The organism is Streptomyces liliifuscus (genome assembly GCF_016598615.1).
Classification (GTDB): Bacteria; Actinomycetota; Actinomycetes; order Streptomycetales; family Streptomycetaceae; genus Streptomyces; species Streptomyces liliifuscus.
Map to the genome: position 1 here is coordinate 5,505,875 of NZ_CP066831.1, position 455,868 is coordinate 5,961,742.

General features: G+C 70.6%; 411 protein-coding genes, 3 tRNA genes and 2 pseudogenes (1 of these 416 running past the window's edge). 234 read left to right on the top strand and 182 right to left on the bottom strand.

Annotated features, from left to right (window positions below):
- Positions 1-163: 163 nt before the first annotated feature.
- From JEQ17_RS23565 to JEQ17_RS23575, 3 genes are read left to right on the top strand one after another with little or no spacing between them, the layout of a single operon-like run.
- A complete protein-coding gene (locus JEQ17_RS23565) occupies positions 164-322 on the top strand; it encodes a hypothetical protein (RefSeq protein WP_200397072.1) in 159 nt (52 codons plus the stop codon).
- Positions 319-969 carry a sigma-70 family RNA polymerase sigma factor gene (locus JEQ17_RS23570; protein WP_325176277.1) on the top strand — a complete coding sequence of 217 codons (651 nt, stop codon included), beginning with the start codon at positions 319-321 and terminating at the stop codon, positions 967-969. The genes JEQ17_RS23565 and JEQ17_RS23570 overlap by 4 nt, the downstream gene beginning before the upstream one ends.
- The gene (locus tag JEQ17_RS23575; protein WP_200397073.1) at positions 953-1,897 is read left to right on the top strand and encodes a hypothetical protein; all 945 of its coding nucleotides are present in this window, start codon (positions 953-955) and stop codon (positions 1,895-1,897) included. Before JEQ17_RS23570 ends, JEQ17_RS23575 begins: the two co-directional genes overlap by 17 nt.
- 137 nt (positions 1,898-2,034) lie before the next feature.
- On the opposite strand, the gene JEQ17_RS23580 is transcribed toward JEQ17_RS23575, so the two are convergent.
- A complete protein-coding gene (locus JEQ17_RS23580; RefSeq protein ID WP_200397074.1) occupies positions 2,035-2,748 on the bottom strand; it encodes a DUF5324 family protein in 714 nt (237 codons plus the stop codon).
- 338 nt (positions 2,749-3,086) lie between these two features.
- Here JEQ17_RS23580 and JEQ17_RS23585 point away from each other — a divergent pair, with 338 nt between their 5' ends.
- A complete protein-coding gene (locus tag JEQ17_RS23585; RefSeq protein ID WP_143641373.1) occupies positions 3,087-3,614 on the top strand; it encodes a peptidylprolyl isomerase in 528 nt (175 codons plus the stop codon).
- 143 nt (positions 3,615-3,757) lie between these two features.
- Entirely contained in the window at positions 3,758-4,654 is an 897-nt protein-coding gene (locus tag JEQ17_RS23590) for a rhomboid family intramembrane serine protease (protein WP_200397075.1), read from the top strand.
- Between the two features lie 370 nt (positions 4,655-5,024).
- Here JEQ17_RS23590 and crgA read toward each other — a convergent pair whose 3' ends face one another.
- On the bottom strand, positions 5,025-5,279 hold the full coding sequence (crgA, locus tag JEQ17_RS23595; protein WP_189841500.1) for a cell division protein CrgA: 255 nt from the start codon (positions 5,277-5,279) through the stop codon (positions 5,025-5,027).
- Positions 5,280-5,421: 142 nt separating this feature from the next.
- On the opposite strand from crgA, the gene JEQ17_RS23600 reads away from it, so the two are divergent.
- The 6 genes from JEQ17_RS23600 to JEQ17_RS23625 all read left to right on the top strand — a co-directional run bounded on the left by JEQ17_RS23600 (position 5,422) and on the right by JEQ17_RS23625 (position 10,310).
- A complete protein-coding gene (locus JEQ17_RS23600) occupies positions 5,422-6,201 on the top strand; it encodes a DUF881 domain-containing protein (RefSeq protein WP_200397076.1) in 780 nt (259 codons plus the stop codon).
- 62 nt (positions 6,202-6,263) lie between these two features.
- Positions 6,264-6,995, top strand: coding sequence for a class E sortase (locus JEQ17_RS23605; RefSeq protein WP_200397077.1), 732 nt, complete (start codon positions 6,264-6,266; stop codon positions 6,993-6,995).
- Between the two features lie 16 nt (positions 6,996-7,011).
- Entirely contained in the window at positions 7,012-7,209 is a 198-nt protein-coding gene (locus JEQ17_RS23610) for a hypothetical protein (protein WP_186001365.1), read from the top strand.
- Positions 7,206-7,844, top strand: a complete 639-nt coding sequence (locus JEQ17_RS23615; RefSeq protein WP_200397078.1) for an aminodeoxychorismate/anthranilate synthase component II — start codon at positions 7,206-7,208, stop codon at positions 7,842-7,844. Before JEQ17_RS23610 ends, JEQ17_RS23615 begins: the two co-directional genes overlap by 4 nt.
- Before the next feature lie 299 nt (positions 7,845-8,143).
- Positions 8,144-9,430, top strand: coding sequence for a class E sortase (locus JEQ17_RS23620; protein ID WP_234048764.1), 1,287 nt, complete (start codon positions 8,144-8,146; stop codon positions 9,428-9,430).
- A 139-nt stretch (positions 9,431-9,569) separates the two neighbouring features.
- Positions 9,570-10,310: a class E sortase gene (locus JEQ17_RS23625; RefSeq protein ID WP_200397079.1), complete on the top strand. Its 741-nt coding sequence runs from the start codon at positions 9,570-9,572 to the stop codon at positions 10,308-10,310.
- A 224-nt stretch (positions 10,311-10,534) separates the two neighbouring features.
- Here JEQ17_RS23625 and pknB read toward each other — a convergent pair whose 3' ends face one another.
- From pknB to JEQ17_RS23655, 6 genes are all read right to left on the bottom strand, one after another.
- On the bottom strand, positions 10,535-12,553 hold the full coding sequence (pknB, locus tag JEQ17_RS23630; protein ID WP_200397080.1) for a Stk1 family PASTA domain-containing Ser/Thr kinase: 2,019 nt from the start codon (positions 12,551-12,553) through the stop codon (positions 10,535-10,537).
- 169 nt (positions 12,554-12,722) lie between these two features.
- On the bottom strand, positions 12,723-14,213 hold the full coding sequence (locus tag JEQ17_RS23635; protein ID WP_200397081.1) for a peptidoglycan D,D-transpeptidase FtsI family protein: 1,491 nt from the start codon (positions 14,211-14,213) through the stop codon (positions 12,723-12,725).
- Positions 14,210-15,649 carry an FtsW/RodA/SpoVE family cell cycle protein gene (locus tag JEQ17_RS23640; RefSeq protein ID WP_200397082.1) on the bottom strand — a complete coding sequence of 480 codons (1,440 nt, stop codon included), beginning with the start codon at positions 15,647-15,649 and terminating at the stop codon, positions 14,210-14,212. Before JEQ17_RS23640 ends, JEQ17_RS23635 begins: the two co-directional genes overlap by 4 nt.
- 26 nt (positions 15,650-15,675) lie before the next feature.
- Complete coding sequence (locus JEQ17_RS23645) at positions 15,676-17,250, bottom strand: Stp1/IreP family PP2C-type Ser/Thr phosphatase (RefSeq protein ID WP_200401670.1); 1,575 nt, start codon at positions 17,248-17,250, stop codon at positions 15,676-15,678.
- 98 nt (positions 17,251-17,348) lie between these two features.
- A complete protein-coding gene (locus tag JEQ17_RS23650) occupies positions 17,349-17,873 on the bottom strand; it encodes an FHA domain-containing protein FhaB/FipA (RefSeq protein ID WP_055613061.1) in 525 nt (174 codons plus the stop codon).
- Positions 17,874-17,883: 10 nt separating this feature from the next.
- Positions 17,884-18,729: an FhaA domain-containing protein gene (locus JEQ17_RS23655; RefSeq protein ID WP_190230799.1), complete on the bottom strand. Its 846-nt coding sequence runs from the start codon at positions 18,727-18,729 to the stop codon at positions 17,884-17,886.
- A gap of 502 nt (positions 18,730-19,231) precedes the next feature.
- On the opposite strand from JEQ17_RS23655, the gene JEQ17_RS23660 reads away from it, so the two are divergent.
- Both JEQ17_RS23660 and JEQ17_RS23665 read left to right on the top strand, forming a co-directional pair.
- Positions 19,232-19,318 (top strand) — tRNA-Leu (locus JEQ17_RS23660).
- A gap of 586 nt (positions 19,319-19,904) precedes the next feature.
- Positions 19,905-20,492, top strand: coding sequence for a Rossmann-fold NAD(P)-binding domain-containing protein (locus JEQ17_RS23665; protein WP_234048330.1), 588 nt, complete (start codon positions 19,905-19,907; stop codon positions 20,490-20,492).
- A 258-nt stretch (positions 20,493-20,750) separates the two neighbouring features.
- Here the strand turns inward: JEQ17_RS23665 and JEQ17_RS23670 are convergent, their stop codons facing one another.
- On the bottom strand, positions 20,751-21,410 hold the full coding sequence (locus JEQ17_RS23670) for an FMN-dependent NADH-azoreductase (protein WP_200397084.1): 660 nt from the start codon (positions 21,408-21,410) through the stop codon (positions 20,751-20,753).
- Between the two features lie 198 nt (positions 21,411-21,608).
- Here JEQ17_RS23670 and JEQ17_RS23675 point away from each other — a divergent pair, with 198 nt between their 5' ends.
- The 4 genes from JEQ17_RS23675 (at position 21,609) to JEQ17_RS23690 (ending at position 25,381) form a co-directional block, all read left to right on the top strand.
- On the top strand, positions 21,609-21,980 hold the full coding sequence (locus tag JEQ17_RS23675) for a winged helix-turn-helix transcriptional regulator (RefSeq protein ID WP_200397085.1): 372 nt from the start codon (positions 21,609-21,611) through the stop codon (positions 21,978-21,980).
- A 156-nt stretch (positions 21,981-22,136) separates the two neighbouring features.
- Complete coding sequence (locus JEQ17_RS23680) at positions 22,137-23,570, top strand: DUF2252 domain-containing protein (RefSeq protein WP_200397086.1); 1,434 nt, start codon at positions 22,137-22,139, stop codon at positions 23,568-23,570.
- Positions 23,571-23,819: 249 nt separating this feature from the next.
- A complete protein-coding gene (locus JEQ17_RS23685) occupies positions 23,820-24,926 on the top strand; it encodes a J domain-containing protein (protein ID WP_407700077.1) in 1,107 nt (368 codons plus the stop codon).
- Between the two features lie 125 nt (positions 24,927-25,051).
- Positions 25,052-25,381 carry a rhodanese-like domain-containing protein gene (locus JEQ17_RS23690; protein ID WP_200401672.1) on the top strand — a complete coding sequence of 110 codons (330 nt, stop codon included), beginning with the start codon at positions 25,052-25,054 and terminating at the stop codon, positions 25,379-25,381.
- 127 nt (positions 25,382-25,508) lie between these two features.
- Here the strand turns inward: JEQ17_RS23690 and JEQ17_RS23695 are convergent, their stop codons facing one another.
- Positions 25,509-26,645 carry an acyl-CoA dehydrogenase family protein gene (locus tag JEQ17_RS23695; protein WP_200397087.1) on the bottom strand — a complete coding sequence of 379 codons (1,137 nt, stop codon included), beginning with the start codon at positions 26,643-26,645 and terminating at the stop codon, positions 25,509-25,511.
- A gap of 304 nt (positions 26,646-26,949) precedes the next feature.
- On the opposite strand from JEQ17_RS23695, the gene JEQ17_RS23700 reads away from it, so the two are divergent.
- The 3 genes from JEQ17_RS23700 to JEQ17_RS23710 all read left to right on the top strand — a co-directional run bounded on the left by JEQ17_RS23700 (position 26,950) and on the right by JEQ17_RS23710 (position 30,271).
- Positions 26,950-27,921: a DUF5819 family protein gene (locus tag JEQ17_RS23700; protein WP_200397088.1), complete on the top strand. Its 972-nt coding sequence runs from the start codon at positions 26,950-26,952 to the stop codon at positions 27,919-27,921.
- A gap of 326 nt (positions 27,922-28,247) precedes the next feature.
- Positions 28,248-29,468 (top strand): HTTM domain-containing protein, encoded by a 1,221-nt coding sequence (locus JEQ17_RS23705; protein WP_200401673.1) that lies wholly within the window; start codon positions 28,248-28,250, stop codon positions 29,466-29,468.
- On the top strand, positions 29,465-30,271 hold the full coding sequence (locus JEQ17_RS23710; protein ID WP_200397089.1) for a TrmH family RNA methyltransferase: 807 nt from the start codon (positions 29,465-29,467) through the stop codon (positions 30,269-30,271). The genes JEQ17_RS23705 and JEQ17_RS23710 overlap by 4 nt, the downstream gene beginning before the upstream one ends.
- Before the next feature lie 90 nt (positions 30,272-30,361).
- Here JEQ17_RS23710 and paaN read toward each other — a convergent pair whose 3' ends face one another.
- A complete protein-coding gene (gene paaN, locus JEQ17_RS23715; protein ID WP_200397090.1) occupies positions 30,362-32,053 on the bottom strand; it encodes a phenylacetic acid degradation protein PaaN in 1,692 nt (563 codons plus the stop codon).
- 148 nt (positions 32,054-32,201) lie between these two features.
- Between paaN and JEQ17_RS23720 the strand changes: the two genes are divergently transcribed.
- Complete coding sequence (locus JEQ17_RS23720; RefSeq protein WP_200397091.1) at positions 32,202-33,716, top strand: 3-hydroxyacyl-CoA dehydrogenase; 1,515 nt, start codon at positions 32,202-32,204, stop codon at positions 33,714-33,716.
- Positions 33,713-34,303: a TetR/AcrR family transcriptional regulator gene (locus JEQ17_RS23725; RefSeq protein WP_055613049.1), complete on the top strand. Its 591-nt coding sequence runs from the start codon at positions 33,713-33,715 to the stop codon at positions 34,301-34,303. The genes JEQ17_RS23720 and JEQ17_RS23725 overlap by 4 nt, the downstream gene beginning before the upstream one ends.
- A gap of 36 nt (positions 34,304-34,339) precedes the next feature.
- On the opposite strand, the gene JEQ17_RS23730 is transcribed toward JEQ17_RS23725, so the two are convergent.
- The gene (locus tag JEQ17_RS23730; protein ID WP_383393764.1) at positions 34,340-34,840 is read right to left on the bottom strand and encodes an Lrp/AsnC family transcriptional regulator; all 501 of its coding nucleotides are present in this window, start codon (positions 34,838-34,840) and stop codon (positions 34,340-34,342) included.
- 173 nt (positions 34,841-35,013) lie between these two features.
- Here JEQ17_RS23730 and pdhA (JEQ17_RS23735) point away from each other — a divergent pair, with 173 nt between their 5' ends.
- The 7 genes from pdhA (JEQ17_RS23735) to JEQ17_RS23765 all read left to right on the top strand — a co-directional run bounded on the left by pdhA (JEQ17_RS23735) (position 35,014) and on the right by JEQ17_RS23765 (position 43,414).
- A complete protein-coding gene (gene pdhA / locus JEQ17_RS23735; RefSeq protein ID WP_200397092.1) occupies positions 35,014-36,177 on the top strand; it encodes a pyruvate dehydrogenase (acetyl-transferring) E1 component subunit alpha in 1,164 nt (387 codons plus the stop codon).
- A complete protein-coding gene (locus tag JEQ17_RS23740) occupies positions 36,174-37,178 on the top strand; it encodes an alpha-ketoacid dehydrogenase subunit beta (RefSeq protein WP_200397093.1) in 1,005 nt (334 codons plus the stop codon). Before pdhA (JEQ17_RS23735) ends, JEQ17_RS23740 begins: the two co-directional genes overlap by 4 nt.
- On the top strand, positions 37,178-38,722 hold the full coding sequence (locus tag JEQ17_RS23745) for a dihydrolipoamide acetyltransferase family protein (RefSeq protein WP_200397094.1): 1,545 nt from the start codon (positions 37,178-37,180) through the stop codon (positions 38,720-38,722). The genes JEQ17_RS23740 and JEQ17_RS23745 overlap by 1 nt, the downstream gene beginning before the upstream one ends.
- 90 nt (positions 38,723-38,812) lie before the next feature.
- Positions 38,813-39,877 (top strand): NTP transferase domain-containing protein, encoded by a 1,065-nt coding sequence (locus JEQ17_RS23750; RefSeq protein WP_407700078.1) that lies wholly within the window; start codon positions 38,813-38,815, stop codon positions 39,875-39,877.
- Positions 39,874-41,292: a molybdopterin molybdotransferase MoeA gene (locus JEQ17_RS23755; protein WP_200397095.1), complete on the top strand. Its 1,419-nt coding sequence runs from the start codon at positions 39,874-39,876 to the stop codon at positions 41,290-41,292. The genes JEQ17_RS23750 and JEQ17_RS23755 overlap by 4 nt, the downstream gene beginning before the upstream one ends.
- On the top strand, positions 41,289-42,386 hold the full coding sequence (locus JEQ17_RS23760) for a potassium channel family protein (RefSeq protein WP_200397096.1): 1,098 nt from the start codon (positions 41,289-41,291) through the stop codon (positions 42,384-42,386). Before JEQ17_RS23755 ends, JEQ17_RS23760 begins: the two co-directional genes overlap by 4 nt.
- 47 nt (positions 42,387-42,433) lie before the next feature.
- A complete protein-coding gene (locus JEQ17_RS23765; RefSeq protein WP_200397097.1) occupies positions 42,434-43,414 on the top strand; it encodes an NAD(P)H-quinone oxidoreductase in 981 nt (326 codons plus the stop codon).
- A gap of 39 nt (positions 43,415-43,453) precedes the next feature.
- Here the strand turns inward: JEQ17_RS23765 and JEQ17_RS23770 are convergent, their stop codons facing one another.
- Entirely contained in the window at positions 43,454-43,987 is a 534-nt protein-coding gene (locus JEQ17_RS23770; RefSeq protein ID WP_200397098.1) for a hypothetical protein, read from the bottom strand.
- A gap of 154 nt (positions 43,988-44,141) precedes the next feature.
- Here JEQ17_RS23770 and JEQ17_RS23775 point away from each other — a divergent pair, with 154 nt between their 5' ends.
- Both JEQ17_RS23775 and JEQ17_RS23780 read left to right on the top strand, forming a co-directional pair.
- Positions 44,142-44,717, top strand: a complete 576-nt coding sequence (locus JEQ17_RS23775) for a PadR family transcriptional regulator (RefSeq protein WP_200397099.1) — start codon at positions 44,142-44,144, stop codon at positions 44,715-44,717.
- 86 nt (positions 44,718-44,803) lie between these two features.
- On the top strand, positions 44,804-45,346 hold the full coding sequence (locus tag JEQ17_RS23780; protein WP_200397100.1) for a bacterial proteasome activator family protein: 543 nt from the start codon (positions 44,804-44,806) through the stop codon (positions 45,344-45,346).
- A 116-nt stretch (positions 45,347-45,462) separates the two neighbouring features.
- On the opposite strand, the gene JEQ17_RS23785 is transcribed toward JEQ17_RS23780, so the two are convergent.
- Positions 45,463-47,103: a protein kinase domain-containing protein gene (locus JEQ17_RS23785; protein ID WP_200397101.1), complete on the bottom strand. Its 1,641-nt coding sequence runs from the start codon at positions 47,101-47,103 to the stop codon at positions 45,463-45,465.
- A 347-nt stretch (positions 47,104-47,450) separates the two neighbouring features.
- On the opposite strand from JEQ17_RS23785, the gene JEQ17_RS23790 reads away from it, so the two are divergent.
- Positions 47,451-49,001 carry a protein kinase domain-containing protein gene (locus tag JEQ17_RS23790; RefSeq protein WP_200397102.1) on the top strand — a complete coding sequence of 517 codons (1,551 nt, stop codon included), beginning with the start codon at positions 47,451-47,453 and terminating at the stop codon, positions 48,999-49,001.
- A 137-nt stretch (positions 49,002-49,138) separates the two neighbouring features.
- Here JEQ17_RS23790 and JEQ17_RS23795 read toward each other — a convergent pair whose 3' ends face one another.
- From JEQ17_RS23795 to JEQ17_RS23805, 3 genes are all read right to left on the bottom strand, one after another.
- The gene (locus tag JEQ17_RS23795; protein ID WP_200397103.1) at positions 49,139-50,164 is read right to left on the bottom strand and encodes a phosphotransferase; all 1,026 of its coding nucleotides are present in this window, start codon (positions 50,162-50,164) and stop codon (positions 49,139-49,141) included.
- 45 nt (positions 50,165-50,209) lie between these two features.
- Positions 50,210-50,632, bottom strand: coding sequence for a pyridoxamine 5'-phosphate oxidase family protein (locus tag JEQ17_RS23800; protein ID WP_200397104.1), 423 nt, complete (start codon positions 50,630-50,632; stop codon positions 50,210-50,212).
- Positions 50,633-50,811: 179 nt separating this feature from the next.
- Positions 50,812-51,474: a response regulator gene (locus JEQ17_RS23805; RefSeq protein WP_200397105.1), complete on the bottom strand. Its 663-nt coding sequence runs from the start codon at positions 51,472-51,474 to the stop codon at positions 50,812-50,814.
- A 378-nt stretch (positions 51,475-51,852) separates the two neighbouring features.
- Between JEQ17_RS23805 and pdhA (JEQ17_RS23810) the strand changes: the two genes are divergently transcribed.
- The 3 genes from pdhA (JEQ17_RS23810) to JEQ17_RS23820 are packed head-to-tail and all read left to right on the top strand — an operon-like array spanning position 51,853 to position 55,500.
- Complete coding sequence (gene pdhA, locus JEQ17_RS23810; protein ID WP_200397106.1) at positions 51,853-53,019, top strand: pyruvate dehydrogenase (acetyl-transferring) E1 component subunit alpha; 1,167 nt, start codon at positions 51,853-51,855, stop codon at positions 53,017-53,019.
- Positions 53,020-53,021: 2 nt separating this feature from the next.
- Positions 53,022-54,002 carry an alpha-ketoacid dehydrogenase subunit beta gene (locus JEQ17_RS23815; protein ID WP_143641408.1) on the top strand — a complete coding sequence of 327 codons (981 nt, stop codon included), beginning with the start codon at positions 53,022-53,024 and terminating at the stop codon, positions 54,000-54,002.
- A gap of 10 nt (positions 54,003-54,012) precedes the next feature.
- Positions 54,013-55,500, top strand: coding sequence for a dihydrolipoamide acetyltransferase family protein (locus JEQ17_RS23820; protein WP_200397107.1), 1,488 nt, complete (start codon positions 54,013-54,015; stop codon positions 55,498-55,500).
- A gap of 180 nt (positions 55,501-55,680) precedes the next feature.
- On the opposite strand, the gene JEQ17_RS23825 is transcribed toward JEQ17_RS23820, so the two are convergent.
- Positions 55,681-56,577: a D-alanyl-D-alanine carboxypeptidase family protein gene (locus JEQ17_RS23825; protein WP_200397108.1), complete on the bottom strand. Its 897-nt coding sequence runs from the start codon at positions 56,575-56,577 to the stop codon at positions 55,681-55,683.
- A gap of 227 nt (positions 56,578-56,804) precedes the next feature.
- Here JEQ17_RS23825 and JEQ17_RS23830 point away from each other — a divergent pair, with 227 nt between their 5' ends.
- On the top strand, positions 56,805-57,455 hold the full coding sequence (locus tag JEQ17_RS23830) for a GntR family transcriptional regulator (RefSeq protein WP_200397109.1): 651 nt from the start codon (positions 56,805-56,807) through the stop codon (positions 57,453-57,455).
- The gene (locus JEQ17_RS23835) at positions 57,452-58,762 is read left to right on the top strand and encodes an MFS transporter (protein WP_200397110.1); all 1,311 of its coding nucleotides are present in this window, start codon (positions 57,452-57,454) and stop codon (positions 58,760-58,762) included. The genes JEQ17_RS23830 and JEQ17_RS23835 overlap by 4 nt, the downstream gene beginning before the upstream one ends.
- A 149-nt stretch (positions 58,763-58,911) precedes the next feature.
- Here the strand turns inward: JEQ17_RS23835 and JEQ17_RS23840 are convergent, their stop codons facing one another.
- Entirely contained in the window at positions 58,912-59,736 is an 825-nt protein-coding gene (locus tag JEQ17_RS23840) for a maleylpyruvate isomerase family mycothiol-dependent enzyme (RefSeq protein WP_200397111.1), read from the bottom strand.
- Between the two features lie 154 nt (positions 59,737-59,890).
- Here JEQ17_RS23840 and JEQ17_RS23845 point away from each other — a divergent pair, with 154 nt between their 5' ends.
- Positions 59,891-60,685, top strand: coding sequence for a carbon-nitrogen family hydrolase (locus tag JEQ17_RS23845; RefSeq protein ID WP_200397112.1), 795 nt, complete (start codon positions 59,891-59,893; stop codon positions 60,683-60,685).
- A 196-nt stretch (positions 60,686-60,881) separates the two neighbouring features.
- On the opposite strand, the gene JEQ17_RS23850 is transcribed toward JEQ17_RS23845, so the two are convergent.
- Positions 60,882-61,376, bottom strand: coding sequence for an LURP-one-related/scramblase family protein (locus JEQ17_RS23850; protein ID WP_200397113.1), 495 nt, complete (start codon positions 61,374-61,376; stop codon positions 60,882-60,884).
- Positions 61,373-62,425, bottom strand: coding sequence for a GlxA family transcriptional regulator (locus JEQ17_RS23855; protein ID WP_200397114.1), 1,053 nt, complete (start codon positions 62,423-62,425; stop codon positions 61,373-61,375). Before JEQ17_RS23855 ends, JEQ17_RS23850 begins: the two co-directional genes overlap by 4 nt.
- Before the next feature lie 52 nt (positions 62,426-62,477).
- Here JEQ17_RS23855 and JEQ17_RS23860 point away from each other — a divergent pair, with 52 nt between their 5' ends.
- Positions 62,478-62,879 (top strand): cupin domain-containing protein, encoded by a 402-nt coding sequence (locus JEQ17_RS23860; RefSeq protein ID WP_200397115.1) that lies wholly within the window; start codon positions 62,478-62,480, stop codon positions 62,877-62,879.
- A gap of 81 nt (positions 62,880-62,960) precedes the next feature.
- Here the strand turns inward: JEQ17_RS23860 and JEQ17_RS23865 are convergent, their stop codons facing one another.
- The 3 genes from JEQ17_RS23865 to JEQ17_RS23875 all read right to left on the bottom strand — a co-directional run bounded on the left by JEQ17_RS23865 (position 62,961) and on the right by JEQ17_RS23875 (position 66,714).
- A complete protein-coding gene (locus JEQ17_RS23865; RefSeq protein ID WP_200397116.1) occupies positions 62,961-63,206 on the bottom strand; it encodes a hypothetical protein in 246 nt (81 codons plus the stop codon).
- Between the two features lie 134 nt (positions 63,207-63,340).
- A complete protein-coding gene (locus tag JEQ17_RS23870) occupies positions 63,341-64,639 on the bottom strand; it encodes a M18 family aminopeptidase (protein WP_200397117.1) in 1,299 nt (432 codons plus the stop codon).
- Positions 64,640-64,887: 248 nt separating this feature from the next.
- Positions 64,888-66,714 (bottom strand): acyl-CoA dehydrogenase, encoded by a 1,827-nt coding sequence (locus JEQ17_RS23875; RefSeq protein WP_200397118.1) that lies wholly within the window; start codon positions 66,712-66,714, stop codon positions 64,888-64,890.
- 276 nt (positions 66,715-66,990) lie between these two features.
- On the opposite strand from JEQ17_RS23875, the gene JEQ17_RS23880 reads away from it, so the two are divergent.
- Positions 66,991-67,488, top strand: coding sequence for an SseB family protein (locus tag JEQ17_RS23880; protein WP_200397119.1), 498 nt, complete (start codon positions 66,991-66,993; stop codon positions 67,486-67,488).
- A gap of 230 nt (positions 67,489-67,718) precedes the next feature.
- On the top strand, positions 67,719-68,690 hold the full coding sequence (locus tag JEQ17_RS23885; RefSeq protein ID WP_200397120.1) for a pirin family protein: 972 nt from the start codon (positions 67,719-67,721) through the stop codon (positions 68,688-68,690).
- A 135-nt stretch (positions 68,691-68,825) separates the two neighbouring features.
- Here JEQ17_RS23885 and JEQ17_RS23890 read toward each other — a convergent pair whose 3' ends face one another.
- Positions 68,826-70,217, bottom strand: a complete 1,392-nt coding sequence (locus tag JEQ17_RS23890; RefSeq protein ID WP_200397121.1) for a cytochrome P450 — start codon at positions 70,215-70,217, stop codon at positions 68,826-68,828.
- A 91-nt stretch (positions 70,218-70,308) separates the two neighbouring features.
- Between JEQ17_RS23890 and JEQ17_RS23895 the strand changes: the two genes are divergently transcribed.
- Entirely contained in the window at positions 70,309-71,415 is a 1,107-nt protein-coding gene (locus tag JEQ17_RS23895) for an AI-2E family transporter (RefSeq protein WP_234048331.1), read from the top strand.
- On the opposite strand, the gene JEQ17_RS23900 is transcribed toward JEQ17_RS23895, so the two are convergent.
- Positions 71,412-73,637, bottom strand: a complete 2,226-nt coding sequence (locus JEQ17_RS23900) for a SpoIIE family protein phosphatase (protein WP_200397122.1) — start codon at positions 73,635-73,637, stop codon at positions 71,412-71,414. The two genes, JEQ17_RS23895 and JEQ17_RS23900, sit on opposite strands and share 4 nt — an antisense overlap.
- A 178-nt stretch (positions 73,638-73,815) precedes the next feature.
- Here JEQ17_RS23900 and aspS point away from each other — a divergent pair, with 178 nt between their 5' ends.
- Positions 73,816-75,579, top strand: coding sequence for an aspartate--tRNA ligase (gene aspS / locus JEQ17_RS23905; RefSeq protein ID WP_200397123.1), 1,764 nt, complete (start codon positions 73,816-73,818; stop codon positions 75,577-75,579).
- 138 nt (positions 75,580-75,717) lie between these two features.
- Here aspS and JEQ17_RS23910 read toward each other — a convergent pair whose 3' ends face one another.
- Positions 75,718-76,014: a hypothetical protein gene (locus JEQ17_RS23910; RefSeq protein WP_200397124.1), complete on the bottom strand. Its 297-nt coding sequence runs from the start codon at positions 76,012-76,014 to the stop codon at positions 75,718-75,720.
- A 369-nt stretch (positions 76,015-76,383) separates the two neighbouring features.
- Between JEQ17_RS23910 and JEQ17_RS23915 the strand changes: the two genes are divergently transcribed.
- From JEQ17_RS23915 to JEQ17_RS23960, 10 genes are all read left to right on the top strand, one after another.
- A complete protein-coding gene (locus tag JEQ17_RS23915; protein WP_160147698.1) occupies positions 76,384-76,554 on the top strand; it encodes a hypothetical protein in 171 nt (56 codons plus the stop codon).
- 79 nt (positions 76,555-76,633) lie between these two features.
- Positions 76,634-76,924, top strand: coding sequence for a hypothetical protein (locus JEQ17_RS23920; protein ID WP_200397125.1), 291 nt, complete (start codon positions 76,634-76,636; stop codon positions 76,922-76,924).
- Between the two features lies 1 nt (position 76,925).
- Positions 76,926-78,713 carry a B12-binding domain-containing radical SAM protein gene (locus tag JEQ17_RS23925; protein WP_200397126.1) on the top strand — a complete coding sequence of 596 codons (1,788 nt, stop codon included), beginning with the start codon at positions 76,926-76,928 and terminating at the stop codon, positions 78,711-78,713.
- A 3-nt stretch (positions 78,714-78,716) separates the two neighbouring features.
- On the top strand, positions 78,717-79,628 hold the full coding sequence (locus JEQ17_RS23930) for a multinuclear nonheme iron-dependent oxidase (protein WP_200397127.1): 912 nt from the start codon (positions 78,717-78,719) through the stop codon (positions 79,626-79,628).
- A complete protein-coding gene (locus JEQ17_RS23935; protein ID WP_200397128.1) occupies positions 79,625-80,476 on the top strand; it encodes a hypothetical protein in 852 nt (283 codons plus the stop codon). The genes JEQ17_RS23930 and JEQ17_RS23935 overlap by 4 nt, the downstream gene beginning before the upstream one ends.
- Complete coding sequence (locus tag JEQ17_RS23940; protein WP_200397129.1) at positions 80,473-81,942, top strand: MFS transporter; 1,470 nt, start codon at positions 80,473-80,475, stop codon at positions 81,940-81,942. Before JEQ17_RS23935 ends, JEQ17_RS23940 begins: the two co-directional genes overlap by 4 nt.
- Complete coding sequence (locus tag JEQ17_RS23945) at positions 81,939-83,348, top strand: hypothetical protein (protein WP_200397130.1); 1,410 nt, start codon at positions 81,939-81,941, stop codon at positions 83,346-83,348. The genes JEQ17_RS23940 and JEQ17_RS23945 overlap by 4 nt, the downstream gene beginning before the upstream one ends.
- A gap of 9 nt (positions 83,349-83,357) precedes the next feature.
- Positions 83,358-84,317, top strand: coding sequence for a JmjC domain-containing protein (locus JEQ17_RS23950; protein WP_200397131.1), 960 nt, complete (start codon positions 83,358-83,360; stop codon positions 84,315-84,317).
- A 101-nt stretch (positions 84,318-84,418) separates the two neighbouring features.
- Positions 84,419-85,402, top strand: coding sequence for an intradiol ring-cleavage dioxygenase (locus tag JEQ17_RS23955; protein ID WP_200397132.1), 984 nt, complete (start codon positions 84,419-84,421; stop codon positions 85,400-85,402).
- A 243-nt stretch (positions 85,403-85,645) separates the two neighbouring features.
- A complete protein-coding gene (locus JEQ17_RS23960) occupies positions 85,646-86,071 on the top strand; it encodes a hypothetical protein (RefSeq protein ID WP_200397133.1) in 426 nt (141 codons plus the stop codon).
- A 58-nt stretch (positions 86,072-86,129) separates the two neighbouring features.
- On the opposite strand, the gene JEQ17_RS23965 is transcribed toward JEQ17_RS23960, so the two are convergent.
- The gene (locus JEQ17_RS23965) at positions 86,130-86,570 is read right to left on the bottom strand and encodes an ATP-binding protein (RefSeq protein WP_200397134.1); all 441 of its coding nucleotides are present in this window, start codon (positions 86,568-86,570) and stop codon (positions 86,130-86,132) included.
- A 237-nt stretch (positions 86,571-86,807) separates the two neighbouring features.
- Between JEQ17_RS23965 and JEQ17_RS23970 the strand changes: the two genes are divergently transcribed.
- The 3 genes from JEQ17_RS23970 to JEQ17_RS23980 are packed head-to-tail and all read left to right on the top strand — an operon-like array spanning position 86,808 to position 88,306.
- Entirely contained in the window at positions 86,808-87,650 is an 843-nt protein-coding gene (locus JEQ17_RS23970) for a helix-turn-helix domain-containing protein (RefSeq protein WP_200397135.1), read from the top strand.
- 3 nt (positions 87,651-87,653) lie between these two features.
- A complete protein-coding gene (locus JEQ17_RS23975; RefSeq protein WP_200397136.1) occupies positions 87,654-87,833 on the top strand; it encodes a DUF397 domain-containing protein in 180 nt (59 codons plus the stop codon).
- 2 nt (positions 87,834-87,835) lie between these two features.
- Entirely contained in the window at positions 87,836-88,306 is a 471-nt protein-coding gene (locus tag JEQ17_RS23980) for a hypothetical protein (protein WP_234048332.1), read from the top strand.
- Here JEQ17_RS23980 and JEQ17_RS23985 read toward each other — a convergent pair whose 3' ends face one another.
- Entirely contained in the window at positions 88,307-88,684 is a 378-nt protein-coding gene (locus JEQ17_RS23985; protein ID WP_200397137.1) for a hypothetical protein, read from the bottom strand.
- Between the two features lie 19 nt (positions 88,685-88,703).
- Positions 88,704-92,498, bottom strand: a complete 3,795-nt coding sequence (locus tag JEQ17_RS23990; RefSeq protein WP_200397138.1) for a tetratricopeptide repeat protein — start codon at positions 92,496-92,498, stop codon at positions 88,704-88,706.
- Positions 92,499-92,822: 324 nt separating this feature from the next.
- Here JEQ17_RS23990 and JEQ17_RS23995 point away from each other — a divergent pair, with 324 nt between their 5' ends.
- The 4 genes from JEQ17_RS23995 (at position 92,823) to JEQ17_RS24010 (ending at position 96,608) form a co-directional block, all read left to right on the top strand.
- Positions 92,823-93,452 (top strand): DUF4956 domain-containing protein, encoded by a 630-nt coding sequence (locus JEQ17_RS23995; protein WP_200397139.1) that lies wholly within the window; start codon positions 92,823-92,825, stop codon positions 93,450-93,452.
- Entirely contained in the window at positions 93,449-94,237 is a 789-nt protein-coding gene (locus JEQ17_RS24000; protein WP_200397140.1) for a polyphosphate polymerase domain-containing protein, read from the top strand. Before JEQ17_RS23995 ends, JEQ17_RS24000 begins: the two co-directional genes overlap by 4 nt.
- Positions 94,234-96,105 (top strand): carbohydrate-binding domain-containing protein, encoded by a 1,872-nt coding sequence (locus JEQ17_RS24005; protein WP_200397141.1) that lies wholly within the window; start codon positions 94,234-94,236, stop codon positions 96,103-96,105. The genes JEQ17_RS24000 and JEQ17_RS24005 overlap by 4 nt, the downstream gene beginning before the upstream one ends.
- Before the next feature lie 137 nt (positions 96,106-96,242).
- A complete protein-coding gene (locus JEQ17_RS24010) occupies positions 96,243-96,608 on the top strand; it encodes a cupin domain-containing protein (protein WP_200397142.1) in 366 nt (121 codons plus the stop codon).
- Between the two features lie 39 nt (positions 96,609-96,647).
- On the opposite strand, the gene JEQ17_RS24015 is transcribed toward JEQ17_RS24010, so the two are convergent.
- On the bottom strand, positions 96,648-97,124 hold the full coding sequence (locus JEQ17_RS24015) for a hypothetical protein (protein ID WP_200397143.1): 477 nt from the start codon (positions 97,122-97,124) through the stop codon (positions 96,648-96,650).
- Between the two features lie 421 nt (positions 97,125-97,545).
- Between JEQ17_RS24015 and JEQ17_RS24020 the strand changes: the two genes are divergently transcribed.
- Complete coding sequence (locus JEQ17_RS24020; RefSeq protein WP_200397144.1) at positions 97,546-98,211, top strand: hypothetical protein; 666 nt, start codon at positions 97,546-97,548, stop codon at positions 98,209-98,211.
- A 57-nt stretch (positions 98,212-98,268) separates the two neighbouring features.
- Here JEQ17_RS24020 and JEQ17_RS24025 read toward each other — a convergent pair whose 3' ends face one another.
- Genes JEQ17_RS24025 through JEQ17_RS24035 form a run of 3 tightly spaced genes read right to left on the bottom strand, consistent with a single transcriptional unit; the run spans position 98,269 to position 101,106 of the window.
- A complete protein-coding gene (locus tag JEQ17_RS24025) occupies positions 98,269-98,838 on the bottom strand; it encodes a hypothetical protein (RefSeq protein WP_200397145.1) in 570 nt (189 codons plus the stop codon).
- On the bottom strand, positions 98,835-100,361 hold the full coding sequence (locus JEQ17_RS24030; RefSeq protein ID WP_200397146.1) for a sensor histidine kinase: 1,527 nt from the start codon (positions 100,359-100,361) through the stop codon (positions 98,835-98,837). The genes JEQ17_RS24025 and JEQ17_RS24030 overlap by 4 nt, the downstream gene beginning before the upstream one ends.
- Positions 100,362-100,407: 46 nt before the next feature.
- Positions 100,408-101,106: a response regulator transcription factor gene (locus tag JEQ17_RS24035; protein ID WP_200397147.1), complete on the bottom strand. Its 699-nt coding sequence runs from the start codon at positions 101,104-101,106 to the stop codon at positions 100,408-100,410.
- A 372-nt stretch (positions 101,107-101,478) separates the two neighbouring features.
- On the opposite strand from JEQ17_RS24035, the gene JEQ17_RS24040 reads away from it, so the two are divergent.
- Together JEQ17_RS24040 and JEQ17_RS24045 are read left to right on the top strand one after the other, a co-directional pair.
- Positions 101,479-102,276, top strand: a complete 798-nt coding sequence (locus JEQ17_RS24040; protein ID WP_234048333.1) for a DUF3152 domain-containing protein — start codon at positions 101,479-101,481, stop codon at positions 102,274-102,276.
- Positions 102,277-102,398: 122 nt separating this feature from the next.
- Positions 102,399-103,742 carry a pectate lyase family protein gene (locus JEQ17_RS24045; RefSeq protein ID WP_200397148.1) on the top strand — a complete coding sequence of 448 codons (1,344 nt, stop codon included), beginning with the start codon at positions 102,399-102,401 and terminating at the stop codon, positions 103,740-103,742.
- A gap of 55 nt (positions 103,743-103,797) precedes the next feature.
- Here the strand turns inward: JEQ17_RS24045 and JEQ17_RS24050 are convergent, their stop codons facing one another.
- Positions 103,798-103,983, bottom strand: a complete 186-nt coding sequence (locus tag JEQ17_RS24050) for a DUF397 domain-containing protein (protein ID WP_200397149.1) — start codon at positions 103,981-103,983, stop codon at positions 103,798-103,800.
- Between the two features lie 158 nt (positions 103,984-104,141).
- Between JEQ17_RS24050 and JEQ17_RS24055 the strand changes: the two genes are divergently transcribed.
- Both JEQ17_RS24055 and JEQ17_RS24060 read left to right on the top strand, forming a co-directional pair.
- Positions 104,142-105,299: an RNA-guided endonuclease InsQ/TnpB family protein gene (locus JEQ17_RS24055; RefSeq protein ID WP_234048334.1), complete on the top strand. Its 1,158-nt coding sequence runs from the start codon at positions 104,142-104,144 to the stop codon at positions 105,297-105,299.
- Between the two features lie 122 nt (positions 105,300-105,421).
- A pseudogene (locus JEQ17_RS24060) lies at positions 105,422-105,739 on the top strand (hypothetical protein); the annotation flags it as partial.
- A gap of 40 nt (positions 105,740-105,779) precedes the next feature.
- Here the strand turns inward: JEQ17_RS24060 and map are convergent.
- Positions 105,780-106,547, bottom strand: coding sequence for a type I methionyl aminopeptidase (map, locus tag JEQ17_RS24065; protein WP_200397150.1), 768 nt, complete (start codon positions 106,545-106,547; stop codon positions 105,780-105,782).
- Between the two features lie 72 nt (positions 106,548-106,619).
- On the opposite strand from map, the gene JEQ17_RS24070 reads away from it, so the two are divergent.
- On the top strand, positions 106,620-106,895 hold the full coding sequence (locus JEQ17_RS24070) for a helix-turn-helix domain-containing protein (protein ID WP_200397151.1): 276 nt from the start codon (positions 106,620-106,622) through the stop codon (positions 106,893-106,895).
- 19 nt (positions 106,896-106,914) lie between these two features.
- Here JEQ17_RS24070 and JEQ17_RS24075 read toward each other — a convergent pair whose 3' ends face one another.
- On the bottom strand, positions 106,915-107,937 hold the full coding sequence (locus tag JEQ17_RS24075; RefSeq protein ID WP_200397152.1) for a helix-turn-helix domain-containing protein: 1,023 nt from the start codon (positions 107,935-107,937) through the stop codon (positions 106,915-106,917).
- A gap of 71 nt (positions 107,938-108,008) precedes the next feature.
- On the opposite strand from JEQ17_RS24075, the gene JEQ17_RS24080 reads away from it, so the two are divergent.
- Together JEQ17_RS24080 and JEQ17_RS24085 are read left to right on the top strand one after the other, a co-directional pair.
- Positions 108,009-109,061: a saccharopine dehydrogenase family protein gene (locus tag JEQ17_RS24080; protein ID WP_200397153.1), complete on the top strand. Its 1,053-nt coding sequence runs from the start codon at positions 108,009-108,011 to the stop codon at positions 109,059-109,061.
- 143 nt (positions 109,062-109,204) lie between these two features.
- Positions 109,205-109,936 carry a class E sortase gene (locus tag JEQ17_RS24085; RefSeq protein WP_200397154.1) on the top strand — a complete coding sequence of 244 codons (732 nt, stop codon included), beginning with the start codon at positions 109,205-109,207 and terminating at the stop codon, positions 109,934-109,936.
- 55 nt (positions 109,937-109,991) lie between these two features.
- Here JEQ17_RS24085 and metG read toward each other — a convergent pair whose 3' ends face one another.
- Together metG and JEQ17_RS24095 are read right to left on the bottom strand one after the other, a co-directional pair.
- On the bottom strand, positions 109,992-111,716 hold the full coding sequence (gene metG / locus JEQ17_RS24090; RefSeq protein ID WP_200397155.1) for a methionine--tRNA ligase: 1,725 nt from the start codon (positions 111,714-111,716) through the stop codon (positions 109,992-109,994).
- Positions 111,717-111,889: 173 nt separating this feature from the next.
- A complete protein-coding gene (locus tag JEQ17_RS24095; RefSeq protein WP_200397156.1) occupies positions 111,890-113,683 on the bottom strand; it encodes a VWA domain-containing protein in 1,794 nt (597 codons plus the stop codon).
- Positions 113,684-113,929: 246 nt separating this feature from the next.
- On the opposite strand from JEQ17_RS24095, the gene JEQ17_RS24100 reads away from it, so the two are divergent.
- Positions 113,930-116,002 carry a PhoX family protein gene (locus JEQ17_RS24100; protein ID WP_200397157.1) on the top strand — a complete coding sequence of 691 codons (2,073 nt, stop codon included), beginning with the start codon at positions 113,930-113,932 and terminating at the stop codon, positions 116,000-116,002.
- Positions 116,003-116,155: 153 nt separating this feature from the next.
- On the opposite strand, the gene JEQ17_RS24105 is transcribed toward JEQ17_RS24100, so the two are convergent.
- Positions 116,156-117,079 carry a LysR family transcriptional regulator gene (locus JEQ17_RS24105; protein WP_200397158.1) on the bottom strand — a complete coding sequence of 308 codons (924 nt, stop codon included), beginning with the start codon at positions 117,077-117,079 and terminating at the stop codon, positions 116,156-116,158.
- A gap of 227 nt (positions 117,080-117,306) precedes the next feature.
- Between JEQ17_RS24105 and snpA the strand changes: the two genes are divergently transcribed.
- Positions 117,307-117,981, top strand: a complete 675-nt coding sequence (gene snpA / locus JEQ17_RS24110) for a snapalysin (RefSeq protein WP_200397159.1) — start codon at positions 117,307-117,309, stop codon at positions 117,979-117,981.
- 112 nt (positions 117,982-118,093) lie between these two features.
- Here snpA and JEQ17_RS24115 read toward each other — a convergent pair whose 3' ends face one another.
- Positions 118,094-119,182, bottom strand: a complete 1,089-nt coding sequence (locus tag JEQ17_RS24115) for an endonuclease/exonuclease/phosphatase family protein (RefSeq protein WP_200397160.1) — start codon at positions 119,180-119,182, stop codon at positions 118,094-118,096.
- 198 nt (positions 119,183-119,380) lie between these two features.
- Entirely contained in the window at positions 119,381-120,157 is a 777-nt protein-coding gene (locus tag JEQ17_RS24120; RefSeq protein WP_200397161.1) for an alpha/beta fold hydrolase, read from the bottom strand.
- A gap of 76 nt (positions 120,158-120,233) precedes the next feature.
- Between JEQ17_RS24120 and JEQ17_RS24125 the strand changes: the two genes are divergently transcribed.
- Positions 120,234-121,556 (top strand): aminotransferase-like domain-containing protein, encoded by a 1,323-nt coding sequence (locus JEQ17_RS24125; RefSeq protein ID WP_200397162.1) that lies wholly within the window; start codon positions 120,234-120,236, stop codon positions 121,554-121,556.
- Here JEQ17_RS24125 and JEQ17_RS24130 read toward each other — a convergent pair.
- The 3 genes from JEQ17_RS24130 to JEQ17_RS24140 form a co-directional block, all read right to left on the bottom strand.
- Positions 121,471-122,355 carry a hypothetical protein gene (locus JEQ17_RS24130; RefSeq protein WP_234048335.1) on the bottom strand — a complete coding sequence of 295 codons (885 nt, stop codon included), beginning with the start codon at positions 122,353-122,355 and terminating at the stop codon, positions 121,471-121,473. The two genes, JEQ17_RS24125 and JEQ17_RS24130, sit on opposite strands and share 86 nt — an antisense overlap.
- A 140-nt stretch (positions 122,356-122,495) precedes the next feature.
- On the bottom strand, positions 122,496-123,347 hold the full coding sequence (locus JEQ17_RS24135; RefSeq protein WP_200397163.1) for an ABC transporter permease: 852 nt from the start codon (positions 123,345-123,347) through the stop codon (positions 122,496-122,498).
- The gene (locus JEQ17_RS24140) at positions 123,344-124,411 is read right to left on the bottom strand and encodes an ATP-binding cassette domain-containing protein (RefSeq protein ID WP_200397164.1); all 1,068 of its coding nucleotides are present in this window, start codon (positions 124,409-124,411) and stop codon (positions 123,344-123,346) included. The genes JEQ17_RS24135 and JEQ17_RS24140 overlap by 4 nt, the downstream gene beginning before the upstream one ends.
- 301 nt (positions 124,412-124,712) lie before the next feature.
- Between JEQ17_RS24140 and JEQ17_RS24145 the strand changes: the two genes are divergently transcribed.
- Positions 124,713-125,321, top strand: coding sequence for an SH3 domain-containing protein (locus JEQ17_RS24145; RefSeq protein WP_200397165.1), 609 nt, complete (start codon positions 124,713-124,715; stop codon positions 125,319-125,321).
- Between the two features lie 123 nt (positions 125,322-125,444).
- Here the strand turns inward: JEQ17_RS24145 and JEQ17_RS24150 are convergent, their stop codons facing one another.
- Positions 125,445-125,843, bottom strand: a complete 399-nt coding sequence (locus tag JEQ17_RS24150) for a hypothetical protein (RefSeq protein ID WP_234048336.1) — start codon at positions 125,841-125,843, stop codon at positions 125,445-125,447.
- Positions 125,844-126,112: 269 nt separating this feature from the next.
- Here JEQ17_RS24150 and JEQ17_RS24155 point away from each other — a divergent pair, with 269 nt between their 5' ends.
- Together JEQ17_RS24155 and JEQ17_RS24160 are read left to right on the top strand one after the other, a co-directional pair.
- On the top strand, positions 126,113-127,333 hold the full coding sequence (locus JEQ17_RS24155; protein ID WP_200397166.1) for a PP2C family protein-serine/threonine phosphatase: 1,221 nt from the start codon (positions 126,113-126,115) through the stop codon (positions 127,331-127,333).
- Positions 127,334-127,438: 105 nt separating this feature from the next.
- Positions 127,439-128,632 (top strand): hypothetical protein, encoded by a 1,194-nt coding sequence (locus JEQ17_RS24160; RefSeq protein WP_200397167.1) that lies wholly within the window; start codon positions 127,439-127,441, stop codon positions 128,630-128,632.
- A 71-nt stretch (positions 128,633-128,703) separates the two neighbouring features.
- Here the strand turns inward: JEQ17_RS24160 and JEQ17_RS24165 are convergent, their stop codons facing one another.
- Entirely contained in the window at positions 128,704-129,951 is a 1,248-nt protein-coding gene (locus tag JEQ17_RS24165; RefSeq protein ID WP_200397168.1) for an amidohydrolase, read from the bottom strand.
- A 107-nt stretch (positions 129,952-130,058) separates the two neighbouring features.
- On the bottom strand, positions 130,059-130,892 hold the full coding sequence (locus tag JEQ17_RS24170; RefSeq protein ID WP_200397169.1) for an NPP1 family protein: 834 nt from the start codon (positions 130,890-130,892) through the stop codon (positions 130,059-130,061).
- Between the two features lie 285 nt (positions 130,893-131,177).
- On the opposite strand from JEQ17_RS24170, the gene JEQ17_RS50140 reads away from it, so the two are divergent.
- The gene (locus JEQ17_RS50140; RefSeq protein WP_234048337.1) at positions 131,178-135,329 is read left to right on the top strand and encodes an nSTAND1 domain-containing NTPase; all 4,152 of its coding nucleotides are present in this window, start codon (positions 131,178-131,180) and stop codon (positions 135,327-135,329) included.
- Positions 135,330-135,417: 88 nt separating this feature from the next.
- Positions 135,418-135,987: a TIGR03086 family metal-binding protein gene (locus tag JEQ17_RS24180; protein ID WP_200397170.1), complete on the top strand. Its 570-nt coding sequence runs from the start codon at positions 135,418-135,420 to the stop codon at positions 135,985-135,987.
- A 78-nt stretch (positions 135,988-136,065) separates the two neighbouring features.
- Here JEQ17_RS24180 and JEQ17_RS24185 read toward each other — a convergent pair whose 3' ends face one another.
- Together JEQ17_RS24185 and JEQ17_RS50520 are read right to left on the bottom strand one after the other, a co-directional pair.
- The gene (locus JEQ17_RS24185; RefSeq protein WP_200397171.1) at positions 136,066-137,409 is read right to left on the bottom strand and encodes a helix-turn-helix domain-containing protein; all 1,344 of its coding nucleotides are present in this window, start codon (positions 137,407-137,409) and stop codon (positions 136,066-136,068) included.
- Positions 137,410-137,848: 439 nt separating this feature from the next.
- Entirely contained in the window at positions 137,849-137,977 is a 129-nt protein-coding gene (locus JEQ17_RS50520; protein WP_267924795.1) for a hypothetical protein, read from the bottom strand.
- Between the two features lie 6 nt (positions 137,978-137,983).
- Here JEQ17_RS50520 and JEQ17_RS24190 point away from each other — a divergent pair, with 6 nt between their 5' ends.
- The gene (locus JEQ17_RS24190) at positions 137,984-138,613 is read left to right on the top strand and encodes a winged helix-turn-helix domain-containing protein (RefSeq protein ID WP_234048338.1); all 630 of its coding nucleotides are present in this window, start codon (positions 137,984-137,986) and stop codon (positions 138,611-138,613) included.
- An 89-nt stretch (positions 138,614-138,702) separates the two neighbouring features.
- Here the strand turns inward: JEQ17_RS24190 and JEQ17_RS24195 are convergent, their stop codons facing one another.
- On the bottom strand, positions 138,703-139,803 hold the full coding sequence (locus JEQ17_RS24195) for a DNA polymerase III subunit beta family protein (protein WP_200397172.1): 1,101 nt from the start codon (positions 139,801-139,803) through the stop codon (positions 138,703-138,705).
- A gap of 188 nt (positions 139,804-139,991) precedes the next feature.
- Between JEQ17_RS24195 and JEQ17_RS24200 the strand changes: the two genes are divergently transcribed.
- On the top strand, positions 139,992-141,101 hold the full coding sequence (locus tag JEQ17_RS24200) for a permease (protein ID WP_407700161.1): 1,110 nt from the start codon (positions 139,992-139,994) through the stop codon (positions 141,099-141,101).
- A gap of 20 nt (positions 141,102-141,121) precedes the next feature.
- Complete coding sequence (locus tag JEQ17_RS24205) at positions 141,122-141,907, top strand: TIGR03943 family putative permease subunit (protein WP_200401682.1); 786 nt, start codon at positions 141,122-141,124, stop codon at positions 141,905-141,907.
- 55 nt (positions 141,908-141,962) lie between these two features.
- On the opposite strand, the gene JEQ17_RS24210 is transcribed toward JEQ17_RS24205, so the two are convergent.
- The 3 genes from JEQ17_RS24210 to JEQ17_RS24220 are packed head-to-tail and all read right to left on the bottom strand — an operon-like array spanning position 141,963 to position 146,852.
- A complete protein-coding gene (locus tag JEQ17_RS24210; protein ID WP_200397173.1) occupies positions 141,963-143,813 on the bottom strand; it encodes a SpoIIE family protein phosphatase in 1,851 nt (616 codons plus the stop codon).
- The gene (locus JEQ17_RS24215) at positions 143,803-145,773 is read right to left on the bottom strand and encodes a transglycosylase domain-containing protein (RefSeq protein ID WP_200397174.1); all 1,971 of its coding nucleotides are present in this window, start codon (positions 145,771-145,773) and stop codon (positions 143,803-143,805) included. The genes JEQ17_RS24210 and JEQ17_RS24215 overlap by 11 nt, the downstream gene beginning before the upstream one ends.
- Complete coding sequence (locus tag JEQ17_RS24220) at positions 145,770-146,852, bottom strand: sigma factor-like helix-turn-helix DNA-binding protein (RefSeq protein ID WP_200397175.1); 1,083 nt, start codon at positions 146,850-146,852, stop codon at positions 145,770-145,772. The genes JEQ17_RS24215 and JEQ17_RS24220 overlap by 4 nt, the downstream gene beginning before the upstream one ends.
- Before the next feature lie 218 nt (positions 146,853-147,070).
- On the opposite strand from JEQ17_RS24220, the gene JEQ17_RS24225 reads away from it, so the two are divergent.
- The 3 genes from JEQ17_RS24225 to nicT all read left to right on the top strand — a co-directional run bounded on the left by JEQ17_RS24225 (position 147,071) and on the right by nicT (position 149,631).
- A complete protein-coding gene (locus tag JEQ17_RS24225; RefSeq protein WP_189841394.1) occupies positions 147,071-147,580 on the top strand; it encodes a SigE family RNA polymerase sigma factor in 510 nt (169 codons plus the stop codon).
- Positions 147,570-148,385 carry a L,D-transpeptidase gene (locus JEQ17_RS24230; RefSeq protein ID WP_200397176.1) on the top strand — a complete coding sequence of 272 codons (816 nt, stop codon included), beginning with the start codon at positions 147,570-147,572 and terminating at the stop codon, positions 148,383-148,385. Before JEQ17_RS24225 ends, JEQ17_RS24230 begins: the two co-directional genes overlap by 11 nt.
- Positions 148,386-148,524: 139 nt before the next feature.
- Complete coding sequence (gene nicT, locus JEQ17_RS24235) at positions 148,525-149,631, top strand: Nickel transporter NicT (protein WP_200397177.1); 1,107 nt, start codon at positions 148,525-148,527, stop codon at positions 149,629-149,631.
- Between the two features lie 8 nt (positions 149,632-149,639).
- Here the strand turns inward: nicT and JEQ17_RS24240 are convergent, their stop codons facing one another.
- A complete protein-coding gene (locus tag JEQ17_RS24240; protein ID WP_200397178.1) occupies positions 149,640-150,065 on the bottom strand; it encodes a luciferase domain-containing protein in 426 nt (141 codons plus the stop codon).
- A gap of 207 nt (positions 150,066-150,272) precedes the next feature.
- Between JEQ17_RS24240 and JEQ17_RS24245 the strand changes: the two genes are divergently transcribed.
- Both JEQ17_RS24245 and JEQ17_RS24250 read left to right on the top strand, forming a co-directional pair.
- A complete protein-coding gene (locus JEQ17_RS24245; RefSeq protein ID WP_200397179.1) occupies positions 150,273-150,677 on the top strand; it encodes a nuclear transport factor 2 family protein in 405 nt (134 codons plus the stop codon).
- 145 nt (positions 150,678-150,822) lie between these two features.
- Positions 150,823-152,052, top strand: coding sequence for a PP2C family protein-serine/threonine phosphatase (locus JEQ17_RS24250; protein ID WP_200397180.1), 1,230 nt, complete (start codon positions 150,823-150,825; stop codon positions 152,050-152,052).
- Between the two features lie 6 nt (positions 152,053-152,058).
- Here the strand turns inward: JEQ17_RS24250 and JEQ17_RS24255 are convergent, their stop codons facing one another.
- From JEQ17_RS24255 to JEQ17_RS24265, 3 genes are all read right to left on the bottom strand, one after another.
- On the bottom strand, positions 152,059-152,892 hold the full coding sequence (locus JEQ17_RS24255) for a class I SAM-dependent methyltransferase (protein WP_200397181.1): 834 nt from the start codon (positions 152,890-152,892) through the stop codon (positions 152,059-152,061).
- An 88-nt stretch (positions 152,893-152,980) separates the two neighbouring features.
- The gene (locus JEQ17_RS24260) at positions 152,981-154,033 is read right to left on the bottom strand and encodes an ABC transporter substrate-binding protein (RefSeq protein ID WP_200397182.1); all 1,053 of its coding nucleotides are present in this window, start codon (positions 154,031-154,033) and stop codon (positions 152,981-152,983) included.
- Between the two features lie 80 nt (positions 154,034-154,113).
- Positions 154,114-155,001 carry an alpha/beta fold hydrolase gene (locus JEQ17_RS24265; protein ID WP_200397183.1) on the bottom strand — a complete coding sequence of 296 codons (888 nt, stop codon included), beginning with the start codon at positions 154,999-155,001 and terminating at the stop codon, positions 154,114-154,116.
- A 203-nt stretch (positions 155,002-155,204) separates the two neighbouring features.
- Here JEQ17_RS24265 and JEQ17_RS24270 point away from each other — a divergent pair, with 203 nt between their 5' ends.
- Complete coding sequence (locus JEQ17_RS24270) at positions 155,205-157,325, top strand: AfsR/SARP family transcriptional regulator (protein WP_200397184.1); 2,121 nt, start codon at positions 155,205-155,207, stop codon at positions 157,323-157,325.
- A 55-nt stretch (positions 157,326-157,380) separates the two neighbouring features.
- On the opposite strand, the gene JEQ17_RS24275 is transcribed toward JEQ17_RS24270, so the two are convergent.
- Complete coding sequence (locus tag JEQ17_RS24275) at positions 157,381-158,244, bottom strand: hypothetical protein (protein ID WP_234048340.1); 864 nt, start codon at positions 158,242-158,244, stop codon at positions 157,381-157,383.
- 151 nt (positions 158,245-158,395) lie between these two features.
- Between JEQ17_RS24275 and JEQ17_RS24280 the strand changes: the two genes are divergently transcribed.
- The 3 genes from JEQ17_RS24280 to JEQ17_RS24290 all read left to right on the top strand — a co-directional run bounded on the left by JEQ17_RS24280 (position 158,396) and on the right by JEQ17_RS24290 (position 163,014).
- Complete coding sequence (locus JEQ17_RS24280) at positions 158,396-160,231, top strand: glycoside hydrolase family 15 protein (protein WP_200397185.1); 1,836 nt, start codon at positions 158,396-158,398, stop codon at positions 160,229-160,231.
- 41 nt (positions 160,232-160,272) lie between these two features.
- Positions 160,273-161,268, top strand: coding sequence for an FkbM family methyltransferase (locus tag JEQ17_RS24285; RefSeq protein ID WP_200397186.1), 996 nt, complete (start codon positions 160,273-160,275; stop codon positions 161,266-161,268).
- 222 nt (positions 161,269-161,490) lie between these two features.
- Positions 161,491-163,014 (top strand): serine/threonine-protein kinase, encoded by a 1,524-nt coding sequence (locus JEQ17_RS24290; RefSeq protein ID WP_234048768.1) that lies wholly within the window; start codon positions 161,491-161,493, stop codon positions 163,012-163,014.
- Positions 163,015-163,032: 18 nt separating this feature from the next.
- On the opposite strand, the gene JEQ17_RS24295 is transcribed toward JEQ17_RS24290, so the two are convergent.
- Entirely contained in the window at positions 163,033-164,088 is a 1,056-nt protein-coding gene (locus JEQ17_RS24295) for a PucR family transcriptional regulator (protein ID WP_200401684.1), read from the bottom strand.
- 536 nt (positions 164,089-164,624) lie between these two features.
- Here JEQ17_RS24295 and JEQ17_RS24300 point away from each other — a divergent pair.
- From JEQ17_RS24300 to JEQ17_RS24315, 4 genes are all read left to right on the top strand, one after another.
- Positions 164,625-165,140: a hypothetical protein gene (locus JEQ17_RS24300; protein WP_200397188.1), complete on the top strand. Its 516-nt coding sequence runs from the start codon at positions 164,625-164,627 to the stop codon at positions 165,138-165,140.
- A gap of 109 nt (positions 165,141-165,249) precedes the next feature.
- Complete coding sequence (locus JEQ17_RS24305) at positions 165,250-166,668, top strand: flotillin family protein (protein ID WP_200397189.1); 1,419 nt, start codon at positions 165,250-165,252, stop codon at positions 166,666-166,668.
- Positions 166,669-166,889: 221 nt separating this feature from the next.
- Positions 166,890-167,375, top strand: coding sequence for a cation:proton antiporter regulatory subunit (locus JEQ17_RS24310; RefSeq protein WP_200397190.1), 486 nt, complete (start codon positions 166,890-166,892; stop codon positions 167,373-167,375).
- Between the two features lie 5 nt (positions 167,376-167,380).
- Entirely contained in the window at positions 167,381-168,619 is a 1,239-nt protein-coding gene (locus JEQ17_RS24315; protein WP_200401685.1) for a cation:proton antiporter, read from the top strand.
- 196 nt (positions 168,620-168,815) lie between these two features.
- Here JEQ17_RS24315 and JEQ17_RS50145 read toward each other — a convergent pair whose 3' ends face one another.
- Complete coding sequence (locus tag JEQ17_RS50145) at positions 168,816-169,241, bottom strand: HflX-like GTP-binding protein (RefSeq protein ID WP_234048341.1); 426 nt, start codon at positions 169,239-169,241, stop codon at positions 168,816-168,818.
- 244 nt (positions 169,242-169,485) lie between these two features.
- Between JEQ17_RS50145 and JEQ17_RS24325 the strand changes: the two genes are divergently transcribed.
- The 4 genes from JEQ17_RS24325 to JEQ17_RS24340 all read left to right on the top strand — a co-directional run bounded on the left by JEQ17_RS24325 (position 169,486) and on the right by JEQ17_RS24340 (position 174,404).
- Positions 169,486-170,883 carry a hemolysin family protein gene (locus JEQ17_RS24325; protein ID WP_200397191.1) on the top strand — a complete coding sequence of 466 codons (1,398 nt, stop codon included), beginning with the start codon at positions 169,486-169,488 and terminating at the stop codon, positions 170,881-170,883.
- Between the two features lie 5 nt (positions 170,884-170,888).
- Positions 170,889-171,911 carry a hemolysin family protein gene (locus tag JEQ17_RS24330; RefSeq protein ID WP_200401687.1) on the top strand — a complete coding sequence of 341 codons (1,023 nt, stop codon included), beginning with the start codon at positions 170,889-170,891 and terminating at the stop codon, positions 171,909-171,911.
- Between the two features lie 166 nt (positions 171,912-172,077).
- The gene (locus JEQ17_RS24335; protein WP_234048342.1) at positions 172,078-173,775 is read left to right on the top strand and encodes a serine/threonine-protein kinase; all 1,698 of its coding nucleotides are present in this window, start codon (positions 172,078-172,080) and stop codon (positions 173,773-173,775) included.
- 218 nt (positions 173,776-173,993) lie between these two features.
- Positions 173,994-174,404: a DUF5994 family protein gene (locus JEQ17_RS24340; protein WP_200397193.1), complete on the top strand. Its 411-nt coding sequence runs from the start codon at positions 173,994-173,996 to the stop codon at positions 174,402-174,404.
- Positions 174,405-174,429: 25 nt separating this feature from the next.
- Here the strand turns inward: JEQ17_RS24340 and JEQ17_RS24345 are convergent, their stop codons facing one another.
- The 3 genes from JEQ17_RS24345 to JEQ17_RS24355 all read right to left on the bottom strand — a co-directional run bounded on the left by JEQ17_RS24345 (position 174,430) and on the right by JEQ17_RS24355 (position 179,004).
- Positions 174,430-175,020: a hypothetical protein gene (locus JEQ17_RS24345; RefSeq protein WP_234048343.1), complete on the bottom strand. Its 591-nt coding sequence runs from the start codon at positions 175,018-175,020 to the stop codon at positions 174,430-174,432.
- Between the two features lie 180 nt (positions 175,021-175,200).
- Positions 175,201-178,374, bottom strand: coding sequence for a beta-N-acetylglucosaminidase domain-containing protein (locus tag JEQ17_RS24350; protein ID WP_325176279.1), 3,174 nt, complete (start codon positions 178,372-178,374; stop codon positions 175,201-175,203).
- 60 nt (positions 178,375-178,434) lie between these two features.
- Positions 178,435-179,004, bottom strand: a complete 570-nt coding sequence (locus JEQ17_RS24355) for a GNAT family N-acetyltransferase (protein ID WP_200397195.1) — start codon at positions 179,002-179,004, stop codon at positions 178,435-178,437.
- 120 nt (positions 179,005-179,124) lie between these two features.
- On the opposite strand from JEQ17_RS24355, the gene JEQ17_RS24360 reads away from it, so the two are divergent.
- Entirely contained in the window at positions 179,125-179,565 is a 441-nt protein-coding gene (locus tag JEQ17_RS24360; RefSeq protein ID WP_200397196.1) for a VOC family protein, read from the top strand.
- Between the two features lie 15 nt (positions 179,566-179,580).
- Here the strand turns inward: JEQ17_RS24360 and JEQ17_RS24365 are convergent, their stop codons facing one another.
- The 3 genes from JEQ17_RS24365 to JEQ17_RS50525 form a co-directional block, all read right to left on the bottom strand.
- A complete protein-coding gene (locus JEQ17_RS24365; protein WP_200397197.1) occupies positions 179,581-181,050 on the bottom strand; it encodes a PP2C family protein-serine/threonine phosphatase in 1,470 nt (489 codons plus the stop codon).
- Between the two features lie 134 nt (positions 181,051-181,184).
- On the bottom strand, positions 181,185-181,892 hold the full coding sequence (locus JEQ17_RS24370; protein ID WP_200397198.1) for a response regulator transcription factor: 708 nt from the start codon (positions 181,890-181,892) through the stop codon (positions 181,185-181,187).
- Positions 181,880-183,256: a sensor histidine kinase gene (locus JEQ17_RS50525; RefSeq protein ID WP_267924796.1), complete on the bottom strand. Its 1,377-nt coding sequence runs from the start codon at positions 183,254-183,256 to the stop codon at positions 181,880-181,882. Before JEQ17_RS50525 ends, JEQ17_RS24370 begins: the two co-directional genes overlap by 13 nt.
- 170 nt (positions 183,257-183,426) lie before the next feature.
- Here JEQ17_RS50525 and JEQ17_RS24385 point away from each other — a divergent pair, with 170 nt between their 5' ends.
- The 3 genes from JEQ17_RS24385 (at position 183,427) to JEQ17_RS24395 (ending at position 186,580) form a co-directional block, all read left to right on the top strand.
- Entirely contained in the window at positions 183,427-183,705 is a 279-nt protein-coding gene (locus JEQ17_RS24385) for a hypothetical protein (RefSeq protein WP_200397199.1), read from the top strand.
- Positions 183,702-184,526 carry a polysaccharide deacetylase family protein gene (locus JEQ17_RS24390; RefSeq protein ID WP_407700079.1) on the top strand — a complete coding sequence of 275 codons (825 nt, stop codon included), beginning with the start codon at positions 183,702-183,704 and terminating at the stop codon, positions 184,524-184,526. The genes JEQ17_RS24385 and JEQ17_RS24390 overlap by 4 nt, the downstream gene beginning before the upstream one ends.
- Positions 184,527-184,822: 296 nt before the next feature.
- Positions 184,823-186,580, top strand: a complete 1,758-nt coding sequence (locus tag JEQ17_RS24395) for a lysyl oxidase family protein (protein ID WP_234048344.1) — start codon at positions 184,823-184,825, stop codon at positions 186,578-186,580.
- A gap of 90 nt (positions 186,581-186,670) precedes the next feature.
- On the opposite strand, the gene fabG is transcribed toward JEQ17_RS24395, so the two are convergent.
- The 14 genes from fabG to JEQ17_RS24465 all read right to left on the bottom strand — a co-directional run bounded on the left by fabG (position 186,671) and on the right by JEQ17_RS24465 (position 202,019).
- Complete coding sequence (gene fabG / locus JEQ17_RS24400) at positions 186,671-187,390, bottom strand: 3-oxoacyl-ACP reductase FabG (protein WP_200397201.1); 720 nt, start codon at positions 187,388-187,390, stop codon at positions 186,671-186,673.
- Positions 187,272-189,002, bottom strand: a complete 1,731-nt coding sequence (locus JEQ17_RS24405) for an MFS transporter (protein WP_234048345.1) — start codon at positions 189,000-189,002, stop codon at positions 187,272-187,274. The genes fabG and JEQ17_RS24405 overlap by 119 nt, the downstream gene beginning before the upstream one ends.
- Positions 188,999-190,453, bottom strand: a complete 1,455-nt coding sequence (locus JEQ17_RS24410; protein ID WP_200401690.1) for a class-II fumarase/aspartase family protein — start codon at positions 190,451-190,453, stop codon at positions 188,999-189,001. The genes JEQ17_RS24405 and JEQ17_RS24410 overlap by 4 nt, the downstream gene beginning before the upstream one ends.
- Positions 190,454-190,458: 5 nt before the next feature.
- Positions 190,459-192,357 (bottom strand): FAD/NAD(P)-binding protein, encoded by a 1,899-nt coding sequence (locus tag JEQ17_RS24415; protein ID WP_200397202.1) that lies wholly within the window; start codon positions 192,355-192,357, stop codon positions 190,459-190,461.
- Positions 192,354-193,274 (bottom strand): NAD-dependent epimerase/dehydratase family protein, encoded by a 921-nt coding sequence (locus JEQ17_RS24420; RefSeq protein ID WP_200397203.1) that lies wholly within the window; start codon positions 193,272-193,274, stop codon positions 192,354-192,356. Before JEQ17_RS24420 ends, JEQ17_RS24415 begins: the two co-directional genes overlap by 4 nt.
- A gap of 3 nt (positions 193,275-193,277) precedes the next feature.
- The gene (locus tag JEQ17_RS24425) at positions 193,278-193,877 is read right to left on the bottom strand and encodes a hypothetical protein (RefSeq protein ID WP_200397204.1); all 600 of its coding nucleotides are present in this window, start codon (positions 193,875-193,877) and stop codon (positions 193,278-193,280) included.
- On the bottom strand, positions 193,874-195,565 hold the full coding sequence (locus JEQ17_RS24430; RefSeq protein WP_200397205.1) for a class I adenylate-forming enzyme family protein: 1,692 nt from the start codon (positions 195,563-195,565) through the stop codon (positions 193,874-193,876). Before JEQ17_RS24430 ends, JEQ17_RS24425 begins: the two co-directional genes overlap by 4 nt.
- On the bottom strand, positions 195,552-196,439 hold the full coding sequence (locus JEQ17_RS24435; protein WP_234048346.1) for a beta-ketoacyl-[acyl-carrier-protein] synthase family protein: 888 nt from the start codon (positions 196,437-196,439) through the stop codon (positions 195,552-195,554). The genes JEQ17_RS24430 and JEQ17_RS24435 overlap by 14 nt, the downstream gene beginning before the upstream one ends.
- Positions 196,436-197,680 carry a beta-ketoacyl-[acyl-carrier-protein] synthase family protein gene (locus tag JEQ17_RS24440; protein ID WP_200397206.1) on the bottom strand — a complete coding sequence of 415 codons (1,245 nt, stop codon included), beginning with the start codon at positions 197,678-197,680 and terminating at the stop codon, positions 196,436-196,438. The genes JEQ17_RS24435 and JEQ17_RS24440 overlap by 4 nt, the downstream gene beginning before the upstream one ends.
- Positions 197,670-197,999: an acyl carrier protein gene (locus tag JEQ17_RS24445; RefSeq protein ID WP_200397207.1), complete on the bottom strand. Its 330-nt coding sequence runs from the start codon at positions 197,997-197,999 to the stop codon at positions 197,670-197,672. The genes JEQ17_RS24440 and JEQ17_RS24445 overlap by 11 nt, the downstream gene beginning before the upstream one ends.
- Positions 197,996-198,271, bottom strand: a complete 276-nt coding sequence (locus JEQ17_RS24450) for an acyl carrier protein (protein ID WP_234048347.1) — start codon at positions 198,269-198,271, stop codon at positions 197,996-197,998. Before JEQ17_RS24450 ends, JEQ17_RS24445 begins: the two co-directional genes overlap by 4 nt.
- Positions 198,272-198,403: 132 nt before the next feature.
- The gene (locus JEQ17_RS24455; RefSeq protein ID WP_325176336.1) at positions 198,404-199,792 is read right to left on the bottom strand and encodes a class I adenylate-forming enzyme family protein; all 1,389 of its coding nucleotides are present in this window, start codon (positions 199,790-199,792) and stop codon (positions 198,404-198,406) included.
- An 80-nt stretch (positions 199,793-199,872) separates the two neighbouring features.
- The gene (locus JEQ17_RS24460; RefSeq protein WP_200397210.1) at positions 199,873-201,204 is read right to left on the bottom strand and encodes a 3-dehydroquinate synthase II family protein; all 1,332 of its coding nucleotides are present in this window, start codon (positions 201,202-201,204) and stop codon (positions 199,873-199,875) included.
- On the bottom strand, positions 201,201-202,019 hold the full coding sequence (locus JEQ17_RS24465; RefSeq protein ID WP_200397211.1) for a 2-amino-3,7-dideoxy-D-threo-hept-6-ulosonate synthase: 819 nt from the start codon (positions 202,017-202,019) through the stop codon (positions 201,201-201,203). Before JEQ17_RS24465 ends, JEQ17_RS24460 begins: the two co-directional genes overlap by 4 nt.
- A gap of 525 nt (positions 202,020-202,544) precedes the next feature.
- Here JEQ17_RS24465 and JEQ17_RS24470 point away from each other — a divergent pair.
- Positions 202,545-203,990, top strand: a complete 1,446-nt coding sequence (locus JEQ17_RS24470; RefSeq protein WP_200397212.1) for an MFS transporter — start codon at positions 202,545-202,547, stop codon at positions 203,988-203,990.
- Between the two features lie 70 nt (positions 203,991-204,060).
- Here JEQ17_RS24470 and JEQ17_RS24475 read toward each other — a convergent pair whose 3' ends face one another.
- Positions 204,061-205,458, bottom strand: a complete 1,398-nt coding sequence (locus JEQ17_RS24475) for a S41 family peptidase (protein WP_200397213.1) — start codon at positions 205,456-205,458, stop codon at positions 204,061-204,063.
- Positions 205,459-205,743: 285 nt separating this feature from the next.
- On the opposite strand from JEQ17_RS24475, the gene JEQ17_RS24480 reads away from it, so the two are divergent.
- Positions 205,744-207,336 carry a PH domain-containing protein gene (locus tag JEQ17_RS24480; RefSeq protein ID WP_200397214.1) on the top strand — a complete coding sequence of 531 codons (1,593 nt, stop codon included), beginning with the start codon at positions 205,744-205,746 and terminating at the stop codon, positions 207,334-207,336.
- 15 nt (positions 207,337-207,351) lie between these two features.
- Here the strand turns inward: JEQ17_RS24480 and JEQ17_RS24485 are convergent, their stop codons facing one another.
- Positions 207,352-207,690: a MerR family transcriptional regulator gene (locus JEQ17_RS24485; protein ID WP_055618087.1), complete on the bottom strand. Its 339-nt coding sequence runs from the start codon at positions 207,688-207,690 to the stop codon at positions 207,352-207,354.
- A gap of 449 nt (positions 207,691-208,139) precedes the next feature.
- Here JEQ17_RS24485 and JEQ17_RS24490 point away from each other — a divergent pair, with 449 nt between their 5' ends.
- Positions 208,140-208,535 (top strand): hypothetical protein, encoded by a 396-nt coding sequence (locus tag JEQ17_RS24490; RefSeq protein ID WP_200397215.1) that lies wholly within the window; start codon positions 208,140-208,142, stop codon positions 208,533-208,535.
- Between the two features lie 138 nt (positions 208,536-208,673).
- On the opposite strand, the gene JEQ17_RS24495 is transcribed toward JEQ17_RS24490, so the two are convergent.
- The 4 genes from JEQ17_RS24495 to JEQ17_RS24510 all read right to left on the bottom strand — a co-directional run bounded on the left by JEQ17_RS24495 (position 208,674) and on the right by JEQ17_RS24510 (position 213,136).
- The gene (locus JEQ17_RS24495; protein ID WP_200397216.1) at positions 208,674-209,009 is read right to left on the bottom strand and encodes an SCO5918 family protein; all 336 of its coding nucleotides are present in this window, start codon (positions 209,007-209,009) and stop codon (positions 208,674-208,676) included.
- A gap of 206 nt (positions 209,010-209,215) precedes the next feature.
- A complete protein-coding gene (locus tag JEQ17_RS24500) occupies positions 209,216-210,748 on the bottom strand; it encodes a DEAD/DEAH box helicase (RefSeq protein WP_200397217.1) in 1,533 nt (510 codons plus the stop codon).
- Positions 210,749-211,067: 319 nt separating this feature from the next.
- Positions 211,068-211,271 carry a cold-shock protein gene (locus tag JEQ17_RS24505; protein WP_055611897.1) on the bottom strand — a complete coding sequence of 68 codons (204 nt, stop codon included), beginning with the start codon at positions 211,269-211,271 and terminating at the stop codon, positions 211,068-211,070.
- A gap of 305 nt (positions 211,272-211,576) precedes the next feature.
- Positions 211,577-213,136: an alpha/beta hydrolase gene (locus JEQ17_RS24510; protein WP_234048771.1), complete on the bottom strand. Its 1,560-nt coding sequence runs from the start codon at positions 213,134-213,136 to the stop codon at positions 211,577-211,579.
- 379 nt (positions 213,137-213,515) lie between these two features.
- On the opposite strand from JEQ17_RS24510, the gene JEQ17_RS24515 reads away from it, so the two are divergent.
- A complete protein-coding gene (locus tag JEQ17_RS24515) occupies positions 213,516-214,127 on the top strand; it encodes a phosphoribosylanthranilate isomerase (RefSeq protein WP_200397218.1) in 612 nt (203 codons plus the stop codon).
- A 46-nt stretch (positions 214,128-214,173) separates the two neighbouring features.
- On the opposite strand, the gene JEQ17_RS24520 is transcribed toward JEQ17_RS24515, so the two are convergent.
- Positions 214,174-214,503, bottom strand: coding sequence for an antibiotic biosynthesis monooxygenase family protein (locus JEQ17_RS24520; RefSeq protein WP_200397219.1), 330 nt, complete (start codon positions 214,501-214,503; stop codon positions 214,174-214,176).
- Between the two features lie 303 nt (positions 214,504-214,806).
- Between JEQ17_RS24520 and JEQ17_RS24525 the strand changes: the two genes are divergently transcribed.
- The 3 genes from JEQ17_RS24525 to JEQ17_RS24535 all read left to right on the top strand — a co-directional run bounded on the left by JEQ17_RS24525 (position 214,807) and on the right by JEQ17_RS24535 (position 222,987).
- The gene (locus JEQ17_RS24525) at positions 214,807-218,205 is read left to right on the top strand and encodes a S8 family serine peptidase (RefSeq protein ID WP_325176280.1); all 3,399 of its coding nucleotides are present in this window, start codon (positions 214,807-214,809) and stop codon (positions 218,203-218,205) included.
- 224 nt (positions 218,206-218,429) lie between these two features.
- The gene (locus JEQ17_RS24530; RefSeq protein ID WP_200397221.1) at positions 218,430-220,916 is read left to right on the top strand and encodes a SpoIIE family protein phosphatase; all 2,487 of its coding nucleotides are present in this window, start codon (positions 218,430-218,432) and stop codon (positions 220,914-220,916) included.
- A 118-nt stretch (positions 220,917-221,034) separates the two neighbouring features.
- The gene (locus JEQ17_RS24535) at positions 221,035-222,987 is read left to right on the top strand and encodes a glycoside hydrolase family 5 protein (protein WP_200401693.1); all 1,953 of its coding nucleotides are present in this window, start codon (positions 221,035-221,037) and stop codon (positions 222,985-222,987) included.
- An 11-nt stretch (positions 222,988-222,998) separates the two neighbouring features.
- Here JEQ17_RS24535 and JEQ17_RS24540 read toward each other — a convergent pair whose 3' ends face one another.
- The 3 genes from JEQ17_RS24540 to JEQ17_RS24550 are packed head-to-tail and all read right to left on the bottom strand — an operon-like array spanning position 222,999 to position 226,358.
- Entirely contained in the window at positions 222,999-224,369 is a 1,371-nt protein-coding gene (locus JEQ17_RS24540; RefSeq protein ID WP_200397222.1) for an MFS transporter, read from the bottom strand.
- A gap of 1 nt (position 224,370) precedes the next feature.
- Entirely contained in the window at positions 224,371-225,327 is a 957-nt protein-coding gene (locus tag JEQ17_RS24545; protein ID WP_234048348.1) for an amidohydrolase family protein, read from the bottom strand.
- A gap of 5 nt (positions 225,328-225,332) precedes the next feature.
- A complete protein-coding gene (locus JEQ17_RS24550) occupies positions 225,333-226,358 on the bottom strand; it encodes an amidohydrolase family protein (RefSeq protein WP_200397223.1) in 1,026 nt (341 codons plus the stop codon).
- Between the two features lie 183 nt (positions 226,359-226,541).
- On the opposite strand from JEQ17_RS24550, the gene JEQ17_RS24555 reads away from it, so the two are divergent.
- Genes JEQ17_RS24555 through JEQ17_RS24565 form a run of 3 tightly spaced genes read left to right on the top strand, consistent with a single transcriptional unit; the run spans position 226,542 to position 229,653 of the window.
- Positions 226,542-227,264: a response regulator transcription factor gene (locus JEQ17_RS24555; protein ID WP_200397224.1), complete on the top strand. Its 723-nt coding sequence runs from the start codon at positions 226,542-226,544 to the stop codon at positions 227,262-227,264.
- An 11-nt stretch (positions 227,265-227,275) separates the two neighbouring features.
- Entirely contained in the window at positions 227,276-228,664 is a 1,389-nt protein-coding gene (locus JEQ17_RS24560) for a sensor histidine kinase (protein WP_234048349.1), read from the top strand.
- Positions 228,661-229,653 carry a TAXI family TRAP transporter solute-binding subunit gene (locus JEQ17_RS24565; protein ID WP_200397225.1) on the top strand — a complete coding sequence of 331 codons (993 nt, stop codon included), beginning with the start codon at positions 228,661-228,663 and terminating at the stop codon, positions 229,651-229,653. The genes JEQ17_RS24560 and JEQ17_RS24565 overlap by 4 nt, the downstream gene beginning before the upstream one ends.
- Positions 229,654-229,810: 157 nt before the next feature.
- Here JEQ17_RS24565 and JEQ17_RS24570 read toward each other — a convergent pair whose 3' ends face one another.
- The gene (locus JEQ17_RS24570; protein ID WP_200397226.1) at positions 229,811-230,191 is read right to left on the bottom strand and encodes a winged helix-turn-helix transcriptional regulator; all 381 of its coding nucleotides are present in this window, start codon (positions 230,189-230,191) and stop codon (positions 229,811-229,813) included.
- A gap of 63 nt (positions 230,192-230,254) precedes the next feature.
- Here JEQ17_RS24570 and JEQ17_RS24575 point away from each other — a divergent pair, with 63 nt between their 5' ends.
- The gene (locus tag JEQ17_RS24575) at positions 230,255-231,067 is read left to right on the top strand and encodes an SDR family NAD(P)-dependent oxidoreductase (RefSeq protein WP_200397227.1); all 813 of its coding nucleotides are present in this window, start codon (positions 230,255-230,257) and stop codon (positions 231,065-231,067) included.
- Positions 231,068-231,121: 54 nt separating this feature from the next.
- Here JEQ17_RS24575 and JEQ17_RS24580 read toward each other — a convergent pair whose 3' ends face one another.
- On the bottom strand, positions 231,122-231,388 hold the full coding sequence (locus tag JEQ17_RS24580; protein WP_200397228.1) for a hypothetical protein: 267 nt from the start codon (positions 231,386-231,388) through the stop codon (positions 231,122-231,124).
- A gap of 574 nt (positions 231,389-231,962) precedes the next feature.
- Here JEQ17_RS24580 and JEQ17_RS24585 point away from each other — a divergent pair.
- Both JEQ17_RS24585 and JEQ17_RS24590 read left to right on the top strand, forming a co-directional pair.
- Positions 231,963-232,334 (top strand): hypothetical protein, encoded by a 372-nt coding sequence (locus JEQ17_RS24585; protein WP_200397229.1) that lies wholly within the window; start codon positions 231,963-231,965, stop codon positions 232,332-232,334.
- A 146-nt stretch (positions 232,335-232,480) separates the two neighbouring features.
- Positions 232,481-232,717 (top strand): hypothetical protein, encoded by a 237-nt coding sequence (locus JEQ17_RS24590; RefSeq protein ID WP_200397230.1) that lies wholly within the window; start codon positions 232,481-232,483, stop codon positions 232,715-232,717.
- A gap of 90 nt (positions 232,718-232,807) precedes the next feature.
- On the opposite strand, the gene JEQ17_RS24595 is transcribed toward JEQ17_RS24590, so the two are convergent.
- The 3 genes from JEQ17_RS24595 to JEQ17_RS24605 all read right to left on the bottom strand — a co-directional run bounded on the left by JEQ17_RS24595 (position 232,808) and on the right by JEQ17_RS24605 (position 235,336).
- Positions 232,808-233,728 (bottom strand): helix-turn-helix domain-containing protein, encoded by a 921-nt coding sequence (locus JEQ17_RS24595; RefSeq protein ID WP_200397231.1) that lies wholly within the window; start codon positions 233,726-233,728, stop codon positions 232,808-232,810.
- A gap of 217 nt (positions 233,729-233,945) precedes the next feature.
- Complete coding sequence (locus tag JEQ17_RS24600) at positions 233,946-234,284, bottom strand: hypothetical protein (protein WP_200397232.1); 339 nt, start codon at positions 234,282-234,284, stop codon at positions 233,946-233,948.
- A 278-nt stretch (positions 234,285-234,562) separates the two neighbouring features.
- Positions 234,563-235,336 (bottom strand): polysaccharide deacetylase family protein, encoded by a 774-nt coding sequence (locus JEQ17_RS24605; protein WP_200401695.1) that lies wholly within the window; start codon positions 235,334-235,336, stop codon positions 234,563-234,565.
- Between the two features lie 278 nt (positions 235,337-235,614).
- Here JEQ17_RS24605 and JEQ17_RS24610 point away from each other — a divergent pair, with 278 nt between their 5' ends.
- Entirely contained in the window at positions 235,615-236,061 is a 447-nt protein-coding gene (locus tag JEQ17_RS24610; RefSeq protein ID WP_200397233.1) for a hypothetical protein, read from the top strand.
- Positions 236,062-236,096: 35 nt separating this feature from the next.
- Complete coding sequence (locus JEQ17_RS24615) at positions 236,097-236,654, top strand: hypothetical protein (RefSeq protein WP_200397234.1); 558 nt, start codon at positions 236,097-236,099, stop codon at positions 236,652-236,654.
- 89 nt (positions 236,655-236,743) lie between these two features.
- On the opposite strand, the gene JEQ17_RS24620 is transcribed toward JEQ17_RS24615, so the two are convergent.
- A complete protein-coding gene (locus tag JEQ17_RS24620; RefSeq protein ID WP_200397235.1) occupies positions 236,744-237,964 on the bottom strand; it encodes a L,D-transpeptidase in 1,221 nt (406 codons plus the stop codon).
- A gap of 254 nt (positions 237,965-238,218) precedes the next feature.
- Between JEQ17_RS24620 and JEQ17_RS24625 the strand changes: the two genes are divergently transcribed.
- The 5 genes from JEQ17_RS24625 (at position 238,219) to JEQ17_RS24645 (ending at position 244,082) form a co-directional block, all read left to right on the top strand.
- Positions 238,219-239,430: a lipid II:glycine glycyltransferase FemX gene (locus JEQ17_RS24625; RefSeq protein WP_200397236.1), complete on the top strand. Its 1,212-nt coding sequence runs from the start codon at positions 238,219-238,221 to the stop codon at positions 239,428-239,430.
- Positions 239,427-241,097, top strand: a complete 1,671-nt coding sequence (murJ, locus tag JEQ17_RS24630) for a murein biosynthesis integral membrane protein MurJ (RefSeq protein WP_267924797.1) — start codon at positions 239,427-239,429, stop codon at positions 241,095-241,097. The genes JEQ17_RS24625 and murJ overlap by 4 nt, the downstream gene beginning before the upstream one ends.
- A 107-nt stretch (positions 241,098-241,204) precedes the next feature.
- Positions 241,205-241,885 (top strand): response regulator transcription factor, encoded by a 681-nt coding sequence (locus JEQ17_RS24635; protein ID WP_200397238.1) that lies wholly within the window; start codon positions 241,205-241,207, stop codon positions 241,883-241,885.
- Positions 241,786-243,360, top strand: coding sequence for an ATP-binding protein (locus JEQ17_RS24640; protein ID WP_407700080.1), 1,575 nt, complete (start codon positions 241,786-241,788; stop codon positions 243,358-243,360). The genes JEQ17_RS24635 and JEQ17_RS24640 overlap by 100 nt, the downstream gene beginning before the upstream one ends.
- Positions 243,361-243,383: 23 nt before the next feature.
- Entirely contained in the window at positions 243,384-244,082 is a 699-nt protein-coding gene (locus JEQ17_RS24645) for a hypothetical protein (protein ID WP_325176281.1), read from the top strand.
- A 47-nt stretch (positions 244,083-244,129) separates the two neighbouring features.
- On the opposite strand, the gene JEQ17_RS24650 is transcribed toward JEQ17_RS24645, so the two are convergent.
- The gene (locus JEQ17_RS24650; protein WP_200397240.1) at positions 244,130-244,963 is read right to left on the bottom strand and encodes a hypothetical protein; all 834 of its coding nucleotides are present in this window, start codon (positions 244,961-244,963) and stop codon (positions 244,130-244,132) included.
- 425 nt (positions 244,964-245,388) lie between these two features.
- Between JEQ17_RS24650 and JEQ17_RS24655 the strand changes: the two genes are divergently transcribed.
- Both JEQ17_RS24655 and JEQ17_RS24660 read left to right on the top strand, forming a co-directional pair.
- Positions 245,389-247,383, top strand: a complete 1,995-nt coding sequence (locus JEQ17_RS24655; protein WP_200397241.1) for a serine/threonine-protein kinase — start codon at positions 245,389-245,391, stop codon at positions 247,381-247,383.
- A gap of 91 nt (positions 247,384-247,474) precedes the next feature.
- Positions 247,475-248,257, top strand: coding sequence for an FHA domain-containing protein (locus tag JEQ17_RS24660; protein ID WP_200397242.1), 783 nt, complete (start codon positions 247,475-247,477; stop codon positions 248,255-248,257).
- A gap of 29 nt (positions 248,258-248,286) precedes the next feature.
- Here JEQ17_RS24660 and JEQ17_RS24665 read toward each other — a convergent pair whose 3' ends face one another.
- Together JEQ17_RS24665 and JEQ17_RS24670 are read right to left on the bottom strand one after the other, a co-directional pair.
- Positions 248,287-248,961, bottom strand: coding sequence for an HAD-IA family hydrolase (locus JEQ17_RS24665; RefSeq protein WP_200397243.1), 675 nt, complete (start codon positions 248,959-248,961; stop codon positions 248,287-248,289).
- 82 nt (positions 248,962-249,043) lie between these two features.
- Positions 249,044-250,381 carry an MFS transporter gene (locus tag JEQ17_RS24670; protein WP_200397244.1) on the bottom strand — a complete coding sequence of 446 codons (1,338 nt, stop codon included), beginning with the start codon at positions 250,379-250,381 and terminating at the stop codon, positions 249,044-249,046.
- Between the two features lie 89 nt (positions 250,382-250,470).
- Here JEQ17_RS24670 and JEQ17_RS24675 point away from each other — a divergent pair, with 89 nt between their 5' ends.
- On the top strand, positions 250,471-251,232 hold the full coding sequence (locus JEQ17_RS24675; RefSeq protein ID WP_200397245.1) for a DeoR/GlpR family DNA-binding transcription regulator: 762 nt from the start codon (positions 250,471-250,473) through the stop codon (positions 251,230-251,232).
- Between the two features lie 412 nt (positions 251,233-251,644).
- Here JEQ17_RS24675 and JEQ17_RS24680 read toward each other — a convergent pair whose 3' ends face one another.
- On the bottom strand, positions 251,645-252,343 hold the full coding sequence (locus JEQ17_RS24680) for a TetR/AcrR family transcriptional regulator (RefSeq protein WP_200397246.1): 699 nt from the start codon (positions 252,341-252,343) through the stop codon (positions 251,645-251,647).
- A gap of 164 nt (positions 252,344-252,507) precedes the next feature.
- Between JEQ17_RS24680 and JEQ17_RS24685 the strand changes: the two genes are divergently transcribed.
- A complete protein-coding gene (locus JEQ17_RS24685; RefSeq protein ID WP_200397247.1) occupies positions 252,508-253,215 on the top strand; it encodes an SDR family NAD(P)-dependent oxidoreductase in 708 nt (235 codons plus the stop codon).
- Positions 253,216-253,245: 30 nt separating this feature from the next.
- Here JEQ17_RS24685 and JEQ17_RS24690 read toward each other — a convergent pair whose 3' ends face one another.
- Together JEQ17_RS24690 and JEQ17_RS24695 are read right to left on the bottom strand one after the other, a co-directional pair.
- A complete protein-coding gene (locus JEQ17_RS24690; protein WP_234048351.1) occupies positions 253,246-254,781 on the bottom strand; it encodes a fused MFS/spermidine synthase in 1,536 nt (511 codons plus the stop codon).
- Positions 254,782-254,871: 90 nt separating this feature from the next.
- Complete coding sequence (locus tag JEQ17_RS24695) at positions 254,872-255,705, bottom strand: PIG-L family deacetylase (protein ID WP_200397249.1); 834 nt, start codon at positions 255,703-255,705, stop codon at positions 254,872-254,874.
- 324 nt (positions 255,706-256,029) lie between these two features.
- Here JEQ17_RS24695 and JEQ17_RS50885 point away from each other — a divergent pair, with 324 nt between their 5' ends.
- The 5 genes from JEQ17_RS50885 to JEQ17_RS24715 all read left to right on the top strand — a co-directional run bounded on the left by JEQ17_RS50885 (position 256,030) and on the right by JEQ17_RS24715 (position 259,944).
- Positions 256,030-256,242 (top strand): lipoprotein, encoded by a 213-nt coding sequence (locus JEQ17_RS50885; protein WP_407700081.1) that lies wholly within the window; start codon positions 256,030-256,032, stop codon positions 256,240-256,242.
- A gap of 204 nt (positions 256,243-256,446) precedes the next feature.
- Positions 256,447-258,693: an N-6 DNA methylase gene (locus JEQ17_RS24700; RefSeq protein WP_200397250.1), complete on the top strand. Its 2,247-nt coding sequence runs from the start codon at positions 256,447-256,449 to the stop codon at positions 258,691-258,693.
- A 74-nt stretch (positions 258,694-258,767) separates the two neighbouring features.
- The gene (locus JEQ17_RS24705; protein ID WP_200397251.1) at positions 258,768-258,989 is read left to right on the top strand and encodes a hypothetical protein; all 222 of its coding nucleotides are present in this window, start codon (positions 258,768-258,770) and stop codon (positions 258,987-258,989) included.
- A 254-nt stretch (positions 258,990-259,243) separates the two neighbouring features.
- Positions 259,244-259,504: a ribbon-helix-helix domain-containing protein gene (locus JEQ17_RS24710; RefSeq protein WP_200397252.1), complete on the top strand. Its 261-nt coding sequence runs from the start codon at positions 259,244-259,246 to the stop codon at positions 259,502-259,504.
- Complete coding sequence (locus JEQ17_RS24715) at positions 259,501-259,944, top strand: PIN domain-containing protein (protein WP_200397253.1); 444 nt, start codon at positions 259,501-259,503, stop codon at positions 259,942-259,944. The genes JEQ17_RS24710 and JEQ17_RS24715 overlap by 4 nt, the downstream gene beginning before the upstream one ends.
- Positions 259,945-260,092: 148 nt before the next feature.
- On the opposite strand, the gene JEQ17_RS24720 is transcribed toward JEQ17_RS24715, so the two are convergent.
- Positions 260,093-260,163 (bottom strand) — tRNA-Gly (locus JEQ17_RS24720).
- Between the two features lie 556 nt (positions 260,164-260,719).
- Here JEQ17_RS24720 and dcd point away from each other — a divergent pair.
- From dcd to JEQ17_RS24740, 4 genes are all read left to right on the top strand, one after another.
- Positions 260,720-261,295, top strand: a complete 576-nt coding sequence (gene dcd / locus JEQ17_RS24725; protein ID WP_143640041.1) for a dCTP deaminase — start codon at positions 260,720-260,722, stop codon at positions 261,293-261,295.
- Positions 261,296-261,318: 23 nt separating this feature from the next.
- Positions 261,319-261,816, top strand: coding sequence for a phosphoribosyltransferase (locus tag JEQ17_RS24730; RefSeq protein WP_200397254.1), 498 nt, complete (start codon positions 261,319-261,321; stop codon positions 261,814-261,816).
- Positions 261,817-261,998: 182 nt separating this feature from the next.
- Entirely contained in the window at positions 261,999-263,015 is a 1,017-nt protein-coding gene (locus tag JEQ17_RS24735) for a DMT family protein (RefSeq protein WP_200397255.1), read from the top strand.
- A 17-nt stretch (positions 263,016-263,032) separates the two neighbouring features.
- Positions 263,033-263,785 (top strand): hypothetical protein, encoded by a 753-nt coding sequence (locus JEQ17_RS24740; RefSeq protein ID WP_200397256.1) that lies wholly within the window; start codon positions 263,033-263,035, stop codon positions 263,783-263,785.
- Here JEQ17_RS24740 and JEQ17_RS24745 read toward each other — a convergent pair.
- On the bottom strand, positions 263,676-264,962 hold the full coding sequence (locus JEQ17_RS24745) for a sulfite oxidase (protein WP_200397257.1): 1,287 nt from the start codon (positions 264,960-264,962) through the stop codon (positions 263,676-263,678). The genes JEQ17_RS24740 and JEQ17_RS24745 overlap by 110 nt on opposite strands.
- Positions 264,963-265,191: 229 nt before the next feature.
- Here JEQ17_RS24745 and JEQ17_RS24750 point away from each other — a divergent pair, with 229 nt between their 5' ends.
- Positions 265,192-266,589 carry an FAD-binding oxidoreductase gene (locus JEQ17_RS24750; protein WP_200401696.1) on the top strand — a complete coding sequence of 466 codons (1,398 nt, stop codon included), beginning with the start codon at positions 265,192-265,194 and terminating at the stop codon, positions 266,587-266,589.
- A gap of 71 nt (positions 266,590-266,660) precedes the next feature.
- On the opposite strand, the gene JEQ17_RS24755 is transcribed toward JEQ17_RS24750, so the two are convergent.
- The 4 genes from JEQ17_RS24755 to JEQ17_RS24770 form a co-directional block, all read right to left on the bottom strand.
- Positions 266,661-267,671, bottom strand: coding sequence for a Yip1 family protein (locus JEQ17_RS24755; protein ID WP_200397258.1), 1,011 nt, complete (start codon positions 267,669-267,671; stop codon positions 266,661-266,663).
- A gap of 60 nt (positions 267,672-267,731) precedes the next feature.
- Entirely contained in the window at positions 267,732-269,186 is a 1,455-nt protein-coding gene (locus JEQ17_RS24760) for an FG-GAP repeat protein (protein ID WP_200397259.1), read from the bottom strand.
- A 130-nt stretch (positions 269,187-269,316) separates the two neighbouring features.
- Entirely contained in the window at positions 269,317-269,712 is a 396-nt protein-coding gene (locus JEQ17_RS24765; RefSeq protein ID WP_200397260.1) for a nuclear transport factor 2 family protein, read from the bottom strand.
- 59 nt (positions 269,713-269,771) lie between these two features.
- Positions 269,772-270,164: an ATP-binding protein gene (locus tag JEQ17_RS24770; RefSeq protein ID WP_200401697.1), complete on the bottom strand. Its 393-nt coding sequence runs from the start codon at positions 270,162-270,164 to the stop codon at positions 269,772-269,774.
- A 208-nt stretch (positions 270,165-270,372) separates the two neighbouring features.
- Between JEQ17_RS24770 and JEQ17_RS24775 the strand changes: the two genes are divergently transcribed.
- A complete protein-coding gene (locus tag JEQ17_RS24775) occupies positions 270,373-271,215 on the top strand; it encodes a helix-turn-helix domain-containing protein (protein ID WP_200397261.1) in 843 nt (280 codons plus the stop codon).
- A gap of 11 nt (positions 271,216-271,226) precedes the next feature.
- Positions 271,227-271,406 (top strand): DUF397 domain-containing protein, encoded by a 180-nt coding sequence (locus tag JEQ17_RS24780; RefSeq protein ID WP_200397262.1) that lies wholly within the window; start codon positions 271,227-271,229, stop codon positions 271,404-271,406.
- On the opposite strand, the gene JEQ17_RS24785 is transcribed toward JEQ17_RS24780, so the two are convergent.
- The 6 genes from JEQ17_RS24785 to JEQ17_RS24810 form a co-directional block, all read right to left on the bottom strand.
- Positions 271,384-272,127, bottom strand: coding sequence for a VOC family protein (locus JEQ17_RS24785; RefSeq protein ID WP_200397263.1), 744 nt, complete (start codon positions 272,125-272,127; stop codon positions 271,384-271,386). The genes JEQ17_RS24780 and JEQ17_RS24785 overlap by 23 nt on opposite strands.
- 110 nt (positions 272,128-272,237) lie before the next feature.
- Positions 272,238-273,698: an FG-GAP-like repeat-containing protein gene (locus JEQ17_RS24790; protein WP_234048352.1), complete on the bottom strand. Its 1,461-nt coding sequence runs from the start codon at positions 273,696-273,698 to the stop codon at positions 272,238-272,240.
- A gap of 185 nt (positions 273,699-273,883) precedes the next feature.
- On the bottom strand, positions 273,884-275,341 hold the full coding sequence (locus tag JEQ17_RS24795; protein ID WP_200397264.1) for an FG-GAP-like repeat-containing protein: 1,458 nt from the start codon (positions 275,339-275,341) through the stop codon (positions 273,884-273,886).
- An 85-nt stretch (positions 275,342-275,426) separates the two neighbouring features.
- On the bottom strand, positions 275,427-276,905 hold the full coding sequence (locus tag JEQ17_RS24800; protein WP_200397265.1) for a VCBS repeat-containing protein: 1,479 nt from the start codon (positions 276,903-276,905) through the stop codon (positions 275,427-275,429).
- Between the two features lie 325 nt (positions 276,906-277,230).
- Complete coding sequence (locus JEQ17_RS24805) at positions 277,231-278,709, bottom strand: FG-GAP and VCBS repeat-containing protein (RefSeq protein WP_200397266.1); 1,479 nt, start codon at positions 278,707-278,709, stop codon at positions 277,231-277,233.
- Positions 278,709-280,013 carry an FG-GAP repeat domain-containing protein gene (locus JEQ17_RS24810; protein WP_200401699.1) on the bottom strand — a complete coding sequence of 435 codons (1,305 nt, stop codon included), beginning with the start codon at positions 280,011-280,013 and terminating at the stop codon, positions 278,709-278,711. Before JEQ17_RS24810 ends, JEQ17_RS24805 begins: the two co-directional genes overlap by 1 nt.
- Before the next feature lie 479 nt (positions 280,014-280,492).
- Between JEQ17_RS24810 and JEQ17_RS24815 the strand changes: the two genes are divergently transcribed.
- From JEQ17_RS24815 to JEQ17_RS24825, 3 genes are read left to right on the top strand one after another with little or no spacing between them, the layout of a single operon-like run.
- On the top strand, positions 280,493-282,691 hold the full coding sequence (locus tag JEQ17_RS24815) for a glycoside hydrolase domain-containing protein (RefSeq protein ID WP_200397267.1): 2,199 nt from the start codon (positions 280,493-280,495) through the stop codon (positions 282,689-282,691).
- Between the two features lie 29 nt (positions 282,692-282,720).
- Positions 282,721-283,041, top strand: a complete 321-nt coding sequence (locus JEQ17_RS24820) for a hypothetical protein (RefSeq protein WP_234048354.1) — start codon at positions 282,721-282,723, stop codon at positions 283,039-283,041.
- Between the two features lie 7 nt (positions 283,042-283,048).
- Positions 283,049-283,762, top strand: coding sequence for a hypothetical protein (locus JEQ17_RS24825; protein WP_234048355.1), 714 nt, complete (start codon positions 283,049-283,051; stop codon positions 283,760-283,762).
- 125 nt (positions 283,763-283,887) lie between these two features.
- On the opposite strand, the gene JEQ17_RS24830 is transcribed toward JEQ17_RS24825, so the two are convergent.
- The 8 genes from JEQ17_RS24830 to JEQ17_RS50160 all read right to left on the bottom strand — a co-directional run bounded on the left by JEQ17_RS24830 (position 283,888) and on the right by JEQ17_RS50160 (position 292,575).
- Positions 283,888-285,924, bottom strand: coding sequence for an NADase-type glycan-binding domain-containing protein (locus tag JEQ17_RS24830; RefSeq protein ID WP_200402117.1), 2,037 nt, complete (start codon positions 285,922-285,924; stop codon positions 283,888-283,890).
- Positions 285,921-286,478, bottom strand: coding sequence for a phage tail protein (locus JEQ17_RS24835; RefSeq protein WP_055618562.1), 558 nt, complete (start codon positions 286,476-286,478; stop codon positions 285,921-285,923). Before JEQ17_RS24835 ends, JEQ17_RS24830 begins: the two co-directional genes overlap by 4 nt.
- Positions 286,475-288,433, bottom strand: a complete 1,959-nt coding sequence (locus tag JEQ17_RS24840; protein WP_200397269.1) for a putative baseplate assembly protein — start codon at positions 288,431-288,433, stop codon at positions 286,475-286,477. Before JEQ17_RS24840 ends, JEQ17_RS24835 begins: the two co-directional genes overlap by 4 nt.
- Positions 288,433-288,864, bottom strand: a complete 432-nt coding sequence (locus JEQ17_RS24845) for a GPW/gp25 family protein (RefSeq protein ID WP_200397270.1) — start codon at positions 288,862-288,864, stop codon at positions 288,433-288,435. Before JEQ17_RS24845 ends, JEQ17_RS24840 begins: the two co-directional genes overlap by 1 nt.
- A 103-nt stretch (positions 288,865-288,967) precedes the next feature.
- The gene (locus tag JEQ17_RS24850) at positions 288,968-290,845 is read right to left on the bottom strand and encodes a VgrG-related protein (protein ID WP_200397271.1); all 1,878 of its coding nucleotides are present in this window, start codon (positions 290,843-290,845) and stop codon (positions 288,968-288,970) included.
- On the bottom strand, positions 290,845-291,567 hold the full coding sequence (locus JEQ17_RS24855) for a CIS tube protein (RefSeq protein WP_200397272.1): 723 nt from the start codon (positions 291,565-291,567) through the stop codon (positions 290,845-290,847). Before JEQ17_RS24855 ends, JEQ17_RS24850 begins: the two co-directional genes overlap by 1 nt.
- A 14-nt stretch (positions 291,568-291,581) precedes the next feature.
- Positions 291,582-292,007: a phage tail protein gene (locus tag JEQ17_RS24860; protein ID WP_143640083.1), complete on the bottom strand. Its 426-nt coding sequence runs from the start codon at positions 292,005-292,007 to the stop codon at positions 291,582-291,584.
- 103 nt (positions 292,008-292,110) lie between these two features.
- On the bottom strand, positions 292,111-292,575 hold the full coding sequence (locus JEQ17_RS50160; protein ID WP_234048356.1) for an extensin: 465 nt from the start codon (positions 292,573-292,575) through the stop codon (positions 292,111-292,113).
- 1,150 nt (positions 292,576-293,725) lie between these two features.
- On the opposite strand from JEQ17_RS50160, the gene JEQ17_RS24870 reads away from it, so the two are divergent.
- From JEQ17_RS24870 to JEQ17_RS24885, 4 genes are all read left to right on the top strand, one after another.
- Positions 293,726-293,935: a hypothetical protein gene (locus tag JEQ17_RS24870; protein WP_200397274.1), complete on the top strand. Its 210-nt coding sequence runs from the start codon at positions 293,726-293,728 to the stop codon at positions 293,933-293,935.
- A 96-nt stretch (positions 293,936-294,031) separates the two neighbouring features.
- Entirely contained in the window at positions 294,032-294,694 is a 663-nt protein-coding gene (locus JEQ17_RS24875; RefSeq protein WP_200397275.1) for a hypothetical protein, read from the top strand.
- A 75-nt stretch (positions 294,695-294,769) separates the two neighbouring features.
- On the top strand, positions 294,770-294,946 hold the full coding sequence (locus JEQ17_RS24880) for a hypothetical protein (protein WP_200397276.1): 177 nt from the start codon (positions 294,770-294,772) through the stop codon (positions 294,944-294,946).
- A gap of 543 nt (positions 294,947-295,489) precedes the next feature.
- The gene (locus JEQ17_RS24885) at positions 295,490-295,783 is read left to right on the top strand and encodes a hypothetical protein (protein WP_200397277.1); all 294 of its coding nucleotides are present in this window, start codon (positions 295,490-295,492) and stop codon (positions 295,781-295,783) included.
- A gap of 83 nt (positions 295,784-295,866) precedes the next feature.
- Here the strand turns inward: JEQ17_RS24885 and JEQ17_RS24890 are convergent, their stop codons facing one another.
- The 4 genes from JEQ17_RS24890 to JEQ17_RS24905 form a co-directional block, all read right to left on the bottom strand.
- A complete protein-coding gene (locus JEQ17_RS24890) occupies positions 295,867-296,025 on the bottom strand; it encodes a DUF6760 family protein (protein WP_186001281.1) in 159 nt (52 codons plus the stop codon).
- The gene (locus JEQ17_RS24895; RefSeq protein WP_200397278.1) at positions 296,022-296,543 is read right to left on the bottom strand and encodes a hypothetical protein; all 522 of its coding nucleotides are present in this window, start codon (positions 296,541-296,543) and stop codon (positions 296,022-296,024) included. Before JEQ17_RS24895 ends, JEQ17_RS24890 begins: the two co-directional genes overlap by 4 nt.
- Complete coding sequence (locus JEQ17_RS24900; RefSeq protein ID WP_143640089.1) at positions 296,543-296,986, bottom strand: phage tail protein; 444 nt, start codon at positions 296,984-296,986, stop codon at positions 296,543-296,545. The genes JEQ17_RS24895 and JEQ17_RS24900 overlap by 1 nt, the downstream gene beginning before the upstream one ends.
- Positions 296,987-297,089: 103 nt before the next feature.
- Positions 297,090-298,667 carry a phage tail sheath subtilisin-like domain-containing protein gene (locus JEQ17_RS24905; RefSeq protein WP_200397279.1) on the bottom strand — a complete coding sequence of 526 codons (1,578 nt, stop codon included), beginning with the start codon at positions 298,665-298,667 and terminating at the stop codon, positions 297,090-297,092.
- A gap of 235 nt (positions 298,668-298,902) precedes the next feature.
- Between JEQ17_RS24905 and JEQ17_RS24910 the strand changes: the two genes are divergently transcribed.
- The 3 genes from JEQ17_RS24910 to JEQ17_RS24920 are packed head-to-tail and all read left to right on the top strand — an operon-like array spanning position 298,903 to position 302,899.
- A complete protein-coding gene (locus JEQ17_RS24910; protein WP_325176283.1) occupies positions 298,903-300,045 on the top strand; it encodes an eCIS core domain-containing protein in 1,143 nt (380 codons plus the stop codon).
- A gap of 8 nt (positions 300,046-300,053) precedes the next feature.
- Positions 300,054-301,460: an RICIN domain-containing protein gene (locus tag JEQ17_RS24915; protein ID WP_200397281.1), complete on the top strand. Its 1,407-nt coding sequence runs from the start codon at positions 300,054-300,056 to the stop codon at positions 301,458-301,460.
- A gap of 2 nt (positions 301,461-301,462) precedes the next feature.
- Positions 301,463-302,899, top strand: a complete 1,437-nt coding sequence (locus JEQ17_RS24920; RefSeq protein WP_200397282.1) for a hydrolase — start codon at positions 301,463-301,465, stop codon at positions 302,897-302,899.
- 114 nt (positions 302,900-303,013) lie between these two features.
- On the opposite strand, the gene JEQ17_RS24925 is transcribed toward JEQ17_RS24920, so the two are convergent.
- The 3 genes from JEQ17_RS24925 to JEQ17_RS24935 form a co-directional block, all read right to left on the bottom strand.
- A complete protein-coding gene (locus JEQ17_RS24925) occupies positions 303,014-305,131 on the bottom strand; it encodes an ATP-binding protein (protein WP_200397283.1) in 2,118 nt (705 codons plus the stop codon).
- On the bottom strand, positions 305,128-305,799 hold the full coding sequence (locus tag JEQ17_RS24930; RefSeq protein ID WP_200397284.1) for a DUF4255 domain-containing protein: 672 nt from the start codon (positions 305,797-305,799) through the stop codon (positions 305,128-305,130). Before JEQ17_RS24930 ends, JEQ17_RS24925 begins: the two co-directional genes overlap by 4 nt.
- Before the next feature lie 186 nt (positions 305,800-305,985).
- Complete coding sequence (locus tag JEQ17_RS24935) at positions 305,986-306,654, bottom strand: helix-turn-helix transcriptional regulator (protein WP_200397285.1); 669 nt, start codon at positions 306,652-306,654, stop codon at positions 305,986-305,988.
- A gap of 228 nt (positions 306,655-306,882) precedes the next feature.
- Here JEQ17_RS24935 and JEQ17_RS24940 point away from each other — a divergent pair, with 228 nt between their 5' ends.
- Positions 306,883-309,900 carry an AAA family ATPase gene (locus JEQ17_RS24940; RefSeq protein ID WP_200397286.1) on the top strand — a complete coding sequence of 1,006 codons (3,018 nt, stop codon included), beginning with the start codon at positions 306,883-306,885 and terminating at the stop codon, positions 309,898-309,900.
- 12 nt (positions 309,901-309,912) lie between these two features.
- Here the strand turns inward: JEQ17_RS24940 and JEQ17_RS24945 are convergent, their stop codons facing one another.
- The 4 genes from JEQ17_RS24945 to JEQ17_RS24960 all read right to left on the bottom strand — a co-directional run bounded on the left by JEQ17_RS24945 (position 309,913) and on the right by JEQ17_RS24960 (position 315,832).
- Positions 309,913-313,266, bottom strand: coding sequence for a S8 family serine peptidase (locus tag JEQ17_RS24945; protein WP_200397287.1), 3,354 nt, complete (start codon positions 313,264-313,266; stop codon positions 309,913-309,915).
- 189 nt (positions 313,267-313,455) lie between these two features.
- Positions 313,456-314,469 carry an ABC-2 transporter permease gene (locus JEQ17_RS24950; RefSeq protein WP_200397288.1) on the bottom strand — a complete coding sequence of 338 codons (1,014 nt, stop codon included), beginning with the start codon at positions 314,467-314,469 and terminating at the stop codon, positions 313,456-313,458.
- The gene (locus JEQ17_RS24955) at positions 314,466-315,419 is read right to left on the bottom strand and encodes an ABC transporter ATP-binding protein (RefSeq protein ID WP_200397289.1); all 954 of its coding nucleotides are present in this window, start codon (positions 315,417-315,419) and stop codon (positions 314,466-314,468) included. The genes JEQ17_RS24950 and JEQ17_RS24955 overlap by 4 nt, the downstream gene beginning before the upstream one ends.
- The gene (locus JEQ17_RS24960; protein ID WP_200397290.1) at positions 315,416-315,832 is read right to left on the bottom strand and encodes a GntR family transcriptional regulator; all 417 of its coding nucleotides are present in this window, start codon (positions 315,830-315,832) and stop codon (positions 315,416-315,418) included. The genes JEQ17_RS24955 and JEQ17_RS24960 overlap by 4 nt, the downstream gene beginning before the upstream one ends.
- Before the next feature lie 165 nt (positions 315,833-315,997).
- Between JEQ17_RS24960 and JEQ17_RS24965 the strand changes: the two genes are divergently transcribed.
- Positions 315,998-316,432 (top strand): SgcJ/EcaC family oxidoreductase, encoded by a 435-nt coding sequence (locus JEQ17_RS24965; RefSeq protein ID WP_200397291.1) that lies wholly within the window; start codon positions 315,998-316,000, stop codon positions 316,430-316,432.
- Positions 316,433-316,540: 108 nt separating this feature from the next.
- Here JEQ17_RS24965 and JEQ17_RS24970 read toward each other — a convergent pair whose 3' ends face one another.
- A complete protein-coding gene (locus JEQ17_RS24970) occupies positions 316,541-318,832 on the bottom strand; it encodes a (Fe-S)-binding protein (RefSeq protein ID WP_200397292.1) in 2,292 nt (763 codons plus the stop codon).
- A gap of 369 nt (positions 318,833-319,201) precedes the next feature.
- Between JEQ17_RS24970 and dnaK the strand changes: the two genes are divergently transcribed.
- The 5 genes from dnaK (at position 319,202) to JEQ17_RS24995 (ending at position 324,178) form a co-directional block, all read left to right on the top strand.
- On the top strand, positions 319,202-321,067 hold the full coding sequence (gene dnaK, locus JEQ17_RS24975) for a molecular chaperone DnaK (protein WP_200397293.1): 1,866 nt from the start codon (positions 319,202-319,204) through the stop codon (positions 321,065-321,067).
- Complete coding sequence (gene grpE, locus JEQ17_RS24980; RefSeq protein WP_200397294.1) at positions 321,064-321,732, top strand: nucleotide exchange factor GrpE; 669 nt, start codon at positions 321,064-321,066, stop codon at positions 321,730-321,732. The genes dnaK and grpE overlap by 4 nt, the downstream gene beginning before the upstream one ends.
- A gap of 87 nt (positions 321,733-321,819) precedes the next feature.
- Positions 321,820-323,016: a molecular chaperone DnaJ gene (gene dnaJ / locus JEQ17_RS24985; protein ID WP_200397295.1), complete on the top strand. Its 1,197-nt coding sequence runs from the start codon at positions 321,820-321,822 to the stop codon at positions 323,014-323,016.
- Positions 323,017-323,023: 7 nt separating this feature from the next.
- Positions 323,024-323,491, top strand: a complete 468-nt coding sequence (locus JEQ17_RS24990) for a heat shock protein transcriptional repressor HspR (RefSeq protein ID WP_055615521.1) — start codon at positions 323,024-323,026, stop codon at positions 323,489-323,491.
- Between the two features lie 171 nt (positions 323,492-323,662).
- The gene (locus JEQ17_RS24995; RefSeq protein WP_200397296.1) at positions 323,663-324,178 is read left to right on the top strand and encodes a hypothetical protein; all 516 of its coding nucleotides are present in this window, start codon (positions 323,663-323,665) and stop codon (positions 324,176-324,178) included.
- A gap of 43 nt (positions 324,179-324,221) precedes the next feature.
- Here the strand turns inward: JEQ17_RS24995 and JEQ17_RS25000 are convergent, their stop codons facing one another.
- Positions 324,222-324,947, bottom strand: coding sequence for a class I SAM-dependent methyltransferase (locus JEQ17_RS25000; RefSeq protein WP_200397297.1), 726 nt, complete (start codon positions 324,945-324,947; stop codon positions 324,222-324,224).
- Positions 324,948-325,639: 692 nt separating this feature from the next.
- Entirely contained in the window at positions 325,640-325,894 is a 255-nt protein-coding gene (locus tag JEQ17_RS25005; protein WP_200397298.1) for a hypothetical protein, read from the bottom strand.
- 317 nt (positions 325,895-326,211) lie between these two features.
- Between JEQ17_RS25005 and JEQ17_RS25010 the strand changes: the two genes are divergently transcribed.
- Complete coding sequence (locus JEQ17_RS25010) at positions 326,212-326,349, top strand: hypothetical protein (RefSeq protein WP_200397299.1); 138 nt, start codon at positions 326,212-326,214, stop codon at positions 326,347-326,349.
- A 132-nt stretch (positions 326,350-326,481) separates the two neighbouring features.
- Here JEQ17_RS25010 and JEQ17_RS25015 read toward each other — a convergent pair whose 3' ends face one another.
- Positions 326,482-326,703, bottom strand: coding sequence for a helix-turn-helix domain-containing protein (locus tag JEQ17_RS25015; RefSeq protein ID WP_200397300.1), 222 nt, complete (start codon positions 326,701-326,703; stop codon positions 326,482-326,484).
- Positions 326,703-327,212, bottom strand: a complete 510-nt coding sequence (locus JEQ17_RS25020; protein ID WP_200397301.1) for a hypothetical protein — start codon at positions 327,210-327,212, stop codon at positions 326,703-326,705. The genes JEQ17_RS25015 and JEQ17_RS25020 overlap by 1 nt, the downstream gene beginning before the upstream one ends.
- Positions 327,213-327,522: 310 nt before the next feature.
- Between JEQ17_RS25020 and JEQ17_RS25025 the strand changes: the two genes are divergently transcribed.
- Both JEQ17_RS25025 and JEQ17_RS25030 read left to right on the top strand, forming a co-directional pair.
- Positions 327,523-327,972, top strand: coding sequence for a helix-turn-helix domain-containing protein (locus JEQ17_RS25025; RefSeq protein ID WP_200397302.1), 450 nt, complete (start codon positions 327,523-327,525; stop codon positions 327,970-327,972).
- 88 nt (positions 327,973-328,060) lie between these two features.
- On the top strand, positions 328,061-328,420 hold the full coding sequence (locus JEQ17_RS25030; RefSeq protein WP_200397303.1) for a hypothetical protein: 360 nt from the start codon (positions 328,061-328,063) through the stop codon (positions 328,418-328,420).
- A 26-nt stretch (positions 328,421-328,446) separates the two neighbouring features.
- Here JEQ17_RS25030 and JEQ17_RS25035 read toward each other — a convergent pair whose 3' ends face one another.
- The 3 genes from JEQ17_RS25035 to JEQ17_RS25045 form a co-directional block, all read right to left on the bottom strand.
- Positions 328,447-329,019 carry a dihydrofolate reductase family protein gene (locus JEQ17_RS25035; RefSeq protein WP_200397304.1) on the bottom strand — a complete coding sequence of 191 codons (573 nt, stop codon included), beginning with the start codon at positions 329,017-329,019 and terminating at the stop codon, positions 328,447-328,449.
- A 348-nt stretch (positions 329,020-329,367) separates the two neighbouring features.
- Complete coding sequence (locus tag JEQ17_RS25040; protein ID WP_200397305.1) at positions 329,368-330,912, bottom strand: MFS transporter; 1,545 nt, start codon at positions 330,910-330,912, stop codon at positions 329,368-329,370.
- A gap of 402 nt (positions 330,913-331,314) precedes the next feature.
- Positions 331,315-331,743: a hypothetical protein gene (locus JEQ17_RS25045; protein WP_200397306.1), complete on the bottom strand. Its 429-nt coding sequence runs from the start codon at positions 331,741-331,743 to the stop codon at positions 331,315-331,317.
- 418 nt (positions 331,744-332,161) lie between these two features.
- Here JEQ17_RS25045 and JEQ17_RS25050 point away from each other — a divergent pair, with 418 nt between their 5' ends.
- Positions 332,162-333,226: a sugar ABC transporter substrate-binding protein gene (locus JEQ17_RS25050; RefSeq protein WP_200401701.1), complete on the top strand. Its 1,065-nt coding sequence runs from the start codon at positions 332,162-332,164 to the stop codon at positions 333,224-333,226.
- 132 nt (positions 333,227-333,358) lie between these two features.
- Here JEQ17_RS25050 and JEQ17_RS25055 read toward each other — a convergent pair whose 3' ends face one another.
- From JEQ17_RS25055 to JEQ17_RS25065, 3 genes are all read right to left on the bottom strand, one after another.
- On the bottom strand, positions 333,359-334,201 hold the full coding sequence (locus tag JEQ17_RS25055) for a transglutaminase family protein (RefSeq protein WP_200401702.1): 843 nt from the start codon (positions 334,199-334,201) through the stop codon (positions 333,359-333,361).
- A gap of 86 nt (positions 334,202-334,287) precedes the next feature.
- A complete protein-coding gene (locus JEQ17_RS25060) occupies positions 334,288-335,220 on the bottom strand; it encodes an alpha-E domain-containing protein (protein ID WP_200397307.1) in 933 nt (310 codons plus the stop codon).
- Between the two features lie 71 nt (positions 335,221-335,291).
- Positions 335,292-336,836 carry a circularly permuted type 2 ATP-grasp protein gene (locus JEQ17_RS25065; protein ID WP_200397308.1) on the bottom strand — a complete coding sequence of 515 codons (1,545 nt, stop codon included), beginning with the start codon at positions 336,834-336,836 and terminating at the stop codon, positions 335,292-335,294.
- Positions 336,837-337,118: 282 nt separating this feature from the next.
- On the opposite strand from JEQ17_RS25065, the gene JEQ17_RS25070 reads away from it, so the two are divergent.
- Complete coding sequence (locus JEQ17_RS25070) at positions 337,119-338,162, top strand: helix-turn-helix transcriptional regulator (protein ID WP_200397309.1); 1,044 nt, start codon at positions 337,119-337,121, stop codon at positions 338,160-338,162.
- Here JEQ17_RS25070 and JEQ17_RS25075 read toward each other — a convergent pair.
- Together JEQ17_RS25075 and JEQ17_RS25080 are read right to left on the bottom strand one after the other, a co-directional pair.
- Entirely contained in the window at positions 338,116-339,111 is a 996-nt protein-coding gene (locus JEQ17_RS25075; protein WP_200397310.1) for a helix-turn-helix transcriptional regulator, read from the bottom strand. The genes JEQ17_RS25070 and JEQ17_RS25075 overlap by 47 nt on opposite strands.
- Complete coding sequence (locus JEQ17_RS25080; protein WP_200397311.1) at positions 339,112-340,122, bottom strand: helix-turn-helix transcriptional regulator; 1,011 nt, start codon at positions 340,120-340,122, stop codon at positions 339,112-339,114.
- A 343-nt stretch (positions 340,123-340,465) separates the two neighbouring features.
- Here JEQ17_RS25080 and JEQ17_RS25085 point away from each other — a divergent pair, with 343 nt between their 5' ends.
- Entirely contained in the window at positions 340,466-340,801 is a 336-nt protein-coding gene (locus JEQ17_RS25085; RefSeq protein ID WP_200397312.1) for a Rieske (2Fe-2S) protein, read from the top strand.
- 188 nt (positions 340,802-340,989) lie between these two features.
- Here the strand turns inward: JEQ17_RS25085 and JEQ17_RS25090 are convergent, their stop codons facing one another.
- The gene (locus tag JEQ17_RS25090) at positions 340,990-341,403 is read right to left on the bottom strand and encodes a pyridoxamine 5'-phosphate oxidase family protein (protein WP_200397313.1); all 414 of its coding nucleotides are present in this window, start codon (positions 341,401-341,403) and stop codon (positions 340,990-340,992) included.
- A gap of 113 nt (positions 341,404-341,516) precedes the next feature.
- Here JEQ17_RS25090 and clpB point away from each other — a divergent pair, with 113 nt between their 5' ends.
- Positions 341,517-344,120: an ATP-dependent chaperone ClpB gene (gene clpB, locus JEQ17_RS25095; RefSeq protein ID WP_200401703.1), complete on the top strand. Its 2,604-nt coding sequence runs from the start codon at positions 341,517-341,519 to the stop codon at positions 344,118-344,120.
- 191 nt (positions 344,121-344,311) lie between these two features.
- Here the strand turns inward: clpB and JEQ17_RS25100 are convergent, their stop codons facing one another.
- Positions 344,312-344,830, bottom strand: a complete 519-nt coding sequence (locus tag JEQ17_RS25100) for a DUF2617 family protein (protein WP_189843293.1) — start codon at positions 344,828-344,830, stop codon at positions 344,312-344,314.
- 482 nt (positions 344,831-345,312) lie between these two features.
- Positions 345,313-345,468: a hypothetical protein gene (locus JEQ17_RS25105; RefSeq protein ID WP_200397314.1), complete on the bottom strand. Its 156-nt coding sequence runs from the start codon at positions 345,466-345,468 to the stop codon at positions 345,313-345,315.
- 297 nt (positions 345,469-345,765) lie between these two features.
- Here JEQ17_RS25105 and JEQ17_RS25110 point away from each other — a divergent pair, with 297 nt between their 5' ends.
- On the top strand, positions 345,766-346,983 hold the full coding sequence (locus tag JEQ17_RS25110) for a pyridoxal phosphate-dependent aminotransferase (RefSeq protein ID WP_200397315.1): 1,218 nt from the start codon (positions 345,766-345,768) through the stop codon (positions 346,981-346,983).
- A 128-nt stretch (positions 346,984-347,111) separates the two neighbouring features.
- On the top strand, positions 347,112-348,311 hold the full coding sequence (locus JEQ17_RS25115) for a glycosyltransferase family protein (RefSeq protein ID WP_200397316.1): 1,200 nt from the start codon (positions 347,112-347,114) through the stop codon (positions 348,309-348,311).
- A gap of 45 nt (positions 348,312-348,356) precedes the next feature.
- On the opposite strand, the gene JEQ17_RS25120 is transcribed toward JEQ17_RS25115, so the two are convergent.
- The gene (locus JEQ17_RS25120; RefSeq protein ID WP_200397317.1) at positions 348,357-348,884 is read right to left on the bottom strand and encodes a YbjN domain-containing protein; all 528 of its coding nucleotides are present in this window, start codon (positions 348,882-348,884) and stop codon (positions 348,357-348,359) included.
- Between the two features lie 286 nt (positions 348,885-349,170).
- On the opposite strand from JEQ17_RS25120, the gene JEQ17_RS25125 reads away from it, so the two are divergent.
- From JEQ17_RS25125 to kynU, 9 genes are all read left to right on the top strand, one after another.
- Positions 349,171-350,811 (top strand): polyamine aminopropyltransferase, encoded by a 1,641-nt coding sequence (locus JEQ17_RS25125; protein WP_200397318.1) that lies wholly within the window; start codon positions 349,171-349,173, stop codon positions 350,809-350,811.
- 88 nt (positions 350,812-350,899) lie between these two features.
- A complete protein-coding gene (locus JEQ17_RS25130) occupies positions 350,900-351,769 on the top strand; it encodes an SRPBCC domain-containing protein (protein WP_200397319.1) in 870 nt (289 codons plus the stop codon).
- A gap of 132 nt (positions 351,770-351,901) precedes the next feature.
- On the top strand, positions 351,902-352,702 hold the full coding sequence (locus tag JEQ17_RS25135; protein WP_200397320.1) for an aldose epimerase family protein: 801 nt from the start codon (positions 351,902-351,904) through the stop codon (positions 352,700-352,702).
- A gap of 45 nt (positions 352,703-352,747) precedes the next feature.
- On the top strand, positions 352,748-353,296 hold the full coding sequence (gene pyrE, locus JEQ17_RS25140) for an orotate phosphoribosyltransferase (RefSeq protein WP_200397321.1): 549 nt from the start codon (positions 352,748-352,750) through the stop codon (positions 353,294-353,296).
- A 146-nt stretch (positions 353,297-353,442) separates the two neighbouring features.
- Positions 353,443-354,465 (top strand): class II fructose-bisphosphate aldolase, encoded by a 1,023-nt coding sequence (fbaA, locus tag JEQ17_RS25145; protein ID WP_055618173.1) that lies wholly within the window; start codon positions 353,443-353,445, stop codon positions 354,463-354,465.
- 76 nt (positions 354,466-354,541) lie between these two features.
- Positions 354,542-356,035, top strand: a complete 1,494-nt coding sequence (locus JEQ17_RS25150) for an MFS transporter (RefSeq protein WP_200397322.1) — start codon at positions 354,542-354,544, stop codon at positions 356,033-356,035.
- Between the two features lie 232 nt (positions 356,036-356,267).
- Entirely contained in the window at positions 356,268-356,681 is a 414-nt protein-coding gene (locus JEQ17_RS25155) for a DUF3151 domain-containing protein (RefSeq protein ID WP_055618172.1), read from the top strand.
- Between the two features lie 178 nt (positions 356,682-356,859).
- A complete protein-coding gene (locus JEQ17_RS25160; protein ID WP_200397323.1) occupies positions 356,860-357,705 on the top strand; it encodes a tryptophan 2,3-dioxygenase family protein in 846 nt (281 codons plus the stop codon).
- Positions 357,698-358,894 carry a kynureninase gene (kynU, locus tag JEQ17_RS25165; protein ID WP_200397324.1) on the top strand — a complete coding sequence of 399 codons (1,197 nt, stop codon included), beginning with the start codon at positions 357,698-357,700 and terminating at the stop codon, positions 358,892-358,894. The genes JEQ17_RS25160 and kynU overlap by 8 nt, the downstream gene beginning before the upstream one ends.
- Before the next feature lie 115 nt (positions 358,895-359,009).
- Here kynU and JEQ17_RS25170 read toward each other — a convergent pair whose 3' ends face one another.
- Entirely contained in the window at positions 359,010-359,618 is a 609-nt protein-coding gene (locus tag JEQ17_RS25170) for a TetR/AcrR family transcriptional regulator (protein WP_200397325.1), read from the bottom strand.
- 246 nt (positions 359,619-359,864) lie between these two features.
- Between JEQ17_RS25170 and JEQ17_RS25175 the strand changes: the two genes are divergently transcribed.
- The 8 genes from JEQ17_RS25175 to JEQ17_RS25210 all read left to right on the top strand — a co-directional run bounded on the left by JEQ17_RS25175 (position 359,865) and on the right by JEQ17_RS25210 (position 369,175).
- Positions 359,865-360,731, top strand: a complete 867-nt coding sequence (locus JEQ17_RS25175; RefSeq protein WP_200397326.1) for an alpha/beta hydrolase — start codon at positions 359,865-359,867, stop codon at positions 360,729-360,731.
- A 590-nt stretch (positions 360,732-361,321) separates the two neighbouring features.
- The gene (locus JEQ17_RS25180; RefSeq protein WP_234048775.1) at positions 361,322-362,224 is read left to right on the top strand and encodes an alpha/beta hydrolase; all 903 of its coding nucleotides are present in this window, start codon (positions 361,322-361,324) and stop codon (positions 362,222-362,224) included.
- A complete protein-coding gene (locus tag JEQ17_RS25185) occupies positions 362,217-363,416 on the top strand; it encodes an acyltransferase family protein (protein WP_200397328.1) in 1,200 nt (399 codons plus the stop codon). The genes JEQ17_RS25180 and JEQ17_RS25185 overlap by 8 nt, the downstream gene beginning before the upstream one ends.
- A gap of 199 nt (positions 363,417-363,615) precedes the next feature.
- Positions 363,616-364,974, top strand: coding sequence for a sensor histidine kinase (locus tag JEQ17_RS25190; protein WP_200401704.1), 1,359 nt, complete (start codon positions 363,616-363,618; stop codon positions 364,972-364,974).
- Positions 364,971-365,645 (top strand): response regulator, encoded by a 675-nt coding sequence (locus tag JEQ17_RS25195; RefSeq protein ID WP_200397329.1) that lies wholly within the window; start codon positions 364,971-364,973, stop codon positions 365,643-365,645. Before JEQ17_RS25190 ends, JEQ17_RS25195 begins: the two co-directional genes overlap by 4 nt.
- Before the next feature lie 132 nt (positions 365,646-365,777).
- Positions 365,778-367,124 carry a sensor histidine kinase gene (locus JEQ17_RS25200; RefSeq protein ID WP_234048358.1) on the top strand — a complete coding sequence of 449 codons (1,347 nt, stop codon included), beginning with the start codon at positions 365,778-365,780 and terminating at the stop codon, positions 367,122-367,124.
- Positions 367,121-367,786 carry a response regulator gene (locus JEQ17_RS25205; protein WP_200397330.1) on the top strand — a complete coding sequence of 222 codons (666 nt, stop codon included), beginning with the start codon at positions 367,121-367,123 and terminating at the stop codon, positions 367,784-367,786. The genes JEQ17_RS25200 and JEQ17_RS25205 overlap by 4 nt, the downstream gene beginning before the upstream one ends.
- Before the next feature lie 168 nt (positions 367,787-367,954).
- The gene (locus JEQ17_RS25210; RefSeq protein WP_200397331.1) at positions 367,955-369,175 is read left to right on the top strand and encodes a cytochrome P450; all 1,221 of its coding nucleotides are present in this window, start codon (positions 367,955-367,957) and stop codon (positions 369,173-369,175) included.
- A 122-nt stretch (positions 369,176-369,297) separates the two neighbouring features.
- On the opposite strand, the gene JEQ17_RS25215 is transcribed toward JEQ17_RS25210, so the two are convergent.
- Positions 369,298-370,953: an ABC transporter permease gene (locus tag JEQ17_RS25215; RefSeq protein ID WP_234048359.1), complete on the bottom strand. Its 1,656-nt coding sequence runs from the start codon at positions 370,951-370,953 to the stop codon at positions 369,298-369,300.
- Positions 370,950-371,858 carry an ABC transporter ATP-binding protein gene (locus tag JEQ17_RS25220; RefSeq protein ID WP_200397332.1) on the bottom strand — a complete coding sequence of 303 codons (909 nt, stop codon included), beginning with the start codon at positions 371,856-371,858 and terminating at the stop codon, positions 370,950-370,952. Before JEQ17_RS25220 ends, JEQ17_RS25215 begins: the two co-directional genes overlap by 4 nt.
- 104 nt (positions 371,859-371,962) lie before the next feature.
- On the opposite strand from JEQ17_RS25220, the gene JEQ17_RS25225 reads away from it, so the two are divergent.
- Positions 371,963-372,460: a GbsR/MarR family transcriptional regulator gene (locus JEQ17_RS25225; protein ID WP_200397333.1), complete on the top strand. Its 498-nt coding sequence runs from the start codon at positions 371,963-371,965 to the stop codon at positions 372,458-372,460.
- Between the two features lie 123 nt (positions 372,461-372,583).
- On the opposite strand, the gene JEQ17_RS25230 is transcribed toward JEQ17_RS25225, so the two are convergent.
- Complete coding sequence (locus JEQ17_RS25230) at positions 372,584-374,104, bottom strand: APC family permease (protein ID WP_200397334.1); 1,521 nt, start codon at positions 374,102-374,104, stop codon at positions 372,584-372,586.
- A 227-nt stretch (positions 374,105-374,331) separates the two neighbouring features.
- Here JEQ17_RS25230 and JEQ17_RS25235 point away from each other — a divergent pair, with 227 nt between their 5' ends.
- From JEQ17_RS25235 to JEQ17_RS25245, 3 genes are all read left to right on the top strand, one after another.
- Positions 374,332-375,726, top strand: a complete 1,395-nt coding sequence (locus tag JEQ17_RS25235) for an ethanolamine ammonia-lyase subunit EutB (protein WP_200397335.1) — start codon at positions 374,332-374,334, stop codon at positions 375,724-375,726.
- Positions 375,727-375,761: 35 nt separating this feature from the next.
- Positions 375,762-376,562 carry an ethanolamine ammonia-lyase subunit EutC gene (gene eutC / locus JEQ17_RS25240; RefSeq protein ID WP_200401707.1) on the top strand — a complete coding sequence of 267 codons (801 nt, stop codon included), beginning with the start codon at positions 375,762-375,764 and terminating at the stop codon, positions 376,560-376,562.
- A 168-nt stretch (positions 376,563-376,730) separates the two neighbouring features.
- Positions 376,731-377,363 carry a hypothetical protein gene (locus JEQ17_RS25245; protein ID WP_200397336.1) on the top strand — a complete coding sequence of 211 codons (633 nt, stop codon included), beginning with the start codon at positions 376,731-376,733 and terminating at the stop codon, positions 377,361-377,363.
- Between the two features lie 104 nt (positions 377,364-377,467).
- Here JEQ17_RS25245 and JEQ17_RS51050 read toward each other — a convergent pair whose 3' ends face one another.
- A complete protein-coding gene (locus tag JEQ17_RS51050) occupies positions 377,468-377,776 on the bottom strand; it encodes a hypothetical protein (RefSeq protein ID WP_325176284.1) in 309 nt (102 codons plus the stop codon).
- 1,027 nt (positions 377,777-378,803) lie between these two features.
- Between JEQ17_RS51050 and JEQ17_RS25255 the strand changes: the two genes are divergently transcribed.
- From JEQ17_RS25255 to JEQ17_RS25265, 3 genes are all read left to right on the top strand, one after another.
- On the top strand, positions 378,804-380,087 hold the full coding sequence (locus JEQ17_RS25255; protein WP_143640206.1) for an adenylosuccinate synthase: 1,284 nt from the start codon (positions 378,804-378,806) through the stop codon (positions 380,085-380,087).
- 256 nt (positions 380,088-380,343) lie between these two features.
- Complete coding sequence (locus tag JEQ17_RS25260; RefSeq protein WP_234048360.1) at positions 380,344-383,358, top strand: helix-turn-helix transcriptional regulator; 3,015 nt, start codon at positions 380,344-380,346, stop codon at positions 383,356-383,358.
- Between the two features lie 93 nt (positions 383,359-383,451).
- Positions 383,452-384,501: a hypothetical protein gene (locus JEQ17_RS25265; protein WP_200397338.1), complete on the top strand. Its 1,050-nt coding sequence runs from the start codon at positions 383,452-383,454 to the stop codon at positions 384,499-384,501.
- Here the strand turns inward: JEQ17_RS25265 and JEQ17_RS25270 are convergent.
- Both JEQ17_RS25270 and JEQ17_RS25275 read right to left on the bottom strand, forming a co-directional pair.
- The gene (locus JEQ17_RS25270; RefSeq protein ID WP_200397339.1) at positions 384,477-384,668 is read right to left on the bottom strand and encodes a DUF397 domain-containing protein; all 192 of its coding nucleotides are present in this window, start codon (positions 384,666-384,668) and stop codon (positions 384,477-384,479) included. The genes JEQ17_RS25265 and JEQ17_RS25270 overlap by 25 nt on opposite strands.
- On the bottom strand, positions 384,665-385,501 hold the full coding sequence (locus JEQ17_RS25275) for a DUF5753 domain-containing protein (RefSeq protein ID WP_200397340.1): 837 nt from the start codon (positions 385,499-385,501) through the stop codon (positions 384,665-384,667). The genes JEQ17_RS25270 and JEQ17_RS25275 overlap by 4 nt, the downstream gene beginning before the upstream one ends.
- Before the next feature lie 128 nt (positions 385,502-385,629).
- On the opposite strand from JEQ17_RS25275, the gene JEQ17_RS25280 reads away from it, so the two are divergent.
- From JEQ17_RS25280 to JEQ17_RS25290, 3 genes are all read left to right on the top strand, one after another.
- Complete coding sequence (locus tag JEQ17_RS25280) at positions 385,630-386,070, top strand: hypothetical protein (RefSeq protein WP_200397341.1); 441 nt, start codon at positions 385,630-385,632, stop codon at positions 386,068-386,070.
- A gap of 56 nt (positions 386,071-386,126) precedes the next feature.
- Positions 386,127-386,417: a hypothetical protein gene (locus JEQ17_RS25285; protein ID WP_200397342.1), complete on the top strand. Its 291-nt coding sequence runs from the start codon at positions 386,127-386,129 to the stop codon at positions 386,415-386,417.
- Positions 386,418-386,540: 123 nt separating this feature from the next.
- Entirely contained in the window at positions 386,541-386,966 is a 426-nt protein-coding gene (locus tag JEQ17_RS25290; RefSeq protein WP_200397343.1) for a hypothetical protein, read from the top strand.
- 16 nt (positions 386,967-386,982) lie between these two features.
- Here the strand turns inward: JEQ17_RS25290 and JEQ17_RS25295 are convergent, their stop codons facing one another.
- The 3 genes from JEQ17_RS25295 to JEQ17_RS25305 all read right to left on the bottom strand — a co-directional run bounded on the left by JEQ17_RS25295 (position 386,983) and on the right by JEQ17_RS25305 (position 389,996).
- On the bottom strand, positions 386,983-387,633 hold the full coding sequence (locus JEQ17_RS25295) for a hypothetical protein (RefSeq protein WP_200397344.1): 651 nt from the start codon (positions 387,631-387,633) through the stop codon (positions 386,983-386,985).
- A gap of 174 nt (positions 387,634-387,807) precedes the next feature.
- Positions 387,808-388,539: a GntR family transcriptional regulator gene (locus tag JEQ17_RS25300; protein ID WP_200397345.1), complete on the bottom strand. Its 732-nt coding sequence runs from the start codon at positions 388,537-388,539 to the stop codon at positions 387,808-387,810.
- A gap of 101 nt (positions 388,540-388,640) precedes the next feature.
- Positions 388,641-389,996: an aspartate aminotransferase family protein gene (locus JEQ17_RS25305; protein ID WP_200397346.1), complete on the bottom strand. Its 1,356-nt coding sequence runs from the start codon at positions 389,994-389,996 to the stop codon at positions 388,641-388,643.
- A gap of 230 nt (positions 389,997-390,226) precedes the next feature.
- Between JEQ17_RS25305 and JEQ17_RS25310 the strand changes: the two genes are divergently transcribed.
- The 5 genes from JEQ17_RS25310 (at position 390,227) to JEQ17_RS25330 (ending at position 396,738) form a co-directional block, all read left to right on the top strand.
- On the top strand, positions 390,227-390,835 hold the full coding sequence (locus JEQ17_RS25310) for a type 1 glutamine amidotransferase family protein (protein WP_200397347.1): 609 nt from the start codon (positions 390,227-390,229) through the stop codon (positions 390,833-390,835).
- Positions 390,832-391,386 (top strand): MarR family winged helix-turn-helix transcriptional regulator, encoded by a 555-nt coding sequence (locus tag JEQ17_RS25315; RefSeq protein ID WP_234048361.1) that lies wholly within the window; start codon positions 390,832-390,834, stop codon positions 391,384-391,386. Before JEQ17_RS25310 ends, JEQ17_RS25315 begins: the two co-directional genes overlap by 4 nt.
- Before the next feature lie 78 nt (positions 391,387-391,464).
- The gene (locus JEQ17_RS25320) at positions 391,465-393,483 is read left to right on the top strand and encodes a serine/threonine-protein kinase (RefSeq protein WP_200401710.1); all 2,019 of its coding nucleotides are present in this window, start codon (positions 391,465-391,467) and stop codon (positions 393,481-393,483) included.
- A gap of 158 nt (positions 393,484-393,641) precedes the next feature.
- Positions 393,642-395,174, top strand: a complete 1,533-nt coding sequence (locus JEQ17_RS25325) for a substrate-binding domain-containing protein (protein ID WP_200397348.1) — start codon at positions 393,642-393,644, stop codon at positions 395,172-395,174.
- A gap of 46 nt (positions 395,175-395,220) precedes the next feature.
- Positions 395,221-396,738 (top strand): M20/M25/M40 family metallo-hydrolase, encoded by a 1,518-nt coding sequence (locus tag JEQ17_RS25330; protein WP_200397349.1) that lies wholly within the window; start codon positions 395,221-395,223, stop codon positions 396,736-396,738.
- 170 nt (positions 396,739-396,908) lie between these two features.
- Here JEQ17_RS25330 and JEQ17_RS25335 read toward each other — a convergent pair whose 3' ends face one another.
- Positions 396,909-397,757, bottom strand: a complete 849-nt coding sequence (locus tag JEQ17_RS25335; RefSeq protein WP_383391008.1) for an SLATT domain-containing protein — start codon at positions 397,755-397,757, stop codon at positions 396,909-396,911.
- A gap of 266 nt (positions 397,758-398,023) precedes the next feature.
- Here JEQ17_RS25335 and JEQ17_RS25340 point away from each other — a divergent pair, with 266 nt between their 5' ends.
- The 3 genes from JEQ17_RS25340 (at position 398,024) to JEQ17_RS25350 (ending at position 399,842) form a co-directional block, all read left to right on the top strand.
- Positions 398,024-398,365 carry a YbaB/EbfC family nucleoid-associated protein gene (locus tag JEQ17_RS25340; RefSeq protein WP_079053092.1) on the top strand — a complete coding sequence of 114 codons (342 nt, stop codon included), beginning with the start codon at positions 398,024-398,026 and terminating at the stop codon, positions 398,363-398,365.
- Between the two features lie 134 nt (positions 398,366-398,499).
- Positions 398,500-399,099: a recombination mediator RecR gene (gene recR, locus JEQ17_RS25345; protein ID WP_055613476.1), complete on the top strand. Its 600-nt coding sequence runs from the start codon at positions 398,500-398,502 to the stop codon at positions 399,097-399,099.
- A gap of 83 nt (positions 399,100-399,182) precedes the next feature.
- Positions 399,183-399,842 carry a DUF5063 domain-containing protein gene (locus JEQ17_RS25350; RefSeq protein ID WP_200397350.1) on the top strand — a complete coding sequence of 220 codons (660 nt, stop codon included), beginning with the start codon at positions 399,183-399,185 and terminating at the stop codon, positions 399,840-399,842.
- 44 nt (positions 399,843-399,886) lie between these two features.
- On the opposite strand, the gene JEQ17_RS25355 is transcribed toward JEQ17_RS25350, so the two are convergent.
- Positions 399,887-400,057 (bottom strand): hypothetical protein, encoded by a 171-nt coding sequence (locus tag JEQ17_RS25355; protein ID WP_234048362.1) that lies wholly within the window; start codon positions 400,055-400,057, stop codon positions 399,887-399,889.
- Positions 400,058-400,184: 127 nt separating this feature from the next.
- On the opposite strand from JEQ17_RS25355, the gene JEQ17_RS25360 reads away from it, so the two are divergent.
- The 3 genes from JEQ17_RS25360 (at position 400,185) to JEQ17_RS25370 (ending at position 401,806) form a co-directional block, all read left to right on the top strand.
- On the top strand, positions 400,185-400,997 hold the full coding sequence (locus JEQ17_RS25360; RefSeq protein ID WP_234048363.1) for a helix-turn-helix domain-containing protein: 813 nt from the start codon (positions 400,185-400,187) through the stop codon (positions 400,995-400,997).
- Positions 400,994-401,212 (top strand): DUF397 domain-containing protein, encoded by a 219-nt coding sequence (locus JEQ17_RS25365; RefSeq protein ID WP_200397351.1) that lies wholly within the window; start codon positions 400,994-400,996, stop codon positions 401,210-401,212. Before JEQ17_RS25360 ends, JEQ17_RS25365 begins: the two co-directional genes overlap by 4 nt.
- A gap of 69 nt (positions 401,213-401,281) precedes the next feature.
- The gene (locus tag JEQ17_RS25370; RefSeq protein WP_200397352.1) at positions 401,282-401,806 is read left to right on the top strand and encodes an SgcJ/EcaC family oxidoreductase; all 525 of its coding nucleotides are present in this window, start codon (positions 401,282-401,284) and stop codon (positions 401,804-401,806) included.
- Here the strand turns inward: JEQ17_RS25370 and JEQ17_RS25375 are convergent.
- Together JEQ17_RS25375 and JEQ17_RS25380 are read right to left on the bottom strand one after the other, a co-directional pair.
- The gene (locus JEQ17_RS25375; RefSeq protein ID WP_200397353.1) at positions 401,769-403,148 is read right to left on the bottom strand and encodes a sensor histidine kinase; all 1,380 of its coding nucleotides are present in this window, start codon (positions 403,146-403,148) and stop codon (positions 401,769-401,771) included. The two genes, JEQ17_RS25370 and JEQ17_RS25375, sit on opposite strands and share 38 nt — an antisense overlap.
- The gene (locus JEQ17_RS25380) at positions 403,145-403,897 is read right to left on the bottom strand and encodes a response regulator transcription factor (RefSeq protein ID WP_200397354.1); all 753 of its coding nucleotides are present in this window, start codon (positions 403,895-403,897) and stop codon (positions 403,145-403,147) included. Before JEQ17_RS25380 ends, JEQ17_RS25375 begins: the two co-directional genes overlap by 4 nt.
- Positions 403,898-404,183: 286 nt before the next feature.
- Here JEQ17_RS25380 and JEQ17_RS25385 point away from each other — a divergent pair, with 286 nt between their 5' ends.
- The 4 genes from JEQ17_RS25385 to JEQ17_RS25400 all read left to right on the top strand — a co-directional run bounded on the left by JEQ17_RS25385 (position 404,184) and on the right by JEQ17_RS25400 (position 409,024).
- Positions 404,184-405,458, top strand: a complete 1,275-nt coding sequence (locus tag JEQ17_RS25385) for an aspartate kinase (protein WP_200397355.1) — start codon at positions 404,184-404,186, stop codon at positions 405,456-405,458.
- Positions 405,458-406,552, top strand: a complete 1,095-nt coding sequence (locus tag JEQ17_RS25390) for an aspartate-semialdehyde dehydrogenase (protein ID WP_200397356.1) — start codon at positions 405,458-405,460, stop codon at positions 406,550-406,552. The genes JEQ17_RS25385 and JEQ17_RS25390 overlap by 1 nt, the downstream gene beginning before the upstream one ends.
- A 409-nt stretch (positions 406,553-406,961) precedes the next feature.
- Complete coding sequence (locus JEQ17_RS25395) at positions 406,962-407,630, top strand: SigE family RNA polymerase sigma factor (protein WP_200397357.1); 669 nt, start codon at positions 406,962-406,964, stop codon at positions 407,628-407,630.
- Complete coding sequence (locus tag JEQ17_RS25400; protein ID WP_234048364.1) at positions 407,627-409,024, top strand: hypothetical protein; 1,398 nt, start codon at positions 407,627-407,629, stop codon at positions 409,022-409,024. The genes JEQ17_RS25395 and JEQ17_RS25400 overlap by 4 nt, the downstream gene beginning before the upstream one ends.
- A 165-nt stretch (positions 409,025-409,189) precedes the next feature.
- Here the strand turns inward: JEQ17_RS25400 and JEQ17_RS25405 are convergent, their stop codons facing one another.
- Positions 409,190-410,032, bottom strand: a complete 843-nt coding sequence (locus JEQ17_RS25405; RefSeq protein ID WP_200397358.1) for an SURF1 family protein — start codon at positions 410,030-410,032, stop codon at positions 409,190-409,192.
- Positions 410,033-410,116: 84 nt separating this feature from the next.
- Positions 410,117-411,994 carry a S9 family peptidase gene (locus JEQ17_RS25410; protein ID WP_200397359.1) on the bottom strand — a complete coding sequence of 626 codons (1,878 nt, stop codon included), beginning with the start codon at positions 411,992-411,994 and terminating at the stop codon, positions 410,117-410,119.
- Between the two features lie 172 nt (positions 411,995-412,166).
- Between JEQ17_RS25410 and JEQ17_RS25415 the strand changes: the two genes are divergently transcribed.
- Entirely contained in the window at positions 412,167-412,550 is a 384-nt protein-coding gene (locus JEQ17_RS25415; protein ID WP_200397360.1) for a nuclear transport factor 2 family protein, read from the top strand.
- A gap of 27 nt (positions 412,551-412,577) precedes the next feature.
- On the opposite strand, the gene JEQ17_RS25420 is transcribed toward JEQ17_RS25415, so the two are convergent.
- The gene (locus tag JEQ17_RS25420) at positions 412,578-412,961 is read right to left on the bottom strand and encodes a DUF6191 domain-containing protein (protein ID WP_200397361.1); all 384 of its coding nucleotides are present in this window, start codon (positions 412,959-412,961) and stop codon (positions 412,578-412,580) included.
- 147 nt (positions 412,962-413,108) lie between these two features.
- Positions 413,109-415,247: a potassium channel family protein gene (locus JEQ17_RS25425; protein WP_200397362.1), complete on the bottom strand. Its 2,139-nt coding sequence runs from the start codon at positions 415,245-415,247 to the stop codon at positions 413,109-413,111.
- Between the two features lie 176 nt (positions 415,248-415,423).
- On the opposite strand from JEQ17_RS25425, the gene JEQ17_RS25430 reads away from it, so the two are divergent.
- The 5 genes from JEQ17_RS25430 (at position 415,424) to JEQ17_RS25450 (ending at position 419,770) form a co-directional block, all read left to right on the top strand.
- Positions 415,424-415,957 carry a spore germination protein GerW family protein gene (locus tag JEQ17_RS25430; protein ID WP_200397363.1) on the top strand — a complete coding sequence of 178 codons (534 nt, stop codon included), beginning with the start codon at positions 415,424-415,426 and terminating at the stop codon, positions 415,955-415,957.
- A 158-nt stretch (positions 415,958-416,115) separates the two neighbouring features.
- Entirely contained in the window at positions 416,116-417,126 is a 1,011-nt protein-coding gene (locus JEQ17_RS25435; protein ID WP_234048365.1) for a permease, read from the top strand.
- Complete coding sequence (locus JEQ17_RS25440; protein WP_200397365.1) at positions 417,123-418,013, top strand: TIGR03943 family putative permease subunit; 891 nt, start codon at positions 417,123-417,125, stop codon at positions 418,011-418,013. Before JEQ17_RS25435 ends, JEQ17_RS25440 begins: the two co-directional genes overlap by 4 nt.
- A gap of 151 nt (positions 418,014-418,164) precedes the next feature.
- Positions 418,165-419,154: an SMP-30/gluconolactonase/LRE family protein gene (locus JEQ17_RS25445; protein WP_200397366.1), complete on the top strand. Its 990-nt coding sequence runs from the start codon at positions 418,165-418,167 to the stop codon at positions 419,152-419,154.
- A 202-nt stretch (positions 419,155-419,356) separates the two neighbouring features.
- Positions 419,357-419,770: a hypothetical protein gene (locus JEQ17_RS25450; RefSeq protein ID WP_200397367.1), complete on the top strand. Its 414-nt coding sequence runs from the start codon at positions 419,357-419,359 to the stop codon at positions 419,768-419,770.
- Here JEQ17_RS25450 and JEQ17_RS25455 read toward each other — a convergent pair.
- From JEQ17_RS25455 to JEQ17_RS25465, 3 genes are all read right to left on the bottom strand, one after another.
- Positions 419,733-420,683: an ArsR/SmtB family transcription factor gene (locus JEQ17_RS25455; RefSeq protein WP_234048366.1), complete on the bottom strand. Its 951-nt coding sequence runs from the start codon at positions 420,681-420,683 to the stop codon at positions 419,733-419,735. The genes JEQ17_RS25450 and JEQ17_RS25455 overlap by 38 nt on opposite strands.
- A 306-nt stretch (positions 420,684-420,989) precedes the next feature.
- Entirely contained in the window at positions 420,990-421,838 is an 849-nt protein-coding gene (locus tag JEQ17_RS25460) for an SDR family oxidoreductase (RefSeq protein WP_200397369.1), read from the bottom strand.
- Positions 421,839-421,936: 98 nt separating this feature from the next.
- A complete protein-coding gene (locus JEQ17_RS25465; RefSeq protein ID WP_200397370.1) occupies positions 421,937-422,704 on the bottom strand; it encodes an SDR family NAD(P)-dependent oxidoreductase in 768 nt (255 codons plus the stop codon).
- Between the two features lie 198 nt (positions 422,705-422,902).
- On the opposite strand from JEQ17_RS25465, the gene JEQ17_RS25470 reads away from it, so the two are divergent.
- The 6 genes from JEQ17_RS25470 (at position 422,903) to JEQ17_RS25495 (ending at position 430,801) form a co-directional block, all read left to right on the top strand.
- Entirely contained in the window at positions 422,903-424,027 is a 1,125-nt protein-coding gene (locus tag JEQ17_RS25470; protein ID WP_234048367.1) for a helix-turn-helix domain-containing protein, read from the top strand.
- Between the two features lie 1,210 nt (positions 424,028-425,237).
- Positions 425,238-426,488, top strand: coding sequence for a pentapeptide repeat-containing protein (locus JEQ17_RS25475; RefSeq protein WP_200397371.1), 1,251 nt, complete (start codon positions 425,238-425,240; stop codon positions 426,486-426,488).
- 552 nt (positions 426,489-427,040) lie between these two features.
- Positions 427,041-427,688: a type II toxin-antitoxin system toxin DNA ADP-ribosyl transferase DarT gene (gene darT, locus JEQ17_RS25480; protein WP_200397372.1), complete on the top strand. Its 648-nt coding sequence runs from the start codon at positions 427,041-427,043 to the stop codon at positions 427,686-427,688.
- 11 nt (positions 427,689-427,699) lie between these two features.
- On the top strand, positions 427,700-428,791 hold the full coding sequence (gene darG, locus JEQ17_RS25485) for a type II toxin-antitoxin system antitoxin DNA ADP-ribosyl glycohydrolase DarG (protein ID WP_200397373.1): 1,092 nt from the start codon (positions 427,700-427,702) through the stop codon (positions 428,789-428,791).
- A gap of 214 nt (positions 428,792-429,005) precedes the next feature.
- Positions 429,006-430,241, top strand: a complete 1,236-nt coding sequence (locus JEQ17_RS25490) for a helix-turn-helix domain-containing protein (RefSeq protein WP_200397374.1) — start codon at positions 429,006-429,008, stop codon at positions 430,239-430,241.
- A gap of 50 nt (positions 430,242-430,291) precedes the next feature.
- Positions 430,292-430,801: a flavoprotein gene (locus JEQ17_RS25495; protein WP_234048368.1), complete on the top strand. Its 510-nt coding sequence runs from the start codon at positions 430,292-430,294 to the stop codon at positions 430,799-430,801.
- Between the two features lie 216 nt (positions 430,802-431,017).
- Here JEQ17_RS25495 and JEQ17_RS25500 read toward each other — a convergent pair whose 3' ends face one another.
- Positions 431,018-431,413: a GntR family transcriptional regulator gene (locus JEQ17_RS25500; protein ID WP_200397376.1), complete on the bottom strand. Its 396-nt coding sequence runs from the start codon at positions 431,411-431,413 to the stop codon at positions 431,018-431,020.
- A gap of 472 nt (positions 431,414-431,885) precedes the next feature.
- Here JEQ17_RS25500 and JEQ17_RS25505 point away from each other — a divergent pair, with 472 nt between their 5' ends.
- The 8 genes from JEQ17_RS25505 to JEQ17_RS25540 all read left to right on the top strand — a co-directional run bounded on the left by JEQ17_RS25505 (position 431,886) and on the right by JEQ17_RS25540 (position 437,779).
- Positions 431,886-432,173, top strand: a complete 288-nt coding sequence (locus JEQ17_RS25505) for a hypothetical protein (protein ID WP_200397377.1) — start codon at positions 431,886-431,888, stop codon at positions 432,171-432,173.
- Positions 432,170-433,189, top strand: coding sequence for a DUF2637 domain-containing protein (locus JEQ17_RS25510; protein WP_200397378.1), 1,020 nt, complete (start codon positions 432,170-432,172; stop codon positions 433,187-433,189). Before JEQ17_RS25505 ends, JEQ17_RS25510 begins: the two co-directional genes overlap by 4 nt.
- Positions 433,186-433,836 (top strand): GGDEF domain-containing protein, encoded by a 651-nt coding sequence (locus JEQ17_RS25515; RefSeq protein ID WP_200397379.1) that lies wholly within the window; start codon positions 433,186-433,188, stop codon positions 433,834-433,836. The genes JEQ17_RS25510 and JEQ17_RS25515 overlap by 4 nt, the downstream gene beginning before the upstream one ends.
- Complete coding sequence (locus tag JEQ17_RS25520) at positions 433,836-434,219, top strand: RRQRL motif-containing zinc-binding protein (protein ID WP_200397380.1); 384 nt, start codon at positions 433,836-433,838, stop codon at positions 434,217-434,219. The genes JEQ17_RS25515 and JEQ17_RS25520 overlap by 1 nt, the downstream gene beginning before the upstream one ends.
- 126 nt (positions 434,220-434,345) lie before the next feature.
- Positions 434,346-436,571 (top strand): cell division protein FtsK, encoded by a 2,226-nt coding sequence (locus tag JEQ17_RS25525; RefSeq protein ID WP_200397381.1) that lies wholly within the window; start codon positions 434,346-434,348, stop codon positions 436,569-436,571.
- 140 nt (positions 436,572-436,711) lie between these two features.
- The gene (locus tag JEQ17_RS25530) at positions 436,712-436,966 is read left to right on the top strand and encodes a hypothetical protein (RefSeq protein ID WP_200397382.1); all 255 of its coding nucleotides are present in this window, start codon (positions 436,712-436,714) and stop codon (positions 436,964-436,966) included.
- A gap of 21 nt (positions 436,967-436,987) precedes the next feature.
- Complete coding sequence (locus tag JEQ17_RS25535; RefSeq protein WP_200397383.1) at positions 436,988-437,176, top strand: hypothetical protein; 189 nt, start codon at positions 436,988-436,990, stop codon at positions 437,174-437,176.
- A 9-nt stretch (positions 437,177-437,185) separates the two neighbouring features.
- Positions 437,186-437,779 (top strand): hypothetical protein, encoded by a 594-nt coding sequence (locus JEQ17_RS25540; protein WP_200397384.1) that lies wholly within the window; start codon positions 437,186-437,188, stop codon positions 437,777-437,779.
- 56 nt (positions 437,780-437,835) lie between these two features.
- On the opposite strand, the gene JEQ17_RS25545 is transcribed toward JEQ17_RS25540, so the two are convergent.
- On the bottom strand, positions 437,836-438,348 hold the full coding sequence (locus JEQ17_RS25545) for a DUF4760 domain-containing protein (protein WP_200397385.1): 513 nt from the start codon (positions 438,346-438,348) through the stop codon (positions 437,836-437,838).
- A 296-nt stretch (positions 438,349-438,644) separates the two neighbouring features.
- Here JEQ17_RS25545 and JEQ17_RS25550 point away from each other — a divergent pair, with 296 nt between their 5' ends.
- The 4 genes and pseudogenes from JEQ17_RS25550 to JEQ17_RS25565 all read left to right on the top strand — a co-directional run bounded on the left by JEQ17_RS25550 (position 438,645) and on the right by JEQ17_RS25565 (position 443,187).
- Positions 438,645-439,541 carry a bifunctional DNA primase/polymerase gene (locus tag JEQ17_RS25550; protein WP_200397386.1) on the top strand — a complete coding sequence of 299 codons (897 nt, stop codon included), beginning with the start codon at positions 438,645-438,647 and terminating at the stop codon, positions 439,539-439,541.
- Positions 439,538-439,891 carry a hypothetical protein gene (locus JEQ17_RS25555; protein WP_200397387.1) on the top strand — a complete coding sequence of 118 codons (354 nt, stop codon included), beginning with the start codon at positions 439,538-439,540 and terminating at the stop codon, positions 439,889-439,891. The genes JEQ17_RS25550 and JEQ17_RS25555 overlap by 4 nt, the downstream gene beginning before the upstream one ends.
- A pseudogene (locus tag JEQ17_RS25560) lies at positions 439,888-441,062 on the top strand (DUF3631 domain-containing protein). Before JEQ17_RS25555 ends, JEQ17_RS25560 begins: the two are co-directional and overlap by 4 nt.
- A gap of 613 nt (positions 441,063-441,675) precedes the next feature.
- Complete coding sequence (locus tag JEQ17_RS25565) at positions 441,676-443,187, top strand: LacI family DNA-binding transcriptional regulator (protein WP_200397389.1); 1,512 nt, start codon at positions 441,676-441,678, stop codon at positions 443,185-443,187.
- Positions 443,188-443,325: 138 nt separating this feature from the next.
- Here the strand turns inward: JEQ17_RS25565 and JEQ17_RS25570 are convergent, their stop codons facing one another.
- The 5 genes from JEQ17_RS25570 to JEQ17_RS25590 all read right to left on the bottom strand — a co-directional run bounded on the left by JEQ17_RS25570 (position 443,326) and on the right by JEQ17_RS25590 (position 446,989).
- Positions 443,326-443,508, bottom strand: a complete 183-nt coding sequence (locus JEQ17_RS25570) for a hypothetical protein (RefSeq protein WP_200397390.1) — start codon at positions 443,506-443,508, stop codon at positions 443,326-443,328.
- A 77-nt stretch (positions 443,509-443,585) separates the two neighbouring features.
- On the bottom strand, positions 443,586-444,383 hold the full coding sequence (locus tag JEQ17_RS25575; RefSeq protein WP_200397391.1) for a hypothetical protein: 798 nt from the start codon (positions 444,381-444,383) through the stop codon (positions 443,586-443,588).
- Positions 444,384-444,917: 534 nt separating this feature from the next.
- Positions 444,918-444,991, bottom strand: a tRNA-Pro gene (locus JEQ17_RS25580).
- 51 nt (positions 444,992-445,042) lie between these two features.
- Positions 445,043-445,846 carry a Pr6Pr family membrane protein gene (locus tag JEQ17_RS25585; RefSeq protein ID WP_200397392.1) on the bottom strand — a complete coding sequence of 268 codons (804 nt, stop codon included), beginning with the start codon at positions 445,844-445,846 and terminating at the stop codon, positions 445,043-445,045.
- Positions 445,847-446,056: 210 nt separating this feature from the next.
- Complete coding sequence (locus JEQ17_RS25590; RefSeq protein WP_200397393.1) at positions 446,057-446,989, bottom strand: metallophosphoesterase; 933 nt, start codon at positions 446,987-446,989, stop codon at positions 446,057-446,059.
- A 143-nt stretch (positions 446,990-447,132) separates the two neighbouring features.
- On the opposite strand from JEQ17_RS25590, the gene JEQ17_RS25595 reads away from it, so the two are divergent.
- Positions 447,133-447,597 carry a GatB/YqeY domain-containing protein gene (locus JEQ17_RS25595; protein WP_200397394.1) on the top strand — a complete coding sequence of 155 codons (465 nt, stop codon included), beginning with the start codon at positions 447,133-447,135 and terminating at the stop codon, positions 447,595-447,597.
- Positions 447,598-447,747: 150 nt separating this feature from the next.
- On the opposite strand, the gene JEQ17_RS25600 is transcribed toward JEQ17_RS25595, so the two are convergent.
- The gene (locus JEQ17_RS25600; protein ID WP_200397395.1) at positions 447,748-450,033 is read right to left on the bottom strand and encodes a transglycosylase domain-containing protein; all 2,286 of its coding nucleotides are present in this window, start codon (positions 450,031-450,033) and stop codon (positions 447,748-447,750) included.
- A 408-nt stretch (positions 450,034-450,441) separates the two neighbouring features.
- On the opposite strand from JEQ17_RS25600, the gene wblA reads away from it, so the two are divergent.
- Entirely contained in the window at positions 450,442-450,780 is a 339-nt protein-coding gene (gene wblA / locus JEQ17_RS25605) for a transcriptional regulator WblA (RefSeq protein ID WP_055515737.1), read from the top strand.
- A 130-nt stretch (positions 450,781-450,910) separates the two neighbouring features.
- On the opposite strand, the gene JEQ17_RS25610 is transcribed toward wblA, so the two are convergent.
- Positions 450,911-452,434, bottom strand: coding sequence for an ArsA family ATPase (locus JEQ17_RS25610; RefSeq protein ID WP_200397396.1), 1,524 nt, complete (start codon positions 452,432-452,434; stop codon positions 450,911-450,913).
- Positions 452,431-453,408: an ArsA-related P-loop ATPase gene (locus JEQ17_RS25615; protein WP_200397397.1), complete on the bottom strand. Its 978-nt coding sequence runs from the start codon at positions 453,406-453,408 to the stop codon at positions 452,431-452,433. The genes JEQ17_RS25610 and JEQ17_RS25615 overlap by 4 nt, the downstream gene beginning before the upstream one ends.
- A 130-nt stretch (positions 453,409-453,538) precedes the next feature.
- Between JEQ17_RS25615 and JEQ17_RS25620 the strand changes: the two genes are divergently transcribed.
- From JEQ17_RS25620 to JEQ17_RS25635, 4 genes are all read left to right on the top strand, one after another.
- Positions 453,539-453,700 (top strand): DUF4177 domain-containing protein, encoded by a 162-nt coding sequence (locus JEQ17_RS25620; protein WP_107099910.1) that lies wholly within the window; start codon positions 453,539-453,541, stop codon positions 453,698-453,700.
- Positions 453,697-454,164: a RidA family protein gene (locus JEQ17_RS25625; RefSeq protein ID WP_200397398.1), complete on the top strand. Its 468-nt coding sequence runs from the start codon at positions 453,697-453,699 to the stop codon at positions 454,162-454,164. Before JEQ17_RS25620 ends, JEQ17_RS25625 begins: the two co-directional genes overlap by 4 nt.
- A 272-nt stretch (positions 454,165-454,436) precedes the next feature.
- Positions 454,437-455,306, top strand: a complete 870-nt coding sequence (locus tag JEQ17_RS25630) for an NUDIX hydrolase (RefSeq protein WP_055612643.1) — start codon at positions 454,437-454,439, stop codon at positions 455,304-455,306.
- A protein-coding gene (locus tag JEQ17_RS25635) for an MBL fold metallo-hydrolase (RefSeq protein WP_200397399.1) crosses the window boundary here: on the top strand, positions 455,303-455,868 show its 5' portion. Its footprint extends 274 nt past the window's final position; 566 of the gene's 840 nt are visible here — the first part of the coding sequence; its start codon is at positions 455,303-455,305; its stop codon lies off the right edge, out of view. Before JEQ17_RS25630 ends, JEQ17_RS25635 begins: the two co-directional genes overlap by 4 nt.

A 455,868-nucleotide genomic window follows, 5' to 3' on the forward strand; every position in this document is an offset into this window, starting at 1 on the left:
CGTAATCAGAAGACTGCGCTCCGTTAAGAAAGTCTGTGCGGGTGTTGCACGCCTGGCCCGTTGCAAACGTCATCGTGAACGGAGGGCGTAAAACAGGCGCCCTTCCGAGGCCGCCAGAAACGTCACGAGGCCTCGCCTTCTGTAAGGAGAGGCAAAACCGCACGTGAATCTGGACGTTGCCGACGATGTGATCCTGGCGGTGCTCGCCCTGCGGGTGTTCGGCCGTGACGTGCTCGGTCTGCTGCGCCGTGTGGCCGCGGCCGGCGTTCGGGCCGGTATCAGCGAGATGCGGCGAGAGAGCGGTACGGAGGGACAGCCGTGAGTCAGGAACTTCCCCGAGCCGCGACCGGCGCACGGCCGGTGAGGAAACTGCCGCTGGATTTCGAGGCATTCCACCGGATGTACCGGCCGATCTACGTGCACTGGGCGGAGATCCGGCTGGGCAGCAGGGCCGATGCCGAGGAGGCCGTCGACGCGGCCTTCGAGAAGTTGCTCAGGGCCTGGTCCACTGTCCTGACCAAGGAGAATCCGACCGCGTACGCCTGGCGCGTGCTCAGGCACACCACCATCGACTTCTCCAGGGCCCGGGACCGCCGTCCGGCGCTGATAGGCGAGGCCGCCTTCGAGACGGTGGCGCTCAGCCAGGCGGTCGACCCCATAGGCCAGTTCGAGGAGAGCCTCAGTCTCTACGAGGCGATCGGACAACTGCCGCCACGTCAGATGGACGTCATGCTCCTGCAGTTCGGCCAGGGCTTCACCGTGGAGGAGGTGGCGGCCGCACTCGGGATCACCCCGGCCGGCGTACGCTCCACCGTCCGCCACGCCAGGCGACGGCTGGAGCACGCGTACGGGGTCAAGAGGCGACTTGAGGCCCCGCGGCATGAGAGCGCCGCACAGGGCGAGGGCGAATGCGATGGCTTCGCGCGGAGCGAGAGCGAGGAAGGGCATGCCGATGACATCGCACATTGACGAGCTGCTCGCCCGCGCCAGGCTGCGCCGCGAGCCCTACACCGCGGCCGACATCGAGGCGGGCGCCGCCCGAGTCGCCGCCCGGGCATCGGCGCGACGGGACACACCAGGGGAACGCCGCTGCCCCACGCGTCACACCCACAACGCCTCGGAGCCGACTGATGCAGATCCGGTAGGTGAGAGCGTCCTCGGCAAGAACCCGGGCGAGAGGAAGGCGGCCGACGAGGCCCTCGCCGACGAACGCTCTCCAGACAGAGGACAGGCCCGCGAGGGATCGGTGGACGAGAGCTCCGCCGCCGACGATCTCCAGACCCTCTGCGAGACCGTGATCACCCACACCGGAGCCCTCGCCGACCTCCGGATCTTTCTCGCCCGGGCACTGCCCGAACCGTCCGGGGCCCGCGTTCTGGGGTGCATGCTGCAGCTCTCCGAGCGCGAGGAGTCAGCCCGATTCTGGTGGCAGTACGCCGCCGGGGCCGGCGACCCGGCCGCCAGTTACTGCCTCTATCTGCACCACCGGGCCCTGGGCGAGCACGGAGCAGCCGACTGGTGGCACACCCAGCACAGCCAGACCGACGCCGTGGCCGACGCGGAGGCCGGAGTCGAGGTCGAGATCACCACCACGCTGCGCATCCTCCGCGCGCTCAAGCCGGATGACTCGCCCGTGCCCGAACCGGTCAACGCCGTCCTGCACTACGTGCCCGCTGCCGTCGCCTATGTGGACGACGACCTGGACCTTCCCCTCCCCGACCCCGACTTCACCGACCGCATCAGAGCTCTCACGGCCCTCACGGCCACGGCCCCCGCCTCTTCGACTCCGACCGCACCGGTGGTCGGAGGTTCGGCGGAAGCCCCCCGCCGTACACGCAAGCGCAAGCCTCTGCCGGAACGCAGGCGCCCGCGCCGCACCGCACCCGGCTCCACGTAAGCCCGGCTCCACGTAAGGCCGGTTTCACGTGAAACGGGAACGGGGCTGGTTCCACGTGAAACATCGTGGGGGCAGGAGGCACCGGGCCTCCTGCCCCCACGATGTGAAGTCCTACGGCGTGATGTCCTACGGCCGGGTCAGCCGCGGTCCTTGTGCTCCGCAGCTTCCGCCTCGGCCTGCTTGGCCTGGACCTCGGGGTCGAGGTCGTCCTGACCGCTGCCGTCGACCGCGGTCAGGTGGCCGCCCTCCGGGACCTCCGTGGCGGCGGGCGGTTCGACCAGCCAGTCGGGGTTGGCCTGCTTGTCCCACCACTTCCAGGCGGCGAAGGCGCCACCGGCCAGGATGCCCAGCACGGCGAGACCCTTGGCGAGGCGGCCGACCCTGGCCCGCCGCTCCTGCTTACGGACCAGCTTCTCGACCTGCTTGGCCGAGACCTGACCGCGCAGCGCCGCCAGTGCCGCCACACTGCGGGACGTGGCCTCCTCGCGAACGGGGCCGGCCGCGACCCTGGCCTGCTCGATCCTCGGCCGGGAGTAGTCCGCCGCCTGCCGCGCGGCCTTGCGGGTACGGACGGCTGCCTCGTGGGCCGCCTGGTCGACCTTCGGCGGCACATGTGTCCGCGCCTGCTCAAGACGCGGGGCGAGATGGGCGTCGTACTGCGTGCGTGCCTGTTCAGCGGCCTGGAGAGCTGCGGCCGACACCTTCGGCGCGAGCTTGACGCGTGCTTCGTGCGCGTACTGCGTGGCGCGGTCCCTGGTCGTGTCGGCGTAGGGCGCCACCACTTCCGCGGCGTGCCGCACGCTGTCCTTTGCCGACTCGGCCGCTGCGCGCACGCTGTCCTTGCGGGTCACGGGATCCTCCTCCTCGGTGGCGTACATGGGGGCTTGGGGCCATCCCCCAGCAAGTCACAGTTCACCTTTCCACCCTTATCCGGATCATGCCTGCCGGAGAGCTCCGGGGCATGCGAGGGCGGGCATCCGGGTCATGAGAGCCGACTCCGGGCGTACTCGGGGCAATAACTGATCAATACGGTGCAACGGGAGCTTGCCACGACAATGTCACGGATCCATGGACTGTGCGCCGCTTTGGTACGAAGCGGTTGAAGCGGTCGGGAGCGGCGGTGACGGAGGACTGGCGGCGCGGTCCGTGCGAGGATCGGGGAGTCACAAAGGACAACGGAAGGCAGATCGTGGCTGAGCAGCTTTACGCCACCCTGAAGACCAATCACGGCGACATCGAAGTGCGGCTCCTGCCGAACCACGCGCCCAAGACGGTCCGGAACTTCGTCGAGCTCGCCAAGGGCGAGCGTGAGTGGACCAACCCGGCCACGGGTGCGAAGTCCACGGACAAGCTCTACGACGGCACGGTCTTCCACCGGGTGATCAGCGGATTCATGATCCAGGGCGGTGACCCGCTGGGCAACGGCACCGGCGGTCCCGGCTACGAGTTCGAGGACGAGTTCCACCCGGACCTCGGCTTCGACAAGCCGTACCTGCTGGCCATGGCGAACGCCGGCCCGGGCACCAACGGCTCCCAGTTCTTCATCACCGTCTCCCCGACGGCCTGGCTGACCCGGAAGCACACCATCTTCGGCGAGGTGAGCGACGGGGCCAGCCAGAAGGTCGTGGACGCCATCGCCTCCGCGCAGACCAACCCGCGCACCGACCGCCCGGTCAGCGACGTGGTCATCGAGTCGGTCGTCATCGAGACCCGCTGAACCGAGGCCCCGGAGGGAATCCAGGCCCCTCGGAGGAAACCGAGAGAGGCCTCCCGCAGGGAACCAAACGCCCCGCCCATCCGTAAGGATGAGCGGGGCGGTGCGTTGCGTACCAAATGCGTACAGAGGATGAGGGGATCCCGATGGACCAGGCGCCAGGCAGCCCGCAGGAACCACAGGGTGCCGCGAGCCTGCCCACCTGTTACCGGCACCCGGACCGGGAGACCGGCATCCGCTGCACGCGCTGCGAGCGACCCATCTGCCCCGAGTGCATGATCAGCGCCTCGGTCGGCTTCCAGTGCCCGGAATGCGTGCGGACCGGTTCCGGGACGGGCCATGCCCCCAACGCCGCCCAGCCCCGCACCCTCGCCGGCGGCACGGTCACCTCGGATCCCCGGCTGATCACCAAGATCCTCGTCGGGCTCAATCTCGCCGTCTTCCTGGTCCAGCTCTCCGTGGGCGACCGCTTCACCGACAGCTTCGACCTCATCGGCCGCGCTTTTGTGCCGATCCTCGGAACCGTCGAGGGTGTCGCGGAGGGACAGTGGTACCGGCTGGTCACGGCGATGTTCCTGCACGGCAGCTATATCCACATCGCCTTCAACATGCTCAGCCTGTGGTGGATCGGCGGCCCTCTGGAGCAGGCTCTCGGCCGCGCCCGCTATATCGCCCTGTACGCGGTGTCCGGCCTCGCCGGCAGTGCGCTCACGTATCTGATCGCCGAACCGAACCAGCCGTCGCTCGGCGCATCCGGAGCGATCTTCGGCCTGTTCGGCGCGACCGCCATCCTCATGCGGCGGCTCAACTACGACATGCGCCCGGTGATCGCCCTGCTGGTGATCAACCTGATCTTCACCTTCGGGTGGAGCAACATCGCCTGGGAGGCCCACATCGGCGGCCTCGTCGGCGGTGTGGTGATCGGCTATGCCATGGTGCACGCGCCCCGCGAGCGGCGCGCGCTGATCCAGTACGGCGTGTGCGGACTGGTGCTGCTCGCGGTTGTGGTCATGACACTCGTGAGGACCGGCCAGCTCACCTGAGCCGATCAGCCAAGCCCACCCGAGTCGAGCCGCTCAGCCCGTCCGAGAGGCAAGCTTGACCCGCCTGAGAATCCCGCGTGAGCCCACGTTGTCCACAGACCGTGGCGGATCTTGTGCATGCTGTGTGGGAACAAGTGTGCCCCCTGTCCCTGACCTGGGTTTCCCCAGGCGGGACAGGGGGCGAACGCACTTGCGGATACCGGTAGGTCAGTCACACCGGCGTCAACACCGGATGGGTTATCCACAGATCTTCAGACCTATCCACACTGTGGAAACCCTTGTGGATAACTCAGTGGACAACTTGGGCCACGGCTTGCGGGCACAGGCTTGGAGAAGCCCTGGTACAGGCTCCCGACACCTTATGGCCGCGTTACTTCCACTGCGTGGAAACGCCGAATCCCGCCGCGATGAAGCCGAAGCCCACCACGATGTTCCAGTTGCCCAACGCGTCGACCGGCAGTGAACCGTCCGTCACGTAGAACACGACGATCCAGGCGAGGCCGATGAGGAACATGGCCAGCATGACCGGGGCGACCCAGGCACGACTGTTCAGCTTGATGTTGGTCGCCTGCTTCGCCGGGGGCGGCGTGTAGTCGGCCTTCTTGCGGATACGTGACTTCGGCACGAGGGTCTCTCCTGTCGATGCGCTGCGTGGCCGCGCAGGGAACGTGGGCTGGCTCCGGGGCAGCGTACAAGGGGACTCTTAGCGCTCCCCCGGGCGTCCGTTAGCGTAGTGCTTCCGCGGCGCCGAAGGAGATAAGGGTACGTTGAGCAATTCTGCCGACTCTCCCCAGCCAGGTTCCAGCCCTGGCACAATCCGGCGTTTCCGGCCGGTGCGTGTGCTGACCGTAGCCGTTTTCGCCCTGGCCGGGCTGATCTTCTTCACCAGCTTCAACACGGCCAAGGGCACCAATATCCGTACGGACGCCTCGCTGCTGAAGCTCTCCGACCTGATTCAGGAGCGCAGTCACAAGAACGGGCAGCTCGACGAGAGCAACGGATCGCTGCGTGAGGACGTCGAGTCGCTCGCCGAGCGGGACAACGGCAGTACGAAGGCGGAGGAGGCCAAACTCGCCGCCCTGGAGAAGAACGCGGGCACCCAGAAGCTCAAGGGCGAGGCACTCACGGTCACCCTCGACGACGCGCCCCCGAACGCCACCGCCAAGCTCCCCGGCTACCCCGAGCCGCAGCCCGACTACCTGGTCATCCACCAGCAGGACCTCCAGGCCGTGGTGAACGCCCTGTGGCAGGGCGGCGCCAAGGGCATCAAGGTCATGGACCAGCGGCTGATCTCCACCTCCGCCGTCCGCTGCGTGGGAAACACCCTGATCCTCCAGGGCCGCGTCTACTCGCCCCCGTACAAGATCCAGGCGGTCGGTGACCCGGAGAAGCTCCAGAAGGCCCTCTCGGCGTCCAAGGCGATCCAGAACTACATGGTGTACGTCAACGTCTACGGACTCGGCTGGAAAGTCGACGAGGACGGGACCGTGACTCTTCCCGGCTACTCGGGCACAGTGGATCTCCACTACGCGAAGCCTGTGGAGTAGCAGCCCGTGGGGTAAGAGCCCATGGAGTAGTGGAGCCGCTGCCGCTGGGGGACCTTGTGTCGGTGCGAGTGGTCGTCAGGACGTTCAGCGAGCTGTGCATCACCGTAGGCACCGTCATCGTGCTCTTCGTGGTGTACGTGCTGTTCTGGACGGGTGTGAAAGCCGACACCGCGATGGACGATCAGATCGCGCAGCTCCAGGAGCAGTGGTCGAAGGGTTCCGTGGCGGCCGGGCCCAAGGAGCCGAGGTCCACGGCGACGGGCGCTCCCGGCAACAGCACCGGAACGAGCTCCGGAGCGAGCCCCGAGGACCCGGCGCCGTACAAGGACGGCAAGCCCTTCGCTGTGATGTACATCCCGCGGCTTGGTTTCACGTGGAACAAGCCCGTGCTCGAAGGCACGAAGACGGGCACCCTCAAGAAGGGTCTCGGCCACTACGCGAGCACCGCGCAGCTCGGACAACCGGGGAACTTCGCCGTCGCCGGCCACCGGCGCACGTACGGGGACCCGTTCAAGGATTTCCCCAGGCTGCGGCCGGGTGACTCGGTGGTGCTCACCGACGGGACGACCTGGTTCACGTATCGCATCGATACAAAGCCCTACAAAACATTGCCCAGTGACATAGCGGTCATTGACCCCGTACCGAAGAAGTCGGGGTACACGCGTGCGGGCCGCTATCTGACGCTGACGACCTGTGAGCCGGAATGGGGCCACAGCCACCGGCTGATCGTCTGGGCACATCTTGACTCGACCCAGCCTGTAGAGGCTGGGAAACCGGAGGCCCTACGCCGTTAGTCTGGTCTGGTACGGCGTGAGTCTGGTGCCGTGGCGCGACGGAAGGGACGGCATGTACGGCTTTATCTGGCGGCATCTGCCGGGGAACACGTGGATCAAGGCACTGATCTCCCTGGTGCTGGTCCTCGCGGCGGTCTACGTGCTCTTCCAGTACGTCTTCCCGTGGGCCGAACCGCTGCTGCCCTTCAACGATGTGACGGTGGACAACCAGTGAGCGCGCGGATTCTCGTCGTCGACAATTACGACAGCTTCGTCTTCAACCTGGTCCAGTACCTGTATCAGCTGGGCGCCCAGTGCGAGGTCCTGCGCAACGACGAGGTGTCGGCGCTGCACGCACAGGACGGCTTCGACGGCGTACTGCTGTCGCCCGGCCCCGGCACGCCCGAAGAGGCCGGCGTCTGCGTCGACATGGTCCGGCACTGCGCCGAGACCGGCATCCCCGTCTTCGGGGTCTGCCTCGGGATGCAGTCGATGCAGGTGGCGTACGGCGGCGTGGTGGACCGCGCCCCCGAGCTGCTGCACGGCAAGACATCGCTCGTCGAGCACGAGGGCAGGGGGGTGTTCGCGGGGCTTCCGTCGCCCTTCACCGCCACCCGCTACCACTCGCTGGCCGCCGAGCCGAAGACCGTCCCTGTCGAGCTGGAGGTCACGGCCCGTACGCACGACGGAATCATCATGGGGCTCAGGCACCGTGAACTCCTGGTCGAGGGTGTGCAGTTCCACCCCGAGTCCGTGCTGACCGAGCACGGTCACCGCATGCTGGCCAACTGGCTGGTGGAGTGCGGGGACCAGGGAGCCGTCGCCAGATCGGTCGGGCTCGCCCCGGTGGTGGGCAGGGCCACGGCGTGACCGCCCTGCGCCCCGAGCGCGACAGTGCCGCCCCGTACGGCGAGGACGCCTTGTACGGGGGCGCTGAGGCGTTCGAGGCGCCGGGTGCCTTCGAGCCGGACCGTGACTTCGGGGCGCCCAATGTCGATGCCCGGCCGAGCGGTGCGATGCGAGCCGCCGTCGACGGGCTCGCCGACCCGCTCAGCGACCCCCTGCCGGGGCAGCGGCCGCCCGCGGCGCCCGAGCAGGAGTGGTACGACCCCCAGGGGTATCCGCGGGACTGGAGCGCCGGGCAGACCGCCTCCTCGTACGCGGAGCCGATACGCCGCGCCCACACGGACCCCACGCACGGGTACGCCGAACCGGGGCAACCGTCGTCGTATGCCGGACCGCAGCCGCAGCCGCAGCAGCCGTACGAGGCCCAGAGGCCGTACGAGCCGCCGCAGCGCCCGTACGGGCAGGAGCAGCGACCCTCTTATGGAGGGGCGCCGCAGACGTCGTACGACGGGGCATACGCCCAGCCCGATCCCCTGAATCAGACCGGCTCCCTGAGCTCCACAGGCCCGCTGAGCTCGACCGGCCCGATGCGCCCGCCGAGTGCCCCTGCCGCGGCCTACTCCGCTCCGTACGAGCCTCCTCTCGTCGACGACGAGACGGTCGGGCTGCGGATAGCGGATGTCGTCGAGTCCATACCGGGGACACCGACGCCTGCCGCCGGGCCCGCTGGGGGCGCCGTACCGCCCACAGGGGCCGCGGGCGGCGCGGGAGTCCCGGTTGGCGGTCGTGCGGCCCGTCGCAAGGCCTCCAGGCGCCATGGGCGGCATGGTGGGGCCGGTGGTGGTGCGCATGAGGGGCAGGAGGCCCAGGAGAGCGGGGCGGCGGCCGGAGCGCCTCTCTCCCGGATGGAGGCGCGGCGCGCGGCGCGGGCACGGAAGCCGGGCGCGGCCGTGATGGCCAGCCGGGCGATCGGCGAGGTGTTCATCACCACCGGCGTACTCATGCTGCTGTTCGTGACGTACCAGCTGTGGTGGACGAACGTCCGGGCGCACGCGCAGGCGGGCAACGAGGCGAGCAGCCTCCAGGACGACTGGGCCAAGGGCAAGGGGAACCCCGGGGTGTTCGAGCCGGGCCAGGGCTTCGCCCTCCTGCACATCCCGAAGCTCGACGTGGTCGTGCCGATAGCCGAGGGCACCGACAAGAAGCGGGTGCTGGACCGCGGCATGGTCGGCCACTACGCCGAGGAGGGCGTGAAGACGGCGATGCCGGACGCCAGGACGGGCAACTTCGGTCTTGCCGGGCATCGCAACACCCATGGCGAACCGTTCCGGTACATCAATCGCCTGAAGCCGGGCGACCCGATCGTCGTGGAGACGCAGAACAAGTACTTCGTGTACAAGATGGCGTCGATCCTGCCAGTGACGTCGCCGAGCAACACGGCTGTCCTGGACGCGATCCCCAAGGGTGCCGGCTTCACCAAGGCGGGCCGCTACATCACTCTCACCACCTGCACCCCGGAATTCACCAGCAAGTACCGGATGATCGTCTGGGGCACGATGGTCGAGGAACGATCACGCGACAAGGGCAAACCGGACGCGCTCGTCGACTGAGACACCCGGGCGACGACCAACGACCCCACGCTTCACGACATTCCAAGCTTCACAACGTCCCAAGCTTCATCCTGAGCGCCAGAACATCCCGAGCATCACGACATTCCAAGATTCCTGAGAGACCAGACGGGGCAACGCAGTGGCAGCGACGACCGACCACGAAGAGCACACGGACGCCCGGGCGTCCTCGCCCGCGCCGCGGCGCCGTGGCGGCGGCCGGATCGCGGCGGCCGTCAGCGTCTTCGGTGAACTCCTCATCACGGCGGGTCTGATCCTCGGCCTGTTCGTCGCCTACTCGCTGTGGTGGACGAACGTCGTGGCGGACCGCGAGGCCGACAAGCAGGGCGACAAGGTGCGCGACCACTGGGCGGAGGACCGCGGCCCGGTCGGTCTGGACACCAAGGACGGCATCGGCTTCCTGCACGTCCCGGCGATGAAGAACGGCGAGGTGCTGGTCAAGAAGGGCACCTCCACGAAGTCCCTCAACAACGGCATCGCCGGCTACTACACCGACCCCGTCAAGTCCGCCCTCCCGCAGGACAAGAAGGGCAACTTCTCGCTGGCCGCCCACCGCGACGGCCACGGCGCCAAGTTCCACAACATCGACAAGCTCAAGAAGGGCGACGCGATCGTCTTCGAGACCAAGGACGACTGGTACGTCTACAAGGTCTACGCGACCCTTCCCGAGACGTCGAAGTTCAACGTCAAGGTCCTCGCGCCGGTCCCCAAGGAGTCGGGCAGGAAGAAGGCCGGCCGCTACATCACGCTCACGACCTGCACGCCCGTCTACACGTCCCGCTACCGGTACGTCGTGTGGGGCGAGCTCGACCGGGTGGAGAAAGTGAACGACGAGCGGACCCCGCCGCCGGAGCTGCGCTGAGCGATCCTGCCCGGCCGTCGCGGTGAGGACCCGCGGGTTGTGTGCCGGTCGCGCCCGAGCGGCAGGGCCGCACATACGACACAGCCCCGCACTCCGCGGTAGGGGCGCGATCCCGCACCGGACCTCGCAGGACCATGCAAATGGGGGCCCGTACTGCTCGACCGAGCAGTACGGGCCCCCATTGACGTTGACCAGCGGCCTACCGGCCGCCCGCCGTATCCGGGTCAGTCCTCCTCGCGGAAGGCCGCCCCGTTGGCGCCTCCGAAGAGGCCGCCGTTGCCGTTGCCGCCGTTGTTCTGCTGCCCGGCGTCGATCGTTCCGAGGTTGACCCTGTCCCCGGCCTTCACCTGCTGGCCCTCCTGCGGGTTGCTGGCGAGGACGATGGCGTTGTCGTCCTGCGACCCCTGGATGTTGCCGAGCTGGAGCTGGTTCTGCGCGAGAACCTGCTTGGCCTGGGCGAGGGTCATCTGGGTCACCTTCGGCATGGCGAACTGCTCTTCCTCTTCCTCAGCCGCCTTGCCGATCTGGATGGTCACCGTGGAGCCCGGGTCCGCCGGGGAGTTGGCAGTGGGCGATGTGGCGATGACCTTGCCGACGAGGTTGTCGTCGTCGGTCTCCACATCGGTGCAGTTGCCCGTGAGGTCGTTCTGCTCCATCCGCGCCTTGGCGTCGTCACAGCTCAGGCCGCTGACGTCCGGAACGGTGGACTGCTTCTTCTCCTTGGCGACGGTGAGGGTGATCGTGGAGCCCTTCTCCACCTCGTCGCCCGCCGTCGGGTCCTGTTCGAGGACCGTGCCGGGCGTCTCGCTGGACTCCTTGGACTCCGTCTTGACCGTGAAGCCGTACTTCTCGTCCTCGAGCTTCTCCGTGGCGTCCTTGACCGTGTCGTCGATGACGTTCGGTACCGCGACCTTCGGCGCCCCGGTCGACACGGTCAGTGTGATCGTGTCGCCCTTCTTGACCTGCGTCTCCGCCCCCGGGTTCTGGGCGCAGACGCTGTTCTTCGGGGTGTCCTCGCAGGGCTTGGAGTCGATCTTCAGCTCCAGCTCGCGGTTGGTCGCCAGCTTCTCGGCCTCGGACTGGGTCTGGTTCACGAAGTTCGGCGCCGGGAACGAGTCGTCGCCCGACCCGCCCTGCCCGGTGAACGCCCACTTGCCGATGAGGATCGCGCCGACCAGCACGAGCAGACCCGCGACGACCAGCAGGATTGTTGAGGTGTTGCTCTTCTTCTGCTGGCGTCGGCGCCCGGCCCGGTCGTCGTAGCCGAAGCCGCCGTCGTCCGGGTTCATCGGAGGCAGCATGGACGTGGCCTGCGCGTCCGTGGAGCGCAGAGCGGTGGTGGGCCGGTCGTCCGGGTAGCCGCCGTAGCCCACGGAGCCCATGGCCGCCGTGGCCGCGACGGGCTGGCCGTCGAGGCAGGCCTCGATGTCCACGCGCATCTCGTCGGCGGACTGGTAGCGGTAGTCCGGGTCCTTGGTGAGCGCCTTCAGGACGATGGCGTCCATCTCGGGCGTGATCTCGGGGTCGAAGACGCTGGGCGCCTGCGGCTCCTCACGCACGTGCTGGTACGCGACCGCGACCGGGGAGTCCCCGATGAACGGCGGGCGGACCGTCAGGAGCTCGTACAGCAGACAGCCCGCCGAGTACAGGTCGGAACGGGCGTCGACCTGCTCGCCCTTCGCCTGCTCCGGGGACAGGTACTGCGCGGTTCCTATGACCGCCGCGGTCTGCGTCATCGTCATGCCGGAGTCGCCCATGGCGCGGGCGATGCCGAAGTCCATGACCTTGACCTGGCCGTTGCGCGTCAGCATGACGTTCGCCGGCTTGATGTCGCGGTGGACGATTCCGTTGCGGTGCGAGTACTCGAGCGCCTGGAGGATGCCGATGGTCATCTCCATGGCGCGCTCGGGCAGCAGCTTGCGCCCGGAGTGCAGCAGCTCTCTCAGCGTGGACCCGTCGACGTACTCCATCACGATGTACGGGATGGAGATGCCCTCGATGTAGTCCTCACCCGTGTCGTACACGGCGACGATCGCGGGATGGTTGAGCGAGGCGGCCGACTGGGCCTCCCGGCGGAACCGGGCCTGGAATGACGGATCGCGCGCGAGGTCCGCTCGCAGCGTCTTCACCGCCACCGTGCGGCCGAGCCGGGTGTCATGGGCGAGGTGTACCTCCGCCATGCCACCACGGCCGAGCACGTGGCCCAGCTCGTACCGGCCGCCGAGGCGACGCGGCTCTTCCATAGCTACCTACCAGCCCTCTCCGACGGTCCTGACCACACCACGTGTGGTCCGGCGGTGTGCTGTCCGGGCATACCGTACCCGGCTCGCCTTGACTGACCTGGCCACAACCGTCACCCGATACAGGACCGGTATCGCAACGTGCACCGATGTGAAGGGGACGTGAGCGGGGTCACTTCTTGCTGTCGATGACTGCCTTCATCACGTCCTTCGCAATCGGTGCCGCGAGACCGCCGCCGGAGATGTCGTCACGGTTGGCGCTCTCGTCCTCGACGACCACGGCGACGGCGACCGGTGAGCTGCCGTCGTCGAGCTTCGCGTACGAGATGAACCAGGCGTACGGGTTCTCGCTGTTGTCGACACCACGCTGGGCGGTACCGGTCTTGCCGCCGACGGTGACGCCGTCCTCGTTGATCTGGCCCTTGGTGCCGGTGCCCTCCTTGACGACCGTCTCCATCATCGACTGAAGGATCTGGGCGTTCTTCTCGGACAGCGGCTCGCTCATCTCGGAGGGCTCGGTCTGCTCGATGACGTCGAGGCCGGGCGCCTGGAGCTTGTCGACCATGTACGGCTTCATGAGCGTGCCGTCGTTGGCGATGGCCGAGGCCACCATGGCCATCTGCAGCGGCGTCGTGGCCGTCTCGAACTGGCCGATCGAGCTGAGCGCGGTCTGCGGCCTGTCCATCTTCTCGGGGAAGTTGGAGGCGCTGGAGCGGATCGGGATGAACTGCTCCTCGTTGAAGCCGAACTTCTTGGCCGTCTCCAGCATGTCCTCCTTGCCGACATCGACGCCCAGCTTGCCGAAGACGGTGTTGCAGGAGACGCGCAGCGCCTCGCGCAGCGTCGCGTCCTTGCAGGGGATGTTCCCCTCGTTCTTCAGCTCGGTGGTGCTGTCCGGCAGGGTGTACGGCAGTGGCGAGTCGGTCTTCTCGTCGGCGCTGTCGACGATGCCGTGCTCCAGCGCCGCCGCGGCCGTGACCACCTTGAAGGTCGACCCGGGCGGGTAGATCTCGCGCAGTGCCCGGTTCTGCATCGGGTCGTCTGGGTTGTTCTTCTTCTGCAGCTTGGTCCAGGCCTTGCCGTCGACCTTGGTGGAGTTCCCGGCGAACGACGACGGGTCGTACGAGGGGGTGGAGGCCAGCGCCAGGATCGCGCCGGTCTCGGGGTCGATCGCGGCGACGGCACCCTTGCCCTGCTTCAGCAGACCGTTGTACGCGGCCTTCTGCGCGGCGGCGTTGAGCGTGGTGACGACATTGCCGCCCTCCTGCTTCTTGCCGGTGATCATGTCGAGGGTGCGGCGGAAGAAGAGCCGGTCGTCGTTGCCGGTGAGGATGCCGTCCTCGATGCTCTCCAGCTGCGTGGCGCCGAAGGCCTGCGAGGCGTAGCCCGTGACGGGGGCCCACATCGCGCCGTCCTTGTACGTGCGCTTGTACTCGAAGTCGTTGAAGTCGTCGCCGCTCGTCTTCGTGGACCCGGTGATCGGGTTGCCGTCGACGATGATGTCGCCGCGCGGTGTGGCATAGCGCGCTATGGCGACACGGCGGTTCTTCGTGTCCTTCTTCAGCGAGTCGGCCTGGACGTACTGGATCCAGTTGTCGCGGATGAGCAGCGCGAGGACGAGGAGTCCGCAGAAGATCGCGATCCGGCGCAGGGGCTTGTTCACGGTCGGACCACCTGGGTCATCTCGGCGTCGGGGTTGGGCGCGGGGGCCGGCGCGGGGCGGCGGGCGGTGTCGCTGATCCTGATCAGGATGCCGATGAGGGCCCAGTTGGCGATGACGGAGGAACCGCCGTACGCCAGGAAGGGCATCGTCATACCGGTCAGCGGGATCAGGCCCATGACGCCGCCGGCGACGACGAAGACCTGAAGGGCGAAGGCGCCGGACAGGCCGACGGCGAGGAGCTTGCCGAACGGGTCACGGGCCGCGAGCGCCGTACGGACGCCGCGCTCCACGATCAGGCCGTACATCAGCAGGATCGCCATCACACCGGCCAGGCCCAGCTCCTCGCCGAAGGTGGCGAGGATGAAGTCGGAGTTGGCGGCGAAGCCGATGAGGTCGGAGTTGCCCTGACCGAGTCCGGTACCGAGGGTGCCACCGGAGCCGAAGGCCCACAGGGCCTGCATCGACTGCTCGGTGTGGCCCAGGACGCCCTGCTGGCTCAGCTCGTACTCGCGCATCGGGTCGAGCCAGGCCTGGACGCGCTGCTGGACGTGCGACTCGAAGGAGGCGACACCGACGGCGCCGGCCGCGGACATCAGCAGACCGAACACGATCCAGCTGGTCCGCTCGGTGGCGACGTACAGCATGATCACGAACATGCCGAAGAACAGCAGCGAGGTACCCAGGTCGGTCTCGAAGATCAGGATCAGGATGGAGAGCGCCCAGATGACGACGATCGGGCCGAGGTCCCGCCCGCGGGGCAGGTAGAGCCCCATGAAGCGGCGGCTGGCCAGGGCCAGGGCGTCGCGTTTCACCATGAGATAGCCGGCGAAGAAGACCGCCAGGGCGATTTTCGCGAACTCACCGGGCTGGATGGTGCCGAGGCCGGGAATCTTGATCCAGATCCTCGCGCCGAAGACGTTCACGCCGAGGCCCGGGACCAGCGGGAGGAGCAGCAGGATCACCGCTGCGACCATGGAGATGTAGGTGTAGCGCTGCAGGACGCGGTGGTCCTTGAGGAAGATCAGCACGACCACGAACAGGGCGACGCCCAGCGCGGAGTTCAGCAGCTGGCGAGGAGCGGCCTCGAAGAAGTTGGGGCTCTGCTGCAGTCGCTGCGACTGGTCCAGGCGCCACACCACCACCAACCCGATGCCGTTGAGCAGCGTGGCCAGCGGCAGCAGCAGCGGGTCCGCGTACGGCGCGAACTTCCGCACGACGAGATGGCCGACGCCCGCGAGCAGGCCGAGGCCGAGACCGTAGCTCAGCAGCCCGGGCGGCACCGAGTCGTTCATGGCCAGGCCGACGTTGGCGTAGGCGAACACCGGGATGACCACGGCGAACACCAGCAGCGCGAGCTCGGTGTTGCGTCGGCTCGGTGCTCCGATCGAGCCGATCGTGGACGTGTGATGCGTCGACGGGTTGGAAGTACTGCTCATCGTGTGACAGGGCCCCTCACGGCTGCTTACTGCTTACCGCACAGCGAGACCAGCTTCTGCTCTTCGTCGGAGAGGCTGGGGCCGGGTGTGGGAGTGGGTGCGGTCGTGGACTTGGACGGGTCGGGCGATGCTGTACCGGACCCCGTCGGGGTCGGCGTAGGTGTCGCCTTGGACGCGGCTGAGGTCCGTGTGGTTCCCGTGACACCGCCGGCCTCGCCCTCACCGGTCTTCGCGTTCTCCTTGCTGTCCGCCTCGCGGCGCTCGGCGTCCTTCTTGCACGCGGACGCCTGGGTGGCCAGCTCCTCGATCTTCGAGCGGGCGTCGGTCAGACCGCCCTCGGCGATCGTGGCCTTGACCTGCTTCTGCTGGTACGGCGGCAGGTACTTGAGTTCGATCTCGGGGTGATCCTTCTCCACCTTCGAGAGCGAGACCCAGGCCAGGTCCTGGCTGATCCCCTGGTACAGCGCGACGTGCTCGTCGTTGGCGCCGACGTAGTACTGAGTCTGCGTCCAGCGGTAGCCGCCGTACAGCCCGCCGCCGATGACGCCGAGCGCGAGGGCGATGTAGAGAGATCTCTTCAGCCACTTCCGCCCGGAGCGCGGCTTGACGAAGTCGTCGTCCGAGTAGCCGCCGAAACCGCCGGTGGGTACGTAGCCGGTGGTGTCGCCGCTGCCGGGCGGGCCGAACTCTCCGCCGCCGCCCTGCCCGGGCACCTGCCGGCCGAGGTTGGAGGCACGGCCGGCGGGCGTCTGCATGGCGCCGTTGTCGTGCAGCTGGTGCTGGTTCTCGGCGACCGCGCCCACGACGACGGGGGTGTCGGAGAGCTGCCCCGCGAGGGTGTCCCCGCCGTCGATGTCGAGGACGTCGGCCACGATGACCGTGATGTTGTCGGGGCCGCCGCCGCGCAGCGCGAGCTCGATGAGCTGCTGCACGGTCTCCTGCGGGCCCTGGTAGCTGGCGAGGGTGTCCTCCATCGTCTGATGGGAGACGACCCCGGACAGCCCGTCGGAGCAGATCAGATACCGGTCGCCTGCGCGGACCTCACGGATGGAGAGGTCCGGCTCGACATGGTCGCCACTGCCCAGCGCGCGCATCAGCAGGGAGCGCTGCGGGTGGGTGGTGGCCTCCTCCTCCGTGATGCGGCCCTCGTCGACGAGGCGCTGCACCCACGTGTGGTCCTGCGTGATCTGCGTCAGCACGCCGTCCCGCAGCAGATACGCGCGGGAGTCACCGACGTGTACGAGGCCGAGCCGCTGCCCGGTCCACAGGAGCGCGGTGAGGGTCGTCCCCATGCCTTCGAGCTGGGGGTCCTCCTCGACCATCATCCTGAGCTGGTCGTTGGCGCGCTGAACGGCCGTCCCGAGCGAGGTGAGGATGTCGGAGCCCGGCACGTCGTCGTCGAGCGCGACGATGGTGGAGATGACCTCGGAGGAGGCCACCTCACCGGCGGCCTGGCCGCCCATTCCGTCCGCGATCGCGAGCAGCCGGGGACCGGCGTAGCCGGAGTCCTCGTTGCCCTCGCGGATCATGCCTTTGTGCGATCCGGCGGCGAAGCGCAGTGACAGACTCATGCGCACCTCGCCCGTCGGCTCCGGGTACATCCGCACGGTGCCCACCCTCCGGTCGGGAGCGCGCCGGGGTCCGTCGTGTGGACCGCCGCTGCCCGCTCGCTCCGCTCGCGCTCATTCATGACGTAGCACTACTTCCGCAGCTCGATGACGGTCTTGCCGATGCGGATCGGCGCGCCCAGCGGGATCGGCGTGGGAGTCGTCAGTCGGTTCCGGTCGAGATACGTGCCGTTGGTGGACCCGAGGTCTTCGACGATCCACTGGCCGTCACGGTCCGGGTAGATCCTGGCATGCCTGCTGGACGCGTAGTCGTCGTCCAGCACGATGGTGCTGTCGTGTGCACGTCCCAGGGTGATGGTCTGCCCCTGCAGGGCGACCGTCGTGCCCGTGAGGATGCCCTCGGAGACGACCAGCTTGGTGGGGGCGCCACGGCGCTGACGGCCGCCGCCGCTCGGTGGTGCCGCCTGCTGGCGCTGCTGCGGCGGCGCGGCTTGGCGCGCGGCCTGCTGCGGTCGGTTGGCGTCCCTGCGCGAGCCGCGCTGTGTGACGCGCGTTCCGAACAGGTCGCTGCGGATGACCTGCACGGCCACGATCACGAACAGCCACAGTACGGCCAGGAAACCCAGCCGCATGACCGTGAGGGTCAGCTCTGACATTGCCCCCGCTTCACCCTTCGGCTTGCCGGTAAATGATGGTGGTGCTGCCCACGACGATCCGCGAGCCGTCGCGGAGCGTAGCGCGGGTGGTGTGCTGCCCGTCCACCACGATGCCGTTGGTGGACCCGAGATCCTGGACAGTCGAGGGCGTTCCGGTCCGGATCTCACAGTGCCGGCGCGAGACGCCGGGGTCGTCGATCCGCACGTCGGCTTCGGTGCTGCGGCCCAGCACCAGCGTCGGGCGGGAGATCTGATGGCGGGTGCCGTTGATCTCGATCCAGTGCCGCGTACGTCCACCCGGCTGCGGGGCCGCGGCGGGCCGCTGGCCCGCGGGTGCGGCGCCCGGACGGCCGCCGGGGGGCGGCGCGGCAGGCATGGGAGGAGCGGCCGCGGGCGGGTAGCCGTAGCCACCTGCCTGGCCGCGGGCCGCCGCCGGGGGCGGGCCCGCGGGTGCGCGCTCGGGAGTGGCCTGCTGGTTGGCGGAGGAGGCGAGCGTACGGCTGCGGACCCGGTACAGGCCCGTGTCCAGGTCGTCCGCCTTCTCCAGATGGACCTTGATGGTGCCCATGAAGGTGTAGCGCTGCTGCTTGGCGTAGTCGCGCACCATGCCGGCGAGCTCGTCACCGAGCTGGCCGGAGTAGGGGCTGAGCCGCTCGAAGTCGGGCGTGCTCAGCTCCACGATGAAGTCGTTCGGGACGACGGTCCGGTCGCGGTTCCAGATCGTGGCGTTGTTGTCGCACTCGCGCTGGAGCGCTCCTGCGATCTCCACGGGCTGGACCTCGGACTTGAACACCTTGGCGAAGGTGCCGTTGACCAGACCTTCGAGACGTTGCTCGAACTTCTTCAGGACTCCCATGGGGCACCTCCTCCGTCGTCGTTGCCCTGGTACTGCTTACTGATCGTATCCACGCGCCGGGAAATCGGCTGGTTCCCCCTGTCGGCCCGGTCGACAGAAGTCGACGCCCACTGAAGTCCCCTCCCGAAGTTCCCTCCGAAGCCCCTCTTCGAACTCCCCCCGGGCACTCCGTATGAGAAGGATCGTAGAGGTGGCGCACCCACAGTGTCCCGCACCCGACTGTGGACCCCGGCCCCCTCCTGGGGAGATGGCCTGGACCGGTACGAGGTTGATACGTGAACCGGTTCTCGTTGATACGTGGAGGGTGGGGACGGAGGGATCCGGGGTGCCGTCCGAGGCGGTCCCGCAGGTGAAGCGGGGCTGATGGCGGGCCGACGTGGAGGTCCGCTGCCCCACCTCCGGCCCTCGGAAACGGATGTGAATCCACCCCATCCAGCGTGCTAATCTTCTGCATGTCGGCAGGCGCTCACCCACTCGGTGGGAGACGGACGACACACCCAATGCGCGGGTGGCGGAATAGGCAGACGCGCTGGATTCAGGTTCCAGTGCCCGCAAGGGCGTGGGGGTTCAACTCCCCCCTCGCGCACCACAGAAGACCGGGTCTCCACCAGAACGAAAGTTCCGGTGGGGGCCCGTTCTTCGTTCCCGGCCTCAGGCCCGGCCGGACTGTCCACCCCGGCCCCCTACAGAGCAGGGCAGGCCCCCCGGCGGTGAGGTATCTCACGGCCGGGGGCCTGCTTTGCGTGAGGCTGACTCTTTCGCTGGGGCAGTGCCGCGGGGTGGATGTCTCCGCTGGTTCACCCAGGCGTCGACTGCGGACGTCCCGCGGGCGGACGCACCCCGAGTGCAAAATCGATCCGATGCGGAACAACTCTCCTCAGACGCTGCCTCGTTATGGAAAGGCGTGTGCGCATCTGGGCGCTCGTCCGGTGGGTTTGTCAGGGCTGGGTCAGGAAGAAGCGGGGCGGCGCGAGTCGGTGAAGCGGTGGGAGCCTTGGCGGGACTGGTCCTTCGGCCCTGTGGCGTGCGGCTCGGGTGGGTAGGGCCTAGGGTTCCGGTCCGGCTATGTGGTGGGAGTGGGCCTTGTGAAGGTGATCCTTTTTGGGGCGACCGGGATGGTCGGGCAAGGGGTCTTGCGGGAGTGTCTGCGGGACGCGGGTGTCGAGAGTGTGCTCGTGGTCGGGCGGACCGCGGTGGGGGTCTCGCATCCGAAGCTGAGTGAGGTCGTGCGGGCCGATCTCATGGATCTCGGCGGGCTGGAGAGCGAGCTCTCCGGGTACGACGCCTGCTTCTTCCCTCTCGGGGTTTCCTCGGCGGGGATGAAGGAGGACGCGTACCGGAAGGTCACGTACGACCTCACGCTCGAGGTGGCGCGTTCGCTGGCCCGCTGGAATCCCGGGCTGACCTTCTGTTACGTGTCCGGGCAGGGGACCGACGGTTCCGCGCAGGGGCGTGTGATGTGGGCGCGGGTCAAGGGGGAGACGGAGAACGCGCTGCTCGCCCTGGACGGTGTCGAGGCGTACATGTTCCGGCCGGGGCTCATCCAGCCGCTGCACGGAATCCGGTCGAAGACCCGGGTGTACCGGGCGATCTACGCGTTGACCGGGCCCCTGCTGCCCGTCCTGCGGAAGCTGGCGCCCCGGCGGATCACCACGACCGAACAGGTTGGCCTGGCGATGATCGCGGTGGCCCGGGACGGGGCGGCCGAGCGGGTGCTGGAGACGGACGGGATCAACCGGGCAGCGGCAGCGGCGCCCGCGTAGGGGCGACTTCCGTCGTGAACGTGAACGTGAAGGATTCTGGGGCCGCGATGGCGTCCCCAGGGGCGATGCGGTCCCCAGGGGAAATGGGTCTCCAGGGGGAAATGAGTCTCCCAGGGATGCCCATCAGTGAAAGTGCCCTCTCCGTAGAGGGGGGAAAACGGTCGTGCGGCGCCGCTTCGGGCACATTGGGCGCCGCACGATCGGGGTGCATGGTGACGTGGTGCCTGGTGACGTCGTGCGTGCTCGCGCGGTGAAGCGTCAGGCCGCCTTGGACGTGAGCTGGTCGGCGAGGGTCCTGGCCTTGTCGGCCGCCTCCTGCAGGGCCTTGGCGCGGGAGGCCTCGAAGAGCGGGACCAGCTCGGCCATCGCCGGGTTGTGCGGGGCCATCGTGAGCTCCGGGACGATGAACTCGAGATCCAGGGCGAGCATGTCCTTGAGGACGGCCTCCAGATAGTTCTGCACGTACTCGTAGCCCGCGCGCGGGGTGCCCGGCGCGTAGGAGCCACCGCGGCTGGCCACGACGGTGACCGGGGTGCCCTTGGCGGACGGGGTCTCGCCCGCGGTACGGCCGTAGAGGACCACGTTGTCCAGCCACGCCTTGAGGGTCGACGGGATCGAGTAGTTGTACATGGGCGCGCCGATCAGCACGGCGTCCGCCCGCTCCAGCTCCTCGATGAACCCCACACGCTCGGCGAAGGCCGCGGCCTGCTCCGGCGTGTGCTCCGACGGATCGGCGAAGCTGGCGCTGTGGGCGTCGGCGGTGATGTGCGGCACGGGATTCAGGGAGAGGTCGCGGTAGATCACCGTGCCCTGCGGGTGCTGCTCCTCCCAGGTCGTGCGGAAGGCGTCCGTGACGGCGCGGGACGCCGAGGCGGGACCCGGGAAGACGGACGAGTCCAGGTGCAGCAGGGTGGCCATGAGTTCTCCAGTGAGGGTGGTTCGGCGATGTGGTCCGACGGAGCGTTGTCCGACGGGTGCGCCGAGGCGGCGCTGTACTTCTGGCAGTCCAGGTGCGGTGTGGCCCGCCGCCGTGGACTGCGTTTCTGTTCGTAACTATGAATAACACAGTCGCTTACTTTTTTTCACCCCCTCACGGGAGACCAGTACCCTGAGGGCATGGCGGTCCAGGAAAACCACGACGCTGCGTCGTGCAGGCGCGTGGACAACGGCATCACCCAGGTCTTCCAGGTGCTCGGAAAGCGCTGGACGGGCCCGATCGTGGCCGTGCTCCTGCCCGCCCCCGTGCACTTCGCCGATCTGCGCCGTGCCATCCCCGGCATCAGCGAGCGCATGCTCTCCGACCGGCTCACCGAGCTGGCGACGGTCGGGCTGGTGGTCCGCGAGGTCGACGACGGGCCGCCGCTGCGGGTCTCCTACCGGCTGACGGAGGCGGGGGCGGCGTTGGAGCCCGCGCTGGGGGAGCTGGGCGCGTGGGCGAAGACGTATCTGGCCGAGGACGGGCGCTGCCAGGAGCAGTTCCGGAAGTAGCGCCGGCACCGCCCGCGAGCCGTCTTCGGCGCCGAGTCGGCGCTGATCTGGGTGTTTTCCACAGCCGCGGAGTTGTCCACAGGGGCTCACACGGATCGACGCCCGGCGGTACGGTCGTCTCGAAATCGATGTTCGTGTGCGGGGGAGGCGGTTCGGGTGAGCGAGACCGGTGGTGTGGTGGCCGGGGCGGCAAGGGTTCCGGCGGTGCGCGGGTTCGCGCGACCGTCCGGGGAGGGCCCGGCCAAGGGGCAGGTTTCGCCCAAGGAGGAGGGCAAGGCGCTGCGGGACAGCGTCCCGCGCAGTGCGCACGCCTCCATCGACACGAACGGCGACCGCCCGGACGCGGTGACCGCGGTCGACGCGTCCAACCACGGCCGGATCCCCGGGCTCACGCCGATCCGGATCGGCCGGATGGCGGCCACCCCCTTCGCCTTCCTGCGCGGTTCTGCCGGACTCATGGCCTACGACCTGGCGCGTACGCCGCTGACCGGCATCGGTGCCCAGATCTGCGGCGACGCGCACGCGGCGAACTTCGGTCTGTACGGGGACGCGCGCGGCGGCCTCGTCATGGACCTGAACGACTTCGACGAAACGGTCCACGGGCCGTGGGAATGGGACCTGAAGCGGCTCACGACCTCGCTGGTGCTCGCCGGCCGGGAAGCGGGGGCCGACGAGGACACTTGCCGCAAGGCGGCGTACTTCGCGACCGGTTCGTACCGGCGCACCATGCGGCTGCTCGCCAAGCTCCCGGTCCTGGACGCGTGGAACGCCATCGCGGACGAGGAACTGGTCTCGCACACGGACGCCCACGATCTGCTCGGCACGCTGGAGCGGGTCTCGGAGAAGGCCCGTGGCAACACCAGTGGGCGGTTCGCGGCCAAGTCGACCGAGGTCGTGGAGGGCGGCGGGCGCCGCTTCGTCGACGCTCCGCCGGTGCTGCGACGCGTGCCGGACGACGAGGCTTCCGCGGTCGCGCGGTCGCTGGAGGAGTATCTGGCCTCGCTCTCCGAGGACCGCCTCCCGCTCCTCGCGCGCTACGCGGTGCACGACGTGGCGTTCCGCGTGGTCGGCACGGGCAGCGTGGGCACGCGTTCGTACGTGGTGCTGCTCCTCGACCACCGCGGTGAGGCCCTCGTCCTCCAGGTGAAGGAGGCCCGTACGTCCGTCCTGGTGCCGCATCTGGCGACGATCGGCCTCCCGGTGCCCGAGGTCGCGCACGAGGGCCGCCGGGTCGTTCTCGGCCAGAAGCGGATGCAGGTCGTCAGCGACATCCTCCTCGGCTGGACGTCGGTCGAGGGGCGCCCCTTCCAGGTACGGCAGTTCCGCAACCGCAAGGGCAGCGTCGATCCGGCGGCGCTGGCCGCGGACCAGATAGACGACTACGCCCGGATGACAGGGGCTCTGCTGGCGCGGGCGCACGCGCACAGCGCCGATCCACGGCTCATCGCGGGGTACTGCGGCAAGAGTGAGGAACTGGACGAGGCGGTCGCTACCTTCTCGGTGGCCTACGCGGACCGGACCGAGGCCGACCACGCGGAGCTGGTGACGGCCGTGCGGGCGGGGCGGATCGTGGGAGAGCTGGGGGTCTGAACGTCCGAGAGCCTGCGTGCCTGCGCGCCGGAGGTCGGGGGCGCGGGGCCGAGGGCCGAGGCCGGGAGCCGGGAAGCACGGAAGCCAGGAAGCCGGAGGCTGGGAACTGGGGAAACGGGGAGCCGAGAAGCCGGGGACTTGAACGGTGACGGGCTGAGGGCGGGAGGCCGGGGAGCCGGTGGCAGGGGTGAAAGTCCTTGTCCCAGGCGGGTTCCGGTGGCCGGTGCAGCCGTGGCCTAGGCTGGGCGGGTGACCACCCCGGAAGCTGAGCAGTCCCCGTCCGAGCCGTCGTCCGAGCCCTCCGCGGAGCGGGTCGCCGGTGAGCCGCGCGCCAGTGAGCCTGGCGGCGACAAGGCGCACGTCGGCGAGGCGCACGTCGAGGATGTGCCGTCCTCCGAGCCCTCCGTCGAGGTGGATGCCGAGCCGTCTGCCGAGGTGGATGCCGAGCCGTCTGTCGAGGCAGGTGCCGAATCGGGCGCCGGTGCGTCGACGGGGGCGGTCGGAGGCGACGAGGTGGTGGGGGACGATCCCGTCGGTGATGTCGCCGAACCCGACGCCGGGGGTGAAGAGGCGGAGCGGCCCGAGGCGCGGCTGGAGCGGGCTGTTCGGGCGGCCGAGCAGGCGTTGATCGAGTTCGAGATCGCGGTGGAGACGTTCCGGGTCGAGGTGGAGAACTTCTCCCGGCTGCACCACCAGAAGCTCGGGCCGATGTACTCGCGGCTCGACGAGCTGGACGCACAGATCGCCGAGGCGCGGGCCGCGAGCACCGGTGACCCGGAGGACGTGCGCAAGGCACAGGAGGCGCGGGCCCGCGTCATGCCGATGCCGGGGATCGAGGAGTTGTTCCACGACTGGCTCGACTCGGACGGGCTGTCCCCCGAGGCTTCGGCCATGCTGACCGAGCAGCCGGTGCGGCCGCCGCAGCGGGTCAGGCCGAGCGACGAGGCCCGCAAGCTCTACCGGGAGCTGGTCCGCAAGGCGCACCCGGACCTGGCGCAGGACGACACTGAGCGCGCTCGGCGCGACGAGTTCATCTCCCGGGTCAACGCGGCGTACGGCCGTGGGGACGAGCCGCTGCTCCGGGAGCTGTCCGAGGAGTGGGCCGCGGGACCTGTGGCCGAGGAATGGCGCCCGAGCCGTAGCGAGGAGCTCTACGCCCGGCTCGAATGGCTCGCCCAGCGCAAGGAACTGCTCGCGCTCGTCGCCCGCGACCTGGAGGAGAGCGCGATCGGCGCGATGCTCAAGATGGCGCCGGACGACCCCGACCGGCTGCTGGAGGAGATCGCCGAGCAGCTGCTGGCGCAGGTGAGCGAGCGGGAGGCCGAGCTGGCGGGCCTGCTCGGCAGCGGCGCCTGAGGGCAGACCTCCGGTGACGTCGGCCCTGGGGCCGGCGGTGTCCGACCGCGTTCGTTCGCGTACCCCGGGCCGAGTTGCGGAGCGGTCCGGTCGGGTAGCGTCGGGGCATGAGTTTCGGAGCTGGTGTGCCCACGGTCGAGGTCTCGGATCTCGCGGACGGTGACTTCCTGCTGGACGTCCGGGAGGACGACGAGTGGCAGGCGGGTCACGCCGAAGGAGCGCTGCACATTCCCATCAGTGACTTCGTCGCACGCTACGGCGAGCTGACCGAGGCGGCGCCGCAGGACGGCAGGGTCCATGTGATCTGCCGCTCCGGGGGCCGTTCGGCACAGGTCGCGATGTACCTGGTCCAGCAGGGCATCGACGCGGTGAACGTCGACGGCGGCATGCAGGTCTGGGCGGCCGCGGGCCGTCCTGTGGTGAACGCGGAGGGGCAGTCCGGGTTCGTGCTCTAGCCGACCCGGGGCGGCCGGGTCTCCTGGCCGCCCGTCTGTCTCAAGGCCCCTCGCTCATCCCAGAGCCTTGGTTCGGCACAACGCCTCGCGCTCATCCCTGAGCCTCGGGTTCGTCCCAAGGGTGCGCTCATCCCAAGGGATGCGCCGCCAGCAGGTCGCCCAGTGTCTCCTCGTGTGCTGCCGCCGGGCCGAGTGAGAGTTCCAGGTGTTTGGCCCAGGCGTGGTAGCGGTGCAGGGGGTAGTCGGTGTCCGCGCCGATGCCGCCGTGCAGATGCTGTGCGGTCTGCACGACACGGCGTACGCCCTCGGAGGCCCAGATCTTGGCGACGGCGATGTCACCCGAAGCGGGGAGCGCCCCGCTCGCCCCCGAGCTGATCCGCCACGCGGCCTGCCAGAGGGTCGCCTCCATCGCGCGCAGGTCGATGTAGCGGTCGGCGGCCTGCACGGCCACGGCCTGGAACGTGGCGACCGGGAAGCCGAACTGCTCCCGCTTGCTGGTGTATTCGCTCGTCATCCTGAGCACTCCTTCACCCAGCCCGAGCGCCAGCGCGCACGTCCCGGTGGCGAGCAGGTCGCGCAGCGACTCCCAGGCTCCGTCGGCGTCGATGACGTCACGGGCGGGAACGCGTACGGAATCCAGCCGGAGTTCGCCGAGCCGCTCGCCCGTTGTCGAGAACTGCTCGGCGAGCAGCGCGCCTTCGTGGACGCGGGGGACAAGGGCGAGCACGGAGCGGCCCGAGTCGCTGCTCAGCGCGGGTACGAGGACGAAGTCGGCGTTCTGCGCCCAGGGGACGGCCGTCTGCATCCCGTCCAGCACCCACTGGTCGCCCTCCGGCCGTGCGGTCACGGCGAGTTCGGCGCCGTCGTGGCCGGTGCGTCCGTTCGCGGCGACCGTCAGGACCAGCTCACCCCGGCCGGTCCGGGCGAGCAGGTCCGCCTTCAACTCCTCGCCGCCGTACGTCTGCACGGTCACCGCGGCCGCGGTGCTCTCCAGCAACGGCACCCGCGCGAGCACCTTCGCGGACTCGCGCAGCACCAGACAGAGCGCGACGGCGTCCAGGCCCGCGCCGCCGTGGCGGTCGTCGAGCAACAGGCTCAGCAGGTCCGCGTCGGCGAGTTTCGCCCACAGCGCGCGGTCGAAGTCGTCCGCGACGGCGCCGGCGGTGAGCGCGGGACTGGGCACACCGTCCGGCGCGACCCCCGCGAACACCGCCCTCGCCGCTTCCACGGCCGCCTGCTGCTCCTCGGTGAAGGTGAAGTCCACGGCCTTGTCCCTCCGGCGGATCCGGTGATCTGGCGGAGCGCAAAGATAGAACAGGTTCTACAAGAAGGGAACGGTGCGGGCGGGTCGGTCCTGCGGGCACCGGCGGGCTCCCGACCGATCGGTCGGCGTGTTCGATTTGAGGAGAGGTGAGGGTCGTAAGGTGTCAACCGCTGTGGATAACCTCGTGGCCTCTGTGACCCATGGGACTGTGCTGGGCGGCCGGGCCTGAGTACCGTGCCGGTGCGACCGTCGCGGGGTGGGCGACGGGAATCGGACAGACTTCGGGAAGCGGGAACGGGGCGGAATGGACGCGTACGACAAGGGCTCGAACGCCCGGCCCGTGCCGGGCGAGCCCCCGGCCGCCGTCCCCGACAGCCTTCCGCCGGAGGGCCACGAGACCTCGGACGATCACGGTACTCCGGGTACCCATGAGCCCCTGAGCGGGCGGAACCCCTCCGGCGAGGCTCCCGCCCGGATCCCCCAGCAGTACGGTGACCAGCAAGGCGACGAGCAGCGGTTCGACGGGCAGGACGACCCGCAGTACGACGAGCAGTACGACGACACGGCCCTCGCCGGTCCCCCGCTTCCCCCTCAGGCCGGCATCGCCGCCCTCTCCCTCCCCTTTCAGATCGCCGCGGCGCTCGCGCTCGCCGTCGTCGCGGTCGCCGCCTGCGTGCACGTCGGCATGGTCTTCCTGCATGTCGCGCCGTCGAACACGGTCACCAAGCAGCACGGGCAGGCGATCGACGAGTGGATCTACCCCGAGTTCGAGCAGAACTGGAAGCTCTTCGCGCCCGACCCGCTGCAGCAGAACATCGCGGTCCAGGTCCGTGCCGAGGTGCGGGCCGCGGACGGTGACATCAGGACGACCCGCTGGTACGACCTCTCCGCGCTGGACGGCGCCGCCATCGACGGCAACCTGCTGCCCAGCCACACCCAGCAGAACGAGCTGCGCCGGGCCTGGGACTTCTTCGTGGCCACGCACGACAACGCGAACCGTCCGAACGGCCTGCGCGGCGCCCTCTCGGAGAAGTATCTGCGCCGCATCGTGGTCCTGCGGCTCGACCGTGAGCAGGCCGGTGGCCGGGGCGCGGCCGTGCAACAGGTCCAGGTCCGCTCCCGTACGACCAATGTGCCGCCTCCGAAGTGGAGCCAGGAGCAGGTGTCCGACAAGCCCATCGTCCGCGAGCTGCCCTGGTGGCCGGTCTCGGAGGCCGACCGGGCGGCCGGGACGCGGCCCGCGGAGTCCACGGGGACGGAGGCGAGCGCCCGATGAGCGACCTCGGCCACGACCCGACGGACAGCCATGACCCGACGGACAACCACGACCCCAAGCCCTCCCCGCCGGACAACCAAGACCGCCCGGGCAACCGTGACCGCGGCCCGACCCCGATCGCTGCCCCGGCCGCTGCTCCAGTCGGCGCCCCAGTCGGCGCCCCAGCCAGTGCGCCGATCGGCGCGCCGGCGAGCACCCCCGACCACCACCGGACGAGCAGCCCCGGCCGGGACCGGACGCGCGACCTCGGTCGGGAGCGGCTGGCCGGGCGGATAAGCCGGTTCGACCGGAAGCAGCGCGTCGACCGGACCCTCGCGCACGCCATCATGCGCGTCACCGGCGAGGCGCTCGGCCCGTACCAGAGCGCCGTGATCCGCATAGGCTTCGCCGGGACCTGGCTGCTGTTCCTGCTGCGGGAATTCCCGCACCGGGAGGAGATGTACGGGCCCGACGGCCCCTGGAGCTGGGATCTCGCCCAGCAGCTCATCGCGAACAACCACGCCTTCACGGCCCTGATGTGGGCCGACGGCCAGGTCTGGTTCGGGATCGTCTACGCGTTCGCCGTACTGTCCAGCCTTCTGCTGATGCTCGGCTGGCGCACCCGGACCATGTCCGTGCTCTTCATGGTCGGCGTGCTCTCCCTGCAGAACCGCAGCATCTTCATGGGGGACGGCGGCGACAACGTCATCCACCTCATGGCGATCTACCTCGTGCTCACGCGCTGCGGCCGGGTCTGGTCGCTGGACGAGCGGCGGGAGCGCCGGGCCCGGGAGGCACGCGCGCGTGGAGCATGGGTCGGCCCGGACAGGGCCGGTCCCGCCCTCTGGACGGTGCTCGGCCTCGTGCTGGCCGCGGCCACGCTCGCGGGGAAGATCGACGGCGGCTTTCTCGGCGGCTGGCGGGCCGTCTACTGGGGGCTGTGGGCCGTACAGGGCCTGTGGTGGCTGGCCGGACGGTACGGCCGGAGCGTCCAGCCCCGCATCCTCCTCGACGTGGTCGCCAACCTCGTCCACAACGCCGCCCTCTTCGTGATCATGGCCGAGGCGTGTCTGATCTACGCGACCGCCGGCTGGTACAAGATCCAGGGTTCGCGCTGGCAGGACGGCACCGCCGTCTACTACCCCCTCCACCTGGACTACTTCTCCCCCTGGCCGGCCCTCTCCGATCTGCTGTCCGCGAGCGGCACACTGATGTTGCTGGTGACGTACGGGACGGTGATCGTGCAGGTCGCCTTCCCCTTCACGCTGTTCAACCGGCGGGTGAAGAACGTCCTGCTGGCCGCGATGATGACCGAGCACGCCGTGATCGCCGTCGTGCTGGGCCTGCCGTTCTTCTCGCTCGCGATGATCGCCGCCGACGCCGTGTTCCTGCCGACGTCCTTCCTGCGCCGCGTGGGCGGATGGGTGGCACGCGCGCGTGGAGGGCTGTTTTCGCGTCTGGGCCGTACGCGTACGCTCCCGGGGCTCCGCAAGGAGCCCCCGCGCCCCCCGGAGACGGCCGAGACCGCAGAGACGGCCGAGCACCCGCACGTAGGCTTCACGGCATGACGGACGACCCCCACGACCTCGACCCCGTCGACCCACGCGACCCCGAGCCACGCGACCTCGACCCACGCGACCTCGACCCCGTGAGCGCCTGGCACCGGCTCGCCGGCACCTCCGTGCTGCTCGACGGCTTCCACGCCCTCAAGCACGCCGTGCGCTTCCGGGCCGAGATCCCGGTGGCCGTCACCGCCGACCGACAGGCCGCGCTCGCCCTGGCCGACGACCTGGCCCCGGACGTACGGGACACACTGGACGCCCTCCTGACGGAGGTCCCGCGGGCCGCGTACGAAGCGCTCGTCGCCCGCCCGCACCCCACCGCCGTGGCCGCCCTGGCGGTACGGCCCGAGCGTGCCGCCAACCTGCGGGCGCTGGCCCGCACGCCCCGCGGCGCGCCCGTGGTCGTCCTCGACCAGCCGCGCAACCTCGGCAACGCGGGGGCCGTGATCCGGCTCGCGGCCGGTTTCGGCGCGACGGGGGTCGTCACGACCGGCACGCTCGATCCGTGGCATCCCACGGTGGTGCGCGCCGGGGCGGGCCTGCACTTCGCCACGGCCGTCGAGCGGCTGACCGTGGACGAGCTGCCCGCCGGGCCGGTGTTCGCCCTCGACCCCGAGGGCGAGGACATCCGGTCGCTGAAGCTCCCGGACGATGCCGTCCTCGCCTTCGGCTCCGAGCGGAGCGGGTTGTCCGGTGAACTGCGCGCCCGCACGGACCACTTGGTCTCGCTGCCGATGCGGCCCCAGGTGTCCAGCTACAACCTCGCCACCAGCGTGGCGATGACGCTGTTCCACTGGAGTGCCTCGTAGGCACGGGGCGCCCCATCAGGGGCGCGGGGAACTGCGCGACCAGCCACAATGGTCCGCAGCCGCAGGACGTCCCGCGCCCCGGCGAAATCCTCACGCCTCCCTGCGAACCTCCACCACGCGGAAGCGGTTGGCCACGAACGCCCCGTCGCACAGCGCGGCGTTCGCCGCCGGGTTGCCGCCCGACCCGTGGAAGTCCGAGAACGCGGCGGTCTGGTTGACGTAGACCCCGCCGGTCAGGTTGAGCGAGAGCTGGGCGCACTCCTCCAGGCAGGCCTCCTGGACGGCCTCCTCGACCTCCTCCGAGGTCGTGTACGCGCCCACCGTCATCGCGCCCTTGTTGGCGATGGTCCGCCGCAGCAGTGCCACGGCGTCCGCCGCCGAGTCGACCGCGACCGCGAAGGAGACGGGGCCGAAGCACTCGTTCATGAACGCGGCCTGGTCGTCCGGCTTGGCGCCGTCCAGCTTCACGATCACCGGGGTGCGTACGACCGCGTCGGGGAAGTCGGGGTTGGCGATCTCCCGTGAGGCGAGGGCGACTTCGCCGAGGCCCGCGGCCGCCTCCAGGCGGGCCTTCACATCCGGGTTCACGATCGCGCCCAGCAGGCCGTTCGCCCGGGCGTCGTCCCCGAGGAGTCCGCCGACCGACCTGGCGAGGTCGGCGACCACCTCGTCGTACGTCCTGGGGCCCTCCTCCGTACGGATGCCGTCGCGGGGGATCAGGAGGTTCTGCGGGGTCGTGCACATCTGGCCGCTGTAGAGGGACAAGGAGAATGCGAGGTTCGACAGCATTCCCTTGTAGTTGTCGGTCGACTCCACGAGCACCGTGTTGACGCCGGCCTTCTCCGTGTAGACCTGCGCCTGGCGGGCGTTGGCCTCCAGCCAGTCGCCGAACGCCGTCGAGCCCGTGTAGTCGATGATCCGGATCTCCGGGCGTGTCGCCAGGGTCTTGGCGATGCCCTCGCCCGCCCGCTCGGCGGCCAGCGCTACCAGGTTCGGGTCGAAGCCGGCCTCGGCGAGCACCTCGCGGGCCACCTGGACGGTGAGCGCGAGCGGCAGCACCGCGCGCGGGTGGGGCTTCACGAGGACCGCGTTGCCCGTGGCAAGGGAGGCGAACAGGCCCGGATAGCCGTTCCACGTCGGGAAGGTGTTGCAGCCGATCACCAGCGCGACACCGCGCGGCACCGGCGTGAACCGCTTGGTCAGCGCGATCGGGTCGCGCTTGCCCTGGGGCTTCGTCCACTCGGCGTCGTCGGGGGTGCGGACCTGCTCCACGTACGCGTACGCCACCGCCTCCAGGCCGCGGTCCTGCGCGTGCGGGCCGCCCGCCTGGAACGCCATCATGAAGGCCTGGCCGCTGGTGTGCATGACCGCGTGCGCGAACTCGTGGGTGCGGTCGCTGATCCGCTTGAGGATCTCCAGACACACCACCGCGCGCATCTCCGCGCCGGCGTCGCGCCACGCGCGCTGCCCCGCGCGCATGGCGGGCAGCAGGGTGTCGACGTCCGCGTGCGGGTACGTGACGCCCAACTCGATTCCGTACGGCGAGACCTCGCCGCCCACCCAGTCGTCGGTGCCGGGCTGGCCGAGGTCGAGGCGGCCGCCCAGGAGGGCGTCGAAGGCGGCCTTGCCCGCCGCCATGTCCAGGCTGCCGTTCTCCCCGTACGCCTTGGGGTGTTCGGGGTGTGGCGACCAGTACGCGCGCGTGCGGATCGCTTCCAGCGCCTGGTCGAGGGTGGGCCGGTGCTGTGCGATCAGCTGGTGCGCGGTGAGTTCGGCGGCCATGAGGGACCAACTCCTCGTCTCATGAGCTCTCCGTCGAGCTCACGACCTGGGCAGAAACGGGCGGACAGAGTTAGAGTAACCGAACGATCGGTCGGGACAAGGGGGTCCGCTGAACCTGTGGACAACCCCGTGCGGGAGGATCGCGAGCATGACAGCACTCGACCTCGCCGGCCCCGTGGCCGTCGTCGGTACCGGCACCATGGGCCAGGGCATCGCCCAGGTCGCGCTCGTCGCGGGCCACCCCGTACGGCTGTACGACGCCGTGCCGGGCCGTGCCGGGGCCGCGGCCGACGCGATCGCCGCACGCCTCGACCGGCTCGTCGAGAAGGACCGGCTGACCGGCGCCGAACGGGACGCCGCCCGCGCGCGTCTGCGCCCCGCCGAGAGCCTCGCCGAACTCGCCGACTCCGGGCTGGTCGTCGAAGCCGTCCTGGAGCGCCTGGACGTCAAACAGCAGCTGCTGCGCGAGCTGGAGGACGTCGTCGACGACGACTGTCTGCTCGCCACGAACACCTCCTCCCTGTCGGTGACCGCGATCGGCGGCGCCCTGCGCAATCCCGGCCGTTTCGTGGGGCTGCACTTCTTCAACCCCGCGCCGCTGCTGCCGCTCGTGGAGGTCGTCTCCGGGTTCGCGACCGACGTCACGTCGGCCACGCGCGCGTACGAGATGGCCCGCGCCTGGGGGAAGACCCCGGTCGCCTGCGCCGACACCCCGGGCTTCATCGTCAACCGCATCGCGCGGCCCTTCTACGCCGAGGCCTTCGCGGTCTACGAGGCCCAGGCCGCCGACCCCGCCACGATCGACGCGGTCCTGCGCGAGTCGGGGGGCTTCCGGATGGGCGCCTTCGAACTGACCGATCTCATCGGCCAGGACGTCAACGAGTCCGTCACGCGCTCCGTGTGGGAGGCCTTCTTCCAGGACGTGCGGTTCACGCCCTCGCTGGCCCAGCGCAGGCTCGTCGAGTCGGGCCGCCACGGCCGCAAGTCGGGGCACGGCTGGTACGACTACGGGGACGAGGGCGAGCGTCCCGAGCCGCACACCGCGGAGAAGGTCCAGCCGCCCGCGTACGTCGTCGCCGAGGGCGATCTGGGCCCGGCGTCCGAGCTGCTCGCGCTGATCCGCGAGGCGGGCATCCAGGTCCGCGAGGACGAGGAGGACCACGGCACCCGGCTGGTGCTGCCGAGCGGCGGTCAGCTGGCCCTCGCGGACGGCCAGACCGCCGTCGAGTTCCGTGACGTCGTCTACTTCGACCTGGCGCTCGACTACCGCCGGGCGACCAGGATCGCCCTGTCCCACTCGCAGGACACCCAGACCCAGACTCTCGCCGAGGCCACCGGGCTCTTCCAGGCGCTCGGCAAGGACGTCAGCGTCATCGGGGACGTGCCCGGCCTGATCGTCGCCCGCACGGTGGCCCGCATCGTCGACCTGGCGCACGACGCCGTCGCCAAGGGAGTGGCCACCGAGGAGGACATCGACACGGCGATGCGCCTGGGCGTCAACTACCCCCTGGGGCCCTTCGAATGGAGCCGCAGGCTGGGCAGGAGCTGGGCCTACGACGTCCTGGACGACCTGCACATGCGCGACCCTTCGGGGCGTTACGCGCCGTCCCTCGCGCTCTACCGCCACGCGTACGCCTCGGAGAAGCGGGAGGGCACCCCATGACCACCGCCAAGCGCGACACCTACACCCCGGAGACGCTGCTCTCCGTGGCCGTGCGGGTCTTCAACGAGCGCGGCTACGACGGCACCTCCATGGAGCACCTCTCCAAGGCGGCGGGCATCTCCAAGTCGTCGATCTACCATCACGTCACGGGCAAGGAGGAGCTGCTGCGCCGGGCCGTCAGCCGGGCGCTCGACGGCCTCTTCGGGATCCTGGACGAGGAGCACGCGCGCGTGGGGCGTGCCGTGGAGCGCCTGGAGTACGTCACCCGGCGCATGGTCGAGGTCCTCACCGCCGAGCTGCCGTACGTGACGCTGCTGCTGCGCGTGCGCGGCAACACCGACGCGGAGCGATGGGCCCTGGAGCGGCGCCGGGACTTCGACCACCGGGTGGCCGAGCTCCTGAGGGCCGCGGCCGCCGACGGGGACGTACGCGTCGACGTGGAGTTCCGGCTCGCGACGCGGCTGGTCTTCGGGATGATCAACTCGATCGTGGAGTGGTACCGCCCCGACGGGCGGGGCATGGGCGAGCGCGAGGTCGCCGACGCGGTGGTGCGGCTGGTCTTCGGAGGGCTCCGGCAGGAGGACTGAGGCACAGAAGGAGCCCGAAGCCTCCAGAGACGCAGGTCACCCCTGCGGCTCCAGGTCCTCCTCCTCGAACACCAGCAGGGTCCTTGTGCTGAGCACCTCGGGGATGGCCTGGAGCCGGGTGAGCACCAGCTCGCGCAGCGCCCTGTTGTCGGGCGTGTGCACCAGCAGGAGGACGTCGAAGTCCCCGCCCACCAGAGCGATGTGGGAGGCCCCCGGGAGCGCCGTCAGCTGCTCGCGCACGGTGCGCCAGGAGTTCTGCACGATCTTGAGGGTGATGTACGCCGAGGTGCTGTGCCCCGCGCGCTCGTGGTTGACGCGGGCACCGAAGCCGCGGATCACACCGTCCTCGATGAGGCGGTTGATGCGCGCGTAGGCGTTCGCGCGCGACACGTGGACGCGCTCGGCCACGGACCGTATCGAGGCGCGGCCGTCCGCCTGGAGCATCTGGAGGATGTCCTGATCGATGGCGTCCAGCGGGCGCGGCGGCGGCAGGGAGGATCCCGCCTCCGGCCCCTCGGCCATTTGTTCAGGTGCCATGTCCCCCCGCCTCCCTACCATGGACGTACTGCGTCCATCTCAGGCTGTGGAGAACCGTTTGTCCACAGCCTGGAGGTGCCTGTAGCCAAAATGTGCCGACGACCGAACAATCGGTAGGTGAGGCGCGTCACTCTCGGCACGTCTCTCGAAGCCGCCCACGAGGAGGTGCCGACATGACGGTCATGGAGCAGCGAGGCGCATACCGGCCGACCCCGCCGCCCGCCTGGCAGCCCCGCACCGACCCCGCGCCGCTGCTGCCCGACGCGCTGCCCCACCGCGTCCTCGGCACCGAGGCGGCCGAGCGGGTCGATCCGGAGCTCCTGCGCCGGCTGTACGCGCAGCTGGTGCGAGGCCGCCGCTACAACGCGCAGGCCACGGCCCTCACCAAGCAGGGCCGCCTCGCCGTCTACCCCTCCTCCACCGGCCAGGAGGCCTGCGAGGTCGCCGCCGCGCTCGTCCTCGAAGAGCGAGACTGGCTCTTCCCCAGCTACCGCGACACGCTCGCCGCCGTCGCCCGGGGCCTCGACCCCGTCCAGGCGCTGACCCTGCTGCGCGGCGACTGGCACACCGGCTACGACCCGCACGAGCACCGGATTGCGCCCCTGTGCACACCGCTCGCCACCCAGCTCCCGCACGCCGTGGGCCTCGCGCACGCCGCCCGCCTCAAGGGTGACGACGTGGTCGCGCTCGCCCTGGTCGGCGACGGCGGCACCAGCGAGGGCGACTTCCACGAGGCGCTCAACTTCGCCGCCGTCTGGCAGGCCCCGGTCGTCTTCCTCGTACAGAACAACGGCTTCGCGATCTCCGTCCCGCTCGCCAAGCAGACCGCGGCCCCGTCGCTGGCCCACAAGGCCGTCGGCTACGGGATGCCCGGCCGCCTGGTCGACGGCAACGACGCAGCCGCCGTGCACGAGGTCCTCAGCGCCGCCGTCGCCCACGCGCGCGCGGGTGGCGGTCCCACGCTCGTGGAGGCGGTCACGTACCGCATGGAGGCGCACACGAACGCCGACGACGACAAGCGCTACCGCGGCGACTCCGAGGTCGAGGCCTGGCGCGCGCACGACCCGATCGCCCTCCTGGAGCACGAGCTGACCGAGCGCGGGCTGCTCGACGAGGCAGGGATGCGCGCCGCGCGCGAGGACGCCGAGGCGATGGCCGCTGACCTGCGCGAGCGCATGAACCAGGACCCCGCGCTCGACCCCATGGACCTCTTCGCGCACGTCTATGCCCAGCCCACGACACAACTTCTGGAACAGGAGGCACAGTTGCGGGCCGAGCTGGACGCCGAGGCGCGCCACCACGAGGGCGGGCACGAGTCGGAAGGGACGGCGCGATGACCACCGTCGCGGTGAAGCCGGCCACCATGGCGCAGGCCCTCGGGCGCGCCCTGCGGGACGCCATGGCCGACGACCCGACCGTGCACGTCATGGGCGAGGACGTCGGCACCCTCGGCGGAGTCTTCCGCGTCACCGACGGGCTCGCCAAGGAGTTCGGCGAGGACCGGGTCACGGACACACCGCTCGCCGAGGCGGGCATCCTCGGTACGGCCGTCGGCATGGCCATGTACGGGCTCAGGCCGGTCGTGGAGATGCAGTTCGACGCCTTCGCCTACCCGGCCTTCGAGCAGCTGATCTCGCACGTGGCCCGCATGCGCAACCGCACGCGCGGGGCGATGCCGCTGCCCATCACCGTGCGCGTGCCCTACGGGGGCGGCATCGGCGGCGTCGAGCACCACAGCGACTCCTCCGAGGCGTACTACATCGCGACCCCGGGCCTCCATGTCGTCACACCCGCGACGGTCGCCGACGCGTACGGGCTGCTGCGCGCCGCCATCGCCTCCGACGACCCGGTCGTCTTTCTGGAACCCAAGCGCCTGTACTGGTCGAAGGACACCTGGAACCCCGACGAGCCGCAGGCCGTGGACCCGATCGGCCGCGCGGTCGTGCGGCGCCACGGCCGCAGCGCCACGCTCATCACGTACGGGCCGTCGGTGCCCGTCTGCATGGAGGCCGCCGAGGCGGCCCGGGCCGAGGGCTGGGACCTCGAAGTCGTCGACCTGCGCTCCCTGGTGCCGTTCGACGACGAGACGGTCTCCGCGTCCGTACGACGCACCGGGCGGGCCGTCGTCGTGCACGAGTCGGGCGGCTTCGGCGGGCCCGGCGGGGAGATCGCCGCGCGGGTCACCGAGCGGTGCTTCCACTACCTGGAGGCGCCGGTGCTGCGCGTGGCCGGGTTCGACATCCCGTATCCGCCGCCGATGCTGGAGCGCCACCATCTGCCCGGCGTCGACCGGATCCTGGACGCGGTGGCGCGGCTGCAGTGGGAGGCACAGAGCTGATGGCACAGGTCCTGGAATTCAAGCTGCCCGACCTCGGTGAGGGGCTCACCGAGGCCGAGATCGTTCGCTGGCTCGTCCAGGTCGGCGATGTCGTCGCCGTCGACCAGCCCGTCGTCGAGGTGGAGACGGCCAAGGCGATGGTCGAGGTCCCCTGCCCGTACGGCGGCGTGGTCACGGCCCGCTACGGCGAAGAGGGCACCGAACTGCCCGTCGGCTCCCCGCTGCTGACGGTCGCGGTGGGGGCACCGGCCTCCGGCGCATCGGCTTCCGGCCCGATTGCTTCCGACTCCGAGGACGAGGGCTCCGGGAACGTACTCGTGGGCTACGGCACGCAGGCGCCTCCGGCGCGGCGCGGACGGCTGCGGCCGTCGGGGGCCGGGGCGGCACCGGGACGGCGGTCACCGGGTTTGTCCGACGGCGGGCCGGGCTCAGGACGGCATAACGGCGCTGGATCCGGATCCGCCTCCGGAGGCGGATCGGCTGGTGGCCGCCGTGCGGGCCTCCCCGACGCCGACCTGGCCGTGGCGGGGGCGCCCGTCGCTACTGGGTCCGGCACAGCCACCCGTCGTCCCGTACGGGACGAGGAGCAGGTCGCGGACGGGACCGGTGCCGATGCGGCGCGCCGGACCGACGGTCCCGTACCGGTGATCTCCCCGCTCGTGCGCCGGCTGGCCCGGGAGAACGGGCTCGACCTGCGGGAGCTGGCGGGCTCGGGGCCCGACGGGCTGATCACGCGCGCGGACGTCGAGCACGCCGCGCGGGCCGCCGGGTCCGCCCCGACCGTCGCACGGCCACCACAGATCGCGGCAACCGCGTCCGAACCGGCCCCGACGTCCACCACGTCCACGCACGCGCGTGGCACCCGTATCCCGCTCAAGGGCGTCCGAGGTGCGGTCGCCGACAAGCTCTCCCGGAGCCGGCGCGAGATCCCCGACGCGACCTGCTGGGTCGACGCCGACGCCACGGAACTGATGCAAGCGCGCGTGCGGATGAACGAGGCCGGCGGGCCGAAGATCTCACTCCTCGCCCTCCTCGCCCGTATCTGCACGGCCGCACTGGCCCGTTTCCCCGAGCTCAACTCGACGGTCGACATGGAAGCCCGGGAGGTCGTCCGGCTCGACGCCGTGCACCTCGGGTTCGCCGCGCAGACCGAGCGCGGGCTCGTCGTGCCGGTGGTGAAGGACGCGCACACGCGGGACGCGGAGTCCCTGAGCGCGGAGTTCGCCCGGCTCACGGAGGCGGCACGGACCGGGACGCTCACACCGGCGGAACTCACCGGCGGGACCTTCACGTTGAACAACTACGGGGTGTTCGGCGTCGACGGCTCCACCCCGATCATCAACCACCCCGAGGCGGCCATGCTCGGCGTCGGCCGGATCGTCCCCAAGCCCTGGGTGCACGAGGGCGAGCTGGCGGTGCGGCAGGTCGTGCAGCTCTCGCTCACCTTCGACCACCGGGTGTGCGACGGCGGCACGGCGGGCGGATTCCTCCGGTATGTGGCGGACTGTGTGGAACAGCCCGCGGTCCTGCTGCGGACCCTGTAGCCCCCTCGGCCCGTACGACCTCGTCACCACCCCCGTCCACATGCTGTGCGCGGGGGTGGAAATGATCCATCGGGCGCCCATACTCGGGGGGTGACCGCGTACGAGCCTCCCAGCGCACCCGGTTCTTCCGGCGTACCCGGTTCCTCCGGCGCGGCCGGTACGGACGGCCGGGACATGGACGGCCATGATGCCGTCGTGCTCGCCGGCGGTGCCGCCCGCCGCCTCGGCGGGGCGGACAAGCCCGGCGTTCGCGTGGGCGGCCGCGCGCTGCTCGACCGCGTCCTGGCGGCCTGCTCCGGCGCGGCCACCACCGTGGTCGTCGCGGAACCCCGGCCCACCGCGCGTCCGGTGGAGTGGGCGCGCGAGGACCCGCCCGGCGGGGGCCCGCTGGCCGCCCTCGACGCCGGCCTTGCGCACACCGCCGCCGCGTACGTCGTGGTGCTCTCCGCCGACCTGCCGTTCCTGGACGAGGGGACGGTCGAGCGGCTGCTGACCGCTCTTCAGGACGCAGGTACGGAGGGCGTGTTGCTCACCGACTCCGACGGCCGCGACCAGCCGCTCGTGGCCGCGTACCGGAGTGTGGCGCTGCGCCGCGGGCTGGCCGCCCTCCGGGCCGAGCACGGCGAACTGACCGGGCTGCCGCTGCGCCGGCTCACCGGTGCGCTCGAACTGACCCGTATCACCGACCCCGTCGCGTCCTTCGACTGCGACACCTGGGACGACATCGCCGCCGCCCGGGCACGTATCAGGGAGCATGGGAACGTGTTGGATGAATGGATCACCGCAGTCAAGGACGAGCTCGGCATCGACCTGGACGTCGACACCGGCACCCTGCTCGACCTCGCCCGCGACGCCGCGCACGGCGTGGCCCGCCCGGCGGCACCGCTGACCACGTTCCTCGTGGGGTACGCGGCCGCGCAGGCCAAGGGGGGCCCCGAGGCGGTCGCGGAGGCCGCCCGCAAGGCGACCGCACTGGCGCTGCGCTGGGCGGCGGAGGCCGACGACGGCACCGCACCACCCCCGACGACCCCGTCAGGCACCGGCACCGGCAGCGGGACCGACTCCGGCACCGGGACCGCCGCTCCCGAAGCCGGCACCGGCAGCGGCACCGACACTGGAACCGCCGCTCCCGAAGCCCGTCGGGACGCCGGATGACCGCCCCGGGGCAGTACGAGGAGGTCGACCTCGACGATCTCGACGTCGACGAGGCCCTCGCCCTGGTCAAGGAAGGCGGTGCCCAGGTGCCCGACGGCTCCGGAGCCACTGGAGGTTCCCCCGCCGTGCCCCAGCCGTCACCGCGGGGCGGGAGCCGCGAGCACGGGGAACACGCCGCCGACGGTACCTCCCGGGCACGCGCGGCCGAGCACGGCCACCACAGGGCCACCCCCTGGCCCGAGGCACGCGCCCTCGCCGGGCGGGCCCCCCGTCGGCCGGATGCCCCCGTCTCCGTGTCCCTCGACGCCGCACTGGGCCTCGTCCTCGCCGCTCCCCTCGCCGCCCTCACGGACCTCCCGTCGTTCGACACCTCCGCGATGGACGGCTGGGCCGTCGCCGGGCCGGGACCCTGGGACGTCCGGGCCGAGGGAGTCCTCGCCGGCCATGCCGAGCCCGAGCCCCTCACCGACGGCGAGGCCGTCCGTATCGCGACCGGCGCGCGCATTCCGCAGGACGTCACCGCGGTGATCCGCAGCGAGCACGGCCGCACCGACGAGAAGGAACGGCTCCACGCGACCCGCGAGGTCGTGCCCGGGCAGGACATCCGCCCCCGGGGCCAGGAGTGCCGCTCAGGCGATCCTCTGCTGCAGCGCGGCACGGTGGTCACCCCGGCCGTGCTCGGGCTCGCCGCTGCCGCCGGATACGACACCGTCTCGGCCCTCCCCCGGCCCCGCGCCGAAGTCCTCGTCCTCGGGGACGAGTTGCTCACCGAGGGTCTGCCCCACGACGGGCTGATCCGGGACGCGCTCGGCCCGATGCTGCCGTCCTGGCTGCGCGCGCTCGGCGCGGACGTCATCGCCGTGCGCAGGCTCGGCGACGACGCCGAAGCCCTCCGCAAGGCCCTGAAGAACTCCGACGCCGACCTCGTCGTCACCACGGGCGGCACCGCCGCGGGACCCGTCGACCACGTGCACCCCACCCTGCGCCGCCTCGGCGCCGAACTCCTGGTGGACGGCGTCAAGGTGCGGCCGGGCCACCCCATGCTCCTGGCCCGCACCAAGGAGAACCAGCACCTCGTCGGCCTCCCCGGCAACCCCCTCGCCGCCGTCTCCGGCCTGCTCACGCTCGCCGAACCCCTCCTGCGCACCCTCGCGGGACGCGCGGCCCCGGAGACGTACACGCTGCCCCTGAAGGAGACCGTGCACGGCCACCCGTACGACACCCGGCTGATCCCCGTCGTCCTGCGCGAGGACCGGGCCGTGCCGCTGCACTACAACGGACCGGCCATGCTGCGGGGCATCGCCGTGGCCGACGCGCTCGCGGTCGTGCCGCCCGGCGGGGCGCGCCCCGGCCAGGAGCTGGAGATTCTTGACCTGCCCTGGGCCACGGCCGGGATCGAGGTGTGTTTCACGTGAAACTTCCGGGCCAGGACGCGATCGCCCGTCACGCGGACGAACGCATCGTCACCCGCCGGGTGAAACTGCCTCGCCGACGGGTGGAACATCCGTTGCGGCAGGTCGCCAAGCGGGTCACCATCGCACTGCTCGTGCTGGTCGGCACCGCCCTCATCGTCTACGCCGACCACGACGGCTACAACGACAACTCCGACGGCTCGGTCGACCTGCTCGACGCCTTCTACTACGCGACCGTCACGCTCTCCACCACCGGATACGGCGACATCACTCCCGTCAGTGACGCCGCCCGGTTCACCAATATCTTCGTGATCACGCCCTTGCGCGTGATGTTCCTGATCATCCTGGTCGGCACCACTCTCGAGGTCCTCACCGAACGCACCCGGGAGGAGTGGCGACTGAACCGCTGGAGGACCGCTTTGAGGGAGCACACCGTTGTCATCGGGTTCGGCACGAAAGGCCGCTCGGCGATTCAGACCGTGTGTGCGACGGGGCTGAAGAAGGAGCAGGTCGTGGTCGTCGATCCCAACTTCAAGGTGATCGACGCGGCGACGGCCGACGGGTACGCGGGCGTGGTCGGCGACGCCACCCGCAGCGACGTACTGATCCGCGCCGAGGTCCAGCGGGCCCGGCAGATCATCATCGCGACCCAGCGCGACGACACCGCCGTGCTGGTCACGCTGACGGCCCGGCAGCTCAACCGGGGGGCGAAGATCGTGGCCGCCGTGCGCGAGGAGGAGAACGCGCCGCTGCTCAAGCAGTCCGGCGCCGATGCAGTCATCACCAGCGCCAGCGCGGCCGGCCGCCTTCTCGGTCTCTCCGTGCTCAGCCCGAGCGCGGGCATGGTCATGGAGGACCTCATCCAGCAGGGCAGCGGCCTCGACATCGTCGAACGGCCCGTCATAAAGGCCGAGGTGGGCAAGGGTGCCCGCGAGACCGAGGACCTGGTGGTGAGCGTCGTACGAGGACACCGGGTTCTCGGATACGACGATCCCGCCATCGGGAAGCTGCAGTTGACGGACCGTCTGATCACCATCGTCCGGGTCACCCCGCACACCCAGGTGGCACCGGACATGAGGCCACTGAGGCAGGACTAGGGCGGGGACCGGAGCCAGGACCGGACGCCCGGAGTAGCCTCGCCCGCATGCGAGCGATCACGATTCCTGAACCTGGTGGGCCCGAGGCGCTGGTGTGGGACGAGGTCCCGGATCCGGTGCCCGGCGAGGGCGAAGTGCTGGTCGAGGTGGCGGCGAGCGCGGTGAACCGTGCCGATCTGCTGCAGCGGCAGGGTTTCTACGATCCGCCGCCCGGCGCGTCCCCGTACCCCGGTCTCGAATGCTCCGGGCGGATCGCGGCGGTCGGCGCCGGTGTCTCGGGGTGGGCTGTCGGGGACGAGGTGTGCGCGTTGCTCTCCGGCGGCGGGTACGCCGAGAAGGTGGCCGTGCCGGCCGGGCAGCTGCTGCCGGTGCCCGAGGGCGTCGGGCTCGACAAGGCGGCCGCACTGCCCGAGGTGACCTGCACGGTCTGGTCCAACATCTTCATGATCGCCCACCTCCGCCCCGCAGAGACGCTCCTGGTGCACGGCGGAGCGAGCGGCATCGGCACCATGGCGATCCAACTGGCCAAGGCCGTCGGCGCGAAGGTCGCCGTCACCGCGGGCAGCAAGGAGAAGCTGGACTTCTGCGCCGAGCTGGGCGCGGACGTGCTGATCAACTACCGCGAGCAGGACTTCGTGGAGGAGATCAAGGCCGCCACCGACGGGGCGGGCGCCGACGTCATCCTCGACAACATGGGCGCCAAGTACCTGGACCGCAACGTCCGGGCCCTCGCGGTCAACGGACGGCTCGCGATCATCGGCATGCAGGGCGGCATCAAGGGCGAGCTGAACATCGCGATGCTTCTGGGCAAGCGCGGCGCCGTCACCGCGACCTCGCTGCGCGCCCGTCCCGCCGGCGAGAAGGCGTCGATCGTCGCGGCCGTACGGGAGCACGTCTGGCCGCTGATCTCCGCGGGGCACGTACGTCCGGTGGTCGACCGTGAGCTGCCGATGAGTGACGCGGCCGCGGCGCACCGGGTGCTGGAGGAGAGCGGGAACATCGGGAAGGTGCTGCTCACGCTCCCGTAGGACTCGACGGCCGGGGCGGGACCGCGGTTCCGCCCCGGCTCAGCCCCGCCGTACGCGCAGTGCGACGAACGCGAGGCCGAGGCCCAGACCGATGAGGACCAGTCCGCTGCCGAGGGGCAGGACCCGCAGGACGGGTTCCGAGGCGCGTACGTGGCGGCCGGCGGCCTGCTCGGCGTCGACGGGCTCCTGGGACCGTGGCGCGGTGTTCCCGGGCGTCTCGGGGCTCTCGGGAGCGACAGCGCCCTCGGACTGCTCGCCGTCCGCTGGACCGTCCGGGTGACCGACCCCGGCGTCCTCCTCCCGCGCCTCCTCCGGCACGTCGTCCCGAGTCCCGTCCTGGGCCTCGTACCGCGCTTCCTCTTCCTCTGTCTCTTCCCCTGTCTCCTCCTCCGTCGGCGCGGGGAGCCGGCCCGGCCGCTCGCGTCCTTCTCCGGCCCGGCTGCCCGCCCGTGACTCGCCGGGCGCGGGTTCGTACGAGGAGACGTGGGGGACGGCGTACGACATCGGAGCGGGGCCTGCCAGCAGGACCAGCACCAGGCCGGTCACATGCAGGGGGCGGAGCCATGGAGTCACGTCGGTGACCCCCTCCTGGTGCGCAGGAACCAAGATCGACGGCACCAGAGTCACACGGGGCGCCCGCACCGGCATCTCGGTCGCGCGGTGCCGAAGCGGTCACCCTCAGTGACACCCTTGGCGTGCACAGATGTACGGGGTAGAGATACCGGTTATGTCGATACGTCACGGTCTGCTGGCGCTTCTGGAGCGTGGGCCGCGCTACGGTTCACGGCTGCGCACCGAGTTCGAGGCGCGCACCGGCTCCACCTGGCCGCTGAACATCGGCCAGGTCTACACGACGCTGGGCAGACTGGAGCGGGACGGTCTGGTCGTTCAGCAGGGCGCGGACGAGGCCGGACACGTGCTGTACGCGCTGACGGAAGCGGGCCGGGCCGAGCTGCGGTCCTGGTTCACACGTCCCGTGGAGCGCACGAACCTGCCGCGTGACGAGCTGGCGATCAAGCTGGCCATGGCGGTCGGGGCGCCGGGGGCCGACATACGGGCGATCGTGGAGACACAGCGGCGGTATCTGTCCGAGGCGATGCACACGTACACCCGGCTGCGGGCGCAGGCGCTCGCGGAGGGCCCCGGGCACCGGGACGAGGTGGCCCGGCTGCTCGTCCTGGAGCATCTCGTCTTCCGCGCGGAGGCCGAGATGCGGTGGCTCGACCACTGCGAGGCCCGGCTGCTGCGGCTCGCGGAGGCGGCGGCCACGGATCCGCCGCAGCCGCCTGCGCCGCCGGTCTGACGCGCGACGCCGGTGCGTACATGGTGGATCACGCCCGGGAGGGGGCACCAGGGTGATGAAGTGTGCGGGTGCGAGAGAATGGCGGCATGGAGATGCCGAGGAACGAAAGGTCGCCGGAGAACCCCCAGATCCTGGTCGTTGGCCAGGACGGGATGGCTCTCGGCGGCGGAGGAGACGAGGACTCCCGTGAGGTCCCGGTGACGGAGATGGTGGAGCAGCCCGCCAAGGTCATGCGCATCGGGAGCATGATCAAGCAGCTGCTGGAGGAGGTGCGTGCGGCACCCCTGGACGAGGCGAGCCGGGTCCGGCTCAAGGAGATCCACGCCAGCTCGGTCAAGGAGCTGGAGGACGGGCTCGCGCCCGATCTCGTCGAGGAACTGGAGCGGCTGTCCCTGCCGTTCACGGACGACGGCATCCCCTCGGACGCCGAACTTCGGATCGCGCAGGCCCAGTTGGTGGGCTGGCTCGAAGGGCTCTTCCACGGGATCCAGACCACCCTGTTCGCCCAGCAGATGGCGGCCCGCGCCCAGCTGGAGTCGATGCGCCGGGCGCTTCCGCCGGGTGTGGGCGGCGGCGAGGACGACGACGATCCGCGTGCGGGCGGCCGTGTCGGGGGTCCGTACCTGTAACTGCGGCCCGTACCTGCACCTGTAACCCGAAGACTCCCACCACTCCGAACAGCGCGCGGACGAAAGGGGCCCGGCAGAAATGCCGGGCCCCTTCGCGTGTCCGAACGGTCAGGGAATCAGGCGGGGTTGCCCGACGACACATAGAGCTGGATCTTGGGCATGCTCTTGGGGTCGACGTCCGAGTCCGCGGCGGGGATCTGGCTCATGACCGTGTCCTGGCCGTAGGCGTTCTCGTCGACCGGCTGGCTCTCGTACTGCCAGCCCGCCGCCTGAAGGCACGCCTTCACCGAGTCCATGTTCTTGAACTTGAAGTCCGGGACCTTGATCTTGTCGGCGTCGTTGTACGACTCCTCGGGCTCCGTGCACTCCGTCTTCTCGATCTTCTTCGTCGTGTCCGGCCCCTTGTGCCCGGCGACCTCGGACGCCGACGCGCTGGATTCCGTACCGCCGCCCTTGTCGTCGTCGCCTCCGCCGCCCATCTGCAGCGCGGCGATCAGCCCGCCGACGGCGGCCAGCGCGACGACGATCGAGCCCACGATCACCGGCATGTTGCTCTTGCGGCCGCCCCCGGAGGCGGGCGCCGAGGGCTGCTGCGGCGTGATCGTGTACGGCGGCGGGGTCGAGTAGCCCTGCTGCGGGGAGTACGCGGCGGTCTGGGCCGGCGTGTGGTAGCCGCCCTGCTGCGGATAGCCGTACGAAGGGGCGGGCGTGGACGTGTGCGCCGGGGTCGGCGGGCCGTAGGCGCCCGGCTGGTACGGCGTCTGTACGTTCCCCTGCGGGGCCTGCGCCGACTGGTCGACCGGCGGGAACACCGCGGAGCCGACACCGGCGCCGCTCGACGTCTGGGCGCCCGGCACGATGCTCGGCGGCGCGGCCTGGAACGACTGGGCCACGCGCAGGCACTCGTCGCGCATCGACTCGGCGTTCAGGAAACGCTCGTTCGGGTTCTTCTTCAGGGCGCGGGTGATCAGGGCGTCCACGGCCGGCGGCAGCGAGCGGTTGATCGAGGAGGCCGAGACGGGCTCCTCCTGAACGTGCGCGTACGCGATGGCCAGCGGCGAGTCCGCCTCGAACGGCAGCCGCCCGGTGACCAGCTGGAACAGCATGATGCCGACCGAGTACAGGTCCGAGCGGGCGTCCACGCCCCGGCCGAGGGCCTGCTCCGGTGAGAGGTACTGCGGGGTGCCGACGACCATGCCGGTCTGCGTCATCGACGTGACACCGGACTGCATGGCGCGGGCGATGCCGAAGTCCATCACCTTGACGACGTTCCGCTTCGTCATCATCACGTTGCCGGGCTTGATGTCACGGTGGACCAGGCCCATCTCGTGGCTGATCTCCAGCGCCGCAAGCACGTCCGCGGTGATCTTCAGGGCCTTGTCGGCGGGCATCGCGCCGAACTGGGTGATGTCCTGGTCGAGGACCGAGCCCAGCGGGCGGCCCTCGACGTACTCCATGACGATGTACGGAGTCGTGACCCCGTCCAGGTCGTCCTCGCCGGTGTCGAAGACCGAGACGATGTTCGTGTGGGTGAGCTTGGCCACCGACTGGGCCTCGCGGCGGAAGCGCTCGCGGAAGGCCTGCTCACGGCCGAGCTCGGTGTGCAGTGTCTTGATCGCGACCTGTCGGTCGAGCACCGAGTCGTACGCGAGATGGACCGAGGCCATGCCGCCCTCGCCGAGCAGATCGCGCAGTTGGTAGCGCCCGCCGGCGACCGAACGCCCCGCGTACCGGTCGTGTGCGCCGTCCTGGCTCATGTTTCTGCGTCCCCCATCGGCGTGCCCCGTCACGCGGGCGGAAGCTGCTGGTGTGGCCCCCGCGGCGGTGATCCTCAGTGTTATTCCCGGCCAAGTCTGCCGGAGGGCACTGACACGTCAAGCTCGGTGCCCGTTCCGTGACCGTACGCGAAAGAAGAGTCGCGGAAGCGTTACAGGTGCCGTACGGCCGGTACACAGAATTTGCACCCGCGGACCGGCTGTGGGTTTCATGGCCGGTCCATCCCGGGTCGGCCTCTCACGCGGAGGCTGTAGCGTGGCCCGACGGAGACCGTAACAACCACCGCGCGTACTTCGACCGGTGCGGACAGAAACGACGGCGAGGACTGATGGCACAGCAGCAGCGCGCTCAGGGCCCGTCCGACCCCGAGGCGACTGGCGGCGGTATGTCAGATGCGCCGGAGTTGTGGGGTAACGGCGGGCTGGTCGGGGACGGCCGGTATCGGCTCACCCACAGACTAGGCCGGGGCGGCATGGCCGAGGTGTTCGCCGCCGAGGATGTCCGGCTGGGACGCACGGTCGCGGTCAAGCTGCTCCGCTCCGACCTGGCCGAGGACCCCGTGTCCAAGGCGCGGTTCACGCGCGAGGCACAGTCGGTGGCCGGGCTCAACCACCACGCGGTGGTGGCGGTCTACGACTCCGGCGAGGACGTGGTCGGACACCAGGTCGTCCCGTACATCGTGATGGAGCTCGTCGAGGGCCGTACGATCCGTGACCTGCTGCTCAACGCCGAGGCGCCCGGGCCCGAGCAGGCACTCATCATCGTCTCCGGAGTGCTGGAAGCGCTCGCATATTCGCATCAGCACGGCATCGTGCACCGCGACATCAAGCCCGCGAACGTGATCATCACCAACACCGGTGCGGTCAAGGTGATGGACTTCGGCATCGCGCGGGCCCTGCACGGCGCCCAGTCGACAATGACTCAAACCGGCATGGTCATGGGCACGCCCCAGTACCTCTCGCCCGAGCAGGCGCTCGGCAAGGCGGTCGACCACCGGAGCGACCTGTACGCGACGGGCTGCCTCCTCTACGAACTCCTCGCGCTGCGGCCGCCGTTCACCGGTGAGACCCCGCTGTCGGTGGTCTACCAGCACGTCCAGGACATCCCGGTGCCCCCTTCCGAGGTCTCGGACGCGGCGCCGCCGGAGCTGGACGGCCTGGTCATGCGCTCGCTCGCGAAGGAGCCGGACGACCGGTTCCAGACCGCGGAGGAGATGCGCGGGCTGACCCAGTACGGGCTGCAGATGCTGTACGACCAGGGCGGCCACACCGGGACCTGGAACACCGGGCCCGTGGAGATGCACGAGGCCGTGAACACCCCGGCGATGGGCCTCGCGGGCTCTGCCGGGCTGCCGCACCCCGGCGACTCGGGCACCACCCAGATCCCGTCACCGATGCTGCCGCCCGGCCGCGGCGGAGGCGGCGACGACGGAGGCTTCGAGGGGCACGGCAACCGGGGCAGCGGCCGCGGCAAGCTGTGGATCCTGGCGGTCCTCGCGGTGGTCGCGATCGCGGCGGGAGTCGCGCTGGCGCTGCAGAACGGCAACGGCGACGGTGGCGGGGGCGGCACGAAGGAGACGCCGACCACCTCGCAGACCGAGAAGGAGACGACACCGAGCGAGAGCACGTCCGACGAGCCCACGGACGAGCCCACGAACCAGGACACCGGCACGGGCGGCGACCCGGACTTCACGCCGTCGTACACACAATCGCCGAGCAACAGCCCATCGCCCACGAAGAGTGAGCCGACGGATCCGGAGACGACTCCGACGGACGACGTGACGCCGACGGACGAGGAGACGACTCCGACGGACGATCCGACACCGTCGGGCGAGCCGACGGGCGAAGTCGGTGAAGCGGACGGCGGGACCGGCGGCTGACCCGGACCCTCCGCACCACCCTTCACGCGCGCGTGGAACCCGGAATCGGGCTCCACGCGCGCGTGCCGTTTCACGAGCCCCACGGCCGAGGCGGCCGAGGCGAGTGAGCCGGCTGACGCGGTCGAGTCGGTTCCGCCTCACCCCACGAACGCCTCGCACACCGCGTCGTACTCCCGCGTCCACCACACCGCCAGCGCGGAGGCCGCGGGGAACTGCGGGTCGGCACGGGTGTCCCCGCGCTCGTAGTGCCAGCGCAGTATCCAGAAGTCGTTGAGCCGCTCCCACCACACGCGGTGCACGGCGGCCGAGAGCTCGGAGGGGGTGGCCCGCGCGGAGCGCCGATACGCGCGCGCGTAGGCCCGTACCCTCGTCAGGTCGAGTGTGCCGGCGGGGCGTACGAAGAAGATCACCGCGGCGCGCACCGCCTCCTCGGCCCGCGGCTGGACGCCGAGCCGGTCCCAGTCGACGATCGCGGCGGGAGTGTCTCCCCGGTAGAGCACGTTGAAGGGGTGGAAGTCCCCGTGCACCCAGCCCACCGAGCCGCCCTGCGGGGGCCGGCGGTCCGCGTGCCGTTCCAGCAGGGCGCGCCGCTCCAGGAGACGGTGGCGGGCCAGTTCGTCGAAGGCGTCGGCCGGCCGGTGGCGGCGCACCCGGGCGAGCAGGTCGTCGATGAGGGCGAAGGTGTCGGCGAGGTCGGCGCTCTCCGCACGTTCCTCGGACTGCCGCGGTGGCATCACCCGCTCCAGGGACGCGTGTACGACGCCCAGGAGCGCCCCCAGGCGCCGGCACTGCTCCGTGGTGAGCTGGGCCCCGCTGCGGTGCCGTCCGTCGATCCAGGGGTGCAGCGCGTACGCGTGGCCGCCGATGACCGCGACCGTCCGGCCGTCGGTTCCGGTCAGCGGCGGGGCCACCGGGACGCCGAGGTCGGCGAGGCGCTGGGTCGCGCGGTGCTGGCGGGCGATCGCGGCGGGGTCGGCGGTCTCGGGGTCGAAATGGTGCTTGAGGAAGTACCGGCCCCGGGTGGTGGCGAGGCGGTAGCCGCGGTTGAGCAGCCCCTGGTCGACAGGTTCGCAGGCCAGCGGGGCCCCGGCGGCGTAGCGCCGCAGCAGGGCGCCCAGAGGGGGCGCGGGGGAGAGGGCGGGCGAAACAGATGAGCGCGGCACGCGCCAGATGTTAGGGCACCGGAGAGGCCGTTGACCTCGGGCTTGTCACGGACAGTGCCGGTGTGCAAGCTCCAGGCCACCGTCCGTCGAGTGCACGGTGACGAACTCCGGAGTGACCTCCAGGTACACGGGCTCGAAGGGTGCGTCGTCCACGCGGCGCGGGGCCGGGCCGAAGAGCGCGAGCTGGGCTGCGGTGGGCTCGACGCTCTCGCACACGCCGACGACCTGAACCGACCAGTGGCCCTCGCCCGCGCGCGGGGAGCCCAGGTTGTCCGCGCCGTACGCGACAACGCCTCCCGCGCACGCCCGGTGGTGGCCGTACCCCTTGTGCATCCGCAGCAGGACACGGCCGCCCACCACGATGTGGCGGGCGGTGGCCAGGAAGGGCAGCGCGCGCATGCTGGCCGCCAGGCGGCCGTGCTGGACGCGGCCGAGCAGTCCGGCGGCGAGCTGTTCGTCGGTCGGCATGCCTCTCAATGTGCGGCACCGCGGGAGACGGAGAAAGGGGCGCCCGGCCCTCCGCGCAGGGACATAAGTCCCGAATAAGCGGCCTCTGCGGAGCACCGGCCGACGTCCAGGGAACGCTGATCGGCCTCTACGGAGAGCACGGAAAACGCAAACAAGGCCCTACGGAGAGCGTGGAAGACTCAGCGCTCCTTCTCCGCCTGCATCCGGGCCACATACGCGGCCGCCTGCGCACGCCGCTCCATGCCGAGTTTGGACAGCAGACTGGAGACGTAGTTCTTGATCGTCTTCTCGGCGAGATGGAGCCGCTCGCCGATCACGCGATTGGTGAGCCCCTCGCCGATCAGGTCGAGGATCCTGCGTTCCTGGTCGGTGAGGCTCGCCAGCCGGGTGTCGCCCTTGGCGCTGCCTCCGCCGCGCAGCCGCTCCAGCACGCGCGCGGTGGCCTCCGGGTCGAGCAGGGACTTGCCGGCGGCGACGTCACGCACCGCGGAGAGCAGCTCCTCGCCGCGGATCGCCTTGAGGACGTAGCCCGAGGCACCTGCCATGATCGCGTCGAACAGGGCCTCGTCGTCGGCGTAGGACGTCAGCATCAGGCATTTGATGCTTTCGTCCCGGGAGCGGATCTCGCGGCACACCTCGACCCCGCTGCCGTCCGGCAGACGTACGTCGAGGACGGCGACGTCCGGGTGGGTGGCCGGAATTCGCACCAGCGCGTCGGCCGCCGTACCCGCCTCGCCGACCACTTCGAAGTCGTCCTCCACCGAGAGCAACTCGTGCACACCCCGGCGGACCACCTCATGGTCGTCGAGAAGAAATACAGTGATTTTTCCCTCTTCGCGCACGGAGCCAGTCTCACACACGATCTTTCCGACCGCCCCAGTCGAACTCTTCCCGTCCCCGGGGTGACCGGGATAACGTGCCGGTGTTCCGGCCCCCTGCCAGGCTGTAACCAGTGCTCTGACCAGCGACTGTTCCCGATCGGCGCAAAGTACTTGGAAGTCCGAGTGGGAAGTACTCGGAAATCCAAGCAAAAACGCAGGTCAGGAGGGGTTTCACAGAAATGTGGAGCACTGGGTAACGTGCTATGTGCAGGGCGCTCGCCGGGGCACCTGTCACGCCTGTTCCCGGCCGAGCACCCACCCCGTGCGCGGGTACGGAGATCAGGCGAGCCGCACTGGTCACCCGGCAACCCCGGGGGCCGGACCGACGGAGGAGCACACGTGACCGTGGAGAGCACTGCCGCGCGCAAGCCGCGACGCAGCGCCGGTACCAAGCGCACCGCTGCGAAGAAGCCGCCGGGCGACCGGCCCGAGCTCGTACAGCTGCTGACGCCCGAGGGCAAGCGCGTCAAGAATGGCGAATATGACGCGTACGTAGCCGACATCACCCCCGAAGAGCTCCGCGGCCTGTACCGCGACATGGTGCTCACCCGACGCTTCGACGCCGAGGCCACCTCCCTGCAGCGCCAGGGCGAGCTGGGCCTGTGGGCCTCGCTGCTCGGCCAGGAGGCCGCCCAGATCGGCTCCGGACGGGCCACCCGCGAGGACGACTACGTCTTCCCGACCTACCGTGAGCACGGCGTGGCCTGGTGCCGCGGGGTCGACCCGACCAACCTCCTCGGCATGTTCCGCGGCGTGAACAACGGCGGCTGGGACCCGAACAGCAACAACTTCCACCTCTACACGATCGTCATCGGCTCGCAGACGCTGCACGCCACCGGCTACGCCATGGGTGTGGCCAAGGACGGCGCCGACTCGGCCGTGATCGCGTACTTCGGGGACGGCGCCTCCAGCCAGGGCGACGTCGCTGAATCGTTCACCTTCTCCGCGGTCTACAACGCTCCCGTCGTGTTCTTCTGCCAGAACAACCAGTGGGCCATCTCCGAGCCCACCGAGCGCCAGACCCGCGTGCCGCTCTACCAGCGCGCGCAGGGCTACGGCTTCCCGGGTGTCCGCGTCGACGGCAACGACGTCCTCGCCTGCCTCGCCGTCACCAAGTGGGCGCTGGAGCGGGCCCGCCGGGGCGAGGGGCCCACCCTCGTCGAGGCGTACACGTACCGCATGGGCGCCCACACCACCTCCGACGACCCGACCAAGTACCGGGCCGACGAGGAGCGCGAGGCGTGGGAGGCGAAGGACCCGATCCAGCGCATGCGCACGTACCTGGAGGCTTCAAACCACGCGGACGAGGGATTCTTCGCGGAACTTGAGGCCGAGAGCGAGGCGTTGGGAAGGCGAGTGCGCGAAGTGGTCCGCGCCATGCCGGACCCGGACCACTTCGCCATCTTCGAGAACGTGTACGCGGACGGGCACGCGCTCGTCGACGAGGAGCGGGCCCAGTTCGCCGCCTACCAGGCGTCGTTCGCCGATGAAGGGGAGGGCAAGTAGCGATGACCGCGGAAAAGATGGCATTGGCCAAGGCGATCAACGAATCGCTGCGCACGGCCCTCGACGCCGACCCCAAGGTCCTGATCATGGGCGAGGACGTCGGCAAGCTCGGCGGTGTGTTCCGCGTGACCGACGGTCTGCAGAAGGACTTCGGCGAGGAGCGGGTCATCGACACCCCGCTCGCCGAGTCGGGCATCGTCGGCACGGCGATCGGCCTCGCACTGCGCGGCTACCGCCCGGTGGTGGAGATCCAGTTCGACGGCTTCGTCTTCCCCGCCTACGACCAGATCGTCACGCAGCTCGCGAAGATGCACGCGCGGGCGCTCGGCAAGATCAAGCTCCCCGTCGTGATCCGCATTCCGTACGGCGGCGGCATCGGCGCGGTCGAGCACCACTCCGAGTCCCCGGAAGCGCTGTTCGCGCATGTCGCGGGCCTCAAGGTGGTCTCCCCGTCGAACGCCTCCGACGCGTACTGGATGATGCAGCAGGCCATCCAGAGCGACGACCCGGTGATCTTCTTCGAGCCCAAGCGGCGCTACTGGGACAAGTCCGAGGTGAACCGCGAGGCGATCCCCGGCCCGCTGCACAAGGCGCGCGTGGTGCGCGAGGGCAGCGACCTCACACTGGCCGCGTACGGCCCGATGGTGAAGGTCTGCCAGGAGGTCGCGGCCGCCGCCCAGGAGGAGGGCAAGTCCCTCGAAGTGGTGGACCTGCGGTCCATGTCCCCCATCGACTTCGACTCCATCCAGGCCTCGGTCGAGAAGACCCGCCGCCTGGTCGTGGTCCACGAGGCACCGGTGTTCCTGGGGACGGGCGCGGAGATCGCGGCCCGCATCACGGAGCGGTGCTTCTACCACCTGGAGGCACCCGTGCTGAGGGTCGGCGGCTATCACGCGCCGTACCCGCCGGCACGGCTGGAGGAGGAGTACCTGCCTGGCCTGGACCGGGTGCTCGACGCCGTCGACCGCTCGCTGGCGTACTGAGGAGAGGGTCGTGACGACGATGACTGAGACTGCCTCGGGACTTCGCGAGTTCAAGATGCCCGACGTGGGCGAGGGTCTGACCGAGGCGGAGATCCTCAAGTGGTACGTCAAGGCCGGTGACACGGTCACCGACGGCCAGGTGGTGTGCGAGGTCGAGACCGCCAAGGCCGCCGTCGAGCTGCCGATTCCCTTCGACGGGGTGGTGCACGAGCTGCGCTTCCCCGAGGGGACGACGGTGGACGTCGGCCAGGTGATCATCGCGGTGGACGTGAACGGCGGGGCCGCGCCGGTGGCCGAGGCGCAGGCTCCGGCCGCGTCCGCTCCCGCCGCGTCCGCCGAGGCGGCTCCCGCCGAGCGGGCCGAAGCTCCGCCGGAGAAGCCCGCCGCTTCCGACGAGAAGCCCAAGCCCGCGGGCCGCACGCCGGTCCTCGTCGGGTACGGGGTCTCGGAGTCCTCCACGAAGCGCCGCCCCCGCAGGGGAGTTCCGGCCCAGCAGCCCGAAGCCGCCGCGGCGAAGGTGGCCGTCCAGAGCGAGCTCAACGGACACGGGCACGCGGCTCCGGCGGCACGCCCGCTCGCCAAGCCGCCGGTGCGCAAGCTCGCCAAGGATCTCGGCGTCGACCTGGCGACGGTCACGCCGTCCGGTCCCGACGGGATCATCACGCGCGAGGACGTGCACGCGGCGGTCGCCCCCGCCGCTCCCGTTCAGGAGACCCCGGCCACGGCGGCGCCCGCGTCGGCGCCCGCTCCCGTCCGGGCCCCGGCCCCGGCCGCCACGTACGACGGCGCCCGGGAGACCCGTATCCCGGTCAAGGGTGTCCGCAAGGCGACCGCGGCCGCGATGGTCGGCTCGGCGTTCACCGCGCCGCATGTCACCGAGTTCGTCACGGTGGACGTGACGCGCACGATGAAGCTGGTCGAGGAGATCAAGCGGGCCCCCGACACATATGGGCTGCAGGGGCTGCGGGTCAATCCGCTGCTGCTTATCGCCAAGGCCCTGCTGGTCGCCATCAAGCGCCACCCGGAGGTCAACGCCTCGTGGGACGAGGCCAACCAGGAGATCGTCCAGAAGCACTATGTGAACCTGGGCATCGCCGCCGCCACGCCCCGCGGCCTGATCGTCCCGAACATCAAGGACGCTCACGCCAAGACCCTGCCCCAGCTCGCCGAATCGCTCGGGGAGCTGGTCGCCACCGCCCGCGACGGCAAGACGTCACCGGCGGCCATGCAGGGCGGCACGGTGACGATCACGAACGTCGGTGTGTTCGGCGTCGACACCGGTACGCCGATTCTCAACCCCGGTGAGTCTGCGATTCTCGCCGTCGGCTCGATCAAGCTCCAGCCGTGGGTCCACAAGGGGAAGGTCAAGCCTCGTCAGGTGACGACGTTGGCGCTGTCCTTCGACCACCGCCTGGTGGACGGGGAGCTCGGCTCCAAGGTGCTGGCGGATGTGGCGGCGATCCTGGAGCAGCCCAAGCGGCTGATCACTTGGGGGTAGTGGTTCGGCTGCGGGTGCGTGGGGGCTGGTCGCGCAGTTCCCCGCGCCCCTGAAGGCAAAAGAATGCGCAGTTCCCCGCGCCCCTGTCTTTCAGGGGCGCGGGGAACTGCGCGATCAGCCACATACGGCCCGCAGACGAAGGACGGGCCGAAGCCCGCCCTCTCTCCGCGGAGTGGCCGGCTACTTCTTGAAGGCGTAGTCCATCAGCTTCTTCGCGTCGGACTCGCGAGCCGAGATCGACGACGAGGCAAGAACCGTGCCGATCACCGTCTTCCCGTTGCGGGTCGCGGCGAAGACCAGGCAGTACTTGGCCTCGGGGCCGGAGCCGGTCTTGAGGCCGATGGTGCCGCTGTAGCTGCTGAGCAGACCGTTGGTGTTGGTCCACGCCGCCATCGTGCGGGTGCCACCGGTCTTCGTCACGGTCTTCGCCGTGTACTTCTTCGTCTTCACGATCGCGCGGAAGTTGCCGTTCTTCATCGCGCTGCTGGCGATCTTCGTCAGGTCGCGCGGCGTCGAGTAGTTCGAGCCGCTGCCGATCCCGTCGAACGAGTCGAACTTCGTGTTCGTCAGGCCGAGGTCCTTGGCCTGCTTGTTCATCTTGCCGATGAACGACTTCACCCGGGCGGCACGTGTCGAGCCGGCGCCGAACTTGTCGGCGAGCGCGTACGCGGCGTCGCAGCCGGACGGCAGCATCAGCCCGTACAGCAGCTGGCGGACGGTGACCTTGTCGCCGACGATCAGGCGGGCCGACGAGGCGTTCTTGGAGACGATGTAGTCGCTGTACGCCTTCTGGATGGTGACCTTGGCGTCCAGGTTGAGGTTCGGCTGCGACAGCACGACCTTCGCGGTCATGATCTTCGTCGTGGAACCGGTGGAACGGCGGGTGTCCGCGGCCTTGGTGTAGAGCGTCTTGGCCGTGCCGTTGTTCATCACGTAGCCGCCCTTGGCGACGACCGTGGGGGTGGCGAGGGCCTGCGCGGGCGCCGCGGTGAGGGCTCCGGTCGCGAGCACGGCTCCGGTGGTGACGACCACTGCGGCAGCTCTGCGAATCCGTGCGCCCTTTATGACGGTTATCAAGTCGATTACCCCGATTAGGTTTGAAGGCACCGATAAGTGCCAAATGCCCCAGGATGGCGGACACTTGAGAGTGTCGCCTTCTCGTGTGACACGTGAGTAGCACAAAAGGATGTGCGGTTTCTGAACTGGGGTGCGTTTTCTTACCCGGGCTCTTACCCGGCTCCCCGCCCCGTCCGGATCCTGGACGGCCCGCGACCATGCGTACGTGTTGTATCTATGATGTCGCCATGTCTTTGGCAGTGAAGCAACCACCCGCCGCCGAACGCGTCTACGCGCACGTCAAGCAGGCTGTGCTGGAGCGTCGTTACGAGGGCGGGACCCTGCTCACCGAGGGCGAACTGGCCGACGCGGTCGGGGTTTCACGGACGCCCGTGCGCGAGGCGCTGCTCAAGCTGGAGGTCGAGGGACTGATCCGGCTCTACCCGAAGAAGGGCGCCCTCGTGCTGCCCGTCTCCGCGCAGGAGATCGCGGACGTCGTGGAGACCCGGCAGCTCGTCGAGGAGCACGCGATCCGCAAGGCCGTCCCGGCCTCCCCCGCGCTGATCGAGCGCCTCACCGAACTCCTCGCGAAGCAGAAGGAGCAGGCCGCCGTCGGCGATCTGTCCGGAGCCGCCGTCACCGACCGCTGCTTCCACGCCGAGATCGTCCGCAGCGGGGGCAACGAGATCCTCTCCCGCCTCTACGACCAGCTGCGCGACCGCCAGTTGAGGATGGGCGTCGCAGTGATGCACGCCCACCCCGACCGGATCACCAAGACGCTCACCGAGCACCAGGAGATCCTCGACGCGCTGCGTTCCGGCGACGCGGAGGCGGCCGTCGCCCTGGTCCACCGCCACGTCAGCTGGTTCTCCAACCTGGCGCGGGGGGACGTCCGATGAGCTCGTCCTCCTCCTCGGCGCTCACCCTCCCCGGTGATCCGCCCGGCGGCCGCCGCGCGGTCACCGTCTGGTCGGTCGGCGTCTCCGTCTACTTCGTCGCGGTCATCTTCCGTACGTCGCTGGGGGTGGCCGGCCTCGACGCCGCCGACCGCTTCCACGTCAACGCCTCCGCGCTCTCGACCTTCTCGATCCTGCAGCTCCTCGTCTACGCGGGCATGCAGATACCCGTCGGCCTGATGGTCGACCGGCTCGGCACCAAGAAGGTGCTGACCCTCGGCGTCGTCCTGTTCACGATCGGGCAGCTGGGCTTCGCGCTCTCGCCCTCGTACGGGATGGCGCTGGCCTCGCGCGCGCTGCTCGGGTGCGGTGACGCGATGACGTTCATCAGCGTGCTGCGTCTCGGCTCGCGCTGGTTCCCGGCCCGGCGCGGGCCGATGGTCGCGCAGCTCGCCGGGCTCGTCGGCATGGCGGGCAACCTCGTCTCGACGCTCGTCATCGCCCGGCTGCTGCACGGCGTCGGCTGGACGGCCGCCTTCGCGGGCAGCTCGGTCGCCGGCGTGGTCGTCCTCGTCCTGATGCTGCTGTTTCTGAAGGACCACCCGGAGGGGCACGAGCCGGAGCCGTTCCCGCACCACGGAGCCGCGTACGTACGCCGCCAGATCGCGGCGTCCTGGCGGGAGCCCGGCACCCGGCTCGGGTTGTGGGTGCACTTCACGACGCAGTTCCCGGCGATGGTGTTCCTGCTGCTGTGGGGGCTGCCGTTCCTCGTCGAGGCCCAGGGCCTGTCGCGGGCGGCGGCCGGGGAACTCCTCACGCTGGTCGTGCTCTCCAACATGCTCATCGGCCTCGTGTACGGGCAGATCGTCGCCCGGCACCATGCGGCGCGGCTGCCGTTGGCGCTCGGTACGGTGCTTTCGACTGCCGTCGTGTGGGGCGCGACGCTCGCCTATCCCGCCGATCGTGCGCCGATGTGGCTGCTGGTCGTGCTGTGTGTGGTTCTCGGTGCGTGCGGGCCCGCGTCGATGCTCGGGTTCGACTTCGCGCGGCCCGCGAATCCGCCGGAGCGTCAGGGGACTGCCTCCGGCATCACCAACATGGGCGGTTTCGTCGCCTCCATGACGACGTTGTTCGCGATCGGGGTGCTGCTGGATGCCACCTCGGGCGACTACTCGGTCGCGTTCTCCGTGGTGTTCGTTCTGCAGGCGCTCGGGGTCAGTCAGATATTGCGGTTGAGGAAGCAGGCGGCTCGGCGGGAGCGGGAGCGGTTGGTTGCCAGTCGGGTGGAAACGGTTCACGTTCCGGCTTAGGCCAGGCCTGGCCTGGCCCGGTGGGGGTGGGGCGGGGTGGTTTTCTCGCCCCCGCCGCCCCTTCCCGTCCCGAACCTGGGGCTCCGCCCCAGACCCCGCTCCTCAAACGCCGGAGGGGCTGGGATTGACGCCGGAGGGGGTGGATTTGGTCAGGGCGTGACCGCGAAGTTCCGCAGGATTGCCGCTGTCAGTTCCGGGTCGCCCTCTGTCTTGAGGCGGTCTGCCACCGCTTCAGGGGTTACGCGGCCGCAGGCCAGGCGGAAGTAGGTTTCCCAGTCGAGGGTGAGGGTGGCGGCCGGGCCGAGGGAGGGGGCGCCGTCTATCGAGCCGGTGCCCTCCGCGTCGACGCGGACCGTGCGCAGGAATTCGAGGGGGCCGTGTACGTCGAAGACGACGGCCGAGTTCGGCGGGGCGCCCGCGTCCTTGGCGACGACCTTCGGGAGCCTGCTGAGCAGGACGTCGCGGGCGACGTACGCGCCGGGGGAGTCGAGGTTGCCGGGGCGGCCGAGGGCGGTGCGCAGGTCCTGCTCGTGCACCCAGAGGTCGAACGACCGGTTGCGCATGGACTCTTCGAGCGTGACCTCGGTGCTGAGCGGGCCGCGGACGAGGGCGTCCGGCTGCCGTGACTCGTTCCGCAGCTGGCGGTTGCGGCGGATGATCGTGTACTCCAGCTCGGAGGTCATCTCCGGGGCGGTGTGGTGACGGCGTACGTCGACCTGCATCTCCATGTACCGCTGGTGTTCGTTCGTCACGTGGTACAGGTCGCGGGGGAGCGTGTGGATCGGCCGGGGGTCGCCCAGCATCTCGCAGTCGAGGCCGATGACATGCGAGACGAGGTCGCGCACCGACCAGCCGGGGCATGGAGTCCGCCGGTTCCATTCCCCCTCCACCAGCGGCGACACCAGTTCGGATATCGCGTCGATGGAGTGGGTCCAGGCGTCGGCGTAGGACTGAAGGCTGGGATGCAGACTCACGGAACGGGACCCCTCGGGCGGTTGGACGCGGGCAGTGCACAGTCAGCGGGTGTCTTGGGACGCTAAGTTACGCTGCTGTGAGGCACCCCGGCAGTGCTTTCGTGTGACGATCGTAGGCCCGTATCAAAGGCTCGAATGCCAGGACGGTGGTAGTGTGCGCGCCTCCCTGCTCCAGATCGCTGTGGACGAGGGCGAATCGATCGACTCCCGCAGGGAGCATGTCGCCTCGCTGGTACGGGAACAGGCCGGTGCCGACCTGGTCGTGCTGCCCGAACTGTGGACGACGGGGGCCTTCGCCTTCGAGTCGTTCGGTGCGGAGGCCGAGCCGCTGGAAGGGCCCACCTTCGAGGTGATGGCCAAGGCTGCGAGCGACGCGGGTGTGTGGCTGCACGCAGGTTCGATTCCCGAGCGGGATCCTGAGGGGCCGCTCTACAACACCTCCCTCGTCTTCTCCCCCGCCGGTGAACTTGCCGTCGCCTATCGGAAGATCCATCGGTTCGGCTTCGACAAGGGTGAGGCCGTGTTGATGGGGGCCGGGGCGGAGCTGGTGACGGTTCGGTTGCCCGAGACCGTCGTTGGGCTCGCCACCTGTTATGACCTTCGCTTTCCCGAGTTGTTCCGTGGTCTCGTCGACGCGGGTGCCGAGACCCTGGTGATTCCGGCGGGGTGGCCGGAGCGGCGCAGGGCGCATTGGACGCTGCTGGCTCGGGCTCGGGCCGTCGAGAACCAGGCGTTCGTGCTTGCTTGTGGGACGGCCGGGACGCATGCGGGGGTTCCGCAGGCCGGTCACTCGATCGTGGTTGATCCTTGGGGTGAGGTGTTGGCGGAGGCCGGTTCGGGTGAGGGGGTGCTCTCCGTGGAGTTCGATCCGGCGAAGGTCGGTACGACCCGGGGGCAGTTCCCGGTCCTTCGGGACCGGGTGCTGGGGGTTGAGCGTCCCCACGGGTGAGTCGCCCCCGCCGCCCCTACCCATTCCCGTCCCTTTCTGGGGCTCCGCCCCAGGCCCCGTTGGGTGCGTTGTCGAGTGCGGGTGCGTTGTGGCTGGTCGCGCAGTTCCCCGCGCCCCTAGGTACCCAGGTACCTAGGGGCGCGGGGAACTGCGCAGTCTTTTGGTCTTTTGCGGGTTCGGGGGCGAAGAAAGGGCCTCAGTCTGAATCTCGTTCTCTTTCTGCCAAGTGGATTACGCAGACCGCTACCGCGATCAGCAGGGCCGGGTCCGCGTCGTCGCGTACGACCTCTACGCCGTAGGTCTCCCGGACCCGCAGCCAGCGGCGCGAGATGTGGGCGAGGAGTTCGCCGTCGTACTCGACGACGAACTCCCGGTCGAGGATCTTGCCGCTGACGTCGAGCTCGGTCCCGTCGGCGAGGGCGACGCGGTAGTGGTTGCGCAGGAGGGACAGCCGCTTGCGGCGGATGGTCGCCAGCGGCTCACCACCCCGCTCGACGACCATCGTGTCCCGCAGGGCGAGCATCTTCTTGTGGATGTCGATCAGCACCCGCCCCTCGGCATCCTTCAGCTCGAAGGTGTCCCGCAGCCGCATCGCCTTGCCGTCGACGAGGAAGGCCTTGTGGCCCCGCTCGTCCTCGATCCAGTAGTCGTCACCGATGCCCAGGAGCCGGTCGCGTACGAGGAATTTCATGCTCTTAGCGGTTCCCCGGCAGCAGGTCCGAAACGCCGTCGGTAGGCCGACGGGCTGAGCCCGGTCTCGCGGCGCAGCCGGGCCCGCAGGTTGGCGGCGGTGCCGAGACCGCTGCGTTCGGCGACGACGTCCAGTCGTTCCTCGCCGCGTTCGATGAGCCGGCAGGCCAGTGCCACCCGTTCGCCCGTCAGCCACGCCAGTGGAGTCGTGCCCAGCTGGGCTCGGAAGCGGCGGTGGAGCGTGGCGGGCGACACGGCCGCGTGCGTCGCGAGGTCCGCGACCGTCAGCGGTTCGCCGATCCGGGACTGCGCCCAGGCCAGCAGCGGCGCCAGCGACTCGTCCCGTACGTCGGGCAGGGGGCGTTCGACGAACTGCCGCTGCCCGCCGTCGCGATGGGCGGCGAAGACGAGCCGCCGGGACACGGCGTTCGCGATCTCGGCGCCGTGGTCGCGGCGCACGATGTGCAGGCCGAGGTCGAGCGCGGCCGCGCTGCCCGCCGCGGTCAGCACGTCCCCTTCGTCGACGAAGAGCACGTCCGGCTCCAGCAGAACCTTCGGGTGGAGCTCCCGGAAGAGGTCGGCCCAGCGCCAGTGGGTGGTGGCCCGGCGCCCGTCCAGGATTCCGGCCTCGGCGAGCGCGAAGCTCCCGGTGCACAGGCTCACGACACGGGCCCCGCGGGTGTGGGTGCGCCGGACGGCGTCGAGTACGGCCTCACCGCGCGGCACGACGTTGTCGGGGCGGCCGGGGACGACAAGGGTGTCCGCGTCGTCCACCGCTTCGAGCCCGGGCACCCCGCTCAGCGTGAAGAAGCCGTGGTTCATCCGGACCCCGGGGGTGGGCGTGCACAGCGTCAGCTCGTACAGGGGCTGGGGCAGGCCCAGTTCGGGCCTCGGCAGTCCGAACAGTTCGGTCGCGACGCCGACTTCGAAGGGGTTCGTGCCCTCGTCGACGATCACGGCGACGCGGTGCGGTCGGCGTCCCGGAGACGGAGAGGGAGACGGACGCGGAGACGGACGCGGAGCATGGCGCTGCGAGGATCCTTGCGGCATGTGCGATTTCTAGCACTCGTACGCCCCGGCCGTCCCGCCGCACGATGGACCCATGGCCCAGAACAGCGAACCCGTCTCCCTCGCCGCCGCGCTCGCCTCCTTCGACGACCTGTGGAGCCCGCGCATCGTCACCGCCGTCAACGACTACGACGTACGCCTCGCGAAGGTCGAGGGCGAGCACGTCTGGCACACCCACGACCACACCGACGAGTTCTTCCTGGTCGTGGAGGGCGAACTGCGCATCGCCCTGCGCGAGTCCGGCGGTGAGCGCACGGTGGTCCTGCCTCAGGGCTCGCTCTTCACGGTCCCGCGGGGGACCGAGCACAAGCCGAGTTCGCCCTCCGGCGCGGCGATCATCGTCATTGAGCCCACCGGCACGCTGTCGGTCGGGGACCGCCATGAGGAGGTCCCCGACCATGTGGACGCCACCACCGGGCACGTGCTGAACAGCTGATTCGTACGGCGGTCGGATGCCGTGGCCGTCGGCGGTCGGACGTAGTGGCCGCCGGCGGTCAGATGTCGTGGCCGTCGGCGATCAGACGCCGTAACCGTCGCTGTAGCCGCTGCGGTTGCGCGGCTCCTCGTCGACCACCGGGGCGCCCGGCCGGACCACGACCCGGCGTCGCTTGGCGATGCTGCTGAACGTCGCCACACCGATCAGTCCGACGATCATGAAGATGATGCCGACCAGGTCGAGGTTGACCCCCTGCATGTCCCAGTCGGTCGCGAACGTGAGGATCGCTCCTGTGGCGATCAGAATGATGCACCCGCCCAGGCCCATGGGTGTCGCCTCCTGTTTGAAACACAGTTCGTTCCGGGCCCGGAGACCGTGCGGTTCCCGGGTTCGGGGCGAGTACCCGGACCCGGTCCCTCCATGCAGGGGAGATCTCCGCGGCCTGCCCTCCCGGAACTCGCCTATCCCTCCAGGAACCCCACCAGTGAGTTCGCCAGCAGGAACGGGTCGGTGGCGCCGCAGAGTTCGCGGGCGCTGTGCATCGAGAGGATGGCCACGCCGATGTCGACCGTCTTGATGCCGTGGCGGGCCGCGGTGATGGGACCGATGGTGGTGCCGCAGGGCATGGAGTTGTTGGAGACGAACGTCTGGAAGGGGACGTCGGCCCTCTCGCAGGCGGCGGCCCACACGGCGCGGCCCGAACCGTCCGTCGCGTAGCGGTTGTTGACGTTCACTTTGAGGATCGGGCCGCCGCCCGCGCGCGGGTGGTGCGTCGGGTCGTGCCGCTCGGCGTAGTTCGGGTGCACGGCGTGACCCGTGTCGGAGGAGAGGCAGACCGTGCCGGCGAAGGCACGGGCCCGGTCCTCGTACGAGCCGCCGCGCGCGAACACCGAACGCTCCAGCACGCTGCCGAGCAGCGGCCCGTCCGCTCCCGTGTCCGACTGCGATCCGTTCTCCTCGTGGTCGAACGCCGCGAGGACCGGGATGTAGGAGAGGGTTTCGTCGGCCGTCGCCACGGCCGCCAGCGCCGCCGTACCGGCGTGCACGGACAGCAGGTTGTCCATGCGCGGGCCCGCCAGCAGTTCCTTGTCGCGGCCGAGGTAGGCGGGCGGTTCGATGGAGTGGACCATCAGGTCCCAGCCGGTGGTCTCGCCCTCGGCCAGTCCCGACTCCTCCTCCAGGAAGCGGATCAGGTCGCCGTCGCGCACGTCGTTGCCCAGGCCCCAGATGGGCTGCAGATGCCGCTGCTTGTCGAGCTTGAGGCCGTCCGAGGTGACGGACCGGTCCAGGTGGATGGCGAGTTGGGGCACGCGCAGCAGCGGCCGGTCGATGTTCACCAGCCGCGTCGAGCCGTCCCTGAGCGAGAGCCGTCCGGCCAGGCCCAGGTCCCGGTCGAGCCAGGAGTTGAGGAGCGGGCCGCCGTAGACCTCGACCGCGACCTGCCGCCAGCCGTGCGCACCGCTGTCCGGGCGCGGTTTCACCCGCAGGTTGGGGGAGTCGGTGTGCGCCCCGACGATGCGGAAGGCGGTGTGCGGCTCGGCGCCCTCCGGCACGTACCAGGCGACGATCGCGCCCCCGCGCAGCACGTACTTTCCACCGCTCGTCCCGTCCCACGCGTCGGTCTCCGCGACCTGCCGGAAGCCTGCCTTCTCCAGCCGCTCGGCGGCGTTCGCCACGGCGTGGTACGGGGACGGGCTCACTGCCAGGAAGGACATGAGGTCGTCGGTGTGTCCGCGGTCGAAGCGTGGGGGTGTGCGCATGGGTTCACCTTAACGACGTACGAAGGCCCGCTCCCGGGGATGGGAACGGGCCTTCGTGAGGGGTGTGTACAGACGGTGGGACGGGTCCGGACGTTCGGCGCGAACGTGACGGCTCACGGCCTGGGCGCGGACCCCGCGGGTGCGTGGGGGCACGGGCCTGAGCACCGAGCCCGCGGGTGCGTGGGGACTGGTCGCGCAGTCCCCCGCGCCCCTGAAGAAGGGCGGCAGCCCTCCGAGGCGGGCCCCGGTCAGAACGCCGACTCGTCCAGCTCCATCAGGTCCAGCTCCACGCCCTCGGCGAGCTTGCGCGCACCGGTGACGCCCGGCAGGACGTTCGCAGCGAAGAACTTCGCCGCGGCGATCTTTCCGGAGTAGAAGGGCCGGTCCTTCGCCGAGGCCGTCTCCAGCTTCTCGGCGGCGACTGCGGCACCCTTCAGGAGCAGGTAGCCGACGACCACGTCACCCGACGCCATCAGCAGGCGGGTGCTGTTCAGCCCGACCTTGTAGATGTTCTTGACGTCCTGCTCGGTCGCCGCGAGGTCGGTGAGCATCAGGCCGACGATGGCCTCCAGCTCGACGGCCGCCTTGGCGAGGTGCTCGCGGGCGCCGGACAGCTCCTCGCCGCCGGTGCCGAGCGCCAGGAACTTCTTGATGTCCTCGGCGAGGGAGTTGAGAGCCGCGCCCTGATTGCGGACGATCTTCCGGAAGAAGAAGTCCTGGCCCTGGATCGCGGTCGTGCCCTCGTACAGGGTGTCGATCTTGGCGTCGCGGATGTACTGCTCGATCGGGTACTCCTGGAGGAACCCGGAGCCGCCGAAGGTCTGCAGGGACTGGGCGAGCTGCTCGTAGCCCTTCTCGGAGCCGTAGCCCTTCACGATCGGCAGGAGCAGGTCGTTGAGGGCCTCGAGGGCGGACGCGTCCTCGCCCTCGGCCTCCTTGACCTGGATCTCGTCCTGGAGCGCGGCGGTGTGCAGCACCAGGGCGCGCATGCCCTCCGCGTACGCCTTCTGCGTCATCAGCGAGCGGCGCACGTCCGGGTGGTGCGTGATGGTGACCTTGGGCGCGGTCTTGTCCATGAACTGCGCGAGGTCGGGGCCCTGGACGCGCTCCTTGGCGTACTCCAGGGCGTTCAGGTAGCCCGTGGAGAGCGTGGAGATCGCCTTCGTGCCGACCATCATGCGGGCGAACTCGATGATGCGGAACATCTGGCGGATGCCGTCGTGCTTGTCGCCGATGAGCCAGCCCTTGGCCGGGTGGCGGTCGCCGAACGTCATCTCGCAGGTGTTGGAGGCCTTGAGGCCCATCTTGTGCTCGACGTTCGTCGCGTAGGCGCCGTTGCGCTCGCCCAGCTCGCCGGTCTCGAAGTCGAACTCGTACTTCGGGACGAGGAAGAGGGACAGGCCCTTGGTGCCGGGCCCGGCGCCCTCGGGACGCGCGAGCACGTAGTGGAGGATGTTCTCCGACATGTCGTGCTCACCGGACGTGATGAAGCGCTTGACGCCCTCGATGTGCCAGGAGCCGTCCTCCTGCTCGACCGCCTTGGTGCGGCCCGCGCCCACGTCCGAGCCGGCGTCCGGCTCGGTGAGCACCATGGTGGAGCCCCACTGCTTGTCCACGGCGATCTTCGCGATGTGCTTCTGGACCTCGTTGCCCTCGTCGAAGAGGATGCCCGCGAAGGCCGGGCCGGAGGAGTACATCCACACGGCGGGGTTGGCGCCGAGCACCAGCTCCGCGTACGCCCAGATCAGGGAGCGGGGGGCGGTGGTGCCGCCGATCTCCTCGGGCAGGCCGAGCCGCCAGTACTCGGAGTCCATGAAGGCCTGGTAGGACTTCTTGAAGGACGCCGGGACGGGCGCGGTGTTGGTCTCCGGGTCGAATACCGGGGGGTTGCGGTCGGCGTCCGCGAAGGACTCCGCCAGCTCGTTCTCCGAGAGGCGGGTCAGTTCTTCGAGGATGCTCTTGGCGGTCTCGGTGTCCATCTCCGCGAACGGGCCGGTGCCGTACAGCTTGTCGCGCCCGAGCACCTCGAAGAGGTTGAACTCGATGTCGCGGAGATTCGACTTGTAGTGCCCCATGGCGACGGCTCCGTTAAAGATCGGGGAGGTGGGTGAGTCCTCGGTGACGAGTCCTCGTACCTGGTTCGAGTCTGGTGCGCATCTGGTTCACGTACCAACTAGTAGCTACGATGATGCTACCCGTCGGTAATAAGAATCAACCCCTGATTGCCCAAGTGTGAGCAGGGTCTACATTTCGGGGTCCACCTTCGGGTGGGAGCGCACGACTCCGCCACCTGTTCGAGGAAATCCGCCGGGGGCGACCGGGCGGGCCGCCCCGCCAGTACTCTTGCCCCCATGTACGGCTACGACCAGAACGTGGGACCGGGGCAGCAGCAGTACACGCAGTCCCAGCCGCCGCCGCAGCAGCAGATGCCCGGTGGTGTCGGCGGGGTCGGCGGATACGGCCAGCAGCCGCCGCTCTATCCCGAGCCGTCGCCGCCGTCGCTCGCCGACGCGGTGCGCGCGTTCACCACGGGGTCGCTGACCCCCGAGGACTTCCAGCAGGTCTTCGCCACCTCCAAGGTCTACTGCCCGCGCGGTGACAACCCCGGTTTCCTGGCGCTGCACAACACCCAGCAGCCCGTGATCCCGATGTTCACCTCGCTCAAGGAGCTGCGCCGGTACGCCGGCAAGGAGTCCAAGTACTTCGTGGTCATCGGCGCCGAGGTGATCGACCTGCTCCCCACCGGCTACGGCTTCGTCCTCGACATGGAGGGCGAGCACCGCATCGTCTTCGACGCGAAGGCGGTCGAACAGATGGTCGACTTCGCCATGCGCCGGATGTACGGCTGACCGCGACCGCTCCACAGGCGGCCCACAGACACCGCCCCGCGCAGACGGCAAGCGCGTACTGCCCCGTACGGCCCGCCCGCACGACCGGCCCGTACATCCGGCTCGTGCAACCGGCCCGCACGACCCGCTCCACACCTGACGCCCGGAGGGAATGCCCTCCGGGCGTTCTGCGTTCCAGGTGGCAGAAAGTTCGAGATTCAACTAAACTTCGAGCACAAGGAGGTACCGACATGCCTGCAGTGACCGTCGAGAACCCGCTGACCCTGCCCCGTGTGGCCGCGTCGACCGAGGCCGTGGCACGTCCTGTGCTCGCCGTGACCACCGCGCCGAGCGGATTCGAGGGTGAGGGCTTCCCGGTCCGCCGCGCGTTCGCCGGGATCAACTACCGCCATCTCGACCCGTTCATCATGATGGACCAGATGGGTGAGGTGGAGTACGCGCCGGGCGAGCCCAAGGGCACCCCCTGGCACCCCCACCGCGGCTTCGAGACCGTGACCTACATCATCGACGGCGTCTTCGACCACCAGGACTCCAACGGTGGCGGCGGCACCATCACCAACGGCGACACCCAGTGGATGACCGCGGGCTCGGGCCTCCTGCACATCGAGGCCCCGCCGGAGGCGCTCGTCATGTCCGGCGGTCTCTTCCACGGGCTCCAGCTGTGGGTGAACCTGCCGGCCAAGGACAAGATGATGGCGCCGCGCTACCAGGACATCCGCGGCGGCTCGGTCCAGCTGCTCAGCACGCCCGACGGCGGCGCGCTCCTGCGCGTCATCGCCGGTGAGCTGGACGGCCACCAGGGTCCCGGCATCACGCACACGCCGATCACCATGATCCACGCGACCGTGGCGCCCGGTGCCGAGCTCACCCTCCCGTGGCGCGAGGACTTCAACGCCCTCGCGTACGTGATGGCGGGCCGCGGCAGTGTCGGTACGGACCGTCGCCCGGTCCACACGGGCCAGACGACCGTCTTCGGCGCGGGTTCCTCGCTGACCGTCCGCGCGGACGAGAAGCAGGACGCCAACACCCCGGACCTGGAGGTCGTCATCCTGGGCGGCCAGCCGATCCGGGAGCCGATGGCCCACTACGGCCCGTTCGTGATGAACACCCGCGAGGAACTGCAGCAGGCCTTCGACGACTTCCAGAAGGGCCGCCTCGGCACGATCCCGGCGGTGCACGGGATGACGGAGGGCGGGCTGTAGTCGCCCGTTCGACGCCGGGTCCGCGATCGGCCCGCTGTTCGGTACCGCATGAGAAGGCCCGAAGCCGCAGGTTCGTCCTGCGGCTTCGGGCCTTTCTCGTCGCGTGCGGACAGCCGCGGGTTTCGTTGTGTGCGCTCAGCCGCGGGCCCGCAGCCGTACGCGTGCGGGTCCCGTCGCCTGGAGGGTGATTCCGGCTGTCAGCGGGACCTCCGTGTCCACCGCCTCCAGTTCGTACGAGCGCAGCAGGGCCGCCAGGGCCAGTACGGACTCCAGCATCGAGAAGTGCTGGCCGATGCAGGCGCGCGGGCCGCCGCCGAAGGGGAACCAGGCGTAGCGGTGGCGGGCCGCCTCCCGCTCGGGGGTGAAGCGGTCGGGGTCGAAGCGCTCCGGCTCGTCCCACAGGTCCGGGTGGCGGTGGGTGACCCAGGGCAGGACCAGGACGTCCGCGCCCGCCGGGATCAGATGCCCGTCGACCTCCGCGGCTCCGACCGACCGGCGGCCGACCACCGGAGCGGCCGGGTACAGCCGCATGGCCTCCTTCAGCACCCTTGTCAGATACGGGAGTTCGTCGAGGTCGGCGGCCGAGGGCGCCCGCCCCGACGGCAGCCGGTCGGCCTCCTCGTGGGCCCGCTTCTGGGCCTCGGGGTGACAGGCGAGGAGATGGAGCGCGAAGGCCATGGACGTGGCGGTCGTCTCGTGGCCCGCCACCAGGAAGACCAGCACCTGGTCGCGGAGTTCGGCCGCGTCGAGGCTGCCGTCCTGCTCGCTGCTCGCCCGGGACAGCAGGGAGAGCAGGTCGTCGCCCTCGGCGGAGGCGGTTCCGGCGGAGGCCGCTGCGGCCGTCGCCTCGGCCGCCCTGCGCTCCGCGATGATCCGGTCGCAGACCGCGTACACGGCCTGGGACGCCGCCTCGGCCCGGCGGTTGGAGGGAAGGGGCCAAGAGCGTGGCGGGTTGACGGGGGAGAAGCCGCGCCGCGTCACATACTCGCTGACCACGGGGAAGTTGTCGTGGATGACGTCGACCGCGGCCTCGACGTCCGCGCCGAACAGGATGCGGGAGACCGTGCGCAGCGCGAGCCGGTCCATCTCCCGCACCACGTCGACCACTCCGCCGGCCGCGTCCCGCCAGCGCTCGACCGTGCCGTCGGCCTCCAGCGTGACCGCCGTGGCATAGCTGTCCACCTGCCGTTTCGTGAACAGCGGCTGGATCAGCCGGCGTTGGCGCAGATAGTCGGCGTCCTGCGCGGTGAGCAGGCCGTTGCCGGCGGACCGCCGCAGCTCCTCGTAGAACTGGTTGTCCTTGCGGAAGTTGGCCGCCTGCGAGGCGAGGATCTGCTGCACGCCCTCCGGGGAGAACACGCAGTGCAGCACGGTGCGGGCTCCCGGCGGGCCCGCGGAGAGACGCACCACGTCGCCGTGGTCCCGCCGGGCGCGGAGGAAGACGTCCAGCGAATCGCGCCGGAGGTCGAGTGCCGAGCCGAGCAGGGGGAGGCCTTTGGGCCCTGGTATCTCAGTGATGGCGGCCATGGTTCGCATCATTGCGCACGGGTCCCCGGACAGGTCCCCCTTTCAGCCCTCCCGGAGCGCCGCCCCGCCTGACGCATGGTCAGGTTGAGGCGTGCAGCCCCTGCTTCCGGAGTCCGCCCGGCTCCTGCCCGAACCCGTGCGCCGCGTGGCCGCCTGGTGCGTCGTCGCGCTGCTGGTCACCGGGGTCGTGGTGGTCGGGGTGCGGCTGTGCGTCGAGTTCAAGACCGCGGTGGTGCCGGTGCTGCTCGCGCTGCTCGGGACGGCGCTGCTCGGGCCGCTGTACCGGCGGCTGGTGCGGGCGAAGGTGAACCGGTCGATCGCGGCAGGCGTGACCTGCGCCGCCGTGCTCGCCGTCGTCGGCGGGGCCACGTACATCGTGGTGGCCGCGCTGATCGACACCGGTGACGAGATCATCGCCTCGCTCAAGCAGGCCGCCGAGTCGCTGTCCGAGCACTTCGGGGCGGCCGGCACCTCGCTCGACGACCTCGCCTCCAACGCCAAGGAGCTGCTGGGCAAGTTCGGCGGGACGGCGGCGTCCGGGGTGATCAGCGGGATCAGTGTCGTGGGGCAGGCCATCGCCATGGCCGTGCTCGCTCTGCTGCTCGTCTTCTTCTTCCTGCGGGACTCGCACCGGGCGGCCGGGACCCTGCGCTCGCTGGTGCCGCGGGGCTCGGGCGACATGACCGAGGCGATGGCGCGGCGGGCCTACCAGGCCGTCGAGGGATTCATGCGCGGGACGACGTTCATCGCGCTCATCGACGCGATCTGCATCACCGTGGGGCTGCTCGTGCTGCGGGTGCCGGGGGCCGTCGGGCTCGGCGCGCTCGTGTTCGTCGGCGCTTACATCCCCTACCTGGGTGCTTTTCTCTCCGGCGCGGTGGCGATCCTGGTGGCGCTCGCGGACCGCGGTTTCGTGATCGCGCTGTGGGCGCTGGGCGTCGTCCTGGCCGTGCAGGTCCTTGAGGGCCATGTGCTCCAGCCGATGATCCAGAGCCGGACCGTGCAGATGCACCCCGCCGTCGTCATGCTGGCGATCACCGCGGGCGCGTCGGTGGCGGGCATCCTCGGCATGCTGCTGGCGGTGCCCCTGACGGCGGCGGCGTTCGGGGTGATCGCGGAACTGCGGGGGCGCTACGCGGCTCCGGGGACCTCGGATGGCCCGAAGAGCCCGAAGAGCCCGGACAGCCCGCAGAGTTAGGCGACTCCCGGCAATCCGGAAGCGCCGGGCTCGCCCTCGACGCCCGGCTCCTCGACGCCCAGATCCTCCCCGTCCGGCTCCTCCCCGCCCGGCCCCTCCTCATAGAGCTCGAACCAGATGCTCTTGCCCTCGCCCCGCGGGTCCACCCCCCACGCGTCCGCGAGCAGTTCCATCAGCATCAGGCCCCGCCCGGAGGAGGCCAGTTCGCCGGGATGCCGCTTGTGGGGCAGGTCATCGCTGCCGTCCGTCACCTGGATCCGTATTCGGCGGGCCCCCGCACCGCCTGTCATCTCGGCGACGAGCAGTGCGTCCGCGTCGGTGTGCACGAGGACGTTCGTGACCATCTCGGAGACCAGCAGCACCGCCGAGTCGACCTGGTCGGGGGAGGCCCAGTCGTGCAGGAACTCCCTCAGCTGCTGCCGGGCCCCCGCGACGCGCTCGTGCTCGGCCTGCGCGACGGTCACCATGGTCCGGCGTACGGAGGGCCGCTCGGTCACGGTGTCGCCACAGCCGCAGCTCTCCCCCGCCCTGCTCAGCAGCAGCACCGCTATGTCGTCCTCGCGGCGGTCCACCAGCGGCCCGGTCGTGTGGTGCGAGGAGGGCCCGTGCACGGCCTGGACCAGCGCGTCCGCCAGCTGCTCCATGTCGCCGTCGTGGCTCTCCAGGATCTTGCGGATCCGCCGCCAGCCGGTGTCCAGGTCGTGCCCGCCGGTCTCGATGAGCCCGTCCGTGCAGATCAGCATGGTCTCGCCGGGCTCCAGGACGAGCCGTGTCGTCGGATAGTCGGCGTCCGGATCGATGCCGAGCGGCAGCCCGCCCGCGGTCGGCCGGGTCAGCACGGTCCCGTCTGCCATGCGTATCGCCGGGTCCGGATGCCCGGCCCTGGCTATCTCCAGGACCCCGCTCTCCGGATCGACCTCCACATACAGGCAGGTCGCGAAGCGCAGGTCCGCTATCTCCTCGTCGTACGTGATCCCGTACAGGAAGCGCGAGGCACGCGAGAGGACCGCGTCCGGGCGGTGGCCCTCGGAGGCGTACGCGCGCAGGGCGATCCGGAGCTGGCCCATCAGTCCGGCGGCTCGTACGTCATGGCCCTGGACGTCGCCGATGACAAGGGCGAAGCGACCGCCTTCGGGGCTGTTCCGGGAGGTGCCGCCGGGCAGCGGGATCATGTCGTACCAGTCGCCGCCCACCTGGAGCCCGCCGCCGGTGGGCACATATCGGGCTGCGACGCTCATGCCCGGGATCTGCGGGCCCAGAGTGGGCAGCATCGAGCGCTGGAGGCCGTCCGTGAGCTCCCGCTCGGATTCGGCGACCCCGGCCCGCGAGAGGGCCTGCGCCAGCATCCGCGCGACCGTCGTCAGCACGGAACGTTCGTCGGGCGTGAATGTGACGGGGTACGTGAAGGCCGCCATCCACGCGCCCATCGTGCGCCCCGCGAACGTGAGCGGCAGGAACGCCCAGGACTGGCGGTCGAAGTGCTGGGCGAGCGGCCAGGAGGCCGGATAGCGGTCGCGGTAGTGGTCGGGCGAGGAGAGATAGACGGCACGGCCGGTACGGACGACCTCCGCGGCCGGATAGTCCGTGTCCAGCGGCATCTGGGTGAACGGCTCCTCGTCCCCGGGGTTGTGCCCGTGGTGGCCGATGACCGTCAGCCGGTCGCCCTGCGCGCCGAAGACCGCGAGCCCGTCCGGCGAGAAACCCGGCATCGACAGGCCCGCCGCGACCCTCAGCACCTCCGCCGTGGACCGGGCCTCGGCCAGCGCCCGTCCCGCGTCCAGCAGGAACGCCTCGCGCGAGCGTCTCCAGTCGCCCGTGACCGGCGTACGCGCGGCGGCGCCCGGCTGTGGCTCGGTGACCTCCTGCATGGTGCCGATCAGCTGGTACGACCGGGTGCGCGGGTCGATCGACGGCTTGGAGCGGCTGCGTACGGTACGGATCACATGGCCCTGCTCGTCCATGACCCTCAGCCGCAGCTCGGCGAGTGTGCCCTCGGCGGCGGCGAGCTGGACGACCCCGTTGACCTCGTTCCAGTCGACGGGGTGGAAACGGGCGCGTACACCTGCCTCCGTGAGCACGGTCGGCTCCGCGGGCAGGCCGAGGAGCCGGGAGGCCTCGGCGTCGAGGGTGACCTTCCCGGCGGCGTCGTCCCACCTCCACAGGCCGGTGGCGAGGGTGGCGAGGACGTCCCCCACTGAGGGAAGGGGATCACCGATGCGCATTGCCCCACTGTATGAAGAGGTGAACGAAAGCTGCCACCGAGGCAGGTGAGGGGCGCGTGGGCGCTGAGCGGCAGCCGGTGGCGGAACTATTGCGAACAGCGATCTTGGGTCGGCCGGTAGGCTTGCGGTGTTTCACGTGAAACACCGCCCCCGACCGCGAAGACTGGATGAAACGACGATGCATCGGTACAGGTCCCACACCTGCGGCGAGCTCCGCGCCTCTGACGTCGGCACCGACGTCCGGCTGAGCGGCTGGCTGCACAATCGCCGAGACCTGGGCGGCATCCTCTTCATCGATCTGCGCGACCACTACGGCATCACGCAGCTCGTCGCCCGCCCCGGCACCCCCGCGTACGAGGCCCTGGACAAGCTCTCCAAGGAGTCCACGGTCCGCATCGACGGCAAGGTCGTCTCGCGCGGCACGGAGAACGTGAACGCGGAGCTGCCGACCGGCGAGATCGAGGTCGAGGTGGGCGAGGTCGAGCTGCTCGGCGCGGCCGCCCCGCTGCCCTTCACGATCAACGCCGAGGACGGTGTGAACGAGGAGCGGCGTCTGGAGTACCGCTTCCTCGACCTGCGCCGCGAGCGCATGCACCGCAACATCCTGCTGCGTACGTCGGTCATCTCCGCCATCCGTCACAAGATGACGGCGCTGGGCTTCAACGAGATGGCGACCCCGATCCTCAGCGCCACCTCCCCCGAGGGCGCGCGCGACTTCGTGGTCCCGTCCCGTCTGAACCCGGGCAGGTTCTACGCCCTCCCCCAGGCACCGCAGCAGTTCAAGCAGCTGCTGATGATCTCGGGCTTCGACCGGTACTTCCAGATCGCGCCCTGCTTCCGTGACGAGGACGCGCGCGCGGACCGTTCGCCGGGCGAGTTCTACCAGCTCGACGTGGAGATGTCCTTCGTCGAGCAGGAGGACGTGTTCCAGCCCATCGAGAAGCTCATGACCGAGCTGTTCGAGGAGTTCGGCAACGGCCGGCACGTCACCTCCCCCTTCCCGCGGATCCCGTTCCGCGAGTCGATGCTGAAGTACGGCTCGGACAAGCCGGACCTGCGGGCCCAGCTGGAGCTCGTCGACATCACCGACGTCTTCGAGGGCTCGGAGTTCAAGGCCTTCGCCGGCAAGCACGTACGGGCCCTGCCGGTGCCGGACGTGGCCGCGCAGTCCCGCAAGTTCTTCGACCAGCTCGGTGACTACGCGGTCTCGCAGGGCGCGAAGGGCCTGGCCTGGGTGCGGGTGGCCGAGGACGGTTCGCTGACGGGCCCGATCGCGAAGTTCCTGACCGAGGAGAACGTCGCCGAGCTGACGAAGCGCCTGTCGCTCGCGGCCGGCCACGCCGTCTTCTTCGGCGCGGGCGAGTTCGAAGAGGTCTCGAAGATCATGGGCGCGGTCCGCGTCGAGGCCGCCAAGCGCGCCGGGCACTTCGAGGACGGCGTCTTCCGGTTCTGCTGGATCGTCGACTTCCCGATGTACGAGAAGGACGAGGAGACCGGGAAGCTCGACTTCTCGCACAACCCGTTCTCGATGCCGCAGGGTGGTCTGGAGGCCCTGGAGACCCAGGACCCGCTGGACATCCTCGGCTGGCAGTACGACATCGTCTGCAACGGCGTCGAGCTGTCCTCCGGCGCCATCCGGAACCACGAGCCCGACATCATGCTCAAGGCCTTCGAGATCGCGGGCTACGACCGCGAGACCGTCGAGGAGCAGTTCGCGGGCATGCTCCGCGCCTTCCGCTTCGGCGCCCCGCCGCACGGCGGCATCGCCCCGGGCGTCGACCGCATCGTGATGCTCCTCGCCGACGAGCCGAACATCCGGGAGACCATCGCGTTCCCGCTGAACGGCAACGCGCAGGACCTGATGATGGGCGCGCCGACGGAGCTGGACGAGACGCGACTGCGGGAACTGCACCTCTCGGTGCGGAAGCCTCAGCCGAAGTAGGGCCCCTGGGGGCCCCGCTCTTCTTGGGTTCGGCTCCGCGGGTCCGACTCGCGAGCCGGGCCCGCGGGGCGCTCCGCGGGGCGGTCTCGTTTCGTCTGCGGGTGGGTGGGGGCTGGGCGCGCAGTTCCCCGCGCCCCTTTAGGGGCGCTCTCCGTCTGGAGTGTCCTCAGGGTCCGGCAGGGGTGGGAGTCGCAGGTCGGCCTGTACCGGGCCCTCGTCGTCGTGGCCTCGGGCGTAGCGGTGTATGCGTACCTGGAGGTTCATGCGCCGGGACTCCTTGCTGAGTCGGCGGCGCTCGCGTCGGCCGGCTTCGTCGTCGTCCAGTTCGTTGTACCGTCGGCGGGTCTCCCAGAACGAGCGCTCCTGGGCGGCCGCCGCCTCCCCGGGCGTGATGTCCTCCGGGTCGTCCCGGCTCCCGCCGGATTCGTCTGTCATACGTCACAGAGTGGCATGAAGCGTCGGTCACGGAGAGTTAATTTCCGGAAGCTGCCATGTGGGTGACGAAGATTCTTCGCGCGCCGTAGAGATCCGGACAGCGCGGCTGTGCCACGGCCGTGGCCTTCCCGGGAGTGTCGTGCTTCTTCCCTGGTCGGAGCCACCTTGCGCGGCTTGCCCCCGCAGAAAACGCGCCCTGTTTCACGCTCCTCAACTCCCCCTCGCGCTACGTCACTTACCGGCCATTTGCCTGTTTGACGACAAAGCGTCCCGGCCCACACGCTCCTTGGGCACGCGGTCTCCCTGTTGCTCAGGGTGACTCCGGATGGGCCCCAGGCTGCCCGGGGCCGGACGAGAGGAAGACCAACGATGGCCCGTAGCGCGGAGAAGCAGCAGAAGCCGGTCCGCAAGTCGCTGACCGAGCGCACCCACGACGAGCTGGAGATCGCAGGGTTCGACGAGGTCGAGACCCCCGAGGCGGACATCGTCAGCCTCGGCGGCGCCAGCTACACCAAGATGCTCGGCAAGATCTACGCCTGACCGCTCCCCCCTTGGGGCTCCGGCGTGCGATGCGCCGGGGCCCCGACATCCGTCGCGCCGGACCCCGGAGAGCCCGTCGATGCTGCGCATCACCTCGGAACTGCCCTACTTGGACCAGGCAGGTCATGTCTACGTGCCGCTCGCCGGACCGGCACGGTCCTGTCTGAAGCTCAACCGTCACGCCTCCCGCATCTGGCGCGAGGCCCTGCGCCGCCCCGTGGACCTCGACTCCCTGCCCGAGCTCGACCGCGAGTTCCTCCTCGGCCTCACCCGGAACGGCGTCCTGCGCACCACGCCGGCACCGGCCTCCGCCACAGAACCGGCGTCAGCCTCAGTGGCCTCGCCCGCGTCCCCGTCCGAGGGAGTCTGAGATGGGCACGCTGACACGGCCGGCCATCGCCTTCGTCAACCCCTCGGTCGGCTTCTCGGATCGCCGCAAGTCCAAGCCGATCGGGCTGGCCTACATCATGGCCTACCTGGAGAAATCCGGATTCCCCAGCTCGGGCTTCGACTTCGGGGACTCCGAGGACGACGCCGTCGAACTCGCCGCGCACTACGGCCTCGACCGCTTCGACGTCGTCGGATTCTCCGTCTACAACGAGTCGTTCCGCGCGGCGATCGCCATGGCCGAGTGGATCAAGAACCGTAGACCGGAGTGCCTGATCGTCCTCGGCGGCCCGCACGCCACCGCCGTGCACGAGCACATCCTGCGCCGCTACTCCTGTGTCGACGTCGTGGTCCGGCGCGAGGGAGAGGAGGCGATGCTCGATCTCGTACGCGGCCTGGATGTGGGCCTGGACGTGAGCGTGGGCGTGGATGTGGATGGGTACGGCGGTCACGTGCGGGCCCCGCTGACCGGGCTGACCGGGATCAAGGGCACCACCTGGCGGGCGCCCGACGGCAGCGGCCTCCTGGTCAACGAGGACCGGGACTTCGTCCCCGACCTCGACCGGATCCCGTTCCCCGACGCCGAGTTCACCTCGCACTCCGGCTACCCCGACCTCACGTACTACGACGAGGTGCAGGGCCGGCTGAAGGCCGCGCTGACGATCTGCAGCAGCCGCAGCTGCCCGTACAACTGCTCCTTCTGCGGTGTGCTCACCATCGGCCGCAAGTACCGCTCGCGCGAGGCGGAACGCGTCGTCGCGGAACTGCTCCACTTCCGCGCGCGGCACGGCGTCAACTACGAGCACGTGTACTTCAGCGACGCCAACTTCTTCGTCTCGCCGACCCGTGCCCTGGAGGTCGCCGAGGCGCTGTACGCGGCCGATCCGCAGGTCACCTTCAGCTTCGGCACCCGGGTCAACCAGATCCTCAAGGCCGCCGAGGTACTGCCCCGGCTCAAGGAGTGCGGGCTGCGGTTCATCGAGCTCGGCATCGAGTCCGCCTCGGAACCGGTCCTCGAACGGCTCGCCAAGCATGTGAAACCCGAGGTCAACGTCGCGGCCGTACGCCTGCTCAGGCGTCTGGGCATCGAGATCTCCCTCGACTTCATCATGCTGGACCCGGCCACCACCCTGCCCGACATCCGCGCCAACCTGGAGTTCCTGCGCGAGGCCGGCTTCTACGACTACGTGCCGCACGACCACCTCTACACCGCGCTCGTGCTCTACGAGGGCACGCCGATCCGGGACTTCTACGCCCGGCGGTTCGGTGTCGTCTTCGACCCGGACGATCTGCCCAGCCCCTTCACGCTCTTCGAACTGCCCGAGGTGCAGCGGTTCAGCGACACGCTGCGGGCCTTCCGCAAGCAGTGGCAGGACCGGATTGACGGCGCCCTGGCGCAGGGGGAGCTGGCGCTCGCCTCCATGGCCGACGGCTCGGGCGGCCCGGACGGCTGGGACGACTCGGACTTCCCCCGGGAGTCGCACGCCCGGCTGCAACTCGACGTCGTGTCGCTGCGGCACGCGCCCAACCTCTTCATGGAACGGCTGCTGGAGGACGCCGAGGCGGGATTTCCGCTGCTGGACGGGGCCGGAGACAAGGGTGGTGGAGACGAGGTCGGCGACATGGGCGGACTCGAAGTGCTGCTGCCCCGCCTCGGGCACGACCACGTCCAGCTGCACGACCTGATCGAACGTACGGAGGCCGCGGCGCGAGAGGCAGGTTTCGCGCAGGCCCCAGGTGCCGACGTCGTCGGCCCGCACGGGAGGGACTAGCGCATGGCAGGCACCGAACACATGCCCACAGCAGTAAGCACGGGGTCCCCGATCCCCGAACCGGGTCCGCCCGGTGTCCACGGGATCTGTTTCAGCTGCGACTCGATCAAGGACATGGACATCGCCGAGGAGACGGCGACCAGGCTCGGCTCCACCGCCACCTGGTACAGCGTCGGTGTCCTCGCCACGGACCAGGAACTCGCCCTGCGCTGCGCGGAGTTCTGCCGCCGGCACGGGCTGCACGCGCTGTTCCACCCGCTGGACCTGGACGTGTGCGGCACCGACCCGCTCGACGACCGCCTGCTGCGCCTGCTCGGCGAGCGTGCCGGCGAACTGGACTCGCCCTGGCTCAACATCGACCTCGCGATGTGGGTCCGCGAGGGGGAGACCCTGCTGGAGTCCCTGGTGCCCATGCCGCTCGTCGACGAGGCCGTCGACTGGGCGGTGGACCGGATCAAGCACGCCCAGGACGTCATCGGCCGCCCGCTGACCATCGAGAACGCGCCCTATCCGTTCGTGGTCGGCGACCGGGACATCCTCACCCTGATGACACGGATCGCCGAGCGGGCCGACTGCCTGATGACCATCGACGTCGGACACCTCTACGGACTGCGGGTCCAGCGCGGGCTGCCACCGGTGCTGCCGAGCGACGACGACATCGCCTGGGACCGGGTCGTCGAGGCGCACATGAGCGGCACGTTCGTCCGCCGCTTCGAGGGCGGCGTACGGCTCGTCGACGACAAGCACGACTGGCCGGTCAGCGACGAGGTGTGGGAACTGGCCGACGCGCTGCTCCCCCGCGCACCCCGTCTGCGGTCGGTGATGGCCGAGGCGGAGGGCATGACCGCCGACGAACTGACCGACAGCGTACGGAGATTCGCCCGCCGGGCCGACCACTGGTGGAGTGCCTCGTGACTCTCGATACCTTCGATGCCTTCGACGCCTTGGATGTCGCTTCAGGAGTCCCTCTCGACTACGTCCGGGTGACCGACACGACCTGGCGCATCCTCAACGCGACCCCGAGGCGGCGGGCCGAACTCCTCGAAGCGCTGCCCCCGGCCGAGCGCGCCGTCGTCGCCGAGGGCACCAGCGGACCGGGCTTCGACATGGAGCAGGCCCGGCGCCGCAAGACCGTCGCCAACGTGCTGAACGTCAGCTTCCCGGTCACCTTCTTCGCGTACTACGGCCGGACCGGCGCGGAAGGCCTGCACACCTTCCTGGACAGCGAGTTCTGGCAGCGGCGACCAGCCCAGCCCGGTTCCGTGTTCCCGCCCGCGGCCACCGCGTCGGCCGCCTTCGGCGGGTTCCTGCGGTCCACCGACTGGATCACCCGCCAGGAGGACTGGGTCGGCGAGGCCTTCGCCTTCGAGGACGCCTACCTCTTCGGCCGGGCCACGGTCGACACCCGCCCGTGCCGCGCAGACTCCCCCGGCCGACCCCGTCTGGTGCCCGGCGCCTGGACCGCCGAGGCCACTTTCGACGTCCCCGCTTACGACAGGCTGCTGCGCGAGCGGGGCACCGTGGACCCGTGGCCGGAGGCGTTGCTGCTGGTCAAACGCCGTCCAGCGCCGCTCGCCGTCGTCTCGGTCCCGATCTCGGTCCCGGCCGGCGAACGCATCCGCCGGGTACGGCTCACGGGTGACACCGTCGCCGCGCTGCGCTGGCTGTGGGACGCCGAAGCGCCGGTGCCCGAGGACGTCTCAGGGACACCCACCTACGCCAAGGCGGTCGGCGCCGGACTGGTGGACGGGGCCGCTCAGTGACCTCTGGGACCTCTCGCGGCCCGGAACACGAGGACGAGAGCCGCCCGGGTCCACCGCGGCCCGCCGCCGACCGGGACCCGGCCGACCGCGTCGGCCCGGCCGGACCGGTCCGCCCATCCGACCCCGTCAGCCGGGCCGACCGCGTCCGCCGCGGCTATCTGCTGGTCTCCGGTCTCGACTACTTCGCCGACATGCTCCTCACCGTCACGTCGGTCCTGCTGCTGCAGTCGCTGGGCATGGGTTCGGGCGCGGTGTTCGCCCTGATCGCCGCGGTGTGGATCGTCGAAGGGGTCTCCGAGATCCCCACCGGCATCCTGGCCGACCTGCTCGGCCGACGAGCCTCGGTCGCGATCAGCTTCGTCCTGCGGGCGGTCGGCTACAGCGCCCTGTTCTTCAGCGGCAGTGTGTACGTGGCCGCCGCCGGAGTCCTGCTCTCCGCGCTGGGCGGAACTTTCGCGTCCGGGGCCCTGGAGGCCTGGGCCGTGGACGAGACGGGGACCAAGGACCCGCGAGGCCTGGACCGGCTCTTCGCCCAGGGAAAGATCGCCGAGAACGCCGGGCTGGTCCTCGGCACCCTGACCGGCGCCGCACTGGGCACGCTCGACCTGGCGCTGCCCCAGATCGTCGCGGGCCTGACCTGCGCATTGGCGGCCGTACTGTCCCTACGGCTGATGACCGGGCGCCCCGGGCCGGGGGACCACCCGGCTCCGGACCGATCCCCGGCCCTGGAGCCGGACCGATCCCCGGCCCCGGATCGACCCCTGGCCCCGGGGCGCCGGGAAGCCTTCGCACCACGGCTGCGGGAATCGTTCGGCGAGGTCATGACCGGGACCCGGCTCACCCTGCGGGGCGACAAGGTGCTGATCGCCCTGATCGTCGCCGCCGCACTCCTGTGGCTGTTCCGGGGCATCCCCGGCGTGCAGTGGACAGTCGTGTACGAGGGACTCGTCGGCGGAAACCTGCTGGTGCTCGGCGCGATGCGCAGCGTCGGCTCCCTGCTGGAGATCCCGCTGCTCGGCTGGACCCTGAGCCTGCAGAAACGCCGGGCGTCCGCGCGCCGAACCATCATCGTCACCGCGTCCACGGCCGGTGCCCTCGCACTCGTCTGCGCCGCCGCCGTGCAGGAACCGGCCCTCTCGATCGTCTGTTACGTGTGCTTCACCACGGCGTTCGGCCTGTGCATGCCCGGTGTGCGGGCGGCCATGAACGAACGGATCGACAGCGGGCACCGCGCCACCGTCCTGTCCGTGGCCTCGCTGTTCAACAGCCTGTTCACCGGTGGCGGTCTGATCCTGACCGGACTGGCCGTCGGCGACCTCGGCAGCACCGCCCTGGCCTGGCCGCTCGCCGCCACCGGGTTCGGCATCGCGGGCCTGTGGGTGGCCTCCCTGGCCGTACGCCCGGGGACGGCACCGACCACCTCCACGAGCGGATCAACCGGGCCCCAGGAGGTGCGTGCGCCATGACCGCCGCCGTACCCGACGCCGTACGCCCCGCAGAATCCGACGCCGCAGATGTCGTATACGTCGAAGACCTGCTCGCGGACCTCCAGTTGGAGCGCGCCGGGCTCTCCGGCCGCGACCCGGTCCCGGCGGCCCGGCGCGCCCGGCAGGCCGCCGGTGAGCTGGCCGACCTGGGGCTTTCCCGGTTCGTCGCCGAGCTCCTGGGGGAGTCGGCCCCCGTGCCCGCCCCCTCGGCCGTACTCGACCTGGAGGCGGACGAGGACGGCCGACGGGCCTCGTACGAGGTCTGGTGCGCCGGGGCCCGTGAGCTGACCGACGAGGTCTGGCGGTGGCTGACCGAGCGGCGCCGCGCCGCCGGTGAACTCCCCTGGTGGTGCGGTGAGTCGGCGCTCCCCCTGCCCCACGACTCCGTACGGCGGCTCGCCGAGGTGACGGCCCCGGTGCGGGATCTGTCGGAGATCGCAGCCGCCTGGGCCCGCCCGGCCGGACTGCGCGGCAGCGCCACCGCCGAGTACAACTGGCGCTGGCTGCTGCTCGGCAAGGGCGTGCTCGGGCCGTCGGGCGGGGTGTCCGGTGGTGCGTCCAGCGAGGCGCTGCCCCCGCTCAACGAGCTGATCACCCTGCTCGTCGGTCGGGCGAGGCAGTGCGGACTGCTGCCGCTCGCCCACAAGGTGAAGGTGTTGCGGCGCCCGAACACCCCGTCCATGGTGATGCCCGTACGGCTGCCGGGTTCCTCGCTGCTGTCCCTGCCGACGGCGGTCACTCCGGTGACGGTCCAGTACCTGCTGCACGAGCTGGCACATCTCGCCGAGCACGCGCTGCGGCCGGCCGACGCCCCGCTCGTCGAACGGTGGACGTTCGATCCGCTGCGGTCGGAGGGCTGGGCCCTGCTGCTGGAACAACTGGCGGGATCGACCGCGTTTCTCGCCCGGCTGGGGATCGACGAGGAGACCGCCACGGCCCTCGCCCGCTTCTACGCCGAGGAGGAGCGCTTCAGCCGCGGCCTGATGGCGGCCGACCTGGCACTCGACACGGACCTCGCGGGCTGCCGTACGTCCGCCGAGGCACTGGAGGCCGCGTCGGCCGTGGCCACCGCCACCGGACTGGGGTGGGCTCCTGAACTCCTCCTGCTGCGACAGACCCGCGTCCTGCACTGGCGCTCCTACCTCGCGGGTTACGCCTGGCGGGACACCGTCCGCGCCGAACTCGACTCCCGTTTCTGCGGGGGCGACGGCCAAGAAGAGGGCGAGGGCGGCTGGGCGCACCGGGACGAGGCCTGGGCACTGCTCCGGAGCGCGCTGGCCCGAACCGGCCCGGCCGGATCCGCCGCGGGATTCCTGGACGCGCTGCGGCTTCCCGAGCCGACACCACGCGTGCCACGCACACACCGCACGCCCCCGACCCCATGAGGAGGCTCGATGACGACGACCGAGGCAGCGAGCGAGACGGGGAGCGAGACGGTGAGCGATAGGACAACCGGCCCGGTGTTCACGGGCACCGCCGGCCCGCGGGACGGGCTGCGACTGCTCTGCCGTGACCCCCGTACCGCGGACGACCTGCCCTGGGGCGAGGCACACGCCGTCTTCGACGCCGCGCAGGAAGTCGCCGCGATCGTGTCCCGGCAGGACCTGGAGGACTGGCTGGAATGCAGCCTGCTCCACTACCCGGTCCTGAACGCGATGCGCGGCGGCACCCCGGTGCCGCCCGAGGCGCTGACCAGGGTCATGCACGTGTCCGGCGACCCCCGGGCGGGCTATGTGGACGCGGCGAAGGTCCGCTTCCAGCTGGCGGCCGGGGCCACCGTGGTCGTACAGAACCTGCACGAGTGGCACCGCCCCGCACAGCACCTGTGCCGTCGCCTGGCACAGCTGTTCTCGGCCAAAGCCGGAGCCGTGGCGTTCTGGACTCGGGCGGGGGAGGACGGCCTGCGCGTCCACCGCGACGACGGCCACCTGTTCGTCGTGCAGATCTCGGGGACCAAGCGCTGGTATCTGTACGACACCCCGCGCGACGCGGCCGACTGGAGCCCCGGATACGTCGAGGACCTGGCGACCGCCCGGACCGTCGACCTGCGGCCAGGCCAGGTGCTGTACCTGCCCGAGGGCATCGCCCACCACACCCGCACCCTCGACACGGAGTCCGTGCACGTCACCGTCGCGATCCGGGAACCCCGGCTGCGGGACACGGTCGAACTGGCCGTACGCGCCTGTCTCGCGCGCATCCCGGACCACGCCACCCTTTCCGGGACCACCGCCGAGCGTGAAGAGACCGCGGACGAGCTGCTCACCCGGCTCGCCGAAGCGCTCGGACGTGTGGACCGGGCCGCCCTGGTACGCGACCTGTCGCGCCGCGCGGCCGAGACCCGAGGCAGCCGCTGAGCCACGGGGTTCTGTCGATTCGCGCCACGTTCTTCATGGACACAGCAACCCACAGTCCGTGCCCACGTCCTTGACAGTCTTCTTACCTAACTTCCCTGTCCATGACGGGAATCCAAGGAAACCAGACAGCCCAGGGTCCGAAACACAAGCGGAACGTGACGCGTCGCAAGGTCGTCGTGGCAGGTGGCGCGGCAGTCGCCGCGGTGGGCGTGGGCGGCACGATCGCCGCGACCGCGAACGCCGGCCAGACGAAGAAGGGCGCCTCGCCGACCGCCTCCTCCACCTCCTCGGAGACGTGCTACAAGCTCACGTCGGAGACCACCGAGGGCCCGTACTACATCGACGCGGACAAGCTCCGCCAGGACATCACCGAGGACCGGGAGGGCATCCCGCTGACCCTGCGCCTCAAGGTGATCGACAACGAGACCTGCAAGCCCATCAGAAACGCCGCCGTCGACATCTGGCACTGTGACGCGCTGGGTCTGTACTCCGGCTACGAGGACCTCTCCTCCGGGGGCGGCGGTGGCGGCACCCCGCCCAGCGGAACGCCGACCGACGTTCCGTCCGGCACGCCGACCGGCTCCCCGCCCGCGGGCGGTGGCGGTGGCGGCCACGAGGAGCCGACCGACGACAAGCGCTACCTGCGCGGCACGTGGAAGACGGACAAGCAGGGCTTCGTCACCTTCAAGACGGTCTTCCCGGGCTGGTACCGGGGCCGCTGCGTCCACATCCACACCAAGGTGCACGTCAGCGGCACCTGGACGGACGCCGGCTACGAGGGCGGCAACACCTGCCACACCGGCCAGTTCTTCTTCGACGAGGAGTCGGTGCTCGCCTCTGCGGAGGTCGAGCCGTACTCCACGTCGACGACCGAGCGCACGACGCTCACCGAGGACACGATCTACGACCAGTCCGGCACGGCCGGCGGTCTGCTCAAGCTCAAGTACAAGAAGAACGGCATCGCGAAGGGTGTCGTCGGCACCATCACGATGGGCGTCGACCCGGACGCGACCCACGAGGGCACGGACGACGCGGTGCAGCCGGGCGCGTCGGCGACGACGTCGGCCTCGGCTTCGGCCTCGTAGTCCACTTCGTTCAGTTCGTCCGGTTCGGCGCGCAGACAGCAGGGGCGGGCCCGGGGGGTGGGACCCCGGGCCCGCCCCTGCTCGCTCGGCGGCCATGGATCGGCGATTTGTGGGCACCTGATCAGGTGGCGCACAGGATTCTCGTCGGAGACGCACAGCGGCAGGGAGTCTGATGGGTGGTGCGGGATGAGAACCTCCCGCAGGAGACCGGCAGCGCCGGAGGAGAGACCACCGGAGGAGATCATGGGATTCGCCGTGCTGCTCGCACTGCTGTTGATCGTCGGGGCGGTGGCCGCGGTCGTCGTACAGCGGCGGTCGAACGGCGGGGGCGCCATGTCCGACCTGGACGCGGAGGCCGAGGCCAACCGCTGGGTGGTCCGGCTGGGCGGCAGTCTGTCCGCCTTCACCGCCGGGGCGCGTGCCGACCGAACCGCGGCGCGCGAACTCTCGGCCGCCGCCGAACGCCACCGCACCGCTCGCCACCGACTGGCCACCGCCCGCACCCCCGCCGAGTACGCGGTGGTGACCCGCACGGCCCTGGAGGGCATGCACCACATCCGCGCGGCCCGCACGGCGCTGGGCATCGTCCCGCCCCCGGGGCCGCCGTCCGTGGGGCTGCCGTCCGTGGGCCTACGCCGACACCAAAGAGATCCCGTCCGGACCCGGTGAGGCGACACCTGAGTACGTAGATTGAATCTACGTAGATGCCATCTACAGAAGTGGACGTTCAGGCCGTCTGAGCCAGTTCGCACCAGACGAACTTGCCGTTGGTGTCGGGCAGTTGGGCCGCGGCGCCCAGGGAGTACCAACCCCACCTCTCCGTGCACTCCTCCACGAGGGTGAGGCCGCGGCCCGATTCGAGGGCCGGGTTCGGCGTGGCCGCCAGGGCCGTGGGTGCGGGAGGTCTGGGGTCCGTGTCCCATACGCCGATACGGAGGACCGGGGCCACCCAGCGAAGCCTCATGGCCGCTGGGCCCTTCGTGTGCTGTACGGCGTTGGCCACGAGCTCCGTCGCGACCAGCTCGGCCACCTCCGTGAGGTGGGACAGGCAGTGAAGGGTGAGGATCAGACGGAGGGTGCGGCGACAGATCGTGACGGCCCGGGGGTCGTTGGGCAGGGAGAGGGTGTACTGCCACGGTTCGCTGGAGGTTTCTGGGGGTGCGGGCATGCAGAACTCCTGGTCAGGGAAGGAGGGTTGCGGTCGTCGGGCGGTGGCTGTGTCGCACCCGTCGTGGCATGGCGGGGCGGTGCGCTTCCGGGGTCCCGGGGTTCCGCAGCGTGTGCGTCGCGTCGCTGACGGTAGGGCCAAATGTTTCGCCCAGGCAAGTCGTTCGCGTAACCTGACACCCGATCGGGGACGTTCAACCCCGTCTGGGGACCGTGTTGTTCAGGAAGTGGGGGCAGTGTGCCCGCGAGGATTCAGCCGACCGCTCGGCAAGTACGCCTCGGTGCTGAGCTGCGGAAACTGCGGGAGGCAGCGGGGCTGACCTCCCGGCAGGCGGCCGCGTTGCTGGGGACCAACCCGGCTCAGATGAGTCAGATCGAAGCGGGCAACGCGGGAGTCAGCGGAGAGCGCGTGCGCAAGCTCGGGGTGCAGTACGACTGCTCCGACACCGAGTTGATCGACGCCCTGGTGGAGATGGCGACAGACCGTACGCGCGGTTGGTGGGAGGAGTACCGAGGTTTGCTGCCCGCCGTCTTCCAGGACTTGGCGGAGCTGGAACACCATGCCACCTTCATGCGGGTGGTCGGTACCGTCCACGTGCCCGGACTGCTTCAGACCGAGGAGTACGCGCGAGCGGTGTTCGCGTACGTGGTGCCGGAACTCCCCGAGAACGAGGTGGAGTTGCGTGTGGAGCACCGGATGCGCCGTCGGCAGATCCTCTCCGGAGCCCCCTACGAGGCGGTGCTCCACGAGTCCGTACTGCGCACGCGCGTTGCCGATCGCCGGGGTGCCCGTGCTCAACTCGACGAGTTGCTGAACCAGTCGGAGCGGTCGAACGTCAGCCTGCGGGTGATCCCGTTCGACGCCGATGGGTTTGCCGGGGCGGGCGCGATGATGCTCTACGCCGGTGGGCGAGTACCGGCACTGGACACCGTGCAGCGGGACGCCCCGTACGGCTCGATGTTCCTGGACGCCTCTGCTCGACTGCTGGCCATGCGAACGCTCTTCCGTAGGGTGGAGTCGGCAGCCCTGACACCTGCCCAGTCTCGGGACTACATCAGCCGACTGACGAAGGAGCTGTGAGCCGTGATCCAGTGGCAGAAGTCCTCATTCTCCGGTGGCGGAGACGGCAATGAGTGCGTTGAACTCGCCCCCGGTGAAAGCTCGTTGCTCCTCCGCGAGAGCGACGAACCCGACCGAATACTCCTCGTCACCCATCACGGTCTCGCCGCCCTCCTCCACCACCTCCGGGCGAACCGTCCCTGACCGTGGACGACGACGAGGAGTTCACGTACGCCCTGAAAACCGTCCTGCGAGACCTGCGCGCGCAGTGCTCCGTACAGCCGGACATCCGCAAGGAAGACGACGACGAGTTTCGCGGGGTCATGCTCTACGCCCCCGACGGCTCCGGCCAGGGCGTGTACGCGGAGCCGGACGGCAGGCCCGCCATGCTGCTCGCCCATGTCGCGGACCAGGTTCAGGAGTGGGCGGTGGAGGCACTTTGGGGGCAGGGTGAGCCGGCGGTCTGGCCCCAGTGCCCGACGCACCCGGACACGCACCCGCTGGCCGCGACCGTGGAACAGGTGGAAGAGGGGGACGCGGTCTGGGTCTGCCCGAGTACCGGCGACACCGCGGCCCGCATCGGCGCACTGCCAGTGTCGGAAGCGGGTGAAGGTGTGAGCGGCCGAGCGCTTCGCCGAGGCCGAGGCGGACGCAAACGCTCACGGCGAGGCCGCTGATCAGGTCGACTCGTCGCCGTTCTGGGCGTTGTTGAGCGTTTCCTCGATGGTGATGTCGATGCAGCGCTCGCGTTCTGCCGGGCTGACCCCGGGCTGCGGTGTGTCGAGCCGGTCGAGCTGAACTCGGACGCGGCGGGTGACTGCGTCGGGTGGTGGCGTGGGGTTGTTCTTCCTGAGGTCGGTGTAGACGGTCCAGGTGAGGCTGGCGATGCTCACGATGAGGGCGCCGAGGGAGATGGGGTCGACGTACTGGTCGGGGCGGGTCGTGGTGTCGCGGGTGTGGAGGGCGACTTCCACGTCCGTGCTGAGCGCCGGGGCATGCGGCGTGATCAGCCGCTTCGCCGCGGCACGGGCGCCGAGTTCGACCGGGTCGGCCATGTTGGTCTCCTTGCGGTGCTCAGTCGGTGGCGGGTGGGTCTTCTGCGAGGACGAAGTCGCGCACGGGCGGGGGTAGGGGGCCGCCGGTGACTGACTGCCAGGTCTGTTCGAGGGCGCGGATTCCCAGACAATGGGTCAAGCGCTTGAGGTGGGCTGGGGCGGGGCCGGTTAGCGGATGTGGGAACTGCTCAAACAGGGCAGCGCATCGGACCATCCACTTGAGAACCTTCTCTGGTTGCTGCTGCTTCTCGGCCAGAAGACCGAGTTGCCCGTAGGTGCGGGCCATGACGGGCCGGTTGCCGATGTCTTCCTTGATGGTGAGGGCTTGGCGGTACCGGGTTTCGGCTTCGTCTAGCTGACCGCGGTCCTGGGCGATGACGCCGAGCTGGTGGTAGGTGAGGGCCATGCCGGGTCGGTCGCCGATGTCTTCCTTGATGGTGAGGGATTGGCGGTACCAGTCTTCGGCCGCGGTCAGCTGACCGCGCTCATGGGTGACGACGCCGAGCTGGTGGTAGGTGCTGGCCATGCCGGGTCGGTCGCCGAGGTCTTCTGCGATGGTGAGGGCTTGGCGGTACCAGTCTTCGGCCGCGGTCAGCTGACCGCGCTCATGGGCGACGATGCCGAGCTGGTGGTAGCTGCGGGCCATGCCGGGTCGGTCGCCGAGGTCTTCCTTGATGGTGAGGGATTGGCGGTACCGGGTTTCGGCTTCGTCTAGCTGACCGCGGTCCTGGGCGACGATGCCGAGCTGGTGGTAGCTGCGGGCCATGCCGGGTCGGTCGCCGAGGTCTTCCTTGATGGTGAGGGATTGGCGGTACCGGGTTTCGGCTTCGTCTAGCTGACCGCGGTCCTGGGCGACGACGCCGAGCTGGTGGTAGCTGAGGGCCATGCCGGGTCGGTCGCCGAGGTCTTCTGCGATGGTGAGGGATTGGCGGCACCGGGCTTCGGCCTCGGTCAGCTGGCCTCGTTCCTGGGCGACCCTACCGAGCTGGTGGTAGATGACGGCGAGACGGCTGCGCTGTTTCGAAGTGGCCGGTTGTAACCGCAGAGCGTGCAGGATGTCCCGGTATGTGCGTTCAGCCTGGTCGAGTTGGCCTGCTCTTACATGTCGATTCGCTTGAGAGCCCGTTAGGAACAGCCACAGTGCGCCAGCGGAGGAGTTCAGGTCGGGCGCGTTGCCATCGGAGTCCTCCATGGCCACTCGCGCGCGGTTGACCCATGCACGGGCCTCCTCCACGAGTCCTCGCGCGTCCCAGTACTCGTCCAGCGGCTGGGCAATGCCCTGTGCCTGATCCCACAGGCTGTGGTCGAGTGCGTAACCGAGCAGGCTCCCCATAGTCCGCCGTTGGAGGTGGATCAACACCATGGCCAACTGGGCGTCCCCACCCTGGACCTGCTGGAGCAGCCAGCCACCGAAGGTGGCGTAGGCGTCGAGGAGCGCGAGCTCCGCAGCTGTGCGCAGCTCGTGGTGGCCGCCGGGGGCCAGGGCCTGCCAGCTGGAGGTCAGATAGGCCGGCAGGGCCGGATGAATGCGGTACATACCCACGCCCAGAGATGTCAGCAGCCCCACCTCCGTCGCCCGCTCCAAAACTTGCGCCCACTCGGAGGCAGTGCGGCCTTGGTACCACTCCGGAACCTCGGGAAGTGTCGAGAATTGGCCCAACACGTCAGCATCGACAACACCATGAAAGAGGCTGACCACGGTAAGTGCGTGCTGATCCTCGGCCGACAGATGCGTGAATGAATACGCGATGCTGGCCGACAACGACGTGGTGCGGCCGCCCCCGTCGGCGTCGGCCAACGGCGTGGTGCCCTGGAGGCCGGCCAGCAGGTCCCGCGGAGCCGTGCTGTCCAGGCGGGGCAGGATGAGCCGCATGCTGAGCGGGTGTCCGTCCAGCCACTGCATCAGCTCTCCGAACGCCTTCGACTCCCGGCGCTTCTTGGTGTCCGGGTAGGAGGACAGAAGCTGTTCCGCGTACTCGTTGGCCTCGTCGGATTCCAGGCCACCCACCTTGATCCGCCGTCGCGCGGTGCCGAGCCAAGTCTCCGGGGTGCGGCTGGTCACGATGATCGCGCTCTTGCCTTTGGCGGCGATTCGGTCCAGGAAGCCGCGCAGTTCCTCGCGCTCGGGTTCGGTCAGGGGTTGGGTGGCGTGGGTGGGATCGGGGAGGGTGTGGACGGATTCGAAGTTGTCCCAGATCAGGAGCAGTCGACGAGTGACAAGTGTCGTCTCCACGAGGCTTTGGCGCTTCTCCTGGTCCAAGAGGGCGAACTGGGCGCCGAACAACCCCAATCCGATGCTGTTGATCACCCCGTCCAGGCCAAAGCTCGCCACTCCGGGCTCGAACGAGTGCCAGATCACCCCGCGCTCATCGTCTAGCGCACCCGTGTCCCGCCACCACCTCCCGAACGCCTTGGCCAGCTCCGTCTTTCCGGTCCCCCCGGGCCCGTAAAGCACCACAACACGGTCCAGCCGAGCAGCCGTATCCAACGTGTAGAGCAGCGCATCCCGGCCGGTGAACTCGCCCACGGCCGCCAGCGGTGACTCGGGGCTCGCCTCATCCCCCGTGTCGGCGTCAGCCGGCTGCTCCCGCATCCGGTCCAACAGCTCGTCCAACGACTCCTGTTGATCGCGACCGGTACGCAACCCGGCAAAGTGCACGTCAGCCCGCGTATAAACGACCGGCACCACCCAGTCCGCCAGCGGCATCAGCCCCTTCGGAGAGGGGCGCAGGTCATGCCGGTCCAGTCGCTGGCGCCCCGCCGAAACCGCCGCAGACAGCAGATCCCCCGCGAACAACCGCTCGTAGAACGCCGTCATGAACTCCGCCGCCGCGACCGCGTACACGCTGTACGCCATCGCCACCACCGCGCCGGCGCCCTCCTGCAGCAACCGTGTCGCGACGGCCGCTTCGAGTTGGGAGCCCAGCACCGCCGACTGGCAGGCGTTGAGCACGACCACCGGCACCTGGGACTTCTTCAATACCTGCGCCACGCGCCCGGCGGGTACCAGGTCGGAGCCGCCCGTTGCCTTCTCGAAAGCCAGCATTCCCTGCGGACCAGGCCCCTGGAACATGACCGACGGCCACCCACCCCCAGAGGCAGGCGCCTCCCCGAACACCCCATGCCCGTCGAAGTGCACGATCTGGAACGGTTCCCCCGCTTCCCGCGCCTCTTCGAGCGTCCTCTCCAGGTGCTCCAGCGTCGGTGGGCGGAGCACCACCAGGTCCACCTGACCGCGCACCGCCTCCAGGCGGCGCAGCAACGGCCGGGCGATCATCTGGTAGCCAACGTCCGCGGTGCCGGAAGGGCGTGAGATGACCATCAGCACGCGCAGCCGGGAGCCTCCGACCGTGAACACGTTGCCCAGGGCCGCGGTCGGCAGGCTGCGGGACACCACCACCTGGTCGTCGAGCGCGATCGGTGTCGGCCGCTCCGGGTCGGCCATCAGCTCCCACGGCAGCCCCAAGTGCTGGGCCGTTCCCGACCGGACGACGATCTCGACCGGGCCACCCCGTGCCCGCGCCCGCGTGTACGCATCCCGCGCCGGACCGGAACCGAACACCGCCTCGAAGACCTGGGCGCCCCACTTCGGGAACTGGGCCTCCACCCGTGGCCCGCGCTCCCCGTACACGCCGAACGGTGCCCGTAGGTAGTCCTCCAGGTACCAGCGCAACTCCTCCAGCGCCGGCCCGTCCAGCGGCCAGACCAGCGGGATCGGGTCACCAACCCGATTGGGAAGCGTCTCGCCGGCCCGCCACGCCGACACGCTCACCCGGCCGTCTTCGTCCACATCCAGCAGAAGCCGCTCCGCCATGCCCATCGCCCCCGTGACGGCTGCCGTTCAACGGCCCATCGGTCCTTCGGCCGCTCACATCAGCGACTTTATCCACCACTCTCTGTCATCAAAAGGGCAACGCCCGAAGTGATCGGATCCAGGCGGAAGACGTACACAACATGCCTTCTGCCGCGTCCAGTTCACCTCGGATTTCCCGTGCGTACTTCTCAACGCTGGTTAAGGAAACCCAAAGGGATCCCACAGGTGGACCACCGATCGTCGTCACCATGAGCGCAGCCATCGAAGTCACCGAAGCCATCGCATTCGTCGTAGTCGACGGCAGACCCCAGGGAGACCGCTGACATGGACCGGTTGCTTCTCGTGGGCGCCGATCTCGTCGCCATCTCTCTCCTGACCTTCGTGGTCTATTTCCCCCGGCACCACCGCCGGGATCTCGTCGCCGCGTTTCTCGGTGTCAATGTCGGGGTGCTCGCCGTGGCGATGGTGCTCGGGTCGACGTCGGTCGGGATCGGGATGGGGATGGGGCTCTTCGGGGTTCTGTCGATCATCAGGCTGCGGTCGTACGAGATCGCGCAGCACGAGATCGCGTACTACTTCTCGGCGTTGGCGCTCGGTCTGCTGACCGGGCTGTCCGAGTCCCTCGACCTTCTCCACGCCGGGCTGATGGTGCTCGTCGTGGCCACGCTGTACGCCGGTGACCATCCCCGGCTGTTTCCGCGTCACCGGCAGCGGGAGCTGCGGCTGGACTCCGCGTACACCGACGAGGAGGCCCTGCGCGCCCACCTCGAAGTGCTCCTGGGCGGGCGGGTGTTGAACCTCTCGGTCAAGGGGATCGACCTCGTCAACGACACGACCCTCGTCGAGGTTCGGTACGTGGTGCCGAACGCGTCCCGGGCGGCAGTCGCCAAGCCCCGGGAGGGCAGCAGCCCCCGTACCGACGATTCCCCCCGCGGGCGCGGAGTGCGGGCATGACAGCCACCACCCCCGTCTCACGCGTGGTCGGCGCGCTGCCGCCCATCGGGCTCGACGAACTCGTCGCTCAGGCCTCTCTGTTGACCCGGCTGGACCGCAAATACATGCTGCCGGTCGCCGATCTGCCCCTCGTGCTCGGCGGCCTCGACGAGGACACGCGCGTCCTGGACGTGGACGGTGCGCGGGAGTTCGCGTACCGGTCCGTCTACTTCGACACCCCGGAGATGGACGGGTACCTGGGCGCGGCCCGGCACCGCCGACGGCGGTTCAAGCTGCGGATCCGTACCTACCTCGACTCCGGGCGGCACTACTTCGAGGTCAAGACGCGCGGCCCGCGCGGCACCACGGTCAAGCAGCGCATCCCGTACGAGGGAGATGTTCGGAGGCTCGGACCCGGCGCCCGGGCCTACGCCGACACCGTGCTCGCCGAGGCCGGGATCAACTCCGGGCGCCTGCGCTTCGTACTCGCGCTGACCACGTACTACCGGCGTACGACCCTCTTCCTCCCGGCCACCGGGAGCCGGCTGACCGTCGACACCGATCTGACCTGGGCGCTTCCCGACGGGACCGCGTTGCGTACCCCGGACCGGGCCATCGTCGAGACGAAGGCGGGCCGGGCGGGCTCCGGTGCCGACCGGCTGCTCTGGTCGCTGAAGCATCGGCCCTGTCCCGTGTCGAAGTACGGCACCGGGCTCGCCGCCCTGCGCCCCGACCTGCCCTCCAACCGCTGGCTGCCCGTACTGCGGCGCCACTTTCCGACCGCGCTCGACGGGAGCCCCGCATGAACACGTACCTGAGCAGGTCCTCGCGGACGGCACGACGGTTTCGTACGAAGGCGGCCGGCGCCCTCGCCTCGCTGGTGCTCGGCACGGCCGCGCTGGCCGGGTGTTCCTCCGGGAGCGACTCCGATTCCGACTCCGGTTCCTCGTCCGCCGGTTCGGGTGCCAGTGGGTCGGCAGCCGCCGTGGACGGGGGCCAGGACGCCGCCGCCGTGCTCGCCGACAACAAGAAGTCGCACGCCGAGGACTCCGACGCCGAGTGGGCGGAGTCGGACGCCGTCACGGTCCGGCTCGACGGCGACTCGGCCTCCGTCGACGGGGACGGGGTGACCGTCAAGGAGTCCACCGTGACCATCACCGCCGGCGGTATCTACCGCGTCAGCGGCACCCTCTCCGACGGGCAGATCGTCGTCAACGCCCCCGACCAGGACGTGAAGTTGGTGCTCGACGGGGCGGAGATCTCCCACTCCTCCGGTGCGGCGATCGACGTCACCGAGGCGGACGAGGCCGTCGTGATCCTCGCCGACGGCAGCGAGAACACCCTGGGTGACGCCGATTCGTACGCCGATGATGTCGAAGCCAATGCCGCGCTGCACAGCGCCGCCGATCTGACGGTCACGGGCGACGGGAAGCTCACCGTGCGGGGCAACGGCAACGACGGGATCGCGAGCACGGACGGTCTGGTGATCGCCTCCGGCACGATCGTGGTCGACGCCGTCGACGACGGTATCCGCGGCAAGGACTACCTGATCGTCGAGGACGGTTCGGTGACCGTCACGGCCGGTGGCGACGGGCTCAAGGCCGACAACTCCGAGGACGAGGACTCCGGTTACGTCGCTGTCGGCGGCGGCACGGTGAAGGTGACCGCCGAGGGGGACGGGGTCGACGCCGCCGGCGACCTGGTGGTCACCGGTGGCAGCCTGACCGTCGAGAGCGGCGGCGGCAGCGGTACGCAGCCCTCGGACGACGCGTCCACGAAGGGGTTGAAGGCGGGCGTGATCAACGTCCTGGAGGGCGGCACCGTCGCTGTGAACGCCTCCGACGACGCCGTCCACAGCGACGGCGCGGTCCACGTCAACGGCGCGAAGGTGACCGCCGCGAGCGGCGACGACGGGGTGCACGCGGAGGGCGATCTGACCGTCGACAAGGGGACGTTGAAGGTCACGTCCGCCGTCGAGGGCGTCGAGGGCGCCGACATCTCCGTGAACGGCGGCACGGTGGACATCCGTTCCAGCGACGACGGGATCAACGCGGCCGGTGGTACGAGTTCCTCCGGAGGGGGCGGTGGCGGCTTCGGCGGAGGCCCGGGTGGTGGAGGTGGCGGAGGCGGTGGTGAGGGCGTCGGTGACTACAAGCTCACCGTCAGCGGCGGCACCCTGGTCGTCGACTCCGAGGGCGACGGGCTCGACTCCAACGGCACCGCCGAGATCACCGGCGGCACGGTCGTCGTCAACGGCCCCCAGCAGGGTGGCAACGGCGCCCTCGACGTCAACGGCGACTTCGGCATCAGCGGCGGAGTCCTGCTGGCGGCCGGCAGCGCGGGCATGGCCGTCGCCCCGTCCACCGACTCCGAACAGGGCTGGCTCTCCGCCACCCTCGACTCGTCGGTCCCGGCCGGCACGACCCTCCACGTCGTCGACTCCGACGGCAAGGTGGTCGCCACGTACGTCACCTCGAAGTCGATCCAGAACGTCGTGTACTCGTCCTCCGCGGTGAAGAGCGGCGAGGAGTACGAGATCCACTCGGGCGGCACGAAGTCGGGTGCCGGTACCGGAGGTCTGGCGTCCTCGGGCACCCTCGGCTCGGCCGAGCGGATCGCCACGGTGACGGCGGGCGAGGCCCCGGAGGGAGGCTTCGGGGGCGGGCGGCGATAGACGAGCTGTCGCACTCCGTAGCCCCCGGGGCCAGACTGGAAGGAGGCGGAGATTCCCGAGACGCCGAGAATCCCCTGAGCGGAGATTCCCGAGACGCGGATCCCGAGACCCCGCAGCGGACCGGCCATGGAGGAATCATGACGGCAACCACGCGGAACGACACTCCCGTCGCGATCGAAGGCAACGGTGTGGAACTGCGCATGCAGGAAGTGGGCGGCGGCATGAGCGTCGCCTTCGCGACCCTCCCCGAGGGGACGGACATGGCGCCGGCGGTGAAGGGCCTGCCCGACGACCAGTGCCAGTGCCCCCACTGGGGATACCTCCTCAAGGGGCGGCTCAGGATGCGGACCAAGGCCGGGAGCGAGGTCTACGAGGCGGGGCAGGCCTTCTACTGGGCGCCCGGCCACGTACCGGAGGCCCTTGAGGACTGCGAGTACGTCGACTTCTCGCCGACGAAGGAGTTCAACGAGGTCATCGACCATGTGAAGGCGCAGATGAGCTAGGGACCGGGTCAGGTCCGGGGCCACGGCCTGTCAGGCGGATCAGGTCTCGTACAGGCCGTCCCAAGGTGGGCCGAAGCCCAGCCGGTCCGGGTAGAGCTCCGCCCAGGGCTCCCCTTCGTCCTCGCCGGTGAGCATGCCGAACAGCACGCCGTCGACGGTGAGCCGGAAGGGACGGATCGCGATGTCCGTGTAGCGGCGCCGGGGGAGGCTTCTGAGGAGTTTGGCCAGGTGGGCCTGGGCCCGGGCGAGGACCGAGTCCTGGCCGTGCGGGGCGCGCTGCTGCTCGGCCCACGTGCCGGCACACCAGATGTCCGAGTCCCGGTAACGGCCCTCGGCGTCGAAGGTGTGGAGCACCGCGTAGAGACGTTTGTGCTCTTCCCAGCCGTCGTCGGGCCGGTACCCCTCGGGGAACGCGTACGTGATCGACCCCAGGAACTGCCCCTCCGCGTAGTGACCGATGGCCTCGGTGCGGTGGCGCGGCTCGTAGGCGATCGGGATGACCTCGGGGACTGCCATGGCGAAACCATACGGATGAATCGTGGACATGCCACAGGCGGGGCCACCGTAACAGTCCTCGGACTCCGGGCGGATGCAAGGTGTGTTCGAGACGTTCGCCTTGTTCGACTCGTTTCCGACGGTTGCCCCTCGCAATCGCGCCGAGGCAGATCGGCGGCTTCACGGCAACACAACTGCCGGCGACTCGACCCGGGAGACCGTCGGTACGCGACCCCGTCCGCCTTGATGTGGCTTGCCGAGCACCCGGTTTCCGATTCGCTTTCGCGCAGGAACCCATTGGAGTTTCGCGTGTCGGCTGATGTGTTGATCGTACGGAGAAGTCCTTCAGTCGTTGCGTCTGCGACCCGATGTTTGCAGGGGAAGCTCGAACTCGCTTCCGGTGCTCTCGCACACCTGTACATTCGGATCAAAGGAGCAGTGTATGAGTCCTGTACTCAGGGCCAAGTCCTCTCTGAGCCCGCTTGCCACCCGTGGCGCGTGGCTGACCGGCGGCGCTGTCGCCTCCCTCGCCCTCGTGTTCGCCGGCGTCGCGACTCCCGCGTCGGCCTCGGTCACCCCGGGTGCCGGCAGCGTCGTGGCGGAGCCGTCGAACGACGACGACTGCAAGAAGGAGAACGGGCACCACGAGAAGTACCAGCCGGAGGGGAAGGCTCAGACCCCCGGCGGACCGCTTCACGAAAAGTGCGAGGACCGGGACCGCGACAAGCAGGAGTGCTCTGACATCGACTCGGTCGCCGCGGGTGACGACGAGGAGTACAGCGCCGTACTGACCGACGGGAAGGCGTTCGTCGGGCAGCGGCGGTACCTCTCCTCGACGCCGCCGGGCGACTACGAGTGGGAGGAGCTCAGCGACAATCGGAACTACCCCAAGAACGCTTGCGCCATCTCCATCTCGGCCGATGGGGAAGAGGCCTGGGTCAAGGTGCTGACGACGAACGGCCGAGTCTACGAGACGCACGGTGACACGGACGGCAGCGACTTCGTCTGGGACGAGCGGTGGAAGAAGCTGGAAACACCGGGCGAGGACGACGACGACCTGACGACCCGTGAGAAGGGTGACCTGGCGCCGGTTCAGCCGAATTCCTGACACCTGCCTGGTTCGCCGCGCGCGCAGGACTGCAGCCGGGCGCGCGCGGCACCCCGGTCACTCCGCGGTCGCGGACCCGGGGCACGTCTCGGTGGAGCCCTCGGACTGTCCGACGCCGGGGATCGTCACGGTCACCTTCGTCGACGTCGATGTCGATGTCGACGTGTCGTTCCCGCCCCCGCTCCCAGAACCCGCGGACGCGACAAGGTGGGCATCGGCGATCGTGCACGTCAGTTGGGCGAGGGCCGTTCTGGTCAGGGGTCCGGTGCCGCGGGGCAGTTCGACCGATACCCGCGCCCCGTCCGCCCGGACGGTCGGTGGGGACGTCAGCGGCGGAAGTTCCGTGGTCAGGCCCTTGAGGCCGAGGAGGTCGTCCGGCCCCCGGAACAGCAGTACCACCGCCGTTCCGATGTCGAGGGTGCCGGGGACCTGGCTGCGGACGCCGAGCAGGGTGTCCTGCCTGACGAAGTAGAGGACGTATGCCGGCCGTATGCCGGTGGCCGCCTCTCCCGCCTCCACCACACCGGTCGAGGGAATCCCGCAGGAGGAGAGCAGCAACGCGGCGGCCGTGAGCGAAAGCCCGGACCGCACCGCCCGCTGCCCGCGCCTCGTGAGCAGCCGCCTCATATCCCTCGTACCTCTTCGTCTTTCTCTTTCACTTCTTCTTTCTCTTCTTCCTCTCTTTCCTCTTTCTCCTCCTGGACCAGGGGGATCTCGACCGTGAACACGGCCCCGCCGCCCTCCGCCCGGTTCGCCGCCCGGACCGTACCGCCGTGCAGCCGGACGTTCTCCGCCGTGATCGAGAGTCCGAGGCCGCTGCCCTCCGACCGGGTCCTGGCGGTGTCCGACTTGTAGAAGCGGTCGAAGACGTGCGGCAGGACGTCCGGGGGAATGCCGGGCCCGCTGTCCGTCACCTCGATGACGGCCCACGCCGTGCCGTCGGTCGGGTCCGGCATCTCCCGTGCGCACAGGCGCAGTTGTACGGGGCGTGCGCCGTGCCGCAGTGCGTTGCCGACGAGGTTCGCGACGGCCACGTCGAGGCGGCGCGGGTCGACCCGGCCGCGCAGTTCGCCGGGTCCGGGGAGCCGGGTGTCCACCGTGTCCTGCCAGCCGCGGGCGGCGAGGGTGCGTCGCAGGGACTCCGCGAGGTCGAGGTCGTCCAGTTGCAGGCCGGCCGCGCCCGCGTCGAAGCGGGAGATCTCCATCAGGTCGCCCACGAGCCGGGCCAGTTTCACGGTCTCCCCGCTGATGAGCCGTACGGCCATCGCGGTGTCCGGGTCGAGCCGGGCCGCGTCCTCGTCCAGGACGTCGGTGACGGCCGACATCGCTGCCAGCGGGGTGCGCAGCTCGTGCGAGACGTCCGCGACGAAACGGCGGGCGCGGGCCTCCATGCGGCGCAGTTCGGCCACGGACTCCTCCAGCGCGGCGGCGGTCTCGTTGAACGTGTGGGACAGGTCGGCGAGTTCGTCGGATCCGTTGACGGCGAGCCGGGTGTCCAGGTGGCCCTCGGCGATGCTCCGGGTGGCGCGGCGCAGTTCGCGTACCGGTCGCAGCACTCCGCGGGCGGCCAGCAGGGCGAGCAGGACGGCGAGGCCGAGGGCGGGCACGACGGCGCGTCCGATGGCGGTGACCAGGGCGTCGACGTACCCCTGTTCGCCGGTCTGCGGCACCGTCAGGAAGACCGCGATCCCGGACGCGGGGCGTTCGGCGGTTTCGCCGAAGGTGACCGGGAGGCCGACGACGAGCGAGGAGCGGCCGTCCGTCCGTACCCGCTGGAAGACGGCGGCCCGCCGGGAGTCCACGGCCGACCGCATGTCGGGTGTCAGCTCGGTGAAGGTGTCCTGTGGTCTGGAGGTGGCCCGCAGGCCGCGGTAGGTGGCCAACACCCGCCAGTTCTGCGCCGGTTCGGCGGCGGCCACCTCCCGGGCGACCAACTCCAGGTCGCTCTGGGTCGGTGGGTAGGTGATGCCGGGTGCCAGGCCGTCGACGTGTGCCCGCAGCCGTTTGATGACGGTGTCCTGGCTCTGCTGGAGCACGGCGATGCGGGCCTCCCGGAAGGTGAGGGCGCCGGTGGTGAGGGTGGCGACGGCGGTGACGAGCACGAAGGCGATGAGCAGCCGGCCACGCAGACCGCGCAGCGGTCGCTTCACCGGGTCACCTGTCCGGCCCCGGCCCACCCGCGCATCCAGGTGTGGCTCACCGGGACTGGAACCGGTAGCCGAAGCCGCGCACCGTCTGGATGTAGCGCGGCCTGCCAGCGGGTTCGCCCATCTTGGTGCGCAGCCGTTTGACGCACGCGTCCACCAGCCGGGAGTCGCCGTGGTAGCTGTGCTCCCAGACCGCCTCCAGCAGCTGCTGCCGGGAGAAGACCTGGCCGGGCGAGGCGGAGAGGGTCAGCAGGAGCCGCAGTTCGGACGGGGCGAGGGCGACGGGTGCGCCCCGCCTGGCGATGGCCAACCCGGCCCGGTCGATGGTCAGTTCGCCGTCGTCGCCGTGGCTCTCGATCTTCGGTATGCCGTCGGGGTTGGGCGCGCCGCCGACCCGGCGCAGGACCGCGCGGATGCGGGCTTCGAGTACGCGTGCCTGCACCGGCTTGACGACGTAGTCGTCCGCCCCGGCCTCCAGCCCGACCACGATGTCCGTGTCGTCGCCCCGGGCGGTCGCCATGATGATCGGCACCTGGTCCTCGGTACGGATCCGGCGGCACACCTCGAGACCGCTGAGGCCGGGCAGCATCAGGTCGAGCACGACGACGTCCGGCCGGAAGGACCGCAGCAGAGCCAGTCCGTCCTCGCCGGTCCCGGCGGTGGTGACGTCGTGTCCCTGGCGGCGCAGTGCGAGCCGGACGCCCTCCCGTACGGCGCGGTCGTCTTCGATCAGCAGGACACGTGGCATGTGCTCAGTATCCGTACGGCTCAGGAGAGTTGAGGGAGCCACCGGCGTCGGCGGGGGAACTGTTACGGGACGATCACATAGGCCGGACGAGTGATCGACCGTTATCTTTTCGTTATTCGCTGAGCGATATCCCATCACATGCCGTACTCACTCTTGATGACCATGAACACGACTGCCCGTCGCACGAAGCCGTCCTCGACCAGGGGGCCCTCCGCCTCCCGACCGTCCCGGCGTCGTCGCAGAGGCTCCGCACAATCCGGGGGCCCAGGGGGTTCCGGCGGGCGGTCCGGCGGGCGCGGCCGGAAGAGCAAGGGTCCGTTATTCGGCGGCCTGGCGGCGCTGGTCGCGTTGGTGATCGCCGCCGCTGTGGCCGTGAACTGGACGACGTCCTCGTCCTCCGACGCCGCCGACGGATCCGCCTCCTCGTCGCCGTCCGCTCCGACGCCGGACCTGACACCGGAGGCGAGCGGCGGGACGGAGTCGGCCGAGGCGAGCGGGAAGCCCGCCGAGGAGGACGCCGGGAAGACCGGTGGGGAGGCCGACACCGAGCCGTCCGGAAAGGGCAGCCCCTCCGCGTCCTCGTCCTCCTCCGCGCCCGACATCCCGGCCTCGGGCCCCGGGACGTTCGCCACCGCAGGCGGGGGGAGCGGGACCGTCGGGAAGGGCAGCCGGGTCCTGAGCTACAAGGTCGTCGTCGAGAACGGCCTCACGCAGTCGCCCGCCGATGTCGCCGAGCAGGTGGAGGGCATACTCGCCGACCCGCGCGGCTGGACGGCCGACGGCCGCTCGGGTTTCCGGCGCGTCTCCAGCGGTACGGCCGACTTCGTCGTACGGCTCGCCACGCCGGGAACGGTGGACGCGATCTGTGGCAAGTACGGCCTGAACACGCGCGGTGAGGTCAACTGCAATGTCGGCAAGGACGTCGTGGTCAACCTCAAGCGGTGGCTGCTGGCGACCCCGGTCTACGCCGCCGACGTGGACGCCTATCGCGCGCTGATCATCAACCACGAGGTCGGCCACTTCCTCGGCCACGGCCATGTGACGTGCCCCGGAGCGGGAAAGCCGGCCCCGGCGATGATGCAGCAGATCAAGGGGATGCTCGGCTGCAAGCCCAACGTCTGGCCGTACGACGCGAAGGGACGGTTCGTCACGGGGCCGGCGGTGTCCTGAGGGGTGTCCTGAAAGAAGAGAGCAACCTTTCCGATCTCCGCGACCACAGATGAGTCGGAACCCCGTTCACAGGGGCTCCACACAACGCACGAGCCCCACAAGAACCACGTAAGGACTCATCCGTGGCATCCCCCTCCCACCGCAGGTCCCTCCGCAAGCGGCGCACCGCTCTTCTCTCCGTCGCCGCCGTGGCGGCCGCGGGTCTCGGCGCCGTCCCCTTCGTGATGAACGCGAACGCGGGTGCCGTCGACCTGGCGCACCAGGCCCTGCCCGCCAAGGACGGCTGGGCGGCGTCCGGTTCGGGCACGACCGGCGGTTCGAAGGCCGACTCCGCGCACACCTTCACCGTCAGCACCCGGGCCCAGCTGGTGAAGGCGCTCGGCTCGGCGACCGATTCCACCCCGAAGATCATCAAGATCAAGGGCACGATCGACGCCAACACGGACGACGCGGGCAAGAAGCTGACCTGCGCCGACTACGCCTCAGGCACGGGCTATTCACTCTCGGCGTATCTGAAGGCGTTCGACCCGGCCACGTACGGGAAGAAGGCGCCCTCGGGCACGCAGGAGAAGGCACGCGCGGCCGCCCAGACCAAGCAGAAGAAGAACATCGTCTTCCGGGTCCCGGCCAACACCACCGTCGTGGGCGTCCCGGGCACCAAGGCCGGGATCACCGGCGGGAGTCTGCAGGTGCAGGATGTCGACAACGTCATCATCCGCAACCTCTCCCTCACCGCAACCGAGGACTGCTTCCCGCAGTGGGATCCGACGGACGGTTCCGCCGGCGAGTGGAACTCCAACTACGACTCGGTGACGCTGCGCGGCGCGACCCATGTGTGGGCGGACCACAACACGTTCAGCGACGCACCGTTCTTCGACAAGTCGGAGCAGACCCACTTCGGCCGCAAGTACCAGGTCCACGACGGCGCCCTCGACATCACCAACGGCTCGGACCTGGTGACCGTCGAGCGCAACCAGTTCACCAACCACGACAAGACGATGCTGATCGGCAGCAGCGACACCGACAGCGTCGGCAAGCTGCGCGTCTCCATCCACCACAACGTGTGGAAGGGCATCACCCAGCGCGCCCCGCTGGCCCGCATCGGCCAGATCCACCTCTACAACAACGTCTACGACACGACGACCCTCAACGGGTACGCCCCCAAGTACAGCCTCGACTCCCGTGCCAAGGCCCAGGTGGTGGCGGAGCACAACTCCTGGACCCTGCCGTCCGGTGCGAAGGTCGCCAAGCTCCTGAGCGGCGACGGCACGGGCTCGGTCGCCGGCACCGGCAACCTCGTCAACGGCAAGTCCACGGACCTGGTCGCCGCGTACAACTCGGCGAACTCGAAGAAGCTGAAGACCACGGTCAACTGGAAGCCGACCCTGACGTCAGGCCTCCAGACCTCGGCGACCACCCTGCCGACGGAACTGCTGAAGACGACGGGAGCGGGGGTTCTTTCCTGACCCTGCCCCGCTGAAGGCGTGCGAGTGGCCCGGGACTTGGCGTCCCGGGCCACTTTCATACGCGGCCGAGGCGTACGCAGCGGAGGAGGTGGGAGAAGGACGTGGGAGTGGTGACGAGCTGTATGGAGGGCTCGTCGCTCTCGCGGAGGTGGATGGTGCCGGGGATCGAGGCGAGTTCGACGCAGTTGTTGCCATCGCCGCCGGAGAACGACGACTTCTGCCAGTTCTGGGGCGTGGTCATGGTGTCAATCCCCTGGTTGCGTAGAGACGTTGGTTATGCGGCCCGGTCTTCCTGGTCGGTCCGGGAGATGCGAACAACCGCCCTATGGGTCACTGGAAGTGGTGATCTGTCGAGGGTGTGCGTTCGTGTGTGTGGTGGTCGTACTACGGTCCGATGTCATGAAGCTGGTGGTGCAGGTGAAGCTGTTGCCGTCGCCGGAGCAGGCGGCGGCGCTGTTGGCGACCCTGCGTGCCTGCAACCGGGCCGCCGACCACGTCTCGCAGGTTGCGTTCGCGTCGGGTGTGAAGGATCGGAACGGCCTGCAGAAGCTGGTCTACGCGGATATCAAGGCCGCGTTCGGGCTGTCGGCGCAGCCCGCGGTGCGGGTGGTGAAGAAGGTCGTCGACGCTTACGGCGCACTCGCGACCGGCCTGAAAGCCGGGCGGCTGGGCGGTCCGGGGTCCAAGCGTTACCGCAGCGCCGTCGGCGCGCCGGTCGGTTTCCGGCCGGAGGCCGCGCAGCCGTTCGACGACCGGTGCTTGTCCTGGCAGACGGACGCGCGCACGGTGTCGATCTGGACGGTGGACGGGCGGATGCGGGGCATTCGCTACACCGGCTCGCCGGACCAGCTCAAGACCTTGGCCGAGTACCGCAGGGGCGAGAGTGACCTGGTCCGGCGGGGCGGGAAGTGGTTTCTGATCGCGACGTGCGACCTGCCCGATCCGGAGGTGTACGAGCCGGTCGACTGGATCGGTGTGGACCGGGGCATCGTCAACCTCGCCACCACCAGCGACGGCAGCAATTACCAGGGCCGCCGTCTGAACCGTTACCGGCGCTGGCAGGCCCGCAAACGTGCCGAACTCCAGGCCAGGCGCACCCGTTCGGCAACCCGCCGTCTGGGTGCTCGTGCGAAGAAGGAGCAGCGTCATGCCACGGATGTGAACCATCGGATCAGCAAGGAGATCGTGTCCGTCGCGCAACGCACCGGTCGCGGGATCGCCGTCGAGCAGCTCGACGGCATCCGCGAGCGGGTACGGCTTCGCCGCGACCAGCGGGCCACGCTCTCCTCCTGGCCGTTCCACCAGCTCGGACAGCATCTCGCCTACAAGGCCCGCCGGGCCGGGGTGCCGTTCCTGGAAGTGGATCCGGCCTACACCTCGCAGCGCTGCCCGCGCTGCGGGCACACCGAGCGGGCCAACCGGTCCACACGGGACCATTTTTCCTGTCGTCGGTGCGGCCTCGCTGGGCCCGCCGATGTCGTCGCCGGGGTCAACGTGCGCAACCGCGCACGCTCGGCGTGGGTGTTCGTCACCACACCCGTCCCCACACCGGCCTGAACAGGCCGGACCGTGGGGAGATGCGACCCGTGACCGTCCCGTCGTAGGGGGCAGTCGGGAGTGCGACAAGGTGTGAACGACTGAGTGCACAAGCTCGGCCGTTCACGGCCGAGAAGGTGACCGAGTCATGCCTGGTCGACCCCCAGGCGCAGCAGATCTGGACGGACCTGATGACGGCGATCAACTACTTCTTCCGGCACGAGGTCGCCGAGAAGGTGCGGGAGGAAGGCCGTGAAGAGGGCCGGGAGGAGGGCCGGGAAGAAGGCCGGCTCGAGGACCGTGCCGGGATGACCCTGAACATTCTTGAGTGGCGGGGCATCGAGGTTCCCGACTCGGTACGTGATCGTGTGCGCGCCTGCACCGACCTGGAGCAGCTGGAACTCTGGGCGCAGCGAGCGGTGCATGCGACCGAGGCGGGGCAGCTCTTCGAGGAGGGCTGACGCCGCCGTCGGCCTTGGTGGTCGGGGCTCGCGGTCCTTGTCAGGGCAGGGTGAGGATGCGAGGGCCGGACTCGGTGATGGCGATGGTGTGTTCGATGTGGGCGGCCTGGCTGCCGTCGATCGTGCGCAGGGTCCAGCCGTCGGGGTCGGTGCGGTAGTCGTTGTGGCCTCCGGCCATGAGCATGGGCTCGATGGCGAGGGCCAGTCCGTGGCGCAGGGGGAAGCCGCGGCCCGGGCGTCCGTGGTTGGGGACGTGGGGGTCCTCGTGCATCTGGCGGCCGATGCCGTGGCCGCCGAAGTCGGACGGCATACCGCAGGCGGCCTTGCGGGCGACCGTGCTGATGGCATGGGAGATGTCGCCGATGCGATGGCCGACGGTGGCGGCGGCGATGCCGGCGTCGAGGGCCTGCTGGGTGGCGGCGATGAGTTCGACGTCGGCGGGGCGAGGGGTGCCGACGGTGAAGCTGATCGCGGCGTCGCCGGTCCAGCCGTCGAGTTCCGCCCCGCAGTCGACGCTGACCAGGTCCCCGTCGCGCAGACGGTAGTCGCCGGGGATGCCGTGCGAGACGGCGTCGTTCACGGAGGCGCAGATCACGGCGGGGAAGGGGACCGGGGCGAAGGAGGGCTGGTAGCCCAGGAACGGAGAGCTTGCCCCGGCCTCGGTGAGCACGGCACGGGCGGCTTCGTCGAGCTCGCGCAGGCGAACTCCCACAGCCGCCGCCGCGCGGGCTGCCGCGAGCGCGTGGGCCACGACGCGACCCGCTTCCCGCATCGCTTCCAGCGCCTTGTCCGTCTTGATCTCCACCATGTGTCGTGACTCCCTGCCGTGCGACGCCATGCGACGCTGCCCAATACTTATACCGGTATTAGTATCACGGTCATGGTGAGAGTTCCTTTGAGTCCGCAGGAGCGGCGACGCGGGGAGCGCTTCGGGATCCTGCTCCGCCGGGCCCGCGGCGACCGCAGCATGGCCGACGTGGCAGCCGCCGCCGGAGTGTCCGCCGAGACACTCCGCAAGATCGAGACCGGCCGGGCCCCGACCCCGGCCTTCTTCACCGTGGCCGCCCTGGCCCACGCGCTGCACCTGTCCCTGGACGACCTGGTCACCGCCTGTGCGGAAGGCGACGAGAGCGGCGAGCAGGCCATGTCCGCCTGACCGTTGCGCGCCCTACCGCTCAGCCTTCCGGCCGCGGGGTCCCCGCGCGGAACGTGCGGCGGTACGTGTCCGGAGGGACGCCGATCGTGCGGTTGAAGTGGCGGCGCAGAGTGGTGGCGGTGCCCATTCCGGTGGCCGTGGCGATGGTGTCGATGCTGTTGTCGGTGGTTTCCAGGAGTTCCTGGGCGCGGCGGATGCGTTGGGTGAGGAGCCACTGGAGTGGGGTGGTGCCGGTCGCCGCCCGGAAGTGGCGGCCCAGGTTGCGGGAGCTCATACGCGCCTGGCGGGCCAGGTCCTCCACGGTCAGCGGTTGGCCGAGTCGGTCGACGGCCCAGGGGAGCAGGTCGGAGAGCGGATGGTCGTCCCGCGCGGGCACCGGCGCGGCGACGAACTGGGCCTGGCCGCCCGCCCGGTGCGGCGGCACGACCAGACGGCGGGCGACGGCGTTGGCGACCGACGAACCGCGGTCGAGGCGCACGAGGTGCAGGCACAGGTCCAGCGCGGCGGCCTTGCCCGCGGAGGTGAGCACGCTGCCGTTGTCCACGTAGAGCACGTCCGGGTCGACCTCCACCTCGGGGTGGCGGGCGGCCAGGACGTCGGTGTGCGCCCAGTGCGTGGTCGCGCGCCGTCCGTCCAGCAGGCCCGCCGCGGCCAGTACGAACGCGCCCGTACAGAGGGAGGCCACCCGCGCGCCCGCCTCATGGGCGGCCCGTACCGCGTCGACCAGATCGGCGGGCGGCTCCTCGTCCACGTCCGCCCAGGCGGGGACGATCACGGTGTCGGCGCCGCGGAGCCGGTCGAGCCCGTGGTCGGGCTCCAGCCGGAACCGTCCGACCTGTACGGCCTCCGACCCGCAGACGGCCACGTCGTACCAGGGACCGGCCACACCGACCGGAGCGGCGTCGAACACCTCGTACGCCACGGACAGCTCGAAGTGCAGCATCCCGTCGGTGACGGCCAGCGCGACGGTGCGCGCGCCCGTGCGCCCGCCTGCGGTCGTGCCCGTGGTCGTGCCTGTGCCCGTTCTTATGTCCCCGCTCATGTCCGTAATTGTATGGGGCATGGCGTTCCGGACACTCACGGTGGGGCGTACGCCCTCGACAGGATGTCCGTATGAGATTCGAAGCGGGGTCGGGGCAGACGGTGGCCGTGTTCGGCGCGTACGGGCACACCGGGCGGTTCGTGGTGGCGCAGCTGCTGGAGCGCGGGTTCGTGCCCGTGCTCTCCGGCCGTGACGCCGGGCGGCTCAGGGAGCTGGCGGCGGTGGCCGGTCCGGGGCTCGACGTCCGGCCGGCGTCGGTCGACGACGCGGCCTCGCTCGACCGCGCCCTGGCCGGCACGGCGGCGGTGATCAACTGCGCCGGGCCCTTCGCCACGACCGCCGCGCCCGTGATCGAGGCGGCCCTGCGCGCCGGGATCCCGTACGTGGACGTCGCGGCCGAGATCGAGGCCAACGCCGACACGTTCGCGCACTTCACGGACCGCGCCCGTGCCGCCGGAGCGGTGATCGTCCCCGCGATGGCCTTCTACGGCGGCCTCGGCGACCTGCTCGTCACCGCGGCGATGGGCGACTGGACGAAGGCCGACGAGGCGCACATCGCGTACGGCCTGAACAGCTGGCACCCCACACCCGGGACCCGCGAGGCGGGCAGGATCTCCGGGGAGCGGCGCAACGGGCGACGCGTCCGCTACAGGAACGGGCGGCTGGATTACCACAGCGACGCCCTGCCCACCCTGAAGTGGTCGTTCCCCGAGCCGATGGGCACCCGGGCGGTCATCGGAGAGTTCACGATGGCCGACGTCGTCACGATCCCCAGCCATCTGGCCATCCCCGAGGTACGCACCTATATGACGGTCGAGGCGGCCGGGGACCTGGCCGCCCCGGACACCCCGGCACCGTCCGCGGTCGACGAGCGCGGCCGCTCCGACCAGACCTTCCTCGTCGACGTCGTCGTCCGCTCGGGCGACAGCGAACGGCACGCCGTGGCGCGAGGCCAGGACATCTACGCGGTCACCGCGCCCCTCGCCGTGGAAGCGGTCCACCGCATCCTCACCGGCCGGACCCGCACGGTCGGCGTCGCCTCCGCGGGCGAGATCTTCGACGCCTCCGACCTCCTGCGCGCACTGGCGCCACACATCTCCGTCGAAGTCGAACTGGGTCAGTAGCGAGGCAGAGCGTTCTGCCGGCGCGTCGCGCGGGAACGCCTGGGCCGGTCCGGCCGTTCTTGTCCTTGAGTGGGGCGGCCGCCATGCGTGGTGGTACGACGCGTGGTGGTACGACCCGAACCCGGCTATCGATCACGAGTGCCATGTCCCGTTCCCGAGCACTTTCCGGCGCGCTCACGAGCGCGGTTGTCGCGCTGCTCCTGGGGTGTTCCAGCGAGACGGTTCCGACGGGCACTTCCGCCAAGCCTCCACGGGACACCACCCCCGCGACCGCCCAGGTACCGACGGCTCCCGCCAGCCCGGCCCCCGCCGGCCCGTCCTCCGGGAGTCCGTCTGCCGCTGGCCCGGCACCTCAGAAGAGCGATGCCCGGACCCGGACCGCCCGGCTCGCCATTCCGGCGATCGGGCTCAAGGACCTGCGCGTGGTTCCGTACGAGGGAACGACCGACGACTGGCCGGGCACCCGGATCCAGAACGGTGGTGTCGGAGCCAGCCCGTACGGGAGCCGTGGCGGGGTCGGGCCCGGTGAGGTCGGCAACTACCTCGTGACGGCCCACCGTCTCTCCGCCGGCGGCCCGCTGCGCGACCTCCCGTCCCTCGACAAGGGCGACTCGGTCGTCGTCACGTCCGGCGGCACGGTGTACGAGTACGAGATCACCGGCACCAGGGAGACCTCGTTCCGCTCGGAGCGCTCGCTCGCCGAACAGCGGGCGGCGGTCCCGGGCTTCCCGGGCAGGAACCCCACCCGGGCCATGATCACCATCTCCACGTGCGCCACACCCGAGGACAACGCGGCCGGGAACTTCTGGCGCGACGACCGGGGCAATCCCGAACACCGCATCGACAAGATCGGCGTACTGACGTCAACGACGTAGAGGGCGGGGAGGGCGTCGTCCGACGCCCTCCCCGCCCTCTACGTGCGTGCTGTGGTTACTCCGGTGCGCCGCCGAAGCGCTCCTTGTACGTTTCCAGGTCCTCGTCCGTGATCTTGGCGAAGAGGACCGGGGGAACCGTGAAGGGGGTGCCCGCGGGGAGGAAGTTCAGGGACTTGGCCTCGGCCGCCGTCACCCAGGTCGCCGTGTCGTCGGGCAGGGCGAACGCCGAGCGCATCGCCTTGGAGGAGGCCGGGATGAAGGGTTCGGAGATGACCGAGTAGAGGTGGATGAGGTTCATCGCGACGCGGAGGGTGAGGGCCGCGCCGTCCGGGTTGGTCTTGATCTCCAGCCAGGGGGCCTTCTCCTCCAAGTAGGAGTTGCCGGCCGACCACAGGGCGCGCAGCGCGGCCGCGGCCTTGCGGAACTGGAGGGCCTCCATCTGGGTCTCGTACTCCGAGAGCAGGGCCGCGATCTCCTCGCCCAGCTTCGTCTCGGGCTCGCCCGCCTCCGCGCCCGCCGGGACCTCCTCGCCGAAGCGCTTCTTGGAGAAGGACAGGACCCGGTTGACGAAGTTGCCGAGGGTGTCGGCGAGGTCCTTGTTGACCGTGGCGGTGAAGTGCTCCCAGGTGAACGACGAGTCGTCCGACTCCGGGGCGTTGGCGATGAGGAAGTAGCGCCAGTAGTCGGCCGGGAGGATGTCCAGGGCGTGGTCGGTGAAGACACCGCGCTTCTGGGACGTGGAGAACTTTCCGCCGTAGTACGTCAGCCAGTTGAAGGCCTTGACGTAGTCGACCTTCTTCCACGGCTCGCGTACGCCCAGCTCCGTGGCGGGGAACATCACCGTGTGGAACGGGACGTTGTCCTTCGCCATGAACTCCGTGTAGCGGACCGGGTTCTCGCCCGTGTCCGCCTCGTACCACCAGGACTTCCAGTCGCGGTTCTCCGGGTCCTTGTCCGACCACTCCTTCGTCGCGCCGATGTACTCGATCGGGGCGTCGAACCAGACGTAGAAGACCTTGCCCTCGGCCGCCAGCTCCGGCCAGGTGTCCGCCGGGACCGGGACGCCCCAGTCCAGGTCACGGGTGATCGCGCGGTCGTGCAGGCCCTCGGTCAGCCACTTGCGGGCGATGGAGGAGGCCAGCTGCGGCCACTCGTCCTCGTGGCGCGCCACCCACTCCTCGACCTCGTGCTGGAGCTTCGACTGGAGGAGGAAGAGGTGCTTCGTCTCCCGGACCTCCAGCTCCGTCGAACCGGAGATCGCCGAGCGGGGGTTGATCAGGTCGGTGGGGTCCAGGACGCGGGTGCAGTTCTCGCACTGGTCGCCGCGGGCCTTGTCGTAGCCGCAGTGGGGGCAGGTGCCCTCCACGTAACGGTCCGGGAGGAAGCGGCCGTCGGTGGGGCTGTACACCTGGCGGATCGCGCGCTCTTCGATGAAGCCGTTCTCGTTCAGGCGGCGGGCGAAGTGCTGCGTGATCTCGCGGTTCTGGGGGGACGAGCTGCGGCCGAAGTAGTCGAAGGCCAGCTCGAAGCCGTCGTAGACCGCCTTCTGGGCGTCATGGGCCTGGGCGCAGAACTCGTCGACCGGGAGGCCCTTCTCCTTCGCCGCCAGTTCGGCCGGGGTGCCGTGCTCGTCCGTCGCGCAGATGTAGAGGACGTCGTGGCCGCGCTGGCGGAGGTACCTGGCGTACACGTCCGCCGGGAGCATGGACCCCACCATGTTGCCCAGGTGCTTGATCCCGTTGATGTACGGAAGGGCGCTGGTGATGAGGTGTCGAGCCATTGCGGGCTGCTCCCGGGTCGTTACGTGGGGTGACGGTTCGGTGGGTGATGCTTCGATCGTCGACCGTCTTACGAACCTTGAAATCGTAGCCGACATGGGTGGGCCGCCCGCTCCCCCTTTTATGGGGTGAGAAGCGGGCGGCCCGGTGGTTGTTCCTGTGGGGTTACGTGGGTCTACGGGCGCCAGTTCGCCAGTACGCCCTCGTAGACCTCCGTGTCCGTGAGCTCGCGCGGGGTCGGGCCCGCGTGGAAGAAGGCGGTGTTGTCCGTCTTGAGCTTGCGGAGGTAGTCGAAGGCCTTGTTGTCCTGCTCGCCGAACGCGACGAACGAGAAGAAGACGCCGGGGTGGTTCTTCGCCGCGTCCGTGAGGGACTGGGTCGCGGGGGTCTTGGCGTCCGGGGCGCCGTCCGTCTGGAAGATCACGAGGGCCGGGGCGGTGGGGGCGTCCGACTTCTCGTGGTGGGTGAGGACTTCCTGTACGGCGGCGTGGTAGCTCGTACGTCCCATGCGGCCGAGGCCCGCGTGGAGTTCGTCGATCTTGTTCTCGTGGTCGGTGAGGGCGAGTTCGCCGGTGCCGTCCAGTTCGGTGGAGAAGAAGACGACGTGGACCGTGGCGGTGGGGTCCAGGTGGGCGGCCAGGGCGAGGGTCTGCTCGCCGAGGGCCTGGGCGGAGCCGTCCTTGTAGTACGGGCGCATGCTCGCGGAGCGGTCCAGGACGAGGTAGACCTTGGCTCGGGTGCCGGTGAGGTTGTTCTTGGTGAGGGTGGTGGCGGCGGCGTTGTAGGCGGTGGTGAGGCCGGGGGCGCAGGTCTTTAGCGTGGTGAGGGTGGTGGCGGGGGCCGCCTCCTCGGACTCGGCTTCGCCTTCGTCCGCATCCGTTTTCCCACCCGCACCGCCGATGGGCTCCGCCGGGAGGGGGGCCGGGGTGGGCTCGGCGGTGACCTCGGGTGCCGGCTCGTCGTGGTGCACCCGGCCTCCGGCCGGGTTGTCGTTCCCACCCGCACCGCCCGTGACGCTTTCGTCGTCGACTGCGGGTGGCCCCTGTGGGGCGTCCTCGCCGTCGGCGACCGCGGGCTCGTCCGCCTGCACGGCGACGGGCTCGGGGGTGATCTCGGCAACCACGGGCTCCGCCTCGGGGACGGCCTCGACAACCACGGACTCGGGTTCGGGCTCGACGACCGGCTCGGGCTCCGGGGTCACGTCGGCGACGACGGGCTCCGGCTCGGGTTCGGCGATGGGCTCAGCCTCGACCTCGGCCTCCGGCTCGGCGTCAACCGCGGGCTCGGCCTTGGCCTCCACCTCGGCCTCTGCCTCCACGACGGACTCAGGCTTCACCTCGGCCTCAGCCTCGGGCGCGACGATCGGCTCGGGCTCAGCCACGGGCTCGGCCTTGACTTCCGCGACCGGCTCAGGCTCGACGACGGCCTCGGCCTCGACGACCGGCTCAGCCTCCGCCTCCACGACCGGCTCGGCCTTCGTCGACGGCTCGGGCTTGGTCTCGACGACCGGCTCGGCTTCTGCCACCGGCTCAGCCTCAACCACCGGCTCGGGCTCGATGACCGGCTCGGCCTTGGCTGTCGGCTCGGCGACCGGCTCGGCCTCGACCGGCGGCTCTGCCACGGGCTCGGCCTCAGCGACAGGCTCAGCCGTCGGCTCGGGCTTTGCCTTTTCGGTTGGCTCGGCCTTCGTTTCCGGTTCTGCCGTTGGAGACGTCTGCTTTGGGACCGTCACATTGTCGAAGGCCGCTGAAACCAGTTCGTCCACCACCGAGGCCTTTGGTGCCTTGGGCTCGGTGGCGGGGGCCGGCACGGTGACCTGCGGCTCGGCCGCTGTAGGCACCGGCTCGGGAGCCGTCTCCTGTCGGGCCGCCGGCACGCTCGGCTCGGCGGCAGGGGTGGCGGCAGCAGCGGCAGCGTCCCCCTTGCGTGACTTTCCGAACGCATTCCGCAGGCGGGTGAGAATGCCCATGTGCGCAACCCTTCGCATGAGTTGGTTCCGTCAATCCCTGGCCAGGACGGACACGTAAGGTTAGCCGCAGGATTTGGAGATCTTGGGCAGGGTCGATTATGGCCCCCAAGTTAGGTTCCCCTTACCTTCCCTTTGCCTCGACTCCCCTGCGGACTCCGGGGGTTCACCCGCCGTTCACCTCTTGGCTGCGCCCACGAACGGGCGTGCCCATAGCGTCACGCCCGACACAGACATAGGGGAGGGAACGTGCGCAACCTGCTGCCGTTGATCGGCTCGACCGGCTCACACCCGGGCGGTCGTTCTGAGATGACCTGTCGGTTCCGCTGTGGTGACGCCTGCTTCCACCCGGCGCCCAACACCAGCGCCAACGAATACGTCGGCGACGTCATCGCCGGAGCGCTCAGCCGCCGTTCCATGATGCGCGCGGCGGCCGCCGTGACCGTCACCGCGGCCGCCGGGGGCGCGGTCGTCGGCGCGGGCGCGACCCCGGCCGCCGCCCAGGCGCCCGAGGGCACGCCCGCCGCCTTCACCGGCGGCAAGGCCGCCCGCGGCCTCCGCTTCACGCCCGTCGCGCCGAACACCGCCGACGCCGTGACCGTCCCCGAGGGCTACGGCCAGAACGTCGTCATCCGCTGGGGCGAGCCCATCCTGCGCGGTGCCCCGGCCTTCGACCCGAACAGGCAGACCGCCCAGGCGCAGGCCGGCCAGTTCGGCTACAACTGCGACTTCCTCGCCCTGCTCCCGCTGCGGGGCGAGCGCGGCCGCCAGCTGCTCGTGGCGAACCACGAGTACACGGACGAAATCCTGATGTTCAAGGGTTACGACGCCGCCAACCCCACCCGCGAGCAGGTGGAGGTCGCCTGGGCCGCCCACGGTCTGGGCGTCGTCGTGGTCGAGGAGGACCGGAAGAGCGGCAGGCTCACCGCCGTGCCCCGCCACCACCTCAACCGCCGCGTCACCGCGACCACCGAGTTCCGGGTGACCGGTCCGGCGGCCGGCTCGAACCTCCTCAAGACCTCCGCCGACCCGACCGGCAAGAAGGTCCTCGGCACGCTCAACAACTGCGCCGGCGGCGAGACCCCCTGGGGCACCACGCTGCACGGCGAGGAGAACTTCAACCAGTACTTCGCCAACGCGAGCCGTCCCACGGACGCGCGCTACGGCATCGGCACCGGCGCCACCGAGCGCAAGTGGGAGCGTTTCGACAAGCGCTTCGACGTCGCCCAGGAGCCGAACGAGGTGCACCGCTTCGGCTACATCGTCGAGCTGGACCCGTACGACCCCACCTCGACGCCCCGCAAGCGCACCGCGCTCGGCCGGTTCAAGCACGAGGGCGCGACCATCCGCCTCACCGACGACGGCCGCCCGGTCGCCTACTCCGGCGACGACGAGCGCTTCGACTACATGTACAAGTTCGTCGGCAGCAAGCGGATGCGCCACGGCAACAGCCGCTCCGCCCGCGAGCACAACCTGACCCTCCTCGACGAGGGCACCCTGTACGTCGCCAAGCTCACCGGCGACTCCCCGGCGACCGAGATCGACGGCACGGGCAAGCTCCCGGCGGACGGCGAGTTCGACGGCAGCGGTACGTGGATCCCGCTGGCCACCGCCACCGCCAAGGGCGCCGTCTCGCACGTCGAGGGCATGACCGCCGAGGAGGTGTACGTCTTCACGCGCCTCGCCGGTGACAAGGTGGGCGCCACGAAGATGGACCGCCCCGAGGACATCCAGCCCTCGCCGCACACCGGCAAGGTCTACGTCGCCCTCACCAACAACACCAACCGCGGTGTCGGCTCCAACGCCAAGGCCGACGAGGCCAACCCGCGCAACGCCAACAAGCACGGGCACATCCTGGAGCTCACCGAGCGCCGCAACCGCGCCGACGCCACGACCTTCGCCTGGTCGCTGTTCCTCGTCGCGGGCGACCCGAAGGACCCGGCCACGTACTTCGCCGGCTTCCCGAAGGACAAGGTCAGCCAGATCTCCTGCCCGGACAACGTGGCCTTCGACCCGCACGGCAACCTGTGGATCTCCACGGACGGCGCCCAGCTCGGCTCCCACGACGGCCTGTTCGGCGTGGCGACGAAGGGCGACCGGCGCGGTGAGCTGAAGCAGTTCCTGACCGTGCCGAAGGGCGCCGAGACCTGCGGCCCCATCGTCCAGGACCGCCGCGTCCTCGTGGCGGTCCAGCACCCGGGCGAGATCACCGGCGCGACCGTCGAGAACCCCGCCAGCATCTGGCCCGACGGTCCCGGCAAGATGGTCCGCCCGGCAGTGGTGGCGGTCTGGCGCAAGGACGGCTGCGACATCGGCACCTGATCCACAACAGGGGTGCCCTCTCCAGGAAGAGGGCACCCCTGTTGCTTTGGTCTTTGTCTTTACCTTTGCCTTTGTCTTTTAGGGGCGCGGGGAACTGCGCGACCAGCCCCCACCGAACCCGCACCCGACACACGACCCGGCGGCAGTCACCCCTCAGACACCCACCCGATCCAGCCACTCCCGATACCCCGGCGCCTCCCGGGCAACCTCCGCATACGCCTCCCACAGCCCGGGAAACACAGAGTCCAACTCCCCCTCCGTACGCGCCGCGAGCAACAGCCGCACACCCAGCGGATCCCCCTGAATCCGCCGGACGGCCATCGCCGGCCCGGGCTGACACGTCGGCTGGCACACCGTGACGACCTCACCGGTCGAGACGAGTGACGCGGCCGTGTGGTAATCCCCGTGCAGCACACGGGGATTGAGCCCCGCGGCCCGCAGCATCCGATGGACCGCGTCCCACTCGCCGTCCACCGTGGGATCGATCATCCAGCGGTCCTCGGCCAGGTCGGAGAGCTGGACCTCGGCGTGCGCGGCGGCCGGATGGTCGGCGGGCAGGGAGACGAACTGCGGTTCGCGTTCGACGAGGACGCGCAGGGCGAGCCCCTCAGGCACCCGCAGCGGACAGCCCTCCACCTCGTGCACGTAGGCGACGTCGAGCCGCCCGTCGGCGAGCATGCGCAGCAGCGCGTTCGGGGAGACGTCCATCTGCAGGACCGGCTCCCGCTGCCGCGCGCGCAGCCGGCGCAGCCAGCCCGCGAGGGCGCGGCTCGCGGTGGAGCCGATCCGGAGCTGGGGGCCGTCGTCGTCCGTCGCGGCGGCCCGCGCCTCCGCGACCAGGGCACGCATTTCGGCCACCAGCGGGCGGGCGCGGCCCAGGACGATACGGCCGAGCGGGGTCGGCCGGCAGCCGGTGCGTTCGCGGAGGAAGAGCGGCCCGCCGAGCTCCTGCTCGATGCGCTTGAGCTGGGTGCTCAACGAGGGCTGGGCCACGCCGAGTTGCCGGGCCGCCCGGTGCAGGCTGCCGGTGTCGGCGATGGCGCACAGTGCGCGGAGGTGCCTCACCTCGAGCTCCATGCGGCGAGCCTAGGACGGTCACACGAGCCGCACCAGACGCACAAACCCCAACCGAAGGGGGCGAGTTGGGTCGGATACCGATCGGTAAATGATCAGTAGTCGACTGTTGGTGATCGTTAATGACCGGGTGATAGCTGGGTCCTATCTCCGATTGCCATCATCACAGCCGTCCCACAGGCACAGACACTCACCGATGACGACTTCACCCCCCACTCAAGGAGTCATCGATGCGACTGTCCACCCGTCTGTCCACGCCCGTTCTCTCGGCCGCGGTCGGGCTCGGTCTCACGGCCGCCGTGCTCGGGGCCGTCCCGGCCTCCGCGGCGCCCGCGCCCGTGGCCCCGGCCGCGCCCTTCGCGGGCTACAACGGTTCCGGCGAGGAGGCCAAGGCCAACAAGGCGTTCTTCGACGCGGTGCTGAAGTCCGTGGCCGAGAAGCGCGCCGCGAACCCGACATCCGCCGCCGCTGTCACCGTGGTCTACAACGCCTCGGCCGCGCCGACCTTCAGCGCCCAGATAGCCCGCAGTACGTCGATCTGGAACAGCTCCGTCTCGAACGTCAAGCTCCAGGCCGGCACCAGCGGCGCGAGTTTCACGTACCGCGAGGGGAACGACTCGCGCGGTTCGTACGCGTCCACGGACGGGCACGGGCGGGGCTACATATTCCTCGACTACAGGCAGAACCAGCAGTACGACTCCACGCGCGTGACCGCCCACGAGACCGGGCACGTGCTCGGGCTGCCCGACCACTACAGCGGGCCCTGCAGCGAGCTGATGTCGGGCGGCGGGCCCGGCACGTCCTGCACGAACGCGAACCCGAACGCGGCCGAGCGGGCCCGCGTCGACCAGCTGTGGATCAACGGCCTCGCGAAGGCACTGGCGAAGGTGAATCAGGACCGGTAGGTCCCCCTGGATGCACCACCCACCCCCCACTGACGTGGGCCGTCCCTCCTGCACAGGGGCGGCCCGCGTCGCCTTTTCTCCCCCTGCCCCGCCTCCTTTTCCTTCCCTGCCCCTACGTGCTCTTGAAGAGGGTCAGATCCACGACGAGCGTCCGGTGGTCCGTGTCTCCGAGGTCCAGGAAACGGGCCCTGTTCGCCGAGAAGTCCCGGGACACCAGGACGTGGTCGATCTGGGCGCCGAGGGGCGGGGCCGTTCTGGCCGGCCAGCTCGGTGTGCGGGCGTCGCCGGTGAGACGGGCGGCGTCCCCGAACCCGGCGTCCAGGATGCGCCGGAAGGCCGCGTGGTCCTGGGAGGCGTTGAAGTCGCCCGCGAGGACCGTGGGCCGGGTGCGGTTCGCGTTCGCGTAGTCGCGGAGGTCGGACAGCTCCTCGCGCCAGGTGGACAGGTGCGTCGGCAGCGGGGGCATGGGGTGGGCCAGCTGGAGCCGGATCTCGTTGCCCTTCACATCGGCCGTGGCACCGGGCATGCCCATGGTGGCGGGGATGCCCGCGGCAGGCTTGAGGGGATGGCGGCTGAGGATCACCGAACCGTCGGACCCGGCGCCTTCGACCGCCTGCCTGTAGGGGTACGAGCCCTTGCCCACGGCACCGCTCCCGCTGTCCGCGCGGCCCTCTCCGCCTTCTCCTTCGTCTCCCGTGGCCTTGTCCTCCGTGGCCTTTCCGAAGGCCTGCTCCAGCTTCTCCTCGCACGTGTACTCGCATTCCTGGACGAAGACGAGGTCGGGCCGCTGGTCCCTGATCGCGTCGATGAGTCCGTCCGTGGCCTGGCCGAACTCGACGTTCGAGGTGAGTACGCGGAGTTCGGCGACCGGGGCGCCATCGGGCTGCGAGCTCTTTCCGTACGGCTCGATGTACCAGGCGAGCGCGGCGAGCACGGCCACGCTCCAGACGAGGCCGAGGCGCCAGCGGGAGAGGGCGGCGAAGAGGAGGGCGACGGCGGTGGGGGCGAGGAGCCAGGGCAGGAACGCGAGCAGTTGGGGTACGGGGGTGATGCCGTCGGTGTCCGCGATGCGGCACCCGACGACTGTGCTCACGCCGGTGAGCAGCAGTGCGGCGAACCAGGCGCCGGCCCGGGTGCCGCCGCGGCGTTCCACGGGGGCGTCGTCCGTCCACTCGTCCGCCTCGGCCGTCGCGTTGCGCAAGTCCGCCCCCTTCCGTCTGCTGGATCCTCCCTTAAAGACGGAGGATGTGGGGGGACGGTTGAGGACTGCTGCCGGGTGCGGGCCCGGTGGGGGCTGGTCGCGCAGTTCCCCGCGCCCCTGAAAAAGCGGGGCTGCGCCCCTGGCTTTTTGTCTTTAGGGGCGCGGGGAACTGCGCGAGCAACCCCCACGCACCCGCACTCAAAGACGACGCAGAAGCGCGGCCAGGGCCGCATTGAACTGCTCGGGCTGTTCAAGGTTCGGCATGTGTGCCGCCCGCGGCACGACCCGGAGCGCGGAGCCCGGGATCGCCGCGTGCATGGCGCGCGCGTCCGCCACGGGCGTGTACTCGTCGTCCTCGCCGACGACCACGAGCGTCGGAACCGTGACGCGGGTCAGCAGCTCGCGATAGTCGGGGCGTTCCGCCCGCCCCCGCAGGGCAGCGGCCGCGCCCTCGGGGGACGTGGCCGTCATCATGCGGTGCACGTGGGCCGCCACATCAGGGTGGGCGTACGGGGCGACCATCTTGTGCAGGACCTCGTCGGCGTACGGGCGCATGCCCTCGCGGAGGAGGCGGTCGGCCATGTCGTTGCGGGACTTCTTGCCGGCCGGGGTCTCGGCCGCCGGGAACGTGTCGGCCAGGACCAGCGCCCGGACGCGCTCGGGGAACTGCCGGTAGCACTCCATGACGATCTGGCCGCCCATGGAAAGCCCGGCCAGCGCGAACTCGCGTACGTCCAGGTCGTCGAGGAGGGCCGCGATGTCCTCGGCGAAGGTGGCGAGCGGGGTCACCCCGGGGACCACCGGGGAACTGCCGTAACCGCGCAGGTCGGGGGCGATCACCCGGCGGTCCGGGGAGAAGGCGGCGAGCTGCGGGGCCCACATGGTGCGGTCGAAGGGGTGGCCGTGGATCAGGACAAGGGGCACGGAGGTTGAGGCATGCGCGCCTTTGTCCTCGTACAGGAGGAAGGGAGCCATGTTCAGGACCCTAGATTCAGGGAACTCCTCGGTGCAATAAGATCTTTGCCCTCGGTGCAATCCAGGGAGGGGTGGCGTGGAGGACTATCGGCGTATCGCCGACCGGCTGGCCGAGGAGATCCTCACGGGACGGCTGAAGGCCGGTGAACGGCTGCCGCCGCAGCGGGTGTTCGCCCGGCGGCGGCGCATCGCGGGGTCCACCGCCGGGCGCGTGTACGGGGAGCTGGTGCGGCGGGGCCTGGTCGTCGGGGAGGTCGGGCGCGGCACGTTCGTACGGGCGGCGCCGGTGCCGTCGGGGCGGGCGCTGGCCGAGCCGGCGACCACGGCGGCGGTCAATCTGGAGCTCAACTACCCGTCCGTGGAAGGGCAGTCGGAGCTGCTGGCCGGCGGACTCGTGCCGCTGCTGCGGGCCGATGTGCTGGGGGAGGCGACCCGTGCGGTGCCCGCCACCGGGACCGCCGCCGCGCGCGAGGCCGTCGCCGGGCTGCTGTCCGGATCGGGGTGGCGGCCCCACCCGGAGCAGCTCCTCTTCGCCGGGAACGCCCGGCAGGCCATCGCGGGCGCGCTCGCCTCGCTGGTACGGCCCGGCGGGCGCGTCGGGGTCGAGGCGCTGACGTATCCGCTGGTCAAGGAGATCGCGACGCGGATCGGATGCACACTCGTACCGCTGGAGACGGACAGGGAAGGGCTGCTGCCCGGGGCCGTCGCCGCCGCCCACCACTCCGCGCCGCTCGCCGCCCTCTACGTCCAGCCGACCCTGCACAATCCCACCTCGGCCACGATGGGTGACGCGCGCAAGCGTGAACTCGCCGAGGTCGTAAGAGAGTTGGGACTGCCGGTCGTGGAGGACCGGATCTGGTCGTTCCTGCACGAGGAGGGCGTGCCGTTCGCCGCGTACGCCCCCGAGGGCGTCCATGTCGTCGACGGACTGTCCAAGCGGGTCGCGCCCGGGCTGACCGTCGGTTTTCTCGTCGTGCCCGAGGGGCGTGCCGAGGCGGCGGCGGGGGCGCTGCGGTCGGGCGGGTGGACGGCGGGACGGTTCGCGCTGGAGGCGGGGACCCGGTGGATCCAGGACGGGGTCGTGGACCGGCTGGTCGCCGACCGGCGGGCGGACGCAGCCCGGCGGCAGCGGGTCGTCGCGGAACTGCTCGACGGATTCGACGTACGCGCCGATCCGTCCGCGTACTACGCCTGGTGGGAGCTGCCGTCGCCGTGGCGCGCGGACACCTTCACGGCGGCCGCGGCGGCGCGCGGGATCGCGGTCACGCCGGGGTCCGCCTTCGCGGTGGGGGAGCAGGGGGCACCGGACGCCGTCAGGCTCGGGCTCGCGTCGGTTCCGGTGCCGGTGCTGGGGCAGGCGCTGCGGACGCTGCGCGACGTCGCGCGTGGTGGTCCATGAACCAGGTCGCGGCGGCGACGGTCAGGCCGAGGGCCAGGATGAACCAGGTGGCCGTGCGAAGTGTCGAGGTCAGGGCGTCGTAGACGGTGCCGGCCGCCGCCCGGGAGACATGGGTGGGGAGGTCGGCGAGCGTCAGGGCGCGGCCGATGACCGTGGCGAGGGCCAGCAGCGCGGCGCCCAGGGCCATGCCGAGTGCCGTGGCCGTGACGGCCTGGCGGCGGCGTACGGCCAGCAGGATGCCGCCGACGGCCAGGGCGACCGCCGCGAGCGGGAGCCAGAAGCCCGCGATCTCCAGCACGTGGAACCCCTTCCGGAGCGTGCTCAGCTCCTGGGCCTCGAGGACCGTGATCTCGGTGTGCTCGATGGGGATGCGGTTCGCCAACGGCACCCGGTCGTAGGACAGCTGGGACTTCAGCTGCTGGGTGACGGGTGCCAGATCGAGGGTGACGGCGCCCTCGCGGCCGCTGCGCAGGGCCCGCAGGACGGCGTCGTGCGCGGCCCGGTTCGCCGTGTTCCAGGCCGCGCGGAAGGCCTCCGTACCGGTGAAGGACCGCACCGCCCTGCGTACGTACGCGCGGACCTCGCCCTCCAGCGGTCCGACCTCGATCTGGTTCATGACCCCGTCGGTGACCGAGTCGGCGATCGCGCTCTGCACGTCGGGCCCGGCGGCGAGCGGCGCCATCGTGTCGACGTACCGTCCGGTGTCGCCGATCTCGTACTTCGCCCATGCCGAAAGCCCGCCCAGCGGCACGAGGACGCAGGCGAGCACGATCAGCACCGCCGAGAGGACTTTCCGCACCCCTCAAGGAAGAACCCCGGCCGCGCGCCCCGCCATCGGGCACGGCCGGGGTGACTGCATCCGGGCCTGGATTGCGTTCTTCCGGGGGACGGACGGCGACCGTCCGGGCCCCCGGGAGAGCGTGTGGTGGTGGAAACGCGCTACTTGCGGTTGTAGAGCCGCATCGTGACCGGGCCGAAGACCGCGACGAACAGTCCGGCCCAGCCCAGCGACCACGCGATCTCCGCGGCAGGCCAGGAGCCGTCCATCAGACCGCGCACCGCCGAGGACAGATGCGTGATCGGGTTGTTGTTGACGAAGGCCTGCAGCCAGCCCGGCATCGTCTCGGGGCGGACGAAGATGTCGCTCAGGAAGGTCAGCGGGAACAGGATCATCATGCTGACGCCCATGACCGACTTCTCCGTGCGCAGCAGCAGGCCGAACATGGTCCACACCCAGGAGAAGGCGAAGGAGAAGATGATCAGGAGGAGCACCCCTCCGAGCACTCCCTGGACGCCGCCGTCCGGGCGGAAGCCCATGATCAGGCCCACCGACAGCATCACGACCGACGCCATCGCGTAGCGCAGGGCGTCCCCGAGCAGATAGCCGACCAGCGTCGACGGACGCCAGATGGGCAGCGAGCGGAAGCGGTCGAAGACACCCTTCTCGATGTCGATGTTGACCGCCAGGCCCGTGTACATCGTGATCATGGTGACGGACATGACGAGGATGCCGGGCAGCAGGTACTGGATGTACTCCCTCGGGGAGCCCGCCAGGGCCCCGCCGAACAGATACGTGTACATCAGCACCAGCATGATCGGGAACGCCGTCACGTCGAACAGCTGCTCGGGAACGTGCTTGATCTTGAGCATCGCCCGCCAGCCGAAGGTAAGCGACGTCTGGATCGCGTTCGGCCGCGGCGGGCGCTCGGTGGCGACGAGCAGCGCGGCCAGGCTCTCGGTACTGACCGGCGCGAGGTCGGCGGCTTCGGTGGTCTGGGTCGCGGTGCTCATGCCGTGGCCTCTTTCGTCTGCTGCTTCGTCTGCGATGACGTCTCTGCGTGGTCGGACTTGCCGGTGAGGGCGAGGAACACCTCGTCCAGGCTCGGCTGGCCCAGGGAGAAGTTGTCGACGGTGATGCCCGCGTGGGCCAGCTCGGCGAGGGCGCGGGACGCCTTCTCGGCGGCCCCGGCCCCTCCCCCAGACTCCGTCTGGGGGGACCCCCATGCGGAGCCGTTGCCGACCCGGGCGGTCAGCGCCACCGGGTCCGGCTCCAGCTGGACGTCCGCGTCGAGGGCCTGCCGCAGCAGCCGCTCGGCGTCCGGCCGCTGGTGCGCGTCCCGCAGCCGTACGTGCACGGCTCCCGCGCCGACCGACGCCTTCAGCTCGCCCTTGGTGCCCTCGGCGATGACCTTGCCCTTGTCGATGACGGCGATCCGGGACGCCAGCTGGTCGGCCTCGTCCAGGTACTGGGTGGTGAGCAGGACCGTGGTCCCCTGGGCGACGACCGCCCGCACGATCTCCCACACCTGGTTGCGGCTGCGCGGGTCGAGACCCGTCGTCGGCTCGTCCAGGAACAGCAGGTCGGGGGTGTTGAGGATGGACGCGGCGATGTCGATACGGCGCCGCATACCGCCCGAGTAGTTCTTCACCTGGCGGGCCGCCGCCTCCGACAGGCCGAAGGCGTCGAGGAGTTGCGCCGCTCGGTCGTACGAGGCCTTCTTGCTGTGGCCCGTCAGCCGGGCCAGCAGCACGAGGTTCTCCGTGCCCGTCAGGTCCTCGTCCACCGAGGCGTACTGCCCGGTGAGGCTCACCCTGGTCCGTACGGCGTCCGCCTCCCGTACGACGTCGTGGCCGAAGACGTGGGCCTCGCCCCCGTCGGGGCGCAGCAGGGTCGCCAGCATGCGCACGGTGGTGGTCTTGCCGGCTCCGTTCGGACCGAGCAGGCCGTACACCGTGCCGGCCTCGATGCGCAGGTCCACGCCGTCGACGGCGCGGTTGTCGCCGAAGGTCTTCACCAGACCCGCGGTCTCGATGGCCGGCCCGGCCCATTGGTCGGTGCGGTTCTTGCTCGTCATGTCGGTCCGCCCATCCGCGTCGTTCTCTCGGTTTGCTCGTGGTGTTCGAGGTCTTCGAGTCTTCGAGTGCACTCGCGTCGCATCCGTAGCTCTTCAAGGGTGCGTCCGCCGGCCTCGAAGAGCATCGGTCTGTCGACGCAGTCCTCGATCGGTCTCGAGATGCAGACCCTGCGGCGCACGAAAACTCATCGGCGGGGCGACAGGAGTTTTCTCCGTCGTCCTCCCCGGGCTCCGGTGGAGGGTTCACCCGAACGGGTGTTTCCTGGTTCTGGGGACGGAGGCGGGGAGAAGGAGGCCGATCATGGGCATCACTCCGGCCCTGCGAACCCTTGCGATCGCCCTGGTCAGCGGCGGTGTGCTGACGGCGGCCGCCGCGGGTACGGCCTTTGCCGGTACGGCTTCCGCCGGTGCGGCGACGGTGGGCGGTACGGCGGCGGGTGGAACGGCTTCCGGTGGTTCGGCGGCGGGCAGGCCCGGGAGCGGTGGCTCGGAGGATCCGGTGTGGGGCACCGTCGTCTCCCGCGGCGACCTGAACGTACGGGCCCATCCCGACACCGGCTCGGCCGTGCTCGGGCGGCTCTCGCCGGGCAGCCAGGACCGGGTCGCCTGCGTGGCGCGGGGCTCGCACGTGTTCGGCAACCCCCACTGGTACTGGCTCGTCGGGGCGCGTGCCTGGGCGAGCGCCGCGTTCGTGGACCTCGGCGGGGCGGGGGTGCCGCGGTGCTCCGACCCCTGCGAGGGGGTCTGGAAGGACCGGTGGCACGACGGTTCGGGGGGCTGCAACGGCTGCGACGACGGTTCCTGGAGCTCCTCCGGCTCCTGGAGCGCGTCCGGTTCGTGGAGCTGGAGCTTCTCCGGCTCCTGGGACGCCTCGGGCTCGGGCTGGGAGTGGGTGCCCGGCGGGCGGTGAGTCCGAGGAGAACGGGTGGCCCGGGACGGGGAGATGTGGGTGAGGCCCGGGCCACCCGGACACATACAGCGGCCTGTGCCGACGGGCACAGGCCGCTGTATGTCGTGTTCGTTGTTCGCCGGTTCAGTCCTCGGTCGTGTAGTAGCGGTAGAACACCGTCGCGAACACGCCCGCGGCGATCACGAGGGAGATGCCCGAGGACTTGAGGACGCTGGCGTCCGTGAGGCTGTGGAGGAAGCCGAACGCGATGCCCGCGAACACCGCCCACGCGAGGGCCCTGGCCTCCCGGGGGAGGCGTGGGGCGACGGTGTGGATGCCGTGGGCGACCGCGGCGAACACGATCGCCGAGACGACGCCCAGGAGGGCGTTCCAGCCGGTGATCGGGCCGGAGTGGCGGTCGATGCCGGAGGTCCAGAAGCCGTAGACGATGCCGCCGAGCGCCGGGATCGCGAGTTTCGCGGAGGCCGCCATCGTTTTTGTGGCGGTGGGTGTGCGATGTGGTGCGGGTGCCGCGTGAGTCATCGGGCACTCCTCTCTTTCGCCCCTGCCTTCCAGAGCACACCTGCGGGGGAGCCCTGGCAAGTTGTGTGTCGTGTGCGGGTTCGTTTTGGCTGAGCGCGCAGTTCCCCGCGCCCCTTAAAAGACAAAAGCCAGGGGCGCGGCCCCGTCATTCAGGGGCGCGGGGAACTGCGCGAGCAACCCCCGCCGGGCTCGCACCCGAAAACGAGCCGGCGGCAGCCAAGTAGAAGAGTCGGCGTGCGCCAAGCACCCGGGCGTGCTTCGCTGGGGGCGTGAGCGGCGCGGATCCGGGCAGCCGCGCCCGGCGGCAGCAGCTTCTCCGGGTACGCGGCCGCAGTGTGGCCTGGGTACCGCCCCTCCTCCTGCTCGTGGCCATCGCGGTGGTCGACTGGAACACCTCCGGCGAGTTCAGGGTCATCTCCTGGATCGTCCTCGTACCCGGCATCGCGGCAGCGATCTGCGGCGTCCGCGGAACGGCCGCCTTCGCCGTGCTCGCCCTCCTCGCCTACATCGAGGTCGACGCCTCCTGGCCGCACCAGGACCAGACCGGCCTGCCGGACTTCATCCTGGTCGCCATGGGCGGCGCCCTGGCGACCCTGGCCTGCGCCGTACGGGTCCGGGAGGAACGGCGGATGCTGCACATGCGGGACGTGGCAGACACGACCCGCCGTACCGTGCTGCGCCCCCTGCCCACCCCGTGGGGCGGCCTCGACCACGCGGCCGTGTACCTCGCCGCCGACAGCGAGGCCCGCGTCGGCGGCGACTTCTACGACATCCAGCCGGGCCCGCACGGCACCCGGGTCCTCCTCGGGGACGTCCAGGGCAAGGGCCTGCCCGCGGTCGCGGCGGCCGCCGCCCTGCTGGGCACGTTCCGCGAGTCCGCGTACCACGAGGCCTCCCTGACCGTCGTCGCCGAACGGCTGGAGGTACGGATGGGCCGTCACCGCCAGTACGTCACGGACCTCGGCGAGGACCTGGACGGCGACCCGGCCCGGGGCGTGGAGCGCTTCGCGACCGCGGTCCTGGTCGCCTTCCCGCCCCCGGGCGCCCCTGCGGGCCACATCGAGGTCGTCAACTTCGGGCATGAACCCCCACTGGTGGCGGGCCCGCGCGGCGTACGCGTCCTGCCGCCCGGCGACGGGCTCCCGCTCGGTCTCTCCGCGCTGGCCGGGTCCGGCGCGGGCGTCCCGCCCGTCCGCAGGGTCCCCCTCGCCGCCGACGAGACCCTCCTCCTCGTCACCGACGGCGTCACCGAGGCCCGCGACGCAGACGGCGTCTTCTTCCCCCTCCACGACCGCGTGACCCAAGCCGTCACCACCGACCCCACCACCGCCCACCCCCACCGCCTGGTGGAACTGATCCGCGAAGGCACCCTCCACCACACACCCCACATGGCAGACGACACAACGATCTTCGCGGTGAGGGCAGGCGGAGCCGCCCTCCAGGGGCGCGGGGAACTGCGCGACAAGCCCCCACCGCCCCGCAGAGGCTGAACAAACCAGTACCACCCACCCCCTATCGCCCCCACCCCAACACCCTTTGCACCCGCACCGGTTACCGTGCAGACCGTGGTGATCCAAGGGCAGGAGACAACGGCGATGCCAGGAACCGTATTGCTGCTCGCAGCGTCGCCGACAGGCAAGAGCTGCCTCGTGGACGCCGCGTCCGTACTCCCCATACTCGCCGCCGTCGCCCCCGACGTGCTCTCCGGCACGGACACGGCCAACGTCGTCGAACTGGCAGACCCCCTGGAGCCGCAGGCCGTCCTCACCCGTCTGCGCGCCGCCGCGACGGCCCCCGGACCGCTCACGGTCTTCCTCACCGGCCAGCTCCAGCTCGACCGCCGCCAACGGCTTCCGCACCTCGCGCTGGCCCGTACGACCGCGGCGACCGTCCGCTACACAGGCTTCCCCTGGCACTGGATCCGCGAGGAACTCCGGCTGCGCACACCGGGCAGTACGGCGGTCGTCGTCGATCTGCACACGGACGCGGAGACCTGGCAGCACCTGGCCACCCAGCCGCTCACCGTGGGACCGGGCACTCTGCTGTACGGCCGCGTCGCCCCGCCTCCCCCGCGACGGGCGGTGGCGTCGCCGACGTACATGAAGTCCGTGGCCACGATCCTCCGCAGCGGTCACCGTCCCCCGCTCGCGCACCTCCACCAGCAGGCGCTGACACGGTCCTCGGGTGAGGACCCGGAGGCCGCCCGCCGGGACATCGTGCTGGCGGTCGACCCCACGCAGCCCGGGCACTCCACACCGCCCGCACAGCCGCCCATGCGCCCCGTCCCCGGCTTCCAGCCGGCGCCGCCCCCTCCCGTACCCGTACAGGTGTCCGTGGCGCCTCTGCCGCCGCCTCCGCCCCCGCCCACCGACCCCCATGCCGAGATCACCGCCGCCGTCGACAGCGGCAGGCACGCCGAGGCCGCGGAGCTGGCCGGGCGGCGGGAGCAGGAAGCGCTGCGGGCGCACGGACCCGGCGCCGACGAGGTCGTGCACTGGATGGAAGTACGGGCGGATCTGGCCATGTTCGCCGGGGACGCGGAGCTCAGCTGCCGGATCTGGCTGGCGGTGGCCGACGTACGGCTGGCCGCGGGACAGCCGCCGGGAGCCCCCGGTGTCGAGGCGGCCGTGGACCGCGCGCATCACCAGTGGGGCCGTATCGGCGACTCCGCGCGGGCCCGTGAGCTCGGGCCCGCGCTGGCCGACCTGCGGCTGCGTGTTCCGGGGCGCCGACAGGGAGCCCTGGACGATGTCCAACGGCACCTGAACCGGCTTCAGGCACAGGTCTGACGCCGGCGAGGCGGCGTGGGCGTGCAGGCGGCCGGGGGGAGCACCCGCGGACAGCGGGTAACGCGTGCGTGCTAGGGGGCAAACATCTCCAGCGCCCCGGACACCAGCGTCCGTACGCCCGGGCCGACCGTCGACAGGTCGGGGGCGAAGTGCGGGCTGTGGTTGCTGGGCACGGCCGCGAGCTGTTCCATCAGGTCGCCCCCGGCGCCGGCGGCCGCCGCGTCCCACACTTCGGCGGGTGTGCTCGTCACGAACCAGTACGCGTACGGGAGTCCGCCCCCGGCGAGGATCGGGAAGTCCTCGCTGCCCATGACGGGCCCGAAGTCGAGGACCGTGCCCGCGCCGAACACCTCGCCGTGCACGGCGGCCACCCGGCGGTCGGTGTCGGCGTCGTTGACGGTCATCGGGAAGCTGCCGCCGACCGTGACCGTGGGCTCGCGCCGACAGCCGGCCGCCGCGCACTCGCCCGCCGCGATCCGCCGGATCGCGGCCAGCATCCGCTCCCGCACCTCGGCGGACTGCGTACGGAGGTTGAGGGCGATGTGCGCCTCGGACGGGATGATGTTGTGCCGGGTGCCTGCCTCGATCCGGCCGACCGTCAGCACGGCGGATTCGCGGGCGGCTATCTCCCGCGAGACGACCGTCTGGAGCCTCGTCACGATGTACGCGGCCGTCACCACCGGGTCCACGGTCGCCTCCGGCCGGGAGCCGTGCCCGCCCACCCCGTGCACGACGATGTCGACGTCCGTCGAGGCCGACATGATCAGCCCGGGCGAGTGCGCGTACAGCCCGGCGGGACCGGGTGCAGCGTGCTGGGCGAGCAGGACGTCGGGGCGCGGAAAACGTTCGTACAGGCCGTCGTTCACCATCGCGGCGGCGCCCTCGCCGGTCTCCTCGGCGGGCTGGCCGACGACCAGCAGCGTGCCGTTCCACGTGTCGCGCCCGGCGGCGAGCGCGTCGGCGGCACCGGTCAGCCAGGTGACGTGCAGGTCGTGACCGCAGGCGTGCATGACCCCGGCTGTCTCGGACGCGTACGGCAGTCCGGTCTCCTCGGTGACCGGCAGCGCGTCCATGTCGCCGCGCAGCAGGACGGTCGGCCCGTCGCCGTTGCGCAGCATCCCGACGACTCCGGTGCCGCCGATTCCGTCCGCGGTCTCGTAGCCGGCCTTGGCGAGGCGCTCGGAGAGTTTCGCGGCCGTCCGGTGCTCGTGCCCGGACAACTCGGGATGGCGGTGCAGGTCCCGGTAGAGGTCCTCGAGGGCGGGGACCGGGAGGTCGGCGGTGAGATCCAGCGCGGTGCGTGCGGCGGGAGAGGTCACCGGGCCAGGGTATGTCCGTACGCCGCCTCGTGGGCCTGGACGGGAGCGGCCGCCGACGCGAGGGGGAGAGTGGCGTCGGCGGCCGCGGCTCGTGCCGGAACCGTTCGTCAGAACGCGGGGATGGCGGCCTTGGCCCGGCCGTCGGCGTTCCGGGCGCCGTTGATGTTGCTGACGAGGTTGTTGGTCAGCGGGAAGTTGGCCTTGCCCCACTTCTCCTGGCCCTTTTGGTTGGAGTTCCACAGCTGGTCGCGTGGGGTCTTGTCCATGTTCTCCATGGTGACCAGGGCGGGCCGGTCCCAGGTGCCGTTGCCCCAGACCCTCGGCACCTCGCCCCACTTCGCGAAGCGGAAGGCGTGGGTGCTGGAACCGTCCTTGTGGTAGACGATCTCGACGCGGTTGAAGCTCTGTTCGTTGCCCACCCGGCCCATCGGCACCTCGTTGATGGGGTGGGTGCTGTAGCCGCCGTGCCGGGAGGCGGCCAGGAAGCGAGGGCTCTCCTCGCCCTGCTTCTGGAAGACCACGACGGACTCCCAGTCGTGGCGGTGCCCGCCGACGTCGAGGCCGTTCTGGGCCTGGTCCTTCTCGAAGTAGAGCGTGTAGACGTACGCGCACCAGCCGTTCTTGCACAGGGACTGGGAGTACGTGTTGGCCTTGCCGAGGTGGTTGGTCCGGCAGCCGCCGACGATCGCCCCGCTGTTGTCGAGGCCGCCGTTGAGCTTTCCGCTCGCGTCGACGGCCGCCGCCGGCAGGCAGCCGTTCGTGTCGTAGTCGAAGAGCGGCATGTACTTGTTCTGGAAGGTGCTGGCGTTCCAGCTCAGGGGGTTCAGGACGGCGGCGTTGGCGCTGCCCGTCAGGCCCACGGTCAGGGCGGTGGCGCTGACCGCGACGAGCGCGGCCCTGCCGAGGCGGGACTTTCTCTTGCTCTGGGCTGCCTGGGACATACGGGTGCTCTCCACTGTGCTCGGGATGCGGTTCCGGTTCGGTCGTGCCGGAGCCGGTGCTGCGGGACCGAGGCTGGCAAGCGGGGAGTTGACCGGCACCCCCTTTCATCAGGGCAATCAATGCCGGGGGCACCGCCGGGTTGTTCGGTGTCCCGTTCCGTGGCTGTCATCAACACCACATCCGGGCCGGAAAGTATTTACGCCGTATCCGAGCGATACGTAGGTTGACCGCCCCGAACGTCGTTTTCATCCGCTCCGTGGGCGTGGACGAAGGTGGGTGGACCCGTGGGGCGTCCCGAACGACCGCTGGACCCGGAGGCCGGTCCCGTACAGCGGCTTGCCCATGAACTGCGTGCGCTGCGCACGTCCGCGGGCGGCCCGTCGTACCGGACGATGGCCGCGTCGGCGGGCTTCTCCGCGACGACGCTGTCCGACGCGGCGGCCGGCAGACGGCTGCCGTCGCTGGCCGTGGTCCAGGGGTACGTACGGGCGTGCGGCGGCGATCCGGCCGAGTGGGAGCCCCGCTGGAAGGAGGCCGAGTCGGAGGCCGCCGAGGCCGTGCGGGAGGAGGCGGCGGACTCCGCGCCCCCGTACCGGGGTCTCGCCCGGTTCGAGCCCGCCGACCGTGAGCTGTTCTTCGGCCGGGACCGGCTGCTGGACGAACTGCGGGCACTGGCCTGCGGGCACCGGTTCGCCGTGGTGTTCGGCGCCTCCGGCAGCGGGAAGTCGTCGTTGCTGCGGGCCGGGCTGATACCCCGCCTCCGGGAGGACATCGCGCGGCGGGGGTGTCCCGCGGTCCTGCGGGTGTTCACCCCGGGCGCGCGGCCGGCCACCCGGTTCGGGCACCTGCTGACTCCCGCGGACGACGAGCCGGAGAGCTGGGTCGTGGTCGACCAGTTCGAGGAGGTCTTCACCCTGTGCCGGGACCGCGCGGAGCGGGACCGGTTCATCGACCTGCTGCTCGCCGCCAGGGAGCCGGGCAGCCGGCTGCGGGTGGTCGTCGCCGTCCGGGCCGACTTCTACGCCCGGTGCGCCGAGCACCGCGGGCTCGCGGACGCGCTGTGCGGTGCCGCCCTGCTGGTCGGGTCCATGACGGCGGACGAGCTGCGGGACACCGTCGTCGGGCCCGCCCAGGCGGTCGGCCTCCTGGTCGAACGGGAGCTGACCGCGCGGGTCGTGGAGGAGGTCCTCGACCGGTCCGGCGCGCTGCCGATGCTCTCGCACGCCCTGCTGGAGACCTGGAAGCGGCGCCGCGGCCGGCTGCTGACCCTCGCCGCGTACGAGGCCGCGGGCGGGGTTCGCGGCGCGATCGCGGCGACCGCGGAGGAGGCGTACGGGCAGCTGTCCGCGGCCCAGGCGCACACCGCCCGGCAGTTGCTGCTGCGGCTGATCGAGCCCGGGCAGGGCACCGACGACACCCGGCGCCCGCTGAGCCGCGCCGAACTCGACGAGTGGGCGGACCGCGAGGTGCCGGTGGCGGTGGAACGGCTGGCCCGCGCCCGGCTGCTGACCGTGGACGAGGACGGCGTCGAGCTCGCCCACGAGGCACTGATCACCTGCTGGCCCCGGCTGCGCGGCTGGATCGACGAGGACCGTGAGCGCCTGCGCCACCACCGCCGCCTGACGGAGGCGGCCCGCGCCTGGCTGGAGCACGACCGCGACCCCGGCGGCCTGTACCGCGGCACACGCCTGGCCCGAGCGGAGGAACTGTTCGCGGCCGACATCCGCGTCGCAGTCGGCAGGGAAGACGGCGACGGCGGCAGGAAATGGGGCCGCCGGCTGGGCGGACAGGGGGCTGGTGAAGGGGGCGGCCGGGCGGGCACCCAAGGGGGCGGCCGGGCGGGTAGTCGGCGTGGCGGTCGGGAAGGCGAACCGGGGAGTGGCTGGGCGGGCAGCCAACGGGGCGGCGGGGCTGGCAGTCGGCGTGGCGGTCAGGAAGGCGAACCCGGGAGTGGCTGGGCGGGGGCTCGCGGGGACGGTCGAGGTGACGGCCGGGCGGGCGGTCGGGGAGGCGGACCGGGGAGTGGCTGGGCGGAGGCCCGCGGGGACGGTCAAGGGGGCCGTCGCGCGGAGGCTCATGAGGGTGGCCGCGGGTCCGTGCTCACCGTGTCGGAGCGGGCTTTTCTCGCTGCCGCGCTCGGCGCGCGGGAGGCCGAGCGGCGGGCCGTCAGCCGGACCACCCGCAGGGCACGTGTCCTCACCTCCGCGTTCTCGGCCGTGCTGGCGGTGGCGCTGGTCGTCGGTCTCGCGGCCTGGCACCAGCACCGGGACAACGAGCGTCAGCGCACCGACGCCGCGGCCCGCCGGGTCGCGGACGTCGCCGACGCGCTGCGTACGACCGACCCGCACACCGCGATGCTGCTCGGCGTCGCCGCCTGGCGCATCTCCCCGCTGCCCGAGGCCCGCCGCGCACTGCTCGGCTCCCTCGCCCAGCCGGAGCACGCGATCTTCACCGACCCGGCGGCGGGGGACAGCCCGACGCGTTTCCTCGCCGACTCCGGCCGCACACTGCTCAGCGTCGACGGCCGCACCTGGCGGACCTGGGACGTGACGAAGGGCCGCCGCGCCGACTCCGGACGGCTGCCGGCCGGCGACGTGGTCTCGGCCGGACCGGACGCCCGGGTCCTCGCGGTCGCCGCCGACGACGGCATCCGGCTGTGGGACACGTCCACCGGACGATGGACCGGCGATCCGCGCCCCCTCCCCTTCACCTCCTTCGCCGACATACGCGCCGACGGTTACGTGGTGAGCGACATCGACGACGACCGCGTACGGCTGCGGTCCGTCACCAACGGCAGGGTGCTGTTCGAGAACCGGGCGCCCGGCCCGGTGACCCCGGCCGTCAGCGCCGACGGCCGGCTGGTCGCGGTCTGCCCCGCCGGCCGGGCACCGCAGGTCTGGGAAACCGGCCGCCACCGGACCGTGCCGGGACCGTGGGAGCGGGCCCACGGTCTCTGCGACGAGGACCGGACGGTCCTCGTGTTCGGCGGCGCCCGGCTCGCCACCCTCTCGAAGTCCGGCGTACGCGTCTGGGACACAGCCTCGGGCCGCGAGGTCGCCGACCTCGACGAACCCGGCGCGCAGGACGCCTCCTTCAGCGCGGACGGCACCTTCCTCGCGACCGCCGACCGCGACGAGATCAGGGTGTGGCGGCTGACGGCCCCCGCCGCGCCGGTGCTCCGGCACTCCCTCAACAGCCAGCACCTGCACGGCCTCTCCTGGGACCCCGCCCACCGGAACGTCCTGCGCTATCTCGAAGGCGGCACCGTCCACTGCCTCGACCTCGGGACGGCCGTCGCGTCCCCGTGGCGTGCCCATCCACTGGACGCCGTACGAATCAGCCCGGACGGCCGTACGTACGCCACGGCCGAGCGCGTCGGCACGGGGACGGGCGCCGGTGGGGGCGCGGACGCGGCCGCCGGCACTCGCTATCGCTTCGAGCTCCGCACCACGGCCGACGGCCGTCTGCTCCGGACGCTGCCCTCCCCGCCACAGCCCGTCTCCCGCGACCCCGCCGAGCCGGTCGTCCCCCAGGACACGCTGGCGCTCCTCGCGTTCAGCGCCGACGGCACCACGCTCACGTACGGCGTCTCGGCCCCCGGCCGGGAGGCGGCACCGCAGCGGTTCACCGTCTGGGACCTGGTCCACGACCGCCGACGCACCGCCCTGGACCTGGCGGCACCGGAGTCGGCCGGAGCGGTGGTCTCGGTGGCCCTCGGCCCCGGGGGCCGCACCCTGTACGCCGCCCGCACCACGGCCATCGGCGAGGTGGGCGACGAGGCATGGGACACCGCCTCGGGCCGCAGAACGGCCGACCTCGCCGGTCTGGCCAGCCACCACCTGGCCGTCCGCCCCGACGGCCGTCTGCTCGTCGGCGACAACCGCACCGCCCGCCTGCCGTCCGGGGAGGCCACCGGGCAGGGCCTCGTCCAGGGCGAGCAGATCGGCGCGCTCGCCTTCGCCGCCGACGGCTCCCGTCTCGCGGCGGGGGACCAGACCGGCCGCGTCGCCCTGTGGGACGGCACGCTGCGCCACCGCGAGGGCGTCCTGCGGAACGTCTTCCCCATGCCGCTCGGCGACACCCCGGAGGTGGTCGGCGCCCTCGCCCTCAGCCCCGACGGCGGCACGCTGGCGGTCGGCGGCGACGCGGGCACGCTCCAGCTCTGGGACATCTCCACCCGACAGCCCCTGGGCGGCCCGCTCACCACGCCCGGCGAACGCATCGACACCCTCGCCTTCTCCGCGGACAGCGGCACGCTGTACGCGGGCAGCGCCCACGTCCCGCTCCAGCGATACGCGGTGGCGCCCACACGCGTCGTCTCCCGCGTCTGCACCCGCGCGGTCATCGACCTCACGGCGGCACAGTGGCATACGTACATCCCGGACATGCCCTACCGCAGGGTGTGCACCGGGACGGCGGCGACCGCCTCCCGCTGAGGCGGCCCCGAACCGGCCGCGTCGCGGCGATGCCGTCGTGACGCGTTTCTTCAAGACCGTCGTGTGCGGGCGTTCCTAGACTCCGGGCATGGATGAGATCGAGCTGCTTTCGGGTGTTCTGTCCAAGACCGGTGACCTCATCGAGGGCGTCGAGCCCGGGCAGCTCCGTGCCCCGACGCCCTGCGAGGAGTACGACGTCGAGACGCTGGTCGACCATCTCGTCGGCTGGCTGCTGCTGTTCGAGGCCCGCTGCCACGGCCGCGAGTACGACGCCGACCCCGCGCGGTACCGGTCGGGGCCGGACCCCGCCGGTGAGTTCCGGGCCGCGGCGGCCGGACTGGTCGCCGGATGGGAGAAGTACGGCTTCGACCGCGAGCTGGGCGTGACCGGCGACGCCAAGCTGCCCGCCGCCATGGTCCTAGACATGACCCTCATGGAGTTCACGGTCCACGGCTGGGACCTGGCCGTGTCCACCGGCCGGCCGGTCCCCTTCACGGAGAAGGAAGCAGCGGACATCCTGACCCGAGCGGAGGCCACCCTCCCGCCCCAGTACCGAGGAGAGGGAATGCCGTTCGGCAACATCGTCCCGGTGGCGGGGGATGCCCCGGCCGCAGACCGCTTGGCGGGCTTCCTGGGCCGAGACCCAGCGCGCTTTTAGGGGCGCGGGGAACTGCGCGCCCAGCCACAACGAACCCGCAGGCTGACAACGGCCCCCGCGGAGCGGACAGGGTGCTCGTCAGAGCGGCGGATGGGCCGGCGCGGGCCCAAGCGTGGTCGTGCCCGGCGCCGTACGGTGGCCGAGACCCGTCCGATACGCATCCAACGCCGCCTCGATCCGCCCCGTACGCCGCAGCAGATCCCCCAGCAACCGGCACAGGTCGGCCAGGTCACCCGCCGCCCCGGCCCGTTCGAGGAGGCTGAGCGCGCGTACGTAGTGCTCCTCGGCGGTCTCCGTGTCCCGGGCGTCCTCCGCGATGATGCCGAGCAGCCGGTGCGCGGCCGCGGAGTGGACGGCCCCGCGCTCCGAACTCAGGTCCCCGAGCACGTCGTGGAGCAGGGCCGCCGCCTCGTCCGACTTGCCGCGCCGGTGCAGGACGTCCGCCAGTTCGACGGCGACCTGGCTGGTGTAGAGCGTGGCGCGCTGGGCGGAGTGCATGGCCTGCGCCTCGCGCAACTCGCTCTCCGCGCGCTCCATGTCGCCGTTCTGCGCGTGCATGTACCCGCGCATCCAATGGCAGTTGGCGAGCTCCGTACGGATCTGGAGCTGGCGGTACAGCTCCGCCGCCTTGCCCAGGGAGGCGTCCGCCTCGGCGATGCGCCCCTCGGCGATCATCGTGCGGGCGACGGACCGGTGCATTCGGGCCAGGAGCGCGGGGTCGCCGACCTGGGGGGCCAGCGCGAGTGCGTACTCGGCCGCCTGCGCGGCCCGGGCGTGCGCTCCCATGTCCATGTACGGGGCGATGACCGCCGCGTAGAGCAGCAGCAGGGCGTCCGGATCGTGCAGCCCGCCACGGTTCAGCTCGTCGATCGTGGATTCCAGTAGGTAGCAGGAGTACCGGAGTTCGCCCGCGAGGTAGTGCGAGACGGCGCGGCCGCGCAGGGCCGGGACCCGGACGGGCAGCGGGGCGTCGGCGAGTCGTTTCTCCGACTCCTCGAAACGCAGCCGGGCCGTTCCCAGATCCCCGGTGGCCAGGGCACATTCGCCGAGGCCGAGGAGCGCGGCCGCGCACTCGGCGTTCAGCCCGTGCGACTCCGCCTCGGCGAGCAGCGCGGTGTACTGCTCGGCGGCGACCTCCGCCTCGCCGGTCGCCAGCGTCCGCTGGGCGTCGGTGAGCCGCAGCCGCAGGTCCGTGGCGAGGTGCGCGGGCCGCCCGGTGGCGAGCTCCTCGTACGCGACCCCGAGCCGCTCCGCGATGTGCCGCAGCGCCTCCTCGGAGGGCCGTACACGGCCCGCCTCCAGCGTGGAGACGTACGCGGGTGTGTAGGCGGGTTCCGCCAACTGCTTCTGTGTCAGCCCGCGTTCCGTACGCAGCTGCTGCACTCTGCGCCCGATGATTCCCGGGTCGTCGCGCTCGGCCATGGCGTAAGCATGCCAGTAAGTCGACTTACACCCGCACCCTATTCAACTTCCCGTTGAAAGAGGGCAGTTAAGGCGGGCGGACAGGCCGCCGATCGGCTCAATGCGGCCCTTGCCCCGGAGGCGAACACGCCCTAGGTTAAGCGGCGCGTTAAGCGCACGATGACGCAGACTTAATACGCTGGCCTACGTTGACGATGCGAGGTTGTCGCCGTGTTCCGACGCATTGCCACGCGCTTCTTCCCTGCTCGGTTCGTGACCGCGCTGGGGGCCGCCGTGATCGCTTTCGCCGCGCTGATCAGTGCCGCGGAGGCGGGGCCGCACTAGGTCCCGCCTTGTGTTCTGTTGGTCGGGTGCGGGCCGGTGGGGGCTGATCGCGCAGTTCCCCGCGCCCCTTGAAAGCAAGGGGCTGCGCCCCCTACCGGCCCGCCGACTCAGCTGGTCAGCATTCGCCTCGCCAGACCACTCGGGTGATGGTGAGGCCTGCCTCGGCGTTGGCCTTGTACTTGCCGGGGCCGGGGTTGTAGTGGAAGCAGTCGGTCGAGGGCTGGCCGCCCAGGAGCGAGGTCACGTCCACGTGGTCCGCGCCCGGGAAGACGGTTCCGTTGTTGAAGATGGAGCCGACGGCCAGGTTGCCGGACCAGTTGCCCGCGACCTTGAGGACGAGCCGTCCGGTCTGGTCGAGGCCGACCGGGCGGTGCGGGCGCGGGAGATGCTGCGCGGCGGGGTCGAGGCGCTGCTGTCGACCCTGGGTCCGTCACTGCGCTGGCGGCCGCCGCATCTGGAGGCGGAGTACCCGCTCGACCGTGAACTGCGGCTCGACGGAAGGGGGTTGCTCCTGGTGCCCTCCGTCTTCTGCTGGCAGGCGCCGATCACCCTGACGGACCCGCGGCTGCCGCCCGTACTGGTCTATCCGGTCGCGCGTACCCATCACTGGTGGCTGCCGCAGCAGGCGGGTGCCGGGCCCCGCACGCTCGGCAGACTCATCGGCCAGGGGCGGGCCGCCGTCCTCCAGGCACTGGAGGACGGCGGAACGACGAGCGAGGTGGCCCGGCGCGCGGGGGTGACCTCCGCGACGGTCAGCGAACACGTCAGGATCCTGCGGGAGGCCGGCCTGACCGCGTCGGTCCGCGACCGCAACACCGTGCTGCACGTGCCCACCCCGCTGGGCCTCAGCCTCCTGTCGGCGAACCGGCCCGGGGGATGAGGCGGCCGAGGGCGCCCCAAGGGGGTGCGGGGAACTGCCCGACCAGCCACGACGGTCCCGCAGACGAAACACGGCCCCCCGCGGAGCGCTCAGTTCTCCAGCCGCACCGGCATCAGCAGCGAGAACGTGTCCTCGGTATCGGCCCGCCGGACGGCCAGGGGAGCCGTGGGAGCCCCGAACTCCAGCACCAGCCGGTCACGGGCCCCGGCGGCGAGCGCGTGCAGCAGGAACTCGCGGTTGACGGCGACGTAATTCGGGTCGGCGTCCCCCTCTTCGCCATCGGCGCAGACGGTCACGGTGCCGTCGGCCTCCGGCCTGAGCACGCTGAGGTCGCAGGGCACGCCGTCCGGCCCGGGCGTCTCGCTCCTGCGGACGGGCCCGGTCTCCAGCGCCTCGCGGAACGCCGGTACGTCGACGACCGCGCGTCGCCCGGCCGGCAGGCGGACGAGCCGACGGTAGTCGGGGAAGTCGTGGTCGAGGCACTGCCCGGCCGCCTGCCGGTCCCCGGCCTCCAGCGTCACGCGGTCACCGTCCACGGAGAGCCGGACGGGTCCCCCGCCGTCCTCACCGCTCAGCAGCGCCCGCATCGCGTCGGCGAGCGGGACGGGCACGATGACCTGCTCACGGGCCCCGTCGTGGCCGGTGGCACGGGCCTGCGCGACGGCCATCCGATACCGGTCGGTGGCCACGACCCGAAGTGCCCCGCCCTCGATGTCGAACAGGACGCCGCCGAGCATCGGCAGCTCCGGGTCGGTACCGGCGGCGAAGCGGACGGCGTCCAGCGCGGCGGCCAGTTCGGCCGCGGGGACGGTCAGCCGGACGACGGCGGTGCGGAGCGATGTCATGGGTTTCTCCCTGCCTTCGAGTAGCGCTCGGACCGCGGAGAACTCGCTGCGGGCATCGGACAACCCCCGTTCGAGCCGGCGCAGATGCGCCTGCAGCAGCTTCCGTACGAGGTCGGTGTCCGCGCCGGACCAGCCGGCCAGCACCAGCCGGATGTCCGGCAGGGGCATACCGGCCCGGCGCAGCCGCGTCAGCAGCCGCGCCTCCTCGCACTGCTCGGGGCCGTACCAGCGGTAGCCGCTCACCGGATCCACCCAGGCGGGGACCAGCACCCCGGCACGGTCGTAGAACCGCAGGGCGCTCACACTCAGCCCGCTGTCCCGGGCCATCTCCCCGATACTGCGCATCTCGCTCTCCACATCCGGAACTCTGGGCCCTGCACAAGGTCGAGGGTCAACAACCCCGCTGACAGCCGTCTCCTGGCGAAAACGCAGACCCCGCACAGAACCACCGGCTAGCCTGCGCGAACGTACGACGGGTGAGGCGGGGGCGGGAAGCAAGGCACGTGGAGACAAGGGGCGTGGACACCAGGGACGTGGCGGACCGGCAGGGCGCGGCCGACGGCGCCCGGGTCGTCGCGGACCGGCGGGGTGTGGTCGACGGGGCGCGGATCGTGGCCCGGACGCTGGTGTACGCGGTGGTCGGCGGGGTGGCGCTGGTCGTCATCGCCACCGTCGGGTCCGTACTCGGGCCGATGGTCGCGCTCGACATCGCGACGCCTGCCATGGCCGCCTGGTGGACCGTGTTCACGGCGGTCGCCGTGCAGGGCATCCCCTTCCTTCTGCTCGGCACGGTGGTGTCGGCGGCGATCGGGGCCTTCGTCCCTGAGCGGGTCTTCAGACGCGTACTGCCGAAGAACCCGGCGCTCGCCGTGCCCGTCGCGGGCGCGGCCGGAGCCGTGCTGCCCGGGTGCGAGTGCGCGTCCGTGCCGGTGGCCGACAGCCTGATGCGACGCGGAGTCGCACCGGCGGCGGCGCTCGCCTTTCTCCTCTCGGCCCCCGCGATCAACCCGGTGGTGCTCGTCGCCACCTCCATCGCCTTCCCGGGGAACCCGGCCATGGTCGGCGCCCGGCTCGTCGCCTCGCTCGCCACCGCCGTGGTGATGGGGTGGCTGTGGGTGCGGTTCGGCAAGGAGGAGTGGCTGCCGGGGGTGGCCGCTCGGCGCACGGGCGGATCCGGGACCGGCAAGGGCAAGGGAACGGGATCGGGATCGGGATCGGGGACGGAAGCGGCTGCGGGCCCCGGCGGCTGGCGGGGCTTCCGGGACGGACTTCAGCACGACTTCCTGCACGCCGGAGGCTTTCTCGTGCTGGGCGCGGCGGCCGCGGCGACGTTCAACATCCTGGTGCCGCGGTCCCTGCTGGACGTGTTCACCGGTTCGCCCTGGCTCTCGGTGCTGCTGCTCGCCGTCCTCGCCGTGGTGCTGTGCGTGTGTTCCGAGGCGGACGCCTTCGTGGCCGCCTCACTGACCGGGTTCTCGCCGACGGCCCGGCTCGCCTTCATGGTCGTCGGCCCGATGGTCGACCTGAAGCTCATCGCCCTCCAGGCGGGCACGTTCGGGCGGGCGTTCGCCGTCCGGTTCTCGGCCGTCACCTGGGTGGTGGCCGTGGTGAGCAGTGGAGTGGTGGGCTGGTGGCTGCTGTGACGACCCGACCGCGTACGCGTCTGCGGCTGCGTCCGCAGGGAGTGCTGCTCATCCTGTGCGGCGCCGCACTCCTGCGGATCGCCCTCTTCAGCGAGCTGTACCTGCGCTATGTGAAGGAGGGCCTGCGCCCGTACCTGGTGGTCTCGGGCGTGGCACTGATCGCGCTGGGCCTGGTGGGCATGATCCGCCGGGTCCACGAGGAGGACGAGCGGGAGCACGAGCGGGAGCACGGGGTCCACGAGGAGGACGCCCCCGAGGAGGCCCGCGCGGGGCGTGGCCAAGACGCCCACTCCGGGCACGATCACGACCACACCCGCAACCCGCGCATCGCCTGGCTCCTCACCGCGCCCGCCCTCGCCCTCCTCCTCTTCCCGCCGCCCGCCCTCGGCTCGTACAGCGCGGGACGCGAGGAGGCCAGGGTCGCCGCGCAGGGCACCGGCACCTTCCCCGAACTGCCCGCTGGGGACCCCGTCGACCTGACGCTCGGCGCGTTCGCCTCCCGTGCGGAGTGGGACACCGGGGCGTCCATGAAGGACCGCACGGTCCGCCTCACCGGCTTCGTGACCCGCGACGACGACGGCACGTGGTACATCGCCCGGCTCCTCGTCACCTGCTGCGCCGCCGACGCGCAGGCGCTGAAGGTCGAGATCCGCGGGGCGGACGCGCCCGCCGCCGACGCGTGGGTGACCGTCACGGGGGTCTGGCTCCCCACGGGCAGGCCGGGCTCCGACGCGGCTCGTCCGGTCCTGGACGCCGCGTCCGTGAAACGGGTTTCGGCCCCTTCGGATCCGTACGAGAAGCGTTGACCGGTCGTGTGTCGGGTGCCGGTCGGTGGGGCTTGGCACGCAGTTCCCCGCGCCCCTAAAGGGGCTTCACCCCTGGGCGGGGCTTCGCCCACCCCGGTGGTAACCAGCCCAGTTGGTCCGGCTCGTCCGGGGTGGGTTTGGTGCGGGCCAGGAGGATGGCGACGTCGTCCTCCGAGGCGGTGGGGTCCAGGTGGGTGATGACGGTGTCGAGGAGGGTGGAGAGGGGGGCCGTCGGGGTGATGGGGAGGGTGGCGAGGGTGTGGAGGCCCGTTTCGATGTCGCGGTCGCGGCGTTCGACCAGGCCGTCGGTGCACAGGAGGAGGACGGAGCCCGGGGGGAGGGGGACCGTGGTGGCCGTGAAGGAGCCGAGGCCCACGCCCAGGGGTGGGGCGACGGGGAGGCTGAGGAGGGTGCGGGTGCCGTCGGGGGTGACGAGGAGCGGCGGGATGTGGCCCGCGTTGGAGAACGTGACGCGCTCCCGGCGGGGGTCGAGGAGGGCGAGGAGGCAGGTCGCCACCCGGTCCAACTCCAGGGTGAGCGCCGTGCGTTCGGCCTGGAGGAGGATGAAGTCGGGGCTGCTGCCCTGGATGGCCAGGGTACGTAGGACCGAGCGGTACTCGCTCATCGCCGCCGCCGCGCGGACCCCGTGCCCCATGACGTCCCCGACCACCAGCAGCGTGCGGTCGTGGGGGAGCGCCAGTGTGTCGAACCAGTCGCCGCCCACCTCCGCCCCCGAGCCCGCCGGCAGGTAGCGGCCCAGGGTCTCCACGCCCGGGCCCGTGACGGTGGGCGCGTTCAGGAAGGCGCGCTGCATCTCCAGGGCCGTCTCGTGCTCACGCGTGTAGCGGACCGCGTGGGCGATGCCGGTGGCGGCCCGGTCGGTGAGGTCCCCCAGCAACTCGGTGTCCGTGTCCGTCAGCCGGGGCGAGTCGCCGGCGCGGAACACCATCACCGCGCCCACCAGCTCCTCGTGGACCGCGAGCGGGAGGTAGATCCCCGAGTGCGCGCCCATCCGCAGGAGGTGCTCCTTGCGCTCGGGCGACGGCGAGAACTGGCGCATGGCCTCGTCGTCGGGGTGGCTGAGGACCAGCGGACGCCGGTCGGCCAGCACATGGGCCATCGGGGAGCCCGCCCGGTGGACCACGAACTCGTCGAGACGGCCCAGCGGGGAGGACACCTCCGCCAGCTCCGGGGTGGTGGCCAGCGCGATACGGCGCAGGCGCAGCGGGTAGTGCTCGGACGGCACCCGGGGTGTGCCCTCCGGGTCGGCCACGTCCACCGCCGCGTAGTCCGCGAAGCGCGGGACCAGCAGGTCGGCGAGGGCCTGGCAGGCCTGGCGGAGGTCGAGCGTCGCGCCGGTGGTGCGGTTCGCCTCGTCGAGCAGGGCCATCCTGTTGCCCGCCCGTACGAGGTGCTCGCGGCCGCGCAGCGCGTCGGTGACCTCCAGGACGACGCCCGCCACCCCGAGGATCTCGCCGGACGACGACGAGAGCCGGTGGTAGGCGCCCAGCCACCACCGGTTGTCCCCCGCCCCGTCGGCCGGGGTCTGCCCGCCCACCGTGACGATCTGCGGCACCCCCGTGCGCAGCACCTGTTCGAGCAGTTGCTCCGACGACTCCAGGTCCGGCAGGAGGTCCGGCAGCCGGCGGCCGATGTGGTCGGCGGCCGGGACGCCGTTGAGGAGGGCCAGCGCGTCGTTGACGTAGAGGTAGCGCAGGTCCCGGTCCAGGACGGCGACACCGGCCGGGCAGCCGTCGAGGATCCGCCGGGCCAGGGTCAGCTCCGCCAGCAGCCGCTCCGCGTGCTCCCCCACACCCTCGGCACGGTCCATCGCGTTAGCGATCGCCGCCAGCTCCGCCTGGGTGAGCAGGATGCGCGGGGTGGGCTGGACCTGGTCACCGGGCACCCTCCCACGGCACCACGCCGCCGCCCTGCCCACCAACGGGCGGGTCCGTCCGGGTGACGTCGGCCTCGCTCGTGCCCTCACCCGAGCTCGTATTCTCCCCCGAGCCCGAGCCCGAGCCCGAGCCCGAGCCGTCGCCTGAGCCCTCGCCCGTGCCCTTGCTCCCGGTTCCGGCCTCGCCTCCGTCCTTGGCCCCGGCCTCGGCCTCGGATTCGGCCCCCACCCGGGCCTCCGCCGCGGGCCCCTCCGTCCCGGGCGAGCCCGCCAGCCGCCACACCTCTCCCGCCTGCAGTGCCGCGTGCTCGGCGGGCGGGTACTCGCCGGTCAGCCCCGCGACCCGGGCCGGCTTGCCCCCGCGCTCGGCGAACAGGGCGACGGTGAGGGCGAGCCGCGGCGAGTACACGCTCTGCCACACCGTCCGGGCCCCCGGCCCGCTCCCCGCGCCCGCCGCATGGCTGGTCACCGGCAGGAACGCGGCCCCGACCCCCGTCGCGACCGGCTTGACCGCGGTGCCCGGAGCGTCCGGAGCGTCCGGACCGAGCGAACCGTGCATCAGCTCGGTGACCACCGCGGTTTCCTTCTCGCCCATCGCGGTACGCGTCTCCGGCCGCGCGGTGTGCACCGTACGGCCCCCGCGGGTGATCTTCGTGACCGTGTACGGCTTCGCGTACGTACCCCCGGCGGCCACGGTCGCGTACGCGGAGTTCAGGCGCATCGGCGTCGGGGCCGCCTCCTTCGGCAGCCCGGTCAGCGGCTCGCCCAGCCGGATGCCCGCGTACGTGAACGGTTCGGTGGCCGTGCCCGCCTCGACCGCCCCGTCGACGGCGTCGTTGAACGGCTGGTGCGCGTAGTCCGCGCCGCCGTAGAGCACGCGGACCGCCCCGTCGCCTGGAACGGTCGCGACGACGGCGGTGTGCAGCCGCACGCCCTTCGTGTCCGCGGGCGTACGGTCGCGGACCAGCTCCGCCGTGTCGTCCTGCAGACCGAGGTCGAAGGTGGTGTGCACCTTGTAGCCGCCGCGCGCCAGCTGGTCCTCGGTGATGCCGAGCCGGTCGGCGGCCTCCGCGGACGCCGCGTCGATCAGGTACTGACGCCCGCCGTCCGTGTCGCCCGGCGGGTAGAAGCGGAACGCCGGGAAGCGGGCGGCCGTCCGCTCGCGGTCGCTGATCGCCCCCGAGGCGGCCATGGCGTCGAGCACCCAGACCCAGCGGCGCTCCAGCGTCCCGGTCACCTTCGCGTCGGCGCCGGCCCGCTCGTAGTACGAGGGGAGGTTGACGATCGCCGCCAGCGCCGCGCCCTGGGAGACCGTCAGGTCCTTCGCACCGACGCCGAAGTAGTTCCGCGCCGCCGATTCGACACCGGCCGCGCCGCGGCCGAAGTACACCGTGTTGAGGTAGCCCTCCAGGATGTCGTCCTTGGACCGCGTGCGGTCGAGCTTCACGGCGATCAGCGCCTCGCGCGCCTTGCGGCTCAGCGACTGCTCCGGGGTCAGCAGGGCGTTCTTCACGTACTGCTGCGTGATCGTGGAGCCGCCCTGCCGCTCTCCGCCGGTCACGGTCGCGATCGCCGCCCGCAGGATCGCGGTCGGGGCGACCCCCGAGTCCGTACGGAAGGAGCGGTTCTCCGCGGCGATCACGGCGTCCTGGACGTGCCGGGGTACCTGATTGAGGGGGATGTCCTGGCGGTCGACAGGGCCGCGTCGGCCCAGGTAGTCGCCCTCGGCGTCCACGAAGACCGTGCTCTGGCTGACCGTCTCCGGGTGCGGGTCGGGGATCCCGGTCATGCGGTACGCGACGACGAGCGCGGCGCAGGCCGTGAGGAACAGGACGAGGAGCCCGGCCAGGACGCGGCGCAGGCGGCGGGTGCGGGTGCGGCGGAGGTAGGTCCGCAGGGTGTGGAGGTGGGTCCGCAAGGTGTGGAGGCGGGTGCGCAGGGTCCGTGGGGTCCGCGGGCGGGTGGTCATGTGGAGGTGCCCGTCTGTGCGAGGAGCTTGCCGGCGGAGTCGTAGGCCTTCACGGTGATCTGGCTCAACTGGCGCTTGCCGTCCGTGAGTTGGGTGTCGGCGAACCAGACGGACCAGCCGGGGCTGCCCGCCAGGGTGAGGATCCGGGCGGTGAACCTGCCCTCGGGGGTGGTGAGTTCGATGCGGGACGGTTCGCGGGAGCCCTGGAGGACGCCGGAGTGGAAGACGCGTGTCCCCGAGCCGGGTTCCGACTCCAGGGTGATGCCGGTGCCCGATCCCTCGCCGGCCGGCCGGAACCGGCTTTGCCCCTTCGGCGTCGACCAGTGCTTGCCGTCCTTGGTGAGCCAGACCTCGACACCAGGTCCGGCGGAGACCCGCTCACCGGCGGTCACGACCCGAACGGCCGTCCTGGAGAAGGGAGTTGTGTCCCCACCGCCGCCGGAGCCCGTGCCGCGCACGGCACCCAGGACCAGCGGCACGAGCAGCAGGGCGCAGACGGTGGTCAGCACGGCCGTCGTACGGCGGCGGCTCCGCCGACGGGTGCGGCCCGCCTCCTCGACGGCCGGGAGAACGGCCGGCGGGATGCCGGGGACCGGGGCGGGGCCGGGCACGGACCGGCCCTCGGCGTACGGCGACTCGCCGTACGCCGGGTGGGCGCGGAGAGCCTTCAGCGCCCGGCGGCCGTGCGCCTTGACCGCACCGGGCGAGGAGTTGAGCAGCGCGGCGATCTCGCGATGGCCCAGACCGTCCCAGTGGTGCAGGACGGCGACGGCCCGACGGCGGGGCGGGAGAGCCGCCAACACCTCGGTGAGCGGGTCGAGTCGATCGGCCGCGTACGACTCCGGAGCGCGCCGGGAGCCGATCAGCGGCCGGGTCCGGCTCCGCAGAAAGCCCCGTACCAGAGCCCGCCGGACGTAGAACTCCGCGTCGTCGCGGGGAGTTCTCCGCCGCGCGTACACCTCCGCGAGCGCCGCTCTCGCGAGTCTCTCCGCGCGGGCGGAGTTCCCCGTGAGCAGACGGGCCGTACGCGTCAGCCGGGGCCAGTACTCCCCGGCACGGGCGGTGAATTCGTCGTCCATGGTCAGTCGAGCGCGCTGTCCGCGCGCCACTCCCTCCGGCTCAGCCCTGCGTGGTGCTTGTGCTTCGATGTACGCGGCGTCCGTAACCTCCGTGCCGTCTGAGACGTCTGTGACGTACGGGACCTGTACGCACGGAGGAGGCAGCCGGGTTGCACGGGCATCCGAAGTCAGCGACGAGGACGACTGCGACGAAAACGGCAGGGGGTGGGGCAGGAGGTATGACCGAGGAGGAGTTCGACGGGTTCTACGCCGCGGCGTTCCCCCGGCTGACCGGGCAGCTCTACGCCTTCACCGGGGACCACGGCGAGGCGCAGGACGTCGTCCAGGAGGCGTTCGTCCGCGCCTGGGACCGGCGGCGGGAGTTCCTCGCCGAGGGGGCGCCCGAGGCATGGGTCCGTACGGTCGCGATGCGGCTCGCGGTGAGCCGGTGGCGGCGGGCGCGGCGCTGGCTGGAACTGGTGCGCCGCAATCCGCCGCCCGAGCACACACCCGGTCCCGGACCCGAACGGACCGCGCTCGTGGGGGCGTTGAAGGAACTGCCGGAGGCGCAGCGGATGGCTGTCGTTCTGCACCATCTGTGCGACTTGAGTGTCGAGCAGGTAGCCTCCGAGACCGGTGCGCCCGTGGGGACGGTCAAGGCCCGGCTGTCCCGCGGCCGGGCGGCGCTGGCGCGGCGGCTCGGCGAGGCCGACGAACTGGGTGAGAGGGAGGACGACCGTGTCCGATGAGCTCACGCCCGGCGCCACGCACGGATTCGACGGCCCCGACGCCGGTTCCGGTGGTACCGAACTGGCCACCGCGCTGCGCGAGTTGGCCCACGACCACGAGACGCCCATAGCGGTTCCCGGCACGGAGATCCGTCGTCGCGCGGGGCGTCGCAGGCGCCGGCGGCAGGTCTCGTTCGCCGCGGCCGGCGCCACGGCCGCCGGGGCCCTCGCCCTGGTCCTGACCGTGGCCCTCACGGGTGGGCGGGACGCCGGGACGACACCGCCCGCCGCGAGCTACACCGCGCCCACCCCGCCGGCCACCGCGGAGGCCCCTGCCCAGGCCAGTCCGGCGGCCGTCGCCGCCACCGTCGATCTCGGCCGGCGTGAGATGTCCGTCGAGGGGCGGACCCTGCCCATCTCCTCCGGGTCGCTCAAGACACCGACACCGACCGGCCTGATGACCGTGACCGCCAAGTACCAGGCGGCGACGGTGCCCGGCGACTCGGCCGGCTGGAACGGGTACGACGTCAAGGCGACCTGGGTGATGAGGCTGCGCGCCCCCGACGACCGTACGAACTACCTCCTCGCCCTCACCTGGGACGAGAAGGCGCCCGGCAACTACGACCGCACCGGCGGGGTGATCGGCCTGCGGCGCGCCGACGCGATGTGGCTGTACGAGGCGCTGAAGCCGGGATCGGTGGTGGCGGTGGTGGGGGCGGCCCCGGAGGAGACGTCCGGAGGGACGGGTACGGGGGCCTTGGAGACGGCACCGACAGGGGCGGGCGCCTTGGAGGCGACCCCGACCGCGCCTGTCGGCACGCCCTGAGGCCCGCGGGCTTTTCCTGTTGCCGGTCGTATGCGGGGCAAGACCTGGTCCGCCCTTTACTGCGCATTAGTTGCAGGTGCGGTGGTCACGCGGTGAGGGTGGGGAGGCAGTTCCACCGGACGTAAGGCAAGGCGAACCCATGACCACCCTCTCCTCCTGGCGTGCCTCCCTGAACCGGGAGGAGTGGGTCCGGGTCGGCGGGATGGCCGCCTTCATCGTGGCGCTGCATGTCATCGGCTGGTTCACGCTCGTCGCGGTCGTGGCGCCCGAGCACTACAGCATCGGCACGAAGTCCTTCGGGATCGGCATCGGCGTCACCGCGTACACGCTGGGCATGCGGCACGCCTTCGACGCGGACCACATCGCCGCGATCGACAACACCACCCGCAAGCTGATGGCCGAGGGGCAGCGGCCGCTGTCGGTCGGGTTCTGGTTCTCGCTCGGGCACTCCAGCGTCGTGTTCGTGCTCGCGTTCCTGCTGTCGCTGGGCGTGAAGGCGGTCGCCGGGCCGGTACGGGACGACGGTTCCACCCTGCACAGCGTCACGGGGCTCATCGGCACGACGGTCTCCGGGGTCTTCCTGTACGTCATCGCCGCCGTCAACCTCGTCGTCCTCGCCGGGATCTGGAAGGTCTTCCGGCAGATGCGGCACGGGCACTTCGACGAGGCGGCGCTGGAGGACCGGCTGAACAACCGCGGTTTCATGAACAGGCTGCTGGGCCGCGTCATGAGGTCGATCACCAAGCCGTGGCAGATGTACCCGCTGGGGCTGCTGTTCGGGCTCGGCTTCGACACCGCCACGGAGGTCGCGCTGCTGGTGCTCGCCGGATCCGGGGCCGCCTCCGGACTGCCGTGGTACGCGATCCTGTGCCTGCCCGTGCTGTTCGCGGCGGGCATGTCGCTGCTCGACACGATCGACGGGTCGTTCATGAACTTCGCGTACGGCTGGGCGTTCTCCAAGCCCGTACGGAAGGTCTACTACAACCTCACCGTCACGGGTCTGTCGGTCGCGGTCGCGCTCCTCATCGGGACCGTGGAACTCCTCGGGCTGCTCGCCGAACGGTTCTCCCTGCACGGCGTGTTCTGGGAGTGGGTGGCCGGCATCGACCTGAACGTCGTCGGGTTCGCGATCGTCGGGCTCTTCGTCGCCACCTGGGCACTCGCGCTGGTGGTGTGGCGGGTCGGCCGGATCGAGGAGAAGTGGACGGCGGGGCTGCGCCCGCCGACGGAACAGCCGGCCGAGTGAGCGGCCGGTCAGTGGGCGTGCGGCATGAGGCGGTCCACCATGCGGCGGGCCGCTCCCGGGCGCGGTCCGGGGACCACCGGTGGCCGCTCCCAGTCGCACGGTGGTGAGGGACGGCGGGGCGTGACCGCGCCGTGCTCCTTCAGCGCGACGCTCACGAGGCCCAGCAGCAGCTGGACGTCGGCGTCGCAGTCGAGGAGCACGGTGATCCAGGAGGCGCCGGGGCGGACCCTGATCGCGCTGGCGTGCGCGAGCTGGGGCAGCAGGCGTTCGACAGCCGTGCGGGTGAGGTAGAGGTCGGCGGAGTCGTCGGAGTGGAAGTGGACGATCTCGTGTCCCGCCGAAGCGAAGGCATGCCCAACGGTGCACCGGGGCGGGCCACTTACCAGGTTCGGCCAGGTCTCCAGAAGAGCCATGGCGCGATGGGCCGCGGTCATAACCCCATCCTCGCGCACGCTTCACCTGAAGGACCACCCCCAGCCACTTGCGACTACTCCCCCCGCACGCTCGGTCACCCGATGACCTGGGCCTGGGGCGGAATGAGCCAAAGGCGATGAGTTTCCGGGCAGGGGGCGGTCCTCACCGGAGAAGGTCCTGCGTAGAACGAGCCCGCGGAGAAAGAGTCCGCGGAGAAGGAGGCCCCCATGAAGGACGACCAAGAGCTGATCCGGGAGCTGATCGAGAGGTGGGCGGCGGCGGTTCACGCCGGTGACCTGGACACGGTCCTGGCCGACCACACCGAGGACATCGTGATGTTCGACGTGCCGCCCCCGCAGGACGGCGTCCGTGGCCTGGACGCGTACCGCGCGACCTGGCCGCCGTTCTTCGAGTGGCAGGCCAAGGGCGCCCGCTTCGACATCGTCTCCCTGGACGTCACCGCGGGCGCGGACGTCGCCTTCGCCCACGCCCTGCTGCGCTGCGGCACCCCGGAGGAACTGGCCGCCGCGCCCGGCACCCGCCTGCGCCTCACCCTCGGCCTGCGCAAGGAGAACGGCCGCTGGACCGTGGCGCACGAGCACCACTCGTTCCCGCTGGGGGACGAGCAGTAGCGCCGGGCGGGGACCCGCACACCGTCCCGGTGCGCCCCGCCGCCGCGCGTCAGCGACCGACTCGTCCAGAAAGCTGGTGGTATGGCTGTCCGGGTGCGTCGACGGGCGCACCGGTGTACGGGCAGAGCGCGGCGGAGGTGGGTTGGTGGAGCGGCCTGGTGAGGAGGTGCCGGCACCGGTCGGGTTGGTCGAGGAGGCCGTCGAGTCGATCGGGACCACTCTCGACGAGCGGACCACCTGCGCCGAACTCGTCGGATTCCTGGGGCGGCACGGCTGCGAGGCCGTCGCCGTCGACCTGCTGGGCGAGGACGTACCGGCGACGCGGCCCGCCGGCGACCCGGCGCTCACCCGGGTCGCCACGGTGGGTCCGCCGGAGCTGCTGGCGGCCCACGACGGAGAGCCGTCCCTGACCGTACGGGCCCTGGACGAGGGGCACCCGATCACCACGACGGACGATGTGTCGTCCGGAGTGCCCCGCCGCTCGATCTCGGTGCCGATGCTCGCGCACGGCCGCCTGTACGGGGTGCTGCTCGCGGTCCGCACCGGTCGCCCCTTCGCCGACCACGAGACCGCCGCGATGCACTACGCGGCTCGCCTCGCCGCCGTCCACATCGGACACGCCCGCCGCCACACCGCCGTCCACAGCACCGCGATGAAGCTCCAGCGCGCCCTCCTCGCCGAGCCCGGCCGCCCGCATCCGAACCTCGACCTCGCCACCCGCTATCTGCCCGTCGGCGGCGGCACCCTCGTCGGCGGCGACTGGTTCGAGACCGTACGGCTGCACTACGGCCGCACCCTGCTGGTCATGGGCGACGTCATGGGGCACGGCCTGGACGCCGCGGTCGACATGAACGCGTACCGCTCGATGCTCCGGTACGTCGCCTCCGCCGATCTGCCCCCGCACCGCGTGCTGCGCCAGCTCGACGCCGCCGTCTCCGAGGACGGCACGCGCCGGCCGGCCACCTGTCTGCTCGCCCGTGTCGACCCGGCCCGCGGGACGGCCGCGCTCGCCAGCGCGGGCCATCTGCCTCCGGCCGTGTTCGCGGGCGACGGCACCGGGACCCTGATCGACGTGCCCGTGGGACCCCCGCTCGGCACCGGCGTCGGCGGCTACGAGCTGGGCACCCATGAACTCGCCGCGGACGAGACCCTGTTGATGTTCACGGACGGCCTGGTCGAGCGGCGCGAGGAGGACATCGACGCCTCCCTGGCCCGGCTGGCCGCCCTCCGGCTGCGCCCGGACGCCGACATCGAATCCTTCCTGGAACAGGTCCTCGACCGCCTCGACGCCCACCGGGCCCAGGACGACGTCGCGATCCTGGCCGCGCGGATCCGCCCGCGGAGAGCACGACAGCGCCCCGAGCCGGGCCGCTGAGCGGAATCACTCCGTCGGGAACCGGAACAGGTTGAAGCGGTATGCCTCGATGTCGCGGCGGCGGATCGTGGCCATGACGCGGAGCAGGAGGCGGTAGGGGAAGGAGAGCTGGCGTGCGACCGGGGTGGGCAGCTGGGCCAGGGTGCGGGAGTCCGTCAGGCCGAGGCCGGGCTGCCAGTGTTCGAGAGCGTGAGGGTCGTCGCAGCTCCAGCGCATCCGGGCCGCCACCTTGGCGAGCACGTCATGGCTGTCCTGGCTGTCGACCATGTGGGACGCCGCGGTCTCCAGGGCGAGCAGGGCCCCGGGCAGCCGCTCGGCGATCTGCCGGAAGACCGAGCGGACCAGCTCCTCCTCCAGATAGATCAACACCGCCTCGGCGGCCAGGAAGTACGGTCCGGGGCTGCTGCGCCGCACCTCCTCCATCCACTCCGGGTCGGTGACCGAGGCGGCGATCATGCGCCGGCGGTCCGTGTCCTCGAAGAAGCCCCGCCGCAGCGCGATCACATCGGGCAGGTCGAGGTCGAACCAGTGCACCGTGCCGTTGTCGAGCCGCTCGAACCGGGTGTTGAGGCCCGTGCCGATCTCCACGACCGTGCCCGAGGGATGCCGCTCCAGGAAGTCCCGTACCCACAGGTCGAAGAGCAGTGTGCGCAGGTTCGCCCCGAGCAGGCTCTTCGCGCCGTCGAAACGGGAGAAGTCGTAGTCCAGCGCGTCGACCATCTCCACGGCCCGCGGATCCCTGAGCATGCCGCGCGGTTTACGCGTCTCGACCGCACGGGCGTAGAGGGGGATGAGCAACGTCTCCTGGACGTCGCCGAGTCGTGGCGTGCGCTTGTCCATGACCGGCTGCTCCCTTCCCAGGGGGTTCTACGGAGTGCTGCGAGGTGCTGCGGGGGTACTGGGGCGTACTGCGAAGTGCTGCGCGTGCTTACGTGTCCAGCCGCTTCGACTTCTTCACCGCCGCCGCGAGCTGTTCGATCACCGGGGCGAAACCGGCGTAGCTGAACCGCTCCTCCATCGACCAGGGTGTGGTCTGCCCCGCCTTCACCGCGGGCAGTTGCCGCCAGGTGGGCTTCTTGGCCAGTTCCTCGGGAGGGAGGGCGGTGGAGCGGTTGTCGATCAGGATGAGGTCGGCGTGGTGCTTGTCGGCGTTCTCCCAGCTGAGGAACTCCCAGAAGCCCCACTCGTCGGACTTCTTCCCCTCGACGAACTCCACGCCCAGGTCCTTGAAGTAGTTGAGATCGCTGTACGAGTCGGGGACGGCCACGTACATCTGGTCGGCGTCCCCCGTCATCGCCATGACCTTCAGACCGCCGCTCGCACCGGCCGCCTTGCGGAGGGTCTCGGACGCCCTGTCGAAGCGGGCCTTCGCGTCGGTGACCTTCTTGGCGCCCAGGTCCGCACCGAGGGACTCGGCGAGTTCGGCGGTCCTGCGCAGGGGGTCGAGGAGCGAGGTGCGGGCGATGCTGATGCCGACCGAGGGCGCGAGGGCCTCGATCTTCTTACGGCTCTCCTCGGGGACGTACCAGAGGTCGGGCGCCGGGAACATGTTGCTGATCAGCAGGTCGGGCTTGAGGGCCGCGTACTTCTCGACGTTGAACTGGCCCCATGCCGTGCCGAGGCTGGTCAGTCTCGACACGTCCATGTCGCCGGCCTGGGGATTGGGCTTTCCGCCGATCGGCTCGGTGGGGCCGAAGACGCCCTTGCACTCGATGCCGTAGTCGTGGAGTGCCGCGGCCGTGCTCACGAAGGCGACGAGTGTCTTCGGCTCACTGTCCGTCTTCACCGTCCGCCCGCGGTCGTCCTTGAAGGACCAGGGGCCGCCGCCGCCCGTGCCGTCCCCGGCCGACCGTGCGGACTCGTCGCCGTCGTCGGAGCCGTCACCGCAGGCGGCGAGCAGGGGACCGAGGGCGAGGGTGCCGCCGGCCACGAGCAGGCGCCGGCGGGAGACACGGTTCGGGACGGAGGGGGCTGGCTTCATTAGGGAAGGCTAACCTAACTCTCGCCGGATCGGCAGTCCCTGTGCCCTCCGCGGCCGACCCTGGCGGGGGCCCTCGGATCTCACCGGGTCAGCAGGTCCCGTACGGCCTTGACCACCTCCTCGGGCGCCTCCTCCGCCATGAAGTGGCCGCAGGAGACGGTCGTGTGACGCAGGTCGGGTGCCCACGCGGACCACAGCCGGGCGGCGTCGAAGCCGAGGGCGGTGCCCCAGTCCTGCTGGAGGACCGTCACCGGCATCCGCAGCCGGCGGTCGGCCTCGCGGTCGGCCCGGTCGTGCGTGACGTCGATGCCGGCGGAGGCGCGGTAGTCGGCGACGATCGAGGGGACGGCCGCGCGGGACGCCGCCAGGTAGGCGGCGCGGATCTCGGGCGGCAGGGCCGCCGGGTCGCGCGTCCAGACGTCGAGGAAGTGGCCGAAGAAGGCGTCGGCGCTCGCCTCGATCAACTGCTCGGGCAGGCCGGGGGGCTGGGCCATGAGATAGAGGTGGAAGCCGACCGCGGCCGACGTTCCGCGCATCACGTCCCACATGTCGAGCGTCGGCAGGACGTCCAGGGAGGCGAGGTGGGTGACCTTGTCCGGGTGGTCGAGACCGGCCCGGATCGCCACGAGGGCGCCGCGGTCGTGGCCGACGAGCGCGAACCGTTCGTGTCCCAGTGCCTTGGCGAGTGCGATCACGTCGGCGGCCATCGTGCGCTTCGAGTACGTCGTTCCGTCGGGGTCGGTGGGTTTGTCGCTGGCTCCGTAGCCGCGTAGGTCGGGGCAGATGACGGTGTGCTCGGCCGCGAGTTCCGGCGCCACGTGGCGCCACATCAGGTGGGTTTGGGGGAAGCCGTGGAGGAGGATCACGGGGGTGCCGGTGCCGCCTGTGGCGGTGTTGAGGGTGATGTCGTCGGTTACGGGGATGCGGTGTTCGGCGAAGCCGGGGATCGCCGGCGGCGTGGTGGGCATTTGGGGCCTTTCGGTGTGTGTTTTGTCTGCGGGTGCGTGGGGGCTTGTCGCGCAGTTCCCCGCGCCCCTTCACGGGCGCGGCCGCAGCCCCCGCGTCGCGTGGTGGCGTTGGACTCTTTGAGCCTGGGGGGTGTGAATCAGTGCCTGGTCAGTGGGTGGGGGCGGCGTAGGTTGGGCTGGGGGTCTTGGAGGGAGAGGTTGGCGTGCGGGTTGTGTTCGGGGTGCTCGGGCCCACGGTCGCCGCCGTCGACACCGCGGACGGGGACGCGCTCGCGTTGAAGGGGCCGCGGCACCGGGCCGTGCTGGCCCGGCTGATCGTGGCCCGCCGCCGGGTCGTACCCGTCGCCCGGCTCGTCGAGGACCTGTGGGCGGACCCGCCGCCCGGCGCCGTCGGAGCCGTCCAGACGTTCGTGGCCGCGCTGCGCCGCGTACTGGAGCCGGAGCGTCCGCCGCGGGCCCCGGCCCGGCTGCTGGTCACCGACGGGCCCGGATACGCGCTGCGGACCGAGCCGGACACGGTGGACGCGTGGCGCTTCGAGGCGGCCCTCGCCACCGCGGCCGGCCTGCCCGCCCCGCAGGCCCTCTCCACTCTGGAGGAGGCCCTCGGCTGGTGGCGGGGCCCCGCCTACGCCGAGTTCGCCGACGAGGACTGGTCCCGCGGCGAACGCGCCCGCCTCGCCGAACTCCGCCTCCAGGCCGTGGAACGGCGCGCGGAGGCCCACCTCGCCCTCGGCCGCCCCGCCGACGCGGTCCCCGACCTCGACGCCCACCTCACCGACCACCCCTGGCGCGAGGACGCCTGGCGCCTGCTGGCCCTGGCCCTCTACCGCCAGCACCGCCAGGGCGACGCCCTCGCCGTACTCCGCCGAGCCCGGGAAGTCCTCGTCGACCAACTCGGCCTGGACCCCGGCCCACGCCTGCGCCACCTGGAATCGGACATCCTCACCCAGTCCCGGAGTCTCGACCCGGACCTGGAACCCGGTCCACGGCCGGCGCCCCTTCAGGGGCGAGGGGAACTGCGCGCTCAGCCCAATGGAACCCGCACCCAACACCCCACCCCGAACCCCCACCCACCCAGGGGCGCGGGGAACCGCGCGACCAGCCCCCACGCACCCGCGGACAACCCACAACCCACAACAGCCCAGCTATGGACACAGGCCGCCGAGGCCTACGACCGCACAGTCGCCGGAGGCGCCCGCGCCCGCCTGGAATCCACCGTCGGCCTGATCCGGAACCTCGCGGTCACAGGAGGCGACGGCCTGGCGGAAGCCCGCCGGCACCGCACGGCCGCGGTCACCGCGGCCGAGGAGTTCGCGGACCCCGAACTGACGGCCCGCGTCATCGGCGCGTACGACGTCCCGGCCATCTGGACCCGCGCCGACGACCCGGCGGCGGCCCGGCACATCGTGGCCGTGGCGGAACGCACGCTCACCGCGCTGTCGCCGGGCCCGCACGACACGGCCCGCTGCCGTCTGCTCGCCACCGTCGCCCTGGAGACCCGCGGAGCGGCCGGCCCGCGCGGCCCCGAGGCCGCCCGCGAGGCCGAGGCGCTCGCCCGCCGTCTCGACGATCCCGCGCTGCTGGCCTTCGCCCTCAACGGCACGTTCATGCAGTCCTTCACCCGGGCGGGCCTCGCCCCACGCCGGGACGCGATCGGCGCGGAACTCGTCGAACTGGCCGCGCGCCACGGCCTGGTGACCTACGAGGTCCTCGGCCATCTCATCCGCCTCCAGGCCCGCGCGGCCCTCGCCGACCTCGCCGCCGCGGACACCCACGCGGCGGCCGCGGACCGCCTCGCCGAACGCCACGAACTGCCGCTGGTGGGCGTCTTCACCGAGTGGTACGGAGCCCTGCGGCTCAGCGCGACCGGACAGCCGGCCAGGGCCGAGACCGCCTACCGGACCGCCGCCGCCCGCCTCGACGGCGCCGGCATGCCCGGTCTGGAACGCGGCCTCCTCCCCCTCGCGCTCCTCTGTCTGCGCCTCACCCACGGGCTCCCACCGGACCCGGACCCGGCGCCGGACCCGGCGCCGGACCCGCGGGCGGACTGGGGCCCGCACCGACCCTGGGCCGAGCCGTTCACCCTGATCGCCGAGGGCCGTCACACCGAGGCCCGTACCGCCCTGCGCGCCCTCCCGGAGCCGCCGCACGACCTCCTGTACGAGGCCTACTGCGCCCTGGAGGCCGAAGCCGCACTCCGCCTCGACGACCGGTCCGTACTGGAACGCGCCCGCACCCGCCTGCGCCCGGCCGCCGCCGAACTCGCGGGCGCGGGCAGCGGTTTGCTCACCCTGGGACCGGTCGAGCGATACCTCACCGACTAGGCCGACCAGCAACGACGGGCGCTGAGCGTGCCCTGAAGGCTCTCGGTCCTCCTCCTCACCCCTCCTCATTCGCCGGCCGGGCCGCCGGCTTCTTTCCGGCGAGTACGTCCTGGAGGCGCTGCGTGCCGAGCTGGGCGGCCTGCCGGGTGGAGTTGGCGTCGACGCCGTCGAGGCCGCCGTTGGTGAGGGAGAGGGCACTGTCGCCGACCCGTACGGCGGCGAAGTCCAGGGTGAGCACGGCGGGCGCGTCGCCCGACTCGCCGTACACCCTCACGCGCAGGTTCTCGCGGGCCTCGCCCACGCCGGGCAGGGACGTGGCGGTGACCTGGACGGTCAGCTCCCCGCCCCTGACGTCCGCGGCCGTGAACTGGCCGCACTTCCCCGGCACCGCCTTCAGCCAGGCCAGCGACGCGTCCAGCGCCGCCCGGTCGTACGCCCCGACCTGGTAGCGCACCTGCGCCCCGTCGTCGGTGTCGTCCAGGCCCCTGACCGCGCGGGCCCCGGCCGGTTCGCCCAGCAGGTCCTCCGCGTAGAGGCCGTCGAGCAGCCGCTGGCAGTCGGGGATGTCCGTCCTGCCCTTGAGCAGCGCGTCCCGCCAGGTCGCCCCGCCCTGGGTCGGCTTCCAGTCCTCGCCCAGGTCCTTGCCGGAGATCAGTGCCGACTTCACCTGCGCCTCGGTGAGCGTGGGGGCGACCGTGACCGAGGGGGACGGCGACGGGGCCTGCCCGGCCACGGGCGACGCGGAGACCGCCGCGTCGGCCTTCGGCGCCGCCCCGGAACCGGCGCCGTCGCCGGCCGAGCACCCTGCCGTCGTCAGCAGCGCGGCCGCCGCCAGGGCCGGGACGAGAGCGAGGACCGTACGACGACGGGAGAGGCGCAGCGGGCGCGGTGTGGCGGGCGGGCCGGGCGGACGGGTCATCGCGGAATGCCTCCTACGGCTCCTGCGGGCGGGGGATCTCCACCTCACCGCACCACCCGCCGACAGGGCCCACCAGCGCACCGGTCCGACCGGGTGAGGCATTCCGCCCGTTCGAGATGCCCCCGCCCCCCGCCGCGCGGACACTTGCACCATGCCGGGAAGGATCGAGGACTACGCCCTCGTCGGAGACCTGCTCACCGCCGCCCTCGTCGGGCGTGACGGCAGCCTCGACTGGCTGTGCCTGCCGCGCTTCGACTCGCCCGCCTGTTTCGCGGCGCTGCTGGGCGACGAGAACAACGGCCGCTGGCTGATCGCCCCGGCGGACGCGGACACCGACCAGGGGGTGACGGTCCGCCGCCGCTACCGCGGGGACTCGCTCGTCCTGGAGACCGAGTGGGAGACCGCCACCGGCCGGGCCACCGTCGTCGACTTCATGCCGCGCCGCGACGGCGCCCCCAGCGTCGTACGCATCGTCGAGGGCCACTCCGGCACGGTCGACCTGCACATGGACCTGCGGCTGCGCTTCGAGTACGGCAGCGTCGTGCCCTGGATGCACCGCGTGGACGGGCAGCTGACGGGCATCGCGGGCCCGGAGTCGGTCTGGCTGACCACGCCCGTCGCGCTCACCGGACAGGGCGAGTCCCACATCGCCGACTTCACGGTCACCGCGGGCGAGCGGATCCCCTCCGTCCTGACCTGGCAGCCCTCCCACCTGCCCGCCCCCGACCCGGTGGACCCCTTCGACGCGCTGCGCCGCACCGAGGAGTACTGGAAGCAGTGGCTGCGTCCCTTCTCGTACGACGGCACCTACCGTGACGCGGTCGTCCGTTCCCTGATCACCCTCAAGGCCCTCACCTACGAGCCGACCGGCGGCATCGTCGCCGCCCCCACCACCTCCCTCCCCGAACAGCCCGGCGGCGTCCGCAACTGGGACTACCGCTACTGCTGGCTGCGCGACGCCGGAATGACCCTGGAGGCCCTGCTGCGCAGCGGCTTCACCGCCGAGGCACAGGCCTGGCGCGGCTGGCTCGAACGGGCGGTGGCGGGCCGGCCCAAGGACATCCAGATCATGTACGGCATCGGCGGCGAACGCCGGCTGACGGAGTGGACGGCCGACTGGCTCGCCGGGTACGAGGACTCCCGCCCGGTACGGATCGGCAACGGCGCCGCGGCCCAGCAACAGCTCGACGTACCGGGCGAGTTGATGGAGACCCTCGCCCTCACCGTGCGCTGCGGACTGCGTCCCGAACGGCATCTCCTCTCGCTCCAGCAGAACCTGCTCGACCATCTGGAGGAGGTGTGGTCCCGCCCCGACCAGGGCCTGTGGGAGACGCGCGGCGAACCACGTCACCACGTCCACTCCAAGATCATGTGCTGGGTGGCCTTCGACCGGGCGGTCCGCCTGGTCGAGGAGCACGGACGCCCGGGGCCCGTCGCACACTGGCGCGAGGTCCGGGACCGTATCCACCGGGAGGTCTGCGAACGGGGCTTCGACCCGGCCCGCGCCACCTTCACCCAGTCCTACGGCTCCCGCGCGCTCGACGCCGCGCTGCTGCTCATCCCGGGGACCGGCTTCCTGCCGCCGGACGACCCGCGCGTGATCGGCACGGTCGCCGCCGTGGAACGCGAACTCGCGACCGAGGACGGCCTGGTCAGCCGCTACTCGACGGGGGCGGGGGGAGCCACGAGCATCGGCGGGGCCGAGGCCCCCGACGGCCTCACCGGCGGCGAGGGAGCCTTCCTCGCCTGCTCCTTCTGGCTCGCGGACGCCCTGCTCCTGACCGGCCGCGAGGACGACGCCCGCCGGCTCTTCGAACGCCTCCTGCTCCTGCGCAACGACGTCGGTCTGCTGGCCGAGGAGTACGACCCCCTCGCCCGCCGCCAGCTGGGCAATTTCCCCCAGGCGTTCACGCACGTTCCGCTGATCCGCGTGGCGTACGAGCTGGACGGGCACGCGACCCACCACGGACGAAAACTTGTTCCGTAAAGTACCGGTGAATCCAAGGCGTCTTCTGCGAGGCTGGCGGGATGCAGACCCTTTACAGAAGACTGCTCACGTTCCTTCCCCGTATAGGTGTGAAGGTCCTCGATCTCGGCCCCGGCGCCGCCGTCGTCTTCCGGCGGGGTGATCGGACCGGCGTCCCTGTGGGACAGGGCGCCCATCTGGTCGCCCAGGGCAAGGGACGGTACGCCGTCACGTCCGTGGGCTCCGATTCGTGGCTGGTGGCGCGCGGGGCCAAGGGGCGGAAGGCGACGAGCGTCCCCTTCGGTGCCACCGGTGCGCGGCTCCTTCTCGACGAGGCCGTGTCGGCCGAAGCGGAGCGTGAGTTCCAGCTCGGGGCCGCCCACTATCTCGGTGCCCAGCATGTGGCCGCGCTGCTGGAGCTGAACCGCGTCAACTGCGTGTTCGACGTGGGGGCCAATATCGGGCAGTACGGGAAGGGGCTCCGGCGGTTCGGCTACAAGGGGCGCATCGTCTCCTTCGAGCCGGTTTCCATCACCTTCGAGAAGCTGCAGCAGGCCGCCGAGAGCGACCCCGACTGGCAGGTCTACAACTTCGCGCTCGGGCGTGAGGAGGCCGTGCAGTCCATCCATATCGACTGGAAGTCCATGAACTCCCTGCTGCCGCCGAGCGAGTACGGCAAGGAGCGGTACAAGCGGTTCGCCAAGGGGCGCACCGAGGAGATCGAGATCCGGCGGCTCGACGACGTCATGCAGAAGGCGTTGGAGGGGATCGAGGACCCCCGGCCGTATCTGAAGATGGACACGCAGGGCTTCGACATGGAGGTGTTCGCCGGGGCGGGGGAGCGGATCTCCGAGTTCGTGGGGATGCAGTCCGAGGTGGCCGCGCTGGCGTTGTACGAGGGGAGTCCTCTGATGGGGGAGGCCATCGCGGCGTACGAGGCCGCGGGGTTCGGGGTCACCGGGATGTACCCCGTCACTCGGGAGCCTGCCACCGGGCGGGTTGTGGAGTTCGACTGCGTGATGGTCCGGCCTGGGGCAAGTGGGTCTGCTGCCGGTTGAGTTGGGCTGAGCGCCCCGTTCCCCGCGCCCCTGGCGGGGCGTTGGGGGTGGTTGTGAGTCGGTAGGCTGGCCCCTGCTGCGAACTCCCCCCACCTGCGCGCTTCTGCATCGCATGAAGTGCCGTTCGCGGACGTCGTGTTGGCCTTCTGCTGTGTTGAGGATGATTCGCTGGTGCTCGTCGCGGAGCGGTATCGGTTGCACGGATCCATTGGCCGCGGCGGTATGGGGGAGGTGTGGCAGGCCACCGACGAGGTGCTCGGGCGGGAGGTGGCGGTCAAGCTGCTGCTCGGGGACGAGGCCGACAGCGCGGCGGCCGCGCGGTTCCGGCTGGAGGCGCAGACCGCGGCCCGGCTGAGCCACCCCTACGTCGTCGCCGTGTTCGACTTCGGCGCCTGGGACGACCGCTTCTACCTCGTCATGGAACTCGTCGAGGGCCAGAGCCTCGCGCAGGAGCTGACCGCGGCGGGCAGCCTGGGGACCGAGCGGGTCGCCACCGTCGCCGCCCAGGCCGCGGCCGGGCTCGCCGCAGCGCACCGGGAAGGGATCGTGCACCGGGACATCAAGCCCGGCAACCTCCTCTCGGACCCCCAGGGCACCGTGAAGATCGGTGACTTCGGCATCGCCCGCTTCGTCGACGACCCGGCCTCCGCGCTCACCACGGCCGGCCAGATCGTCGGCACCAGCCTCTATCTCGCCCCCGAACGCGCCCTCGGCAGACCGGCGTCGGCCGCCTCCGACGTCTACTCCCTGGGCTGCGTGCTGTACCAACTCCTCACCGGGCGCCCGCCGTTCCACGCCGAGAGCGCCACGGTCACCCTGCACCAGCACATCGACATGGCCCCGGTGCCGCCCCGCGAGCGCGGTGTCCAACTGCCGCCCGCCTTCGAGAACTACCTCCTCGGCCTCCTCGCCAAGCAGCCAGAGGACCGGCCCACGGCCCAGGAGGTCGCGGACTGGTTCGGCACCGGGGCGTGGCGGGGGCTCGCCGAGCCGCTGCCCGTGGCGTCGGACACGAGATCCGCATCGCTCTCCGCCGCACCGCCGTATGCCTCCCGGCCACCGCAGCCGGGTTCCGCCGAGACCGGGCCTCCGACGATGTACCGGCTGCCGTCGACCGCCCCTCAGCCGGCGCAGCCCGCCCGCTCCGCTCACCAGGCCCGCGCCACCCACGGCGGTCATGCCACTCACGCCGGTCACGCGGCCAATTCCGCGCACTCCGCGCACTCCTCGCACTCCTCGTCCTCCACGCCGTCGCGCCGCGCGCGGTCGGGCGGGGCGAGGGCGGGTGCGGCGACGAGGACGGGCGGCGGGGTCGGTGCGATGGCCCGTCGTCGGCCCCGGGTGTTCGGCATCCTGGCCGGCGCGGTGCTGTTCGTGCTGGCCGTGCTCGCCGGCATGAAGATGTTCTCGCCGGACACCACCGCTACGGAGACCGGGAACGGGCTGAAGGACGGTTCGTCGTCCACCGGCCCCGAGAGCACCGGGGCGCCGGCCGCCGGGACGGTGGCCCGGACCGGGGCGCCCGGCTCCACGCCCGCACCCGGTGTCAACGCGGAGCCTCCCGCGTCCCCCTCCTTCACGGAAACCGCGGCCGACACACCGAGTCCGGCCGAGACCGAGGAGGAGAAGGCGAAGGAGGAGCAGAAGGAGCAGGCTCCGCCGAAGCAGGAGGAGCAGCCGCAGCCGCCGCCGCAGTACGGCGACGGGGACGACGATGACGACGACGGCGGATACGGCGACGACTAGAAGTCGTCTGGAAGCTGTCTAGAAGTCCTTCTCCGGCCAGTCGAGCAGCCGCGCTCCGATGACCGCCGTCTGCAGTGTGTACCGGTGCACGGGATCGGCCGGATTCGCCCCGGTGAGCGTGTGGATGCGGTCCAGCCGGTAGGTGAGCGCGCGGACGCTGAGCGACAGCCGCCGGGCCGCCTCCGCGGCGACGCAGCCGGAGTCGAAGTACGCGGTGAGGGTGTCGAGCAGCGGCTCCGCCCCGCCGCGGGCCTGCCGCAGCGGCCCGAGCGCACTGAGGACCAGGTCGGCCATGGCCTGCCGGTCCCGGGTGAGCACGGGGTAGACGAGAAGGTCGGCGGCGCGCAGCACGGGTGTGTCGAACTCCAGGCGGTCGGCCAGGTCGAGGGCGTTCAGCGCCTCCTCGTACGACTGGACGACCCCGCCGGGCCCCGGCTGGGACCGGCCGATGGCGACGCGCCCGCCGTCGGTGGCCGCGTACGCCTGCTTGGCGAAGAAGTCGAGCACGTCGTCCTGGTCGCCGGGCGCGATGCACACCAGACGCCCGTCCTTGGTGGTCACGAGGATGCTGCGGTCGCCGAACCTGCTGATCAGGGAGCGCTCCACATCGCGGGGCACGGCGTCCCCCTCGTCGTACGCGGTCTGCCCCTGGGCGACGGCGACGGCGTGCGCGTGCGAGAGGCGCAGCCCGAAGCGTTCGGCGCGTTCGGCCAGCAGACCGAGGTCGCTGCGGCCGTGCAGGAGGTCGTCGATGAACTCGCGCCGGGCGGCCTCCTCCTGGCGTACGGCGAGGAGCTGGGCCCGCTCGTAGCCCTCGGCGAAGGCGTCGACGGCCTGTTCGACGGCGGCGAGTGTGCTCTCGCCCGCCGTGGCGGGCCAGTGGACGCGGGCGGCGGCCAGGTGGGCGCCGACAAGGGCGCGCAGTCCGTATCCGGCCTCGGCGGCCCGCTCGCCGAGGGCCCGGCGGGAGTCGAGTTCGTCGCGGGTCAGCCGGCGGCCGGTCGCGGAGGCGTCCGCGAGGATGCGCGCATACCCCTCCAAATACTCCTCGGGTATGTCCCGCCCCGCCGCCATCCGCACCCCCGTCTTCCTGATGAGCCGTTGTCGCCTTTCTAGCGCATATGGGCCGAGCACGGTCCCGTGGGGGACGGGCTCGCTGCCGGAACACGGCAGGTCCATGCGTGATCTTGGCTCCCCTCACCACGGAGGGCGTTCGGAGGACGTTGCGGAGGAGGCTCGGAGAAGGCCGGAGGAAGTTCGGAGCCGGTTCGGCGGAAGTTCGGTGAGAGGCAAGAGATGGGGCCCCGGTGCCGGTCGTCTCACGACGTTGTGTCCGGCACCGGGGCCCTTATCCGTCCCCCGTGCTCCCCGTTTCTGCCGGACCATCGTGACCCGGGACGGGAGTCCGGCGCATTGCCGGTTTCCGGCAATCTTTACGCGTTCTTGATGCCGGAGGGCGGCGCAGCGCTCGAACACGAGTCCGCGTACGGTGTCGGCACGGCGTCAAGAACGCATAAAGACTGCCAGGTCACGGCAATGTGCACACGTGTACGAAGCTGGCACAATGCCCGATGATCGAGGTGACCGGCGCAGGTGGGGGAGGTGGACCGGTGACTCTGTTTCTCGGTCTCGGCATCGCGGGGATCGTCCTGCTGGTCCTGACGCTGGTCTTCGACGGCGTTCTCGAAGGGCTTTTCGGCGGGACCAGTTTTCTGGACGGGCTCTTCGACGGCCTGCTCTCGCTGCCGGTCATTGCCGGGTTCGTCTCGATGCTCGGCTTCGGCGGGGCGCTGGTGCTCGGCACGACCGGGCTCGGCGCCGGGCCCGCCACCGCGGTGGGCATCGGCGCGGGCGCCGGGGCGGGCTGGCTGACCTGGCGGTTCAGCCGGGCCCTGATGCGGGACGAGCCGTCCGCCACTCCGCGCGGCACCGACCTCGTGGGCAGTTCTGGTTCGGTCGTCACACCGATCCCGGCCGAGGGCTACGGAGAGGTGCTCGTGTATCTCGCGGGCCAGCCGGTGAAGCTGGCGGCGAAGAGCCCCGAGCCGGTGGCCCGGGGCGCCGAGATCTGGGTCGAGGAGTCGCTGTCACCGACATCGGTGGCGGTCAGGCCGGTCCAGCGCTGAAGCCCTGTCTGTTCTGCAGTCCGTACTGTCCGTACCTCCCATACGGCCCGTACCACCCGTACCACTCGTACCGATCTGCCGCCTGGGGGGTGGCAGGGGGGAATCCACCATGAGTCCAGTTCTCGTCGCGGTCGTGGGAGTCGTCGTACTCCTCGTGCTGCTCGCGCTCGTCGTCGTCACCCGTTACAAGGTGGCCGGGCCCAGCCAGGCGTTCATCGTCACCGGCCGGCGCGGCAAGAAGTCCACCGACCCGGACACCGGCCGGGTGTTCACCGACAACAGCGGCCAGAAGGTCGTGGTCGGCGGCGGTGTCTTCGTCGTGCCGTTCGTCCAGCAGAAGTTCACCCTGGACCTGTCCTCGCGGCACATCCCGATCTCGGTGCGCGGCGCGGTCACGCTGCGTGGCGTCAAGGCGAACCTCGAAGGTGTCGCCATCGTCAAGGTCGGCGGCACCGAGGACTCCATCCGCGCCGCGGCCCAGCGGTTCCTGATGCAGCAGGACGGCATCGTCGGCTTCACCCAGGAGGTGCTGTCCGGCGCGCTGCGTTCCATCGTGGGCCGGATGTCGGTGGAGGACATCATCCGGGACCGTGCCGCGTTCGCCGGGCAGGTCGCGGAGGAGGCCGAGGCGAGCCTGTCCGGGCAGGGCCTGGTGCTCGACGCCTTCCAGATCCAGGACATCACCACCGAGGGCTCCTACCTGGAGGACCTCGGCCGGCCCGAGGCCGCCCGTGCCAAGCAGGAGGCCGACATCGCCGAGGCGGTGGCCCGGCGCGCCGCCGAGCAGGCCCGGCTGAAGGCCGAGGAGGAGATCGCGATCGCCCAGCGGACGTTCGCCCTCAAGACGGCGGAGATCAAGGCCGAGACGGACGAGGCGGCGGCCCGTGCCGCGGCGGCCGGTCCGCTGGCCGAGGCCGCCCGCTCGCAGGAGGTCCTCGCCGAGCAGGAGAAGGTCGCCCAGCGGCAGGCCGCGCTGACCGACCGCGAACTGGACACCAAGGTCCGCAAGCCCGCCGACGCCGCCCGCTACCAGGCCGAGCAGGAGGCCGAGGCCCGGCGTATCGCCCAGGTCAAGGAGGCCGAGGCGGACGCTCAGCGGTCCAGGCTGACCGGTGAGGGCGAGAAGGCCCACCGCGCGGCGCTCGCCGACGCCGTACGCATCGAGGGTGAGGCGGAGGCCGCGGCGATCGGGGCGAAGGGGGCGGCCGAGGCCGAGGCCATGCGGAAGAAGGCCGACGCGTTCGCCCAGTACGGCGACGCGGCCGTGCTGCAGATGCTTGTCGAGGTGCTGCCGCAGGTTGTCGCCAAGGCGTCCGAGCCGCTCAGCGCCATCGACAAGATGACGGTGATCTCCACGGATGGGGCGAGCCAGTTGTCGCGCACCGTCGCGGACAACGTCGCCCAAGGGGTTGAACTCCTCAGCTCCACTACGGGGGTTGACCTTGCGGAGCTTCTCAAGAGCATCACTGCGCCGAAGTCGGGTGCGGTCGCGGTGGAGGCCAACGGGAAGATCGAAGTGAGTGAGTGACTGACGGTTCGGTTTTAGTTCGGCTGCGGGTGCGTGGGGGCTGGTCGCGCAGTTCCCCGCGCCCCTGAAAAGCGGGGCTGCGCCCCTGGCTTTTCGTCTTTCAGGGGCGCGGGGAACTGCGCGGTCAACCCCCACCGGGCTGCAGACGAGGCCGTTTCGCAGGTCGCCGTAGGGTGAACGCACAGCGAGATCGATGCCGGACGCCGGACAGGGGACCAGTCATGGGCACTCCACGCCTGAGCAGTACGCCGTTGCCGGGAATCGGTGTGCGGTACGACCTGACGACGCGAGAACAGCGCCGCCTGTCGGTGGTCGCGCACCGGGACGGCGGCCGGACCCTGAGCGCGTACCGGACGGACGACCCGGACGCCTGCGCCCTCTCCGTGCGGCTCTCCGCGGGAGAATCGGCGGCGCTCATCGACGCGTTGATGCCCGCGCACCACAGCCCGAACCTGCTCTCCACCACCGAACTGGGCCTCGTGGCCGAGCGGATCGAGCTGTCCTCGGTCTCGCACTGGAACGGGCGTGTCCTCGGTGACACCCGGATGCGCACCGAGACGGGAGCTTCCATCGTGGCCGTGCTGCGGCGGGCCGAGGCCATTCCGTCCCCCACGCCGGACTTCCGGCTGGCCGGCGGCGACACCCTCATCGTGATCGGCACCCGCGAGGGCGTCGAGACGGCCGCCGCGATACTCGGAAGGGAGTGAGCGCAGTGCACTCGTCCGCGACGTTCCTGATCGAGTTCGGTGCGATCATCCTGGGTCTTGGGCTGCTCGGCCGGTTCGCCGGGCGGTTCCAGTTCTCCCCCATACCCCTCTATCTGCTGGCCGGGCTCGCGTTCGGTGAGGGCGGGCTGCTGCCACTGGGCACCAGCGAGGAGTTCGTCGCGATCGGCGCCGAGATCGGCGTCATCCTGCTGCTGCTCATGCTCGGCCTCGAATACACCGCCACCGACCTGGTCTCCAACCTCAAGACCCAGTACCCCGCCGGCCTGGTGGACGCCGCCCTGAACGCCCTGCCCGGCGCGGCGATGGCGCTGCTGCTGGGCTGGGGCCCGGTCGCCGCCGTCGTTCTGGCCGGGGTCACCTGGATCTCCTCCTCCGGTGTCATCGCCAAGGTCCTGGGCGACCTGGGCCGGCTCGGCAACCGCGAGACCCCGGTGATCCTGAGCATCCTGGTCCTGGAAGACCTCTCCATGGCCGTCTACCTGCCCATCATCACCGCCCTGCTGGCCGGCGCCGGCCTCGCCGCGGGCAGCGCCACCCTGGCCATCGCGCTCGGCGTGGCCGGCCTGGTGCTGGTGGTCGCGGTGCGCTACGGACGCCACCTGTCCCGCTTCGTCTCCAGCGACGACCCCGAGAAACTGCTGCTGGTCGTGCTCGGCCTGACCCTGCTGGTCGCGGGCGTCGCGCAGCAGCTGCAGGTCTCCGCGGCGGTCGGCGCGTTCCTGGTGGGCATCGCGCTGTCCGGGGAGGTCGCCGAGGGCGCGCACGGGCTGCTGTCCCCGCTGCGGGACCTGTTCGCCGCGGTGTTCTTCGTCTTCTTCGGCCTGCACACCGACCCCGCCAGCATCCCGCCGGTGCTGCTGCCCGCCCTCGCACTGGCCCTCGTCACCGCCGGCACGAAGATCGCCACCGGGTACTGGGCCGCGAAGCGGGCCGGGATCTCCGCCAAGGGCCGCTGGCGGGCCGGCGGCACGCTGGTCGCCCGCGGCGAGTTCTCCATCGTCATCGCCGGACTCGCCGTCACCTCCGGCATCGAACCCCGACTCGGCCCCCTCGCCACCGCCTACGTCCTCATCCTCGTCATCATCGGCCCCCTCACCGCCCGCTACACCGAACCGGTGGCCACCCGCCTCACCACCCGCCACCGACAGCCCACCATCCCGGCCGCCGACACGCCCCAGGACCGGGACCTGGTCCCAAGCCCCGACACCCCCATCGACACGTAACCCACCGGGGGGTTGGCTTGCAGCCTGCGGGTGAGTGGGGGCTGGTCGCGCAGTTCCCCGCGCCCCTTAGAAGCAGGGGCTACCGCCCCCTCAAGGACAAAAGCCGGGGCGCAGGCCCGCTTTTAGGGGCGCGGGGAACTGCGCGACCAGCCCCCTCCGGACCCGCACCCGACAACGCACCGGACTGGCCGTCGGGCTACCGAAGGCTCGCCACGGGGCACCCGAACGCCCCCGTCAACACCCGTCGCTGGTGGTCCGTGAGGGTGTTGAGGAAGATCACCGCGTCCGCTCCGGAGACCTCACGCAGCGCGGCCACCTCGCGGGTCTTGCCGGAGCCGAGCAGGGTCCGGGAGGAGTACGGGACGGTCATCCTCTTCACCCCGCCGTCCGAGACGCCACGGCGCTGAACGACCCGGCCCACGACCCGGGCACCGCGTTCCGTCAGATCGGCGGCCGCAGCGTCCATGCGTACGGCGAAGTCCTTCTGCTTGGCGGAGAAGTAGCCCACGAGCACGACATCGGCCCCCGCGAGATCCGGGCCGGGAGGGCTCGCCGAGGTCCCGGCCGGCCGGGAACCCCGGCGGGCGGACGGTCTGCGGTCGCGCCTTCGGTGCTGGTGCACGGCCTCACCGTAGGCAACCACGTCCCCGCGGCGACACGCCTTTTCCGCGAGCGGGGCCGCATCCCGTCGCTCCCGGCGCGCTACTTTGCGATTCCTTTACACTGGGTGGGACGTGTCCGTCAGGGCACGTCATACGACCTTGAGTGCGAGTAAGGAGCGAAGGTTCCGCGATGGGTGAACCTCCCAGTACCAGCCGTGCCATTCCCGGCCCGAGACATACGCGTGACGGGGCGGGGGTGGCACGGTGACCGAGATCCTGCTGCTCCTGCTCGCCCTGCTGCTCACGCTCGCCTGTGCAGTGTTCGTGGCGGCCGAGTTCTCGCTGACCACCGTCGAGCGCGGTGACCTGGAGCGGGCCGCAGAGGCGGGCGAGCGGGGCGCCGAAGGCGCGCTGAAGGCCGTGCGGCGGCTGACCCTCCAGCTGTCCGGTGCCCAGCTGGGCATCACCGTCACCTCGCTGGTGATCGGCATGCTCGCCGAGCCGTCGCTCGCCACGCTGCTGAAGGGCCCGCTGGAGTCGGCCGGCCTGGGCGGCGCCGCCTCCACCGTGGCGACCGTGCTCGGTGTGGTCGTCTCCACCGTCGTCCTGATGGTGATCGGCGAGCTGGTGCCGAAGAACTGGGCGATCTCGCGCCCGCTGGCCGTCGCCAAGGTCGTCGCGGGCCCGCAGCGCGGGTTCACGGCCGCGTTCGGCCCGTTCATCCATCACCTCAACGACACCGCGAACCGTTTCGTGCGCCGCATGGGCCTGGAGCCCGCCGAGGAGCTGGCCTCAGCGCGCGGCCCCGAGGAGCTCGTCGCGCTGGCCCAGCACTCGGCCGCCCAGGGAGCCCTGGAGCCGGACTCGGCTGAGCTCTTCGTCCGCACGCTGCACCTGAGCGAGCTGACCGCGGAGAACGTGATGACCCCGCGCGTCGACGTACGGGCGCTGGAGTCGCGTGCCACGGCCGCCGACGCCGCCAACCTCACCCACGCGACCGGGCTGTCCCGCTTCCCGGTCTATCGCGACAGCCTCGACGAGGTCGTCGGCTCGGTCCACATCCGTGACGTACTGGCCCTGGAGCCGGACAAGCGGGCCGTCACGCCCGTCACCGAGCTGGCCACGGCCCCGCTGCTTGTGCCCGACAGCCTGCCCGCCGACCGCCTCCTGGAGCGGATGCGGGCGAGCCGAACCATGGCCGTCGTCATCGACGAGTACGGCGGCACGGCCGGCGTCGCGACGGTCGAGGACATCGTGGAGGAGGTCGTCGGCGAGGTCCGCGACGAGCACGACCCCGTCGAGGTGCCCGACCTGCTGCCCGCCCCCGCGTCGGCCGACGGCCGCGCGGTCTGGGAGGCGGACGGGGGTGTACGGATCGACGAGCTCGCCGGGATAGGCCTGCGGGCGCCGGAGGGTCCGTACGAGACCGTCGCAGGACTGGTCGCCACGCGGCTCGCCCGGATCCCGGCCGAGGGCGACGCGCTGGACCTCGACGGCTGGCGCCTCGACGTCCTGGACGTGGAGCACCACCGCGCCGACCGCGTCCGCATCACCGAACCGGCCCGCGACTCGGCTCGCGACTTGGCTCGCGGCTCGGTCCACGGGTCCGTTCCCGACTCGGCCCATGACTCGTCCCGTCAGATCGTGGAGGAGTCCCGATGAGCACGATGACCACCGTCCAACTGGCCATCGGTGCCCTCACGCTGGTGACCAACGCGTTCTTCGTCGGCGCCGAGTTCGCCCTGATCTCCGTACGCCGGAGCCAGATCGAACCGCGTGCCCAGGAGGGCAACAAGCGGGCCCGGATGACCCTGTGGGGGCTCAGGCACATCTCCGCGATGATGGCGACGGCCCAACTCGGCATCACCGTCTCGTCGTTGGTGCTGGGCGCGGTCGCCGAGCCGGCCATCGCGCATCTGCTGGAGCCGGCCTTCGAGGCGGCCCGTGTCCCGGACGCCCTCGTCCACCCGATCGCCTTCGTGATCGCGCTCACCGTGGCGACGTATCTGCACATGCTGATCGGCGAGATGATCCCGAAGAACCTCGCGCTCGCCGCGCCCGTGCCCGCCGCGCTGCTGCTCGGACCGCCCCTGGTGGCCCTCACCCGCGCACTGAAGCCGGTCATCTTCGGTATCAACGCCTTCGCCAACGCCCTGCTGAAGCTGCTGCGGGTCGAGGCCAGGGACGAGGTGGAGTCGGTCTTCACCGACGACCAGCTCGCCCGCATGGTCGTCGACTCCAGCCAGGCCGGGCTGCTCTCGTCGGCGGACGGCGAGCGGCTGCGCGACGCCCTGGAGCTGGGCACCCGCCCGGTCGGCGAGATCCTTGTGCCGGCGCAGCGGATGCGTACGGTCGAACACACCGTCACCCCGGCACGGCTGGAGCGCGCCGCAGCCGAGGCCGGCTTCTCCCGCTTCCCGGTGACCGGCGAGGACGGCACGGTGCTCGGGTACCTCCACATCAAGGACACCCTCGGTGTCACCGACCGGGACCGGCCCTTCCCGCGTACCGCGCTGCACGCGGTCACGCGCGTCCGTATCGACACCCCGCTCGACGACACCCTCACCGCGCTGCGCGCCAATGACAGCCACCTGGCCGCGGTCACCGGCGAGTCGGGCAAGGTCCTCGGCTTCGTCACGATGGAGGACGTGCTGTCGGAACTGGTGGGACCGGCCCCGGCGGGGGTCTGACCGGTCGCGGCCGGGGTCCGAGCGGTCGCGGGGCACGGTGGCATGGCCTCCGCCACAGTGCTCCGCGACTACGGCGACTATCGTGGCGATCCGAATCGAACGCGGAGTGGTTCACAGGGATCGGTTCACAGGTACTGGGTCGGGTCGTGTCGGGGAAAGGCGCGCTGTGTCGGACGAGGGGCGGTTGATCGCCGGGCGGTACCGGTTGATCGAGCGGATCGGCCGCGGTGGCATGGGCACCGTGTGGCGTGCCGAGGACGAGGTCCTCAGCCGCGAGATCGCGCTCAAGCGGCTCCACGTCCAGCAGCACCTCTCCGAGGACGAACTCGCCACCGTCTACGAACGCACCCGCAGGGAAGCCCGCAGCGCCGCCCGGATCGCCCACCCGAACGTGATCGTCGTCCATGACGTCCTGGACGACGAGGGGTTGCCGTGCATCGTCATGGAGTACGTGCACGGCACCACCCTCGGCGCGCTCCTCAAGGGCGGCGGGGCCCTGCCGCCCGCCGAGGCCGCCCGGGTGGGCCTCGGCATGATCGCCGCGCTGCGGGCCGCCCACGCCGCCGGAGTGCTGCACCGCGACGTGAAGCCGGGCAACGTGCTGCTGGGCGGGAACGGCCGTGTCGTCCTCACCGACTTCGGCATCGCGATGGCGACCGGTACCTCGACGCTCACCAAGACCGGCGAGATCATCGGCTCGATCGACTACATCGCGCCCGAGCGCATGAAGGGCCACAAGCCCGGCCCCACCGCCGACCTCTGGGCGCTCGGCGCCACCCTCTTCCAGTCCGTCGAGGGCAGGCCCCCGTTCCGCAGGGCCACGGCGATGGAGACCGCGTACGCCATCGCCGTCGACCCGCTCGCCCCGATGAAGCAGGCCGGTCCGCTCGAACCCCTCATCGAGATGCTGCTCGCCAAGGAACCGGACGAGCGTCCGTCGGCGGAGGAGACGGAACGGGCGCTGCGGGTCGTGGCGTCGGAGGCACCTGGCTCGGCGACGGGCCCGGCGACGGGCGCGACCATGGGCGCCACGACGGAGGCCACGTGGGCGGCGGCCGTGCCGGGGAGGGCGACGGCGACCGTGGCGGCGACGGCACCGACAGGACCGACAGGACCGACGGGGCCGACGGGGATGACGACTTCGGCCGGGGCCACGCTCACCGACTCGGAATCCGGATCGGGACCGGTGGTGCGGGGCCCGGGTGCGGCGCCCGCTCCCCTCGGTGACAGGGGCAGGGGTGGCGACGACGGGGCCGGCCGCCGGGGACGTAAGCGGCGCCCCCTCCTCTGGAGCGCGGTGGCCGTGACGCTGGCCGCCGCTGCCGTGGCGGGCGGGCTCTACGCGATGACGGCCGAGGACGGCGGAGGCAGGAAGGGCACGGCGGCGGCGACCTCACCGGCCGCGTCCGAGCCGCCCCCCGTCCCCGCGGGGTTCCGTCTGGTCAGGGAGAAGGCGCTGGGAGCCACCTTCCCCGTCCCGAAAGGCTGGAAGCGCAACGACAAGGCGAGCGCCGAACAGGTCACCTACACCGACCCGTCGCGCCTGGTCGAGCTGACCATCGGCACCGTGAACCCCGCCGGCGCGAACCCCGAGTCGCACTTCCAGAACATCGAGGCCAACACCAAGCTCAACTACTCGACGTACCGGAAACTGCGCATGCAGCGCACCACGTTCCAGGGAAAGCCCGCGGCGGTGTGGGAGTTCACCTTCCAGGGCAAGGTCCGCGGCTTCCGTGCCATCGACTTCGGCTTCGGCGAGGAGGGCGGCACGGAGTACGACATCTACCTCTCGGCGCCCGAGGCCCAATGGGACACGCACCGCCCGGTGTTCGACAAGGTCAAGGCGGGTTTCCGCGTCGGCTGACGCCTCGTCGTCCCGGCGTCCGTTTCGTGCCTCAAGGTACGGTGGGTGCATCGAGGCCGAGGAGTCACCTGTCACCCGGCTCGACGGAGCTGCAGGAGAAGCTCGACCGAGTCGCAGGAGAAGAGAGCCCGTTCAGTCGCACGGCCGGCCGTGTTCGCCGCGTCCGTCGCGAACGAACCACCGGTACGCCGTAGTCGTGCCCCAGACAGGAGCGCTCCATGACCACCGTCCCCGTCCTCGAACCCCTGCCTTCCCAGCCCCTCGCCCGCCTCCGACTGGCCCCGCACAGCACGCTGCCCCGCCGTATCGACGGGGCGTGGTGGCCCCACTCGCGCGATCTGCTGGTCGAACTCCCGCTGTTGATCGGCGCCTTGCCCCGTACGTGGGGGCAGATCACCGGCGTCACCGTGAACACGGCGATGTGGGCGGCGTCGCCCGGCCGGATGCTCGTCGCCAACCATGTCGTACGGCTGAGCCGGTCCTCCGGGTCGCACGGCCGGCACACCGTCTGCCTGGTCAGTCCGGGCCGGGGCCGCTGGGATCTGCTGGTCGTGCCCCCGGAGGTCGACGCGGCGGACGCGGAGCCGCTGATGGCGGCCGCGGCGGCGGGCGTGCGTCCGTCTCACTGACGGCGTCGCCGAGGACCGGCGCGGATCAGCGCAGTGGCCTGCGGATCCATACCTCGCGGACGGCCGACGGGGAGTGGGGGGCGAGGAGGCCCAGCCTCGACCAGCCCCAGGCGCGCACGGTCGCCTGGGCGGCGTTCGCCGGACGGCCGCCGCGGTCACGGCCCTCGCTTCCTTCGTCGTCGGGTCGCTCCAGGTCCACAGCCGCGACGACCAGATCGGCGTCGAGCCTGGCCAGCAGCCGTTCGCCCAGGAGGGTCGCGACGCCGGCCCGGCGGTGGGCCGGCAGCACCATCAGTTCGGCGAGCAGGAAGGTACGGCCCGAGGCGGTGAGTTCCTCGATGTCCGTGGGCAGTTCCCCGCGGAAGTCCGACCACCACTCGCCGGTGCGCTCCACCGGGAACCCGTACGCGCAGCCGACCAGTCCGCCCGCGTCGGCGACCATCATGTCGAAGCCGACGCGCTGCACATGCTGCTCGAACCGGTCCAGGAAGCCCTGGCGGTCGCGGTATTCGGCCCCCGCGGCACCCCGGTACGCCGTGACGTGCACATCCGCGACGGCGGCCCGCTGCTGCTCGGCCTGCCACCGGGACAGCCTGCGCAAGTACACCTCGGTCATACGGGTCCTCCCCCGGCCGCGCGGGATGGTCATCCCCCGACTCGGCATCATCACAGCACGAGCCCCCGGGGTAAACGGGGCGTCGCGATCAACCGGTCTCCACCGCCGGGACAATTCCGTATCCGCCTCCTGCCTCCCGCCTTCCGCCTCCCGCGTTCGGTTTCCGCGTCCGGGTTCCGACTAGCCGACCGGCACCGGGGTCACCGCCGCGGCCAGCGGATACGCGCCCGTCCCGAGGGCGGTGCCGACCGTGCCGCTCGCCGTCGTCACCGGTACGAGTTCACCGGCGTCGGCGGTCGTGACGTACGCCGTGCTCCCGTTCCAGTCGAGCGCGACGTCGAAGGCGGACCTGCCGACGGTGACCGGGGTGCCGGGGGCGCCGGTGACCGTGTCGACGGGGGTGACCCTGTCGCCCGTGCTCGCGCTGACCCACAGCGTGCGTCCGTCCGGGGAGAGGGCGAGTCCGTACGCCTGCTGGCCGTTGACCAGGAGGGTCGGGCGGGTGTCGTTGGTGGCGGTGTCGATCGGAGTGACCGTGGAGCCACCGGAGTTGGACACGTAGACGGTCTGTCCGTCGGGGGCCGCGACGACGTTGAAGGGGTTCGGTCCGACGGGGATCGCCGTACCGGCCCTGCCCGCGGGGAGAGTTACGGGTGTGACCGTGCTGTCGTGGATGTTCGCCACGTACAGGGTGGACCCGTCCGGTGTGATCGCCATGTTCTCCGGGCCGTCGCCGACCGCGACCTTGGCGCCCGCCGTGCCCGTTGCGAGGTCCACGGGCTGGACGGCGTCGTCGGAGTAGTCGGCGACCCAGAGGGTCTTCCCGTCCGGGGTGAGGGCGAGCCCGGCGGGCAAGTCGCCGACCGCGACCGTGGCGGTCACCCTGCCCGTCGGTACGTCGATGACACTCACGGAGTCGGATCCCTGGTTGGCGGCGTACGCGGTCCGGCCGTCCGCGCTGACGACGACCTCGCCGGGGTTCTTGCCGACCGCGATCTCGGCGGACGCCCCTGACGTCAGATCCACCGAACTGACCGACGCCCCACTGAAGTTGGCGGTCAGGGCGCGCTCGCTGCCGCTGCCGTCCGTCACCCGTACGGGAATGGCCCGGCCGAGGAGCCCGTCCCCGCGGACGACGACGGACCGTACCCCGCTCTCCGCCCCGCTCGCCGCCGTGAAGGTCACGGTGGCGGTTGCCTCGCCGCCCGCCGGAACGGTGACGGACCCCGAGGACGGGGAGGCGGTGACACCGTCGGGGGCCGCGATCCGCCAGGCGACGGTGCGGGCGGCCGTCGAGCGGCTGTCGGCCACGGTGAGGGTGGTCGTGCGGTTCTCGCCCGGGGCCAGCGACAGCGACGACGGATGGAACGAGGCGTCCGGGCCGGGATCGGGGGCTGCCCGCAGCGTGGCGTCGTAGAGGAACTGCTCCATGACACCGGGCGCGACCTGCTGCGGAACGGAGTCCAACTCCTTGCGCTTAGCCTGCAGCTGACCGTAGAGCGTCCGTACGGAGTCGTCGTCGCCGGACGCCTGCGCGACCATCAGCCGTACGGCTGTGTCACCTGCGGTGCCGTAGGCGCCGAGCTTGTCCAGCCAGGCCGAAGTCTCTTTCAGGAAGCCGGAGTTGCCGAGGTGGGCGCGGAGTTCGCCGGGGGCGGCGGCCATGGAGGTGAAGTAGGCACGGAGCTTTCGGGCGGCGGCCGGTAGCCCGTCCCCGCTGTCCAGCGCCTTCGTGAAGGTCTTGATGAGCGGGGTGAGGGTGGGCGACTCGGTGGAGTTCAGCCGGGAGGAGTGGTTGTTCTCCGCGAAGATCCGCAGGGCCGGGGCCGCGCGTCCGCCGAGGTCGGCGACCGAGGCGAGGAAGGAGGCCCTCGGGTCGTACGCGTCCGGGTTCCAGGCGAAGTCGGCGGAGGTGAAGAGTGCGAGCTTGCTGGCCTCGGCCTGGACCATGGGGTTGGCGGTGATACCGGTGACGACGTCGGCCACGCCCGCCTCCCGCCCCGTGTACGGGCCGAGCAGCAGTCGGCTGGTGGCGTAGTCGTTGACGGGGTAGTTGTCCCAGAGCAGGACCGGATGCCCGAACAACTCCCGGGCCCGGCGGGCCTGTTCGGTACTGATGGTGGGTGCGATGACACCGTCGCCGGTCCACTCGACGACGACCGACGGGTCCAACTTCTCCCGCAGGGCCGTCTTGTACGGGGAGTCGGCGAGGTCGGAGTACTCGGTCGGCACCATCTCCAGCGGTGCGAGGTCGGAGTGCGCCTCGACGAAACTGTCGACGACCGAGTTGAGCAGCGAGGCCTGTGCGCTGCCGGCCGCGCCGCCCCCGCTGCCGTACGCCTCCTCATCCTCGGCGCAGTTCCAGTCGGTGTAGCTGATGTCGTCCAGCGGCACGGCGAACGACCGCACGCCGATGGCGTACAGCGACTCGAACTTCGCGACGAGTGCCTTCGCGTCGGCGGCCGACGAGTAGCAGACGGAGAGGCCGGGCGAGAGGGCGTAGGTGAAGCGGACATGGTTCGCGTCGGCGCGGTCGACGAGCTCCTTGAGCGCCGCGAGCCGCTCGGCGGGGTACTCGTCCCGCCACTTCGCCCGCAGATACGGGTCGTCCTTGGGCGAGTAGACGTACACGTTCTGCTTGGTACGCCCGTAGAAGTCCAGCTGTGACAGCCGCTCCCGCTGCGACCAGGGCGCCCCGTAGAACCCTTCGACCACCCCACGGAGTGCGGCGGCGGGCCAGTCGCGGACGGTGACGTCGGGCACGGCCTTCCCCCGTCCGACCAGCTGACGGAAGGTCTGCGCGGCGTAGTACGTACCGGTGACGTCCACCCCGGACAGCGCGACCTTCCCGCGCCCGGCGGCAACCGCGTACCCCCCGGACGGCAGCCCCTTGGGCGACTCGCCCCCGAGCCGCTTCAACACGCGGGCGGTGGCGGGGTTTTCACCGGGCCCGCCGATGTAGACGGTGAGGTCGGCGTCGGGCACGCTCCGACCCGCGACGACGGTCCGGATGGTCCGGGCCCCGGCACCCCGAAGCACCCTCTCGACGAGCTCACGCGCGGCCGGGTCGGTCCCCCGCCCGACAACTTCGACTACCCGCTCGGGCACGCGCTGGGAGGTGTGGCCGGGTCGCAACTCCCGTGGCGTCGGCCAGACGTGGGGGAGGCGGACCTGGGAGTCGGCACGCTCGGCTGCACTGGCGGCAGGGATGGCGGGGATGGCGGAAGCGCCTGGTGCGACGCCCAGCAACCCGACGACCAGACCGGCAAGAAGCCCGAAGACGCCCGCCCTGGACTTCGACTTGGACTTCGGCTTCCGCGCCCAGCTCCCGCTCTCGCATCCACTTCGGTTCAATGTTTTATCCATCGGCGAAGATGGTGATGGATGAATTCACCGAGGGCAAGACCGCGTGGCCTAGGTGTCGAGGGGCGGCTCGGTCGGCGGGTGCAGTCGGGCGAACTCGTCGGCGAGTATGCCCAGGAGGACGAGATCGTGGTGCCGCCCGGCGAGGAACACGTGATCGCGAAGGCGCCCCTCCTCGACGAAACCGAGCCGATGATGGAGCGCCAACGACCCCTGGTTGTGGGCGAAGACCCGCGCTTCGCACTTGTGGTACCGCCGCTCGGCGAACATGAACCGCAACAGCATCACCACGGCTTCCGCCGCGTAGCCCTTGCGCCGATGATCCGCACCGACCGTGACGCCGTACTCGAAGCGCCCCGCCTGCGGATCTGCCTGGTTGGCGGAGACGGCACCGACCATCTCCCCGGTGTCGAGCGCCTCGATCGCCAGCCGGAAGCAGTCACCCTCGGGCTCGGCCGCGGCCTGTTCCTTCGCCCAGGCCCGATGACCCTCGGCGGAACGAGGCGGACGAACCGCGTCCCCCAACCGCTCCTCGTCCACGGCGAACCGCATGAGCGCGGTCCAGTCGTCGGGCTCGATCCCGCGCAGCCGTATCCGCGTGCCTGTCCAGAACGATGTCATCCACCATTGGATCAACCGAAGACACCGCCAGTCCACCGGGTGTCGAGAAAGTGTTGGTGGCTTCGTCCCAGGGGCATCAGCGGTCGGCAGTGGCCGTAGGCGGAAGAAGGAGAGAGCAGCATGGCTGTTCAGCGGATGGACAATGTCGGCATCGTCGTCGAGGACATGGATGCCGCCGTCGCGTTCTTCGTGGAGCTGGGGATGGAGCTGGAGGGCAGGGGGGAGGTCGAGGGTCTCGTCGCCGACCAGTGCACCGGACTCGACGGCGTCCACTGTGACATCGCGATGCTCCGGACCCCGGACGGTCACAGTCGGCTCGAACTGTCGAAGTACCGCAGCCCCGCGGCGATCAGCGTCGGGCCGCGCAACCAGCCGCACAACATTCTGGGCACGCACCGCGTCATGTTCGCCGTCGACGACCTGGAGGACACCATTGCGCGCCTGCGCCCTCACGGCGCCGAACTCGTCGGCGAGATCGCCCGGTTCGAGGACAGCTATCTGCTCTGCTACCTCCGCGGCCCGGAGGGCGTCATCGTCGGACTGGCCGAGCAACTGGGCTGAGAGGGAAATGACCCGTCACAGCCGGATCACCACCAGTGCCGTGTCGTCGTCCGGGCCCCGGCGTGGGGCGGGGACCAGGTCGGCGAGGATGGCGTCCGCCAGGGGCTCGGGGGGCAGGGTGTGGTGGTGTTCGAGGCTGTGGGTCAGGCGGTGGAGGCCGCGGTCGATGTCCTCGCCGCGGCGTTCGATCAGGCCGTCGGTGTAGAGCACGAGGGTGGCGCCGGGGGTGTAGGACACCGTCGCCTGGGTGCGCGGGACGGTGTCGTCACTGGCCGCCAGCGGCGGGTCGGTGGCCGCGTTGAGCAGTTCGACCGTTCCGTCGGGGTGGGCCAGCAGCGGGGGCGGGTGGCCCGCGCAGCTGTACGTGACCGTGTGGGCCGCCCGGTCGATCACGGCCTGGACCGCGGTCGTGGCGAGCGCGCCCTCGACCGTGTGCGCGTGCTGGGCGAGGGTCGTGAGCGCGTCGGCGGGCCGGCCCGTGGCACGGATCGCGGCACTCAGCGCGCTGCGCAGCTGGCCCATCACACCCGCCGCCTCCAGCCCGTGCCCGACGACGTCCCCGACCGCCGCGGCCAGCCGGTCCTCGTCGAGGTCGATCAGGTCGTACCAGTCGCCGCACACGTTGAGGAAGCTGGCCGCGGGCTGGTAGCGGACGGCGGCGAAGTCGTGCCGCGGCAGCGCGGTGCCGGGCAGCATCGCGCGCTGCAGGGTGACGGCGACCTCGTGCGTACGGGCGTGGGCCTTGCGCAGATCCTCGTTGAGTTCCTGCAGTTCCTGGGAGCGGGTCAGGAGGTCCGCGGTCATCGCGTCCTCGCGACTGAGAGTGGTGAGGGTGGCGTGCTGGGTGCCCGGCGCCGGGGTGGCGGCCTGGCGGGCGCGGACCAGGGCCGTGACCTCCTCGACGCGGTGGGCGATGAGCGACACCCGTCCGTCCGCGTCGAGGACCGGGATGTTGACCGTGCTCCAGTAACGCTCCTCGAACACGCCCGGCCGGTCGGGCACCTCGACGTCGTACTTCTGCAGGGCCATGGTGTCCCGCTCGCCCGTGGCCAGCAGCCGTTCGAGCGATGTACGCAGGGTCCGGGCGCCGGTGGCCTCCTCCGAGGGGCTGTCCGGAAACACGTCGAAGATGAACCGGCCGACCAGCTCCTCCAGGCCCCGGCCCGACACCTGCACATAGGCCCTGTTCGCGGCGATGATCGTCAGGTCGGGCGCGAGCAGCATGACCGGGCTGGGCAGCGCCTGGAAGACCTTCGCGAAGTCGATGTCGATGTCGACGTTGATGTCGACATCGATCTCGGTGTCGGTGTCGGTGTTGGTGTCGGCTTCGAGGGAGGGGGACGGGGAGGAGGGGGAGATGGAGCGGGTGTGGGCGAATTTGGGATCGGGGCCCGCTTCCGTTCCTGCTTCGGCGTCCGCATCGGCGTCCGGGTCCGTCCTGATGCCCGGGCTGTCTCTCCCACCAGGCGCATCACTGTCGCTCATGCCACCATGTCTACTCCCTCCCCCGGCTCCGTGCGACCCGGTCCCGGAACCGGACCCTGCGCACGGACCCGAGGCGCGTACGGGCGCGGCCTCGTGCCCCTTTGCCCTCAGCCACGGACCGCGGAGCGCAACGCTCAGACAAGGCCCGCCCGGTAGACCAACAGCGCGATCTGTACGCGGTTGTTGAGGTCGAGCCTGGTCAGGATGTGGGAGACGTGGGCCTTCACCGTGGGCAGGCTCATGTGGCAGGCGGCGGCGATCTCCGCGTTCGTTCTGCCCTCGGCGACGGCCAGGGCGACCTCCCGCTCCCGGGCACCGAGCCGGTCCAGCATCGCCTCGGCCTTCTCCCGCTCCTCGTGGCGGGAGGGGCCGGGGACGCCCGCGGGGTCGGTCACGGTGTCGATCAGCTGCCTCACCGCGGCCGAGGACAGTACGGGTTCTCCCGCCATGACGTTGCGCACGGCCGCCACGATCTGGGCCGGGGGCGTGTGCTTGAGGACGTATCCCGCCGCTCCCGCGCGCAGGGCCTGCAGTACGTAGCTGTCGGTGGTGAAGGTGGTCAGGATCAGCACCTGCGGGGGCCGCGGGCGCTGCCGGAGCGCCGCGGTGGCCGCGAGACCGTCCATCCTCGGCATACGGATGTCCATGAGGACGAGATCCGGACGGTACTCGTCCACGAGCGGGCGCACCTCGGCTCCGTCGGCCGCCTCCGCGACCACGTCGATGTCGTCGGCCGCCGACAGCATGAGGCGCAGTCCGGCGCGTACCAGGGGGTCGTCGTCGACGACCAGCAGACGAATCTGGGGAGTCGGGCCGTCCGTCCGGGGCGTCAGGCCGTCCATGGGAGCCAGACGTCGAGGTGGAAGTCGGTGGGTGTGGTGCGGTGGTGCAGGCGACCGCCCGCGAGGTCGACCCGCTCCCGCATGCCGATGAGCCCCTGCCCGGAGCCCGGTACGGGTTTCGGCACGGGGTTCGCTACCGGGCGCGGCACGGAACTCGGTATGGAGTTCGGTACGGAGCCCGGTGCCGGACCGCGCCCAGGATCCTGCGCCGGACCGCGCCCAGGATCCCGCGCCGAGTCCGCGTCCGAGTCCCGTACCGGGCCGGCCTGCGCCGCCGGGTCCAGTGGGTTCGTCACCCGGATGGTCAGTCCCGTCTCCGGGCCGCCCTCAAGGGTGAGGGTCACCGGGGCCCCGGGGGCGTGCTTGCGGTGGTTGGTCAGGGCCTCCTGCAGCAGCCGGTAGGCCGTGCGGGCGAGCGCCGGCGACATGGTGTCCGAGTCGTCGACCCACTGCCGGAGGTGGAGCTCGACGCCCGCGGCGCGGGACTCCTCGATCAGCTGGGCCACATCCACGCGCGTGGGCTGGGGCGGTTCGGTGTGGTCGCCCACGACGGGCGCCCGCAGGACCTTCAGTACGTCCTGCAGGTCCTCAAGGGCCCGGGTGGCGCTGTGCCGGATCACGCCCACGGCCTCGGCGAGCTGTTCCGGCGGTGCTCCCGGGGCGTACTCCAGCGCGCCCGCGTGCATCGACAGCAGCGACAGCCGGTGCGCGAGCACGTCGTGCATCTCCCGGGCGATCTCCTCCCGGGCGTGCTGCCGCGCCTGCTCGGTCCGCAGCGTCGTCTCCGTCTCCGCGCGGACCGCCCGTTCCCGCAGGCCCACGACGACCAGGCCCCAGCCGACGGCGCCCGCGACCAGGGTGACGGCCGACACCGCGGTCGCCAGGATGAGCGGCCCGGGGGGATACGGGGCGAGCAGGAGGGCCACGGGCACCGGGACGAGCGCGGCCGCGGTGATCGCCCAGGTCGTACGGGCCGGGCACGTCGTGGCGACGGTGAACAGGGCGATCAGCAGGGGCACCACCACCGGCCAGCCGGTGCTGAGGAGGATCAGGGCCACCGCCAGCCCGGCGGGGTGGCGCCGCCGGGGCCCCAGCGCGGCGCAGGCGAGCAGGGGTACGAGGCTGCCGGATCCCGTGTGCGCCCAGGCGAAGGGCTGTATGCCGCTGAGTCCCGTGAGCGCCCAGTGAAACGGCAGCACCTCCTCGAGAAGGCTTGCCGGGGCGTCTCCGCCGATCTGCGGATAGACGGACAGGCCCGACCGCTGCGCCCTGGCCACGAGCACGGTCAGGGCGACGGCGGCCATGGCCACGGCCAGTTCCGCGAGCCCGGGGCGGCTCCGCCAGGTCTGTCTCACATCGATCACGGAGAGACCGTACCCATGGATCTGCGCGAGCGGGAAGCAGCGGCCATTTCCTATACCAAAGTATAGGTGCGCCCTGTTCATTGGTATCGGTGCACTCTGTTCATTCGGCCAGGTGTACCGCATTCTTTTTGCCGATCAACTTTTCCCCGTCGATTTCTACGGTCGACGGCATGGAAATGAAGAACTCGACCGGGACCGTCAATTCGACGACGCTGCTGTGCGGTGTCGCCGGCGGGCTGCTCCTGGCGCTCGGCGGACTGCCGCTGCTGGACCGGGTGTGGGCCCTGCTGGGCGCCCTGTTCTGGGCCTTTCCCAGCGCGCGTGACGTGCTCTCGGTGGTCGTCGGCGCGGTCCTCGTGACCTTCGCCGTCACCGCCCACCGGCGCGGGCGCCGGGCCGCAAAGGACGCACAGGACATACAGGCCGCGCAGGCCGCTGATGTGCGGTGACGCGGCCCCGGAAGCGGCTCGGGGAACGGCTCGGGGAACGGCTCGGGGAACGGCTCCGAAGGCCGGCCTTCCGGGCCGCGGTCACACTCGCGACCGGCGTCCCGCTCCTCCTGACCGGCGGCTGCGGCACCCTGCACGGCGTGAAGGCCCCGCACGACGCCCGGGAGGCCGCCATCGAGGCCGACGGAGTCCGGAAAGGCGGCGACGAACCCGACTGTGCCGTCGCGAAGTGCGTCGCGCTCACCTTTGACGGCGGTCCGAGCGAACCCACCCCGAAACTCCTCGACATCCTGAAGGAGAAGAAAGTGCACGCGACTTTCTTCCTCCAGGGAAAGGGTCACACGGACACCTGTCCCGGCACGGTTCTGCGGATGGCTAAGGAAGGGCACGAGGTGGCGAACCACACCTGGTCCCACAAATTGCTCACGGAATTGAGTGCAGAGGAGATCGAGGCGGAAATCAAGCCCGTACAGGACGATGTGCGGCGCATCACGGGCCGCGCCCCGGTTCTGATGCGGCCGCCGCAGGGGCGGACGAGCGACGACGTGTCGGCGGTGATGAGGAAACTGGGCCTGGCCCAGATCCTGTGGAGCGTCACGGCCAAGGACTACGCCACGACGGACACCGCACTGATCACCCGGCGGGTGCTGGACCAGACGCGCCGCGACGGGATCATCCTGCTGCACGACCGCCACAAGGGGACCGTCCCGGCCGTGCCGGGCATCATCGACTCCCTGCACCGGCGCGGCTACACCATCGTGACGGTCTCCCAGCTCCTGGCGCCCGCCTCACCGGAGCCCGGGACCATATACCGGCCCTGACGGCATACACCTGACGGCACACACCGGCCCCGACGGCACACACCGGCCCCGACGGCACGTACCGGCCCCGGCGGCCATTTCCCGATCTTGTTCTCAACAGGCAACCCCTGCACCGCATTTGCCAGTCTCACAGGTTGCTCACAGCTGCTTGATCACAGATCGGCGCCGGGCGCGCGGGGGTGCGTCCGGACCGTACGGCCCGTGCCTGCGCGGTTTCATGCCCCGGCATCGGCCCGGTCGGCTGTGGGCAGCCCAGTCCGATGCCACAGACCATGGCACTCGCAGACGAGGAATTGATGACCAGCAAGAGAAGTCAGACAAGCCAGGGCAGTCAGACAGGCCAGGGCAGTCAGGGAAACCGGACCCGTTTACAGCGCGCGACGTTCGCGGCGGGAGCCGCGCTCACCGTCGTCGTCGCGGGAGCCGGAGCCGCTCCCGGCGCCGGGGCCGCACAGGAGAGCACGGCGGGGAAGCCGAAGCTCAAGCTGATCGCCGCGTCGAACTCCGTGACGCTCGACCGCTACGAGTGGGACGGCGCCCCCGGCGTCTTCCTGGACCTCGGCACATACGTCTCGGTCGACGACGCGCCGCTGGAATTCAAGGTGACCCGGAAGTCGTACAAGGACCCGGTCGTCGCCCAGCAGATACTCCGCAACGGAACGAGCACGAAGACGAAGGCGCTGCCCGCCGGGCTGGTGAAGGACTTCTCCGGTCTGCCCGGCTTCGTCGAGGTGTCGATCAAGAACGCGGCGGGCGAGGAGGTGTCGGCCACCAAGGGCACCTACTGTCCGAACAACGCCTCGGGGCGGATCCGTCCGGATGCCCCGGCGACCTCGAAGTATCCGCAGAGCTGCCCCACCAATCCCTTCACGCTGGGCTCGGTGTGGGGCGTCGAGAAGGGCTGGGCGTCCAACACCAGCACGATCGACTACGACAAGCCGGTGGACCTGCCGGTGGGTGAGTACACCGCCAAGGTCGGGGTGTCCAAGCAGTACCGCGACCTGTTCGGCATCCCCGACGACCAGCACACCATCAAGCTGACGGTCCGGTCGGAGGGCGAAGGCGGGGAGGGAGCCGGAGTGGCGGCCTCGCGGTCCTCCGCCCACGGAGGCGGGCACGGCGGCCATGGCGCACCGTCCGCCAAGGATCCCGCCGAGGCGGCCGCTGCCGCCGCGCACCACTACGGACCCCGCGGCGCCGACGCACCCACTCCGCCGGCCCTCTCCCACGCGCTCGAGGACCGTGGCCTGGCACACCACCTGGGCGACGGGCCCGGCCACACCGACGGCTCGCGCATCGCGCCCGCGCTGAAGGCGGCCGCCAAGCGGCCCAGCGGCCGTGCCGGTGTCCCGGCCAACGTGCCCAAGCCCGACCTGCGTTCGCTGCCCGCCTGGGACATCGCCGTCACCGACGGCGAGGACGGCGACGCCCCGGGCAAGGACTACCTCGCCTTCAGCGCCAACGTCTGGAACGCGGGCCCCGCGCCGCTCGTCGTGGACGGCTTCCGGGCTCCGGGCAAGGACCTGATGGACTCGTACCAGTACTTCTACGACGCCGCCGGGAAGCAGGTCGGTTACACCCCCAGCGGCACCATGGAGTGGGACCCGCGGGAGGGCCACGAGCACTGGCACTTCACGGACTTCGCCAGTTACCGGCTGCTGAGCGAGGACCAGACCAAGGAGGTGCGCAGCGGCAAGGAGGCGTTCTGCCTGGCCAACACCGACGCCATCGACTACACGGTGAAGAACGCCAACTGGCACCCGGAGAACACCGATCTGTCGACCGCCTGCGGTGAGCAGAACTCGATCTCCGTGCGCGAGGTCCTCGACGTCGGCTCCGGTGACACGTACACCCAGTACCGTCCCGGCCAGTCCTTCGACATCACCGATCTGCCGAACGGCACGTACTACATCCAGGTGATCGCCAACCCGGAGAACCGTCTCCAGGAGACGAACACCGACAACAACGTCGCGCTGCGCAAGGTCGTCCTGGCCGGTGAGCCGGGCGCCCGCACCGTGACGGTCCCGCCGCACGACCTGATCGACGCTCCGTAACCACGCGTCCCCGAGAGGCTCCTGGTCCGGCACTCCGGCGCCGGGCCAGGAGCCGCGCCCTTTCCGTGCGTCGACTCCGCGGTGGTGGTCTCAGTGCCCCAGCCCCGCACCCCCGTCCACCGGGAGCACCGCGCCGCGCACATACCCGGCGCCGACCAGGAACGCCACCGCGTCGGCGACCTCCTCGGGGCGGGCGAGCCGGCCTGCCGGAGTCCGCCGCAGCAGGTTCCCGCGCTGCTCCTCGGTGAGCGCACGGCTCATGTCCGTCTCGGTCAGTCCGGGCGCCACCACGTTGCAGGTGATGTCCCGGGGCCCGAGTTCGTGGGTCAGCGACCGGGCGAAACCGACCAGACCCGCTTTCGACGCCGCGTAGTTGGTCTGCCCGGCGGCGCCGTGCAGGGCCGCCGTCGAGGAGATCAGCACGATACGTCCGTGTCCCGCGCCCAGCATTCCGCGCACCGCCCGCCGGGCGACCCGGAAGGCCCCCGTGAGGTTGGTGTCGACCACGGAGGTGAAGTCCTCCTCGGTCATCCGCACCAGCAGCCGGTCCTGGGTGGTACCCGCGTTGGCGACCAGGACGGTGACCGGGCCGTGGGCCGCCTCGGCCTCCTTGAAGGCCCGGTCCACCTGTTGACTGTCCGTCACATCGCAGCGCACGGCCAGGAGTTCCGCGGCCTCGGGCGGCGGCTCCTCACCGCGGTACGTCACCGTGACCCGGTCCCCCGCCGCCGCGAAGCGGCGGGCCGTGGCCAGCCCGATCCCCCGGTTCCCCCCGGTCACGAAGACCGACCGGGCCGTTGCCTGTTCCATCGCCGTCCCCATTTCCGTCCTCCCCATTTCCGTCGCCCCCACTTCCCCTGCTTCCGCCCCCACTTGCTCTGTCGACGTTCCGTGTCCGCAGTCCCACGACAGCCACGGCGAATCCGACGAGGGCCAGTACGGCGGTCCAGAACGTGGCCGCGTACATGGCGTCGAGGAAGGCGCGGTCGGCGGTGGCCGCCAGTTCCGGCAGCCGCAGTGAACCGGCCAGCGAGCGGGCCGCCTCGGCGGAGGTGCGGGCCTGTTCCTCGGCGTCCGGCGTCAACCCCCGTGCCCCGCCCGGCAGTTGGGCGTCCGCCATCCGCTCGCGGTACACCCCGGAGAGGATCGAGCCGGCCATCGCCACTCCGAGGGTTCCGCCCACCTGCCGGGTGACGCTGTTGACGGCCGACCCGGCGCCCGCGAGATGCGGCGGCACCCCGCTCATCATCACGGCCGTGACCGGCGTACCGACCAGGCCCATCCCGAAGCCCTGCACCCACAGCAGCGCGGCGACGGTCAGGACCGGGGTCCGTCCGTCGAACCACAGATAACCGACGTACGTGGCCGCCGTGGCCAGGACCCCGGCCGCGACCGTCCACCGGGCCGAGAGCAGCCGGCTCAGCGCGGGGGACGCCTGACTGCCCAGGACGATGCCGATCGCCGCGGCGATCATGACCGTTCCGGCGTCGGCGGGGGAGAGCCCGCGCGGCCCCTGCAGATAGAAGGCCGCGTAGAAGAGGTGCCCGGCCAGTGCCATGAACGCGATCAGCAGCACCACGCTCCCGGCCGTGAACCCGGGCTGCCTGAACAGCCGCAGATCGAGGCTGGGCGCGGGCGACCTGCGCTGACCGGCGACGAAGAGGGCGAGCAGCGCGCCGCCCAGCAGGAGGGGCAGGAGCACGTGCGGGCCGTACCAGGTCTGTCCGTTGCCGAGTTCGATGATCCCGTAGACCACTCCGCCGAGACCGAGCACCGACAGGGCGAGACCGGGGAGATCGAGCACCCTGCGCCGGGGACCCTTCAACTCCGGTACGACGGCCACCACTCCGGCCAGACACAGGGCCACGATCGGCACGTTGACCAGGAAAACCGATCCCCACCAGAAGTGGCTGAGCAGCGCCCCGCCGACGACCGGTCCGACGGCCACCCCGAGACCGCTGGACGAGCTCCAGATCGCGATCGCCCGGGTGCGTTTCTCCTCCGGGGTGCTCTGCACGATGACCGACAGGGTCGCGGGCATCAGCAGCGCGCTGCCCGCGCCCATGGCGGCGCGCGCCACGATCAGCCAGACGGGAGAGGTGGCGAAGGCGCCCGCGCCGGAGGCGGCGCCGAACAGCGCGAGCCCCGCGACGAGGGTGTTCCGGGGGCCGAAACGGTCGGCCAGCGCACCGCCCGCGAAGAGCGTGCCGGCGAAGACCAGGGTGTAGGCGCTCGCCACCCACTCCAGCTCTGCGGGGGTCGCGCCCAGGCCGTCGACCGGGTCGGCGAGCGTGGTCACGGCGACGTTGAGGACCGAGGTGTCCAGCCAGATCAGCATCTGGGCGCAGACCACGACCACGAGGACGGGCCAGGACCGGGACGGGACGGCTCCCTTCTCCTCCGCCCGGCTCACGGCGGTCATCGGCTGCCTCCCCTGTCGTCGAGCTCCGCGAATCTGCCCAGCGCCCGGTCGACCAGTGCGTCGGCCGCGCCCGTGTAGCGGGCCGGGTCGAGCAGTTCCGACAGCCGGGCGGGGGTGAACCGGGCCGAGAGTTCGGGGTGCCCGGCCAGCACCTCCGCCAGCGGGCGTCCGGTGTCGGCCGCCTCGGCCGACGCGGCGGTCAGCAGCTTCTTCGCCCGCACCTTGCCGAGCGCCGGGGCCAGCACCACCGTCAGTCGCTCGGTGACGAGGGCGCCCCCGGTCAGTTCGAGGTTGGCCAGCATCCGCTCCGGGTGGACGACCAGCCCCTCGGCGAGCTCGACGGCCGTGTGCGCGGCCCCGCCCGCCAGCCGCAACGCCTCCCGCAGCGGCTGCCATTCGGCGTGCCACGCCCCGGCCGGCCGCTCGTCCTCGGCCAGCAGGCACTGGGCCAGTACGAGGGAATGGGCGGGCACCTGACGTGCGGCCGACACGATCAGCGTGGCCAGCGCGGGATTGCGCTTCTGCGGCATCGCCGAGGAGGCCCCGCGTCCGGCGGCCGCGGGCTCGGACACCTCACCGATCTCCGTACGGGACAGCGTCTGCACGTCGAGCGCGAACTTGCCGAGCGCGCCGGTGACCAGCTGGAGCACCGCCCCCACCTCGGCGACGGGCGTACGCACGGTGTGCCACGGCAACACCGGCTCGGCCAGCCCCAGCGCCTCGGCGAAGGGGCGGAGCAGCTCGACACCGCCCTCGCCGCCGTCCGGGTTCCGTCCCCCGGCCCCGCTCTCCCCGTCCTCCTGGCCCTCCCCGCGATCCAGCAGGGCGTACTCGCCGTACGCGGCAAGCGTCCCCGCCGCTCCCCCCAGCTGGGCCGGGAGCGCGGACGCGACCGCCCGCACCCGGACCAGGGCGTCGCCGACCAGCTGGAGCCAGCCCGCCGCCTTGAGACCGAAGGTGGTGGGCACCGCGTGCTGGGCCAGGGTGCGACCGGCAAGGACGGTGTGGCGGTGGGTGTCGGCCAGCGCGGCCAGGGCGGCGCCGGTGCGTTGCAGGTCGGCGGCGATCAGGCCGAGCACCCGGCCGGCGACCAGCATGGCCGCGGAGTCGAGGATGTCCTGGCTGGTCGACCCCCGGTGTACGTACTCGGCGGCGGCCGCGTCCTTGGCGGCGACCACCTCGGTGAACGCCGTCACCAGCGCGACCACCGGATTGGCCGCGGCCCGGGCCGCGTGGGCCAGGGCGACCAGGTCGAGCCGGTCCGCGCGGGCCACCGAGGCGATCGCCCGCACCGCGGCGGCGGGTGTCAGCCCGACCGCGTACTGGGCCCGGGCCAGCGCCACTTCGGCGTCGAGCATGGCCTGCAGCCACGCCTCGTCGGTGACCTCGGCGGCCGCGGGCGTACCCGCCCAGGTGGGGGCGAGCAGACCCGCGTCGGTACCCACGGACATCACGTTCACGCTCCTCGGCCTCCTTCGCCCGACGGCTGATGTGTCTGACGCTTTTGATGAACCGTCAAAGTCATGTCCATCGGCGGGACTTCGGGCGGCGGAACTTCGGCCGCTTCCGGCAGCATCAGCGCCGCCCGCGCGATCGCGTCCGAGTCCTCCAGCGTCACCGAGCCGACGCCCGGCCGGATGCCGACCGCCGTCACCCAGCGCACCCCCTCCGTCGGCACCCCGAAGGCGAACCGGCGCGGGTGCGCCCGGCCCGCCGCGTCCACCAGCCGGGGCGGGTTCCTGGTCACCGCGAGCCCGCCCGTCTCCCGGCCACCCAGCCGGTACGGGACACAGTCACCGGCGGCCAGCAGCCCCCGCAGCAGGGGGTCGGTGCTCCGCCGCAGATCGACGACGGGCAGCCGCGCCTCGACGAGCGCGCGGACCAGCACCGGAGGTTCGGGCACCTGCTCCGCGTCCACGAGGAAGCCGCCGTCGCGCGCGGAGGGCCGTACGCGCATCCCCGGGCCGAGCACATGCACCACCTCGGCCTCGATCAGCGCGATGAGCTGCTCGATACGGAAGGCCGGCGGGCCGATCGACGTGTATGCGTTCAACGGCGTGTACCAGCCGTCCAGTTCGGCCCGGTACGACGCGCCGGACACCCCGCCGTGGTCGACCACGAGCCGTATCTCGTTGCGCAGGTCCCGCAGGGCGTCCAGCGCGGCCTTCATCGGCCCGCTCACATTGCCCAGCCGTGCCTCGGCGACATCCCGGCGCAGGTACTCCAGCAGCCAGTGCCGGAAGTCGTCCCGGCCGGTGAAGTCCCGGTCGCCGTAGGGCCGTTCGATCCGCCGCCAGTCCCACGGCTCGGCGGGCGGCACCCCGTACAGGTCGGTCCACGCCTCGTCGTGGACGGTCCGCACCTCACGGTCGATCAGCGGCCAGATCTCGTCGCGGAAGGAGACGGGGTGCCCGTCGTCCGCGCGCCGCCGCAGCCCGGCGACGACCTCGGGGGTCAGGAAGCGGGGGTGGTGGCGGCCGAGCGCGCCCTTCTCGTTCTCGCCGCGTGCGTGGTACGGCACCCCGCGCCGCGAACCGGCGTACAGCACCGGCTCGTTGCCGCTCGGGAGGTAGACCAGGCCGGACTGGCTCTCCTTGAACGTGCCGCCGCGGCCCTCGGTGAGCAGCGCCACGCAGTCGAAGAAGTTCAGCCCGAGGCCGCGCAGGGCGACCGGTGTGCCCGGCGCGATCCGGCTCAGGTCGACGTCGGCGGGGTTGGCGGGCCGCACATGGACGGCCGGGCCGTGCCGGTCGGCGAAGGAACCCAGCGCACGTTCCTCCGGGCTCGGGGTCAGGTCGCCGTGGCCGAGCGCCAGCACCACCGAGTCCAGCCCGGCCAGCAGTTCGCCGTCCTCCAGAGTCACCGTCTGCCGCCCGTCCGGGGTGTCCGCCAGCGCGACCGCGGTCGCCCGGTGGGTGTGGACCGTCACCCCGGGAGGGGCGGTGTGTAAGAGATGCCGGAAGACCCACTCCAGGTAGTGGCCGTGGAAGGCGCGGGTCGGATAGGTGTCCGGGCCGAGCCGCCGCGCCTCCTCCAGGACCCGGTCCGGGTACGCCTCGGGCCCCAGGGTGCGCGCCCACTCGTACAGGCTCGGCCCCGGCACCGACGGTCCCGCGCAGTCCACGCTGTCGTCGGTGAACAGGGTCACCTGGGAGGCGACCGTGTTCATCAGCAGCTCGGGCGGCTGGTCGGTCCGCCACACCGCGCCCGCGCCGGGCGGGTACGGGTCGACGAGGTGGACCACGACCGGCCCGGCGGCCTGTCCCGCGTTGGCGCAGACCCGCTCAAGGACCGAGAGCCCCCGCGGACCGGCGCCGATCACACACATGCCGATGGCGTCACCGGGCCCGGTCATTCCCGGCCCAGCCCGTCGCGCCAGCTCGGCCGCAGCGGCTTCCAGCCCAGTTCCGTACGGGCCCGGTCGTTCGCCGCGCCACGCGCCGCGGTGAGCTGATGGGCCATGAACCAGCCCAGGAGCCGGGGCGCGAGTGCCGCCGGAATCGTCCGCGGGGGCGGGCCGCCCAATGTGCGGGCGAAGTGCGGCAGCCACTGCGCGGCCGGGGCCGGATCGTCGTCGGTCACGTGGAAGACGCCGGTGGCCTCCGACTCGACCGCCGCGACGGCCGCCCCCACGGCGTCCACCAGATGCACGAACGAGGTGATCCCGGACCCGCCCCCGGGCAGCGGGAGCTTCCCGGTCAACACCCGTTGGCCGGTTCCGCCGATACGGGCGTACGCGGTCCCGGGGCCGTAGAGCGTGCCGTACCGCAGCACCACGCCCGCGAGGTCCGGGCCGTCGCCCAGGACCTGTCGCTCCAACTCGGCGACGGCCCGTACGGTGGCGGCCCAGCCGGCGTCCGGGGCGTCCACGTACAGCGGCGCGTCCTCGTCGAGTACCGGATCCCCGGCCGGGGCGGCGGCGAAGGCGACGGACTGCGCGACCAGCCGCCGCGCACCGGACGCGTGGGCCGCGGCGACCAGGTTGGCGGTCCCCTCGGTCCGCAGCCGCGCGGTCAGCGCGAAGGCCTCCACCGGGTCGTCGGGCAGCAGCCGCAGTGCCGTCATCTGGTGGACGACCACCTCGGGCCGGACCGCCGACACCGCGGCCAGCAGGCCCGCCCGGTCCAGGGCGTCGGCGACCACGACCGTGTCCGCCTCCGGAGCCCGGGACTCCTCCCGTACCAGCGCGCTCACTTCATGACCCCGCGCCCGCAGCGCCCCCACCAGCGGATGTCCGACCACTCCGGTGGCCCCGGCGACCAGTACGCGCATGGCTCAGCCCTCCATGGCGGGGGAGGAGACGGGAGCGGGGGGAGTGGCGGGAGCAGGGGGAGCGACAGGAGTGGCGACCCGCATCAGCAGCCGGCACGCCTTGTCGCCGTCGCGCAGACAGCTCTCGGCCCGGTTCTCCGTCAGGGTCACGCCGAGCCCCTCGGACCAGCCCGCGTGGATGTCGGTGCACGGGCACCGGTAGCCCTCCAGCGAACCGGCCATCCGGACCATGGTGATGGCGAAGTTCCGCCGCAGCGTGAGCACGATCAGGCCCTCGCCTTGGCCCTCTCCCTCGTCCTCGACCTCGGTGGAGGCGTTGCGCAACTCCCGGGGGAACATCCGGTCGCCGCACTCGTCGTAGCGGCGGCGCAGCTCCTCCAGGTCCTTGCCGTTGTCACCGCTGTCGGGCAGCGGTCCCGACCTGCGGCCGACGCGCTGCCCGACGTGCAGGGCGACCTTGCGCAGCGCCTCGGCGTTGAGCTCGTTCGCGGCCTGCTGCCCGAAGCGGCTCGCCACGCCCTGGTACCAGTGGGCGTCGTGCTGCCACCACAGCCGGTACGCCTCCACCGTCTGCGCGCGCTGGTTCACCTCGTCGGTACTCACACCTGCCCCCTGACGGCGAACCGGTCGCGCATGACGCGTTTCAGGACCTTTCCGGTGGCGCCCTTGGCCACGTCGTCGGGCTTCATCCGCAGGGCCCGGGTCACCGGGGGGAATCCGGCGGCGGTGAGCACGGCGTTGACCCGCCCGGTCCAGTCGCCGTCGTTGTTCTGCTCGTCGTTCTGCTCGTCCGCGTATTGCTCGTCCGCGAGCTGGAGCAGCGCGTACGCCTCGGCCTCCCCGTCGCCGTCCCAGTCGGCCCGTACGCCCTCGGGTGCGACCCCGACGACCGTGCAGTCGGCAAGCTCGGGCAGCTCCCGCAGCAGGAGTTCCTCGGTGCGGGTGCTGAAGAGGATCCCGTCGCGGGTCCGGACGGCGTCCGGTGCCCGGTCCAGGTGGTAGAAGTTGCCCTCCTCGTCCTGCTGGGCGAGGTCCCCGGTGAGCCAGTAGCCGCCCAGCCGCATCCGGTTCCAGGTCAGCGAGTCGTTCCAGTAACCGGGCGTGAGGGTGGGCGACTTGAGGCCGAGGCGGCCGATCCGGCCGGGCGGCAGCGGGGTGCCGTCCTCGGCGAGCACGGCGGCCTCGGCGAAGCTGATGGGCTTGCCGACACAGCGCGAGTAGGCCGAGGTGTCCTTGGTGTGCCGGTTGTGGAAGACGGAGTAGCCGGCCTCGGACGAGCCGAGCCCGTCCACGAAGACGGAACCCTCGACCCGTACGCGCCGCAGGTCCTTGCCCATCGTCCGGTGGCTGCCGTGCTGGACGAGGGCCCGGATGTGCGACTCGTGGGCCGCGTCCCCGGTGTTGAACCACACCTGCACGCTCGACAGATCACGGTCCGCGAGCGGCTCGGCGGCCATCTCGCCGAAGGTCCCGGCGAAGGCCAGCACGGTGGTGGGCGCGAACTCCTCGATGGCGTCCAGTACTTGGGCACCGCGCTGGCTGGAGAGCAGCTTGATGTCCGTGCGCAGCAGCAGGCAGTACAGCAGCGTCGCCACCATGGCGTTGTGCGCGCCCGGCAGCCCCACCAGCGTGCGTGCCATGTCGGTACCGGTGGAGTAGCGGAGCCGGTGCACCTGCGCGTACATCAGCGTCCGGTGGGTGTGCGGAACTCCCTTGGGCATACCGGTTGTTCCGGAGGAGTGCGAGATGAGCACCGGATCGGTGGGGTCGTGCCGGTACGGATGGGAGGTCGGGAGGAACTCGCGGTGCTCCGGGCGGATGTCGGCGGCGGTGACGCAGAAGCCGAGCCCCTCCGACCCCTCCGCGTCGGACAGCACGTCATGGTGCTCGCGGTCGGTGAAGGCGCCGACCGCGCCCTGCCGTCGTACGTACTCCCGGGCGGTCTCCGGGGGCAGATTGCCGTTGACGAACGAGGGAACGGCACCGAGAGCCGTCAGCGCAAGGAAGTTCACCGCGAACTCGGCGCTGGAGTAGGAGTGGACGGCGACCGGGTCGCGGGGCCGCACACCCTGGGAGGCGTACCAGCCCGCGTACGTCTCCACCGCCTCGCACAGCTGCCCGAGGGTGAGCACCTCGGGCCGGCTGCCGTCCGGCGCCCGCCAGCCGCCGTCCGTCCACAGCACGGGCTCGTCGAGCGGCCGGCCGTACGCGGTCAGGCGCTCCAGTACGTTGCCGGCGCCGAGTTCGGTGTCGGAGCAGATCCGTGCCCGCTCCTGCCTAGAGATGAGCATGGGTCTCCGTCCCGTTCCTTGCGTCGGTCGTTGCCTCTGTGTCGGCGGTGAGGAGGAACGCGGGCGCGCGCGAGCCGGTCACCAGGAGGTGACTCCCGCCCTCCCGCAGCACCCGCCGGTGGACGCCGGCCAGCTCGAACAGCCCCTGGATGTCACCGGGTCGCCCGGTCGCGACGGGACCGGTGTCGGTTTCGGCACTGGCGTCGGCGTTGGCGTCAGGGATGTACATCTCGGTCGACCGGATCGTCACCGGTGTGTCGGCGCCGGGACGGCCGAGCAGCAGCGCGACGGCCAGCCCGGCGGACGCGGGAAGGGCGGCGACCGGGACCGCACGGCCGTTGCCACCGGCCAACTCCTCGTACACGGCGGCCAGTCGCTCGCTGCCGCCCAGCTCCACGCCCATCACCAGGACCCGGTCCACCTCCGGGTCCTCCAGGAGGAGGTCCGCCATGGAGAGCAGCTCGGTCACCGGGTCGTCGAGGGTGGAGAGGCTGAACATCTGCCCGGTGATCCCGAACTCCCGGCTCAGATAGCCGAGTACGGAGTTGGGGGTGGCCTGCATGAACAGCAGCGGGTTGTGGACCCGCCCGGAGACCATGCGCCGGCTGGCCAGATCAGCGGTGGTGGTGTCACCGGCCGTACTCGCCAGCGCGACCGCGGTGCGCGAGCCGTCCCCGGGCCGTTCGGCGAGGCACAGCCGGGCGGCCTCGTACGCGAGCGGGCTGAAGGCCGACTCCACGAAGCCGGGGAGCCTCGGCAGCGGGATGTCGCCGCCCCGGCCGGTGCCGTGGGTGGCGGTCGCGGTGGTGAGGATGCCGAGGGACGACCGCAGCACGGTTCCGTGGCTGTTCTCGGTCTTCGTGGTCGGGGTCACGGCCGCTCCAGGACGAGTGCGGTGTTGGCGCCTCCGAAGGCGGCGTTGACGGTGAGGGCCCTGCGGAGGTCGGTCCGGCGCGGTTCGTTCGGCACGTAGTCGAGGTCGCACTCCGGGTCGGGCCGGGTGAACCCGGCGGTCGGCGGCAGCACGCCGTCCGTCAGGGCCAGCATCGTGATCACGAACTCCACGACGCCCGCCGCCTCCAGGAGATGGCCGGTGGTGCTCTTGGTGGAGCTGACCGGTATCGACTCGGCCCGCTCCGGGAAGGCGGCCCGCAGTCCGCGGGTCTCGGCCCCGTCGTTGTACTTGGTGCCGGTGCCATGGGCGTTGACGTAGTCGAGGGCGGCCCCGTCCGGGTCGCCGGCGAGCCGCATCGCCTGCCGGGCCGCGCGGGCGAGTCCGACACCTTCCGGGTGCGGCTGGGCGATGTGGTGGGCGTCCGAGGCCGCGCCCCAGCCCACCACGCCCGCCAGTGGCCGGGCACCGCGGCGCCGGGCATGCTCGGCGGACTCCAGCACGACGACCGCCACACCGTCGCCGAGCAGCAGCCCACTGCGGTCGGCACTGAACGGCCGCACCATCCCGTCACACGACAGCGCACGCCCGGAGTCGAACTTCCCGAACGTCTCCTCCTCCACCAGATATCCGCCCGCACAGACGGCCACGTCGATCCGCCCGGACGAGATCAGCCGACAGCCATGAATGATCGCGGCGGCAGAGGCGACACAGGCATTGGTGAAGGTCAGCCGAGGCCCGACCAACCCGAGCTCCCCGGCCAGAAGCTCGGCCAGCCGAGCGGGCACGGCATCGCCAACGCGCCTCACGTCCTTGGAGGTCCCGCGCACCGGCTGCTTTTCAGGGGCGCGGGGAACTGCGCGACCAGCCACGACGGACCCGCAGCTTCCGGACGACCCATCACCTCGCCAATACCGAGTCACACTCGTGTGATCCCCGGCCACACCGAGCAACACGGCGGCTTCCGCGCCGGGGCGCAACCCCGCCATGTCCAGGGCCTCCGCCCCGCACCGCGCGAGCGCGAAACGCAGGGCCCACCCCTCAACACCCCCGGGCCCATCGACCGCGGCCCCCGCCATCGCCGTACGGTAGGGCCCGGTATCGAACCGGGTGGTGGCGGCGAACGAGGGAACCCCCGCGAACACCCCCCGCCGCAAGGCGTCGGCCCCCGTGCCGAACGCGGTACGCACGCCGAACCCGGTGACGGTCACCTCACCGCTCACGGCGGCCACCCCCTTCGGGGCGGACCGCCTGGTCCGCCTGGGCGGCACGCAGATAGTCGGTGAGCCGCCGCAGCGAGGTGAAGTCGGCGATGTCCTCGTAGGTGGGCTCCACGACCAGCCCGAACCGCTCCTCCACGACGTGCAGCAGCCAGACCAACCCCAGGGAGTCCAGGATCAGTTCGGTGTCCTCACCGAGTTCGGCCGGCACGCCGGGGAAGATCTTGCGGTCCGCCAGCAGCTCGCGGACGGTGTCGGTGGTGAGGGGGGAGAGCGCGGGCTCACCCTCACGCGCGTCGCTCGCCGTGGCCCCCGTGCTCATGCCTTCGCACCGCGTCGGACGATCTCGGCGACGAGAGAGCCGAGGGTCAGGGAGGCCAGGGGCTCGATGTCGGTGTCCGGTATCTCCACACCGAACCGCGACTCCAGCCGCAACGTGAGCTCGATCAGACTCAACGAGTCCAGATCCAGCCCACCGACGGTCACCGGACTCTCGTCCGTGATCCCGTCACGGCTCATCAGGATGTTCATCTCGTCGATGACGGTGCCGAGCACGAACTCACGGATCTCGTCTTCCAAGACAGACGTACTCATGATGGATGTCTCCATGTGAAGGATCGTGAAAGGTGTATTCCGGCGCAGCACGGGCGCCCCGTCAGGGGCGTGGGAACTGCGCGACAAGCCACAACGGGCCCGCGGCCAACGATCAACGGGAGCTACCCCACCTCACCCGACAGCGCGTTCACGCAACAACGTGGGCTGGCGAACAAGCTTCCCGTTGGACGTACGAGGCAACGCATCCAACAGCCGAACCACCCGCGGCAACTTGTAGTCGGCGAGCCGCTCCCGACACCACCGCAGCAACTCCTCCGCCGAAGGAACCCCGCCCTCGGCGGAAGCGGCGGCGCGCGTCACGACATACGCCTCGGTCACGTCCCCGTGAACCACAACCGCCTGCTCAACCGCGGGATGCCCCCGCAGCACGTTCTCGACCTCGGTGAGATCCACCTTGAGTCCGCCGATCACGACAAGGGAGTCGGCACGGCCGTGCACCCGCACGGCCCCGCCGCTGCCGTCCACCGAGGCCCGGTCCCGTGTACGCAGCCAGCCGTCCGCGTACTGCGTACCGCCGGAGTCGAAGAGATACGGCGACTCGTCGAGGGCGACGTCCAGTTCGCCCCGCCGCACCCGTACGACCATGCCGGGCGCGGCCGGGCCGACGGACGGCCGCAGCGTGCCGCCGACGTCCATGGCGACGACACCGCTCTCGGTGGTGCCGTAGGACTCGCCGACCGGCACCCCGTACCGCTCGGTGAACCGGGCGGCGACGTCCGGGGGCATCAGTTCGCCGCCGGACACCGCGACCCGCAGGTCGGGAAGTCCGGGCGGATCGACGGCGGCGGCGAGCAGTTCGTAGTGCATCGGCACCCCGAACAGGGCGGTGACCCGGTGGTCCACCGCGGTCCGCAGGAGGTCGCGGGCCGAGATCCGGGGCGCGAAGACGACGGAGACACCGGCCGCCAGGGAGTGCAGCAGCCCGGCGACGAGGCCGAAACTGTGCGCCGTCGAACTGAGCAGCAGTACGCGGTCGCCCTCGCCCGGCATCCCGGTGATCCCGGCGAACCGGTCCACCTCGGCGGCGAGCGAGGCGGCGGTCCTGCCGATCACCTTGGGCCGCCCGGTGGAGCCGGAGCTGAACTGGACCAGCCGGTGCCCGGTGGCGGCCGGCCGGCCCGTTCCGCGGCACTCGGTGACGACCTCGTACTCGGGCCGGAAGCCGAACGTCGCCTGGACGTTGGAGCCCGCCCGGACCATGAACTGCGGCCGGCAGGACGCGCAGAGCGCCGCCACCTCGGCCGGTTTGAGCCGGAAGTCGAAGAGCATCACCTGGGCGCCCAGCCGCCACAGCGCGAGCAGCACCTCGACCTGGGTGAAGCTGGGCGGAGTCCGCAGACCGACGGCGCTGCCCGGACCGATGCCGAATCCGGCGAACACGGCGGCCTGCTTGGCCACCCGTTCCCGTAACTCGCCCCGGGTGACGGTCTCCTGTTGATGTGTCAGATACGGCAGGGTGTCGTCCCGCGCGTCGAACAGCCGTCGGACGAGGGAACCCATCCCGTCGACGTCCACGGGACCACCGGACAGGTCGCTGTCTCTCAGCGGGTCCCTCAGCGGGTCTCTCAGGCCGCCGCCCATCAGACCTCCTTGCAGAACTCGCCGATGGGCAGGCCCACATGGCGCTTGTCCGTGGCCAGATAGCCGAGCAGTTCGTCACCGGTCCGCAGTTCGGTGACGTTGAGGACCTTCCCGCCCGGGCCGAGCACCCGTACGTGCCAGTCGTCCTGCACGGTCAGACTGACCAGCCGGCCGTCCTCGGCATGGGTACGGATCTCCAGGAGCGGCCGGGACTCCAGCTTGGCGCGGCCGACCACGACCCGCCGGGTGCGGCCGTCGGCGCCGACCCCCAGCAGGACGCTGCCGGAGCCCACCTCGCTGAGGTAGCTGGTGCGGTTGTCGGGCCCGAGCGTGTACGAGTGCAGGGCACCGGCGTTGACCCGGAACGGCCTGGTCGGCATGTACGGCAGCGGGTGCGTCTCGCTGCAGCAGAGCACGAACCCGGAGGAGTACGAGCCGACCAGGATGCCCTCGTCCTCCTCGAAGTGCGAGCAGGTGTCCACGCAGACCCGGTCGCCGAGCCCCACGTGCCGGATGCTCTCCACGGTCAGTGTGGACAGCTCCAGTTGGGGTGTGGTGGCCTCCAACAGCCGGGCCAGCGCGAACACTTCGTCTGCGCTGCGGGGCGTGAAGAGGATGCCGTCCGAGCCGCGTTCGAGGACGTCGAAGACGATGGCCGCCTCCTCCAGCCCGTCGACGACCGTCACCAGCTTGCCCTCGGCGGACTCGGCCGCGGCGAGCACGATCTCCAGCGGGATCTTGGTCGGGTCGGCGAAGTGGATGACGGTGTACGGCAACGCCATGGCACCCGCGCAGGACAGCGTCAGGGTGCGGTCGTCCCGTACGTCGATGAACCCGGCGGCGGGCGTGCCACCGGTGCCCCCCGTGGTCCCCATGCTCCCCGTGGCCCCCATGCTCCCCGTGCCGCCGGTTCCGCCCGCGCCACCGACGGCACGGTTGTCCGCCGCGAGGGCGTCCAGCTCCTCCTGGGTGCCGAACTTCCGTAGCAGGAGGTCGATTCCGGTGGCGGTTTCCGTGGCGGCTCCTGTGGCGGTTCCTGTGCTGGCCGGTGAACTGCCCTTCCCGGAAGGGAGGTTGGCATCCTTCGCGCCCCCGGCGCCCTTCGCCTCCTTCTCGCCCGGCTTGGCTCCGGGCCTGTCCCCGGGCTGCTTCGCGGCGGCCGTGCCCGAACCCCCGGTGACCAGCACCCGGGTCACCGTCGGCGGCAGCGTCCCCAGTAGCTCGGCGTCGGCGGCCACGACTCCGGCCATCCGGCTGTGGACGGCCGCGTCCACCACTGCCTGGAGCTGCGGACGGGGGACCTCACGGAGATCGATCCATGCGAACCTCATGCGACTCCTGCCACGATCGTCGAATACTTAGTCATGCTCATGTCATCCGAGATGGTGCTGCCGCCGTGCACGACCGCGGAGAGCCGGGACACCAGCGCGGCGGGCGAGGGGGCCGAGAAGATCCGGCGGCCGATGGCAAGGCCCCGGCAGCCGGTGGCCATCACGGCGGCCCCGTACTCGACCAGGTCGGAGCCGTCGGGCGGACCGCCGGCCGCGAGCACGGGGATGGGACTGGCCGCCACCACCTCGGCCATCCGGTCGATCGGCAGGGCGACGGAGGTCTTCACCATGTCCGCGCCCAGATCGGCGGCGACATTGGCCAGATGGGCGAGGAGGGCAGGGTCGCGCGGGTCCTCGATACGGGGGCCGCGGGGGTAGACCATCGCGATCAGCGGCATGCCCCACGCATCGCAGGAACGGGCCACCGCCCCCAGGTCGGCGAGCTGCTGGGACTCGGTGTCCGAGCCGATGTTCACGTGGACGCTGACCGCGTCGGCGCCGAGCCGCAGTGCCTCCTCGACATCGGCGACCAGCACCTTGGCGTGGACGTCGGCGGAGCGGGCGGTGCTGGCGCTCAGGTGCACCACCAGGGCGCAGCTCCTGAGGATGTCCGGGGCGAAGGCGCGGGCGCGCCCCTTGTGGACGATGACCCCGTCGGCCCCGCCCGCCACCAGTGCGCGCAGCAGGTCGTCCCACTTGTCGGCGGGGACGATCGGGCCGTCCGAGACGCTGTGGTCGAGCGGTACGAGCAGGTGCCGGTCGTCACCCGCGAGTGAAAGTCTTCTCAAGCGTAATAGCTTGCCAGTTTTCAGCATGGGTAATGCGCCTTCCCAGCCCGGAGGCCGCATTTAAGAAAGCCGAACCGCGACATCCTGTTGCGGTCTCCATGTCCGAAAAACGATGGTCGTAGAACTTTCAAGTTCAGTCGGCATCAGCATTCACGCGTAATCGACCGTTGGCAAGGCGTGATCACCGGCAAATTTTTATGCGTGTTCAGGAATGAATATTGACAGTGATTTGACAGGTATGGCGGGGTTGACGCCGCAGGAGAGTGCTGTTCGTGGGGTGTTGGGCGGCAAATGACGAGGTGGCGGGTGTGATGTGCTCTATGCGCATTGAGGAGGTCTGCCCCGCGCATGGCCGCATCGGACACTTTCCTGCGGATGTCACGTGTAAATGCCAGGCAATTCCCGCGGGCAGCTTTTCTTTCGGGCTTCCTTGTCGAAATTGAATTTCCGGGCTTAGGGTGTCAGGCGCGCTCCGGAACGTGTTACATGCGAGGCCGTCCCCCCATCTGCACCCGGACCGTACGGACCGGGCGTACCGGAAGTGACTTCCCCATGCCTGATTTACCGTCCAAGACCGCTCCCGTGACCGCCGGCCCAAGACCGGCCGCGTCCCCACCGCCGACGGCGAGGACCACCGAGACGTCCGCCGGGAAGACCGAGGCCCCGCGGGTCGCCGTCGCCAGCCTGGTCGGCACCACGATCGAGTACTACGACTTCGCGGTGTACGGCACCGCGAGCGCACTCGTCCTCGGCCCCGCCTTCTTCCCCTCGGGCAACGCCACCGTCTCCTCCCTGGCCGCGTTCCTCACGTTCGCCGCGGCCTTCCTCTCCCGCCCCCTGGGCGTCGTCCTGTTCGGCACGATCGGTGACCGGCTGGGCCGCAGACGGGCCCTGGTCGCCTCGCTCCTGCTGATGGGCGTGGCCACGGTCGGCGTGGGACTGCTGCCCACGTACGAGACCGCCGGACTTCTCGCCCCCGTACTGCTGGTGACGCTCCGTCTGCTGCAGGGCGTCAGCATGGGCGGCGAATGGGGCGGGGCGGTGCTGCTCGCCGCGGAACACGCGCCGCCCGGCCGCCGCGCGCTGTACGCGTCCATCCCGCAGGCCGGCCCCTCGCTCGGCTTCCTGCTCTCCACCGCGGTCATCCTGCCCACCCTGAACATCGTGGGCCGGGACGGCTTCGTCGACTGGGCCTGGCGGATCCCGTTCCTGCTCAGCACCGTGCTCGTCGTGGTCGGCCTGTGGGTCCGTACGACGGTCTCCGAGTCGCCGGTGTTCGACGCGACGGCGAACCGCACGACACAGCCGCAACCAGCACCCGCACCAGGACCAGCACCAGCACCGGGTCCCGCATCCGCGATCGCTTCCGCACCCGCGACGGCTTCCCGCTTTCCGCTGGTCACGCTGCTCAAGCGGTACCCCGGCCGGGTGCTGCTCGGCACGGGCGCGGCGATCGGCGGCTCGGCCGTCTACTACCTGACGATCGTCTACAGCATCTCGTACGGGCCGAAGGAACTCGGCATCCCCCAGAACACGATGCTGACGGCGGCGAGCGTGGGCGCGGCGGCCGGAATCGCCATCACCCTGCCGGTCGCCAAGCTCTCCGACCGGATAGGCCGACGCCCGGTGATGCTGGCCGGAGCCGTCGGCTGCGTGGTCTGGGCGGTGCCCATGTACGCCTCGCTGAGTTCGCGCGACGGGCTGGTGATCACCGGCGCCTACACGGTCGGCCTGATGTTCCTGGCGCTGATGTTCTCCCCGGTGGCGGCCTTCCTCCCGGAGCTGTTCCCCGCCCGGCTGCGCTACACCGGCGCCTCCGCGGCCTTCATCCTCGCCAACACCCTCGGCGGCGGCTTCGCCCCACTCGTCGCCACCTGGCTGAACAGCCACTGGGAATCACCACTGGTCCTCGGCTTCTACACCGGCACCCTCTGCCTGCTGAGCCTCCTGTGCCTGCTGGCCCTCCCGGAGACCCGGGACCAGGAGTTCGACATCTGACGGGCCTCGGTCAGGGGAACGGACCGGTGAGATCCAGGACGGCTCACCGGTCCGGTCCGTCACGCGTCCGTCACGCCTGTCCGTCCCGGCGGCGCAGCAGCTCCCGTGCCTTTGTCAGTGCGCTGTCGCGGCCCTGCTCGAACTCCTCCTCGGTGAAGACCGGGGTGCGGTGGTGCGGTGGGATGCCGGACCCGTCGAAGGTGGTGCCGTCGGCCGTACGGAACTCCTCGTTGGGCAGCGCGAAGGTCCAGCCGTTCGGCAGGGTGCGGTCCATGGTGTCGGAGAAGACGCCCTGGGTGTTCTGCCCGATCCGCACGGGCTCCGGGCTGCGTGCCATCAGCGCCTGGGTGAAGGTCTCGGCCGCGCTGACCGCCAGCGGTCCGGTGAGGACCGCGACCGGTCCGGCGAAGCGGGGCCCGTGGTGCGGCCGTACCGTGACCGGCTGCCCGGGTGTGAACCGGGTCGGGTCCCGCGGGTCGTTGCGCGCGTACTTGGTGTACGCGGTGTACGGACGGTCCGTCAGCCGCGAGACGACGCGCAGTGCCAGCGGGTCGGCGCCGCCGCCGTTCAGCCGCACGTCCAGGATCAGCCCGGGCAGCTTCTGCCACGGGATCCGGTCCAGGGCCGCGTCCAGTTCCGCCTCCCACTTCGCGTACGACTCCTCGTCGGTGTAGCCCACGAAGCGGGTGATGCGCAGATAGCCGGTGCCCTCCGGGAGGCGGGCGAACGACAGCGCCCCGTTCGCGTACTGCCGCAGCGGCACCCCGACCGCCTTCGTGACCGCCGTGTCGATCCGGGCGAGATCCTCTGGACCGTGCGGCGGTGTGTCTGGGCGCAGGCCTCCGAACTCCCGGTCCTTCCCGTCCGACAGCGAGGTGTGCGCGTCGTGCAGGGGCTCGATCATCTCCCGCAGTACGGCGAAGAGTTCGTCGTCGGTCGTGTCCTTGCCGACGCGGGGCCGGTAGCGGTCGCGGACGGCCTGCCAGTCGATGTGCTTGGCCGCGAAGAACGGGTAGTTCTCGGCGTAGGTCCGCCAGAAGACGTCGAAGACCGCACGCGGATCGGCGGCGGGCCTCTTCGCACACCGGCCGGGGAGTGCGGCGATCCGGTGCAGCGTACGGATCCCGGCGCTGGAGGCGATCCGCAGCCGCGCGGTGTCGTCGCCCCGCGGAGTGACGGTGACGTCGACCGCCCCGCCGAACACGGGGAAGCGGCGGCTGCCGTCCGGGGCCGTGTGCCCCCGCTGCTCACCCTTCATGGTGCCCGGCAGACAGCTGACGGCGGTGGTGTCGTACGTCGTCAGACGGCGGCCGCTCACGGCGACCGCCGTGCCGTAGCCGTCCATCCGCCAGACGCCCTCCAGCGACGGTGCGGCCCTCCCGGCGGTGGCGCTCGCGGGCGTGGCGACACCGGTCAGGGTGAGCACCGCGGAAGCCGCGAGTGCGACGGTCAGGATGCGTGAGTGCATGGTCGGTTCTACCCCCTGGTCGTACGAATCGACGCTGCGCGGCCACGACGGAGGCGCGGGGCCGCGCATACGGCCGCCCCGCCCCGCCTCGTCCTTCGGTCCCGCCGCTCTGCTGTGTCCAGGGTGTCGGCGGGGCGCGGACCGCACGATGGTGCTGGCCTGCGGACCGGCGGTGGGGCTTGCCCCAGCACACGGCGGGCGGCCCCGGTCGGCAGTGTCGTCGGCCCGAACGCTGCCGCATCCGGCACAGGCGGGCGCCCGGCGGGCGGTGACAGGGTGTCGGGCATGACCGATGTGCGGGAAGTGATCTGCCGCCCTTTCGGAAGACGTGTTCTGTGGTTCTTCGCCGGACTGGGGGCGGCCGGGGCGGGCGCGGCCGTGGTGCGTCTGGCGTACGAGGGCCCGGACGCGGGGCTGGGCGTCGGCCTGCTTCTCGCGTCGGCGGGCGGCTGGGCGTTGTACAAGGCGACCGCCCGGGTACGTGCCGACACCTACGGCGTGCACTCCTGGACGCTGCTGCGGCGCCGGAGTGTGCGCTGGGGCGACATCGCCGATCTGCGCGTACGCCTGAAGTACGCGAACACTCCCCGGGTTCAGGACACCCGTGCTGTCAGCCTGTTGCTGGGCGACGGACGCAGGCTGCTCCTTCCGCTGCCGCGGAGCTGGTCCTACGACGATCCGGACTTCGACGCGAGGCTGGACGCGTTCCGTGCGCTGCACCGGCTCCATGGAGCACCGGAGTCGGACCATGTCCCCGTCGTCTCGTACCGCACCGCCGGACGGGGATGGGCCGGGTCACTGGCCCTGTGCGTACTGCTGCTCGGGGGCGCGGGCCTGGCGGCCTGGTTCGTGCCGAGCGTCGCGTCGGGGGAGCGGGCGTGGCGGTCGGCCACGCCGTGCACCGCCGGGACGTCCGCCGCGGAGCGCGACGAGTGCCTGACCACCCTGACCGCCGTGATCGCGCGGACCGATGCCACCCGGTCCAGGAACAAGAGCAGTTGGCTGTACTTCGTCGACGGCCGGCCGATGGAGCGGCTCGCGGTCTCGTCGGACGGCGCGAAGATGTTCCGGCCCGGCGACGGCGTGGAACTCACCGTCTGGCGCGGTGAGGTGAGGGAGGTCGTCGGCGGGCGTCACGTCTACCGCCCGCACGTGCCCGCCTCAGGGGACCTGGCCGTCGTCGCGGCCGTGTGCCTGCTGGCCGCGGGCTGTCCAGCCGCCCGGGTGCTGCTCCGGCTGCGCGGGCGCCGGCTGCCCGACGACGAGGTCCTTCCGTCGGCCCTGCCGTTCGCGGGCGCGCTCGTCGGCACGGCCCTGTGGCTGCTGCCGCTCTGCTACCTCCACCCCACGACCCTGCTCACCGATGCCGTGGCGATCACCTGGGCGGCCGCGGGCTCGGCGGCCACACTGGCCTTCCTTGTCCGGGCGTGGCGCGCCACCCGTGTCCGTATGCCCGGGGAGAACGACACCACGGGAGCGACGGGAGGAGTCGCGGGAGCGACCGGGGGGTCCGCCGGGACGGGGACCGCGGAGGACGACGTGTTCCTGGCGGCCCGGTTTCTGGAGCACACCGACTACAACCCGTACGGCTTCGGCACCCATGTCGTTCTCGGCGGCGGGCCGCTCGCGGTGACGCCCCACCCCGGTCCGGGCAGGTTCGCGGCGAAGCCGGTGCCGGTGGAGCGGCTTGCGGTCAAGGAGGTGCGGCGCGTCCGGGGCAGCGACGGCGACACCGTCTCCGGCGGGTGGCACATCGCCGAACTCGACGACGCGGGCACCCCCGTGCGTCTCGCGGCGGCCCCGGCCGACCTGACCCGCATCCTCCGCGAGCTGGCGGCCGCGAGAACCCCCGCGAACGCCGCGCACCCCGACGCCTGACGGCCTCCGCCGCGCTCAGGCGGGAGTCTCGGGCGTCTCGTTCGCGGCGCGGCGGTACTCGGCGTTGATGCGCTGTGCTTCCTCGAGCTGGTCCTCAAGGATGACGATGCGGCAGGCTGCCTCGACAGGGGTTCCCTGGTCGACGAGTTCGCGTGCGCGCGCGGCGATCCGTAGCTGGTAGCGGGAGTACCGCCGGTGTCCGCCTTCGGAGCGGAGCGGAGTGATCAGCCGTGCCTCGCCGATGGCCCGGAGGAAACCCGGGGTGGTGCCGAGCATTTCTGCTGCCCGGCCCATCGTGTACGCGGGGTAGTCGTCGTCGTCCAGACGACCGCTGAGCGGAGTATCTGCTGTCATGTCACCTCGTTGACCAACGCGTCGAGGGGCCCCGGTGCCGAACGGCACCAGGGCCCCGAAGGAAATTGAACACCATCTGTCGGCGCTACTGCTGCGCCGACCTTCTGTTTCCGCAGTCCGGCCCGGGAGACGGGCGGGTGTGCGGGGATCGCGAATGCGTGACCGTGGACCACCTTCCAATCCGGGGTCTTGCGGTACCCGGCCGGACGATGCCCTGGCCGGGCGATCCTGATGGCGTCTGCTCCTTCTCTCCCGACGTTGTGTACGAGAGAAACTTTAATCACGGCGTAGGTCAATGTCTACTCTGGCGAGAGTAGATTTCAGTTCGCTAGAGGCGTAGGTATTCTGCGGTCCCCGGTGACGACCGGTGACAGCCGGTGATGTCAGGGGGCAGGCGGGCGGGGCCGGGCCGGTGAGGCCGGACGGGCCGCTGAATAGACTCGGCTTCCATGACGAACCCCGACCGGCTCCTCGTGGACATCTCCGCCCTCGTGGAGTCCGGGCAGAGCAATCAGATGTCGCTGACCGTGGTGGTCGGCGGTGCCGTCATCACCGGCAGGCTCGCTCCCGAGGCCGTGTGGCGGGAGCGGGTGTCGGAGGTCCTGAACGACTCGGACCGGCTGGGCCCGTTCTCCGCGGTCTTCGGCGCCGAGCCGGCAGCGGGCGGCGGCCCCGAGGGCGGCGACCGAGGCGCCCACGACGGGCCACCCGCGTATCTGCACTTCCACCTCGCCCGGATCCTTCAGGGCAACATCGGGATTCCCGAGACGGGCGGGATGTACCGCGTCGCGATCGAGGACGTCAGCGCCTGGACCGTGGGCGACGTCAGCTACTCCGACCACTGAACCGCCGCCGAACCGCCGTACCGGAGCGCTCCGGTACAGCGATGAGGGCCCTGCCGACGCGCGTCGGCAGGGCCCTCATCGCTTGGTCCCGGCGTCAGCCGGGGAGTACGTCCTGGTGTCGTCGGCTCCCGCCGGTCGTCACAGGCCCAGGGGGGCCGGCGCCGGGGCCGGGGCCGGGCTGCCGAGCAGCGCCGACGCGGTCTGGAGCGGGGTGGCGGCGACCGGGGCGGGCTCGGGCTCGGGGCCCGCCTGGCAGGTGAAGCCGAGCCGGGTCATGGCCCGTACGACCTCGCCGCTGGTGAAGTCACGGCGGTCCTGCCGGGTGATGACCTCGCCGACCTGCTTGACGGGGTAGTGGCGGCGGCCGATGATCACGGACTCGCCCGTGATGGCCTCGGGCTTGACGCCCTTCATCGAGTCCAGGACCCCGCTCTTGTCGAGGTCGAACGGGAACCGGGCGATGACGCAGCGCATGATGCCTCACAGGGAAGGGAGGGGTGGGGAATGGGGAGAGTGAAGAAGAGGGGGACCCGGCCCGACCGGGGTGGATCGGCGAGCGGGAGAGGGCGGGAGCGCCGGGCAGCGCTCCGCACACTCTCCCACTGCCCGCCGGGAGCGCGCACCGGGCGTCGCCCGGACCGCTCTTCCGGCGGGCGACGGGAACGCGGGGGTGCCAGGACCTAGGCCGCCGCGCCGCTGGCGGACGGCCGCTGCGGTGTGCGGCGGGCCTCGCCGGTGGAACGGCCCTTGCCGCCGGTACGGCCGCGGCGGCCCCGGGACGAGGTGGAGGCGCCGCGCCGCGGGCGGTCCGCGACCGGAGCGGTGATGACGACCGGCACGCCCGAGGGGGCCTGGGCGCCCGTGATGCGGTTCAACTCCGCTTCGCCCGAACGCACTTGAGTGGTCTGCGGGGTGATGCCGGCGGCGGCCATCAGGCGGCTCATGTCGCGGCGCTGGTTGGGGGTCACCAGCGTGACGACGCTGCCGGACTCGCCCGCGCGGGCCGTACGGCCGCCGCGGTGCAGGTAGTCCTTGTGGTCGCTGGGCGGATCGACGTTCACGACCAGGTCGAGGTTGTCGACGTGGATGCCGCGGGCCGCGACGTTGGTCGCCACCAGCACCGTGACGTGTCCGGTCTTGAACTGGGTCAGGGTCCGTGTGCGCTGCGGCTGGGACTTGCCGCCGTGCAGGGCCGCGGCCCGGACGCCGCTGTTGAGCAGGTGCTCGGTCAGCCGGTCCACCGCGTGCTTGGTGTCCAGGAACATGAGGACCCGGCCTTCGCGCGCCGCGATCTCCGTGGTCGTCCGGTGCTTGTCCGCGCCGTGCACGTGGAGGACGTGGTGCTCCATCGTGGTGACCGCGCCCTGGGACGGGTCGACGGAGTGGACCACCGGGTCGGAGAGGTAGCGGCGGACCAGCAGGTCGACGTTGCGGTCGAGCGTGGCCGAGAACAGCATCCGCTGGCCCTCGGGCCGCACCTGGTTGAGCAGTTCGGTGACCTGGGGCATGAAGCCCATGTCGGCCATCTGGTCGGCCTCGTCGAGGACGGTGATGGCGACCTGGCCCAGCCGGCAGTCCCCGCGCTCGATGAGGTCCTTGAGCCGGCCCGGTGTCGCGACGACGACCTCGGCACCGGCACGCAGCGCGCCCGCCTGCCGGCCGATCGGCATCCCGCCGACCACCGTGGCGAGGCGCAGCGACAGGGAGCGGGCGTACGGGGTGAGCGCGTCGGTGACCTGCTGGGCCAGCTCGCGAGTGGGTACGAGGACGAGCGCCAGCGGCTGCCTCGGCTCGGCGCGCAGGCCCGCCGTACGGGCGAGGAGCGCGAGACCGAAGGCGAGGGTCTTGCCCGATCCGGTGCGGCCACGGCCCAGTACGTCACGACCCGCGAGGGAGTTCGGCAGGGTCGCTGCCTGGATCGGGAACGGCACGGTCACGCCCTCCCGGCCGAGCGCGGCCAGCAACTGCGCCGGCATGTCGAGCTCGGCGAACGCCTCGACGGCGGGCAGCGCGGGGGTGGTCGTCACCGGCAGTGCGAACTCGCCCTGCGGAGCGGACCGTTGACGGCTGTAGCCCTCGGAACGGCGCGAGCCACCGGAGTAGCCGCCGCCCCTTCCGGAGCCCGAACCGCCCGTGCGGCCTGAACCACCCGTGCGGGCGGAGCCTCCCGAACGGGTGCGGGAGAAGCGGTCGTTCGTGCGTGTGCGGTTCATGCGGAACCTTCCTTGATGAGGCACGTATCAAGGAATTCCCGCAGCAAATGAGCAGCGCAGAGAATTGCAAGAACGAGCCGAAGAGAATGGGGGGCCGAATCGGATCGGCGGGGAATGCTCGCGGGATACGTCGCTGAAGTACGAGGCGATATTCCGGCGGTGTGGCCGGGTATTCCGTGTGGGAGGGTCCGGCAGTATGTCAACCGGAGCGTCGGTCCGAGCATTCCCGAGGAGCTTGCGGGAGCGGTTCTTCCGGAAAGCAGCGAGCTGGGGCCCGCACCCCAAGGTGCGGGCCCCAGCTGCGAAGTACGCGTCAGCGTCAGGCGGGAACGATGTTCTCGGCCGTCGGGCCCTTCTGGCCCTGGGCGATGTCGAAGGTGACCTTCTGGCCCTCCTGCAGCTCGCGGAAGCCCTGGGCGGCGATGTTCGAGTAGTGGGCGAAGACGTCGGCGCCGCCGCCGTCCTGCTCGATGAAGCCGAAGCCCTTTTCCGCGTTGAACCACTTCACGGTGCCTGCAGCCATGTTGAATCTCCTTCGGGGGTGCGTCGGAATCCACAACTTGTGAACTCCGAGTCGCTGTGATGATCGCCCCGTCTTAAAGATTTCGGGAACCACAACTGCAACTGAGATCGAGAGTAGCACGCTGCGGTCGGGCATGTGCGGAGGATAATTCTGCTCTGCCTGTCGAGGAAGGAATGTTCATCGCGCGTCGTGTTCATTTCTTACTTCGCGGGCACAGATATTGACGCGCGAGGGGCGCCGGGCCGTGGAGGGCCCGACGCCCCGGGCGTCGATCGATGTCGGTCAGCGTAGGCCTGCCGAGTGGCTCAGCGCAGCGAGCCGAGCCGGTCGAGGCGCTCGTTGACGCCGTTGCGGAGCTCACCGAGCGTCGTGCCGGGCGGGGCCACCTTGGGCGTGACGGTCGGCGGCTGGGTCTCGTCCGCGCAGGTCGTGCCCTTGGCCGGGACCTTCAGGTCCACCAGGTAACTCGTGACCGCGTCCGTCGCGCAGGCACTCCGCCCGAAGGCGGTGTGTCCCTCCGCCTTGAACGTGAGCAGCGAGGCGTTGTCGAGCTGCCGGGACAGCGCCACCGCGTCCTGGTAGGGGGTGTCCGGGTCGCCGGTGGTGCCGAGGACGAGGATCGGCTTGGAGCCCTTGGCACGGTAGGAGCCGTCGTAGCGGCTGACGCGCTCGCCGGGCCACTGGGTGCAGGCCGTGGCGTGCTGGTGGTCGTAGGTCGGCGGGCCGAAGGCCATGGCCGGGCCGAGCAGCGGCGCGGCCTTGGCGTAGGCCGTGACGTTCCGCTTCAGCAGGGCCTGGTCGCGCGGGTAGTCCCGGTCGACGCACTCGACGACCACGTTCGGAACGAGGAAGTCGAAGCTGCCCGGGGACGGCGGACGCAGCAGGAACGAGGTGTTGTCGCGCTGCTGGGCCTTGCGCAGGGCCTCGCCGAACGCGGGCCAGATGACCTTGCCCTCGTTGATGTTGAACATCAGCCGGTAGACCAGGGTGTAGCCGTTGGCCTTGCCGCCGTTGGCGGTCGGCACCGGGTTGGCGTCCAGGTCGCTCTTGAGCTTCTCGAACGCCGCCCGGGGGTCGCCGTCACCGAACCCGCAGGTGGCCTGGTCGGCCTTGCACCAGTCGAGGAAGCGGCTCATCGCGCCGTCCAGGGCCAGGTACTGGGGCTTGTCGTAGGAGTACGGCTGGTTGGCGTAGTGCACCGGGTCGTACGCCCCGTCGAGCGCGAGGGCGCGCACGCGCTTCGGGAACAGTGCGGCGTAGACCGTACCGATGTACGTGCCGAACGACCGCCCGTAGTAGGTGAGTTGCTCCTCGCCCAGGGCCTGGCGCAGCAGGTCGATGTCACGGGCGACGTACTCGGTGCCGACGAACGGCAGCAGGCCGGCCGACTTGTCCGTGCAGGCCTGGTTGAACTCGGCGGCCTCGCGCAGGGCCGGGCCGAAGGCGTCGGGGCCCGGGGCGCCCTTCGCGTCGGTGACGGCCTTGGTGTACCGCGTGTCGTCCCAGCATTCGAGCGCCGAGCTGCGCGCGACGCCTCGTACGTCGTATCCGAAGACGTCGAACGAGTCGCGCAGGGCGGCCGGCAGGTCGTCGTAGTTGCCGCGGACGAAGTCCACGCCGGAGTTGCCCGGTCCGCCGGGCTGCATGAAGAGCGTGCCCTTGCGCTTCGTCTGGTCGGCGGCCTTCTTGCGGATGACCGCCAGGGTGATCTTGCGGCCCTCGGGTGCCCGGTAGTCCAGCGGCACATCGGCGTTCGCACATTCGAAGCCGCCCTGGCAGTCGGTCCAGGAGAGGGTCGGAACCGGCGGGGCCGGCAGCTTGACCGTCGAGGCGGTCGCTGTCGTCGGGTCCGTCTGGGCGGCCATCGCCTGGGCCCCCGACCCGGCGACGACGAGTGCGGTCACCGCGGCCGCGGCGATCCTCAGGCGCGTGAGCCCCTTCCGCGCCCCGGTGCCGGACTCGCGTCTCGGCCGACGCGTCGAGCGGCCGTCCCGGCCGGGCAAGACATGATCGTGCGTTGTCACTGCGTGGTTCCCCTCGGACTGGTGTGACACCAAGAACCCACTGGTCAATGTGAGTTCGGAGAATTTCTAGCTCACCCGGACAGGGAATGGCCAGAAAAGCCGACCATGTTGCCGCCGTTCAGCCGGATCTCCACAACCGGTGGTGGCTGTCCCGGTACGGGTCGGCACCCGTGACCGGCCCCGGACACGGCGGGCTGCCCGGATACGGCAGGCTGGGGGAGTGAGCAGCTCCCTCTTCATCAAGATCTGTGGCCTGAAGACCGAGCGGGACGTGGACACGGCCGTCGAGGCGGGTGCCGACGCGATCGGCTTCGTCTTCTCGGCCAGCCCGCGCCGCATCGACGCGGCCACGGCGGCGCGGCTGTGCGCCCGCGTGCCGGAGAACGTCCTGACGGTCGGTGTCTTCCGCGACGAGCCCCTGCGGGACGTACGGTCCCTGGCCACCGACTCGGGCATCCGGGCCGTCCAGCTGCACGGGCCCGAGGACCGCGGCTACTACGCCGACCTCGCGGCGGGCGGTTGGACACTGATCCGCGCCGCGGCCTTCGGTGAACCCGCCCCGCGCCACGGGGAGATGGGCGAGGACATCCTCCTCCTGGACGCCCCCGTGCCCGGCTCAGGCATCGCCTGGGACTGGTCGAGCAAACCCCTCGCAGGACCGGGCGAGAAGTGGCTCCTGGCCGGCGGCCTCACCCCGACCAACGTCCGCACGGCCGTGGACGCCACCTCCCCCTGGGGCATCGACGTCTCCAGCGGCGTGGAGCAAACCCGGGGAGTCAAGGACCCCGCCCTCATCAGGGCGTTCATCAGGGCCGCCCGCACCCGGTCCTGACACGCGCGGTCCGCAAGCGGCAGCGCCCCCCCCGCCGCCGCCCGCGTCAGTCCTGCTTGGGCGCTGCCTGCTGGACCACCTCGAAGGTCCACAGGGTCGAGTCCGTTGCGGCGGGCTTCGGGCGTTCGCCGCCGGTGGTGGCGCTGTCACGGTGTGCGGCCTGGCCACGTCCGGACATCCAGTTCTGGAAGTCCTCCTCGGCGCGCCAGCGCGTGTAGACGAGGTAGGAGTCGGTGCCCTCCACCGGGCGCAGCAGCTCGAACCACTCGAACCCGTCCGAGCTGTCCACGGTCCCGGCGCGAGAGGCGAACCGCTTCTCCAGCGTCTCGCGCTGCTCTTCGGGAACCGTGAGTACGTTGATCTTGACGATGCTCATGCCCCCCATTCTCCAGCAGTCGGCACAGCGGCCGATGGCGGGCCGCGCCCGACCCTGGTGCTCGGCCCGGCGCGCACCCTCTGTGCCCACCTGCGGCGCCCCACCCCGGCCACCTCCTGACGCCTCGTCAGAAATAAATCGGATGTCTTGACAACCTGATGACTACCCGCCCCGTCTCTATGGCGAGTCGTTGGGCGTACGGGTGAGGCGTCGGGGTTTCCGGCGTCGCGGGACGGCTCCTGTCCGATGGTCCAAGTGTCAGGAGTTCAGGTGGAGTTACGTGCGAGACCCTTACGTTCCGTCGTGGCGGCAGGGGCGGTTTCGACCGTCCTTCTGCTGGCCGGTGTCCCTGGCGGGACGGCCCAGGCCGCGCCCGCGGGTGACCCGGCCGACGGGCGTTCCGGGACGATGGCCGAGAGGGCGAGCGGCGTCGGCAAGGTCCAGAAGGTGAGGACGGTGACGCTGGTCACCGGCGACCGGGTCAGGCTGGACGGCGCCGGCCAGGTCACCGGGGTGGAGCGGGCCAAGGGCCGGGAGCGGGTTCCCTTCTCGGTCCGGGTGGTCGACGGACACACCCAAGTGGTGCCGGGCGACGCGCAGTTGCTGCTCGCGCAGGGCAAGCTGGACGCCCGGCTGTTCGACGTGACGCAGTTGCTGGCGGACGGCTACGACGACGCCGGCCGGTCCGACCTGCCGCTGATCGTCACGTTCCGGGGGAAGAAGGCGCCCTCGATGACCCCGTTCAGCGGGGCCGGGGCGAAGATCGGCCGGGCGCTTCCGGTCGTCAACGGCAAGTCGATGCGTGCCGTGAAGAAGCGCGGCGCCGAGTTCTGGGACGCCGTGACCGCCACCGGCGGCAAGGGTGACGGAACGACGGAGTTCACCGAATCGACCGCCGTCGAGAAGCTGTGGCTGGACGGCAGGCGCAAGGCGAGCCTCGACAGGAGCGTCCCGCAGATCGGCGCGCCGACCGCCTGGGCAGCCGGTTACGACGGCACCGGCACCGAGGTCGCCGTCCTGGACACTGGGATCGACACCACCCACGCCGACCTGGCGGGCCGGGTGATCGAGGAGCAGGACTTCTCCGGCTCCTCCGGCACCGGCGACAAGTTCGGCCACGGCACGCACGTGGCGTCCATCACGGCCGGTACGGGTGCCAGGTCCGGCGGCAAGTACAAGGGCGTCGCCCCGGGTGCGAAGCTGCTGAACGGCAAGGTCCTGGACGACACCGGCTTCGGCTCGGACTCCGGGATCATCGCGGGCATGGAGTGGGCGGTGGCGCAGGGCGCCGATGTCGTCAACCTCAGCCTCGGCGGCACGGACATGCCCGGCGTCGACCCGCTGGAGGAGACGGTCAACCGGCTCTCCGCCGAGAGCGACGCGCTCTTCGTCGTCGCCGCGGGCAACGACGGGGAGTTCGGCGAGCGGACGGTCGGCTCGCCCGGCAGCGCCGAGGCCGCGCTGACCGTGGGCGCGGTCGACAAGGCCGACGGGCTCGCCGGCTTCTCCAGCCGTGGCCCGCTGGTCGGCGACGGCGGGGTCAAGCCCGATCTGACCGCACCCGGCGCCGCCATCACGGCGGCCGCTGCCACCGGCAGCTTCCTGGAGGAGCAGTACCCCTCCGACGTGCCCGGGTATCTCACCATCGACGGCACCTCCATGGCGACCCCGCACGTCGCGGGCGCCGCCGCCATCCTGGCCCAGCAGCACCCGGACTGGACCGGCGAGCGCCTCAAGGCGGTCCTCACCGGCTCCGCGAAGCCGGGTGCGTACAGCTCCTTCCAGCAGGGCACCGGCCGTACCGACGTGGTCCGGGCGCTGGAGCAGAGCGTCGTCAGTGAGCAGCAGTCGATCGGCTTCGGCACCCAGCAGTGGCCGCACGGCGACGACACCCCGGTGACCAAGCAGGTGACGTACCGCAACCTCGGTACGGAGCCGGTCACCCTGGATCTGTCCGCCGACGCCTACTCGGTGGACGGCAAGCCCGCCGCCGAGGGCATGTTCGCCGTGTCGCCCGGGCGGCTCACGGTTCCGGCGGGCGGCGAGGCGAGCGCCTCCGTCACCGCCGACACCCGCGCCGGCGGCGCCGACGGCTCCTTCGGCGGCTCGGTGGCCGCCGTCTCGGCCGACGGCAAGGTCCAGGTGCGTACCGCCGTCGGGGTGGAGCGCGAGGTCGAGTCGTACGACCTGACGGTCAGGCACCTCGATGAGAACGGCGAGCCGGTCGGCGACGCCGCCACCCAACTCAGCGCCATCCACAGCGACTTCTACGCCGAGCTTGCCGACGAGCAGGACGGCGAGCTCACCGTGCGGGTGCCCAAGGGCGTCTACACCCTGAGCGGCGTGATCCATCCCTCGTACGACGCCGCCACGCACGCCGTGCTGGTGCAGCCGATGCTGAACGTGGACAAGGACACCACCGTCGCCGTCGACGCCCGGCAGGCGCGGCCGGTGGACATCACCGTGCCCGACGCGGCGGCGAAGAACACCGAGGCCACGGTCGTCTACACCTACGACCGCGGTGGTGAACTGAGCCCGGGCAACCTCCAGTTCCTGGTGCCCACCTTCCAGGGCACGCGGTTCGGGCAGCTCGGACCCGACGAGTCCGCGGGCGACATGTCCGCCGTGTTCGTCGGCGACTGGACCCGCACGGACGACGCGGGCCGGCCGGTCACCTACCACCTGGCCTGGAACCGGGCCGGCCGGCTGGACGGCTTCACCGCCGACGTCCGGCAGGACCAGCTCGCCAAGGTCGACACCCAGGTGGGCGTGCCCGTCGAGGGCAGAGGCGTCCAGTTCGAGGCGTCCGCGCACACAGCCGACGGCGACCTGGTCCTCAGCTACAACGACCTGCGCGCCGACCTGCCGCTGAGCACCACGGAGTACGTCCTCGACAACGACGTCAAGTGGTCCTTCCGCTCATGGCAGATGTTCGGCGAGGGCCGCGACAGGGTCTCGGAGAGCTTCCTGATGCGGATGCCGAGGACCTGGCGGGCCGGACGGAGCTACACCGAGCGGTTCAACGTCGGCGTCTTCGGCCCGACCATGCCCGCCGCGGGCGACCTCGGACCGGAGCGGGGACTCCCCGGAGTCGTGCGGTACGGGAACGTCATCAGGGCCTTCACACCGCTGTTCGGCGACGGCTCCGGCCACTGGGGCCTCAGCGACTACACCTCGGTGACGAGCTCGCTCCAGGCGGACGGCAGGGAGATACCCGACGACTACGGCTACTCGCCGATCGACCTCACCGAGTACACCGTCCCCGCCAAGGACAGCGTGTACAAGCTGACGGTGGACGCCTCACGTGATCCCGCGGTGTTCCCGGTCAGCACCCGTGTCCGGACGGAGTGGACCTTCCGTTCCGCGACCACTCCCGAGGACGGCACGACCGCGCTTCCGCTGTCGGTGGTCAACTTCTCGCCCGAACTGAGCCTGTCCAGCACGGCGAAGGCGGGCAAGCGGTTCGAGGTCCCCTTCACCGTCGGGGGTGCGGCCGGCGGCAAGCGTCCCGCCGAGCTCGCCTTCGAGGTCTCGTACGACGGGGGCACCACCTGGCAGCCCGCCAAGGCCGTCGGCGGCACGCACCTCTCCCTGAAGCACCCGGCGAAGGCGGGTTCGGTCTCCCTCCGGGCCAAGCTGACGGACCGGGCCGGCAACACCCTGGTCCAGACGATCGAGCGCGCCTACAACACCACCCTGTGACCCCGTAACCCTCTGTTTCACGCACCCGGCCTCGCCCGGGGTGGTGTCACCACCGCCCCGGGCGAGGCTGTTCATGAGGTGTACGTCGACTGGCGTAAATAAGATGAAATGTGAAAATACAGGGCAGGCCCAGAGGTGTGGGGTCTCGGGCACGGAGGCGGAGCGTGCCCACGTGCCGGGAGTCACGCGAGGTGGAGAGCGCAACGAGAGCGAGATGAGTGGTCATGGAGCGGCGTGCCGTCGACGACCAGGAATCGAGTCCGGGCCGCGACGGCGCGGGCGGTGCACTCACGGCACGCGCCACCGTCGACGAACACGGGGTGGTGACCGGATGGAACGCCGGCGCCGAACGGCTGCTCGGGTACTCGCCGGCGCAGATTCTGGGCCGGCCGGCGGCCTCGCTGCTCGCCGAGGTGCCCGCGGCGGGCGGCCTCCCGCCCTTCTCGGAGCTGCCGAGATGGCACGGCAAGCTGGTCCTGCGACACCTTGACGGGCACCACGTGGAGGCCAGGGTCCTCGCCCACCACAGGACGCCGGACGGGGCGCAGGCAGGAGTGCGGGAGGGGGTGCCGGACGCCTCGGCGCGCGGCTGGCTCCTCGTCTCCGCCGTCGACGGGGCCGCACACGCCCGGGCCGACGACGACGCGCTCGTGCGGCGGGGCTTCCTCGACTCCCCGTGCTGCTCGACCTCGGTCTACGACACGGACCTGCGTTTTCGCCGGTCCACGCAGTCGGGGCGGGGCGTGCTGGGCATGAGCGACGACGACCTGCGCGGGCTGAGGCTGACGGACGTGCTCGACGATCCGGTGGCGGAGAAGGTCGAGCGGGCGATGCGGCGGGTCCTGGAGACCGGCGAGACGCAGTATCTGGAGAACCACGCGCTCGCCCCGGGCGAGGGCCGCGAACACGCGTGGTCGGTCCACCTCTACCGGCTGGCCGACCCGGACGGCCGCGTCCTGGGCGTGGCGTCCACCGGGCACGACATGACGGAGCAGTACTGGGCCAGAAAGCGTCTCCAGCTGATCGCGGAGGCCGGCACCCGGATCGGCAGCACGCTCGACGTGACACGGACCGCGCAGGAGCTGGCGGGCGTGGCCGTGCCGGACCTCGCCGACTTCGTCAGCGTCGACCTCCTGGCGTCCCTCGACGACCAGCCCGAACAGCCCCCGGGACCGCTGGGGGCGGGCGACTCCCTCGCGCTGCGGCGCATCGCCCACGAGTCCGTGCATCCGGGCGTCCCGGAGGCGGTCGTCGCCCTGGGCGAGGTGGACACGTACCCCGAGGGCTCCCCGCCGGCGGAGAGTCTGCGGACGGGACGTGCCGTGCTGCACCAGGTGGACGAGGCGGCGATCGTCGACTGGGTGGCCGATGACCCGCTCAGGTCCGCCCGGATCCGCGAGTTCGGCTTCCACTCGGCGATAACCGTGCCCCTGTCGGCGCGCGGCACCACCCTGGGCGTCGTCGCCTTCGCCCGGCACCGGAACCCCGACCCGTTCAAACAGGACGACCTGGTCCTGGCCGAGGAACTGGCGGCCCGGGCGGCGGTCTGCATCGACAACGCGCTGCGCTACACCCGCGAACGGAGCACGGCCGTCACCCTGCAGCGCAGTCTGCTGCCGCAGGGCCTGCCCGAGCAGGCCGCGGTGGAGGTCGCCTCCCGCTACCTCCCGGCCGGTGCCCGGGCCGGTGTGGGCGGGGACTGGTTCGACGTGATCCCGCTGTCCGGCACCAGGGTGGCGCTGGTCGTGGGCGACGTCGTGGGCCACGGCATCCACGCCTCGGCGACCATGGGCAGACTGCGTACCGCCGTACGCACGCTCGCGGACATCGATCTGCCTCCCGACGAACTGCTCACCCACCTCGACGACCTGGTCGGCCGCCTGGCCACCGAGGCGGAGGGCGTGGAGCCGTCCGCCGCCGTGGGGGAGAGCCCAGGCGTCGGAGCGACCTGTCTGTACGCCGTGTACGACCCCGTCTCCCGCCGGTGCACCCTCGCCAGGGCCGGGCATCCCCCGCCGGCCGTGGTGAGCCCGGACGGCACGGTGGAGCTGCTCGACCTGCCCGCGGGGCCTCCGCTGGGCCTGGGCGGCCTGCCCTTCGAGTCCCTCGACACCGAACTGCCGGAGGGAAGCCTGCTCGCCCTCTACACCGACGGCCTGATCGAGTCCCGCGACACCGACCTCGACGAGGGCACCGCACGGCTGCGCCGCGCCCTCGCGGCTCCCGCGGCCTCCCTCGACGCGCTGTGCGACTCCGTCCTGGCGGACGTGCTCCCCCGGCGGCCCACCGACGACGTGGCCCTGCTCGTCGCCCGCACCCGGGCGCTCGACGCCGACCGGGTCGCGGCCTGGGACGTGACCCCGGAACCGTCCGCCGTCTCCGAGGTCCGCAAGAACGCCCTGCGCCGACTGGCGGACTGGGGTCTGTCCGACGCCGCCTTCGTCACCGAACTGGTCGTCAGCGAACTGGTCACCAACGCCATCCGGCACGCCACACCCCCCATCCAGCTGCGCCTCATCCACGACCGGACCCTCATCTGCGAGGTCTCGGACGCCAGCAGCACGGCACCCCACATGCGCCGCGCCCGTACGTACGACGAGGGCGGCCGCGGTCTCCTCCTGGTCGCCCAGCTGACCCGGCGCTGGGGCACCCGCCCCACCTCCACGGGCAAGACGATCTGGGCGGAACAGAGCGTGGAGCCGGATCCGTGACCCACGAGGCCCGACATCCACACCCGTAGGCCTGGACCAATACGGCCCCATCCCCCATGATGACGCTGGCATGACAAAGGCAGTCATGGCAAAGACAGTGTCGTCCTCGGGATTCGGGATGGTGACCGTGCGCGGATCCTTCGTCGGGGCGGCTCTGACCGCCGTACTCCTGCTGGCACCCCTGACGCCCGTTCCGGCGGCCGCGGCGCCACGGGATTCCGCGCCCGGGAGCGCGGCCGACTCCGAGGCCGCGACGACCGCCACGGCCGTCAAGGCCGCCGCGGACTGGTCGGCGCCGCTCAGCACGCGGGGCCGCTGGATCGTCGACGCGGACGGCGACCGCTTCAAGCTGAGGTCCGGCAACTGGCACGGCGCCAGCGGCACTTGGAACGGTTCGGGAAGCGTGGACGAGGACGCCAACCACCACGCGGGGGAGAACTCCGGCCGGACACCGCTCGGCCTGGACCGGGCCCCCATGGCCGAGATCATCGCCGGTTTCCAGGAGATCGGGATCAACAGCGTCCGGCTGCCGTTCTCCAACGAGATGGTCCACGACGGCGTGCCCGTCAAGGACGACGCGGTCGCCGCGAACCCGTCCCTGCGCGGCCTGACCCCGCTCCAGGTCTACGACGCGGTGGTACGCGAACTCACCGCCGCGGGCCTCGCCGTGATCCTCAACAACCACACCAACACGACCCGTTGGTGCTGCGGAGTCGACGGCAACGAACGCTGGAACGCGAGCCGGTCGGCCGCGGACTGGGAGAGCGACTGGCTCTTCATGGCCCGCCGCTACAAGGACAACAAGCGTGTCGTCGGCGCCGATCTCTACAACGAGGTCCGCCGCAACATCTGGGACGACCCCAACTGGGGCCTCGGCGACGACCACGACTGGTTCGCCGCCTCCCAGCGCGTGGGCGACCGCATCCTGACGGAGGCCAACCAGGACCTCCTCATCATCGTCGAGGGCATCAACTGGACCGGCATCCCCATCGACGGCTTCGCACACGAACGCCCCACCCTGGAGCCCGTACGCCGTCTCTCGCACACCCTCGTCGACTCCGGCAAGCTCGTGTACTCCGCCCACTTCTACGACTACACCGGCCCGAACCACAGCGGCGCCACGGGGACGGGCGAGACGACCGACCCCCGCTACCGCGACTTCAGCCCCGCCGAACTGATCGCCGTACTGAACCGCCAGGCGTTCTTCGTCACCGAGGAACAGGACCAGCACTTCACGGCCCCCGTCTGGATCAGCGAGTTCGGCGTCGGCGGCCGTGAGGAGACGGGCGCCAAGCCGCGTGCCTGGTTCGAGAACTTCGTCGACCAACTGATCCGCACCGACGCCGACTTCGCGTACTGGCCGCTCGTCGGGTGGCACGAGAACCGCCGGGGCAACGGCTGGGCCCTGCTGCACTGGGACTCGGCGGGCCACCGCATGGGCGTGAACGACGGCGACGACTGGCGGGCCGCGGCCTGGAACCGACTCGTCCGGGCTTCCGGCCGTACGGGCCAGGTCGCCCCCGTGACGGAGTGGTCGATGCTCAGCCCCGACCACGGCGACTTCGTCGCCTCCCGCCGGATGCGCGCGCTCCCCGACTGGGACTCAGGCGCCCGCAAGGCGGTCTGCCCCGACGGACAGCGCCTCCTCGGCCTCGGCCACACGGGCAACCGGGGCCTGTGCTCCGACGTGACCGCCGGCGCGCTGTGGGCCCCGGCGGGCGGACACGAGGTGGTCAGGGACGAACGGCACGTCACCCCGGACTGGGCCTCCGGATACACCAAACTCCAGTGCCCCGCCGGCCAGTTCCTCACCGGCTACAGCGTCCGAGGCTCCGCCGTCTCGGCCGCCCTGTGTGCGGCGGCCCCCGCGGGGAGGCTCGGCACGGCCGGCCGTACGGTCTGGTTCGACCGGGGCGACAACAGGGGTTCGGCCCCCAAGGGCGGCGACTTCGCGAGCGGCCACTACAAGGGCCAGTGCGCGACCGACGAGTACGCGGCCGGGATCGCGTACACCGGCCGCGTCGGCTCGGCCCGGACCCCGGACGCGCTGTACTGCCGGAAACTCGCCTGAGCCGCCGGGGCTCAGGCCGGGACGCCCGCACGTTGCCGCTCCGCCTCCGCGAGGCGTGCCGAGCGGGTCAGCGGGCCGAAGACGGCCAGTACGATCGCGCCCACCAGCCAGGTGCCGGCGATGAAGTAGAAGACGCTCTGGTAGCCGTGGCCGTTGTAGAGCGCCGCGACGATCAGCGGACCGGCGGCGTTCGACAGCCGGCCGAAGCCGTAGGAGACGCTCGTCCCCAGCGAGCGGCCCCGGGTGTCGAAGAGCTCGGGTGAGTAGGCGTACGCGAGGGCCGTGTAGCCGCGCTCGAAGAGGTTCACCAGGAAGCCGAACACGATGATGAGGACCGGGTTGAACGTGAGCCCGTACAGCAGACCGCAGGCCGCGATCACCGTGCCGAAGGCGACCAGGCACCACTTGCGCTCGAACCGGTCGGTGACCAGCGACGCCAGATAGCAGCCGAGCGGTGCGCCGACCGTGGTCAGGGCCACGTAGAAGACGGACTTCTCGACGCTGAAGCCCTCCTTGGCCAGCAGGGTGGGCGCCCAGCTGGAGTAGCCGAAGAAGCCGATGGTCTGTGTCATCCACAACACCGTGAGCAGCAGCGTCGGGTACAGGTACTTCTTCTGCAGGAGCAGGCGGAGTGGCGCCTTCGTCGACGGCGTTTCGTCGACCGGGGGCGCGGGCTCGGGAAGAGGGCCCTTCTCCGCGACGACGCTCGCCTCGATCTCCCTCAGGACAGCGTCCGCCTCGGCGTGCTCGCCCCTGCTCTCCAGCCAGCGGGGTGACTCCTTGAGGTGCCGGGTGAACAGGACGAGCAGGATGCCCAGGGAGCCCCAGATGTAGACCAGCCGCCACGACCAGTCGGTGAGCGGCACGACCGCGCTGGCGATGAGGTTGGTGACGGGCGTGCCGCAGATGCCGATGACGATCGCGTACGCCTGGTACTTGCCGCGGATCGCCGACGGATACATCTCGTTGATGTAGACGACTCCCACGACGGTCATCGCAGACAGGCCGGCCGAGGTCAGGACACGGAACACACCGAGGGACACGAGGTCCCAGGAGAACGCCGCCGCGAACGAGAAGACGCCGAAGAACATCGTCGTCCACAGCAGGGCCCGCTTGCGGCCCCACCGGTCGGAGATGGACCCGGCGACGATCGCCCCGATGAACATGCCGACGAACGAGAGGGAGGTGACATAGGCGACCTGGTCGACCGTCAGGCCCCACAGCTTGATCAGTTTCGGCGCGGTGGTGGCGAAGCTGTTGATGTCCGCGAACTCGAAGAAGTAGGCGAAGGCGATGGCGAGGAGGGTGACCTTGTGGAACCGGGAGACCGGAAGGCGGTCCAGCCGGTTCAGTGCGTTGGAGTGCGCGTTGGAGTGCTGCATGTCAGAAGTCCTCGCCGGGCCAGTACAGGCCCATCGGGTTGGCGACCAGGAGCTTGTGCCGCTGCTCGTCGGTGACCGCCACCTGCGGCAGGTGGTCGACGAGGAGGCCGTCGTCCGGCATGTGGTCGGTGAGGTTGGGGTGGGGCCAGTCGGTCCCCCACAGCACCCGGTCGGGGAACTCCTCCACCGCACGGCGGGCGAAGGGGACGACGTCGGTGTAGGCGTGCCGTTCGCCGTCCAGCGCGGCGGGTCCGGTCACGCTGAGGCGCTCGGGACAACTCACCTTCACCCACACGTCGTTGGCGTCCACGAAGCGCAGGAACCGGGTGAACTGTGGCCCGTCCACCGGCTGGGTCACGTCCGGGCGTCCCATGTGGTCCACCACCAGAGGAACGGGCAACGACCCGAAGAACCCCTCCAGTTCGGGCAGATCGGCGCTCTCGAAGTAGAGGACGACATGCCATCCCAGCGGGGCGACCTTCTTCGCGATCGTGTGCAGGTCGTCCGCGGGTGAGGTGTCGACCAGCCGCCGTACGAAGTTGAAGCGCACTCCGCGCACACCGGCCGCGTCGAGTGCGAGCAGCTCACGCTCGCCGATGTCCGGACGGACGGTCGCGATGCCACGCGCCCTGCCGTCGGCCGCCCGGACGGCGTCGACCATCGCGGAGTTGTCCGCGCCGTGGCAGGTGGCCTGCACGATGACGTTCCGGGCGACGCCCAAGTGGTCCCGGAGCGCGAACAGTTGATCCTTGCCGCCGTCGCAGGGCGTGTACTTCCGTTCCGGCGCGAAGGGGAACTCGGCCTGCGGGCCGAAGACATGGCAGTGCACGTCCACGGTCCCGGGCGGGAGTCGGAGGGTTGGCCTGGACGGATTCTCGTACCAGTCCAGCCACCCGGGGGTCTTGGGGGAGAGGGGGGCCCGGGGGGTTTCGGAGGTCCCGGAGGAGGGAGCGCTCATGTGTCTCACCGGCCCTGGCGCTTCAGCAGGGCGTCCAGGCGGGGATACACCGCGCGGGCGTTGTGCTCCTGGACCGCCGCCAGGTCGTCCGCGGGGAGGTTCGCCGCCTCCGCGTACCGGCGCGTGTCGTCGAAGTGGTGGCCGGTGCACGGATCGATGTCACGGACCGCGCCGATCATCTCCGAGGCGAAGAGGATGTTCCGGGCCGGGATCACGTCGTACAGCAGGTCCGAGCCGGGCTGGTGGTACACGCAGGTGTCGAAGTAGACGTTCCCCAGGACGTGTTCCTCCAGCGGAGGCTTGCCGAGCGCCATCGCCAGGCCCCGGAAGCGGCCCCAGTGGTAGGGGACGGCACCGCCGCCGTGCGGGATGACGAGGCGCAGGGTCGGGAAGTCGGCGAACAGGTCGCCCTGGACCAGCTGCATGAACGCCGTGGTGTCGGCGTTGAGATAGTGCGCGCCGGTGGTGTGGAAGGCGGGGTTGACGCTCGTGCTGACGTGGACCATCGCCGGGATGTCGTACTCCACCATCTTCTCGTAGAGGGGGTACCACGAGCGGTCCGTCAGCGGCGGCGCGGTCCAGTGGCCTCCCGAGGGATCGGGGTTGAGGTTCACGGCCACGGCGCCGAACTCCTCGACACAGCGGGTGAGTTCGGGGACGCAGGTGGCGGGGTCGACGCCCGGCGACTGCGGAAGCATCGCGGCGGGCACGAAGCGCTCGGGGTACAACCGGCTGACGCGGAAGCAGAGTTCGTTGCAGATGGCCGCCCAGGCGGCGGAGGTCCCGAAGCCCCCGATGTGGTGGGCCATGAACGAGGCGCGGGGCGAGAAGACCGTCAGGTCGATGCCGCGCTCGTCCATCAGCCGCAACTGGTTCGGCTCGATGGTCTCGCGCAGCTCGTCGTCGCCGATGCGCAGGTCCGTACGTGCGGGGGCGGCCGACGGGTCGGTGAGTGAGGCGATCTGCCGGTTGCGCCACCCCTCCAGGGCAGGCGGGGCGGTCGTGTAGTGACCGTGACAGTCGATGATCATTTGCGGCGTCCTTCTCAGCGGGCTGCTGGGTGCCGTGCAGCCTGGCGCCGCCCCGCACGGGCCGACGAGAGGCCCGGACGCAGAACTAACCTCCCCTTAACACTCCGGCGGGCGCGTGCTCGGTGTGGTCTACATTCGGCGGACGGGAGTGGCCGGAAGTGGCCGGAAGGAGGTGCGTGCAGGATGCAGATACTGCTGGCCGAGGACGACGACGGCGTGGCCGCGGCGCTCGTGGAGGTCCTGTACGACCACGGTCACGTCACCAGACGGGTCCGGTACGGCAGGGATGTACTGACCTACCACCGCAGCTCCGACCTGCTGCTTCTCGACCTGGGCCTGCCCGACACCGACGGTCTGGACGTGCTGCGAGCCCTGCGGGCGGTGAGCGACATGTCGGTGGTGGTGCTGACCGCCCGCGGCGACGAGCGCTCTGTCGTGCGCGGCCTGCGGCTCGGGGCCGACGACTATCTCGTCAAGCCGGTACGTCTCGCCGAGCTGCTCGCGCGGATCGACGCCGTCACCCGGCGGAACGCGGCGAAGGGCATTTCCGCCGTACGAACGGGCGCTTCCGCCGTCCGGACGGTCCGTGCCGGTGACGTCTCGGTGGACCTCGACGCACGCCGGGTCAGGGTCGGCGGGACGGAGGTCGAGCTGACCACCAAGGAGTTCGACATCCTCGCGGTGCTGGCCGGGCGCGCGGGCAAGGCGGTCAGCCGCGAGCAGCTCCTGGACGAGGTGTGGGGCGACGCCCGGCACGCCGTGTCCCGCTCCCTGGACGTCCACCTCACCCAGCTGCGCGCCAAGCTGTGCCGCCCCGAGCTGCTCACCACGATCCGGGGCTTCGGCTACCGCTTCGGGGACCTCGGCTTCGGGGACCCCGGGAACCTCCGCGATTCCGGGGCCTGAGGAGCCGGCGCATGCGCACCCGGGTCCAGGCCGCACTGCTGCTCTTCGTCGTGATCGCGGTGGCCGCGTTCGCCGTACCGCTGCTGCTGTTCACCGCGTCCGACCGCACCCAGCAGCTGGTCCTCGCCCGCAGCGCCGACCTGGACCGCTTCGCGTCCCTCATGGACCAGGCCGCGGCGACCGGCGACACCTCGGCCGTCACCGCGGAGGTGCGACGCTACACACAGCTCTACGGCGAATCACTCGTCGTCACCGACACGCGCCGCAACCCCGTCGTCCAGACCGGCGGCATGCGGGCGGCCGATCCCGCCGTCGCCCGGCTGCTCGACGCGGCGCTGCGCAACCAGACCGCGCATCCCGGGGGCGCGCTGCGGCCCTGGTCACGGGGGCACCGGATGTTCGCCGAGCCCGCGGGCACCGGGACCCGGGTCTCCGGGGCCGTCGTGCTGCGGGCCTCGGTGCAGACCGCGGCGGACGACATCACCCGGCGCTGGGCCGCCGTCCTCGCCGGAGCGGCTCTGGTCGCGGTCGCGTGCACGGTCCTCGCCCGGGCCGCGACGGGGTGGGTCGTCAGCCCGTTGCAGCGCAGGCTCGTCGCCGACACGTCCCACCAGATGCGCAACCCCATGGCGGCCCTCAGGCTCCGAGTCGACGCCCTGCACACCCACCTGCCCGCGTCCGCCGGCCGTACGTACTCCGGTGTCACCACCGAGCTCGACCGGCTGGAGAGCCTCCTCGACGACCTGCTGGCCCTCGCCACCGCGGAACACCGGGCCGGGGAACTGACGGTGACCGACGGTTCGGGCGCCCGCTGCGACGCGGCGGCGGTGGCGGCCGCCCAGTACGGCCTGTGGGAGCCGGTCGCCCGCCGCGCCGGAGCCCGGCTGAGCTTTCGGGCCGCTGAGGCCCCGGTCCCGGCCGCCTGCACGGACCGCGAACTCGCCCAGATCACGGACATCCTCCTGGACAACGCCATCAAGTACGCGGGCCCGGGCGCCGAGATCTCGCTCCGCTGCACCACCGAGGGCCCCTTCTCCGTCCTCACGGTGACCGACGACGGACCGGGCCTCGGCACGGAGGAACTCGCCCTGGCCACCACGAGATTCTGGCGCTCGGGCCGGCAACGACAGGACGGGACGACGGGTACGGGGCTGGGCCTGGCCATCGCCGAACAGCTGCTGGCGGGGCGGGAAGGCCGACTGGAGCTGGGGCCGGCGCACCCGCGAGGGCTCAGGGCCAGGGCGCTGGTGCCGCGTGCCGTGACCGACGGAACGGGCGGAGTGGACGGAGCCGGCGGAGCCGACGGCGGTCGCGATGACGACGGCGGGGACGTCGATGGCGACGGCGGGGCTGGCGATGGCCACGGTGGGGCTGGCCATGGCGACGGCGGTGTGCGGTGAACGGCCCCGTCGACCGCCGCACCCTTCTCCACGCCGCCCTGGGCACGGCGGCGGTCGCCGTTCTCGGCGGCGCGCTCACGGCCGACACCTCACGGCAGCGCCCCGGACCGAGCGGTGTCCTGCGCTTCGCGACCGGTGAGCCCACGGCGTTCTACGAGGCTTTCGGCCGCCTCGTCGCGACGGAACTCGAGACGGCGTACCCCCGCCTGAGCTGCCGCGTCCGTACCACCGCGGGCAGTGTCACCAACATCGAACTGCTCCGCGACCGCCGCGCCGACCTCGCACTCGTCCTCACCGACACCGCTCAGGCGGCCCAGGGCACCGCCCTCTTCCCGCACCCGGTGCCCCTGTGCGCGATCGGCAGGGTGTACGAGACCTACCTGCAGTTCGTCGTCCGCGCGGACTCGCCGGTGCGCGCGGTGTCCGACCTGGCCGGACACACCGTCTCGCTCGGCGCGACCGGATCGGGCGCGGCCGAACTCGGCGAACGGATCCTGCACGCCGCGGGCCTTTCCCCCGGCACCGATGTCCCCGTACGCCATCTCCCGCTGGCCGACGCGGCCGACGCGATGAGGGCGGGCTCGGTCGACGCCCTGCTCGTCGCGGGAGGCGTGCCCCTGCCCGTCCTGACCGAGCTCGACGACAGTCCCGGCCTGCGGTTCCTGCCGCTGGCCGGCCTGCTGCCGAGGCTCGGCGGCCGTGACGGCCTGGCGGGGTCGGGCCTGGAGGAAGTGACCCTGCCGCAGAGCGCGTACCGGACGGCGGGTGGAGTCGCCACCGTCGGCGTGTCCAACCTGCTGGTGTGCCGCCCCGATCTCCCCCGGGCCGTCGCCGACGCGCTGACCCGCCTGCTGGTCCTCCGCGCGACCGCCCTCGTCCCCGACAACGCCGTCGGCACCCAGTTCCTCGACGTCGGCAGCCTGATCGGCACGGGCGGCATCGCCCTGCACCCCGGGGCGGTCGCCGCGTACCGCTCACTGCACGGCTGAGCCACTCCGTACGCCTCTGCCGCGCACTCCGGAGTCCTTCAGCGCGATGCCGAATGTCCGCGGTGAGGAGAGTCGAGGGTCGGTGGCCAGGTGGTACAACTCGTCGCTGTGTTCTTGGCCTTCCAGCACGGCTTTCGGCGCGCCTGCCGAGGCCTGCTCAGGCACGGCCCTTCGACGCGTCGTAGGTCTCCCGTGCCTTCTCAACCTGGTCCATCCGGTCGTTGGTCCACAGCGCGAGGGCGCGGATCTGTACGGCCGCCTCGTGACCCAGTTCGGTCAGGGAGTACTCGACGTGGGGCGGGACGACCGGCTTGGCGTCGCGGTTCACCATCCCGTCCCGCTCCAGACTCTGCAGGGTCTGCGCCAGCATCTTCTCGGTCACCGGGCCGACGGATTCGGTGGCGTCGATCGCCCGTCGCAGTTCGGCGAAGCGGTGCGGACGCTCCTGGAGCCGGATCAGTACGAGGACGCCCCAGCGGCTGGTGACGTGCTCCATGGTCAGGCGCTGGGGGCACAGTTGTCCGGTACTCGCGGCCATCCCAGTACCGTACTTCAAAGTACGTACTCACGCAGAGTGACGAAGGCTCCTAGGGTTTCCGGCATGAACACCATCCTCGTCACCGGCGGCAACAGCGGAATCGGTCTCCAGGCGGCGCGCGAGTTCGTCGCCCGCGGCCACCGTGTCGTCCTCCTCGGCCGTGACCCGCACAAGGGCGAGCGGGCGATCGCGTCGCTCGGCTCCTCCGGGGCGTCTTTCCTCTCCGTCGACCTGTCGACGGCCGACGGTGTCCGGGACGCCGCCCGGCGGGTCCTCGACCGCCACGACCACTTCGACGCCGTCCTGCACGCGGCCGGTGTGCTCACGATGAAGGAGATACGTACGGCGGACGGCCTCCACCCGTTCTTCGCGGTCAACTACCTGAGCCGGTACCACCTCACGCAACTCCTGCTGCCCGCCCTGCGCCACGGCGAACGCCCCCGCGTCGTCATGATGACGGCGAGCGTTCCGCCGTCCACGCACGCCGACTTCGCCCGCTTTCCGCGCTTCGAACCGTTCGACTTCCGGCGTATGAGGGAGCCGGTCCAACTCGCCAACCACCACTACGCGGCCCACCTCGCCCGCACCGAGCCGGAACTCCTCGCCGCGGTGGTGAACGCGGGCGCCGCCCGGACCGACATCCTGCGCACGACCCCCTGGTACATGCGCGCCGCGGCCAAGGTCATCGGCCCGCTCTTCTTCGACCCCGTCGAGAGAAGCGCCCACAACGTCGTCGAGGCCGCCCTGCGGGAGGACTGGCCGGCGGCGACGTACTGGCCGAAGCCGGGCCGCTTCGAGCAGCGCACACCGATCGACCTGGACGCCACGACCACGCAGGGCCTCATGAGCGTCTCCCGGGAGCTCACGGGGGTCTGATCGGCCGATCGCTCGGCGGCGACGGCACCCACACCGTCCTGGAGGAGGCGGTGCCTACCGCGTCCGTCGTGAATGCCGGTTCGTCCGTCGACGCAGAGTGAAGGCGCAGGCAAGCATCCCGAGGCCCCAGGCGATCAGGAGGGCACCCCAGAGCGGCATGGTCACCTCCGGGATGAGCAGGCGGATCTCGACGTCCCCACGGTTCTCGAAGATGAAGACCAGAGCGATCGCACTGATCAGCACGAACGGCACGAGCCGCCGCACCCCGGGCCGCGAGAAGAACGGCGTATGCGCCTTGTGATCTGTACCGGTCTCACCCATGGGGCCGCCTCTCCATCACGAACCCCTACACCCAGCGTCCTCCCCTACGACGAGCCTCGCCACCGAAGGGGTGTGCGGGAGCGGCGACGCCTCCCTGGGGCGGACGAAAACGAACCCCAGGGGCCCACTGACCTGCGGCGGAGTGTCGACACGGGGCCGTTGTCAGTGCCGGTTGCCAGTTTCCCCGGTGGAGAGAGACCGGTCAGAGAACCTTCGAGGTCCGCGGTCAAGAGGGGTGGGCACAAAGGTCCCCGGGAGCCACCTCGGGACTATGTCGCAGGCCGCGGATCCCCACCCCTCTCATCCTCCTTGAGGGAGCGACGGAGGGCGCAGACCGATCTGTCCGAGGCGGCAGTTGGTCAGTACTGTCTCCCCGGCGTCTATCTGAGCGGCGGGGGACATGTCAGGAGAGCTGTTCACCTTGATGGGTGTGCTCGTCGGCGCAGCTGCTTCCTACATCGGTGGAGCGTTGATGGAGAGGTCGCGGTGGCGTCGCCAACTCTCGACAAGGTGGGACGAACGCCGCTTGGAGGCATACCTCCGATACGCAGACGCCATCAAGAGGTTCACGTCGGTGGCCGGCCGCCTGGCAGCGGGTAAAGGGCTCTTCGACCTGCCCCAACCGCTCGCCCAGGACGTCGGTCTGGAGCGCTTGGCCGATGCCGAACTGGAGCGTGGGTACGCCTTCGAAGCAGTCCTCCTCATGGGAGACGCCGAGACCATCTCGGCAGCAAGGGCACTGCAACGTCATGCGTGGGTCCTGGAGCAGTTCGTTCGTGACATGCGCTCCGGCACGGCGCAAGACTGGACGCAGGCGTTCAGGCAGTTTCAGGAGAAGCGCGACGAGTACTACATCGCGGCACGCAAGAGCCTGGGCGTGCATGCGGCGTTTCGGTTGCGAGCCGAAGACCCGGTCATCCTTGGACAGGATCCCCGCCAGCTGTAGCACGAAGTAGGCACGGCTCGGCTGGACCGGCCGCACGGGTGCTCCCCGACCGGGTGACGTGGAGCCGGTTCGGCCTCGGTGATCACTCAGGCGGCTCTACGGTGCGTCTCTCCTGCACACTCAGCGAACCAGGGAGTCGACGCAGTATGACGACAGCGCCGGATCAGCCGCCTGCCCAGCAGTACGGACCTCCCCCGACGATCATCATCAACAACACCAATTCCGCCACGGCGTCTGCCTCGGCAGTCATCGGCGGGGTGGGCCTGAGGCGTAGGCGTCAGTCGCTGTGGGCTCACTTCTGGCTGTTCATGTTCACTGTGGGTATCGGAAACGTCTTCTACGCGGCACACGTGAGCCGTTGGAACCGCGACCGAGGTCTGTGACACCTGGCAGTGTGAACCGCACGCCACTGTCCAGCCGGTCGGACAGTCCCCCGTGCCGTCCGACCGGCCCTCGGTTGTACGAGCGGGACGCTATCTGCCGGTGATCGGGCGGGTCTTGGACGAATTTGACCTCTTGGAGAGAGCGAGGGCTCCTTCCACCCGGCGGGCGGCGACCATCTGTCCGGGGGTGGTGCCGGCGATGGCGCGGAACTCGCGGTTGAGGTGTGCCTGGTCGTAGAAGCCGCAGGCCGTCGAGATCTCGGTGAGGCTCGCGGCCCCGCGGTTGAGCATCGCGACGGCCCGACGGAAGCGCAGCACCCGGGCGGACGCCTTCGGTGCCAGCCCGATCTGCTGGGTGAACCGCCGGACCAAGTACCCCTGGCTCCAACCCACTTCCGCGGCGATCCGGGAGATGGGGATCGCCCCCGCGCTGCCGGACAGGAGCTGCCACGCATGGCCGACCTCGGGCGAGGGCTCCGGGCCCTCCCCGAGCCTGTCCAGCAACGCCGCGTCCAGCAGGTCGAACCTCGCCGCCCAGTCCGGAGTGGACGCCAGTCGCTCCACCAGGACCCGGGCCTCGGGCCCCAGAACGTCCCGGATCTCGATGGCCAGGTTCGTCAACTCGCTCATCGGCATGCCGAACAGCCGGTAGGCGCCCAGCGGTGTGAACTCGACCCGGATCGCCTCCTGGCCGCCGGGATGCACGCAGATGGCGGGCCGGTCCTCGAGCCCCACCACCAGCGACCCGATGCTCCCGCTGTCCCCGCCCGGTACGCCCAACCGCCGGACCTGCGAAAACGGCTCCGCGAGGCTGATCAACAGGGTCGCACGACCGGTCGGCACCAACCGCGCCTCGTACGGCGAGGTCATCGCTTCCCAGTAGCCGACATAGCTGCGCAGGAACGGCCGCAACCCCGGATGCCAGGGCCGCGTGACCCGCCACAGCCCACCGATCCGGGCGACATCGACCGCACCCGTACGCAACGTGCCGCCCCGTGCACCTTGAAGCACCGAAGGCTCCCCTCACCCCGAGGGACCGCCCTGAGCAAACCGCCTGGCAAGCTCCGCAGCACCTCGTCCGCTGTCCGGTGTAGCAGCCGATCGTTCCGCGTGTTTCACAGTACCCATGTCGCCGCACCGAACTCACGCGCTACGAAGTGAAGTTGAGGTGTTGAGATGCCGGGGGTCGGGAGGGTGGGATGCCGCGATACCGGACCCGTGGCACCCGCTAGGCGTCGGGCAGCGACGCCGCCAGATGTTCCCACGCCGCGTGCACGTCCTCCCCGACCATCCCGAACTGCGTGATGACCGCGACACAGCGCCCGTCCTCGTCGTCGAGTTCGAGCGCCGAGGTCGGACCGTGTGCCGCCGTGGAGCGGACGAGGTGGCAGGCCCGGACGCCCGTCAGGTCGATCTCCACCGAGCTGTCCGCGACCGCCGCGAACACCCGCCCGCCGACGGTCCGGTCGGTGACGTGCACACGGCCGCCGCACGCCTGCATGGCCGCCGGGGCGAACACCGCGACGCGATCGGCAGTCCGACGGAGCAGTGCTCGCGGAGTCCGCACTCGGCCGGGTGGAGGGCGGCACCCGGGACGATCCCCGCCGGTGCCTGCCCGAGTTGGATGCGCGCGGCGCCGGGCGCGGCCTCCGTCAGGGTCGTACCAGGCGCGATGGAGACGCTCACGCGGGCGTGATCCTGCCCCTGGCCCCGGAAGGCGGCGTCGGTACACCCGACACCCGACGCCATCGCGCACGTCGCGGTCTGGCTGGTCGGCCGGCGACGAAGCGGCCTTCGTGCACGGAACCGTGGTCGACGTCGACGGAGGCGGGACGGGCGTTGCCGTCAGCGCACCGGGAAGCCGAAGGAGTAGCCCTGCTGCTTGAGTTGGGGGAGGAGTCGGCGCAGGGCCTCGACGGTCTGGGAGCGGTCGCCGCCGGCGTCGTGGAAGAGGAGTGTCGGCCCGTTCGGCACCTCCCGCTCGACGGTGGCGACGATGGCGTCCGTGCCCGGCCGCTCGAAGTCCTTGCTGTCGACGTTCCAGCCCAGCGGGCGCATGCCGCGGGAGGCGGCGAGGGTGCGGCTGTACGGGGTGAAGGCCCCGCCGGGCGCCCGGTAGTACATCGGGCGTACGCCACCGGACGCCTCGGTGATCATGCGTTCGGCGTCGAGGATCTGCTTGGACTGGTAGGCCTGGGAGTTCTTGTCCATGGTGGTGTCGTGCGACACCGAGTGGTCGCACAGCCGGTGTCCGGCCGCGACCACCTTCTTCACGAGGTCCAGGTGGGCCTGCGCCTGCGTCCCCACCATGCAGAACGTGGCCTTCACCCCGTACTCCCGCAGCACGTCGAGCATTTGAGGGGTCCACACGGGGTCGGGGCCGTCGTCGATGGTGATGTTGACGCCACGCGGCCCCTTGTCCGAGGCGTGCGCGATGGTCACCGCGACCGGCTTCACGTCACTGGCCGGCTCGGCCGACGCGGACCCCTTCGGCGACGAGGCGCCCGCGGCTCCGGCCTGCGCGGACCACGCCGAGGCACCCCCGGCGGCCAACGCCACCCCGAGCGCCGCGCCGAGCACCTTGCCGTACCACCCTCGCCCGCCGCCGTGCCGTGCCATGTCCGCCCCGCTTCCACGCAGTTCCTCGCCGGTTCCCTGGTCGACGTCGACGCGCGACCACCAGGGAGGACGGCGGGCCGCGGGCATCGGATGCGCCCGTTACCGATCAAGGACAATCCCGGAGTGGTTCCCGGACAACCGAGCTGCCGGCGCCCGATGTTGAGCCGCTGCGCCTGTCCGGCCCGGCCCCGCCGGCGGAACCGTTTCAGCGGGTGCCCGTGTCCTCCTCCGAGGGAGGTGGTTCCACGCCGCGGAGCCGCCTGTGAAGGGGGCTGGCCATGTGGGAGGCACGTGAAGGGGCACGGTTAGGGGCTTGGGCCGTCGCAGGGGTCGTCGGCCTCGCGGTGGTGTACGTGATCGGGGCGTTCGCCTTCGGCGGCGCGGGGTGGATCACCGCCCCGTTCCGGGGTGAGGCGGACAAGCGCAACAACACGGTCGGCTCGGGCGAGTTCCGGCAGACCACGTACGAGGAGTTCTTCGATCTGTGCGAGGCCGCGCAGAACGCCGAAGGAACGATCCAGGTGCTCAAGGAGGAGCGGAAGGCCGCTTCGGAGACCCGCACGGCGCAGATCGACCAGTCGATCACCGCGCTGAAGGCCACGCGGATCGAGTCGGTCAACGACTACAACTCGAAGGCCGCCCAGGAACACCGCGCGCCCTTCCGCGACAAGGACCTGCCGTACCGGCTGAATGTCGAGGCCGAGCGCACGACATGCACCAACTGATCCCCGTCTCGTCCAAGGGAAGAGGGCAGCACCGCATGAAGAAGTTCGTACGCACGGCCCTGGCCCCCGTCGTCGCGCTCGTCGTGGGCCTCGCCCTGACGTCCTGCACCGACTCCAGCCAGGACAAGGAGAACAAGGCCAAGCAGAAGGGCTACGACCACCTGGTGGCCCAGCAGCCGGCGGGCCGCATGGAGTACTCGCCGACCCGCGAAGCGATCAACCAGTGGGTCAAGACGTGGGGCAAGCGGGGCAAGCTCTCGTACGTCTACATCCAGAACGCCAAGGGCGAGTACGGGTACTTCATCATGAAGGGCCTGCCGGTGCCGCGCTGCAAGATGCTCACTCCGACGGAGAAGGTGGAGCACTCCGACAGCGGCGTCGCGGTTCTCGCGCAGCCCGGCATGGACGGTACGTACACGACGGGGTCCACCTGCAACGCGTACTACGGCTTCGACGCCACGACGGGCGCGTACATGGAGTTCACGGTCGGCACGAACCAGTCGTTCTTCCTGTTCGACAAGCCCATGACGATGCCGGAGTACGCCAGCGCCAAACAGCTGGGGCCGACCTCGGTGAAGGACGTCAAGAAGTAACCCCGGGCGGTCGGGGGCCGGTCGGAGGAGTTCCGGCCCCCGTGTCCCGTCCGGCGGAAGCTGCCGCAGGCGCCCGGACCAACCGCCCCTCAGCGCAGCGCGCTCTTCCGCTGCCACTCGCTCCACGAGAGGTTCCACGCGCCGAAGCCGTTCCCGGGCGCGACCACGCCCTTGGTGTCCTTGCCGGTGATCTCGAACGGGTCGCCGGGCCGCACCTGCCCGTAGAACCAGGCCGCGTTCGCGTCGCTCATCCCTATGCATCCGGAACTCTGGTTGGAGTTGCCGAAGTAGCGGGCGTTCCACGGGGCGGCGTGCGCGTACATGCCCGACCAGGTCAGCCGCATCGAGTGCTCGACCATCTTGTCGTAGGCGTCGCCCAGACCCACCGTCTCGGAGTTCATGTTGATCGTGCCCTCCTTGGCCATGAGAACGGCGGTTCCGCGCCAGGAACGCTTGTCACCGCCGGGCGTGCCACCGGAGACGGGTATGCGCCGGACCGTCCTGCCGTCGCGCACGAGGGTGAGCCGGTGGCGGTCGAGGTCGACCTTGGCGATCTGCCGGGCGCCGATGGTGAAGGCGGTCGTGTAGTCGCGTACGAACCAGCCGCCGGCCGCGCCCGAGTCGGTGCCGTTCAACTCGGCGTTCAGCGTGACCTTGGTGCCGGGCTTCCAGTACTCCTTGGGCCGCCAGTCCACCCGGTCCCGGCCCGACCAGTCGGTCAGCCAGCCCCAGGAGCCCTCGGTCCTGTTCGAGGTGGTGACCCTGAGCTGCTTCTCGACCTCGGCCTTGTTCTTGACCGGGTTGTCGAAGACCAGGGAGATCGGCTGGGCGACGCCGACGGTGGAGGCGGCGCCCGGTCGCCAGTCGACCTTGTTGACCTTGTCCGCCGGAGCCGTGGTGAAGGCGGCCTCGGCGCTTCCCGCCGTTCCGCCCTCGGTTCGGGTAGCCGTCGTCACCGTGTACCTCGCGCCGGGTGCGGCCTTGCGGTCGGAGACCCATGACCGGCCGTCGGCGGCGGCCTTCCCGGCGAGTTTGTGGCCCTCGGCGTCGGTGACCGTCACGGAGGTGAGCCTGCCGCCCGCGGCCGTGACCCGCACGGGCCCGCCCGCCGGGACCCGTTCTCCCTCGGGCGTGACGGTGACCGTGACAGGGCGGTCGTCGGCGCCCGGCTTGGCGTCCGCCCCGGTGCCCGCCGCACCGGAGGAGCCGCTCGACGAACAGGCGGCGAGCGGCGCCAGCAGGGCGGCCGTGGCGGCGGCCACGACGGTGGCCCGGACGCGGGCATGAGCGAGTACGCGTGTGCTGGGCAACAGGACCTCCGGGAAGGACGAAAGCGAGGTGGGTGAATCGGCGATGTCGTGACTGTAGAGCCGTAAAACCCGAGGTCAGCCGCTGTGGAGCTATGTGACGGCGACTGGTGAGGAACGGTCATGGTCCGGTCACATTCGCCGGACGGATCGGTCATGGACCGCTGTGAGCATCCTTTGCGACCCCACGAAAAGGCCCACGAAAAGGCTCGCGAAGAGCCCCGCGAAAGGCCCGGGGAGAAGGAGAGGCTCAGACTGTGTCAGCGCTGCTCGTGCCGCCCAGCCGCGTGCCCCAGCCACGGAACCGGGGCGTGGCACTGCGAAGCATCACCGCGGAGACCTACCGCGCCTTCCTCGCGTCCCCCGCCGGCGCCGCCCTCGGTGCCGGATTCCTCCAGTGCCCGTCCTGGGCCGACGTCAAGGAGGGCTGGCGCGCCCAACTGCTCGGCTGGGGGCCGGATCCCGAGGCGGGCCGACTGACCGGCGTGGCCCTGGTGTTGCTGCGGCAGTTCCCCGGCACCCGCAAGTACTTCGCCTACCTGCCCGAGGGGCCCGTCGCCGACTGGACCGACCCCGACGTCGACGACTGGCTCGGCCCGCTCCTCGAACACCTGCGCCGCGTGGGGACCTTCGCCGTCCGCATCGGCCCGTCGCCCGCCTACCGTCGCTGGGACGCCGCCCTGCTCAAGCCGCTCGCCGGTCCCGGCCGGCGCCTGGGCGACGTACTCGCCAGTGAGGTCGACCCGCTCGGCACCGCCGTCGCCGAACGGCTGCGCGCCCGGGGCTGGCGCCGCTGCGGCGGTGACGGAACGGGAGGGGGCGGGACCGGAGGGGACGGGGACGCGCAGCCCCGGCACGTCTTCCAGGTGCCGCTCGCAGGGCGCACCACGGAAGACCTCTGGTCCGGGCTCAACCAGGAGTGGCGACGCAATGTGCGCCGCGCGCAGAAGGAGGGCGTGGAGGTGGTCGTGGGCAGTGCGGCGGAACTCCCTGAGTTCTACCGGCTGTTGGGCATCACCGAGCGCCGCGACGGTTTCCGGCTCGGCCGCTCGCTCGCCTACTACGAGCGTCAGTACGCGGTGCTCAACGCCGAGGAACCGGGCCGGATGAAGCTGTACCTCGCCCGTCACCGGGGAGAGATCCTGGCCGCCCACACGATGATCACGGTGGGCCGCCGGGCCTGGTACCAGACCGGCGCCTCGGCCGACCACCGCCGCGAGGTCCGCCCCTCCAACGCCCTGCAGTGGCGGATGCTGCTGGACGCCCACGCCCTGGGCGCCGAGGTCTACGACATGCGCGGGGTACCCTCCACTCTCGATCCTGAGGAACGTACGTACGGACTGCTGCGGTGGAAGCTCGGCACCGGGGGGCAGGTCGTCGAGACGTTGGGGGAATGGGAGAGGGCATTGGGTGGCAGCACCAACCACGCGCTCCACCGCGCCTTCCAGGCGTACCTGAACCGCCGATGACCCATACGACACCAGCCGGCACGGCTGGCACGGGCAGCGCGGAACCGACGGCGGAACCGACGGCGGAACCGACAAAAACTGCCTCCACGGCCCGTGGCAGTGCCGTCATGGCCGCCGGATCCATCGTCTCCCGGGCCACCGGCTTCGCCCGCTCCGCCGTCGTCGCGGCGGCCCTCGGCACCATCGGGCCGGTCGCCGACGGCTACGCGGTCGGCAACGCCCTGCCCACCATCGTCTACATGCTGCTCCTCGGCGGCGCGCTGAACGCCGTCTTCGTGCCCGAGCTGGTCAAGGCCGCCAAGGAGCACGACGACGGGGGCGTCGCGTACACCGACCGGCTCGTCACCGTCTGCGTGATCGCCCTGCTGGCGATCACCGCGACCGCGGTGTGGGTGGCGCCCGCGATCGTGGACGCGTACACCGACTACACCGGCCCGCAGGCGGCCATGACCACCGCCCTCGCCCGCTACTGCCTGCCCCAGATCTTCTTCCTCGGACTGTTCACGCTCCTCGGGCAAGTACTCAACGCCCGGGGCCGGTTCGGCGCGATGATGTGGGCGCCGGTCCTCAACAACCTCGTCGTCATGACCGTGTTCGGGCTGTACCTGGCACTGGCCATGGGCGGCGGGGACACGCTCACCGCGACCGAGACCGCGGTGCTCGGCTGGGGCACGACCGCCGGTATCGCCGTCCAGGCCCTCGCCCTCCTCCCCGCCCTGCGCGCCGCCCGCTTCCGCTGGCGGCCCCGCTTCGACTGGCGCGGCAGCGGACTGACCCGCCCCCTGCGCGCGGCCGGCTGGCTGGTGCTCCTTGTCCTGGCCAACCAGGCCGCGTACTTGGTCACCACCCGCCTCGCCACCACCGCGGGCCTCGACGGCGGCCCCGGATACGGCGCGTACAACAACGCCTATGCCCTGTGGGTCGTACCGCACGGCATCATCACCGTCTCCGTGGTGACCGCGCTGATGCCCCGGATGAGCGCGGCCGCCGCCGACGGGGACACCGACTCCGTACGCCGAGACGTCTCCCATGCCCTGCGCGTCTGCGCCTCCGGCGTCGTCCCGGCCGCCTGCGCGCTGTTGGCCCTCGCCCAGCCGGTGATGGCCCTGGTCTTCGGCTACGGCAGGACGGGCGCCGACGACACGTCCGCCATGGCCGGCATCCTGATGGCCTTCGCACCGGGACTCGTCGCCCTGTCCGGCCAGTACGTCCTGTCCCGCGCCTTCTACGCGCTCTCCGACACCCGTACGCCGTTCCTGCTCAACCTCGTGATCGTCGCCCTCAACGCGGGGCTGTCCGTGGCCGCCGCCCACCTGCTGCCGGCCCGCTGGGCCGTGACGGGCATGGCGGCGGGATACTCCCTGGCGCTGTGCGCGGGCTGGGTGCTGACCGGCCTGGTGCTGAGCCGTCGGCTCGCCGTCGTACGCCCCCTGCGGTCGTCCGCCGTCGGCGCGCACGCGCGGCTGCTGCTCGCCGCCGTCCCCGCCACCGCGCTCGGTTACCTCGCGGCCCAGGGTGCGGTACGGGCGGGAGCCCTGGTCGCCGCAACTGCCGGGGCGGCTGTTGTCGTCCTCACCTTCGCTGTGCTCGCCCGTCCGCTGCGGCTCGCCGAACTCGACGCGCTGCTCGCAGGCGTACGCCGCGGACGAACCCGGAACCGAACCTGAACCCGGGCCCGGACCCGGCCCTGAACCCGGAGACAGACCGGGGCCGGGACCGGGACCGGGACCGGGACCTGACCCTCACCCCTGACATCACCTAGGGAGAACCGCCGATGCCCCGCGTGCTCCTCATCGAGGACGACCCCTCCGTACGCGAGGGGGTCGAACTCGGTCTGCGCCGACGCGGCCACGAGGTACGGGCGGCCGCGACCGGCGAGGCCGGCCTTGCCGCGATGGCCGAATTCCGGCCCGATCTGCTGCTCCTCGACCTGATGCTGCCCGGCATGAACGGCGTACAGGTCTGCCGGCAGGTCCGCGACCACAGCCAGCTGCCGATCATCATGCTCACCGCGCGCGGCGACGACTTCGACGTGGTCATCGGCCTGGAGGCAGGAGCCGACGACTACATCGTCAAGCCCGCACGTCCCGAGGTGATCGAGGCCCGGATCCGTGCCGTACTGCGCCGACTGGACGACAGTCCGGGCCGTCCGGCCATCGTGGTCCACGGAGAACTCACCGTCGACCGGGTCGGACTCACCGTCAGCAAGGCCGGCCGGCCGCTCGCGCTCGCCCCCTCGGAGCTCAAGCTCCTGCTGCATCTCTCCGCCGCCCCCGAGCAGGTGTTCAGCAGGCAGCAACTGCTTGAGCACGTCTGGGGGCACAGCTTCCACGCCGACGCCCGACTGGTCGACGCATGCGTCGCCCGGCTGCGCGGCAAGATCGAGGACGAGGTCGGCAGCCCCCGCTATGTCCAGACACTGCGGGGTTTCGGCTACCGCTTCGGGCCCCTGTGAGCAGCGGCAGAGGCGGCGACCGGGCGCGGGTCAGGGCGTTCGGGCTGCGTACGCGGCTGTTGCTCGCCTTCCTGCTGGTCGCCGCCGTCAGCGCCGGCACGACGGCCGCGCTGACCTACCGCGAGGCCCGCAACTCGCTGCTCGAAACCGCCCAGGACACGGCGGTCACCTCCTTCCGCGACCACGTCCAGCAGACGGGCTTCGGCCTGCCCGTGCAGAAGGAGGGACTGGAAGACGTCCTGCGGGACATCGCGCGCAAGGGCAAGCCCCACCCCTGGGTGGTGTTCGCCGAGTACGGTTCGATCCGCGCCTCCTCGGGCGAGAACCCGGTGTCCACTGTCATCACCCCCGAACTGCGCCGCGCCGCGCGGGCCAACCCCCACGGCAGCTTCGAGCGGGTCGTCAAGGACGGCGTCCCCTACCTGACCATCGCCATGCCCACCGTCTTCAAGACCGGCCCGGACAGCCTGCTGCCCAGCGGACTCGTCCTGTACGCCGTCATGCGGATGACCGACGAGCAGGTCAACGTCGACGCCCTCCTCATGGCCGGCCGCGACGGAGCCCTGCCCGGCCTCGCCGTCTCGCTGATCCCCGGCCTGATCGCCGCACGCAGCGTGCTGCGACCGGTACGGAAGCTGCGCGAGGCGGCCCACAACATGGGCAACGGCAGACTCGACACCAGGATTCCGGTGCGCGGCAGCGACGAACTGGCCGACCTGGCACGCACCTTCAACGAGTCGGCGGGCCAACTGGAGCGGTCCGTACGGGAGTTGCGCGAGGCGGAGGAACGCGCCCGCCGCTTCGCCTCCGACGTCTCGCACGAACTGCGCACTCCCCTCGCCGGAATGCTCGCGGTCACGGAGGTGCTCGACGAGGACGCGGACGGTCTGGACGCCGACACCGCCCGGGCGGTCCGGCTGGTCAGCGCGGAGACCGGAAAGCTCGCCGTGCTCGTCGAGGACCTGATGGAGATCTCCCGCTTCGACGCCCGCGCGGCCGAGCTGAACGCCGACGAGGTCGACGTGGCCGAGGCCATCCGCAAGACGCTCGGCAACCGGCACTGGACCGACGACCGGATCCGTACCGAACTCCCCGACGGCATCCGGGCCCGGCTCGACCCGCGTCGCTTCGACGTCGTGATCGCCAACCTTGTCGGCAACGCCCTTCGGCACGGTGGTGCGCCCGTCACCGTACGGCTGCGTGCCGAGGAACGCTCGCCGGGCCCGCCCGTGCTGGTCACCGACGTCGTGGACAACGGACCCGGTATCCGCCCCGAAGCGCTCCCGCACATCTTCGACCGCTTCTACAAGGCCGACGCGGCCCGCACCCGCTCGGCCGGCAGCGGCCTGGGGCTGGCGATCACCCTGGAGAACGTGAAGCTGCACGGCGGCACGATCCACGCCGGGAACCGGCCGGGGGGCGGTGCCGTCTTCGCCGTCGAGATACCGCTTCACGTGGAGGGGACCGGCGGATGAGGGGTGCGCGGAGGCGCCGAAGCGTGTCGGCCTTCGCCGTCGCGGTCGCCGTACCGCTGCTCGGTGGCTGCGGTATCCAGGAGACCGACGTCATCGCGGCGGGCGGTCCCGCCAGCGTTCAGGCCTTCTTCGACCGCGACTTCGAGATGCTGCTCTTCTTCCGTGCCCCCGACGGAGGGCTGAGCCCCGTGATCCGGAGTACCGCGTCCTCGGCCGGGTTCGGCGGCCAGTACAGCGAGTCGGGCTCCGGCGACCAGAACTCCGGCGCCGCGGTGGGACTGGTGACGACGGAGAAGGTCGTCCTGGCGCTGCTCGCCGGTCCGCAGAAGGTGGACCGGGCCGCGGGCCTGGGCACCGACCTCCCCAGGACCCGCCCCGGCGGAACCGTGAAGGTCGGCCCCGCCTCGGCCGGCAGGGTCACGACCCGACTGCCCCTCGCCCTGAACGGCCTGAGCAGCACGGCTCTACGCCAGCTGACCTGCACGATCGCCTACAGCCAGGACGCCGACGGTCAGGTCGTCGTGGAACTGACGGGCCAGGACGGGGCATCGAGATCCGGCACCTGCGGGCTCGCCCCCGGCAGCACCGAGAGCAGTGGCGACACCGGGAGCACGGGGAGCACGGGGAACGCACCCGCGGAGGCCGAAACCCGGGCGCGGCCCACGCCGCCCGCCACGACCGGCACGCCGGCCACCACCGGCGCCCCCGCCACGACCGGCTGAGCCCCTGTCACAGGGGGGGGAGCCGATCGGGGCGGCCGGCCCGCGGCTCAGTGGTCGTCGGTGATGGTGGTCGCGATGCCGTTGCTGATCTCGACCTCGGCGGAGAAGCCCTTCTTGGCGGCCGCCTCCAGCTGGGCTTCGGTGCACTCGATGCCGCCCTCGCCGCCCGGCCCGGTGTTCACGGCGTCGCAGATGTCGTCGTAGCCCATGATCTTGGTGTCGTCGGCGACGAGGAACTGCTGCTCGGTGCCCTTCATGTCGGAGACGGTGTACTTGCCCGGCGCCAGGTAGGAGACGTTGCCGAACCAGGTTCCGTTGACGCCCTTGCCCTTGTTGACGCCCTCGATGACGGACTCGTCGCGGCCGGAGCCCGAGTCGGAGTCCGAACCGGAGGAGCCGGAGCCGGAATCGGAGCCGGTGTCCTGCTGGGCGGCGCGGCGCTCGGTCACCAGGGTCGCGGCGCCGTTCTTCATCTCCACGTCGGCGTTCACGGCACCCTTCTTGAGGGCCGCCTCCAGCTGGTCCAGGGTGCACGGCGCGTCCACCTTGGAGCCGGCCTCGCCGCATATGGTGCCGACGCCGTAGACCTCGGTGTCGTCGGCGACCCAGAACTGCTGGTCCTCCTTGCCCGGTACGGACACGATGTACTTGCCCGGGGCGAGGTAGGTGACCTTGCCGTTCTTGAACGAGCCGCTGACGCCCTTGGCGTTCTTGGAGTTCTTGGAGTCCGACGCCTTGTCCGCGGCTGCCACCGGGCTTGCGGAGCCCGTCGGGCTCTTGCCCGACGAGCTGTCGTCCGTGCCGTTCTGACATGCCGTCAGCAGCAGTCCGGCGGTGAGGGCGGCGGTGGCGACGATGGCCTGGCGCAGGCGACGGTTCATCACGGGGGATTCCTTCCGGGGGCGGGATGGCGGAGAGCCGGTGGCGTATCCGCCGTTTCCCGCTCTGTGATCACTATGAGGCTTCCCAGGCCCCACAGGTCACGCCTGTCCTCGCTTCAGAACAGCGCGGTCACACAGCCGTGACACAGCAACACGGCTGCTGCGTACGCCAGTTGGCACCGCGGCTCGCGGCTCGCGGCTCGCGGCTCGCGGCTCGCGGCTCGCGGCTCGCGGCGGCTGGTGGCGGCCGTTGCCTGGCGCCGGTGCGGCAGCCGTGTGCCCCCTGCCGGACCGTGAACCCGGCGCGCTGTGGGGATTCTGGGCGGGTCCGCGCGAAGTCCGGTGAAGCGGATCACTGCCAAGTTCGGGCTGAGTACACTCCGTGACCTGGCAGGACGGACGGTTGTGGGGCGAGGGGTGGCGCGGTGCTGGTGACGCCGGAGGCCGGGGACAGGATCGCCGACCGGTATCTCTTGCGGGAGCCCATCGGCAGGGGCGGCATGGGTGTCGTCTGGCTGGCCTGGGACGAGCGGCTCGAACGGCGGGTCGCGGTCAAGTGCGCACGCCTGGACGACGATCGGGCCACGCGACGGCTCATGGGCGAGGCGCGCAACGCCGGGCGGCTGCACCACCCGAACATCGTGGGCGTCTTCGACTTCGTCGACGAGGGCGCCACCTGCTGGATCATCATGGAGTACGTCCCCTCGCGCAGCCTCGCCCAGATGGTGACGGAGAGCGGCCCGCTCACGCCCGAGGAGGCCGGTTCGATCGGCTGCCAGATCGCGGCCGCGTTGGCGAAGTCCCACAACGAGGGTGTGGTGCACGGCGATGTGACGCCGGAGAACATCCTCGTCACCGACGAAGGCATCGCGAGACTCACCGACTTCGGGATCTCGCGGGCCCTGTGGAGCGACGTCACGCACAGCACGATGGCCGGTGTGCGCGGCAAACCCCGGTATCTGGCCCCGGAGTTGGCCAAGGGGCAGCCCGCGGGCGAGAAGTCCGACGTGTTCTCCCTGGGCGCCTCCCTGTTCTCGGCGGTCGAGGGCCGGTCGCCGTACGGGGAGGCCGAACACCCCATGGCGTATCTGGCCCGTGCGGTCGAGGGGCACATCGAGCCCGCGCACCGGGCCGGCCCGCTGGACGGGCCGCTCACCGCCCTGCTGGAGGTGGAGCCCCGTCGCCGGCCCGACGCCGCCAGAGCACAGCAGCTGCTGACGCGCGCGGCACCCCCGCCCCCGCACATACAGGAGCAGTTGCACGACAGCCGTACGGGGGACCACGCGTCCCGCACACTCCGGCTGCGCCGACTCCTGCGCAGCCAGGGGGACTTCACGCCCTTCATGCTGCAGCCGCCACGGCCCGTACGCCGACGACGCCACCACCCTTTGGCAATCACGGCGGTGGCTCTGCTCGCGGCGGGCGCGATCACGGCCGGGCTCGTCCTCTTCGGCCCGTGGGCCTCGAAGGACCAGGGCGACAAGGACGGCCGTACCGGCGCGGCCGACGCGAAACCGTCGGCCTCGGCGCGGGCCGGTGCCATCGGCGACGAGCGCACGGCGGACCCCTGCGGCCTGCTCGGTGCGGCCTCGCTGAGCCGCTTCGGCGGCACCGCGCTCGACCCCGACTACGGGGAGATCGACCGGTGCGACGTCCTGGTGCGCAACAACAGCGGTGACGACAACGCGGACGTCGAGGTGAACCTCGACTCGGACCGGGACGAATTCGACGACGTCCTGTCCACGCGCCTGGTCGGCGACCTCACGGTCGTGACGCTCAAGCGGGACGGGAACGCCTGCGAACGGGCCGTCCTGACCACCGACGGCAAGCAGGTCCGCGTCATCGGGAAACAGCTGGGCAAGGCGGCGCCCGACCCGTGCCAGATGGCCGACGCCGCCTCCGACCGTGTCGTCGGCGTGCTGGCCGAGGGCCCGGTCCCGCGCCGTTCGTCGTCGCCGGCCGCGAACTCCCTGGCCCGGCTCGACACCTGCACACTGCTCGACGCCACCGAGCTCAAGCGGCTGCCCGGTGTCGGGGTGGACAATCGGGACCGCGGCTTCGGTTCCTGGGACTGCGACTGGTCGAGCGACGACGGCAACCGCGCGGTGGAGATCCAGTTCAGCCGGGACAACTCCCTGGACGCGGACGACGGAACACCGGTGGACGTCGCCGGCACGAAGAGCTACTTCGTCGCGGACGAGGCAGAGGACGACAGTTGCACCGTACGGACTCCGCACCGCGTCTACCGGAACTCGGTCGGCGACCCCACCACGGAACTCTTCCAGCTGACCGTGTACGCCCCGCAGCCGGACAGGCAACTGTGCGACACCGCAACGAAGTTCGCGGCCGTCGTCGTACGGAACATCGCGAAGCGACTGCCGGGGGCGGGGACGGACACGGGCACGGGGGCGGGGACGTGACATGACCGAGCCGGGAATGGCACGGAGACGGCCGGGGGAACGACGGCCGGGTGAGCGACGGCCAGGGGAACGGCGGCCGGGTGAGCGGGGAATGCCCGCTGCGGGCGGCCGGTTCCTGCCCGCCACCCACGGGAGCCTCGCCCGGGGCGCGTCCGCGCCGCTGCCCGGCACCCTCTTCGCCCTCGCGCTGACCGGAGGCATGACGATGGGACCCGGGGACGGGCGCGAGATCCTGTTCGGCCGCAACCGGCCCGAGGTACACGTCTGCCTCGGCGAGGACGACCCCCGGCTCAGCCGCCACCAGGGCACGCTCGCCCACCGGGACGGCCGCTGGTGGGTGAGCAACGCCGGGCGGCTGCCGATCCGGTGCGCCGGCGCCCGCCTGCTGTTCCGGGGCGAGGAGCCACTGCCGCTCGACATCGGCTACACCCCGCTGTTCGTCGGCGGTTCACGTGGGCGCGAGCACCTGCTGGAGGTCTTCGTCACCGGCCCCGAGGGCGAGCGGCCACGGCCGCGGCACGGTGACGTCACCCGCCCGCCCCGGGTGTGGATCCTGACCGAGCAGGAGAAGCTCGCCCTCGTCGTACTGGGCCGGCGGTACCTGCTCCACGAGCCCCGGCCGCAGCCGCTGACCTGGAGACAGACCGCCGCCGAACTCGCCGAGTCGCAGCCGCACGCGGGCTGGACGGACAAGCGTGTCGAGCACCTGGTCAACGGCGTCCGCACCCGCCTGTCCCGCGACGGAGTGCCCTGGCTGACCCGCGAGGAACTCGGCGAGCCCCTGGGCAACGCCCTCAACGACAACCTGATCCGCGCGCTGCTGACGTCGACCACGCTCGTACCGATGGACTTGGCGTTGATCGACGCGGCCTGACGCGCGCTCCCGGCGTCTCGTGGCAGGTGTCATTTCCGCGTGGGGCGTCGACTGGGCAGCCAGGTGTCGACGGCGGCCGCCAGTTCGTCACGACCTGTGAAGACGTGTCCGTTCATGCCCAGGGCCTGCGCGGCCCGTACGTTCTCCTCGCGGTCGTCGACGAAGAGGAAGTCGGCCGGGGCGGCCCGCATGGCGATCACGCAGTGATGGAAGGCCGCCGGGGCCGGCTTGGCCGCCTTGATCTTCCCGGAGAAGGCCACGTGGTCCAGGGTGTGCAGCCAGGGCTGCGCCGTGAGGAAGGCGTCCGCGTGGTCCGAGGGGATGTTGGACAGCAGGGCGACCTCGGTGACGGCACGGAGGGACTGGACGTAGGCGACCATCCGGTTGTCCACGCGTGACCAGCTGTCGATGTCGGCGAGGCGCAGTTCCTCGATCGTGCCGGCGTCGACGGACGGGGACGGGGAGAGGGACGTGGACAGGGGCGGGGACGGTGGCGGGGACAGCGATCGCAGTACGGCGGTCCAGTACTCGGGCGCGGACTGCCGACCGGCGTCGTACGGCGGGCGGCAGGCCCAGTAGGCCGCGGTGAAGGCGTCGGTGGGTGTGTGACAGCGGGCGGCCATCTTGGCCAGGGCGCCCGGGCGTTGGTGGCGGGCTATGACCCCGAAGAGGTCGAACAGCACGATGTGTCGGTCGGTGGGCATGGTGAGGGTTCCTCCGGGTTCTGACGGCCGGGGCGGGAGGAGAAGCCTGTGCGGCACGGAGTGAGCCGCGCCGCACAGGCGGTCAGCGGCTGCCGTGTGCCGGCTCGCGCGTGCGGCGCGTGCGGTCGGAATCGGTACGCAGGATCCCGGCGGCCACGGCGGTGATCGCACACAGCAGGATCAGCAGTACGAAGGTGTGGTTCAGGGCGGTGAAGTGGGTGAGCCAGCCGATGACGGCGGGGCCGGCGAGCATGCCGACGTAGCCGAGCCCGGCGACGCGGGAGACATTGGCGCCCGCGGCGGAGGGTTCGGCGTGCCCGGCCGCGCTGAACAACTGCGGGACACAGCCGGACAGCCCCAGACCGAACAGCGCCCACCCCGCGAACGCGGCCCAGATCCACGGGGAGACGGTCACGATCGCGATGCCGACGGCGGCCGTCGCCGCGCCGTATCGCAGGATCGCCATGGACCCGAACCGGTCGGCCAGGCGGTCGGCGAGCAGCCGGCCGATGGTCATGGTCGCCGCGAAGGTGCCGTACGCGAACGCGGCGGTGCTCGCGGGTGCACCGAGTACGTCTTTGAGGTGCAGCGCGCTCCAGTCGTTGGCGGCTCCCTCGCACAGCATGACCATCAGGGCCAGGGCGGCGAGGATCCAGATGCGCCCGCTGGTGCCGCGGCGCGCGGTGGACGACGCCTGCCCGGCCCGACCCGCGGAATTGCCCTCCCTCGCGGAGTCCGCCTCCTGTACGACATCGGTGTCGGCCGTGGTGTCGGTATCGGTATCGGTGTCGGCCGTGGAGTCGGCGGTGGAGTCGGCGGTGGAGTCGGCCTTCCGTACAGGGCCGGTGTCGGCAGCGGCAGGCGCGGCCGGTAGCAGCGCACGTGCCGACACCAGGGCGATCACGATGCCCAGGGCTCCCACGGCGGCCATGCCCGCGGCCGGGCCCAGACCGGCGCTCGCCGCCGCCGCTCCGACGAGCGCGGCGACGACGCCCCCGACCGAGAACGTGGCGTGGAAGGCCGACATGACGGGCCGTCCGTACGCCTTCTCCACGTGCACGGCGTGGGCGTTCATGCTCACGTCCAGGCAGCCGTTGCAGAACCCGAAGACCAGCAGGGCACCCGCCAGCGTCCACGGATCCCGGGGTAGGCCGGGCAGCACCAGGGCCGCGCTGCACAGCACGCCGGTGGCGGGGACGACGACGCGCGCCCCGAGGGAGTCGGTCAGACGCCCGGCCACCTGCATACCGATGAAGGCCCCGAGCCCCAGCAGCACCAGCAGTCCCCCGAGCGTCGCGTGGCTGATGCCCACGCGCTCCTCGATGGCGGGGATGTTCACCACCCAGATGCCCATCAGGGTGCCGCAGAGGCTGAAGTAGACGAAGGTCGCGACCCGGGCGGCCCGAAGCGGATGGTTCATGAAAGCCACCGTAACGAACATCTTGTGCGATCGAATACTGTCTCTTCGCACACATTGAATGTTCGTTTCGGGTGGTGTTCAATCGCGGCATGAGCAACGCAGACCGGCACGGGGTGATCGCGCAGGCCGTCAGGGAGTCGGGCAGGATCACGGTCCAGGAACTCGCCGAACTGACCGGCGCCTCCGAGATGACCATCCGGCGCGACCTCGACGTGCTGGCCGCGCAAGGTGTCCTGGAGCGCGTCCGCGGCGGCGCGCGCACCCTGCTGCTCAGGGGGCAGGAGCCGCCTTTCGCACTGCGTTCCCACGAGGGCGTCGATGCCAAGCGCCGCATCGCGGCCGAGGTGTCCTCGCTCATCGTCGACGGGGAGACCGTCCTCCTTGACAGCGGCACGACCTGCCTGGAGGTCGCCCACCTGCTGCGCCGTCGGCCGGTCACGGTGATGCCGCTGTCCCTGCAGGCCATCCATGTACTGGGCGAGGGCCCGGGCCCGGCCACGCTCATGGTCCCCGGCGGGCAGCCGCGCGCGGCCGAGGGAGCCCTCACCGGCCCCCTCACCCTCGCGTCCCTGGCGGCACTGCGCTTCGACACCGCCGTCATGGGCTGCTGCGGTCTGAGCGCGGCCGACGGCCTGACCGCCTACGACCTCGACGACGCGGCCGTGAAGAAGGCCGCCATCGCCTCCGCGCGCCGCGTCGTCGTCGCCACCGACGCCGGCAAGCTCGGCCACACCGCCTACGCCCACGTCGGCCCCGCCACACTCCTGCACACCCTCGTCACCGACACCACGGCACCGGCCGACGAGGTCACCGCACTCGAAGGCACGGGCATCGTCGTCAAGGCCGTCTGACGAGACGGAAGTCGCTTCTACACGCGGCTACCGCGCCCCGGACCTCCCCCCCCACCCGGCTGATACCTGCGTGAAGTCGGGGTCGGGGTCGGCGTCGGCCTTCCGGGCAGCGCCACTGTGCACGTGGCCGACCAGGGAACGCGCTCCACGACCGGGGTGCGGCTCACGCGTCGCCCCGCGCGCCCGGCCGGTCCGCGCGGTTTGCTCGCACGTTCGCTCCGGTGCCGGGGGACGGGCGGCCCGCCGCCCGATGACGTGGCGGGCGGTGACGGCCCGCTCCATCCGGGCGTGGGCGCGGGCACTGGAGAAGCGCGCCAAGGTCCCCGTCCTCGGTGAACAGCAGGAAGCCCCTCGTGCTGCCCACACCGAGGGCGCGGGCCTGCGGACCGGCCGGGCGGCGGGGGCCGGCGGGTCAGCCGTTCCGCTCCGGCTTCTGTGCGGTGTCGCCCGCCGGGACGGCGCGGAGCATGGCCCTGTAGAGGGCGTCGTGCTCGGGTGAGGCGGGAAGGGGGGCCCGGGCCGGGGCCTCGAAGGACTGGATCATGAGGGCGACGACACGTCGCCAGGCGTCGGGGGCGGCGTCGCCGCAGGCGTTGACGACACCGAGGTTGGCCATGTGCAGCAGCACCAGGTCCGAGGGGTCGAAGTCCTCGCGCAGCCGTCCCGTGCCCTTGGCGCGGCCGATGAGCCGCACCATGCCCTCGTACGCCTCGTTCCGGCGCTGTTCCATGGCCTTGGCGGTGGGGAAGGTCATGGTCAGGACGTCGGCGAAGCCGTTGTCGGCGGCCTGCATGGCGCAGGCGGCCTCGATGTAGCCGGTGAAACCGTGCCAGGGGTCCGGGTCGTCGAGGGCGGTGGCGACCGCATCGGCGTAGGCGTCCATCCGGTCGGCGAAGACGGCTGCGACCAGCGCCTCCTTCGTGGGGAAGTGCCGGAAGACGGTGGCGATGCCGACGCCTGTCTCGCGGGCCACGGAGGCCATGGAGGCGCTGAGGCCGTCGCGTCCGAACACGGTGCGCGCGGCGGCGATGATCCTGCCGCGGTTGCGCTCGACGTCACTGCGCACAGGCTGGGCGGCGGGGGCGTCGGGGTGCTGGGCGCCAGGGTTCATGGCAGGAGTCTAGCAATCGGAAAGGCCTATCCATTTCTCGTGCTACGGTGGTCCCAGTGAACCGGAAAGGGCTATCCGGATCTAGATATGGATAGCCCTTTCCGAATCTTCCGCTTCCTTGACGCTGTCCGTCTCCTCGGCGGCGTCCCTGCGAAAGGATCGCTGTGACCAGCATCGCCATCGTCGGAGCCGGCCCCCAGCTGGGCCTGACCATCGCCCGTACCTTCGGCTCCCAGGGCTTCGACGTCGCCCTGATCTCCCGCAACCGCGCCAAGCTCGACGGTCTCGTCGGCGAGCTCGCCGCCGAAGGCATCAACGCGGGCGCGTTCCCCGCGGACATACTCGACCGGAACGCGCTCACCCAGGCGCTGAAGGACGCTGCCGTCCAGTTCGGCGGGATCGACGTCCTGGAGTACTCGCCGGTGGGAACGTTCGGGATCACCGCGCTGACCGCACCGGCCGAGACGGAACCGTCTCACGTGGAGTTCGAGATGAACTTCCAGCTGTACGGGGCCATCGCCGCGACCCAGGCGGTGCTGCCCGCGATGCGCGAGGCCGGCGCGGGCACCCTGCTCTACACCACCGGCGCCGGCTCGATCTGGCCCGACCCGCGGGTCGCCAACGTCAACGCCGCCGCGGCGGCGCTGCGCAACTGGGCGATGAACCTGCACAAGGAGCTGGCCGACGCCGGCACCGGCATCCAGGCCGCCCACGTGGGCATCGACGCGTCGATCGGCGTCTCTGTCATCCCCGGCGTGGAGGCGGCCCGGCCCGAGCAGATCGCCCCGCTCTACTGGGAGTTGCACACCACCAGGCGCGACGAGGCCGAGCTCGTCTTCAAGCTCGACGCCGAGGGCTTCCCCCGCGGCTGACACCGCATCGGCTCCCGCGTCGAACCCCGTTCACCGGCTGCTCCGTGTGCCGGAGGGCTGGAGGAGTTGGTCGACGGGTGCGTAGTCGTCGGTGAGCAGTTGGGCGTCGCCGATCCAGGAGGTGAGGTCGTCGCCGGTGGAGATCTTCCAGCCGGTCCGCCGGGAGTTCAGCGCCTCCTGGGTCGCGCGAAGGTCGACCGGCCGGTCGGAGGCGAGCACCACCAGATTGCCGCCCTCGGGGGCGACGGCCGGGGCGAGCCCGATATCGGCGGGTTCACCGACGACGGCCACATGCTCGAAGGTCTCGCCGAGGGTGGCCACTTCGGCACGTGCGAAGTCCATACCGCCGTGGTCGATGAGGTTGGCGACGTACAGGCCGTCCTCGTCGAGCACTCGCCGTACGTCCGTCATCGCTTCCACGGTGGTGAGGTGCCACGGCACGCTGACGCCCCCGAACGCGTCGCCGACGACGAGGTCACGACTGCCGGCGTCCAGCCGCCGCAGACCGAGCCTGCCGTCCTCGGCGCGTACGTCTATACCGGCGCCCGGCCCCAGACCGAGCTGCTCGCGATTGATGCGTACGACCCCGCTGTCGATCTCGGACACCCGGCTGCGTGTCCCGGGCCGGGTGGCCGCCAGGTAGCGGGGAAAGGTGAGCCCGCCGCCGCCCAGGTGGTGGGCGGTCAGTGGCTCGTCCTGGGGAAAGGCGGCATCGACCACGGACGCGATGGCGCGCACGTACGCGAACTCCAGGAACGTCGGGTCGTCGAGGTCGACGTAGGAGTGCCGCAGGCCGTCCAGCACGAGTGTGCGCCCGCTGCCGCGATCGGGGTCCGCGACGACCCGGGCGCAGTGGTACTTGGTCTCCGTGTCGCAGGCACCGGGCGCGACCGTGGTGGCGAGGCCGCCGGCCACGACCACGAGGGTGAGGGCGGGGGTGCCGCTCCACCCGCGCGTCCGCCACTCGACCAGCGCCGCGCCGACCACGAGCAGGGTGCCGAGGCCGATCAGAATGCCGCTGACCGACAACCGTGACACGAGTACGAAGCCGGTGAGGACGGTGCCGAAGATGGCACCGACGGTACCGACGCCGGACAGCCGGCCGACCACCGTTCCGGTCTCGGCGAGGCTGGTGAGACGTAACTTCGTCACGATCGGCGTCACCGCGGAAAGCAGCGCGCCCGGCACGAGTATGGTCAGCGCCGCGATCAGCAGCAGCACCGCCGGTGCCCACTCCGCGGTGGTACGCAGCACGGCGGGGGTGAGCGCCACGACCGCCCCCGACACCCCGAGCGAGGGACCTATGAGCCGACGCGGATCGACCTGGTCGGCGATGACCCCACCCAGCCACGACCCGAGGGCGATCGCCGTGAGAGCGATACCGATCACCATCGTGCTGGTCTCAAGAGTGAGCCCCAGATAGGGAGCCAACAACCGCAGAGCGACGATCTCCACCACAAGAACCGCCGCCGAGGCCCCGAACACCAGCCCGGCAGCGGCCCGGGGCCCCAGCCCCTGACTACGAGGCGACCCCTCAGCAACAGACGAGGACGACGATCCACTCACGAACGCCATCCTCGCACGCGCCCCATCGCCCGAACGGCACGGCGGAACGGCGGAACGGCAGACGACAACTAGGCCCGCCGGGCGGCCGGATCAGCGCAGTCCGGCGAAGAGGTCGTTCTCGGGGACGGCCGCGCCGGTGGTGTCCTGGACGCGTACGAAGGTCTCCATGCCCATCAGCTCGCCGAAGCTCTCCTTGCCCATCTTGAGGAAGAAGATGTTCTCGCCCTGGCTGGCGTGTGCGGCCAGGGCGTCGAACTTCTGATCGCTGAAGGCGAGGGTGTCCACCCACGTGGTGATCTCGTCGTCGGGGAGGCCGATCTCGGCCATCGCGGCGGCCTCGGCGGGATCCGGCTCAGGCATGTCCGGATGAAGCTCGCGCATGATCTCGCCGAACCGCCGCATGCCCGAGCGGGGCATCGTCGTCCAGTACACCTTCGGGGTCAGCCCGGTCATCTCCAGCGCCGCCATCGTGATGCGGTGGGCCTGGATGTGGTCGGGGTGGCCGTAGAAGCCGTTCTCGTCGTAGGTGACGACCACATCGGGCCGGTAGTGCCGCATGAGTTCCGCCAGCCTGGCGGCACCCTCCTCGACAGGGGTCTGCCAGAAGGAGCCGGGGGCGTCGTTGCTCGGCCAGCCCATCATCCCGGAGTCGGCGTAGTCCAGCGTCTCCAGTTCGCTGATCTTCAGGACGTCACAGCTCTCCTTGAGCTCCTGACGGCGCATCGAGGCGACGGCCGCCGGATCGTGCCCGGGATCGCCCGGCTTGACACCCCCCGGTCCATCCCCGCAACCGCCGTCGGTACATGTCACGAGAACCGTGCGGATGCCTTCCGCCGCGTACCGCGCGAGAACCCCTCCGGTCCCCGTGGCCTCGTCGTCGGGGTGGGCGTGCACGGCCATGAGTGTCAGGGGTCGGTCAGACATGAAGCAGTCCTCCTGCAGAAGTGCGCAACGGTCCGGGTGCGCGGCGGGTGTGCCGCGATCCCGGGGCCGGACCCTCGTGGGCGGACGACCTTGCGGTCTCCGCGCTCCCCGCCCGTGCGGCGCCGGCCCCTCGGTCGATGCAACCCGGCCGACCGGGCCTGCTGTTCCCGACGCGGCCGCTCGACCCTGACTCCTTGACCTCGACCCAGGGCACGCGGAGGGCGAGAGAGCACGCGCCCCTCGGATTGGTCCCGTGCTGACCGGTCTTCACCGATACCGGACTGGCAGGCGGCCCCTTCCCCGGCACCGTAGCGAGGTACTGACATGCGCCGCACGCTTCTCACGCCCCTGCTGGCGCTTGCCCTGACCGGATGCTCGTTCCTCGGCGTCACCTGGCTTTCCAAGCTCCCAGGGATGCGCGAGAAGACCGACCCGAGATTTCTGTTAACCCCTGTAGTCGTTGGTTCCGGCTGGAGGGAGCGGCCACGTGAACGTTGTCTGACCCGTTTTCACATGCATTTTTCGTCTCGTCCGTGACCGTCGCGGTGCAGACTGCCCGCCACTCCGCCCAGGTCAACTCATTGAGCACCGTGAATGCGCGTTTGGATCGCGCGCCCCAGCTCTCGTACGGTCCTCACGTCGAAGCCTCGGTCAGCCCAACAACCAGGAGTCAACGTGCAGTTGGCACGCAATGAACAAACCGGCCTTGTCACCCGAAACCAGATAGCAGAGCGTGCGGGCGTGAAGCGTCCGGCAGTGTCGAACTGGGCCCGGCGGCACAAGGACTTCCCCACTCCCGTGCGCTCCGGCGATACGGAGCTCTTCCACGAGGCCGAGATCACGCGATGGCTGACGGACCGCACCATTCCTCAGTCGCAGTTGCTCGAAGGGGAGCAGGCGGGAACCACCTTCGCCGACCGATTCCGCCGGACCGGAGGCGACCGGTCGTCTGCGGTGCCGAGAGCCGTAGGGAGCAGCACTCAGCGCATCGGGACCGAGGACAAGAAGGCAGTCGACCAGCTGATGGGCCCGCTCGCGGACCGGGTCCGAGGTCCGGCGACGATGGCGGACTTCGTGAATCTCTGTCTCATCGTGATGTACGCACGACATGCGGAACCGGAGCGGTGGCGCCGGATCGAGGACGTCATGTCGGCAGGCCAAGGGGCCCGAGATGTGCAGTCGCTGCTCCGGTGCCTCGGTGACATGGCGCAGGACACGCTGCGCCGGAACGGCGACCGCACCGACATGCGCGGCAGCCTGCTGCAACTGGAACCGCGGAGCTGGGACGACCTCACCACGGCAGTACGGACGGCGGCGGGCACGGGCGCCGGCGCGTTTCAGCTCGTCTGGGAGTCCTTCAGCGCCCGGGAAGGGCTGCAGAGCTCGGAGTTCTGCAGCCCGGTGGGTCTGGCCTCGTTGTCCGCGGCACTCGTACTGACCCCGGGACTGAAGACCACGGTGCTCGACCCCTACACGAGAGGGGGAGAGATGCTGGCAGCTGCGCACCACCACATCGGAGGCGCGCGTGAGACCTTGTACGGCGAGACCCTCGACGGCCGGCTGCAAGCGGTCGCGAGTCTGTACCTTCTCCACCTCGGCGTACGGCCCAAGCTGACCAGCACCCGGTCCGACCGATGGCCACCGAACCGTGAACACGGTGTCGACGTGGTGCTGACGAACCCTCCGTTCAACATGAGCGACGCACCCGGCCCCGGGCGCCGGACGGGAAACTGGTCGTACGGATCACCGCCACAGGGCAATGACAATTTCGCCTGGGTGCAGTACGTCCTCGGCGCGCTGGTACCCGATGGGCGGGCAGTGGTGGTTATGCCGGTCAAGGCGGGCAACTCGGTGAACGCCGCCGAGCGCGAGATCCGCCGCGCCCTTGTCCGCAGGTGCGCTGTGGAGTGCGTCATCACGGTGCCATCCCATCTGTTCTCCGCGACGCCCGTGCCGGTGTCCCTGTGGGTTCTGCGACGAGCGGAGAATCCGTCGAGGGAAGGCATCCTGTTCGTCGACGCCCAGGAGTTGGGAACGAAGGTCCGACGCCGACGCGTGCTGCGAGACACGGATCGCGACGCGATCACGGCAGTGGTCCGCCCCTGGCTGGATGGGGAACGGTGCCCGGACAGCGAGTACGCGGTACGTGCTGCCGAGCGAGGCTTCTCCGCTGTCGTCGTGGCCCGTGAGGTCGTCGCCGACGAAGGGTGTTCACTCCGCCCTGCCGACTATCTGGGGAGCGGGACCTACGGCGCCGCTCCCACCACGGCCGCATTGCTCGAAGCCGGCGACGCGGTGGCGGAGCACACGGACAGGCTGTGTGCGCCGGAGCGGTGGGCGAGGGAAACGGGGCACGGCTACCGCACGGGTTCGGGACCCGGCGGCTGGAACGAGGCACTGCTCAAGGACCTGTGCGACATTCAACCCGGGCCGTCGTACACCCGCCTACCAGCGGCGGCACGCACGGCGGATGCCGGTGTTCCGCTCGTCTTCCCGCAGGATCTCGTTGACGGGAGGATCGTGGACGAAACCCGGGATCGCGTGCCGTGGCGGACGGCCGAGCGCTTCAAGAAGTTCGAACTGCTCCCGGACGACATCGTCTGCGTACGCACAGGCGCGCAGCAACAACCCGCGCTGGTCTCCGGCACGCAGGCCGGATGGCTGCTCAGCTCGAACGTGACGCGTCTGCGCGTACTCCGGGACGCCGAGATCGACTCCCTGTACCTCCACGCCTACCTGGGCCTCCGGTACGCGCGCGAGTGGATGTCCAACCGCGCAGCGGCCACGGCAGCCCCGTCGCTGAGCTCCGCGGCTCTGGGCCACCTTCCCGTGCGCTTTCCGCCGATCGGGCAGCAGCGGCTGAGCATGGATCTTCTCGGTGAACTCGACCGACACGCTGACGCGTACGCCTCGTTCGTCTCGGCACTTGGCCGACTGCGGGCCGAACTCGCCGAACACCTGCTGCACGGCTCGGTCGAGCCACTGTGACGGCCTGCTGTCGCCGATCTCCCCTACGCGTTTCTTCTCCCTGTCGCCCCTGGCTTTCGGAAGGATCTACGTTCATGCCCGAATCAACAGCCCGTTCCGCGCGTACGTGGCAACTGTGGCTGGCTCTGTACGTTGCCTGCTCCATGGTGGTCGGCCTCTTCGTGAGCCTGTTGGTAGTCCAATCAGGCGGTGGCTCCACTGATGTCGTTCTGGCAGGTGGAGGCGGATTCGCGACCTCCTTCGCCTTGTGCCTCGCACTGCCCGCGGCGGTGCGCGAACTCAAACGACAGAGCTGACCGGCGCACGCCGCCCACGCGGCTGAGCCCGGCCGGCCGAGCCCCGCAAGCCACGGATGCGGCGAACCTGGCGACAGCCTTCCGCGCCGACTCCGCTGCCGTCCCGGCTCCGGCCAGCAAAAGGCCCAGGTTAAAGGACCGAGACCGGTTGACGTCCTACCACTGCTCGCGCTGAGCCTTGCGGCGCGGTTCGTACGAGGTCCGTAGCTCATTACTGTCATACATCAATCCAGTACATGGACTACTCTTGGTACATGTCCATGAAGCGTACGAACGTCTATGCCGACCCCGAAGACCTGGCGATCATCAAGGAGGCGGCCAAGCGGAGGGGCATAAGCGAGGCTGAGATCATCCGACAGGGGATCCACCTCGCGGCCATGGCGAATCGAGTCTGGGACGAGCCCCTTTTCTCGCGGACGTTCGAGGGGTCGGGGCGTACGCAGACCAAGGCTGAGGTCCGTGACGCGGTCGCCGACGCGGTCTGCCGCGAGACAGACCCCGGAACTGCCGCGTGATCATCGTTATTGCGGACACGTCTGGCCTCCTGGCCGCTCTCGACTTGGCGCACGCGGAACACGGAGCGGCGAACGAGGCGATCATGGCGGCCGGTCTCCTGGTGATGTCCCCGCTCCTGCTGGCGGAACTCGATCACGTGGCCACGCGAGAGTTGGGGCGTGCGGCCGCCGTCAGTGCGATCGATGACCTGCGGCGGTGGATGGGCCGGGGTCGGATCGTCATGCCCGAGATCACGCAAGACCACTTGGGCGCCGCGCAGTCCGTCCGAGTCCGCTACGGCGCGCTCGACCTGGACCTCGCCGACGCGGTGAACGTGGCGCTCGCCGCCGACTACGACACCGACGCGATCCTCACCCTTGACCGGCGGGACTTCCGGGCCGTACGGCCGTTGGGCCGCCACAAGGCGTTCCGGGTACTACCCGACGACCTCCCGCTCTGACACGAGATTCGGCTGCGGCCAAGCACGCGCACCCGCAAGGCGCTCGCGCCCTCCGCGTGCCCAATCTTCCGGCTCTGGGCGTGGGCAAACGCCGAAACTACCTGTCAACAAAACAAGCCCCAGGTTGTTGACCTGGGGCTTGGAGAAGAGCGGGTGACGAGAATCGAACTCGCACTCTCAGCTTGGGAAGCTGATGTTCTACCACTAAACTACACCCGCGTAAGACGCCGGTTCGGACGGTTTGGACCGGGGTCGGAAACGCGGAATCACCATACCTCATGCCAGGCCCCCGGCGCTGAAGCCGTGGGGCCCGGTGCTGTTTCGGGGGGTGGACGGGGCTGCGGGGCGCGGGAGTTGGGGCGTACGGTGGAGGGGTTGAAGAGGGGCCGCGCGGGATCGGAGTGCCGCCTGGAGGGTCGTCCTCTTCGTCCCGTAATGTGGCGCTTCCTCGTCAGTCAGACGCCGCTCCTGGGGAAGGGACTCTGAGGACTTGATGGAACGCAGCACCGTCGTCCGTTGTGCCGAAGGGCACGTGTTCAGCACCGCCTCGCTTCCGATGCAACAGGCCGATCGGCTCGGCCCCGGCCGGCTGATCCGTTGCCCACGCTGTGCCCGGCTCCGCAATGTCGTGCCTGTGGAGTACGAGAGGCGCTGAGCGCATGGAGCGCGCGGTACGCAGTGCCGGGTACCGCGCGCTCGCCTCGTTCGCGATCGCCCGGGTCCGCCACGATCACCGGATTGTGGTGGGCCCGGGCGCTCTGCGTATCCTCGGGGCGTGCTTCTCTCTGACAAGGACATCCGGGCCGAGATCGACGCCGGGCGCGTACGGATCGATCCCTATGACGAATCCATGGTGCAGCCGTCGAGCGTCGACGTGCGGCTCGACCGCTACTTCCGGGTGTTCGAGAACCACCGGTACCCCCACATCGATCCGTCCATCGAGCAGGCGGATCTCACTCGGCTCGTCGAGCCCGAGGGCGACGAGCCGTTCATCCTGCATCCCGGGGAGTTCGTCCTCGCGTCGACGTACGAGGTCATCACGCTTCCCGACGATCTGGCGTCCCGGCTCGAAGGCAAGAGTTCGCTCGGGCGGCTCGGGCTCGTCACGCACTCCACCGCCGGGTTCATCGACCCCGGCTTCTCCGGACACGTGACCCTTGAGCTGTCCAACCTCGCGACCCTCCCCATCAAGCTCTGGCCGGGCATGAAGATCGGGCAGCTGTGCTTGTTCCAGCTCAGCTCGTCGGCCGAGTTCCCGTACGGCAGCGACCGGTACGGGTCCCGCTACCAGGGGCAGCGCGGACCGACCGCCTCACGCTCCTTCCTCAACTTCCATCGGACCCAGGTGTGAGTGGCGGCGATATGAGTGATGACATGAGCGACGTGCGCGAGAACCTCACCTACGAGCGCTTCGGCCTCGCCGTCCGCGAGCTCGCCCAGACCATCGCCGACGACGGGTACGAGCCGGACATCGTGCTCTGCATCGCCCGCGGCGGTGTCTTCGTCGCCGGCGGGCTCGCCTACGCCCTCGACTGCAAGAACATCCACCTCGTGAACGTGGAGTTCTACACGGGGGTGGGCACCACGTTGGACATGCCGGTCATGCTCGCGCCCGTCCCCAACGCCATCGACTTCTCCGACAAGAAGGTCCTGATCACGGACGACGTCGCCGACACCGGCAAGACGTTGAAGCTCGTGTACGACTTCTGCGTCGACGCCGTAGCCGAGGTGCGGTCCGCCGTCATCTACGAGAAGTCGCAGTCGCTCGTGAAGTGCGAGTACGTGTGGAAGCGCACGGATGAGTGGATCAACTTTCCGTGGAGTGTTGAGCCGCCCGTGGTGAGGAGGGCCGGGCAGGTCCTCGACGCGTAGCGCTCCGCCGGGTGCCCGCCTCTTGGCTGCGGCGCCGTTGTGGTTGGTTGGTCGCGCAGTTCCCCGCGCCCCCTATGGGGCGCGTTTTTCTTGCCGTTAAAAAAACGCTTGCGTTTCGCTAACGGGCCCCGTAGCGTTTGTGTACGAAACCGTTTCGTATCGATCGAGGGGAGGGGCAGGTCATGGTCGTGAGCAGTCCGGTGGTTCTTGCCCTCGCGCTCTCCCTGGTCTCCGCGTTCTGTTACGCGGCGGCCGCCGTGGTTCAGGAGCGGACCGCGGCCGGTACGGCCGATCTGCGGGGCACGCTCGCCCGCGGCTCGTGGTGGGGGGCCGTCGGGCTCAATGCCTCCGGCGCGCTGCTGCATGTGGTCGCGCTGCGGTACGGGCCCCTGACCCTTGTGCAGCCGCTGGGTGCGCTGACCCTCGTGGTGGCGGTGCCCCTCGGCTCGCTGGTCGCCCGCCGCCGGACCTCGGCTGTCCAGTGGCGCGGCATGGGGCTGACCCTCCTCGGGCTGACCGCGTTGCTGGCCGCCACCGCGGCGGGCAACGCGCCCGACGACACCCTGGGGATCGGTGAAGTCCTTGCGGTCGCGCTCGTCGCCTTCGTCGTCATCGCGGTGCTCGTCCGCCTCGCCTCCGGTGGTTCCGGTGGTTCCGCCCTCGGCGGTCTCGCCTTCGCGGCGGCCTCCGGTATCGCCTCCGGGGTCGGGTCCACGCTGGCGCAGAAGCTCGCCATAGGGCCGACTTTGTCCTGGAGCGTGGCGGTGGTCGCGGTTCTCACCGTCGCGTTCGCCTCGGGCGGGCTGCTGCTCTCCCAGAAGGCGTACCGCAGTGGCCTCGGCGGACCGCTGGCCCTGCTGACCCTCGTCAACCCGGTCGCCGCGTCCGTCATCGGCATCAGTCTGCTCGGCGAGGGCTTCCAGTACGGCACGGCCGGCACCCTGATCGCCCTCGCCGGTGCCGTGGCGGCCGCCCGGGGCGTGGTCCTCCTCAGCCGTCCTCAGCCGCGACCGCCATACGACCTGCCCGGCGGCCGACCTGCCTCCGCCTCCGCCCCCACTCACACCCTCGCCCCTGCCCCTGCCCCCGATCTCAACCCCGCCCCCGTACCCGCCCGATTCCTCCGCCCCCGGCTCCCGTCCGCCCCGCGCGTACGCCCCGTCACCGTCGAGCTCACCGGCACGAGCCGGACCGTCTGAGAAGGAGAACACCAGACATGATCATGACCGCCACCACGGCCACGGCCGCGACCATGGCGAAGCCCCTTCCGCTGCGGCCCCGGACGACCGTGCGCGCCGCGGGACTCGTGGACGTACCGGCCGTGGCCCGCCTGATCGCCCCGACCGACGCCGACACCGGAGTCGTCCCGCGGCACCCGAACGTCCCGCGGCACCCCGACGCCGCCCCCGTGGACTGGGACCGGGCCCGCCGTGCCATGCGGCTGATGCTGGCCCACCACGCCCTGGAGGACGGTCAGGTGTGGGTGGCCGAGCGCGAGGACGGCAGGCTTCTCGCGGCCGCCGTCTGGCTGCCGCCCAGCTCCGGTGCCGAGCCGCCCGACCAGCGCTTCAGCGGCCTGCTCTCCCGTGAGCTCGCCCTCGGCCCGCAGGAGCGTTCGTTCCTGTCGGCCGGGCCCGGCAAAACCGAATGGAAGCCCGACGAGTCCCATTGGAAGGTGGCCGTCGTCGGCGCGCTGGACGACACCAGCGCCTGGGACCACACCGTCGCCGCCGACCTGCTGGCACCGGGGCTGCGTGCCGTCGACGAGGAGGGCGGTACCGCCGTCGCGGTCACGCTCTCCGCCCGTCACGGGGACCAGTTGCGGCCGCTCGGATTCCGCCGGCCGCGCGCGATCTGCCTCACGCCGGGCGGGAGTGTGTGGATGACGACCCGTCAACCTGCGGGCACAGCACGGGAATCCGTTGCACCAGGTTGTTTCCGAAGCCTCCCCGGTTCCAGGGCTGCGTGACCGGCTGGGTGTTGCCCGCGGCGTCCGTGGCCCGGGCCGTCAGGACGTGGGTGCCGGGGGTCGCCGTCCAGGGTGCCTGCCAGTGGCGCCAGGACCAGGCGTGGCCCGGGCGGCCGTCCGCCGGGTCGAGTTCCGCCTCCTGCCAGGAGCCGCCGTCGTCCGTGCTGACCTGGACCTTCGTCACCGGGGCGTGGCCCGACCAGGCGCGGCCCTCCAGCCGCAGTGGACCGGGGCGTACGACCCTCGTGCGGGACATGAAGTCCGGGAAGCCGGGCGGGACCATCAGCGCGCGCGGGGCGATACGGGTCACCGGGTCGCCGGGCTCGTCCGCGGCCTGGCGGTAGCGGTACGCCACCGTCTGCTGGAAGCCCGTGAACGGGGTGTCGGTCAGCGTGATGTCCCGCAGCCACTTCACATGCGCCATGCCGTACCAGCCGGGGACCACCAGACGCAGCGGATGGCCGTGCTGCGGTGGCAGCGGGGCGCCGTTCATCTCGTACGCCACCAGGACCTCCGGGTCGGCGGCCGTGGCGTCCGTCAGCGGGAGGCTGCGGCGGTAGTCCTGCTCGACGCCGCGTTCCACGCCGTGGTCGGCGCCCGTGAAGACCGCCTCGACGGCGTCCGACTCGACTCCCGCCTCGGCGAGCAGCGTCCGCAGGGGTACGCCGGTCCAGTCCGCCGTGCCGACCGCCTCGACCAGCCAGGGCTGGCTCACGGGGCGTGGGGTGAGGCGGGCCCGGCCGTTGCCCGCGCACTCCATGGTCACGCGGTGGGTGACGGGCGGGAGGGAGTACAGCGCGGACAGGTCCAGGACCAGGGGCGTACGGACCCTTCCGCCCACCGTCAGGGTCCACGTCCCGGCCTCGGCGGGCGGGATGTACGGGATGTCGTAGTGGACCAGTACGTAGTGCAGGCCGGGCGGGGTCACGTCATGGCGCAGCGCCTCCAGGAGGAGGCCGTGGTTGCGGGCCGCGAGGGCCAGTTCCTCGTGGCTGATGTCCTCGTCGGGTCCGGCCACGCGCCCGGGCACGCTGACGTCCTCCAGTGAGCGGGCCGAACCGGCGCGGCCGTTGCCGCCCTCGCCCTCGCCCCTGCTGCGGCCGCCCTCGCCCCTGCCGCCGTCGCCGTCGCCGTCGCCGTCGTGACCCTGCCCCTGCCGTCCGCTGCGGCTGTCCATGGCTCCATGGTGCTCCTCCCGCCCGCCCCGGGCACCCCGCTCGAGATTGCCAGTCCCGGCGAGCGGCGAGACCCTTGACATATCGGCCCTGGGGCGGATGAAACGTGCGATCGCGGACGGACCGTACCTACCGGGCCTCGCGAGGAGAGCGATCGTCATGGGCGGCACCACCGGCACCACCGGCACCACCGGCACCACAGGCACAGGCACAGGCACCGGCAGCGGCAGGATGGACGGTACGACCCTGGAGGCGATGCGGACCGGACTGCGCGGCCCGGTCATCGCCCCCGAGGACGCGGCGTACGACGAGTCCCGGTCGATCTACAACGCGATGATCGACCGGCGGCCGGCCGCCTTCGTGCGGTGCGCGGACGCCGGGGACGTGATGAACGCCGTCGACTTCGTCCGCGACCACGGGCTCGAACTCGCCGTGCACGGTGGCGGACACAGCGGCCCGGGACTGTGCCTGGTGGACGGCGGAGTCACCCTCGACCTGTCACCGATGCGCTGGGTACGGGTCGACCCGGTCGCGAAGACCGCGCAGGTCGGCGGCGGCAGTCTGCTCGGCGACCTGGACCACGCGGCGCACGCCTTCGGCCTCGCCACCCCCGCCGGGATCATGTCGACGACGGGCGTCGGCGGACTGACCCTCGGCGGCGGACACGGCCACCTCACCCGCAAGTACGGGCTGACGGTGGACAACCTGATCTCCGCGGACGTCGTTCTCGCCGACGGCAGCTTCGTCACGGCGAGCGAGACCTCGTACTCGGACCTCTTCTGGGCGCTGCGCGGCGGAGGCGGGAACTTCGGGATCGTCACGTCCTTCACCTACCGGCTGCACCCGGTGCACACCGTGGGCGTCGGCATCTCGTTGTGGCCGGTGGACCACACGCGTGAAGTGCTGCGCTGGTACCGGGAGTTCCTGCCGCAGGCGCCCGAGGACCTGAACGGCTTCTACACGGTGCTCGCCGTGCCGCCCGGGCCGCCGTTCCCGGAAGAGCTCCACGGGCACCGGATGTGCGGTGTCGTGTGGTGCTGGACCGGTGACCTGGCCCTGCTGGACGAGACGCTCGCGGTGGTGAACGACGCGGGCCGGCCGGCCTTCCACTTCACGACCCCGATGCCGTACCCGGCGCTGCAGAGCATGTTCGACGAGCTGATCCCCAAGGGCCTGCAGTGGTACTGGCGCGGCGACTTCTTCGACCGGATCACCGACGAGGCCGCCGACATCCACCTCAAGTACGGCGAGAACCTCCCCACCGACCTGTCGCTGATGCACCTCTACCCGGTCGACGGAGCCGCCGCCCGGGTCGGCTCCTTCGACACGGCGTGGGCCTACCGCGACGCCCGCTGGTCCGGCGTCTTCGCCGGCGTCGACCCGGACCCGGACAACGCCGAACTCATCAGGCAGTGGTGCACGGACTACCAGGAGGAGCTGCACCCGTACTCGATGGGCGGTTCGTACGTGAACTTCATCGGGCCGGGTGAGGGCCAGGAGCGGGTCAGGGCCACCTACCGCGACCACTACGACCGGCTCGCGGAGGTGAAGCGGACATACGACCCGCACAACCTCTTCCACGCCAACCAGAACGTCGAGCCGGCGCGCTGGCCCCGGGGCGACGCCTAGGCGCCCAGGACGACACCCGGGAGCCGCCCGGGAGCCGCCCGGGAGCCGCCCGGGAGCCGCCCGGCGGGTGCCTAGAACGTACCGAGCTTGATGATCGACAGCAGCGCGATCAGCTGGATCGCCGACGCTCCCAGGGCCTTGGGCCACGGCAGGTCGTGCGACTTCTTGACCATCAGCGTGAAGAGCACGCCCGCACCGACCCAGGTCGCCCAGCCCAGCAGCTGCACGAACGGCGCGTCGCCGCCCGCGAACATCGCGACGACCAGTCGCGGCGCGTCCGTGAGCGACATGATCAGCATGGAGAGGCCGACCGTGGGCTGCCAGGCGCCGTCGCCGCCGAGTTGGCGGGCCAGGGTGTGCGTGACCACACCCAGGATGAACGCGCTGAGGACGATCGCGATCGCCGTCGTCAGGACGATGGGCACCGCGTTCGACAGGGTGGCGTTTATGACGTCCGCGCGGGCGCCGTCGAAGCCGAAGACCGCCAGCAGGCCGTAGAGGAACGTCACGATGAGGGCCGGGGCCCACATCGTGTAGTCGCGCATCTGCAGGAAGGTCTGGTTCGGGCGCATGATGACGCCGGTCAGCAGTTCCTTCCAGTGCAGCCGCGGGCCCACCGGGGGCGCGGTCGTCTGGCCCGCACGATACGTCCCGCCGGGGTTGTACGGGTCCTCGCCGACGGAGAACGCCGTGGTGTGCCCCGGCTGGTTCGCCGCGTAAGGGTCCGGGCCCTGACCGTGATGGTCGTGGTCGCCGAAGTACTCCGGCTCACCGTGCCCGTTCGCCTGGGGCCACTGCTGCGGCCCGTTGCCACCGCCACCGCCGTTGCCGTACCGCGGCTGCTGATGCTGCTGCGGGTACGGCTGGGGCGCGGGGGGATAGCCGTACGACGGGCCGCCCTGGGGGGCCTGCTGTCCGTAAGGCTGCTGCCGCGCCTGTTGTTGCGGGTGCGCCTGCTGCGTGCGGTTGTCCCGGCCGCGTCCGATCCTGAATCCAGCCACGTAATCGAACGTACCTGGTCCCGCACAGTGACGTGCCGGGCCCGGGGCAACGGGCCCGGCTTTGCTGCCGAGCTGTGACATCCCCTAAGGGACTTCCCAGGGGACCTTCATGGGTTCTTCGGGGGTATGTTCGGGGACTTTTCAGTGGCTGCTGAGGGTTTGGCCGTACGCGAGTCCGCCGGCCACGGCCGGGAGGCCGAGCTTGGCCGGCGTGACCGTGTAGGAGCCGTCGGCGCTCGCGCGGGGGAGCACCCATACGCCGCCCGACCTCGCGTTCTCGCCGGGGGAGCCGACCGCGATGTCCGCCCTGCCGTCGCGATCGTAGTCACCGGCCGCGACGGCGGCACCGAAGGCGTCGCCCGCCTCCGTGACGCCCGGCACGCGGGGGGTGTCCTGGTTGTACGCGACGGAGTGGCCCTCCCCGTACGCGTCGACCAGGCCGGTCTCCCCGCCGAACAGGAGGGTCGCGGCGCCCGCGCCCGCCCGGGTGCCGATCGCCTCGCCGGGGGCGCCCGCGACCAGGTCGTCGCGGCCGTCGCCGTTCACGTCCGCGACGGCCAGGGAAGCGCCGAAGCGGTCGCCGGTCTCGGCGACGCCCGGCACACCGACCGTGTTCTGGTCGAGGGTCTGCGCCCGGTGTCCGAAGGAGCCGTCCGGGCCGCTGCCGTAGTGGACGTGGATGCCCCCACCCTTCGCGAACTCCTCGGGGCCGCACGGGTCGTCGATGTTCTCGTCGGCGATCTCGCGGCACTCGCCGAGGGCCAGGTCGTCGTTGCCGTCGCCGTCGAAGTCACCGGCGGCGAGGGCCGAGACACCGGCGTTGTCGGTGTTCCAGGTGTTGGCCATGCTCTGCTCCGCCGCGTCCCAGGCCCACAGCCGTACGTGCGACTGCGTGAACGGGGCGTCGACCGTCCAGTACGCCAGGGCCAGGTCCGCCGTGCCGTCGGCGGTGAAGTCGCCGGTCGTAAGGACGGGCGCGCGGCCGCCCATGGGGGCGTCGAGGACGGTGGTGAGGATGCCGTCGGCGGTCCGCAGCACGACTCTGTCCCGGCCGCCGATCACGATGTCCCTGCTGCCGTCCCCGGTCAGGTCGGCCGCCGCGACCGACCCGCCGTACGCCGCCGAAGCCGCGGGACCGGTGAGAGCGGTGGACCCGTGGCTCGGGCCACCCTTCGCGCCGCCCACGACGGTGACCATGCCCGCGTCCGCGCCACGGTCGGTGACGTCCTCGCCGGGTGCGCCGGCGAGCAGCTCCGCGATGCCGTCGCCGTTGAGGTCCTCCAGGACGACGGAGGCGCCGAACCGGTCCCCCGTCTCCGGAGAGCCGGGCACCTCGGCGGTGGCCTGGCTGATCCGGATACTGCCGCGGGACCCCAGCCCCTTCGGACCGCCCCACACGACGTTGACGTAACCGGCCTTCGCCTTGCCGCCGACGGCTCCGTCGGGGACGCCGACGGCGAGGTCCGCGTAGCCGTCGCCGTTGAAGTCGCTTGTGGTGGGGGAGGGTTGGGCCGCGGCCGCGGTGGGCGCGAGTGTCAGGCCCGCGGTGACCGCCGCGGCGACGGTGGCGGCGAGTGCGTACGTCCGTATGTGCACGGGGGCTCCAGGGTGGTGACCGGGAACTGCGGTTCACCTGTGTGACACCTGGAGGTCGCCAGGGGTTGTGGCCGCGGGCACGTTCCTTGCCGCGTGCGCGTTCGATGGGGCGTGTGCGTTCGATGGGGCGTCAGGCCCAGAACTCGCTCTCCTTCTCCATGTCCTCCTGGCATTCGTCGATGTCGGTGAACTTGTCCCCCACGATCCGGAAGATGAGGCAGCCGTTCTGCTCGATCCGCTTGCCGTTGCGCTCGGCCGTGTAGCGGTGCATGGAGACGGCGTGGCCCCGGCCGTCGACGAGTATGTGGCTCAGCTCGACCTTGAAGGTCCCGTTGGTCTCTGAGAAGAGCCGGCCGTACAGCTCGATGATCGAGTCCTGGCCTTTGTAGTCGCCGGAGAGCATGTGACTACCGGGTACGTGGTGCGTACAGTCCGACGCCATCATGCCGCGCAGGGTGTCCATGTCACCCCTGGTGAAAGCGTCGTAGCCCTTGCGGACGAGCATTGCGTTCGGGTGTTCAGCCATCGTGATCGCCGCCTTTCTGTTGCTTGGCGTCTCATGGCCGACATTCTGATTATCCCGCGTTATTGGGTTTTTGTGCCGAGTTCGCACCAGACGTACTTGCCCGCGGTGCCGTTGACCTGGAACCAGCCCCAGTCGTCGGCGTACGCGCGCACGATCCGCAGGCCGCGGCCCGTCTCGTCGTCCTGGGGCTTCTCGGCCGGCGGCGCGGGGTCCGTGTCCCACGCGCCCAGCCGGAACGAGTTCCCCGACCGTCTGAGCTTCAGGGCCGCCGGGCCCTCGGTGTGCCGGATGGCGTTCCCGAGGAGCTCCGAGGCGAGCAGCTCCGCCGGTTCGACGAGGGTCGGGAGGTGGTGACTGGTCAGGATGTCGCGGAGGGCGCGGCGGCAGATGCCTACGGCTCGGGGGTCGTGGGGGATGTAGAGCGTGTACTCCCAGGGTGCGGGCGTGGGCATGGGCATGCGGGCTCCTGTTGGGGAGTGGTGGGGGGTTGTCGGGGCGGTGGCTCTGTCTGGCCCGGCATGGCGTGGCTTGGCATGACGGGGGGATGCACTTCCGCTCCGGGGAGTGTTCGTTGCGTCACTTACGGTAGGGGTAAAGGTGTAACCGACGCAAGGTGAACTGAGATACTCAGGCCCTCAACTCCTGGGAAAGATGAGGAATATGGTCGCAAGGAGCGTCATCACCGCGCGTCAGGAGCGCCTCGGCGCCGAGCTGCGCAAGCTCCGTGAACGGGCGAGCCTGACGGGACGAGAGGCTGCTCGGGCGCTGGGCATCGCGGAGACCCAGCTGTCCAGTACGGAGGCGGGCCGCGTCGGGGTGAGCGCCGGGCGCGTACGTCATCTGGCCGGTGCGTACGCGGTCGATGACCCGGCCTTGATCGACGCGCTGGCGGCCATGGCTGCCGAGCGCGTGCGTGGGTGGTGGACGGAGTACCGGCAGCTCGTGCCCGCGGGGTACTTGAATCTGGCTGAACTGGAGCAGCACGCCTCTGACTTGAGGACGTTCCAGAGCGTGCACATTCCGGCGCTCCTTCAGAGTGAGGAGCACATCCGCGCGATCTTCACCTCGACGGTGCCGAAGCTGCCGGAGGAGGAGGTCGACGTGCGGGTGCGTTTCCGGCTGCGGCGTCAGGAGATCCTCGGCGGGGTCAGCTATAAAGCGGTGATTCATGAAGCCGCGTTGAGGATCAGGGCTGCTGACGCCAAGGTCGCCCGCAGTCAGCTGGTGCACATCCTGGAGCAGTCCGAACGCCCTCAAGTCGCCGTTCGTGTCGTCCCGTTCGACGTGGACGGATTCGCGGGGATCTCGACGCCGCTGGTGTACGCGGGAGGTCCTGTCGCCCAGTTGGACTCCGTGTTGGTGGACAACCAGCATGGCGGCGCATTCCTTGACGCGGAGGCGCAACTCAACCGGTATCGAGAGGTCCTCCGCATGCTGGAGGACGTCGCGCTGGGCGACATAGAGTCGAGAGACTTCATCCACCGCCTCGTACGGCAGATGTGAAAGGTCTCGACATGTCACAGTCCACCGTCTGGCAGAAGTCGTCGTTCTCCGGTGGCGGAGACTCCTCCGACTGTGTCGAGGTCGCCGCCACTCAAGGAGCCGTGCAGCTCCGCGAAAGCGACGAGCCCGACACCGTCATAACCGCCAGCGGTGCCGGGCTCGCCGCCCTCATACGGCACCTTCGGCCGTAGGCAGCGCTTCCTTCAACTCGCCCGCCACCGCAAGCGTGTTGGTGAGGCGGGCCCGCTCGTCGTCCCCCAGCGGGACGCCGTCGACCTCGGTCAGGAGGGCGCGGGCCCGGGGCGCGTCGTCCAGGCGGAGGGCCAGTTCCGCGCGGTAGACGAGGGTCTCGACCAGCTCGACGCAGTGGGCGGACTCCCGCTCGCGGGTCAGGGTCGCGTCGAGGATGCGGGCGGCCTGGTGGGCGTCGCCCTTGGAGTCGCCGAGTACGACTGCGTTCTCCAGGGTCTTGGTGAGCCTGCCCGTGGGGTACGAGGACTCGTCCGGTACGTCCTTGTCCTCCGTCGCCGGGAAGAAGCGGATCCAGTTGCCGCCGGGGTCGACGACGCTGAAGCCGGATCGCTTGCCGGTGTTCTTGCGCCGGCGGGGGCTGGTCATCCGGGGGATGCCGGACACGAGAACCTTGCCGAAGGCCGCCCGCATGGCCTCGGCGAAGGCCTGGTGGATGGCCCCGGTGTCGGGGACGATCACCACGCACGAGCCGTACGACTGCTCCGGGTCGAAGCCCTCGATCCCGGCGAAGTGCAGCTGGAGGTCCTCGCGTTGGACGCTGACGTAGGGGTTGGGGCGGGTCTGCCGGTAGGTCGTGGTGAAGCCCAGCGTGCCGTAGAACTCGGTGATCTCGTCGATCGACCGGCAGGGCAGCAGGGGGATGGTGATCTCGTTGGCCATGCGGTTCCCTCGGGTAGTCGCGGTAGTCAAACTTGATGACTCCCCGAGGGTAGCCGCGGCGCGGCCGGTGTGGACGGTCGGCACACGGCCAATCCGTGGCCGATCCGCGATCAATCCGCCAGCTCGGCCCAGAAGTTGGTGAGAGCGGTCTGGCCCAGGCTCGCGAGCGTGAGGACGCGGGAGCCGGTGCCCGTCGGGCCCGACGAGGTGCCCGGCAGGAGGTGCAGGCGCTGCGGTGTCGACGGGGCAGCTGCGAGCAGTTCGGCGCGGCCGTCGCGGGTGTAGTCGCGGAGGCTGACCGAGTGGCCGAAGGCGGCCCGCTCGCCGGGTTCGCCCTCGATGCCCGCGGTGTTGTAGTCGTAGGCGCGGGAGTTCTTGCCGGTGAGGCCGGACGCGCCGCCGCGCAGGACGGTGACCGCGCCGGCGGCCATCCGGGGCGGCGGGCCGCCCGCCCTGACGGACGCGCTCGCGTCGGCGGACGTCTCCGCGGCGATGATCTCGCCCGGGGTGCCCACGGCGAGGTCGGCGTAGCCGTCGCCGTTGGTGTCACCGGCGGAGACGTCGCCGCCGAAGTCGTCGCCGGACTCCGGGGTGCCGGGGACGCCGGACGTGGCCTGGGTGATGGTCCTCACCGAGCCGCTGGGGCCCGTCGAGGTGCCGGGCAGGACGTACACGGCGCCGCCGGTGCCCGCGCGTTCGGCACCGATGGCCAGGTCGCCGTACCCGTTCTTGTCGAAGTCGGCGATCGCCGCGCCGCTCGACACGAGGGTCGTGGAGGACGGGAGCTTGACGGTCTTGGACCTCTTCGGGGTGCCGGCGCCTCCCTTGTAGAACCAGACGGTGTCCCTGAACGCCCCGACGGCCGTGTCCCATTCACTGCCGAGGACGGCGAAGTCGACGGTTCCGTCCTTGGTGACCTTTCCGGCGACCACGGTTTCCGGAGTGATCTCCTCGCCGCCGCGCGGGTCGAAGTCGGTCACCTTGCCGTGGGAGCCGGAGGTGGTGAACGGGCCGCGGATGAAAAGGATGTTCTCGGAGTCGACGGCGACCACGTCCGGCCTGCCGTCCGCGTTGAAGTCGCCGACCGCGATGTCCTTGGCGAAGCTGCGGTCCTTGTAGAGGGGGTTCATGTACGAACTGCCGCGGGTGAGGCCGGACTTGGAGCCCCACAGCACGGTGAACGCGCCGGAGCGGCCGTCGCTGGTCTCGCCGATCGCGGTGGCGACGACGTCCGCGTACCCGTCCTTGTTCAGGTCGGCCGTCGTGACGTCCGTACCGAAGTAGTCGTTCGACTCCGCCGCGCCGGGGATGCCCGGGCTGTCCTGGGTGACGACCGTGCGTCTGGACGGGTCCAGGCCCTTGGCCGTGCCCCATACGACGACGACCGCGCCCGCGTTCTGAGCCTCGCCGACCTTGGCACCGCGATCACCGACGGCGAGGTCGCGGTAGCCGTCGCCGTTGAAGTCGTCGACGTACTTCGCGGCGGCCGCGGAGGCCGGAGCCGCCAGGGCTAGCGGGGTCAGGCCCGAGACGAGCATGGCGGCGGCCAGGAGGCAGGTGCGCTTTCGCAAGAGGACTCCAAAAGTGGTCGGTTGGCTCAAAGGAGACCTTTGGATACGGGGGAACGGTTGTACGGAAGTTTGGTGAATTTCCGTGGCTGGTGTTCTCGGTGTGGCCGAGGGGGCGTACACACGCAAACCGGGCCCGGCACCTGGGAGGTGCCGGGCCCGGTCCGAGGGTGAGGGAGTGCTCCGGATCAGTTGGTGAGACCCGCGCCGAACGCGCCGTACGTGTACGGCAGGTTGAACGCGCCGGGGCCGAAGCCGCGGTCGCCGTTCGGGGAGATGCCGGTGCCGTCGGAGAGCATCGCGGTGACCGCGCCGACGCCCTCGCCCTCGAAGGAGGCGGAGACCGTGTAGTCGGCCTTGCCGTCGGCCGTGACGTCGGTCAGCAGGACGTCGGAGCCGAAGTAGTCCATGGCCTCGGCGCTGCCCGGGACGCCGGAGGAGGCCTGGGAGAGGGTGCGGCCGCCGGTCTCGGAGACGCCGTCCGCCGAGCCCTGGAGGAGGACCGTGGAGCCGGTGTCCTCGATCGTCTCGATGTCCTCGAAGATGACGCCGATGGCCAGTTCGCCGTAGCCGTCGCCGTTCACGTCACCGATGGAGAGCGCGCTGCCGAAGCCGTCGCGCTCCTCGTCCGCGCCGGGCACGCCCGGGGAGTCCTGGGTGAGTTCGGCCATGGGCGCGTCGCCGTTGACCGGGCCGCCCGCCGAACCGCGGACGACCGTCACCCGGCCGCCGAGGCTCCCGGAGTGGTCGTCCTCCGCGGTGAAGACGTTGCCGATGGCGATCTCGCCGAAGCCGTCCCCGTCGATGTCACCGATCGCGATGGTCGTGCCGCCGCCCAGGCCGCGCGGCACGGAGGTCTCAAGCCCGGTGGTGGTGCCGAGATACGCGACCCCCTTGGACCAGCTGTTGGGACCGTCCCCGGTCAGCTCGGTCCGGTAGGTCAGGACGAGGTCGGCCTTCGCGTCGCCGTTCGTGTCACCGGCCTTGATCGCGTCGACGCCGTACGGGGTGGTCTCGGGCAGCGCGATCCGCTGCGTGGCGCCGGTCGTGCCGGAGCGGGTGAAGCCGCCCTTGACGACGTACGCGTGCGAGGCGGTCGTGCCCGCGGCCAGGTCGGCCTTTCCGTCGCCGTCGAAGTCGCCCGCCGTCAGGACGCGGCCGAACTCGTCGTGCGTGGTGGCCGCCGGGTCCTTCACCGTCGTGCCGCCCGCGACGCCGCTCGCGCCGCCCCACAGGACGGCGACCGTGCCGCCGTCGACATCGCTCTCGACGTCCTCGCCGGACGCGCCGACCGCGAGGTCCGCGTAGCCGTCGCCGTCGAAGTCCGCGACCGCGAGCGCCGAGCCGAAGGCGTCCTCGGCCTCCGGGGTGCCGGGCACGCCGGCCGAACTCTGGTCGATCACCGTGTGGTTGGCCGGGTCGAGCCCGGTCGCGCTGCCGTAGACGACGGCCACGTACCCGGCCATGCCCTGGTCGCCGACCTTGGCGTACGGCGCGGCGAAGGCCACGTCACCGAAGCCGTCACCGTTGAAGTCGCCCTTCAGGCCGGAGGGGGCGGCGGAGGCGGTCGCGGGGAGCGCCATCAGGAGCCCGGTGGTGAGGGCGGTGGTGAGCGTCGTGGCGAGGAGGAGGGAGCGCTTGCGCAAGGGAGGTCTCCGGTAGTGGGGGACGGCGGGCCCCACACCTGTGGGGTGCGGGGCCCGCCGGATGACGAAGAGGGACGGGACGTGCTCAGTCGGCGAAGTTGACGCCGAACGACGGGGTGCCGGTCGTCGACACACCCGCGCTGCTCGGCGAGACGGACCGCGAGCCGGACGTGGTGATCTTCGTGCCGTTCGACGGCAGGTACAGCACCGCGCCGTTGCCCGCGTTCTCGTACGAGCCGACCAGCAGGTCGGCCCGGCCGTCGCCGTTGACGTCGTCGAGCTTCGCGTCCGCGCCGAGCGCGTCGTTCTTCTCGTCGCTGCCGGGCACACCCGCCGTGCTCTGCGCGAAGTACTGGGTGCCGGAAGCGGTGTCGAGGCCGTTCGCCGAGCCGTACAGGACGGTGACCGCACCCGTGTCCGTGATGCTGTTCAGGTCCTCGCCGGCCGAGCTCACGACGATGTCCTGGTAGCCGTCGCCGTTGATGTCGCCGAGGTCCAGCTCGTAGCCGAAGAAGTCGTTCTTCTCCGAGGTGCCGGGGACGTTGCCGGTGTTCTGGGTGATGCCCGCGGTCGCGCCCGGGCCGTCGGCGGTGCCGTAGGTGATGTTCACCTTGCCGCCGAAGGCCGAGTCGGGGACCGGCGTGCCGTCGGTCGTCGTGTTGCTCCAGTACGCGCCGGAGACGATGTCGCCGAATCCGTCGCCGTTGATGTCGCCGATCGCGGTGATCGCGCCCGGCTTCACGATCTGCGCCGAGGACATGGCGAGGCCGCTCGCGGCGCCGGGCACGAAGTAGTTCCTGGCCCAGCCGTAGTCGGTCTCGGTCTCGAACCCGTCGACGACCAGGTCGGTCTTCTTGTCGCCGTTGACGTCGCCCGCGGTGAGGTTGATCGGGCCGCGCGCGTCGCCGCCCGACTGGATCGGGGGCTTGAGCGTGTAGCGGCCGCCCACGGCGGTGCCGGACGCGCTGATGCCGCCCTTGTAGACGTAGACCGTGCTGGAGGAGTTGCCGACGGCCAGATCGGCCGTGCCGTCGCCGTCGAAGTCGCCGGCGGCGAGGTTCTTGCCCCAGTAGTCGTGCGCGGAGACGGCCGGGTCGGCGACGGTGACACCCTTGCCCGTCAGGCCGCTCGCGGAGCCCCACAGCACGGCGAGAGTGCCGCCGTTGGTGTCGCTGCCGACCTTCTCCCGCGGGGCGGACACGGCGAGGTCGTCGTACCCGTCGCCGTTGAAGTCGGCGTACGCGGTCTCCGCGCTGAAGCCGTCGCCGGCCTCGGCGGTGCCGGGGACCCCGGCGCTGTCCTGGCTGAGCGTGGACCGCTTGGCGGAGGACACTCCGGTGGCGGTGCCGTAGAGGGTGACGAGCTGGCCGGCGGTCGCGCGGCCGTTCACGTAGGCGCCCGCGGCCGAGAAGGCCACGTCGCCTACTCCGTCGCCGTTGAAGTCGGCGTGCGGCACGTTCGTCGAGTCGGCGGCCGTGGCCGTCACCGCCGAGAAGGTGAGCAGACCCCCCGTCAGCGCGGCAACGGACGCCGTCGCGAGGGTGAGTCGCAGATGCTTGTGCATGCGGGATTCTCCTGCTGCATGCGGGGACGCCTGGCGGGCGCCCGCAGTCAATGGGGTGCGTACCACTCGCATTCGCCCGGAGTTTCCCTGGGCTTTACGGGCGGTTGGCGATCACAAGACCCGTGAGGTGGGGTCAGGGTTGTATGTGGGGCAGAAGTTTTCTGAAGTGACTTGCGAGGCGGCTCGGGGGGACGGGTGAGAAAGGGGGCACCCTGTCGTATTTGGGGGCGCGGGGCTGTGACATTGTGCGGCTCCGCCGCGTGGGCGCGACCAGCCACATCCGGCCCGCAGCCGACACACGACCGCTCCCGTGGTTCCCGTCCGGTCAGGACAACCGCAGTGGCACCCCAAGCTCCCCCGGCGTAAGAAGCTGCGCCCTCCCCGCCTCGAACCCCTCACCACTCCCCCGCAACACCAGAAACGCCCCCGCCCGCTTCTCCCACAACGGCCCGAACACCACCGCGTCGGAATGCCCGTCACCATCGACATCCAGCAACGGCGGCTGATAGCTGAACTCGTTCCACTTGTACGGGTTGGGCGTCCCGGGCAACCCCTCGGTCAGGGGATCGACGGCCTGCTCCCCGTCCGCGGACGGCACCCCCGAGGCCCCACCCGGCAACAACGTCACCTTCCCGTCGTGCCCCCGATAGCCCGGCGTGTTCACGACGACATCCGGCTTACCGTCGCCGTCGACGTCCCCGACGGCCGGCGACGACCCGAAGTCGATGCGCCGCTTCTGCCCGCCCTCGCCCTCGATGACGGACTCCGAACGCCCGCTCCCGAGCCCGGACTTGGCCCCGTACAGGATGGTCAGCGCACCGCCCTCCGCGGGCATGTCCGCCGGCGCGACGGCGAGCTGCGTGGGCAGCAGCAGATCGTCGATGCCGTCGCCGTCCGCGTCACCGGCGGCCGGCGTACGCGGCCCCTCGAAGGTGCCCACCGCCTTGCTGATGCGCGGTTCGAGCGCGGTGTCGCGTACGAGCCCGTCCGTGCCGCCCTCGTAGTAGCCGACCATGTACAGGCTCTCGGGCGCGCTCTCGTCCTCCTCCGCGTCGAAGTCGTACGTGAACACCACCTCCGCCTTCCCGTCGGCGTCGAAGTCGCCGGTGGTGGCCGAGTCGGGTGTCGCGTACCCCTGCTGGTCGAGGTCGAGGACGGCCTGCCGTTTCGGGGTGCCGGTGCGGTCGAAGGGGCCGTACAGGAGGAGCCCGTCGGTGCCCGGCCCGGTCCCGTTGGGGTCGCCCGTGCCGCCGTGCCCGCCGTCGAGCAGGTCGACGGAACCGTCCCCGTCGAAGTCGGCGGCGGCGCGCGGCTGGAAGCCGTCGGGCAGGGCCAGCTCGGTGGGCCTGCCCAGACCGCGGGCGCCGCCGAAGAGGGCGAGGGTCCCGAGCGGGGCGCCGGCCTTCCAGCGGCCGACGACCAGGTCGGTGAAGCCGTCGCCGTCGAGGTCGGTGCGCAGCGGGCCCGAGACGAAGCCCGCGCCCTTCTCGCCCGCCTCCCGGCTCGCCGGAGTCCGTTGTGCGGACGCGGAGTTGAGGCCGTCGGGGGAGCCGTAGACCACCGTGAGCGTCTCGGCGTACCGCTTCTTGTCCTTGGACTCCGAGTACACGACGGTCGCGAAGTCGTCGTGGCCGTCGCCGTTGAAGTCCCCGGGGTCCGGGTCGTCGGACGGCTTTCCGGCGGCGGGCCTCTTCGGTCCGCTGTCCGTACGGTCCGGGGAGCCGTCACCGCCGCAGCCCGCGGCGAGGCTCGCGACCAGGGCGACTGCCACCGCGGCGGGCCCGGTCCTCGAACGGTGTCGCATCAGCTGTCCATGCCCAGGAACTCCGAGGTGGAGAAGGTGAGTTCGGGCTCCCGTGCGAGCAGGCCCTTCTTCGTGCCCGGGTACACGGCGATCGTGTCCTTGGTGTCCCCGCGATACGTGCGTACGACCAGATCGGCCAGCCCGTCACCATCGAAGTCGGCGACCTTGAGCACACGGGTGGTTCCCCGGGCGGGCGGCGGCACGGTCACCATTCCGGCCTTGGACAGACCCGTCGTACGGCCCTTCAGGACCCGCAACTCCGAGCCGCTGGAAATGAGTTCGCTCAGCCCGTCCCCGTCGAAGTCCCCGGAGTCCAGGACTGTGCCCGCGATGTCGAGTTCACCGCGCAGGGTGCCCGGGACGTCGTAGCGCAGGGCGGTCCCCTTCATCGAACCGATCGCCGCGTCGAGGCCCTTGCCCTTCCCGAACCGGCCGAACGCCACGTCGACGCCGGTCGGGAGGGCGACCTCGGTACCGGCGGGCCCGGTCGGTCCGCCCGGGACGAGGTAAGAGGTGGACGCGGAGGCGGCGGAACCCTCGGCGGTACGGACGAGCAGGTCGTCGTATCCGTCGCCGTCGACGTCCACGGCCGGTGGTGTCGGCACGTTCCCCGGCGAGGCGAGCGGCGCACCGGCCGCCTTCGGGGCGCCCTTGCGGGTGAACGGCCCGCGCAGATAGCTGAGCCGGCCGTCGGAGGCGTGCACGACGAGATCCTCGGCCTTGTCGTCGTTGAAGTCCCCGCACACCGGCTGGTCCGGCCAGTCGTTGCCGAAACGTGCCTGCGGGGGAATCGCCAGCTTCACGGCCTTGCCGGCCAGGCCCCGGGCCGAGCCGAAGAGGATCTGCAGCGGGACGGGCGGCTGGCCCTGTCCGTCGAACGGCGGGTCGGTCGAGACGACGAGATCCGTGTATCCGTCCCGGTCGAGGTCGCAGCTCGCCTCGGCGTCGAAGACGGCGGGCAACTGCCCCTTGGTGGTCGCGGCGTTGCGGGCGGCGCTCAGCAACTGCCGGGCGCCGGGGGCGAGTCCGCGCGCCGATCCGTAGACGACGCCGATTCCGGCGTCGTCGCCGTGGCTGTCGCGCTTCACGAGATCGTTGAGGACGAGATCCTGGTGTCCGTCACCGTTGAAGTCGTCGGCCGCCTTGCTGCCCTTGCCGAGCGGCACGGGGAGCTGGGCGGGGGCCTTGGCGACGCTGAGGGGTTCACGCTTGCCCGTCGAGTCCCCGTCGCCGCTGTCGGCGGTGGGGCCGCATCCGACGGCGAGGCCGCCGCCGAGGACGCACACGGTCAGGGCCGCCACCATCCGCGTACTCACTCTTCGCCCACGCACCGTGAACCTCATCCGACCCGGAAACAACATCGCCGGTCATCATGCACTTGTTCGAGCCGAGGGTAAATGGTGGTAACACGTTGAGGTGTTCGTGCTGAATTCGTGACCTTCGGACATCCGGAATGACGCCTTCCGGATGGTCGTGCGGATCCGCCCTGAATTGAGTGCGCTGCGGCCCGAAGGGGCAAATTGTGCACATGCCTGAATTGGTGGCATTGCCGAGTTTTCTTCGAAGGTCTTCAGAGATCCGTGAAGGGTGAAACATCGGGGTGCGGGCCGGTCGTGTGTCGCCTGTCACGGTTGTAGGGATTCCGGTAAAAGTCTGGCAACGAACCGGAGTCGGGCGCGCCGATGTAATGGCTTGCAGAAATGGGCGGCGCCAAAGAACATTTCCTGTCGGTGCCGTCGGCACCCTATTTTTTTGCCAACTCGCCTTCCGTAGGAGACAGCTCATGGCCGACGAGATGGTCCGTCTCGCCCAGCGGTTCGTGAACACGACGTACAACAACGGCGCGACACTCGGTATATCCAAACTGGACGAGAACGGGGTCACCGGCTGGCCCGTGATGTACGCCCTGACCAGAGCACTCCAGTACGAGATGGGCATCACCGCCCTGTCGGACTCCTTCGGCCCGACCACGCTGGCCACGATCGGCTCGAAGTACGGCAAGCTGGACGAGACGACGGTCCCCTCGGCGAATTTCGCCCGCATCATCCAGTCCGCCCTTTACTGCAAGGGCTATGACGGCGGCGAGATCGACGGCAAGTACAACGACCGGGTCAAGGCAGCCGTCGAGAAGCTCAACCAGAACATGGGTGTGAGCGCCACGTACCCCGGCAGCTCCCTGTGGCCGAAAGTCGTCAAGGGCCTGTTCAACATGGACGCCTACGTCACCATCGGCGGCGGCTCGGACACCATCCGGTCCATCCAGCAGTGGCTGAACGGCCGTTACATCCTCCGCAAGGACTTCTACGTCATCCCCTGCGACGGCTACCACTCCCGTGACGTCGCCAAGTCGATGCTGTTCGCGATCCAGTACGAGCTGGGCATGGCCGACGGCACCGCGAACGGCGTTTTCGGACCCGGCACCCAGTCGGGCCTGAAGTCCCACACGGTCTCCAACGGCACGACCGGTGTATGGGCACAGCTGTTCACCGCGGCCATGATCCTCAACAAGCGCAATGTGCCCTTCGGGAACTTCACCTCGACGGTGCAGTCCGGAGTGCAGAGCTTCCAGTCGTTCGTGAAACTCCCGGTCACCGGCAACGGCGACTTCCCGACATGGGCCTCGCTGCTCGTCTCCTACGGCGACCAGTCCCGCCCGGGCACGGCGTGCGACGGCGTCACGATGATCACGCCCCCGCGTGCGCAGGCACTGAAGACCGCCGGCTACCAGTACATCGGCCGGTATCTCTTCAACCCGTCGACCACGAGCCTGCCGGAGAAGCAGATCCAGCCCGGCGAGCTCGCCACGATCAAGGAGGCCGGGCTGCGCTGCTTCCCGATCTTCCAGACGTGGAGCCGCTCGGCCGACTACTTCAGCTACAACCAGGGCACCAGCGACGCGTTCAAGGCCATCGACTGGGCGCAGTACCACGGCTTCAAGCCGGGCACGATCATCTACTTCGCGGTCGACTACGACGCGATGGACGGCGAGGTCACCGAGTACATCGTTCCGCACTTCCGCGGCGTGATGCGCACCATCGGCGAGAACTCCAGTTACGGCGTGGGCGTCTACGGACCGCGCAACGTCTGCCAGCGCATCGCGGACGCCGGCTACTCGGCGACGAGCTTCGTGTCGGACATGTCGAGCGGCTTCTCCGGGAACCTCGGCTACCCGATGCCGACGAACTGGGCGTTCGACCAGATCGCCACCATCACCGTCGGCTCGGGCACCGGCTCCATCGAGATCGACAAGAACATCGCCTCGGGCCGTGACACCGGCCAGGGCGACTTCGACCCGGGCGGCTACACCGACGGCGTGGACGTCGACCTCGACAAGGACGCCTACCAGGCCCCGATGCTGACGGACGTCAAGAACTACCTGGAGTCGATCGGAGTCCCGGAGACCGGCGGCGACGGCTGGACCGACTCGGACTGGGCCACGCTCGGCGGCATCTCCACCACCAAGGCGTACGAACTCGTGCTGAGCGCGGACTGGCTGTTCACGTCGCTGGCACGGCAGCTCAAGCTCCGCAAGGCGCTGATCCAGGCTCCCGTCCTGTGGGAGCTGCGCAAGATGAACCCCCTGGACGTCGCCGCCGACGAGGCGGTCAAGGCCGGTCTGGACGACGACTGCAGCACCGGCTGGGGCCAGATCTTCGCCTGGGTGACCATCGACGCCCGCAACTACTGCATGCAGCAGGGCATCATCAACGGCAGCCCGCTGACCGACGACGACATCCCGGGGGTCTGGAAGGACCTCAACGGGGACCCGACCTACAACATCCGGTCGGTCGCCTATCTGACGGTCTACAACGCGCACCAGCTGAACAAGCCGCGCCCGAGCCTGACCACCAGCCTCGCCGACACCCAGGCCCTGCTCGCCCGGTACAACGGGACCGGCGACGACGCCGCCCAGTACGGCCGCGAACTGATCGGTCTCTACAACGTTCTCGAGAGCTACAACCAGCTGTCCCGCAGCAAGTGACCCCGATCATGGGCGTGAATACTGGGCACATGCGGAAGTCCTTGCCGGCCGTGCTGGGCGTGAACCTGTTGCTGGGAGTCCCCGGTGTCGTTCCGGTGTGGCTGCTGTCGTACTTCGCGGTCAACTGGCCGCTCAAGGCGCTCGGCTGGACCGTCGGCGAGCCCACGGAGAACGACGGCATGCTGCCCTGGCTGCTGGTCGGCGGGCCGGTGCTGCTGCTGTTCGGCCTGGTCTGGTGGCTCGCCAACCGCCCGCTGCGGCGCAGGTCCGCCCTGGAAGCCCGCGTGTACTGGCCGGTCAGTGTCCTGATGACCCTTGTGCCGTCGTTCGCGCTCATGATCGTTCTATGAGAGAGGGATGAAACACGTGCAGAACGACATGACGAGGCGTGCCGTGGTGAGGAGCGCCACGGTGATCGGTGCCGCGGCCGCCCTGGGTTCCGTCGTACCGGGCACGGCTGTCGCCGCGCCGAAGGAGGCCGCGAAGAGCGGGCCCTTGAGCGCGCCGAAGAAGCTCCCGACGTCCGCGAACGGATGGACCCTGGAGAAGGAGGCGAACCACGTCTCCACGGTGTGGACACGTCCGGTCGCCGGTACGGGACTTGAGGTCGACGTGCGCATCGGGGACGTGGAGCTGATCCTCGTCCACGTGGTCCGCCGCTTCCACTACGAGGTCGAGCAGATCAGCCGGGTCGACCTGGCGGGCTGGCAGGGGATCGGCAAGCTCCGCAAGGCCCTTCCGGAGTCGAACCTCGCCTCCGGCACCGCGGTACGGATCCGGCCGGGTGCCAGTGCCAAGGGCGGGCTCTTCCCCCTCCAGGAGCTGACGCTGCGCGACATCCTCGCCGACTGCGAGGGCGTGGTGCGCTGGGGCGGTGACGACGACGAGGTGGACGAGTCGCTGTTCTACATCGACGCCGGACCCGACGACGTACGTGTGACGAAGGTCGCCGACAAGCTGCGCGGCTGGGACGCGACGCCCGGCGAGGGCGCCGGCGTCACGGTGAACGTCCAGTCCCCGTCCCGGCGCGACCGCGCGGACCGGCTGGCCCGCGCCCAGCGCGAGGACTGACACGGCCTCAAGAGGCGAGGGGTGTTTCCCGTACTGGGCCGCCGAGCATGCTCGGCGGCCCAGTGTCATGTTGTGCCGTGTCGTGTCAGGTTGTGCCGTGCCGGGGGGTTCGTCCGTCCCGTCCGTCAGGAGCTGTTGCTGTTCGACCGGGTGAAGAACTCGATCTCCGCGATGGACACCTGCTTCTTGGCGTCGGTGGCGTAGGCCGACTTCACGGTGAAGCGCACCGAGGAGACCGCCCCGACCCGGAACTTGCGCCGCTGGCCGCCCGCGCTCTGGTCCAGGTTGATGATCCGGGTGGTCTTCTTGCCGTCGGCGGCGGTGATCAGGGCCTCGATGCGGTGCGGGAGGGCCGACTGCGAGAGCTTGTCCGGCTGGGTCGACACACCGGAGGTGATGACCAGGTCCAGCAGCCGGGTCGGCTGGGCGAACCGGGCCTCCAGCCACTGCCCCTCGCCGGTCCCCGAGACGCCCGGCCCCCACCAGGTGTTGCTGAGCTTGTCGAAGGCGCGTTGCGCGGGGTGACCGGGATAGGAGCGCGACGCCTTCACACTGTCCGGCCCCACCGCGGCACGCTTGGCGAAGTGGTCGCGGGTCGCGTCCACCCAGGCGCCGACGTTGAGCACGAGCGTCACGATCAGGGCGAGTACGAGGCCGCCGACGACCCAGTTCATGACGGCGCCGAAGCCGCGGCGCAGCCGGGGGCGGTCACCGGCCCATGGGGTCTGCACGGTGCCGAAGCCCGGTATCCGGCGCCACCACGGCTGCCGGCCCGGGGCCGCCGGCCCACCGCCGGCCATCGGCATGGCGCAGCGGCCGCAGTAGTGCCGGTCGGGGAGGGTGAGGGTGGCGCACCAGGGGCAGGGGATGCCGCCCTGCGCGCCGAACTCCGGTCCCGGAGCGCGCACTTGGGGGCGGTTCGCGACCGGGCGGCCGGGCAGCACGGGTGCGACGGCGGGGGACACGGGCGCGCGGGGTTCGGGGTCGCTCACCGGGATGAGGAGGGACCTGGCCCGTTCGGCGGTGGAGTCGGAGGAGTCGGCGGACCCGGAGAAGCCTGTGGAGCGGGCGGAGTGGGTGGAGTCGGGGGACGGGTGGTGGCCCCGGCCCGCGGTGGTCGGCACCGGCTCGGTGTCGGCGTCGTCGTCGGGGTGGGTGTCCGGGCGGTCGTTGTCCCTCGCGCCGGCGGAGAGGTCGAGGGAACCGTAGGAGGCCGGAGCGGCGGGGGAGTTGGTGTCCCACTCCTGGAGCCCCGCCGACCCCGCCCCGGTGGCCGCCGCGGAGGCGGAGTCCGGCGCGGTGGCGGAGTGGTCGTGCCGCGGCAGAGGGGCCGATGCCGCGCCGGAGCCCGCGGGCGCGGCGAACGGCGGCTGTGTCCCGGCACGTCCGGAGCCGCCTGCGCCGTCGGACTGCTGTGTCCCGGCACGTCCGGAGCCGCCTGCGCCGTCGGACTGCTGTGTCCCGGCACGTCCGGAGCCGCCTGCGCCGTCGGACTGCTGTGTCCCGGCACGCCAGGCGCCGTCCGAGCCGTCGGACTGCCGTGTCCCGGTACTCCCCGTGCCGTCCGTGCCGTCCGTGCCGTCCGACTGTCGGGGCCAGGTCGCCCGTTCGGAGTCGGGTGTGGTGTCCGTGTGCCGGGCGCCGGACCGAGCGGTGGCGGCCTCGTCGTCGCCGGGCCGGCCCGTGGGGCGGTCGGCGTCCTCGTCGCCCGGCCGGGGGCCCGCGTTGCGTGCCAGGCGGACACCGGTCCCCGGACCTGCGGCACCGGCGTCCGGCCACCCGGCCCCGTCCTCTTCCCGTCGGCCACTGCCCGGCCCGGGCGCTGCCGCGGCGGCCGGGTCGTGGCCCGTACGGGCCGTACCCCTTCCGGCCCCGGGGTGTGCGAACGCGTCCCATCCCGGCCGGTCCCCGGAGCCGGAGCCCTCGCGCGAGGGGCTGTCCGCCGCCGGGGCGGTACCCACGGCCGCGGAGTCCCGCGCCGGTGCGGCGGCCTCCGCGCGTACGGGGTCCCTGCGAGCCGCGTCGGCCCGGTCTGGGCCGCCGGACCAGCCGAGTACCGCACCGCAGGAGTCGCAGAAGGACTGGCCGGGCTCCGCCCGGGTGCCGCATTCGGCGCAGCTGCGGGCGGGCTCCCGTCCTGTGCCGGAGTTCTGGCTGGTCATCTCTCGGGAGTCCTTTCGGCGGCGGTCACCTGGACCGTGTAGGGCATGTGGGCGGGGCGGGCGGCCGCCACGAGGCTGTCGAGACGGTGCTCGTCGGCCCGGGTCGGGTCGGGCAGGCGCAATGTGACGTGCAGACGCGGGCTGCGGTCGCCGGGAACCGGCCCCAGGGGCCGGGCGTTCCAGGCGGCGCCGCCGCTCTCGGTGATCTCCGGGGTCACACCGAAGACCAGGCGTATCGCCTCGGACAGACCGCGGCTGGTACCCCGTACCCGGTGCAGATACGCGGCGGCGGCGACGGCCGCGCGCAGCCGGTCGTCGGGCTCGGTGCCGTCGGTCTCCGCGCCGACCCAGCCCGCCAGCCACCGGGTGAAGTCCACCGGCGCCAGGGCCGGGGTGAAATAGGAGTCCAGGCAGTCCAGGACGGCCAGGATCGGCGCGAGCACGTCGTCGAGCCCGCCGACGAACCGCTGTGCCAGATCGTCGTCGGCGAACACGGCGGGCAGCATCATCCCGATGGGCGCGGACGAACCCAGCCCGTCGACGGAGCCCCTCACGGCCGGTCCCCGATCACGCGCACCCGGTGGTCGAAGGAGAAGACCAGGGACGGGGGTTGCAGGTCGATGCGGTTGGTCGCCTCGCCGCGTTTGCCGGTCAGGGGGTCGGCCGGGTGGAGCTGGACCTCGTCGACCAGTTCGACCCCGGGTACGCGCTGGAGCACGGCGAAGACCTCGCCGGACTGCACGGGACGGCCGAAGGGCCAGCCCCGGCCGTCGGCCCCGCCGGTCAGCGGGTCGAGGTGGCGGTAGAGGGCGTCGTGGGCCTGACGGCGGACCCGGTCCGTGTCGGTGCCGCGGAACGCGTGCACCGTGGCGACCACCGTGACGCCCTGGTAGAAGGGCGGGCCCACCGCCAACCGGGTACCGATGAGGCGGCGTTCGTCCAGGTAGTGGGTGATGCGCCTGAGCAGCGCGTCACCGGGCACCAGTTGCTCGAACCGCAGCCGGCCGCCGGGGTCGGGCACGGCCTGGGGAACCACCAGCACCCGTACCGCGTAGGCCCCGTGCTCGCCCTCGTCGCCCTCCAGGCAGGTGATCCGGGCCGTCTCGGGGGCGGCCCGGCGGGCGAGCTCCTCGTAGTCGCGCAGGGTCACCGCCCGCTCCTGGGCGCGCAGTGTGATGGGCGCCCTGGTCTTCGCCTCCTCCACCGTCTCGCCGTCGACCCCGCCGCGCGCGGCCTCCCGGTTGACGACCTCGGAGACGTACGGGACGGACGTGCGCAGCACCTGGACGGCGCCGCGGGCGACGTTCCCGGTCCGGCCGCCGCCGGTGCGGTAGCGCAGGGCGCGGATGACGGCGCCCTTGGGGGCCACCGCCCCGTACTGGCGCAGGGTGCCGTCCGGTTCCCGTACCGCCGGGCCGAAGGCGATGTCACCGGTGGCGGCGTCCAGGGTGATGTGCCGGTCGTGAGGGGTGGACGCGGCGAACGACGGGACGACGTCCCAGTCGGACCAGCCGTCGTGCTCGGCGGTCTGCAGCAGCACCGGAGGGGTGTCGCCCACCACGGGGGCGTGGGCCAGGCGCAGCCGCTGGCCGGGCAGGCCGGTGGACTCGCCGAGCGCCTCGTCGTACACCGTCTCGGCGTGTACGGCCGTGGTGGTGCCGCCGAGGGTGAACGCGTCCACGGAGCGGACGGTCGGGGATGTGGTGTAGAAGGGCTGGTCGGGCAGCGGTTCGGTGACCCGGCAGCGCAGCCAGCCGGCCTCCTGCCCGCCGGTGCGGGACAGCGTGTGCCCGCCGGGGATGTGCAGGACCACCTCGCCGGGCCGGTTCAGGCCGCCGGTGCCGTCCCGGTCGACCTCGCACTCGGTCCAGCCGTCCTCGGTCCACGCCTCCCAGACCAGCGGCGGCTGCCGCGGGTCCACACCGACACCGTCGACCCGGCTGTCCAGCTCCATCCCGACCGCGCAGTGCGGCACGGCGGCGCTGAGCCCGAGCAGCATGCAGTCCCCGGGCCGCGGGGCCTCGGAGAAGCACATCACGTCCTTGCCCTCGGCGAGGTCGGCCGTCCGGTCGGCGACCGGCTCACCGCTCTGCTGGACCACGAGGTGCCGCAACTCGCAGGGGACGACGGTCAGTTCGAGCTCGGTGGCGAAGACCGCGGCCTCCTCGCTCTCGGTGCGGGTGGTGGCGACCTCGGTGCCCACCGGCAGGAGGATCGGCTCCTCCTGCGGCGCGGAGAGCCAGAACGTGACCTCCGTACGGGCCGCGGAGGGCGGGAAGAGGGTGATGCCCACCAGATCCAGGAACGCCAGGTGGTTCTTCTCCGGCACCCGGTTGAGCCGGTAGACGATCTGGTCGGCCATGTGGGCGACCGTCTCCACCAGGGTGACGCCCGGGTCGGAGACGTTGTGGTCGGTCCACTCCGGGGCGCGCTGCTGGATGTAGCGCTTGGCGTCGTCGACGAACTGCTGGAAGCGGCGGTCGTCGAGGTTCGGGGAGGGCAGGGCCATCAGCTGTCGCTTTCGGGAGCCGGGTCCGGCTCGTCGTGGGAGGGGATGACGTAGAACGGGAAGACCAGGCTGCGCGGGTTGTTGGTGCCGCGGATCGAGTAGCGGACGTCGATGAAGAGCACGCCCTGTTCGGTCTCGCGGCCGGCGGTCACCTCGACGTCGCTCACCTCGATGCGCGGCTCCCAGCGGTCGAGGCTCGTGTAGACCTCGTGCTGGATGCGGCCCGCGGTGGCCTCGTTGACCGGCGCGAACACCAGGTCGTGGATGGCGCAGCCGAACTCCGGGCGCATCGGCCGCTCGCCCGGCGCGGTGGCCAGTACGAGCCGGATGGCCTCCTCGATCTCGCGCTCCCCGCTGACCAGGGCGATGCCCCCGGTGGGGCCGATGCGCAGCGGGAAGGCCCAGCCGGATCCGACGAACTGCTCGGCCATCAGTGGGCCACCCGCCTTCTCCTGGTCGTCTCGGTCCTGCTTCTTGTGCCTGTGGTTCTGCTTCGTACGGTCGCGGTTGCGGTTCCGGTGTACGTCTTGGCCGTCACGGGATCGGATACGGCTTCTTGTTGACCGTCACGAGGCCCATGAGGTCGACGTTGACGGCCCGGATGCCCACCTGGCCGACGGAGCTGACCTGGACGGTCCCGACCGCCTTGAGGCTGAGGGCACCCACCGCGTCCACCGCAACGGCCCCGCCGAGCGACTTGACGTTGACGTTCCTGCCCTGGATGTTGAGCAGCCCGCCGCTCTTGATGGTCAGCCTGCGCCGCGCGCTCAGGGTCAGGTCGGTGCCTGCCTCCACCGACACGGATCTGCTGCCCGTGATGCTGACCGTGCCCTTGCTGTCCACGGTGATCTCGGTCTTGGTGCGGTCGAGGTTGATGGTCAGTCTGCCGTCGCCGCTGGCGACGCGTACGCCCTGTTTACGGGTACCGGTGGTCTGGCTGAGCAGGTCGACGCGGTTGCCCTGCCGGTCGGACAGGGTGTGCCGGATCGCCTTCTTCCGCAGCCCGTCGTGCAGCGGGACGTCCGTGACGGGGGTCGGCTCGTCCTTGCCGTTGTAGAGGCCGCCGATGACGAAGGGGTGGTCCAGCGCGCCCCGGTCGAAGGCGACGAGGACCTCGTCGTCCACGTCCAGCGGGAAGATCCCGCCGCCGCCCTTGCCGCCCCACTGCGTCACCCGGGTCCAGTCGCTCTCGTACTGGTCGTCCAGCCACGGGAACTGGAGCTTGACCCGCCCCTGCTTGTCCGGGTCCTGGACGTTGGTGACGATCGCGTTGGCCACGCCGGGCATCCGGGGCTCGACGGCCGAACCGCCCCCGGAGGCGAGCCCGTACAGCGAGCGCCACTGGCGTCCGGTGAAGGTCACCCAGCTCTCGTAGTGCTGTCCGTCGCCGAAGACGTGCCGTACGGACGTGGCTGTGTACTTGCCTTGGAAGGGCTCCCCGACGTCGGTCAGCGTGACCGGAACGCCGGGCCGCAGCTTGGGGTTGCCCCGCACGGCGACCTCCAGCTCGGCGAACGAGGAGGTCACGTCGTCGGAGAGGGACTCCGCGGCGAACTTGACCTCGGCCTGCTTGTCGTAGGGCGTGCCCGTCTCGACCAGCGTGGAGGACTTGAACTTCTTGGCGGCCTCGCCCGGGGCGGTGCCGATACTGACGCCGGCGTTCTTGGTCGCCAGCGACATGGAGGTGAGCTTCTTCTTCGTGGTGATGTCCCAGCCGCGCGCCTGGACCTTGCCGACCTGGTCGGCGGCGGTGACGGCGGCCCGCAGCCGCAGGATGTCGTGGCGGGCCTGGAGGACGAAGGGACTCTTGTCCCCGTCCGTACCGACCCCGGGCGCCCCCGAGGCGGGCTTGGGCTTGGCGAACTCGAACTTGCCCTTCGCGTTCACCGACATGACCACGCCGTTCTCGTCGGCGAGCCGGGAGAGGAAGTCCCAGTCGGTGACGTTGGCCTGGCTGATGAACTCGTACACGGTCTTCGTCGCACCGATCGCGCCGAGCTGGAGACCGTCCTCCTTGGCCAGCTTGCGGGCGATGTCGGCGGCGCTCTGGTTCTTGTACGCGGCCACCCGGCGCCGGCGCACCAGGCGGTGCCCGGCGTCGTAGCCGCGCACGACGGTGAAGGTGCCGGTGCCGTCGTAGTCCGCCTCCAGGCCGGTGACCTCGCCGGTCAGCAGCGGATCGGAGGCACCCTTGCCGTCGGCGATCGGGGTGAGCACGACCTTGGACCCGAACCTGATGCCCAGCTTGGAGAGGACCTCCCGGTCCGGGTCCCGGAAGGTGAGCCGGAACGCGGCGGGCACCCCGGCGCCCTGGTCGACCCAGCCGTCGACGAGCATCGGGGCGTAGTCGGGCGGCAGCGGTTTGCCGTCGATGGTCACCTGGATGAGCGTGGAGTACGCGGGCTGCACCATCAGGAACGCACCTCCTCGGCCGAGGGCATCAGGAGTTCCGTGCCCGACCGCAGATCGGCCGGGTTGTCGATGCCGTTGACCTCGGCGATGGCGCGCCACGCGGCGGCGTCGCCGTACTCGCGCCAGGCCAGCGACTGCAGCGAGTCGCCCGCGACGACGCGGTGCACGCGCTGCGCGGTGAGCGCGCCCGAGGTCGGGTTCTGCCCCTTGGCCTTGCTGGGGATCTCGTGCAGGGTCACCTGGCAGGTGGCCCGGATCGGCACACCGGTCGTGCCGAACAGCGAGTAGGTCGCCTCCACGGAACTCACGTACGCCGTGAAGCGGGCCGTGGAGAACGAGCCCCACTGGAACACCACCCAGGGCGGCGAGGGCTGCTTGGCGGCGATGCTCTTCGTCGTCGTCTCGCAGCAGGCCATCAGCGACTCCACCTTCTTCAGCACCGAGTTGCTGTTCGGATCGAGGGACGAGTCCAGGAAGACCTCGACCGTCATCTCGCGGGGCTCGGGACCCATGAACTCCGGGACGTTGCCGTCGCGTACGGCCGCGGTGGGCGTCGTCTTCCACTGGGCGCGGCGGCTCAGCGTCAGCTGCGCCGGATTGAAGTCGAGCTTGAACGTCTTGATCAGAGCGCCCGGGGTGGTGCTGGTGCCGACCGGCGGCTCGTGGATGGCCAGCGTGGCGCGTACGAGGCTCTTGCCCGCGCCCTTGCTTCCCTTTGCCATGTGGTGCCGCCCCCTCAGTCCGTGAACCCGTGGTGGGTGATTTCCAGGACCTCCGTGGCGACGGCCGGGCTGGCCGGGTCCAGGGAGGGGCCCTGCCAGCTGACCGGCAGTACGTCGATCAGCCCCCAGCGGGCCACCTCCGAACCGTCCGCCCGCAACGCGGCGATCTGTGCGGTCGGCCGCTTGACCCCGGTGGTCACGGAGGAGATCCAGGCCGCGACCTTGGTGGTGTCCGGTGTCAGCGGGCGGGTCAGCCGGATGTTGGAGAAGGTGACGCGCGACGGCAGCTGCCACACGAATCCGTTGTTGCCGCCCTCCTGGTGCTGCTCGATCTCCACCGCGGACGAGAGCCCTTCGCACCCGTTGAAGTAACCGAGGCTCTCGCCGTCGATGGTCAGGGTGAAGAAGATGGTGGAGCCCGGGTCGAGATCGCGGGACATCGGGGGCGGCCTTTCTGCGGACGTCGGTGGTGCGGGGTCGTGTTGGCGGAGGGTGGTGTCGGTGGTGGGCGGGCGCCGTGTGTCGAGCGCCTGGTGGTGGCGGTCAGTGGCGGGGGTCGCGGAGCTTGCCGATCCGCTCCCGGTCGAGCCGCAGTTCGGTGCGGACCAGCCGGGTGATCCGGCCGATCAGCCTGTGCGTCAGCTCGTCGAGCTGGAAGTCGGTCAGGGACCGGGGGTCCAACTGGCCCTTGGCGACCGGGGTGTACCCGGGCGGGAGCTCGCCGTCGTCGTGCGTCGACGGCGGATCACTGGCGGAACCGGACCCGGACGACCCGCGCGACGAGGTGCCGTGCGCCGAGACCGTAGAGACGGCCGTGGTGGTTCTGGCGGGCGTCGGCTGGGGCGGACCGCCGGTGTCCCGTTGTACGGGGATGGGGGCGGCGGGTACGGGTGCGGAGGCTGTGGAGGCGTGGCGCTGGACGACTGGCAGGGTGGCCCCGGAACCGGGCTTGGCGGTGGCGGCCGAGAGGAGCGGCACGGCACGGCCGACGGGAGTGCTGGGCGCCACGGCCCGTTGCACCGCCGGCCCGCTGCCCGGGGACGAGGCCCGGCGCAGTGGCACGGCTACGGGGGTCGCCCGGCGCGGGCCTGCGGCGGGCGCCGCGGGTGTCGGGACGGGGGCGAGGGCACGAACGGGGGTCAGGCTCCGGACCGGAGCACCTGCGGCGAGCAAGGGCAAGGCCGCGGGCGCGCGCTGCGTTGTCGGGTCGGGCACCGGGCTGCCCGCGCCGGAGGGGATCGCCGTGGCGCGTTGTACGGCAGGGGTGTTGGCGGCCGGAGTCCGCAGAGGTACGGGCGGGGGGTGGTGGGGTGGTGCCGCCGCCTGTACGGGAGTTGGGGCGCCGTGGATCCGGGTGGCCGGTGATCCGGCGGTACGGTCCGGTGCCGTTCCCTGCCTCGCTGTCGCCGCACGCTGGACGGTGGGCGGTCCGGCAACGCCCGAACTGGCGGGAGAGATACGCCCGGAGAGGGGCTCCGCGTTCGGGGGCGGGGCGGAGAGGGGCGCACCGAGAAGGGGGCGCTGGCGGGGGCTGGGCGTGGTGGCGCGCTGGATCGGGGTGTGTGCGGGGGTCGCCGTGGCGCGTTGCACGGCAGGGGCGTTGGCGGCCGTGCTGGTCGGTGGAGTCGAAGGGGTCGAGGACGGAGGGGCGGCCGAGGTGACGGGGGTCCGGGTCGTCGGCCCCGGGAGTCCGCTCGCCGGACCGGTCGTGGACACGTTCCCCGAGGTCGGCGCACCGAGACCCAGCCGCCGGGCCGGGCCTGAGGCACTCCGCTGCACGGGGCGCGTGCCCGCGCCGGTCGGCGCGTTGGAAGCAACCGGCTTGGCGGCGGGGGTGACGGGGCCACCACCCCGACTCGGGCCGGGAGCAGGTGAGTTCGAGGCGGCCTTCCCTGCCGAGGAGGCCGGGGCGGCTGGGTTGCCGGGGCTGGGTGTTCGGCTGTCGCCATGGGATGTCGCGGCGGTGGTGGCGGCCGCCCTGTTGGCAGAGCTCCCGGCTGCGGGACCGATTGGGTGAGTTGCCCGGCTGTCGTGGCTGCGGTCGACCGAGGGACGGACGGGGCCGGGTGCCGGGTTGCCGGGGCGGGGAGCTGTACCGGCGGAGCCGGTTATGGCTGGGGTGACGGCCGTGTCAGTGGAAGTGGGGATTGCCCGTTGGATGTTGGTGGCAGTGCCGCTGGAACTGGTGCTTCCCCGATGGGCGTTGGTGGGAGTGCCGCTGGAACTGGGGGTCTCCCATTGGGCGTTGGCTGCCGCGCTGCCCGAGCGGGGTGCCGTGCCTTCGGAGTTGGCCACCGCGTTTCTGGCGCTGGCTGCCGTTCCGGGCGAGGGGGTTGGAGAGCCGGTCGAACTGGCGGTTGCCCGCTGAACGTTGACAGCCGCGCCGCCGGACGGGATTGCCGTGCCTCCGGACTCGGCCACCGCGTCCTTGGGACTGGTTGCCGTTCCGGCGGAGGGGGCCGGCGTGGCGCTGGGACCGGTCGTCGCCCGTTGGACGTTGGTGGCTGCGCCGCCGGAGTGGGCTGCCGCGTCCTTGGGGCCGGCCGCCGTTCCGGTGGAGGGGGTTGGCGTGGCGCTGGAACTGGTCGTTGCTCGTTGGACGTTGGCAGCCCCGCTGCCGGAGCGGATCGCCGTCCCGCTGGAGTCGGCCGGTGCGTTCCTGGGACCGGCTGCCGTTCCGGCAGTGGAAGTCGGCGTGCCGCTGGTGCCGGAAGGAGCCCGCTGGACGCCGGTCGCCGCGTCGCCGTGTCGCGTCGCCGCGCTGCTCGGCCCGGGCGCCGCGCCGCGCGGGCCTGCCGCCGTGCCGCTTGGGCCGTCCGCAGGCCGGTCGGTGCCGGTTGCCGTTCGGCTGGGGCCTTCCCCGGTCCTGCTGGAGCCGGTCGTCGTACCGGCGGGGCGCGTCGGCATGCTGCTGAGGTCGGCCGCCGCCCTCTGGACACGGACCGCCGAGCCGTCGGCACCGGCGGCCGTCGTCGCAGGACCGGCGGTCGTCGCGGCGGGCTCGGACTGCGTGCCACCGGGGCCGGCCGTCGCCCGCTGGACGTTGACCACAGAGTTGCCGGGCCTGGCGGGTGCGGGGCCAGGACTGGTCGTTCCCCTGCTGGGACCGGTAGTTGTTCCGGCCTGATCCGGGGCCGCGTCACGGGGAGCGGCCGCCGCTCGCTGGACGCCGACCACCGCATGGCCGGGCCCGGCGCCGGGCGTGACGTCAGGGACGGCCGCCGCCGCGCTGCTCGCCGTACCGGCTGAGGAGGTCGCCGCCTCGCCGCCGACGCCGCTCGGACGGGTGCCGGTGTCGGGTGCCGTACCGGTGGAACTGGGCGCCCTCTCGGCCGAGTTGGCCGCCGGTCCACCTGGGCGAGTCGCCCGGGCGCCGTGATCGGCCGTCGGACGGACGGGCCCGGCCGCCGAGCTACCGGGACCGGCGGTGCCGACGGTGCCGCCGGAACTGGCCGTCGCCCGTTGGACGTTGACGGCCGAGCCGCCGGAGAGGGGTGCCGGGCCATCGGGACCGCTCGCAGTACGGGCACCGGACGCCGGGCTGCTGCCCGGACCGGCCGGAGTCGGGTTGCCGGAGGCGGCCGTTGTGCCGACCGGGCCGACCGCCGAGGGCCGCTCGCCATCGGCCGCAGCCCCCACAAAGGGGGCGCCCGTGGCTTCCCGTCGGGCGACGGGCAGCGCCCGTCGCTGTACGGCGGGCGTCGCGGGCGCCCTGGTCAGCGGGTTGGGCCGGTGGGCCCGGGGCGGCACCGGTGTCACCCGGGGGCCTGACGGGCGCGACGCCGTGACCTGACGCGGGGCGCGCTGTACCGGCACCGGTGCAGCGTCGTCGCGTACGTCGCCCGGGGCCTCGGGCTCGTCGGACCGTACCGGCAGCAGGGTGTGCGAGGGCGGTTCGAGTCCGGGGACGGGCCTCGCCGACGTGGCGAGCGCGTTCCTGACCAGCCCGCCCGGCGCCCCGTCCAGGACGGCGTGGGACAAGGTGCCGGTGAAGGAGGGGTTCTGCCAGGTGCTCAGCCGCCCGCCGAACCCGGAGTCCGCGACACCGGTCCGCCCGACAGCGGCCCGCTGGATCGGCGCCAACCCCACCCACCCGGCCACGGAAGCCGACCCGGCCCCCATGGCCGTACCCGCATCCGCGCCGGTACGAGACGCACCGGCATCAGTACGGGACGCACCCGCACCCGCATCCGTACGGGAGGAACCGCCCGCCTGAGAGGAACCGCCCTCCCCGGAACCCGAGTTCGCGGCGGATGCCGCCGTGCCGACGCCCCTCAGTCGGTCGAAGAACCCCACCCCTCAGCCCTCCGCCCCGCCCCGCGTCACCAGGGACGCGATCTGTTCAGTGAAGCGCCGGCGGTCCTGGTGTTCGAGATCCAGGATCTCCTCCAGGCTCCAGTGGAAGTGGTAGGCGACGTACGCGATCTCCTCGTGCAGCCGGTCGGTCGCGTACGTCACGATTCCCCCAGGCGGCTCCCGCCGAGTTCGACCTCGAAGGGTTCCGAGCAGTGGGGGCACTCCACGGCGGCGCGGGTGTGGCCCTCGGCGTTGACCTGGCGGTAGAAGTCCTGCAGGAACGCGAGGTCGGAGGCGAACATGTTCTCCACCACCCCGTCGTGCACCGACGGCAGCGTGCCGAGGCTGGTGATGACCCGGCCCAGCAGGACCACCGACAGATACGCCGGGTTCTCCTGGACGCGGACGTCCCGCAGCGGGATCAGCTCGTCCCGGGCCGTGGCGAGACGCATCACGCCGTCCCGGTGGACCGTGCCCGACGCGTCGACGTACCCCCGCGGCAGCTCGAAGGGGAACTCCGTCCGCAACTGCTGCGGCACCGATACGGGAGCGGGCGCGGGGGCAGGCGCGGGCGCCGGGGCCGGCGCAGCGGTCTGCCCCGGCCCCTGCCCCGCCACCGGCTCCGGCGCAGGTGCCTCCACGACCGGGCCCGCGCCCGCCCTGGCAGCCGTACGCCGCATTACTCGATGACCAGTTCTTCGAAGACGATGGTCACGGTCTCGGTGAGCGCGGAGGCCTCGCCGGCCTTCAGCGCGCTGGCGTCGATCTTGCTGCACCAGGCGTTGCGCATGTTGTACCGCTTCACCGGATTGTTCTGGTAATCCATCATGATGATGGACGCGTTCTTGCGGGCCGTGCTCATCTGGCCGGCGATCGAGTCGTTGATCCACGTCGTGAACGCCGGGGACTGGGTCATTCCGCGCACCACGGTGCACTGCCCGTCCTTCTGCACACCCGGCATCAGACTGACCTCGGGCCTGCCCTGCGCCGAGTTCGACAGGTGTTTGATGACGTCCTGCTCGATGCTGAGGCCGTTGACCTCCGCGAGGTACTCGACCATCACGCCGTCGATCTGCAGACCGAAATTATGTGAGGTAAGGGCGTCACCCGGGCTGAGACTCATCTGTTCTCTGTCCTTCTGAGGGTTCTTGGCAATGGCGTACGAGGGGACGTACGGGCCGGCGTACGAGGGGACTTGCGAGGGTTAAGGGCGCAGGCGGGTGGGCCTACTCCTCCAACTCACCGCTGCCGCTGGAGAACTGGGCCAGCCGGAAGATCACGAACTCGGCGGGCTTGACGGGGGCGATGCCGATCTCGCAGATCACCCGGCCGACGTCGACCGACTCCGGGGGGTTGGTCTCCTCGTCGCACTTGACGTAGAACGCCTCCTCCGGCCGCTGGCCGAAGAGGGCGCCGCTGCGCCACTCGTTGACGAGGAACGCCGAGACGTTGCGCCGGATCCGGGCCCACAGGTTGTGGTCGTTCGGCTCGAACACCACCCACTGGGTGCCGAGCAGGATCGACTCCTCCAGGTAGTTGAAGTACCGGCGGATGTTGAGGTAGCGCCAGGCCGGGTCGGAGGACATGGTGCGGGCGCCCCAGACGCGGATGCCGCGGCCCGGGAAGGCGCGGATGCAGTTGACGCCGATGGGGTTGAGCAGGTCCTGCTCGCCGCGGGTGATCTGGAGCTCCAGGTCCACCGCGCCGCGTACGACCTCGTTGGCGGGCGCCTTGTGCACACCGCGCTCGAAGTCGTTGCGGGCCCAGATGCCGGAGACATGACCGCTCGGCGGGATCACCCGGGACTGGCCGGTCGCCGGGTCGAAGACCTTGACCCAGGGGTAGTACAGGGCCGCGTACTTGGAGTCGTAGCCCGCGGTCTCCTGGCGCCAGACCCGGATCTGACGGGCGTTCAGGCCCGGCGGCGGGTCGATGACGGCGACCCGGTCGCCCATCAGCTCGCAGTGCGCGATGAGGCCGAGCTGGACGGCCTTCACGGCCTCCAGGTCGATCGCGCCGCGCTGGTAGGCGGCCATCAGGTCGGGGACGGCGACCATGGAGATCTCGTCCACGGCCTCCAGACCGCCGAAGCCGGTGCGGTCGGCGGAGTCGCCGAGATAGTGCGCCGGGCCGGGGTGGGAGTCGCTCGCCTTGGAGGGGGTGACGGGCGCGGGGGCGGCGGGGGCCGCCAGGGCCACGGTCTGGTTGTCGGGGCGCGCGAGCTGCGCGGCGGGCGCCGACTCCTGCACGGTGATGAGCTTGGAGCGCTCCTTCACCTGCGTGACGACGTAGTTGCGGCCGCCCTTCTTGGCGGTCACGTCGAACGTCTCGACGGGCTTGTCGCCCTCCTTGACGATCAGCTTGAAGCGCTCGGCGGGGCCCTCGCCCTCGGCGTCGGCGACCTCGACGCTGAGCGAGCCGCCCGCGACGGCGGTCACGCTGAACGTGCCGAGCTGCTTCGGCTCGCCCGCGGGGAGTGCGGCCGGGGCGGCGGAGCCGGAGACGGACGCCGGGGCGCCGCTTCCCGCCGCGCCCTCGGCGGTGCCGCCGACACGGACGACGTACGCGGCGCTGCCGCCGTTGTTGAAGAACCCGTACACCGAGTGTGCGAGGTAGTAACCGTCGGTGAAGTCACCAAAGGCCGCGACGTACTGGGACCAGTTGGTCACCAGGGTCGGCTCGTTCAGCGGCCCGGTCGGCGCGAGTCCGACGAAGGCCGCCACCGACGTACCCACTCCCTCGATGGGACGCGAGCCGCTGGCCACCTCCTCGACGTATACGCCGGGCGACAGGTAGGACGGCATGCTCTGCTCTCCTCGGGGTACGAGACAGGACGCCTCTCACCCTCACGCGCGAAGCGCGTCCTCCGAAACGTCCTCCGGGGCCTGTTCGAGGGCAGAACTGTTGCCCGGACGGGCAGTTCGCGGCCGGAACCTGCCCGCGGAGCCGGGCGCACTGCCCGTGAGGCTGCCCCCAAGGCCCTCCCCGTACACGCCACTTGCACGTAAGGCTGATGGACCAGCCGTGGAGGGGAGCGCCGTGCGCGCACAGGAAGAACGCACCGACAAGGCCGGTGGTCGCGACAGTGCCGCCCGGCCCGCGCCCGCGCGCACAACCGCCGACCGGCTCCTGGTGCTGCAGCGCGCCGCGGGCAACGCGGCCGTCGCACGGGCCGTCGGGCAGCAGCGCCACGAGCACGACGCGAACTGCGGCCACGGCCCGTCGGTCCAGCGCTCCGCGGTGCACCAGGTGCTGCGTTCCTCCGGCCGGCCGCTGGACACACCGCTGAGGACCGAGATGGAGAGCCGCTTCGGCGGCGTCGACTTCAGCGGCGTACGCCTTCACACGGACCCGGTCGCCCAGCGGTCCGCCACGGAGATCGGCGCGAGGGCGTACACCTCGGGCAGTCATGTGGTGCTCGGCCCGGGCGGCACGGACAAGCTCACCCTCGCCCACGAACTGAAGCACGTCCTCCAGCAGAGCCAGGGGTCCGTCCCCGGCACCGACAACGGCAACGGGCTGCGGGTCAGCAACCCCGGCGACCACGCGGAGCAGGAGGCGGAGGCCACCGCCCGGCAGGTGATGTCGGCCCCCGTGCAGCGCGTGGCCGAGGACGAGCCGTCGGCCACCGCCTCGGAACCGTTCGTCGGTGACGCCGTACAGCGGGCCTACGTCGGCTATCCGTACGTGCAGTACGGCGGTCTCTACCAGGGCGCGGGGACCTTCATGAGGGCGGAACTGCACCCGGGGCAGATCGCCAAGGGATCGTCCCCGAAGGTGAAGCCCTCGTGGTGGCCGACGGGCAGCGGCGCCACCGCGAAGTGGTTCTCCAAGAACATGGTCCAGGGCCACCTGCTCAACGAGATCGTCGGCGGTCCCGGAAACACCATGAGCAACCTCACCCCGCTGACCAAGTCCGGCAACTCCCGCCACCACTCCATGGCCGAATACAACGTGAAGAAGGAAATCCGCAACGGCAACATCGTCGAGTACGAGGTGCAGGCGCACTACGGCACCGTGTCCGGAGCGGCACTCGGCGCGACCGGTTCCGTCGCGGCGGACATCGACGCCTACTACTCGACGATGATCCCGGAGCGACTGACGGCGGAAGCCACCGTGTACGACCCGCAGGGCAATTTCCTCTACGGGGAATCCTGGGTCGTCCACAACGAGAAGCACTGATCGCCGACGTGAGCCTCTGGACTTCCCTGGAACCCGCGTCCGCGACCGTGGACCCGGGTGGCAGCACCCGCGTACGTCTGCGTCTGCGCAACACCGGTGACGTGGTGGACGAGTACCGCTTCGAGCCTGTCGGTGACATCTCTCCCTGGACGACCGTCGAGCCGCAGACGCTCCGGCTGTATCCGGGGACGACGGGCACGGTGGAGCTGACCTTTGCGCCGCCGCGTACGCCGGATGCGACGGCGGGGCCGAATCCTTACGCGGTGCGGATCACGCCGACCGAGCATCCGGAGGCGGTGACCGTCCCGGAGGGCAATCTGACGATCACGCCCTTCACCGAGGTGCGGGCGGAGTTGGTGCCGCCCACCGTCAAGGGGCGTTTCCGCGGGCGGCCCAAACTGGCCGTCGACAACCTCGGCAACACCAAACTCACCGCGTCGGTCAGCGGGAGCGACAACGGCGATCAGTTGTCGTACGACCTTCATCCGAGCAATGTGCAGATCGAGCCGGGGCGTGCCGCCTTTGTGAAGGCGACGCTGAAGCCGCGGCAGATCATCTGGTTCGGGTCCAAGGAGGAGCGGCCGTACAAGTTCGCCGTTCAGCGGTCGGGAGTCGCGCCGCTGGATGTCGAGGGGACCTATGTGCAGCGGGGGTTCCTGCCGCGCTGGCTGGCGACCTTCCTGGGTGTCTTCATGGCGCTCGCGATCACCTTCGTGATGCTGTGGATCGCCTACAAGCCGCAGGTCCGCAGCGAGGCCAAGGAACTCCAGGAGGCCGGTGTCAGCACGCTGGCGCCCTCGGCCTCGCCGACACCGGTCGCCCCCTCGGCGCCGCCGTCGGCCTCGGCACCGGTCGAGTCCGCCCCGGCGGACAGCGGCGGAGGCGGGGACGCGCCCGCGCCCGCGCCGACCAAGGAGAAGCCCAAGAGCCTGCTGCCCGCGAACAACATCGTCCTGAAGAACCTGTCCACCAAGCTGTGTGCCGACGTCCCCGGCGAGGGCGTGGGCAAGAGGGACGGCCGGGTCCAGCAGTTCTCCTGCGATCCGACCGCCGCCGACAACCAGCTCTGGAACCTCGAGGTGAAGGTCGAGAAGGGCGGCCCCGGTGGCACGGACCTCTTCCAGATCCGCAACGTCAAGGACAAGTTGTGCATGGATCTGCCGAACTACGGGGCGGCTCCCATTCACACGAAGGTCACTGAGTTCACCTGTGACGGCACGACCAGCGACAACCAGTTGTGGTGGCTCGCGAAGCAGGAGAGCGGCGCCTACTGGATCCGCAACGCCAAGAGCGACAACAAGTGCCTCGAAGTCGCGGGCAGCGACGACGTTCGCGACGAAGTAACCCTGATGATCTTCAACTGCACCGTCACCGATGACCAGGAGTGGCAGATCATCCAACCCGACGAGGACTGATCGTGAGCCTTTGGACCTCCCTGGAGCCGGCGTCCGCGACCGTGGACCCGGGTGGCAGTACGACTGTGCGGTTGCGTCTGCGCAATACCGGTGACGTGGTCGACGAGTACCGTTTTGAGCCGGTGGGTGACATCGCGCCGTGGACGATCGTCGAGCCGCAGACGCTCCGGCTGTACCCCGGGACGACGGGCACGGTGGAGCTGATGTTCGCGCCGCCGCGTACGCCGGATGCGACGGCGGGGCCGAATCCTTACGCGGTGCGGATCACGCCGACCGAGCATCCGGAGGCGGTGACCGTCCCGGAGGGCAATCTGACGATCACGCCCTTCACCGAGGTGCGGGCGGAGTTGGTGCCGCCCACCGTCAAGGGGCGTTTCCGCGGGCGGCCCAAACTGGCCGTCGACAACCTCGGCAACACCAAACTCACCGCGTCGGTCAGCGGGAGCGACAACGGCGATCAGTTGTCGTACGACCTTCATCCGAGCAATGTGCAGATCGAGCCGGGGCGTGCCGCCTTTGTGAAGGCGACGCTGAAGCCGCGGCAGATCATCTGGTTCGGGTCCAAGGAGGAGCGGCCGTACAAGTTCGCCGTTCAGCGGTCGGGAGTCGCGCCGCTGGATGTCGAGGGGACCTATGTGCAGCGGGGGTTCCTGCCGCGCTGGCTGGCGACCTTCCTGGGTGTCTTCATGGCGCTCGCGATCACCTTTGTGATGCTGTGGATCGCCTACAAGCCGCAGGTCCGCAGCGAGGCCAAGGAGAGGCTCGACGAGGCCGGCGTCAGCACGCTGGCGCCCAGCCCTTCGGCGACACCGCCTCCGCCGCCCACTCCCACCGCGCCCGCTACGACACCCCCGCCCGCGGCACAGTCGTCGGCCGCCGGTGGCGGTGGCGGCGGTGGCGGGGCGGGAGGCGGTTCCGAGGAGAAGAAGAAGGCTCCGGAGAAGACCGCGGCCACCGCCGTCCAGGCACTGGCCGCGGACGACCCGGGTGGGCGGCACATTTGCTACCGGGCCTTCGTGACGGGCGAGGGCTGGACGGACGCGGTGTGCGACGGCGAAACGGCCGGCACGGTGGGGGAGAACAAACCGCTCAAGGCCCTCAACATCGCGGTGTCCGGTGCCAAGGGCACGGCCGGTGTCGCCTTCATCCACAACCCCGGGTCGACGAACGGCCAGGGCTACTACAACAATGTGCCGTGGACGGGGGCGCCCGACGGCATCGACAACTACATCGGCAGCACCAAGAAGGACGCCCCGAACATGCTGGGCTTCACCATCAACGTCGACGAAGGTGGCGGCGCCGTGTGCCAGACCACCCACGTCCACAACGAGGGCTGGCACGGCATGGGCTGCGACAAGCCCGGCGAGGGCGAGGGCTTCATCTTCGGCGGCACCCTCAGCAACGACCTGTGGCTGGAAGCGGTCAAGTTCACGGTGTGAGCGCGCTGACGCGGCCCGCGCCCCGAAAGGGGCGCGGGGAACCGCGCGCCCAGCCCCCACCGACCCGCACCTGACGAACCCACCCGGCGGAGCCAGACCGTGATGGGACGGCAGCTACCAGTTGCCCTCTCCGGGCACCAGCCGCCCCGCCTTGCGGTACTCCCGCGCGGCGCCCTCCCGCAGATCGGCGGTGGTGACGGGCGCACCGCGCCCCGCGGCCGCGTAGGCGGCCGTGACGACCGCGCTGCGGATCGAGCCGCCGGCCATCTCGAAGGCGCGGGCGACCGCCGCAGGTTCGATGTCCTCGGCACACGGGACATGGGCGAGGCTGTGCCGCCACAGGGCCCGGCGCTGCTCGGCGTCCGGGAACGGGAAGTCGACCACCAGATCGAGGCGCCGGGTGAACGCCTCGTCGATGTTGGCCCGCAGGTTGGTGGTGAGCAGGGCGATGCCGTCGAAGGACTCCAGGCGCTGGAGGAGATACGCGCTCTCCATGTTGGCGTGCTTGTCGTGGGAGTCCCTGACCTCAGAGCGCTTGCCGAACACGGCGTCCGCCTCGTCGAAGAGCAGCACGGCGTCGGTGCGGTCGGCCTCGGTGAAGATCCGTTCGAGGTTCTTCTCGGTCTCGCCCACGTACTTGTCGACGATCGAGGAGAGCTGGACGACATAGAGGTCCAGGCCGAGTTCGGCGGCGACGACCTCGGCGGACAGCGTCTTGCCGGTGCCGGACTCGCCCGCGAAGAGCCCGAGGACACCGTGGCCCCGGCCGCCTCCGGCACTGAGCCGCCAGTCGCCGAGGACCTGGTCGCGGTGGCGGGCGCGCAGGGCGAGTTCGTGCAGCTGGGCGAGGGGCCTGTCCGGCAGGACGAGGTCCTCCCAGCCGACGTCGGGGCGGATCCGGCGGGCGTGCCGTTCGAGCCCGGACGCGGACTGCTGCCGCGCGGCGAGCCGCAGATGGGCTGCGGTCACCGGGGTGCCGTCGAACATCGCCAGGTCCCGGGCCGCGCGGGCCGCCCGCTCGATACGGTCGCCGCCGAGCCGGTACGGGGCGACTGTGGCGGCCAGGTCGAAACCCGGACCGTCGGCCCCGGCGCCGAGCGCGACCGACCAGGCGTCCACGGCACCCGCGTGCGGCCGGGGCGCGTCGAGGACCAGCGGGTCGCGCTCGCACCACTGGGGGTCGTACGGCCTGGCCCCGACGAGCACCACGGGCACGCCGGCCTCCGTCAGCGCCCGCAGCAGCGGGCCCGGCTTGTCCGGCAGCGGTGACACGACGATCGCGCGGTCGCGCAGCCGGGCCTCGCGGAGCACACGGGGGAGGACGTCGGAGAGGAGTTCGGGCAGGGGCTCCCCGGCGGCCGCGGGCGTGAAGTGCAGGGCCCCGACCCCCGCCGCGCGCAGGGCGGCCGCGGCGCACACCAGCCCGTCGCCCTCGCGGTGCTCGCGGAGATAGACGGTGCGGGGACCGACGGCCAGCCGGGCGGCCAGCCTGGCGGTGAACTCGTCGTGGGAGGGCGAGGGGGACGGCAGGGGCAGCGACGTCGGTGAGTCGAGCTGATGGAGGCTGCCGGCGAGCGCGGCGTCCGGGGTGTCGTCGCCGAGCAGATGCGCGACGAGCCGGTCCGGGACGCGCAACGAACGGCTGAGGAAGGGGCGTTCGGGTTCCTCGACGGTCAGCAGCCCGAGCGCGGTCAGCGGCGCCGAGGGGTGGAACCGGGCCCGCGCCTCGGCGAGGTGCGCGGGCAGCCCGCACAGGTCGAGCGCCAGCCCGGTGGTGGCCCGGCGCCTGCTGACGTCGTCGTTGAGGTACCCGTACAGCGGCTCGAAGGAGCGGTCCAGGTCCGGCGCGAGGGCGATGAGCAGGATCCGGGTGTCCAGCTCGGTCAGCTCCAGCCGCACCGCGAGCCGCTCCAGCCGGGCGGCCGGAGCGGACTCCATCCCTCCGGACACAGAGGTGCTTTCGGACACAGACGTGCCCCCGGGGACAGCCGCGTCCTCGGAGCCGGTCGCCGCCTCGAATCCGGCCGCGTTCTCGAACACGTCGGCGTACGGCACCGCCGTGGGCCCCAGCAGATGCCGTACGGCCTCGTCGGAGAGGTACAGCCCCCGCAGCGGATCGTCCGCCGTGGGGTCGACGGCGCTGCGGCTCAGGACCAACTCGGCGACCCGGTCGCGCAGTCGGGCGAGACGGACGAGGAGCGCGTCGGACGTGGCGGAGGCGTACGTGGTCACTTCTGCGGGTCTCCGGTGTCCGACGCGGTTGCCGGTTGTGCCGACTGTGCCGACAGCCGTGGCCGGTGGCTGCGCTCGGGCGAGTCGTCCAGTGTGCCGTCCATGCCGCGCACGCGGACCGCGCCCTCCGTGACCGGGGGACCGACGTCGTACTCGGGGAAGGCCGGGAAGGGCGCGGTGACCACGAGGTCGAGGGACGGTTTGAGCTCGCCGCCCAGGGCCGACCAGATCTCCGCCAGGGAGCGGGACTCGGTGTGCAGCCCCGCCACCGTCAGCGGGACGGACAGGCCCAGCGCGCCGAGCGCACCCGGGAGTTCGTCGGCGGCCAGGAGTTCGTGCGGCAGCATCGTGGCCAGCACCGCGGAGAGCAGCCGGTGTTCGTCCTGGGGCTGTTTGGTCCAGGCGGTGACCAGGTACGACAGCCGGAACCAGCGGGGCGGCTGGCGGCGGCGTACGACGATGTCGCGTTCGTCGCGGACGGAGACCTGGCCGCGCTGACGCCGGGAGACGTCCTCCCGGATGTCGTACAAGTAGGCGTTGACGGCGGGCGCGTTGCGCCGGGCCGCCCAGTCGCGGGTCGGGGCCTCGAAGGAGACCTCGATGCCGGAACCGGCGAGCGCGCCGCCCCCGAGCAGCCGCTTGAGGACCTCGTCCACCTCGTGGATCACCGTCGTGCTCCTGCCCTGCCGTGCCTGTGCCGTGTCGCCGCCGGAAGCCCGGCCGGCCCCTTGCCGGCACCGGTACCGCTGTCCTGACCGATCGTCTCCCGCGGGCTACCGGCTCCGCAGGCACGCCGGGGACGGACGCGGGGCAGACCGGGCTGCCCAACTGTCCATGTTCGATTGCCCGTTCGGTCAGATGTAGCCTTCCCGAAGGGCATGGGCCACGGCGTGCGCCCGGTTGCGCAGATGCAGCCGGGTGGTGAGCCCATGCATCACGTTCTTGACGGTCCGTTCGGAGTAGGACAGCTTGCTGGCGATCTCCCCGGTGTCGAGCCCCTCGGCGACCAGCCTCAGTACGTCCACCTCGCGAGGTGCGAGTCCCGAGTGGGGAGCGCCGGGATGGCCGGTCGCGGTGCGGTGCAGCGACCTCACCTGGTTGATCAGCCGGCCGAGCAGATCGGCGGGCAGATCGCCGTCGCCGCGGGAGGCCGCGAGAACGGCCTGCACCAGCCGGTGCGCGGTGGCCTCGTGGCGCCACACGATGGCGCCGGCGCCGGACTCGATGGCATCGAGGAGTTCGCTCTCGCGGATCGCGCTCACCACGAGGACGGCACGGGCCCCCTCGCTGCGCACGAGTCTGCGCAGCCGGGAGAGCGTGTCCTCGTCCAACGTGTCGTTGACCAGCAGTGCGACGGTGTCCGGCCCGGTCTCGGTCTCCTCGCGGAGGTCGATCACCTGGTGCTGCCGGAGCTGGCCGAGCACTCCCTCCCGGGAGATCGGGTCCCATGCGTGCACCGCGACCGGTATGCGGGACTCTGGCCCGTCCGTACCGGGAGCTGTGGTTCCGAATGAATTGCGCAACCGTATCCCCTATGTTCACGTACCCATCACCTCTGTGGGGTCCGTGACAGGCGTGCATCCACCACCCTTCTGTGACACGTGTGGTCGGCGCAATCGTGGATCACCACGAGACACACCACGAGATCGGCGGCACCGCGTTTCCGGCTCGTGGGTCATGTCACGCAACGAGGGTCCCGCTCCTTCCCGTCCCACACAGCGGAACGCACCACGGCCACGAGGGAGGCAGGGATGTCCGTAGCGCTGCGCGAACGCCGGGAGGAACTGGAGCTGGTGGCCGCCGAGGCCGAACGCGCCCGGTCCGGAGCCGGCCGTCTCGTCCTGCTGCGCGGCGCCACCGGCACCGGCCGTACCGCACTCCTGGAGGCCGCAGCCGAGCAGGCGGAGGCGGCCGGTATGCGCGTCCTGCGGGCCCGCTGCTCGCCGGACCAGACCTCCGTACCGTTCGGCGCCGTCTTCCAACTCCTCGCACACGGACCCGGGTTCGACTCGGCCGCGGGGGAGGAGCCGGACCCGCCCGGCACCCCGCCCCACCGGGGCAGGTCCGCGCGGCTGTGGCGGCTGCTGCGCTCGTACGCGGACGACGCGCCGCTCCTCGTGGCCGTGGACGACGTGCATCTCGCCGACGAGGCCTCGCGCCGCTGGCTGGTCGAGGCCGTGCGGCGGATCGACCGATTACCGGTACTGATGGTGGTGACCGAGCGCAGCCAGTACGACATCGATCCGCCGGCCGACGGGCTGGTGCACACGCTCTCCCCCGCGCTCGTCCGCACCCGCACGCTGGCCCCGCTGAGCGCCGGCTCCGCGGCGGAGCTGGTCCGTTCGGCCCTCGGCCGTCCCGTCCCGGCCGAGTGGGTGGACGACTGCGTACGGGCGGGCGCGGGTAGTCCGCTGCTGCTGCGTGCCCTGCTGGACGACCTCGGGGGCACCGCCCCGGAGGACGCCCGGGCGGCCCTGCCCGACAACTGCGCGGCGCTCTACCCGGGTTCCTACGCGGCCGCCGTGTCCTGGTGGCTGGACAGCGCCGGGCCCACGACCACCGAGGTCGCCCGAGCGCTCGCCGCTCTGGACGACGACGAGGAGGACGACGAGAAGGACGGGGACGGAGGCGGGCAGGGAGGTGGGAACGGCGGCGGGAACGGTGAGAGCGGCCGGGGCGGCCCCACGGACGCCGACGCCGAGCTGCTCGCCAGGACGGCGGACGCCGACCCCGCCCGCGTACCGGGCTGGCTCACCGCGATGACCGGCCTCGGGCTGCTGCGCCCCGGCCCCCGCCCCGGCGGACGGCCCCGCTATGCCCATCCGCTGCTGCGGGACGCGGTGCTGAGCAGCTGGTCGGGCGCCCTGCGGCAGGCGGCGCACCAACGGGCGGCCGAGGCGATGCTGCGCCGCGGCGACCGCGCCGAGGCGGTGGCCGGGCAGTTGCTGCGGTCCGCCCCGGTCGGCGAGGCCTGGGCGACGGGTGTCCTGCTGGACGCCGCCGGCCTGGCCGTCCGGGACGACCGCAGCGACGACGCCGTGGCGTTCCTGCGTCGCGCCCTCGACGAGCCGATGCCGGACGCCCGCCGGAGCGTGGTCCTCACCGAACTGGGCTCGCTGGAGTACGCGACCGTACGGTCGACGGCAGGGATACCGCGGCTCGCCGAGGCGATGCGACTGCCTGGGCTGCCACGCGACCGGGTGCGCGCGGCGGTGGCGCTGGGCACGGCGCTGGCCCGGCAGGGCGAGGCCCGCACCGCGATCGACGTGCTGCGCGGTCTGGAGAACGAGCATCTGACGGGCCATCCGGACCTGGTCCGCACGGTGCAGACGGCCTCGGCGCTGCTGTCCGACCACGACCCGGGGACACGGCGTGAGGTGTACCGCTGGCTGCGCGAGACCGCCGAGCGCTCGCCGCGGCTGGTCGGCACGGCCGGGCAGGCGCTGCTCGTGCGGTACGAGTCGACCGCCGGTCTGACCTCGGCGGCTTCGGCGATGCGCCGGATCCGCGCCCTGCTCGCGCGGCCGGCCGATCCGCTCGCGGAGGGGTTCCTGCTGGGCACGGCCGCCGCGGTCGCCCAGTGGGCCGATCAGCTCGACGAGGCCGAACGGCTCGTACGGCGCGGCCTGGCCGGACAGCGCACGTCCCTGCTGCACCCGATGCATCTGGCGCTGCTGAACGTACGGGTCGACATCGCCGCCGCCCATGGCGACTACGCCGAACTGCTCGCCGATCCCGGGGCGTCGAGCCCGGTCGCGGGCCGTCCCGATCCGGGCAACGCGCAGGCCCACGCGCTGATCGCGCTCGTCGAGACGGATCGTACGGAGGAGGCCACAGCTCTCGCGGACGGCTTCGACCTCCAGAACCCGCACGACTCCTGGGAGTTGAACCGCTTCCTGTACGCGCGCGGTGTCCTGCGCTCGGCCACCGGCGATCCGGCGGGCGCGCTCGGCGACTTCCTGGAGTGCGGGCGCCACCAGTCGGCACGGGATGTGGTGAGCCCGGTCGTCACCCCCTGGCGGACCGCGTCGGCGGAGTGCCATCTGGCGCTCGGCCGGCCCCGCCAGGCACTGGCCCTGGCCGAGGAGGAACTCCGTCTCGCCACGGTGTGGAACACGCCCCGGGTGCTGGGCCGGGCCCTGCGCGCCCTCGGCACGGCGACCGGCGGCCGCCGCGGCCTCGATCTGACGGAACGCGCGGTACGGATCCTGCGGCAGGGAGCCGACGCGGCGCCGGGCGGGACACCCGGGGCGACCCGAGAGGCAGCATCCGACGGTGGCGAGGTCGCGGCCCCGGGCGGAGAACCGGTCGACACGGAGTTGATTCCGGCGCTGATCGCACAGGGGCGCGGCCTCACCGCCGCCGGGGAGCGGGCGCGGGCCCGCGAGGCGCTCCGGGAGGCGGCCGAACGCGCCGAACGGCTGGGCGCGGTCCGGCTTCGGGCGTCCGCGGAAGCGGCCCTGCGCGAGGGCGGCGCCCGCCGGGCGGCGACGGCACGGACGGGGTCCGGGTCGCTCACCGCCAGCGAGCGCCGGATCGCGGAACTCGCCGCGCAGAGCCGTACGAACATGGAGATAGCGGAGCTGCTGCACCTGGCCCGGCGTACCGTCGAGACCCATCTGACCAGTGCCTACCGCAAGTTGGGCATCCGCCGCAGAGCGGAACTCGGCGCCGCGCTCATGGACGCCGGGTCCCGCTCCGGCCCGTCCGGCCCCGGCCCCGGCCCTGATCGGGACCGACACCAGGACCGGCGAGGCCCTCGGGCATAGGGCGTACGAGCCCTACTTGGTGGTGCGGTAGGCGCCGTGGACCGTCTGCTTCAGGGTGTTGCCGTCGGCGTCGGTGAGGGTGGCGCGCAGCGAGACCGTGCCGGGCTTGGCGGGGCTGCGCAGCTTGAGCAGCTTGCCGTTCACGGCGGTGGTGTTCCTCCAGGTCCTGCCGTCGTCGTAGGAGACGGCGAACGCGAGCTTGCGCAGGGTGCCGACCTTGGTGGCCGCGCCCTGGAGGGCGAAGGGCACGCTGAGGGTCGTACCGGCCTTGGCGGTACTGGCCGTCGACAGGCCGGGCGTGTAGCGGACGACGGTCAGCGGGAGCCGCTCGGGGCTGTCACCGGGGACATGGGCCGAGGTGAAGGTCCAGGTGGCGGTCGTACGGGTGCCGACCGGGGACTGCGCCGGAGCGCGGGAGGCATCCACGTCGAGCTTGTAGGTGCGCTTGCCCGCGGGAAGCGTGTACGACTCGCCGTCCAGCGGGGTGTTCACGGCGAAGATCTTCTTGCCGTCGGCGTGGAGCGAGCTCCTGGCCTTGGTGTGGGTGGAGACGCCCAGGTTGCCGGCGCCGTCGGAGAACAGGGGCACGGACGCCGTGAACGTGTCGCCGACGCGGACCGCTCCGGGGCGCTTCTCGCCGGGCGGGAGGGCGCCCTGCGGGAGGGACGGGCCGAAGACGCCGATGTTGAAGCGCTGGGTGTACTCCTTGCCCGCCGCGTACGCCCTGGGGGCGCTGACCTGCATGCCCTCCCAGGTCGGCTCGCCCTCGGAGTCGGGGGCGCCTTGCTGGCTGACCTGGTAGAACCACCTGATGCCGTTGGGCAGCACATAGTCGGTGCCGGTCAGCGGCAGACGGCCCTGGGTGTCGTAGAAGTTGAAGAAGCCGTCGGGCAGGAGCGGCGAGGCGACGATGGACGTGGTCCTGCCCTGGGCGGGCGACCCGGCCACGACCTTGATCCTGGTCAGCTCGTCGCGCTTCACGGTCTTGGTGAAACCGGACAGGTCGCCCGTACGGTTCCAGGCGAGCCGGTAGTTGACGGACTTGTGGTTCCAGATGCCGTGGTACATCGCGGTCGCCTCGGCGGCGGGCACCGGGGCACCGAACTGGCCGACGCGGATGCTGCCGAAGGACCGGGCGTCGTGCACGGTGGTGTAAGGCTCGTTGTTGACGTTGACACGGAGGAAGAACATCGCGCCCGCGGGCTCGGCCGCGCCCTCCGGCACGGTGATCTTGACGGGTTTCGTCTTCCGGGCGTCCATGACCAGGGTCGTGTCCTTGGTCAGCGCGAACTTCGGGTTCAAGAGCACGGACCGGCCACCGCCGCTGGTGAAGATCATCCCTTGCAGGGCGTAACGGCCCTTCGGCAGACGGATGGTGACCACGCCGTCCCGTTCGGCGACGGTATCCGTCCAGACGTCGTTGTCCAGTCCGTAGATGTTCGTCGCGGCGTCGGCCGCGGCCTTGCCCTCGAGGTCGAGGTGCTTGATGGTCAGGTCGTACGACTCGATCTCGCGGACCACGCCGAGGGAGGTGCGCGCGGTGGTGGCGCCGTCGGCGGTGGCGGCGGTCAGCGAGCCGCCGAAGCTGCCCTCGGCCGTTCCCACGCGGGTGTCGGCGGTCACGGTGGCGGTCGCCTCACCGCCCGCCGGGACGGTGAGCTGCCGCGGCGAGACGGTGAACAGGCCCTCGGCCGCGGGCTTTCCGTCGTTGCCGTAGGCCTCGGTGGCCAGGTCGAGGGTGACCGGCCCGGTGCCCGTGTTGCGGTACGTGACGTCCTTGGCGACCGGCCGGTCGTCGGTGTGGGGGTACTCCTGTGTCCCGAAGCCCAGCGAGGTCGGGCTGCTGGTGAGCTGCTGCGTGATCGCCCTGGTGACGTCCACCCGGCCGGTGCCCTGCGTGTACGCGGAGGTGGCGGCGGTCGGCTTCGCGGAGGCGGTGAGGGCGGCCTTGATCCGCGGGCCGGTCCAGTCCGGGTGCTGCTGGGCCAGGATCGCGGCGGCGCCCGCCACGTGCGGGGTCGCCATCGACGTACCGCTCATGGAGACATAGCCGTCGGCGGCGGGGTCGCCCATGGAACCCTCGGCTGCCTTGGCGGCGACGATGTCCACGCCCGGCGCGGTGATGTCGGGCTTGAGGAAGCCGTCGGCCGTGGGACCGCGGCTGGAGAACTCGGCGATGGCGTCCTCGCGGTCCACCGCGCCGACGGTGAGCGCGGCGGCGGCGCTGCCGGGCGTGCCGACGGTGCCTTCCTTGGGACCCTCGTTGCCGGCGGCTATGACGAAGAGGGCGCCGGAGTCGGCCGACAGGTCGTTGACGGCCTGTTCCACAGGGTCGATGCCGGGGGCGTCGGTGCCGCCCAGGCTCATGTTGACCACCTTGGCGCCCTGCTCGACGGCCCACTGCATACCGGCGATGACACCGGATTCGTCGCCGGAGCCCTCGTCGTCGAGCACCTTGCCGACAAGGAGCCGGGCACCGGGGGCGACGCCCGCGTACTTGGTGCCCGCGGGGGACGCGGCCCCCGAGCCCGCGATCGTCGAGGCCACGTGCGTGCCGTGGCCCGCGCGGTCGACGGTGTCCGCGGCGGCGGAGAAGTTCTTCTCCGCGTCGATACGGTCCTTCAGATCCGGGTGCGTGGCGTCGACGCCGCTGTCGAGGACGGCGACCTTGACACCCTTGCCGTCGTACCCCGCCGAGTGGGCCGCGGGCGCGCCGGTCTGCGGCACGCTCCTGTCCAGGCCCGCCCTCACCTTGCCGTCCAGCCAGATCTTCCTGACCTTCGAGGCGCCGGTGCCACTGGTGAGGGTCTCCCACAGGGCGGAGCCCTCGGACTTACGGGCCCGTACGGCGTCGCCGTTGATGCTCGGCAGATCCAGGCGGACCGTGGCGCCCGAGCTCCGGAACGTACCGGCCGACACGGACGTGCCCTTGTCGTACGTGACGATCAGCGGCACGTCGGAGCGGCGGGCGTCGTCGTAGCGCCCGCCGACCAGCCGCTTCACGTCGAACAGCCGCCGGTCCACCGTGCCGTTCGCGAGCAGCGGCTCGGCATCGCGCGGCACGACATACGCGCGGCCGGCGGCCTGCTGGATGCGGAAGCCGATCCCCTTGCGGCCCTCGGCGGCCACCACACCGGTGACCTTGCCCTTGGCGTCCAGGGCCACCTTGTCGCCGGTCACGAGCGTGACTGTCCTGGCGGAGGCGGGGAGGGGGGTATCGGCGAGGGCGGCCTGGGCGCCGCCGGACGTGCTCACCAGCAGTCCGGCGCCGAGCGCCGCCGCGAGAGCGGCAGCCGACGGGACCGTCACGACCGCTCGTTTCCTGTGCTTGTGCGACTTCAACTCGGGCCTTTCGACATGGTTCATGGCGATGTGATCGCCGGTTCGGGGCAGCGTCAGGGCGCGGCGGAGCGACACCGTGGCCGCTCGGCCGCGCACTGGGAGAAGAACTGCGAAGAGAATTGCGAGAAGAACCGCGAAGAGAACTGCGAGGGAGATCGGGCCGGACGAGGCGCCCGGCCGGACAGCGGCGCTCGGTCAGACAGCGGCGCTCGGTCAGACGAGGCGCTTACGGCCCCAGAGAATGACGAACGCGGCGATGCCGGCGGTCAGGGCCAGCAGGATCGAGGCGCCGAGCCACTGCATGGAGGACATCTGGGAGATCGGGATGTACTCGATGTTCCAGCCGACGACCTGTGCCTCCTCCAGGCAGGCGTTGGCGGCCTTCTCCGTCGGCTCGTTGCAGCTGCCGTAGCCGATGAGGTCGCCGGACGCGGTGAGGTAGGACTGGTCCACGACATGGGTGCCGTCGGGCAACTTCGGGAAGTTGTCTCCCCCGACACCGTTGGTCGTGACGGTGACGACGTCCCCGAGGGCCATCCGGAAGTGCGACCACACCATCTGCAAGGCGACGGCGAAGCCGAGGGCGACGACCATGGACAGCAGGGTCCGGCGCAGCAGCATGCCGATCGCGATGCCGCCGACGACGGTGAGCAGGGTGAGCGCCACGGGCACGGGTCCGCTGCTGTCGAAGGCGAGTCCGTCGGACCAGTCCAGCACGTACGACGACGACTTGACCGGTGACCACCACCAGGTGAACACGGCGGAGGCCGCCGCGGTGCACACCGCGACCACGAGTGCGGTCACCCCGAGCTTGGTGGCGAGCCAGCGGACGCGGCCGGCGGACTGCGCGTTGACCAGCTTGGCGGTGCCGCTCTCCAGGTCCCCGGCGAGCAGCGGCGCGCCCAGGAAGACACCGATCAGGACGGGCGCGTAGCCGAGCAGTTGGCCGGCCATTCTGAGCGGCCCCTGGTCGAACTTCTCCTCCCAGCCGGACTTCAGGCCGTCGATGGAGCCGTATTCGTCGAGGTACATCATCATCTGCTGGCGCCCGTAGACCATCACCGCGACGGTGATCGCGGCGGCGGCCAGCAGGGTCCAGTACGCGGCCCGGTGCTGACGCCAGACGAGCCAGTTCATACCGCTGAGCCGCAGGCCACGGCCACGGCCGGCCCGGGTGTGGGCGGATTCGGCGGGGGCGGGGCTGCCGGTGCTGGTCATCGTGCTCATGCCGCCACCGCCTGCGGGGCGACGTAGGAGCTGGGACTGATCAGGGGCGGTGCCTCGGGGGAGCGCAGATAGGCGAGCAGGAGTTCCTCCAGGTTCGGGGTGCTCGCCTGCCAGGGGCCGCCGCTGACCGGCCCGTCGGGGCGGACCAGCGCGGTGAACTGCCGTCCGCTGGTGCGGGTTTCGACGACGGTGTGGTACGCCACCTCGGGGGGCGTCCGCCCGTCGGAGTGGACCCCGGTCAACACGGCGTGGGCGGTGCGGAGTTCGTCGACCTCACCGGCGAGCCGCAGCCCTCCTTCGGCGATGACCAGCAGGTAGTCGCAGGTGTTCTCCAGCTCGGCGATCATGTGGGTGGACATCAGCACGGTGGTGCCGCGCTCGGCGGCCTCGGCCAGCAGGGTGCTCATCAACTCGTGGCGCACCAACGGGTCGAGGTCGGACATCGGCTCGTCGAGGAGCAGCAGGTCCGGTCGCTTGCCGAAGGCGACGGCGAACGCCACCCGGGTGCGCTGGCCGCCGGAGAGGGTGCCGATCTTCGCCTCGAAGGGCACATTGCCCGCGCGGACCATGTCCTCGGCGGCCCGCTGGTCCCAGCCGGGGTTCAGCTCACGGCCGAGCCGCAGGGTCTCGGCGACGGTGAAGCGCTTGAACAGCGGCTTCTCCTGGGCGAGGAACGCCGTACGCCGGCCGGCCTCCGCGGACTGCGGGGCCGCGCCGAACACCCGCAGGGTGCCGGTGGTCGGCTCCAGCAGGTTGGCGGCGATGGACATCAGCGTGGTCTTGCCGGCGCCGTTGGGGCCCACGAGGCCGCAGATCCGCCCGGCCGGCAGCCGGAAGGAGCAGTCGCGCAGGGCCCAGCCCCGGCGGTACCTCCTGCCGACCGCGTGGGCCTCCATCGCGGACTCGCCGGTGAGGCCCCCGTATCCCCCGTAACCCGTCCCGTTGCTCATCGTCCCTGCCCCCTGCTCCCGGCGGCCGCCCTGGTCTCGGCGTACCGCTCCTCCATCACGGACGTGACCAGCGCGGTCACGTCCTCCTGTTCCAGACCCGCTTCGTGGGCCCGGTCCATCCACGCCTCCAGTTCGCCCCGCAGTGGTGAATCGGCCCCCGCCTGAGGAAGGGCCAGTGACTGGCGGACGAAGGTGCCCAGACCCGGCCGCAGTTCCACCAGGCCCTCCCGGTCCAGCTCGCGGTAGGCCTTGAGCGTGGTGTTCGGGTTGACCGCGGAGGTCGCCGCGACCTCCTTGGCCGTCGGCAACTGGTCCCCGGGCACGAGTACGCCGAGGCGCAGGGCCTGCTTGGTCTGCTGGACGATCTGCTGATAGGCGGCCACCCCGCTCCGCCTGTCGATCCGGAACTCCAACCTCCATCACCACCCTTTAGCTAATGAACTAGTGGATTGATGGTGGCGATGATGGGGCACGGATCGCGTACCTGTCAAAGACCCCAGGTCGCCGCCACGCCGGGGGCGGGCCCTCCAAGGTGGATGCCTTGACCTGAAGCAAAGTTGAGGTTCTACGTTTCCCGCATGGACACCACGAACGCCAGGAAGCCCGCACTCTCCGCCCACGACACCGACGAGCGCCTGATCCGCGAACTCGTCGCACGCAGCCAGGAAGCCCAGACCGACCCGGAGGTGCTGCCCGCCCTGCACACCTCCGACCTCGTGCTCATCAACCTCGCGGGCCGGCGTGTCTTCGGACGGGAGGCCTTCGCGTCGGCCATGACCGCGGCACTCGCCTCCCCGCTCCGGGACGTCAGGACCACACTGGAGGTCGACGACATCCGCTTCGTACGGCCCGACGTCGCCGTCGTGAGCCTGACCAAGACGGTTCACGACGAACGGCCGGGCACGCAGGACCCGTCCGACTTCCCCGCGCGCGGCGCGATGACCTACGTCCTGACCCGCGACGAGGACGACGTCTGGCACATCGCCCTGGCCCAGACGACCCCGATCGCCTGAGCCCGGCACGACAACACCCCATGTCCCGGGGCTGAACCAGGACATGGGGTGCTTCGTTACGGGGGTGGGGCTCTCAAGCCCCGGCCGGTTCACCGGCCGGGGCTCCGGTCACTTCACGGGCTGGGGCTCCGGTGTGCTCTCCGACTCGGCCTCGCCCGCCGGGGGTTCGTCGTCGACCGGGGTCTTCACGGAGTCGAGCAGCAGCTGGGCCACGTCGACGACCGTGATGGACTCCTTCGCCTTGCCATCGTTCTTCTTGCCGTTGACCGAGTCGGTCAGCATGACGAGGCAGAACGGGCAGGCGGTGGAGACGATGTCCGGGTTCAACGACAGAGCCTCGTCCACGCGCTCGTTGTTGATGCGCTTGCCGATCCGCTCCTCCATCCACATCCGCGCGCCACCGGCACCGCAGCAGAAGCCGCGCTCCTTGTGGCGGTGCATCTCCTGCTGGCGCAGGCCCGGGACGGCCGACATGATCTCGCGCGGAGGCGTGTAGATCTTGTTGTGACGGCCCAGGTAGCAGGGGTCGTGGTAGGTGATGAGGCCCTCGACCGGGGTCACCGGGATCAGCTTGCCCTCGTCGATCAGGTGCTGGAGCAGCTGGGTGTGGTGGATGACCTCGTAGTCGCCGCCGAGCTGCGGGTACTCGTTGCCGAGGGTGTTGAGGCAGTGCGGGCAGGTCGCGACGATCTTCTTCGCGGACTTGGGCTTCTTCGACTCGGCGGTGAAGTTGCCCTCGTCGTCCATCTCCTCGCCGAACGCCATGTTCAGCGCGGAGACGTTCTCCATGCCGAGCTCCTGGAAGAGGGGCTCGTTGCCCAGGCGGCGGGCGGAGTCGCCGGTGCACTTCTCGTCGCCGCCCATGATCGCGAACTTGACGCCCGCGATGTGCAGCAGCTCGGCGAAGGCCTTGGTGGTCTTCTTGGCGCGGTCCTCAAGAGCACCCGCACAGCCGACCCAGTACAGGTAGTCGACCTCGGACAGGTCCTCGATGTCCTTGCCGACGACCGGGATCTCGAAGTCGACCTCCTTGGTCCACTCCAGGCGCTGCTTCTTCGCCAGACCCCAGGGGTTGCCCTTCTTCTCCAGGTTCTTGAGCATCGTGCCCGCCTCGGACGGGAACGCGCTCTCGATCATCACCTGGTAGCGGCGCATGTCGACGATGTGGTCGACGTGCTCGATGTCCACGGGGCACTGCTCGACACAGGCGCCGCAGGTGGTGCAGGACCACAGCACGTCGGGGTCGATGACGCCGTTCTCCTCGAGGGTCCCGATGAGGGGCCGCTCGGCCTCGGCGAGGGCCGCGGCGGGCACGTCCTTGAGCTGCTCCGCGGTCGCCTTCTCGTTGCCCTCCATGTCCTTGCCGCCACCGGCGAGCAGGTAGGGGGCCTTGGCGTGGGCGTGGTCCCGCAGCGACATGATCAGCAGCTTCGGGGAGAGCGGCTTCCCGGTGTTCCAGGCGGGGCACTGCGACTGACAGCGCCCGCACTCGGTGCACGTGGAGAAGTCGAGGATGCCCTTCCAGGAGAACTGCTCGACCTGGGAGACACCGAACACGTCGTCGTCGCCCGGATCGGTGAAGTCGATCGGCTCGCCGCCCGACGTCATCGGCAGCAGGGCGCCCAGCGCGGTGCCGCCCTCGGCGTTCCGCTTGAACCAGATGTTCGGGAAGCCGAGGAAGCGGTGCCAGGCGACACCCATGTTGGTGTTCAGCGCGACGGTGATCATCCAGATCAGCGAGGTGCCGATCTTGATCATCGCGACGAGGTAGACGAGGTTCTGGAGCACGCCGAGGGAGAGCCCCTTGAAGGCGAGGACCAGGGGGTACGAGGCGAAGTACGCGGCCTCGTAGTGCTCGACGTGGTGGATCGCGCCCTCAAGGCCGCGCAGGGTGTAGATGGCGAGGCCGATGGTGAGGATGACGTACTCGACGAAGTACGCCTGCCAGGCCTTGGAGCCGGCGAAACGGGACTTGCGGCCGGCCCGGGAGGGCAGGTTCAGCAGCCGGATCGCGATGAGCACGACGATGCCGACGATCGTCATCACGCCGATGAACTCGATGTACATCTCGAACGGCAGGAAGCCGCCGATGACCGGCAGCGTCCAGTCCGCCTCGAAGAGCTGGCCGTACGCCTGCGCGAGGGTCGGCGGCAGCGTCAGGAAGCCGATCGCGACGAACCAGTGGGCGAAGCCGACGATGCCCCAGCGGTTCATCCTGGTGTGACCCAGGAATTCCTTCACCAGGGTGATCGTGCGAGCCTTGGGGTCGTCGGTGCGGCTGCCCGCCGGCACCGGCTGGCCCAGCTTCACGAACCGGTAGATCTGCGCGACGGCTCGGGCGATGAGCGCAACGCCGACCACGGTCAGGACCAGCGACACGATGATCGCGGCGAGTTGCATTTCGGGACTCCTCGGGCCTGCGAGGTTCTCTTCGGGGTGGGTCTCCCGGTTCCCCGAAGATTGATTACTAAGCGGTAACTTATGCAGTCCTCTGAGACTACCCACTCCTGTGTCCGCACTGTAGTCAGGGGTGCGGTGATCTGCGTCGCTGAGGCTTGCCTGAGTGAGTCGTGCCCCTTTGGGGGCACGGGGAACTGTGTGACCAGCCCCCACGGACCCGCAGTCAACGGCCGACCCGCAGGTCAGGGCCTAATTGCGCGTAAGGGTGAGATAAGAGTTGAGCCCCCAAGACTCACCTCTGTTGACCGAGCGCTGAGCGTCGTGCACACTTGAGCCTGTTCCACTCAAGTCATTGCTGGAGGAATTGAAATGGCACGTGCGGTCGGCATCGACCTGGGCACGACTAACTCCGTCGTCAGCGTTCTGGAGGGCGGTGAGCCCACCGTCATCACCAACGCCGAGGGCGCCAGGACCACGCCGTCCGTCGTCGCCTTCGCCAAGAACGGTGAGGTGCTCGTCGGAGAGGTCGCCAAGCGCCAGGCGGTCACGAACGTGGACCGGACCATCCGCTCTGTGAAGCGTCACATGGGCACGGACTGGTCGATCGAGCTCGACGGGAAGAACTTCAACCCGCAGCAGATGAGCGCGTTCATCCTGCAGAAGCTGAAGCGCGACGCCGAGGCGTACCTGGGCGAGAAGGTCGCGGACGCGGTCATCACCGTCCCGGCGTACTTCAACGACTCCGAGCGTCAGGCGACGAAGGAGGCCGGCGAGATCGCGGGCCTGAACGTCCTGCGCATCGTGAACGAGCCCACCGCGGCCGCCCTCGCGTACGGCCTCGACAAGGACGACCAGACGATCCTCGTCTTCGACCTCGGTGGCGGCACGTTCGACGTGTCCCTCCTGGAGATCGGTGACGGCGTCGTCGAGGTGAAGGCCACGAACGGCGACAACCACCTCGGTGGTGACGACTGGGACCAGCGCGTCATGGACTACCTGGTCAAGCAGTTCTCCGCGGGCCACGGCGTGGACCTGGGCAAGGACAAGATGGCCCTCCAGCGCCTCCGCGAGGCCGCCGAGAAGGCCAAGATCGAGCTGTCCTCCTCCACCGAGACCTCGATCAACCTGCCCTACATCACCGCGTCCGCCGAGGGCCCGCTGCACCTGGACGAGAAGCTCACGCGCGCCCAGTTCCAGCAGCTCACCGCTGACCTTCTGGAGCGCTGCAAGACGCCGTTCCACAACGTCATCAAGGACGCGGGCATCCAGCTCAGCGAGATCGACCACGTCGTTCTCGTCGGTGGCTCCACCCGTATGCCCGCCGTCGCCGAGCTCGTCAAGGAGCTGACCGGCGGCCAGGACGCCAACAAGGGTGTGAACCCGGACGAGGTCGTCGCCATCGGCGCCGCCCTCCAGGCCGGTGTCCTCAAGGGCGAGGTCAAGGACGTCCTGCTCCTCGACGTGACCCCGCTGTCCCTCGGTATCGAGACCAAGGGAGGGATCATGACCAAGCTCATCGAGCGCAACACCACGATCCCGACCAAGCGGTCCGAGATCTTCACGACGGCCGAGGACAACCAGCCCTCCGTGCAGATCCAGGTCTACCAGGGCGAGCGCGAGATCGCGGCGTACAACAAGAAGCTCGGGATGTTCGAGCTGACCGGTCTGCCGCCGGCCCCGCGCGGGGTCCCGCAGATCGAGGTCGCTTTCGACATCGACGCCAACGGCATCATGCACGTGACCGCGAAGGACCTGGGCACGGGCAAGGAGCAGAAGATGACCGTCACCGGCGGCTCCTCGCTGCCGAAGGACGAGGTCGACCGCATGCGCCAGGAGGCCGAGCAGTACGCGGACGAGGACCACCGTCGCCGCGAGGCCGCCGAGTCCCGCAACCAGGGCGAGCAGCTCGTCTACCAGACGGAGAAGTTCCTCAAGGACAACGAGGACAAGGTCCCCGGTGACGTCAAGACCGAGGTCGAGGCGGGCATCGAGGAGCTGAAGACCGCTCTCAAGGGCGAGGACACCACCGAGATCCGTACGGCCACCGAGAAGGTCGCCGCCGTCTCCCAGAAGCTCGGCCAGGCGATGTACGCGGACGCGCAGGCGTCGCAGGGTGCCGCGGGCGCCGAGGCCCCGGGTGCCGACGAGGGCGCCGGTGCCAAGGCCGCCGACGACGACGTCGTGGACGCCGAGATCGTCGACGAGGACCGTGACCGCAAGGACGGTGCCGCGTGACAGAGGAGACCCCGGGCTTCGACGAGCAGCCCGACGTCCCCTCCGGCGCCACCCCTGAAGACGCCGAGCCGAAGCCTGCCCCCTCCGTAGAGGAGGGGGCGGCCCAGGCCGGGGACGCGGCAGCAGCAGCACAGATCGCGGGCCTCACCGCCCAGCTGGACCAGGTGCGCACGGCGCTCGGCGAGCGCACGGCGGACGTCCAGCGGCTCCAGGCCGAGTACCAGAACTACCGCCGCCGGGTCGAGCGCGACCGGATCGCGGTCAAGGAGATCGCCATCGCGAACCTCCTGACCGAGCTCCTGCCCGTGCTCGACGACATCGGCCGCGCGCGGGACCACGGCGAACTGGTCGGCGGCTTCAAGTCGGTGGCCGAGTCGCTGGAGACCGTCGCGGCGAAGATGGGTCTGCAGCAGTTCGGCAAGGAGGGCGAGCCCTTCGACCCGACGATCCACGAGGCCCTGATGCACAGTTACGCACCGGACGTCACCGAGACGACGTGCGTGGCGATTCTGCAGCCGGGGTATCGCTTCGGCGAGCGCACCATCCGCCCCGCGCGGGTGGCCGTCGCCGAGCCGCAGCCGGGCGCGCAGACGGTCAAGGGCGACGAGACGGACGCGACCCAGGCGGCCGACGACAAGGAGAGCGGTGGCCCGGAAGAGGGCTGACGTGAAACAGGGCGTACGCGCGCCCGTATGCAGCACGAACACCAAGCGCGTACGTGACAGTGGCGTGCGGAAGGAGGGGCGTCGAGGATGAGCACCAAGGACTTCATCGAGAAGGACTACTACAAGGTCCTCGGCGTCCCCAAGGACGCCACCGAGGCCGAGATCAAGAAGGCGTACCGGAAACTCGCCCGCGAGTACCACCCGGACGCCAACAAGGGGAACGCGAAGGCCGAGGACCGCTTCAAGGAGATCTCCGAGGCGAACGACATCCTCGGGGACCCCAAGAAGCGCAAGGAGTACGACGAGGCCCGCGCCCTCTTCGGCAACGGCGGGTTCAGGCCGGGGCCCGGCGCCGGAGGCGGCAACTTCAACTTCGACCTGGGCGACCTCTTCGGAGGCGGCCCGGGTCAGGGCGGAGCGGGCGGCCAGGGCGGCGCCGGCGGCTTCGGCGGCGGTATCGGTGACGTGTTCGGCGGGCTGTTCAACCGCGGTGGCGCCACCACCGGCACGCGTACGCAGCCGCGGCGCGGCCAGGACATCGACACCGAGGTCACGCTCAGCTTCACGGAGGCCGTGGACGGGGCGACCGTTCCTCTCCGCATGACCTCGCAGTCCCCCTGCAAGGCCTGTTCGGGCACCGGCGACAAGAACGGCACACCGCGCGTGTGCCCGACCTGTGTCGGCACCGGCCAGGTCGCGCGGGGCTCGGGCGGCGGCTTCTCGCTGACCGACCCGTGCCCCGACTGCAAGGGCCGCGGCCTGATCGCGGAGCACGCGTGCCTGGTCTGCAACGGCTCGGGGCGCGCCAAGTCGTCCCGCACCATGCAGGTCCGTATCCCTGCCGGGGTGTCGGACAACCAGCGCATCCGGCTCCGCGGCAAGGGCGCACCGGGCGAGCGGGGCGGACCGGCGGGCGATCTGTACGTCACCGTGCATGTGGACGCGCACCCGGTCTTCGGCCGCAAGGGCGACAACCTCACCGTCACCGTCCCCGTCACCTTCACGGAGGCGGCGCTCGGCGGCGAGGTCCGCGTGCCCACGCTCGGGGGACCCCCGGTCACCCTGAAGCTGCCCCCGGGCACACCCAACGGCCGTACGATGCGCGCCCGTGGCAAGGGCGCGGTCCGCAAGGACGGCACCCGCGGGGACCTGTTGGTCACCGTCGAGGTGAGTGTCCCCACGGACGTGACGGGGAAGGCTCGTGACGCGCTCGAGGCGTATCGCGAGGCCACCGCGGACGAGGACCCGCGGGCGGAGCTGTTCCAGGCCGCGAAGGGAGCATGAGGACACCATGGACGCAACCGGACGCCGTCGACAGAGTTCTTATTCCGCATATGAGCTGACGGAAGAAACACCGGTGTACGTCATCTCGGTGGCCGCCCAGCTCTCCGGCCTGCACCCGCAGACCCTCCGCCAGTACGACCGCCTCGGCCTGGTCTCCCCGGACCGCACGGCCGGGCGCGGCCGCCGCTACTCGGCCCGTGACATCGAACTGCTGCGCACCGTCCAGCAGTTGTCGCAGGACGAGGGCATCAACCTCGCCGGCATCAAGCGCATCATCGAGCTGGAGAACCAGGTCGCCGCGCTCCAGTCCCGCGTCGCGGAGATGGAAGCGGCCCTGGACGGCGCGGCGGCCGCGATGCAGCAGCGCGAGGCCGCCGTCCACGCCTCGTACCGCCGCGACCTGGTCCCGTACCAGGAGGTCCAGCAGACGAGCGCGCTGGTGGTGTGGCGCCCGAAGCGACAGCAGTCGGACTGACACGCGCGTGTAGTCCGACACTTGCAGGCACACAGGAGGGGCCCGGAGATTCGACCGAATCTCCGGGCCCCTCCCACGTGTTGCGATCATGTACGGGACTACTGGACTACTGGACTACCGGACTACTGATCCACGGATCCGTTGGATTCACGGGGGGAATGGAGCGTTTCCATGGCGATGGTGGGGCTGTTCTGGATCGCCGAGGGCGATGTGTATGTGGGAGCGAAGCCGTCCGGGCGTGCCCCGGGAGTGCGGCTGACGCCGGAGGGGGTCGTGTCGCTCGGCGACGGCAGCTCGGACCTGTGGCCGTGGGACAAGGTGCGTGGACTGACCGTCGAGGATGTCCCGTTGAAATCCGTCAGGCGTCAGATCAGCGTGATGGTGGACATGGTGCTGACCGTGACCAGCTTCGGCGAGACCGATGCGCCGCCGATGATGAGCTTCGTCGTCGACACGGCCGACGGGACCACCGATCTGACCGTGTACGCGGCGGCGTCCAGCTACTCCCAGGAGGAGTACGACCTCTCGCTGTCCCTCCTGGCACACCTGACGGCGGGCGAGGCCACCCTGCGGGCGACGCTGGCCGCCATGGCGCAGTGGGGCCGGGCCCACGAGGGCGGGTCGCCCCGGGCGGCGGAGCGGGAGGGGTTGCTGCGGGAGTGGGTCGGGGTCGGCAGCCTCTCGTGAGCGGCCGGGCACCGGGGGCGGCGGGGCCTCAGGCGCGCCCGGCTCACGGACGTGCCGCGACGAAGACGAACTCCCGGCCGGGCCGGTCGGGAGCGTCGCGCACATCCCGCACGACGTACCCCTGCGCGGCCAGGTCCGCCTCGATCTCGTCCCGCTCGCGGAAACAGAGGGTCGATTCCGAGGTGAGCACCTGTCCGTCCGCGGCGAACACATAGGTGTGGCGGAACGTCACCAGCGGCCCGTCGACCTCGACCAGATCGTCCCAGCCCTCGACCGCGCCGACGCCCGGGATCTCCGTAACCCCGTACGAGGCCTCGCGGGTCCACTCCTCCCAGGCGCGCCGGGCCGGATCCCGGGTCTCGAAGACGAAATGCCCGCCGGGCCGCAGGGCTTCGTGGACGCCCCGCAGGGACTCCCGCCACATATCCGGACCGGCCAGCTGCTGGGCGGCGTTCCCCGTCATGGTCGCGAGGTCGGCCTGGAGCGGCGGGAGGGTGGTGGCGTCACCGTGGATCCAGCGCACCCTTTCGCTGCCGGGCCTGCCCCGGGCCACGTCGAGGGAGGCCCGCGCGGGATCGACGCCGACCACCTGGATCCCGCGATCGGCGAGCAGGAGCGCGAACACCCCTGTCCCGCAGCCGATGTCCAGCACCTGACGCGCCCCGAACTCCTCCGCGATGCCGACGTACGCGTCGAGGTCGCTCCGATCGGGATCGAGCACGTCGTAGATCGCCGCGAGCCGAGGATGCCCGAAGGCCTCGCCCGCCATCAGGAGTTGGGACCCGCGAGGCCCTGCGGGCCGCCGCTGAACGTCGACTTCTGTCGGCTGAGCTCAGACATCCGCGTCTCCCCGGAGGGTGTGGAGGGTGTGCTGGACGAGGGCCGGAGAGTCCTTCGCGGAGTGTGCCTCCGGGGGCCAACGATACGTCGATCGGGGCAGGGTGTAATCAGTGCGCCGCCGGAACAGCGGCCCCCTCTCGCGGCCTCAACCGGATGCCTCAACGCCCTTTCGCCTGCCCGCCACGCGGCGTTCCCGCAGGCTCACGGCCCACGATGCCAGTGCGAGGCAGACGGGCAGGTACACCCACAAGTAGGAGGCACCGGAACCCGCGAGGAGAAACCATGACGACACCGCAGCCGTGAGCAGTGCGGTGGGCAGCCACTGACGCCAGGGCGGCAAGTGGCTCATTCGAAGGACTGACCAGGCCATCCAGGCGAACACGCACAGGACGGGGATGCCGAAGATCATCCAAGGCTCCGGAACGTAGAGGCGGACGTCGGGCCCGAGCGAGCCCGCCGAACGTACCGCCTGCTCCCGGGACCGGTCCCGAAGGTCCTGGGCAGCAGAGCGCGGTCGCCGTTGCCGGGGAGGGGCCGGCCCGGTCGCGGGCAGGAGCCGGGGAGTTGAATCCGCCGGCCCCTACCCGGCAACCGTCCTTTCCGGTGAGCGGAACGGCGGGGCTATCGGCCCAGGGTCTGCCAGACCGTGAGGGCCAGTGCGAGGCATGACGTGGCCGCCGCCAGGGACGGCAGGGGCCAGCGGGTGCGTTCCAGGGCCTCGATACGGGTCTCGTGCTCGTCCAGGGTCTTGTCGGTCTGGTCGGCGCGCTGGAGAAGGAGCGCGAGGTCGCCCCGGGTGGTGGCGAAACCGACGTCGACCGAGCGACGCAGCCGCTCCAGCTCCAGAACGACCTCCTCCGCCTCAGTGATCGTCATCGGGCGGCACCTCTTCCCGGCGTTCCTCGAACAGGGTCCGGAATGCCGTACGCAGGGCTCTGCGCACGGCATTGGCATCGACATCGGCGTAGGTCATGATGGCGCTCCTCCTCGTGCCTCTTGTCCTTCGGGTGTGGGAACTGCACGGTCCTGACAGTGGGGGTTCAGATGTACGGCCCTGCGATACCGGTCGCCATGGTGGATCGAACGGAATCAACTTCCTTGTGATGCGGTTCACGGCAGAAGACGGCAGGAGCCTGCAAGCGAAGGTGGGGCCCTTCAGGAGCCCTCCTGCCCTCGTCGGAGGTGTCACCGACGTGGTCCATGACCCGAAGGACCTGTCCAACGTCGGGACACCCGGCCAGATGACGAGCGGAAGGGTGGCCCTGCCGACGGCCATCGCCTCCGGTCTGATGCTCGCTCTCTCGCTCCTCTTCCTGTTCTTCGGCGCGTGATGAGCAAGTCCGGGCAACACGAAGCGGCAGGCCCGCCGCCCGTCCTCCGGGCGCAGCTCTGCCGCTGCATCCACTGTGACACCGGTCGGGGAATCATGCAACTGGCCTATGCCGGGCGGCTATTCGACGGGATCAGTGGTCGTGGTGCCGGGCGAGGTGTGTCGTCCGTTCGGCGGCGAAGACGTCCTCCAGGCGGAAGAGGCGCCGTCGGCCCTGTGTGCCCGCGGGCCGCAGATGGCCGCGCTGTACCCACTTGCGGATGGTCGCGGTCGTGACGCCCGCCTCGTCGGCGGCCAACTCGGCGGTGATCAAAGGAGTGTTGACAGCCTTGCTGACGTTCGTGGCTCCGGTCATCAGTGCTCGGCCTCCAGTAACCGCCCGCACGCGGGGTTGACGCATCTGATCTCGGCCCGCTCCGGTAACGCCCGCAGTGAGACGCAGTCGCAGGCGGGGCAGCGGCCCGGCAGCCGTACGAGTTGCTCCGGGTCGCCGAGCGCGCGGGCGCAGCGTGCGGCCATCCGCCGGGTCTCTTCCTCGACGTGCGGGGCGAGCAGCGGGTCGGCGGCGATGCGGTCCAGCAGTCCGGAGATACGGCGCAGCCGTACCGGTACGGAGGCAGGGGGCACCGGCCGCAGGCCGAGTCGTTCACGTACGGCCTCCTCCAGTTCGACGACTCCGTCGGTGATGTCCCGTACGGCGTCGGAGACGTACAGGCGGACCGGAGCGGTCGTGCCGCCGACGGGTCCGTCGCCCCGGCGCTCACGCGGTCCTCCGTGGGCCGCGGGGGCCAACTCCTCGACGAGGTCCGGGAAGCGGCGGACGAGCGAGGCGATCCAGACGGCTCCACCGTGGTCCTCGCTCATCGGCCGACCTCGCACGGCTCGTGGACCGTGATCGCGGTGGCGGCGGCTCCGGGCGGCTGGTCGGGCACGTGCAACCCCTCCCTATCTATGGGAACATATGTTCGATGGTTGCGAACGAGCGGACAGAGTTGCATGTTGCGAGCGCGTACGCAAGTGATTACGTTCCGTGGAGGTCGATGTGACGGCGAGTCCTCAAACCCTCCTGAGCTGCGGGAAGTTGCCGAATCTCCACAGTTACGCGCGGGCGCGCACACACATTGGTGCGTGTGCGATCGGTACTCTGCCCCGGCGACGAGGGGAGATCGGACTCATGGCTTCGAGCTCACGGGTCGGTGCCCGCGCCGACCACAACCTCCGGGCCGCGGGGCTCGACGACTTCGCCGGCTGGATCGAGGGGCTGCTGCGCGCCCGGGGCTACGACATCGACAGCCCCCGCGGCGGCGGCCGTTCGAAGCTCGCCGACGACGCGGGGGTGCACCGGGCCGCCGTAAGCCGGCTGCTCCAGCGGCAGTCCATGCCCGACCTGGAGACGATGCGGCGTATCGCGGCCGTACTCGGCGTGCCACTGCGGGAGATGCTCATCCGCTCCGGCCGGCTCACCGAGGACGATCTGCCGGTGTCGGACAACGGGCACCCCGCGAGCGGCGAGGACCGTCCGTGGCTGAGCGCCGAGGAAGCCGCCCTCCGCATGGGCGTCCCGCCCGAACTGCGGGAGCTGTTCGCCAAGGTGGCCCAGCAGTTCCTGCCGAAGAGTGGCTGACGGGCAAGGGGCGGCCGGGGGCCGGAGGCTCGGGCTGTCGGCCGTCGGCCATTTGCCATTGGCCTGCGGGGGCTTGAGGGAGCGCGGCATGGGAAATCCAGGAGGCGGCGGCCCGGGCGACGAGGCGGAACGCGTCTCCCGCCTGGTGGGCGAACTGCTCATCGGGCTCGGCGAGAAGATCCGGGCGGCGGGACCGGAATCCGTCCGCGTCCTCACCGAGGAAGAACTCCAACGGCATCAGCTGAACTGGTTCCGCGCGGGCTGGGACGAGCATGCGCGGGCGACGGGCCGGGAGGGGCAGGAGCATGGGGAGGGGCGGGCTGGGCCCGGTTCCGACGTCTCCGGGCATCCCGATACCGAGGACTTCCCCGTCCTGCCCTCCGTCCGCCTCCTCCGTTTCCCGGAACGCCCGCCGGACGACGGGGGCCGGGACGAGGGGCGGGACTGACCACGGCGTGTGGGCGTGGGCGTGGCTCAGGACGTCGTCTCTGTGCGCTCGTAACGCAGCATGACCACGCCGTTGCCGAAGGCGTGGGTCTCGATGAGGCGGAGTCGGGAGAGGGCGTCGGTGTCGCGGAAGAGGGGGTTGCCGTGGCCGATGAGCACCGGGTGGACGTAGATCCGGTACTCGTCGATCAGGTCGTGCCGCCGGAACTCCGCCGCGAGGTCCGCCCCGCCGACCACGAGGTCCCCGCCCGGCTGTTCCTTGAGCGCCCTGATTACGTCGGGGGCGACCTCCCGTACGACGGTCGCGTTCCAGTCGGCCTTCTCCAGCGTCCGTGAGTAGACGATCTTCGGGATGTCACGCCAGATCGCGGCGAACTCGCGGTTGGTCTCGGAGCACTCGGGGTCCTGGTCGGCGGTCGGCCAGTAGGCCGCCATCAACTCGTGTGTGACTCGGCCGGTCAGGAGGCCGCCGAGTTCGCCCACGAATTCGTTGAAGTGCCGGAGCAGTTCGTCGTCGACCACGTGCCAGTCGATCTCGCGGTTCGGTCCCTCGAAGAACCCGTCGAGGGAGACGCCAATACTCAGAACGATCTTTCGCACCACGGACCTCGCGGGGGTGGGTTGGTCGTGTCTGCCTTCTGTCCGTCGGATGGTGTCAGACGGGGGTGGTGTCCGCAGGTACGTGAGGTCTGTTTTCTTCGCCCCCGCCGCCCCTACCCATTCCCGTCCCTTTCCGGGGCTCCGCCCCAGACCCCGGCGGGAGCGTTTTCGGGTGCGGGTTCGTTGTGGCTGGTCGCGCAGTTCCCCGCGCCCCTAGGTACCTCGGCCCCCAGGTACCTGGGGGCGCGGGGAACTGCGCAGTCTTTTGGTCTTTGGGGGTTCGGGGGCGGAGCCCCTGAGTCAGGGACGGGAATGGGTAGGGGCGGCGGGGGGCGAGGGAAAAGCAGGTCAGCCCATGTGGGCCGCAGCCGTGCCCTCGGCGTGTTGTTGGCGGCCCGCGTTGACCGCGAAGGCCGTGACGACGAGGCCCGCCAGGAACATCCCCGCGGCGGCGACGAACGCCATCGCGTAGCCATGGGTAAGCGCCTCACCGGCCCGGGCCACCAGCCCGAAGTCCTTCACGGCCAGCCCCCGATACAGGGACGCGGCAGCGTCGGGCAGCTTCCCGTCGGCAGCCGACGTCGAGATCGTGGACAGCACCGCAAGCCCCAACGCCCCACCGACCTGCTGCGCGGTGTTCAGCAGCGCGGAAGCGACCCCGGTGTCCAGATGGTCGACCCCGCTCACCGCCCCGAGCGTCATCGGCACGAAACTCATGCCGAGACCGAGCGCGGTGACGAACATCGCCGGCATCAGATGCGCCGCGTACGACGAGTCCGCCTCCAGTGTCGCGAACCACCCCATGCCCGCCGCGGCGACCAGCAGCCCGGGCCCGGCGATCAGCCGCGGGGCGAAGTGCGTGACCAGCTTGGAGCTGACCCCGGCCGCGGCGGCCATGCCGAAGCTGAACGGCAGATACGCGAAGCCGGTCTTCACGGGGCTGTAGCCCAGGATGAGCTGCATGTAGAGGGTCAGGAAGTAGAACGTGGCGAACATGCCCGCACCGATGAACAGCATGGTGGCGTACGAGCCGGTGCGGTTGCGGTCGCGGAACAGCCGCAGCGGCATCATCGGGTGCGAGCTGCGGGCCTGGACGACGAGGAAGACCGTCAGCAGGACGACGGCCGCGGCGAAGGACGCGAGGGTCGGGCCGTTCGTCCAGCCGTGTTCGCCGCCGCGGGTGATGCCGTAGACGAGGGCGATCAGACCACCGGTGCCGGTGATGGCGCCGGGCACGTCGAGGCGGCCGGGGTGGCGTTCGGCCTCGACGAGCGTGCGGGTGCCGGCCAGGACGGCCAGGCCGATGGGGATGTTGACGAAGAACACCCAGCGCCAGTCCAGCAGGTCGGTGAGCGTGCCGCCGAGCAGGAGACCGACGGTGGCGCCGACGCCGCCCATGGCCGCGTACACGCCCATCGCGGTGTTGCGGGGCCTGCCCACCGGGAACGTGGTGGTGATCAGGGCCAGCGCGCTGGGCGCGGCGAGCGCGGCGCCGACGCCCTGCAGGATGCGGGCGCCGATCAGCAGGCCCTCGTTCGGGGCCAGTCCGCCCAGCAGGGAGGCCAGGGTGAAGACGATGATGCCGACCTGGAACATGCGCCGGCGGCCGAAGAGGTCGCCCGCCTTGCCGCCGAGCAGGAGCAGTCCACCGAAGGCCAGCGCGTACGAGTTGACGATCCAGGCGAGGTTCGCGTCGGAGACGCCGAGGTCGGTCTGGATGGCGGGCAGGGCGATGTTCGTGATGGTGGCGTCGAGTACGACCATCAGCTGGGCCGCCGCGATGACGACCAGGGCGAGGCCGAGGTGGCGGCCTCGGGGTGGGGTGCCGGAGCCGGAGCCGGAGCCGGTTTCCGGGCGCGCGGAAGTGGTGACAGCTGTGCTGTCCGCAGACATGGAGGAACTCCAAAGGGATGGGCTGAGAACCGAAGCGAAAAGGGCGCGCTGGGTCGACGGTGAACGAGAACACCCGCGATGCAATCCGAGCGGGGCTGCCGTCTGCGGCACGCCTGCCTGACTCGGGACGAAGCCCAAACGTAGCAGTCGATTTTCGCCGGGAAGGGCGAGAATCCGCATTCTCAAAATGTGGTTCTTCTCGCCCTTGACGGGCGATCCGAATTGTGGGCACTGGGGAAAACGAATTCCGCCCTCAGTGCCCACACTTCGAGCCTTTCTGTCAAATGCGGACAGGCTTCGGCGCGGTGTCGTCCCTGGCCGGAAGGGGTGGGCGTTTCTCCGGCGGGAAACTCCGCCCGCCCCTTCCGTGATTCACGAACCCCTTTGCCGTGTACCCCGTTGTCAGGGGGCCGGATCGGCCGGGGCCGGGCGGCACACCGTCGGCTCGTCGAAGATCTCGGCGAGGTCGCAGGCCAGATCGTCGTCCCAGTCGGCGGCATCGGCGCCGGTCCAGTCCTCCACGGCGGTGACCCCCTGCTCCTTGTTCTCCAAAGGCGCCACCTGCGCCGCCTGCGTCATCTGTGCCATCTGTTCCACGGACGGTTTCGGCGGGGCCTGGAGCCAGCTGTCGAGGGGGCGTTCCGTGTAGCTCTCGACGCAGGCGACGATCGCCTCGCGGAGAGTGCCGGTGTCGGTGAGCCCGGCGAGCGAGGACCAGTCGGCGGCACACGGGTCGGGGGCGGGCTCGGGCGCGGCCGTCGCGGGCGTGGCCGTCAGGGCCAGACAGCCCGCCGCCAGAAGAGGTATGAGGCATCGGGAGAGCGTGCGCATGGGGACTCCAGAGTGAGTGAGGACACGAGCGGGACGAGCTGCCTGGTTCCGGCAACTGCTCCCGGCACCTCCTCCCAGCAACTTCCGAGAGCCGCGCCACCGCAATCCGTACGCGGCCGAACAGGTGCCCACACTGACCCGGACGTGGTGTTCTGGCCGCTTCCGCCCAGGTCCGCCCCACCCTCGACCCCCTCGTACGACGGGCGTGTGGACCCCTGCCCGACGGATTTCCCCTACATCACCCCGGTCTCTCCACAGGTTTCTGTTGCGATCTCGTTAGCAGTTACTCCTTGACGCACCGGGAACCCCCACGTTGGCTTTTGTCACCTGGGCCCGCACGGTTGCGCCCTCGTCCGGAAGGCACCCGAAAGTGAACAGCGCCATACGTCGTACCGCCGTAGCCGTCTCGGCTTCCACGATGACCCTCATGCTCGCCGCATGCGGAGCACTGGACGGGAGCAGTGACGGCGGCGAAGCGAGCCCGACCAAGGGCGACGACATCACTGTGGGGCTGCTGCTGCCGGAGAAGTCGAACTCGCGCTACGAGAAGTTCGACTACCCGATCATCAAGGAGAAGGTCTCCACGCTGACCGACGGCAAGGGGAAGGTCGTCTACGCGAACGCCGAGCAGGACGCGGCAGAGCAGAACAAGCAGCTCGCGAAGATGGTGGAGGACAAGGTCGACGTGCTCCTCGTGGACGCGGTCGACTCCAAGGCCATCGCCTCCGGGGTGAAGCAGGCCAAGGAGGCGGGGATTCCCGTCATCGCGTACGACAGGCTGGCCGAGGGGCCGATCGACGCGTACATCTCGTTCGACAACGAGGCGGTCGGGCAGGTGCAGGGCCGGGCCCTCGCCGACGAGCTCAACGGCGGCAGGTCGCAGAAGATCGTCATGATGAACGGCGCGGTGACGGACCCGAACGCCGCCCAGTTCAAGGACGGCGCCCTCGGTGAGCTCAGCGGCAAGGTGACCATCGCCAAGTCGTACGACACCAAGGACTGGAAGCCGGCCAACGCCCGGGCCAACATGATGGCGGCGATCTCCGCCATCGGCGCCGACAACATCGCCGGGGTGTACTCCGCCAACGACGGCATGGCCGGCGGCATCATCTCCGCGCTGAAGGCGGCCGGGGTCACCGACCTGCCGCCGATCACCGGCCAGGACGCCGAGCTGGACGCGGTGCAGCGCGTCGTCATCGGCGACCAGTTCATGAGCGTCTACAAGCCGTACCCGCAGGAGGCCGAGACGGCCGCCGAGATGGCCGTGGCCGTCGTCCGCGGATTCGGCATCGAGTTCGACTCCCTGACCCCCGACAAGGTCACCAGCCCCACGAAGAAGAACATCCCGTCCAACCTGCTCCAGGTCTCCGCCCTGACCAAGGACACCATCAAGACGACGGTCCTCCAGGACGGCATCTACACGGCCGACCAGATCTGCACGGCCAAGTACAAGACGGCCTGCGACTCCCTCGGCATCAAGTAACACCTCGCCCGATTCTGAATCCGGTCCGAAGCCGAATCCGTTCGGGGTCGACGCGCGTAACCGGGATGGTTCAGGGGTTTTCCCACATCTGTGGAAAACCCCTGAACCATCCCGGCTCACGGACCCGGGAGTTCACGCCACGCGGGTGAACTCCACCGTCACCTCGGGCGGGCCCCCGGCCACTCCCCGGTAGATGCCCTTGTGCGGGGTGACGTCGTCGTAGTCGCGGCCCCGGCCCACGACGACGTGGGACTCGTCGGCACGGGTGCGGTTGGTGGGGTCGTGGCCGGTCCAGTCGCCGGCCCAGTACTCGATCCAGGCGTGGCTCTGGCCGGCGACGGGGCGGTGCAGTTCCGCGTCCCGCTCGGGGTGCAGATAGCCGGACACATAGCGGGTCGGCAGGCCCAGTGCCCGCAGGAGCCCGGCCGTCAGATGGGCTATGTCCTGGCAGACGCCCGCGCCCTGGTCCCAGGCCTCGGCCGCGCTGGTGTTCACGCCGGTGGAGCCCGGGATGTACGAGACCCGGTCGGCCACCAGGTCCGAGACCGCGACCGCCGTCTCGTGCGGGTCCAGTCCCGCGGCCGCCGCGCGGGCCCGCTCGACCAGCTCCTCGGGGACGGCCGTACGGGAGGTCTGGACCGCGTGTTCCAGCAGGCGGGAGTTCGCCACCCGCCGGGCCACCTCCGCCCAGGCCGGGGCCGGTGGCAGGTCGGCCGGCGGTGACGTCTCCACCAGGCTCACCGCCGTGATCGTCAGATCCTCGTGCGGCTCCATCAGGTCGAAGCCGGTGACCTGGGTGCCCCAGTAGTCCCAGTACGACCAGGTCGGTGTGGACGGGCTGACCAGGACGCGGGCGTCCAGCGTCGTCTGGCCCGGCAGCGTCAGCGGGGTCATACGGACCTCGTTGTGGGAGCGGACCGCGGCCTGCGCGTACGAGACGCGGGTGATGTGCCGGATGCGCAGCCGCCGGGTCATCGGCGCGCTCCCGTTCCCGTTCCCGCTCGTGTTGCCGTTCCCGTTCCTGTTCGCGCCCGTGTTCGCGTTGGCGTCGGCGTTCATGCTCACGCTCCTTCCTGGGCCCACTCGACGGGCCCCTGGTACGGGAAGAACCTCTCCGCGACCGCCTCGGCGGAGGCCATGCAGGACGTCTGCAACTCCCGCAGGAGGGAGGGGAGCACGTCCTCCAGGGCCGTCGAGTCCAGGTATTCGAGGCGGGTGCGCATCCTGCCGATCGGGCGCCGCGCCGGGTCCTGGCGCGGGCGGCCGAGCGCCGCCAGGCACTCCTCCGCCGTGGTCAGCGCGTGCAGCACCGAACGAGGGAACTCCCGGTCCATGATGAGGAATTCGGCCACCCGGGCCGTGTCCCCGAAACCGCCGTACACCCGCGCGTACGCCTCGTCCGCCCCGCTCGCGCTGAGCAGCGTCGGCCAGTCGGGCGCGTGCGCCGCGTCCAGCACCCGTACGGACAGCAGCCGTACGGTCATGTCCACCCGCTCCAGGCTCCTGCCGAGCACCACGAAACGCCAGCTGTCGTCCCGGCTCATCGTCGAGTCGGCGAGCCCGAAGAAGAGCGCGGCCCGTCGGCGCACCAGCTCCAGATAGGCGTACGGGCCGGTGCGGCGGGCCGCCAGACGCTGGTCGGCGAGGGCGTGCCAGGTGGAGTTGAGGCACTCCCACATCTCGGAGGACACCGCCTCGCGGGCGCTGCGCGCGTTCAGCCGGGCGGCGCCCAGCGCACCCTCGATGGAGCAGGTCGAGCGGGCGTCGAAGGCCAGCTGGTCCAGGACCTGTTGCATGTCGACGGCGTCGGTGCCCGCGTCGACGCCGAGGATCGCGTACAGCGAGCGGCACGCCATGTCCTCGTCCCGCCAGGGGTCTTCGAGGAGCCGGTGCAGATAGGCGTCGAGGATGCGGCCGGTGGCGTCGGCCCGTTCGACATAGCGGCCCGTCCAGGTCAGTGCCTCGGCGATGCGGGAGAGGATCACGTCGTTCACGGCCGTACCTCCTGCTCCTTGAGCGGCTTCAGCTCCTTGAGCTGCATGTGCGGGCACTCCGTGCGTGGGCGTCACTGCTGCTGCGCCCCTTCCTGTGCGACGGGGCGCTCGCCGTCGGGGCCGAGCTGGCGCGGGGCGACCTCGGGGAGGGGGCCGGTCGGCTCCGCCGCGGGCCCCTCCGCAGGGCCCTCCGCGAGCACCCAGGTGTCCTTGGAGCCGCCGCCCTGGCTGGAGTTGACGATGAGGTTGCCCTCCTGGAGCGCGACCCGGGTGAGGCCGCCGGGCAGCACCCACACATCGCTGCCGTCGTTCACGGCGAACGGCCGGAGATCGATGTGGCGCGGGGCCATCCGCTCGCCCGCGAGGGTGGGGGAGGTGGACAGGGCCACCGGCCGCTGGGCGATCCACCCCCGGGGATCGGCGACGACCTCTTTGCGTACGCGATCGATTGTCTGCCGGTCCGCGTGCGGTCCGATCACGATGCCCTGCCCGCCGGCCCCGTCGACCGGTTTGACGACGAGCTGGTCCAGCTGGTCGAGCACCGCCTCCAACTGTCCCGGCTCGTCTGGGCGGAACGACTCGACATTGGGGAGGACCGGTTCCTCGGCGAGGTAGTACCGGATGAGATCGGGAACGTACGTGTAGAGGAGCTTGTCGTCCGCTATGCCGTTGCCCACCGCGTTCGCGAGTGTGACGTTCCCGGCCTGGGCGGCGTTCATGATGCCGGGGCAGCCGATCACCGAGTCGGGCCGGAAGTGCAGCGGGTCGAGGAAGTCGTCGTCGAGCCGCCGGTATACGACATGGACGGGCATCTCGCCGCGCGTGGTCCGCATCCACACCCGGTTCCCGCGGCAGACCAGATCGTGGCCCTCCACCAGCTGCACGCCCATCAGCCGTGCCAGCAGGGCGTGTTCGAAGTAGGCGGCGTTGCTGGGACCGGGGGTGAGCACGACCACGCGCGGGTCGCCGACCCCGTCGGGCGCCGCCGCGCGCAGTGCCGCGAGCAGCCGCTGCCCGTACCCGTCGACCGGCAGCACATGCTGCTCGGCGAAGAGCGAGGGGAAGATCCGGGTCATCGCCCGCCGGTTCTCGATGACGTACGAGACCCCGGACGGCACCCGGACGTTGTCCTCCAGAACGCGGAAGTCGCCCGCCTCGTCCCGTACGAGATCGATGCCGGCGACGTGGATGCGTACCCCTCCCGGGGGCTCCACGCCGTGCGCGGCCCGGTGGAAATGGGGGGAGTTGAGGAGGAGCCGCCAGGGCACGACCCCGTCCTCGAAGGCCCGGCACGGTCCGTACGCGTCCGCGAGGTAGGCCTCAAGAGCCCTGACCCGTTGGGACACCCCGCGCTGGATGAGATCCCATTCCAGCGCGTCCAGCACCCGTGGCACGAGGTCCAGCGGCCAGGGCCGCTCCTCGCCCGCGAAGGCGTACGTCACGCCGCGGTCCGTGAACGACCGGGCCATCTGATCGGCCCTGAACCGAAGTTCGGCCGGTTCCATCGGTTGGAGTGCCGCCAGCACCGGCTCATAGGCGGTCCTGACCTCACCCGGCCGCTCAAACATCTCGTCCCACGCGTCGGCCAACGCGTATGCGTCAAATATGTCCGCCATGGCCTGACGTTAGATGCGGCACGTAACACGACGATCACTCGGTGATTTCCGGCAGCTCACGCGGGGCGCGCGTTTGCTCACCGTCCTCATGCGTCGCACATGCGCCACGGCGTCCGATTCGCGACCGCCATCAGCTTGTTGCAACGAGCCATGCTGTGGTGGGGATAAATCGGTATTCACCGTGTCGATAGGGGGCGGGGACACGTCGAAGCCGTGTTGCGGAGGCGGTGGCAGCCGCGCATAGTTGCGCTCCGGAAGAGGCTTGAACCGGGGGTTGAGGAGATGGCCGGGCACGGGAAGGAAGCGCATCCGCACGGTGCTGACCGCCTGTGCGAGGCAGGGGACCGGGTGTACTCCCGGGCGGTACGACGCGGCCGGGTGTCCCGCGAGGACGCCGGGACCGTGCCCTGTCTGGTCGAGCTGGCGCTGCTGCATCCCGACCCCGACGACATGGGCTGGCTGGTGCCGACCTCGCCGCAAGAGGTCATGACACGGCTGCTGCGGGAGATGCACGAGCACGTCGTCGCCACGCAGTCGCGCATGGGCTCGGCGGTGTCCGCCTTCGAGTGGTACGCGGCCCTCGGCGGCAACGCCCACTCGCGCGCCGAGGGCGTGGCGATCCGGGTGCTCGACGGACTGCCCCGGATCCGGGCCGCGATGGACGAGGCGACCGAGGCGTGCGCGTCCGAGGTGCTGGCCGTCCAGCCGGGCGGCATCCGCCGCGAGGACGAACTCTCCGAGGGCCTGCACCGGGCGATGGCGCTGCGCCGCCGGGGTGTGCGCATGCGCGACCTGTACACGCATGTGGCCCGGCACGGGCAGGGCCTGCTCAACTACATGGAGCTGATGGGCGACGCGGCCGAGGCCCGCACCCTGGACGAGGTCACCGAGCGGCTCATCGTCTTCGACCGCACGGTCGCCTTCATCCCCGCGAGCTCCGACCGCACGATCGCCCTCGAACTGCGGCATCCGGCGCTGGTGGACTACCTGGTCACGGTCTTCGAACGGCTCTGGCGCCTGGCGATCCCGCTGACCGCGCCCCTCCCGGACACGGGGATCGAGGGCATCACGCACCGCGAGCGCTCCATCGCGGCGCTGCTCGCGGAGGGCCACCAGGACGCGGTGGTCGCCGAACGCCTCGGCATCAGCGTCCGCACCTGCCGCGCCCACATCGCCCGCCTCTCGGAGACCCTGGGCGCCGCCAGCCGCACCCAACTGGGCGTCCGAATAGCCCAGGCAGGCCTCGACGGCCCACCCCGCTCCCCGGAACTCCAGCCCCTCACGGCTCCCGGTCCCGGGGTTCCAGAATCCCCGACCGACCGATGAGATAGCCGAGCTGCGCGCGGCTCTCGCTGCCGAGGGTGGCGGCGAGTTTGGCTATGTGGACACGGGCGGTGCGGACGTTCATGCCGAGGCGCTCCGCGATGACGGTGTCCGTGTGCCCCTCGACGAGAAGGCCGGCGATGGCGAGCTGACGGGTGGTGACGCCGTTCACCGAGGGCTGTTGGACGGCCTCGGGATACATGGGCGTGGCGAGGCGCCAGAGCCGGTCGAAGGTGGTGGCGAGGTGGGTGACGAGGGCCGGGTGCCGGATCTCCAGGGCGATGCTGCGGTCCTTGGCCGCGGGGATGAACGCGACGGTCCGGTCCATGACGAAGAGACGCTCGGTGACCTCGTCCAGGGTGCGGACCTCGACATCGCCGTCGAGCTGTTCGAAATGAGCCACGACCGCGGACGAGTAGCGCGAGGTGTGCTGGTAGAGCGTGCGCATCCGGGCTCCCCGGGAGAGCAGCGCCCGTTCCCGCGGCAGCGCGTCGGCCAGGATTTCGGGCGGCCGGTTTCCGCCGGGCTGGATGGTCAGCATTTCCTGCGACGACTCGGCCACCGCCCGGTTGACGGCGGCGTTGATCCGGGGGAGTCCCTGAAGCGCGGTGACCAGGGCGGAGCCGGAGGACTGCGTGCCATGGGCGTTCAGGTCCAGGAGAGGCTCGAACGTCTCGGCCAGCCTCGCCGCCCGGCGGCGCTGCCGCGCGACTTCCTCGTCAAAGGTGCGGAGCAGCCTCGGGAGGGCGACGGCGGGCGCGGTGGGTCTCAGCCATCGAACGTCCTCCGGGTCGGGCTGCAGGAGGCCGAAGTCGATCAGGCAAGGTGACTTCAGGGCGTCCTGCTGCCGTACACGTCCCTCGCTCAGCGCGCGGCCGTACAGCAGCGATCCCGCCTCGCACAGCTCCTCGACCTGGTGCGTCTGATGCTCGGGCGTCTCGTCGGTGGACATTCAGTGATCCTGCTCCAGGAGCCCCGACTGCGCTATGAGAAAGCCGAGCTGGGCCCGGCTGCCGCTGCCGAGGGCGGAGGCCAGCTTGGCGATGTGGGCGCGGCAGGTGCGGACGTTCATGCCCAGGCGGCGCGCAATGGCCTCGTCGACATGCCCCTCGATGAGGAGTTTGGCGATGGAGCGCTGGACAGGGGTGATGCCGTTGGGGTCGACGTCGTTCGGGACGTCCTCGGTCAGCGGCACGGCGCGCTGCCAGAGCTGTTCGAAGACCTTGCTGAGGTACATGACGAGTCCGGGGTGCCGGAGTTCGAGTGCGACCCGCCGGTCGTCGCTGGCGGGGATGAACGCGACGGTCCGGTCGAAGATGATCAGACGCTCTATGAGCTCTTCCAGCGTGCGGACCTGGATCCGGCCGCCGGATATTCGCTCCACGTAGGCGAGTGTCCCCTGGCTGTGTCTGGCCGTGTGCTGGTACAGCGTGCGGATGCTGACCCCGCGGTCCGTGAGGGGCCGGTCGCGCTCCAGAGCCTGCATGAGAGCGTCCGCGGGGCGACCGCCGCCGGGCTGGATCGTCAGCATCTCCGTGTTGCACTCGGCGGTAGCCGAATTGAGTGCCGCGTTGATCCGGTCGAATCCCTCCAGGACGGTGATCGCGTGGATGCTCGTCTGCCCCTGCGTGCTGATCGCGATGAACGGATCGAAGGAATCGGTCAGCTCGATCGCCTGGCGCCGCCGCTCCTGGATCTCGCGTTCCAGGGGGTGAAGACGTTGTGCGAGCGCGACGGACGGGGGAACCGGGCGCAGCCACTTCTCGTCGTCCGGATCGGGGTGGAGCAGTGCGAACTCCAGGAGACAGGGAGCCGCTTCCACCTCGACCCGGGTGATGCGCCCGGAGTGCAATGCGCTGGCGTAAAGGCGCGCTCCTTCGTCACACAACGTCGTGACAGCATGGGGATGTGTCGGTTGTGAGTTGTTTGTAGGCAAATCTCCACCCCCCAGGGTCCTGAACATGCAGGAACATGATGCATCGCTCCTGTGGCATTGACGTGCCTGAATGAGCCATCGTCTTGTGACGACGGGGGAGAAGATTCCATCAAGTGAGGACGAAGCCGACTATGCGAGCGAGATTGCTTGGTTCAGTGCTTGCCGCAGTCTTCTCTGTCGCTGTGGCCTTCGGCACGTCGGGGGGCTCGGGCCTCGACGTCGTGCACGCCGAGCAGTCGGTCCCACCGGACAGCGGTTGGACCGATGCGGAAGCGGCGCCGGCGGACAGTGGCTGGACCAAGGTACTGGCCGGGGCGGCGGAGGTTCCGCCGGACAGCGGTTGGACGAGCAGCCCCGCGGACGCAGAAGCATGACCACCCCTCCCGACGACCGTTCCTTCCGCCGAGAAATGGCCACCGCGTACCGCTCCGGCTGGCACTTCATCGATCTGGCCACCGCCATCCCCCACAGCGGTGACTCATTGATGGTGACGGTGTTCGGGGAGCCGGTCGTGGTGACCCGGGACGAGGACGAGGATGTACGGGCGTACCGGTGTCTGCGACGGCCTCGGGGGGCGCCGCAGCCGGTACGGTGCGCCATTCGGTACGGAATGATCTTTGTGAACCTCGACCAGCGCGACCACCGGCTGGTCGAGCCGGAAGCCCCGGACGTACGAGCCATCTCAGCCACCCCCCGCAGTGCCTGACGCGATTCCCCCGTCGTTGTAAATCGCTCAGGCGCTTCCCCGCAGCGGCGTCACCGTGACCTGAACACGGTGACGCCGCTGCAGTTTCCAGGCATATTTCAGGTCATCCACCGGTTTCCACAAGGGCTGAAACCAGCCTGGTACCCGACTGGTGTCCCGTTGTGCGCCCGCCTCGCACCGGATTCCCGTCAGCCGTGCCCCAGAGCCGACGTCAGAGCGATCTCGACGACCACCCGGGACGGGTTGGGGGACGGGGTCCGGCCGTAGCGCTCGGCGTACCGCCGCTCCGCCTCCGCGACCCGCTCGGGGTCCATGGAAACCGTCGCGCGCCCCTCCAGCGTCGCCCACCGCCGCCCGTCCACCTGGCAGACCGCGACGGGGATGCCGTCGGACCCGCCGGCCTGCACGTTCCGCACCTTCGTGCTGGACTTGTTCGCGATCACCCGAGCGAGACCGCCCTCCGGATCGTATGTAACCCCGACGGGCACCACATGCGGCGTGCCGTCGGGACGGAGGGTGGTCAGGGTGCACAGATGACGTTCCCGCCAGAAACCGAGGTACGAGTCGTCGGGATCGCGCGGGTTCACGGGATACGAGGCCATGGACCGGAACTTAGCCGCTGACCCTCGCCCGCACCTTCTTGAGTGGAATAGACTCAACTTTGTGTACGTTGGTTGGGTCAGTCAACCTGGAGCACGAGGAGGAGAACGGACACGTGGACGCCGAGCTGACCAACAGGAGCCGGGACGCGATCAACGCGGCCAGCAACCGGGCCGTGACCGGGGGTCACGCCGATCTCACCCCCGCGCATCTGCTCCTCGCACTCCTTGAGGGGCAGGAGAACGAGAACATCACCGACCTGCTGGCCGCCGTCGAGGCCGACCAGGCCGGCGTACGCACCGGCGCGGAGCGCGTACTGAGCGCGTTGCCCAGCGTGACGGGCTCCACCGTCGCCCCGCCGCAGCCCAACAGGGAGCTGCTCGCCGTCATCGCCGACGCCGCAGAGCGCGCCAAGGAACTGGGCGACGAGTACCTCTCCACCGAGCACCTGCTCATCGGGATCGCGGCGAAGGGCGGCCAGAGCGGGGACGTACTCTCCCAGCAGGGGGCCAGTGCGAAAAAGCTGCTTGAGGCCTTTCAGAAGAGCAGGGGAGGGCGCCGGGTGACCACCCCGGATCCCGAGGGCCAGTACAAGGCTCTCGAAAAGTTCGGTACGGACTTCACCGCGGCCGCGCGTGAGGGCAAGCTCGACCCCGTCATCGGCCGTGACCAGGAAATCCGCCGGGTCGTCCAGGTGCTGTCCCGGCGCACCAAGAACAACCCCGTCCTCATCGGCGAGCCCGGCGTCGGCAAGACCGCCGTCGTCGAGGGGCTCGCCCAGCGGATCGTGAAGGGGGACGTGCCCGAGTCGCTCAAGAACAAGCGGCTCGTCTCGCTCGACCTGGGCGCGATGGTGGCCGGCGCCAAGTACCGCGGCGAGTTCGAGGAGCGCCTGAAGACGGTCCTGGCCGAGATCAAGGATTCCGACGGGCAGATCATCACGTTCATCGACGAGCTGCACACCGTCGTGGGCGCGGGCGCCGGCGGCGACTCCTCCATGGACGCCGGCAACATGCTGAAGCCGATGCTCGCCCGCGGTGAGCTGCGCATGGTCGGCGCCACGACCCTGGACGAGTACCGCGAGCGGATCGAGAAGGACCCCGCCCTCGAACGCCGCTTCCAGCAGGTGCTGGTCGCCGAGCCGACCGTCGAGGACACCATCGCGATCCTGCGCGGACTCAAGGGACGGTACGAGGCCCACCACAAGGTCGTGATCGCGGACAGCGCGCTCGTCGCCGCCGCCACGCTCTCCGACCGGTACATCACCTCCCGCTTCCTGCCCGACAAGGCCATCGACCTCGTCGACGAGTCCGCGTCCCGGCTGCGGATGGAGATCGACTCGTCCCCCGTCGAGATCGACGAACTCCAGCGGGCCGTCGACCGGCTCCGAATGGAGGAGCTCGCGCTCGACAAGGAGACCGACCCCGCCTCCAAGCAGCGCCTGGAGAAGCTGCGCCGCGACCTCGCCGACAAGGAGGAGGAACTGCGCGGCCTCACCGCCCGCTGGGAGAAGGAGAAGCAGTCCCTCAACCGCGTCGGTGAGCTGAAGGAGAAGCTCGACGAACTGCGCGGCCAGGCCGAACGGGCCCAGCGCGACGGCGACTTCGACACCGCCTCCAAGCTGCTCTACGGCGAGATCCCCACCCTGGAAAGGGACTTGGAGGAAGCCTCCGAGGCCGAGGAGGAGGCCGCCAAGGGCACGATGGTCAAGGAGGAGGTCGGCCCGGACGACATCGCGGACGTCGTCGGCGCCTGGACCGGCATCCCCGCCGGACGCCTCCTCGAGGGCGAGACCCAGAAACTCCTGCGCATGGAGGAGGAGTTGGGCCGCCGTCTCATCGGCCAGACCGAGGCCGTACAGGCCGTCTCGGACGCCGTACGCCGCACACGCGCGGGCATCGCCGACCCGGACCGCCCCACCGGCTCGTTCCTCTTCCTCGGCCCGACCGGCGTCGGCAAGACCGAACTCGCCAAGGCCCTCGCGGACTTCCTCTTCGACGACGAGCGGGCCATGATCCGCATCGACATGTCGGAGTACGGCGAGAAGCACAGCGTGGCCCGGCTGGTCGGCGCGCCGCCCGGCTACATCGGCTACGAGGAGGGCGGCCAGCTGACCGAGGCGGTCCGCCGCCGTCCGTACAGCGTGGTGCTCCTCGACGAGGTGGAGAAGGCGCACCCGGAGGTCTTCGACATCCTGCTCCAGGTGCTGGACGACGGCCGTCTGACGGACGGCCAGGGGCGGACGGTCGACTTCCGCAACACCATCCTGATCCTCACGTCGAACCTCGGCAGCCAGTATCTCGTCGAGCCGCTGACGTCCGAGGAGGAGAAGAAGCAGCAGGTCCTGGAGGTCGTACGGGCTTCCTTCAAGCCGGAGTTCCTCAACCGGCTCGACGATCTGGTGGTCTTCTCCGCGCTGAACAAGACGGAGCTGGAGCGGATCGCCAGGCTCCAGGTCGACCGGCTCGCGAAGCGGCTCGCCGAGCGGCGGCTGACCCTGGAGGTCACCGACGCCGCGCTGGCCTGGCTGGCCGACGAGGGCAACGATCCGGCGTACGGGGCGCGGCCGTTGCGGCGGCTCGTCCAGACCGCCATCGGTGACCGGCTCGCCAAGGAGATCCTCTCCGGCGAGATCAACGACGGCGACACGGTTCGCGTGGACGCGTTCGGTGACGGCCTGATCGTGGGCCCCACGACAGCCTCCGGCAAGGAGCTGTAGGGAGACCGGAGTTCGTCTGCGGGCCCGGTGGGGGCTGGTCGCGCAGTTCCCCGCGCCCCCTAAAGACGAAAGACGGGCTGCGCCCCCGTCTTCCGTCTTTAGGGGGCGCAGCCCCTGCCTTTAAGGGGCGCGGGGAACTGCGCGACAAGCCCCCACCGGGCCCGCACATCACCACCGGACCCAGGACCCCCTCAGGCCGGCGCAGCCACCCGTACGCCCACCCGCGTGCGGGTGGCCACAAGCTGCCCGTCCTGCGGATACGCATGCCACGTGCGCCAGTGCACTTGGCCCTCGTGCCGCTGCGCGAGCATCGCCGTGAAGGCATGCGGGCTGCCGGGGAAGACCCCCGCCAGACCATTCGGATGGTCGGCCACCAGCGCGAGCAACTCCTGCGCGCGCCCCGCGAACGAGCCCCGCGACAACGTCTCCACGCGCGCGGCGAACTCGTACTCCCAGTCGCCCACCCGCTTGGCGACGCCGAGTGGCAACGGCGTGCTGCTGCCCGGAATACAGGCGACCGTCTCCGAACAACTGCCCCGCTCCTCCTCCAATAGCACCTGGTGGGACGCCCCGAGCAGTCTCAACTGGAGCTTCGAACCCGAGAGTTCCAGATCGAGCGTGGCGAGCGCGGGCAGCGGTTCGCGACCGAGGGCCCAGGCGAGATCGGCCGCACGCGTGTCGGTGTAGGCGGTGTTGAGGGTCGTGAGCATGGGTCGGCTCCGCTGCACGCAAAAGGGTGGGGTTGGTGTCTGTGAAGAGTGACGGTGAGTCGGTCCGTCGCACCCCGGTCGGCGCCGGGCGGGGGATCAGGCCCGGTCGGCCAGGTCAGAAGGATGTTCCGGGGTCTGCGTCGGCGATTACGAGGGAATCATGAACGGCGCGTCCGCCACAGCGTTTTTACCCAACTTCGTAGGGTTTCCATCCCCCCGAGGGCTCCACAGCTCAACTGTTCAACCAAGAAGTGCGCCATTGGCTCACACGTGCGCCTTCACGCCCCCCGCTCTCTCAACGCCCCTCAACGTTCCTCAACGCTCCTCGACACCCGCCCGGCTCACCTCGCACGGCTCACCTCGCACGGCGAGCGCCCACCGGGAGCCGAACCCCGGGCGCACGGCGAAGCGCCCGCCGGGAGAAGGCTCCCGACGGACGCTCGTGGTGCCGGACGGCCCGGACGCGGTTCCCTGCCCGGAGCTCAGCTGCCCCGTGTCAGCTGCCTCCGCCGCATCCGCCCCCACCGCCCCCGCCCCCGCAGGACGACGACCCGCCTCCGCAGGACGAGCCGCCACTGCAGGAAGAACTCCCCGTCGAACAGCCGCCGCCCCCGCCCGAGCCCGAGCTGCCGGCCCACCAGCTGTGCCTGGACCGGCGCGAACGCCGCCTGCTGCCGCTCGTCGCGGCGGACACGACTCCTATGACGACCAGTACGACGAACACCGCCAGGATGATGCCTACGATCATGGCGCCACCCTCCTTCCGTTCCCCCGAAGCGGCCCCCCGTGGGCTCTGCTTCTCGCCAGTGCTTTTGTCTGCGTTTCTGTCTGTTCCTCTTGCTGCTTTCCCGCGTGTGCTTCTTGTGTGAAAGGGGGATGCCCCCGCGCTTCACGGACCAAAGCAGAGTTGAGCAAGTCCAGAGGTTGAGCGCAGGATGGCGGTCATGACCTCCAGTGCACGCCGCCCGCTCCTCAACCGCCGCCTCGCAGAGTTCGGCACGACGATCTTCGCCGAGATGTCGGCCCTGGCCCTGAGTACCGGCTCGATCAACCTCGGCCAGGGCTTCCCCGACACCGACGGCCCCGAGGAGATCCGCGAGGCGGCGGTGCGGGCGCTGCGCGACGGCCGCGGCAACCAGTACCCGCCGGGCCCGGGCGTGCCCGAGCTGCGCACCGCGATCACCGCCCACCAGCAGCGCCGCTACGGCCTCACGTTCGACCCCGACACCGAGGTCCTGGTCACGGCGGGCGCCACGGAGGCCATCGCCGCGGCCCTGCTGGCCCTCCTCGAACCGGGCGACGAGGTGATCGCCCTGGAGCCGTACTACGACTCGTACGCCGCCTGCATCGCGATGGCGGGCGGTACGCGCGTACCGGTCACCCTGCGCCCGCACGAGGACACCCACGACGGGGTCGTGCACCGGCGCTTCCGGCTGGACCTGGACGAGCTGCGCGACGCGGTCACGGACAACACCCGGCTGCTGCTGATCAACACCCCGCACAACCCGACCGGCACGGTCCTCACCCGCGAGGAGCTCACGGCGATCGCCGAGCTGGCCGTCGAGCGGGACCTGCTGGTCGTCACCGACGAGGTGTACGAGCACCTGGTCTTCGACGAGGCCGAGCACATCCCGCTCGCGACACTGCCCGGCATGCGCGGGCGCACGGTCACCATCGGGAGCGCGGGCAAGAGCTTCTCGTTCACCGGCTGGAAGGTCGGCTGGGTGACGGCCGCGCCCGAACTGGTGGCGGCGGTGCGCTCGGCCAAGCAGTTCCTGACGTACGTGGCCTCGGGGCCCTTCCAGTACGCGGTCGCCGAGGCGCTGGCGCTGCCCGACACGTACTTCGAGGCGTTCGGCGCGGACATGCGGGCCAAGCGGGACCTGCTCGGCGCGGGGCTCGCGGAGGCGGGCTTCAAGGTGTTCAGGCCGGCCGGGACGTACTTCATCACCACCGACATCCGGCCGCTCGGCGAGAGCGACGGGTTCGCGTTCTGCCGGGCGCTGCCCGAGCGCGCGGGCGTGGTCGCCATCCCGAACGCCGTCTTCTACGACCACCGCGAGGCCGGGGCACCCTTCGTCCGCTTCGCCTTCTGCAAGCAGACATCGGTCCTGGAGGAGGCGGTGAAGCGTCTCAAGACGCTCGCCGGCTGAGGCAGCGGCGCTGTCACGGTGACGCGCCGGAACGACGGAGAAGCGGAACGACGGAGAAGCGGGGGAATTCGTGCCCGCCCGACCGCGCGTTGCTCGCAAATGATACGAATTGCCAGCAATCTTCGGGTGTGACCCAAGCAAGTACCCTCGCACCCCCGCCCCCCGCCGTCACGGAGCCCGCCGCCGAGGGCCGCACCCGTCCACGTCCGTCCCCGGCGGCGGCGATGGGTACCGCCCTCGGGCTGTTCGCCGCCGCCCGGCTGCTGGGCACCGCCGCGGTGGCCATGACCGCCTGGGCGACCGGCGGCCATCCGGTGCTGCTGCTCGGCCGGTCCTGGGACTCCGTCTGGTATCTGCGGATCGCGGGCGACGGCTACGGGCGCAGCCTGCACTTCCGCCCCACCGTCGTCCACAGCGACCTGGCGTTCTTCCCGCTCTACCCCGGGCTGCTGCGGGCCGTCACCGAGCTGACCCCGCTCAGCGGCCCCGGCGCCGGCCTGCTGATCTCGTGGACGGCCGCCGCGGTCGCCGCCTGCGGGATCTACGCGATCGGGGTCCGGCTGCACGACCGTGCCGTCGCCACCGCCCTGGTCCTCCTGTGGGGCCTGCTGCCGCACTCCGTCGTGCTGTCCATGGCGTACACGGAACCGGTCCTGACCGCCTTCGCCGCCTGGTCGCTGTACGCCGTCCTCACCGGCCGCTGGGTGTGGGCGGGGGCCCTCGCGGCCTGCGCGGGGCTGGCCCGGCCGAACGGCTTCGCCGTGGCGGCGGCCGTGCTCGCGGCGGCGGCGTACGAGATCTTCAGGCGGCGCGGAAAGGTTTCCCACAGGCTGTGGACGGGCGCGGTGCTCGCGCCCCTCGGGTGGGCCGCGTACTTCCTGTGGGTCGGGCGGCGCAAGGGTGATCTGCTCGGCGGCTACTTCGAGGTGCAGCGGCTGTGGGGCTCACGCTTCGACTTCGGCCTCGGCGCACTGCGCTTCGTCAAGCATCTGCTGCTGCACGGCGACCGGCTGGTCTTCCCGATGTCGATGGTGATCGTGGCGGCGGGCCTGCTGCTGTACGGGCTGCTGATCGCCGACCGCGCGCCCCTGCCGCTGCTGGTCTACGCGGGCGCGCTGCTGCTCGTGGCGGTCGGCGGCGCCGGCTTCTTCGAGTGCAAGCCGCGGTTCCTGCTGCCGGCGTTCCCGCTGCTGCTGCCCATGGCGTGCGCGCTGGTACGGACGGCGAGAGCCCGACCGTGGCACGCGACCCTGGTGGTCGGCGCCCTGGCCGGGCTCTCGTTCGCGTACGGGGCGTACCTCGTCGTGCTCGCCCACAAGCCGCTGTGAGCCGCCGCGAGGCCGTGGCCCGCGGGGCTCGCGCCCGAGTGAGGGCTACTCGTCCTCTTCGGGCTTGTCGGCCTCGTCGATCTCCTGCTCCAGACCGAGCTGCTCGACGAGCCACTTGTCGAACTCGATGGCGGCCCGCACCCAGCTGACCGTGGACGACACGAAGTGCTCCAGGCTGACGCCCGTGCCGATCAGCATCTGCGCCTCGCCGATCAGGCGGACGGTGCCGTCGTCGTGCGTGTGGCTGTAGACCTTCGGCCACAGCGTGCGCCGGTTCCAGTCGTCGATCGACTCGAGGATCTGGGGCTTCTCCTCGATCTGGTGCGGCCGGTCGTAGAACGTCCGCACCGAGAAGACCTGCTGGTCACCTTCACCGCGGAACATGAAATACGTGCGGAACTGCTCCCACGGCGCCGCGAGGTCACCCTCGTCGTCGACGACATACTTCAGCTCCATTTGGTCCAGGAGCTGCTTCACAAGGTCCTGATCAGGGACGACGGGGCCCGCCGGTCCGCCGGGGTTCGGCTCGGGCTGGCCCCCGAAGTTCGGAATCGAGGACGGGTCGATAGACATTCGGTGGGTACTCCTGAGGATTGCACGTGGTTACCTGACTTCGACCCTAGCCGTGATCGGCGTTCAGTAGTCCTTTGGCCCCAGGAGAATCGGACAGAGCCCCGTAAGGGGCGCGGGGAACTGCGCGACAAGCCCCCAACCACCCGCACCGGGCAACGCGACCGTAATGGGCAGGACCAACCCGTTCACGGCCCGTACGCGCCCTGGCCAAAGTATGCGTCGAGGCCCGAGTTTCCACACTTGTGGGTGACAGGACGCAGTTGTTCGGTGACGTACCGTTCGCTGGGTGATCGAGCCGCACGCCCCCGCCCAGCCCGGCACGGCCACGGACCGGCCGGGCACGGCCAAGGCCCCGCCGCCCCGGAACGGCCAGGGCCCGGCGCCTCTGCCGGTCAGTACGGCCACCGGACGGTTCCTCGTCCTCGCCGGCGTCTTCATCTGCGCGGCCTGCGGACTCGTGTACGAACTCGAACTCGTCGCCCTCGCCTCGTACCTGATCGGCGACTCGGTCACCCAGGCCTCCGTCGTGCTGTCCGTGATGGTCTTCGCGATGGGCCTCGGCTCGCTCGTCGCGAAGCGCCTGCGCGGCCGTGCCGCGGCCGGCTTCGGCGCCGTCGAGGCACTGCTCGCGCTCGTCGGCGGCACCAGCGCGATGGCCCTGTACGCCGTCTTCGCCTGGACCGGCGACTGGGGCGGCGCCTGGGAGGGCGGCTCCAGCTACCTCCTCGTCGCCTTCTCCCTGGCCATCGGGCTGCTCATCGGCGCGGAGGTCCCCCTGCTGATGGAGCTGATCCAGCGCATCCGCAGACAGGACGCGGGCGGCGCGGTCGCGGACCTGTTCGCCGCGGACTACGTGGGCGCGCTGGTCGGCGGACTCGCCTTCCCCTTCCTGCTGCTGCCCCTGCTCGGCCAGCTGACCGCGACGCTGATCACCGGAACCGTCAACGCCATCGCGGGCGGCGCCCTCGTCCTCGGCCTGTTCCGGCAGGACCTGACCCGGCGCGGCCGCTGGCTGCTCGTCGTCGCCAACCTCGTCGTGCTCGCGCTGCTCGCCTCGGCCGCCGTCCTGGTCGACGACTTCGAACGGGCCGCGCGGCACGCGGTGTACGGCAAGGACGTACGCGTGGCGATGCACACCGACGTCCAGGAGGTCGTCCTCACCGGCGGCACGGACGGCCGCCCCCTCGACCTCTACCTCGACGGACGCCTGCGGGTCAGCGGCAGCGACGAACGCCGCTATCACGAGGCCCTCGTCCACCCCGCGATGAACGGCCCGCACGCGCGCGTGCTCGTCCTCGGCGGCGGCGACGGGCTCGCCGTGCGCGAGGTGCTGCGGCACAGCGGCGTACGGCGGGTCGACATCGTCGAACTCGACACCCGACTCGTGGAGCTGGCCCGCACCGACCGGGCGCTGTCCGAGCTGAACGGACACGTCTACGGGGACCCGAGGGTGCGGGTCGTCGCCGCGGACGCCTTCGGCTGGCTGCGCCGGGCCCCGCGGGGCGCGTACGACGTCGTGGTCTCCGATCTGCCCGATCCCGGGATCACGTCCAGTACGAAGCTGTACTCGCAGGAGTTCTACGGGCTCTCGCGGGGCGTGCTCGCGGGCGGCGGGCGGCTCGTCGTGCACGCGGGTCCCGTGGCGTCGCGGCCGCGGGCCTTCTGGACGGTCGACGTGACGGTACGGGCGGCCGGCCTGCGGACCGTCCCGTACTCCGTGGCCGGGCGCGACTCGGCGGCGGGCAGCCGGTCCAGGGCCCCGCAGGACTGGGGGTTCGTCCTCGCGTCCCGTGCCCGGCCGCAGCTGCGTACACCGCCGGGCGCCCCGTACGTACCGTCGCTGCGGGCGGACGCGCGGGCGGCCGAACGCACCCGGCTCACCGGCCTTCCGCCGTCCACGCTGGTGCATCCGAGGTACGCGGACTGACTCCGACCGAGTCCCTCTGCCGAGGGAACCGGGGGAATCCCCCCATACAGAGGTGCGGTGCGGGCCGTGCTGGGTAGGCTCGGCCGACATGGAGCATGAGGTGTTCGTTCCGGTTCCCGTCGAGTCGCTGCGCGAGGCTCTCGCCGATCCCGCGCGGGTGGCCCGGGCCGTGCCCGGACTCCAGCAGGACGCGGGGACACCGCCCGTCTCCGGCCGCCTGAAGGTACGCGTCGGCGGGCACGCCATCACGTATCGCGGGGCGCTCACCGTCACCCCGCAGGACGACGGAACGTACGCCGTCGAGGCCGACGCCACCGAGGCCCGCGGCAGCGGCACGGTGAAGCTCGCCCTCACGTTGGCGCTGCGCTCGCGGGAGGACGACCCGAGCGGCTCGACCGTCACCTTCACCGGTACGGCGTCGGCCGACGGCCGGGTCACGGAACTCCCGGCGGACGCGGTGACCTCGGCGACGACCCGCCTGCTGAGCCGCTTCGCGGAGGGATTGGCCGTGCCGGTGCCGGACGCGGGTGCGGCCGCAGATGCCTCCGGCGGTGAACCGAGGACGCCGGAGACGACCCCGTCACCGGAAGCGTCCGCCCCCGCGCCCGAGGCGGCTGCCCCCGAGCCTCCGCCGGACGAGGAGAACTCCTCGATCCACGAGGCCGAGGTGCCGCCTCCCTCCCTCGAACCGTTCGCCGAGGAGGACTTCGAGGGCGGCTTCGAGGACGACGCGGTCCCGGCGCCGGACGCTCCCGCCGAGGCGGCGCACGCCCGGCGCACGATGATCGGCCGCAGCGCGGAGGAGGTGGACCACGCTCCTCCGCGGGGGCGTTACGCCCCGGTCCCCGCGCCCGAGGCGACGGGGACCGGCGCGACGCTCCGCTGGGCGGCCCCCGCGGCGGCTTTCCTCCTGGCCTCGGCGGTAGTACTGGGCCGAGCCCTCCGAAAGCGCCGGTAGTCGACTGCGGCTGGGTGGGGGGCGGTAGCCCTTGCCTTTGAGGGGCGCGGGGAACTGCGCGACCAGCCCCACCAACCCGCAGCCAAGCCACCACCAAAGTCCCCCAGCCCCGCGGAGCGTTAGGGTTCCCGCGTGAGTAACGAAGACATCACGCTGACCGCGGCCGACGCGGAAGTGACCGTCCAGCCCGGCAACGGCGGACGAATCGGCGGACTGAAGGTCGACGGAGTCGAACTGCTCCGCCAGGGCAAGAAGTTCGGCTGCTTCCCGATGGTCCCCTGGTGCGGCCGCACCAGGGACGGCCGCTTCCTGAACGGCGCCACCCCCCACCAACTCCCCCTCAACTCCCCGCCGCACGCCATCCACGGCACCGCCCGCGACGCCGCCTGGCGCACCGCCCGCAGGAGTGAGAACGAGGCCGTGATCACGTACGACCTCGTGGACCCCTGGCCGTACGCCGGCCGTGTCACCCAGGTCGTCGCGCTGACCGCGGACACCCTGACGCTGACCATGTCGGTGGAGACGTACGACGACTCGTTCCCGGCGCAGATCGGCTGGCACCCTTGGTTCAACCGCAACCTGGGCGGCGGCGAGGACGCCGAGGACGTGCGTGTCGACTTCACCGCCGCCTGGCAGGAGGAGCGCGGCGACGACCACCTGCCCACCGGCCGCCGTGTCGACCCGAAGCCCGGCCCCTGGGACGACTGCTTCGGGATGCCGGACGGGGTCGACGTCACCCTCACCTGGCCCGGGCGGCTGGAGCTGAACGTCGCGAGCCGCGAGCACTGGGTCGTCGTGTACGACGAGCAGGAGGCCGCCGTCTGCGTGGAGCCGCAGACCGGTCCGCCCAACGGGCTCAACACCCTGCCCCGCCTGGTCACCCCCATCGATCCCCTCGAAGCGGCCACCACATGGACCTGGCGGCGCCTCTGACCCGGACAGGGCGACGGACCCGGCGGCGCCTCTAAGCTGACCCGCATGAGTGACGTACGCGGCGAGCTGCTGCAGCAGATCAAGGACAAGGCCGTGGTGCACGGCAAGGTGACGCTCTCCTCGGGCCTGGAGGCGGACTACTACGTCGACCTGCGGCGGGTCACCCTGGACGGTGAGGCCGCCCCGCTGGTCGGCCAGGTGCTCCTCGACCTGACGGCGGACCTCGAGTTCGACGCGGTCGGCGGCCTGACCATGGGCGCCGACCCGGTGGCCGGTGCCATGCTGCACGCCGCCGCCGCGCGGGGCCGCCGCCTCGACGCCTTCGTCGTGCGCAAGGCGGCCAAGGCGCACGGCATGCAGCGGCGCGTGGAGGGCCCGGAGATCGCGGGCCGCCGCGTGCTCGTCGTCGAGGACACCTCCACCACCGGCGGCTCCCCGCTCACCGCCGTCGAGGCCGTGCGCGAGGCCGGTGCCGAGGTGGTCGGCGTCGCGACCATCGTCGACCGTGCCACCGGTGCCGCCGAGAAGATCCAGGAAGGCGCGGGCGTCCCGTACCTCTTCGCGTACTCGAAGGACGAGCTGGGTCTGGACTGAGCCCGCGCCGGAGTTATCCACAGGCTGGACACGGAGGCCGGAGCATCCGGTCAAGTCTGGAAAGATGGGGACGACGATGACGTCACTCCCTAGGTCAGGGCCGTAAGCAGCAGAACGCCACCCGCACATACACAAGGAGCGGACAGATGCCGATCGCAACCCCCGAGGTCTACAACGAGATGCTCGACCGGGCGAAGGCAGGCAAGTTCGCCTACCCGGCCATCAACGTGACCTCGTCCCAGACCCTGCACGCTGCCCTGCGCGGCTTCGCGGAGGCCGAGAGCGACGGCATCATCCAGATCTCCACCGGTGGTGCGGAGTTCCTGGGCGGCCAGCACAACAAGGACATGGTGACCGGCTCGGTCGCCCTGGCCGAGTTCGCGCACATCGTCGCCAAGAAGTACGACATCACGGTCGCCCTGCACACGGACCACTGCCCCAAGGACAAGCTCGACGGGTACGTGCGTCCGCTGATCGCGGTCTCCGAGGAGCGCGTCGCCCGCGGCGAGAACCCGCTGTTCCAGTCCCACATGTGGGACGGCTCCGCGGAGACGCTGGCCGACAACCTGGCCATCGGCCAGGAGCTGCTCGCCCGCGCCGTCGCCGCGAAGATCATCCTTGAGGTCGAGATCACCCCGACCGGCGGCGAGGAGGACGGTGTCTCGCACGAGATCAACGACTCCCTCTACACGACGGTCGACGACGCGATCCGTACGGCCGAGGCCCTGGGCCTGGGCGAGAAGGGCCGCTACCTCCTTGCCGCGTCCTTCGGCAACGTGCACGGCGTCTACAAGCCGGGCAACGTCGTCCTGCGCCCCGAGCTCCTCAAGGAGCTGAACGAGGGCGTCGGCGCCAAGTACGGCAAGCCGTCCCCGTTCGACTTCGTCTTCCACGGCGGCTCCGGCTCCACGGCCGAGGAGATCGCCACCGCGCTGGAGAACGGCGTCGTGAAGATGAACCTGGACACGGACACGCAGTACGCGTTCACGCGCCCGGTCGCGGACCACATGTTCCGCAACTACGACGGCGTCCTGAAGGTCGACGGCGAGGTCGGCAACAAGAAGACGTACGACCCCCGCACCTGGGGCAAGCTCGCCGAGGCGTCGATGGCCGCCCGCGTCACGGAGGCCTGCGCCAACCTGCGCTCCACGGGCACGAAGATCAAGTAACCCTGTTTCGTACGGCTCGGGCCCGGTTCTCCCTTCGGAGAGCCGGGCCCCGCCGTATGTCCGTATGCTCCGGTGTATGGCTGCCCCGCCGAAGGAGTCCCCGGCCGTCAGGATGTCCAGCCCCGCCGGGAAGTGGATCCTGCTGACCACCGTGCTCGGGTCGAGCATGGCCATGCTGGACTCGACGGTCGTGAACGTCGCGCTGCCGACGATCGGCCGCGATCTCGACTCGGACCTGGCGGGCCTCCAGTGGACCGTCAACGCGTACATGCTGACCCTCGCGGGCCTCATCCTGCTGGGCGGAGCCCTCGGCGACCGCTTCGGGCGGCGGAAGGTGTTCGTCGTAGGGGTGGTGTGGTTCGCGGCGGCGTCGCTGCTCTGCGGGCTCGCGCCCAGCGCGGGCGTCCTCGTCGCGGCCCGCGCACTGCAGGGCATCGGTGGCGCGCTGCTCACGCCCGGTTCGCTCGCGCTGATCCAGGCGTCGTTCCACCCGGACGACCGGGCGAGGGCCGTCGGCCTGTGGTCGGGCTTCGGCGGCATCGGCGCGGCGGTCGGCCCGTTCCTGGGCGGCTGGCTGGTGGACGGCCCCGGCTGGCGCTGGGTGTTCCTCCTCAACGTCCCGCTCGCGCTGCTCTGCGCCCCGATCGCCCTGCGCCACGTACCGGAGTCGAAGGACGACCGGATCCACGGGCGCGGCTTCGACGTGCTCGGCGCGGCCCTCGGCGCGCTGGCGCTGGCCCTGGTGACGTACGCGCTCATCGAGGCGTCCGCCGGATCGATGCCCGTCGTCGCCGTGACGGCGGCCGCGGGGGTCGCCGCGGGCGTCGCCTTCGTGATGGTGGAGCGGCGGCGGGCCGACCCGATGATGCCGCTCGACATCTTCGCGTCCCGCCAGTTCACGGCGGTCAACGTCGTCACCCTGTGCGTGTACGCGGCCTTCAGCGGCTTCTTCTTCCTCTCCGCGCTGCAGCTCCAGGTCGTGGCCGGGTACTCGGCCCTCGCCGCCGGTACGGCCCTGCTGCCGACGACGGTCCTGATGCTGTTCCTGTCGGCCCGCTCCGGCGAACTCGCCCAGCGCATCGGCCCGCGCATCCCGCTCACCGTGGGCCCGCTGCTGTGCGCCACCGGGATGCTGCTGATGCTGCGGGTGGGCACCGACGCCTCGTACGTGGGTGACGTGCTGCCGGCCGTCCTGGTGCTCGGCCTCGGCATGGTCACGCTGGTCGCGCCCCTGACCGCGACCGTGCTCGCCTCCGTGGACACCGGCCGGGCGGGCCTGGCCAGCGGGATCAACAACGCGGCGGCCCGCGCGGCCGGTCTCGTCGCCGTGGCCGCGCTGCCGCTGCTGGCGGGGATGAGTGAGGAGGCGTACCGGTCGGCGGACGCCTTCGACGACGCGTTCCGGCGGGCGATGCCCCTGTGCGCGGGCATCCTGGTCGTGGGCGCGGTGATCGCCTACGCGACCGTACGGAAGCCTCCGCCGGGCTGTCTGCGCCCGGAATGCCTTACGCACGGCAGCGTGACGGCCCCGCCGCTGGAGCCGAACCAGTCGCGCGGGCGGCTGGAGTAGAGCGGCTGGGGTGGATCGGCCGGCGTAGAAGGGCCGGGCGCGGGGCGCCTGGAGTGGACGGCCGGGCGTGTGGCGTCCGGCTTGGACGGGCCCGTCGCGTGGCGTCCGGAGGGGCCGGGCCGGGCGCGGGTACGCCTCACGTGGGTGTGGCGAGTGGGCGGCGCGTTCGCCGGGGGAGTAAAGCGGGCCCGCGATGCGCGCGCGGGCGTCGGAGCCAGGCAAACTGGAACCCATGGCCATCAACGAGAACCTCCTCGGGGGACCGCCCCCGACCCACCTGCCCGACGACCCGGAGCCGCGCGAGCTCCTGGCGAACGACACGCCGCCCGCAGACGTGGCCGCCAAGTACCCCACCTCCTCGCTCGCCTGGGCCCAGCTGGCCGACGAGGCGTACGAGCGGGGCAGCGTCGTCGAGTCGTACGCGTACGCCCGTACCGGCTACCACCGCGGTCTGGACTCCCTGCGGCGCAACGGCTGGAAGGGCCACGGCCCGGTGCCCTGGGAGCACGAGCCGAACCGCGGCTTCCTGCGCGCCCTGCACGGTCTCGCCCGCGCCGCGCAGGCGATCGGCGAGCAGGAGGAGTACGAGCGCTGCTCGCAGTTCCTGAAGGACTCCTCCCCGGCGGCGGCCCAGACCCTCGGCTGAGCCGACAGGGCCGGTGACCGGCCCCGAACGGTCGCGTTTGTGCAGGTCCGCCTGGTGTGACCAGGCGGACCTTGCGGATTCGGGGCACGATTGTGGAGGATGCCCGTGGGGACCGGGGCCACCGTGTCGAATTCGGCAGGGGCGGACCGCTACCCGGAGTACACAACAGGAGACAGCGATGTCCCACCAGGCTCAGCCCCATGAGGCTTCGGAGCCCGAGACCCCGCATCTCGACTTCCAGGGCACGACCCCGTACGAGGACTACGTCCAGGCGGACGTCCTCACCCACCTCCAGCACACCCTCTCCGACGATCCCGGAGAGATGGTCTTCCTGGTGACGACCCAGGTCATGGAGCTGTGGTTCACCGTCATCGTCCACGAGTGGGAGACCGCGGCGAAGGCGCTGCGCGAGGACCGGGTGCCGGTCGCGGTGGCGGCCCTGAAGCGGTCGGTACGGGAACTGGAGGCGCTGAACGCCTCCTGGAAGCCCCTCGGCCAGCTCACTCCGGCCCAGTTCAACTCGTACCGCAGCGCCCTCGGCGAGGGTTCCGGCTTCCAGTCGGCCATGTACCGCCGCATGGAGTTCCTGCTCGGCGAGAAGTCCTCGTCCATGCTCGTACCGCACCGGGGCGCGCCCCGCGTGCACGCCGAACTGGAGAAGGCACTGCACGAACCGAGCCTGTACGACGAGGTGTTGAGGCTGCTCGCGAGGCGCGGCCACGCGATTCCGTCCTCGGTCGTCGACCGTGACGTGTCCCTGCGCTACGACCCGTCGCCGGAGGTCGAGACCGTCTGGACCGACCTGTACTCGGGCGACGACAACGCCGAACTCGCCCGGCTGGGCGAGGCGTTGACCGATGTCGCCGAGCTGGTGTGGCGCTGGCGCAACGACCACCTGGTCGCCACGCGGCGGGCCATGGGCGCGAAGACGGGCACGGGCGGCTCCGCCGGGGTGGCCTGGCTGGAGAAGCGGGCCCAGAAGAACGTGTTCCCCGAGCTGTGGACGGCGCGGTCCCATGTCTGAGCCCGAGCTGCGGCCGAAGGCCGAGAAACTGGACGCGACGGACGAACTGGCCGGACTGCGAGCCCAGTTCGTGTTGGACGACGCGGTGTACCTGGACGGCAACTCACTGGGCGCGCTGCCGCGCTCGGTCCCCGGACGGGTCGAGGACGTCGTACGCCGTCAGTGGGGTTCGCTGCGGATCCGGTCCTGGGACGAGAGCGGCTGGTGGACCGCGCCGGAGCGGATCGGCGACCGGATCGCTCCGCTGGTGGGCGCGGCGCCGGGCCAGATCGTGGTCGGCGACTCCACAAGTGTCAACGTCTTCAAGGCCGTTGTGGGCGCGGTGCGCCTGGCGGCCGAGAAGGGGGACGGCCGGGACGAGGTCCTGGTGGACGCGACGACGTTCCCCACGGACGGCTACATCGCCGCGTCGGCCGCCCGTCTCACCGGCTGCATGCTGCGTCCGGTGACGCCGGAGGAGGTGCCGGGCGCCCTGAGCGGGCGTACGGCGGCAGTACTGCTGAACCACGTCGACTACCGCACGGGCCGCCTGCACGACCTGCCGTCCCTGACGGCGTCCATCCACGCGGTGGGAGCGGTCGCGATCTGGGACCTGTGCCACAGCGCGGGCGCCCTGCCGGTGGGCCTCGACGAACACGGCGTGGACCTGGCGGTCGGCTGCACCTACAAGTACCTGAACGGCGGCCCGGGTTCACCCGCGTACCTCTACGTCCGCGAGGACCTCCAACCGCGCTTCGACTCACCCCTGCCGGGGTGGAACTCCCACGCCGACCCCTTCGGCATGACCCCGGACTACACCCCGGCCCCCGGCGCTCTCCGCGGCCGCGTCGGCACCCCCGACATCCTCTCCATGCTCGCCCTGGAGGCGGCACTGGAGGTCTGGGACGACGTATCGATCGAGTCGGTCCGCACCAAGTCCCTGGCCCTCACGGACTTCTTCCTGGAATGCGTCGAGTCGTACGTCCCCGAGGGCGCGGTGGAGTCGGTGACCCCCACCGCCCACCCGGAACGCGGCAGCCAGGTGGCCCTCCGCTGCACCGACGCGGGCCACGTCATGCGCCGCCTGATCGACAGAGGCGTCATCGGCGACTTCCGAGAACCGGACATACTCCGCTTCGGCTTCACCCCGCTGTACGTGGGCTTCGGCGATGTGGAGAGGGCGGCGCGGGTTTTGGGGGAGATGTTCTAGCAACTGGTCTGGCGTTGTTTTCAGCCTGTCCGGCGGTTGATCTTTCAGCCCGTCCGGCGTTTGAGGACGAGCGCGTCAGCGCGATACGGGGGTCTGGGGGCGGCAGCCCCCAGGGTCACGCCCTCACAACGAACACCCCGGCCCGCGCGGCGGCAACGGCGGCCTCCGCCGCCCGATCAGCCGCGGCCACGCCAGGGGCCACCCCCGTCGTGAGCAACGTGTAGTAGAGGGGCGCCGAGACGGCCCGTACGACCTCGGACGCGTCCGTCCCCACCGGCAACTCCCCCCGAGCAACCCCCTGTTCAACACAAGGCGCCCACTCGGCAACCCGCACCTCATAGAACCGCCGCAACGCCTCCGCCGTACGCCCGTCCCCCGTAGCCGCAGCGATCACCGCCCGAAACAACGCCCCCTGCCGAGGATCGGCCAACGTCCCCCGGACAAGCCGCGCATTGGCCCGAAGATCACCGAGCACACCCCCCGTCTCCGTACGCGGCAACGACTCCTCGGCCATCTCGGCCAGCAGATCCGCGACGAGCCCCGTCACGCTCCCCCACCGCCGGTACACCGTGGTCTTGCCCACCTCGGCCCGCCGCGCGACATCCGCCAGATCGAGATGGGCGAACCCCTGCTCGGCGAGCACGTCCCCGGCGGCCCGCAGCACGGCGGCCCGCACCCGCGCGGTACGCCCCCCGGGACGAACGGTGCCGGGCTCAGCGGACATGGCGGGCTCCTTCACGGACGTACGGCGGCCGCGCCTGAGGCGTTTCGCCGAGGCATTCGATGGAGGAGCGCGGCCACCACCAGCGTAACGAAACAATAGAACCATTTGCCCCTCACTGAGGGTCACAGCCGCGTGTTGAGGCACGTCACCGGCCTGATACCGTCCCGCCAACGGTCCGCCCGCCGGAGCGTGTTGACAGGCGGGCCGCGCAGGTGAACACCCACCGCACCGCTGAGAGGTTGGAGCATGCCGGACGACGCCCGCGACGCCGCGGAGGAGGAGTCGGCCTTCTCGCATCCGCCCGTCGACCCCGACACCACCACCGCGTACGGCGACCACCCCGACCAGGTCGTCGACTTCTACGCGCCGCGCGGCGGCGAGGAACGCGCCCCGCTCGTCGTCGTCCTGCACGGCGGCGCCTGGCGGGCACCGTACGACCGGCGGCACATCACACCGTTCGCGGACTTCCTGGCCAGACGGGGCTTCGCCGTGGCCAACGTCGAGTACCGGCGCGGCGCCACCATCCCTGCACAGGGCGGCGAGGGCCCGGTCGCGGGTCGCTGGCCGGACACGTTCGACGACGTGGCGGCGGCGCTCGACGCGATGCCGGGACTCGTACGTGAGGCCCTGCCGCAGGCCGACCCGCGCCGCATGGTGGTCACCGGGCACTCGGCGGGCGGCCAGCTGGCTCTCTGGGCTGCGGCCCGCCACCTCCTGCCGGCCGACGCACCGTGGCGCACGGACCGCCCCGCTCCGCTGCGCGGCGTCGTCGCACTCGCCCCGATCGCGGACTTCACGGTCGCGGAGAAGCTGGACGTCTGCTCCGGCGCGTCCCGCCAACTCCTCGGAGGGGAGGCCAAGTTCGGGGAGCGCCAGCCGTACGCCGATCCGGCCCTGCTCCTCCCGACGGGCATCGCCACGACGCTGGTACAGGGCCGCACGGACGTCGTCGTACCCCAGGCGGTCGCGGAGGCATACGCGGACGCGGCGGCCAAGGCCGGCGAGGTGGTCGGCCTGACGCTCCTGGAGGACGTGGGCCACTTCCCCTTGATCGACCCGGCGGCGGACGCGTGCGCGGTGGTGGCGGAGGAGATCGCCCAGCTGGCCTGGTAGGAGTGCTCCCGTCCTTGCGGGGCGGGCGCAGCCCTGCCCCTTCAGGGGCGGGGAACTGCGCGCTCAGCCCTCACGCTCCAGCAGCCGCGTCAGCGAGAGTCGGCCGATCGACGGGCGCGGAGCCGGTACGGAAGCCGACGCGCGGCCGCTGCCGATGCGGTGCCGGTGCCGAGCGGAGCCGCTGCCGATGCGGAGCCGGTACCGGAGCGGAGCCGCTGCCAGAACAGAGCGGCGGCCGGGCCGGAGCCGCAGCCGGGCCGGTGATACCCGTAATACCTGAGAGCTACCCCGCAGGTGAGCTCCCTGGCGGGACGCCGACCACAAGCCCAGATCCGTAACTTCCTTCTCAGTTGGTCCCGATGGACGGGTGAACTGAAACGGGGGGGGGCACACAGATGGGGCTACGGGGGAGGTCGGCCACGGCGAGGGCTGCGGCCCAACCGGAACGACCGAAGCGATCGGGCCAGCCGGGCCAGCCGGGCCAGCCGGGCCAGCCGGACCAGCCGGACCAGGCAAGCAAGCAGGGCCAGCCAGGCCGTCCGGGCAAACGCCCCCGATGGCCCCGAGCCCGCCGCGGCCTACTCGCCGCCCTGATCACAGGCGCACTCGTCGCCCCCATCTCCGCCGCGGCCGCGCACCCGGAAATACCGGCCCCCACCCCGGCCCACATCGCCCCGGTGACCCCCACCACGCTGGACAGCGCCTACGCGGCGAACCGGGCGAACGCCGCCGAGGCCTCGCGCATGGCGGCGGCCCACGGCGACCGCAGCCGGGCGGCGGCCGTCCGCTCCATGGCGGACCCGGCCCGTAACTTCCTCACCTTCGACGCCCGCGGCCCCGGCCTGGCCGCCGAGGTCTTCGGCGACCTGACGAAGGCCGACCACGTGGCGGTCCTCGTGCCGGGCTCCGACACGAGCCTGGACACGTACGACCGCTTCCGCGCAGGCGCCCTCGCCCTGCACCAACGGCTCGGCCCACGCGCCGCGGTGATCGCCTGGCTCGGCTACGACACCCCCGGCACGATCAGCCCGGACGTCCTCACCACGGGCCTGGCCAAGGAAGCGGCACCCGAACTCCGGGAGTTCATAAGCGAGTTGAGGAGGGTGAACGGGCACGCCCGGTTCACCCTGCTGTGCCACTCGTACGGGACGGTCGTCGGCGCCCGCGCGGCAAGCGGCCTGGACATCTCGGACCTGGTGCTCATAGGCAGCCCCGGCACGGGCGTGGACTCGGCGGCCGACCTGCACACGAGGGCACGCGTCTGGGCCGGCCGAGGCGGCGACGACTGGATCGCGGACGTCCCGCACACCAGGGCCGACCTCTTCGGCACGACGGTCGGCTTCGGCACCGACGCCGTGTCCCCGTCCTTCGGCGCCCGCGTCTTCGCGGCGGGCGACGGCGGCCACAGCGACTACCTCAAGCCGGGTTCGGTGTCCTTGGCCAACGTCGCCCGGATCGTGCTCGGCGAGACATCGGAGATGACCCATGGATGAGGTGATACGCCGACTGCGCCTCGGCGCCGAGCGGATCGACGCGGCGACACCGCCCGACCGGGACCGCTCCGTCGACGCCCTGCGCGCCTTCGCGATACTCGGCGTCGTGCTCGGCCACTGGCTCGTCACGGCCCTGGTCGCGGACGGCGGCAGGCTGCGCACGTCGAGCCCGCTGGCGCACATGCCCTGGCTGGCCCCGATCTCGTGGGCCTTCCAGACGCTCGCCGTGTTCTTCCTGGTGGGCGGTCACGTGGCGACGAAGAGCTACGCGTCGGCACGGTCGCGTGGGACGACGTACGGACGCTGGCTCGGTACGCGCCTGTCCCGCCTGTTCGGGCCGGTGGCGGCCGTCCTCGGGCTGTGGACCGTGGCCACGGTCGGCCTGCTAGTGACGGGCGCGGATCTGAGGACGGTCCACGCGTTGCTGAAGCTGGTCCTGTCCCCTCTCTGGTTCCTGCTGGTCTTCGCCGCGCTGACGGCGGTGACTCCACTGGTGACGCGGGTCAACCCGTTGTGGCCGCTTGCCGTCGTTCTCCATGTGGACCTCATCCGCTTCGGATTCGGCGGCCCGGCCTGGCTGGGCTGGGTCAATGTGGCGGCGGGCTGGCTCGTGCCGTACACACTGGGCGCGGCCTGGACACGGGGCGAGCTGACCCGGCGTTCGGGCGGGGTGCTGCTCGCGGGCGGCGCGGCCGTGACCGCCGGGCTCGTCGCGTGGGGTGGCTACCCGGCGTCCATGGTCGGCGTCCCCGGCTCCTCGGTCTCCAACCTCAACCCGCCGACCCTGGCCGCGGTCACGTTCGGCCTGGCCCAGTGCGGTCTGGCGCTGCTTCTGCGCGAGCGTCTGCGCCGGGCGATGCGCCGGCCGGTGCTCTGGGCCTGGGTCGCCTTCGTCAACCTCTCCGCGATGACGATCTTCCTCTGGCACCAGACGGCACTGATGTCGGTCACCGCGACGGGCCTTCTCGCGGGCCGGCTCCCCGGCCTGCACACCACCCCGGACAGCCTCGTGTGGGTGGCGTTCCGGCTGGCCTGGCTCCCCGTCTTCGCCCTCGCCCTGGCCGTGTGCTGGGCGGCCTTTCGTTCCTACGAGCAGGGGCACCGCGGCCGCGGCCCTCGTACCCGTCGTCCGTCACGTGTCGTCCGCACCCACCGCGTCACCGTGGAAGCGAACGAGGTGCGGCGTGCCTAGGGTTGACGGCGTGGACGACGCCAAGGACGCCCGGACAGAGGACGGCACCACCTCGGCCCCGCTCCCGCCCCCACCCCCGGAGATCCGCCCCACCGTGCCTCTGCCCGCCCGCCCCGAGCACCCCATCAGCGCCATCGGCTCCACCGACACCACCAGCGCCGACCACACCAGCCGCACCGGCCACACCGACCCCGCCCGGATGCCTCGCGCCCGCCGCTCCCTGTCCGCCCTTCTCGCGGGACTCTCGTCCGGCAGCGCGCCCCTGCCGCCCATGTCCCGGCCCCGTTGGCTGCGCCGGCTGCCTCATGTCGTGATCTGCCTGATCGCTGTCGTCGCCGCGATCGGCAGCATCGACGGGGTGAGCACCAGCTACAGGCTGGGCGTCGAGTTCGGTCTGCTGGCGGGGGCGGCGCAGGGCGTGGCGCTCGTACTCGCCCTGTGGCGGCCCTTTCCGGCGTGGTGGCTGTCGCTGTCCGCGACGTTCATCGCCGCCGTGGCCGCGCGGTCGAACATGACGGACATGGTGCCCCCGGGCCCCAACTGGCCGTGGATCGGGCCCACGACCGTCGCGCACGCCCTCATCCTCTTCCTGCTCGCCCTGCGGATGCCCGCCAGCGTGTCCCTCGCGGTGCTGGCGGTGACCGGGCTGGTCACGGCCTTCGTGCAAGGCGTCCTGGGCGGCGGTCCGTACTCGGGGACGGGCGTGCTGGCCGTCTCCGTGTTCGCCGTCGCCGTCCTCCTCGGCACCGCCCTGCGCGGCAGCCGCGAGGCACGCACCCAACTGGTCGAGCAGGAGTACCTGACGGCGGAGGAGCGTTCTCGCCGCACCCTGCTGGAGGAGCGCAACCGCATCGCCCGCGAGCTGCACGACGTGGTCGCCCACCACATGTCGGTCATCTCCATCCAGGCCCAAGTGGCCCCGCATCTGGTGGACAACCCCTCCGACGAGCTGAAGGAGAACCTCGACGGCATCCGGCAGAACGCGTTGGAGGCACTCACCGAACTGCGCAGGGTCCTCGGCGTGCTGCGCTCGGAGAACCCCGACGACGCGTACGGCCTCGGCGCCGGCACCGGTGCCGCGCCCGACGCTCCCCAGCCCACCCTCGACCGCCTCGACGCGCTCGTCGAGAACACCCGTGCCGCCGGGCTCGCGGTGACCACGGAGGTCACCGGCGAGCAGCTCCCGTTGCCGCCCGGCGTGGAGCTGTCCGCGTACCGGATCGTCCAGGAGGCGCTGAGCAACGCGCTGCGGCACGCGCCCGGTTCCGTGGTGCGGGTGGAGCTCACGCACTTCCCGCGCGGCCTGCAGATCAGGGTCGTCAACTCCTCGCCGAGTCGCCCCGCCCCGCCGTCACCGGGCGCAGGACACGGTCTGCTCGGGATGCGGGAGCGGGCGATGATGCTCGGTGGGACCCTCATGGCCATGGAGACGGCCTGCGGCGGGTTCACGGTGGCGGCGTTCCTGCCGCGTTCGGCGGCCACCGCCTCCCGCCCCCTCCGTTCCGGCAACTCGACCGGCCCCAACGGCACCCCGAACCCCACAGGAGACACTTCATGACGAGCGGCAGCATCCGGGTACTCATCGCCGACGACCAGCAGATGGTCAGGCAGGGCTTCACGGTGCTGCTCAACACCCAGCCCGACATCGACGTGGTCGGCCAGGCGGTCGACGGCCTGGACGCCATCGCCAAGGTCGCCGAACTCGCCCCGGACGTCGTCCTGATGGACATCCGCATGCCCGAACTCGGCGGCATCGAGGCCACCCGCCGCATCACCGAAGAGACTCCGCAGATCAGAGTCCTGGTGCTGACCACCTTCGACCTCGACGAGTACGTGTACGACGCGCTGCGCGCGGGTGCCTCCGGCTTTCTGCTGAAGGACGCGTCCGCCGACCAGCTCGCCGAGGCGATCCGGGTGGTGGCCGCCGGTGACGCGCTGCTCGCGCCCGGCATCACCCGGCGCCTCATCGCGGAGTTCTCCCGGCTGGACTCCACGCCCCGTGCCCCGCTCAAGCAGCGCGTCGGCGAGCTGACCGAGCGCGAGACGGAGGTGCTCGCCCTCATCGCACAGGGCCTGTCGAACGCGGAGATCGCCGAGCGGCTCTTCGTCGCCGAGCAGACCGTGAAGACCCACGTGGGCCGCATCCTCGTGAAACTGGGCCTGCGGGACCGTACCCAGGCGGCGGTGTTCGCGTACGAGTGCGGGCTGGTGCGCCCCACCGGCTACTGAGCGCCCCGGCGGCCACGGGCGGCGCAGGCCCCGAGGGACACCCGGTCGTACCCGTAGTACCTGAGAGGGAGGCCGAATGACCCTTCTCACTGGTGACGACCGCTACACCGGTCTCCGCCTACCGTTCTTTATGTGACCGAGACGACCCAGACGCAGACGACACCGCCAGGCGGTGCCAGGCAACGCAGCCCCGAGTTCCAGCTGGCGATGGACGCGTCGCGGGGGCTGCGCCAGGACCTCTTCCACGACGCCTTCGCCGTCCACCCGCTGCCCAGGATGCGTGTGGACGGCCGCCTGACCCGGCGGCTGCCGCCGCGCCTGCGGGAGCAGGCGGCCTGGACCCCGCACATAGTGGTGGGACTGGCCGGCCTGGTGGCGCTGCTCGTCTCCCTCGCCGGCAACGGCGGCGGCGATCTCCCGCAGCTCCTGACCGGCCTCCTCGCACTGGGCACGATCCTGCTGACACTGCTCAGGCCGGTCGGAGCCTTCTGGGTCTCCCTCGCGGTGACACCGGTCACGGCCCTGTTCGGCAACGGCTGGGGGAGCGACTGGCCCTGGCTGCCCGGCGCCTTCGCGACCCAGTTGATCGTGCTCACGATCGTGGCGCTGAGGACCAGACCCCGCACGGCGGCCTGGATGTGGGCGCTGACCGCGACGTACGGCCTGTTCGCGGAGGTCTTCTTCGGAGGCAGCCACTACTACACGAACACCATGCCCTTCCTGTTCGTGAGTGCGCTGGCACTGCTGGTCGTCACGGTGTGGCATGTGCGGCACGACGCCGCGCAGAAGGTGACCGCCCAGGAGACGGTGACCGCGCACGAGCGTTCCAAGCGCACCCTTCTCGAAGAGCGCACGACGATCGCCCGCGAGCTGCACGACGTGGTCGCCCACCACATGTCGGTGGTCGCCATCCAGGCGGAGGCGGCCCCCTACCGCGTGGAGAACCCACCGCCGGAGCTGGAGTACGCCTTCGCGGTGATCAGGGAGAACGCGGTCATAGCCCTCTCCGAGCTGCGCCGGGTCCTCGGTGTCGTACGGGCCGAGGACTACGAGGCCCCGGACGCCCCCCAGCCCACACTCGCGGACCTGGACCGGCTCCTGGAGAACGTGCGGGGCGCGGGACTCGCGGTGGACAAGACGGTCACCGGGGCGGTGCGCGAGCTCCCGCAGGGCGTGGAGCTGTCCGCGTACCGAATAGTCCAGGAGGCGCTGAGCAACAGCCTGCGGCACGCGCCGGGCGCCGCGGCCAAGGTGGAGATCGGCTATGTGCTCGGCGGACTGGGACTGCGCGTCGTGAACGGTCCCGCGACCGGCCTGGTCAAGCCCTCACCGGGCGCCGGGCACGGCATCACGGGCATGAGGGAGAGGGTGTCGATGCTGGACGGGGAGATGACTGCTGCGGCGACGGACGACGGGGGCTATGAGGTCACGGTCTTCCTCCCCGTCCCGGCGACGGCACCGACGGAGGACTCCGCATGACCATTCGCGTACTGATCGCCGACGACCAGATGATGGTCCGCGAGGGCTTCTCGGTGCTGCTCGGCGCGATGCCGGACATCGAGGTCGTCGGCGAGGCGGTCAACGGCCGCGAGGCCGTGGACCGGGTCCGGGAGCTGGGGCCGGACGTGGTCCTGATGGACATCCGGATGCCCGAGATGAACGGCATAGAGGCGACCCGCGAGATCGTGGCGGCGAACGGCGCGTCGAAGGTGCTCGTCCTGACGACGTTCGACCTCGACGAGTACGTGTACCAGGCGCTGCGCGCCGGGGCGTCCGGCTTCCTCCTGAAGGACGCCTCCGCCCGGCAGCTCGCGGACGGGGTGCGCGTGGTCGCGGCCGGCGAGGCGCTGCTTGCACCCTCTGTGACGAAGCGGCTGATCACGGAGTTCTCCAAGCTGGCCGAGGAGCCCCGTCTGTCGCCCACCGCCCAGGCGGCCTACGGAGACCTGACCGAGCGCGAGACGGAGGTCCTGGTCCTCATAGCCCAGGGCCTGTCCAACGCCGAGATAGCCACCCGCCTGGTGGTGGCCGAGTCCACCATCAAGACCCATGTGAGCCGCATCCTGGTCAAGCTGGGTCTGCGGGACCGCACCCAGGCGGCCGTATTCGCCTACGAGGCCCGACTGGTGACACCGGGCTGACGGGCTGCCCCGAAGGGGCGCTCGTCAGGGGCGCGGGGAACTGCGCGACAAGCCACGACGGCACCGCACTGTCCCACCGGCCCGCAGGCCACCCCGCAGAAGGCGGGCCACCCCGCAGAAGAGGGACGGCCCTGTTCAGACAGGGACACCTCCGGTTAGCGTCCGGTCATGGCAGCTACCAAGACCCCGCCGACGTTCGACCCCTGGGACCAGGCCTTCCTGGCCAACCCGTACCCCGCTTACGCGGACCTTCGTGCCCAGGGCCGGGTCCAGTACTACGAGCCCACCAACCAGTGGCTGGTCCCGCACCACGCGGACGTGTCGGCGCTGCTCAGGGACCGGCGCCTGGGCCGGACGTACCAGCACCGGTTCACGCACGAGGACTTCGGGCGCACGGCACCGCCGGCCGAGCACGAGCCGTTCCACGTGCTGAACGACCACGGGATGCTCGACCTGGAGCCCCCGGACCACACACGGATCCGGCGGCTGGTGTCGAAGGCGTTCACCCCGCGGACGGTCGAGCGGCTGCGGCCGTACGTGGACCGGCTGGCGTCCGAGCTGGTGGGCGAGCTGGTCGCGGCAGGGGGCGGCGATCTGCTGACGGTGGTCGCCGAGCCCCTCCCGGTGGCGGTCATCGCGGAGATGCTGGGGATCCCGGAGTCCGAGCGGGCGCAGTTGCGGCCCTGGTCGGCGGACATCTGCGGGATGTACGAGCTGAACCCGTCGGAGGAGACGGCGGAGAGGGCGGTGCGGGCGTCGGTCGAGTTCACCGAGTTCCTGCGGGAGCTGATCGCGGTCCGGCGCAAGGAGCCGGGGGACGACCTGGTCTCGGGGCTGATCGCGGCGTACGACGAGGGTGACCGGCTCAGCGAGCAGGAGATGATCTCGACATGCGTGCTCCTGCTGAACGCGGGGCACGAGGCGACGGTGAACGCCACGGTGAACGGGTGGTGGGCGCTGTTCCGGAACCCCGACCAGCTGGCGGCGCTCCGGGCGGACCGGGGGCTGGTGGGTACGGCGGTGGAGGAGCTGATGCGGTACGACACGCCGTTGCAGCTGTTCGAGCGGTGGGTGCTCGACGAGATCGAGGTGGACGGGACGGTGATTCCGCGGGGGAGCGAGGTGGCGTTGCTGTTCGGTTCCGCCAACCATGACCCGGCGGTGTTCGCCGAGCCGGAGGTGCTGGATCTGTCCCGGCCGGAGAATCCGCACATCTCCTTCAGTGCGGGGATCCACTACTGCATCGGGGCGCCGCTCGCGCGGATCGAACTGGCCGCGTCGATGGGGGCGTTGTTGGATCAGGCTCCTGCGCTCAGGCTCGCTGCCGAGCCCGAGCGGAAGCCGAACTTCGTGATTCGGGGGTTGGAGGGGTTGCTTGTTGAGATGTGACGGGCGGGGGCGGGTGGGTTCGGTGGTGATGTGCGGGTTCGGTGGGGGCTGGTCGCGCAGTTCCCCGCGCCCCTAAAAGATTGCGCAGTTCCCCGCGCCCCCAAAAAGACCGGGGGCGCCCGTCAGCCCGTTGTCAGGTCCCGGCGCTTCAGTGCGGCCAAGCCTGCTCCCACCAGCGCCACCGCGATCATGGTGAGTACGAGTACCGGTGTCCACGTCATGTCCCCGCCCGGGAGCTTCGGGAGGTGGCCGAAGGGGGAGAGGTCCAGGACCGAGTCGGGGAGTTCGAGGGCCGGGCCGATCCAGCCCAGGAGGAGGACCGCGCCCGCCACACCCCAGGCGGCCGGAGCCACCTGTGGCGACACCCCGTGGAGGAGGACCGCCAGGCCGCCGATGGTCCAGATCGCCGGGAGTTGGACCAGGCAGGCGCCCAGGACGGCGGGGAGGTCCTGGCCGTAGCCGAGGGCCAGACCGAGGCCGCCGACCAGCATGATCAGGGTCGCCCCGCCGAAGGCGATCAGCAGATGGCCGGAGGCCCAGCGCAGGCGGCCGACGGCGTTCGCGAGGACGGGTTCCGCGCGCTGGGAGGTCTCCTCGGCGTGCAGCCGCAGCACGGACTGGACGACGTACAGCGCGGCGACCATTCCGAGCATGCCGACCATCGTGGCGAGGAAGGCGTCCGTGATCCCGGACTGGCCGCCCATGCGCTCGATGATCTCGCGGGTCCGTTCGTTGTCGCCGACCAGATCCGTGGCGCCCGTGGTGATCCCGCCGAAGGCGGCCCCGGCGGCGAGGAAGCCGAGGCTCCAGCCGAGGACGCTGCCGCGCTGCAGCCGCCAGGCCAGCGACCAGGCCGTACCGAGGCGGCCGTCCGCGAGTCCGGGCCGGGTCGGCAGGAAGCTCATGCCGACGTCACGGCGGCCGGCCAGGTCGTACGCGATCACGCCCTGGAGCGCCACGGCGGCGACGAAGAGGAGCAGCACCCACCACCGTTCGCCGGCGAAGGACCGCAGGTTCTCCAGCCAGCCGACGGGGGACAGCCACGTCAGCACCGAGGAGCCGTCGGTCACCGACGAGTCGCCGGCCGCCCGCAGTACGAAGGCCGCGCCCAGCAGTCCGCCCGTCAGCCCCTTCGCGAGCCGGGCGCTCTCCGTGAGCTGGGCGACGATCGCGGCCATCGTCGCGAAGACCATGCCGACCCCGGCCGTGCCCAGCCCGAGCGCCAGCGCGCCCGAGGAGCCCTGTCCCGCGAGGCCGCCCGTGATGATCAGCGCGAGGGCCGCGTTCGCGACGAGGGCGGCGAGGAGCGCGGCGGTCAGCGGGGCGCGACGGCCCACCATGCCCGCCGAGACCATCTCCTGACGGCCGCTCTCCTCCTCGTCCCGGGTGTGCCGCACGACGACGAGCAGGCTCATGATCCCGGCGAACACGCCCGCGTACGCTCCGATGCGCCACGCCACGAGGCCGCCGAGCGAGTCGCCGAACACCGGTCCGTACATGGCGCGCAGGGAGCTGTTGGTCAGCATCTGGCGGGCCACGTCGGCACGTTCGGCGGCCGTGGAGTAGACGCTCTCCAGCGAGCCGGGCATGGAGACCACCATCAGCCCGATCACCGCGACCCACAGCGGGATCATCACCCGGTCGCGGCGCAGTGCGAGCCTCAACAGGGTCCAGGTTCCGGCCAGTTGACGGGAACCACCCGCTCGTACGCCGAACCTTGTGCCTGAAGTGCCCGAAGTACCCGAGGTGCCCGAAGTACCCGGAGCCACGGCGGTCATCGCGACACCGCCTCCGCCCGCACGTCCTCCTGGTAGTGCCGCAGGAACAGCTCTTCCAGGGTCGGCGGCGTCGAGGTCAGGGACCGTACGCCCGACTCGGTGAGTGAGCGCAGCACGGCGTTCAGCTTGTCGCTCTCCACCTGGAGTTTGACCCTGTTGCCCTGGATGTCGACGTCATGGACGCCGGGCAGGGCCGCCAACCCGTTGGGCGGGCCCGCGAGTTCGGCGGTGACGCTCGTACGGGTCAGATGGCGCAGCTGGGTGAGCGAGCCGCTCTCCACGGTCCGGCCCTTGCGGATGATGCTGACGCGGTCGCACAGCTCCTCCACCTCGCTGAGGATGTGCGAGGAGAGGAGGATGGTGCGGCCCCGGTCGCGTTCCTCCTCGACGCAGGACTGGAAGACCTCCTCCATGAGCGGGTCGAGGCCCGAGGTCGGCTCGTCCAGGATCAGCAGGTCGACGTCCGAGGCGAAGGCGGCGACGAGGGCGACCTTCTGCCGGTTGCCCTTGGAGTAGGTGCGCCCCTTCTTGGTCGGGTCGAGTTCGAACCGCTCGATCAGGTCCGCCCGGCGCGCCTTGTCGAGTCCCCCGCGCAGCCGCCCGTACAGGTCGATGACCTCGCCGCCGGAGAGGTTGCGCCACAGCGTCACGTCGCCGGGGACGTACGCGATCCGGCGGTGCAGTGCGACCGCGTCGGTCCACGGGTCCCCGCCCAGCAGCTGGGCGGCGCCGGAGTCGGCGCGCAGGAGGCCCAGCAGGACGCGGATGGTGGTGGACTTCCCGGCGCCGTTCGGGCCGAGGAAGCCGTGGACCTCGCCGGTCTCGACGTCGAGGTCGAGACCGTCCAGGGCGTGCGTGCTGCCGAACGACTTGTGCAGTCCGGAGACGGTGATTGCCTTCGTCATGGTTCAGAACGTACGCTTCCTTCAGAAATTTGTGAAGTTAAGGAAGCGTATAAATCGCGGATACACTCGACCATGGCGCGCTGAGCAGGGGAGAGGATCCAAGGATGTCGAAACCGAGTGAGGTGGGGCGGGACCCGGAGGCGGTCTCGAAGTTCGTCGAGAGCTTCGCCGCGCAGCTGGTCGGGGCCGGGATGCAGCGGATGCCGGCCCGGGTGTTCGCCGCCCTGCTCGCCTCGGACTCCGGGGTGCTGTCCTCCGCCGAGATCGGTGCGCAGCTCCAGGTCAGTCCCGCCGCCGTCTCCGGGGCGGTGCGCTATCTCTCGCAGCAGCACATGGTCTCGCGCGAGCGGGAGCCCGGCTCCCGGCGCGAGCGGTACCGCGTGCACAACGACCAGTGGTACGAGGCGCTGACCAACCGGGACACGGTGCTCAAGCGGTGGCAGTCCGCCCTGAGCGAGGGGGTCGAGAGCCTGGGCGTCGAGACGCCGGCGGGGCGGCGGCTCGACGAGACGCGCGCGTTCTTTCAGTTCGTCGAGGGGGAGATCGCCGAGATGATGGAGCGTTGGCGTGTCCACAAGGAGCGGGAGTTCGGCGACGGGTGAGGTCGCCAAGGGGGTTGCCGTGGGTGGCGTGACCGTTGAGGGGGATGGGGAACTGCGGGTTCGTCGTGGCTGGTCGCGCAGTTCCCCACGCCCCTGAAGGGGCGCCCACCTGAAGGGACTTTCCTAGCGCTCCTTGGTCTCCTCCAGGACCGTCCTGCCCAGCAGCGCGTACCCCTCCGGGCGCCGGCGCTTCAGGTACTGCGCGTACGCCACCCCGCCCACCGCGATCAGCGCGACGATCCACGGGGTGGACTTCAGGACGATCGAACCGGACTCGGGGCCGGCCGCGACGCCCATGTTGGACACCAGCAGGACCACCACCGCGAGCATCGCGAGGCCGCCGACGAGTGGGGCGGTGAAGGTCCTGAACCAGTGCCGGGACTCGGGGTGGTTCTTGCGGAAGTAGGCCAGCACCGCGAAGGAGCACACCGCCTGCACCACCAGGATGGCCATCGTGCCGAGGATGGCGAGCAGGACGTACGTGCCGGTGTAAGGGTCCTTGCCCGCCGCCCAGAACGCGCCGAGCAGCACCGCGCTGACGACCGTCTGGACGAGACCCGCGATGTGCGGGGAACCGTGCTCGGGGTGGGTGCGCCCGATCGTGCGCTGCAGTGACGGCAGCACCCCCTCGCGGCCGAGGGCGTAGAGATAGCGGGCGGCGCAGTTGTGGAAGGCCATGCCGCAGGCCAGCGAGCCGGTGATCATCAGCCACTGCATGACGATGACGGCCCAGTGGCCGACGTACTGCTCGGTGGGGTTGAAGAAGAGGGCGAGCGGGTTCGAGGAGGAGGCCGCCTCGACGGCCGCCGCCTCGCCGTTGCCCGTGATGGCCATCCAGGACACGAAGACGTAGAAGACGCCGACGCCGAGCACCGAGATCATCGTGGCCTTGGGGATGATCTTCTTCGGGTCGCGGGACTCCTCGCCGTACATGGCCGTCGACTCGAAGCCGACCCACGACCAGAAGGCGAAGAAGAGTCCGAGTCCGGCCGAGGTCCCCTGGAAGGCGTTGACCGGGTTGACCGGGCCGAACGTGAAGCCGTCCGGGCCGCCGCCGTGCAGTGCGACGGAGATCGCCATCGCCGCGAGGATCGTGACCTCGGTGGCCAGCAGCACCACGAGGAGCTTCTCGGCGACCGACACCCCGAACCACGTGCCCGTGGCGTTGATCGCGAGCATCAGGATCGCGAACGCCCACCACGGGACGTCCACCCCCGTCTGGTCGTGCAGGGTCGTCGTGGCGAAGGTCGAGAAGATGCCGATCAGGGCCGGTTCGAAGACGACGTACGCGAAGGTCGCCAGGAGCCCCGAAGCCAGGCCGACGGTCCGGCCGAGGCCGAACGAGATGAAGCCGTAGAAGGCGCCGGTGGACGTGATGTGCTTCGCCATCGAGGTGAAGCCGACCGCAAAGATCGCCAGGACGACCATTGCGACGAGATAGCTCGCGGGGGCTCCGATGCCGTTGCCGGAGGAGACCATGAAGGGCACGTTGCCCGTCATCGCGGTGATCGGCGCGGCCGTGGCGACGGCCATGAAGACCACGCCGAGCAGTCCGATCGCGTTCGGCTTGAGCCGGTGGACGGTGGTGTCCTCGCCCGCCGTGCCCGCCGCCGCCTCGGGGGCTGCGCCCTCTTGTACTGCCATCGGGTGGCCCCTTTCCATGGTCGTCCGCGGTCGCCCGCTGGTCTTCACGCTCGTCTTCGGTCGACCGGAATGCTGCACGGAAAATGAGTCGTGTCGCCGGTCCGGGCGTTAAATGTTTGTCAACCAGACCTTTAGAACTCCTGTGGATCGCCCCGGCAGCGAACGTCTGCGTTAACTCTCCGCCCGGCCATGGACCCCGTACGCCCGCGCTTCGTACCGTCCCCGGCATGAGCACGTACACATCGACCCTCGGCGGCCGCACCCACCGCTTCGACGGTCTCGCCCGGCTGCTCGCCGCCGCGAGCCCCGAACGCTCCGGCGACCGACTCGCCGGGCTCGCCGCCGAGTCGGCGCAGGCGCGGGTCGCGGCCCGCTGGGCGCTGGCGGACGTGCCGCTCGCACGGTTCCTCGCCGAACCGCTGATCCCGTACGAGGACGACGACGTCACCCGGCTCATCGTGGACACCCATGACGCGGTGGCCTTCGCGCCGGTCGCCGGTCTCACGGTCGGGGAGTTCCGCGAGTGGCTGCTCTCGGACGCGGCGGACGCGAGCGCCCTGGCCGCGCTGGCCCCCGGTCTGACCCCCGAGATGACGGCGGCCGTCTCCAAGCTCATGGGCAACGCGGACCTGGTCGCCGTCGCCCGCAAGGTCCGTGTCGTCACGGCCTTCCGCTCCACCATCGGCCTGCCCGGCCGCATCGCGACCCGCCTCCAGCCCAACCACCCCACCGACGATCCGGCGGGCGTCGCCGCGGCGCTCCTCGACGGACTCCTCCTCGGCTCCGGCGACGCGGTCATCGGTATCAACCCGGCGACGGACAGCCCCAAGGCCGTACGGGACCTGCTGGAACTCCTCGACGGCGTGATCCGGCGGTACGCGATCCCCACCCAGTCCTGCGTGCTCAGCCATGTCACGACGAGCATCGACCTGATGGCGGCCGGGGCGCCCGTCGACCTCGTCTTCCAGTCCATCGCCGGTACGCAGGCCGCGAACGCGTCCTTCGGCGTCACCCTCGGCCTCCTCGACGAGGCGTACGAGGCGGCGCGCGCCCTGGGCCGTGGCACGGTCGGGTCCAACGCCCTCTACTTCGAGACCGGCCAGGGCAGCGCGCTCTCGGCCGACGCGCACCACGGCGTCGACCAGCAGACGGTCGAGGCGCGCGCGTACGCGGTGGCCCGCCGCTACGAGCCGTTGCTGGTCAACACGGTGGTCGGCTTCATCGGTCCGGAGTACCTCTACGACGGCCGTCAGATCCTCCGGGCCGCCCTTGAGGACCACTTCTGCGGCAAGCTGCTCGGCCTGCCCATGGGACTGGACATCTGCTACACGAACCACGCCGACGCGGACGACGACGACATCGCCACCATGCTGACCATGCTGGGCGTGGCCGGGGCGTCCTTCGTCATCTGCACGCCCGGCGGCGACGACATCATGCTCAACTACCAATCAGCCTCCTACCACGACGCGTTGTACCTCCGTGAGGTCCTGGGGCTGCGCCCGGCACCGGAGTTCGAGGCATGGCTCGACGGGATCGGTCTGCTCGACGAACGGGGCGGGATACGGTCCGTCGCCGGCGCCGCCCACCCCCTGATGGCCATCGGCAAGGAGCTGGCAGCATGACTGACCGTCAACTCGCTTTGCTGGTAAGGGCATTGATGGACGGGGTGGCGGCTCCCGAGCCGTCGGACGCCGCGCTGTGGGCCGGGTTGCGGCGGCACACCCAGGCGCGGATCGGGCTGGGCCGGGCCGGCTCCGCCCTGCCCACGCGCCACCGCCTCGAACTCCAGGCCGCGCACGCGGCGGCGCGGGACGCGGTGCACTCGCCGTTCGACCCGGACGTGGTGGCGTCCGCGCTGCCGGGTGTGCCGACGGTACGGGTCCGGAGCGCGGCTCCCGACCGGTTGACGTACCTCCAGCGACCGGACCTGGGCCGCAGGCTGGACGACGTCGACCGGGCGCACCTGCCGCGTGACACCTGCGGTGCCTGGGACGACTGGGACGTCGTCTTCGTCGTCGCGGACGGGCTGTCGAGCCGGGCCGTCCACGACCACGCGGCGCCGCTGATCCGTGCGGTGACGGCACGGCTGCCTGGCGGGTGGCGGGTCGCGCCGGTCGTCCTGGCCGAGCAGGCCCGGGTGGCGCTCGGTGACGATGTCGCCCACGCGGTGGGTGCCGCCATGGTCGTCGTCCTTGTCGGCGAGCGGCCCGGGATGTCGGCGGCGGACTCCCTGGGCGCATACCTCACGTACGCGCCCCGCCCCGGCCACACCACGGACGCCGACCGCAACTGCCTCTCCAACATCCGGCCTCCGCTGGGCCTGTCCTACGAGACGGCTGCCGCCAAGCTGACGGTCCTCATGCGCCGGGCCCGCGAGCTGCGTCTCACCGGGGTGAACCTGAAGGACGAGTCGGACACACTGCCGACGACACCGACGACACCGACGAAGCTGTCGTAGGCGGACGCCACTCTCCGGCCGGACACGGCCCCTCGGACGGACACGGCCCCTCGGACGGACACGGCCCCTCGGACGGACACGGCCCCTCGGACGGACACGGCCCCTCGGACGGACACGGTCCCCTACACTCCGGCTTGCCTCCAACTCCGTTGGCACACAGGGGGATTCGTGCCGGACAACAATCTCGAACCGACGGCTCCGCGTGTTCCGGGTGTTCCGGACGCGCCTGGTGATCCCGTCGTCCCGCGCATCCTGGCGGGGTCGCCCGCCGGTGGAGCCGACGTCGACGAACGCATGCGAGTTCTTCGCGCCGAGGTCGAGCTGCTCATCGACGAAGCGCGCATCGGGGCGCGGCGGGCGCAGCGGCGCGGCAAGCTGTGGAACGCGACCAACATCTGTCTCGGTTTTCCCGCGGCCGTCCTGGCCGGGGTCTCCGGCGCCGCGGGCCTGGCCTCCACGGGTGCTCGTGTCCCGGCGGCCGTCCTGGCCCTGCTGGCGGCCGGTTTCTCGGCGGGCTCGACCTTCCTGCGCGCCGACGCACGGCAGATGACCAACCTCCGGCGGCGCTATGCGTGGCAGACCCTGGAGACGCGGGCCCGTCTGGTGCTGGCATTCGAGGCGTACGAGGGCATCGAGCAGCTCCACGTCGCCCTCCTCCAGCTCCATGCCCTGCGCGCCGCTGTACCCTCCAGCGCCCTTGTCCTGACCGAGCTGCAGCCGCCGGCCCAGCAGGTGGCGGCCCCGCCGTTCCCGCTGCCGTTCCCGCAGCAGGCGGTCGGTCCGACCGATCCCACCGCCTGACCCACCCCGCGTTCGGCCGACGGCAACCGGAGCCCCGGAGCCCCGGAGCCCCGGAGCCCCGTCGGCCCGGACGGGGCGCCGTGCTCACCCGCGGAGTGCTCCGGTCACCCCGGCAACGTCAGCCCCCACGCCCCCTCCCGTACCGTCCACGTCCGCGTTCGCACCGGCCCCGCGACCATCGCGTCCGCCCGGTACCGGAAGTCCGACCCGGAGACGGTGATCGTCCGGGCCACGGCCTCCAGCAGAGCGGCCTCCGCGCCGACGGAAGCGGGCCGCACCTCGACCCGCGCACCCCCGCCCACCCGACCCGGCATGACGCACACGGACTCCAGTGGCTGGTCGAGGTCGACGAGGGTCACCCCGTCGACCTCGATCCGCAGCCGCGTGGGCCCGGTGACCGCAGGGGCCGGCACCCGGGCGGGCCGGGCGGCGAGGGTCCGTACGAGGGACTGGCAGGTACGAAGCCAGTGATGGTGATGCCCGCCGCCGTCCTCCGAACCACTTCCGGAACGGGACCCGGACCCGGACGCGGACCCGGACGCAGACTCGGACCCGGAACGGGACGCGGAATCGGATCCGGCCCCGGAACCCGAGCCCAATCCGAACCCCAGCCCCAAGCCCAACCGGGAGCCGCCCCCGGACCCAGAACCGGACCCATTGCCAGCCCCAGAACCAGAACCAGCCCCAGAACCAGCCCCAGAACCAGTCCCGTACCCGGCATCAGCGCCAGCCCCAGAACCAACCCCAGCCCCCAAACCTCCACCCGAGCCAACCCCCGCCCCGGCAGCCCCCCACCTACCTCCCGCCAACGGCGGAATCCGCAGCGCCCCCAGCACCACCCCGTCGCTGTCGTCGACCAGGAGATCGAGCCGCCGCTCGGACCCTTCGAGCACGGCCCGGGCCGCGGCGACGGCCCCTATGGGCACCCCCAGCGCCCGCGCGAGCGACAGCGCTCCGCCGCTCACACCCACCGGCACCAGGGACAGTGCACATCCGGCCAGCTCGCGCCGCCGGTACAAAACGGAAACCGCGCGCAAAAGCGCCCGGTCGTCCCCGATCACGACAGGCCGTCGTGACCCTCTCCTGGCAAGTGCCCGATCGAATTCCTCGGGCCCGTCAGGAAGGCACACTTTCGTCGTCGCACCCGCGCTGAGCACGTCTTTTGCGATCCGCACCGCCTCACCGTCACCGTGACGGGCGACCGGGTCGATGACCACAAGGAGCTGGTCGGAAGTCGACACCTCGGTCCTGCCTCGCTTCCTCGGGTAGCATCTTTGTGCAAGAGCCCCTTGCGCTATTGCGCCAGGGGCTTCGTCTATTCCGGGGCATCCGGTCCGACGGTCGCGGCCAAAGGTGGTCGCCGGCGTACGCAGCCGTACCAGAACCAGCCGCGTACGTCCCCGACCTTGGACATGCCCCGCCCGGAAGGGGTGTACGCGCGTGCCCGCACTTGTGCTGCTCGGTGCTCAGTGGGGTGACGAAGGCAAGGGAAAGGCCACCGACCTGCTCGGTGGTTCCGTGGACTATGTGGTGCGCTACCAGGGCGGCAACAACGCCGGCCATACGGTAGTCGTGGGCGATCAGAAGTACGCCCTCCACCTCCTCCCTTCCGGAATCCTCTCGCCGGGGTGTACTCCGGTCATCGGCAACGGAGTCGTCGTCGACCCGTCGGTCCTGTTCTCCGAGCTGAACGGACTGAACGAGCGAGGCGTCGACACCTCCAAACTCCTCATCAGCGGAAACGCGCACATCATCACGCCGTACAACGTGACGGTGGACAAGGTGACGGAACGCTTCCTCGGGAAGCGGAAGATCGGCACGACCGGCCGCGGTATCGGCCCGACCTACGCGGACAAGATCAACCGCGTCGGCATCCGCGTCCAGGACCTGTACGACGAGTCGATCCTGATGCAGAAGGTCGAGGCGGCCCTCGACGGCAAGAACCAGCTCCTCACCAAGGTCTTCAACCGACGCGCCATCGAGTCGGAGCAGGTCGTCGAGGAACTGCTGACGTACGCGGAGAAGCTGCGCCCGTACGTCGCCGACACGGTCCTCGTGCTCAACAAGGCGCTAGAAGAGGACAAGGTGGTCCTGTTCGAGGGCGGCCAGGGCACGCTGCTGGACATCGACCACGGCACGTACCCCTTCGTGACGTCCAGCAACCCGACCGCCGGCGGTGCCTGCACCGGCTCGGGTGTGGGCCCCACGAAGATCAGCCGGGTCATCGGCATCCTGAAGGCGTACACCACGCGCGTCGGTGCCGGCCCCTTCCCGACCGAGCTCTTCGACGAGGACGGCGAGGCCCTGCGCCGCATCGGCCACGAGCGCGGTGTCACCACCGGCCGTGACCGTCGCTGCGGCTGGTTCGACGCGGTCATCGCCCGCTACGCGACGCGCGTCAACGGCCTGACCGACTTCTTCCTCACCAAGCTCGACGTCCTGACCGGCTGGGAGGAGATCCCGGTCTGCGTGGCGTACGAGATCGACGGCAAGCGCGTCGAGGAACTCCCGTACTCCCAGACCGACTTCCACCACGCGAAGCCGATCTACGAGACCCTGCCGGGCTGGTCGGAGGACATCACGAAGGCCAAGACCTTCGCGGACCTCCCGAAGAACGCGCAGGACTACGTGAAGGCGCTCGAGGAGATGTCCGGCGCCCCGATCTCCGCGATCGGAGTCGGCCCGGGCCGCGACGAGACGATCGAGATCAACTCGTTCATCTAGTTCATCTGGTTCATCCGGCAGTGAAGTGGGGTGTCCGGTCCGGCCGGAGCCCCACTTCTCTGCGTATGGGCCTCTCTGCGTAGGGACGCGTCCGCGGCAAGCGTTTTCCGGTCTCCGGACGGTGTGCTGCCGGAGCGGGAGAGACCTCGCGGGACGTGGGCGGGGCCTGCGGTCCAAGGGGTTGGCCCCGGCCCGGGACGCCGGGCGGGGTCGGTGGCACGATGCGGGAAACGGCGGGCCATCGGGGGGATGGGCCATGAGGCAGGTGTTCGTCGGACGGAAAGAGGAACTCGCCGCTCTGGCCCGGGCGCGGGAGAGGGCCGGCAGCGGACGGCCGCAGCGGGTGCTGGTGGAGGGGCCCGCGGGGAGCGGCAAGACCGCGCTCGTACGGCACTTCCTCGAAGATGTGCCGCGTGTGCTGTACGCGGAGGGGGAGGACGGCGCGACCGCGTTCCCGTACGGGGTGCTGGAACAGCTCATCGGTCCAGGTCCAGGTCCAGGTCCAGGTCCAGGTCCAGGTCCAGGTTCAGGTCCCTGGGCCGATCCGCGGGCCGGGGGGATCGCGCTGCTGGAGACGCTCCAGAAGATGCCTGAACTCCAGGAGCCGGACGGGACCTGCCAGTTCGGGACCTGCCGGTTCGGGACCGGCCGGGACGGGACCTGCCGGGACAGGACCTGCGGGGACTCGGTCGCCCTCGTCGTGGACGACGCCCAGTGGGCCGACACTGCCTCGCTGGGTGCCCTCGGCTTCGCCGCGCGCAGGCTGAGCGTCCTGGGTGTCCCGCGCGTCATGGTCGTGGTGGTGGTCAGGGACATCGCCGATCCGCGCGTTCCGGAGGGGCAGCGGCGGCTGTTCGGGGGCGGCGCGGCCGTCCGGATCCGGCTCGGCGGGCTGGCACCCGCCGAACTCCGCACCCTGGGCGAGGCGTTGGGCCCCGGATCCCTGACCGCCCGCGCCGCCGCCCGGCTGTACGAGCACACCGGCGGCAATCCGGCGTACGTACGGGAGTTGCTGGAGAGGGAGGGGGCCGGGCTCGGCGAGGTCCTGGAGCATACGGACGCCACGCCACCGGCACCCAGGTCGTGCGCCTTCTCCGTCCGGTCCCGGCTCCTTTCCTGCAGCCCCGACACGGAGGCGCTGCTGGCCGCGGCGAGTGTCCTCGGCCGGTGCTGTCCTCTCGCCGAGGCGGCGCTCCTCGCCGGACTCGCGGATCCGCTGCCCGCGCTCGAACAAGCCGTCCGTGCCGGGCTGTTGACGGAACGTCCTGACGACTCGGTCGTCCGCTTCCCCGATCCGGTCGTGCACGCCGCCGTCTACCACGCACTCGGGCCGGCCCGGCGCCGCGCCCTGCACCGCGGGGCCGCGGCCCTCGCCGGCGACGAGGAGACCGCCCTCCACCACCGGGCCCGCGCCGCGGCAGGCCCCGCGCCGGGGCTCTCCGCCGAACTCGCCGCGTGCGGACGCCGGTCCGTCGCCGGACGGGCGTGGCACAAGGCCGAGCGGCAGTTGTCGGCGGCGGCACGTCTCGCACCCGGCCGGGCCGCGTACGAGCAGTACACGCTGGAGTCGATCGAGTGCCGTCTGCTGGCCGGTGACGTGCCGGACGCCGCCGAAGTCGCCGCCCAGGTGGGGGAGTTCGCCGCGAGCGGGTGGCGCAGCTATCTGCTGGGGCGGCTCGGCGAGGACGACCCGGACCGGGCGGAGAGCCTGCTGCGCGATGCCTGGCGGCGTTGCGATCCGGTCGCCGACCGGGTGCTCGCCGCCCGGATCGCCGGTCGGTTCGCGGCCCTGCGCGGGGGCGCGGCCAGCGACACCGAGGCCGCCAACTGGGCCGGTCTCGCCCTGCGCCTCGCACCGCACGCGCCCGCCGTCGACACGGTCCGCCATCTGGCGCTCGGCGGCACGGCGACGAGCGGCCGGGCGGGACAGACTGCCCGCGCCCTCGTGGCGCTGGACCGGCTGCCCGATCCCGCCGTGGCGTCGCCCGCGCAGCTGCAGGACCTGATGGGGCGCGGCACGCTGCGGATGGTCACCGGCGATCTCACCGGCGCCCTGCGGGACCTCACCGGGGTGCTCGCGGCCGGCAGGACCCACACGGCGCCCTTCCGTATGACGGCTGCCGGTGCGCTCGCCGCGGCCGAGTACCGGGCGGGCCACTGGGACGCCGCGCTCGGCCACTGCGAACCGGCCCTGGCGCTCACCGACGGCGGCGGGCAGTCGTACGCCGCCCTGTACTGCCGGATGCTCGCGACCCTCACCCACTCCGCCCGTGGCTCCTTCGCCGAGGCCCGGGAGCAGCTGCGGCGGATGACCGGGGGAACGGGAACGGGGACGGGCGTGGGGATGGGATCGTCCGTGTGGACGGCGCTCGCCGAGGCCCACCTGGCACGGGCACTCGGCCGGCCCGAGGACGTCGTCGCCGCGCTGGAACCGCTGCTTCCACCGGACGCCGACGGCGAAGGGAGCCAAGCGGACCCCGCCGATCCCCTCTCTCACCTCGATGCCCTCGATCCCCTCGGTCACCGCGACGAGCCGGGTGCCGTGCCGTGGCCGGATCTGCTGGCCGACGCCTGGACCGAACTCGGGGAGCATCGCCGGGCCGCACGGGTCCTCGGCCGGTACGAGGCACTAGCCCTGCGACGGGACCGCGCGGGTGCGCTGATGCGGGCCGCCCGGAGCCGGGGCACCCTGGCGGCCGCCGTCGGGGACACGGCCGTCGCGGAGAAGGCGTTCCGGACCGCGCTGTGGCACGCCCGCCGCACCCAGGAGCCCTTCGGGCGGGCCCAGGTGCATCTCGCGTACGGACAGTTCCTGCGCCGTACGGCCAAGCGGGCCCGGGCCGGGGAGCAGTTGCGCGAGGCCCGCGGTCTTCTCGTACGGCTGCGGGCGCGGCCCGATCTGGAGCGCTGCGAGCGGGAGTTGGCGGTCGGGGGTCCGGTCGTGGGCGGACCGGTCGTCGGTGGCTCGGCCGCCGGAGGTGCGCCCGTCGGTGGTTCGGGCGCACCCGATTCGGGCGTCGACGGTCCGGGCGTTCCCGGGCAGGCGCGGCTCCGGGCCGACGCGTCGTCGCTCACCGCGCAGGAGCGGATGGTGGCCGGGCGGGTGGCGGCCGGTCTGACCAACCGGCAGGTGGCGCGGGAGCTGGTGATCAGCGTCAAGACCGTCGAGTTCCACCTGGGACGCATCTACGCCAAGCTCGGCGTCCCCTCCCGCACCCGCCTCGCCGCACTGCTGGCGAGCCAGGAGGTTGCGCTTCCGGGGCAGGACTAGGGACTCTCCCGGGTCGTTCCCGAGGTTGTTTCCCGGCGCCGGCGACCTAGCGTCTGTGGCTCGCGCCATCAGACAAACAGGGGGGAAGTTTTCATGGCCGATGACAAGGAAATCGAAGTCACCGACATACCCAGCGCCAAACTCAAGGCGGTGGCCCAGCGGGTAGCGCTGGAGATCCAGCTGGCGGCCGACAAGGTCGCCGCGCACCATGCGGATCCCCGCTCCTACCCGCTCCCGGACGAGGCCGGCAGCGTCGAACAACTGCTCGCGAGCCGCTTCCGTGAGCTGCCCGAGGGACAGCGGAAGCAGGCGGCGGACAAGGTCATGACCGAGCTCGGCGGCGGGGCGGCCCGCCAGAAGCGGCTCGGTGACCTCGCCAAGGTCGACCTCAAGGCCAAGACCGGCATCGAGGCGCAGACCGGCAGGCTGGCGTTCCCGCAGAACCTGAAGTTCCCGGTCCAGGAGCTGGAGCGGATGGCCAAGGCGCTGACCGGAGAGGGGACCGCGTCGGCCGCCGCGGCGAGCGGCGTGGAACTGCGCAATCTGGAGCTGCGCATCCACCGGGTCAAGTGTGTCGAGGAGACCAACGAGATCGGCAAGGACGAGATCGACCTCGGCGGGACGTCTGTGGACGAGGACGGGGACACCAAGAAGGTCTCGGCGTTCCGTGTGAAGAGCTTCAGCAGTGGGGGCGTGCAGACGTACTCACCGCCGCGGCGGTTCACGACGTTCAGCCTCACCGAGAGCAGCAAGGTGACGTTCCCCAAGACGTACTTCTGCACGTTCGTGCTCGCGGAGATCGACTGGGGCGGCCTCGCGGACTTCCTGAACAAGCTGCTCGACAAGGTGAAGGACAAGGTCATCACGGCGGTCGCGGCCGCGATCGGTGGGGCGATCGGTGTCTCCGGCGGGCCCGTCGGCGTTGCCGTCGGCATCGCGGTGGGCTTTGTGGTCGGCCAGGTCTTCGAGTGGCTGAAGGGCCTGTGGGGCGACGACGTCTTCAAGCCGTACACGGTCAGCTGTGCGATCCACGGCCTGACCAACACGTTCGGTGGCCAGGACAACAGCCCTGACAAGACGATCAACTTCAGCGGCCACGGAGGCAAGTACCAGTTGACCTACGACTGGCGAAAGTACAACTGACCGGCGAGAAACCCGGCCCAGGCTTCACCGGAGACGGTGAGGTCTGGGCCACCGGGGTTTTTGGAGTCACGGATGTGGATGGTGTGGGGGGCGAGGGCGACTTCGACACAGTCAGCGCCACCGCTGTCGCTGTAGCTCGACTTGAACCATCGGAGTTCGCCGCTCATTCCTGTTCTCCTGCCAACCGCTCGATGAGGCCCAGCGATTCACGAGGGCCGAGGGCCTGTGCGCGGATCTTCGCATACCGCTGTGCGTACGTACTCACCTTTGCCGGATCGCTGATCAGGAGGCTCTCGTCCTGCGGTTCGAGGTATACGACGTGGTCGTGCTCGGGAGTCTCCAGCAGTTTCATCTCACCACGCACGCCTGCGTGTTCGCCAAGGGCACCGGAGTCCAGAGGCAGCACCTGCAGAGTTACGTTCCGGCGTTGCGCACACTCGACAAGGTGCAGGAGCTGCTCGCACATGACCGCGCGGCCGCCCACCACACGCCGCAGCACGGACTCCTCGAGAACCAACTCGAGCAACGCGAGCGGCTCCCTGGTGAACAGCGCCTTGCGAGCCATCCGTGCCTCGACAAGCTCCTCGATGCGCTGCTCGGACAGTGGGGGATAGCCGCCGCTGATCAGCGCCCGAGCGTACGCCTCCGTCTGGAACAGGCCGTCGACCACGAGCGTCACGTACGACGAGAGGGTCAGGGCCCGCTGCTCCAGCAACGCATAGTTCTTGAACTGCGCCGGATACTTGTCCATCCGCACATACGTCCGCGCCTTCTCGAAGACCCCCAGCCCCGCCCCGATCGTCTCCTCCAGCTTGACCAGCATCTGGTCGCTCGCGGGCTGCGCGCATGTCTCCATCGCGCTGACCGCCGAGCCGGTGTAACCGATCTTCCGCCCCAACTGCTCCTGGGAAAGCTGCTGTTGCTCACGCAGTGCTTTCGCGAGGTCGGCGACCATACGGGTCACTCCGCCAGCCTCAGTCTTGTTCTCGGCCCGCGCCATGTGCAGTCACTCCCCGGACTCAACCGGACTCAACCGGTCTCAACAAGCCAACGCCGACTTCCCCACCGTTACCAGCGGTCGACGCAGAGTTATGGAAGACGCTAGCCCGGCCTGCCGAAACTGTCCCCATGGACACAGAAAGTCACGAATCAAACCTCGACGAACCCCCACTCGCCCCTGACTGGGTCCCCCTCACCGGTCTCCAACTCCGAAGAGCAGGCGTCCGGTTCGACGCCGTGCGGGTCGACGGATCCCGCGGCCGGCGCCTCGCGGACACCCTCGCGCGGATGACGGGTGGGAACCCGGGACCGGTCGTCGAGGAGGCCAACGCGCGCCGGGCCGTGTACTTCCTGGTCCCGGCCGGCAGCACGGCACACCGCGCCTGGCCCGACGGAGTCACCCGGCTCGCCGCGGGTCCGGGCCACGTCTCGTACATCCCGGTCCCGGCGCTCGACGGGCCGACCTGGCCGCTGAGTTGGCGGTACCGGCCGGTGACCCCCGAACACCTCGTGCACCCGCTGCTCCTGCGGACCGCACTGCAGGAGCAAGAGTGGGCGTACCTCACATAGCGGGCATAGGCTGAGAGTGCAAACGTGCGTGCGTCGATCAGAAGAAGGTGAGCGCGATGCGCGTCATGCTCAAGGCCACTCTGGACACGGAGAAGTCGAACGAAGCGATCCGCAGCGGGAAGATGCCGGAGCTGATCAAGGAGATCCTGGACCATCTCAAGCCCGAGGCGGCGTACTTCGCGCCCATGGGCGGCCGGCGTACCTGCCTGCTGTTCTTCGACATGAAGGACAGCTCGGAGCTGCCCCCTGTCGGTGAGCCGTTCCTCACCCAGTTCAACGCCGAGGTCGAGGTCACCCCGATCATGAACGGCGAGGATCTCCAGAAGGGCCTGTCCGAGCTGCGCTGACCGCCGGGGCGACGATGGTGTAGCCCGCTACACCACGGACTCGGGGGGCCGGTCCCTCGTGGCCGCGCGAGTACGACGGAATCGTGGACGGCACCACCAGCCGATCCAGGAAGGGCCGATTCCATGGCCGCGAACCGTCGCCCCGTACGCCGTACCGTCACCGTCGTCACCACCCTGGCAGCCGTCACGCTCGCCGCCGGGCTGCTCACCGGATGCGAGGACGACGACCTCGACAACTCCCTGAGCTGCCTCAAGAACGCCGACACGATCGCCGACAGCCTCAAGGCGATCCACGAGGCCGGTGCGGACGCGGTGAAGGATCCCATGCGGACCGACACGTCCATCGACACCATCGAGAAGAACCTCGACAGGATCAACGACAGGACGGACGGCGACAAGGTCGACGACGACAAGGTCGGCAAGGCGGTCGACGACCTCAACGACGCCGTCAAGGACTACAACAAGGCCGTCCTGGACGGCGACACCAGCCCGGACTCCAGCCGGATCGACGCCGCCGCCGACGAACTGACCGACGTGTGCACGTCCTGACACTCACAGGGCAGCGCTAGCTGAAGATGATCATCGAGCCCTGCGCCAGACTCCGCGTCGCCGCCGCGTGCAGCCCCAGCCACACATGCCGTTCGCGCGCGAACGGGCTCGAGTCGAAGGGCGCGGGCGCGGCCGGCTCCTCCAGCTCGGTGGGGGCCATGGGGGGCTCCGGCGGGAGGGGAGGCACGGCGGGGTCGATGCCGATCGTCGGGGCGACGAACTCCAGCTCCCGCAGCAGGGCCTGGGACGAGCCCAAGGGACCCCCGCCCGCGAGGAGTTCGTCGCTCGACAGCGGGTGCGGGAAGTCCACCGGTACGTACGCGCCCGCGTGGTCGTAGTGCCAGACCAGGTGGGACTGCTGGGCCGTCGCGTCGAACATCTCCAGCAACTGCTCGTAGTCACCGCCCAGTTCGTCGACCGGCGTCACCGCGAGCCCGCACACCTGCAGCAGGTACGCGCGGCGCAGGAAGTGCAGCGCGTCGTAGTCGAAGCCCGCGACCGGTGCCACATCGCCGGAGAGGCCCGGCATATAGGCGTAGACCGGCACCGGCGGAAGTCCGGCCTCGCCCAGGACCTTGTCGTAGAGCGCGAGTTCCTCGGCGAAGGGGTTGTCGGGGGTGTGGCACAACACGTCGACGAGCGGGACCAGCCACAGGTCACAGGCCAACAGAGAGCTCCTCGCGTAGCACGGTGGTCAAGAAAGCGTAATGGGTGCGAGCGCGGTCGGGCCCCGCCGTGAACGTCGAATACCCCACACCTGACGGCCCCACCCCCACACCCACCACTTCCGGCCCCGGATCCCCGGCCCCGCCCCGGGCGCCTCGATCCCCGCTCCTCGGACCTAGTCCGCCACCAGCTGCTCGATCAGCGCCAGCGAGTGCGCGTCGTACGCGGTCACGATCGTGTGTGCGGTCGGGGCGTCGCGTTCGGTGAGGGCGTCCACGAGGGCCGTGTGCTCGGACCACAGACGGCCGCGCAGATCGTCGACCCGGCGCAGGTGCTGGACCGCGCACACCCAGGACTGGACGCGCAGCCGGTGCAGGAAGTCGGCGAGGTAGGGGTTGCCGAACAGCCCGCTGAGCTCGCGCCAGAAGCGCAGGTCGTAGCCGATGAGGATGTTGAGGTCACCGGCGGCGGCCGCCCGCTGGGCCTCCTCGCCGCGCCGCCGCACCCCGGCGAGCGCGGCACCGGTGCGCGGGTCGTCGATCCGGGTGGCGAGCGCGGCACGGGCGCCCCGGGTGGTGGTGGCCTCCCCGTCGAGCAGCCCGCGGAAGATGCTGTCCGTGACCAGGCTGCGGGCCTCGATCATGCCCCGGTAGTCGTTCAGCGAGTACTCGTGGACGCGGAAGCCGCGGTGCTGGTCCGCGTCCAGCAGGCCCTGGGCCGACAGGTCGACCAGGGCCTCGCGGACGGGGGTCGCGGAGACGCCGTACTGCTCGGCGATCTCCTTGACCGTGAACTCCTGGCCCGGCTTGAGACGTCCGCCCAGCACCTCGTCGCGGAGCGCGTCCGCGATCTGCTGCCGCAGGGTGCTGCGGGTGACGGCGCCATTGCCGCTGCCGGTGCGGGGCATCGTCCGGTTCCTTCCCCGATCGGGTAAGTACTCGCTCATGTCTACGAGCCAGTCACCTTACGCGTTCGGAAAAGGGTCACCCGGATCGCACCGGTCCCGCGCTACACCGTGTGCTCGTCCGCCACCGAGAGCGCCTCGTCGAGCGCGGCCAGACCCTCCTTGGCCTCCGCCTCCGTGATGTTGCACGGGGGAACGACATGGGTGCGGTTCATGTTGATGAAGGGCCACAGACCGTGCGCCTTCGCCGCGGCACCGAACGCCGCCATGGGCGCGTTCGCCGCACCGGACGCGTTGTACGGCACCAGCGGCTCCCGCGTCTCCTTGTCCCGTACGAGTTCCAGGGCCCAGAAGACACCCGTGCCGCGGACCTCGCCGACGCTCGGGTGGCGTTCGGCCAGCTCGCGCAGCCCGGGACCGAGCACGGCCGCGCCGATCCGGGTGGCCTGTCCGAGGATGTCCTCCTCCTCCATCACGTTGAGGGTCGCGACGGCGGCGGCACAGGCGAGCGGGTGCCCGGAGTAGGTGAGCCCGCCGGGGTAGGGGCGCTTCGCGAACGTCTCGGCGATGGCCGGCGAGATCGCGACACCGCCCAGCGGCACGTACCCGGAGTTCACACCCTTCGCGAACGTCATCAGGTCGGGCACGACCCCGTAGTGGTCCGCGGCGAACCAGTGCCCGGTCCGTCCGAAGCCCGCCATGACCTCGTCCAGGACGAAGACGATCCCGTACTCGTCGCAGAGCGCGCGGACGCCCTCCAGATATCCCGGCGGCGGCATCATGATCCCGGCCGTACCCGGAATCGTCTCCAGGATGATCGCGGCGATGGTCGCCGGTCCTTCGAAGGCGATGGTGTCGGCGAGGTGCTGGAGCGCGCGCTCGCACTCCTGCTGCTCGGTCTCCGCGTGGAAGGGCGAGCGGTACAGGAACGGCGCCCAGAAGTGCACGACCCCGGCCGCCCCGCTGTCGTTCGGCCAGCGGCGCGGGTCACCGGTGAGGTTGATCGCGGCGGAGGTCGCGCCGTGGTACGAGCGGTAGGCGGAGAGCACCTTCGGCCGGCCGGTGTGCAGCTTGGCCATGCGCGTGGCGTTCTCGACGGCCTCGGCGCCCCCGTTGGTGAAGAAGATCTTGTCCAGATCCCCCGGCGTCCGCTCGGCGATCAGCCGTGCCGCCTCCGACCGGGCCTCGACGGCGAAGGCCGGCGCGAACGTCGTCATGCTCGCGGCCTGCTCCTGGATCGCGGCGACGACCTTCGGGTGCTGGTAGCCGATGTTCGTGAAGACGAGCCCGCTGGTGAAGTCCAGATACCGCCTGCCGTCGTAGTCCCAGAAGTACGCCCCCTCCGCACCGGCGACGGCGAGCGGGTCGATGAGCTCCTGTGCCGACCAGGAGTGGAAAACATGCGCACGGTCCGCGGCCTTCACGGCGGCGCCGGCCTGGGGATTGGGCTGAGGGGTCATGCGGCCGAGCGTAGGTGCGCGGGGCGAGGGCGCGACATCGGCGTCCTGTCTGCGGTGCGGCCGGGAACGCGACAGGTTGTCGTGTGTAGGGACGCCCGGGGAGCCTCGGCCGCGGCAACAGGGAAGCTGTTGACAGCATGCTGTCGTGATGACAGCATGCTTACACAAGCACATGCAGGGCCGTACCGAACATGCAGGGCTGTATCCAGCAGCACGACCGAGGAGGAACCATGAACGGCAACCGCAAGCCCGTACACCTCGCCGTCTACGACACGCTCGCCGACTGGGAGACCGGCCACACGACCGCGTACCTCGCGAGGGGCGGCTACGAGATCCGGACGGTCGGAGCGTCTCTGGCCCCCGTGCGGTCCGTCGGCGGGCTGCGGATCCAGCCCGACGTCACCCTCGACGACCTGCGGCCCGAGGACAGCTCGCTGCTGATCCTGCCGGGAGCCGATCTGTGGGACACGAGCGACGACCTCGCCCCCTTCGCCCGCAAGGCACGGGAGTTCCTGGACGCCGACGTGCCCGTCGCCGCGATCTGCGGGGGCACGGCCGGCCTCGCCCGCGAGGGGCTGCTCGACGACCGGGCCCACACCAGTGCCGTCTCCTTCTATCTGGCGGCCACGGGATACAAGGGCGGCGAGCGGTACGTCGACACCGACGCGGTCACGGACGGCAGGCTGATCACCGCAGGGCCCACCGAGCCCGTCGCGTTCGCGCGGGAGGTCTTCGGACTGCTCGGGGTGTACGAGGGAGAGGTGCTCGACGCCTGGTACCGGCTGTTCCACGACTCGGACGCGGAGGCGTTCGCGGTGCTCGAGGCGGCCGGCCGGTGAGTACGAAGGACGAGCCGGGCGGGGCGGACAGGGCACGGCAGGACCTGTTCAGCCGCAGCGCGCTCGGCATCTTCCGGCTGAACGGCCAGTTCATGGGCGTGGCCGAGGAGCTGGCCCGCCCCGCCGGGCTCACCGCCGCCTGGTGGCAGGTGCTCGGGGCCGTACTGAAGGAGCCGCTGCCCGTGTCCGGGATCGCCCGCGCCATGGGCATCACCCGGCAGAGCGTGCAGCGGATCGCCGATCTGCTGGTCGAGCGGGGCCTCGCGGAGTACGTGCCCAACCCCGCCCACCGCCGCGCCAAGCTCCTCCGCCCCACGGAGGAGGGCCTCGCGGCGGTCCGGCGGATCACCCCCGGACACGCGGCCTTCGCGGACCGCCTCGCGGAGACCCTCGGCGAGGCCGAACTGGCCGAGACCGTCCGGGTGCTGGAGCGCCTGATCGGCGCGATGGAGACGGTCACGGAGGCGAGCGCGGGCCCGGGCCCGGATTCGGGCCCGGATTCGGGTGTGCGAACCGTGACAGAAACGGCATCCGCTGTTACGGAACCGTAGACACCGCTCCGGCCACCTCCCCGTTCGGCCGCACTATCCTCGGGCTGTCGCACAAGTACGGGGGAGGGCGGCATGCCGATGGAGAAGCTCGGGCCTGCCGATCCGCAGCGGATCGGCGCGTACAGACTGCTGGCGCGGCTCGGTGCCGGCGGCATGGGACAGGTGTTCCTGGCGCGTTCCGACCGGGGGCGGACGGTCGCGGTCAAGCTCGTCCGCCAGGAACTCGCCGAGCAGGAGGAGTTCCGTGCGCGCTTCCGGCAGGAGGTGCTGGCCGCCCGGCGGGTTGGCGGGTACTGGACGGCGCCGGTCCTCGACGCGGACACGGAGGCGGCGATCCCCTGGGTCGCCACGGGCTATGTGGCGGGACCCTCGCTGGAAGCGGTCGTCGGGCACGACCACGGCGCGCTCCCGGAGCGTTCCGTACGGATTCTCGCGGCCGGCCTCGCGCACGCGCTCAAGGACATCCACGCGGCGGAGCTGATCCACCGCGACCTCAAGCCGTCGAACGTCCTCGTCACGATCGACGGCCCGCGCGTCATCGACTTCGGTATCGCCCGCGCCCTGGAGACGGTGACCGACGGCGGCCTCACCCGCACCGGCGCGCTCGTCGGCTCGCCCGGTTTCATGGCCCCCGAGCAGGTCCGCGGCGACCGCATCACGCCCGCGTGCGACGTCTTCTGCCTGGGCTCGGTCCTGTCGTACGCGGCCACGGGCGACCTGCCGTTCGGTACGGCCAACAGTGGTGTGCACGCCCTGATGTTCCGCATCGCCCAGGAGGAGCCGGACCTGGAGGGCGTCCCGGAGGGCATCGCCGACCTCGTCCGCCAGTGCCTGCGCAAGGACCCGGCCTCCCGCCCGACCCTCGACGACATCCTGGAGCGCACAGGCGCCGAGGACACCGTCACGGACGGCCGCAGCCGCGACCCCTGGCTACCGGGAACGCTGGTGGCCCAACTGGGCCGCCACGCCGTGCAGTTGCTGGACACGGAGGATCCGGAGAGCCCGGAGGGTTCGAAGGAGAGGGAGAGCGTTGCCCAAACGCCGGAGGGGCTGATTTCAGCCCGTCCGGCGTTTGAGGCCGAGGCCGTTCAGGCCGACGGGGGGTCTGGGGGCGCAGCCCCCAGGGACGGGAAGGGCAAGGGCGGCGGGGGCGAGGAGACTCCCGGTCCCCCCGAGGCCTCCCCCGAACACCAACACGCCCCCACCCCCGACGGCCCCACCCCACCCCCACCCGGCCCCCCGGGAGCGGCCCCCTTCGACCACCTCCCCACCATGACCACGGGCCTGCCCGGCACACCCCCACCGACCACCCCGCCGGGAGGCCCACCCGTCCACCCCGCCTACGGCTACCCCCAACAACACCCCCAGCCCGCCGGCTACGGCTACCCGCACTACCAACAACAGCCCGCCGGCCACCCACCCCCTCCGGGCTCGACCCCTCCCTACGGCCCCACACCTTCCTACGGCCCAACACCCCCGTACGGCCCGGGGGTTCCGCAACACCCCGGCCCTCCGCAGGGAAGAGGCGGCCGCTCCACCGCAGTCCTGATCATCGTCGCGCTGATCGTCGCGCTGGGCGCCGGCGCCTCCGTGTACGCGCTGATGAAGGGCGACGGAGACAACCGCGCGGGCGGCGACCCCACCACCTCCCCGACGGCGGACGCGCCCACGACCCCGGGCCAGGTCACCGAGGGCCCCACACAGCCGCCGCCGACCACGCCGGAGGAGACCCCGACGGACGGCGCGATCCCCGTCAAGTACCTCGGCACCTGGACCGCGTCCATCGACAACGACACGGGCCACAACACCCGCGAACTCACCATCCAGCAGGGCGAGGTGGGCGACACGGTCCTCTCGCTCACCGCGGACGGCCCGGCCGGCAGCGGCACGTACCACTGTGTGTTCCGGGCGCAACTCGCCGAGACCCCGAGCGCCGGCGGTCCGCTCCGGATCGGCGCGTCCGAGGTCACCGTCGGCGAACCGGCCTCGTCCTGCAGCCCGGGCGAGGCAACGGAGTTGACCGTCCTCCCCGACGGCCGCCTCCGCCGCGTGAACACGAGCAACGGCGACGAACTGACGTACACCAAACAGGGCTGAGCGGGCGGCGGGAGGGAGCAGTGCGAGGGCCCGGCGGGAGGGCCCGGCCCAACCACCCCTGAACAGCGCCTGAACTTCCGCTTTCGTCACCGGAATACCGCACTCACCGCCCGTACAGTGTCCGAACCGTCGGACTCCGGGAGTGGTGGGGGCACCCAGTGGAGTGGCTGAGCGCAGAGAACGTGGTGGCCGTGGGCACGGCGGTCGTCGGCATTGTGGCCTCGGGAGTCATGGTCTGGTACGAGCGCCGGGTGCCGCGCCGCAAACGGATCGGCTACCGCGTACAGATGGACAACCCGATAGGGGACGACGTCCGTCTCGGCAGAGCCAACGTACGGCTCGGACTGTTCGACGAGGCGCCGGGGATGGCGGACGCGACCCTCGTCCTCCTCCGGATCGAGAACGACGGCTCGCAGAGCATCGCCGACATGGACTACACGGGGCGCGAACTCCACGGTCTGACCGCGGTGTTCACGGACCGCGTCATCCGCGGGGTGTCGGTCACACAGCCGCCCGACACCGACCACCTGATGGACCACTTCACCCCGTCGAACGGCCTCGGCTACCAGGACAACACCCTGCGCATCCCGCGCGTCCCGCTCAACCGCGGCGAGCACTTCAAGCTTCTCGTGCTGCTGTCGGGCGGTGACGTGGGCAGCGGGATACGGCTCATCGGCGGTATCCGCGACGGCGAGGTGCACCCCAACCGCAGTGCGACTCCGGACGAGAAGCCGCCGCTGTTCAGCAGACCCTCGCGGCTGATCACCGGGATGCTCACGCTGTGCGTCCTCGCGCTCGCCGTCATCGTGGTCGCCCGCGACGACACCCCGCCGCCGATCGGCTGCGAGCAGGGCCAGTTGACCGTCACGGGGTCGACGGCGTTCGAGCCGGTGATGCGCGAGCTGGCGGACAAGTACGAGAAGGACTGCGAGGGTTCGACGATCGAGGTGGACGCGCACGGCTCCACCGCCGGTGTCCAGCAACTCGCCGCCCAGGGAGCCAAGTCCAAGGGCGGCTCCCCGCCGGTGATCGCCCTCTCCGACGGCCCCAAGCCGAGCGGGCTGAACCAGCTGCGCGAGACCCGCGTCGCCGTCTCGGTCTTCGTGCTCGTCGCCCACGAGGGCCTTCCGGTGAAGAACCTCACGACGGCCGAGGTACGCCGTCTCTACAGCGACAAGGTCAGCAACTGGAAGCAGCTCGGCGGCCCCGACCTGCCCGTGCACCTGATCAGCCGCGACGCCAACTCCGGTACGCGCAAGGTCTTCCAGCGCCATGTCCTCGAACGCAACGAGGGCGCCAACACCTCTTCGGACTGCGAGCGCAAGGACTACACCTCCGCCCCGGTCATCCGCTGCGAGCTCTTCTCCACCGACCAGGTGCTGAGCACGGTCGCGCGCATCCCCGGCGCCATCGGCTACAGCGAGCTCAACCTCGCCACCGGCTACGAGGGCGTGCACCGGGTCACCCTCGACGGCCACGACCCGTCGGTCGAGGAGATCGAACACGGCAACAGCGAGTACCCGTACCGCGAGATCGAGTACGCGTACACGTACGGCGAGCCGCCCGCCGACTCGCTGGTCTCCAGCTTCCTCACGTACATCAGCCGGGGGAGCGGCCAGGACGTGGTCCGCACGCACGGTCATCTGCCGTGCTCGACGCCGGTGGGGCAGAAGATCTGCGCCGAGGGGTGAGGCAGGGACTCTTGTGTGCGCCGGACACGCGCACAACCATGGATCCATGTCTTCCACCCCCACACCCACCCCGCCCATACGCCCCAGCGGAAACTCCGGCAGAAGCCCCAGCAGAAGAACCGTCCTGGCCGCGACTGCGGCCGCCGGAGCCGTCACGGTGGGGCCGTCCGCAGCGCCCGCGGCGTCGGCTCCGGTCATGCCGACGGCCGAGCTGGTGGACACGCCCGCGAGGCCCGCGACGGCGGCCGAGGCCGAACGGCCGGGCCCGCGCCCGCCGGCCACCGCGCAGGCCCCCTCCCGTGAACTGCGCGCCCTGCTGAAGGAGATCGACCCGGACCGCATCGAGGCGACGGTCCGCAAACTCGTCTCCTTCGGCACCCGGCACACCCTCTCCACCCAGGACGACCCGGACCGCGGCATCGGCGCGGCCCGCGACTGGATCCTCGCGGAGATGCGCTCGTACGCCGCCGGGTCCGGCGGCCGGATGACGGCCGAACTCCAGTCGTACGTCCAGGAACCCGCGTCCCGCATCCCGACCGCGACCCGCATCACCAACGTGGTGGCGATCCTGCGGGGCTCGGTCACCCCGGAGCGGGTGTACGTCGTCTCGGGCCACTACGACTCCCGCGTCACCGACGTCATGGACGCCACCTCGGACTCCCCGGGCGCCGACGACGACGCGTCCGGGGTCGCCGTGGCGATGGAACTGGCGCGGGTGATGGCGAAGCGCCGCCCGGCGTCGACGATCGTGTTCGCGGCGGTCGCGGGGGAGGAGCAGGGGCTGTACGGGGCCTCGCACATGGCGTCCCGGTTCAAGGCGGCCGGCACGGACGTGCAGGCCATGTTCACGAACGACATCGTGGGCGCTTCGAGGGCGGACGACGGGACGAAGGACCCGTACACGATCCGTCTCTTCGCCGAAGGCGTGCCCACGTCGGAGACCGCCGAGCAGGCGGCGACGCGCCGTTCGGTGGGCGGCGAGAACGACTCCCCGTCACGGCAGTTGGCGCGGTTCGTCCGTGACACCGGGGACAACTCGGCGACGGGTATGCACGTACGGGTCGTCTACCGCCGGGACCGGTACCGCCGGGGCGGCGACCACATCCCCTTCCTCGAACAGGGCTACGCGGCCGCCCGGTTCACCGAGCCGGCCGAGGACTTCGCCCACCAGCACCAGGACGTACGGGTCGAGGGCGGCAAACAATTCGGCGATCTGCCGGAGTTCTGCGACTTCCCCTTCACGGCCCGGGTCGCCCGCGTGAACGCGGCCGCGCTCTGGACCCTGGCCCAGGCTCCGGCCGCCCCGCGCAACGCCAGGATCCTGACGGCCGCACTCACGAACTCCACGGAGCTGACGTGGGCCCGGGGTTCCGAGCCCGACCTGGTGGGCTACGAGGTCGTCTGGCGCGAGACCACGTCCCCCGAGTGGACCCACATCATCCCGGTCGGCAACGCGACCTCCCACGAGGTGGACTTGTCCAAGGACAACGTCTTCTTCGGCGTGAGAGCGGTGAACCGAGCGGGCCTGCGGGGTCCTGTGGCATTCCCGTTGCCGCAGGTATAGGTCTGTTTCTCGTGTGCGGGCCGGTGGGGGCTTGTCGCGCAGTTCCCCGCGCCCCTAGGTACCTAGTACCTAGGGGCGCGGGGAACTGCGCAGTCTTTTCGGGGGTTCGGGGGCGAAGCCCCTGAGGAAGTGACGGGAATGGGTAGGGGCGGCGGGGGCGAAAAAAGGCCCTACCGAGGCTCGGGCGGTCGCTGGCGCGGCATGTTCGGCCGGGTGCCCGGCGGCAGCGGCGGCCGCCCGGGCGGAGCGGAGTCGACGCGGGCGGCCCCACCCACCCCCGCCTGGATGGCCAGCGGCCCCGCCCCCGTCCGGAACTCCACCATCCAGTCCGCCGTCTCCACCCGCACCAGCTCAGCCACATCCTCGGAAAACCGCCGAAGCACCCCAAGACACCGCTCCGCGGCCTCCCCCGCAGTCCCCTCCGTAGGCCCGAGAACCTCCCGCACACACTCGGACGCCCAGTCGAACTGAAGTACCTGCAACCGCCGCTGCACGGCCTGAGCCGTGGCCACGTCCCTTATCCACCCGGCGGTCACTCCGAAGAAACGGTCCCCCGCCACACACGCGACCCCGACCAGCATCCCGAGATACCCCCACACGGCGCCCCCGCCCACCACCCCGGTGACATCGAGCAGCGGCAACGCGACCCCGGCAAGAGCCCCCGCCGCGGCCCCCGCCCGCAACGCCCGCGCCCCCCGCCGCTTCCACACCCGCTCGGCGAGATACCAGGACGCCGTGGCCAGTGCCCCCGCCTCCACCCACCGGTACAGCTCGTGGAGCCGCTCGGCCGGCTCCCCCCAGTCCCCGAGCGGAAACGTACGCCCCATGAGATCACTGGGCCTCGGCCCGCCGGGCCCGAGCGCGCCCCGGCCGGGAATGCCACGTCTCGGACCGCTCGGCCCGGGTCCGCGGGGCCCGAACCCTCCCGGCCCCGGCCTCAGGCCACCGGCCCGCGCACCATCACCCCGACCGTCCCCGTCCTGGGCCGATCCCTCGGGCTGCATGTCCGGCTGGCTCACCCGACGCTCCCTACTCGTGACGTTGCGTGACGGTAACGTGGCGCAAGGTTCACGAGATGCTGCTGCGCCGCACCCTTACTACCTCCCAATGGGTGGCGATGGACCCGGTTTCGGGGGTTTTCCGCTCGGACGTGGGCGTTGATCAGGTATAGGCCAATCCTCCGTCTCACTCGAAAGAGTGCTGGAGCGACGGCTCGGCAGACCACGTAGGCTCGTCCCAAGGTGGAAAACCCCACCGGACAGCCGTACGAAACCAGGAGCTGATCGTGATTCCCGGTGGTGGCCAGCCCAATATGCAGCAGCTGCTCCAGCAGGCCCAGAAGATGCAGCAGGACCTCGCGAACGCGCAGGAGGAGCTGGCGCGGACGGAGGTCGAAGGACAGGCGGGCGGCGGCCTGGTGAAGGCGACGGTGACGGGTTCCGGCGAGCTGCGCGGCCTGGTCATCGACCCCAAGGCCGTGGACCCCGAGGACACCGAGACCCTCGCCGACCTGATCGTCGCGGCGGTCCAGGCGGCGAACGAGAACGCCCAGACCCTCCAGCAGCAGAAGCTCGGCCCGCTCGCCCAGGGGCTGGGTGGCGGCGGCATCCCCGGCCTGCCGTTCTAAGTCAACCCGGCGGTCCCTTCTAAGACGGCCGACCGCCAACTACCGTACGTACCAAGAGAGCGAGCACGACTACGGTACGTACCGAGCGGGCTGAAGAACCAGCTGAAGAACGAGCAGGAACAGGAAGGCAATCCGTGTACGAAGGCGTGGTCCAGGACCTCATCGACGAACTGGGGCGGCTGCCCGGCGTCGGTCCCAAGAGCGCGCAGCGGATCGCCTTCCACATCCTCCAGGCCGAGCCGACGGACGTGCGCCGTCTCGCTCAGTGCCTGATGGAGGTCAAGGCGAAGGTCCGCTTCTGCGCCACCTGCGGGAACGTGGCGCAGGAGGAGCTGTGCAACATCTGCCGCGACCCGCGCCGCGACCTCACGGTGATCTGTGTGGTCGAGGAGCCCAAGGACGTCGTCGCGATCGAGCGGACGCGCGAGTTCCGGGGCAAGTACCACGTCCTGGGCGGCGCGATCAGCCCGATCGAGGGCGTGGGCCCCGACGACCTGCGCATAAGAGAACTGCTCGCGCGCCTGGCGGACGGCACGGTCACGGAGCTCATCCTGGCCACGGACCCGAACCTGGAGGGCGAGGCCACGGCCACGTACCTCGCCCGCATGATCAAGCCCATGGGCCTCAGGGTCACCCGCCTCGCCAGCGGGCTGCCGGTGGGCGGTGACCTCGAGTACGCCGACGAGGTCACTCTGGGGCGCGCCTTCGAGGGAAGGCGGCTGCTGGATGTCTGAACGAGTAGTTGATGCACGAGACGCACGGGACGAAGCTCTTCCCGACGTCCTTGTCGAAGTCCTTGAGGAAGGCCGGCTTCTAGATGTCTGACGCCACGCTGCACGCGACGGGGCAGGACCCCGACGACTTCGCGGTCCAGATCGCGGACCAGGTGGAGAGCTTCCTCGTAGCGGTCACAGAGGTCGCCAAGGGCGACGAGCCGGACTCGGCGGTCCCCTTCCTCCTCCTGGAGGTCTCCCAGCTCCTGCTGGCAGGCGGCCGCCTGGGCGCGCACGAGGACATCGTCCCCGACGAGCGCTACGAGCCCGACCTGGGCCCCGAGCCGGACGTCGACGACATCCGCGAGCGCCTCGCCCTGATGCTCGACCCGGTCGATGTCTACTCCGAGGTCTTCGACCCGTACGAGCCCCGCAAGCCCCCGGTCCCGGCCCGTATCTCGGACGACCTGGCCGACGTCATCACCGACCTCCGCCACGGCATGGCCCACTACCGCGCGGGCCGCACCACCGAGGCCCTCTGGTGGTGGCAGTTCTCGTACTTCTCCAACTGGGGCTCCACGGCGTCGGCGACACTCAGGGCCCTCCAGTCCCTGGTGGCCCATGTCCGCCTCAACCAGCCCCTGGAGGAACTGGACGGCCTCGACACCGACCAGGACCTCAGCGAGGAAGCCCTCGCGGAGGCGGCCGGCAAGGTGATGGCGGAGGAGATCGCCGGCCCGCTGGGCCTGCGCGAGGTCAAGTAGCCCCGGCCGTACAGGCGAGTCGCCGCGGCCTTCGCACAGCGCACTCACGCGCAGCGGAGGCCGAGCGTCGCGTGCAGCCGGTCCGGGTCCACGTACGGAGTGGTGGGCGTCGGCTCGCTGTACCACTGCAACGGCCAGGTGTTGCCGTCCAGCGCCGGGATCCCGATGTACGTGACCGTGCGGCTCCCGGCCCCGCCGAACCGCTGCACCCCCAACGGCCATGTGTGTGCCCTCGCCGTGGGGGATTGCGTTCGTCATGGTCACACGGTGGCGGTCGTACGGCTACGCTCGGTAGTGACCGAGGGGATACACGCCGGGGTGTATCGGTCGGAGGTGGCCGCAGTGTCAGTCCAGTACAACTCCTCCACGCCGTCGCCGCTCAACTGGCGCTACAGCGGCAACCAGTTGAAACGCTGGCGCACCAAGGCGAACGTGACCCGCGAGGAACTGGCCGCCGCCGCCAACTACTCCCCGGACACGATCAAGTCCATGGAACAGGGCGTACGCATGCCGACGCCGCGCGTCCTGGACGCGGCGGATGAGTTGTGTCATGCGGAGGGGTTGCTGAGCGCGGCCAAGGACTACTTGAAGCGGGAGAGGTTTCCGGCGAGGGCGCAGGACTACATGGAGTACGAGCGCGAGGCGATCAACCTCTGGTGGTACGAAGTCGCTCTGATCCCCGGCCTGTTGCAGACCGAGGCCTATGCGAGGGCTCTGATCGGCAACCACACTCCGCCCCTTGATGAGGACACCGTCGAAGAGCGGGTCATGGCGAGGCTGGAGCGCCAGGGACTCCACACGCGCAAGCCGTTGGCGGCTTGCAGCTACGCGCTGTACGAGGCGGCACTGCGCGGCCCGTACGTCGACAAGGACCAACTGCTGCACCTCTTGGAGGTCGCAAACGTGCGTAACGTCTCGATCCAGGTGCTGCCCTACGGGAAGGCGACGACTGCCGCGTTGCACGGGCCGATGGTGCTCCTGGAGACACGGGATCACGATCGCCTCGCCTACACGGAGGCTCCGTCCACGAGTCAGTTGACCTCTGACCCGGCAGTGGTCAGTGCGCAGACCGAGCGGCTTAGCATGATCCGCATGATGGCCCTCGGCCCTGACGAGTCGACCCGCTTCATCGAGCGGATGGTGGATGAGCTGTGAACGACGAGCTGAAGTGGTTCAAGGCCAGCTACAGCGATGGCGAAGGCGGCGCCTGCCTCGAAGTGGCTGTGACCCCGACCGTCATCCACATACGCGACACCAAACTCGCCGCCCCCGGCCCGGAGCTGAAGGTCCCCGCCTCCGCCTGGGCCGCCTTCGTCTCCGTTTTGTACGAACGTTGTCCGTGCGCTGCACAAGCACTGGACGGGGCCTAACCGGTGTGAAGCGAGGGTTGGATCACTCCCCCAGGGGAGCAAGTCCACCCCCTTCACACAGGAGTTGTGATGCAGCGTCACATACGTACCCGCGCAGCGGTCGTCACCGTCGCCCTCGTGGCCGCCGGAGCCGTCACCGTCGGTGTCAGCCAGGCCGCGCCGGAGCACAGGTCGAAGCCCGCGGCGGGTCAGGCGGCCGCGAAGCCGACCAAGAAGCAGATCGCCGCGCTGTTCGACGGCTGGAACAAGGCCCTGCAGACCGGGGACTCGAAGAAGGTCGCCGCCCGCTACGCCTCGGACGCCGTGCTTCTCCCCACCGCCTCGCCCAAGATCCGTACGAACCACGCCGAGATCGTCGACTACTTCGACCACTTCCTGCTGAACAAGCCCAAGGGCGAGAAGATCAGGTCCGTGATCAACGTCCTGGACAGCAACTCGGCGATCGACGCCGGACTGTACGTCTTCCAGCTCACCGACCCGAAGACCGGTGAGAAGAAGGACGTCGAGGCCCGCTACACGTACGAGTACGAGAAGCGCGGCGGCAAGTGGCTGATCGTCAACCACCACTCCTCGGTGCTGCCCGCCGCAAGCTGAACCGGACGCACAGCCCCCCACCAGGGGCGTCCCGCAGCGCCACCGCACCGCCGTCATCGGTGACCAGCTGCTTGACGATGGCCAGGCCGAGCCCCGAGCCGGCCCGGCCCGTCAGGCCCTGGCCGCGCCAGAAGCGGTCGAAGGCGCGGGACTTGTCCGCGTCGGACATGCCGGGCCCCTGGTCCAGCACCGACATCACGACCTCGTCGGGGTGGGGCGACACCTCCACGGTGATCGTCCCGCCGTCCGGCGAGACCTCCAGGGCATTCGACAGAACGTTGTCCAGGACCTGGTCGAGGTGACCCGGGCTGGCCAGCACAAGCGGCCGGCCGCCGGCAACTCCCCCCAGAGCGATGGTGACTCCGCGCTCGTCGGCGGCCGGTCTCCACACCGAGAAGCGCTCCTCGATCACGTCGTGCAGCGACAGCGGTTCGGCGGCGGACACCTTCGCCTCCGCGCGCGCGAGCACCAGCAGCCCGTTCACCAGGCGGCTCATCCGGACCACCTCGGAGGTGGCCTGCTCCACGTCCTCCCGTACGAACTCGTCGTCGGTTCCGTCCGCGATGTTGTCCAGGGAGAGGCGCAGTGCCGTCAGCGGCGTACGCAGCTGGTGGGAGGCGTCGGCGACGAAGATCCGCTGGGCGGCGACCAGGCTGTCGAGGCGTTCGCCGGCCGAGTTGAGGGTGCGGGCCAGCTGCTGCGTCTCGTGCGGGCCCGTCACGGGTGAGCGTGCCGTGAGGTCGCCGTCGCTGAACCGGGTCGCCATGTCGTTGAGCTGGCGCAGTGGCCGGGTGAGGCGGCGGGCCACGAAGGCGCCGATGAAGGCGGCCACGGCCAGCACGCTGACCGCGAGTATGGCCCGGAAGCCCCAGATGCTCCACAGCCGGCTGCTGAGGTCGGAGGTCGCGTACTTGATGCGTACGGCGCCCACGATCCGGTCCTTGTCGTCCGCCGACTCGGCCGGCACGGTCACCACCAGGTGCCGTCCCCAGACGAAGGAGGAGCCCCAGTCGACCGTCGTCCTGCGGTTTCTCAGCGCCTGTGTGATCGCCTCGTCGTCCGCGGGGAGGGGGAGCGAGGCCACCGCCGCGCCACTGGAGTCGGTCACCTGGACGGTGCCGGGGGTGTCCTGGGAGTAGGCACCGGCCATCCGCACGAGCGCCTGCCGCGAGGACGCGTCCCCCTCGCCCAGCAGCAGCGCCATCGTCGTGGCCTCGCGCTCCACCGACTCCTCGGTGTCCCCGCGCAGTTGCGCGGTCAGCGTGAAGGCCACCGGCACGGTGAAGGCGGCCAGCGCGACCGCCACCAGAAGTACGTAACTGACGATCAGCTGCCGGATCATGAGGGGGCGTCACCCTTGCTGCCGCCGCCAGTCGTGCTGCCGCTGCTCGTGCTGCCGCCGTCCCGGTCGCCGTCCTTGTCGATCTCCAGGCGGAAGCCGACCCCGCGGACCGCCTCGATCGTGATCGCGCCCGCGAGCTTCCGCCGCAGCGCCGCCACATGCACGTCCAGCGTCTTGGTCGGCCCGAACCAGTTCGCGTCCCAGACCGCTTCCATGATCTGTTCGCGCGACATCAGCGCGCCCGGCTCCTCGGTGAGGAAGGCCAGCAGGTCGTACTCCTTGGGCGCGAGGGCGACCTCCTCGCCGTCCAGCCGGACACGGGCCGCCTTGCGGTCGATGGTCAGCCGCGATCCGTACCGGTCGGGTCCCGCCGCCGCGGCCTCCGCCGCCGTACGCGGCTGGGCGCGCCGCATCACCGCCCTTATCCGGGCGATGACCTCGCGCACCCCGAAGGGCTTGGTGACGTAGTCGTCGGCGCCGAGCTCAAGACCGACCACCCGGTCCGTCTCGTCGATGCGCGCGCTGATCACGATGATCGGTACGTCGCCGCGCTGGCGCAGCGCCTTGCAGACGTCCAGACCGTCGGTGTCGGGCAGCCCGAGGTCGAGCAGCACCACGTCGTACGGGTCCTCGTGGGCCAGGGCGTCACCACCCGTGGCGACCCAGGCCACCTCGAAGCCGTAACGCAGCAGCCCGCGCCGGAGCGACTGGGCTACCGGCTCGTCGTCTTCCACCAGGAGTACGCGCACAGGCGGAACCCTAATGCTTGAAATTTAACGTGACGGCTCGTGAGTGTGACGCGGCGCACTTTCCGAGTGAGGTGCGTCCGGGCAGGGCAGATGCGGTCCTGGAGCGGCCGGAGGGCCGGCCGACGGACGCCGACCGATCGGACGACCGAAAGCCGGACGGACCCGGGTGATCAACTCGTGAGCGGGACATCTCACGATGCGATATCGCCGGGGTGGAATTCGGCCGCTCGTTAGACTGAGCCGACCGCAGTCGTGCGGTACGAGACGGATTGAGCGAGGAGCGCACGTGGGCCTTGTCGTGCAGAAGTACGGAGGCTCCTCCGTAGCCGATGCCGAGGGCATCAAGCGTGTCGCCAAGCGGATCGTCGACGCCAAGAAGAACGGCCATCAGGTCGTTGTCGTGGTGTCGGCGATGGGTGACACGACGGATGAGCTGATCGATCTCGCCGAGCAGGTATCCCCGATCCCTGCCGGGCGTGAGTTCGACATGCTGCTGACCGCAGGAGAGCGGATCTCCATGGCCCTTCTGGCGATGGCGATCAAAAACCTGGGCCACGAGGCCCAGAGCTTCACCGGCAGCCAGGCAGGCGTGATCACCGACTCCGTCCACAACAAAGCGCGCATCATCGATGTCACGCCCGGCCGCATCAGGACCGCGCTGGACGAGGGCAACATCGCCATCGTCGCCGGGTTCCAGGGCGTGAGCCAGGACAAGAAGGACATCACCACGCTGGGACGCGGCGGGTCCGACACGACCGCGGTGGCCCTTGCCGCCGCCCTCGACGCCGAGGTCTGCGAGATCTACACGGACGTCGACGGTGTGTTCACCGCCGACCCGCGCGTGGTGAAGAAGGCCCGGAAGATCGACTGGATCTCCTCCGAGGACATGCTGGAGCTCGCCGCCTCCGGCTCCAAGGTGCTGCTGCACCGCTGCGTCGAGTACGCACGCCGTTACAACATCCCGATCCACGTCCGCTCGTCCTTCTCCGGACTGCCGGGCACCTGGGTCAGCAACGAGAATCCGCAAGGGGACGCGCAGGTGGAGCACGCCATCATCTCCGGAGTCGCGCACGACATCTCCGAAGCCAAGATCACGGTCGTCGGCGTCCCGGACAAGCCGGGCGAGGCCGCGGTCATCTTCCGCGCCATCGCGGACGCCCAGATCAACATCGACATGATCGTGCAGAACGTCTCGGCGGCCTCCACGGGCCTCACCGACATCTCCTTCACCCTCCCCAAGACCGAGGGCCACAAGGCCATCGAGGCCCTGGAGAAGGCGAAGACCGCGATCGGCTTCGACTCGCTGCGCTACGACGACCAGATCGGCAAGATCTCCCTGGTCGGCGCCGGGATGAAGACCAACCCGGGCGTCACCGCCTCGTTCTTCCAGGCGCTGTCCGACGCGGGCGTCAACATCGAGCTGATCTCGACCTCCGAGATCCGCATCTCGGTCGTGACCCGCCAGGACGACGTCAACGAGGCCGTGCGCGCCGTACACAGCGCCTTCGGGCTCGACTCCGACAGCGACGAGGCCGTCGTCTACGGAGGCACCGGCCGCTGATGGCCAGGACTGTGGGACCCGGGACCGTGCGACCCGGGTCCGTAGGGCCGACGCTCGCGGTCGTGGGAGCGACCGGGGCCGTCGGCACTGTCATGCTCCAGATCCTGTCCCAGCACGCGGACATCTGGGGCGAGATCCGCCTCATCGCCTCCCCGCGCTCGGCCGGCCGCAAGCTGGCCGTGCGCGGCGAGCAGGTCGAGGTGGTGGCCCTGACGGAGGAGGCCTTCGACGGGGTCGACGTCGCCATGTTCGACGTACCCGACGAGGTCGCCGAGCGCTGGGCGCCGCTGGCCGCGTCCAAGGGCGCGATCGTCGTGGACAACTCCGGCGCCTTCCGGATGGATCCCGAGGTGCCGCTGGTGGTGCCCGAGGTCAATCCGCACGCCGCCCGGGTCCGGCCGCGCGGAATCGTCGCGAACCCCAACTGCACGACCCTGTCCATGATCGTGGCCCTGGGCGCGCTGCACGCCGAGTTCGGTCTGCGCGAGCTGGTGGTCTCCTCGTACCAGGCGGTGAGCGGGGCCGGGCGCCGCGGTGTCGACACCCTGCGCCAGCAGCTGTCGCTCGTCGCCGGTACGGAACTGGGGACGACCCCCGGTGACGTACGCAGGGCGGTGGGGGACAACACGGGCCCCTTCCCGGAGCCGGTGGCGCTCAACGTGGTGCCGTGGGCCGGGACCGTGCGGGAGGACGGCTGGTCCTCGGAGGAGATGAAGGTGCGGGACGAGTCCCGCAAGATCCTCGGACTGCCGAACCTGCCCGTCGCCGTCACCTGCGTACGGGTGCCGGTGGTCACCACGCACTCGCTGACCGTCCATGCCCGCTTCCAGGGCGAGGTGACGGTGGACCGGGCGAGGGAGATCCTCGCCACAGCGCCCGGTGTCGTGCTCTTCGACAATCCGGCGGCGGGGGAGTTCCCGACGCCGGTCGACGTGGTGGGCACGGACCCCACATGGGTGGGACGGGTGCGGCGGGCGCTCGACGATCCGACGGCGCTGGAGCTCTTCGTCTGCGGGGACAATCTGCGCAAGGGGGCCGCGCTGAACACGGCCCAGATCGCCGAGCTGGTGGCTGCCGAGCTGAGTGGAAGGTGACTCGGGTGCGGCTGCCGCTGTGCCGTCGTACGCGCTTCCGTGCCACGTCACAGCGGCGCGAACGGCTCCTGGCCGGAAATTTTCTGGTCGAAAGTTGAATCGTTTGTAGGATCTGTGTGACTTTCATGGTCGGATGATGGTCCGGACCACTTGAATCGAGGCTTCCGACGATCGAGGCTTCTGGCGTTCGAAGATTTTCCTCCCCGTTCTCCGCAACCGCGCGGAGGGCGGGGAGCGTCTTTGCGGTCGCCCTTCAGGGGCGTCCGGACGCCACGTTCATATGGGGCATAGGGGATGAGCTTTTACGTATGAGGGCATTTGACGCACTGTCTGGCGTGCAGCCTGAGCCTGACGCAAAAGTGATGCCTGTCGCGTACAACCCCAATGGGGGGACGCGTGTCCAACTGGCGTGGCTGAGGTACTCGAATTCACTGCGGCGGCGCGGGGCACGACCCTGCGCCCGCCCCGCCGACCCCGCATGTCCGGCGCGTCCGGCGGCGGCATGCCGGTGATCGCCCCCATGCCCGCAGCGCGGCCGACCCGCATACCGAACCAGCGCGAGGGCGCTGACGAAGCCCTGGCGGCCGGCACCACCGTCGACCATCTCACCGAGACCTATCGCGCCCACTACAGATCGCTCCTCGGTCTCGCGGCGCTGCTCCTCGACGACACCGCCTCCTGCGAGGACGTCGTCCAGGAGGCCTTCATCCGGGTGCACTCGGCGCGCAAGCGTGTGCGTGACCAGGAGAAGACGCTCGCCTATCTGCGGCAGACCGTCGTCAACCTCTCGCGCTCGGCCCTGCGTCGGCGCATCCTCGGTCTGAAGCTCCTCTCCAAGCCGATGCCCGACATGGCGAGCGCGGAGGAGGGTGCGTACGACCTGCTGGAGCGCGACGCGCTGATCAAGGCGATGAAGGGGCTCCAGAGGCGCCAGCGCGAGGTCCTCGTGCTTCGGTACTTCGCGGACATGACCGAGGCGCAGGTCGCCGAGACGCTCGGCATCTCGCTGGGTTCGGTGAAGGCGTACGGCTCGCGCGGCATCGCGGCGCTCCGTGTCGCCATGGAGGCGCCGGCATGAGCGCGAAGGACGAGCGGGCACGCCATGATGAATACGGTCGCGGCTACAGCGACGACAACGAGCATGACCAGCACGCTGGGAACGGAATTGTGAATCACGGCGCCTCGGGGAATTCGGGCCCGGAAGAATCGGGTGTCTCGGACACGGACGGCCGCTCGGCGGACCGCCCGTCGGGTGCTTCGCCGCGCTCGTCGAGCCCTTCGGGCGCGGCGGGACAGCCGGAATCTTCGGCCGAGCCGACCCGTTCGGCGGAGCCGGCTCCTTCGGCTTCGGCCGAGCCGGCCTCTTCGGTCCACTCGGCTCCCTCTGTCCGTTCGGCTCCTTCTGCCCGCTCGGACGCGGACGCGGCGGGCCCGGAGCCCGGTGACACGGGCGGCTTCGGCGCCGACGGCCTCGCTCTGGGGGCGCTCGGGTCCGACGAACTGGCCCTGCGGCGGCTCCTGCACCAGGCCGTCGAGGAGATCGAGCCGACCGACGGCACGCTGGACCATCTGCGGCGCGCGGTACCGGCCAGGCGGGCGCGCAAGCGCCAGGCCGTCGTCGGCATGGCGGCCGCCGCACTCTTCATCGGCACGGCCGTCCCGGCCCTCATCCATGTCTCGAACTCCACCGGCCCCAACGCCGACCCGTCCATCGCGGCCAATGCCTCGCAGACCCAGGGCGGCGCGAACGAGGGCAAGCAGGACGGTACGGGGGGCGGCTCCGGCGGCTCCTCGGGCAAGGACAGCGACAAAGGCAAGGACGACAAGACGGACAAGCCCGACAAGGGCAAGGGCGGCAGCGGCGGCACCACCGGCACGGAACCGTCGGCCTCCGCCGCGAACGTGCCCGCCTGTACGTCCCTGCAGCTCGGCAGCGCCTCCGGGAGCGCCGGCTCGCCCGACGCCAATGGCGCGGTCTACGGCTCCTTCCGGGTCACCAACGTCTCCGCCGCCAGCTGTACGGTCTCCGGCGACGGCTCGGTCGTCCTGGCCGCCCAGGGCGCGGCGAGCCCGTCCGCGATCGGCACGGCCCTGCACGCGACGGGTGACGCGGCGGCCGGACTGCCCGACCAGTCCACGTACGCGGCCGCGCTGGTGCTCCAGCCGGGCTCGGCGTACGAGGTCGCGTTCGCCTGGGTGCCGTCGAGCACCTGCCCGACCACCGGTGGCAGCACCGGCGGCGGCGAGCCCTCGCCCGACCCGACGCCGACCGCCACCACCGGCGCCAGCGGCGGTACTACCTCGGAGGGCACCAGCGGCGTGAGCTCACAGCTCATGAAGGAGGACGGGACCGCCGACGGAAGCGTCGTCGTCTCCTACTCGGCGGAGGGCGGCGGCCCGACGGCCTCCACGACGGTGTCCAACGCCTGCGCCGGCACGGTCTATCGGACCGGGGTACTGGCCGGGTCCTGAGGTTCGGGGTTCCTGGGGTCCTGGGGTTGTTGGCCGGGTGCGGGTGCCGTTTTGATCCGCGGGTGCGTTGTGGCTGGTCGCGCCGTTCCCCGCGCCCCTAAATGATGCGCCGTTCCCCGCGCCCCGGTTGATCGGCCGGGTCCGGTTGATTCGGGGCAGGCATTGTCAGGCCGTGGGAGAGGCCGACACCTTTGTGCTGTCGGCGGTGTCGGTTGCGGTGTCGCTGTCCTGGCCCGCGGGAGCGCCCTCGCCCTCGACAAGGCCCAGTTCCGCGTCCTGTGCGAACTCCACCTCTCGCCGGATCAGCCGGAACCACATGAAGACCACGAAGCCCGCGAAGACGAACCACTCGCCGGTGTAGCCGAGGTTCTGGAACGCCTTCAGGTCCAGGCCCGTGTCCGCCGGAGCCGCCGCGGGCACCGCCTTCATCCCCGCGTCGGCCTTGGCGAGGGTGACCCAGGCGTCGTACACGTCGTACGGCACGAGGTTCACCAGCGCTGCCGAGCTGATCGCGCCGGTCTGGCCGGCGGGGAGACCACCGGCCGCGGGCACGCCGTTCGAACCGGGTGTCTCCGACGCCTGCAGCGCGCCGGCCACGGTGACCTCACCGGTCGGAGCGGCCGGAGCCTTCGCGGGGTCCGCGTCTCCGGGGAGCCAGCCCCGGACCACCGGCAGGGCCCTGCCGTCGTCGGTGCGCAGCAACGTCAGAACGTAGAAGCCGCGCTTGTCGTCCAGCTCCCGGTCCGGCACGAGCAACTGCTTCCCGTACCGGCCCGTCGCCGTGGTCTGCTTGCCGGACGTCTCCTTGTCCACGGGCAGCAGCTCCGCGAGCGGCCTGGCCGGATCCGTCTTGGCCGCCGTGGCCTGCTCGCCCGCGTCACGGTGGTCCTGGACCCGGTCCTCGAACCGGCTCAACTGCCATGACCCCATGAAGATGCAGAAGGGGATGGCCAACAGCACGAAGACGTTGATCCCCCACCAGCGGGGCGTCAGCAGGAACCGGTACACAACCTCAAAGGTACGGGGCCCTTGCGGGGGGCTCGGCCGAGGGGTGCCTCTCGGCCGACCCGCCCCGCAGGGGACCCGGTGCGCTCACCTGCCCAGGTGTCGCTCCGCGAAGTCCAGCTCCAGACGGACCTGCTTGATCCGCTCGTCCACGACCAGCGAACCGTGCCCCGCGTCATAGCGGTACACCTCGTGGACGGCGTCGCGCGCGGCGAGTCTGGTCACGTAGTTCTCGACCTGACGGATCGGGCAGCGCGGGTCGTTGACCCCGGCGGAGATGTAGACCGGAGCCTTCACCGCATCGACGTACGTCAGCGGGGACGACGCCTCGAAGCGCTCCGGGACCTCCTCCGGTGTGCCGCCGAGCAGCGTGCGGTCCATCGCCTTCAGGGCCTCCATCTCGTCGTGGTACGCCGTGACGTAGTCCGCGACCGGCACCGCGGCGATGCCGAGCGCCCACGCCTCGGGCTGCATTCCGACACCGAGCAGCGTGAGATAGCCGCCCCAGGAGCCGCCGGTGAGGATCAGCCGGTCCGGGTCGGCGAGACCGGAGGAGACCGCCCACTCCCGGACGGCCGCGATGTCCTCCAGCTCGATCAGGCCGACGCGGTGCTTGAGCGCGTCCGTCCACTCGCGTCCGTAGCCCGTGGAGCCGCGGTAGTTGACCCGGACCACCATGTACCCGTGGTCCACCCAGGCCGCCGGGCCCGCCGCGAACGAGTCGCTGTCGTGCCAGGTCGGGCCGCCGTGGATGTCGAAGACGGTCGGCAGCGGACCCGTCACCCCGGCCGGCCGCTGGACGAGGGCGTGGATACGGCCGCCGGGACCGGTCACCCACTCGTCCTGGACGGACACCGACGCCGGCGCCTTCATACCGGGCGGGTCGAGGACGACCTCGCCGGACGTCGAGCGCACCACCGGCGGCTCGGCTGCCGACGACCACAGGAACTCCACGCTGCCGTCCGGGCGGGCCGTCGCCCCCGACACCGTGCCCTTCGGCGTCGGCACCTGCTCCAGGCCGCGGGTCGCCAGGTCGTACCGCCACAGCTCGCTGCGCGCCTCGAAGCTGTTGACCACGAGCAGCGCGGAACCGTCCGGATACCACTCGGCGCTCAGGTCGCCGTCCAGCCGGGCGGCCAGCGCCAGGTCCGTCTCCTCGCCGGACGCCGCGTCCCACACCATCGGCTCCCAGCGGCCGCGCCGCTGATGCCCGACGAGCAGCCGGGTGTCGCCGTCGACAGGGGCGAAGCCGAGCACCTCCAGACCGAGCTCGGCCGTACCGCCCTTGGTGTCGTCGAGCTCCGCGAGCGCCGAGCCGTCCATCCGCAGCACTCGCACCGCCGAGTGCATCGCGTCGCCGTGCTCGGTGTGCTCGATCGCGATCAGCGATCCGTCGTGCGAGAGATCGCCGACACCCGCCGACTCGCGGTGCCGGTAGACCTCGACGGGGTCCTCGCCGGTCCGGCTGACATAGATCGTCGAGCCGTCCTCGTCGGTCGACCGGCCGACGATCGCCGTCCGTCCGTCCCGGCCGAGCGCGAGCCCCGCGGGGTAGGAGGGGTCGAGCCCGGGAGCCGCGGGCTCGTCGAGAACGGGCTCGCCGCCCTCGCCGCCCTCGCCGCCCTTGCGGCCCTTGTCACCCTTGTCGCCGGACCCGGCGAACGGCTGGCGTCGCCAGATCCCGAACTCGTCGCCGTCCTTGTCGTCGAACCACCAGATCCACTCGCCGTCCGGCGACATCACGCCGTCCGTCGTCCCGTTCGGCCGGTCCGTGACCTGGCGCTGGTCGCCCGTCTCGCGGTCCCACGCATACAACTCGTACGTCCCTGTCGCGTTCGACACGAACAAGGACCGGTGCGGCGCGTCCTCCGCCCAGTCGGGCAAGGACACCCGCGGCGCCCGGAAGCGCTTCTCCCAGTCCGGCATGCTTCCCTCGTGCGGGACGGACCCGTTGCTCTCAGTCATGGCCCCATACTGCCCGCACTGGACGACATTGCGCTCCCGGGGTCCTCAGCCTGTGGAAAACTCCGCGGGCCGAGCCTGCGCCGAGGCCGCGCCGAGGCCGTCGCGGCAGGGGCAATGTCCGGGTCCGTGCAGCTCAGGGCCGATTGTCAGTGGCCGGGTGCACCATGGCGCCATGACCTCATCGACCGATCTGCGCAAAACAGTGGAGAGCTTCTGGGCCACGGCCGAGGACAGGAACTGGACGGCCTTCGCGGACACCCTCGCGGAGGACGTCGTCTACACCCTTCCCCAGACGCGCGAGCGCGTCAGCGGGCGGGAGAGGTACGTCGAGTTCAACCGCGAGTATCCCGGCGACTGGCATCTGAGGATCGAGCGCATAGTCGCCGAGCCCGGCCAGGTCGTCACCTGGGTCCACTTCACGGTGGGCCTGGACGAGATGTACGCGATCTCGTTCTTCACGGGTGACGCGGAGGGCCGCGTGCTGACGGTCACGGACTTCTGGCCCGAGCCGTACGAACCTCCGGTGGGGCGGGAGCACTTGGTGGAGCGGTACTGATCGGCGAGCGCCACTGATCGGGGAGCGTTACTGATTGGTGGAGTGCTGCTGAGGGAGGCCGCCTTCGTCGTTCCGGGGCCGGGCCTGGGCGCGGGGCGGCGGCGTCCGCATCACCAACACCGCTGTTCCGCTGTCCAGGTCGACGCGTGTGCGGTGCGGGGGCGCGCCGTCCTCCTCGTCGTCCCGGAGCACGAGGGCCGACTCCCGCTCCTTGAGTTCGTTCTGCTTGCCCGGTGACAGCGCGCCGTGCAACTGCTCGAAGCCGGTCGCCGACACCTGCCCGACCCGCGCCCCGTTGCGCCAGGGCAGCACCCCGGCCCGCCCGGCCCGCAGCATCAACTGATCGACGAACGCGATGACCGTCAGCAGGATGACCAGTCCGGGGAGGGAGGCGAACACGGCGAATTCCATCGGCCCATTGTGGGGCGGGGCGCACCGCGGGGACAGACCCCGGACCCGGGACCATGCGCCCGTACGGACCGGGGACTACGCACCCGTACGGACCCGGGACCACGCACCTGTGCGGTCCTGCGATCACGTGCCCGTGCGGTCCTGCGATCACGTGCCCGTACGGTCCCGGGGGCGTCGTCCCAGCAGTTCGGCGAGGCCTCGTCGGGTGGCCGCGATGACCACGCGGTCCTCGGAGCCGAGCACGTAGGTGGGAGGCAGGTCCCAGACCAGGCCCGACGGGCGCTCGGGCGAGCCCGGGGCGGGAGCGGTGGCGGTGGCCGTGCCGAGCCGGCGTTCCTCGGGCGAGGCGCTGTCCAGGGCGAGCACCCGCCACGCTCCCGCACGGAACGCCTCGGCGACCGTACGGCCCTCCAGGTGCGGATGCCCGGCGACGTCCAGGGCGGCGAAGAGCAGGACCCGGCGTTCGACCGGGATCGCGCCCAGGATCTGGCGGCCCATCATCGCTCCGGCGAAGGCGGGCGCGGCCAGATGGGAGACGCTGCGGCTGCGGGTGAGCGCGTGCGGGTGGGTGGCGCGCAGGGTGCGGTAGACGGCGGTGGCGAAGTCGTCGTCGTACAGCCGCAGCACCACGCGTAGATCGGGCCGCACCGACCTTGCGTACAGGGAGGCTTCCAGGTTGGTGGTGTCCGCGCTGGTCAGGGCGAGCAGGGCGTGCGCACGGTGGATCTTGGCGGCTTCCAGGACGCCTTCCTGGGTGACGTCACCGAGGACGACGGGCACGCGCAGCCGGCGTGCGAGGGCGAGCCCGCGCGCGTCGGGGTCGGCCTCGACGCACACGACGGGGATGTGCAGTTCGCGCAGGCGGGCGAGGACACGTGTGCCGATCTTGCCGAGCCCGAGGAGCACGACGTGATCGGAGAGCCCACGGGGCGGCTTCCGCAGCGCGGTCCCGCTGCGGAACGTACCGAGGCCCTCCAGCACGGCGGCGAGGAGCACGGGGAGCAGCAGCAACCCGACGAGACCGGAGAGGAGTTGGAGGATCTGGCGGCCGAGGGGGCCTTCGAGCGCGGGTTCATTGATGGCGAAGAGATCGAGGAGGGTCAGATAGGTGGCGTGCAGCGGATGGTCGCCCGTCGTCACCATGGACGCGACCGCGAGCGCCACCACACAGGCCACCAGACCCGCGAACGACCAGCGCAGCCGCCGGGAGAACAGTCTGCCGAAGGGCAGGACACTGCGTCCGGCGGGGAGCGGCGGACCGGAGTACGACACCGTCTCCAGGACGATGGTGCCGCGCCCGGTCGCGGCGGCCACGGAGCGTTCGTCGGGCAGGAGCCGCGGCGCGTTCTCCCCGCTGCTCTCCGAACCGTCCGCGCCGGCCGGGTCGTTGGTGGTGGCCGAGAGCAGGGCCAGCGTGCACAGGCCCGGGTCGGCGACCTCCCCGGGCCCCGGGGGCTGCCGTTCCACGGCCCGGAGCATCAGTCCGTCGGTCTGTACGACCTTGCTGGTCCCGGCGACCGCGGTCGCCGCCAGCGCGGGCGCGGCGGTGTCGGCGTCGGAGAGCACGGTCGTGGAGGCGTCGAGGAGTACGGGCCCGCGTGGACCACCGTCCCCCCTGCCGTTCCCTCCCCCGTCTCCTCCGCCGTCTCCTCCGGCATTCGCTCCGGCGCCCTCTCCGGCGTCCGCCAGACCCGCCATGGCCAGGGCGGAGGCCTGGTCGAGGAGGGCCTCGATGTGCTGGCCGAGACGGCGGTTGTAGAGCCGGACGACCAGACGCAGACGGGGGTTGAGGCGGCGGGCCATCAGTGCGGCGCGGATGTTCGTCTCGTCGTCGTCATGGACGAGCGCCAGCGCGGCGGCATGCTCGACACCGGCTTCGGCGAGCACGGCCTCGGTCAGGACGGGGGCCTCCAGCACGCGGGCGGGGCGGGGCTCTTCGGAGGTGGCGGACCGATTCGCCGAGGTGGTTCCCCGGGGAGACGTGGCTCCGCGGGTCAAGGAGACGGTGGCTCGGCCCGCCGCGCCCTCACCGGTGCCGCCGCCCCCGCTTCCGCCGGTGCCACTGCTGTTGCCGCCGCCAATGCCCCCGATACCGCCGTTGGCCGTCGCCCGGGTCACCGCCGCCGACACCCGGTCGAGCAGCGCCGAGGCGCGGGCCCGCCCGACGACCGGCGGCCGTACGGTGCCCTCGGCGGACGGTACGACCAGAGTCACCCGCTCCCCGTAGACACCACGCAACTCGGCCGCCAGCCGGTGTGCGAGGGCATCGTCCCCGCACACCACCATGTGCGCACCGCGATCGTCCGACCCGCTCTGATTAGGAAGGCTCGCCACAACAGCACAGAGTGCCTCACCGGCACGGACGGTTGCACAGGGGCCTGCCGCAAGGGAGTTGAGGCGGGGGTTCCGCGGGACACTGGCCGCCCGAACCGACCGCACTGCCAGAAGGATGGTGACGAGTGATGCCCGACGAAGAGTCCGTACAGCCCGTACAGCCGGTGGAGCCAGCGGAGTTAGAGAAATCCGCGGAGCCCGTGAAGCCGGTGGAGACAACATCGGCGCAGCCGCCGGAGGGCGTCCCCACGGATGCCCCCACGGGCGTCCCCGCGGATGTACTTGCGGAGATCCCCAAGGGCAACCCGGCTGTCGTGCTGCTGGAGCGGCTGGCCGAGAAGCTGGGCGGGCGCGCCTCGGTGACCACCGTCTACGGCGAACCCGTGACCAGGCACGGAGTCACGGTCATCCCCGTCGCCAAGGTCGGGTTCGGCTTCGGGGCCGGTGTGGGCCGCGAGGCCGGCGCAGCCAAGACCGGCGAGGGCGGTGGCGGAGGCGGCGGCGTGGGCGCGAAGCCCATCGGCTTCATCGAGATCCAGGAGGGCTTCGCCACATACCGCCCGATCCGCGATCCCTGGGTCGATGTCTTCGTCCCGTTGGCGGTGGTCGCACTCGGCAGTGCGCTTCCCGGGATCATCGGGGCGCTGCGCCGCAGGAAGTGACGGCTCGGGCGCGCCTTGGCCGGAAGCGGGCGGGCCCTGGCCGGAACACGGGCGCGCCCGGCCGGAACATCAGGATGAGAAGCTGTGCGGGAACGGGCGTACTGAAGGTGGAGGGCAACCCACCCGCGAAGCCCTTCCCTACCGGAGGTACCTCTCCCGTGACCACAACCGACACAGCGCCGCCCGGGGTTGAGGACCGCGAGACGGACGAGCGGAAGGGCTGGCAGTTCAACTCGCCCCTCGTCCTGATCATGCTGCTGCTCGTGGGGATCGTGCTCCAGGGCCCGATCCGCGGGGCGCTGTCCGCGCCGGTGATGCAGAGCTGGATGACCGTGTTCGTCGCGGTGATGGTGCAGGCGCTGCCCTTCCTCGTGCTCGGCGTGCTGCTGTCGGCGGTCATCGCGGTGTTCGTCCCGCCGTCGTTCTTCGCCCGCGCGCTGCCGGGGCGGCCCGCTCTCGCGGTGCCGGTCGCGGGGATGGCCGGGGCGGTGCTGCCGGGCTGTGAGTGCGCGTCCGTGCCGGTGGCGGGGGCGTTGGTGCGCCGAGGTGTCACGCCCGCGGCGGCGCTGGCCTTCCTGTTGTCCGCCCCGGCGATCAACCCGATCGTGCTGACCGCGACGGCCGTCGCGTTCCCCGGAAAACCCCAGATGGTCGCGGCCCGTTTCGTGGCGAGCCTGCTGGTGGCCTGCATGATGGGCTGGCTGTGGCAACGGCTCGGCCGCGCCGACTGGTTGCGCCCACCGAGCCGTCCGGCGTCCGACGGCCTCGGCAAGGGCGCGGCGTTCTGGGGATCCGTACGGCACGACGTGATGCACGCGGGCGGCTTCCTGGTCGTGGGCGCGATGGCCGCGGCCACGCTCAAGGCCGTGGTCCCGGAGGAGTGGCTGAGCCTCGCGGCCGACAACCCGGTGGTGTCCGTCCTCGCCCTGGCGGTCCTGGCCGTGCTGCTCTCCATCTGCTCCGAGGCGGACGCGTTCGTGGCGGCCTCCCTGACCCAGTTCTCGCTCACGGCCCGGCTGACGTTCCTCGTGGTGGGCCCGATGATCGACCTGAAACTCTTCGCGATGCAGACGGCCACCTTCGGCCGCGAGTTCGCCCTGCGCTTCGCGCCCGCCACCTTCGCCCTGGCCGTCCTGGTCTCGGCCCTGGTCGGGGCGGTGCTGCTGTGAACCGCCAGGCTCAGGCGGCCGTCCTCTTCCTCACCGGCGGCGCGATCCTGCACGCCGCCCTCACCGACCTCTATCTGCGGTACGTGAAGGCCGGGTTGCAGCCGCTGCTGCTGGCGGCGGGGGTCGTCCTGATCGCCACGGCGATCGCGACGGTCTGGTACGAGCGGCAGGCGGCGCGTACGTCCGCCGGGAACGGGCCGTTGGCCGAGCGTCACCATGAGGCGGCCGCAGGCACGGATGCGGGTAAGGCCACGGCCGCAGACACGGGCGCAGGCATAGCCGCCGAAGCCCCGGCCCACACCGACGCCTCAGTTCAAGTGGGGACCCTGGCCGACCCCAACGACCATGGCCATGGCGACGCCGAAGCCCACGCCCACCGCGAACCCCGTATCTCCTGGCTTCTGGTCCTCCCCCTTCTAGCCCTGATCCTCGTGGCCCCGCCGGCCCTCGGCTCGTACAGCGCCATGCGCACCGGCACGGCCCTGCAGAAGCAGCCCTGGGGCTTCGCGGACCTCCCCGCCGGCGACACGATCCGGCTCAACCTCGTCGACTACGCGGGCAGGGCGGCGTACGACCACGGCCGTTCCCTCGATCACCGCCACATCAAGATCGCCGGCCTGCTGGCCCTGGACCGGGACGGCACCCCGTACCTGGTCCGTATGGCACTCAGTTGCTGTGCCGCCGACGCCCAGCCGGTGAAGATCGGCCTGACCGGCCGGATTCCTCCCGTCCTGCGCCCGGACAGCTGGCTGGAGGTCACCGGCACGTACACCACCAAGCGGACCAAGGACCCGGTGAACGACGGCATCATCCCGTTCCTCGACGTCACCGAGGTGAAACCGGTCAAGGCGCCGCGAGACCCGTACGACGAGAGCTGGAACGGCTGAACCGGGCGCAGGTCTGCGACGCCGCCGACTTCGCGGTGGAACCTGTCGATCCTCTGTCGATAGCCGGCGTACGGGGGGAGCGGCGACCAAGTGTGGGACAGGATGAGCGAGTTGAAGGCTCTCACCCCACTCTTCCCGGAGGCCCGCAACCATGACCCGCAGTCACCCGCACCCGCACTCCCACCCTTCTCGACGCGCCCTCCTGGGCGGCGCCGCCCTCACCGCGTTCGCGGTGGCGACGGGCGCAGGCGCAGGTACGGCGAACGCAGCCACCGGCACCAGGACCGCGGCGGCCACCACCGGCGGCGGCACGTGGCCGACCGAGTTCCCGCTCCCCAACGGCTTCCTCCCCGAGGGCATAGCCATCGGCAGAAAGCCGTACGCGTACATGGGCTCGCGCGCCAACGGCGCCCTCTACCGCACCGACCTGCGCACCGGCGAGGGCGGGATCCTCTTCGCGGGCGGCACCGGCCTGATAGCCGTCGGCCTGAAGCTCGACCATGACGGTCTCCTGTACGTGGCAGGCAACACCGGTGTGGCCCGTACCCATGACTCCCGCACGGGCGAAGTGGTCGCAACACACCAACTGACAGAACCGACCGGCCACTTCATCAACGACGTCACGCTCCTCGGTGACCGAGCCTGGTTCACCGACTCACGCGCCGCCGCGCTCTACGGAGTACCGCGAGGCCGGGCCGGAACCGTACGGACGTTGCCCCTCACCGGCGACTGGGTCCAGCTCCCCAACGTCAACAACGCGAACGGCATCGTCGGCACGCCCGACGGCCGCGCCCTGATCGTCGTCAAGAGCACCCCGGGCGAGCTCTACAACGTGAACCTCAAGACGGGTCACGCCACCAAGATCACGCTGATCGGCGCGACCGACGTGGTGAACGGCGACGGCCTCTACCGCATCGGCCGCACCCTGTACGTGGTCCAGAACCGTCTGAACCTCATCAGCGTGTTCCGGCTCAACTCCAACGCCACGACGGCCACTCTGACCGGCACGATCACGGACCCCCGCTTCGACGTCCCCACAACGGCGGCCCGCTTCGGCAACCGCCTCTACCTGGTCAACGCCCGCTTCACCAGCCCGCAGACCCCGGAAACGACGTTCACGGGCGTGGCGGTCCCGATCTGAGGCCGAGTACACGTACGAGTAAAGGATGGGGCAGAGGGACCGAAGCGACCTCTGCCCCATCCTTTTGCCGCTGAATTCCTGTGCGGGATTGTCCGCGGGCTTCCGTACGGGACCGACACTTCCACCCTCCTCGAAGTGTTACCGCGTTCGGGCGCCTGGTCGTCACACTGGGCGGAATCCGAGCAAAGGAGCACAGCACTTCATGACTCTGCGCCGAATCAACACGTTTCTTACCTCGATCACCATGGTGGCGGCGGCATCGCTGTTCGGCCTGGCGGGCTCCGCCCAGGCACAGCAGGCCGCGCCGGCCGCGGGCTGCTCGTCGATCGGGGGCGGAAAGTACAACTGCAATGTGTGGAAGACGGCTTCCACCTGGTGGTGCACCACGACCGAAGTGACGGACAGCTGTGACGGCGTACCGGCCGGAACCCTGCGCGCGGGCACCAACTACTTCTACTGCCAGATCTGGGGCCACAACTTCTCGTCCGGCCCGTACTACAACCACTGGTGGGCGCTGACGGACGACGACAGCGGCAACTCGCGTGTCTGGCTGCCCGTCGTCTGGATCAGCGGTGGCGTCAACGACGGAAAGATCCCGGGCCTCCCGGAGTGCTGACGACGCCGGCTTCGTCCCAGGGCGCCACCGCGAGCAGTTGGCGCCCCAGGGGAGTCGCCGTGTGCAGGACGTACTTGCCGTCGCGGTGGCTGGCCACGAGCCCCCCGTCGCGCAGAACGCCGATCTGGTAGCTGACACTGGGCAGCGCGAGCCCCACCGCCGCGGCGACCTCCGAGGTCGTACGACCACTCCGTCGTACGACCTCGACCAGTACCGCGGCCCGCGACCTGCCCAGCAGCCGTACGAGCCCGTCCTCCGTCGTGCACGGCAGGTCAAGGGGGTTCTTGGCCACGGGATAGACGAGTACGGGTGGCAGGCCCGGGTCGGCGAGAGCGGTCGGGCGGCGCCAGCAGAAGTACGAGGGGACGAGCGTCAGTCCGCGGCCGCCGAGGTGGAGATCGCGCTCGACGGGATAGTCCACTTCCAGGACGGGGCTGTTCCAACGGGCCAGCGGCCGCAGCCCGTTCAGCAGTGCCTGGGTGCCGCCGTCCAGCAGGGCCTGGGTCCGGATCCCGACATCATTGCCGACCACCGTGCGGACGTGGGACCAGCTCGGCGCCAGCAGCGCCCCGAAGTACACGCCGAGCGCCTGGGCCAGCGAACTGAGGGCACCACAGCCCGGCCTGCCCAGTGACGCGGCCCAACTCGGCACCGGCCGGGACCCGGCCAACTGCGTCAACTCACTCGCCAGCCGACGGCGAGGTGTGGCCCGTACGAGTTCGAGTCCGGCGGACAGATCGGCGCCCGTGACCGGCGGCGTGAGGAAGTCCGGGATGTAACCGAAGCTCGGGATCAACGTCTTGAGCGGCTGGACGGCGTGATTCAGAGGCGCGTCCTGCTGAATTCTCTCGCGGACCGATTGACGCCAGTGGCCGAATTCGAGCGGCCCTTGTCTTGTCTGCAAACGACACATACTGCAGACGAGTTCCCACAGCGGATCGGGCTCCCGAACAAGGCGAATGTTCTGCAGATCATGATTGGTGAAGTGAATCCGGAGCATACGTCCCCCTTCGCCCGCAGACCCAACACAGACTTTCGCGGCCCGGGGCCGAGGAGCCCCAGAAGAGGACGATCCGAGGGCGGGGAAGGTTGCGTTCCTGGGCCGCCTTGACCAGGTGCCAAGGCCCTTTCCAGGCAAGGGAATTCCGTAATTCGCCAGAGGACCGGATCGGGGTGTCGGGCAGGGGGGGTTCAGGCGGCAGTGTCCAGGCGGAGGTGTTCAGGCGGTGGCGTCGTCGTAGGCCAGGTCGCCGCCGCCCAGTTCGCGGGATGCCTGCGCCTGGGCGAGGAGCTCCCTGGCCTTGGCCTCGACGCCTTCGATGGCGTCGGCGCCGGCGACGAAACGCAGCGGCGGCTTGTCCTGGTCGGCGATGGCGAGCAGGGCGCGGGCGAGCTTGACGGGATCGCCGGACTGCCGGCCGCTCATGCTCTTCCACGCCGCGACGGTGGCCGTGGTGCGCTCGGCGTAGTCCTCGATGGTCGGCTCGGGCCAGGTGGTGGAGGCGTCCACGAGCAACTCGGTGCGGAAGAAGCCGGGTTCCACGACGGTGGTGCGAATGCCGTAGGGCTCGACGTCGTAGCGCAGCGACTCCATCCAGCCCTCCACGCCGAACTTGGAGGCGGCGTACGCGACGCAGAACTCCTGGCCGATCAGACCGGCGGAGGAGGAGAGCGTGACGACGTGGCCCGCGCGCTGTTTGCGCAGGACGGGCAGGACGGCGCGGGTGACGTTCATCGGGCCGAAGAGGTTGGTCTCGATCTGCCGGCGCATCTGGTCGGGCGTGATCTCCTCGAAGTAGCCGGCGAAGAAGTTCCCGGCGTTGTTGATCAGGACGTCGATGCGGCCGAAGCGGTCGACGGCGGCCCGCGCGGCCGCCTCGGCGTCCTCCGGGCTGGTGACGTCCAGCCTGGTGACCAGCAGATTGTCCTGCGGCCCGCCGAGGGTCTTCTCGACCTCTTCGGGGCGACGGCCGGTGGCGACGACCTGGTGGCCCGCGGCGAGGGCCTCGCGTGCGATGTCCGTGCCGAGACCGCGTCCGGCACCGGTGACGAGAATGACCTTGCTCATGGCTGGTTCCTTTCAAATGGCGTGGCGATGCGGTGGTGCGGTGATGAGGGGCGGGTCCGAGGGGTGAGGGCCCGAGGAGGCGGTCGGGTCAGGGTCGGTCAGGCCTGGTCGGTGGGCATGATCCACAGCTCGCCGACGGAGGCGTGGCGGGGCCGGGTGACCATGTACGCGACGCCGTCGGCGATGTCGTCGGGGACGAGGACCTCGGTCTGCTCGTAGAAGGCGCCGATCGCTTCGCGGATCTCGGGCTTGTGGTCGTTGTGCGAGCCCAGCTCGGTGTCCACGCCGCCCGGCTCCAGGACACCGACGCGTACGTGCCGCCGGGTGACCTCCTGGCGCAGGGACTCGGTGAAGCCGTTCATGCCGAACTTGGTGAGGTTGTAGACGCCGTATCCGTTCCAGGCGACGCGGCCGGCGATCGAGCTGATGTTGACGATGTCGGCGACCCGGCGCGGCCCGTCCTCGGCGGCCCTGAGCAGGTGCGGGAGGGCGGCGCGGGTGGTGTAGAGCAGCCCCTGGACGTTGACGGCGATCATGCGCTCCCACTCCTCGACGTCCGCGCCGACGACGGGGCCCAGGAGCATCAGGCCCGCGTTGTTGACCAGGATGTCCAGGCGCCCGAAGCGCTCGACGGTCTCCTGTACGGCTACCTCGGCCTGGGCACGGTCGGCGATGTCCGCCTCCACGACCAGCGTGGTGCCGCCCGCCTTCTCGATCTCGGCCGCGAGCTCTGTCAGACGGTCCTTGCGGCGGGCCACGAGAACGACGGAGGCACCGTCCTCGCCGAGCCGACGTGCGGTGGCGGCACCGATACCGCTGCTCGCACCTGTGACGAGAGCGATGGTGCCGGTCAGTTTCGTTGCCATGGGGGAGTCCTGATTCTGATTCCGAAGATCGCAGTGCCGACGGCACCGCGGAGGAGCCGGGAGACCAGCGGCGGAACCACCGCCGTGGAGGGGTGCGCCATCAACAGAACCTGTTGTGACAGGAGGGTGGGAGTCCCTGATGAGGGGGTCACTGAGAGGGACCCCCAGCCGACGGGAAGCGCTCGTAGAGTGGAGCACATGGCAGGCAAAAGCGACCCTTATGGTGCCAATAGCGATATTCGCGGCGATTTCCGTGCGGAGATCCGGGAATTCCTGGGCACGCGAAGGGCGAGGGTCACCCCGGAGCAGGCTGGGCTACCTGCCTACGGCGGAGACCGCAGACGGGTCACCGGTCTGCGCCGGGAGGAGGTGGCCCTGCTCGCGGGCATCTCCAGCGAGTACTACACCCGGCTGGAGCGCGGCAACGCCACCGGTGTCTCGGAGAGCGTCATCGACGGCATCGCACAGGCGCTGCAACTCGACGAGGCCGAGCGCATCCACCTGCTCGACCTGCTGCGCGGCGCCGGCACGACCCGCCCACCACGCCGCCGACCGGCCCAGCAGCGCGTCCGCCCCGCGGTACAGCGCGTACTCGACTCGATGACCGGCACACCCGCGTTCGTACTCAGCGGCCGCCTGGACATCCTGGCGGCCAACGCCCTGGGAAGGGCACTGTTCTCCCCGCTCTACGAGGCCCTGACGGTCCCCACGTCCCCCGCCGCTCCCGCCAAGCCAACTGACTCGGCCGCCCCTGCTGGCCCTGCCGCCCCTGCCGCCCCTGCCGCCCCTGCCGGACTCGCCGACTTGGTGCGGCCACCGAACAACGCCCGGTTCGTCTTCCTCGACCCGCACGCGACGGAGTTCTTCCGCGACTGGGACGAGGTCGCGAACGACACGGTCGCCATGCTGCGCGCCGAGGCGGGCCGCGACGCCTACGACCGGCGACTCACAGACCTGATCGGCGAGCTGTCCACCCGCAGCGAGGACTTCCGCCGCCGCTGGGCGGCCCACAACGTCCGAATCCACACCACAGGCGCGAAACGCCTCCACCACCCGGTCGTCGGAGACCTCGACCTCCCCTTCGAGACCTTCCCACTGGGCACGGACCCCAGCCAGCTCCTCCTCACCTACACCGCGGAGCCCGCTTCCCGCTCCCAGGAGGCCCTCAACTTGCTGGCGAGCTGGTCCGCGCCGACGAACGACGACACCACCGAGTGGAAGCCGACCGCTGAGCGAAATTCGACCGCTGAACGGAAGCCGACTGCTGAACGGAAGCCGACCGTTGATCCCGAGCCGCCCGACGCCGCCGATTCGATGGAGTGACGCGACCGATCCCCACCACGCTGCCCCCCCGCTCGGCGCCTGCCCCCCAGTGACAGACACCCAACTGGCCCCCAAACAGGCCCACACAACAAATCAGGCCCGGCGCTGATCTCTCAGCACCGGGCCTGACCTGGTGTTAAAGCTGTCGGGGTGGCGGGATTTGAACCCACGACCTCTTCGTCCCGAATGAGGTCCGAACAAGATCCAGACCTGACCTCAGTGGTGTCTGTGCAGGTCAAGACCTTGCTATGAGTTGGTCCGCCGGAGCGCTTGGTGGGCGTGGGGGGAAGATCTTCTCCCAGTTTTCTCCCAGCAGTGGTCCGTGGCCGCTGCTCTGTGGCGCAGCATCAGATCGACCCGAACCTTCGAACTAGCCTTCCTCGTAGCACAGTTCGGCTACCGGGGGTCCGTGGCCATGACCCGCGAGGCATACTCCATGGCGCGGCCAGTTCGGCAATCGGGTCTGCAGGGGACGGGGACGGTGGACTTCACTTCCTGGGCTGATTGGGCACGAGCACTGCTGGGTGCGACAGTCACATACGCGATGATGATGCTGATTTGGAGAGTGGTGGTGAAGGCGGCTGCCTTCAGTGACCCGCACCGGCATACAGGGCGCCGCATTGTCTTGGTCCCTCGTTGGATCGTCCGCCCCCGTACGGAGATGGTTAGAAGCCAGTTGCGCGTTTCCACGGCCCTCCGGCGGCATCAGGGGTTAACCCCCACGGCCCAGTTCTTGCACCGCCTGGTGGAGATGGATCGCTCGGAGCGCGTGTTGCAAGTAGGCCGGTGGGTCTGGTCCCAGGTCATCCCGTCCATGCTGCTGCTCTGCAGCGTCGCGCTAGGGACGTGGCTTGTCCTCCAGGACATGGGCAGTGGTCCGGTCTCGGCACTGCCGAGCTTGCACGATGTCCTCAATGCCGCGCTGGGCTCAGAGGGGTGGTACCAGGGTGAAGCCGACTACTGCGTCTCATGGGCGTTTCTGAGGGGATGTGAACCGCAGTTCGTCTCATGGTGGAGCGGTATCGAGTCGGGGTTGGCCTTTGGAGTCGCCGCGGCATGTCTCCTTGCCGCGTGGAAACTTTGGCGGATGGCTACTCGGGAATTCGATGTGTGGGAGAAGCAAGAACCCCCGCTCCTCGACTGCCTAAGGGCGCTGACAGCCTGCCGTGACGCTCTGCGCTCACCGGCTCCGGCAACGTCGATTCTTGATATGCGCATCGCCGAATTGCGCGCAGGATTGCAGGAATTCGCTCGGGAAGGCCCGCCAGCCGACTCTGATCGCCGTGCCGAACTGGAAGAGCACACTGGGCAGGTAGCCAGAGTCCTTCATGAGGCGATGGGCCAGGTTCTGCGGGATGGCACCACCGCCTTGCCCATGCTCATACAGTTGCTCGCCACTGTTCAGGACCGGCTTCATGACTCGCGGTGGCTTGTGCTACTCGACCATTCCATGCTCAGCGGCGCACCCGCGCCGGGGCCAGCTCCTGCCCCGGGGCCCGCGGTGACTGCACCTACAGCTGATTCGGGCCGCTGGCAGCGGTACGTGGTTATAGCGACGGCGCTGCCCACGGTTCCAGCGCTGCTGGCGCTGGGCTTCACAGCAGTGACGATCAGCCAGGCTAAAGACATGCTGAGGCTCACAGAGCGCGATCAAGTCGCCTCTAGCTACAACGAGACGATCGCCAATCTGGGTGATAAGTCCATCAACGTTAGAACCAGTACCATCTTTGCCATTCAGCGGATTATGCGAGATTCTCCGCGTGAACAGCCCGCGCTGGTCGAAGTCCTGAGTTCTTATGTTCGTGAGCATGCCAAGATGCCTGCGAAAGCACAGGCGGAGCGAATGCGAAAGGACGTGAAAAGTCGGCCTGCCGATGACGTGCAAGCTGCACTCACCGTGCTGGGGTCGCGGCAGCTAGATTCAGAAGCAGATCCAGTAATAAACCTACGAGACACTTTCCTTGCCGGAGCCAACCTATCTGGCCTGAACTTCTACAATGCAGATCTGCGTGGCGTTGACCTGACTCGTGCGGAGCTGCAAGGTGGTTATTTTGAGGAATCCTGGTTCGATGGTGCCCAGATGTCTGAAGCTATTCTGAGTGATGGGGATTTCGAAGAGTGTGATTTTCTCAGAACGGATCTACATGGTGTCTGGTGGGATGGAGCAGACTTTGAGGACGCGGACCTAACGGAAGCTGATCTCAGTGGTGCCAACCTCTTCGAGCGAGAAGACGGTGCAATGGTTGACCTCGAAGGTGCAGAAATGTCCGGCGCCGACTTGAGTGAGGCTAATCTGACGGATGCACTCCTCATGGGAGCTGATCTCAGCAAAGATAATGATCAGGGAATTCCAGCGACGAAACTCGCTGGAACGAACTTTACTAACGCTGACCTCAGTGGAGCGCTGTTGGACGGTACCGACCGGAAAACGGCCATCTGGGATGGAGCACACCTACCTTAGTGTCTTGAACTGATTACGAATCAAGGTGACCCACATATATGAGTAGGGCATGGGGCGCCTGGTTTCAATCCACGACCTCTTCGTCCCGAACGCGATCAGGACCCCTCGTGACGTCCCTTGGGCGAGGTTCGGCCCGTGCTCTCAGCGGAGTGGTCGTCCGTCACTGTCCATGAGAGTCCCCCTCTGACTGCCGCGTTTGGCCCCCTGTTTGGCCCCCAGCGCGCTTTGGACGGGGGTCGGCACCTAGAGAGCTGACCCCCGTTGGTGGTGGTCGTCGTCAGGCGTACGTAGTGGCCGTGAGACGACCCAAGGACGGCGCCGTCTGCCAACGCAGCGACCTTCCGGGCTCCTCGAACCGGAGCGATGTCAGAGCCATCAAGTACTTTGCTGCACGGGTGCCTTGCCTGCCGCCCCCTGCCCACGACGACTCAGTGCCGTTATGATCCGCCAAGTTTCTACTTGGGTGGGTTATCGCGGACTGTGACCAGATTTGCACTCCAGGTAGTAGACTGATCCGGCCATGGCGGACAGTTGGCCAAAGGAGCCGCAGAAGTGCCGAATTTGGTACCCAACAGGCCAATTTATCACATCACGCATATTCGGAACCTTCCAAAAATTCTCGACCAAGGGGGGCTGTTTAGCGACAATTCTTCTGCCCGAAAAAATCTTACCGACACGGATATTGGAATGCCCGGCATTAAGCAGCGTCGACGTACGACCTCAGTCGACTGTGGCCCCGGCGGCACTCCCGCAGATTATGTCCCATTCTATTTTTGTTACCGGTCCCCCATGCTTGCTTCTATTAATTACGGCAACGTACCGACCTATCGGGAGGGTCAAGAGCCAGTTCTGTACTTGACGTCGACCCTAACTGCCGCAAGGAATTCCGGTCTTCCTGCCGTATTCACTGAAGGCAACGCGGGAGCCACGTTCGTCGATTTCCACTCCGATGATGTCGAGCTTTGCGAGAAGCTGATTGACTGGCCACTGATGACTCAGAAGTGGTGGAACGACATACCTGAGGACCCGAACCGGGCAAGTCGACGCCAGGCTGAGTACCTAGTGCACGATTTCTTCCCAATCTCTCTCGTGGCTTCAATAGTTGTCCACAATGAAAATCGAGCCAGAGAAGCTCGAAATATTCTCGCTGAACACGGTGTCTCAATTCCCGTGATGGTGTATCCTGAGTGGTACTACTAATGAGTGGAGGGGTGGCGACGGTGATCCAAGAATCGCAAGGAAACCTGCTTGAAGCGGACGCGGAAGCCATCGTCAACACTGTTAATACTGTTGGCGTCATGGGGAAGGGTATTGCCCTCCAGATCAAACAAGCTTTCCCCGAGAACTTCAAGCAGTACAAGGCTGCCTGTGACCGAGGGGAAGTCAGGGTCGGTGAAATTTTCGTTCATGACGCTCACCATCTTGGCCCCCGACGGTACATTCTGAATTTCCCAACAAAACGTCACTGGCGCGGCAAGTCGCGCATCGAAGACATCCAAGCAGGTCTCGACGCGCTAGTTGAAGTAATAAAGAAGTGCAACATTGAGTCCGTTGCAATTCCCGCTTTGGGTTGCGGAAATGGGGGCCTCAATTGGGACGATGTCCGTCCCATGATTCACGCTGCTTTCGAGCCTCTGCCATCGGTCAAGGTGTTGCTGTTCCCCCCAACAGGTGCCCCGGCGCCTGATTTGATGCCGGTTCGTACGAGCGCGCCAAACATGACCCGGGGAAGGGCTGCACTCGTAGCTCTGTTGAGTGGCTACGTCGAGCAGGCAAAGTCAGAGCGCGTAGAAGCCCCTAATGGGGCATCGCTACTCGAACTCCAGAAGCTTATGTATCTGCTTCAGGCTGTCGGAACACCTATGCGTCTCCAGTACCAGAAAGCGCAATACGGCCCCTACGCTGAAAACCTGAATCATCAGCTTCAGCGGATGGAGGGCCATTTGGTTCGGGGATATGGGGACCGAACTCAGCGTGTACTCGACTTTCACCCCATCGCGCTCACGCGGGATGCGAAAGCTTCTGCGGATTCCTGGATCGAAGAGCATCACGATGTACAGCTAAAGGAATCTATCGATAAGGTCCTTGAGCTGATCGATGGATTTGCTTCTCCGTATGGCCTTGAACTGCTGTGCACGACGCATTGGGTCATTCATGAACTTGGGACTGACGCCCCACAAAGCGCTGTCATTGACACGCTCCAGAAGTGGAGTCGTCGCAAGGCGGAGATTTTTACTGATCGGCACGTTTCGGTTGCCTGGAAACGTCTGCAAGCGAAGCACTTGGACGCACTCTCTGTCTGAGTAGCCTCAGGCAAGCTGTGGCGCGGGCTTTCGCGTTGCGCGCCGGAGAGTGCGAAAACACGAGATCAGAGACCCGGACACAGTGTCCGGGTCTCTTTGCTTTGGGCCCGTCACGCTCGTACTGGCTCTGATGGTGAGCAAGGCGAACTACCCACCTCATCACCGGCTCTGTACCGTGAAACCAGCCCCCACAACCAGCAGGAGGCAGCACGCAATGCGTGGTCTCGGAGATCACCTCAGCATCGGCGAGCGGATCGCGTTCTACCGCAAGCGCCGCGGCTATACGCAAGAGGTTCTGGCTGGACTGGTCGGCTACAGCACCGACTGGTTAGCGAAGATCGAAACGGGGCGCCGGAAGTCGCCCCGTATTGACATGCTCGCGGAGCTGTCGCGCATCCTGCGTGTTCCCCTCGGGGATCTACTCGGTCAGACCGTGCTCATGGAGGACGAGAGGCAGCACGACGACGTTCCGGCCGTGCGCGACGCGCTCATGAGCCCGAGCCGGCTGTCTCGTCTGCTCTTCGGCCCTGAGGCTGAGGTACAGCTCCCTACGCCTGCACCTGTGGCCGTGCGTGTGGAGCATGCGTGGAACGACTACCAGGGTGGGCGGCTCGGCAGCGTCATCGCCGCGCTGCCTGCACTCCTCCAGACCGCACAGGAGTTGGAGGAGCGAGCGGCACGGCGTGGCGAGGACCGTAGCGACTGCTGGGCCGTGTCGGCTCGCACTCACCACCTCGCCGCGACGACGCTCGCGAAGATTGGCGAATCGGACATCTCATGGCTCGCTGCCGAGCGCGCGATGCGTGCCGCGGACGAGTCGGACGACCCGCTTGTACTGGCGTCGGCCGCACGGTCCGGTACACACGCTTTGCTGGCCAACGGCCGGTATGACGACGCGTTGGAGCTGGGCAACACAGCCGCCGCATGGCTGTCGTCTCGGGTGGCAGACAACGACCCGGCGGCGCTGAGTCTGCTGGGGATGATCCATCTGCGAGCCGCCGTGGCAGCGGCACGTCATCAGGACCGGCCGGCCGCAACAGGCCTGTTGGACCGAGCCGAGGAACTCGCGGATGACCTCGGGTCGGATGAGAACTACTGGCAGACCGGCTTTGGGCCCACGAACGTCCTGCTTCACCGGCTGTCCGTTGAGCTGGATCTCGACAACGTGTCGTATGTGGTGGAACACGGCCGGATCAATGTCGACCACATGCCGCAAGAACGAAGTGTGTCGCACCGAATCGACTTCGCGCGAGCCCTGTCGCTCAGCGGGCAGGGCGATGAGGCATTCGCGGAGCTCCGCGCTGCTGAGCGCACATCACCGCAGCTCGTACGCAACAATCCCAGAGTGCGTGAGACGCTGCGAGACCTGGTCAAGCAGTCTCCGGTAACGGGTGGCTCGCGTTCGTCCGAGGTGTTCGTGATGGCTCAACGGTGCAGGGCGGTGCAGTGAGCGCAGGCAGGCGCGGGGTGCTGGGAGTCGTCGGTTCAGCGGCCGGAGGTGTGGAAGCGCTGCGCACCGGTTTGGTTGAGCCCGCGATGGACCGTGGATGGCAGGTGGCCGTCACGCTGACGCCGACCGCAGGTCAATGGCTACGGATGAGCGGTGAGGTCGAGCGGCTGGAGAAGCTGACCGGTCTTCCCGTGCGCGATGAGCCGCGGTTGCCCGGCGAGGCCCGTCCGCACCCGCCGGTTGACTGCTACGTGGTCGCCCCTGCGTCAGCGAACATGGTTGCCAAGCTCGCGACTGGCCTGATGGACAACCAGGCACTGACACAGGTGGGAGAGGCAATCGGCACCCTCGGTTTGCCCGTAGTCGTCTTCCCTCGGGTGAACGCGGCGCACGCTCGCCACCCGTCGTGGCAGCGCCACATCGACACCCTTCGCGCCGGAGGTGTGCACGTCGTCCAGGGCCCGGACGTGTGGCCACTGTATGAGCCGCGGGAAGCGCCGGCGGGCCGCACACTCCCGTGGTCAACCGTGCTCGACACGGTCGATGAGGCCACTCGATGACGAGTCGTCAACTCTCCTGACCTGCAAGGAAAGAGGACCCGGACAGTCTGTCCGGGTCCTCTGCCGTTCCCGGCTGCATGCTCATTGGCATGTCAGGGATCAATGAGCGAAGCGGCGAGCCGGAAGGCATGACTCCTGCTGAACTCGCTTTGATCAAAGCGAGTTTGAGCGAGGCGCGCGTCAAGGTCGAACGACTGCTGAGGCGCGCGGACGAACTCACGGCGATGGTGGAGTCTCGCTGCCCACGAGCCGCTCAAGCCGATCTAGACGCTCCCCGAGCGAGTGGAGGGCGTCATGAATCGTGCTGAGCTCTGCCGCCAAAGCGCTGAACGCGGGGCTACTGCCCGGCTCGGTGCCGAGGGGCACAGCAGGATCGCGGACGAACGTTCCGCGGCCCTGCTGAGTGAGAACCAGTCCCTCGTCACGAAGCTGGCCGAACGCGCTCTGAACAGTCATGAGTTGCACGCCAAGTTCCTTGGCGAGCTTGCGAGCGGCTGGGAGCTGGTCACCCGGCTCGTACTCGCGATCGGGGCCCACGATCTTCTCGCGGAACCCCGTCGCAATCTCCTTGGCCGTAGGCGTCTGCTTTGGCGCTTCAGGGCTCTGGTCCATGGCATCGAGAGTAACCGGACCTAGGTCAATCTCTGATCCTTCCTCGCATCCCCTTGACAGTAAGATTGACCTAGGTCAATCTGAAGTCAGAGCGGTACGGGGAGTCCGGAAGGGCTTCACGGGCTGCACCTCGCAAGTGCTTGACCTGCACGAATGGAACGGGATTGCCCGTCTGGCTGCTGCTTGCGGCGGCCGGAAGGCGGCTTCGGCCGCACGCCGCGGGCCCCGCGCTGATCGTCCCTTGAGAACTGCATAGGTGGGCCCCGTCTCCCCGAGTCGAAAAGACGGCAGCGCGGCTGTGACCGCGCATGTTTCCAGCCTCGGTATCCAGCCGTGAAGGGCGCGGGATCGAATCCCGCCTGAGGCGCTTTCCCCTGTCGCGCTGCGGCTCGGGTTCTTCCGGAGCAGCCACCGTCTCACCAAACGCCTGTGGCTGCTCCGGCTCCATGTCCCTCCCACTTCAGGAGCCTTTATGCGTACGTACATTGGCCGACAACAGGCCATCTCCCCCGAGGACTTCGCGGAACTGGCCCTTGGCACCCCTGTTGAGCTGTGGCTCGGGGTCGAGGGCGAGAGCGACGAAGAGCGCGCGGCCCGTGAGGACGCGGCGCGCGACATCCTCGCCGATGACCCGGACCTTCCCGATGACCTGATCCGCATGGCCGCGCAGGTCATCGAGGAGAACCCGGACCTGTTCGACGTCGTCCCCATGGTCCGCCCCGCCCGCCGTCGCACGGCACGCAAGAGGGTGGCGGCATGACGACCGTGCAGACCATCGAGTCTTCGGCCGTGCCGCCGCTGACCCGCCCGGAAATGGGGCTTGCCGGTGTCGGCGCGCTCGCCGCGGCCGGAGTCGGTGCGCTCGGTCTGATCTCCTCCTTCGACGCCGTGTCCGAGGCTGCGGCCCGTTGGGGGTTCAGCGAGGCGTGGATGCTGCCGGTTGGTATCGACGTAGCTATCCCTGTGTTCACCGTGGCCAACCTGCTGTTGATCCGGATGGACATGGCGCTCGCATGGGTGCGGTTCGTGCCCTGGGTGCTCACTCTGATCACCTGCGGGCTCAACGTCGCCGCCGGACACGACGTGTGGGCCAAGGTTGCGCACGGCACCATGCCGCTGCTGTGGGTGGTGTTCTCAGAGATCGGCGCGCACATCTACGCCGTTCGCATCGGCGCGGCCACCGGCCGCCGCATGGAAAAGATCAGGTTCTCCCGCTGGCTGCTCGCGCCGCTGTCGACGTTCGCGCTGTGGCGTCGCATGACGCTGTGGGAGGTCACCTCCTACAGCGTGGCGCTTGCCTGCGAGCGGGAGCGGCTGTTGGCCCGGGCGGACCTGTATGAGCGGTTCGGCTGGAAGTGGCGTTGGAAGACCCCGCGGCGTGAGCGCGTGATGCTGCGCACGGGCGAACTTGCCCCCGCCACCCAGCAGGACACTGCCGTACCGGCGCCGGTGGAGAATCGGCCGGCACAACCGCCCGCGGCCACGCCGCGCCCGCATCGACAGTCGAAGCCGAAGGGCAAGGGCACAGCGCAGCGGTCCTTTGAGGTGCTGCTAAGCGAGGCGCGCAAGCTCACCGCGACATGGACGGATGCGGAGCTGAACGCGGAAGCAGTCCGCACCACGGTGCACTGCTCGGCCACCAACGCCCGCAAGTTGCGCGACGCGCTGAAGGCCGAGCGCGCCGACAGCCGCCCGCTGCACGCGGTCGACAACGCCGTTACCGATTCGCGTCCGTCTGACGCGACCGACGACAGCGGCGAGGGGGCGGCGGCGTGAGCACCCTGACCACGGTCCTGCTGTCCACGCTGCCCCTGGCTGCGGGTTGGGCGGTCCACGTGTGGTGGCTGCGCGCTCGCCTGCACACGGCACGGCGTGACCCGCTCACCGGGTTACGCACCCGCGACGGGTTCACCCGCCGCGCCACGGCCCTGCTGAAGGACTCGCGCGCGGTGGTGGTGCTGGCCGACGTGGACCGCTTCAAGCAGATCAACGACACCCACGGCCACGCTGCCGGGGATGCCCTGTTGAAGGCGACCGCGGAGCGCCTTGCTCACCATGTCGGCCCGTCCGGGGTTGTGGGACGGCTCGGGGGCGATGAGTTCGCCGCCGTTGTCATCGACGACCACGGGACCGCGGGTGACCTGCTCGCCGTACTGCACGGCGTGCTCGCCCGCCCGGTCGAAGACCAGGACCCGGACATGCACATCACCGTCTCGCTCGGCTGGGTCCGCGCCTCCGACTTCCCCGCCGATGACCTGTCGGGGCTGTTGCGGCGGGCAGATGAGGCGATGTACGCGGCCAAACAGGGCCGCGCCGGACTGCGCCGCGCGGGACTGGGGCGGCTGTTCGCCACCGTCACCGGCCGCCGCTCCGGCCGCACCGGCGCCCGCACCGCGGTGCCGGTCGTGGGAGTGGCGGCCTGATGTCGGCCGTCTACAGCAAGTGCTTCGGCCCGACCGGCGCGCTTCACGGCGTGCCCACCTACCCGTGGCGCCTCGCCCCGGATGGTTACGCCACTCGCCGGCAGCTCCGTGCGAAGGGGCTGCGGCCGGGTGGGCAGCCGATACAAGCGCAGGTGATGCGGGTCAACCGGCGCGCCGGTGGCGTGCGGGTCGCCTACCTCTACCGCGAGGACCTGGCCAAGCCGGTCCGCCCGATGACCTCACGCAAGTGGGGCGCGCTCGCGCTGGCGATGCTCTCCCGCCGCACCTGCCCTAGCTGCCGGATCGATGTCGGCTACTGCATCCCCACCTCGTACGGCATCTGCGGTCTGTGCATCGCCCTCGAAGAACAGTGCGCCGCCTGAACTACCAAAAGGTCGTGATAGTTGCGCCCCTTCCGGGGGCCGACGATGCAAGCCGCGGGCCCGACCGCTCACCTTCCACAGCGTCGGCCGGGCCCGCTCAACCCTCCCTTTCGGAAGGAACTGTCAGTGAAGCACCCCGACGACGACAACGAACTCTTCAACCGACTCGAAGCCGAGATGACCGCCGACTCCGGGGGCGAGGTAGTCGACCTCGACAAGGCCCGATCCGCCCGCGAGCAGTCGGCCGACCCGACCGCCCGACCCGACGCCAACCCGTCGGCCGACTCCGCGCCGGACCGGTCGGGTACCGAGTCGGGCGACCCGACCGCCCGTGTGTTGGTCGACCAGCCGACCGCGAAGGCGGCCGGTCCGGGCTACCTCGGTCGGCTGCTCGCCGCCAAGCGCCGTCCGGTCGTCCCTGTGTGGCTCAAGTCGCTCGCGGAGCTGCGGACCGCGTCGGCGTGGGTGGCCCGCCACTACGCCCACTCGGTCGGCTATCACGCGCTGCGCTCTCCGGTCTATGCCGCTCGCCTCACCTTCCAAGCGCCGTCCGGCGCCGCGAAGTTCGTGGGCGCCACGATGCGGTGGGTGGCAGACCGTGAGGGCGAGCCGGTCCGACTCGCTGCGGTCCGGCGCGAGGACGCGGCCGAGTACCTGAAGCTCTCGCGGCAGCGGGACGGTCGGGTCCGGCTGCGCACCCTCGTGGCCGTGCTGGCGATGTTCATAGGACTGGGCTCCGCGCTCGCCATCTACGTCCTCGCCCCCGACTGGCTGCAAGCCGTGTCGGTCGGCGCGGTGACGATGGCGCTCGGCTACGCCGGCCGCAAGGCCGACGACCCGGTCATCCACAAGGCGGTGGAACTGCCCAAGGCCGTGAAGCTCACCAGTGACATCGTGCTGCGCGCACTCGGCTCGCTCGGCATTCCCGCCATCAACCAGGCCCAGGGCAAGGGGCGGGATGGGTTCGAGTTCACCGCCCCGATCACCCGCGACGGTCCCGGCTGGCGCGCTGAGGGGAACCTCCCCTACGGCGTGACGGTCACCGACGTCATTGAGCGCCGGGACCGGCTCGCGTCGGGTCTGCGCCGGCCGCTGGGCTGCGTGTGGCCCGAAGCGGTCCCGAACGAGCACACCGGGCACCTGGTGCTGTGGGTTGGGGATCAGGACATGTCGACCGCGAAGAAGCCCAAGTGGCCGCTGCTGACCAGCGGCATCGTGAACCTGTTCAAGCCGGTCGCCTACGGCACCGACCAGCGCGGACGCTGGGTCGAGGTCACGCTCATGTACATCGCGGGGATCATCGGCGCCATCCCGCGCATGGGTAAGACGTTCCTGCTCCGTCTGCTGCTGCTCATCGCGGCGTTGGACCCGCGCGCGGAGCTGCACACCTATGACATGAAGGGCACCGGTGACCTGGACCCGGTCGGCAACGCGGTCTCCCACCGGCATGCCGCGGGCGACGATGACGACGCCATCGAGTACGCGCTGAACGACTTCCGGGCGCTGCGCGAGGAATTGCGGCGCCGTACGAAGGTGATCCGCTCGCTTCCGCGGGACATCTGCCCGGAGTCGAAGGTGACCAGCGAACTCGCCGACAAGCGCTCCCTCGGTCTGCACCCGATCGTGATCGGGGTGGACGAGTGCCAGGTCCTGTTCGAGCACCCCAAGCACAAGGATGAGTTCGAGGAGATTGCAACCGACCTGGTCAAGCGCGGTCCGGCCACCGGCATCGTGCTCCTGCTCGCCACCCAGCGCCCCGACGCGAAGGCGCTGCCCACCGGCATTTCCGCGAACGCGTCGGCGCGTTGGTGCCTGAAGGTCATGGGCCAGTTGGAGAACGACATGGTGCTGGGCACGTCGGCGTACAAGCGCGGGGTGCGGGCGACCATGTTCGCGTGGGGTGACAAGGGCATTCACTACTTCGTCGGTGAAGGCTCGGACGCCCGGATCGTGGGCTCGGCCTACGTCGACGGACCCGCAGCGGACAGCGTCGCCGCCCGCGCCCGCAAGGTGCGTGAAACGGCCGGCACACTCTCTGGCTACGCGCTCGGGGAGGAGCCGGAGACGGTCGCGAGCGCGTACGACCTGCTCGCCGACATCCTCGCCGTGGTGCCCGCCGCGGAGCCCAAGGTGTGGTCCGAGACGATCGTGTCCCGGCTCGCCGAGTTGCGGCCGGAGGTCTACGACGGATGGGACCCCGACGCGCTGAACGCGGCTCTGAAGCCGCATGGCATCGCCACCATCCAGGTGGGCCGCCGCGTGGACGGCAAGGTCGTCAACCGGCGCGGCATCGAGCGTGCCCACATCACAGCCGCGATTTCGGAGCGTAACGGAAAGCGGGACGCGGGCTAATCCTCCGGGGTCGCTAACGCTAGCGGCACACCCCGCTAACGTTAGCGACCCCGCTAGCGCCCCAAACCTGCTGTGATCAGGCCGCTAGCGGATAGCGGCCCACCTGCGGAAACCCTGGAAACCCGCCCGGAGGGCCCGTCATGACCCCTGCCCTGCTCGCTATCACCCTCATTCTCGGCGTGACTTTCTGTTACGTCGCTGTGTGTGCGTCCTCGCCGTTCGGCAACTGCCGCAAGTGCTCCGGCTGGGGCTTCGCGATGCGCACCGACCGCAAGGGCCGCATGAAGCGCGGCAAGGACTGCCGCCGCTGCCGCGCGACTGGCAAGCGCATACGCGTGGGCCGCTGGATCTACAACCGCGCCGCGCGAATCCACCGCGCGGGCACCGCCGACTGACCCGGAAGGACACCGATCCCTATGGCCGTGACCATCTCACTCGCCCTGCTCTTCGGCTTCGTGCTGTTCATGCTGCTGCGCTCCAAGACCCTCGGAGCGGGCTCCGCGTTCGTCGCCGTGATGTTCGGCTTCTACCTCGCCTCCACCGGCGCCGCCACCACCGTCAACGAACTCATGAGCGCCCTCGTCACCGCGCTCCCGGACCTGTAGGAGACCGCCGTGAACGAACAGATCGTGGCGCGCCACTGGCTCGCCCTCATCGCCCCCAAGGCCGCACCCGCGCTGGCCACCTCCACCGTGCTGATCCTGGCCCGGATCTGGAACGCCAACGGCGCCGAACACTCCCTCGGCAACGCCGTGTTGATGACCGCGCTCTCCCTCGCCGCCGCGGCGGCCGGCGCGTGCGCGAGCATCGGCCGCGCCGGAGACCCCGTCATCGCGGGTACCGCGTTCGCCGCCTCCGGCGGGCTCGCCCTGGCCGGGGTCGCCGGATACGCCGACGGCATGTCGCTGCCGCTCCTGCTGTGGGTGCTCGCGACCGCCATCGCCTACGGGCTCGCCGCCCGGTACTGGCGACAGGACCGCCGCACACGCGTCTCGTACGAGCGACACGTCAGCGAGCGACGCGAGGAATACGCCCACATCGAGCGCGTCGAGACGATCCGCGGCACCACACAGATCGAGGTGGCCCGCACCGGTGCCGCCTACGCCGAATCCCTCGCGCAGGCACTCACCGCACGCGCCGCGCTGCCCGGCTTCGACCTCCAGGCCCTCGCCGACGCGGGCCTGCCCGCCATTGAAGCCGGCAATTAGCACTGAGCTTGGAGAGGCATTAAGCGGGAGGTCAATGCTGCGTCAATGTCGTCTACTCAAGGTGCAGCTGTAGGCGGGAACGCATGCAAGCCCAACTTCCGATACACAACCTCAGGAGGTGTGTTGGACGCACGCCACGCGATGTCTTCGAAGTACGGCATGGTGTTGCGCCGATGCGCTTGACGTTCGAGATACACGAACGGCGCCAGCACGATCCAAGCGCGCAGCAGGCTCCTCCCATACAAGCCGATGATCAGAGACTCATCGATGATGCCGTGGGCGACCAGCTTGCCAAGGTCGTTGTAGAAGAGGCCAATACGTTGCACGTGCCTCTTGGCCTCTTCTGGAAGTTGCAGGTACGACACCGGCTGTGGGTGTTCGACGGCTAGCCGGTACAGCACGTACTCAACTGCTTCCAGGTAGTCGTCTCCCCGGGAGTCCTTGAATCCTTCCAGGATCATCGCCAGGACAGTCGACTTACGGGCTGACATGAGTTGGCTTCTCGCCAACCAGGCGGACGTCACCAATGCGGTCACCGATACGAACAGTGTCACGACGTTCAGGACCATGTCGGTGCCCCCACTTCTGTCAACCCGCGGCGCCAATATGTTCCGCCGCAGAACGCTTTGACAGAAGCCCTCAGCCATCAATGCGCTGGGCGACTCCTTCGGTAGCCGCATCAGCGATCTCAGGACCTGCATGCAGACACACCCGAGGCGGGCGCCGTCTCACCACAAGCCTGCGCCCGCCCCGGTTCTCCAGTCCCTCCAAGAGAGCAGGAGACCTCCAGCATGACCCAACGAACGTCATTCGGCGAGGGCCGCCCGGCCCATGCCATCCCATCGAGCAGGCCGGGGGTGACGGCATGAACCGCCACCTCCTGTACGCCGCACTGGACGCGGCCGAGCGCGGATGGTCTGTCCTCCCACTGCGCCCCGGTGACAAGCGTCCGGCCCTGCACGGCGAGGGCGTCTGCCCCGGCATTGGCGACTGCGCGGGCGGTCACCGCAAGTGGGAAGAGCGCGCCACCATCGACCCGGACCGCATCCGCCATGCGTGGGGCGACTTGCCGTTCAACATCGGCATTGCAACTGGCCCGTCCGGACTGGTCGTCGTCGACCTCGACATGCCCAAGCGCAAGAGCAACAGCAGTGCGGACACGCCTTCCGGCGTGACGACCTTTGCGGCGCTCTGCGAGCGCGCCGGACAGGCCATCCCCACCACCCGCACGACGCGGACCGCGAGCCGCGGGGTCCACCTGTACTTCACCGCCCCGCCCGGTGTCCGGCTCGGTAACACGGCCGGACGGCTCGGCAAGCGCATCGACACCCGCGCGTGGGGTGGCTACGTCGTCGCTCCCGGCAGTCTCACTCCCTCCGGCGCCTATGCGATCGTCGACGACATCCCGCCCGCCCCGCTGCCGGATTGGCTGCGCGACCGCCTGACGGGTCGTCAAGCTTCGCGGGCACTAACGGCTGCACCGTCGTCCGTGCGAGCGTCCAGCTACGCCATAGCTGGTCTGAACGCGGAAACCGCGTCCGTGCGGCAAGCCCCGGAGGGCGAGCGCAACGCCACGTTGCTCCGGGCAGCGCGAGCCCTGGGGCGGTTCATCGCGTGGGGCGACCTCCCCAGGGAGCAGGTTGAGGAGGCTCTTCAGTGGGCGGGGGAGCAGGCCGGTCTCTCGCCGCGGTCCTGTGAGGCGACCATTCGCAGCGGTCTGAACTGGTCCATTGCCCGCAACAGCCAGCGGAGGGCGGCATGAGCACCCCTCCCCGCCCCCTCCTGAAGAGCCTTCCCGCCACCCCGTCCGGTCCGCGCGCCGCCGCACAAGCTGTGCCCGGCCCGGCCGTGGGCGAGCCGAAAGGCGCCGCCGTAGGCGTCCGCACTGCTCTTCGCCCTGACCCGCGCAGGAACGACGGCCGCTATCCGGTCGCGTGGCTGCACATCAGCGCCCCGCGCGGCGCCGTGCCTACGGCCACCTCGAAGTGCCAGTGCGGCAGGGACCGCAGCGCCGTCGGTCGCACGAAGGTACTGGCCCTGATCACCGACCACACCGCCCATCGCGACGCATGCCCGTTCCGCACCACCCAGGAAGGGAGGGCCGCGGCATGAGCGCCAATCCGCCGGCACACCCCACGGACGGCTCCGCTCTGCTCGATGAGGTCGAAGCCTTCCACCGTCGCTTCAACGTCTTCCCCCTCGAAGCCGCCTACGTCGCAGTCACGCTGTGGAACGCACACGCGCACCTGCTCGACTGCTTCGACGCCACGCCCCGTATCGCGTTCCTGTCGCCGGAGCCGGGCTCGGGGAAGTCACGGGCACTGGAGATCATCGAAACCCTGGTGCCCAAGCCGCTCGTTGCGGCCAACGCATCCGCGTCGGTGCTCTTCCGCGCCGTCTCCACCCTGGAGACCCGCCCCACGATCCTCTTCGACGAGGTCGACACCGTCTTTGGCCCCAAGGCCGGAGACAACGAACCCCTGCGCGGGTTTCTCAACGCCGGGCATCGCCGCGGAGTTGGGATGTGGCGCTGTGTCGGAGACGGAGCCAATCAGCAGGTGCAGGAGTTCCCGTCGTACTGCGCGGTGGCGATGGCAGGGCTTGGCTCGCTGCCGGACACGATCCTGACCCGCTCGGTCATCATCCGCATGCGCCGCCGCGCGCGAAACGAATGGGTGGAGCCCTACCGGCAGCGCATCCACGAGAAGGAAGGCAACGCGCTGCGCGACCGGCTCACCAACTGGGCACAGTCCGTGGCGCACCTGGTCGACGGAGTGTTCCCCGAGCTGCCGCCGGAGGTCACCGACCGGCCCGCGGACGTGTGGGAGCCGCTCATCGCGGTTGCCGACGCTGCCGGAGGTGAGTGGCCGGAGCGAGCCCGCACGGCATGCGTGGAACTGGTCAACGCGGCCAAGGCCGGAGACAAGGGCAGCATCGGTATCCGGCTGCTGATCGACCTGCGCGACCACGTGTTCAACGGCATCGACCGCCTGCCCACCGTCGCCGTTCTCGACCGCCTGCACAGCCTCGACGAGGCGCCATGGGCGGACATGAGCGGCAAGCCGCTGGACGCGCGGGGACTGGCGCGGATGCTGCGCGAGTACATGACCGCGGACAACACCCCGGTAGCGGCACGGAACATCAAGGCGGGCGGCAGCGTGATGAAGGGCTACTACGCCGCGGATCTCCATGACGCGTGGGAGCGGTACTGCCCCCACCCCCTGAGGGTCCGCTACTTCCGCTACCTCCGCTACCGCGCAGGTCAGAGGGCTATAAAAGGTAGCGGCAAGCGCGGATTTTGCCGCTACCCGCACCGCTTTATCCGCTACCGGTCCCGCACCACACCGAGAGCCGGTAGCGGATTCATCCGCTACCGCTACCCCTATCCGCTACCTCGATCATGCCCCTGACCAGGGCGGTAGCGGAGGTAGCGGAAGTAGCGGACCTGACAGGAAGGGGGCCGAGCCCTTCCTGTCCGCTCAACTTCCATGAAGAGGTGACATGAACTCGGGCCAGAGGAACCAGAGCCTTCCTCCGACGTACTCGCCTGCCCAAATCGCTGAGGCGCTCGACTGCTCGGAGTGGTGGGTTAAGGAGCAGGCGAGGCGCCGCCGTATCCCGTTCATCCGGGGCGGCAGCGGCTATCGCTTCACGAAGGGGCACGTTGAAGAGATCTTCCAGATCCTTGAGGAGCGTCCCGACCCGGTGAACGCATCGGAAAGCAACGCAACTTCGACGCGACGACGTACACACGCGCCGTCGGAAGCACCTGTGTTGCAGCTTCGGGCACGTCGTCCGCGGCGCGCACGAAACGCCGCCTGACAAGCGAAGAGACCGCGATGGGTGGGGAGCTGTAACTACGGCTCCCCACCCATCGCCTTTTTATGAGAGGGAGCATGGGGTTCGCGGAAGGCCGCGGCACGTACTGGCGTGGCCGCTACAAGATCTCAACCGGCAGGTACGGCACCGTTGCTGACGACAACGGAGACACCATCCGCTTCCGCACGAAGCGCGAAGCCAAGCAAGCCGCCGACGCCGAAGAGGCGAAGGTTCGTTCCGGCGGCTGGAAGGACCCCGCGGCCGGACAGATCACATTCGGTGAGTACGCCTCACGGTGGTACGCAGCGCAGGACCTAGCTGCCTCCACGATGCAGAACTACCGTCGCCACCTCGAAGAGCACCTCCTCCCTGAGTTCGAAGACCGTCCGCTCGCGTCGATTCAGCGCACAGACGTCGACACCTGGGACAAGAAGGAACGGGCGCTCTACGCCGTATCGAGCGTCAAGACATGGCGAGGCACCCTTCACCTGGTCCTCGAAGACGCGGTGGACGAGGAACTCATCACCTCCAACCCCGCAACCAAGCGCCGCGGAAGGGGCAAGCGCGCTGGTCGCTCACGTGACCGCGGACCGGAGAAGGTGGTCACAGACCCGCTCGGCATCCTTCTGCTCGCCGAACGAGCCTCCATCCTTTCCGGCCGTGACGATGAGTTCGTCGGCACCGTCACCAAGGGCTACACCGGTATGCGGTGGGGCGAAATCGTGGGTCTGGAGACCGAGTTCCTCCGACCCGCGGCCGTGCGGGTGGAATGGCAGCTCTACGAACTCGACTCGGGAGAGTTCGAGCGCTGCCCTCCTAAGGACGACAGCTACCGCACCATCGATGCTTGCCCCTGGCTCGTTCGTCTGTGGGCTGGCCACATTGCTCGTACGCAGCCGACCCCGTGCCCCTGCCACGGCAAGACGTACATGTTCCGAGGGCAGGGAATCTCCCGGACGGGGGAGAGCGGAGCGAAGTTGGTGGACGTTGCGCGACGCGCCGGCGTTTCCACCGGCACTGTGTCCAACGTCCTCAACCGGCCCGATGCCGTAGCCGAAGCGACCAGATCTCGAGTGCGGGAAGCCATCGAGGTCCTCGGCTTCACCCGTGGCGGGGGCGCCGTTGACCAGGCGGCACACTGGCGAAGGAACGGGTTCGCCACGTGGCTCTTCACGCCGGCCGCCTCAGGCTGGTACCCGAAGAAGGCACCGCAGGAATCACGGCCCGTGCCCGTACTGGCCGAACCCTGGCCCGGTGTCCCGGCGCGGGGGAGAGGCGCGCAGGCACGGGCGGATGTGTGTTGGGTCCCCATTGCGAAGGGGCTCACCCCTCATGGGCTGCGCCACACGCACAAGACGCGTATGGAGGGGTTTCGTACTCCGCCGAAGCTGATGGACGAGCGCATGGGGCACATCGACGGATCGGTACAGGCGCGCTATTCACACATCACTCGGCAGATGCGGGAGGACCTCATGGCCCACCTCACCGCTGAGTGGGAGGCGGCGCTCGACGCCCGGCTGGCGATGTGCCTGACGTCTCCGGTGCCCGTGCTCAATGCGCTCTTGAAGGAGCGTCTAGCCCGTCGCTAGTCGCCCAAGGGCTTGGGCCGACTTCATGGTTCAAGCTCCGTTGCTCAGCCTTGTTGGGCTGCTCCTCCTCGTGAGGCGCAGCCCAACAAGGCTGAGCGAAGCCCGGCGATGATCAGAAAGCGCGGAAGACGACACAGATCACGTTGGGCTCTTCCTCCACCAGGCGATGACCGCGATTAAGGAGCGCAGGCGGTTCAGGAACTCCTGGCCTGGGCTGACGGCTGTGGATTGAACCACCTTGGAGAAGTACACGTCGTTGGGCACCTCGCCAGCCATCCAGGCCCGCCCCGACTCGATAATCTCAACCTCACGCTCAGGCATGCTGTCCCCCCAGAACAATGTGCCAGTTCCACCACACGTTAGGGCCACTCGTCCGCCTATGGACCTCTTCGTGCATCTCAACTGTCCTTACCCTGACTTGGGGTAGCCTTACCGCGCTGCGCGCCTCCAGGCTGTCGGGGAACACCTGTTCCATTGACGTGCTCGCCATTTCCCATCGCGTGTGCAGTGCCCAGTAGATGAGTTACGGCGCGAATATAGGATGCGCGGACGTGTTTCTTGGTTAGCTTCTTGGCTTCAGGGGCATCGATGATCAAGATCCCTTGCGGCTCGTTGCCGGCGTATACGGGTGCGGCGATGGCAGATCGATACGAATCTCCGAGGTTGTAGCTTAGGTTACCGTCAGCGTTCTTGGTGTCTTTTACGTAGACGATCTCCTTTCCGTTCATGGCGTTTATAAGATCATCTTCGTCCTTCTTTTCCAGTTGCCGCGGTGGCGTGTCTCGGTTGTGGTGGCAGACGAGTCGAAGGCGCCGCCTGCCCTGCAGGGCGAAAAAGGCTGCCCGCGCTCCTGGGCTCCCGTGCTGAGCTGCGCAAGCAGTGAGTCGATCTTGGATTTTGGCCAGTGTGCTGGCTCTCTCGTCGGGGCGAGTGGCTAGTGTTCCCATCTCGTCGGCCACGGCGGAGATCACCGCCTCGTTCTTGATGACGGCATTGCGGCGCTCGTTCTTCTGGGTGATTCGCGCAATCAGCGGAGCCATGATCGCGAAAAGCGCGCCGAGAGTGATGTAGCCGATCTTCATTACGCCTTTAGCGCTTGGTACCTGAGTCCCGCAAACGAAGGTCAAGCCCGGTGCGACGATTGGCAGGAGCACGAGCGATATCGCTCGCAATAAATTCAAAGATTTTCCGAACATTGCACCTTCTGTAGGACCTGCATCCTCGACGTTAAATGATGATCGACAAGGCTGCGTGGTTAGCTAAGATGAAGGCAGCAGTATGTCGAAGAAAATGACCGTGGCAAGGCTGCCCGTCGCCGGAATGGGTGAACCTGAATTGGCGCACGGAAGCGCGGAGGGGGCGCCTTCTTTTCCGTGCGCCCCATCGGTGCTCTCGCGCCTGCCGGCGCGTATGTCTGCTGAGGGGCGTCGGCACTCTGGGGCAGCAAGGCGGCCAGCCGGAGCGGAGCACGGACGCGGCTGCGCAGGAATGACCACGCGATGCTCTCTGCGGCCGAACCACGCTCTCTCCAAGGACGTTTGTGTCCCGCGTCGGGCTCGGCTGAGGGGTGGAGCCCTGCCTGACGGCTCGCCTGGACGTGGAGGCTGAGGGGCGTGCCGGGGCGCCTTCATTCAAGATCTTCTCCCAGATTTCTCCCAGGAGGCTCCAGAAACCACTCAGGGGCCTGATCCGCTTTCACGGATCAGGCCCCTGACCTGGTGTTACAGCTGTCGGGGTGGCGGGATTTGAACCCACGACCTCTTCGTCCCGAACGAAGCGCGCTGCCAAGCTGCGCTACACCCCGATGTCGCTTTGAGCAGGCTACTTGCGTGGGCCGTGTTCGTGGCGACGTCGTTTACTTTAGCCCACCGGTGGCCGGAGACGAAATCCGGTTTTCGGGGGGTCGGTGGCGGCGCGGAACGGGGCGGATGTGGTCGAGGGCGACGAGGAGGAGGGCCAGTCCGTAGCAGGCGAGGCCCAGGACGGTGGCGTTGCCGAGGACCTCTACGTAGCCGTGCCGGGGTACGTCCAGGAAGGGGTACGGGTAGCGGGCCTGCGCGTTGGGAGACAGCAGCGCGCCCCGGGCGAGCGTGAAGGCCAGGTACGCGGCGGGCAGCACCAGCCAGGTGGCCGCGGTGTGGAGACGCAGTGGGCCCGGGCGCGTCAGCAGGAACCAGTCCAGTACGGCCATGACCGGGACCGCCGTGTGCAGGAGCTGGTTCGTGAGCGCGTGCCAGCCCGTCGACGTCTCGATGCCGCCCGTCATCGAGACGGCGCTCGAACCGTTCGCCAGGATCACGTGTTGGACCAGCCCCGCGCCCACCGCGTACAGCATCGTGCCGGCGGTGACGGACGGCGGCAGGGGGCGGCGGGCCGTCCACGCCCGCCAGGCCGAGGCCGTGAACACCGCGGCCACCACCACGCTGCTCAGGATCGTGAAGTGGCCCATGACCCGGGACGGGCTGCCCAGGACCAGCGCGAGCACCACACCCGCGGTCGCCGTCAGCGCGACGAGGAGGCGGAAGGCCGCGACCAGGGGGCGGCGGACGCGGGGGACCACCGCGTCCGCCGGGACGACGGGGACGATGGCGGCGGCGTTGGCGGCCACGCCTGGGAGGACGGGTATGTCCGGGATGTCTGCGGGCAGAGGGGCGGTCATTCCCTCACGTTAAGCGGGTCGGACAAAAGGGGCGAGGCGGGTTGAACCGGTCGGGCGGTGCGGCTTCAGCCCCACACGCCCCGGGTGCCCAACGCACCCCCATGACGCACCTCCGCGCGTCACCCTTCGTCCCGCCGCCCGACCCCCATCAACCGCCTCGGCCCCGGCAACCCCTCAGCGCCCTCAGCCCAGGAACCCGCTCGGGTCCCCTCAACCCCGCCCCACCAACGTGAGCAACGTAGCCTCCGGCGGGCACGCGAAGCGGACCGGTGTGTACCTGCTCGTTCCGCAGCCCGCCGACACGTGCATGTACGCCGTCAGGCCGGACTCCGTCTCCGTGTGCGTGGAGAGGCCCTTCACCCGGTCCGTGTCCAGGTCGCAGTTGGTGACGAGGGCGCCGTAGAAGGGGATGCACAGCTGGCCGCCGTGGGTGTGGCCGGCCAGGATCAGGGGATAGCCGTCCGCCGTGAAGGCGTCCAGCGCGCGCAGGTACGGGGCGTGCACGATGCCCATCGACAGGTCGGCCGAGTCGGACGGGCCACCCGCCACGCGCGCGTAGCGGTCGCGCTTGACGTGCGGGTCGTCGATCCCGGTCAGCTCGACCTCGAAGCCGTCGATCTTCAGCGAACCCCGGGCGTTCGTCAGGTTCAGCCAGCCCGCCGCGTCGAAGCCGTCGCGCAGCGCTTCCCACGGGTTGTGGACCACGCCGACCGCGGGCGCGTTGCCGTTGAGCCCGTGCTTGCCCTGGGCCTTCTCGAACAAGTAGCGGGCGGGGTTGCGGAGTGTGGGCCCGTAGTAGTCGTTCGAGCCGAAGACGTACGCCCCCGGGAACTCCATCAGCGGACCGAGGGCGTCCATCACCTCGGGCACGCCCTCCGGGTCGGACAGGTTGTCCCCGGTGTTGATGACGAAGTCGGGACGCAGCCCGGCCAGCGACCGCAGCCAGCGCTGCTTCTTGCGCTGGCCGCCCACCATGTGGATGTCGGAGACCTGGAGCACGCGCAGCGGTCGCATCCCGGGTGGCAGCACCGGGACCGTCACCCGCCGCAGACGGAAGGAGCGGGCTTCGAAACCCGCCGAGTAGAGCAGACCGGCGGCGCCAGCCGCCGCGATTCCCAGAGGTACTCCGTATCGCGCGCGCATGAACCCATCGTGTCAGACCCCACACACTCGTAAGACCATCGGAGGACCATCGACGGGTCGTCGAACGGGCGTCGGAGGGGCATTGAAGGGGGTGCCCCGAAATCCATGGGCAGCCGTCGCACCACACCTGCGACAATCACCCCATGACCACGCTCAAGTCGAAGCTGCAGGCAGACCTCAACGCCGCGATCAAGGAGCGCGACGAGCTCCGCTCCTCCACGCTCCGGCTGACCCTCGCCGCCATCCAGAAGGAGGAGGTCGCGGGTACGTCCAAGCGCGAGCTCTCCGACGACGAGGTGCAGAAGGTGATCGCCAAGGAGGCGAAGAAGCGCCGCGAGGCGGCCGAGGCCTTCGCGCAGGGCGGTCGCGCCGAGTCGGCCGAGCGCGAGAAGGCGGAGGGCGTGGTCCTCGCCGAGTACCTGCCCAAGCAGCTCTCCGACGACGAGCTCCAGCAGATCGTCACGCAGGCGGTCGAGGAGGCGAAGGCCGCCGGTGCCGAGGGCCCCCGCGCCATGGGCCAGGTCATGAAGATCGTGAACCCGAAGGTGGCGGGCCTGGCCGAGGGCGGCCGCGTCGCCGCGGTGGTCAAGAAGCTGCTCGCGGGCTGAGCTCCGGGGCCGCCGAGACGGCCCGGATCATCGCCGCACGCCGCACGCCGCACGCGCCATACGCCGATGGGGGCGCCCCTAGTCACTAGGGGCGCCCCCATCGGCGTACAACTACAGACCAAGGCCTACGGCAACCTGCCGAACCCCGGCCTACGGAAAGTTCCCACCGTTCCCGTTCCCCCCACCGTTGTCGTTCCCGCTGATCGTCCACTCCTCGGGGATCGAGATGGTCGGATTGGGGAACTGCGGGTTGCCGTTGCCGCCGTTGTTGCCGTCACCGTTCCCGCCGCCGTTACCGCCGTTGTCCCCGTTGTTGCCGTCCTGGTCGCCGTCGTCCTCGTCGCCGCGGCCGTCCTCTTCCTTGCCGATGTTGCTGGGCGGGATGGTGACGAGGTTGAACTGGGGCGCGTCCTTGCCCTCCAGGGCACCGGCCATCATGTCGCGCCAGATCGGTCCGGGGACCTTGCCACCGAAGACCTTCTCGTACGGGACACCGCCGATGGTGATGTTGGTCATTTTCCGCTTGTGGGCCGGGTCGCCGACCCAGACCGCACCGGCCATGTTCGGTGTGTAGCCCACGAACCAGGCCGCGTAACGCTCGTCCGTCGTACCGGTCTTGCCCGCGCTCGCCCGGCTGTCGAGGCCCGCTTCCGAACCCGTACCGTCCTCGACCACGCCCTTGAGGAGCGTGTTGATCGTGTCGGCGGTGTTCTCCGACATCGCGCGCGAGCACGTCGACTTCGGCACCGGCAGGGACTTCTTCTGGCCGCCGACGGTCTGGCGGATCGACTCGATGGCGATCGGCGAGCAGTACGTGCCCCGCGTGGCGAAGGTCGCGTACGCGCTCGCCATCGTCAGCGGGGACATCTCCTGCGTGCCCAGGGCGATCGACGGCGCCTGGTTCATCTTCTTGCCGTCGGCGCGCTCGACGCCCATCTTGCCCGCCATGTCGGTCACCGGGCAGATGCCGATGTCGCTGATCAGCTGGATGTAGTACGTGTTGACCGACTTCGCCGTCGCGTCCCGCATGTCGTACGGGCCGACCTCGGTCTCGTTCTCGTTGGCGACCGGGACGCCCTTCTCGTTCCAGGTCCTGCCGTCACAGGCCGAGACCGGACTCGGGTAGTCCATCTCGTACGGCGACGAGTACACCTGGTTCGCCGGCTTGCCGCCCTCCAGAGCGGCCGCGGCCACGATCGGCTTGAACGTCGAACCGGGCTGGTAGCCCGCGCCGCCGCCCATATTGCTGTCCACGGACAGGTTCATCTGCGTCTCGTTCTTGCCGAAGCCGTACGGACGCGACTGGCCCATCGCGAGGATCTTGCCGGTGCCGGGCTCGACGATGGTGGCGGCGGTCGCCACGTCGTCGCTCTTGTAGACGTGGTCCTTGATCGAGGCCTGCGCCGACTCCTGCGACTGCGGGTCGAGCGTCGTCCTGATCGTCAGGCCGCCCTGGTTCCAGATCTTGGCCCGGGCCTTCTGGGTCTTGCCGAAGACCGGGTCGTTCAGGAAGACCTCGCGGACGTAGTCACAGAAGAAGCCCGCGCCCTTGACCGCCGTGATGCAGCCGTTCTTGGGCTTGCTGACCTTCAGGCCGAGCGGCTTCTTCTTGGCCTTGTCGGCCTCCGCCCGGGAGATGTCGTGGACGTCGGCCATCCGCTGCAGCACGGTGTTGCGCCGCTTGACGGCCTCCTCCTCGTCGTTGACCGGGTCGTACCGGCTCGGCGACTGGACGATGCCGGCGAGCAGCGCGGCCTCCTCCAGCTTCAGGTCCTTGGCGGACTTGGAGAAGTAACGCTGGGCCGCGGCCTCGACGCCGTACGCCTGCTGGCCGAAGAACGTGATGTTCAGGTAGTTCTCGAGGATCTTCTTCTTGCCGAGCTCCTCCTCGACCTGGATCGCGAACTTCAGCTCGCGGACCTTCCGGCCGAGGGTCTGCTGGGTGGCCTGGGCGACCAGCGTCGCGTCGTCGCCGGCCTCCTCCACGAAGACGTTCTTCACGTACTGCTGCGTGAGCGTGGAGGCGCCCTCGGAGACGCCGCCGCTCTGCGCGTTCTTGTTGAGCGCCCGCAGGACGCCCTTGAGGTCGACCGCGCCGTGCTCGTAGAACCGCGCGTCCTCGATCGCGACGATCGCCTTCTGCATGTACGGCGAGATGTCCTTGAGGTCGACCACCGTGCGGTCACGTGAGTAGACCGTGGCGATCTGGCCGCCCTTGTTGTCCAGGATTGTCGTGCGCTGGCTCAGTGGTGGTCGCTTCAGATTGGTCGGGATCTCGTCGAACCCCTCGACCGAACCCTTGGCCGCGAGACCGAGCGCGCCGAACGCCGGCACGGCGATTCCGGCCATGACGGCTCCCGCGAGCACACTGACACCGAGGAACTTGGCGGCCTGCTGTGTTGACGACAGGCCCCCGCCCGAGCGCTTCTTTGGCATGAGGGCAGCCTACGTTCTCATTCGCCGGACACACGTCCAGGCCTTGGCCTAAGCTGCTCTCAACTGTCACAGCAGTAGGGCTACGTATCAATACGTCCGGCGACCCCGAATCGTTTCGGTCGGAACTCAACTTTTTTGTTGAGCACGTGCCCGAATCCGCCTCATGTGTCAGTTGGTGTCCGATGTGACGCAACTCAACTGCCCCGGTTTGCCGGGAAGGTCACGCATGTCGCCGGGTCACTCCGTTGGGTGATCTGTCGCGTACCCATAGTCCATTCGGGCCATTCAAGATTGGGCCCGAAGGGGCTGGTTGACTGTGCCCACCTTCCGTAACGTCCTCAACTGGCGGCGGTGAATATGCCGCTGCCGCCGTGGGGGAGCCTCGATTCGGGAGAGGACGGCGCCGGTATGGGCTGGGTAACCGACTGGAGTGCGCAGGCGGCCTGCCGCACTACCGATCCGGATGAACTGTTCGTTCAAGGAGCAGCGCAGAACAGGGCCAAGGCGGTGTGCACCGGGTGTCCGGTACGCACGGAGTGCCTGGCCGACGCGCTGGACAACCGCGTCGAGTTCGGCGTGTGGGGAGGAATGACGGAGCGGGAGCGCCGCGCACTGTTGCGCAGGCGGCCCACCGTCACCTCTTGGCGCAGGCTGCTCGAAACCGCGCGTACCGAGTACGAGCGAGGGGCGGGCATCCTGCCTCTCGACGAGGAAGAGGTGTACGAGAACTACGCGGCGGTGGGCTGACCGCCTCTCCGCACGCAACCGGGGTCCCATCGGCCCCGTATGCGTCAGGGGCCACGTGACGTACACGCGACCCCGCACGGCGTCGTATACGGCGTCCGCACGCAACTGGGGCCACCGCGGCCCCGAGAGGCTACGCAGCTCCGGCCGGCGAGGTACCGGCCGCGAGCCGCTCCCCGATGTTCCGCAGCCCTGCGAGGTCGTGCACATCGCCGGGCAGCGCGGCCACTTCGGCCACCGCCACCTCGGGGTGGCGTGCGGCGAAGCGGTCACGTGTGCGCTGCTCGCGGGAGAGCAGCTGCATGCGCTCGGCGTGCAGCCTCAACAGGCCTGCCGTGAGTTGTTCGACGGTGCGGTTGTCCGGGTCGTCCGTCCCGGCTCCTTCGGCGGTGGTCCGGTCCGCGGCGGGGGAGCCTGCGTCGGGCGCGGGAGCCTCGGGGACGGTGGTCTGGGTAGCGGGTGATTCTGAACTGCCGTACGTGTCGGGAGAGTTACGAAGTCCAGCTTTCCCGCCCGACTGATCCACAATGCGGGCCTCGTCAAGATTTTCCCCGGCGGCCGGATCGGCACCGGGTTCGACAGGACCGGTACCCGGCTCGGCGGGATCGGTACTCGGCTCGGCCGGACCCGCGGCGAGGTCGAGGGTCTCCGCCGCGGCCAGTGCCCGCTCCGCGGACAGCTGGGCCGCGCCGCTGCCGTGGACGCGGTTCAGCACGAGCCCGGCGAGCGGCATGTCCTCGGCGGCCAGCCGCTCCACGAAGTACGCCGCCTCGCGCAGCGCGTCCCGCTCCGGGGCCGCGACGACCAGGAACGCCGTCCCGGGTGCCTGGAGCAGCTTGTACGTGGCGTCCGCGCGGGTGCGGAACCCGCCGAAGGTGGTGTCCATCGCGGCCACGAACGTCTGGACGTCCTTGAGGAGCTGGCCGCCCAGCAGCTTGCCGAGGGTGCCGGTCATCATCGACATCCCGACGTTCAGGAACTTCATCCCGGCCCGGCCGCCCAGCTTCGCCGGAGCCGTCAGCAGCCGGATCAACTTGCCGTCCAGGAACGACCCCAGCCGCTTCGGGGCGTCCAGGAAGTCGAGCGCCGAGCGCGAGGGCGGGGTGTCGACGACGATGAGGTCCCACTCCTCGCGGGCCCGCAGCTGGCCCAGCTTCTCCATCGCCATGTACTCCTGCGTGCCCGCGAAGCCCGCCGAAAGCGACTGGTAGAAGGGGTTGTTGAGGATCGCGGCCGCCCGCTCGCGGTCCGCGTGCGCCTCGACGATCTCGTCGAAGGTGCGCTTCATGTCGAGCATCATCGCGTGCAGTTCGCCGTCCGCGGAGTCGTCGACGCCCTTCACCCGGCGCGGGGTGTTGTCCAGCGCGTCGATGCCCATCGACTGGGCGAGCCTGCGCGCCGGGTCGATGGTGAGGACGACCACCTTGCGGCCGCGCTCGGCGGCACGCAGCCCGAGAGCCGCCGCCGTGGTGGTCTTGCCGACGCCGCCCGAGCCGCAGCAGACCACGATGCGGGTCTTCGGGTCGTCGATCAGCGGATCGACGTCCAGGACGGCGGCGGCGTCTATGGCGCGGGCGGGGTCGTGCCCGTGCGCGCCCGGACGGGCGTGCTCGTGCGCGTGGGCCGTGTCGTGTGCGCGGGCCGGGTCCTGGCTCATGAGATCCCTTGCTGACGCAGTTCCTTGGCGAGTTCGTACAGGCCCCCGAGGTCCATTCCCTCGGCGAGCAGCGGGAGTTCGTGCAGCGGCAGGTCCAGGCCCTGGAGCACGGCCCGCTGGTCGCGCTCCAACGCGTGCCGCTCGGCGTACTCGTCGGCCTGGGTCAGCAGCGGATCCACCAGCCGCTCGGCGACCCCGCCGCGACGCGCGCCGCCGAGTCCGGCGGCGGACAGCGACTTGGCGATCGCCGTGCGCGGCGCCTCGCGGGTGAGCGCCAGATCGGTCTCGTCGAGGATCGAGGGCCGCACCATGTTCACGATGATCCGCCCCACCGGCAGCCGCGCGGCGCGCAGCTCGGCGATGCCGTCCGCGGTCTCCTGGACGGGCATCTCCTCCAGGAGCGTCACCATGTGCACGGCCGTCTCGGGCGACTTGAGCACCCGCATGACGGCCTGCGCCTGATTGTGTATCGGGCCGATCTTGGCGAGCCCCGCCACCTCGTCGTTCACGTTCAGGAAGCGGGTGATCCGGCCGGTCGGCGGCGCGTCCATCACCACGTAGTCGTACGCGAAGCGCCCGCGCTTGTCCTTGCGGCGCACGGCCTCGCAGGCCTTGCCCGTCAGGAGTACGTCCCTGAGGCCCGGCGCGACGGTGGTCGCGAAGTCGATGGCGCCGAGTTTCTTCAGCGCGCGTCCGGCGCTGCCGAGCTTGTAGAACATCTGGAGGTAGTCCAGAAGGGCCAGTTCGGGGTCGATGGCTAGAGCGAACACCTCCCCGCCACCTGGAGCGACGGCGATCTTCCGCTCCTCGTAGGGCAGTGCCTGCGCTTCGAATAGCTGCGCGATGCCCTGCCTGCCCTCGACCTCGACCAGAAGGGCACGTTTGCCCTCGGTCGCTAGGGCGAGCGCGAGTGCTGCGGCGACCGTGGTCTTGCCGGTACCGCCCTTGCCGCTGACGACCTGGAGCCTGCTCACGTCTTCGAGCCTAACCAGTCGGCCGCGGAAGTACGCAGGAGGCTGTGGACAAGCTGTGCGTGAGGTCCCGGGCCAGGCCCCCGACGAGGCCCGCTGAAGGGCGTGTGCGGCAGCGGATACAGTCGCCCTCATGACCAAGTGGGAATACTCAACCGTGCCGCTGCTCGTCCACGCCACGAAGCAGATTCTGGACACCTGGGGCGAGGACGGCTGGGAGCTCGTCCAGGTCGTGCCCGGGCCGAACAACCCCGAGCAGCTCGTCGCCTATCTGAAGCGCGAGAAGGCCGCATGAGCGCCGTCGAGGCGAAGCTGGCCGAGCTCGGACTGACCCTGCCGGACGTCGTTCCGCCGCTCGCCGCGTACCAGCCCGCGGTGCAGTCGGGTGTGTACGTGTACACGGCCGGCCAGCTCCCGATGGTGGACGGCAAGCTTCCGGTCACCGGCAAGGTGGGCGCGGAGGTCACTCCGGAGGAGGCCAAGGAGCTGGCCCGCACCTGTGCGCTGAACGCCCTCGCGGCGGTCAAGTCGGTCGTGGGTGACCTCGACCGCATCGCGCGCGTGGTGAAGGTCGTCGGCTTCGTCGCCTCGGCCTCCGACTTCACCGGCCAGCCCGCGGTGCTGAACGGCGCGAGCGAGCTGCTCGGCGAGGTCCTCGGCGAGAAGGGCGTGCACGCGCGCAGCGCGGTCGGCGTGGCCGTGCTCCCGCTGGACGCGCCCGTCGAGGTCGAGGTCCTGGTGGAGCTGACGCAGGCGTAGACGGATCGCCGCCGGGGCGTGCGTGTGCCCTTCGGCCGGCCGCGGTGCGAGCCGGGCCCTCGTGGCTCCGGGCGTGCGTCTGTTCCGCCTCCTCTGCCGCCGGGCCGGGCGCTCCGCTGTGGGGCGGGCGTTCCTCCGCGGTCGCACGCCGTCCCGCCGTGGCACGGACGGTGCTTCCTGGGCCCGGGCCTGCCGGTATGGCGTGGGCAGGCCTCCCGGGGAGGCGATCGTTGCCTCTCGAACATCAGCCCACTCCGGGATAGCCTCCGCCCATGGCGAATGGGCAGTGGTATCCCCCCGAGTGGCCCGAGAGAATCCGCGCGCTCGCGGAGGGCACGCTCACACCGGTCGCCCCCAGGCGGGCGGCCACCGTCATGCTGCTCAAGGACACCGACTCCACCCCCGTCGTGCACATGCTGCGCAGACGCGCCTCCATGGCCTTCGCCGGAGGCGCGTACGCGTATCCCGGCGGCGGTGTGGACCCCAGGGACGACGACCGGCAGATCCGCTGGGCGGGCCCCACGCGCGCGTGGTGGGCGTCCCGGCTCGGCGTCGACGAGACCACCGCCCAGGCGATCGTCTGCGCTGCGGTGCGCGAGACGTACGAGGAGGCGGGCGTCCTGCTCGCCGGGCCCACCGAGGACACCGTGGTCGGCGACACCACGGGCGAGGAGTGGGAGGCGGACCGCGCGGCCCTGGTCGCCCGTGACCTGTCCTTCGCGGAGTTCCTGGAGCGCCGGGGGCTCGTCCTGCGCTCCGACCTCCTCGGCGCCTGGACCCGCTGGATCACCCCGGAGTTCGAGCCCCGCCGCTACGACACCTGGTTCTTCGTGGCCGCGCTCCCGGAGGGCCAGCGCACCCGCAACGCCTCCACGGAGGCCGACCGCACCGTCTGGATCCGCCCCGCGGACGCGCGGGACGGCTACGACAAGGGCGACCTCCTGATGATGCCGCCCACCATCGCGACCCTGCGCCAGCTCGGCGCGTACGCCACCGCCGCCGAGGCCCTCGCCGCGGCACCGGGGCGCGACATGACGCCCGTCCTGGCCCAGGCCCGGCTGGAGGGCGGCGAGCTGGTCCTCAGCTGGCCGGGCCACGACGAGTTCACCAAGCACATCCCGACCGGTGGAGCCTCCGCATGACCGACGCCGCCGCCCTTCCCGGCCAGCCACGGGGCGGGGTGCTCTCCGGCCCCGCCACCGCGCGTGCCGTCAACGTCCTGGCGCCCAACGCGTCCGCGATGACCCTGGACGGCACGAACACCTGGATCGTCGCCGAGCCGGACTCCGAGCTGGCGGTGGTGATCGACCCGGGGCCCCTGGACGACGTACACCTTCGGAACGTCGTCGACACCGCCGAGAAGGCCGGCAAGCGGGTCGCGCTGACCCTGTTGACGCACGGGCACCCGGACCACGCGGAGGGCGCGGCGCGGTTCGCGGAACTGACCGGCACGAAGGTGCGGGCGCTCGACCCGGCGCTGCGGCTCGGTGACGAGGGCCTGGCGGCCGGGAACGTCGTCACCACGGGCGGCCTGGAACTGCGCGTCGTGTCCACGCCCGGCCACACCGCCGACTCGCTCTGCTTCCATCTGCCCGCCGACCGGGCCGTCCTGACCGGCGACACGATCCTGGGCCGGGGCACCACGGTCGTCGCGCACCCCGACGGGCGTCTGGGCGACTATCTGGACTCCCTGCGGCGCCTCAG

Bases quoted from the DNA above. Each gene is read 5' to 3' on its own strand.
- JEQ17_RS24145 (WP_200397165.1), top strand. From the start codon at position 124,713: ATGGGCATCACTCCGGCCCTGCGAACCCTTGCGATCGCCCTGGTCAGC.
- JEQ17_RS24220 (WP_200397175.1), bottom strand. From the start codon at position 146,852: ATGGACGACGAATTCACCGCCCGTGCCGGGGAGTACTGGCCCCGGCTG.
- JEQ17_RS24360 (WP_200397196.1), top strand. From the start codon at position 179,125: ATGGCTGTTCAGCGGATGGACAATGTCGGCATCGTCGTCGAGGACATG.
- JEQ17_RS25500 (WP_200397376.1), bottom strand. From the start codon at position 431,413: ATGGACCAGAGCCCTGAAGCGCCAAAGCAGACGCCTACGGCCAAGGAG.
- JEQ17_RS25475 (WP_200397371.1), top strand. From the start codon at position 425,238: ATGCGCATCGCCGAATTGCGCGCAGGATTGCAGGAATTCGCTCGGGAA.
- JEQ17_RS24150 (WP_234048336.1), bottom strand. From the start codon at position 125,843: ATGACTCACGCGGCACCCGCACCACATCGCACACCCACCGCCACAAAA.
- JEQ17_RS25610 (WP_200397396.1), bottom strand. From the start codon at position 452,434: ATGAGCCAGGACCCGGCCCGCGCACACGACACGGCCCACGCGCACGAG.
- JEQ17_RS24275 (WP_234048340.1), bottom strand. From the start codon at position 158,244: ATGACCCGTCCGCCCGGCCCGCCCGCCACACCGCGCCCGCTGCGCCTC.
- JEQ17_RS24355 (WP_200397195.1), bottom strand. From the start codon at position 179,004: ATGACATCGTTCTGGACAGGCACGCGGATACGGCTGCGCGGGATCGAG.
- JEQ17_RS24215 (WP_200397174.1), bottom strand. From the start codon at position 145,773: ATGACCACCCGCCCGCGGACCCCACGGACCCTGCGCACCCGCCTCCAC.
- JEQ17_RS23575 (WP_200397073.1), top strand. From the start codon at position 953: ATGACATCGCACATTGACGAGCTGCTCGCCCGCGCCAGGCTGCGCCGC.
- JEQ17_RS23885 (WP_200397120.1), top strand. From the start codon at position 67,719: ATGCCTGCAGTGACCGTCGAGAACCCGCTGACCCTGCCCCGTGTGGCC.
- JEQ17_RS23645 (WP_200401670.1), bottom strand. From the start codon at position 17,250: ATGTACCCGGAGCCGACGGGCGAGGTGCGCATGAGTCTGTCACTGCGC.
- JEQ17_RS25585 (WP_200397392.1), bottom strand. From the start codon at position 445,846: ATGACCGCCCCTCTGCCCGCAGACATCCCGGACATACCCGTCCTCCCA.
- JEQ17_RS25450 (WP_200397367.1), top strand. From the start codon at position 419,357: ATGACTCTGCGCCGAATCAACACGTTTCTTACCTCGATCACCATGGTG.
- JEQ17_RS25160 (WP_200397323.1), top strand. From the start codon at position 356,860: ATGTCCCACCAGGCTCAGCCCCATGAGGCTTCGGAGCCCGAGACCCCG.
- JEQ17_RS25555 (WP_200397387.1), top strand. From the start codon at position 439,538: ATGAGCACCCCTCCCCGCCCCCTCCTGAAGAGCCTTCCCGCCACCCCG.
- JEQ17_RS24540 (WP_200397222.1), bottom strand. From the start codon at position 224,369: ATGCAGCACTCCAACGCGCACTCCAACGCACTGAACCGGCTGGACCGC.
- JEQ17_RS25305 (WP_200397346.1), bottom strand. From the start codon at position 389,996: ATGACCCCTCAGCCCAATCCCCAGGCCGGCGCCGCCGTGAAGGCCGCG.
- JEQ17_RS25055 (WP_200401702.1), bottom strand. From the start codon at position 334,201: ATGACCCGGCGGCTGCGCATCCGGCACATCACCCGCGTCTCGTACGCG.
- JEQ17_RS23855 (WP_200397114.1), bottom strand. From the start codon at position 62,425: ATGCCGCAAGGATCCTCGCAGCGCCATGCTCCGCGTCCGTCTCCGCGT.
- eutC (WP_200401707.1), top strand. From the start codon at position 375,762: ATGGACGGGGTGGCGGCTCCCGAGCCGTCGGACGCCGCGCTGTGGGCC.
- pdhA (WP_200397092.1), top strand. From the start codon at position 35,014: ATGACGGTCATGGAGCAGCGAGGCGCATACCGGCCGACCCCGCCGCCC.
- JEQ17_RS25230 (WP_200397334.1), bottom strand. From the start codon at position 374,104: ATGGCAGTACAAGAGGGCGCAGCCCCCGAGGCGGCGGCGGGCACGGCG.
- JEQ17_RS50885 (WP_407700081.1), top strand. From the start codon at position 256,030: ATGCGCCGCACGCTTCTCACGCCCCTGCTGGCGCTTGCCCTGACCGGA.
- JEQ17_RS24430 (WP_200397205.1), bottom strand. From the start codon at position 195,565: ATGCTCATCTCTAGGCAGGAGCGGGCACGGATCTGCTCCGACACCGAA.
- JEQ17_RS24780 (WP_200397262.1), top strand. From the start codon at position 271,227: ATGTCACAGTCCACCGTCTGGCAGAAGTCGTCGTTCTCCGGTGGCGGA.
- JEQ17_RS24520 (WP_200397219.1), bottom strand. From the start codon at position 214,503: ATGAGCATCGTCAAGATCAACGTACTCACGGTTCCCGAAGAGCAGCGC.
- JEQ17_RS24805 (WP_200397266.1), bottom strand. From the start codon at position 278,709: ATGCGACACCGTTCGAGGACCGGGCCCGCCGCGGTGGCAGTCGCCCTG.
- JEQ17_RS24420 (WP_200397203.1), bottom strand. From the start codon at position 193,274: ATGCGCGTACTGGTCGCCGGGGCCACCGGAGTGGTCGGACATCCGCTG.
- wblA (WP_055515737.1), top strand. From the start codon at position 450,442: ATGGGCTGGGTAACCGACTGGAGTGCGCAGGCGGCCTGCCGCACTACC.
- JEQ17_RS23775 (WP_200397099.1), top strand. From the start codon at position 44,142: ATGTCGATACGTCACGGTCTGCTGGCGCTTCTGGAGCGTGGGCCGCGC.
- JEQ17_RS24535 (WP_200401693.1), top strand. From the start codon at position 221,035: ATGGTGACCGTGCGCGGATCCTTCGTCGGGGCGGCTCTGACCGCCGTA.
- JEQ17_RS25015 (WP_200397300.1), bottom strand. From the start codon at position 326,703: ATGACCGGAGCCACGAACGTCAGCAAGGCTGTCAACACTCCTTTGATC.
- JEQ17_RS25150 (WP_200397322.1), top strand. From the start codon at position 354,542: ATGGCTGCCCCGCCGAAGGAGTCCCCGGCCGTCAGGATGTCCAGCCCC.
- JEQ17_RS24660 (WP_200397242.1), top strand. From the start codon at position 247,475: ATGCCCGCTGCGGGCGGCCGGTTCCTGCCCGCCACCCACGGGAGCCTC.
- JEQ17_RS24970 (WP_200397292.1), bottom strand. From the start codon at position 318,832: ATGCAACTCGCCGCGATCATCGTGTCGCTGGTCCTGACCGTGGTCGGC.
- JEQ17_RS24745 (WP_200397257.1), bottom strand. From the start codon at position 264,962: ATGGACAGCCGCAGCGGACGGCAGGGGCAGGGTCACGACGGCGACGGC.
- dnaK (WP_200397293.1), top strand. From the start codon at position 319,202: ATGGCACGTGCGGTCGGCATCGACCTGGGCACGACTAACTCCGTCGTC.
- JEQ17_RS24505 (WP_055611897.1), bottom strand. From the start codon at position 211,271: ATGGCTGCAGGCACCGTGAAGTGGTTCAACGCGGAAAAGGGCTTCGGC.
- JEQ17_RS24370 (WP_200397198.1), bottom strand. From the start codon at position 181,892: ATGGACGGCCTGACGCCCCGGACGGACGGCCCGACTCCCCAGATTCGT.
- JEQ17_RS25260 (WP_234048360.1), top strand. From the start codon at position 380,344: ATGAGGCAGGTGTTCGTCGGACGGAAAGAGGAACTCGCCGCTCTGGCC.
- JEQ17_RS25455 (WP_234048366.1), bottom strand. From the start codon at position 420,683: ATGTGTCGTTTGCAGACAAGACAAGGGCCGCTCGAATTCGGCCACTGG.
- JEQ17_RS24485 (WP_055618087.1), bottom strand. From the start codon at position 207,690: ATGACAGCAGATACTCCGCTCAGCGGTCGTCTGGACGACGACGACTAC.
- JEQ17_RS24650 (WP_200397240.1), bottom strand. From the start codon at position 244,963: ATGAACCGTCGCCTGCGCCAGGCCATCGTCGCCACCGCCGCCCTCACC.
- JEQ17_RS23730 (WP_383393764.1), bottom strand. From the start codon at position 34,840: ATGGCACCTGAACAAATGGCCGAGGGGCCGGAGGCGGGATCCTCCCTG.
- JEQ17_RS24500 (WP_200397217.1), bottom strand. From the start codon at position 210,748: ATGAACCGCACACGCACGAACGACCGCTTCTCCCGCACCCGTTCGGGA.
- JEQ17_RS24070 (WP_200397151.1), top strand. From the start codon at position 106,620: ATGGTGAGAGTTCCTTTGAGTCCGCAGGAGCGGCGACGCGGGGAGCGC.
- JEQ17_RS24810 (WP_200401699.1), bottom strand. From the start codon at position 280,013: ATGGTGGCGGCCCTGACCGTGTGCGTCCTCGGCGGCGGCCTCGCCGTC.
- JEQ17_RS25470 (WP_234048367.1), top strand. From the start codon at position 422,903: ATGGCAGGCAAAAGCGACCCTTATGGTGCCAATAGCGATATTCGCGGC.
- JEQ17_RS23995 (WP_200397139.1), top strand. From the start codon at position 92,823: ATGGACCGGTTGCTTCTCGTGGGCGCCGATCTCGTCGCCATCTCTCTC.
- JEQ17_RS24305 (WP_200397189.1), top strand. From the start codon at position 165,250: ATGAGTCCAGTTCTCGTCGCGGTCGTGGGAGTCGTCGTACTCCTCGTG.
- JEQ17_RS23955 (WP_200397132.1), top strand. From the start codon at position 84,419: ATGACGGGAATCCAAGGAAACCAGACAGCCCAGGGTCCGAAACACAAG.
- JEQ17_RS24260 (WP_200397182.1), bottom strand. From the start codon at position 154,033: ATGAAGCCAGCCCCCTCCGTCCCGAACCGTGTCTCCCGCCGGCGCCTG.
- JEQ17_RS24295 (WP_200401684.1), bottom strand. From the start codon at position 164,088: ATGGCGGCGGGGCGGGACATACCCGAGGAGTATTTGGAGGGGTATGCG.
- JEQ17_RS25445 (WP_200397366.1), top strand. From the start codon at position 418,165: ATGACCCGCAGTCACCCGCACCCGCACTCCCACCCTTCTCGACGCGCC.
- JEQ17_RS24050 (WP_200397149.1), bottom strand. From the start codon at position 103,983: ATGACCACGCCCCAGAACTGGCAGAAGTCGTCGTTCTCCGGCGGCGAT.
- JEQ17_RS24405 (WP_234048345.1), bottom strand. From the start codon at position 189,002: ATGACCGCCGTGAGCCGGGCGGAGGAGAAGGGAGCCGTCCCGTCCCGG.
- JEQ17_RS25465 (WP_200397370.1), bottom strand. From the start codon at position 422,704: ATGGCAACGAAACTGACCGGCACCATCGCTCTCGTCACAGGTGCGAGC.
- JEQ17_RS24870 (WP_200397274.1), top strand. From the start codon at position 293,726: ATGTTGGTGGCAGTGCCGCTGGAACTGGTGCTTCCCCGATGGGCGTTG.
- JEQ17_RS24055 (WP_234048334.1), top strand. From the start codon at position 104,142: ATGAAGCTGGTGGTGCAGGTGAAGCTGTTGCCGTCGCCGGAGCAGGCG.
- JEQ17_RS24905 (WP_200397279.1), bottom strand. From the start codon at position 298,667: ATGCCGTCCTACCTGTCGCCCGGCGTATACGTCGAGGAGGTGGCCAGC.
- JEQ17_RS24945 (WP_200397287.1), bottom strand. From the start codon at position 313,266: ATGAACCATGTCGAAAGGCCCGAGTTGAAGTCGCACAAGCACAGGAAA.
- JEQ17_RS23990 (WP_200397138.1), bottom strand. From the start codon at position 92,498: ATGGCGGAGCGGCTTCTGCTGGATGTGGACGAAGACGGCCGGGTGAGC.
- dnaJ (WP_200397295.1), top strand. From the start codon at position 321,820: ATGAGCACCAAGGACTTCATCGAGAAGGACTACTACAAGGTCCTCGGC.
- JEQ17_RS23655 (WP_190230799.1), bottom strand. From the start codon at position 18,729: ATGGGAGTCCTGAAGAAGTTCGAGCAACGTCTCGAAGGTCTGGTCAAC.
- JEQ17_RS25620 (WP_107099910.1), top strand. From the start codon at position 453,539: ATGACCAAGTGGGAATACTCAACCGTGCCGCTGCTCGTCCACGCCACG.
- JEQ17_RS24560 (WP_234048349.1), top strand. From the start codon at position 227,276: ATGCGCACCCGGGTCCAGGCCGCACTGCTGCTCTTCGTCGTGATCGCG.
- JEQ17_RS24740 (WP_200397256.1), top strand. From the start codon at position 263,033: ATGATCATGACCGCCACCACGGCCACGGCCGCGACCATGGCGAAGCCC.
- JEQ17_RS25320 (WP_200401710.1), top strand. From the start codon at position 391,465: ATGGAGAAGCTCGGGCCTGCCGATCCGCAGCGGATCGGCGCGTACAGA.
- JEQ17_RS24550 (WP_200397223.1), bottom strand. From the start codon at position 226,358: ATGATCATCGACTGTCACGGTCACTACACGACCGCCCCGCCTGCCCTG.
- JEQ17_RS23700 (WP_200397088.1), top strand. From the start codon at position 26,950: ATGGACGCGTACGACAAGGGCTCGAACGCCCGGCCCGTGCCGGGCGAG.
- JEQ17_RS24675 (WP_200397245.1), top strand. From the start codon at position 250,471: ATGAGCAACGCAGACCGGCACGGGGTGATCGCGCAGGCCGTCAGGGAG.
- JEQ17_RS24855 (WP_200397272.1), bottom strand. From the start codon at position 291,567: ATGGCAAAGGGAAGCAAGGGCGCGGGCAAGAGCCTCGTACGCGCCACG.
- JEQ17_RS23830 (WP_200397109.1), top strand. From the start codon at position 56,805: ATGTCTTTGGCAGTGAAGCAACCACCCGCCGCCGAACGCGTCTACGCG.
- JEQ17_RS23900 (WP_200397122.1), bottom strand. From the start codon at position 73,637: ATGCGCATCGGTGATCCCCTTCCCTCAGTGGGGGACGTCCTCGCCACC.
- JEQ17_RS25630 (WP_055612643.1), top strand. From the start codon at position 454,437: ATGGCGAATGGGCAGTGGTATCCCCCCGAGTGGCCCGAGAGAATCCGC.
- JEQ17_RS24990 (WP_055615521.1), top strand. From the start codon at position 323,024: ATGGACGCAACCGGACGCCGTCGACAGAGTTCTTATTCCGCATATGAG.
- JEQ17_RS25565 (WP_200397389.1), top strand. From the start codon at position 441,676: ATGGGGTTCGCGGAAGGCCGCGGCACGTACTGGCGTGGCCGCTACAAG.
- JEQ17_RS25350 (WP_200397350.1), top strand. From the start codon at position 399,183: ATGTCTGACGCCACGCTGCACGCGACGGGGCAGGACCCCGACGACTTC.
- JEQ17_RS24135 (WP_200397163.1), bottom strand. From the start codon at position 123,347: ATGAGCACCGCGACCCAGACCACCGAAGCCGCCGACCTCGCGCCGGTC.
- JEQ17_RS24035 (WP_200397147.1), bottom strand. From the start codon at position 101,106: ATGCCACGTGTCCTGCTGATCGAAGACGACCGCGCCGTACGGGAGGGC.
- JEQ17_RS25040 (WP_200397305.1), bottom strand. From the start codon at position 330,912: ATGTCTGCGGACAGCACAGCTGTCACCACTTCCGCGCGCCCGGAAACC.
- JEQ17_RS23765 (WP_200397097.1), top strand. From the start codon at position 42,434: ATGCGAGCGATCACGATTCCTGAACCTGGTGGGCCCGAGGCGCTGGTG.
- metG (WP_200397155.1), bottom strand. From the start codon at position 111,716: ATGGCTCGACACCTCATCACCAGCGCCCTTCCGTACATCAACGGGATC.
- JEQ17_RS24545 (WP_234048348.1), bottom strand. From the start codon at position 225,327: ATGAGCGCTCCCTCCTCCGGGACCTCCGAAACCCCCCGGGCCCCCCTC.
- JEQ17_RS24385 (WP_200397199.1), top strand. From the start codon at position 183,427: ATGGAAATGAAGAACTCGACCGGGACCGTCAATTCGACGACGCTGCTG.
- JEQ17_RS25490 (WP_200397374.1), top strand. From the start codon at position 429,006: ATGCGTGGTCTCGGAGATCACCTCAGCATCGGCGAGCGGATCGCGTTC.
- JEQ17_RS25020 (WP_200397301.1), bottom strand. From the start codon at position 327,212: ATGAGCGAGGACCACGGTGGAGCCGTCTGGATCGCCTCGCTCGTCCGC.
- JEQ17_RS24085 (WP_200397154.1), top strand. From the start codon at position 109,205: ATGTCCCGTTCCCGAGCACTTTCCGGCGCGCTCACGAGCGCGGTTGTC.
- JEQ17_RS25550 (WP_200397386.1), top strand. From the start codon at position 438,645: ATGAACCGCCACCTCCTGTACGCCGCACTGGACGCGGCCGAGCGCGGA.
- JEQ17_RS24240 (WP_200397178.1), bottom strand. From the start codon at position 150,065: ATGACCGCGGCCCATCGCGCCATGGCTCTTCTGGAGACCTGGCCGAAC.
- JEQ17_RS25460 (WP_200397369.1), bottom strand. From the start codon at position 421,838: ATGAGCAAGGTCATTCTCGTCACCGGTGCCGGACGCGGTCTCGGCACG.
- JEQ17_RS23985 (WP_200397137.1), bottom strand. From the start codon at position 88,684: ATGGCCGACCCGGTCGAACTCGGCGCCCGTGCCGCGGCGAAGCGGCTG.
- JEQ17_RS24475 (WP_200397213.1), bottom strand. From the start codon at position 205,458: ATGCACTCACGCATCCTGACCGTCGCACTCGCGGCTTCCGCGGTGCTC.
- JEQ17_RS25300 (WP_200397345.1), bottom strand. From the start codon at position 388,539: ATGCCCCGCACCGGCAGCGGCAATGGCGCCGTCACCCGCAGCACCCTG.
- JEQ17_RS25425 (WP_200397362.1), bottom strand. From the start codon at position 415,247: ATGGTGGTGTGCGGGGACGATGCCCTCGCACACCGGCTGGCGGCCGAG.
- JEQ17_RS23875 (WP_200397118.1), bottom strand. From the start codon at position 66,714: ATGGGGCACTACAAGTCGAATCTCCGCGACATCGAGTTCAACCTCTTC.
- JEQ17_RS25220 (WP_200397332.1), bottom strand. From the start codon at position 371,858: ATGACGAAGGCAATCACCGTCTCCGGACTGCACAAGTCGTTCGGCAGC.
- JEQ17_RS25290 (WP_200397343.1), top strand. From the start codon at position 386,541: ATGGCCGCGAACCGTCGCCCCGTACGCCGTACCGTCACCGTCGTCACC.
- JEQ17_RS25390 (WP_200397356.1), top strand. From the start codon at position 405,458: ATGGCCAGGACTGTGGGACCCGGGACCGTGCGACCCGGGTCCGTAGGG.
- JEQ17_RS24580 (WP_200397228.1), bottom strand. From the start codon at position 231,388: ATGGGTGAGACCGGTACAGATCACAAGGCGCATACGCCGTTCTTCTCG.
- JEQ17_RS25415 (WP_200397360.1), top strand. From the start codon at position 412,167: ATGACCTCATCGACCGATCTGCGCAAAACAGTGGAGAGCTTCTGGGCC.
- JEQ17_RS24530 (WP_200397221.1), top strand. From the start codon at position 218,430: ATGGAGCGGCGTGCCGTCGACGACCAGGAATCGAGTCCGGGCCGCGAC.
- JEQ17_RS23860 (WP_200397115.1), top strand. From the start codon at position 62,478: ATGGCCCAGAACAGCGAACCCGTCTCCCTCGCCGCCGCGCTCGCCTCC.
- JEQ17_RS24575 (WP_200397227.1), top strand. From the start codon at position 230,255: ATGAACACCATCCTCGTCACCGGCGGCAACAGCGGAATCGGTCTCCAG.
- JEQ17_RS25120 (WP_200397317.1), bottom strand. From the start codon at position 348,884: ATGTCTATCGACCCGTCCTCGATTCCGAACTTCGGGGGCCAGCCCGAG.
- JEQ17_RS23745 (WP_200397094.1), top strand. From the start codon at position 37,178: ATGGCACAGGTCCTGGAATTCAAGCTGCCCGACCTCGGTGAGGGGCTC.
- JEQ17_RS25235 (WP_200397335.1), top strand. From the start codon at position 374,332: ATGAGCACGTACACATCGACCCTCGGCGGCCGCACCCACCGCTTCGAC.
- nicT (WP_200397177.1), top strand. From the start codon at position 148,525: ATGACCACCCTCTCCTCCTGGCGTGCCTCCCTGAACCGGGAGGAGTGG.
- JEQ17_RS25005 (WP_200397298.1), bottom strand. From the start codon at position 325,894: ATGACGATCACTGAGGCGGAGGAGGTCGTTCTGGAGCTGGAGCGGCTG.
- JEQ17_RS25110 (WP_200397315.1), top strand. From the start codon at position 345,766: ATGGCGGTCATGACCTCCAGTGCACGCCGCCCGCTCCTCAACCGCCGC.
- JEQ17_RS24285 (WP_200397186.1), top strand. From the start codon at position 160,273: ATGCAGACCCTTTACAGAAGACTGCTCACGTTCCTTCCCCGTATAGGT.
- JEQ17_RS24640 (WP_407700080.1), top strand. From the start codon at position 241,786: ATGCGTCGCCCGGCTGCGCGGCAAGATCGAGGACGAGGTCGGCAGCCC.
- JEQ17_RS23590 (WP_200397075.1), top strand. From the start codon at position 3,758: ATGGACCAGGCGCCAGGCAGCCCGCAGGAACCACAGGGTGCCGCGAGC.
- JEQ17_RS23930 (WP_200397127.1), top strand. From the start codon at position 78,717: ATGGCAGGCACCGAACACATGCCCACAGCAGTAAGCACGGGGTCCCCG.
- JEQ17_RS25375 (WP_200397353.1), bottom strand. From the start codon at position 403,148: ATGATCCGGCAGCTGATCGTCAGTTACGTACTTCTGGTGGCGGTCGCG.
- JEQ17_RS25600 (WP_200397395.1), bottom strand. From the start codon at position 450,033: ATGCCAAAGAAGCGCTCGGGCGGGGGCCTGTCGTCAACACAGCAGGCC.
- JEQ17_RS24395 (WP_234048344.1), top strand. From the start codon at position 184,823: ATGACCAGCAAGAGAAGTCAGACAAGCCAGGGCAGTCAGACAGGCCAG.
- JEQ17_RS23945 (WP_200397130.1), top strand. From the start codon at position 81,939: ATGACCGCCGCCGTACCCGACGCCGTACGCCCCGCAGAATCCGACGCC.
- JEQ17_RS24020 (WP_200397144.1), top strand. From the start codon at position 97,546: ATGAGTCCTGTACTCAGGGCCAAGTCCTCTCTGAGCCCGCTTGCCACC.
- JEQ17_RS24825 (WP_234048355.1), top strand. From the start codon at position 283,049: ATGAAACACGTGCAGAACGACATGACGAGGCGTGCCGTGGTGAGGAGC.
- JEQ17_RS23710 (WP_200397089.1), top strand. From the start codon at position 29,465: ATGACGGACGACCCCCACGACCTCGACCCCGTCGACCCACGCGACCCC.
- JEQ17_RS23950 (WP_200397131.1), top strand. From the start codon at position 83,358: ATGACGACGACCGAGGCAGCGAGCGAGACGGGGAGCGAGACGGTGAGC.
- JEQ17_RS24170 (WP_200397169.1), bottom strand. From the start codon at position 130,892: ATGTCCCAGGCAGCCCAGAGCAAGAGAAAGTCCCGCCTCGGCAGGGCC.
- JEQ17_RS24615 (WP_200397234.1), top strand. From the start codon at position 236,097: ATGAAGAAGTTCGTACGCACGGCCCTGGCCCCCGTCGTCGCGCTCGTC.
- JEQ17_RS23720 (WP_200397091.1), top strand. From the start codon at position 32,202: ATGACAGCACTCGACCTCGCCGGCCCCGTGGCCGTCGTCGGTACCGGC.
- JEQ17_RS24105 (WP_200397158.1), bottom strand. From the start codon at position 117,079: ATGGAGCTCGAGGTGAGGCACCTCCGCGCACTGTGCGCCATCGCCGAC.
- JEQ17_RS24180 (WP_200397170.1), top strand. From the start codon at position 135,418: ATGGATGAGATCGAGCTGCTTTCGGGTGTTCTGTCCAAGACCGGTGAC.
- JEQ17_RS25545 (WP_200397385.1), bottom strand. From the start codon at position 438,348: ATGGTCCTGAACGTCGTGACACTGTTCGTATCGGTGACCGCATTGGTG.
- JEQ17_RS25570 (WP_200397390.1), bottom strand. From the start codon at position 443,508: ATGCCTGAGCGTGAGGTTGAGATTATCGAGTCGGGGCGGGCCTGGATG.
- JEQ17_RS25085 (WP_200397312.1), top strand. From the start codon at position 340,466: ATGACCACCCCTCCCGACGACCGTTCCTTCCGCCGAGAAATGGCCACC.
- JEQ17_RS23670 (WP_200397084.1), bottom strand. From the start codon at position 21,410: ATGGCCACCCTGCTGCACCTGGACTCGTCCGTCTTCCCGGGTCCCGCC.
- JEQ17_RS24480 (WP_200397214.1), top strand. From the start codon at position 205,744: ATGACCGATGTGCGGGAAGTGATCTGCCGCCCTTTCGGAAGACGTGTT.
- JEQ17_RS23965 (WP_200397134.1), bottom strand. From the start codon at position 86,570: ATGCCCGCACCCCCAGAAACCTCCAGCGAACCGTGGCAGTACACCCTC.
- JEQ17_RS25330 (WP_200397349.1), top strand. From the start codon at position 395,221: ATGTCTTCCACCCCCACACCCACCCCGCCCATACGCCCCAGCGGAAAC.
- JEQ17_RS23915 (WP_160147698.1), top strand. From the start codon at position 76,384: ATGGCCCGTAGCGCGGAGAAGCAGCAGAAGCCGGTCCGCAAGTCGCTG.
- JEQ17_RS25590 (WP_200397393.1), bottom strand. From the start codon at position 446,989: ATGCGCGCGCGATACGGAGTACCTCTGGGAATCGCGGCGGCTGGCGCC.
- JEQ17_RS24265 (WP_200397183.1), bottom strand. From the start codon at position 155,001: ATGCCCACCACGCCGCCGGCGATCCCCGGCTTCGCCGAACACCGCATC.
- JEQ17_RS24280 (WP_200397185.1), top strand. From the start codon at position 158,396: ATGCCGGGAAGGATCGAGGACTACGCCCTCGTCGGAGACCTGCTCACC.
- JEQ17_RS24735 (WP_200397255.1), top strand. From the start codon at position 261,999: ATGGTCGTGAGCAGTCCGGTGGTTCTTGCCCTCGCGCTCTCCCTGGTC.
- JEQ17_RS25090 (WP_200397313.1), bottom strand. From the start codon at position 341,403: ATGGCCTCGTATCCCGTGAACCCGCGCGATCCCGACGACTCGTACCTC.
- JEQ17_RS25530 (WP_200397382.1), top strand. From the start codon at position 436,712: ATGACCCCTGCCCTGCTCGCTATCACCCTCATTCTCGGCGTGACTTTC.
- JEQ17_RS24160 (WP_200397167.1), top strand. From the start codon at position 127,439: ATGCCAGGAACCGTATTGCTGCTCGCAGCGTCGCCGACAGGCAAGAGC.
- JEQ17_RS25420 (WP_200397361.1), bottom strand. From the start codon at position 412,961: ATGGAATTCGCCGTGTTCGCCTCCCTCCCCGGACTGGTCATCCTGCTG.
- JEQ17_RS24940 (WP_200397286.1), top strand. From the start codon at position 306,883: ATGTCCGTAGCGCTGCGCGAACGCCGGGAGGAACTGGAGCTGGTGGCC.
- JEQ17_RS25075 (WP_200397310.1), bottom strand. From the start codon at position 339,111: ATGTCCACCGACGAGACGCCCGAGCATCAGACGCACCAGGTCGAGGAG.
- JEQ17_RS24510 (WP_234048771.1), bottom strand. From the start codon at position 213,136: ATGGCCGCCCAGACGGACCCGACGACAGCGACCGCCTCGACGGTCAAG.
- JEQ17_RS25185 (WP_200397328.1), top strand. From the start codon at position 362,217: ATGGATGAGGTGATACGCCGACTGCGCCTCGGCGCCGAGCGGATCGAC.
- JEQ17_RS25080 (WP_200397311.1), bottom strand. From the start codon at position 340,122: ATGTTCAGGACCCTGGGGGGTGGAGATTTGCCTACAAACAACTCACAA.
- JEQ17_RS25285 (WP_200397342.1), top strand. From the start codon at position 386,127: ATGCGCGTCATGCTCAAGGCCACTCTGGACACGGAGAAGTCGAACGAA.
- JEQ17_RS23920 (WP_200397125.1), top strand. From the start codon at position 76,634: ATGCTGCGCATCACCTCGGAACTGCCCTACTTGGACCAGGCAGGTCAT.
- JEQ17_RS23705 (WP_200401673.1), top strand. From the start codon at position 28,248: ATGCGCGTCACCGGCGAGGCGCTCGGCCCGTACCAGAGCGCCGTGATC.
- JEQ17_RS25155 (WP_055618172.1), top strand. From the start codon at position 356,268: ATGGCCATCAACGAGAACCTCCTCGGGGGACCGCCCCCGACCCACCTG.
- JEQ17_RS24225 (WP_189841394.1), top strand. From the start codon at position 147,071: ATGACCGAGGAGGAGTTCGACGGGTTCTACGCCGCGGCGTTCCCCCGG.
- JEQ17_RS24695 (WP_200397249.1), bottom strand. From the start codon at position 255,705: ATGTCTGACCGACCCCTGACACTCATGGCCGTGCACGCCCACCCCGAC.
- JEQ17_RS25030 (WP_200397303.1), top strand. From the start codon at position 328,061: ATGGGAAATCCAGGAGGCGGCGGCCCGGGCGACGAGGCGGAACGCGTC.
- JEQ17_RS24995 (WP_200397296.1), top strand. From the start codon at position 323,663: ATGGCGATGGTGGGGCTGTTCTGGATCGCCGAGGGCGATGTGTATGTG.
- JEQ17_RS24755 (WP_200397258.1), bottom strand. From the start codon at position 267,671: ATGTCACAGCTCGGCAGCAAAGCCGGGCCCGTTGCCCCGGGCCCGGCA.
- JEQ17_RS24410 (WP_200401690.1), bottom strand. From the start codon at position 190,453: ATGTCCGTGGGTACCGACGCGGGTCTGCTCGCCCCCACCTGGGCGGGT.
- paaN (WP_200397090.1), bottom strand. From the start codon at position 32,053: ATGGCCGCCGAACTCACCGCGCACCAGCTGATCGCACAGCACCGGCCC.
- JEQ17_RS23890 (WP_200397121.1), bottom strand. From the start codon at position 70,217: ATGGCCGCCATCACTGAGATACCAGGGCCCAAAGGCCTCCCCCTGCTC.
- JEQ17_RS25175 (WP_200397326.1), top strand. From the start codon at position 359,865: ATGCCGGACGACGCCCGCGACGCCGCGGAGGAGGAGTCGGCCTTCTCG.
- fabG (WP_200397201.1), bottom strand. From the start codon at position 187,390: ATGGAACAGGCAACGGCCCGGTCGGTCTTCGTGACCGGGGGGAACCGG.
- JEQ17_RS24495 (WP_200397216.1), bottom strand. From the start codon at position 209,009: ATGCGCTGCGTCATCGCCCGGTTCCCGTTCGACCTCGACAAGAGCGGG.
- JEQ17_RS23800 (WP_200397104.1), bottom strand. From the start codon at position 50,632: ATGCCGACCGACGAACAGCTCGCCGCCGGACTGCTCGGCCGCGTCCAG.
- JEQ17_RS24015 (WP_200397143.1), bottom strand. From the start codon at position 97,124: ATGGCAGTCCCCGAGGTCATCCCGATCGCCTACGAGCCGCGCCACCGC.
- JEQ17_RS23725 (WP_055613049.1), top strand. From the start codon at position 33,713: ATGACCACCGCCAAGCGCGACACCTACACCCCGGAGACGCTGCTCTCC.
- JEQ17_RS25190 (WP_200401704.1), top strand. From the start codon at position 363,616: ATGCCTCGCGCCCGCCGCTCCCTGTCCGCCCTTCTCGCGGGACTCTCG.
- JEQ17_RS24185 (WP_200397171.1), bottom strand. From the start codon at position 137,409: ATGGCCGAGCGCGACGACCCGGGAATCATCGGGCGCAGAGTGCAGCAG.
- JEQ17_RS23870 (WP_200397117.1), bottom strand. From the start codon at position 64,639: ATGCGCACACCCCCACGCTTCGACCGCGGACACACCGACGACCTCATG.
- JEQ17_RS23780 (WP_200397100.1), top strand. From the start codon at position 44,804: ATGGAGATGCCGAGGAACGAAAGGTCGCCGGAGAACCCCCAGATCCTG.
- fbaA (WP_055618173.1), top strand. From the start codon at position 353,443: ATGCCGATCGCAACCCCCGAGGTCTACAACGAGATGCTCGACCGGGCG.
- JEQ17_RS23640 (WP_200397082.1), bottom strand. From the start codon at position 15,649: ATGAGCAGTACTTCCAACCCGTCGACGCATCACACGTCCACGATCGGC.
- JEQ17_RS24730 (WP_200397254.1), top strand. From the start codon at position 261,319: ATGAGCGACGTGCGCGAGAACCTCACCTACGAGCGCTTCGGCCTCGCC.
- JEQ17_RS24680 (WP_200397246.1), bottom strand. From the start codon at position 252,343: ATGAACCCTGGCGCCCAGCACCCCGACGCCCCCGCCGCCCAGCCTGTG.
- JEQ17_RS24140 (WP_200397164.1), bottom strand. From the start codon at position 124,411: ATGACGAGCAAGAACCGCACCGACCAATGGGCCGGGCCGGCCATCGAG.
- JEQ17_RS24000 (WP_200397140.1), top strand. From the start codon at position 93,449: ATGACAGCCACCACCCCCGTCTCACGCGTGGTCGGCGCGCTGCCGCCC.
- JEQ17_RS24340 (WP_200397193.1), top strand. From the start codon at position 173,994: ATGACCACCGTCCCCGTCCTCGAACCCCTGCCTTCCCAGCCCCTCGCC.
- JEQ17_RS24895 (WP_200397278.1), bottom strand. From the start codon at position 296,543: ATGCGGCGTACGGCTGCCAGGGCGGGCGCGGGCCCGGTCGTGGAGGCA.
- JEQ17_RS24245 (WP_200397179.1), top strand. From the start codon at position 150,273: ATGAAGGACGACCAAGAGCTGATCCGGGAGCTGATCGAGAGGTGGGCG.
- JEQ17_RS24950 (WP_200397288.1), bottom strand. From the start codon at position 314,469: ATGAGCACGATGACCAGCACCGGCAGCCCCGCCCCCGCCGAATCCGCC.
- JEQ17_RS24195 (WP_200397172.1), bottom strand. From the start codon at position 139,803: ATGCGCAGTATCGGGGAGATGGCCCGGGACAGCGGGCTGAGTGTGAGC.
- JEQ17_RS24025 (WP_200397145.1), bottom strand. From the start codon at position 98,838: ATGAGGCGGCTGCTCACGAGGCGCGGGCAGCGGGCGGTGCGGTCCGGG.
- JEQ17_RS24290 (WP_234048768.1), top strand. From the start codon at position 161,491: ATGGGGGAGGTGTGGCAGGCCACCGACGAGGTGCTCGGGCGGGAGGTG.
- JEQ17_RS24830 (WP_200402117.1), bottom strand. From the start codon at position 285,924: ATGACCAGCCAGAACTCCGGCACAGGACGGGAGCCCGCCCGCAGCTGC.
- kynU (WP_200397324.1), top strand. From the start codon at position 357,698: ATGTCTGAGCCCGAGCTGCGGCCGAAGGCCGAGAAACTGGACGCGACG.
- JEQ17_RS24310 (WP_200397190.1), top strand. From the start codon at position 166,890: ATGGGCACTCCACGCCTGAGCAGTACGCCGTTGCCGGGAATCGGTGTG.
- JEQ17_RS23815 (WP_143641408.1), top strand. From the start codon at position 53,022: ATGACCGCGGAAAAGATGGCATTGGCCAAGGCGATCAACGAATCGCTG.
- JEQ17_RS25575 (WP_200397391.1), bottom strand. From the start codon at position 444,383: ATGTTCGGAAAATCTTTGAATTTATTGCGAGCGATATCGCTCGTGCTC.
- JEQ17_RS25210 (WP_200397331.1), top strand. From the start codon at position 367,955: ATGGCAGCTACCAAGACCCCGCCGACGTTCGACCCCTGGGACCAGGCC.
- JEQ17_RS24445 (WP_200397207.1), bottom strand. From the start codon at position 197,999: ATGAGCACGGGGGCCACGGCGAGCGACGCGCGTGAGGGTGAGCCCGCG.
- JEQ17_RS25170 (WP_200397325.1), bottom strand. From the start codon at position 359,618: ATGTCCGCTGAGCCCGGCACCGTTCGTCCCGGGGGGCGTACCGCGCGG.
- JEQ17_RS24840 (WP_200397269.1), bottom strand. From the start codon at position 288,433: ATGGCCCTGCCCTCCCCGAACCTCGACGACCGCCGCTTCCAGCAGTTC.
- JEQ17_RS24490 (WP_200397215.1), top strand. From the start codon at position 208,140: ATGACGAACCCCGACCGGCTCCTCGTGGACATCTCCGCCCTCGTGGAG.
- JEQ17_RS23785 (WP_200397101.1), bottom strand. From the start codon at position 47,103: ATGAGCCAGGACGGCGCACACGACCGGTACGCGGGGCGTTCGGTCGCC.
- JEQ17_RS24590 (WP_200397230.1), top strand. From the start codon at position 232,481: ATGACGACAGCGCCGGATCAGCCGCCTGCCCAGCAGTACGGACCTCCC.
- JEQ17_RS25510 (WP_200397378.1), top strand. From the start codon at position 432,170: ATGACGACCGTGCAGACCATCGAGTCTTCGGCCGTGCCGCCGCTGACC.
- JEQ17_RS25275 (WP_200397340.1), bottom strand. From the start codon at position 385,501: ATGGCGCGGGCCGAGAACAAGACTGAGGCTGGCGGAGTGACCCGTATG.
- JEQ17_RS24710 (WP_200397252.1), top strand. From the start codon at position 259,244: ATGTCCATGAAGCGTACGAACGTCTATGCCGACCCCGAAGACCTGGCG.
- JEQ17_RS24460 (WP_200397210.1), bottom strand. From the start codon at position 201,204: ATGAGGTTCGCATGGATCGATCTCCGTGAGGTCCCCCGTCCGCAGCTC.
- JEQ17_RS24860 (WP_143640083.1), bottom strand. From the start codon at position 292,007: ATGTCCCGCGATCTCGACCCGGGCTCCACCATCTTCTTCACCCTGACC.
- JEQ17_RS24095 (WP_200397156.1), bottom strand. From the start codon at position 113,683: ATGGGCATTCTCACCCGCCTGCGGAATGCGTTCGGAAAGTCACGCAAG.
- JEQ17_RS24005 (WP_200397141.1), top strand. From the start codon at position 94,234: ATGAACACGTACCTGAGCAGGTCCTCGCGGACGGCACGACGGTTTCGT.
- JEQ17_RS23910 (WP_200397124.1), bottom strand. From the start codon at position 76,014: ATGACAGACGAATCCGGCGGGAGCCGGGACGACCCGGAGGACATCACG.
- JEQ17_RS24635 (WP_200397238.1), top strand. From the start codon at position 241,205: ATGCCCCGCGTGCTCCTCATCGAGGACGACCCCTCCGTACGCGAGGGG.
- JEQ17_RS24850 (WP_200397271.1), bottom strand. From the start codon at position 290,845: ATGGTGCAGCCCGCGTACTCCACGCTCATCCAGGTGACCATCGACGGC.
- JEQ17_RS23650 (WP_055613061.1), bottom strand. From the start codon at position 17,873: ATGTCAGAGCTGACCCTCACGGTCATGCGGCTGGGTTTCCTGGCCGTA.
- JEQ17_RS25045 (WP_200397306.1), bottom strand. From the start codon at position 331,743: ATGCGCACGCTCTCCCGATGCCTCATACCTCTTCTGGCGGCGGGCTGT.
- JEQ17_RS24345 (WP_234048343.1), bottom strand. From the start codon at position 175,020: ATGACCGAGGTGTACTTGCGCAGGCTGTCCCGGTGGCAGGCCGAGCAG.
- JEQ17_RS25065 (WP_200397308.1), bottom strand. From the start codon at position 336,836: ATGGCGGACATATTTGACGCATACGCGTTGGCCGACGCGTGGGACGAG.
- murJ (WP_267924797.1), top strand. From the start codon at position 239,427: ATGACCCATACGACACCAGCCGGCACGGCTGGCACGGGCAGCGCGGAA.
- JEQ17_RS24455 (WP_325176336.1), bottom strand. From the start codon at position 199,792: ATGGGTTCCCTCGTCCGACGGCTGTTCGACGCGCGGGACGACACCCTG.
- JEQ17_RS25100 (WP_189843293.1), bottom strand. From the start codon at position 344,830: ATGCTCACGACCCTCAACACCGCCTACACCGACACGCGTGCGGCCGAT.
- JEQ17_RS24570 (WP_200397226.1), bottom strand. From the start codon at position 230,191: ATGGCCGCGAGTACCGGACAACTGTGCCCCCAGCGCCTGACCATGGAG.
- JEQ17_RS24605 (WP_200401695.1), bottom strand. From the start codon at position 235,336: ATGGCACGGCACGGCGGCGGGCGAGGGTGGTACGGCAAGGTGCTCGGC.
- JEQ17_RS24815 (WP_200397267.1), top strand. From the start codon at position 280,493: ATGGCCGACGAGATGGTCCGTCTCGCCCAGCGGTTCGTGAACACGACG.
- map (WP_200397150.1), bottom strand. From the start codon at position 106,547: ATGGTGGAGATCAAGACGGACAAGGCGCTGGAAGCGATGCGGGAAGCG.
- JEQ17_RS24450 (WP_234048347.1), bottom strand. From the start codon at position 198,271: ATGAGTACGTCTGTCTTGGAAGACGAGATCCGTGAGTTCGTGCTCGGC.
- JEQ17_RS25370 (WP_200397352.1), top strand. From the start codon at position 401,282: ATGCAGCGTCACATACGTACCCGCGCAGCGGTCGTCACCGTCGCCCTC.
- JEQ17_RS24765 (WP_200397260.1), bottom strand. From the start codon at position 269,712: ATGGCTGAACACCCGAACGCAATGCTCGTCCGCAAGGGCTACGACGCT.
- JEQ17_RS24955 (WP_200397289.1), bottom strand. From the start codon at position 315,419: ATGAGCAACGGGACGGGTTACGGGGGATACGGGGGCCTCACCGGCGAG.
- JEQ17_RS23925 (WP_200397126.1), top strand. From the start codon at position 76,926: ATGGGCACGCTGACACGGCCGGCCATCGCCTTCGTCAACCCCTCGGTC.
- JEQ17_RS24075 (WP_200397152.1), bottom strand. From the start codon at position 107,937: ATGAGCGGGGACATAAGAACGGGCACAGGCACGACCACGGGCACGACC.
- JEQ17_RS25595 (WP_200397394.1), top strand. From the start codon at position 447,133: ATGACCACGCTCAAGTCGAAGCTGCAGGCAGACCTCAACGCCGCGATC.
- JEQ17_RS24965 (WP_200397291.1), top strand. From the start codon at position 315,998: ATGGACACCACGAACGCCAGGAAGCCCGCACTCTCCGCCCACGACACC.
- JEQ17_RS24670 (WP_200397244.1), bottom strand. From the start codon at position 250,381: ATGAACCATCCGCTTCGGGCCGCCCGGGTCGCGACCTTCGTCTACTTC.
- JEQ17_RS25400 (WP_234048364.1), top strand. From the start codon at position 407,627: ATGAGCGCGAAGGACGAGCGGGCACGCCATGATGAATACGGTCGCGGC.
- JEQ17_RS25025 (WP_200397302.1), top strand. From the start codon at position 327,523: ATGGCTTCGAGCTCACGGGTCGGTGCCCGCGCCGACCACAACCTCCGG.
- JEQ17_RS25050 (WP_200401701.1), top strand. From the start codon at position 332,162: ATGACCCTCATGCTCGCCGCATGCGGAGCACTGGACGGGAGCAGTGAC.
- JEQ17_RS24330 (WP_200401687.1), top strand. From the start codon at position 170,889: ATGACCACCGTCCAACTGGCCATCGGTGCCCTCACGCTGGTGACCAAC.
- JEQ17_RS24785 (WP_200397263.1), bottom strand. From the start codon at position 272,127: ATGGCCAACGAGATCACCATCCCCCTGCTGCCCTGCCGGTCGATCGAC.
- JEQ17_RS25625 (WP_200397398.1), top strand. From the start codon at position 453,697: ATGAGCGCCGTCGAGGCGAAGCTGGCCGAGCTCGGACTGACCCTGCCG.
- JEQ17_RS24750 (WP_200401696.1), top strand. From the start codon at position 265,192: ATGGACGGTACGACCCTGGAGGCGATGCGGACCGGACTGCGCGGCCCG.
- aspS (WP_200397123.1), top strand. From the start codon at position 73,816: ATGCATCGGTACAGGTCCCACACCTGCGGCGAGCTCCGCGCCTCTGAC.
- JEQ17_RS23740 (WP_200397093.1), top strand. From the start codon at position 36,174: ATGACCACCGTCGCGGTGAAGCCGGCCACCATGGCGCAGGCCCTCGGG.
- JEQ17_RS23880 (WP_200397119.1), top strand. From the start codon at position 66,991: ATGTACGGCTACGACCAGAACGTGGGACCGGGGCAGCAGCAGTACACG.
- JEQ17_RS25195 (WP_200397329.1), top strand. From the start codon at position 364,971: ATGACGAGCGGCAGCATCCGGGTACTCATCGCCGACGACCAGCAGATG.
- JEQ17_RS24555 (WP_200397224.1), top strand. From the start codon at position 226,542: ATGCAGATACTGCTGGCCGAGGACGACGACGGCGTGGCCGCGGCGCTC.
- JEQ17_RS24080 (WP_200397153.1), top strand. From the start codon at position 108,009: ATGAGATTCGAAGCGGGGTCGGGGCAGACGGTGGCCGTGTTCGGCGCG.
- JEQ17_RS24845 (WP_200397270.1), bottom strand. From the start codon at position 288,864: ATGGCCGAGCAGTTCGTCGGATCCGGCTGGGCCTTCCCGCTGCGCATC.
- JEQ17_RS25215 (WP_234048359.1), bottom strand. From the start codon at position 370,953: ATGACCGCCGTGGCTCCGGGTACTTCGGGCACCTCGGGTACTTCGGGC.
- JEQ17_RS23790 (WP_200397102.1), top strand. From the start codon at position 47,451: ATGGCACAGCAGCAGCGCGCTCAGGGCCCGTCCGACCCCGAGGCGACT.
- JEQ17_RS24010 (WP_200397142.1), top strand. From the start codon at position 96,243: ATGACGGCAACCACGCGGAACGACACTCCCGTCGCGATCGAAGGCAAC.
- JEQ17_RS24365 (WP_200397197.1), bottom strand. From the start codon at position 181,050: ATGAGCGACAGTGATGCGCCTGGTGGGAGAGACAGCCCGGGCATCAGG.
- JEQ17_RS25205 (WP_200397330.1), top strand. From the start codon at position 367,121: ATGACCATTCGCGTACTGATCGCCGACGACCAGATGATGGTCCGCGAG.
- JEQ17_RS23960 (WP_200397133.1), top strand. From the start codon at position 85,646: ATGGGATTCGCCGTGCTGCTCGCACTGCTGTTGATCGTCGGGGCGGTG.
- JEQ17_RS24820 (WP_234048354.1), top strand. From the start codon at position 282,721: ATGCGGAAGTCCTTGCCGGCCGTGCTGGGCGTGAACCTGTTGCTGGGA.
- JEQ17_RS25270 (WP_200397339.1), bottom strand. From the start codon at position 384,668: ATGAGCGGCGAACTCCGATGGTTCAAGTCGAGCTACAGCGACAGCGGT.
- JEQ17_RS24705 (WP_200397251.1), top strand. From the start codon at position 258,768: ATGCCCGAATCAACAGCCCGTTCCGCGCGTACGTGGCAACTGTGGCTG.
- JEQ17_RS25070 (WP_200397309.1), top strand. From the start codon at position 337,119: ATGGCCGGGCACGGGAAGGAAGCGCATCCGCACGGTGCTGACCGCCTG.
- JEQ17_RS25225 (WP_200397333.1), top strand. From the start codon at position 371,963: ATGTCGAAACCGAGTGAGGTGGGGCGGGACCCGGAGGCGGTCTCGAAG.
- JEQ17_RS24255 (WP_200397181.1), bottom strand. From the start codon at position 152,892: ATGGACAAGCGCACGCCACGACTCGGCGACGTCCAGGAGACGTTGCTC.
- JEQ17_RS24415 (WP_200397202.1), bottom strand. From the start codon at position 192,357: ATGACCGGGCCCGGTGACGCCATCGGCATGTGTGTGATCGGCGCCGGT.
- JEQ17_RS25265 (WP_200397338.1), top strand. From the start codon at position 383,452: ATGGCCGATGACAAGGAAATCGAAGTCACCGACATACCCAGCGCCAAA.
- JEQ17_RS24465 (WP_200397211.1), bottom strand. From the start codon at position 202,019: ATGCTGAAAACTGGCAAGCTATTACGCTTGAGAAGACTTTCACTCGCG.
- JEQ17_RS25310 (WP_200397347.1), top strand. From the start codon at position 390,227: ATGAACGGCAACCGCAAGCCCGTACACCTCGCCGTCTACGACACGCTC.
- JEQ17_RS24120 (WP_200397161.1), bottom strand. From the start codon at position 120,157: ATGGCTCCCTTCCTCCTGTACGAGGACAAAGGCGCGCATGCCTCAACC.
- JEQ17_RS24470 (WP_200397212.1), top strand. From the start codon at position 202,545: ATGCCTGATTTACCGTCCAAGACCGCTCCCGTGACCGCCGGCCCAAGA.
- JEQ17_RS23850 (WP_200397113.1), bottom strand. From the start codon at position 61,376: ATGAAATTCCTCGTACGCGACCGGCTCCTGGGCATCGGTGACGACTAC.
- JEQ17_RS25280 (WP_200397341.1), top strand. From the start codon at position 385,630: ATGGACACAGAAAGTCACGAATCAAACCTCGACGAACCCCCACTCGCC.
- JEQ17_RS24900 (WP_143640089.1), bottom strand. From the start codon at position 296,986: ATGAGTCTCAGCCCGGGTGACGCCCTTACCTCACATAATTTCGGTCTG.
- JEQ17_RS23865 (WP_200397116.1), bottom strand. From the start codon at position 63,206: ATGGGCCTGGGCGGGTGCATCATTCTGATCGCCACAGGAGCGATCCTC.
- JEQ17_RS24770 (WP_200401697.1), bottom strand. From the start codon at position 270,164: ATGCCCACGCCCGCACCCTGGGAGTACACGCTCTACATCCCCCACGAC.
- JEQ17_RS23835 (WP_200397110.1), top strand. From the start codon at position 57,452: ATGAGCTCGTCCTCCTCCTCGGCGCTCACCCTCCCCGGTGATCCGCCC.
- snpA (WP_200397159.1), top strand. From the start codon at position 117,307: ATGCGACTGTCCACCCGTCTGTCCACGCCCGTTCTCTCGGCCGCGGTC.
- JEQ17_RS24775 (WP_200397261.1), top strand. From the start codon at position 270,373: ATGGTCGCAAGGAGCGTCATCACCGCGCGTCAGGAGCGCCTCGGCGCC.
- JEQ17_RS25430 (WP_200397363.1), top strand. From the start codon at position 415,424: ATGCCCGACGAAGAGTCCGTACAGCCCGTACAGCCGGTGGAGCCAGCG.
- JEQ17_RS24800 (WP_200397265.1), bottom strand. From the start codon at position 276,905: ATGCACAAGCATCTGCGACTCACCCTCGCGACGGCGTCCGTTGCCGCG.
- JEQ17_RS25505 (WP_200397377.1), top strand. From the start codon at position 431,886: ATGCGTACGTACATTGGCCGACAACAGGCCATCTCCCCCGAGGACTTC.
- JEQ17_RS25000 (WP_200397297.1), bottom strand. From the start codon at position 324,947: ATGGCGGGCGAGGCCTTCGGGCATCCTCGGCTCGCGGCGATCTACGAC.
- JEQ17_RS25535 (WP_200397383.1), top strand. From the start codon at position 436,988: ATGGCCGTGACCATCTCACTCGCCCTGCTCTTCGGCTTCGTGCTGTTC.
- JEQ17_RS23755 (WP_200397095.1), top strand. From the start codon at position 39,874: ATGACCGCCCCGGGGCAGTACGAGGAGGTCGACCTCGACGATCTCGAC.
- JEQ17_RS25520 (WP_200397380.1), top strand. From the start codon at position 433,836: ATGTCGGCCGTCTACAGCAAGTGCTTCGGCCCGACCGGCGCGCTTCAC.
- pyrE (WP_200397321.1), top strand. From the start codon at position 352,748: ATGAGTGACGTACGCGGCGAGCTGCTGCAGCAGATCAAGGACAAGGCC.
- JEQ17_RS25130 (WP_200397319.1), top strand. From the start codon at position 350,900: ATGGAGCATGAGGTGTTCGTTCCGGTTCCCGTCGAGTCGCTGCGCGAG.
- pknB (WP_200397080.1), bottom strand. From the start codon at position 12,553: ATGGAAGAGCCGCGTCGCCTCGGCGGCCGGTACGAGCTGGGCCACGTG.
- JEQ17_RS24610 (WP_200397233.1), top strand. From the start codon at position 235,615: ATGTGGGAGGCACGTGAAGGGGCACGGTTAGGGGCTTGGGCCGTCGCA.
- JEQ17_RS25410 (WP_200397359.1), bottom strand. From the start codon at position 411,994: ATGACTGAGAGCAACGGGTCCGTCCCGCACGAGGGAAGCATGCCGGAC.
- JEQ17_RS24665 (WP_200397243.1), bottom strand. From the start codon at position 248,961: ATGCCCACCGACCGACACATCGTGCTGTTCGACCTCTTCGGGGTCATA.
- JEQ17_RS23675 (WP_200397085.1), top strand. From the start codon at position 21,609: ATGGCGGTCCAGGAAAACCACGACGCTGCGTCGTGCAGGCGCGTGGAC.